A 372,419-nucleotide genomic window follows, 5' to 3' on the forward strand; every position below is an offset into this window, starting at 1 on the left:
TTCTCCACACATCAGTGTGTGTTTTATTGTGTGCAGCGTTGTGTGCATATTAGAAGGGCAAAATTCGACGTGTCAACGACAAATCGCGCTGTGCGGGGGGCGGGTTTTCCCCGGGGGGAACGGGCGTGCGGGTCCACGCGAGCCGCGGGCTACGCGAGGGAGACAAGCGGAACGGTCAGGGGAAGCTGGAGTCCGTCGGGCAGAGCGCGGGGGTGGCGCAGGGACGGACCGGGAAAGAAGGTGTTGTGACTGGATGCGGTCGTACCGGGCGGCCGACGGCATCGGAAAGTCGAGCGGCGAGCGCAGCGGCTTCGAACGCCGCTCCGCTCTGCCGCGACCAGGCGGACGTTACTGCTTCATCCCGGCAGTCGCCGGCGCGCCCGCCGACGTGCCCGGTGCGCCGGCCGGCCCGTAAGCGGCTTCGCCGCTCTTGTGTTCGGCGAGGCGCTTCGCGGCGAGACGTTCCTGCGCGGCGACGATGTCGTCCGGATAGTTGTCGCCGTCGCCGATCGACGGGTCGTAGCCGACCGATTCGAGGTCGAGCAATTCCTGGCGCACCTGTGCACGCGTGAGCGTCGACTGCGACGATTGCGCATACGACGCGTCCGGTGCGGCAAGCAGAACGGCCGCGGTAGCGGCGGCAGTAGTGATGGTGACGACGAAAGATTTCATGACTTCCTCAGACGGTTTCGTTCAGGTCGCGCGCGAGCGCGATGCACTGAACCGGTGTGACAAGTTCGGGAACGTGGTTCGAGCGGATATACGGCGAATCCGGGCGAACCGTGTTCCGGCATGAGGCGGCGTGGTGACGCATGACGATGCGGCGCTACGCATCGACATCCGCCGCGACGGCGACCCCCGGGCTGATCGCGCCGGCAGCGCGCGGCGCGGCGAGCGACGGCAACCTGAACCGTTCGGCGGCGAGATCGACGAACGCGCGTACCTTGCCCGGCAGGAATTCGCGGCCCGGGTACACGAGCGACACGGCCACGCCGTCGCTCACGATCCGGTAGTCGTCGAGCACACGCGTCAGCGTGCCGATACGCAAGTCGTTTGCAACCGCGTATTCCGGCAGCAGCGCGATGCCGCTGCCGGCGAGCGCGAGCTGGCGCTGCATCAGCGCGCTGTTCACCGTAACCGGCGCATCGAACTGGGTAGCATCGAGCGTGCCGTTAGTGCCTGCCCATCGGTAGGTTCTCGCACCGGTCGTGAGCCCGACGATCCGGTGGTGGTCGAGGTCGGCGGGCCGCCGCGGCGCCGTTGCTTCGAGCAGGTAGCCGGGCGATGCGACCGCGATGAGCGGCACATGTGCGAGCGTGCGCGAAACGACGGATACCGACGTGATCATCGTGTCGGCGACGATGCCGGCGTCGAACTCGCCGCCGAGCAGGTCGACTTCCGATTCGGTCAGCGTGATGTGCAGCGATACGTCCGGGTGGCGCGCCTGGTATTCGGCGAACAACCTCGCCAGCTCCGTCGACATCAGGCTGTGCAGCACGACGACGTTCAGGTCGCCGCAGATGCGGCTCGATTCCTGCGTGGCGCGCGATTCGATTTCGGACAGATCCATCAGCAGCGCGCGGCAGCCTTCCGCATAGCGGACGCCGACTTCGGTCAGCACGGTCTTGCGCGTCGAGCGTTGCAGCAGCTTCACGCCCAGATGCGATTCGAGATCGCCGACGTAGCGCGTCACCAGCGACGGAGAAAGATTCAGCTGGTGGGCGGCATGGGAAAAATGATGCGTGTCGGCAACCTTGAGAAAGACCCGCATCGCACTGAACAGATGATTCACGACGGTTCCTGTTGCAGGGGCGTTATCGAAAGCGGGATCAACTGCCGAAGTAGACGTTGCAGAAGCTCACGGGGCCGACGCAGTCGCTGTCCTGCGCCGCGGGCGGGCGATGCTGCGTCTGGCGAAGCGGAACCACGACCTTCGGTGCGGCGTCCGTACGCACGCGGTTGCCGCCGTTCGAGCGCGCGGCGAGTTGCGCGGTGCCGGCTACAGAGGCTGCTTGCAGCTGGATCTCGGGCGAGGCCGGCTGTTGTTGCGCGTACGCGCCAGCGGTGACGGTGAAACCAGACAGTGCGATGAGGGTGGATGCGGCAGGGATGATGACAAACTTTAACATTTAGGATTCCGATAAAATGAATAATGATTCTTTCAGTTCGATTCCGGATGTCGGCGTGGTCGAGTCGTTTGGTCGGTGACCGGGTGCGTGTCGGATTCTTCTTGTCGAATGTATCGGCATGGTGCGGAAGGCTCGCGCGACATGGTCGCCGGGCCTCTCGACGCCGGGATGCGGCGCGACCGATTCATCAGGAATCGATAACGAAAGAATGCAGGAAAACCCTGATCAAGTCCAAGGCGAATTTCCGATGCAGTCGATAAGGCAAATCGATGATTCGGAGGACGAATGGTTTATCTGCGAATTCGCCAATTAAATCGGGAATTCAAATTGAAAAGGAAAATTAAACAATGTGCGAGAACGCGCGAAAGCGCCGCATCCGCATTGCGGATACGGCGGCGTCGAGCCTATGCCGATTATTCGACCGTGGTGCGCAGCTCTGCCGGCGGCGCGATGTGTGTCAGGACGCGTCGCGCGCCGTCAGCGTGCGCAGCGACGACAGGCTGCCATGTTCGAGCATCTCGCGCACCATCTGCGCGAATGCCGTCGACGCGACGGTGCGATAGGCGCCCTTGCGACGCAACAGCGCGACCGTACGCACCGGAAATGGCGGATCGAGCGGCACGTATTGCAGATCGCGATGCTCGAACTCGATCGTGCCGGGCAGGATCGTCGCGATCTTGCCGCGGCTCACGATCTTCAGCACCGCGCTGATCGAGTTCGCCTGCAATGCGACGTCCGGCTGCATGTCGTACGACTGGAAATAGCTGTCGACATAGAAGCGCGACACGAAGCTCGTCGTCAGTAGCGCCATCGGCGTGCCGGCGAGCTGCGTCGGCGTGACGGGATCGCGCTGAGCCGTCAGCGGGTGCGTGCGGCCGACGACGAGCATCAGCTGCTCGGGAAACAGCGCCTCGGCTTCGATCTCGTCGGCGCGCACGTCGACGAAGCCGAACGCCAGATCGACCTGGTCGTCGCCGAGCGCGGTCTCGACCGCATCGAGCGACATCTCGGTGATCTCGATGACGATGCCCGGATAGCGTTCGTGAAACTGCTCGATCACGGGCGCGACGAGGTATTCGGTGAAGGTCGGCGTGAAGCCGATCCGCAGTTGCCCGCGCGACAGGTCGTGCACGTCGTGCAGCGCGCGCTGCGCGGTGAGCAGGTCGTTGTGTGCGCGGCGCGCGTATTCGAGGTACACGCTGCCGAAATCGGTGAGCTGGACCATGCGGCCGCTGCGGTCGAACAGCTGCGCGCCAAGCTCGTCCTCGAGCTGGCGCACCTTCTGCGACAGCGCCGACTGCGACACGCTGAGCGCTTCGGCGGCCCGCGTGAAATTGCGGTGCTCGTCGATCGCGAGCAGATAGCTGATGTTGCGAAGCAGGGGGCTGCGTTGGGTGAACTTCATTTTCCGCGGATTGAGTCGCTGGTCGCGTGGATCGGGTATCGCGCCATTATGCGCCGGTTGCGGCGCGGTGGCTGGACGCGTCGCGCGGCGCTGCGGGGAATCGCCGGGCACGATGATGCCGGCACCGCATGCGTTTGCCGCGTCGGCATTCAACAGCGAGGCTTCGGCGTGCCGGCCCGCGTCGCGCGTCGCCGGCCGTTCGATCGTCAGGTCGTCGGGAACGCTCATTGCCAGCCGCCTCCAAGCGCGAGGAACGTCGCGATCTGATCGTTGTTGACGTCCTGACGCGCGGCTGCGACGGCCGTTTCGGCCGCGAGCCACGTGCGTTGCGCATCGAGCGCCGCCAGTCCGCCCACGCGCCCGCCGCGCCGCAGTTCGTCGGTGCGCTCCATCACGTCGCGGGCGGCGTCGCGCGACGCCTCCAGGCGTTGCAACCGGTCGAGCGCGCCTGCGTAGGTGTCGAGCGACGTTTCGGTTTCGCGCAGCGCGGTGAGCACCGTGGAATCGAAATGCGCGAGGCTCGCGCGGCTGTCGGCCTGCGCGGCTTCGATGCGGTCGCGAATCGTGCTGCGATGCAGGTCCCACGTGATCATCGGACCGACCGCGAAGCGGTTCGTCAGCGGCGTGAGGAACGCGGCAGCCCCGCCGGTCGAGCCGATGCTCGCGCCGAGCTTGATGTCAGGATACAGCGCGGCCGTTTCGACGCCGATGCGGGCGGTCGACGCGGCGAGCCGGCGCTCGGCCGCGCGCACGTCGGGCCGGCGCTTGAGCAGCGCGCGCCCGTCGCCTGACGGAATCGGTTTCGATAATTCGAGCGGCGCACTGCACGCCAGCAGCGCGCGATCGTAGTTCTCCGGCGGCTGGCCCGTCAGCGTCGCGAGACGGAACGCCGCATTGAGCCGGCGGGCGTTCAACGGCGCGAGCAGCGCGCGGCTGTTCTCGATGCTGCCCTGGTCGCGCTGTTGCTCGAAGGTCGGCGCGCGGCCGTTCGCGATCAGCTGGCGCGTCAGCGCGAGGCGCTGCTGCTGAACCGCAATTGCCCGCTGCAACACGTCGATCTGGTTCCCGGCATTGCACAGGTCCGAATACGCGCGCGTGACTTCGGCCGCGACGTTCACGCGCACGAGATCGCGCGCTGCGGCGACGGCTTCATTGTCGGCGGACGCCGCCTCGATCCCGCGCCGGATTCCGCCGAACAGGTCGAGGTCGTAGCTCATCGCGAAGCCGATGTTGTAGATCTCGTGGCGCGGCGGCTCGACATGCGACAGCACCGACGCCGCAGATTGCTGTGTGTAGTTCGTCGACGCGTCGAAGCCCACGCTCGGCTCCCGTCCTGTGCGCGTCGCCGCGAGCAACGCATTGCTGCGTTCGAGGTTCGCCTGCGCGGCGCGCAGGTCGACGTTGCTGGCCAGTGCCTTTTCGACGAGACCGTCGAGCACAGGATCGTTGTACAGGCGCCACCAGTGATCGGGCAGCGGGTCGTTCGATGCGACCGATGCGCCCGCAACGAAACCGCCGTTGGCGGCCGGTGCGTTCGCGAGCGCGTCCGGCGGCACGCGGTAGTCGGGGCCCACCTCGGCACAGGCGGCGAGCGCGACGCAGAGCGCGGCGATGGAAGCCGTACGCAGGCTTACCATGGCAGGCTCCGACGCACGGTGACGTCGCCGGCCCGTGCATGAATCTCGACGGACGCAGTCTGGCCCGGAACGAGCCGCACACCAGGCGGCACCGAATCGATCACGACGCGCACCGGGATGCGCTGCGCGAGCCGTACCCACGTGAACGCCGGGTTCACGTTCGCGAGCTGCGCGTCGCCGCCCGCGCGCTCGCGGTCTTCCACGCCGCCGGCGATGCTCTGCACGTGGCCGCGAATCTCGCTCGCGACGCCCATCAGATAGATGCTGGCCGGGTCGCCGACGTGGATCGCCGGCAGCTTGGTTTCCTCGAAGTAGCCTTCGACCCGCAGCGACGCGTCGTTCACGAGCGCCATCGCGCCCTTGCCGGCGGTCAGGTACGCGCCGGGAAGCAGCCCGACGTTGGTCACCGTGCCGTCGATCGGCGCGCGCACGAGCGTGCGTTCGAGGTTCAGCGCGGCGAGGTTGCGGGTCGAGCGCGCCTGCGCGAGCGCGGCGCGCAGCTTCTCGACGCGCGTCGTGCCCTGCTGCGTCGATTCTTCGGCCACCACGTCCGGCATCGCGCGATTGCGGCGGTCTTCCCGAATCGCTTCGTCGAGTTCGGCCTGCTCGCTCGCGATGTTCGCGTCGGCTTGCTCGAGCGCGATCCGGTAGCGCGACGGGTCGATCACGAGCAGCACCTGGCCTTTCGTCACTTTCTGGTTGTCGTGCACGCGCACGTCGGTCACGAGGCCGCTCACGTCGGGCGCGATCGGCACCACGTCGGCGCGGACCTTGCCGTCGCGCGTGAGCGGTTCGATCTGGTAGCGCACCCAGAGGCCGTAGATCGCGCCGAGGATGCCGAGAATGATTGCGGCCGTCAGCACGGTACGCAACAGGGGGAGGATTCGCTTCATGTCAGGAAAGGAGGCGATGCGGGAAAAGGATGTCGGCGAGGCGGGCGATGCCCCACCACAACAGGAAGAACGTCGCGAGTTCGATCAGCGCGGGCTGCCACAGCAGCACGCGTAGCGGCAGCCGTTGCAGCACGCCGCGCAGCAGGAACGTGGCGACGAGCGCGACGACGGCCCATGCGAGTGCGGACGGCATGTAGATGCCGAAAACGTGGATTTCTTCGATCATCGCGTCGTTCCTTCGACGAGTTGCACATGCGGGAACAGGTTGCAGCGCATGCCCACCAGCGCGAGCAGCGTCGCATCGTCGCGGCCGGTGGTGTTGCGCGCGGCCGCGGCGATCGCGCGATTCAGCGCGCGCATCAGCGATGCGGTGGCCGGAATCGGGTGGTGCGCGTCGGCGCGTGCGCGATACAGGTTCGATACCGCCTCGAGCGCGGCTTCGATCGCGACGCGCGTTTGCGCATCGCCATTGTCGAGACCTTCGCGCACCTGGATGATGTTGCGGCCGATGCGCAGGTCGCTCAGCCCGTCGACAGCGTGCAGCGCGTCGTTCGGATTCGCGAACGCCATCCGGGCGGCGACTTGCCCGAGCCGGTCGACCGCGCGCGCGGTCCACGTCGGCGCATCGAGGGGCCGATGCGGATCGGCCATCTGCGCGAGATCGGCCCAGTTCTGGCGCACGATCCGGTAGGCGGTCCAGCGCGTGCTGGCCGAGCGGAAGAGTCTGGTCACGACGAGCGTCGTGACAATGCCGCCGACCTGGGCGAGCCCCGTATTGAGGAACAGCGCGAAGTCGGCCTGGAAACGATCGAGAAAACCCATGGCGACGATGAAGCAGGAGAACATCGGAAGCGCGCGAGCGGTGCGCGCGGGATCGGCCTGGATGTAGCCCATCCAGACGAAGGCCGGTGCAAGCGTCAGGATCAGCATCCCTGCGCCGTCGACGCGCGGCAGGATCACGAACAGGTACAGCGCGGCGAGCGGAAACGTGACGAGTGTCGACACGAGGTAGCGGCCGATCACCGGCGCCGGATCGTCCTGCGCCGCGAACGAGCAGGTGACGAGCGCGGCGAATGCGGCCGTCGCCGAGCCGTTCGGCCATGCAAGGAGAATCCACACCGCGCAGTAGATGATGATCGCGGTGGTCGTCGCGGCGCCGGCGAGCAGCGCGAGGCCGTGATCGCGCGCGAGCTTGAAGCGGCGTGTGCCGTCGACCGGCGGCAGGTGGCGCTCGAGTTCGGCGTCGGTTTCCGCGAAGGTGCGCACGAGCCCGCGCGCGGCGTGCAGCGTGTCGATGAAATCCGCCGTGCGGTCGAACAGGTTCGCCGCGAGCAGCGACGTCCAGGTCGGATCGAGCAGCCGCTCGGCCGCGAGCGTCCGGCAGCGCGCCGCGAGCCCCGCGTCGAGCGCTTCGCCGACTTCCTGCGACGCGTGCAGGTCGTCGATCACCGCGTCGACCAGCGCGGCGGTTTCCGCATCGACCGCGTTCAGCGAGCGCAGCTGGTCGAGCCGGTTCGCGGCGGCCGACGCGATCGACAGCAGCGCCGCGAGACGGTGCTGCAGCGCGGTGACCGTGTCGCGCGTCGCGAGCGCGAAGCGCTGGTCGAACGGCAGCGTCGTAGCGATCATCCCCAGCTCGGTCACGTCGGCCGCGAGCTTGCGGCGATGCTCGTGTTCCAGCCGCGTGTGGTGCGTGCCGAACGCCTCGGCCGTCCAGCGGCACGCATCGCCGAGGAACGACAGCGCGCGCTCGTGAATCACCGGGCGGTTGTTCGGTGGCTTCAGCAGCATGTGCGTGATCGTCACGCACAGGATCGCCACCGTCATTTCCTCGACGCGCGACACGGCCGTGATGAAGATGTTGGTCGGATCGTCGAGATAAGGAAAGCAGATCACGGCCGAGCTGAACGCGGCCATCTGGAACAGGAACGCGCGCGGCGTGCGGTCGAGCACCGCGAGATAGATGCAGAAGCCGATCCACAGCGCTAGGCACAGCACGAGCAGCACCGGCGAGTTCTGCAGATTGGGTGCGACGGCAACGGTCACCGCCGCGCCTGCCGCGATGCCCGCGAGCCGGTAGATCGTCTTCGGACGGAACGCGCCGGCCATCGGCTGCGCGGTCACGTAGACCGTCAGCAGCGCCCACCACGGACGCGGGAAGCTCACGGCGAACGAGATCAGCAGCACAAGCGCGGCTGCGATGAAAGTGCTGAGCGAGAAAAGGAGTTTTCTCGAATCGATGGAGAATCGGTCGCGCGGCCGTAGCGGCGCGACGGTGGCTTGCGACACGTCGTTTTCCTCGGGTGAGACAGGCGGAATGTGTTGCGGAAACTGCGTTACGGCGTCGGAGGCGGCGTGCCGCACGTCATGTCGTGCAGCGCCGGTTTGCGGCATGCGCCGCGGCGGGCGGAGTTCGGGTGTACGGCCACGGCAGACCGCACGTCACGGAGGTGTGTTGCAGGCATTTCAAGCACGACTTGCGCGCCTTTTCCTTTTTATTCAAGCGCGTGGCGGCGACATATCGATGACCGCGGGTGCCACGGATACTCGGTTGCGAAGGATCAGGGTTTCATTCGATTGCGATGTGCGAAATTGTGCGCTGCGGCGCGCGCGGCGTCCAAGTCGGATTTCCGACCGGGTCGATCGGTTTTACTTATCGCTGCGCGCGCGGGCCCGCCGGAATGCCGATCGGGCCGGTTCGTCGTCGTTGGAGGAGGACGCCCGAAGCGGTTGCGAGCGCAACCGTATGCCGAATGAACGAGTCAATGCCGCGGCCCCGTCGGCGTCAGAACAATTGCCCCTGCCCAGAAATCACGCGTTCGAAGTCGTCGCGCAGGAACGGCAGGATCGCATCGGCAACCGGCTGCAACTGACGGCTCACGTAGAACGCGTAGTCGATCGGCGAGCGCATCGTCTCGAGCGGCTCCGGCCCGGCCGTCGTCATCACGTAGCTGATCCAGCCGCCGCGCTGGTATTGCAGCGGCCGGCCCTGCGCGTGGTTGAACTCGTCGGCGATCCGTGCGGCGCGCACGTGCGGCGGCACGTTGCGTTGGTATTCGCTCAATGGCCGGCGCAGCCGCTTGCGATAGATCAGCTGCGCGTCGTACTCGCCCGCGAGCGTGCGCCGCACGTAGTCGCGGATGAATTCCTGGTACGGCTCGCGCTTGAACACGCGCCGGTAGAGTTCGCGCTGAAATGCCTGCGCGAGCGGCGTCCAGTCGGTGCGCACCGTTTCGAGCCCCTTGAAGACGAGGTCTTCGCCGCCATTCGCCGCACGCGCGAGGCCTGCGTAGCGCTTCTTGCTGCCTTCCTCCGCGCCGCGCACGGTCGGCATCAGGAAGCGGCGGTAATGGCGCTCGTACTGCAGCTCGAGCGCGCTTTCCAGCCCGAAGCGATCGCGCAGGTGCGTTTGCCACCAGCGGTTCACGTGCTCGACGAGCGCGCGGCCCTTGGCTGCCGCTGCGTCGTCGTCGTGTTCGCGACCGAGCCATACGAAGGTCGAATCGGTGTCGCCGTAAATCACTTCGTAACCCTGCGCCTCGATCAGCTCGCGCGTGCGGTGCATGATCTCGTGGCCGCGCATCGTGATCGACGACGCGAGGCGCGGATCGAAGAACCGGCAGCCGGTCGAGCCAAGCACGCCGTAGAACGAGTTCATGATGATCTTCAGCGCCTGCGACAGCGGCGCGTTGCGCTGGCGTTTCGCTTCGTCGCGGCCTTCCGACACGCGCCGCACGATGTCGGGCAGGCAATGCGCGGTGCGCGAGAAGCGCGCGCCGAGAAAGCCCGGCACGGACGTATCGTCGCCCGGATGCGCGAGCCCTTCGATCAGGCCGGCCGGGTCGATCAGGAACGTGCGGATGATTGACGGATACAGGCTCTTGTAGTCGAACACGAGCACCGAGTCGTACAGGCCGGGCCGCGAGTCCATCACGAAGCCGCCGGGGCTGTTCTGTCCGACGATATCGCCGAGATTCGGCGCGACGTAGCCGAGCCGATGCATGCGCGGCAGGTACAGGTGCGTGAACGCGGCCACCGAGCCGCCGGTACGATCGGCCGCGAGGCCCGTGACGGTCGCGCGTTCGAGCGCGAACGACAGCAGGTCGGCCTTGTCGAAAATGCGCGTGACGAGTTCGCAGTCCTTCAGGTTGTAGTGCGCGAGCGCGGGCTTGTCGTGATCGAAGCGGCGCTGGATCTCGTCCATTCGCTGATATGGATTGTCGATCGACTTGCCTTCGCCGAGCAGCGACTGCGACACGTATTCGAGGCTGAACGACGGGAACGTCCACGTCGCCGATTTCAGCATGTCGATGCCGTCGAGGATCAGGCGGCCAGCCGCGCCCGCGAAGAAGTGGTCGGGCTGCTGGCCGTGCGCGCGCCACTCGAGCACGCTGCCGCCGCGCCCGAGCTTCAGCGGCACGCCGTATTGCTCCGCATGCGCGTGCAGGATGCGCAGGTCGAACTGCACGAGGTTCCAGCCGATCACCGCGTCGGGATCGTGTTCGGCAAACCAGTCGTTGAGCCGCGTGAGGATCTCGGCCCGGCTGTCGCAGTAGTCGAGACGGAAATCGATCGCCGGCTTTGCGGCGCCGTTCGGCGGACCGAGCATGTAGACCTGCCGCTGCCCGCAGCCTTCGAGCGCGATCGAATACAGCTCGCCGTGGACGCTCGTCTCGATGTCGAGCGACACGCAGCGCAGCGTCGGGCGATAGCCGGTCGCGGGCTTCAGTTCGCCGTCGGTCAGCGTACCGTCGCGGCCGGCCGTGCCGCGAAACAGCACCGGTGCGGTGATGAAGCGCTCCATCGTGTAGCGGTCGGGCGGCTGGATGTCGGTTTCATAGACGTCGATACCGGCCCCCGCGAGCCGCTTCTGGAGTCCGGACAGATGGCGGTAGCGGCGGCAGTAGAGTCCGGCGACCGGGCGCTGGCGGAAGTCGCGCAGCGCGAGCGGGCGCAGCTCGGCATCGCGTTCGTCGGCGAGCGCGCGTTCGGCGAGCGCCTGCTGCTCGGCCGGCACGAACGCGACGGCTTCCTGCGGGCGCAGCCGCACGCGGCGCGGACCATGCTCGGTTGCCAGCCAGAACTCGATCTCGATGCCGGACGCGGTGTCCCGCCAGTGGCGGGTGAGGATGAAACCCTGCTCGAAGTCCGTCAAAACGCTTGCTCGTCGTGGATGTCCAGGCGGCGGATTTTAGCGCCTGCGAGCGGTTCCCGCCGAACGCGGCGCCAATGGCATCAGGTGGCAGGAAGCCGCCGTGCGACTCGCCAGGCGGTGCGGGCAGTATCGACCGCGTGAAGGTGCCAGCGGCGCGCGGCGACTGCGTGGCGCGTGTGCGTCACGTATGCGTCTACCGCGAGTTCGAGCGCGCCGTCGTCGAGCGGCGACAGCGTCGCCGTTGCGCCGGAGCCGTCCGCGAATTCGATCACGGCGGCGCGCGGTGCCGCGACGCGCGCCGGCACGTTTTCAGCCGTTGCGACACTGCCGGGGTCCGGATGCGAATGCGCGGCGCGCAGCAGGAGCGCGGCGGGCGCACATCGTCATAGCCGGCCGCCGCGCCGCGCGTCATCCTCGACGCGCGCGAGCAAACGGTCGAGCGCCTCGATCGGAATCGGCTTCGCGAAGTGATCGTCGAAACCGGCGTCTTCGGTGTCCTTGCGATCGGACGAACGTACATGGCCGGACAGCGCGACATAGCACGCATCGGGTGCGGCGCCGGTCGTCCGCAATTCCTGCAGCAGCTCGAACCCGCTGACGTCCGGCATGCTCAGATCGATCAGCATCAGGTGCGGCGCGAACGCGCGCGCAAGCGGCAGCGCTTCGCGCGCGTGATACGCGACGCGAGTCGAGTGCCCCTTGATCTGCAGCAGGACGCCGAGCGTATCGGCCGCTTCGTGATTGTCGTCGACGATCAGGATCCGCAACGGCTGCGCCGCGGAAGATGCCGGCCTGGCCGGCATCGCGGCGGCGTCGTGATGCTGCCGCGCGAGCGGCAGCCGCACGGTAAACGACGACCCCTTGCCGATGCCGGCACTGTCGGCGGTGACGCTGCCGCCGTGCAGCTCGACGAATTTCCGGCAGATCGCGAGGCCCACGCCGAGCCCGCCGGCCGCGTAGCGTCCCGCGCTGGTCTCCTGCTCGAACAGGTCGAAGATCGATTCCTGCGCGCCGGGCACGATGCCGATCCCGCGGTCGACGACGTCGATCGCCACCACGTTCTCCTCGGTGTGCACGTGGATCTCGATGCGCTCGTCGTTCGGCGAATACTTCGACGCGTTGTCGAGCAGGTTGTACAGCACCTGCACGAGACGCACGTCGTCGCCGTTCACGATCACGGGCCCCGGCGGCAGGCGCACGACAATCTGCTGGCCGCGCGCGTCGACTTTCGGCTGAACGCCCTGCACGCTGCGATACACGATATCGCGCACGTTCAGCGGCGCCTGCTTCAGTTCGACCTTGTCGGACTTGATGCGGCCGATGTCGAGCAGGTCGTCGACGAGCCGGACCAGCTGTTCGATCTGGCGATCGGCGATGTCCTTGCATTGCGTGAGCGCGGGGCCCAGTTCGGACGACGGCAGGCTGTGCAGAATCCCGATCGTGTGCCGCAGCGGCGCGAGCTGGTTGCGCAGTTCGTGCGCGAGCGTCGCGATGAAGACATCCAGCCGCCGCGTCGCGGCTTCGAGCTCCTCGACGCGCTTGCGCTCCGTCATGTCGCGCGTGATCTTGATGAAGCCGCGCAGCTCTTTCGACTCGTCGCGCACCGCGGTGATCGTCACGCTGGCCCAGAAACGCGACCCGTCCTTGCGCACGCGCCAGCTTTCGTCCTGGAAGTGGCCGTACGCGGCCGCCGCTTCGAGCGCGTGCGTCGGGCGGCCGGCGGCGATCGCATCGGCCGGATAGAAGCGCGAGAAATGGGTGCCGATGATTTCGTCCGCCCGGTAGCCCTTGATGCGCTCCGCGCCGGTATTCCACGTCGCGATATTGCCGTGCGTGTCGAGCATGAAGACGGCGTAGTCGGTGATCGATGCGACGACGGTCTGGAACCGGAATTCCGCGTAGCGGTCGAGCAACGGTTGCTCGTGCGCGGCCGGCTGGCGGTCCGAGAGGATGGGCTGCGGCTGGTCTGGCGTCATCGGGACACTCGTTCAACGTAGCAATTGCGCTGGGAATTCCATGACAGCGCAAGGGATTCTTGCCCGGTCGCGCGTCGGTCGGGATCGAGAAGAGGATAACGGCTCGGCGCCGGTGAATCAAAGGGGACGCACCCGCATCGCGGCGTGCCGGCAGGCCGTGCGGCGGCAGGATTCACCCCGATTGCGCGGCCCGAAACGCGCGACGGACGGGGGCGCATCGGTTCGGCGCGGCAACGCGACGCCTTCGCGCGCCCGCTACCGGCGTTCTGCTGCAGCGTGTGGGAATCGACGTGACGTTGCCGGGGCCGCGTCGCGCGCTCGAGGCCGTTCGTCCCAGGCACGACGCGCGGGGCGCCGCCGCTCAGGCCGGCATCGGCGCGAAATCCCGCTTCAGGTGTTCCGGACGTTGCGGCCGCTGATACAGGTAGCCCTGCGCATACTGGATGCCGACCGCATGCAGCGCGCGGTGCTGCTCCTCCGTTTCGACGCCTTCTGCAATGATCTTCAGGCCGTAGTGGTGCGCGAGCGCGGCGATTCCCTCGATCAGCCGGGCATTGCCCGTCGTCAGCTGCGAGATGAACTGGCGATCGATCTTCACGTAGTCGAACGGAAAGCGCGACAGCATGTCGAGATTGCTGTGATGCGTGCCGAAGTCGTCGATCGCGAATTTCGCGCCCGTCGCGCGCAACGCGGCGAACAGCGCGGTGGTGCGCGCGTTCTTTTCGAGCAGGATGCGCTCGGTCACTTCGAGCACCAGCGTGAAACCCGGCGGAAGCCGGCGAATCGCATCTTCGACGACCGACACGAAGCGCGGGCGTTCGAGGTCCTTCGGCGCGATGTTGATCGCGATGCGCAGCGGCATCGGCGGCGCGATGTCGGTCAGTTCCGCGATCGCCGTGCGGAGCACGAATTCGGTCACCTTCGGCAGGATCGCGCTCGACTCGACCTGCGGGACGAATACCGCCGGGCTGATGGCCCCCCATTTCGGATGCTGCCAGCGCAGCAGCGCCTCGACGCCGACGGTCCGGCGTGTCCGGACGTCGACGATCGGCTGGTATACGACGTGAAATTCGTTGCGGTTCAGCGCATTGCGGACGGCTTTCAGCAGCAACCGGCGCGGCGCCATCGCGAGCAGGTAGGCCGCGGCGACGAGTCCGTTCACCAGCAATGCGATCGTGATGCAGACGATCCGATAGTGTTGATTCACCTGCGATACGTAGGACTTCGACGAAGTGACGGAGACCGTGAACGGCCACGTCCGCGAGGCGATCGCGTTGCCCGCGGTGGGCGACGCGCCCGACGGCGGCACGAACCGGCCATGCCGATCGATGCCGCCTGCCCCCTCGACCGACAGCGTGGCCGTTTCCGCGCCGAAGCGCGTGCCGTGCGCGAGCATGTCGGCCACATAGTCGCCTTCGACCAGATAGAGGACGCCGGATTCGGGCGCGGTCGCACGAAATGCGGCCAGCACCGGAACGCGATGTTGAAACGGCGTCTGCTGCAGCAGCGCGATGGCCGTCATCCCCGGTTCCGGCGCGTGCAGGTACGCGTCGAGCGACACGTCGATCGGCCCCAGCGCCGACGAACATGTGACGCGGCCGTCGTTGACGAGCGCAACCGCACGCAGATAGCGCAGGTGCGTGCCGATTTCGGCGAGTGTCCTGAAGATCGCGGTGCAGGGCCGCCCGACCAGCGCGTTCAATTCGTCCGGATGCCGCGAGCGGATCCCGTCGAGGATGTGATTGACCGAGACGACGATGTCGTTCGCGACGACGCGTTCGTGCCGGGCCACCGATTCGCGCGCGAGGCGCCCGGCCACGACGAACGCCAGCACGAGCACCAGCACGCAGATCAGCAGCGCCACGAACAAGACCACGTGTGGCCACACCCCGCTGCGCTGGAACGCGGGCTTCGGGCCCGGCGTGGGTGTGGAGGTTCCTCGGGTCGCATTTGTTGTTGTATGCATGGGCATGCAGGTCGAACCGGTCGATGGATGGACGCGAAGCATGTGCCGTGCCTGGCCGGGACACGGTGATGCACGCCGATGTCGACGTGCTGGTCGATTCTGCGCTTGCGTATCGCATCAGGCGGCAGCGCAGCGGAATCGTGGGGTTCGACGCGGCTCTTCCTAACATACATTGATTATGCATGTCTATTGGCGTCGCGCATCGAAAAAAACCCCGACCGCATCGTTGTGCGGTCGGGATGGAAGACACCGTCTCTTGGCACGAGGATGGTGCGCGCCAAGTATATGACGGGACGCGCGATTACGAAATATTAATATTCAACAAATGGTGTAATTCCGCGATTGATGCTCAACAGGAAATATTTGCGTAGCGCGTCATCTCCCGCGGTTCGGATCGCCGGAGCGCCGTCACCGAAGTCCGGCTCGCGTGTCGCGGGCTTCTTTTTTCGAGGGCTGTTGTGTCGCGCTTCCGGGCGCGGGCGACTCGGACTCAGAAGTCGTTGCGCATCTTGTGCAGCAGGTCGCGCGGCGACTGGTGCGTGTCCACGGCGGTGAGCACGTCGGTCAGGAACCACGGCAGGTTCAGCTGCGTGTCGGCATCGCCGACGCACACGCGAACCGGCGGGGCTTTCGAGGTACCGCGGGCGTCGGCCGCCGTGCCGGACGACGTACGCGACGGCACACAGTTGCGCGCCTGCTGCGGAGCCTGCGTGGCGGCACTGTCCGCGCCCGTGCCCGCGGCGCCGGCCGGCACGCTTGCAGCGGCGAACAGGATCAGGATGGCGAGCGGGGCGGCGTGTTTCATGGGAGTCTCCGGCGATGCTGATTCGACATCGTCGCCGGATCGGAGTTCGGCAACGCTAGCGGTTGGCATTTCGCGCTCAACGGCCGGCGGACGACACCGTCGACGATACCGTTTCAACCGCGCGCGATATTCGCGTCCCATGATCGTTGCCGGCTGCGCCACTGCTGCGACCGCTGCGACGATTCCGCCGTTCCGCGGCGAAATGCGCACGTCATGTTTCAAACGTTAAGAATCGTTTGAATTGACCCTCGAACGCTTGCGATGCCGGATGCCGTCATTTATCGTGCCGCCACGACGGCGCCGACACGGCGCGTCAAGCCATATCGCAAGGAGCATTCGTCATTACCGCATTCAATCGTCGCACCCATATTCGTGCCTTTCTCGTGGCATCGGTCGCCTACTTCAACCTGTCGCATCCGGTATCGGCGGCATACACCGAATCGTGGATGAGCGACCATGATGTCAAGACATACGCGCAGCAGGCCGGGCGCGCGCCCGTCGCAGCGAGCAATGCGATCGCCGCGAAGCCGGGGCGGCACACCGCTCATGCGAAGCCGACCGCGCCGGCCGCCGCACATGCCGACGCGAAACTCGTGTCAAAAGCGCACGCGGCACCCGCAACGGGCAACGCGCAGAAGGTTCAACACGCGGCGGGGGCCGCTGCGAAGGTTCACGTTGCCGCGAAGCCGAGCGCAACGCAACTGGTGCGCGGGAGCACGACAGTTCAGCGTTGACGCGTCGACGAGGTCGGCGCACTCGTCGCGCGTTCGATGCGCTCGGCGATAACCGCAGCACGCGACGGTTGCCGGGTAGCGCGCTTCGCTGATGGACCGCCTGTTGTCGTGCGGCATGCAGTACCCCGTGGAGCGAATGCGCATGACCATGCGTATTCGCTCGATGCGTAATGTGCAGCGGCGCATGCGCGATCTCGAGGTCGGGCGCAGCCGCGGCAAGGCCGTGCTCGACGAGAAGGCGCAGCACACGCGATTGCCGTGATGCGCTTCCCCGGCCGCGCGCCAGGACGCCGGCGGAAAATCCGTGAAGCGCCGGCACGATCCTGATTACGCGGCGGGCTGACCGCGCGTTATGGATAGCCGTAACAACGCTTCAGCGCCGCGTAGTCGTAGAAGTGACTCGCCGGCGCGATCTTCGCGCCGTCGCACGCGGCCTGGAAATCCGTCTCGCGCTCGTTGTACAGCATCTTCACGATGAGCCGTGATCCGTTGCGATACACGTCCCATTGCATGTTCGCGGCCATCGGCGACACCTGGTCGCCGCGCCACGGATTGTTCGCGTACGCGTAGGTCTGCGCCTGCGGTGTCGGCACGAACACGTTCTTCAGGTTCAGGATCGACGCGAACGGAATCACGATTTCCGCATGCGTGAAGCGCAGCTTCGCGGCACGCGTGAGGTCGCCGCGCGCGATCGCGTCGACTTCGCTGAAGAAATCGTCCTGCAGCACTTTCGCCATCCGGTACGTGACCGGGTTCGCTTCCTGTATTCCCGGACCTTTTTCGTAGTAATCCTCTGCGTCCTGCAGATAGGCGAGCGTCTGCGCCTGCTCGGTGCCGATGTACTTCTCCATCGTGATGCCGCCCGTTTCGGCCGTCATCGCCGGTGCGACCTGCAGCAGGTTGTACAGCACGTTCACCGCGTCGACGGCCGACGCGATCTTCGTCTTGCCGTCGCCCTTCAGCGTATTGGTGAACTTGCCGTCCGGCGACGTGAACGCATAGGTTCCCGTATTCGCGAACGTGTAGCCGTCCGTGCCGAGCTTCGCGATGAACGCCTGCGACACCAGCGCGGACAATACCGTCTGCGCGACTTCCGCGACCTGCGGCGCCGCGTTGATCGCCTTCAGCTTGTCGGCTACCGTCGTGTCGTTCGAATACGCCTGATACGCCTGGCTCGCCTGATACGTCGCGTAGTACGGATCGGACGTATCGGTCACGAGATTGGTGGCCGGTTTCAGCGAATGGAAATACAGCAGGAAGCGGTTGGTGCCGGCGGGCTGCGCGACCGGTGCGCCGACGGGATAGCCGGACGGTGCGGCGGGCAGCGTGATCGCCGACGCGAGCGCCGGCTGTGCGGCGGCGAGCGCTGCCGAGAAATACGTCGAGCTGTCGACCGCGCGGTCCTGCCCGGAGTTCACGACGGCGATCTGCCGGCTGCCGGACGCGAACAGCGCCGGCAGCCGCTGCGCGAGCCGCGCGGCAAGCTGCTGGTGTTCGCGGATGCCGGTTTGCGTCAGGTTGCCGTAGCCGGGCGTCGAAATCCCCTGCACGCCATAGCCGAGCAGCGCATTGGCCTTCATCATCGTGTACGTGTCGGCCTTCAGCTGCGCGCCGAGCGCGGTCAGTGCGCCGTCGGCCTCGGCCTTGCCCAGCATCGAATGGATCGCGCCGTCGTACTTGAAGCCGGACAGTCCGCGCGAGCCGTGCCGCGCGACGAGCTGCGTGTAGACGGGCGTGAAGCCCGCAGGCGGCGCTTCGTAGGTCGCTGCGTCCTGCTGCGGGCGGTACGGTGTCTTCGTCTGGTAGTAGGTCGCGGGCGCCGGCTGCGGCGCAGGCGCCGGTTGCGGTGCGGGTTGCGTGCCGCTGTCGTCCGCCGACGTGGCCGGCGCGCTCGACGTTTCGCCGCCGCACGCGGCGAGCAGCAGGCAGACGAAGGCGACGGCCGAGGCGGTGCGGGGAAGGCGTGTCATCGTGGCTTGAAACGGACGGGGCGATCCCGGTGTGCATCGTCCCGTCTCCGGAAGAGGTCGATCGAGTCCGGAAGTGTTGCAAGCGACTTTGACAGCACAATGTCAGGCAGTGGTCAGACGATCGTCGGCATGATGCCGGATCGCGATCGGCCGGCGCGAGCCGGCCCGCATGAAGGTGCCGCGATCAGTGCACGCCTGCCGATGCGATCGAGCGCACGGTATCGGTGATGCGCACGCAACGCGACAGGCCGAACGTCTCGGCCTCGCGACGCTCCGGTTCGCTGCTCGCGACGGCCGCCGCACGCTCGGGCGGCACGCCCAGCGCCTGCAGCGCGACATCGAATGGATGCTGATTTGCCATGGAGTCCTGCTGATGTGCGTCCGTCACGACGACCGAGAAGCGGTCGAGGTTCGCGCGACCGAACTGGCCTTCGAACATGTCGCTGAGCCGGGCGGCCGGCAGCGTCGTGACGAGACCGAGTCGATATCCTTGTTCCGATGCGCTGTCGAGCCACTGGATGATCGCATCGCGCTGATTGCGCGATTCGTGCGAATCCGGTGTCGCTTCGATCTGCGCGAATGCGGCGTCGAGACGGGTGACGATGGCTTCGATGAGCACGATGATTCCTCTCCTGAGACGTGACGATCCGTTCGCGGACGGGAATGCCACACACCTTAGCGTCGATCCGGAAAACGCGACCAATTAATATTTATATGCGACTCATACGGTTCGACTAATGAATGAGGCGGCGAGCCAGCACCCGCGCGGGACACAGTCGATACGCCGTGTGCGCGCGATCCGCATCGTATCGACGCGCTTCGATGTGATGCACCAAATGCGCGCACGATACGAATGCACCGGATGTGTGCGAATGAAAAACGGCGTACCGGGCGATACGTGCCCGATACGCCGTCTCGCGGTGCTGCGCGTCAGCCGGTGATCAGTGCAGCTTGATCGACGGCTGGTTGCGGCTTTGCAGCCAGTGGCTCAGCGACTGGAACAGCGCGCGCTTCAGCCCGTACACGCTGAACAGATGCTTGCGGTACAGGAACTTGTACAGGCCGATCGCGGCCAGCCCGTCGACGATCAGCGAGCGCGAACGCGCGCCGAGGTCGGCCTGGTACACGGCGCCGGCCTGCCCGAGCGATACGACGGTACCCGCGTCGCGGAACGTGAAGCCCGCAACCGGCTTGCCGGCAAGGCGGCGCGCGAGCGCGTCGCTCAGATACACGGCCTGCTGGTGCGCGACCTGCGCGCGCGGCGGCAGGAACCCGCTCGCATCGGCCGACGGGCACGCCGCGCAGTCGCCGAACGCATACACGTGCGGGTCGTCGGGCGTCTGCAGCGTGTCGGTCACGATCACCTGGTTCGACCGGTTGAGCGCGATGTCGCCGAGCTCGCGCAGGATCGCGGGGCCCGCGACGCCGGCTGCCCAGATCGTGATGTCGCTCGCGAGCCGCTCGCCGGTTGCCGTCGTGACCGCATCGGCGCCGACTTCCGCGACGCGCGTGTCCGTCAGCACGTCGACGTTCAGCGTGCGCAATTGCGCGTGCATCTTCGCCGACAGCCGTGCGTCGAGCGCCGGCAGGATCCGCGGGCCACCTTCGATCAGCCGGATGTGCACGTCCCGCGCAGACACCAGCGCCTTGAAGCGATACGTCGTCAGCTGCTGGATCGCGTGACGCAGCGCTGCGGCCAGTTCGACGCCCGTCGCGCCCGCGCCGATCACGTTGATGCAGATCGGTGCGGCACGTCGCGCGGGCTGCTGCTCGGCCACGTGGTTCGCCTTCGTGCATGCGGCGAGGAACTTGCGGCGGAAGTCTTCCGCCTGGTCGAGGTTCTCCAGCGGCAACGCATGGCGCGCGGCGCCCGGCACGTTGAAGAAGTTCGTCACGCTGCCGACGGCCAGCACCAGATCGTCGTAGCCGAGCTCGCGCTGCGGCAGGATCTCCGTGCCGTCCGCGTCGTGCACTGCCGCGATCGTCGCCGTGCCCGCCGCGCGGTCGACCTGCTGCAGCGCGCCCTGCACGAAGCGGAAGCCGTGGCGCTTCGCCTGCGCCGCGTATTCGATCGTGTGGGATGCCGGATCGCGATGGCCCGATGCGGCTTCGTGCAGCAGCGGCTTCCAGAAGTGCGTCGGATAGCGGTCGACGAGCACGACGTCGGCTTGCCCGCGGCGTCCGACCGTGTCGCCGAGACGCGTGGCGAGCTGCAGGCCGCCGGCGCCGCCGCCGACGATCACGATGCGCGGCACGCGCGCTGCGCGCTCCGTTGCAAGGGTACGCGTGATGGTGTCCATGTTGTGGCTCCCGCTGATGACGATTCGGATGACATTGCTCAGGAACCGACGATATAGTTTTGAACCTACGCGAACAATTTAATGTTTATAAGCGACTCATATGTATTCACTTATAGGAAAGACCGCGACGTTCCGGCAGCTGAAGGCGCTGGACATGATCGCGCGGCTCGGCAGTGTGTCGCGCGCGGCCGAGGAGCTGAACCTGACGCAGCCGGCCGTGTCGCTGCAGGTCCGCCTGCTCGAGGAAGCCGTGGGCGCCGCGCTGCTGCAGCGGGTGGGCCGCGGCGTGCAGTTGACCGCCGCCGGTGAAATCGTCGCGCGCTATGCGCGCGAGATCCTGCATCTGTGGAGCGAGGCCGGCGACGAAGTGGCCGCGCTGACCGGCGATCTCGGCGGTACGCTGCGGATCGGCGCCATTACGACGGCCGAATACCTGATCCCGCCGCTGCTGGTGAAATTCACCGCGACGCGTCCGCACGTGAAGACGTATTTCAAGGTCGGCAATCGCGACGACATCATCCGCATGCTCGCGACGCATGAAATCGATCTCGCGGTGATGGGCAGCGCGCCGAAGGAGTTGCGCACGCATGCGGTCGAGTTCGCGAAGCATCCGATGGTGTTCGTCGCGGCGCCGGGTCATCCGCTGATGCAGCGCAAGCGCATCGCACTGAAGGATCTCGAATCCGCGCACCTGCTCGTGCGCGAGCGTGGCGCGGGCACGCGCTCGACCGTCGAGAGCCTGTTCAAGACGGCCGGGTACCGCTTCCATGTGGGCTCCGAACTGTCGAGCAACGAGGCGATCAAGCAGATGGCCGAGGCAGGGCTCGGCGTCGCGTTCCTGTCGCTGCACGCGTGTGCACTCGAACTGCGCACCGGGCTGCTGGGCCAACTGCCGTTTCCGGGCAATCCGATCGTGCGCGAGTGGTACGTGATCACGCTGGCCGACCGGCGGATCTCGCAGGTGACGGGGCTGTTCCGCGACTTCCTGATCAAGCAGGGCGCGCCGGTGATCGACGGCGCGACCGTGGCGCCGCACGAGCGGCGGCGCAAGTAGGCGGATGAATTCGGACGGTGGAGCGGCGCGTTTCAGCGCTCACGCGATGCCGAAGTCGTCGTTGCTGTCGGGGATCGACGCGAGCAGCCGTTCGAGCCGGTACCAGCCGATCGTGCGCAGGCACCGCGCGGCAAGCGCGGCGCGGATGCGGCCGAGACGGGCGCGCGAACGCGACGGCGGACGCGAGGCGGCATGGGTGTTCGTATGGGGCGTGCGGGTCGGCGGCGGCGCGCTGAACACCGCGCGACGCGGGCAGCAATCGGGCATGGCGGGCTCCGTAGGTGTCGGATGACGCGATCGTAGGCGGGCCGGCGCCCGCTGGCGCGCAGGCCCGGATTGCCTTGAGCAGAAACGGATGATCTTTTTCAGCCGGGTGCGCGAGCGGGCGCTCCGGCCCGGCAAATGCGCCGAAAAAGCGTCACAATGCGCGTTCGACACCCGATCTGGTGGAGGGAAACCATGAGCGATCCGATCCTCGCCGCGCCGACCGACAACGGCGTGCCGGTCAGCCTGCGTTCCAGCCGCGGGCTCGGCTGGCGCGGCTTCGGCGCGTCGCTGCTGCAGATTCGCGCGGGCACCTACCGGATTCCGGCTGCCGAGCACCACCGCATCGGCGTGCATATCGGCTCGCCGGTTCGCGCCGATTGCGTCTGCGACGGCGAACGCGTGTCGCGTATCCAGGCGCACGGCGACGTCGACGTGATTCCCGCCGGCCTGCCGGGCCAGTGGACCGACAGCGCCGACTGCCGCATCCTGCACATCGCGCTCAGCGACACCTTCGTGCGGCGCACGTTCGAGCAACTCGAGCTGAAGCCGGCGCACGCGCAGATCCGCCGGCGGCTGCAGGTGCGCGACCCGCGGCTGCAGCACATCGCGTGGGCGATGGCCGCCGAACTCGAAGCGGAAGAGGCATCCGATCCGCTCTATGCGGAGAGCCTGTGCACGGCGCTCGTCGCGCGGCTCGTCGACAGCCAGCCGGCGTTCCGCGAGCGCAGGCGGACGCTCGCACCGAAGGCGGCCGCGCGCGTGATCGACTATGTCGAAGCTAATCTCGAACGGCGGATGACGCTGGCCGAACTCGCGGCGCTCGTGTCGATCAGCGTGCCGCACTTCAAGGTGCTGTTTCGCGAGACGCTCGGGATGCCGGTGCATCAGTACGTGGTCCGGCGCCGCGTCGAGCGTGCGAAGACGTTGTTGCTCGAAGGGCGGCTCAGCATCAGCCAGATCGCGCTCGAAGCCGGCTTTGCGCATCAGAGCCACATGGCGAACTGGATGAACCGCGTGCTGGGCGCGACGCCGACCGAGATCGCGCGCTCGGGCGCGCGCGGCGGGCTCAGGCTCGCTTTTGACGGCAAGGTCGATTGATCGACGGCCGTGCACGGTTGCTTTTCCGGCGCGCGCTGGGCGTTCGGCGAAGCCACTGTCCGCAGCACCTGGAGCACACGTCGTTTCGAACACTCAGGCTTTGATGATGAGGTCAGGCTGGATCCGAGCGCCATCGTCCAGCGGCTTACTCGCGAAATGCGCGGGGGCCCGCCACCCGTGCCCGCAGGATAGGTAACCGCGTGATCCGTCATCCGTTCGTGTCCGGATCATCCGACCGTGCGCGCCGTGTCCGCCGTGAGCGCCGACAATCACGTCACCTTCATCTCCAGGAGCGGATCGTGTTCGTGATTTTCGGAGCATCAGGCAACGTCGGCTTGTCGACCGTGACGACGCTGCGTCACGCAGGTCACCCCGTGCGCGCGGTGTTGCGCGACGCGCGCCAGCGCGAGCGGTTCGCGCAACTTGGCTGCGACGTCGCGATCGCCAACCTGGCCGACGCGCGCGCGATCGCTGCGGCGATCGACGGCGCGCAGGCCGTGCAGATGCTGTGTCCGGTGCCGGTTGCCGACAGCGACCCGGCCGCGACGATGGAGCACACGATCGACGTCGTGACGGGCGCCCTCGCCGCAAACCCGCCGCCGGCGCTGCTCGCGCTGTCGGACTATGGCGCGGAGCGCGACGGCAACACGGGCATCACGCGGCTCTTTCATCGTCTGGAAGAAAGCCTGAAAACGGTTCCGACTCGGCTCACGCTGCTGCGCTCTGCCGAACACCTGCAGAACTGGACGCGCGTGCTGCCCGTGGCACTCGCGACAGGCGTGCTGCCAAGCTTCCATCATCCGGTCGACAAGGTATTTCCGGCGGTTTGGGCACCCGATGTGGGCGTGGCGGCGGCGCGGCTGCTGCTGGATCGGACTGAATTCGGTAGCGGGCCGCGTATCGTCAGCATCGAAGGGCCGCAGCGCACAAGCGTGCGGGACATCGCGGCTATGCTCGGCACTGCGGCAGATCGGGAGATCGTCGCACGCGCGCTGCCGCGCGACGCATGGACCGCGACGCTGTTGCGCGCCGGGCTCGGCGAACGGCATGCGCAACTGATCGTCGATCTGTACGACGCGCACAACGCAGGGCAGATCGACGTGGAGGCCGGTGTGTCGGAGCGGGTCTACGGGACGAAGACACCGGCGGAGGCGCTCGCTGCGCTGGTGCGCGCGCATGCGGCGCGGGCGTGACGCGGGCAGCGGGCATCTGGCGTCGATATCGACAGACCGGAATTGACCGGACGCGAAATCCGGACCGCACTACGGGAAGCGCGTCAAGCGCGCGCCACGGTCCGGCGTTTCAACCACATGCGCCCGGACGGCTCGAAGTACGTACCGAAGCGCACGAGCCCGGCTTTCTTCAGATGGCACGTCATTTCAAAACTCATCAGCACGCCCGGATCATCGTTTTCGAGGATGGCGACGTCGATGGAGCGGATACGCGGCTCATATTTCAGGAGCGCCGCCTCCATCTGCTGCTTGAGCATGTGCGCTGACGCCGGCAGCGCCTTGTAGATGTTCGTCAGATCCGGCAGACCATAGTCCGGCAAGTGCTTCAGCGCGCCGGCACGCGAGTTCAGGATGCGCTGCACGTTTTGCTGGACGCTCATGCATTCGAGTGTCCGGTCGTCGTAGGCATCGAGCGGCTCGCCGCCGATTTGACCGAGCAACATGTCGTGGAGAGAGGGGCGCGCCTGCATCGTATTGGCTTTCGGTTACGGGTTGGCGGGTTTTTTGTCCGCGGTGTCAGACGCGGCGTCGCTCCGATCGATGAAATCGATCGTCAGGCTCCCGTCGGCCGAGCTCGACAACGCGATTTTCGCGGGCACGACGCCGACAGCCATGCGCGCAAGCAGTTCGCGCGACACATTCGGCAGGATCCGCTGATTGAGGAACGCATCGACGTTGCGCGCACCGGACTCGCGCGCGAGGCAAAGCTCGGCTATCGCGTCGATCAGCGACTCGTCGCACACCAGTTCAACGCCGTGCTGCCGGCGCAGGCGATCGGCGACCTTCGACAGCTTGAGCCGCACGATCGACGCGAGTGCGGCGGCATCGAGCGGCCGATAGACGAGCGTCTGGAAGCGCGCGAGCAGCGCCGGCTGAAAGTGCGCGACAAGCTGCGGATGGATCGACTCGAGCAACGCCGTCTGGGAAATCTGCGGATCGTCGGCGGTCATTTCGTCAATCCGCGCGCTGCCGAGATTGGACGTCATCAGGATCACGCAATTGCGGAAGTCGATCTCGCGTCCTTCGCCGTCGCGCATCATGCCGCGGTCGAACACCTGATAGAACAGGTCGAGCACGTCGCGGTGGGCCTTTTCGACTTCATCGAGCAGTACCACGCCGTATGGCCGCTGCCGCACGGCTTCGGTCAGGACCCCACCGCGGCCGTAGCCGACATAACCGGGTGGCGAGCCTTTCAGTTGCGATACCGTATGCGCTTCCTGATATTCCGACATGTTGATCGTCGTGAGCGCGGCTTCGCCGCCGAACAGCAGATCGGCCAGGGCGAGCGCCGTTTCGGTCTTGCCGACACCCGATGGGCCCGCGAGCAGGAAGACGCCGAGGGGCGCGTGCTCATTCTTGAGGCCTGCCTTTGCGGTGCGCAGGCTCTCCGCGAGCGCGGCCAGCGCGTCGTCTTGTGCGACTACGCGCCGAGCCAGCTGCTGCTCGAGGTTCAGCAGGCTCAGCAGTTCGTCTTCGACGAGGTTGCCGACCGGCACGCCCGTCCATTCCGCAACGACACGGGCGATGGCCGCTGCATCGACATCGACCGAGATCAGCGGTGCCTTGCCTTGCCGGTCGGCCAGTTGGCGCTTGGCCTCGTCGAGCTCGCGACGGCTCGACGCCGAGCCGCCTTCGGCGATTTCCGCGCGATACTGGTGAACGAGGCAGACGAGCTCCAGTTCGCCGACATGGCGCGTCTGCAAGCCTGCCAGGATGTCCCGCGCCTCTGACAGCGCACTCTGCACCGCCTCGCGCCGACACGCAACGTCGTCGATACCGGCGCGCGCATCCGCTTCGAGTGTCGCTTGTTCGAGTTCGAGCGCGGAGACCGCCGCGCGTGCACGCTGCAGTTCCGCGGGCGGCGATGCGAGTCCCATTCGCACCCGCGCGGCGGCGGTATCGATCAGATCGACCGCCTTGTCCGGCAGTTGCCGCGCGGGGATATAGCGCCGCGAAAGTTTCACCGCCGCGATCAGCGCATCATCCCGAATGTGCACGTTGTGATATTCGGCATAGTGGCTCTTCAAGCCACGCAGCATCAGGCACGTCGCTTCGTCGTCCGGTTCGTCGACCTTGACGATCTGGAAGCGGCGCTCGAGCGCGGCGTCGCGCTCGAAGAACTCCTTGTACTCCGACCAGGTGGTTGCCGCGATCGTACGCAGTTCGCCACGCGCGAGCGCCGGCTTGAGCAGGTTCGCGGCGTCCGCGCTGCCGGCGGCGTTGCCCGCACCGATCAGCGTGTGCGCTTCGTCGATGAAGAGCAGGATCGGCTCGGGGGAAGACTGCACCTCGTCGATGACGTTCTTCAAGCGTTGCTCGAATTCCCCTTTCACGCCGGCGCCCGCTTGCAGCAGACCCAGATCGAGGGTCAGGATGCGCACGTCGCGAATCGCGTCGGGAACGCTTTCCTCGGCGACACGCAGCGCGAGACCTTCGACGAGCGCGGTCTTGCCGACGCCGGGTTCGCCAACGAGAATCGGATTGTTCTTGCGCCGGCGCGCGAGCACGTCGACCATCTGCTGGATTTCGCGGTCGCGGCCGAACACCGGATCGATGGCGCCGCGTCGAGCCTTGTCGGTGAGATCGATCGTGAAGCGGGAGAGGGCGCCGCTGTCGGTGGTCCGCTGGGGCGCGAGTGTCGGTGCCGCGACGGATGGGGCCGATTCTGACGTCTGGTTGGCTGCGGCAGCGATTGAATGGTCATCCGCTCCGGCTTCGATATTGCCCGGTCCCGGGCTTTCGCACGAACGATGCGCCAGGCGCGGCAGAACGCGCCGGATCTGCGTGCTGCTGACCGACAGAAGAGGCCAGGCGTTTTGCGCACGCAATACGTGGGGCCGGTCGACGATCGCTTGCAGCACGTCGCCGGACCGGATGGTCCCATCGTCCGTCTCGGACGCTGCGAGCATCCATGCGTCCTGCAGCATGGTCGCCAGTTGTGGAGACAGCGCCGGCTTGCCGCGAAGATTGCGTGGCAGGTGCTCGATCGACGCGAGCAGCGCATCCCAGACGGTATCGATGTCGATACCGTAGTGCCGCAGGATCGCGGGGATGTCCCCGTCACCGGCTTCGATCAGCTTCAGCAGCCAGTGTTCGACGGTGATTTCGTCCGCGAGACGCGTCTGGCATAAGCTCACGGCCGCTTCGAGCGCGTTCGCGCAGGGTGGATTGAGTCGACGGAGCAGGTGGGTCGTGTCGCGCGGAATCATGTCGATGTCTGAAGAGGGAAGAGGCGACGCGTAGCCGTTGGCAACGCTCGGTCGCGAGGACAGGACGGCCAGCCTGAACCGGCCAGGCTGGCAAAAGAACCGCTCGTAGAGCCGGCGGTTCGGCCATCGTTAGCGATCAGGACCGCTCGTTCCAGGTGTCCTTGTGGATGATGTTTCCATCCTTGTACGACCACGTGATCGTTTCGTAGCGAAGCTCCACGTTTTCGAGGTGGTTGTGCTTCTCGTAGTCCGGGTTCTTGATGTCGTGCATGACCGGATTCACTGCGACGATCTTCACGTTGTCGAGCTTCGTGTTGAAGTACTCTTTCTCCTTGCCCGCGTCATCGATCTTGTACCACTTGATCTCGACCGACTTGAGCGTCTGGCCGCTCGTCACGGCCTTGTACAGATACGGCGTCGACGCATCGGTTTCCTTCGTCAGCGTGATCGGCTTGTGAACGCGCGTGCCGGTCAGCTTGCCGGTGTTGCCGTCGGTCGGGATATGCACGCCGTGGTCGAAGGCGACGAGCTCGACGCTCCCCTCGCGGTCCTGAACCGTCACTGAACCCTTGATGTCTGCGCCGCCATCATCCTTGAGCCACATATAGGCCGGAATTGCCATTGCCTTACTCCTTTTTATTGCACTGTCTGTACTACTAAACTCGCCAGGAGCGTGCTCCTGAGCTTGAGAATCCCGCAGCGGATCGCTTCGGGGGCTAAACTGGATGGCTACTTGCCGGTGTCCGGCACCAGCGTAATTTCCACGCGGCGGTTTCGCGCGCGACCTTCGGGGGTATCGTTGGTCGCGAGTGGGCGGGTCATGCCATAGCCTTGAATCGCAAACCGGGTCGCAGACATGCCGGATGCGTCGACCAGCCAGTCGCGCACCGCTTCCGCGCGCGCGGTCGAGAGCTTCAGGTTGCTGTCCGGATTACCCACGTTGTCGGTGTAACCGGCGACGAGGATGCGTTTGTCCGGATGTGCATTGATCATGTCGAGCGCGCCGACCATCGCACGGTTGGACCCGGGCTTCAGCAGGGCCTTGCCACTGTCGAACAACGACATGCTGTCGAGCGAGACCACAGCCGGCGGCGGTGGCGGCTCGTAAGATGCGATCGCATCGTTCAGCACGGGCATCAGCTGCGCGCCCCGATACATGCCGAACGACAAGCGCAGCGGAATACCGGTGCGCGCGTAGCGGTCGAGTTCGTCGCGGTCGGCCGTAAGCGCGCGCAGCGCGTCGCGCTTCGCGGCGTCTTGCTTTGCCGGGATCGCCGAATAGCGGCCGAGATCGGCGGTAATGCGATTCAGCAGCGCTTCATTGTTTCTTGCCGCGCCCCAGAACGCGATGACTGCGGCGCAGGCGAGCATGGCGACTGCGTGGCCGACGGCGGCCTGTCGAGGAGACATCCAGTATCGCCGCGGCATCGCTTCGATCAGCGGCTGCGGTAGCGGCCACGGCGCTGGCGACGCGGTGGAGGATGCACGCGCAACGTGCGTCTGCGTTTCGACATCGCGTTCCCACGGACTTCGAGACGTACTTGCCGGACCGCAATCGATCCAGCCGGCGCCGAACAGCGCCCATGGCATCGCCGGCTGTTGTCGATCCGTCAATGCGTCGAATACCACTCGCTGCGTCCAGTTGATGACTGAGGCGAGCGAGGCGGCGCGTGTGGCCGCGCGGCGGTCGCCTGATGTGCGCTCGACGTCGCTTTCCGCTGCGCGGACCACGGCTTCAAAACGTTCGCTACCCGGTACGCCGGCGGCCGACGACACGCCGTACCACACCGGCGTCGAGAGGTCGGTGGGGCCGGTGGTAAGCCGCTGGTAGACCGCGACGTAGCCGGGCAATGTCGTACCGAGTACACGGGCTGCATCGGCGACGGCCTGTCGTAGGGTGCGCAAGTTCCGCGTCAGTGTGTCGGTGTCCGCATGCAATGCAGGCGCGACGGACAACACGATGCCGTCGGGCGCTCGGCCGTCACGCCACTGCCTGACCGCAACGGCCAAGCGCGGTAGATCCCGAAGGCGATCGACCCGCAGCCAGATGCCGCCGTCGCCGACGTGTACGTGCCGGACTTCTTCCGTGCGGTCGAGCAGCGCGGGCAGGCCGTCGCCGGTCACCAGCACGAGCGGCATGCGTGTGCGCAGCTTAAGCGGAATGTCAGCCGTTGCTGCACCCAGCGCGGTAAGCACATGTGTGCTCTGGCGGCGCGCGCCGACAAGCTTGCGCGTACACCACACCATCAGCGCGAACGCGACAATGCCGGCAATGGTGGTAAGTGCCCAGGCAGAACCGGAACCGAGCGGCAGTACCAGCCAGATCAACGCGAGCGCCAACACGGTTGCGAACGCGATCATGAGCCGTGCTGGATATCCGAGGCCTTCGTGCGCGCGATCAGGCGGCCGCTTCGATTCCGCGGAGAGGGCAGGCAGATCGGATCTCACGGGCGAACAGCCTTTGCTGCCACCAGATGCGCGAGTTGTCCGTCGAGCGTGGCCGACCAGACACCCCACACGATCGCGGCGGCGATACATGCGAGCCCGGCGATCGCCCACGGAGAGAGCCGGTAGAACCAGTCGGATACGCGGCGTCCGGCGCGATCCGCGATGAACGGACGATCGGGGGCAGTTCGCAGCGTTTCAAGCTTGGCATTCAACGACGCGATCAGCGCAGTCCGCTGAGCTTCACCATCACGGGCATACCGGCCGACAAATCCCATGCCGAGGATGGCCGAGTAGCACTCGAGCAAAGCGATCGGCGGCGCTGGATCGCGCATGCGCATGTCGAGGCGTTCGAATACGCGCTCACCGGCTTCGTGCAGGTTGAACTGTTCCACCTGCAGCGGCTCACGTTCCCATGCGGATCGCGATTCGCCCGGCAGGTGTCGCAGCGCTACCTCGTCGAGCAGCCCGCACTGGGCAATCAGTGCGTCGCTGCGCACGTCGTCCGGAAAGCCGCGGTGCTGCAGCGCGCGCGCGAATTCCTCGACGAGCTGCTTGCAACGGGCCCGCAATGCGACCGCATCCTGCGTCTGTCCGCCCGATGTGAGCGTCGTCACAAGCAGGGCGGTATCGCGCAGCAGATCGCGTATCCCGTCGCTGCGCGCGTTGCTCGCGCCCCGTGCATTCGGCAGCAGCGCGGTATCGCTTCGATTGGAGGTCAGGGCATTCACGAACGCAACACCGCGTAAAGTTCGAGCGAGGCGTCCGGTACCGACGCGGGCAAATAGATCTGGCACGCTCGCGCTGCGAGCATCCTCGCGTGCACGGCACTGGATGCATCGAGCGCGAAATAATGATTGTCGAGGCGTACCGGGATCGCGCCCGGTACGCGCTGGACGGCCTTCAGCGGGACGCCCAGCAGAGCCGAATTGACGATGTGTTCGACGTCGTCGGGTGCGCCGATCTTGCAAAGCCGCGGAAACTGTTCGACCAGTTCGAACGCGGACATCGGTGCGTTGACCGACAGATACCAGTCGGCGGCATCCGCGACGATCCGTTCGTCGAGGAACTGACCGGTCCACGTGGTCGCCCCGTTGCGGGTGAGGCCGATCGACACGACTCGGGACGGAATGATGGCGTCGAGGAGATTGCGGATCATCGATTCAAGCTTCGCGAACACCTCGTCGGCTCGTACATGGTCGTACACCGGAATGTCGGTGAGCTGTGCTTCGGTCGAGAACGTCATCAGCGCGCTCGTCAGCTGCGCTAGCGCCGTGTACATATGCTCCGGCGGGCGGCCCGGATGCATGGCGAACAGTCGCAACTGCGGCCATGCCGCGTGGATGCAATGGAGCAGCCAGAAGAGCTGCACATCGGCCACACCGTATTCCGCGACCTCGGCGATGCGTTCGCTGCGGCGCGTACCGAGCGCCAGGGTTCTGGCGTGCAGGATGTCCGCCAGCCGATTGATCCGCTCGATGTGCCGCGGATGGCTGCCGAGCGTGAGGCACGGCGGTACGAACTGCTGATCGATCTGGAACAGGCCGTCGGATCCGCGCGTCAGTCGCGCGATCGCGCAGACCGTGTCGTCGGCATGCGACTCGAAGTCGAACACGATCCGTACTGCATGTCGTTCGACGGCGATTTCGGCATCGCCGGTGCCGTTCAGATCGGCAACCTTGACGAATTCACGGTAAGCGCGCCGTGGCCGAGCGAGCGATGCCTCGTCGAAACGGCAGTTGCTGCCATTCGCGTCCGGCAACGCGAGCGCCGCAAACACGACGACGCTCTGCACATCCGCCGGCACGCCTTGCGTCAGATCGCGCGCAGACGGAAGCGTATCGGCGACGGTCGTGTCGATCGGGGTGCCGTCCGGAAAACACAGCCGCAGGCGGGCCAGTTTGAAGCGCCCCGTCGACAGTGCTTCTTCATCGACCTCGACGGCAAGTGTTCCCCACGGCTGCGCCATCGCCGCGGATGTGGACTGACGTAGCGCAAATGCAGTCCATCTGTCCTGTTGCTGAAAATGCTGCTGCGTCAGGATGAGGCCCTCGTGCCATAGCGGCTTCGCGATTCGCATGGTCTCTCGTGTGATGAGTCTGTTCGTTATTCGGTTCAAGGGCGTAACCTATACACGACATTTTTCTGAATGTGCAACGTGTTTCTGAAAAACCATGTAGTTCGGTTTGCTAATGACAAACCGGCAAATGTGAACAAAGTTAACGGTCCATCGGGTGATTATTTTCGGGATATTCGGATTTGTCCGTGATTTCTACCTCTCCGTAGGAGATCGCGTTTGAGTCGCGCGAAAACCACGCGCGCAGATGTTATGAGGGGGATTGCGCAATTGACGATGGATTCGAGCGTCTGCATCGGATTTGTACGTCATTTATCTTGAAAATATCGCGTGGAGTTTTGGTTTGTAAATTGTTTCCAGATGTTTGCGATTTTTTGCATTTGATCGATGTGGTTTATGCGCGACGCGCTTTGACTATCTCGCAGTTTGGCGTGTATAAGTCCAATGCGCTTTAGCCATGCGAGCTGAGACCACGCGATGAAATGCCGATCGAGACATGCTGCGCATTGCATCCACGCGTGACGTATCGACCCGATCATCGGGTTGAATGCGCCATGCTCCTGCTCAATGCTTCACCATCACTAAATAAGGACTGCAAATGGATAGCTTCCAGAGAGAAATCCCGAAGAGCCGTGTCTCGATTACGCTGGATTTGCATACCGGCGGAGCCCAGAAGAAGGTCGAGTTGCCGTTGAAGCTGCTCGTCGCGGGCGACTTCAGCGCGGGCCGTGAACAGGCGCCGCTGGCCGAGCGCAAGAAGGTCAATATCGACAAGAACAACTTCGATGCGGTGCTGGCCGATCATGCGCCGGATCTCAAGCTTGCAGCCGAGAACACCCTGGCCGGCGATGGCTCGGAGCTGCCGGTGAATCTCTCGTTCCGTTCGATGAAGGATTTCGAACCGGAGCAGGTTGCCCGGCAGATTCCCGAGCTGCAGGCGATGCTGGCGATGCGCAATCTGCTGCGCGATCTCAAGTCGAATCTGCTCGACAACGGCATGTTCCGCCGCGAGTTCGAGAAGATCCTGAAGGACAAGCGCCTCTCCGACAAGCTGCGTGGCGAGCTTGGGCAAATCGCCACGGCGACCCTGCAACAGGAAGGCCATGCGTGAACGTGGGCGGCCGAAGACGGCCGTCACCGCCTCACGCAACCACGCAGCCATACCAGACATGACTGAGAGAACCATGAACCAGAACGAATCGCGCCAGGGCGCCACGGAATCCATCGTGCTCGAGAACGACAGCGTCTACGCCGCGCTGTGCACCAAGATCAACCTGAAGCCAGTCGCCGAGGCGCGGCCGCTGGAAGCATTCCGCGACAGCGATGCGTTGTCGGAAGCATCGGCCGACGAACGTGTCGCACGCGGCATGGATGCACTGCTCAACCTGATCGCGAAGGAAAGCAAGCCGGTCGACCGGCTCGACAAGTCGCTGCTCGACTTTTACATCGGTCAGCTTGACCGGCAGATCAGCCGGCAGCTCGACGCGGTCATGCATGCACCGGATTTCCAGGCGCTCGAAGGTCGCTGGCGCGGCCTGAAGATGCTCGTGTCGCGCACGGACTTCCGCAAGAACGCACGCATCGAAGTGCTGGATGTATCGAAGGACGCGCTGCAGCGCGACTTCGAGGATTCGGCGGAGCTGATCCAGAGCGGCCTGTATCGCCTCACGTACATCGAGGAATACGACACGCCGGGCGGCCAGCCGATCAGCGCGATGATCAGCGATTTCGAATTCGCGAACTCGCCGATGGACGTCGCGCTGCTGCGCAATATCTCGAAGGTAGCGGCTGCGGCGCACATGCCGTTCATCGGTTCGGTGGGCGCAGCATTCTTCGACAAGAACTCGATGGAAGAAGTGGCATCGATCCAGGACATCGGCAATTACTTCGATCGTGCCGAGTACATCAAGTGGAAGAGTTTCCGCGACACCGACGATGCGCGTTACGTCGGCCTGACGATGCCGCGCGTGCTCGGTCGCCTGCCGTATGGCAAGGATACGACGCCGGTGCGTGCATTCAACTACGAAGAAGCGGTGAAGGGACCGGATCACGACAAGTATCTGTGGGTCAACGCGTCGTTCGCGTTCGCGGCCAACATGGTGCGCAGCTTCGTCAGCAACGGCTGGTGCGTGCAGATTCGCGGCCCGCAGGCGGGCGGCAAGGTGGAAGACCTGCCGGTTCACCTGTATGACCTCGGCACCGGCGTGCAGCCGAAGATTCCGACCGAAGTGCTGATCCCGGAAACGCGCGAGTTCGAGTTCGCGAATCTCGGTTTCATTCCGCTGTCGTTCTACAAGAACCACGACTTCGCGTGCTTCTTCTCGGCCAGCTCGGCGCAAAAGCCGGCACTGTACGAGACGAAGGAGGCGACGGCCAACAGCCGCATCAACGCGCGCTTGCCGTACATCTTCCTGCTGTCGCGCATCGCGCACTACCTGAAGCTGATTCAGCGCGAGAACATCGGCACGACCAAGGACCGGCGTCTGCTCGAACTCGAGCTGAACAACTGGATCAAGGGGCTCGTGACCGAGATGAAGGATCCGGGCGACGAGCTGCAGGCGTCGCACCCGCTGCGCGAGGCGAAGGTGACGGTCGAGGACATCGAGGATAACCCCGGCTTCTTCCGCATCAAGCTGTTCATCATCCCGCACTTCCAGGTCGAGGGCATGGATATCGGCTTGTCGCTGGTGTCGCAGATGCCGAAGGCGAAGGGCTGATCCGACGTTTCGCGCACGCGCCGCCGGGCCGTGGATGATTGCCCCGGCGGTGCCGTTGTGCCGTGCACCTGAGAGAAAAATCATGTCGATGATACTGCCGTCGCAGGCTTATGAATTGAAGCTTGCGCCTCATCCGGCGCCGACGTCCGTGCTCCGGTTTACGGGCCGGGATGCTGTGAGCGAGCTGTACTGCTACGACATCGAATTCACGAGCCCGATGGCCGGTATCCCGATGGATCAGGTGATCGGCCGTCCCGCGAAATTCATCATCGCGCCGGTCGATCCGAACCTGGACTATCTGCGCAGGATGTTCGGCGAGAACGCCGGGCAATTCAGCGCGATGTCGCCGGCATATACGATCCACGGCGTCATTACGCAGTTCGACGAGTTCGGTAGTTCGGCCGATCAGACCCACTATCGGGTGCGACTCGAGCCGAAGCTCGCCGACCTGAACCGCGGTGTGACGAGCCGGCTGTTCCAGAAGCAGTCTGTCGAGGAGATCGTGACCGACACGCTGCGTCATTACGGCTACCGGGCCGGAGTCGACTTCCTGTTTAAGCTGCGCGGCGAATACAAGCGGCACGAGTACATTACCCAGTATCACGAAACGACGTTTGCCTTTATCCAGCGCCTTTGCGCGGAAGAAGGGATCTGGTTCCGCTGGGAGCAGAAGAAGGATCACGCGGTGCTCGTGTTTGGCGACGATCTCGATGCCTACGCACGCAAGCAACGCACCGTGTCGTACCGGCGGGACTCCGGGCTCGAGAGTTCCGGCGCGGACGCGATCAAGACGCTCGAGAAACGCACCCGGCGTGTGCCTGAAGCCGTGCGTCTGCATGACTACAACCACCGGCAGGCAGGGGTGTCGCTGCTCGTCGAGGAAAACGCCGCGCGCGACGACACGACGACGAGCGGCGTCGATTACCGGTGGGGCGAGCACTACGAGACGCCGGAAGAGGGTAAGGGCGTGGCCCGCCGGCGTCACGAGGAGCATCTCGCCACGCAGATCACGTTCAAGGGCACCGGTAATCCGTTCTGGCTCGAAGCCGGTGAAGTCATGCGGATCGAGCCGAACCAGGCCGACGCGAAGCATGGGATCTTCATCACGTCGGTTCAGTCGCAGGGTGGTCGCGATCAGTCGTACTGGATGACGTTCGAGGGGATTCCGTCTGATCGCGTGTGGCGCACGTCGATCGATGCGATCAAGCGACCGGCGATCGACGGCATTCTGCCCGCGCGCATTACTTCTCCAGGCGATTACAAGTACGCGTACCTGACCGAACAGGGCTGGTATGTGATCAAGCTGCCATTCGATCTCGATGAGTGGAGCCCGGGTGGCACGAGCCGGCCGGTGCGGTTCGCGAAGCCGTATAGCGGTGACGACTATGGGCATCACTTTCCGCTGATCGACGGGGCGGAGGTGGCCGTTGTTTTCACGCAAGGTCATCCGGATCGGCCGGTGATTATCGGGGCGATGCATGACAGCCTGCATCCGGATCTCGTCACCAGTCGGAACCATACCCGAAATCTGATCCGCACCACCGCGCGGAACGAGATGCGGATGGAGGATAAGGAGGGTGTCGAGCATGTTCATCTTGCGACGCCGTTTCAGGCCAGTGAGCTGAACCTTGGCCATATTGTCGATGAAAGCGGAAAGGAGCGCGGCAGGGGCGCCGAGCTTCGTACCGACGAACACGTTGCGGTGCGGGGAGGAAAGGGCGTTTTCATCTCTGCCGACATGCAGTCGGTGCCGAATGGCCGGCAGCTCGACATGCGACCGGCCCGGGGCCTGCTAGAGCTTGCGCTGCAGCGGATGCAGTCGCTTGCCGAGGCGGCACAAGCTGCTGAAGCGGTCGCCGCGGACTATTCGCAGCAGAAGGTCCTGCTGGACGAGACCTTGACCGAGCTGAAGAAGGCCGGGGTGCTGATCAGCGCCCCGGCGGGTGTCGGGATCGTATCGGATGACCATCTGCAACTCGCAGCCAGCAAGAACCTGATCGCGACCGCAGGGGGGAATGCCGACATCGGCGTTGTCAAACGATTCACCGTGGCCGCCGGCGAAACCATCTCGATGTTCGCTGCAAAACTCGGCATCAAGTTATTTGCCGCGAAGGGTAAGGTCGCCATTCAGGCGCAAACCGATGAAATGGCGTTGGCAGCATTGAAGGACGTGACGATCACCAGTTCGGAGGGGCGGCTCGTCCTGTCCGCGGCGAAGGAAGTGTGGATTGGCGCGGGCGGATCGTATATCAAGATCGATGCGAATCGCATCGAAAACGGTACGCCGGGAGACATTATCGAGAAGTGCGCGTCGTGGAACAAGCCTGGCGCGGCCTCGGCGCAGATCAGTCCGGCGCTGCCGAACAGTTTGCCGGCAGAACGTTTGATGCTGAACTTGGGCGCCTCGCCTTCGGCCATGGCTGCCATTCCGCAAGACATCCCATACAAGCTGTATGCGCAAGGCGCCCTTGTCGCTCAAGGCGTTACGGATTCGACCGGGCGAATCGCCGTCGATCATCGCCCCGGCACGCAATCGTATCGGGTCGAATTCGCCAATGGCGTGGCCTATCAAATCCCGGTGAGCGAGGCGTTCCGCGGCGATGCGACCAACGGACAGTTGGCCAACCAGGGTTTCCATTTCTTCGAGCAAGGGCCTGACGGCGACGGAGCTGATCGCGCAGCCCATCGTCGGCATTACTACAGCCTGATGAATCCCGAAAGTGACGCTGAAAGCACGGAGACCCCGTCATGAACCAATCCGTAACCATCACCGTACCGATCGCACGATCGTGTGGCAATACGGCGACGCTGACGTTGCCTTATCACGTGCAAGGCGCGGAATACGAGCCGAAGCATGCGACGCACTACCCGCTCGTCAACGGCGAGGAGGCCTTCGGCGCCGTCTACGATGCGATTGCCGCGGCACGACATAGCGTCGACATTGTCTGTTGGGGATTCCAGCCGTCCATGTATTTCAAGCGCGGGGCGTCGGGCCAAGGCTCGCTTTCGATCGGAGAGTTGCTGCTCGAAAGGGCGCGGCACAAGGTAAAGATCCGGTTGCTTGTGTGGGGCGATAAAAGCCACTTCGCGCAATTTATTGAAAACATGATGCCCGGCGGTCGTTTTTCGCACAAACCGGATAATCGGAACTCGGCGCAGAGGGAATTCGATACGTGGTGGTATTGGCAGGTCAAGCTCGATAAGAAAAACAAAATTGGAACCGAAATGACGGGAGCCGACTTGTTTCCGTTTCCGACGAATTACCTGGTAAAGAGTGTGGAGGATGCCGCCAAGCGTGCCCAGTTACCGTCCCGTGATCCAGCATTTCGCAATATCGAATTCGCAACCCGTGATTTCAGCATGATCGAGCGCACCGAAATCGCATGGCGCACGCTGACGGATAGTCAGTACAACGAGCGCAGCACCAAGGCAAAAATTCAGAATGGCGCAATGATGGGTGGGTGGCCCTCACACCATCAAAAAATGGTGCTGATCGATTACGAATATCCGGAACTGGCGACCGGATTCGTGATGGGCCACAACACGCTCGATGAATACTGGGATACCAGCCGGCATAGTTACGTGCGCATGCACTCGAAAATGGGGCGCAACGGCTTCTTGCCGCGACAGGACATTTCAGCTCGCGTCACAGGACAAATCCTGGTCGATTTGAACAAGAACTTCTGTCAGGCATGGGATGCGACGACAGGGCAAAAACTGGAAAAGCAACGGGCTTCGGCGAAAGCTCCCTTACTCCGCTGCAGCAAGGACGATCTGCCGGTGATGGCGCAGATCCTGCGCACCCAGCCCCAAGTCGGCAAAGGTGGCGTTAAAGATATTGAACGACTGTACCTGCAGGTCGTCAACAATACGACCAATTTCATTTATATCGAAAATCAGTATTTCCGGTTTCCGCCGCTCGCCGAAAAGCTGACGAAACTAGTGAAATCGTATCAGGCTGGCGGGCGCAAGACGCCCCTTTATCTGTTCGTTGTGACCAATTCGAGCGATGACGGGATTGGCCCCGGTACAGTGAGTACCTATCACATGCTCAACGCGCTGGGGCGGGCCGATGTCATGCCGGGCGTGGCGCAACTGGAGCGGGCCGATGAGTTGGAGAAGCAATACAAAGACGCTTTGAAAATGAAGGAGCGAGCGGACAAAGCGTATGAGAGCGCAAAGCGTGTATCGGTCGGCCCGTTCACGAGCTCGGCGCAGTATGCAATGAACAACATCATCGCGGCCCAATTGGACGCTAGCGAGGCCAATCAGCGTGTGAATGATCTCAAAGTGAAACGGGACAAGGCGAGAACCGAGAGCCCGGAGAGACTCAACATTCCAGGTCTCAAGGTGCATATCTGCACGCTCGTGCCGCCGGATACGCCGAAAGGGAAGCCCTGGGACGAGGTGTATATCCACTCCAAGCTGATGATCATCGATGACGTGTTCGTCACGCACGGTTCGGCGAACGTGAACCTGCGCAGTATGGAGGTGGATAGTGAGCTGAATATTTGCCACGAGTCCATGCGGGTCACGCAGCCGCTGCGGGAGAAGCTGTGGCGGATTCATGCAGGGGATGGTGGGGTGGGCTCGAAAGATAAGAATGGAAGGCTGAACGCGGATGTGGCATTTGAGGGCTGGGACGAAATTATTTCGAGCAATAAAGATTCGAAAAACGAAGGAGGGGTGCCGTGTGCATCGTTGGTCGAGTTTTATCGAGACGACCCAAGCCGCTCCTATATGGATTAACGAATGCGCATCCTCATTTCAGTCTGTCTGGCCATTGCCAGTTTATCCGCCTGCTCGAAGGAGAGCGCTTTGCCTGGATCGTCTGACCTTGCCAATGTACGCGCCAATCTGGCGTTTACCTGCACCCATGAAGCGGATCGGCTGCCAGCTCTGGACTCGGACGCGGAAGCGTTGTTCCGCTACGGTCGCTATCTGCAAACGCGCGATGGCCCGAAAGACTTCGACGAGGTGGCACGCTACTTCCGGATCGCCGCCGCACATGGCCATTACAAGGCGAACCACAACGTGCAGCAACTGGTGTCGCAGGGGCTGGCCAGTTCCCCGAATGCGGCGCACGAGGCAGTCGAGTGGGCAAGCCAACTGGTTAATCAGAGGGTGCCGATGGGGTACTACGACATCGGCTACTACCTGAAGTCCGGGTATGGACTGAAGCAGAACCAGGAACTGGCGCTGAAGTACATCCGGAAGGCGGCCGACCTCGGCAATCCCGATGCCCAGTATTACGTCGCCGGATTACTGGCGCCTCATGACCGGGCGCCGGATATCGCGCGACAGATGCGCCGGTGTGCGGCCGATCAAGGGCATGGCCGCGCGGCTTATGAGCTCGCAATTAATCTCCGGGGCCGCGGTGATTTCCACGGTGCTGTCTTGGCCTTTCAGAAGGGGGTGGCGGCAGGGGTCAGTGGGACCGCCACGAATCTTGAGCGCGCATTCCTAGCGTCCGAATCAGTAGATAAGCGATTCGCGCTCGACGTGCCAAAAGATCCCGAGCGCTCGCGTCGCTATCAGCTAATCGCGCAATTTTTGAGAGCCAATACACTGGCCAACCCGAAAGTGCCGGACATCGATCAGATCGTCCCGCTACCGCCCGCAAAGCTGCCCCCATGGGACGGCACGTTCCAATGGGAAAAGCAACGTGCTCAGGTGCCGCCCAAGCCGTCAGAAGAACTGATCGACCGATTGGCAAAGGAAAAGCACCTGGATCCAGCAACTGGGTGGCCGCTATCAGCCGACGCTCAGACTTCGCAGACAGCGGCGCCGAGTGATGTTGTCGCTCGACTGCCGCTGGGCTCCACGGCGCGAACCGGGATGCGCTGCCCCGAAGGCGGGGTTTGGTGTGCGCAGCTTCGCCCAGGCCTTCAGGCCGAGACGACCCGGACTTTCGAGAAGGGCGAAGTGTTGCCGATGATTGACTTCTACGAGCCGCGTGCGTTGCCCTGGCTCGATCGCGTGATGGGCGAACGTCGCTTGACGACGGAGGTCGTGTGGAAACTGGTTGCTTACGAGGACAAGGCGTGATCGCGCTCATTCGGTACGTGCACGCCGCTAACAAGATGCTGGTCGGGTTACTGCTACTCGCAGGGCTAAGCGCGTGCTCGGAGGCGGATTCCTCGTTGATGCGGCCCGAGCTTGCAGATGTGCGGGCCAATCTGGCGTTCAGCTGTAGTCACGAAGCAGACCGGCTGCCGGCCATCGATCCGGATGCGGAGACGTTGTTCCGCTACGGCCGCTATCTGCAAACGCGCGATGGCCCGAAAGACTTCGACGAGGTTGCGCGCTACTTCCGGATCGCCGCGGCGCATGGCCATTACAAGGCGAACCACAACGTGCAGCAACTGGTGTCGCAGGGGATGGCCGGGTCCCCGAATGCGGCGCACGAGGCAGTCGAATGGGCAAGCCAACTGGTTAATCAGGGGGTGCCGACGGGCTACTACGACATCGGCTACTACCTGAATTCCGGGTATGGACTGAAACAGAACAGGGAGCTGGCACTGAAGTACATCCGGAAGGCAGCCGATCTGGGTAATCCCGACGCCCAGTATTACGTCGCCAGATTATTGGCGCCTCATGACCGAGCGCCGGATATTGCGCGACAGATGCGCCGGTGTGCGGCTGATCAAGGGCATGGGCGCGCGGCTTATGAGCTGGCAATTGATCTTAAACACAGTGACGATTTCGCTGGCGCCGTGCTTGCCTATCAGAAGGGCGTGGCGGCAGGAGTGAGTGGGACGGCCATGAATCTCGAGCGCGCATTCCTGCGAGATGCAGGATATTTTCTCGACTTGCCCAAAGACCCTGAGCGCTCGCGTCGCTATCAGCTGATCGGTGAATTTCTGGACAACAACACACTGGCCAACCCGAAAGTACCGGACGTTGACCAGATTGTCCCGCTGCCGCCAGCAAAGCTTCCACCCTGGGACGGCACGTTCGAATGGGAAAAGCAACGTGCTCAGGTGCCGCCTAAGCCATCGGAAGAATTGATCGACCGATTGGCAAAGGAAAAGCACCTGGATCCAGCAACCGGGTGGCAGCTTCCGGCCGACGCTCAGACTTCGCAGACAGCGGCCCCGGGTGAGGTGGCCGCTCGACTGCCGCTAGGCTCCACGGCGCGAACCGGGATGCGGTGTCCCGAAGGCGGGGTCTGGTGCGCGCAGCTTCGGCCGGGTCTTCAAGCCGCGGCGACCCGGATTTTCGAGAAGGGCGAGGTGTTGCCGATGATTGACTTCTACGAGCCGCGCGCGCTGGCCTGGCTCGACCGGGTATTGGGCGAGCGTCGTTTGACGACGGAGGTCGTGTGGAAACTGATTGCTTACGAGGACAAGGCGTGACGACGCTTATTCGGTACGGGCAGACCGCTAACAAGATGCTGCTCGGGTTACTGCTACTCGCTGCGCTAAGCGCGTGCTCGAAGGCGGATTCCTCGTTGACGCGGCCTGACCTTGCAGATGTGCGGGCCAATCTGGCGTTCACCTGTAGCTACGAAGGGGATCGGCTGCCGGCCATCGATCCGGATGTGGAGACGTTGTTCCGCTACGGCCGCTATCTGCAAACGCGCGATGGCCCGAAGAATTTCGACGAGGTTGCGCGCTACTTCCGAATCGCCGCGGCGCATGGTCATTACAAGGCGAACCACAACGTGCAGCAACTGGTGTCGCAGGGGTTGGCCAGTTCCCCAAACGCGGCGCACGAGGCAGTCGAATGGGCAAGCCAACTGGTTAATCAGGGGGTGCCGATGGGTTACTACGACATCGGCTACTACCTGAATTCCGGGTATGGACTGAAGCAGAACCAGGAACTGGCGCTGAAGTACATCCGGAAGGCGGCCGACCTCGGCAATCCCGACGCCCAGTATTACGTTTCACAGCTGCTTGCCCCCCACGATAAGGCGCCGGATATTGCCGCCAAAATGCTGGGATGTGCAACTGATCAGGGGCATGGACGCGCAGCTTTGGAATTGGGAATAGATCTTAAGAACAATAAGAATTTCCATGATGCTGCGGTCGCCTTTCAAGCAAGTGTCGCTGCAGGAATTAGCACGTCGGCCATGGTTCTTGAGAAATCATTTCTCGCCCCTGTCGTCACTGATAGGGGGTTCTATCTTGATTTGCCTAACGATCCCGAGCGCTCGCGTCGCTATCAGTTGATCGGTCAATTTCTGAGGGACAACACATTGGCTAACCCGAAAGTGCCGGACATTGACCAGATTGTCCCGCTACCGCCGGCAAAGCTTCCGCCGTGGGACGGCACGTTCGAATGGGGAAAGCAACGTGCTCAGGTGCCGCTCAAGCCGTCAGAAGAACTGATCGACCGATTGGCCAAGAAAAAGCATCTGGATCCAGCAACCGGGTGGCCGCTATCGGCAGACGCTCAGACTTCGCAGACAGCGGCGCCGGCTGATGTTGTCGCTCGACTACCGCTAGGCTCCACCGCGCGAACCGGGATGCGGTGCCCTGAAGGCGGAGTTTGGTGTGCGCAGCTTCAGCCCGGCCTTCAAGCCGAGGCGACCCGGACTTTTGAGAAGGGCGAGGTGTTGCCAATGATTGACTTCTACGAGCCGCGCGCGCTGGCCTGGCTCGATCGTGTGATGGGCGAACGTCGCTTGACGACGGAGGTCGTGTGGAAACTTGTGGCCTACGAGGACTCCATGGTAATGCAGCAGCGATTCGCATGTTTCTCATAACTCAGAAATACCAAATTCATGATCGATCTCATTCGTTTCGGCGATGCCACCGACCACGGCGGAACCGTCATCACCGCGTCAAAGTCGATGTGTTTCGACGGCAGGTACGTGGCGCGCAAAGGCGACGAGGTGACGTGCCCGAAGCACGACATTCGTCCCAATCTCATCATCGAAGGAGACGAGACCATGCTGGATGACGGCGTACCCGTCGCGCGACATGGCTATCGCGCGATGTGCGGATGCCGGCTGCTTTCGAGCCTAGTGTGAAAAAACGATCATGCCAGTAGAACTCCCGGAACTCGACCCACCCGGTGCGAAGCCGGAACCGCCGCACCCAATCGTATGGACGATTCTGTTGGTTGTGGTCATGGTTGTTGGCGGAGCGCTGGCCCTGTTGATCTGGCCGACTGGTGAACCTACCGATACCGCGTGGTTCTGGTTACGTTTGCTTGGACTGCCCGCGTTGACGTGGTGCACGATGTTTGGGCTGCGGCTGCACTACTACGACCAGGCATGCCAGCGACGTCAAGCCGAACGCGAAGTACGCGCCGACGATCGGGAGAAAAGGCTGCGGTTCGCACGCGAGCCGCTCGCAGTCCTGGACTATGCGTATGTGACCGCGCCGGGCCGTGCGGATGTCGCTCGCAAGATAGCGGGGAGCGAGCTTGCGTTAAGCGCCCGGACAACCCTCGCAGGTATCGATGCAATCCGCCACACGGCACTGGAAGTGACTGAAGACCCGGAAGCGCCCGGACGCTATCGGACATGTTTCAACGCGTTGCTGGACAAATTGTCGGATGCGGTGACGGCCGTACCGAACGAGGTACCGCTCATTGTCCGTTTTCAGCTGCCTGATGATGTCGATCGGAAGGATCTTCTCCAGACGTGGCAATCGTGTTGGGCTGCCAAGAACGCTCGGCCTGTGTCAGCTGAACTGCTGGGTGTTGAGCAGGGCGTAATGTTTCTCGATGAATGGCTGGATATCTGCGGCGGTCCTGCTCTCGAGCGCGCGACGTTATTGGTTTCCGTGCAACTGCACGACGAGCCGACACCGTCGAGCGCCGAAGCCGCGGTCGGCATGCTGCTTGCGTGGGCGCCGCTTGCTGAACGATATGGTCTGGAGACGCGCGCGTTGCTTCATCGACCGGTCGAAACCGACGCGTCAGGTCCGGACACCGCCCTGTCCAACGCATTGCTGTGGGGGGAAACGACTGCGAACGAGATTAGCGATCTGTGGCAGGCAGGATTGTCCACTACGGACAAGCGGGCGTTGCTTCAAGCCGCGTCGGATATGAAGTTTGGCATTTCGCAAACAGCCGGACTGTCGGGTGTGCACGACGTCGATCTGGCAATCGGCCATCCCGGCGTGTGCGGGGGATGGCTCGACATTGCATTCGGGATTGAACATGCGGTGCACACCGGCACGCCTCAACTCATGGCGTGGCATGAGCAGACGCTGCGGTTCGCGGTCGCCCGTGTTCCCCGCACAAACTAGATGGTGTATCACACATGATCGTTCGCAAGATTCTGGGTTACTGGATTCTCGTACCAGCAATCACCGCGTTCCTGGCGATTCTGGCGTACTTCAAGGGGGGCGATATTCATCCGTCGCCTTGGTTCCGTGTCTGCGTCGTCATCGCGAGCGGCTTTGTTCTTCTGGCGCTACATCCCCTTGTGATCGGTGCCTGGGGGGTGGTCGCCCGGCACACTTCCAGCCGATCGGCGAGCAGGTACGACCGCGATCCGATGGCACGGCTTGGTGCGCCGCAGAATAAGGATGTGGTAGATCTCAATGCATACCGTGGTGCGACTCTTTGCGAGGCGCTGCGCAACCGGCATGGCCGGCGCTGGCGTTATCGCGCGCGATGGGTTCTGATTGCCGGCGACGTCCCGCTCGTCAAGCGCCTGGCGCCGGGACTCGTCGACGCCGGGTATCTGATCGTTGGCGGTGCAGTCCTGCTCTACGCAAAGCAATTCCGCGATACCCTCGATACCGCCTGGCTCGACCAGATCCGCCGCCTTCGCCGCCGTCGTCCGGTCGATGCGATCGTCGTAGTCACACGTAACCGCAACTCCGTCGAAGCACCGTTCGACACCGACAATCTGTCGCAGCGGCTCGCGCGCCACGCGCGCGCGCTACGTTGGGCTGCGCCGGCCTATCTGCTCAATGTGACGGATTTCGGCAGCGAGGCGTCGAGTCCCGACGAGGCGATCGGGTTCACCTGGGCCAACGCGCACGTCAGCTCGGATGCGATCGACTCGTCGCTGCAAGACCTCACCGACAATCTGGCGAATGCCGGTGTCGTGCGCCTCACGAAGGATGCAGACGACCGCTACCCAGCTGAGTTGTCGCGGCACATTTCGAATCTCGGAAGTGCGCTATCTGGTCTGGTGCTACAAACCTCCCAATCACGTATCTGGCGGCACGCGGTCCACGGCCTTCTATTCGCACCACTATTCAAGGAACGTGAACTCGCACCACCGCAGGCACCGGCCAGCGCGAACGACGACGAGCCACCCGTCGACCCGCCACACCGCACGATATGGCAAACCGTCGCCGAGCACAGTCGCAAGGTCCACGGCCGCCGCGTAGGCTTCTCCCTGTCGACCGCGGCCGCGTGGCTAACAACCGGCCTGATCGGTTGCTGGATCGCCGGCACGATGCTGTCCGGCTTCGTCAACCGCGCAACGATCCAGAGCACCGCGGACACGATCGCTGATCTCTCTACGGTTCAGGACCACACAAAGGCGTTGCAAGCCCTGAACACGTTGGGCCAACAGATCGACACGCTCGAAGTCCATCAGCGCGAAGGCGCACCCTGGTCATCGCGATTCGGTCTGAATCGCGACAGCGCGCTACTCGACGCGCTATGGCCGAGCTATGCCCGTGCGGCGCACCGCATTCTCATCGCCCCGATTCGCCAGAAGCTCGAAGCGCGCCTGCAACAGCTCGCATCGCTGTCCGACGCTCAAATCGCCGACGGCGGCGACGCGCAGACCCAGGCCGTCTACGACACGCTCAAGGCCTACCTGATGCTTGCGAAGCCGGAGCGCGCCGTGGCTGCCTTTCTGACGCCCCAGCTTGCCGCGACAGCCGTGCCTGCACGTCCGTCCAACTCATCCTTGTCGTCGGGCGCCTGGGAAGACCTGCGTCTGCACGCTATCGCGTTCTTCGCCAACCATCTCGGCCGCGCTCCCGCATCCAATAGATCCGCGTTCGCAATCACGCCGGACGGCAACCTGATTGCATCCACCCGCCAAACGGTGATCGGTGTGCGGGGCATCCAGAATTCGACGGACGCGCTCTACCAGCAGATCATCGACGAAGCGACGCCGAAATATCCGCCGGTCTCTCTCGCGACGCTGCTCGGCGACACGACCAGCCGAGGCCTGTTCAATACGACCGCGACCATCCCCGGCGTTTTCACGCGTGCGGCATGGGAGGAGCGCATCTCGAGGGCGATCGACGACGCAAGCGCCAAGCGCGACGTATCTGGCGACTGGGTGTTGCGCTCCGAACGAAACACCGTTGGAGCAACCGACAACAAGGAGAGCAGCCACCCTCCGCCGACATTGAAAGCCGAATTGCGCCAGCGCTACTTTGACGATCACGTGCGTGCGTGGGCGCTGTTCCTCAACAGCTTGCGCTGGCAATCCGCGCCGACGCTGTCAGCCACGGCCGACCAGTTGACGCTGCTGGGCGACTCGCAACGTTCGCCGCTCGTCGCGCTGATGAACGCGATCGTCTACCAGGCGGGCGCGGGTGCGAGCGCCCAGTCGCTCTCCGAGAGCCTGATCAACAAGGCGCAACAACTGGTCGGCGCTGACGAAAAGGATCCGTCGAAGCAGGCTCAACCGCAGCTTACGCCGCTCGCATCAGCCTTCGGCCCGATCCTGCGCCTGACCGGCAGCGACCTCGTGTCCGGTACGCCGGCCAACGGCAAGGCCGCCACGCAACTGGCCGCGACCGGCGACCTCAGTCTCGCACGCTACCTCGAGCGGGTCACGGCGATGCGTCTGAAGGCATCGCAGATCGTCGCCGGTGCCGATCCTGATGCGATCGCGCGGCTGGCCGCTCAGTCGGTTCTGCAGGGCAAGACGTCCGATATCTCGGACAGCCGCGACTACGCGAGCCGTGTGGCTGCAAGCCTGGGCGAACAATGGGCGGGCTTCGGTGCGCTGTTTCGTGCGCCGTTCGATCAGGCTTGGCAAGTCGTCGTGCAGCCGGCCGCGTCGAGCCTGAACGAAATCTGGCGGACGGCGATTCTCGCCGACTGGAACAAGTCTTTCGGCGGCCGGTATCCGTTCTCGGACGCCGACAACGACGCATCGCTGCCCGAGATGGCGCGCTTCATGCGACCCGACAACGGCGTGATCGCGCAATTCGTTGCAACGCAGCTCGCCGGCGTGATCGAGCGGCAGGGCGATCGGTGGGTCGTTGCGCAAGGCGCGGACCAAGGTGCGCTCACGATCGATCCGGTCTTCCTGAACGGCCTGAACAAGCTCACGCGGATCTCGACCGTGCTGTTCCCGTCGGGAGACGCGCGCGTGCGGTATGAACTCCAGGCCGTACCGACGCCGGGCGTCACCGGCATGAAGTTCGTGCTGTCCGGGCGCGAACTGCGCTACTTCAACCAGAAGCAGGAATGGGTGCCGTTCGAGTGGCCGGGCCAGTCGCTCGAGAACCTGTCGCATATCGAATGGCAGACCGAGCAGGGCGGATTGCGCACCGCGCTCGATTCGCAGGGGCGCTTCGGCCTGATCCGGCTGCTGGAGCGCGCGAAGGTCGCGCAGCAGGACAACGCGCGTTACTTGCTGACCTGGATGCCGGACACGAGCCAGGGCATTCCGCTGAAGGTGCAATTGCGCAGCGAGGCGGGCAGCGGGCCGCTCGACGTACTCCAGTTGCGCAACTTTGCGCTGCCGGTACGGATTTTCGTGACCGGGGCGGCGGGTACCGGGCCGAAGATGTCGACAGCCAGTCCGCCGCCGTTGCCAGCTGCGGCAATCGGCGCGGCAAAGCATGCTGCCGTGCCGTTGCCGCCGGGACTCCCGGGCGCGATGTCATTAGGAGACGAACCGGTGCCTGCGACGCCGGAACCGGCGCCTCGTCGACTCGCCGCCACGGAGCCGACGCCAGCGAACGGGCAGCCGCCGACGTCCGGCATGAACTCGCCCAAGGCCGATCCCGGGATGACAGTGTCGTCGCTGGCGACGACTTCGACGTCAGCCGACTCTTCCTCCAAACCGTTCGGACACGCGCTCCAGTTGTTGGGCGACGCGTTTGCGTTTTGAGACCTGCCATGACGTTAGCCAATTTCGTAAAGACACTCGTCGGCGGTCCACGCATCGATTCGCTGCACGAAGCGCGCCGGAACACCTGGGCCGCATGGCTTGCCCCGATACCGGGGGAGCACGCGCATGGCCGCGATCCCGGCTACGAAGACGCGTTCTTCGAACTGAAGGACGAAGCAACCAAGCTGTCCGGGATCGACGACGGCCTGATTGCACGCGCCTGCGAACAGCTTCTCAAGGAAACCGGCAAGGATTTGCGGCTGGTCGGTTACTACGCGTTTGCGCGGCTGCGTCGGGATGGTCCCGCCGGGTTCGCCGACGGACTCGAGCTGGCCGCTTCCCTGATCGACCGGTTCGGCGAGACCCTGCTGCCCGCACGGGCGGAGGCAAGGCGCGCGGCGCTGGAAATGCTGTCAACGGCGCGAGTGATCGAAACGCTGGACAGTCGCGGAGACTTCGCACCCGAGGATCGCGAACGCGCAATCGCTGCGCTCGACGTGCTGGTCACTCGCACGGGTGCGTGGTCCGACGCCGCTCGTCCGAACCTGCATGCGCTTGTTTCCCGCTTCGGGAACAAGGACGAACTGGCTCGCAACGTGAGCCCCGACATCGCGATGCCGCAGACGCCCGCTTCGACAAGCACATCGAGCGGTTCGATCGCATCGGCGCGAGACCTGCTCGAACAGGCCCGCGTGATGTCCGCATGGCTGCGTGACCAGGAAAACGGCTATTTGCCGTCGGTGCGTATCGCGCGCAGCGTTCGATGGGACACGTTGCACGACGTGCCGCCGTCGGATGCCGCATCGCACACGCGTCTGACGCCGCCACGCGCCGAGTTGCGCCAGCAGATGAAGCGGCTCGTGCTGCAAAAGCAGTGGCACGAACTGCTCGAACGCGTCGAAGGTGCGTTCATGGAGGGCGTGAATCACCTGTGGTTCGACCTGCAGTACTTCCAGCACGTCGCGCTCGATCACGTCGGCGCGCCGTACCACACGTGGAGCGAATTGCTGCGCGCGGACTTTGCGTTGTTTCTCGAGCGCTTGCCGGAAATCGAACGCCTTTCGTTCAGCGACGGCACGCCCTTCTCCGACGACACGACGCTCGAATGGATCGCCCGGCACGCGGTCGTGCGCGACCTCGAAGCGGGCGAGACGGTGGCGCCGCTGCCGGTGTCCGCGGATAGCGACGGCGATGCCGGCGACTGGCCGGAAATCGACGCGCAGGCTCGCGAACTGGTCGCGAGCGATGGTATCGAGGCCGCGTTCGCATGGCTCGATGCGCTGCCCGGCATGAAGACCGAGCGTCACCGCTTTCTGCAGCGGCTGGTGATGGCGCGCCTGGCCGATCACGCCGGTCGATCCGATACGGCGCTCGCGCTGCTGACCGAACTCGACATATCGTCGCGCTCGCTGCCGGTGATGCGCTGGGATCCGGCGCTGGCGTTCGAGGTCAAGCAGCAGCTCGTGCGCGCACTGAAAGCGACGAGCAACCGCAAGGATGCCGACAAATCGACGCTCGCGCGCCGCATTGCCGAACTTCAGGCGGAACTTACCGTGCTCGATCCAGTTCGAGCGCTGACTCTTTCGTAACGACACTCCATGGCAAACGACGATCCCATCCTGCGCTACTACGAAGCGGAGATACGCTATTTGCGCGAGTCCGGCAAGGAATTCGCGAAGGCGCATCCTGATCGTGCGCGATTGCTCAACCTCGACCGTGTCGGCGATCGCGATCCGTACGTCGAACGACTGTTCGAGGGCTTTGCATTCCTGACCGGCCGCCTTCGCCAGAAGCTCGACGACGAGTTGCCCGAGCTGACGGAAGGGCTGGTCAGCCTGCTATGGCCACACTACTTGCGAATGATCCCGTCGTTGTCGGTCGTGGAGCTCCTCCCGCTGTCGGAAAAGCTTCAGAAGACCGAGATCGTGCCGGCAGGCGTATCGATACGCTCCGCGCCGATCGCCGTGCCGCCGCCCGCTGGCGCGGAAGGCTTGTCGCCGAAGCATGTGCAATGCATTTACAGAACCACACAAGCGGTCACGCTGCAACCGATCACGGTCACGCATGCCGGGCCAACCGTGCGTCACGACGGTCGATCGGTGATTCGGCTCGGCTTCGCACTCGGTGGGTCGGCACGCCGGAAGGAAACGGATATGTCCCGGTTGCGGCTGTACCTGAACGCGGATCTGCCGACCGCGTTCGCGATGCACGTTGCACTTACGCGCCAGGTCGACACGATCCAGTTGCGCATTCCGGAAATTCGCGACGGCGAGGCGATGCCACTTGCCGGCGTCACGATCGAACCGGCCGGCTTCTCGGCCGAGGAGCGACTGTGGCCGAAGGCCGATGCCGCGTTCTCCGGCTATCAGTTGTTGCTCGAGTACTTTACGTTCCGCGAGAAATTCCTGTTTGTGGACCTTTGCGGACTGGACGTCACGAAGCTTCCCGAACATACGACCCGGTTCGAACTGGAGCTCGTGTTGACGCAGACCTATCCGTCGGACCAGCGCTTCAGCGCGGAAAACGTGCGGCTATTCTGCTCGCCCGTGATCAACTTGTTCGAACTGGATGCCGAGCCGATCGAGATCGATCACCACGAAACCGAATATCGCGTGGTGCCGGCCGGCCATCAAGGCGAACATGTCGAAACGTATTCGGTCGACGCGATCGAGGCCTTCGACCACGAAACGGCCGAGCGGTATGAATACGTACCCTTTGCGACGTTCCGTCATCGTGGCGGCATGCTGCGCCACGAGGCGCCGGAACGGTATTTCCATTCGCGAGTGCGCTCGGGGGTGGCGGGATTGCACGAAACATGGGTGGTGCTCGGTGGCCATGCATGGGAAACCATGGACGCGTTGCCCGAAGAAAGCCTGTCGTTGCGCGTGACCGGCACGAACGGGCTGCTGCCGCGCAAGGGGCTGCGGGAAGCCAGTCTCGACGAACTCGCGACCAGCTCCCAGAACGTCGCCGGAGTGCGCAATCTCGTCTCGCCGACGCTGCCGCTGTATCCACCGACGGAAGATCGGTTCCAGTGGCGTGTGCTGTCCCATTTGGCGCCGAACTTCCTGTCGATGATGAACGCGGAAGTGTTGCGCGGCGCGCTCGCGCTTTACGACTGGACGAATGACGAGCTGAACCGTCGACGGCTCGCGGGTATTCTGTGGGTGTCGCAGACACTGATCGAGGAGGTAACGGGAGGTTCGGTCGAGCGAGGCGTGCTGATCGAGGTCACGCTCGACAGCCACGCGTTCGCCGGGGACGGTGACGTGATGCTGTTCGGCGAGCTTCTGCATCGGTTCTTCGCGCTCTACGCGGACATCAACCTGTTCACGAAGCTCGCGATTGTCAGCCTGCCGTCGCAGGCCCGCATCGAATGGCCACGCAGCAAGGCCGAGCGGGCGCCGCTATGAAGCTGTACGACTTCCCGAATCTCGACCCGCTGGTCGCGTCGCTCCTCGCGCGCGCGCCGCGGATGAACTTCATGCAGCTTTGCCGGTTGCTCGAGGTGCGTTTTCCCGATCAGCCCGGCTTCGGTACGCGAGACGCGCTCGAGCATGAACCGGTGCGCTTCCGGCCGCGGCCGCGAATGGGTTTTCCGGCAAGTGAAGTCGCATCGGTCGAATTTGATGACGGATCGGACACGCTCGGGGCTGGTTCGCCGCCGACCGTGCGCACGACCTTCATGGGGCTGTACGGCGTCGATGCGGCGATGCCGTCGCACATGATCGATGAAATCGTGCTGCGCGAGGAAGGGCACGAGGTAGTCGAGGCGTTTCTCGACCAGTTCAATCACCGCTATGTCGCGTTGCTGTATCGCGCGTGGCGGAAGTATCGGTATCCCGAGCATTTCCGGCCGGGCGGCGTCGACGCACATTCGCGCAACCTGCTCTGTCTGGCCGGTTTCGGCTGGGGCGATAAGCCGAAGCGCGCCGGTCTGCCCGATTCGCGAATGCTTGCGCTGCTGGGGCTTCTGATTCAGCGTACTCGCACGCCGGAGGGGCTGGCAGGCGTCGTTGCGCTGGCCATCCCGCGCGTCGATGTCAGGGTCGACGAGTTCTGGCCGGTCATGACGTCGACGGGGCGGCCGAGGCCGCTCACCGGTGCCGGGCCTGCTGGTGGGAAATCGGGAACCAGTGAACGTAACGGGTTGGGCGGCGGTTACGTATTGGGAAAGCGGATGGCGTATCGAAGCCGGGCGGTACGGGTGACGTTGCGCGCCGCGGATGCTCGGCAAGCGCAGGATCTGCTGCCGGGTGCATGGCTGCATCGCGATCTGATGGCCTTTGTGCAGCTATATGTCGGTGTGAAGGCGGACGTACACGTGCGTATGGAAGTGTCGTCGCGATACACGCCGGAGCCGGCGATCGGACATGGAAACGCTGGATCGGCGCCTCGGCTCGGCTGGACTACCGTGCTGCCCGCTGACGACGAGCGGATCGTCAGTATTGCGCTCGGTGCTTGCGAGGCCTTTCCCGCGCCGGCTCCGAATCCACACGTTACCGCGTTGCATGTTTGACCGGAATCGACGCACGGCATTCAGATTTCCCGGTTCAGCCGTTGCATCTGTTTTTCCGTTATCGGCTTGCGCCTCGCGTCCGGCCGACAACAGCGGACACCAATACACGCATGATCTACATCATGCATTGCCGAGGAAAACCAATGTCCATCCGTTTTGCGGTTTCAATTTTGTCCTCCGTCTTGCTGCTGTCTGCGTGCGGCGCATGGCAGTCCGTCTCGGACGCGTCGTCGAGCGCGTATCGCGCGGTGTTCTTCAAGCAGATCAAGGTGCTCAACGTCGATCTGTCGGCCCGGGAGGCGTTGAATCCCGATGACGCCGGACGCGCAACATCGGTCGCGGTGCGCGTGTATCAGTTGAAGGACCGCAAGATCTTCGACGGCGCGTCCTACGAGGATCTGCTGAAGCATGACCGGACGGTGCTTGCGCAGGATCTGCAGGACAACCTTGGCGCGGTGCTGAATCCGGGAGCGTCGGCGAGCCTTTCGCAGCCGATGCAGGCCGATACGAAATACGTCGCGGTGGTGGCGTTCTACCGCAACCCGGGCAACGGTGACGGGTGGAAATACGTGATCGAAAAGAAGAAGCTCGACGCGGACAAACCGCTGAAGCTCACGCTTAAAGACGCGGCGATCGCGTTACAGGCCGATAGGCCGAGAAGTCGGAACATCTCGGGATGAAACGCCATTTGTTAAACGCAATACTCAGGGGCTAGTTCGTTTTCGTACAGCGTCACTATCAGACGTAGTCAAATTCGGAAATGTCTTACGGAATTCGTTAGTGATCCGTGATTTACTGACGTGATCCGGATGGCATTGCGCCCTGCGCTTTTAGCGGGTGACCATGCCAGCGTGAAACCTCTCGATCCTATGGCGGCCATGCAAACTATCCAGGACGTGCTCAAGCACCCAAGCGCGATCGTCACCCAGCCTCTCCACCTCGAGATAGCAACGCTGCAGTCGCCGATTTCGGTGTTTTCGTTTGTCCTCACGGAAGAAATGAACACACCGTTTGTCGCGGATATCACCGTTACGTCGAAGAACAAGCACATTGACGGCGCGGCCGTGATCGGGCGCCCGGCCATCTTCACGATCGAGGAACATGCGTCAGTGCCGTCGATGCCCGGGCTGATCGACCCGGTCCAGCACGCGACGCGCACCGTGCACGGCATTGTGACCCAGTGGACGCGGATCAAGACGTCTCGCGACGAGGCAACCTACCAGTTGCATCTCAAACCGCGTCTCGCACTGCTCGAGCAGGTCCATGATTCAGCGGTCTTCTTGGACCGCTCGTTTCGCGAGCTGCTCACCGACACGATCGTCGATCGCGACCTGTTCCAGTCTTATGACGTCGAGTTCGACCTGGACGGGCTGGATTCGAAACTGGACCAGACCGTCATGTACGAGGAGACAGTCGCGAACTTCATCGACAGGCATTGCAGGCGCGCTGGCGTTTTCTACTACTTCAAGCACGCGAAGAAAGAAGACGGACCACAGCGCGACACGCTGGTGTTCAGTAACACGGCGCGCGGCTACATGCGGGCGCTCGAGGTGCCGCTGCTGCCGAATTCGGGTCTCGTAGGCTGGCACGAGGCCGTCCTTGAGCTGAACGTGACGCGCTCGCTCGTGCCGCGGACCGTGCGCGAATGGGACCACAACTACCGGCGGCCGGGCGATCCGTTGCAGGTCGAATCAGTTGTGGCCGAGAAGGGCGACCGCTCGGTGTACGGCAGCGTCAACCGTAGCATCGAGCACTTCCACTCGCCCGAGGAAGGGCAGGTGCTTGCGGATGCACGACGCGACGAGCTGATCACGCGTCAGACACGGATCTCAGGCAAGAGCAATGTGATGGGCATGTTGCCGGGTATGGTGGTGCGCGTGATCAACGACACCGTGCCCGAAGCGCCACACGGCATCGTGATCACCAAGCTCGTTACAACGGGCAGCCGCAAGCAGTCCGTGACCAATCAGTTCGAGGCGATCCCGTCGCATCTGACCTACCGGCCCGAGTATGTACCGGAAAAGCATTGGCGCTGGATAGGTGGTGCACTCATCGGCATCGTGGAATCCGGCGACGACCAGCCGTATGCATGGATGGATGAGTATGGCGGTTACCGGGTGAGGCTTCTGTTCACGCGGCACACTGGCAAGCGCGGCGCAAACAGTATGTCGTTGCGGTTGCTGCGTACGTCGGCCTCGTATCAGGGCGGTCTGCACGTCCCATTGCTTCCGAACACGGAGGTCCGCGTCATTGCGACCCACGGCAATTGCGATCGATTACTGATCGCCGGTGCCGCCCACGACTATGCGCGGCGGGATCTGGTACATGGCAAAGAGGGCTGGTACAGCCGTGCGGTGTTCCGCTCGCCGCTGCTTGGCAACAAGCTGCGCTTCGAGGACCTGAAAAGCCACGAGGGCATCCGGCTTGCCACGATCTTCGGTAAGACGGCGCTCAATATGGGCTATCTCGTCGACGGAGAGAAGAACAAGCGCGGCGAAGGCTACGAGCTCACCACGCAAGGTCGGGGCGTAACGCGCGCGGAAAAGGGGCTGTTCTGGTCGGCGGACCCGGTGAACCCGAACGCTCCGCAACTTGAGATGCAGGCGGCGATCAAACAGCTGCAGGCCGCTATTCAGCGCGTGACCGCGCTGGCCAATGCAACCGCGCAGGCAAATGCCACCCCGGCCGACAAGGCAACGCAATCGAACCTGATGGACGTGCTGGATCAGTTGAAGGGCGCGGGACTGCTGGCCAGCGCGCCGGCCGGCATGGCGTTTGTCACGCCGAAGTCGATCCAGCAGGCCGCCGGCGAGAACGTGATCGTAGCGGCTGGCCGGCACGCGGACGTAAGCGTGCTCAAGCGTTTTACCGTCGCTGCGGGCGAACTGATTTCGCTGTGCGCGCACAAACTTGGCCTGAAAATCTTTGCCACGCATGGCAAGGTCGAAATCCAGTCGCAGAGCGATGCGATGGATCTGGCTGCTGCAAAACAGCTGAAGCTGGCAAGCGCGGACGAGGACGTCCTGGTGGTTGCGCGTAAGAAGATCGTGCTGGCCAGCGGCGGCGCCGCCCTCAAAATCGAGGACGGCACATTCGAATTCATCGGTCCGGGTGCATTCAAGATCAAGGCCGGATCGTTTGTGTTCCAGGGACCCGGGAATGTCAATCCGCCATTGCCCGTTCTGCCCAAAAGCAATCTGAATTCACCAGACGACTACTCGCTTTCGCACTGAATCCCATGATTATCAGTCCGCCTCTTCTGCTGCCCGTTCCTACCTCGAATGATCGATCGAAGGACGATCTGTTGATGGACGAACTCGACAAGATCACCGATAGCGGCGGCATCTATCCGATTGCGTTCGATCGCCGATGGCATACAGGTGTGCATCTCGTTCCGCGGAACGACGTCTCGCTGCCGGTGCGAGCCATCGCCGACGGGGAGGTTGCGGCTTTTGGTGTGTACCAGAAGCCGCTAGCCGACGTGTTCGACGACAAGAACACCAACGCAGGATTTGTGCTGCTCAAGCACACCACCGAGACAGGCGAAAACCGCCAGTTGACGTTCTACTCGCTGTACATGCACCTGCTTGATCTGGAGGGGATGACGACCGACGGCATCCAGCCGCCCGCGGTCAACGCGCCTCACAGCATGCCCGATTGGCTTCGCCATCCGACCGGCGCGGCGGTATCGGGCGATGGTAAGAAGGTGCGGCGCAAGGATATCCTCGGATATACGGGGCAGTGTCAGGGCAAACGCCATCTACATTTCGAAATTTTCATGACGCCCGGTGATTTCGATGCCTATTTTGGTACCACGCAGCTTGGGCGCCAACAGGTTGAGACGCCACAGGGCAGCGACTGCTGGGGCCGCAGTTACTACGTGATTCCCGCGAACCAGACTTTTCGTGCGCAGCCTCGCAACGTTGACGCGCACCACAAGCTGCATGGGATCGAATTTCTTCCCAAGCAAGAAGGCCAGAATGAACATCCCTTGTATGTTGAGGTGTATTTCAACAAGGGGGACAAATTCACGAACGTGTGGAGCGTCGCGGCGGACGGTAGCAGGACGCTCCTCACTGCCGAACCAGTCCGCGAGCCGGAATTCGAATACGAAATGTACAAGCGGGCGAGTGCGTTGTACTCGGCTTGTGCTAGCGACGGCTATGAGATGTTGCGGTTCGGCCGGATTCTGGGCCGCCCCGAAACGTTGTCGCCCGTCCCGGCAGAGGAAACATCGGCAATCACGAATCCGCGCGAGACGTGGTACTGCATCCCCTTCGCGAGCGGAAAGCAGGGCTATATCGACATCAGCAAGCCGAGCATCAAGAAACTGTCGGACGCTGATTTTCCCTTCTTTATGGGGTGGCGAAAAATCCAGGCACGGACTGCGCCAGTCGATCAGGACGGGCTGTGGGATCTCGATAAGCTCAAAGCGCTGGTCCGCGCTTCGATCGGGAACGTCGCGTCAGCCGGGGGCGGCGCGCCAGCGGCACCGCAAACCGCACAGCAGAAAAACGAATCCATGCAGCATTACATCAGTGATCCGGACCACAAGGCGGTGCAAGCGCTACTACATGGTTTCGTCTGTGAAGCTCCCAGCGAATGGGACAGTGCCAATCTAAATCCTCGCTATCGAAACCTGCTGGACGAAGGGGAGCATTTCGAGGGAAACCAAGACGCTTACAACGAGTTTCTGGAGTTCGTCAAAAAACTTCAGTTCTGGGATAAGACTGGTTTGCCAGCAGGTGGAACGGTGTGGTTTTTTCATCCGATCGCGTTCATTAGACTTTTTAGAAGATGCCCTTGGCTCGCGCTGCGAGAGCAGGCATTGTTGCTCCCTCGCAAGTCTATGGGAGATGCTGGCGGAACTATTTTGTGGGCTGAGAGCAAAAGAAGATTTTCAGAAGGGAACAATAATGCTGCCGGGCGATTCCCGGCCGGCATGTGGTCGGCATTAAATAAAATGTCTGTAAAATATGGATTCTCGACCAGTCTCAGAAAAGGCCATTTTTTAGGTCAGGTTTTTAAGGAAACTGGCGCGTTTCGGTCTACCAGCGAGAATGGCGACGCCGAGTATTTTCGAAAGATGTATGAGAGTTATACCGCGGAAGATGCTGCTCATGATTTTGATCACAAGCACGCTTGGTTGAGCAGACTTGGCTTTTTAAAGGGCAGAGATAGAGCCACATATATCGCACAACGTCCTGGTGAAGTCCACAGAAAAGCAGAATCCAACGGGAATGTTGAGTCTGGCGATGGCCCCCGATTCAGAGGGCGCGGGTTAATCCACTTGACTTGGAGAAACGGATACCACGACTACGGAGTATTCCGAGGTCAAGATTTTACAACGGACCCGAATCCAGAAAAACTGCAAAACGATGCGCAGATTGCCGCCGACTCCGCCGGGTATTTTTGGGTTAAAACAGGAATCAACAGAAAGGCCGATCACGGCTCGAGCAACAGCGATGTCGCTGCTTGTTTCGGAAAGGTTGGGGGGGCTGGTGGCTTGCCTGCGCGCCAACAGTTTTTTCGTTATGCATATTTCATGCTGAACGATGATCCGAACATGCCCGCAGATAGTCAACTAAAAATTCAGACAGAGGATGCTATATGACTCGCCTATTTTTGCTCACGTTGGGGCTCATTGCCAGTCTCAACGCCTTCGGCGCATCAGTTGTTGCCTCCCCTTCGAGTGACAAATTGGCAACAGACGCCATCGACCCGAAGATCGCTGAGCAGTGTGGGATGTCCATAAGAACTCCCCGTCTGAAAAATATATATGGTCAACCGCTAGGATTCGGCTGCACGGGATCATACAGGAATGGCAAGCACGCGGGAATGGACATGGATTTTCAATACGATCCAAATGAAAACGCCGGCGGGGAGCGCGTCGAATTCGACATTCAAAGCACCGGCATCGAAAATAAAATAAATTCCGGTGGAGATAGTCTATTTAAAAAAAATGAAAATAACGCCACTCCTACCTTATCAAGCGGCGCCACTTTTGCCGGGTCAAATTGCGGCCCGGTGAAGAATGTAGTAGTTACGCCCATCAGCGGAGATAATTGGCACGGATGGATCGCAGAGGGGTTTTTCGGCAAGGCGCCACGGGGTTGCAAGTTGATGAAAGAATATACGACCGCCTACCGATGTGTAAGCATGATGATTGGCAATGAAAAAATGGTTGCGCAGCTTGGCGGGGTTTGTTTGCTTCGGAAAAAAGAATATGGCCTTGAAAATGGACTCAGCTACGATATTTTCATGGATATGATCAAATCCATTCACTTTGCCGATCAATGATAGGCCAGATTTTCATTTTTATTAAATTTGAGCGGCGAGTTCAAGGGTAACAAAGATTGCGAAGGCGAAGGTCATTTGCTTGATGCATTATCCCTTTGAATAACTAAATGAACCATCAAAAAATGAAATCTCCTATTCGTAAGGGTGATGAACTGGAGCACGGCGGCCGGGTAACGGGCGGTTCTTCGACTATGGAATTCATGGGCCGACTGCTGGCCCGCAAGGGCGATGCCGCGCTCTGTGACCTGCACGGCGAAACCGTGATCGATGAGGGTGACGAGTCGTTTTCTGACCAGGACGGCAGGCCCGCGGCGATGCATTTGCATCGTTGTGCGTGCGGCTGTCGGCTGATCTCGTCGTTGCAGAACGTACACATCGGTTGAGCATGTCCGTCGACCTCACGCCCGCAGGTCTTCCGAGAGAAATATTTCTCGTCAAGTGACATATGCGATCAATGGAGGCTATATAGATGATGAGCGGCGACTGCAATATACAAGGGCGGCGAAAGAAATTTTATCTTAAACATATGGCATTGTTTTTGGCATTTTATTTTGCTGGAGGATTGTTTGTTGCCAATGCCGCTCAGGTGGCCGAATCTTACGAGGTCGCCGATAAATCATTAAGAGTGGTTAATTCTGCAGCAACCCGCCTGTGTCCTCTTGACGCCAAGCCTATCTATGCGATTGCAAGCTATGACCGGTCGGCGATCATAGTTTCTGAGCGTGGATATGTGAAAAAAGAGGATCTTAATAATTGCCATCCAGAAAATCCGGTGCACGTGCATGTAATTCCGGCGCGAACTGGTTTCTTGTCGGATATCAATCTATCAAGAGAAATATATGTTGCTCTAGATTTTGTCGGCACTCGACCTTTTCGTTATTTGGCAACCGTTGCACACATTGGCTCTTCGAGGAATCTCGTTACGATCGATGGTGCATACATTTCTGGAAAGTCTCTATCGCAGTTGAGAGCACATGCTTTTGACGCAAATGGAGAACCCGGAGCGTCGCTAATATCTCCTGATGGCCGGTATGTTGCGCCGGATGGTGTTGTGTCATGCGCGGGCGATGCGTTCCCTGGGGTATGGGACATCGAGAACAACAAAAGAGTCGTTCTTAACGATAGTTCATGCTCCGCTTTGTTCGACTCGGGGGAGAAATGACACTTGGGAGAGACTAAATGAGATCACCGATTCGTAAGGATGATGAACTGGAGCACGGCGGCCGGGTAACGGGCGGTTCGTCGACCATGGAAGTCATGGGCCGACCGCTGGCCCGCAAGGGCGATGCCGCGTTCTGCGATCGGCACGGCGAAACCGTCATCGATGAGGGCGACGATTTGTTTCCCGATCAAGACGGCAGCCCCGTGGCGATGCATCTGCATCGTTGCGCGTGCGGCTGCCGGCTGATCTCGTCGGTGCAGAACGTACACATCGGTTGAGCATGCCCGTCGACCTCTCGCCCGCAGGTCTTCCGTCCGCGTATCCGGCGCACGGACCGCGCTTCCGGCCGTGGCTGCTTGGCTGGCTATTGTGCTGCGGGTTCGGCGCGGCGGTGGTGCTGTTGCTGTGGCCAGCGGGCACGCCAGCGCGCGGCACGCAGTTCTGGCTTTGCCTGTTCGGCATCCCGAACGCGGTGTTTTTCGCGGCGCTCGCCATCGCGCGGACGATCTATGAGGCGGACTACCTCCACGCGCTGTTCCGTAACAGGCATCGCGCAGCGTGGCTCCGGGACCGCATCCTTACGGCGCAGCGGCCGCTGCAGGTGCTCGGCGCTGGGTACTGTTTGCCATTGGGCGGCAAGCCGCTACGCGAGGTATTCGCCGGGAAGACGTCACTACTGGAGGCCCGCGTGCCTCGTAGCGGCACCGGTCGTGTCGTGCACAACCGTTTTGCCGATGACGACCCCATGCTCCGCGAAGACCCGGATGCGCCCGCGCTATTTGATACCGAACTGCCGGAGGGCCTTGACGCCGGGCATGTCGAGGCTTTCGCGCCGCTCGAGGCCCAGGAGCCCCGTGCAACCGTGTCGCCCGCCGTGCGCATGATCACACAGGCGCTGGCACCTCTCGCCGACAGCCTGCGCGCGCTCTCGCAATACGATGTGAAGTACGCGCCTGCGATTCGCGTACTGGCAGCCCCCGAAACGGCCAGTGTGCGTGTGGAGCAAGTCGGGCTCGCACTGCAATGGTTCGGCCTGCCGGATCTCGAGTGCTTTGCCGTGCCGGTCACCGACGGTCTGATGGTGGCAGATGCGTGGCTGGATGCCCGCGAACAGCGACCGTTGCTGACCATCGTAGCGGAATGGCATGACGTACCACCGCCGGGCAGTACCGAGGGCGCGGTCGCCGTGCTGCTCGGCCCGGGCGTGTTCCAGTTGCCAGAACCGATAAGCGTGCTAGGCCTGCTGCACCGTCCGGTCATCGACGAGCTTGACGCTCTGGATGCGGTGCTGGCGAACAGCGTGCTGTGGGGCAAAACCGATTCCGCCAGCGTCGCGACGGTGTGGACCAGCGGCCTGGACGGATCGAACGATACAAAACTGCTCGGGGCGTTGCGTAACGCCGGCCTCGCGGGCATCGCGAAACAGGACACCCAGCGCAGGCCCGACTCTCTCATCGGGCACGCTGGCGCAGCCGGTGGTTGGTTGTCGGTTGCCGCGGCGCTCGAGGCGACCGCCGGAACCCAGCTGATCCTCCATGCCCCGTCGTCAACGTCGATCGCGCAGGCCGCGATCTTGCACGTCTACGACCGAATGAATTACGAAGAACCTGATGATGAACGCTCGCAATAACATGCAGATTCTCGGAACGGCCGAGGCTGAGTCGACCGACACCAGCAGGCTGCTTGCCTGGGGCCCCATATTTCTGGCACTAATCCTGGCCGGGGGCGCGTTCGCGCTGGCATGGTTCAAGGGTGACCTGTTTGGCGTGCTCACGCGCGAGGCGAAGCTCGGCGTATCAGTCTGGATTTTCTTGGCGCTTGTGGCGGTGCTTCTGCTGCACGTAGGGCTGCTGTTCGGTGGAGCGTACCGCCTCGTTGGGCGGGTGTTTCGCATTGAAGCCGGCGATCGGGGGGCCGCAGTCAAGCAGACGAAAACGCTCAAACGCGACGCTCGCCTGCAGACTCTCTGTGACGAACTGCGCGCCACGCGCGGCTGGTGGTGGCGTTACCGAACACGTTGGCTGCTTTTGAACGGTACGGACGCCCTGATCGACGATGTCGCGCCCGGCCTGAAGCGCGCGGGTGTAATGCCCGTTGCCGACGCGATCCTCGTGCACGCGACACCGGACGGCATTGATGCCGGAGAATGGCGCCGCCAGATCCGGCAGCTACGCCGCCGACGTCCCGTCGACAGCGTCGTCCATGTCACTGATGCAAACGCACACGAGACCGAACTGCCGCGCGCATTGGCCACGCTCGCGACGGATCTCGGCTGGGCTGCGCCCGTCACGCTTCTGCACACGGTGCCGGCCAAGGGTGGCCTCCCCGAGACGTTCGAGACAATCGGCGCGTTCCCTGGTCCGTCGCTCCCGCGTACACAACCGGCTTCGGCATTGCGCGAGCAGCTCACCACGATTGGGCGGTTCACTGCGGATGCTGGCGTGCGGCTCTGCGCCACGCCCACACGGATCACCTATCTGGCCCAGATCTCCCAGTACATTGACCAACAGCGCGAAAGCATCATCTCGGGCTGGAATGCGCTATTCGCCTCGCACTGGCGTCGGTCCCGGCTGACCGGCGTAATGTTCGCGCCGGTCTTCGACACTTCCGTCGCTGTGCCGACGCCCGTTCCGGTGGTGCCGATCGCGCTGGCGGGGGCAGAAGCGTCGGCGGTCGCGTCGACGGAGACACAGCAACCGGTAGTGTTCCGGAATCAGCCGGCCGCCCTCCTGCCCGCGTGGCGAACAATCGCGCGCCGGCGCGATACCGGCCGGCGGGTCGGTTTCTACTGGCCCAACGCGTTGGCCTGCTTCGTAACCGTCGCTGCGGTCGCGTGGTGCGTGTGGATGACCGTTTCGTTCATCGGCAACCAGCGGCTCGTGCGCGAAGCGCGCGCGACGGCGAACGGCGCGGTCGAGGCCCGGCCGCAGACTGCAGTGGTCTGGCGCGCACAACTCGCGTTGCAGCAGTTGATCGAAAAGCTTGAGTATCGCCAGCAGCACGGCGCTCCGTGGCATCTGCGCGGCGGCCTCTCGCGCAACGACGAGGTACTTGCCGGTCTCTGGCTGCCATACCGGATCGCCGCGACCCGCAACCTGCAGACGCCAGTCATGCGGACAATTGGCGACCTGCTCAAGGCAGCCGGACAGACGCGCGCCGATAGCCTCGAGTCGCAGGACACGCGCAGCGGCACCTACAACACGCTCAAGACATACCTGATGCTGGGCGATCCGTCGCGTGCCGAACCTGCATTCCTCAAGCGCATGCTGGTGTCCCTGTGGTCGCGCCCGGTCGAAATGCCCTTGGGCGAGCGCGATGACACCGGCCAGCGGCTTGCGCGATTTTATGCCGATCACCTCAAGGCGCACCCTGAATGGCGCATCGCGACGAACGACGGTCTCGTGACGTCGACCCGTAATATGCTGGTCACGCAAATGGGGCTCGCGTCAGCCGACGACACGGTCTATCAGGGCATCATCGAAGAGGCGAAAGGCAAGTACGCCGACGCGTCGCTTCAAACGCTGCTCGCCGGCGCGGACGCTCGTGGTCTGTTCACGACCTCGCAGACCGTGCCCGGCATCTACACGCGTGCCGCGTGGGACGGGATGATCGCCACGGCGATCGACAAGGCTGCGAGCGCGCGGCGCGTGAGCGGCGACTGGGTACTGACCGGTGCCCAGCCTGCGCAGAACATCGGCAACGCGCTGTCGCAGGGGGCGATTAGAACCGCGGCCGTGATCGACGAAAAGCATGCGGCCGAGGATCTGAAACAGCGCCTGACAGCGCGGTACTTCGCCGAGTACACGGCGGTCTGGCAGCGCATGCTCAACAGCGTTCGCTGGCAGCCGGCGGCGAACCTGAACGGTTCGATCGAGCAACTGACGCGTCTCGCCGACGCGCAAACGTCGCCACTCATCGCACTGATGAAGGCGGTTCAATACCAGGCACAGGCCGGACGGCCGTCGCAGGCCCTGACTGACACGCTGGTGCGCAAGGCGCAGAGCCTGATCGGTAGCGACGATCAGGCGGTCGCACCGGTCGTCAACCCGCTGGACAAGCCATTCAGCCCGCTGCTCGCGCTGATGGGCGACGCAGGCACCGTACCGGCAGCAGGCGGCAGAGGCAACGTGGCCGCCAACATCGCGCTGAACGGCGTGAGCCTGTCGCGGTATCTGACCGCAGTCACGACGATGCGCCTGAAGCTGCAGCAGATCGCAGGCAGTCCTGACGCGCAGGCGATGGCGCGCTCGCTCGCGCAGGCGGTGTTCCAGGGCAAGCTGTCGGAACTGTCACAGGCACGCGACGACGCGGCGCTGACAGCCGCGAGCCTCGGCACGGCGTGGTCCGGTTTCGGCGATGCGGGGTTCGCTCAACCGCTCGAGGCCGCCTGGCAGACGATCCTGCAGCCGGCTGCGGCGAGCCTGAACGAGGCGTGGCGGACGAGCGTAGCGGCGCCGTTCAACGCGGCGATGAGCGGCAGGTATCCATTCTTCGACACGAACGCCGATGCGTCATTTGCCGAACTCGGGCGCTATGTGCGGCCCGACACTGGCCTGATTGCACGCTTCGTTGTCACGCAGCTCGCCGGCGTGCTGAAGCTCGAGGGCGATCACTGGACGCCGAACGAGTTGGCGCCGCAGGCGCTGCAGTTCGATCCGAAGTTCCTGATAGGCATCCGGCAATTGTCGACCGTTGGCGCGCAGCTCTATATGCAGGGCGATGCGAGCGAGCGCTTCGAGATGATGGCACTGCCCACGCCCAATGTGACACGCTCGGAACTGTCGGTTGACGGCAAGCAGATCGTCTACTTCAACCAGCAGGAAAACTGGACGCCGCTCGCGTGGCCCGGTACCGGCCTGAATGGGCATGCGGGGCTGACATGGCAGACACTCGATGCCGGCCTTCGGCAAGCGTTCGACTCGGCCGGCGACTGGGCATTCCTGCGCCTTCTGGGCAAGGCCGACATGAAGCAACTTGACAGCACCCGCTTCCAGCTGACGTGGAACATTGCGAACGGCGAACCGTTGTCCTACGTAATGCGCACACAAATCGGCGCAGGACCTCTTGAATTGCTGAGGCTGCGAGGTTTCCGGATGCCCGAGCGGATTTTTATCGTCGGCAAAGCGGGCGTCACGCCGGTATTACCGCCCCTGCCACCGGAGCTTCAGCCATGAACGAAAGCAGGAACAGACCGCCGGTGTCCCAAAGAAGTCTCGGTGCTACGCAAGGAATTAACAATCGCCCGGATGACGAGCAGACGGTCCCGCAGGACGATCTGCTCCTGTGGTATTTCGATTCTGAAATGCGCTACCTGCGCGAAGCGGGCGCCGAATTCGCAGAAGCACAACCGCAGGTCGCGCGCCAATTGGGAATGACCATGCCCGGCGCGCGGGACGAGCGCGTGGAAGCAGTCTACGAGGGCTTCGCGTTCCTCGCGAGCCGGCTGCGAATGAAACTCGATGACGCACTGCCGGAAATCACTGATCCGCTGATCGACCACCTGTGGCCGCATGCGGGCCGCACGATTCCGTCGCTGGCGATCCTCGAGTGCGAGCCGCGCGCGGGCGAGGCACGGATTCTGGATACCCTGCCGGCCGGCCTGCAGGTGCGCTCGACGCCGATCGGTGCCGACGGAACGGTATGCGTTTATCGCACCACCCAACCGGTACATCTGCTGCCGCTTGAAGTCTGTGACGCAGGCGTGCGGATGCGCGAGGATGGCCGCACGGTGATCTGGCTTGCGTTCAATCTGCTGCATCGCGAGCAGCGCCTGCTGGACGATCTGTCGCGCATCCGCCTGTATCTCCATGGAGACCGGCCGACCGCATCGGCACTGTATGCAGTCTTCACACGACAGGTCGAGTCGATCGGCGTACGCATGCCGCGCGTGCTCGACGGGCAATTGCAGCCGCAGCCGGAAGTGCGTTTCGAGGCGGCCGGCTTCGGGCCAGATACCCGGCTGTGGCCGGTCGATCGTGACGCGCGCGACGCCGAACTCGATCGCGAGCAGACAATGCTTGAGTATTTTACGTTCCCGGAAAAATTCCACTTCGTTGATCTCTGCGGATTCAACGCGGCGAGTGTGCCGTCCGGCGAAATGCGCATCGAATTCGAGACCGTGCTTAACGGCCGAATTGCCGGTGATTTGACGTTCGACGCGAACAACGTCCGCCTGTTCTGCACGCCGGTGATCAACCTGTTCGAACTGGACGCAGAGGCGATTCGGCCCAACGCGCATGACCGGGACTATCCCGTACGCCCGCCCGCGTCGGCTGGCGCTCATATCGAGCCTTATGACACGCTGTCGGTTGTGGCAGCCGATCCGCGCAACGCAATGCGGCATGAATACCAGTCGTTCAAGGAATTCCGGCACCGTGGCGGGATGATGCGCTACGAGTCGCCGGAGCGTTACTACCATTCATCGATTCGCCATGGCGTAACTGGACAGCGTGAAATGTGGATGACGTTTGGCGGGCAATTGTGGGATGAACCCGGCAGCCTGCCAGACGAGCACGTGACGGTCCGAGTGCTCGCAAATAATGGCCGTCTGCCGCATATGGCGTTGCGTGAATCAATGATTACCGAGCCGGTATCGACGTTCACCGGTGTCGAACGGGTGCGTAATCTCACGGCACCAACGATGCCGCTGTACCCGCCGCGTGGCGAAAGATACGACTGGAAGGTGGTCTCGCACTTCAATGCGGCTGGATCGACCGAGTTGAACATGATGGATGCGAACGTGCTGCGCGGTGCGCTGATGCTGTACAACTGGTCCCCGCATAACGACAACAAACGGCGTATCGAGGCGATCCACCATGTATGGCTGGACGAAGATACGGAAATCGCCGGTATGCGAGTCGAAAGGATCGTGAATGTGAACGTAGGCATTGAGCCATCGGGCTTCACCGGTCCGGGCGATGTCGCGTTATTCGGCGATGTGCTGAATTGCTTCGTCGGCCGCTACGCCTGCTTCCATTACGCAGTACGGCTCGTGTTATTTGAAGGTGTGGGTGGGCCGGTCCATCGTTATCCACGTGCCGTCAAGACGGGAGACTGTTTGTGACAACGCATACGATTCGCACGCTGCGCAGAATCCGGCTCGCAGGTACATGGGTGGCAGTTGCCGGGCTGCTTTCCGGCTGTGGCACGTGGCAGTCGGTCAAGGAAATGACCGTTGGCGCAACGCGTGCGGTATTCATCACCAAGGTGAAACAGATGAATCTTGTGATCGAAAGCCGAGCCGCATTGAACCAGAACGAGCAGGGCCAGTCGCTGCCAGTCGTACTACGCGTCTATCAATTGACGGATACGAAGGCCTTTGAAAAAGCGACCTCTGGTCAGTTACTTGCCGATGATCGTATGCTGTTGAAGGCCGATCTTGCCGGCAGCATGGAAGCCGTGCTCGGGTCCGGCTCGACGGTAAAGCTGTCGGCACCGATGGCTGACGGGGTGCAAGCCGTGGGGGTCGTGGGTTTTTTCCGCGATCAGCGCGGTGCCACGTGGCAACTGGTGATTCCGAAGTCGCAGTGGAAGAAGGCAGATCCCGTGAAGCTCATCGTGACGGGTAACCAGATTGAATTGGGGGTGGAGCATTGACGAGGCAACATATATGCACGACTGCTCTGAATACCTCGATCGCGCTCGGCCGACATCAACCATTTTCACTATGAGTTAGCGCTCGCGAAACGGCTCCACCGTCGACAATGGGCGCGTTCTGAAGCTCGTGCCCATTAGGTCGCACGGATTTCATGGCGGCCGACGTGCCGATGGAACTCGTCAGGGTGAATGGCCAGAGCGGTGTCGATCCATTGGCCGACAACAGTGCGACACGAGGAAGGTCGAGGAGTCGTCGTGTCGAATTGACTGTATCGAACTGAGCGAGGAGCGCGCTCAATCACCCCGCTGCTGCCGCACCCAACTCAACACCCCATACGCCGCCGACCCGACCACGATCCCCCAGAACGCCGATCCGAGCCCGAGCCACGTCATCCCCGATGCGGTCGCCAGAAACGTGATCACCGATGCTTCGCGATGGTCTTCGTCCTCGAAGATCCCGTGCACGTTCGCACCGATCGCGCCGATCAGCGCGAGCCCCGCGAGAATCGCGACGAACGCCTTCGGCAGCGCGAAGAACAGCGTGACGATCGTCCCCGCAAAGAGGCCGCCGATCAGATAGATCACGCCGTTCGCGATACCGGCAATGTAGCGCCGGTCCGGATCCTCGTGCGAATCCTTGCCGGTACACAGCGCCGCGGTGATCGCGGCGACGACGATCGTGATCCCGCCGAAACACGCGACCACGAGCGACATCACGCTCGTCGCGGTGATGATCGGCCGCGCGGGCGTGTGATAGCCCGACACGCGCAGGATCGTCATCCCCGGCAGGAACTGGCCGGTAAGACTGACGACGACGAGCGGCAGCGCGAGGCTGAGCGTCGTGCCGAGCGTCCATTCGGGCGCGATGAAGACCGGCCGGGCGATGCTCGGCGACACGTTGCCGAGATGCGCCATCCCGAGCAACGTCGCGAGCGCGGCGCCCGTCAGCAGCACGAGCACGATGCAGTAGCGCGGCAGCAGGCGCTTGAAGATCACGTATGCCGCGATCATCCCGAACCCGAGCACCGGCTGTGCGGTCGCGGCGGAGAACGCGTGCATCCCGAACGGCAACAGGATGCCGGCCATCATCCCGCACGCGATGCCGCGCGGAATGTGACGCACGAGCCGGTCGAAATAGCCGGTGATGCCGATCACGAGGATGATCACCGCGGCCGTGATGTACGCGCCGACGGCCTGGTTCAGCGTCAGTTGCGGAAAGAGGCCGACGAGCAGCGCGGTGCCGGGCGCGGACCATGCGGTGATGACGGGCACCTTCATTTTCCAGCTAGCGAACAGGCCGGAAATGCCCGCGCCGATCGAGATCGCCCAGACCCACGACGTCACCATCTCGTTGGAGACATGCGCGGCCTGCGACGCCTGGAAGAAGATCGCGAGCGGCCCCGCATAGGAAATCAGCACCGCGAGAAAGCCCGCGGTGATCGCGGAGACGGACCAGTCGTTGCCGATCGAGCGGATCGCGCCGGGCGAAGTGTTCGGTTGCATCGTCGTAGGGGAGTGCGGCGCGCGGCCAAAGAACTGAGCCGGGGCGAATGATTGTTGGAAGCCCCGGACGAGTCGTCATTCTGGGCAATGCCGATGGAATTGGCAATTCGCCGATGACGAGCTGGTATCGTCGGCTTTTCGTAAGAAATGCGCGCCGAGCTGACTCCCCGCCTCGCGGGCCCGCCGACGGATCAGGCAGCTTCGCGGGGAAGCCTGCCCGATCGACCGGTTCACGTGCTGATCTGAAGATACCCGTCGACCGCGGCGACCTTCGCACCGCTCCCCGTCGACAACGACGCCGTGCCACGATCGAACGGATGCACGGGCGCATCGGTCGGCGTCCACGCATGGCGCGCCAGCAGTTCGCGATAGCCGCCGCGAATCACGAAACCGCCGCATTTTTCCGCATACGCATCGCGCCGCATCCGGTACGCACGCGGCAGGTCGTACCACGGCAGCCTCGGCAGGTCGTGATGAACGAGATGATAGTTGTTGTTCAGGTACAGCAGCCGCATCGCGAAACCGGCTTCATTGATCGCGATGCGCGCCTTCGGGTGCCGCGCGGCGCGATGCTCGAACAGCGAGCGGATCATCGCGAGCGACAGCGCGGGCCATGTGACGGCCAGCAGGTAGTACCACCACGGCACGCCGATTGTCCGCTGCAGCCATGCGAGCAGTGCGATCACGCATACGGCGTGCGTCACCCACATCCGCAGGTAGCGGAAGTCGCCGCGCCGCAGCGTGCGGAATGCGTCGGCGAACATCGCGGCGATGCTCGTCGGCGGCCCGACTACCAGACGTCCGATGAAGGTTGTGCGCGCAACCGTCAGCATGCGGCACCAGCGCGGCAGCCGCGCCCACTGCTCGCGCGACACGTAGTTCGATTCGGGGTCGACGCCGGGAACGGTCAGGTCCTCGTCGCGGTGATGATCGAGGTGCGTGTCGCGATAGAGCGCGTACGGATACCAGATCGTCAACGGCGGATAGCCGAGCAACCGGTTCACGAACGCGGAGCGTGTCGGATGGCCGTGCAGCAACTCGTGCTGCAGCGACATGTGCCACGCGCCGAGCAGGATCAGTGGCGGCGTCGCCATCGCGAGCGACAGGTGCCCGGCGCGCACGAGCAGCAGCACGGCGAGCCAGCCGCCGTAGATCGCGACGACCAGCAGCCAGGTCGGCCACTCGGTGCGGGCGGTGAAGCGGGCGTTGAGCGTCGCGATCGCGCGCGCGTGGTCGACGTCGAAGTATTCGGCCATGATGCTGGGGCGGGATGAAACGGGCGATACGTGTAAGACGGACAGCGGACGATCGCGCCGGTTGGGGCGCGATGCGATTGGCCGACAGATGTCGCGGCTCGCGCGAAACGATCACGACACTGGAACGCTAACCGCGCCGCGCACTCACGCCAACCAAGCAATTTGCATTTGCTTATCGGTGCGCCGCCGATAAGCATGGGTAGCCTTGAATGGGAACCGGATTCACCCGAAATGCGCGCGAACCGTCTTCCTCGAATGCGCGACCGATGCGTAGAATGCGCGCATGAGCCAATGGATCGCCGCCCTGCCGATGTACAACGTGACGCCGCGCCACGCCGCACTGTGGCGTGCGCTGCTGCGCGACGCGCTCGATGCGTTTGCGCGTGCTGGCGGGCCGGCCGGCGTCGGGTTGCTCGACGAACCGTTCGGCGATCTGCACACGCTGTGGCGGCGCGACGATCTGCTGTTGTCGCAGACGTGCGGCTATCCGTACCGGATGCTCGGCTTGCGCGATGCCGTGCATTTGCTCGCGACGCCGGTCTTCGACGCGCCCGGCTGCGATGGCGCGCGCTACAGCAGCGTGCTGGCGGTGTCCGCGCGCGTACATGCAGGCGGCGCGACGACGCTGGCAGCCTGCCGCGGCCTGCGGGCCGCATTCAACGGCGCGGATTCTCACAGCGGGATGAACGCGTTCCGGCATGCGATTGCTCCGCATGCACATGGCGGACGTTTCTTCGGGTCGGTCGAGTCGTTCGGCTCGCATCTGAACGTGCTGCGGGCGCTGGTCGACGGCGATGCCGATTGCGCGGCGATCGACTGCGTGACGTTCGCGTATGTGCGCGACGCGTTGCCCGATCTGCTGCAGGACATCCGGATCATCGGCGTGACGTCATCCGCGCCGGGATTGCCGTTCGTCGCATCGCGGGCGCTGCCGGAGGCGAAGGTCGCCGCGTTGCAAGACGCGCTCGATCGCGCGGCTGCCGCCGATGCGGAGCGGGCGCGCGTGCTGAGGCTGAAGGGATTCGACCGGCTGTCGCCGGCCGACTACGACACGATTGCGCTGTTCGAGCGGGAAGCCGTCGCGCACGGCTATCCCGAACTCGCGTGACGCAGAGGGCGCGCGACGGTGCGGCGACCGCCCGCGCCGCGGCCGCTTACTCTTCGTCCATCAACCGGACCTTGACCCGCTTGCCCTTGATCTTCCCCGCATTGAGCTTGCGCAGCGCATCGCGCGCGACGCCGCGCTCGACCGCGACATAGGTCGAGAACTCGGTCACGTTGATCTTGCCGATCTGCTTGCCGTCGAACCCGGCGTCGCCGGTCAGCGCGCCGAGCACGTCGCCCGGGCGGATCTTGTCCTTGCGCCCGCCGAGGATCTGCAACGTTTCCATCGGCGGCAGCAGCACGCTGTCGTCCGCTGGCTTCAGCTCGGCGAGCGGATGCCATTCGACTTCGCGCTTCTGCGCCTGCTCGATCGCGCCGACGCGTCCCATCTCGTCCATGCTGGCGAGGCTCAACGCCCAGCCTTCCTGATCGGCGCGGCCGGTGCGGCCGATGCGGTGCACGTGCACTTCGGGGTCGGGCGTCACGTCGACGTTGATCACCGCCTCGAGCTGCGCGATGTCGAGCCCGCGCGCGGCGACGTCGGTCGCGACCAGCACCGAGCAGCTGCGGTTCGCGAACTGGATCAGCACCTGGTCGCGCTCGCGCTGGTCGAGCTCGCCGTGCAGCGCGAGCGCGTGAAAGCCCTGCGCGTGCAGCACGTCGAGCAGGTCGCGGCATTGCTGCTTGGTGTTGCAGAACGCGATCGTGCTGACGGGCCGGTAGTGGTTCAGCAACTGGCCGACCGCATGCAGCCGCTCGGTGTCCGTCACTTCGTAGAAGCGCTGGCGGATCTTGCTGTTGTCGTGACGTTCCTCGAGCTTCGCTTCCTTCGGATTGCGCAGGAATTGCTGGCTCAGCTTCGCGATGCCGTCCGGATAGGTCGCGGAGAACAGCAGCGTCTGGCGCGTCGTCGGGCACATCCGCGCGACCTTCGCGATGTCGTCGAAGAAGCCCATGTCGAGCATCCGGTCGGCTTCGTCGAGCACCAGCGTGTTCAGCGCGTCGAGCTTCAGGTTGCCGCGATCGAGGTGATCCATGATGCGGCCCGGCGTGCCGACGACGATGTGCGCGCCGTGTTCGAGGCTCTGCGCCTGCGGGCGCATCGGCGTGCCGCCGCACAGCGTCAGCACCTTCACGTTTTCCTCGGCGCGCGCGAGCCGGCGCACTTCCTGCGCGACCTGGTCGGCGAGTTCGCGCGTCGGGCACAGGATCATCGCCTGCACGTCGAAGCGGCGCGGGTCGAGCCGTGCCAGCAGCGCGAGCGAGAACGCGGCGGTCTTGCCGCTGCCCGTCTTCGCCTGCGCGATCAGATCATGGCCGGCGAGCGCGATCGGCAGGCTCGCGGCCTGGATCGGCGTCATGTCGACATAGCCGAGCTGCGCGAGGTTCGCGAGCGCGGCGGGCGTCAGCGGCAGCGCGCTGAACGGCGTGGCGGTCGATTGCGTCAAGACAGGTCTCCGAGGTAGGGGCGGCCTTCCATCTGCTCGTAGACGACATTGCCTTCGTCGTCTTCGAAGCGTTCGAGATAGTTGCGGGCGCCGCACAGCGGGCAGCGGAACAGCAGCCCCTGGCCTTCGTCCTTGATGACGACGTCGGACGTCTCCCACTGCGTGCCGCAGCTCTGGTTTCGGCAGGTAAACACGGTCATTCTCCAGCTGAATTCGGTTGGTGGCGCGCCCGGCGGGCGCGGCAGCGAGGTGCGGCGCTCGCGCGGCTCGGGCGCGGGCCGCACCGGCGGTCGCGTGGACCGCGTCGATGCGGATGGTGGATCGGGTGGCGACGGCGTCGCGCGTGCCCGCATTCTAGCGGATGCGGGGGGCGGTAGCGGGGCTGGCAGCGCAGAACCGCTGGCGGGCGGCCGTGACGGACGACCGGCCGAGCATGACCGGCAGCCGGCAACCCGTAGCGGGCGAGCGTGAGGGCTGTCGGTTGCGAAGCGACCAGCGGCGGAGCGACCAGCCGCGGTGCGACCGGCTACGAAGCGGTCGGCAGGCGGCCGGTGGTAGGCAGCGGGCAACGCGGTAGCGGCCAACCGGCGGCGGACACGCGACATCGGTGCGTCCTGCGATGTAGAGCCTATGACACCGCCGCGCGCCGAAGCACGTCGCGCCCCTCCGCACCCGCCATGAAAAACGGCCGCCCCGAAGGGCGGCCGTGCGACGCGATGAACCGGGGCCGGGCGCGCGTTACAGCGCCAGGTCCGCCGACGCCTTCGCCGCGGGCGCCGGCGCCGCGCCCGTCGCCTGCGACGGCGCCGCCATGTCGATCTTCGGCGGCGGCGACAGCTGCAGCACGTCGCTCGTATACGTCCATTCCTCGACAACCTTGGCCGGACTGTCGTTCAGCTTCGTGCCGTAGCTGGGCACGATCTGGCGGATCTTCTGCTGCCATTCGGGCGTCGCGACCTTGTCCTTGAATACCTTCTGCATCAGGTTCAGCATGATCGGCGCGGCCGTCGATGCGCCCGGCGACGCGCCGAGCAGGGCCGCGATGCTGCCGTCCTGCGCGCTGACGATCTCGGTGCCGAGCTTCAGCACGCCGCCCTTCTTCGGGTCGCGCTTGATGATCTGCACACGCTGGCCGGCCTGCCACAGGCGCCAGTCTTCCTTCTTCGCGTCCGGGAAATATTCCTTCAGCGCATTGAAGCGGTCGTCGTCGGACAGCATCAGCTGGCCGGCCAGATACTGGACGAGCGGGAATTCGTCGACGCCCACGCGCATCATCGGCGCGACGTTGTGCAGGTTCGTGCTCTTCGCGAGGTCGAAGTACGAGCCGTTCTTCAGGAACTTGGTCGAGAACGTCGCGAACGGTCCGAACAGGATGATCTTCTTGCCGTCGATGATCCGCGTGTCGAGGTGCGGCACCGACATCGGCGGCGAGCCGACCGACGCCTTGCCGTACGCCTTCGCGAGGTGCCGCTTCACGACCTCGGGATTGTCGGTCACGAGGAACGAGCCGCCGACGGGAAACGCGCCGTAGTCCTTCGCCTCGGGAATGCCCGACGCCTGCAGCAGATGCAGTGCGCCGCCGCCCGCGCCGATGAACACGAACTTCGCGTCGACGGCCTGCGGCGGTTCATCGGAATGCAGCTTGACCCACGACACGTGCCACGTGCCGTCCGCGTTGCGCGCGATCTCGCGCACTTCGCTCGACAGCGACAGCGTGAAGTTCGGCTGCGCCTTCAGGTAGCCGACGAACTGGCGCGTGATCTCGCCGAAGTTCACGTCGGTGCCGATCGGCGTCCACGTGGCGGCGACCTTTTGCGAACGATCGCGGCCTTCCATCATCAGCGGCACCCACTGCCTGATACGGTCGTGGTCTTCCGAATACTGCATCCCGCGGAACAGCGGGCTCGCCTGCAGCGCGTCGTAGCGCTTCTTCAGAAAGCGGACGTTGTCGTCGCCCCACACGAAGCTCATGTGCGGCGTCGAGTTGATGAACGAGTGCGGGTTCTTCAGCACGCCCTGCCGGACCTGCCACGCCCAGAACTGGCGCGAGATCTGGAACGACTCGTTGATCTCGATCGCCTTCGAGATGTCGACCTGGCCGTCCGCCTTCTCCGGCGTGTAGTTCAGTTCCGCGAGCGCCGAGTGGCCGGTGCCGGCGTTGTTCCAGCCGTTCGAGCTTTCCAGCGCGACGCCGTCGAGGCGTTCGACCATCGTCATCGACCAGTCGGGCTGCAACTCGTGCAGCCACACGCCGAGCGTCGAGCTCATGATGCCGCCGCCTACCAGCAGGACGTCGACCTTCTTCGTATCGGCGGCGTGCGCGGACGACGCGGCGATGCACAGCGCGAGCGCCGACAGTATTACCCGTAACGTTTTGATCACAGCAGATCCCTTTTTCAACTTGGATGCATCGGTTTGCCGTCTCGCCCGGGCGCGCCGGATCGCGGCCGGGTTTCGTATCCGGAGATCCGGACCGCGAATCCGGAATTCCGGATCGGCCGCGTTCGCTGTTGCATTTGCGCACGCGAAGGTATTGCAAAGGACACCTTCGGATCGGCTTCCTGCGATCGTGCGGACGCATGCATCGCGGTTGCGCGCGACGCATGCGGACCCGTGCGGCAGCGCTCGCCGCACGGCACTTCAGGCAGTGCCGGAAGTCGTTGCGCGCAACGCGTTTGGCGGGGGCGGGACGGCAAGGGGCGCGTAATATAACCGAACTCGGGTACGGTGTCGCACGCGCGAAATATCCCTGTTTTCGTGGGGTTTTGTGTGTGTCCGGCTTTCCGGAACGACGGGGCGCAAAACGGCAAAATCGGCGGGAAGCAAAGAGGCGGGACACACGCGAGCGGCATGCGCCGCACCGATGCGCAGCGACGCAACGGCGTAACGAACGAAGGAGCGATGGAATGCCGATGCGTCGCTTCGCCGATGCGGCGGTTCAACGGGCGACGCGAGCGCTCCGAGCGTCGCGAACGCCGCATCGATACTTCATCCGGACGTCGCGGCTTCGCGCCGCGGCTCCGTCACTTCGCCGAAGTGTTGCGGCAGAACTGCTCGTACGCCTGCGCCGAATTCGCGAAGCCCTTCAGCTTCGCGAGTTCCCACGGACGTTCGCATTGCTGCGTCTGCTCGCACCATGCGTAGCCGGCCGAGCCGATGCAGCCATGCGCATCGCGATCGCCGCCGACCATCGGCGGTGTCGCCTGGGCAGTCTGCGTGTCTCGGCCGGCGACATCGGGCGGAAGAGGCGAAGGCGGTTGCGTCGTGCACGCGCCCAGTGCAAGTGCGACGGCGATCGTCGCGGCAATCGACACCGAAGGGGTAAAGGATTTCATCGGGTAGCGCTCCATGGGTTGACGCTCGACAGCGGATGCCCGCGCGCGGGCGAACGGGCGATCACGCATCCGGCACCGGCACGCGCGACGAGAACTTGACCTCGCGCAGCGCGAGGCTCGACTGGATCGACGACACGCCGGCCTGCTTGCGCAGCACGCGTTCGACGAATTCCGCATACGCGTCGAGATCGGCGGCGACGACCTGGAGAATGTAGTCGGCCGCGCCGGTGATCTTGTGGCACGACGTCACTTCGTCGTGGCGCCGCATCACGTCCTCGAAGTGATCCGAATCCTGGTCCGAATGCATGTTGAACGTGACCTGCACGAATGCGAACACGTTCAGCCCGAGCGCGCGGCGGTCGAGGTTGGCCTGATAGCCGGTGATCACGCGTTCGTCCTCGAGCCGCTTGCGCCGCCGCCAGCACGGCGTGACGCTGAGCGACAGCCGCTCGCCGAGCGTCGCGTTCGACAGCGCGCCATCTTCCTGCAGCAGGCGCAGCATCGCGCGGTCGACGCCGTCCAGTTCGATCGAAGCACGATTTTTGCTCATTCCCGCGTCTCCGTAGACGGTTTTCTCAAAATTGTACGAAACGAAGAAGCGGAAAGCAAAGATATTGCCGGACGGCGTCAATAGACTGTTGCCACCCCCACAGCCTTCACTGCAACGGTCAACCATGCTCACGGTCTACAGCAGCGATCACCATCTGCATCGCGGCGTCGAACTGAAGGACGGCGCGATCACCGATTCGTTCGAGAACCCCCTTCGTGCCGAGACGGTGCTCGCGCAGGTCCGCGCGGCAGGCCTCGGCGACGTGATCGCGCCGCGCGCGTTCGACCGCGCGAGCTATGCCGGCGCGCACAGCGCGCGCTACGTCGACTTCCTCGCCGGCGCCTGGGACGAATGGGCCGCGACCGGCCGCACGTGTCAGGCGCTGCCGCTCGTGTGGCCGGTGCGCGCGATGCCGTCGGCCGCGACGCTGCCCCACTTCATCGACGGCAAACTCGGCTTCTTCGCGATGGACGCCGGCGCGCCGATCAACGCCGGCACGTGGGACGCGGTGAGCGCGAGCGCGAATTCGGCGCTCACGGGCGCCGACCTGCTGTCGAACGGCGGCGCGCGCGCGGCGTTCGCGCTGTGCCGCCCGCCCGGCCACCATGCGGGCCGCGAGTACATGGGCGGCTACTGCTACCTGAACAACGCGGCGATCGCCGCGCAGCACGGCATCGCGAGCGGGGCGGCGCGCGTCGCGGTGCTCGACGTCGACTTCCACCACGGCAACGGCACGCAGGACATCTTCTACGACCGTTCGGACGTGCTGTTCGCGTCGCTCCACGGCGAGCCGGCCGTGTCGTATCCGTACTTCTCGGGCCACGCGAACGAGCGCGGCGCGGGTGCGGGCGAAGGCTTCAACCTGAACCTGCCGCTGCCGAAGGGCACGCAATGGGACACCTATGCGGCGGCGCTCGGCCACGCGGCGGCCGCGATTGCGAAGCATGCGCCCGACCTGCTGGTCGTGTCGCTCGGTGTCGACACGTTCGAGCACGATCCGATCAGCCATTTCCGCCTGCGCTCGCCGGACTACCTGCGGATCGGCGAAGCGCTTGCGCGCCTGAACCTGCCGACGCTGTTCGTGATGGAAGGCGGCTACATGGTCGAGGAAATCGGCATCAACGCGGTGAACGTGCTGCTCGGCTTCGAAGGGCGCGCGTGAGCGTATCGCTTCGGCTGCATCGGCGACGGTCCTGATCACGAACCCACAGCGACAACCAAGGAGACGAACATGAATCGGCATCGGAAGAAGAAGGCGGCATGCGCGGTCACGGCCGCGCTGGCATGTGCATTGTCGGCGCTGCCCGCGCACGCGGACGAGATCGTGCGCATCGGCCACGTCGCACCGCTGACCGGCGCGATCGCGCACCTCGGCAAGGACAGCGAGAATGGCGCGCGGCTCGCGATCGACGAGATCAACGCGAAGCGGCTCGTGATCGGCGGCCGGCAGGTCACGCTGCAGCTCGACGCGCAGGACGACGCGGGCGACCCGCGCACCGCGACGCAGGTCGCGCAGCGGCTCGTCGACGACAAGGTGGTCGGCGTCGTCGGCCATCACAACTCGGGCACGTCGATTCCGGCGTCGCGCGTCTATCGCGACGGCGGCGTCGTGCAGATCTCGCAGGCCGCGACCAACCCGGCGTACACGCAGCAGGGCTTCAGGACGACCTATCGCGTCGTCGCGACCGACGCGCAGCAGGGGCCGGCGCTCGCGATGTACGCGGCGAAGCACATGGGGATCAGCACGGTCGCCGTGGTCGACGATTCGACCGCGTACGGGCAGGGTCTCGCGACCGAGTTCGAGAAGGCGGCGAAGGCGGCGGGAATGAAGGTGATCTCGCGCGATGCGACCAACGACAAGGCGATCGACTTCCGCGCGATCCTCACGAAGATCAAGGGCGCGAACCCGGACGCGATCATGTACGGCGGGATGGACGCGACCGGCGGCCCGCTCGCGAAGCAGGCGCGCCAGCTCGGCATGCGCGCGAAGATCCTCGCCGGCGACGGCGTGTGCTCGACCGACCTGCCGAAGCTCGCGGGCCCGGCGTCGGACAACGTCGTGTGTTCGGAAGCCGGCATCGCGCTCGAGAAGATGCCGGGCGGCGCGGCGTTCGCGAAGCGCTACGAGGCGCGCTACCACCAGCCGATGCAGGTGTATGCGCCGTTCTCGTACGACGCGGTGTACATCATCGTCGACGCGATGAAGCGCGCGAACTCGACGGATCCGGCGAAGGTGCTCGCCGCGATGCCGGCCACCGACTATCGCGGCGTGATCGGCGAAACGAGCTTCACGCCGCAGGGCGATCTGAAGCACGGCGCGATTTCGGTGTTCACGTACAAGAGCGGCAGGAAGGCGCTGCTCGATATCGTCAGGATGTAACGCAGCGGGCGGGCGTGCGGGCGCGCGGCGCCGCGTGGCTGCGCGCCGCCGCGCTACGACGCGCGGATGCGGCGCGCATCGTCCGGCCGCGTCTGCTGTTCGACGTCGTGCACGATGTGCAGCTCGCGCGTGCGGATCGGCAGCGCGCAATCCGCATCGTCGAGCGCCTTGCGCACCTGGCGCGCGAGGCGCCAGCGCACGGTCCAGAACTTGTCCGTGTGCGCCCACACGCGCACGTTCGCGATCGCGGTGCTGTCGTCGAAGCGCATCACCATCACGTCCGGCGCGGGATCCGCCAGCACGTCCGGGTCGGCTTCGGCCAGCGCACGCAGTGCGTCGAGCGCGCGGTCGATGTCGTCGTGCACCGACACTTCCACTTCGAGATCGAGACGGCGCGTCGGGTTGCGCGTGTAGTTGCGGATCGAGCTGCCCCACAGCGCGCTGTTCGGCACGTATTCGCAGATGCCGTCCGGTTTCGTCAGCCGCGTCATGAACAGGCCGACCTCGTCGACCGTTCCCGCGACGCTGGAGCCGCCGTCGATGTAGTCGCCTACCTTGAACGGCCGCAGCAGCAACAGCATGATGCCGGCCGCGATGTTCTGCATCGTGCCTTGCAGCGCGAGGCCGATCGCGAGGCCGGCCGCGCCGAGCACCGCGACGATGCTCGCGGTTTCGATGCCGAGCTGCGACAGCGCGCCGACGATCGCGACGATGCGGATGCCCCACACGGCGACGTCGCACAGGATCGGCCGCAGCGTGTCGTCGACGCGTTCCTTGTTCGACAGAAGGCGGTTCAGCCAGTTGCCGATGCGTTTCGACAGCCACCAGCCGGCGACGAGCAGTGCGAGACCGCCGCACAGCCTGAGCGAGAGCGTGGACAATGCATTCCACAGGAACGTCCAGCGTTCCGGATGAAGATGATCGAGAAACATGGCGGGATTCCGGTTTGAAGACACAGGCCGCGACGCGCGGCGCGCCCGCCGTGGACGAGCGGGTGTGCGCCGGTGCGCGGGCAACCCTCGACTCTACACGCCAGGCGCGCTGCGGGTCGACTGCACGCAGGCTGATTTCAGGTGCTTTGCCGGCGAAATTTCGCTTTCGTTCTTGTACTAAGAAGATGTATCTAGAAATCGGATTCGTCTTATTCAGTCATTTTGGTCACGCCGATACACTCGCTTCCAGGCTACCCGAGCGCGACGATCGTTGGTTCGCGACTCCGGTTTTTTCCAGCTCTCATTGATAGCGAGTGACGACGCGATGCGGTTCGACCTGTGTTTACGTCTCGCACGCGAACAAGGTCGATCCGCGCGATGCGGCGCCGTCCGCTTGCCGATTCGCCGTGCGTTCGCGCACGGTATCGTGGCGGCGGCGTGCGTTGCCGGCACGCAGGGCGCGGTGGCGTCCGCCGATGCCGGGCCGCTCACGCCCGCAGCGATGCAGGCGACCGACCTTGTCGACGTGCCGTTCTTCAATTCCGCCCGGACCATCTGGGGCGGCCTGCTGGCATCGCCGGCGGTGCCCGGCGTCGCGCTGGATGCGCAGACGGCGCGCGTGCATGCGGATGCCTATCCCGGCATGTTCGTCGTGCGTGCCGGCGCCTGTGCGCCGTACGTCGTCCTGTGCGATGCCGCGCGTATGGCGATCGAACGCGGCTATGCAGGGCGTTTCGCCTATGGCTTTGCGTCGCCGCTGCCGGCGATCGCCACGGCCCCGGCATCCGGGCTGCGCCGTGCGGATCTGGCCGCCGCCGAGCCATTCGTGCTGGCCGAGCCGCACAGCGGCACGCGAGCCGGCGAGATCAGCGGCAGCCTGCGCACCGCGCTCGCACGTGCCGAGCTGCCGGCCGATGTCGCCGCACAGGTTGCGCGGCTGCTGGCCGGCCGGCTCGACGTATCGCAGCGTGGCGCGGCCGGCGATACCTACCGCGTTGCTTTCGAGCCCGACGCCGATGCATTGCGCCCCGGCCGCCCGCGTGTGACGGCGCTGGATATCCGCTTTCGCGGCCAGCGTGTCGCGGCGGTGTGGTTTTCCCCGGACGGGAGATCGTCGGGTGCGTACTACGACCTCAACGGCGTACCGCTCGCCGGCGTCCGCTTCGCGATGCCGGTCAGTGCGACGCGCACCAGTTCGCGTTTCGGTACACGCGTGCATCCGGTGAGCGGCGCGCGTCACGTGCATTCCGGCGTCGATCTTGCTGCGCCCACGGGCCGTGCGGTCCATGCGTCGGAGCGCGGCGTCGTGTCGTTCATCGGCACGGAGCCGGGCGGGTACGGCAAGTACGTGGTCGTGCGCCATGACCGAGGCTATGCGTCGTACTACGCGCATCTGTCGGCGTTCGAGCCGTCGTTGCGCAGCGGCATGCGGATCGCGCGCGGCCAGCGGATCGGCGCGGTCGGCAGCACCGGAACGGCGACCGGCCCGCACCTGCACTTCGAAGTGCGGCGGCACAATCTCCCGGTCGATCCGGTCGCGCTGGTGCAGGCTGCAAATGCGGCCGTGCTCAAAGGGCAGCAGCGCGTGGCGTTCAACCGTGTCGCGCGTGACGCGGCCACGCGCCTCGCGGCGGCCGCATGGCCGCAGCCGGTCGCGATGTCGACGACGGTTTCGTCGCAGGCCGGTTGAGCGGCGCGCATGTGCTTGCTGCCGCGGCGCGACGTAACGAAGCGCGTCGGGCACCGGCATCGCTCATCTGCATGCGGCAAGCGCGATCGGCGAGCGTCGCCCGGTAGCGAGATGGTGACGCAGGCGTGCCGCGGCGCCGAGATACAGGTGCCCGGTGACGGTCGCAAGTTGCCGATCGTGAATCAGCAGGATGCGCGCAACCGTTTCGGGCTCGTGGTCGACGAGCCGGCAGCAGGCGCCATTGTCCACACGCGCGACGCACGCATGAAGCGCGTGTTCCGCGCGTCGAAACGGCGTGACGGTCGCGTCGTCCGAAGTCGTATCGCGCAGGAAGAACGCCAGGTAGACGGCGCGCACGAGGCAACCGACCTGATCGAGACTGCCGCTGCCCGCCGTCACGGTTTCCAGCGCGAGGTGATGTTGAAGCGACAACGCGCGCACCTTGTCGGGTGGCAGCGGCATCAACAGGTGCCGGGTCTCGCCGCGACGGCCCAACCACTGCATGAGCGCCTTGACTGCTGGCATGGTTCTGTCACCGATCCCGTTTTCATCGATATCGTTGCGGCCAGCGGCGTCGCCCGCACATTCCCGGTCAACGGGCCGGTGCGGACGAACGATCGCTGAACCGATCCTGTCGCCGCGCGGGCAACGCAAGCGCGCGGCTGCTCGAAAGCGCGCGGGCGATGTCCGCGCTCGCCATCGCGTGCAACAACGCAAATCGCCGGGCGAATCAGCGCCCGGCGATTTCGTTTGCGGCGACACGCGGCTCGTCAGCCCAGCGGCCAGTTCAGGATCGCGATTCCGTCGTTGTAGTCGCCGTCCGTGCCGTCCTCCGACCCGACCAGCCCGAAGTACGTCTTCTTGAAGATGTCGACCTGGCGCGAGCCGATCTTCGACTGCTTGTCGTTCGCCGTCACGACCACGCGCACCTTGCCCTTGCCCGAATCGACGATCTGCGTGTTCAGGTTCGCATCCTGCGTGCCGGCGCCCTGGAACGTCGCGGCCGGTTTCGGGTTGTCGTCGACGAACACTTCGATTGTCTGCTGTGCCGACGAATTGACGAGCGCCGTCACGCCGAACTTGATGTTCGGCGGCAGGTTGAAGATGCCGTCGCGTTCGCCGCCGCCGGTCGTCGTCGTATCCGGCTGCGCGGGTTGCGGTTGCGGCGTCGCTTTCGAGAAGTAATTGACCACCGCGCCGATGCCGAACTTCGCCGCGGCGCCGGGCAGCACGCCGGGCGCGCCGGCCCACGTGACCGTGCAGGCGATTACCTGTCCCGCCGCGTCGGCCTTCACCTTGTTCTGCCAGCTGCCGACGTCGAAGCTGTACGGAATCGTCGCGATGTCGACGAACACATCGTATTGCGGCAGCTTTTCCGCGAGCTGCGCGGTCATGAACTGGCGCATCCGGTCGAGCACTGCCTGATCGCCGTTCGCCTGCACGGCGGTTGCATCGTTGCCGGCAAGCTGCAGAAGCGCATACAGATCGTCATGGGTAAACGGTTGTGACATGTCGTCCTCGTCGTGATGGGATGGCCCGCAATCGCGGCTGGCGAGCAGAGCTCGCCGGTGTCGCGCACGGGCGCAGCGTGGAACTGCAGGTGACTGCTCGAATGAATCGATCCGCAATGCGTGGCTGGCCCCGTCGCCATTGCGAGTCGGCGGCGGCGCGTGCGATGCCGCGCCGCGGAGCGCCGGTTCAGCCCGGCGGTTTGCCGCGCGATCGCGCGTCAGGTCAGCCGATCGGCCATTGCAGGACGACGATGCCGTCGTTGAAGTCGCTGTCGTGATCGTCTTCCGACACGACGATCCCGAAATTGACCGTGAACGGCGAGCCGTCCGACTTCTTGCCGTTGATCGGTGCGAGCCGCGCGTCGGTGGCCGACGTCTTGCCGTTCACCGTCACCTCGAAGCGCAGCTTGCCGTTGCCGGAATTCAGCGTGGCTTCGCGCGGGCCGTCGCGCGTGGTCAGCTTGTGATAAGCGGCCGGTTCCGTGCTGTCGCCGATGAACAATTTGATGTGCTGCTGCTCGGCGGCATTCGCGAAGAAGATTGCGCGGAAATCGGTGTTCGGCGGAATCGAAAACTCGCCGGCACGATTCGAGGACGTTTGAGAGTCGGCCATGCTTTCCTCCTGGAGGTCGATGGATAAGGCGCTTCACCGTGCCGCGCAAACGTTTGCCGTTTGAAACACGGTTCGGCAAGCATGGCGAAAAATAAATAAAAAAATATTCGACCCGGGATGGAAATTGTTCGATAAATCGAGGATCGAAACGATTTGATCGAATATCTCGAATTCAATGAATTTTCCTTCGATATATTTGTGAAACTATATCGAGGCGCGTCGCAATTTTTTGAATAATGCGCGGGGGCGGGGAAGGGAATCCGGATTCGGGGCAGACGCTCGGTGTGCGCATCCGGCAGCGTGTCGTTTGAACACCGGTGCCTCTGTCGTGGCCGCGCCTACCGGCCACCACCGAACGCCTACGCCGAAACACGTTTGCAGCGGAGAGGGGTGCGGCGCCGGCGAAGCTCGTTGACCGGCTCACTCCGAACTTGAACAGGGCACTTCACCGGCACCGCACCCGACAAAGCATATCGGCCGGCTGCCGCGCTGACTATCGGACGAAGATGATTTTTGCGGGCGAGATTGCCGTGAGTCGGCCTGACACACCCGACAGCCGATTCGTTTCGAGATTGGCGGTGGCGTCGCCAGGCCGCCGCGCAGCGCGGCCCGCGCTTCTCGCCGGCCGTCACGGCCCGAAACGCTGCGCCACGGCGTCCTTGAGCCGCGCCGCAGTGATCTCGCCCATGTGCGACTCGACGAGTTCACCGTTCGCATTGAAGAACAGCGTCGTCGGCAGTCCGCGCGATCCATACGCATGCATCGCATGCAGCGACGGATCGAGCAGCACGTTGTCGAAGCGCAGCCCCTGCTGTTCGAGGAACGCGCGCACGGCTTGCGCGTCTTCGCCCTGGTTGAGCATCAGCACGGTGAGCTCCGGATGATCGCGCTGCGCCTGTTCGAGGATCGGCATCTCGCGCCGACACGGCGCGCACCACGTTGCCCACAGGTTCACGACGACCGGCTTGCCGGCAAAGCGTTGCGGCAACACCGGCGTCGCATCGAGCGCTTCGAGCCGCATCGCGGCGAACGGCGGCGCGCTGCGCTGCAGCGTCGCCAGCGTGCCCTGCGCGATGCCCCACGCCGCGAGGCCCGCGACGATGCCGGCCGCCACCGGTTTGCGCAGCGCCGGGAGCCGACGCAGCCGCCACACGGCGAACACGAGCGCGGCCGCGATGCCGATGCGCCAGTCGAAGCCGCCGTCGCCGAGCGCGACGATCGAGCGCGGCGCGGCCGCATAGTCGCGCCACCACTGCGCGACGTAACCGGCGCGCGCGGCGATCAACCCGAGCAGCAGCACGTCGAGGATCAGGCCGGACGCGGTCTTATGCTGACCGTTGGGCGGCCGGCGCTGGATGAAGCGGGCGACGAGCCACGCCAGCAGCGCGGCGGCGGCTACCGCGACGACGCGGATCGAGAAGGGACCGAGGCTCAGCATGGAAGCGGGAGGGCGAGGATGGGGGCGGTGAAAGCGGCACCGTCGACGGTGAGTGTCGCGTTTCGACCCGGCATCGTGTGAGGGGTTCCCGCAGCGACGGTAACGGCGCGTTTCATCTCCGACGATATGACGGACCGGCCGCCGCACGCGGCCGGCATTCAGTCGGGACACCGCCATTTCGATGCGGCCGGCCCGTGGATCGGAGCAGGGCTGACGGTCAGCGCGATGCGGTCGTCAAACGCATGTGTCGGCCAGGCCGGGTGCCGACGGTCTCCCATACGGCGATCTTTCCCGGCGTCCGATTCTCCGCGCGGGCCGGTTTTTTTGCGTCATGCGATCGGGGGCGGGGGTTGTTTGAATAGGCTGGGCAGCCGGAACCGAACCTAACACGCGGCGATTCGATTCAATTCGTCGAAAAGACGGGAAATCGACGCTCGGTTCGGTATTTGTTCGTCGCGGCGCCGACGCGCCAATGCATCAGGCAGCCGCGGCGCGGCGAGCGATGACGAGTGCGGAAGAGATTGGCCGTTGCTGTCGCGGCGCGGGCGAATGACGGGCGATTACCGTCCGTCGACGGATACCGCACCGCCCAGCCGGTACGCGGTGAAGAACTCGTACCACGGCGTACCGGGCGCGACCGGCACGCCGAGCGCCGACGTGCGCTGCTTCAACGCGATGAACACGTCGTCGATGCGCGCCGTCTGCGCGGCATCGCTGAACGGACGCGGCTTCGCCTTGCCGGCCGCGAACGCGCCGTATGCGATCGCGAGCAGGCGCGCGCGGTCGTCGATCGAGAAGATCGACCCGTTGATTGCTTCGACGAAGCGCGGCCGGTCCTCTTCGCGCGATGCGGCGAGGCACTGGAACACGATCGCCGATACCTCGTGCAGATCATTCGCGCGCAGCAACGCCGGCAGACGCGCGGCGATCCTGTCGGCCGGTTCCTGCTGCAGCGCGGCGCCGAAGTCGAGCACGGCGGTCATCGGATTGGCGTCCTGCTGCACGCGATCGAGCGCCGATGCAGGCGAAGCGGCCGCTGCCTGCGTGTCGTCGGCGGGCGCGGCGCGCAGCACGTCCGCCACCTGTTGCTGCCATTCGGGAAAGATCATCCGCACGTTGCCGAACTGCTCGCCGCCCTGCGCACCCGGGTTCCATCGGTAGACGATCGTGCCGCCGTGGATGAACGGCGAATACAGATGCTCGGGCGTCTGCGGCAGCGGCCGCCGGTTGATCGGCAGCCATGCGAGCGTCAGCCAGTCGTAGCGGCCGGTGGCCGGCACCGACGGGCTGGAACTCGCGACGACCTGCCACGTGCCGCGGTTCGCGTAGCGGCGACGCGCGTCGGGTACCGCGACGGTCCGCTGTTTCGCGGTATCGAAGTAGGTGGGGCCGGTCACGTTCGCGCCGCTGTCCGCGGCCGGCGTGATGGTCGCGATGACCCACGACGCACCGTCGGCCGAACGATAGTCGGACGGCCGAAGCGTGGCGACGTCGTGCACCATCCGCGTCTCGGCGGCGACGGGGCTCGGTGGAAGCGTGGCGGGACCGGCGACGATACTCGGCATGGACTTTCCTCGGAATCGGGTGCGCATCGGGGTGCGCGTCGGCACGCGCGAACCTGACGCGCGCTGGCAAGTGCGGCGCGCGGTGTTTCCCGTAACTGTAGAACGCCGATGCCGGAAACGGAAACCGGCCTGCGCGATGCCGGCCGGTACCAGCCGTCCGGAAACGCGCTCCCGCGCCGCTTCGGCTTACCATTTGCATCCTGGGCCAGCATGACGAACGCGGAGCGGAAGCCGACATGACCGACACGAAACCCATTACGGAACACTGGACGCACGTCGCCAGCCAATGGATCGACTGGGCCGGCAGGCGTGGCCACGATGCGTTCTGGAAGTATCGCGACGGGCTGGCCGCGTACATCGGGCGCGGCACCGGCCGCGCACTGGAGATTGGCTGCGGCGAGGGCCGCGTGAGCCGCGAGCTGAAGTCGCTCGGCTACGACGTGACCGCGAGCGACGCGGTACCCGCGATGCTCGACGCCGCGCGCCGTGCGGATTCCGCGCACCGGTACGTACTCGCCGATGCCGCGTCGCTGCCGTTCGATCCGGCCAGTTTCGATCTCGTGATGGCATACAACGTGCTGATGGACCTCGACGACATGGCAGCCGCATTGCGCGACGCGCGCCGCGTGCTGAAACCGGGCGCGCTGCTGTTCGTGTCGATCGTGCATCCGTTCCGCGATCGCGGCCGATTCGCGGGGCCGCAGCCCGATGCGCCGTTCGTGCTCGACGGCACGTACTTCGGCAGCGAACATTTCGAAGGCGTGGAAACGCGCGATGGGTTATCGATGCACTTCGCGGGCTGGTCGCTGCCGTTACACGCATACATGGACGCGCTGGAGGCGGCCGGCTTCGCGATCGTGTCGCTGCGCGAGCCGCTGCCCGATCGCGCAGACACGGACACGCTGAAGCAGTGGTCGCGCGTGCCGCTGTTCCTGTGGCTCAAGGCGCGGCCGCTGGACTGAATCCGTCGCGACCGGGCGACCGCGCGGCACGGCGCCCGGCGCACGCATCACGATCCGCGCGGCAATACCTTCCGGTAGATCACGAATCCGGTTTTCTCGGCGACGCTGTCGTAAAGCCGCATCGCCGTGCGATTCGTTTCGTGGGTCTGCCAGTACACGCGTTCGGCGCGCTGCGCGCGGGCTGCGTCGTACACCGCTTCGATCAGCGCGCGCCCCACGCCCTTGCCGCGTTCGCTTTCGAGCGTGAAGAGATCCTGCAGATAGCAGGTGGGCCCCGCGAGCGTCGTGCTGCGGTGATACAGGAAATGCACGAGCCCGACGAGCCGGCCGTCACGTTCCGCGACACGCGCATGCACCGGCTCGTAGCCGTCGAAGAAGCGCGACCACGTGAGCTGCGTGATCTCCCGCGGCAGCGCGGTATCGTCGAAGCGGCCGTAGAAGCGGTTGTAGCCGTCCCATAGCGGCAGCCAGTTGTCGAAATCGTCTTCCCGCACGGCGCGTACGGTCAGGCCGGCGTCGGTAGCGTTCATGGTCGCGAACCCCTCGAGGATGGATGGAAAGGGCGCATTGCCGGCACGGCCGGTAACGCGGACAGACCGCTACGATAGGAACTTCGTGGCACCATGTGTAGACCCATGAGACCTACATATTCTGGAGCCACGATGGATTACGCGATGCTGCTGTCGACCTTCGAGCGCGAAGCGGGGCCGCAGGCGGCCGCGCGGATGTCGCAGCAGCAGCGGCTGTACGCGTGCCTGCGCGGCGCGATCCTGAGCGGCCGGATCGCCGAAGGCGCGCGGCTTGCCGCGTCGCGCACGCTGGCCGACGAACTCGGGATCGCGCGCAACTCGGTGTTGTATGCGTACGAGCGGCTCGCGTCGGAGGGGTTCGTGACCGGCACGCGGCAGGGCACGGTGGTCGCCCGGATGGGCCTGCGCGCACCGCAAGCCGGCGCCGCGGCGCGCGCCGGCGATATGGCCGTGCTGGCGCGGCGCGTTGCGCAGGCCGAGCGCGCGACGAGCGGCATCGACGAATCGCTGCCGTTCATGCCGGGCGCACCGGCCGTCGACGAGTTCCCGCTCGCGCAGTGGCGGCGCTGCATCGAACGCGCGTGGCGCGCGGCCGGGCCCGCGCAGCTCGGCTATCAGCCGGCCGAAGGCGATGCGGTGCTGCGCGAAGCGATCGCCGGTTATCTGCGTGCATCGCGCGGCGTGCGTTGCGACGCCGCGCAGGTGATCGTCACCGACGGTACGCAGGGCGCGCTCGATCTGTGCGCGCGTGCACTGGCCGACGCGGGCGATGTCGCGTGGATCGAGAACCCCGGATACCACGGCGCACGCAACGCGTTTCTGGCGGCCGACCTGCGCGTCGAGCCGATCGGCGTCGACGTGCACGGGCTGGCACCGCATCCGGACGACTGGCGCGATCGGCCGCCGAAGCTCGTCTACATCACGCCGTCGCACCAGTATCCGCTCGGCGCGGTGATGAGCCTCGAGCGGCGGCTCGCGCTCGTCGCGCACGCGCGTGCGGCCGGCGCGTGGATCGTCGAAGACGACTACGACAGCGAATTCCGTCACCACGGCACGCCGCTTGCGGCCGTGCAGGGGCTCGCCGATGACGCACCGGTGATCTACGTCGGCACCTTCAGCAAGGTGATGTTTCCGGCGTTGCGGCTCGGCTTCATGGTCGTGCCGCCCGCGCTCGCGCAGCCGCTGCGCGACGCGGCGGGCGCGCTGCTGCTGCACGGGCGTGCGGTCGAGCAACGTGCGCTCGCGGAGTTCATCGAGGCTGGGCATTTCACGCGGCATCTGCGGCGCATGCGCCGCGTGTATGCGCAGCGGCGCGACGCGCTGCACGACGCGCTGGCGCGAAGGCTCGGCACGCAGTTGACGGTGTCGGGCGGCGCGGGCGGCATGCATCTGTCCGCGCGGCTCGACGTGCCGGTCGCGGATGCGGAACTGAGCCGCGTCGCGCAGGCGCACGGGCTGATCCTGCGGCCGCTGTCGTCGTTCTGCCTGCCGGGCACCGCGCACGGCTACAACGGCCTCGTGCTCGGCTACGGCGGCGTGCCGGCCGAGCGAATGGATGCGCTCGTGCGCCGGATCGGAGAGATGATCGACCGAGTGCTGGCCGCGCGGTGACGGCTGTCGCGGGGCGTCACGGTGTGGCACGGCACGGCGCCTCAGGTCATGTCGCGGCACCGCACCGCATGGCCCGCACCGCACGGCACCGCACGGCACGGCATGGCATGGCATGGCACGCCATGGCACGGCATAGAACGGCACGGCATAGAACGGTACGGCATAGAACGGTACGGCATAGAACTGCACGTCACGCCACGTCACGCCACGTCACGCAACGTCACGCAACGTCACGTCACGTCACGTCACGCCGCGTCAGGTCACGTCACGGCGCGCCAGGCCAAGTCGCGGCACGTCACGTCACGCCGCAGCGGCTCCCCGATCCGCCTACCCGCGCATCGGCGGGTTGAGCCGCGCGAATGCATCCTGCCGGCGATACGGGAAGTACGGATACGGCGCCTCGACCGCGCTCGCCGCGTCGAGCGTCGCGATCTGCGCATCGGTCAGCGACCAGCCGAGCGCGCCGAGGTTCTGGCGCAGCTGCTCCTCGTTGCGCGCGCCGACGATCACCGACGACACGGTCGGCCGCTGCAGCAGCCAGTTCAGCGCGATCTGCGGCACCGTCTTGCCGGTTTCGTCGGCGATCGCGTCGAGCGCGTCGACGACGTCGTACAGCCGCTCATCGTCGACCGGCGGCCCGAAGCTGGCCGTATCGTGCAGGCGGCTGCCTTCCGGCAGCGGCGAGTTGCGACGGATCTTGCCGGTCAGCCGCCCCCAGCCGAGCGGGCTCCACACGAGCGCGCCGAGGCCCTGGTCCGCGCCGAGCGGCATCAGGTCCCACTCGTAGTCGCGGCCGACGAGCGAGTAGTAGACCTGGTTCGCGACGTAGCGCGACCAGCCGTGCCGGTCGGCCGCCGCGAGCGATTTCATGATCTGCCAGCCGGAGAAGTTCGACACGCCGATGTAGCGCAGCTTGCCCGCGCGCACCAGGTCGTCCAGCGTCGACATCACTTCGTCGACCGGCGTGGCCGCGTCGAACGCGTGAAGCTGCAGCAGGTCGATGTAGTCGGTATCGAGGCGGCGCAGCGCATCGTCGACCGAGCGGATCAGCCGCGCGCGCGACGTGCCGGCGTCGTGCGGGCCGTCGCCGGTCGGCAGGCCCGTCTTCGTCGAGATCAGCACCCGGTCGCGCCGGCCGCGGATCGCGGCGCCGAGCACGCGCTCGGATGCGCCGTCCGAATACACGTCGGCCGTGTCGAACAGGTTCACGCCGGCTTCGAGGCAGATGTCGACCAGCCGCCGCGCTTCGTCGACGCCCGTGTTGCCCCACGCGCCGAACAGCGGGCCGGTGCCGCCGAACGTGCCTGCGCCGAAGCTCAGCGCGGGAACCTTGAGGCCGGAGCGGCCGAGCGTGCGGTATTCCATGTCGTATGTCCTCCGTTCGTCGGGGCCGGCGCATGCGTGCGTCGGCAGGTGAGCGTTCACTCTAGCGCTTGCGGTCGATCCGGATAATTGGGCAGACTTCGAAAATATCCTTCGGAGGAGGCGAAGAATGCTGCTCGATAACCTCGCGCTGTTCCTGCGCATCGTCGAGAAGGGCGGGCTGGCGGCGGCCGGCCGCGAAGTCGGCCTGTCGCCGGCGACGGTTTCCGAGCGGCTGGCGGCGCTCGAGAGCTACTACGGTGCGGCATTGCTCACGCGCACGACCCGCGCGATCAGCCTGACCGACGAGGGCCGCACGCTGGTTGCCGGTGCGCGGCGCCTGCTTGCCGAGGCCGACGAACTGGAAAGCCGCGTGCGGCTTGGCGCGCAGACGCTGTCGGGGCCCGTGCGGCTGAGCGCGCCGGCCGATCTCGGGCAGGCGCGCGTCGTGCCGGTCGTCGACGCGTTCCTGGCCGAGCATCCGGGCGTGACGGTCGACCTGCATCTCGGTGACGGTTATGTCGATCTGGTCGGCCAGGGGCTCGATTTCGCGATCCGGCGCGGCACGCTGGCGGACAGCGCGCTGCGCAGCCGATCGCTCGGCCGGTCGCGCCGCGTGGTGTGCGCGGCGCCCGCGTATCTCGCCGCGCACGGCACGCCGCGGCATCCGGACGAACTGGCCGCGCACGACTGCATCGTGATGCGCTTCGGCCAGGAGCTGTATGCCGAATGGCCGTTCCGGATCGGCGACGAACTGAAGCGCGTGATGGTGCGCGGCCGGCGCGTCGCGAACGACGGCGCGCTCGTGCGCGCGTGGTGCGTCGCAGGGCACGGGATCGCGCTGAAGTCGCTGCTCGACGTCGAGCACGATCTGGCGTCCGGCGCGCTCGTCGAGATCCTGCGCGAGTTCTCGCCGGGCGAAGTCGACCTGCAGATCGTCTATCCGGGCGGCGGCGTGCAGCCGAGGCGCGTGCGTGCGCTGATCGAGCGGTTGGCGCAGGCGTTGTCGGCGGCGTGAGTGCAGCCGGATCGCGCTGCACCGGCCGCGCGTCGGCGTTAGCGATCCGATCCGACGTAATGACGTCGAATGCGACGCGGTAGCGAACGACGCCGCGCCTCAGGCCCACACGCAAACGCACGAATCGCCCGCGGACCGGTTGTCCCTATTTCGTCATTTAGCTAATATTCAAAACGTCAAACGAGGCCGACCCCATGGACGACGTCACCCGCATCAGCGCACTCGCGAACGAAAGCCGGCTGGCCGTGATGCGCTGGCTCAAGCAGCCGCGCAAGCATTTCCCGCCGCAGCCGCATGGCGACGTCGACGAACTCGGCGTGTGCTGCACGTACATCACCGAGAAGCTCGGCATCGCGCTGGCGACGACCACGCGCCACATGCGCATCCTTGCGGATGCCGGGCTCGTGCAGGCGACGCGCGTCGGCAAGTTCACGTACTACAAGCGGATCGACGATGCGCTGCATCAGTTGGGCCGCGAGCTCCTGCAACTCTGACTTTCACAGAGGCAACCGACATGGATGAACTGGCCCTGCTGGCCGACGCCGACCGGCGCGCGCACGCGTATCTCGCTGCCACGAACGAACGGCGCGCGTATCCCGACGCAGCCGCGCTCGCCGCTCTGGCGGCCTTCGACGAGCCGCTGCCCGATACGGGCCGCCCGGCCGACGACGTGCTGCGCCTGCTCGATGAAAAAGGCACGCCCGCGACCGTCGCATCGAACGGGCCGAACTACTTCGGCTTCGTGATCGGCGCGACGCTGCCGGCGGCGGCCGCAGTCGAGCGATTGATGCTCGCGTGGGACCAGTGCGCGTCGTCGTTCGCGAATTCGCCGGTGGCCGCGACGATCGAGCGGCAGGCCGCGCGCTGGGTCGTCGACGTGCTCGGCCTGCCCGCAGGCAGCGCCGTCGGCTTCGGCACGAGCGCGACGGCCTGCACGCTCGTCGCGCTGGTCGCGGCGCGGCGTGCGCTGCTCGCGCGCAAGGGCTGGGACGTCGACGACGACGGGCTGACCGGCGCGCCGGAGGTCAAGGTCGTGCTGTCCGAGCTCGCGCACATCACGGTGAAGAAGGCGCTGCGCGTGCTGGGCTTCGGGATGAAGCGCCTGATCGTCGCGCCGGTCGATGCGCACGGCCGTATCGATCCCGCGCAATTGCCGCCGCTCGACGACATGACGATCCTGTGCGTGCAGGCCGGCGAAGTGAACACCGGCGAATTCGATCCGTTCGCGACGCTGATTCCGCCCGCGAAGGCCGCCGGCGCGTGGGTGCATGTGGATGGCGCGTTCGGGCTGTGGGCGCGCGCGTCGTCGAAGCGTGCGCTGACCGACGGCATCGACGGCGCGGACAGCTGGACGACCGACGGCCACAAATGGCTCAACACGCCGTACGACGGCGCGATGGTGATCTGCCGCGACGCGGCCGCGCTCGCGACCGCGATGAACAGCGATGCCGTGTACCTGAGCGGCGCGCACGATGCGCAGAAGAACCTGAACCTCGAGTTCTCGCGCCGCGCACGCGGCATTCCGGTGTGGGCCGCGTTGCGCGCGCTCGGCCGCGCCGGCGTCGCGACGATGGTCGAGCGGCATTGCGCGCAGGCGCAGCGCGTCGCGGACGGCCTGCGCGCGGCCGGCTACGACGTGCTGAACCGTGTGGTGCTGAACCAGGTGCTCGTGCGCGCCGGCACCGACGAAGAGACGATCGCGATCCTTCAGGCCGCGCAGGACTCGGGCGACGTGTGGTTCGGGCAGACCGTGTGGCACGGAAGGCCGGCGTTCCGGATCAGCGTGTCGTCGTGGCGCACGGAAGACGAACACATCGACCGCCTCGTCGCGTTGCTGACCAGGCTGCGCGGCGTGCACGTGGGCTGATCGGCATCAGCGGCGCGTGCGCCGCATGTGTCGCATGGGGCTTACGTGCCGTCGTCACCCTTCTCCGGCACACTCGCCGCCGCCGCCTTCAAACATTCGATCAGATGCAGCGCGGCCGGCGTCAGCAACGCATGGCGCCGCATCACGATCGCGACCGTCAATGCCGGCAGCGGCTCGGCGAGATCGAGCACGACGATCCCGCGCGCCTTGCGCTCGACGTCGGCGAGCGGCCGCGCGAACACGCCGAGCGCATCCGTCTGCGACACGAGCCCGAGCGTCGCGGCAAACGACGGACAGTGCAATACGCGCTTCGGCATCTCGAGACCGGCCGGCGCGAAGATCGAGCGCATCAGGTCGTCGCCGCCTTCGCCATAACGCGGCACGCACCATTGCGCGTCGCCGAGCTCGCGCAGCGAGCGCGCACGCGCGAGCCGATGCCGGTTTCTCGCAACGACCACGAACGCGGTGCGAAACAGCGCAATGCTCGCGAATTCGTCAGGGTCCGGCGACGCGTCCGACAGTTGGTGCGTCACGATGAAATCGAGCGAACCGTCGCGCAGCCGCGCGAGGTCGGTCGCGGTCAGCGCATCGTCGACGTTCACGGTCGCGCCGGGCAGCTTGCGCGTGAAGGCATCGAACGCACGCGGCAGGATCGTCAGCGCGACGGTCGGGCTGACCGCGATCGACACCGATCCGGTCGTGCCGAGCCGCAACTGTTCGATTTCGTCGCGCGTGCGCTGCAATTCCTCGACGATCAGCCGCGCGCGAATCGCGAACGCGCTGCCGTAGTCGGTCAGCGCGACGCCCTTGACGCTGCGCATCACGAGCGGCACGCCGAGCTCGCCTTCGAGTTCGCGCACGATGCTGCTGACGGCCGGCTGCGTGACGCCGAGCGCGCGGGCCGCCCCGCGAATGGTCCGGTGCTCGGCGACCGCGAGAAACGCATTGAGCTGCTTGAGCTTCATCGGTGAAAAGGAAAAGTTATCGCGTGAAACGAAATCTTGGATTTTTCTTATCGAAGCGAGTGTATATGCTCGGCGCTTTTGAGGAGCGGTCGCGATGATGCTCGTTAACCAGCAACGGCTGTGGGATTCGCTGATGGAGATGGCGACGATCGGTGCGACCGCGGGCGGCGGCAGCTGCCGGCTCGCGCTGAGCGCCGACGAAGTGCTCGGCCGGCAGCGCTTCATCCGCTGGTGCGAGGAAGCAGGCTGCGACGTGCGCATCGATCCGATCGGCAACGTGTTCGCGCGGCGGCCGGGCACGCAGCCGGACGCGCCGGCCGTGATGTGCGGCAGCCATCTCGACACGCAGCCGCTCGGCGGCCGCTTCGACGGCGTCTACGGCGTGCTCGCCGGCCTCGAGGCGATTCGTGCGCTCGACGAGCACGGTATCGTCACGCGGCATCCGATCGACGTCGTCGCGTGGACCAACGAAGAGGGCTCGCGCTTCACGCCGGGGATGATGGGCTCGGCCGTCTACGCGGGCACGCTCGATCTCGACGATGCGCTGGCCCGGCCGTGCATGCTGACGGGCGTGCTGCTCGGCGACGAACTCCGGCGCACCGGCTTCGCGGGGCGCGAGCGCGAGCGGCAGATGCCGAAAGCGTATTTCGAGGCGCATATCGAACAGGGGCCGGTGCTGGAGCGCGCGGGCTTGCCGATCGGCGTCGTGACCGGCGTGCAGGGCATCTACGAGCTCGACGTCACGGTGACCGGCTTCGAGTCGCATGCGGGCACGACGCCGATGAGCGTGCGCAAGGATGCGATGGGCGTGGCGGCCGCGATGATCGCCGCGATCGTCGATCACGGACATGCGTTCGATGCCGATGCGCGCGTGACCGTCGGCCATGTCGCGTGCCAGCCGAATTCGCCGAGCACGATCCCCGGCCTCGTGCGCTTCAGCATCGATGTGCGCCACCCGTCGCGACCGGCGCTGCAGCAGCTCGTCGCCGATATCGAAGCGATCTGCCGCGAGCGCATCCCGCTGCGCGGCACGCAGGTAGAGGTGCAGACCATCGCCGAATACGAGCCGGTGGTGTTCGATGCCGAATGCATCGCACGCGTGCGGCAGGCGACGGCCGCGGCCGGCTATCCGTACATGGAGATGTGCAGCGGCGCGGGGCACGACGCGGTGAATCTGTCGTACGTCGCGCCGAGCGCGATGGTGTTCGTCCCGTGCAAGGCCGGGCTGAGCCATAACGAGGCCGAGGACGCGGATCCGGTGCACCTCGCGCAAGGCGCGTCGGTGCTCGCGAACCTGCTCGCCGATTGCGCGCGGTAGCGCGGCGGCGCGGCGTGCCTCGACGCGTTTCTCGTTCGCGTGAAAATGTCGGACAATGGCGCGGCACGCGCGCCGCGCCGGCCCGGGCGGCGCGTTCAACCGCTGCATCCACGCTGACGAGATCCCCATGTCCACGACACCTCCCCGGGAACTGCTGAAAGCTGCCGACATCGCGAAGATGGAACCGACGCGTGCGGTGCATTCGCTGAATCCCAATGCCGTTCGCCTCAAAAGACCGCTCGGCGACCTGACCGGCCTCACGCAAATCGGCGCGCACCTGCTCACGCTGATGCCCGGTCACGAATCGTCCGAATATCACCGGCACCTGTACGAAGAAGAATGCGTGTACGTGCTGTCCGGCACCGGCGCAGTGACGATCGGCGAGCGTCGTCATGATGTCGGGCCCGGCGATTTCCTGGGCTTTGCCCGCGGCGGCGAAGCGCACGTGCTCGAGAATACCGGCGAGGCACCGCTCGAACTGCTGATCATGGGCCAGCGCCTCGAACACGACGTGTGCGAATACCCGCGCATCGGCAAGCGGCTTCATGTAGCCGGCCAAATCGAAGATTTCGTCGATCTGCCGAAACGGCCGTAATCGCGCGCACAATCGGGCAGGGCCCGACCAGCGACACGGTCAGATCGCGGGAGCGGGACGCTGTCGGACACGATGACTGCCGATGCGGCTGCCGCGACGTGGGGCACCGGCGCGTGCGCGATGCCGTCGTTCGCGTCAGTGACCACGCACCATAACGCGACGCGGGCAACGCGCGTCGGAGGCATGCATACACGGACGAAGTGACCGCGCGGTTCTGGCGAACGACGTCGCCTGTCTGCCCGGCATTTTTTGCGACGACCGTCGTCGCGCTTATGATGCGGAGAACGCCACCGACAGGGTTCCCCGCCATGGACGCACCGCATCCGCCGATGAATGCCCCGAGCTCCGACACGGAACCGGAAACCGAAACGGTCGCCGAGCCGCGTGCGTCGCGCGTGCAGCGGCCGGTCGCGCTCGTCACCGGATCGACGTCCGGCATCGGCGCGGCCATCGCGCGACGCCTGGCGGCGGACGGCTATGCGGTGATCCTGCATTCGCGCCGTTCCGCCGACACCGGCCGTGCGATGGCGCGCGAGCTCGGCGCGGCATACGTGCAGGCCGATCTCGCCGATGACGCGCAGCGCGTGCGGCTGATCCGCGATGCGCTCGCGGTGCACGGGCGGCTCGACGTGCTGATCAACAACGCGGGCGCGAGCCGCGTGATTCCGCACGACGATCTCGCCGCCGCGACGCCCGACGTGTGGCGCGAGATGCACGAGATCAACGTGATCGCGCCGTTCCGGCTCGTCGCCGAAGCGCAGCCGGCGCTGCTCGAGGCGGCGTCGAGCGGGCGCGCCGGGTGCGTGGTCAACGTCAGCTCGCATGCGGGCGTGCGGCCGAAGGGCGCGTCGATCCCGTACGCGGCCGCGAAGGCCGCGCTCAATCACACGACGCGTCTGCTCGCGCGCACGCTCGCGCCGGCGATCCGCGTCAATGCGGTCGCGCCGGGGCTCGTCGATACGCCGCTGACCGCCGACTGGACCGACGCGCAGCAGCTGTGGCGCGAACGCGCGCCGATGCGCCGCGCGGCGACGCCGGACGATGTCGCGCAGACGGTCGCGATGCTCGTCGCGTCCGATTACGTGACGGGGGAGGTCGTGATGCTGGACGGAGGGATGAATCTGACGTGATCGCGGATGATCGATGCGGTGGATGCCGTGGGGCGGGATGCGGCAATGCAGGGGTGCGACGGTGCGATGTCGCGCGCGCCGGCGTCACCTCGCCGCCGCCATGCGCTGCCGAGCCAAAGCTGCCTGACGACTCCCCGCCGATCACCCCCGCCGCTTCCGCGATCAACCAAGGCTCGCGCGCAGCCGCGCGAGCGCCTGATCGTGCGTGCGTTCGAACTTCAGCGGCGTGACCGCGATATGGCCTTCGCCGAGCGCGACCGTTTCCGAATCCGCATCGTCGTCGCGCGGTGCGCGTGCGAGCTTCAGCCAGTGGTATTCGATGTCGCGCGGATCGCGCCCCGACACGATGTCGACGCCTTGCAGCGTGCCGCTGCCCTGATTCGTCACCTTGAGCCCGCGCACGTCGTCGGCCGGGCGCGCCGGGAAGTTCACGTTGAGACACGCGTCGCTGTCCCAGCCGGCTTCGACGAGCCGGCGAATCACGTCCGGCGCATGCGTGAGCGCCGTATTCCACGGCACTGCGTTGCGGTCGCTGAACGCCTGGCTCAGCGCGATCGCGGGCACGCCGACCAGCATGCTCGTCATCGCGGCGCCGACCGTGCCGGAGAACACCGTCTCGGTGCCGAGATTCGCGCCGCGATTCACGCCGGACAGCACGAAGTCGGGTCGCGCGCCCTTCATCAGATGGCTGACCGCGATGGCGACGCAATCGCCGGGCGTGCCGCGTACCGCGAAGCGGCGCTCGCCCTTGCGATGCACGCGCAGCGGTTCGTGCAGGCTCAGCGAATGCGACGTGCCGCTCTGGTCTTCCGCCGGCGCGACGATCCAGACTTCGCGCGCCAGCTGCGTGGCGACCTGTTCGAGCACTTCAAGACCGGGGGCGTCGAATCCGTCGTCGTTGGTGAGCAGGACACGGTCGAACAGCGGGCGGGTTTCTTGCATCGGGACGATCCTCGCAGATAGGCAATGACAGGGGAAAGGCAGCGCGGGTACATCCGCAAGGCTAGCACTCCGTCGCGACGCCTGTCGTGCCGAGTCGTGCCGCACGCGGTGCGCGGATGCGAAAACGGGCGCCTCGCGCGCCCGTTGCCAGCCCGGAAAAACCGCCCGTGCGACGGGCAGGAACCGCATTGCCGCGCTATCCCGTGCTCCCGCGTCAGCCGAGCAGATGCCGCAGCAAGCCGGCCGACACGACGCCGACGATGACGGTCGGCAGGATCGACAGGCGCGTCGCCGCGATCAGCGTGACGGCGAGCGCGAGCAGGTCGGCCGGCCGCGTCGACACGAATGCCGGCGCGATCACCGAGATCAGCACGCAGCCGGGCACGTTCTCCATCACCGACGCCATCCGCGGGCTCAGCGTGCGGTTGCGCAGCAGCACGTAGCCGAGCACGCGCGACAGGTAGGTCGTCGACGCCATCAGCACGATGGTCGCGACCGTCGCGAAATCAGGCAGCATCGCGCGGCTCCCACAGCAGCGCGGCGGCCAGCCCCGCGCACGCGCCGACCGCGACGTACCATGCGCCCGGCACGGCCAGGTGCGTGGCCGCCGCGACGACGAGGCTCACGAACCACGGACGGCTCGCGCGCATGCCCTTCCACATCCCGCGCAGCAGCACCAGAAACACGGCCGTAAACGCCATGTCGAAGCCGTACTGCTCGACGTTGCCGATCGTCGGGCCGACGGCCGCGCCGAGCGTCGTCATCGAGATCCACGTGAGGTAAAGCCCGGCGCACACGCCCGCGTAATACGGGACGCTGATGTGCGTGGCCGAGCGCGAGCGCGCATCGGCGAGCGACATCGCCCAGCTTTCGTCGCACATGAAGAACAGCGCGGCGAACGCGCGGCGACGCGGGAGGCGCCGCAGGTAGGGCGCGAACGCCGCGCCCATCAGGATGTGGCGCGAATTCACGAGGAACGACATCGCGACGATCAGCGCGATGTGCGGCGGCGACGTCCACAGATGGATCGCCGCGAACTCGGAGCCGCCGCCGAAGTTCAGGCCCGTCATCATCGGCACCTCGAACAGGCTGAGCCCCTTTTGCGCGGCCTGTGCGCCGAGCACCAGCGCGAACGGCACGAAACCCAGCATGACGGGCAGCGCCGCGCGCAACCCGCGACCCATCTCGGCGACATGGACGGGCTTGTCGCGAAGCCCGGACGACGTTGAAACGCTACTGCTCATTACTCCTCCTTCGGGGAGGAGGATTGTCTGCTTTTTTGACTCGAATCGGGTTGCGTTGTGTCCATATATTGCAGAGAATTTGGCATTGAACGCGTGATTTGCAATTTTTTTGGAATTCGATGCCAATGAAGCTTGACGCTATCGACCGCCGGATCCTGAGCGCGCTGCAGCGCGACGGCCGGATGCAGAACGTGGAACTCGCGCACGAGGTCGGGCTGTCGCCGTCGCCGTGCCTGCGGCGCGTGCGGCTGCTCGAGGAAGCGGGCGTGATCGAGAAATACGTGGCCGTGCTGAACCCGGCGAAGGTCGGCAAGGGGCTGACGATCTTCACGCGCGTGTGGCTGAAGGGGCAGGACGCGGAATCGGTGAACCGCTTCGCCGAGGCCGTCCAGCAGATGCCGGAGGTGGTCGAGTGTCACCTGATGGCCGGCGACTGCGATTTCCTGCTGCGCGTGGTGGCCGCCGACATCGACGATTACCGGCGCTTCCAGATGGAGTACCTGACACGCATCCCGGGCGTGCTGAGCGTGAAGACCGACATTCCGATGCAGAAGGTCAAGCTCACGTCGGCGCTGCCGACGTAGCGCGGCGCGGATGCGTGTCGACGATCCGGCGCGCCGTCATCGGCTCGTGACGATCGGCCGATACACTGGCGGGACGAGCCGCTTCGCCGCGCATCGCCGCATCCCGGTGCGTTGGCGATGCGCAAGCAACTAACGGTCAACCGCGACGCAGCCGGCGAACTGCGCGCGCACGCGTATTGCGCGTGCTGCGATCTGCCGGGCGTTGCGTCTTACTTGTCGAGCGATTCATGCAGCCATTCAACAATCCGTGGAATTCGCTGGAAATCGTCAAGCTCGTGCTCGGCGTGCTGACGCCGTTGTCGGTCGCGTGTCTCGGCTGGCTCGTCGCGCGCCGGCTGAAGCGGCTCGAGCTCGTGCAGTGGACCAATCAGCGGCTGATCGAAAAGCGGCTCACGCTGTACGACACGGTCGCGCCGCAGCTCAATGCGCTGCTGTGCTTCTACACGTGGATCGGCTACTGGAAGGACATCTCGCCGGACGACGTGATCCGCGCGAAGCGCGAGCTCGACCGCACGTTCCACATCTACCGCTATCTGTTCGACGACGACGTGTACGACGCGTATCACGCGTTCATCCACGCGCTGTTCGAGGTGCATACGGGGCCGGGGCGCGACGCGCGGATCCGTTCGCTGATCCAGTCGCCGGACGGCGACCGGAGCGTGCACGGCACGTATGAATGGAAGGCGGCGTGGGCCGAGCGCTTCTCGACCGCGAACGTCACGGACAAGGCCGACGTGCTGCGGCACTACACGCGGCTGATGGAGCGGTTGCGGGTGGCGCTCGGCGCGAACCGGTGAAGGGGGCGCGGACGCGCCGCGCGGCCATCCGCCCGGTTTCCGATAGGCCCGGGCATGCCACCCGCTACGACACGACCGCCTCCGCGCTCATGCGCCGCAGTTCCGGCACGCACGAGCCGCACTGCGTGCCGCATTTGAGCTGCGCCTGCAGGCCGGCGAACCGCTCCGCCGGCGTCGCGCTCGCCGGACACGCGGACAGTGCCGCACGAATCTCGCTCTCGCTGACGCCCACGCAATTGCAGACCGCACGGCCGCGTGCGGGTGCGGCCTGCAACGGCACGCGCCCGGCGAACAACAGCATCCGCCCGATCGCGCCGACGCCGGTGCCGCTGTCGACGTAATCGCGCAGCACGGCCGCACTGTCCTCGGTCGCGCCGGCCGCACCCGACACGGAGAACGCGGTCAGCACGCCGTCGACCACGCGCACGCGGCGTGCCGTGCCGCGCCGCGCGTCGCCGTAGCTCATCACGTCGATCGCATGTTCGGGCAGGCCCAGCAGCGCTTCGACCTCGCGCTGCAGCGCGATGGGCACCGGCTCGTATGCGGCCGCGCGCCATGCGAGCCCGCCGCCGGCGTCGTTGCCGAACGGCACGCAACTCGCGTACGCGAAGCGCGCGAACAACGCACGCACGTCGCGCTGCCGCGCCAGCAGTTCGTCGGCGGGCAGGCGCGCGGCGATCAGCCAGCGCCACGGCAGATCGGCCTTCAGCAGCTTGATGGCCGCATGCTTGAGTTCCGGCTGACGCGAGTGCGGATCGAGCGCGGCGGACGTCACCGTGTTCACACCGGCACCGATCCGGTTGCCGGCCACGCCCGATACGAATTCGTCGCCCCAGTGCATCGGCGTGAACGCCTGTCCGGGCGCGATGGCATCATCGGCGCGCGCGGGCAGCAGCATGCTGCCGCGGCGCGACGTCAGGTGCACGAAATCGTGCGGGCCGATGCCGAGGCGCGCGCAGTCCGCGGCGTTCAGGTCGACGCTCGGCGCCGGCGCGTGCGAGAACAGCTTCGGCACGGTGCCCGTGCGGCTGCAGCCGTGCCATTGATCGCGCAGCCGGCCGGTCGTCAGCGCGAAGCGGAAGCGCGCATCGACCGGTTCCGCGACCGGCTGGTACGGCGTCGCGATGAAGCGGGCGCGGCCGTCGGCGGTCGGAAACCGGCCGTCCGCATAGAGGTGCGCAGCGCCATGTGCGGCGCCGGCGGGGAACGGCCATTGCTGCGGGCCGTCGGCTTCCAGCCGCGGCCACGACAGGCCGCCGATGTCGCAATCGCGTCCGGCCGTCGTCGCGCGATGCTCGTTCCAGATCGCTTCGCTGTCCGCATATGGAAACAGCGTCGGGCGGCCCGGCGCGAGCCGCGCTTCGATTCGTCGGCCGACGTCGACGGCGATGTGCCAGTCCGCGCGCGCGTCGCCGTACGGTTCGACGGCCGCCCGCACGCGCGAGATGCGCCGCTCCGAGTTCGTGACGGTGCCTTCTTTCTCGCCCCACGTCGCGGCCGGCAGCAACACGTCCGCGTAGGGCGCGGTACCGGTATGCGCATACGCGTCCTGCAGCACGACGAATTCGGCGCGGGCGAGCCCCGCGCGCACGGCCGCCTGGTTCGGCAGCGAATGCGCGGGATTCGTGCAGACAATCCATACGGCCTTGAGCTCGCCCGCGGCGAGCCGGTCGAACATCTCGACCGCGGTGAGGCCCGGTTGCGCCGGCACGTCGTCGACGCCCCACAATCGCGCGATCTCGGCGCGATCGGCGGCGTTCGCGAGATCGCGATGCGCGGACGCAAGCGTCGCCATGCCGCCCACTTCGCGGCCGCCCATCGCGTTCGGTTGTCCGGTCAGCGAGAACGGCCCCGCGCCGGGCTTGCCGATCTGCCCGGTGGCCAGATGCAGGTTGATCAGCGCGACGTTCTTGTGCGAGCCGTCCGCCGACTGGTTCAGCCCCTGGCAGTACAGCGACAGCGACGGGCCGTCGGCGAACCAGCGCGCGGCCTGCACGATGTCGTCCGCGCGCAGTCCGCACACCTGCGCGGCGACGGCCGGCGACCATTCGCGCACGCTGTCGCGTACCGCGTCGAAGCCGTTCGTGTGTGCGTCGATGAACGCGCGATCGAGCGCGCCGTCCCATACCAGCACGTGCAGCATCGCGTTGAACAGCGCGACGTCGGTGCCGGGCTGCAGCGCGAGGTGCAGCGTCGCGTCGCTCGCGGAATCGGTGCGGCGCGGATCGGCGACGATCACCTTCATCGCCGGATTGCGTTCGCGTGCGGCCTCGAGCCGCCGGTACAGGATCGGATGCGCGAACGCGGGGTTCGCGCCGGCGATCAGCACCGTGCCGGCATGATCGAGGTCGTCGTAGCTGCACGGCGGCGCGTCCGCGCCGAGCGACTTCTTGTAGCCGACCACGGCCGAGCTCATGCACAGCCGCGAGTTCGAATCGATGTTGTTGGTGCCGATCAGCCCCTTCGCGAGCTTGTTGAAGACGTAGTAGTCCTCCGTCAGCAGCTGGCCCGACACGTAGAAGCCGATCGCATCGCGGCCATGTTGCTCGACGATCCGCGCGAAGCGCGCGGCGACATGGTCGAGCGCGTCGTCCCACGACACGCGCGTGCGCGCCGCGTCGCGCGTGTGCCGCAGTTCGGGATGCGTCGCCCGCGTCTGCGCATAGCGTTCGGGCGCGGCGGTCAGGTGCAGCGTGCTGCCCTTCGAACACAGCCGGCCGAAGTTCGCCGGATGGTCGGGGTCGCCGCGCACGCCGACGATCTTGCGTCGTCCGTCGCCGTCGGTTGCCGTCTGGATGATCACGCCGCAGCCGACGCCGCAGTAGCAGCAGGTCGAGCGCGTTTCGTGCAGGTCTGCGTCGGCGCGAGCGTCGCGATCGAGTACGGCTGCCGTTTCCGTCATGCAGCGTGTCCCGGTTCGGCGCACGCGGGGGCGCCCGATGCCTCGTCGCCGATCGCGATCGACGCGAGCTCGCTGCGCTTGAGCAGCACGGCGCCGCCGTCGCATGCGACGCTGAACACCGGCGTGCAACCGTCGTCGGGCGGCAACGCGCAGCCGTTGCCGAACGCGATGTTGAAGCCGTGCAGCGGGCAGGTGACCTGTTCGCCGTGCACGATGCCCTGCGACAGCGGGCCGCCGCGATGCGGGCAACGGTCGAGCAGCGCGAATACGCGATCGCCGTCGGTGCGGAACAGCGCGACGGGCGCGCCTTCGGGCCGCTTGACGACGCGTGCGCCGAGCGCGGGAATGTCGTCGATCCGGCAGACCGCGATCCAGTCGGGTTCGAGAGTAGGCATCTTGGGATTTCCTGGCGGTGGCGGCGTCAGCGGCCGGTGGTCTCGACGGCGATCGGGGTGAACTGGCGCAGGTCGACCTGCGCGTCGTCGGTGTCGTGCCACGGATCGGGTTCGTCCTTCAGCGCGAACTGCAGGCGTTCCCACAGCGCCGCGCGATTGGCGGCATCGTCGAGCACGCGGGCCTTCACGTAATCGAGCCCGACGCGTTCGAGGTAGTGCACGGTCCGTTCCAGATACCAGCCTTCCTCGCGATAGAGCTGCAGGAACGCGCCCGCGTACTCGAGCACTTCCTCGTGCGTCTTCACCTTGCAGAAGAACTGCGCGACCTCGGTCTTGATTCCGCCGTTGCCGCCGACGTAGATTTCCCAGCCGGAATCGACGCCGATCACGCCGACGTCCTTGATCCCCGATTCCGCGCAGTTGCGCGGGCAGCCCGACACCGCGAGCTTGACCTTGTGCGGCGCGTACATGCGCCACAGCGCGCGTTCGAGCTGCTGGCCCATCAGCGTCGAGTCCTGCGTGCCGAAGCGGCACCATTCGGAGCCGACACAGGTCTTCACGGTGCGCAGCGCCTTCGCGTACGCGTGTCCGCTCGGCATCCCGAGGTCGTGCCACACGCCCGGCAGGTCCTCCTTCTTCACGCCGAGCAGGTCGATGCGCTGCCCGCCCGTGACCTTGACGGTCGGAATCGCATACTTGTCGACGACGTCGGCGATGCGGCGCAGCTCGTCGGCGGTCGTGACGCCGCCCCACATGCGCGGCACGACCGAATAGGTGCCGTCCTTCTGGATGTTCGCGTGCGCGCGTTCGTTGATGAAGCGCGATTGCGGATCGTCCTTCGCCTCGTGCGGCCACGTGCTGATGCAGTAGTAGTTGAGCGCCGGGCGGCAGGTCGAGCAGCCGTTCGGCGTGCGCCATTCGAGGAAGTGCATCGCGGCCGGCACCGACAGCAGCTTGTGCTCGCGAATCGCCGCGCGCACTTCCGCATGCGTGCGGTCGGTGCAGCCGCAGACGGGTTTCGCCTTCGGCGACGCGGAATAGTCGCCGCCGAGCGTCGACATCAGGATCTGCTCGACGAGGCCCGTGCACGAACCGCACGACGCGGATGCCTTCGTGTGCTTGCGCACGTCTTCGAGCGTGAAGAGGCCCTTCTCCTTGATCGCGCCGACGATCGTGCCCTTGCAGACGCCGTTGCAGCCGCACACCTCGGCGGTGTCGGGCATCGCGGCCGCATGCGTGACGCCGCTGTGCCCGGTGTCGCCGAGGCTCGTCTCGCCGAACATCAGCGTGTCGCGAATGTCCGCGATGTTGCGGCCTTCGCGCAGCAGCTTGAAGTACCACGCGCCGTCGGCGGTGTCGCCGTACAGGCACGCGCCGACGATCCGGTCTTCCTTCACCACGATCTTCTTGTAGACGCCGGCGAGCGGATCGGACAGCGTGATGTCCTCGGTGCCTTCGCCGCCGAGGAAGTCGCCCGCGGAATAGAGGTCGATCCCGGTGACCTTCAGCTTCGTCGACGTGACCGAGCCGGCATAGCGGCCGATGCCGAATTCGGCGAGATGATTTGCCGCGACCTTGGCCTGCTCGAACAGCGGCGCGACGAGCCCGTACGCGATGCCGCGGTGGCTCGCGCATTCGCCGACCGCGTAGATGCGCGGATCGTAGGTCTGCATCGTGTCGCTGACGACCACGCCGCGATTGCAGTAGAGCCCGCTGCTTTCCGCGAGTTCGGTGTTCGGCCGGATGCCGATCGCCATCACGACGAGATCGGTGTCGAGCGAGTCGCCGTCGGCGAAGCGCACCGCGCCGACGCGCGTGCCGTCCGTGCCGTCGGCGTCCAGCGCGGCGGTTTGTTTCGACATCAGGAATTTCAGCCCGCGCGCTTCCAGCGACTTGCGCAGCAATTCGCCCGCGGTCGCGTCGAGCTGCCGCTCGAGCAGCGTCGGCGCGAGGTGGACGACCGTCACGTCCATGCCGCGCAGCTTCAGGCCGTTCGCCGCTTCGAGGCCGAGCAGGCCGCCGCCGATCACGACCGCGCGGCGATACCGCGACGACGCGTCGATCATCGCCTGCGTGTCGGCGATGTCGCGATAGCCGAGCACGCCGTCGAGGCCGATCCCGGGAATCGGCAGCATGAACGGATTCGAGCCGGTCGCGAGCAGCAGGCGGTCGTAAGCGGCTTCGGTGCCGTCGTCTGCGACGACGACGCGGCGCACGCGGTCGATCTTCACGACCTTGCGGCCGGTCAGCAGCTTCACGCCGTGCTGTTCGTACCACGCGTAATCGTTCAGGACGATCTGTTCGAGCGTCTGCTCGCCGGCCAGCACCGGCGACAGCAGGATCCGGTTGTAGTTCGGATGCGGCTCCGCGCCGAACACCGTGACGTCGTACAGGTCGGGGGCCAGCTTGAACAGTTCCTCGAGCGTGCGTACGCCCGCCATCCCGTTGCCGACCATCACAAGCTTCATCTTCCGCATCCGACGTCTCCCTGGCGTTCAGCGTGCAGGTTGCCCCGCATGTCAAGTAGACAAAAAGCAAGCGGCATGCCAATGGCGGCATGCCGCGGCGGATGCGCTGCGTGCATGTTGGTGCGCACCGCGCGCAGGCGTCGGATGCCTACCTTGGTGCATCGCAACGCAAGTCGGTGCACGGCAGCCGATGCGATCGATTCGTCAGCTGTTTCCCGTCGGACGCGTTGCGCTGCTCGCTGAAGACGGACCGCGCGTGCGGCCCGCTCCTGCGTTCATTCGGCGAGATGCGTCATGCGCGGCGCCGGCATCGCGGCTGCGCCGGCCGCCCGCGTGTCGGCGGGCATCGCCCAGCGCAGCCACTGCGCACGCAGCAACACGAGTGCGCCGCAGGCGCAGGCCGCGAGCGCGCCGAACGTCACGAAGCCGAGCTGATAGCTGCCGGTGCTTTCCTTCGCGATGCCCATCACGACCGGCAGATAGAAGCCGCCGATGCCGCCCGCCGCGCCGACGATGCCGGACAGCAGGCCGGTCTTGCCCTGCCAGCGGTGCGGCACGAGCTGGAAGGTCGCGCCGTTGCCGAGCCCGAACGCGACGTACAGGCAGATCAGCAATGCGATGCCGCCGGCCAGCGGCGGCATCCACGCGGCGAACGCGAAGTCCGCGGCGGCGATCGCGGCGAGCAGCACGATCAGCGCACGCACGCCGCTGACGCGATCGGCGACGAAGCCGCCGAGCGGCCGCACGATCGCGCCGAGAAACGCGAGCAGCGACATGAACAGGCCGGCGTCGATTTTCGGCATCTGATACAGCGACGTCAGCAGCAGCGTCACGTACGACGACATCCCGACGAAGCCGCCGAACGTGATGCTGTAGATCAGCATGATGACCCACGTATCGCGCTCGGCGAGCACTGCGCGGTAGCGCGCGGGCAGGATCGCGATCGCGAGTGCCGCGCCCATCACCGGCAGCAGCAGCACGCCCGTCTTGCCGGCGCCGAACACGCCGCCGTGCACGGCAAGCACGAGCGCGACGAGGCCCGCGAGCGTGACCGCGAACGCACCGAGCGCGCGCGGCACGCTGCCGGATTTTTCGCTGCGGTCGTCGGCCCACGCGGCGATCGCGATGCCCGCGATCGCGAGCAGCGGCAGCGCGGCGGCGGTCGACAGCTTCCAGCCGACGGCGGCCGCGATATGCGGAAACATGAAGCCGTCGAGCACCGCGCCGATGTTGCCGGCCGCGGCGAGGCCGAGCACGAGTCCCTGTACTTTCGGCGGATAGCTGCTGCCTGCCATCGGCAGCGCGACGGCGAAGCTTGCGCCGCCCATCCCGAGGAACACGCCGAGCACGAGCAGCAGCGCATACGACGGCGTACCGGGCACGCACGGCAAGACGATCGCCGGCAGTGCGGACAGCACGACGCCCGTCAGCGCGATCGTGCGCCCGTTCGCGGACTGGTACAGGTTGCCGAGCGTCACGCGCAGGATCGCGGCGGCGAGCACCGGCACCGCGACGAGAAAGCCCTGCTGCGCCGCGGACATCGCGATGTCCTTGCCGATGAACGGCGCGAGCGGGCCGTACAGCACCCAGACCGTGAAGCCGGTGTCGAAATACAGGAAGCACGCGAGCAGCGAGCGCCAGTTGCCGCTCTGCAGGGAGGTGCGCAAACGCGTCATGATGAGACCTCTGCGGATTGCCGGTCGGATTCGGATACCGGCGGGGATCGGTCGGAACATCGGATGGCGCCGCATCGCGGCGTCAGGTCGACGTTGGCAATATGTATGCCAGCGATGGCGGATTTCGACGGATGCGGTGCTGGGCGTGCTTCGCAGGGAAACGGGGCGTGAGCGTCCGTGGCGATTGCCGCGCGGACCGCGGCACTGTCAGCGTGCGCGTGGCGCGGTGCCGGTGCGGCGATGCACTGCGATGATTCGCGAGAACGTTGGACGACGGGGCGAGGCCGTCGGGATGAAAGGGCGGAGTCGCCGTGACGAAGGGCGGAGTGTCGTGACGAAGGGCGATATCAGGTCGTACGGACTGCGTACTGAGCGGCGTGCGCCGATTCCCCGAAATGAAGGACCGCATGCGGACCGGACCGCTCACTGCCTTCAGCGGCGGCAGTATTGCGCGTCCGGCAGCCCGGGGCGGTCCTCCGGCGTGCCGCTCAGCCTTTCGCGATCACGTCGATGCGCAGCGCTTCGCCGCCGTCGACGATCGCGAGCAGCCGATCGACGTTCGGGTGCGCGCCCGGACGGTTGCGTGCGTCGGCGGTGTGCTCGGCGAATACGGCGAGACCGTGTTCGGCAGCCTTCGCATCGAGCGTGCCGAACGCCTGCTTCAGGTAGTTGTACACCGCGAGCGAGCCTTGCTTGCCCGGCTGGTTCTCGATGCTGGCGATCACGTCGCCGTTCGCGCCGACGAGATCGATGCGCGCGATGCCGTCGATGGCCGGCAGTTGCGCGAGGTTGTCCTTGAATACTTGAGTCGGTTGAATCACTGAAACACTCCGTCGGTTCGGTCTTGGGCCAATCGGCCCGTATCTTATCCGATCGCTACGCGACGGGTCGCGGCGCGCGCGGTACGCAAGCGCGAACCGCGCGCACGCTCGGCGCCCACGTGCCGAACAGCGTGCCCGCCAAGGCGAGGCCGCACGCTGCGTCGATCGCCGGCGTCATGCGGGCCGCTCCGCGTCATCGCCGTGCCGCGTCCAGCGACGTGCCGGCTTCGCGCGCGCGGTCGACGTCGGGGCTGCGATACGCGCGTTCGGGAATCTCGGCGAGCCGCGACGGATGCACTTGCCGCGGCGCGAGGCCGTAGAACTTCTGGAAGCTCATGATCAGCGGCGACCACTTGTCCGGATCGATGCGGTCGGGATGGCCGTCCATCAGCAGATCCGGATGCACGTGCACACGCTGAATGCGCACTTCGAACACGCGGATGCGGCCGCGCAGATCCGCGGCGTCTTCGCCGATGCCGTGACTGGCAGCCACCACTGCCTCGAGATGCACCGGACACTCGAGCGCCCGCGGCGGCGCGACGGTTTGCGACGCCGCTTCCGTGAGTCCGGCCGTGCCGAACTTGTCGGGCTCGTGAACATAGCCGCGTGCCTGCTTCGACTCGGGCACCGGGTCCGCGCCGGTCGTGCGAGCGATCCGGTCGACCGCGTGCGCCTGCTTCGACGACGGCAGGTTCAGCACGCATTCGCCGGTGCGCATCAGGTTGTGCGTGGTCTGTGAGCTGGCCGCAAGCCCGAGCATGCAGCGCCAGCCGAGCCAGAACGCGGAGGACATCGGCGCAAGATTGGCCGTGCCGTCCGGATTCAGCGTGCTGATCAGCACGACGGGCGTGCCGAAATAGAGAATGTTCGGTTCGGTGACACGATGCGGTGCGTTCATGGTCGTCCTTCGTTGACGGGATCGGTTCCCATGCTGATCGCGTCGCGGCTGCGCGGCGCTCCGAATCTTGTCGTGTCATTCGAATCGGGCGGCGCGCGGCCGCCCGCACGGCCGGGCCGCGGCCGGCGATCCGTGCGCTTTTCCGCTACAGTAGGAAATCACCGGCCGCCCGTGCCGCCCACGCTGGCACGCGGCGGCCACGCTCCGCAATTGCATACGAGGGTTCCGATGGACACTGAGCAACGCTACACCGCCAACGCGCCGACGCGCGCGGAAGTCGACGCACTGGCCGGTGCCACCGTCATCGAATTCGGCGCGAACTGGTGCGGGATCTGCGCGGGCGCGCAGCCCGCGATCGTCGCGTCGTTCTCCGCGCACCCCGCCGTGCGGCACCTGAAGATCGAGGATGGTCCGGGCCGGCCGCTCGGCCGTTCGTTCGGCGTGAAGCTGTGGCCGACGCTGGTGTTCCTGCGCGACGGGGTCGAAGTCGCACGCGTCGTGCGCCCGACCGATGCGAAGCAGATCGAGGCCGACGGCTTCGCTGCGCTCGCGTGAGGCCGTCATCATGCAACAGGCCATCACGCACATCGCCGTCGAAACGCGCGGGAGCGGCCTCGTCGAGTTCACGCCGCAGGTGCGCGCGTTCGTCGACCAGCAGGCGATCCGCACCGGGCTGCTGACCGTGTTCTGCCGCCACACGTCCGCGTCGCTGCTGATCCAGGAGAACGCCGATCCGTCCGTGCAGCGCGATCTCGAACGCTATTTCGCGACGCTCGCGCCCGAGGACGGCGCGCGCTACGAGCACGACACCGAAGGGCCCGACGACATGCCCGCGCATCTGCGCACGGCGCTCACTCAGGTACAGCTGTCGATTCCGGTCGAGCACGCACGCATGGTGCTCGGCACCTGGCAGGGCATCTACCTGTTCGAGCATCGTCGCGCGGCGCACCGGCGCGACGTCGTGCTGCATCTGATCGGCGAGTAGGGACAAGCGGGCGCGAGCCGCCGCACGTGCGACGCATCGCCGCCGCGTTCAGCCGAGCAGCTTCTCGACGAGCGCGCCGAGTTCACGCAGGTGAACGGGCTTCGGCAGGAATTCGTCGAACACGCGCGGGTTCTCGCGCAGCGCGGCCGATTCGTACGCGCTGACGCCGAGAATCGACGGAAACTTCCCGTCGTCGTTCGGTTGCGCGACCGCGCGGATGCGGCGCGCGACGTCGAAGCCGCTCAGATCCGGCAGTTCGAGGTCGAGCACGACGAGGTCGTAACGTGCGTCGTTGAAGCGCGCGACGCCTTCGTGGCCGGTGCCGCACAGATCCACGTCGAGACCGAGCGCCGACAGCATCGCGCCGAGCGTTTCGCGCGCGTTGTCGTTGTCATCGACCACGAGCGCGCGGCGGTGGCGATGCACGGTGGCGGCCGGCCATGCGGGTGCGTCGCCGGCCGTGTCGCCGGTATCCGGCGCCTCGGCCGGCAGCGTCACGACGAACTCGCTCCCTTCGCCGACCGTACTGCGCACGTCCACGTGACCGCGCAGCGTCGTCACGATTTCGCGCACGACGGCGAGCCCCATGCCGATGCCGTCCACGTGCAGGCCGACCGCATCGTTCGCGCGATAGAACGGCTCGAAGATCTTCGGCAGATGTTGCTTCGCGATGCCGGCGCCGGTATCGCGCACGACGAGTTTCAGCTCCCGGCCGGCCGGCGCGTCGACGAGCGTGATCGACACGTCGATCGATCCGTCGGCCGTGTACTTCACCGAATTCTCGATCAGGTTCGACAGCACCTGCCGCAGCAGCTTGCGGTCGGAGCGGATCGCGAGATCGTGCGGCTCGACCTGCTGCACGACATCGATCCGTTTCGCCGCGATCTTGTCGCGCAACGGTTCGAGCACTTCGGCGAGCAGCGATGCCATCGCGACCGTCTCGGCTTCGGCCAGGCGCTTGGTCGAGCGCAGCTTGATGTAGTCGGTCAGGTCCTTGACCAGCGCCTCGAGCGACGACGCGGAATTCTGCAGCCGCCGGATCGTCTTCAGGTTCGCGTCGGACTGCGGCCGCGCGAGCAGGATCTCGATCGACCCGCAGATCGCCTGCAGCGGCGTGCGCAACTCATGACTGACCATCCCGAGGAACGCGTTCTTCGCCTCGATCATCTCGAACGCGCGATCGGACGCCTTGCGTTCCGCGTCCAGCGCCGCGTTCTGCCGTTCGAGCAGGTCGTCGCGCGTGCGCATCGTGTAGAACAGCAGCAGGAACAGCGCGCACAGGATCACGCCGAGGATGATGCCCAGCGCGAGGATCGCGCGCTGCCGTTCCTTCAGCTGATGGAAGGTGAAATCGCGCTGCGCCATCTCGATCGCGCGGAAGTAGTTCGCGAGGCCGTTGACCTTCGGCCAGTACGCACTGACTTCGTCGATCACGCGCTGCGCGCCGTCCGGCGCGGTGCGCAGCAACGGCACCTCCTGCTTCAGCCGCGACATGAATTCCGCAAGCGCCGCGATTTCGGCACGTGCGCGCGGGATGCGCAGCCAGTATTCGGACACTTCGGACGGCCGCTGCAGGAACCCGAACGATACCGACAGGCTGTCGAGCTGCATCTGCACGTGATCGTAGTCGCCGTCCACGTGCGTCGCGTAGAGGATCAACTGGCGATCGAAGCGCGTGTAGACGTTGCGGTATTGCGACGCGGTCCAGAACACGCCCTCGCGCGGGCCTTCGAGCACGCCCTCGTTGACCGACGTCGCGAGCAGGTCCCACAGCAGGAACGCCCACGCGGCGAAGCCCAGGATCCACAGCGACCCCAGGACCACGATGATTTTTCTGTTCTTCCACCGCCCGCGCATGATGCCGCGCACTTATTTCACGGTCAGGCCGATGATCTGCCACGCGAACTTGGCTTCGCCGAGCGGCGTCTTCAGCTCGTCCGGATACTGGTCGCGCGGATACATGACCCACAGCGGGCCGTAGTTGTCGTTGCCGAGCACCTTGCCGTTCATCGTGCGCGCGAGGATCACGCCGTACTTGTCGGCATCCGACACGGGGATCGTGAACGTGTATTCGTCGATGCAGCGGAATTCGATCTGCGTGCCGTGCGCGTCGACGGTCTTCAGCACGTCGGACAGGCGCGGGCCGGTGAAGGTCGCCTTCGGCGTCCAGCTCGTCGACGTGACGATCGTGTGCTGCGGCAGCGCCATCAGCGCCTGCTCGGAAAAGACGAACATGGTCTTGCCCGGTTGGTTGCTGCGACCGATCTTGCCGTCGACGGTGAACGTGAACGACGCGGCCCAGCTCGCCGCGGCGAGGCCGAGCAGCCCGGCGGCGAGCAGGCTCTTGATCCAGATGGTCGAAATTCGCATGTCGGTCCCTTCGTTCGTGTGCGTGTGGTGACTGGTTTTTCGGGGTGGCTTCAATTCGCGGCGGCGGCCGCAGCGGGCGCCGGCTGCGCGAGCTTCAGTTCGCGGGCGACTTCGGCGAACAGGATCGGCAGGCGCACCGGCTTTTCCTCGCAGCGCGCGTTGTAGTGCGACACGATGTGCGCGATCTCGTCCTCGCTCGCTTCGCCGGTGGAGATCTTGCCCGTCAGCAGGAAGATCGGTGCGCCGCCGTTCTCGCTCGAGCGGATGCTGCGCACGAGCTCGGCCGCGGTCTGGTCGCCGAGCATCCAGTCGAGGATGTAGCCGTCGAAATCCTCGACCTCCAGCGCCTTGCGGAACGACGCGCCGTCGTAGTACGGAATCGCGTTCACGCCTTTTTCGAGGAAGTATTCGCACACGGTTTCGGCGACGTCCTGCGAATCGTCGACCACGGCGATCCGCGCGGCGTACACGTTCGGCTGGCTCGAACGCAGCTCGATGAGGTCGACCGGATAGGTGCGGCCCTCGCGCGCGTGCTGACGCTCGGTGACGATCCATTCGCCCTGCCACTGCAGCGCGACGAAGTCCGTCTCGATCTGGCTGCTGGCCTTCGCCGAGATCGCCGCGCGGCAGCGAAAGCGGCGCGACTCGATCACGAGTGTCGCGTCGATCATCTCGGCCGCGGCCGGCTGCGTCCCCTTGTCGTCGAGCAGGATCGCGGGCGGCACGCCGAAGTGCGTCGCGATGTCCTGCAGTTGCGACAGGTTCCACGGGATCAGCCCTTTCATCTTGCGCGTGACGACCGAGAAACTGAGCCCCAGCACGTTCGCGATCGTCGTGTTGTGGCTGCGCGGCGGAATACCGTTGCGCGTCAGCAGATCGCGCACCTTGGTGGCGGTGATGAGATCGGCGTTGGCCTGCTCGCTATTGGGCATCTCGAAGGTGTCTCCTGGGCTTTGGCGACGAAGAGCATATTCAAAAGTGACGCGATACGCAAACTTTGAAATCGAGATGGACCTTGACATGCGATATTTCTCGATTATTATTGCTCACCACGTCACTATTGTTCGGCGCGTCATGTTTTGGTTTCGAGGTCGGCCACGATCGACCCGTGAGCAACGACGCCGGCGAAGCGACCGAACGATTCGAAGAGAGAACCTGAGAGAGCCTTGGACTGCGTGTCGGCGTTGGCGAATTGTATTCGCCTCGCCGCGCGCAAACCGGGTACGCGCTGCCGGGGGCGGGATGGCGTGAAGCGAGGCGGTGCACAGGAAACGTGGGCAAGGAAATGATGTTTCGCCGTGTGCTCGCACCGGGCTGTCGTTGCTGCGTGGCCGCGTGCACGCAAGATTCGTCCGCAGCCAGCAACCCGGTGCGGATCTGCGATGAACGGCGTGTTCGGCGCGCACCGACGATCAGGTGTCCTATGGTGTGACGTCGATTGCGGCTACCGGTATTCGGGCTATCCGTACGACCGCGTCCGGAATCGGCCGTACGCGTACGACGGACCGGACCGACAGCAACGGGGCGTGACCGCGGGGAGACCACCATCGCGCGCCTCGGCCGAGCCGGCCTTCAGGTCGCCTGACGTCGCGGGCCGGCGGTGTGCCGCCGGCCGCGATGGCGTCGTTCCAGTTCAAGCGGACGAATTGCGCGGGTTTCCCGTGCACGGTGCCGGATCCTGTCGCGCAGGACCGAGCGGGCGCGTTCTGCGCGGCGGCATGAGACGGGTATCCGTCGCCGGATGCGCGGTATCGAGTGCCTCAGGCGCGCCGTGTCTCCCATGGATGCGCCTTTTGCCGCCGGCTTGCCGGCGGCGTTTTTGCACGGCCGCCCGGCCGCGCAGCGACGACTCCACTCGACCGATTGAAGGGTCGCTCGTGACGCAATTTCGCGATGATCGCTCGTCCGAGTTCAAAATCGCATAAAAAAATAATCGGACGTGTACTAAAAAGATAATGCACGACTGATTTTCGCAGTGTCGTTTGGCATGATCGGGAGATTGCTATCCCGAATGTATCCATCGTGACGTCCGGCCCGGCAGGGAATCTGCCGCATGTCCGCACCCGGCGCCGTCACACCGAGTCATGCCAAACAGCACGCTTGAATCCATTCGCCGCTACCAGAGCATTTCGATGTTCGGAGGCGGCATCGTCGTCACGATCCTGATCCTGATCGCCTGCGGGCTCGGGATCACGTCGATCGTCTACGGCTATCTGGATGGCGAGCGCAGCAATTTCCTGAACGGTGTCGAGGAGGCCGTCGACGAGGTGCAGGTGGCCGAGACGTCGTTCCGCAACGGCGTCACGAACACGCAGCTCATCTGGCGCGAGATCGGCCCGGCGCCGGCCGATATCGTGAACGCGTTCTTCGATCATGACCAGGAGCTTGCGATCAAGCCGTATCCGTCGCTGGTGGTCGGCGTGCCCGGGCAAACCGCGCAGCGCGACGAAGTCGCGCGCTATCTCGCACTGTCGTTCCTGCTGTCGCGCATCGGCGCGGCGAGCTCGATCAATCGCGGGCGCACGCTGGAGGGCTACCACTACAGCACGCGCACGGGCGTGTTCGGCTTCGTGCCGCACCTGGCGCGCGACAATCCTGCGCTCGCGTCGGCCGAGGCGCGCGCGCAGGTCCTCGCGGCGCTGCACGTCGATTTCGCCGGTCCGGCACCGGCCTCGAACGACGGCCGTCCGCGCGTCCGCTGGTTGCCGCCTTACATCAACCCGGTGACCGGGCAAGTACGCATCCGGATCGCCGCCGAAGCGCGCGCCGGCGGCCAGCCGTTCGCGGTGCTGGTCACCGAATACGCGCCGGAATACCTGCTTTCGTGGCTGCCCGGGCGCAGCCCGGCCGGCGTGTTCTTCATCACGTCTGCGGACAACCGGCTGATCGCGATCGATCCCGACGTCGAGCGCACGAACGCGCGCTCCGAGCGCCTGTTGCGCCTTGCTGTCGCGCAGGGCGAGCCGGCGTCGACCAAGCCGCTGTTTCGCGACGGCGCGATCGTGTTTCGCAGCAAGCTCGCGGCTACCGGCTGGACGATCGCCTATGCGCTGTCGTGGGCCGACGTGGCGGCCGGCATCGGCATGCAGGCCGGCGCGCTCGCGGCCGCGACGCTCGTCGCGATCGCCGTGATGTGGGTGCTGCTGGTGCGCTTTCACCGGCGCGTGCTCGTGCCGGTCTATGCGCGCTCGGCGCGCGTGTTCGACAGCGAGGCGCTGTGCCGCAGCGTGATCGCGATGGCGCCGGTCGGCATCGGCCTCGTGTCGCTGTCCGACCGGCGCGTGATGCTCGCGAGCGACGCGCTGACCCACATGCTGCTGCCGCACGGCGGCGATCCCCATGTCTTGTCCGCGCAGGTGCTTGACCGGTACGACGCATTCGTCGCGAACGGCGGCGACGGCCGGACGATGATGACCGAGCTCGTACTCGATGCGCATGGCGATGCGCCGCTGCACCTGGAGGTCATCGCGCACAGCGCGCGTTACCAGGGCGAGGACGTGCTGATCGCGGCGTTTGCCGATACGAGCGCGCAGCGCCGGCTCGTGCATCAGCTCGAGGAGGCGGTGCGCGCGGCCGATTCGGCGAATGCGGCCAAGTCGTCGTTTCTCGCCGCGACGAGCCACGAGATTCGCACGCCGCTGAACGTGATCCTCGGCAATCTCGAACTGCTCGAGCGCACGGCGCTCGATGCGTCGCAGCAGAGCCGCGTGCAGACGCTGCGCGCGTCGGCCGAGGGGCTGCTCGCGATCGTCAGCGACATCCTCGATTTCTCGAAGATCGAAGCCGGCGCGATGTCGGTCGAGTCGATCGAGTTCGACGTGATCGCCGTGATCGAACGCGAGCTCGCGGCCTTCGCGCCGATCGCGAAGGCGAAAGGGCTGCCGCTGTTCGCCGATATCGACGCGAGCAGCGCGCAGCGGATGCGCGGGGACCCGACGCGCCTCGCGCAGGTGGTCGGCAACCTGTTGGGCAACGCGATCAAGTTCACGAGCGAAGGGCGCATCGTCGTGCGCGTGTCGGCCGCGCAGGATGCGCGCGGCGTCGCGGAGCTCGCGATCGGCGTCGAGGATACGGGCATCGGGATCGATCACGCGCAGCAGGCGAGGCTGTTCAAGCCGTTCTCGCAGGTGGATGCGTCGATCACGCGGCGCTACGGGGGCACGGGGCTCGGGCTCGCGCTCTGCGATCGGCTGGTGGCGGCGATGGGCGGGGCGATCGCGGTCGACAGTGCGCCGGATATCGGCAGCCTGTTTACCGTGCGCCTGCCGCTGCGCATGGGGGTTGCGCCGAAAACCCCGGCCGGTGCGCTGCCGGGGGCGGGCCGGACGTTGATCGTCGTGTCGCCGGACGACACGTGGCGCGCGTTCGCGTTTCCGCATCTGCGCGCATGGGGTTTTGAAGTCGCGATGCACCCGAGTCCGATCGGGATTGCCGCCGGGTGCCTCGCGCGTGCACACGCGATCGTGCTCTTTGGCGATTCCGACCATTGGCGGCGCGAGGAACTCGACAGCCTCGGCGGCGGCACGCCGGTCGTGCTGGCGACACCGGACGGGCCGCTGCAGCCGAACGTCGCGGGCCGCACGATCCGCGTGTCGAGTTATTCGCTGAACGGGCTGCGCACGGCGATCGAGCAGGCGCGCGTCGCCACGGCCGGTTCGCTGCGCAGCCCGGGCCGCGCGGCCGATGCCACCCGGCCGGCGTTGCCGGTGCCCAGCGCGCGCGCGCCGCGCGTGCTGGTTGCCGACGACGCGTCGATCAACGGTTCGATCTTCCGCGAGCAACTGGACGTGCTCGGCTGCGTGGTCCGGTGCGTGTCGTCCGGCGGCGCGGCGCTGGACACGCTCGCCGACGGCGCATGGGACGTTCTGCTGCTCGGCGCCGACCTGCACGACATGTTGGCGCGCGAGTTGGCGGAGGCCGTCCATGCACGTGCGCTGCCGTGCGACATGATCGTCGTCGCATCGCATCTCGCGCCCGACGACGCACGGCGTTACGCGGCATCGAACGTCGACTGCGTGCTGACCAAGCCGGTGACGCTGGCCGACCTGAATCGCGGTCTGGCACGCATCGCGCGGCGGCGCGGGATCGCATTTCCCGCAGGCGCGGCCGACGAGCGGCCGGCCCCGGGCGTCATGGCGGCCGCAGCGGCACACTGGCCGGGACGATAAAAACGAAGCGACTCAGGGCGGCGTAGATCGCCTGCGTCAGAGCAGGAAAGGCAGACACGCTGCATCGCTCCGGTGCCGCGTGATTTCGACTGAAGAAGGAAGGGTAAGGCCGTGCGCTATATGGGAAAGGTGTTCGGGCTGCTGCTTGGATTTGCGACGCTGCCGGAGAAATCCCGACGGGATTTCCTCACGAAGCTGAACGAATTCATGATGATGTCGCCGTCGCAGAAGCGGCGGGCCATCACCGAGTGGCAGCACGCCGCGGATGACGGGTCGGGCGACCCGGACAAGTCCGTGGTCAAACGTTAGGCGGCGGCTCCGGCCGCCCCCGCGGGATGCGATCGATCGACGGCGTGGGGGCGCCGCCGATCGGACACGCGTGGGCGTCGGATAATGCAGGTTGAGGCGGCAACGCCGTGCCCGGCGCGGCGCCGGGCAAGGTTGCGGTTGCAGCGGACCGGCGCGGGCGCAGGCCATCATGCACTGCCGCGACGCAGAACCCGTCTAGTATCTTAAAATTACGCCGCGCACCGTTCGGTCCATCGAACGCCGCAACGCGACCGTGTTGCGGGATCGGTTTCGAATCACGGCGCGTTCGCACAACATGGCACGTCAGGCCGCGTGTATCGGGAGAAGAACAGAGATGGATGAATTTTTTGTGCGAGTGATGGTGGCGGACGATCATCCTTCGTCCGCGCTCGGGATGTCGCAGGCGCTCGCGGGCAGCAGCACGATCAAGCTGCTGGGTACCGTCTCCAATTCGACCGACCTGGTGGCGATGCTCGACGAGCAGCAGAGCGACGTGCTCGTCGTCGATTACGTAATGCCCGGCGGCAAATACGGCGACGGCCTGTCGTTGCTGTCGTTTCTCCAGCGTCGCTATCCGGCGCTGCGCCTCGTGACGATCACGATGATCGACAACCCGAGCGTGCTGCTCGCGATTCAGAAGCAGGGCGTAGGATGCATCCTGAGCAAGTCCGATGCGATTTCGCACCTGGTCGGGGCCGTTCATGCAGCTTTCGTCGGTGCAAACTATCTGTCTCCGTTCGTCAAGAAGCTGCTGGAGGAATGCCAGCCGTCTGCCGGTCTTCGTACGCTGACTGCCCGCGAGATCGAAGTCGTGCGGCTGTACGGCGCCGGCATGACGGTCGGCGAGATCGCCGTCCAGTTGCACCGCAGCAAGCAAACGATCAGCTCGCAGAAGTCGAGCGCGATGAAGAAGCTGGGCATCGTCCGCGATGCAGACCTGATCCGCTATGCGAGCGAGGGCCAGTTGCCCGACGCCGATGCCGACGCGTAGATCGGGAACCACCGCAGTGTTGAACGAACCGGGCAATGCCCGATGCGGGACCGGCCGGACGCGACCTCGACGAAATCTATGCCCGCGAAACTGAAAGCGCTGATCGCGCACTCCACGATGGCCGGCCGCAAACCGTACGAACCGGGCCGCGTTCGACGCCAGCAGCAATGGCTGCTGTACGGAAGCGGCGTCGCGATCACGCTGTTCATTCTCGTGTGCACGGCGCTCGTTGCGCGGCTCGACGTCCAGGAATCGATCGCGCAATACCGTTCCGACTTCCTGGTGCGCAAGGCCGATCTGCTGGCGGAACTGGAGGTGATCAAGGCGCTCCAGAACCGCTATGGCGAAACCCTGGAGCTGATGGCGGCGCAGCGCCAGTCGCAGCGGGCGGCTGCGCTCGAGCGGTTTGAAGTCGGTCACGGCCGGCTGGCCGTGCTCGGCCGGATCGCAGGGCGCGTGGCGGTCGCCGCGTTCGCCGTCGATCCATCGGCGAAATCGCGCGGCGCGTACCCGCCGTTTCTCGGCGGGTTTCTCGCAGACGTCGACGCCACGGGCGTCATGCCGCCGCAACAACCCGGCGACCCGGGAATGGGCGGGTACCTGATCGATCCGGACGGCAACTTCGTCATCGTCACCGGCTATCCGCTGGTCAAGCAGTCGCTTTCGTTGCCGCCGGGCTTCGACGTGAAGGCGCTGATCCGGCAGTTGCAGCCGCCTGCCGATTTCGATCCGGCGTCCGCGACGTCCCGTGATCGCACGGTTCTGCTCGACCGGCGCGACGATCCGCTCGCCGGCCGGTCGGTGCTGCGCTTCGTGCAGTCGGTCAGGGACGGCGACGGAAAACTGGTCGCCTGGTTCGTCATCGTCAGCCGGCCCGGGATCGACGCGATTCTGCAACCGTCATCCGCCGGCAGGGAATACGCACTTGTCGATTCGCACGCGAACCTGCTGAGCGGCCGGTCGTCCGATCCCGCGCTGCTCGCGCGTGCGGTCGAATTTGCGCGTGCGCCCGGCGCGCAGCGTGCGGCCGCGCACCGCGTCGGCACGAATATCGTCATCGGCGACCGGATGCCCGGATTCGACGAGATGCTCACCGCGACGTATACGTGGCGCAGCCTGTTCGACGACATGGCACTCCGTCTCGGTGTCGCGGCCGGTCTCGCGTTTCTCGCGATCGGCACGGTATGGTGCGCGATCCTTCTGTTCGACTGGCGTGCACTGCGGCCCGCCAATCGCCGCGCGATCCGGCTGATCGAAAGCGAGGCGCTCAACCGCGCGCTGATCCGCACGGCGCCGGCCGGGCTGATGCTGCTGTCCGTTGCCAATGGCGACACGATGGTGCGCAACGACGCCGCGCAACGCTATGACGGCGCCGCTACGGCGCCGTCGCTCGGCAAGCGGATCTGGCAGGCATACCGTGACAGTGCCGCGGGTGGACGGGCGCCACGCATCGTCACGCACGAGTTGCCGGTCGAAGTCGACGGCGCGGGCGCGACCTATCTCGCCGCGCATATCGTGCGGACCCGCTACCGCGGCGTCGACGTGCTGCTCTGTACGCTCACCGACATCACCGCGCGCAAGCAGGTCGAGCACAAGTTGCGCGAGGCGCGGGAAGCCGCGGACGATGCGAACAAGGCGAAGTCCACGTTCCTCGCGACGATGAGCCACGAGATCCGTACACCGCTGAACGCGATCGTCGGCAACCTCGAGCTGATGGAGCGGGCGCAGCTGCCGGCCAGCGAGAGGCGCCGGCTGCAGACGGTCATGTCGTCGTCCGACGCGTTGCTGCACATGATCAACGACGTGCTCGACCTGTCGAAGACCGAATCCAACCAGATGGTGTTCGAAGCGATTTCGTTCGACCTGCGCGCGATGCTGCGCGATGTCGCGGCGATCTTTCGTCCGCTTGCCGATGCGAAGCAACTCGCACTCGAATGCCGGATGGCGCCGGAACTGGCCGACGGCTACGTCGGCGATCCGACCCGGCTGCGCCAGATCCTGTCGAACCTCGTCAGCAACGCGATCAAGTTCACCGAGCACGGCGGCGTGACGATCGACGCGCGCCCTGCCGCGGCTTCCGACGGCGCGCACGGCGTCGAAATCTCGGTGCGCGACACCGGGATCGGCATTCCGCCCGAGAGCCTGCCGACGTTGTTCGACGTGTACGTGCAGACCGATCCGTCGATCTATCGGCGCTTCGGCGGCACCGGGCTCGGACTGCCGCTCTGCGCGCGTCTCGCGCGCTTGATGGGCGGCGCGTTGACGGTCGACAGCCGGCCGGGCAGGGGCTCGACGTTCGTCGTGTCGCTGCCGCTGGCCAATGCGCCGTCCGAATGGCGCTTCGCGTTCGACGACGCACCGGCCGATGCGCCCGTGCTGCGCATGCAGGCGGACGACGGTGCGCCGCTGCGCGTGCTCGTCGCGGAAGACCATCCGGCGAGCCGTGCGTTGCTGCGGGATCAGCTCGATGCGCTGCAATGCGACGCGACGCTGGTGTCGAACGGTATCGAAGCGATGCGCGCGTTTTTTGCGCAGCCGTTCGATGTCGTGCTGACCGATCTCGGCATGCCGGAACTCGACGGGTTCGCGCTCGCCAACTTCCTGCGCGAGCAGGGCGCGAAGGTGCCGGTGATTGCGATGACCGCGCATGCGACCGACGAGGACCGCCGGCGCTGCAAGGAGGTGGGCGCAGTCGAGGTGGTGCTCAAGCCGCTGTCGATGGATGCACTGGAGGCGGTGCTGCGGCGGCATGCCGGGCGCGTGTCGTCGCATGCCGGCGCCCCGTTGGAAGCGGAGCCGCCGTCCGGGCTGACCGACGAGATACGCGAGACGCTGCGGGCTGCGACGCTTCACTCTCTCGACGTGATCGACGCGGCATTGGAAAGCGGCGCACTCGAATCGGTCAAGGTCGAACTCCACTCGATGCGCGGGGGCTTCGCGCTCGCGGGCGACACGGTGGCGCGGGATGCATGTGCGGCCGCCGAACGGACCGTGTTGGAAGGTGGCGTCGAGCGGCTGAAATCGGACTGGCTCGCGTGTCGCGCAGCGATTGAAGCTGCGCTCGAGCGCCTCGCTGAAGGCGGGCCACGCCAGCCGCACGGCAGCGCCTGACGCCGGAGCGGATTCCGCGCGATCCGCTTGCGGGAAATGGCCACGCGCGTCGCGCGTGGCAATCGATCATGCGCATGTTTCCATGCGCTTTCAACATGCCGGGCGGACCGTTTGGCGTCTGCCGGCCCCATCTTGCTGCGTGTCGCGCACCGCGGCGCACCAATCGTGCTTTCGCACGATCGCTCCCGTTCCATACGAACTCGGTCGAGCGTCCGGTGCATTTCATCTTTCATGGGCGACTTTGCGCGTTGCAGCCCTTGTTTTTCATACCCCGTCGAACACGCGACATCTGTCGGTACTGCCGCCGGAAACGCCAAGCCAGCGCGTTGTTGGTACGGCAGCCGGTGCGGATGGCGGGTCAGACGCGGGATCGATTTGACAATCGACGTTCAGGTCTCTGGGCTTCAGCGGCCTTGTCCGCCAACTGCCACCTCATGCCCGCGATGGCCTCGCTGTGGAATGCGAAGCAACCGGAGCGCGGCTCACTGCGACCGGGAATGTGCGCCATCGGGTCGAGGGAGCGAAAGTGGACGGCCAGTCCATCGACGATTTCAACGTGTATCCCGGCGTTCCGCTGCCCGTGACGGGGCATGTCGTGGAGATTCCCGGGCATCCGGTGTGTCGCGTCACTTCGCGCTGACAGCGTTTCATCGACGATCCTCCGATAGGGCCCCCGCCCTTCGGCTGAACGGGGGCCATCGTCTACGCCTGGTTCAACCCGGCATCACCGCCCCGCCGGCCCATAAACTCGCTCCCCATCGATCATCCCGTAGCTCAACCCGACCATGGCGTGGTCTTGCGGCTGACCGGTGACCGACATCGCGTTGATGTTGCCCGTATTCGTATTCAGGCCGACGAAGCTGCCCCAGAACCACGGGCCGTAGGTCGGCGTCGCCAGATCGAGCCGCGAACTCGACTTCGATTCGCGGATCGTGCCGGCGTTCTCGCCGACGAGGCCGCCGAGGTTCGAGCGGTCGCCGGAGATCGTGCCGGAGGACGACGCGTTCTCGATCGTGGCGCCGTCGTCGTTCAGGCCCACGAGGCCGCCGACGTTCGAGTTGTCCGCAGCCGCGTTGCCCGACGCCGATGCATGACGAACGATCGCGTTGCCGCCACGGTTCGTGCCGATCAGCCCGCCGGCCCGGCTGTCGTTGCCGGCCTTCACGTCGACGGCGGCTTCCGCCGTATCGACCACGCCCGTATTCAGGCCGACGAGCCCGCCGACGTCGCTTCCGTCGAGCGCGCCGACCGTGCCGTCGGCACGCGCGCTCCGTACGGTCCCGTCGTTCGTACCCACGAGGCCGCCGACATGGCTGTTGCGGCCAGCGGTCACCGTGGCCGTCGCGCGCGCGTTGCGGATCGTTCCGCCGTTAGCGCCCGCGAGCCCGCCGACGTTGTTGCTCGCGAGATCGGTCACGTCGCCGGCCGACGAGACGGCGTCGAGCATGCCACGTGCGTTTTCGCCGACGAAGCCCCCGGTCGCGATCGCGCCGGTGGCCGTCACCGGGCCGGTCGCGGACGCGTCCGAGATCGTGCCGCCGTCTCGGTTTCTGCCGGCGAAGCCGCCGACATAACCGCCTTTCGTCGCCGATACGGTGGCGGTGGTCGACGCGTCTCGAATCGTGCCGCTGTTAATGCCCACCAGGCCGCCGGTGTTGGTGTTGTCGCGTCCCGCCACGCGCCCGCTGCTCGATGCAAGAACGATGTGGCCGGCGTTCGTCCCGACGAGCCCGCCGACGCTCTGGAGTTCGCGGCTGATCGTCGATCCGACGCCGGACAACACGACATCGGCGGCAGCTTCGCTATCGGCGATCGTGCCGGAGTTGGTGCCGGCCAGTCCCCCCACGATGATCGCCATGGCGCTGCCGGTCACGCGACCGGTGAAGCGCGCGTGTTCGATCGTGCCGAGGTTGCGCCCGACCAGGCCGCCCATCTGGCCGACGTTCCTGCCATGGTGCGACACGCTCATGTTTTTCGCGTTGACGTTGAAGATGCGACCGCGCAGGTTGTCGCCGACCAGTCCGCCGATGAATGCCGAACGACTCGCCGCGGTGCCGTCGACGACGAGCGAATCGAGCGTCAGGTTCGCGATCTCGCCGCTGTTGCGCGCGAACAGGCCGATGTTCGGCGCGGTGTTGGTGACCGACAGACGGCCGATCGTATTGCCGAGGCCGTCGAATACGCCGGAGAACGTGTTGTCGCCGCCGATGCTGCGGAAGTTCGCATTCGCGCCGTCGATCGCGTTGCCGAGCACGTAGCGGCCGTTCAGGTTCGCGTCGACGTTGCGCAGGTCGGCGACCGTGTGCAGCACGTTGTAGTCTTCGCCGTTCGCGCGGAACGAGGCATTGCTGCCGGACAGCGTGACGGCGGCCTTGCCGGCCGCGAACGCGCGGCCGTTCTTCGCGTTCAGTTCGAGATGCGCGTGGCGGCCGGTGAGCTTCACCGCGTCGTTCACGCGGATCTGGTCGGCTGCGTTGACGACGAGGCGCGCGTGCGTGCCGTTCGCGACGAGCGTGCGTTGCAGATCGACGCGGCCCGTGGTCGAGCTCAGCGTGAGCGCGTTGTCGCTCGCCCAGGCCACGTCGCCGCCGACGGTGAGGTCGCCTGCCGTGTTGGTCAACTGGATGTTGGTCGTATCGAGGTTGCGGGCGAGCGTGCTCGCGCCGATCGATCGATCGCCGTTGGCGCTATTCGTTGCCGATTCGGCCGTCTGCTCGAAGACGCCCGCGTTCTTCGCCGCGATCGTCCATGCGCCCGCGTGGCCGCTCGCGCCACGGGTATCGACGCGCGTGCTGGCTGCGACGTCGACGCGTTCGCCGCGCGTCAGCACCGTGCCGATGGCGTCGCCGGCGGCATCGAGCGTGCCGGCGACGTTGACGGCGCCGCCATCGAGCGTAATCTTGCCGCCGCGGCCGGAAAGCCCCTTCGCTTCGATCGTGCCGGCATTGTTGACCACCGCATCGAGCAGGTTGCCGGCCGCGCGCGCGGTCATCAGCACCTCGCCGCCATCGGCTTTCAGCAGGCCGCCGTTGCTAGCCTGCGCATCGACCGCACCGCCTTCGACCTGCAGGCTGAGCAGATCGCTGCCGTCGAAGTTGACCTTGAATGCATTGCCGGCGCCGAGCGCGACGCGGCCCATCTTCGCCTGGATCACGCCGTTGTTCGACACGCGCGCGCCGAGCAGCGCGACGCTGCCGCCGTCGGCGGCGGCGATCGTACCGTCGTTGACGATCGACGCGGCCGAATTGCCGGCGAAGCGATAGTTGCCGGCGACGAAGTCGGCATCGGACAGCGCCTGCGTGGATGCGACGAGGCCGCCGACGTTGATCTGCGCGCCGGCACCGAACAGCACGCCGTTCGGGTTGACGAGGAAGACCTTGCCGTTGGCGTCGATACTGCCGTGGATCTGGCTGCCGTTGTTGCCGATCACGCGGTTCAGCGCGATGGACTGGCTGCCGGGCTGGCGGAACGACACGCGCTCGCCGCCGGCGACGCTGAAGTGCTGCCAGTTGGTGACGAGCTTGTCGGAATGCTGGTTGACGGACATCGACTTGCCGTCGGCGTCGCGCAGGATGTCGGCCTTGCCGTGCGTGACGGCTTCGCCGGTGGGCAGCGCGAACGCGGGCAGTGCGGCGAAGCCGAGCAGCGAGATGGCGGCTGCGGCGAGGCGCTTGCCGCCGGCCGACTTGCCGCGGCGGCGCGCGGTTTCCCCGACCGCGCTCCAGCATCCCTGGGACTGGTTCCAGATCAGTGCGTAGGTCTTGTTCATCGTTTTGACATCCTGATTGATGATTCAGTGCGCCGGCCGGTCGACGTTACGACCGGCCGTCGGTATGGGGCCGGCGGCCTGCCGGCCACCGGCCGAGAGCGGCCCCGCCGCTCTCGATGCGAGTCAGGCGACCGTGCGGATGACGGCGCCTGCTATCGGACCGTGCTTACGGCCGCACGAGTCCGAAGTTGACGCCAACCAGCGAGCCGTAGACCTGCCCAGCGCCGGGGGTGACATCGACGCGGCCGGTGGCCGACGAGCCGAAGACCTGACCGAAGTTGCCGCCCACAAGACCGCCGAGCTTCGCGGACTGTCCGCCGGATACCGTGCCGCTCGCCGTCGACGCGGCGATCGTGCCGCCGTTGTTGCCGACGAGGCCGCCGACGAAGCTGTAGTTGCCGCCCTTGACCGAACCCGTCGCGTGCGACCGGTCGATCTTGCCCTTCAACGAGCCGACGAGGCCGCCGATGTCGCTGTTCGCGCCGCCTTGAACGTTGCCCGACGCGGTGGAGTTCGACACGGTGCCGCCATCGTTAAAGCCGATCAGGCCGCCGACCTTCGACAGGTCGCCGGCCTTGACTGCACCGCTGGCCTCGCTGTTGGAGACCAACCCGTGATTGCGCCCGACGAGACCGCCCGCCATGCTGGACAGTCCGGCCGACACGTTGCCGTGCGCTTTGGCGACGGCGAGCACGCCGCGGTTCAGGCCGACGAAGCCGCCTGCGACGCTGGAGAGGCCCGCGACGGTCTGACCCGACGCCGTCGACTTGGCGATGCTACCGGTGTTCGCGCCGGCGAAGCCGCCCGCGGTGCCGCCCATGCCGACGGTCACGTCTCCGGTTGCTTCGGACGCCTCGACCAGCCCGTTGTTGAGGCCGGCGAAGCCGCCGACCGTGCCGCCGTCGCTGCCCGACACGTTGCCGCCGGCCGTCGATGCTTCGATGAAGCCGTGGTTCATGCCCGCGAAGCCACCGACCGTCGACTTGCCGACTGCCTTGACGAGGCCGAGTGCATGCGACGTGCCGATGATGCCGTTGTCATCGTTGCGGCCGACGAAGCCGCCCGCGACACTGTCCCTGCCTGCGACGACGTTGCCCTTGGCGGTCGATCCGTCGATCGTGCCGTTGTTTTGCCCGGCGAAGCCGCCTGCGGCCCAGGTCACGTCGCCCGTGCTCACGTTCGCGCTGGCGGTCGAATCCTCGATGGTGCCGTTGTTGATGCCAACGAAGCCGCCGATCGTGCCGGCCGTGCCCGCGCGCGTTTCGCCATTGCTCGTGGACGATGCGATCGTGCCGATGTTCAGACCGACGAGGCCGCCCGCGATCGCACCGTTGCCGACCGTGACTTTCCCGTTGGCGTGCGAGGTGTCGATGGTGCCGAGGTTGGCGCCGACGAGCCCGCCGGCGATCGCGTCGCGGCCTGTCGTCACGGTCGCCGAGGCGGTCGACGACGAACCGGTGATGACGCCGCCGGCCGAGTTGATGCCGACGAGACCACCGACCATCGCTGCGTCACCCGACGCGACGACGCTGCCGGCGCTCGACGAGCGCTCGATCAATCCGGTGTTATGGCCGACCAGGCCGCCTGCCGGACCGTCGAACCCGGTGGTGACGCGCACGTCGGCATGGCTGTCGCGGATCGCGGCCAAGACCGGCGGCCGGTCCAGCACCTTCAGGTTTTCGCCCGCGAGGCCGCCGATCGACTGCGCGTTGCGATCGCCGTCGACGCGGCCAAACACCGACGCGCGCTCGATCACGCCGCCGTAGTTCGCGCCGACGAGACCGCCGGCGACCACGCGACCCGTCGTTGTGACGGTCACGTTGCGCGCCGTCACGTTCGAGATTTCGCCGGTGTTGAGGCCGACGAGCGTACCGACGGAAACCGGCGTGCCGTACGGCGTGCCCGATGCGGTGGTCGTGATGTCGTGCAGGCCCAGGTTCGCGATGCGACCCACGTTCTGGCCGAACAGACCGACTGCGGTTGAGCCGGGCTTGGACACGCGCAGCCGGCTCACCGAATTGCCGAGGCCGTCGAATACGCCGGAGAATGCGACGCCTCGGCCGATGCTGGCGAAGTTCGCGTTCGCGCCGTCGATCGCGTTGCCGACCACATAGCGGCCGTTCAGGTTCGTGTCGATGTTGCGCAGGTCGGCGACCGTGTGCAGCACCTTGTAGTCATCGCCGTTCGAACGGAACGAGGCGTTGTCGCCGGACAGCGTGACGGCGGCGTTGTCGGCGGCGAGCGTGTGACCGTTCTTCGCGTTCAGCTCGAGGTGCGCGTTGCGGCCGGTGAGCTTGACGGCGTCGCTCATGCGGATCTTGCCGGCCGCGTTGATCAGCAGGTTCGCGTTTGCGCCGGTTGCCGACAGCGTGCGTTGCAGATCGACGTTGCCCTTGCGCGAGGTCAGCGTCAGTGCATTGTCGCTCGCCCAGGTTACGTCGCCGCCGACGGCGAGATCGCCGCTGGTGTTGGTCAACGCGACGTTGGTGTTGCCGAGATGGCGCGACAGCGTGTCGGCGCCGATCGAGCGATCGCCGCCGGTGTGGCTGTTCACGCCGGCGTTGGCCGCCTCGATCGCCCACGTGCCGGCCGCGTTGCCTGCGTGCGTGTCGACTTGTGCATCGGCTGCGACGTCGACGCGTTCACCGCGCGTCAGCACCGAACCGGCGGCTTCACCGCTGGCGTCGAGTTTGCCGGCGACGTTGACGGCGCCGCCGTCGAGCGTGATCTTACCGCCGCGGCCGGAGAGCCCCTTCGCCTCGATCGTGCCGGTGTTGTTGACTACCGCATTGAGCAGGTTGCCGGCCACGCGCGCGGTCATCAGCACCTCGCCGCCGTCGGCCTTCAGCAGGCCGCCATTGGTTGCCTGCGCGTCGACTGCAGCGCTTTCGACCTGCAGGCTGAGCAGGTCGCTGCCGTCGAAGTTGACTTTGAACGCGTTACCGGCGCCGAGCGCGACGCGGCCCATCTTCGCCTGGATCACGCCGTTGTTCGACACGCGCGCGCCGAGCAGTGCGACGCTGCCGCCGTCGGCGGCGGTGATCGTGCCGTCGTTGACGATCGAGGCGGTCGAAAGGCCGGCGAAGCGATAGTTGCCGGCGAGGAAGTCGGCATCGGACAGTGCCTGCGTCGACGCGACGAGGCCGCCGACGTTGATCTGCGCGCCGGCGCCGAACAGCACGCCGTTCGGGTTGACGAGGAAGACCTTGCCGTTGGCGTCGATGTTGCCGTGGATCTGGCTGCCGTTGTTGCCGATCACGCGGTTCAGCGCGATGGACTGGCTGCCGGGCTGGTGGAACGACACGCGCTCGCCGCCGGCGACGCTGAAGTCCTGCCAGTTGGTGACGAGCTTGTCGGTATGCTGGTTGACGGACATCGACTTGCCGTCGGCGTCGCGGAGGATGTCGGCCTTGCCTTGCGTGATGGCTTCGCCGGTGGGCAGCGCGAAGGCGGGCAATGCGGCGAAGCCGAGCAGCGAGATGGCGGCTGCGGCGAGGCGCTTGCCGCCGGCCGACTTGCCGCGGCGGCGTGCGGTTTCCCCGACCGCGCTCCAGCATCCCTGGGTCTGGTTCCAGACCAATGCGTAGGTCTTGTTCATCGTTTGTTGTCGCTCTCTAAGAGTAAAGATGATGGCTTCGTATTGATAGGTATACCTAACGAAGCCGCGCTTCCGGATACGAATGTCTGTTCGTTTCCGGCGATGCGGACGATCCGGCGCGAGGCCGGATCATCCGTTGCGGGCCGCTCAGAAGTACGTGGCGGCCTGCAACCAGACGCTCGGCGAACGTGTCGCCGACGCGACCTTGAAGGCCGGGCCCAGCGGCAGCGCGGCGGTCAGGTTGATTTGATGACGTGTGCCGAACCAGCTCGCGCCGATGCCGAGCGACGACAACTGCACTGTGTTGCGCTCGCGGGTCCACGGTTGCTTGCTGAGCTGGACGCGCCCCGTGTCGGCGAACGCGGTGAATTGCCAGCCGGGCGCGGCGAGATAGCGCAATTCCGTGCTCGCTTGCCAGCCCTGGTCGCCGTTGCCCGCGCCGAGCGCATACGCACGCACGCCGTAGGGGCCGCCGAGGCCGAACTTTTCGGAGGAGTCGAGATTGCGCGACGACAATTGCGCGCTGAATTGCGTATAGAGCTGAAACCGCGCACCGAGCGCTTGCATCCGCAACGCACTGACGTTCAGCTTGATGAAGCGGCCGTGCGCGTGCGTGATCGCATTCATGCCGACTCCGTCGTTGCCGCTCAGATGGCCGACGCCGACGGTGGCCGAGAAGCCGTTCCTGCCGCCGCTGCCGGCACTGTCCTGGCTGTTGCCGCTCAGGCCGACCGTCCACAGGTCGATGCGCTTGTCGTTGTCGATGTCGAAATAGCCGTAGCGATCCTGCAGGTGTTTGTTCTCGTACGTGAGCTGCGCGTTGACGCTCGCCTGGCGGCTGCGCACGAGCGGTTGCGTGACGAATGCCGAACGGACGTCGGCGCTGCCGCGATAGTCGAGTTCCTTCAGGCTGCCGCCGATCCGGTAGTTCATGTCGGAATAGGCGACGCCGATGCGCGTCGACGCGGGGCCGACCGGCACCTGATAGGCGGTGCGGTAGTAGCGCTGATGCATGTTGCTGGTCAGCCCGCGCAGCGAGAAGCGATCGCCGAGACGCAGCGGCGCGTTGACGTCGATGCTGCCGGTCGCGCGGTAACGGCCGGTCAGCGGATCGCCGAAGTTGTCGAATTCGAGCGAGCCGGTGGCGAGCGGGCCGGGTTCCGCGTCGATCGCGAGGTCGGTCGTGCCGGGTTCGGTGCCGGGCCGCAGCGTGCCCTTCGCGCCGACGCCGGGCATTTCATCGAGCAGCATGAGGCTGCGCTCGAGGCTCCCGCCGTGCGCAATGTCGCCGGGACGCAGTGCGGCGAGCGGCTGGCGTAGCGCGGGCTCGACTACCCGCGTCCGGTTGTGCAGTTCGACTTGCCCGTAGCGGCCTTCGACGATCGCGATACGGACGATGCCATCTTCGATGTCCTGCTGCGGCAGGTACGCGCGCGCCAGGACGTAGCCGCGCTCGCGATAGTAGCGCGTGATCCGGTTCGCGGCCTGCTGCAGTTCGCCGAAGCCGAGTTCGCGACCGGTGAGGTCGGCCAGCAGCGCGTCGAGTCGTGCCGCGGGGACCGCCGTGTTGCCTTCGATGACGAATGCACGGACCGCGACGCGCGGACCCGCGCCTTCTTCGGCCGCCGGAGCGGACTCGACGGGCGAGATGTCGAGGTCCGGGCGCGTGGCGGCGGGCAGGGACGGGCGCACGGCTTCGATGTCGCGAATCGATTGCCCGGCGCTGGGCATCTGCGCATGGGCGAGACCGAAACCGGGAAGGAGCCATGCGGCGGCGATGTAGCCGGTTCGCCGGACGGCGTCGCGCAGCGCACGCGTTCCGGTCGGCATTGCATGGCGGCGCGCAGGGGTGACGTGCGACGTGGGCGGCTGGTTCGCAGACGCGCAGAAGGCGGCTGTCGACTTACCGACGACCACCGGCGCTCGCGTGCGACGGAAGATAGGAATATCTCACCCCTGGGAAGTAATGGTGGACGCGTCTCAAGATTCGGAGTTGGTCCGTTGAGAATGCCGGGGATATTACGAAAGGGACGCGGGCGTGGATATTGAACAAGTACGAGCGCGTGGGTGAAACCGCTCTGTCTTGCATGATTTTTTTAGAGATTCGCGCCGATGTGATGCGCGGCTCCGTCGGACGAACGCGAAACGCGATGGTGCGGGTCCGCCACGGCCTGATGCGGCCGGCCGCGTAACTGCTTGACCACGAGCGGTTCTTTAAATAGGTGTGCCGGTCGCGTCGAGAATAGGACAAGACAATTAAAAATCCCAACCTCTTTAGGACATGTCCGATTAAAAACGCGCTTTCACGATGGCAATATACGGGCTTGCATTGCTTTTGATCGGAGGCGCTCCGTAAATAAATGCCGCGCTTTACGCTTTATGCGTTGCCAAATTGCGCCATCCGAATCAGATATTTAATAGGTTGTGACGTTTACGCAGGTTTGTCGTCATAAGACATATTTTGCACTACAAAATAATAGGATAAGACCCGTCGTCGATCTGGCAATCGATTCGTGTCGACGCGACCCCGCGCGGCGTGAATGCACGCTGCCGTTCCGTTGCCATTCGACTTCGGCGGGTGATCGCTCTGATATGCATTCGTTCGACTCGGTTGGCTACGCGCCCGTGGTTCGCGGGAAGATTTCCTGGTTTCGGCTGGCGGATTGCGGCCTGCTCGTCGCCGCGGCATGCGCGGCGAAGCGCTGGTTCGACGATTCGTCCTACTCGGCGTCGGATGCCGTGTTGATCGCCATTTCGATCGCATGTGCGCTCGTCCTGTTTCCGCTGATCGGCCTGTACGGCGATTCGCAGCGGCGCCTGTCGTGGCGTCGCGTATGGCTGGCGTCGGCCGGCCTCGCCGTCGCCATGTGTGTCGGCATGGCGGCTGTCGCGGCGCTCGACTGGCAATCCGGTGCGGCATCCGCGTGGGTGCTCGGCTGGTTCGTGTTGTCGGCGCTCGCGCTTGCCGCGTCGCAGGCATTGCGGCGATGGCTCGGAATTCGCGTCGCGGCGCGTGCCGCGCGGCGCAAGCCGGTCGCACTCGTCGGGTATCGCGAGCGCTGCGTCGCGCTCGCGAGCCGCGATGCAGGCGAAACCGCGTCGCCGTTTCAGGTTGCCGCGATCCTCGACATGTCCGATGAACCCGCCGTCGATGCGTTCGAGCCGGTGGTGCATCGCGAGCTCGGCCGCTTCGTCGAGTACGTGCGGCGTGCGCGCGTCGGCGAAATCTGGATCGTGCTGCCGCTGGCGCAGGCCGATCGCGTCGGCGGGATCGTCCGCGCGTTCGACAAGGACCTCGTCGATATCCGGTTCTTGCCGGACTTGACCGGCATGACGGCGCTGCAGCCGCGCCGTGCGGGGCCCGGCCGTGCGCTCGACCTCGTCGCGGCACCGTTGTCGCCACGCGCACTGGCAGCGAAGGCCATGTTCGATCGCGCGTTCGCCGGCCTCGCGCTGATCGCGATCGCGCCGCTGCTGGCGGTCATCGCGATCGCGGTGAAGCTCTCGTCGCCCGGGCCGGTGCTGTTCCGCCAGCAACGACGAGGCGCGTACGGACGCATCTTCACGATCTACAAGTTCAGGACGATGCGCGAGCACGACGCGAGCGCTTCGGGCGAGGTGCGCCAGGCGACGCGCGGCGACCCGCGCATCACGCGTATCGGCGCGCTGCTGCGGCGGACCAGCCTCGACGAGCTGCCGCAGTTCTTCAACGTGCTGAAAGGCGACATGTCGGTGGTCGGGCCGCGTCCGCATGCGGTCGAACATGACCGCTTCTACCAGCATCTCGTCGACGGCTACATCCAGCGCTACCGGATCAAGCCGGGCATCACCGGCTGGGCGCAGGTCAACGGCCATCGCGGCGAGACGGATCGCGTCGAGAAGATGCAGAAGCGCGTCGAGCACGACCTCTATTACCTGAACAACTGGTCGTTCTCGCTGGATATGCGGATCGTCGCGGCGACCGTTCTATGCGGATTTACGCATCGCAACGCTTATTGAACTCGCGTCCACGCACGCGATTGGGACAACAGGAATGGAAACTGGAAAACGATCCCGCGCACCGGCGCACGGGTGGCGATCGGCAATGGCGGTGTTGCCCGTCATGCTGCTGTCTGCCTGCGCAGTCGAGCCGGGAATGCACATGAACTTCGCGCACGATGCGCAGCAGACGGGCGGTGCCGTGACGCTCACGGACGCAGGCGTGAGCGTATCGATGCACCGGATCGACGCTGCATCGCTCGGCCAGCCCGCGCGCGATGCGGCATCGGTTCCGATCGACCCGATCGACGGTGCGCTGATCGCGGCCCAGCGACGCGATGTCCGCGCACAGGCCGAGCGCACGCGTGCCGCACTCTTTGCGGCGCCGGTGCCTTACGCGATCGATGCCGGCGACGTGCTGCAGATCACCGTGTGGGATCACCCCGAGCTGGCCGCCGCACAGGGCAATCCGGGCACTCAGCAGACGCGCGCCGGCGATCCTCCGGCCGGCTTCGTCGTCGATCAGGCCGGCAACCTCGCGTTTCCGTATGTGGGCGAGCTGCACGTCGCCGGCATGAGCACGAGCGAGATTCAGGCCGCGCTGCGTGCGCGGCTCGCGAAGTGGTTCGTCGCGCCGCAACTGACGGTACGCGTCGCATCGTATCGCGCGAATCGCGTCTATATCGACGGCGAGGTTCGCACACCGGGCGCGCAACCGGTCAACGACACGCCGATGACCTTGCTCGAGGCCGTCACGCGCGCCGGCGGCTTCACGGCCGATGCCGACCAGAGCCGCATGACGCTCGTGCGCGGTGGCGATGCCTATCCGATCGATCTGCCGGCGCTGATCCGCGAGCGGGTGGATCCGTCGCGCATCGTGCTGCGCAACGGCGACCTGCTGCAGGTCGGCGCACGCGATCAGTTCGGCGTGTACGTGATGGGTGAAGTCAACAAGCCGACGACGGCGCTGCCGTTGCGAACCGGCCGGTTGACGCTGGCCGACGCGCTGTCGCAGGCGGGCAGCGTGAACCAGGGCACGGCCGATCCGCGGCAGACCTACGTGATTCGGGCCGGCGCGGACCGGCAGGCGCAGGTGTTTCATCTTGACGGCCGTTCGCCGGTGTCGATGGTGCTCGCCAACGAATTCGAGCTGCAGCCGCGCGACGTCGTCTACGTCGACAGCACGAAGCTCGCGCGCTTCGGCCGCGTACTCGCGCAGCTGCTGCCGGCGATCAACGCGGGCCTGACGGCCGCGATCGTCACGAAATGATGAAGCGGATCCTGATGGTGTGCACCGGCAACGTCTGCCGCAGTCCGGCCGCGCAAGTGCTGATGTCGCGCGAATTGCCCGGCTGCACGATCGAGTCGGCCGGCATCGCGGCGATCGGCGGGGCCGCGATCGATCCGGTGATGAGCGAGTTGCTGACGGCGCGCGGCTTCGACCTGTCCGCGCATCGGTCCCGCCGCATCGACGATCTGGCCTGCCGGCGGGCCGATCTGATTCTCGTGATGGAAACCGCGCATCGCCGCCTGATCGAGCGAATCTGCCCGGTCACGCGCGGCCGAGTGTATCGCCTCGCCGAGCGTTACCAGGCCGACGTTCCGGATCCGTACCGCCGGAGCCGCCATGTCTATGACTACGCGCTGACGCTGATCGAACATGGTGCGGTCGACTGGGCCGCCCGGATCGCCGGTCTCGAACCGAAACGGCCGCGACATCCGGATACCGGCGCGGATGGTCGGGAACATTTGCAATGAGCTCCACATGAACGCATCCAACCAAAGCCAATCGTTTTCTCGCGACGCCGACGAACTCGACGTACGCGGCATCCTCGACGTGCTGATCGGGCATGCCGGCCGCATCGTTGCAATCACAGTGGCATGTGGCGCGCTCGGCGCCGGCTATGCGCTCGTTGCGAAGCCGGTATACAAGGCAGATATCGCCGTGCAGGTGGAAAGCGGCGGGTCCGACCTTCGCAGCATGGCGGAAGGCGGGCTCGTCGGCGGCCTCGGCGCGTTGTTCGACGTGAAGTCGACCGACGACGGCGAAATGGAGATCCTGCGTTCGCGGCTCGTGACCGAACCCGTCGTCGATACGCAGCGTCTGCATATCGACGCGCGACCGCGTCGCGTGCCCGTGATCGGACCCGTCGTCGCACGTTTCAATCGCGGGCTGTCGACACCGGGCCTGTTCGGGATCGGCGGGTTCGTCTGGGGTAACGAACGCATCGATATTCCGGCGTTCGACGTGCCGCGCGACTTTCACGCGCGCACGTTCATCGTCTCGTCGCTGGGCAATGGGCGCTATCGCCTGTCCGGCGCCGGTCTCGATCGCGACGTGGACGGAGCGACCGGCGTCCCGCTGCGCGTGAAGACGGCGGCGGGCGCCGTGACGCTGCAGGTCGCGGCCATCGAAGCCGCGGCCGGCGCGCAGTTCGTCGTGCAGGCGGACTCGAAGCATGCGGTGCTCGCCGAGCTGCAGAAGAAACTGTCGATCGCGAATCGCGGCAAGGATCAGTCGGGCGTGATCGGCGTGTCGTACGAGAGCCACGACCCGGTGCGCGCGGCCGCCGTGCTGAACGCGATCGCCGACAACTACGTGCAGCAGAACGCGAACCGCAAGGCCGCTACCGCCGAGAAGTCGCTGGCGTTCCTGAGCCAGCAGGTGCCGACCGTGGAGCGCCGGCTGCGTGCGGCCGAGGATGCGCTCAACGCATACCAGGCCCGCCATGAGATCGTGGATCTGACCGAGCAGGCGAAGGCGATGCTGACGCAGTCGACCGCCGTGCAGACGTCGCTGTTCGAACTCGAGCAGAAGCGACTCGCGCTGGCATCGACGCTGACGGCGGCTCACCCGGAACGAACGGCGCTCGACCGGCAGATCGCCGCGGCCAAGGCGCGGATCGGCGCGGTCAACGAGTCGATCCGCAGCTTGCCCGACGCGCAGCGCAACGTCGTGCGCCTGCGCCGCGACGTGACGGTGCAGACCGAAATCTACGTCGGCTTGCTGAACAGTATCCAGCAGCTTCGTCTCGCAACCGCGAGCAAGATCGGCAACGTGCGCGTAATCGATCGCGCGATCGTGCCGGACGAGCCGGTGCGGCCGAAGCCGCCGCTGGTCACGCTGATCGCCGCGCTGGTGGGGTTCGTGCTCGGCACGTCCGCCGTCATCGGCCGCGCGGTGCTGTTCGGCGGCATTACCGATCCCGCCGAGATCGAGCGCGATACGCGCCTCGACGTGGTGGCGACGATTCCGCAAAGCGCAACGCAACGCCGCTTCGTACAGCGCGCCGCGGCGGACGGCCGCGCGTCGATCCTGTCGCTCGCGCGGCCGCACGAACCCGCGGTCGAGGCGCTGCGCAGCCTCTGTACGGCGCTCCGGTTCCAGTCGACGGGCCGGCCCGCGCACAACCGCGTGCTGATTACCGGTCCGTCGGCGGGCGTCGGGAAATCGTTCGTGTCGGCCAACGTTGCGGCATTGCTCGGGCAGTCGGGCAAGCGCGTGCTGCTGATCGACGGCGACCTGCGTCGCGGCGAACTGGCCAGGCGCTTCGGCGCGCAGGTCGGGGCCGGCCATGTCGGCCTGTCGGGCGTCCTTCGAAGCGGCGCGGCCGCACGCGACGCGATCGTTCGCGATGTCGTGCCAGGCGTCGACCTGCTGCCCGCCGGCCCGCGCGCCGACCAGCCTGTCGACCTGCTGTCGTCGGATCGTCTTGCGGCGCTGCTGGCGCACGTATCGGGCGATTACGACTTCGTGCTGGTCGACGCGCCGCCGCTGCTGCCCGTGACGGACGCCGTCGTGCTCGCCGCACATGCGGACACGATCCTGCTGGTCGCGCGGTCCGGCGCGACGACCACGGGCGAACTGCTCGAATCGGCGAAGCGGATCGAACGCGTCGGCGCGCGCACGACCGCCGTCGTGTTCAACGGCTTCCGGCCCGGGCTGCGCTCGGCTCAGTACGGCAACTACGGCGCCTATGCGTACGACGGCGCCTCTTCCACCCCTGCCGCGACCACCGTCGCGGATCGCGCATGACCCGCCGACGGAGAAACCGATGACCCATCGCCACGAAAACATTCTCGTTACCTTCGGCACCCGACCGGAAGCCATCAAGATGGCGCCGCTCGTTCATGCGCTGCGCGCGCGCGAAGGTGTGCGCTGCGGCGTCTGCGTGACGGCCCAGCATCGCCAGATGCTCGACCAGGTGCTCGACCTGTTCGGCATCGTGCCCGATTTCGATCTCGACCTGATGCGGGCCGGGCAGACCCTCGGCGGACTGACCGGACACCTCCTCAATGCGCTCGATCCCGTGCTCGCGTCGTTCCGGCCGGACCTCGTGCTCGTGCACGGCGATACGACCACGACGCTCGGCGCGACGCTCGCGGCGTACTACCGGCGCATTCCGGTCGGTCACGTGGAAGCCGGCCTGCGCACCGGCAATCTCTATTCGCCGTGGCCGGAGGAGGCGAACCGGAAGGTGACGGGCGCGCTTGCGCTGCATCACTTCGCGCCGACCGAAACGTCGCGGCACAACCTGCTGGCCGAAGGCGTCGAGGCCGAACGCGTGCACGTGACGGGCAACACCGTGATCGATGCGCTGCTGACCGTCACCGAGCGTCTGAAACACGACCGCGCAGTGGTGCGGCAGATGCGCGAGCGGTTCCCGTTCGTCGACGACGAGCGGCGCATGATCCTCGTCACCGGCCATCGCCGCGAGAACTTCGGCCGCGGTTTCGAGCGGATCTGCGAGGCGATCGCGACGATCGCGAAGCGCTATCCGGAATCCTGCATCGTCTATCCGATGCACCTGAACCCGAACGTGCGCGAACCCGTCACGCGGCTGCTCGGCGATATCGGCAACGTGGTGCTGATCGAACCGCAGGAGTATTTGCCGTTCGTCTATCTGATGAGCCGGGCATGGCTGATCCTGACCGACTCCGGCGGGATCCAGGAGGAGGCGCCATCGCTCGGCAAGCCGGTACTCGTCATGCGCGACACCACCGAGCGGCCGGAGGCCGTTGCGGCCGGCACGGTGCGGCTGGTCGGCACCGAGGTCGAGCGCCTGGTCGGCGCGGTGGTCGAGCTGTGGGAGGACGGCGGCGCCTACCGCGCGATGAGCCGTGCACACAACCCTTATGGCGACGGCCGTGCGAGCGAGCGAATCGCGGATCTGCTGGTGTCGCTGCCGATCCTCACGCAAGCGCCGGCTTGCCTGCCCGGCGCGCTCTGCTGAACTTCCCGACGTCTGGAGAACTCATTCATGTCATTCGAAACCGTTTCCGTCATCGGGCTGGGCTATATCGGCCTGCCCACCGCAGCGGCATTTGCCGCGCGCCGTAAAAGCGTGATCGGCGTCGACGTGTCGCAACACGCCGTCGACACGATCAATCGCGGTCGGATCCATATCGTCGAGCCCGAACTCGACATGCTCGTCCACGCGGCCGTCGCGCAAGGCTACCTGCGCGCGTCGCTGCAGCCCGAACCGGCCGATGCGTTCCTGATCGCGGTACCGACGCCGTTTACCGACGGCAACAAGCCGGATCTCAGTTTTATCGAGGCCGCGTGCCGGTCGATTGCGCCGGTGCTGAAGAAGGGCGACCTGGTGGTGCTCGAGTCGACGTCGCCGGTCGGCGCGACCGAAAAAATGGCCGCGTGGCTCGCGGCGCAACGCCCGGATCTCACGTTCCCGCAAAACGTGGGCGAGCGCTCGGATATCCGTATCGCGCATTGCCCCGAGCGCGTGCTGCCGGGCCATGTGGTGCGCGAACTCGTGGAAAACGATCGCGTGATCGGCGGGATGACGCGCAAATGCGGCGCACGCGCGCAGGAGCTGTATTCGCTGTTCGTGCGCGGCGAGTGCATTCTGACCGATGCGCGCACGGCGGAAATGTGTAAGCTGACCGAAAACTCGTTTCGCGACGTGAACATCGCGTTCGCGAACGAACTGTCGGTGATCTGCGACCAGCTCGACATCAACGTGTGGGAGCTGATCCGGCTGGCGAACCGCCATCCGCGCGTCAGCGTGCTTCAGCCGGGGCCGGGTGTCGGCGGGCATTGCATCGCGGTCGATCCGTGGTTCATCGTCGATTCGGCGCCGGAGCACGCGCGGCTGATCCGCACCGCGCGCAACGTGAACGACGAGAAGCCGCACTTCGTGTACGAGCGCGTGCGCCGGGCGGCGAGCCGGTTTCGCGAGCCGGTGATCGCATGTCTGGGCGTAGCGTTCAAGGCGGATATCGACGACCTGCGCGAAAGCCCGGCGATGGAGATCGTCGAGGCGCTGGCGCAGAACACCGGCGCGGCGCTGCTGGTCGTCGAACCGAATATCGCCGCGCTGCCTGCGTCACTTGAAGGAAAGGCGACGTTGTGCGAGCTGGAGGCGGCGCTGGCCGCCGCGGACGTGATCGTGATCCTGGTCGATCACACGCCGTTCCGGCGCATGGATCCGGTGCGGTTGCAGACCAAGGTCGTGATCGACACGCGCGGCGTGCTGGCGCACCGGTAACGGACGGGATACGCGGAAGTCATGATGCGAAACGCCGATGTCCGGAAGCTGGTGGGTCGTCTCGAGGCGCTGGTCTGCACGGGCGCACCGGGTCTTTATCGCGTGCTGACGTTCTGGGTCGTCCAGCGAATTTACTCGCTCGATGAGCTCGGGCATGCGGCGGCCAATCTGTCGATCGCGCAGATGATCGGCTTTTTTACGGCGATCGGCTGGGCGACGCTGATCCTCGTGCGCGTGCCGGCGACCGACGGGAAGCGGGCGGCCCGCCGCGCGTTCTATTCGCTGGTGGCGATGGCGGGATGGACCACCGTCGCGGCCACGCTCGCGTGCGTGCTGATCTCCGCGAGCGGTGTCGTCCCGTTCGATCTCGGCGGTGTGGTCGCGCTGATGTGGGGATGGACCGTGTACCAGCTCGCGCGACACTTCTTCGTGTCGTACCGCCGCTACCGGGTGACGATCGCGTTCGACTGCCTGCTGATCGCGGGTTCCTGCGCGATGCTCGGGATCGGCACGCATCGCGGTTATCCCGCGTCGCTGTGCCTGGCCGTCGTGTTGATCGCGGTGGCGATCGCGATGTTTGTCGCGATCGGTGCGCCGGATCGTCGTACGTTTGCGCCGCGCGTCGATGTGAAGGGGTTGCAGTTCGGGCTCACCAATTTCCTGTCCGGCGGCATCGCGCTCGCGATCGTGCCCGCGGCGAAGGCGATGTGCGGCGCGGCCTTCGCGGGGACGCTGTCGCTGTTCTCGTCGGTGATCGCCGTCGGCAACCTGCTGCCGCGCGCCATTTCGCTCGCGCAACTGCCCGATCTCGTGAAGCGCAGGAAGGACCAGGCGCCGCTCGACGCGACGTTGAGTGCGATGCGACGCGACATCGACCTGTCGAACCTGGTCGTGCTCGTCGCGAACCTGGTGCTGGTGGCGGGGCTGGCCTATCGCTACGGCTTCGGCGGTGGCAGTGCGTATGCGGTGCTCGCAGGCGGCGTGCTGTTGGCGATGCAGTGCGCGGCAGGCGTGCTGGGCGTCGTCGGCAGCAACGTGATGATGGCGTTCGAGAAGAGTGCGGTCACCGCGCGGATCAACGTCGGCACGTCGATGCTGTTTTTCGCGCTGTTCGGCGGCAGCGTCGCGATCGGCGGTGAAGCCGGGTTCTTCTGCATGCTCACGGCCGTGCTGGTCGTCACGCTGATCCGCAACGGGCTCGTCGTCATGCAGGCGAAGCGAGTGTGCGCAGCGTATGCCGCATCGATTCGGGTGGGCGAGGCGGCCGATACGGCAGCGGCGTGCGCCGCGTCCGGAGCGCGCCCATGAGCATGGCGATTCGAGCATCGGCGAGCGCGCCGCGCGGGCGCTCGCGGGTCGCGGACCTGGGCGCCGGTCTGCTGGCGCTCGCGTACGTCGTCTTCTGCGTGAGCGATACGCTGCTCACGCTGGACGACGCCCGTTCCCAGATCGTGAAGATCGGCGCGTTTGGGCTGGTGTTCGCCGCGATTCTGCTGCGTCCGCGGTTTCATCGACTGGCCGTGTTCGCGCTTCCCGTCGCCGTGTCGCTCTGCATCGGGATGCTGCTGTCCTTCAACGCCGACGCAGGCATCGAGGAACTGGTCCGCTTCCTCTTTCCGGTGGCGATCACGGTGGCGATCTTTCCGTACCGCGACAGGCTCGACGTGCTGGTCAGGACGTTCATCGGCGTGGTCGTGAGCAACGATCTGTTCCAGCTGTATTTCTACGTGTCGTATGCGGCCGGCTTGCCGCTTTTCATGCCGGTCCGGATCGACTCCGGATTGTTCCTGCGCGCGCAAGGGTGGATGGGATTCTTTTCGGAATTCAGCTTCATCAACTTCTGCGCGTTCCTGCTGTGCCGTTGGTACTGGTCCAGCCGCCGCGCGGCGATCGCATCGTGGGGGTTCCTGTCGTTCGGCTTGCTCGGCTTCTCGTTCAAGCTGTTCGCGGTGCTGGCCGTCTACCCGTTCGTGCGCAACGTGGCGGACGTGCGTGCGTGGCTGGCCGCCGCCGGCATCGCGGGTCTGATGCTCGCGCTTGCGGTGACGGGCGCGCTCGATTCGCTGCTGAAGGTCGGCATGGCGAAGATCCTGTTCTACGTCGTCGCGGGCAATTCGGCGCGCGCCGAATCCTATCGCGTCATGTTCGAGTCGATCGGCAACGGCAATCTGCTCGGCGAAGGGCTGGGCAGCTTCGGTGGCCCGGCATCGGTGAAGTTCGCGTCGCCGCTGTACCAGCTCTATCACTTCGACTGGTATGGGCTCGGTGGACTGTTGAAGACCACTGACACGTTCTATCCGCACCTGTTCGTCGAGATGGGCGTGTTCGGCGCGATCGCGTGGCTGGTGTTCGTGATCGCATACGGGCAGGGGCGGCGCAAGCCGACTGTCTGGTTTTACATCGTCGGTGCGTTTTGCTTCGACAACATTTTCTCGATGGCGTTTGTGTCGCCGTCTTACGTATTTTCCGCACTGCTCGCCATGTACGCATGCTCGTGGGGACGGCCGGGGCTCGGCCGCACGTATCGCGGCGGTGCGGCGCAGGGAGGCTCATGAAAATTCTCGTCGTCACCAACATGTATCGCGGCAGCAACCGCGCGAACCCGTGGCAAGGCGTGTTCGTGACCGAGCAGGTCGAGGCGCTGCGGCGTTCCGGCGCATGTACGGTCGACGTGCTCGTCATCGAGGGGCATCGCGACAGGCGCGAGTACCTGACATCGATCGGCCAGGTCTGGAAGGCAGCCAGGGCAGGCCGGTACGACGTCGTGCACTATCACTTCGGCTTGAGCGCGTGCTCCGCGCCGCTGATCCGGCTGTTCACGAAAGCCAGGGTCGTCATCACGTTCCACGGAACGGACATCCTCGGCCCGCGATGGATGCGTGCCGTGTCGAAGGCGATGGCCTGCTTCGCGCACGCGTGCATCGGCGTAAGTGCGGAAATCTCGTCGCATCTGCGCCGGCCGGGCCGCCGCTGCGCGACGATTCCGTGCGGGATCGACGAAGCGGTCTTCGTCGAGCATCGCGACGACGCGCGCTCGGATTCCGACGTGCCGATCGTCGTCTTTCCGTCGTCGCCGAAGCGGCCGGAGAAGAACTATCCGCTGTTCGCGCAGGTGTTGCGGCAACTGTCGGAACAGCACGGCATCGAGGTGCGGGAGCGGCATATCGACGGTCTCGATCGCTGCGAGGTGCGCGACCTGCTCGCACGTGCCGCGTGCCTGCTGATGACGTCGACCCGGGAAGGGTCGCCCCAGTCGGTCAAGGAAGCGATGGCGCTCAACCTGCCTGTCGTATCGGTCGACGTCGGCAACGTGCGTCAGCTGCTCGACGGCGTATCGCCGGGCATGGTGGTGTTCGACCACGATGCCGGCCGCCTCACGCACGAACTTGCCGATGTGTTGAACGCCGGCGCACGCTCGAACGGGCGCGAGAAGCTCGCGGCGCTCGGTGGCTTCTCCGCCGATGTGTCGACGAAATTGATGGCGCTGTACGCGTCGATTCGCTCGCCACGTCGATTTATCCGGAATGTTTCGGACAACCAATAATGAGATAGGAAAAGTAAAATGGATCGCTCGGAATTCTTTTCATGCCCGATTCATCTGATGTCGATGAACGAAACGGTGGACCGGATCGGCGCGAGAGTCGAGCGGCGCCAGTTCACTCAGCATGCTGCGGTCAACGTCGCGAAGATCGTCAACCTGCAGCGCGATGCGGAGCTCGCCGCGTCGATCCGGGAATGCGACATCGTCAACGTCGACGGCATGGGCGTCGTGTGGGGCGCACGGCTGCTCGGCATTCCGGTTCCGGAGCGCGTCGCCGGCGTGGATCTGTTCCAGCGCCTGCTGGCACTCGCCGAGGCGAAAGAGCTGCCGGTCTATCTGCTCGGTGCGACGCCGGAAGTCGTCGAACGGGTTGCCGCGGTGGCGGCGGCGCGCTATCCGCGGCTGCCGATCGCCGGCTATCACCACGGCTATTTCTGGGACGACGAACAGGCAGTCGTGGACGACGTTCGCCGCTCGGGCGCGCGCTTGCTGTTCGTCGCGATCACGTCGCCACGCAAGGAGAATTTCATCAATCGCTGGAAAGCGCAGTTGGGTGTCGATTTCGTGATGGGCGTGGGCGGCACCTTCGACGTGGTGGCCGGGAAGGTGAGGCGGGCGCCGCGGTGGATGCAGCGCAGCGGCCTCGAGTGGCTGTTCCGTGCGATCCAGGAACCGGGGCGGATGTGGAAGCGTTATCTGTCGACCAACAGCCGGTTCCTGATGATGCTGACGGTCGCGTATGTGTGCCGGTTGTTTCGGCGAAAGGAGGCGGCCGATGCGCAGTAGCGCCGTGCTGGCGGCATGCGCGCTCGTCGTATCCGCGTGCCGGGCCGGCCCGCGAGGCGGCTTGCCCGACGAAACGCACGTCTATCGATCGGACTGGGCGCGTGGCATCGATCCACGGCTTCGCCTGCAGGAACCGGCGCAGCAGAACATCGCGACCGCGGAAATACCAGGTATTCGCGGCACGCTGTTGAAGGTGACGATGAGCCGCTCGCAGAACTTCAGCGACGTGGCGAGCGGAACGCCGCGTTCGGAGGTCAGCTTCTTCCCGGTGTTTCGCTTCGTCAACGGCCGCGACTACGAAGTGCGCTGGTCGACGGTGATTCCGGCCGACTACCGGTTCGACGCGCGACAACCGGAACTCGTCGCGCAGTTGCACCAAGGCAGCAGCGACGGGTCGCCGCCGTTTGCGCTGCTGCTGAACAACGGGAAGTACGAAGTCGACGTGCGGGGCGCACCGGGCACGCCAAGCCGCTCGTTTGCGTTTGGCGACCCGGCGGCGGATAGGGGGCAAGCGGTTCGGTGGGTGCTGCGGTATCGCCCCGACGATCGCGGAAGCGAAGCATTGACCGACGTGTTTCGCAACGGCGAACGTGTCGTGCACGTCGCGGGCATACCCAACGCGTTTCCGGACGACCGCCACGCGTACTTCAAGCTCGGTCTTTACAAGTGGTGGTGGAAGACCCGCCCGTCCGACGTGACCGAGCGCACGATGTATTACGGCGACATCGAGATGAAGGTCTTGCAGTAGACGACACACGGGCGAGGCCGCGCGCGTCGCGCTGCCTCGCCGGCCGGCTGCCGCGCTCGATCAACCTTCCCGGAAAATCCCGCTGTACGCGCTCAACGCCGGCACCCCGCCGAGATGCGCGTACAACACCTTCGACCCCGGCTCGAATTCCCCGCGCCGCACCTTGTCGATCATCCCGTGCATCGATTTCCCTTCGTAGACGGGATCGGTCAGCACGCCTTCCAGCCGCGCACACAGACGAATCGCCTCCAGCGTGCCGTCGTTCGGCAACCCGTACTCGGGGCCGGCATAGCGCGTGTCGAGCACCACGTCCTTGTCCTCGATGTCGCGCCCGAGCCCGACCAGCTCGGCCGTGTGCCGCGCGATGCGCGTGATCTGCTCGTGCGTACGCTCGGGCGTCGCCGATGCATCGATGCCGATCACGCGATCCGCGCGTCCGTCGGCCGCGAAGCCGACGACCATCCCCGCCTGCGTGCTGCCCGTCACCGAGCAGACCACGACGTAGTCGAACTTGAAGCCGAGCTGCGCTTCCTGCGCGCGCACTTCCTCCGCGAAGCCGACGAAGCCGAGCCCGCCGAGCGGATGCTCGGAACAGCCGGCCGGAATCGGATACGGCTTGCCGCCCGCCTGGCGCACGCTTTCCATCGCTTCTTCCCAGCTGCGGCGAATGCCGATGTCGAAGCCGTCGGATACGAGCCGCACGTCGGCGCCCATCATCCGCGACAGCTGGATGTTGCCGACGCGGTCGTACACGGGATCCTCGTAGTTGACCCAGTGCTCCTGCACGAGCACGCACTTCATCCCGAGATGCGCGGCGACGGCGGCGACCTGACGCGTCTGGTTCGACTGCACGCCGCCGATCGACACGAGCGTGTCGGCGCCCTGCGCGAGCGCATCGGGCACGAGATATTCGAGCTTGCGCGTCTTGTTGCCGCCGAACGCGAGACCGCTGTTGCAGTCCTCGCGCTTCGCATACAGCTCGACCTTGCCGCCGAGGTGCGCACTCAGGCGCGTAAGCGGCTGGATCGGCGTCGGGCCGAACGTGAGCGGATAACGGGGGAAACGTTGCAGGTTCATCGACAGGCTCCGGATGACGGTGGACGGAAATTCGAATCGGTCGGGAGGGGCCGGCGAGCCGTGTCCCGATGCAGAAATGATAGGGAGGACCGCACGAAATGAGCTTGCGAAATAAATAACGAAGACCTACGTTATCGGTGAGATGAAGATGCTTTGATTAATTTCGATTCGTAAAATCCACAGGAGACGCAATGAAATTAGATCGCGGCAGGACGCAGCCGGCCGACGCCGCCCCGGCGCTCGATCGCATCGACCGCGCGATCCTGCGTCAATTGCAGCAGGACGCGTCGATCTCGAACGTGAGCCTTGCCGCGAAGGTGAAGCTCAGTGCGCCGGCGTGTCTGCGGCGCGTCGAGCGGCTGAAGGAAATGGGATTGATCCGCGGCGTCGTCGCGCTGCTCGACCCGAAGCCGCTCGGTGCGGGCATGCTCGTCGTGATCGGCTTCGTGCTCGATCGTTCGACGCCGGAGGCGTTTGCCGAATTCGAGAAGGCCGCGCAGAAAGTGTCGGGGTGCGTCGAATGTCACGTGGTGACCGGCGAATTCGATTACTTCATGCTGGTCCGCACGCGCGACAACGAGAGCTTCAATCGCCTGCACGCGGAACAGCTGCTGTACCTGCCCGGTGTGCGGCAGGTGCGCTCGTTCATGGTGCTCAAGGAGATTCTGTCGACGCATGCGCTGCCTGTGTAGCGCAGGGTGACGTGGTTGACCGCGCATGCTGCGCGAGCGGCATGCGGGCAACGGGAATCAAAGGGAAGGAGCGGGAGAGAAAGCGCGCATGAAGCGCGGAAGAAGCCGCGCACAAGCGGAGCGTGCCGCTCCGAAGGGCCGCGCTCCGCGCTGAAAGCGACTAGCCCGCGCTCACCGTTGCCACGGCGCCGCGCCAGGCTGCGGCACCGCCTTGCCGAGCCGTTCGCGCGCATCGTGCACGACCGCCGCATCGAGTTCGCCGTCATCCGCGAGCGCCTTCAGCGCGGCGAGCACGATGCTCGCGCGATCGACCTCGAAGAATGCGCGCAGCGCGTCGCGCGTGTCGCTGCGTCCGAACCCGTCGGTGCCGAGCGTCACGTAGCGGCGCGGCACGTACGCACGGATCAACTCCGGCACCGCGCGCACATAGTCGGTCGCGGCGATCACCGGGCCGCGGGTTCCGTCGAGCATCCGCGCGACATACGGCGCTGCCGGTTCGTCGCCGAGCCGCGAGCGCCGCTCCGCTTCCATCCCGTCGCGCTGCAGTTCGCTGAAGCTCGTGACGCTCCACACGGCCGCGTCGATACCCCAGTCGTCCTTCAGCATCCGCTGCGCGGCGAGCGCTTCGCCGAGGATCGCGCCCGCGCCGAACAGCTGCACGCGCGCGGCTGCGTTCGTCGCGGACGGCAGCCGATGCATGCCCTTCAGGATGCCTTCGCGCGTTGCGGCCGGATCGTCGTCGGGCATCGACGGCTGCGCGTAGTTCTCGTTCATCACGGTCACGTAATAGAACACGTCGCGTTGCTGCTCGACCATCTCGCGCATGCCCGCGTCGACGATCGTCGCGACTTCATACGCGAACGCCGGATCGTACGCGCGGCAGTTCGGGATCGCGGACGCCGCGAGATGGCTGCTGCCGTCCTGGTGCTGCAGGCCCTCGCCGCCGAGCGTCGTGCGGCCCGACGTTGCGCCGACGAGGAAGCCGCGCGAACGCTGGTCGGCGGCGGCCCAGATCAGGTCGCCGATTCGCTGGAAGCCGAACATCGAGTAGTAGATGTAGAACGGCAGCATCGGCAGGTCGTGCACGCTGTACGCGGTCGCCGCGGCGATCCACGACGATACCGCGCCGGCTTCCGAAATCCCTTCCTCGAGAATCTGGCCGCGCGTGTCCTCGCGGTAGTACAGCATCGAGCCGAGATCCTCGGGCTCGTAGCGCTGTCCGAGCGGCGAATAGATGCCGACCTGCCGGAACAGGTTCGCCATGCCGAACGTGCGCGCCTCGTCCGCGACGATCGGCACGACGCGCGGCCCGAGCTCGCGATCCTTCAGCAGCGCGGCGAGCATCCGCACGAGCGCCATCGTCGTCGACATCTCGCGGCCCGCCGCATCCAGCGCGAACGCACCCCAGGCCGGCGTCGGCGGGACGGTCAACCCCCGCGACGCCGCCATCCGCCTTCTGGGCAGATAGCCGCCCAGGGCAGCCCGGCGAGCATGCAGGTAGCGCATCTCGGGGCTGTCTTCGGCCGGTTTGTAGAACGTGAGCTGCTCGACGTCGTGATCCGACAGCGGCAGCCGGAAGCGGTCGCGGAACGCTTTCAGGTCGTCGACGTCGAGCTTCTTCTGCTGGTGCGTGGTCATCCGGCCCTGGCCGGCCGCGCCCATGCCGTAGCCCTTCATCGTCTTCGCGAGGATCACGGTCGGCTGGCCGCGATGGGCGAGCGCACGCGCATACGCGGCGTGCAGCTTGCGCGCATCGTGGCCGCCGCGGCGCAGGCGGTCGATTTCCGCGTCGGTCAGCTGCGCGGCGAGCGCCTCGAGCGCCGGATCGCGGCTGAAGAAGCGCGCGCGGTTGTACGCGCCGTCGTTCGCGGAGAAGGTCTGGAACTGGCCGTCGACGGTATCGGCGAACGCGCGTGCGAGTGCGCCCGCGTGATCGCGTGCGAACAGCGGATCCCAGTCGGAGCCCCACAGCACCTTGATCGTGTTCCAGCCTGCGCCGGCGAACAGCGCCTCGAGTTCGTCGATCACGCGGCCATTGCCGCGCACCGGGCCGTCGAGCCGCTGCAGGTTGCAGTTGATCACGAACACGAGATTGTCGAGCCCTTCGCGCGCGGCGAGCGACAGCGCGCCGAGCGATTCGGGTTCGTCCATCTCGCCGTCGCCGAAGAAGCCCCACACGGTGCGCCCGGCGGTGTTCGCGAGCCCGCGATGCTGCAGGTAGCGCATGAAGCGCGCCTGGTAGATCGCATTGATCGGGCCGATGCCCATCGAGCCGGTCGGGAACTGCCAGAAGTCCGGCATCAGCCACGGATGCGGATACGAACACAGCCCGGGCCCGGCGATCTCGCGGCGGTAGTGCTCCAGGTGGTCCTCGGTGAGGAAGCCTTCGAGGTACGCGCGCGCATAGACGCCCGGCGACGAATGCGGCTGGAAGTAGACGAGGTCGCCGCCCGCGCCGTGGGCATCGCCGTCGCCGTCGCCGGCGGCCGGCGCCGCGCGGAAGAAGTGGTTGAAGCCGACTTCGAACAGGTCGGACGCCGACGCATAGCTCGCGATGTGGCCGCCGAGCTCGCCGTACGCGCGATTCGCGCGCACGACCATCGCGAGCGCGTTCCAGCGCAGCGCGGCGGACAATCGTTCCTCGAGATCGGCGTCGCCCGGATACGGCGGCTGTTCGTGCGCGGCGATCGTGTTCACGTACGGCGTGACGGGGCCGCGCGGAGCGGCGACGCCGCGCGCGTGCGCATGCGCGGCGAGCCGGCCCAGCAGGTATTGCGCGCGCGCCTTGCCGACGTGCGCGACGACGGCGTCGAGCGCCTCCAGCCATTCGGCGGTTTCTTCCGGGTCGGTGTCCGCGTGTGCCGCGCCCGCGCGCCGCGTGGCATCGATACCGTTCGACAGGTCCGTCATCGCAGGTCTCCCGCGCACCCGTGCCGAGCGGCGCGCAATCAGTGGAATCAGTCGGGTCATGCTACCCGTCGATCCGCAAAATATGCGTCTGATTTCATTGGGATTTCGCGCACCGATAGTGTAAACATTCCGGTTGTGGCCCACTCTTCCGGAATATTTTGACTATGAGCACGAACCCCCGCCGGCTCGACCGCATCGACATCGGCATCCTGAACCAGCTGCAGCAGAACGCGCGGATCACCAACGCCGAGCTTGCGCGTGCGGTGAACCTGTCGGCCACGCCGTGCTTCAACCGCGTGCGTGCGCTGGAGAAACTCGGGCTGTTCCGCCAGCAGGTGACGCTGCTCGATCCCGAGCCGCTCGGGCTGCGGATCAACGTGTTCATCCAGGTCAGCCTCGAAAAGCAGGTCGAGGACGCGCTGCAGCGTTTCGAGGAAGCGATCTCGCAGCGGCCGGAGGTGATGGAGTGCTACCTGATGTCGGGCGATGCCGACTACCTGCTGCGCGTCGTGATGCCCGACATGCGCACGCTCGAGCGCTTCATCATCGAGCGGCTGACGACGATCCCCGGCGTGTCGAACATCCGGTCGAGCTTTGCGCTGAAGCAGGTGCGCTACAAGACCGCGCTGCCGCTGCCGGCGTCCGGGCTCACGCTCGTCGCCCCGGACGAGTCGGCGTCCGACTGGGGCTGACGGCAGAGTCGCCGGTGCGCGCGGCGCCGGATTGCTGACTTCGGCCGCCAGCCGACGCGACCGCAGCGCGCCGACGATTGCGTCGCTCCGCGCAAAGGGACGGACCGCGCCGCGTCTGCGGGAGCGCCGCGCAGGGCGCGGTCGCATCCGGCGCTCGGGCGGCCGCTTCGGCCAACCCGCCTCCGACGGGCCGATGTGGCCCTGTCGCCCGACGAGCGGTAGGGACAGAACTTGCGCCGCTGCGGGCCGCGTCCATCGTCCGACGCGAACCCCCGCGCTATCCGGTCAACACATCGACTGCTGACCCGTATCCGGCGCCCAGCGCAATCGGGGACAATCTTCACGTCGCCTTAAGTTTGCATTTCCTAGAATCGATTGATCGCCGCTTCGCCGCGGCCGACCGGTTTGTCCAAGGAGGATGCACGTGAGAGAACCCCGTGTCGTCGTAACGCTGCTCCCGGCAGTCGTTGGCACGCCGAAGCTGGACGCGCGATCGCGCAAGGCGGGCCGATGACCTGGCCGAACGCAGTGCGCGTGTCGGCATTGTTCGTACGCGAGTGGGTCGGCCGCCCGGCCGCGGTGGGGGCGTTGTGCCCGAGTTCGCGGCATCTTGCGCGCGCGATGGCCGACGCGGTGCCGGACGGCGACGGCCTCGTCGTCGAGCTTGGAGGCGGCACGGGCGCGATCACCGCCGCGTTGCTCGAACGCGGCGTCGCGCCGCGGCGCCTCGTCGTGATCGAACGCTCGCCCGCGTTCGTCCAGCATCTGCGGCGCCGCTTTCCCGGCATTTCGATCGTGGCGGGCGACGCGCGGCAGCTCGAGCGGCTGCTGCCGCCCGATGCGCGCGTCGATGCGATCGTGTCGTGCCTGCCGCTGCGCACGCTGCCGCGCGAGGCCGTGACGGCGATCGTCGATCAATGCCGGCGCGTGCTGTCGGCCGGCGGCGTCATGATTCAATTCACTTACGATCTGCGGCCGCCTGGCCGCCGGCCGCTGGGTCATGCGGCATTGGTTGCCGGCGCCAGCCGGATCGTATGGGCAAATATTCCGCCTGCGCGGATCGTCACGATGCGCGCGGTCGCGATCGAACAAGCGGCGTGATCGCCGTTCAGTGCCGCGCTTCCTTGATGGTTGCCGCCGATCCGCCCGCTACTTCGTCGCGAGCACGCACGCGAGCGGATGCGACGGCGTACCGTTGCGCTGCACGGCCACCGACACGAAACCGGCCTCGGTCATCAGGCGCGCAAGCTTTTCGGGCCGGTGCGCATCGTACGGCGCTCGATCGATGTCGCGGACCGTGATCGCGACGATTCCATCGCGCCGCACGACGCGGCGCAATTCGGCGAGGCCGCGCATGGGCGCATGCCAGAAGTAGATGCAGTTGATCGAAAACGCCTTGTCGAACGCGCCGTCCGCGAACGGGAGTGCGTCGACGGAGCCGAGCGCGAGGCGTACGCGTCCCTCGTCGATGCTCGCGCGATTCAGGCGCTTCGCGGCGGCCAGCATGGTCGGCGAGTGGTCGACGCCGGTGATCCGGCAGGACGGGGCCAGTTCGGTGGCGAGCTTGATTGCGTCGCCGGGGCCGAACCCGACTTCGAGCGCGCGATCGCTGTCGCCGAGCGACAGCAGCGAGAGCGTCCATACGTTGTCCAGCCGGTTGTGCCGACGCATGATCCGGCCAGCGATGCGCCCGGCCAGACCGCGCGGGAGTCCGGCTTGCCCGAGATGATGAGTCGTCATGGTCGTTTCCCTTTGTGACCGGACGGAAGCAAGCGATGTGCCGCTTTCGGCGGCGGATCGAGCCGGACCGCGAATCGGCGGGCGAATCGCTTCGCCGTTGTGCGGCGCGTCGAGTCGACACCGGGGCCGGGGCGGGACCAGCGTCCGCGATTCGGTGGCCCGCGATTTTGTCTTGCTGGTCGAGACGACGGTCGACGAATTGGGGCGGGATGTGGCTTCGGGCATTCGTGTATCGGGAGTCCGCCGACGCGGTGGCGCCGGCCGCGCGTCGAGCAATGCGCGGCATACCGCATGCCATTTTTGCATCGCAATGCCGTTTTTTTGCACGGTATTCCGGGCGCGCTTTCCAAGCGGGCGATGGGTTCGATGTCGACGGAACGCCTTCCGTCCGCGCCATGACCTTCATTGACTCCCGACGCCCCGATCGGCCGCGCCGCACGCCGATCGGGATCCGGCGCGCATGCTGCGCCGGACGAGGAACGCCGATTGCTCGTACGACATTCGCTGCCGTTTCGCCGGCCGCCGTGCTGTCCGCCGGCCGGCTGCGGCGGACGTTTGTGCGCCGCGTCGTACGCGGCGCTGGCCTTCGACAAGGAGGATCCATGTACCTCACGGAAGAAGTACACACCGCGCGCCCCGCTAGCCGTCGCGTGCGCGTGGTGACGCTGCCGTCGAGCAGACAGCTTGCCCGGCAGTTGCTGGTGACGGTTCGCGCGGCAGACGTGCTGCTGCGCCAGGCGATCCGGTTGCCGGATCGGCATCAATGGTCGGTCGACATCGAGCGTGTCGAAGCGGCCGGCGGCCCGCTGGCCGCATGGGATTCGCACGTGACGTTCCGCATCGCGAAGGGATTCGCGCCGACCGTCGACGCCGACACGCGTGCCGGCGATCCGGATCAGGTTGCCGTCGACATCCGGCTGTTTCTGCCCGAGCAGGCGTATATGGGCGAGCAGCGCGTCGGCATCTTCGGCCGGCGGCACGGCAACCGGTTCGGCGCGACGCTGTCGGTGACGGCCGGCTCCCGGTGGGGCGGCCGCCGCAACGAATGCATTCCGCCCGCCGGACGGCACGTGCATGGCGACACGCTGGAAGCGCTCGTCGACACGGTGGCGGGCATCGTCAACGCCGCGTTGCTCGCGGCCGGCCATTCGCAGCCCGGCGGTTCGTGACGACGCCCACGGCGCGTGCCGGGCCGCGGTTCAGGCGTCGCCGGTCTGGCCGGTTTGCCGCTGCAGGTCTTCCATCAGTTGTTCCGCGAGAAAGTCGCACGGCGGGCGCTTCGATTTCGTGCTGCGCGCGAGGATCAGCTCGAGCGGCGGCAAATCGGGCAGCCCGTGCGAGCGGCCGAGCATCGACAGCTGCGCGGGAATCGCGCAGCGCGCGAGCGGTGCGACGGCGAGGCCGGCCTCCACCATGCTGAGCAGCCCGAGCAGGCTCGGGCTTTCATAGGACGTGCGGAACGGCAGCTTCGCGCGTTCGAGGCTGCGAATCGCGTTCTCGCGCGCGACGCTGCCCGGCATGAACACCGCAATCGGCAGCGGCCGTTCTTCCCACACGCGCGGCCCGTTCGTCATCGCGGCCCACGCCATCGGTTCGTGGCGGATGAAGTCGCCGGACAGCCCCTTGATGCGCGTGCCGCACACGAGATCGACGGTGCCGTCCTTCAGGAGCGGCGCGAGCGCGCTGCTCGGCAGCCCGATCACCTGGATCTCGACCTTCGGATAGGTCGCGGAGAATTTCTTCAGCACCGACGGCAGCAGCGACGACGCATAGTCGTCCGGCACGCCGATCACCACCTTACCGGTCACTTCCGGCCGCACGACGGCCGCCCACGCTTCGTCGCGCAGCGCCAGCATTCGTCTGGCGAATCCCAGCAGCACCTCGCCTTCGCGCGTCAGCACGATGCTGCGCGGCTTGCGCACGAACAGCGGCCGGCCGAGCGCGTCTTCGAGGCTCTTGATCTGCATGCTCACGGCCGACTGCGAGCGGTTCACCGCCTCGGCGGCGCGGGTCATGTTGCCGGTTTCCGCGACGGCGACGACAGTGGCCAGCACGTCGTGATCGAGCATCTTCATCGGTATCAGGAAAACTGAACGTAACGATCAGCATTATGCGTTTTTATTGTCGCTGTGTGTCTGCCATAGTGGAATGAAACCGGCCCCGTATCGTTCGATGCGGGGCGGCCATCGTGCCGGCCTGCCCGGCATGCAGCGTTGAACGGGGAAGAGTGGTGTACCGATGATCGATCATCCATTGCGCGCCGCACTGGCCGCGGAATTGCATGCCCGGCCATTCCTGCGGATCGCCGAGGCCGTGTCGCTCACGCATTACGCGATCTACGCGGACGGCCAGCCCGACATCCACGAAACGCTGCTGCATGCGCTGTGCCGCGGCACCGGCATTGCCGCGCCGCACGACGGCGCGACTCACTACGCGATGCAGTCGCCGTGCGGCTGGCATCTGAAGTGGGAGCGCCACACCGAATTCTCGACCTTCACGTTCGTCGCGCCGCGCCGCGACACCGGCTATTTCGACGATCTGGCGATCGAGGGGATTCCGGCTGCGTGGTTCGCGCGGCTCGCGGGCATCCGTTTCGTCGCGGTGCGAATGGAGCTGCTGTCCGGCGATGCGGCGCGGCTCGTGTGCGGCGACCTGCGTCGCTGGATCGACGGGCCCGCGCTCGTCGGCAGCAACGTGCTCGGCGGCGGCAAGGTGTTCTGCGACTGGCATGTGCGCGACGACGGCTTCATGCGCTTTCTGGTCGTCGACGACGATTTCCGCGAGGAACAGGGGGGCCGGCTGCTGCAGCGCCTCCATGAAATCGAGACGTACCGCATGATGGCGTTGCTTGCGCTGCCGGTCGCGCGGCAGATGAGCCGCGAGCTCGACGAGATTCATGCGGCGTTGCATGCGCTGATGCAGCGGATGGACGCGAGCGGCGCCGACGGCGACGACGCGGCGCTGCTCGTGAAGCTCACGCATCTGGCGGTGCGCGTCGAAGCGCTGTCGGGCTCCGGCGGCCGTTTCAGCGCGTCGCGGGCGTACGAGAAGCTCGTGCTGGCGCGCATTCACGAACTGCGCGAGGAGCGCATCGAAGGAATGCCGACGATCGCGGAATTCATGGAACGGCGCTTCGCGCCGGCGATGGAGACGTGCCGCAGCGTGTGGGCGCGTCACGAGCAGATCGCCGCGCGGATCGCCCGTGCGGTCGACCTGCTGCGCACGCGCGTGAATCTCGCGCAGGAAAAGGACGTGACGCGGCTGCTGGTCGGCATGGAGCGCACCGCGCGCAATCAGCTTCATCTGCAGCACGCGGTCGAAGGTTTGTCGGTGGCGGCCATTTCGTACTACGTGCTGTCGCTCGCGACCGCGGCGTTCAAGGCGCTGCACGTGATGAACCTGCCGGTCGATCCCGAACTGGCGGAAGGCCTGCTGATCGCGCCGGTCGTGTTCGCGGTGATTCACATCACGCGGCGCACGCGCGCGCAGCTCGCGCAGTCGGAAGCGTCGCATGACGACGCATCCGCGCCGACGGTGCACACGGCGGCGTTGAAGCAGGCAAGTTAGAACATCAACGACATATCAAAAGGAGTGGAGATGACTTTTACGCAAACGCAACCCGAGTTTTTCAGTGGCGTCGATGCATTCGACGAGCCGGTGTGGGACGAATCCGGCGCGCCGGAAGAAGTGCACGTGACGTCGTATCAGGCGGTGCTGCAGGAGCCGATGACGTCGCTGGTCGGCGGGACGATCGATCGGCCGGATGTCGCGGCGGTGGCGATTCTCGGGTACAACTGACGCGGGATTGACGGTGGTGGGAAATCCGGTCGCGTGTGCGACCGGGTGCTTCGCATTGCTTGCCGGAACGCCGAAAAAGGCCGTTGCTCAGTCGCCGGACAGGTCGCCGATCGACGCGCCGTTCGGAATCTGCCCCGACGTAACCTGCCTGACGTATTCGTCCTGTGCATCCTTGATGTTTTTCGACACGTTGGCGAGAACTTTCTTTACGTAGTCCTTTGCCGCGTCGGTCTGGCGCGCCATCCAGCCTTTCTCCTCGATTTCGCGAAGCTGCATGAATACGCCATCTCCAAGTGCCACGTTGTTGAGTCGCGTAATCGTGTTGTGCACGAAGTTGTCGAAGAAAGCGATCACTTCTGGCGGGAGTTCCGGCGGATGCACCCAAGCCGTGGCGAGGGCGCGCACCGTTTTGTCCGAGATGTCGTCGACCGTGCGGCGCTCGCCAAAGGTGTACTGCGGCACCGTGGAATTCGCGGCCTGACTCTTGTAGTACCAGTCCCGGCCTTCGTAGCCCGGCAGGCTGCCCCCACTGGTGAAGATCGCTTTGTACACGTCGGAGTCGACGGTGTTGATGAACAGGTTGCTGCCGGTGCTCGAGTGAGCAGTGCGGTCGTGGACGTAGCGTGCCCAGGACACGAACAGCTTCTGGTGTTCGAGGAAGTGCGTTTCGAGCGGACCATTCGATTTCGGCAGCATGGCTGTGTACGCGCCGAAAAGGTCGTTGACGTTGAGTTCCTTGCCATTGACGTTGACGGTCTTCCGATAGTCGAACTCGCGTGCAGCCATCGGCGAGACGATCCGGAGCTTCGCGAGCGGTAGCATCGGTACGCCGGCAGACCAAGCGCGGTCCAGCATGTTGCGTGCGGAGACACGCGCGAGCTCCGCCGATTTGTGATCCTCGCCTTCGGCGAATCCGCCGCCGACATCCGACTGACTGCCGGGATAGACGATCTCCTGAAGATTCGCGTGTTCGGGCGATCTTCTCGGCGAATCCAGATTTTTGTAAAAACGCAGTTCGGTCGCGGCGACGTGATGGACGATCGACTTGAACTCCTTCTGTATATCAAATTGACCGAGCGATTGCTTGGAAAGCCCGACGAACAGGCTCAATCCCTTGATGCTGAGACTGGCGACCTTGCCCTGTCCGGGCACGACACCCAGCACCGGCGCGACGACTTTGGTGAAAATCGAATCCGCGTAGGATGTCGATACGCAGTCGAAGAGTCCCATGAAATCGAACTGAACTTCGATTCCGTCGTACGTGACTTTCCCGTCCTTTTGCTTACAGGTTTTTCCGATCAATTCGTTCGCGAACTTTCGGGCAATGACGCCACCACGGTCATATCCGAAAAGCGATACGCGGATGCGCTTGATTTCACGCGTGTCGGTTGCTCTTGCATGGTCGACGTTGCTCTTGAAATCGGCAATCGCCTTGTTGACGCGCGCATCGAAACCCGTACCCATATAGCCTGCCGCGAATTCGCTGTCCCGCACGGCTGGAACGGAGTCTGCTGCAATGGTCACGGCGGCCGGGAGCAAATCGGCGCCAAGCTTCTTCAGTGTTATGGACTCCTTGATCTTCCCTCTTGCGGTCTCACCCGCATGCTCGAATCCATCCAGGATGGACGACTTCCCCCGCGCCAGGATGCCTTTGTCCGCCGGTGTGTCGCGAAACCGCTGGCCGATGTCGGTGGCGATCGCCTTGCCCGGGTTCTTGATCAACTTGCTGTCGGCTTCCTTGAGCAACGCGGCGCTGGAGTCGGACATGATCTTCTTGGCGGTGCCGACCGTTTGAACCGACAGGTCTCGACCCAAACCCTCGTAATACATCTTGTAGATGCCGAACTCGTCGCTGCTATCCGCGTGTGCGTTGAAAAGGCGCGCGATGTTCGAGAGTCGATCGGTGTCGGCCATTCCCTGCGCGAAGCCATCAAAGAAGAAACTCTGATAGATCTCCTGATTGCAGCGGAAGCACGGACTAGGCGGCTCGGCCGGCAATTGTCTGCTGACACTCGCGGCGCGTGCCGCGCGCGATGCGGCGGCGCCGGCTTCTGACTGGCTCGGCACGGCGCCTTGCGCCGCAGTGGTTTCATTGGGCATGATTTCCTCGCTCGACTAGTCGGTCGCGCGCATGCGCGGCATCGTCGGATACTCCACCCATTGGGCTTCGATCTTGCGGTCGGACAGAAAATGGAATTCGATATAACCGTCGCGCTTATTCGGTAACTTCGGCACGGCGATCTCAGTCTCATAGATTTCCGGCGACAGGTTCTTCGCGTCTTCGTCAGGTGTCAGGTCGTATGTGACCTTGAGGTGCCAGGTCTTCTTGTTGCGCGGCACTTCCATGCAGCAGACCGTACCACCGCCACCGCCGAACTGGCGAGCGTGCACGCTGCCGGCGCCGAACCCGTCGACGGTGAAGTTGTAGACGCCACGGTCGGTGTAGTTGAAACCTACCACGCGGTACGGGCCGTAGCTGCCGGTCTGTGCGTGTACCCACCATGCACCGCTCAGCAGCAGGACGGCGATGATGACCGGGTTGCGAATGAGGCGGCGAAGGATTATCGGCATGTCGTTTTCCTGTCATTCAGTTCGTCGCGGACGACGTGTTGCTCGTCGTATTGGGGTTGCGTGGGACTTTCGGAGATCAACGGGCGGCAGGCAGCGCACCCGCCGCCGCAGTTGTCGTCGGCTGTCGTTCCGTCGCATAAGGCGCGAGCGGATGCCGGTCTAGCAGGTCCGCCCACACCTCCGCGTCGATATCGTCGAGCGTTGCCGACAACGGTCGCGGATCGTCCCTGCGCGCAGCAATTTTCGCCGCAATCGCCGGATACGCGTCGAACGCTGGATGCACGTTCATCCCGAGCAGCACGAAGTACGCGAGATCATTCTCGTTCACGAGCCCATGCTGCGCGCTAGCCCGCGCGACCAGATCCTTCACATAGCGAATGCCCCAACGGCTCGGGACCGCAGACATCGGCGGCAGAAATTCCTCGCGCAACTGGAAATAGAGCGTTTCTGCGAACCCTTCGCGTGCGAGCGCTTCGTATTGCGCGTGCGTGAACGCGATCGGCGTCGCAGCGGGAGCGGGCAGTGGCCCGAGTTCTTCGCCCGCCACCGCTTCCCACGGATCGAACCGATAACGCAGCTCGACGAAAGCCGCCAGCAATTCGCGGCGCTGCTCGGGCGTCAAAATCGGCAACAGATTCTGGAGAATCGACGGATCGTAATAGCGCAGCAATGCCTGACGTGTATTCGGCAATGTCGCTTCGGCGAGCGGATGCAGATAGGCCGCGAGTTCGGACACCGAGTGGCCCGTCGCCAGCCACACGACGAGATCCGATTCGCCGCAGGCATTCAGCAGGTCCAGCATCATCCGGTGTGAGGCATCGACATCCGGCGTCAGATCGAGCAGGTATGGACCGATTTCAGGCCGGGACGCTTCGAGCATCGTGTCCGGATACAGCGACTGCCATGCGATGCTCCGCGCGCGTGCCGCTTCGAGCATCGTGTCGTCCAGCGCGCCGTCGACGAGCGCAATCAGGCGCAGTGGTCGCGTCGACCGAGCCTGTCGCGTGCGATGCCAGTCGAGCAGATCATCGTGTCGTTGCTCGGCGGTCGTGCGCGGCCATTCAGCCGGCAGCGGCACCGCGCGTGTCAGCTCGAGGAACGGCTTCATGGAGGAAGTGTCATTCATGTGCGGGGCGTCAGTGCTGACTTCATTTTCGCGGCGCTACGGCGGCATTCCGAACACACACCTTCGGGCAGGCGTGGCAGCGGATAGTCGATGCTGGCTGGGCCCGAGAAGCTATGATTGCCGCCCTTGAAATCCACCTTGCCGGGTGCGTGGATTTCGATGTTGCCGTCACCGATGCGGATGTACGCGCCACCGGACGTCAGCAGGATCGGCTGCTTCGAGGCGACATCGACCTGCGCCGTGGCGGAGACGACCTTCACGGCGTTCTGCGCCGTGAGCTGGACGTCATCGTCGTGCGCGCGGATTTCGATCTTCCCCTTGCCGGCGAACAGTTTGATTCCGGCGCTTTGCGCGAACAGGCTCACCGATGACATCACACTCGCGATGAGCGATTTTCCGACTGCGACGTGCGTGCTCTGGCCGCTGACGACGTTGACTTGTCGGTCTGCAGTCACCTGCAGCGATTGCTGGCTCGCCATCCCGATGCCGGCCGGACTGCCGAACAGCATCGCGGGCTGCGCAAACACGTTCGCATTGCCGGTGCCGCCACCCGCCGTCCGTCCTCCGGACGCCGCGCCCGGCAGGCTTCGCTCGGTCGCATCGGTGAATGTTTTCAGCGCGTCGCGGCCGGGTTCCAGCGTGTCGGCCTGATGCGCTTCACTCGCGCGGGACAACGACTCGAGCAGGCTTTCGCCGCTGACGAGCTGTTGTTGCGACTCACGTACGTCGAGCGGCTGGCTCGACACTGTCTTGGGATGCGTCGTGACGTACAGGCCCAGGTTCGCGCGCACGGCGCCGTACGCATCGGTCCGCAGGTCGAAGCCGGTGCCGAGGTAGGCGCCGCGCGTGTTACCGTTCTGTTCGGTCAGATAACCGACGTGCAGCGCGCTGTTCGCTGTGCTGCTGTAAAGCTGCGCGCGGTTCTGCCCGGTCGCGTCATCCATCACGAGCTGGTTGTAGCCGCTACCTGCGTATTCCTTCGAGCGGAATCCGGACAGCAGTCCGTTGGAATGCCACTGCGGTTTGGTCGCACCGTTGTAGAGCCGGGCCGTGACAATTGGCCGATCGCAGTCGCCGGACATCCAGTCGACGACTACCTCCTCGCCGATACGCGGTATATGTACGCTGCCGTACCCGGTGCCCGTGTCGGACGATGCGACGCGAAGCCAGCATGACGCTCGCTCGTCGCCTTCGTTCAGACGATCCCAGTGGAACCGGACCTTGATGCGGTTCAGTTCGTCGGTATGTACTTCCTCGCGCTTGGGTCCCGCGACGGTCGCGGTTTGCAAGTGCATCTCGGGCTTAGGATGCTCGAACGGGCTGCGGAACGGCACCATCTGACGCTGCGCCTCAATTTCGACGAGATAGAACCCCGCGCTGCCGTCGGAGTGGGGGACGGCCATCGCGGGAGCTGCATCGCCGAGCTGTGCCTTCACTGCATCGAACTGTGCGGTCAGGCTGTGCGGAAACTGCGACGGCGTGGCCGGGGCGTTGTTCCGAATCCACCAGATGGCTTCGATGACGGCGAACCGGTTGCCGTCCCGTTCGGTGGCGGGATGTGAGGGATGCTCGGTCAGTTCGAATACACGGCCCGCGTCGATGCCGCGCATCGTGCCGATTCCGTGGAATCGTTTTGCACGCGATTCCCACTCCTCCATCCGGATGGTCGATTGACGGTTGCCGTCGCTCTGTGTGCCATAGGTATAGGCGCCTGTGTACGTGTAAACCTCGGCCTGGCCGGGCAGGTCGCCTTGGTTCGGCCTTGCCGGGACGTCGGTGCTTTTCGGATTGAGTGCGGTGCCGGGCGACTTGTAGTCGAAAGTGCGCGTGGCGTAACGGCTGCTCTGCAGCGTACGTGTCCCTGACCACTGGACGAGAGCGTGGGTTTTGTCGGCCGGGATGGCGTGCGCGAACGGCACGCGAGCCGGCGCGGCAGCAGGCAGCGAGTGGAGTGAATCGGTGATCACCAGGGTATGGTGCGAGCCGTCGGGGGCGTGTTCAAAATAGCCGAATAGACCTTCATCCTCGAGCAGACGATGGACGAAATGCCAGTCATCCTCGAACTGCATGCAGAACGAACGGCTTCGCAGCGGTGCAGAGAGAGCGAAACGGAACTTGCCGCCCGCTTGCGGATGCTGACGGAATACGTCGGTAATGATTTCGTCGGCAGTACGGTCCTGCCAGATGCGCTGGTCGCGGCGGTAGCGAAGAAACCCGAGCCACGACATGAAACGAATCTGGTACGTGGTGATTCCGCCGTCGGAGCCGAGCCGGCGCGCGGTGCGCACATAGCCGTGCCACGGCAGATAGGTACCGGCCTGCTGTTCGATCCACAGCGTGACGGGCTGCGCGATCAGCTTTTTCAGTTCGATGTTGTCGCGAGTCGAGACCGCGTCGACCGTCAATGCGAATTCGCGGCCAAGCCGCGACGCGCCATGGACGATCTGGGGCAGCAGCACATTGTCGCCCAGCGGAGTATCGAGCTTGAGCAGACGACCTTGCTGAAAAAGGCCGCCGGCGATCGCGCGAACGAGTTCTTGTGAATTCATCGTCGTGGCCCTCTTGGATCGAGAACGATGAGTTGGCGACTTTATCGCGGAATTTATCGTAGGAATGCTGTCGGTATGCGATTTTACCGGATAAGTCACACAATTACGGTATCGAGCCCATCGGATTGTATTGAGGGCAAAATCAAGTCGGCATGACTAGGCGGAAGGCTACCGGCGGACGTCGCGGCCGTGGCCTCCGGGGCCGCCCGCGGCCTGCGTGTGGGGCACGCATCACGCAACCGCCTGAAGCGCTATAGTCGTGCGACACCCGCTGCGGACGCTCATGCATCCGGCGGCCCATCCACGCACGCGATTCCATTCATGACCGCGCATCCCGCCGTTTCCCTTCAACTGACGGATACCGAACAGCCGGCTGCCCGCGACTTCATCAGCCGCAAGCTCGGCGAATACAACCATGCGATGACGGGGCGCGCCGATTCGGCAGCGCTCGACGTCTACGTGACCGATCCCGCGACCGGCGAGGTATTGGGTGGCCTCGCCGGCCGGACGTCGCTCGGCTTGTTCTTCATCGATCTCTTCTACCTGCCGGAATCGTTGCGCGGCGGTGGCTTCGGCAGCAGGCTGCTGCGCGAGGCCGAAGCGGAGGCGAAGCGGCGCGGCTGCGCGCGCGCCGTGCTGTACACGATTACGTTCCAGGCGCCGGACTTTTACCGCAAGCACGGATACGAGGCATTCGGCGAAGTGCCGTGCGAGCCGGAAGGGGCGGCGCGCGTATTCATGGTGAAGACGCTTTGAGCGACGTTGCCTGACGAGGCCTCGCCACCATCCACCGCCACCAGGAGGCACGCCGTGACGATCCCACTCGATCAATACGCGAAACAGTACGCACGATTCGAAGACGAACGCACGCGCCCGGTGCGCGACCTGCTGGCGGCGGTGCCGGAGACGCCGATCCGCACCGCGATCGACATCGGCTGCGGGCCGGGCAATTCGACCGAGGCGCTGATCGCGCGGGCGCCCGACGCGACGATTCGCGGAATCGATGCATCGCCGGACATGATCGCCGCCGCGCGCAAGCGGCTGCCCGCGCTGCGATTCGATCTCGCGGATGTTGCCACCTGGGAGGATCCGGGCGGCTACGATCTGATCCTGTCAAATGCGGTGCTGCAATGGGTGCCCGCGCACGACGCGCTGTTTCCATCGCTGATCGCGCGGCTCGCGCCGGGCGGCCACCTCGCGGTGCAGATGCCCGACAACCTCGACGAACCCGCGCACCGGCTGATGCGCGAAGTCGCGGCAGCCGGGCCGTGGTCGCGGAAGCTGAAAGACGCCGCGCGCACCGAGCGGTTCGATGCGCGGTACTACTACGCGCTGCTGTCGCCGACGTGTTCGCGGGTCGACGTATGGCGCACGACTTACTACCATCCGCTGAGCGGCGGCGCCGATGCGGTCGTCGAATGGTTCAAGGGCAGCGCATTGCGGCCGTTCCTCGCGGCGCTGGACGACGACAGCGAACGCGACGCATTCATCGCGCGCTATCGCGATGCGCTCGCGGGACCGAACGGCTATCCGGTGCTCGACGACGGCACCGTGCTGCTGCCGTTCCCGCGGCTGTTCATCGTCGCCACGCGCACGTCATGAAAAAGTAGGCCGATAGTCGGCGCGGCGGCACGGCGTGCGTTCGCGCGTCAGCACAGCGGTCGCATCGAGTCCGGATCGACGGTCCGGCTCTTCGCGCGCTGGCCATCGCGCAGATCCTTGTACCAGAACAGCGCGACTTCGCCGTCGTTCGCGCCGTCGGCGTACAAGAAGCGATCGTGGCCGCCGCCGACGAAGCCCGCGCGCGCATACGTGCAGCAGGCCGCGACGTTGTTCGCCTGTGTTTCCAGCCGCATGAAGCCGAATCCGCGGCTGCGCGCCCATGCATCGGCGGCCGCCAGCAGGAGCTGGCCGATCCCTTGCCGTCGGCACTTGCGGTCGACCGCGAGTTCCGCGATCTCGGCCATTCCGTTCCAGCATTCGCTGATCGCGACGAATCCGGCGAGGCGGCCGCCCGCTGTCGCGCGGAACAGCGCGGTGCTGCCGGTCGCTTCGCGCGCCCAGCCGGCCGGATCGAAGCCGTAGTCCTTGCGCCGCACGGGCTGCGCGCGCAAGTCGAGCAGATCCTGGTACGGCGCATTCAATTCCCAGGCGATCTCGAACGAGAAATCGCATCCGCTCAGTTCGTCGGCGGGCAGATCGACCGTCTGTTCGATGCTGATGTGCTCGGCTCGGTCCATGTGTCGGTGTCCTGTCTTCAGCGGGATTGCCTGGATTTCCGCGGAGGCGAGCGCCGCCGCGCTGCAGCGGGCACGATCGCGCCCGTTTCCGGTTCGAATTGCCGCGCTCGCACGATGCTTCCCCGTTGCGGCGGCGTTCAACGCCCGATTATGCGGGATATCGGCGCGAATCCTGAAGTGGATCGATCGCTGCAACTGATGTGACGTTTCTCACGCGCCCGTGCGTGGAGCGCCGGCATCGGTTCGCCGCAGTCGTTCATCGTCGCGCAGGAGTCGCCGCGCACGTGCTCGACGTTTGAACCGCAACCGCGGCATGCTGCCGGCGTTTCGCGGCACCGGCCATCGTGTATGCTTGCCCGCATCGTTCAACCGGCAAACAACATGAAGACTTCGGCACACCCCAGGCCAGAGGTGCGGTTCAGAATGCGCATCCAGCAGGCCGACACGATCGCGCTCGGGCCCGGCAAGGTTGCGCTGCTCGAGGCCGTGCGCGAGCACGGATCGATTTCGGCGGCGGCGCGCAGCCTGGGAATGTCCTACCGGCGCGCGTGGCTGCTGATGGACGAGCTGAACCGGTCGCTGAAGTCGCCGGCGACGGTCTCCGAGCACGGCGGCCAGAGCGGCGGCGGCAGCGTGCTCACGCCGGTCGGCGAGGAAATCATCCGGCTCTATCGCCAGATCGAGCAACGCGCTTACGCGGCGTGCGCGGACGAAATCACCGCGCTGACGAAGATGGTGCGCCGCTGAAGAGTGCGCGGTTGCGCTGTCCGGCGCATCCGGCAGCCTAGCCGTGCCGCAGGCAGAAGCGCGACGCTTCGCCCGCAGGTGCATCGCGCGGCATCGCCTCGCGCGCATGCGCATCGAGCCGCCCGATCAGTTCGACGAAACTTGCGACGCTCGCGGTCCGCAGCGGGTAGTACGCGATCTGATGGCGCTCGCACATGCGCTTGAGCAGGTTCACGGAATCGTGGTCGACGCAGTCGACCGGGAATACCACCATGTTCGCCCCCGGCAATGCGTTGGCGAGCAGCCCCTTGCGGTCCTCGATGCTGCCGTCGTGCAGCGTCAGTTCACCGCCCGCCGTTTCGACGATCCGCCGGATCGCGCGGTTCGACCCGGGCCGGCCGCCGACATAGACGATGCGCTTGTGCTGCAGCATCGACAGCGACGCCGGCGCCGGCGCGGCCGGATCGTCGGCCGATGCCTGCAGCGCCTGTTCGATCGCGCTTGCTTCCGCGCGCAGCGTCTTCACCATTACCATCAGATCGTCGAGCCGCGCACGCATCGCACGGGCGCTCGCCTGTTCGGCGGCGATCCGCTGTTCTGCCGCTTCGCGGCGGGCCGTGTGCAGCGCAACGCGTTCGTCGCGCGCGGCCAGTGCTTCGCGCAGCTCGCGTACCTCGTCGCGCAGCGCGCTTTCGGCGCCGGATGGTTGCGCGTTCCGGCGGACATTGCATGCATCCAGTTCCTTCAGCGCCGCATCGCGCGCGACGCTCATCTCGTGCAGCCGCAGCTGCTGCCGCTCGATCTTCGCGTGCAGCGCCGCGTTCTCCTGCTCGAGCGCGACGAGCCGGCGGATGTCCGCGCGATTGGCCGCGCCGACCAGATGCGACAGCATGTGCACATCGCCGAACGCGGTCTGGCGCACAGCCATCGTCGCGCGTGGATGCGTCATCAGTGCCCAGTATGCAGGCGGAATGTCGCCGCTTTTCAGCGCGTCGCGCCATAGCGCGAGCAGCGCGTCCGCATCCTTTGCGTCGTCGAACGCGCGTATCGCGCCCGCATAGCGTTCATCGAGCGCCTTGTGCAGCGCCTTGCCGCCGGCCGTCCCGTCGATCGCGAGTTCGACGGCCGCGTGGTGGATGTCGAGATCGGTCGCGCGCTGGCGGTCGAGATCGGTGAATTTCGGGACGAGCTTGCGCAGTTCGTGCGTTGTCAGGCAGGTGCCGATGATCGAGCAATGCAGGTTCGAATCGAGCTCGGACAGGCGCGCGCGGCGCTTCAGTTCGGCCTGCTGCGCGCGAGACGGCGCGCAGCAGTTGTCGGCCCGTGCCGTGCCGGCGGGCGACGGGCCGCCGGACGACGGCAGGCCCGCCATGCGAGCCAGGCGAAAGGGCGGAGCGTGCATGTTGACCTCGATCCGGACCCGACAGGCCGGAGACGGATGCGCGAACGATTCGCGAAATATACCACGAAATATAACGCTGGACGTGAAGGGAACATGCCCGACGCGCCGTTCAGCAGAGGACGGCCGATTCGCGGTGCGATGCAGGCGCGTGGCGTTCGATCACGTGTTCGACGCACAGTCCGACCAGCAGCACGTCGACGTGCTCGAGCGCGGCCACTGCGTCGCGCATCGCGGCAGCATCGTTGGTGAACGCGTCGGAGAACACGTCGTCGCGGGTGCGCTCGAGGCGACGTGCCAGTGCGATTGCGTGTTCGAGGTCGGCGAGGCGCGTGAAGCGTGCGGCACGCGCGTCGCGTTCGAGCGTCGCCAGCAGGTCGCGCAGGCTCAGTGCGGGCAATGCGTCGTTCGTCGCCGCGGAGAACACGCGGATGAAACGGATCACGCTGCCGCGCAGGCGCCGGAACGCATCGACGACGTCGGTGACCTGCTGCGCGCGATCGTCGTTCGGTAACGGCCTGAGCGCGTGGATCTTGCGCACGAGTGGCGGCGGCGTCGTCTGGACGCGTGCGGCGCGCAGCGGCGCGCGATCCGTCGGCGTGCGGGGCATGGCAGGTCTCCGGTATGAAAGATGTCGATATATTCTATGGGATATAACGAACGCGTGGCAGTCGCGTGTTGCGTCGACGAGTCGTTATCGCTGCCACACCGATCGAGCCGTCGCGGTCGAGTGATGTCGACTGTCGTCGAGCGTTGTTGTCCCCGAAAGCGAGCAAGCCAACGTGGAACTGGTGCGGCAGGCGTACGCGGCTTCAGGCAGGGCCGATATCGACGGCATCCTGCAGACGCTGTCCGACGGCATCGACTGATTCATCCCGGGACCGGCCGACGTCGTTCCGTTCGTCGGCCATCGACACGGGCTGCAGGAGGTCGCGGGGTTCTTCGCGGCGCTTGCGTCGACGCAGACCGCGGCACGGTTCGAACCGCTCGAATTCATCGCCAGCGGCAACCGTGTCGTCGTGCTCGGTTCGCAGCGCTGGCACGTGCATTCGACCGGGCGCACATATGAGGACGACTGGGGGCATCTGATCACGATCGACGGCGGAAAGATCGCGGCGTTCGTCGGGTATCACGATACGGAGGCCGAAGCGGCCGCTCATCGACGGTGACGAATGCCGCGCGTGCCGGGCGCCGCTGCCGCGCCATGCAACGTCACATGAAGCCGGGATTCCTCGGAAGATAACGCGTCCAGTCGCCGCTCTCCGGCGCGGACATCGCCACCATCGGAAGCGTGAATCGCATGCCGCGATTGGCCGCGACCGCCAGCGCGTCGCTCGTTCCGGGCACGAACGCGGAGACCTGCGGTGCGTTGCCGGCGAGGGCCAGCGCGAGCGCTGCCCGGAACGCATCCGGCATCGCGTGCGCGTGCATGACCGCCAGCGGACCGATGTGGCCCGTGGCTGCGACGTACGCGTAGCCGACCCGCTCGCCCGCGTCTTCGACGAACACGCGTTGCATCGTCGGATCGCCGGCCAGATACCGGTGATGCTTCTCTCGCGAGGCGCCCAGTGTCGCGCGATCGATCTGCCGCAGCACGTCGAGATCGTCGTCGGTCATCCGGATCGGCGTCGTTCGGAGCATCGGACCGGGCGCATGACGTGCCAATGCATCGCGCGCGGCGCTGCACAAGTGAATCGGCACGCGCGGCAGCAGGCCGTGACGCACGTACAGTCCTTGCGACACGACGTTGAACGCGAAGGTGATCAGGCTTCTTGTCGTGGCGCCGGCCGCGTCGGCATGCTGGAGGGTGCGATCCAGTAACGCTTCGCCGATGCCTCGTCCCTGGTGGCCCGGGGCGACGAACAATTCGGCGAGGAACCAGAGCCGGTCGCATACCCAGCTCTGCGCAAAGCCGACGATCTCGCCGCGATCCTCGGCGAGCCACGCGCCGCGCGGGTCGTCCCGCACACAGAACGCCTGGAAATCCGGCGGCCGCGACGTGGCGATCGGCCCGAACCCGTGACGGACCGTCAGGTCGTTGATGCTGCGAACGACCAGCGCTTCGGCGCGCGGCAAGTCGCCGGCGTTCGCGGGGCGGATAGCGTGCGGCATGGGCACCTCTCGCGGGAGCAACGCCTTGATGTATAGCAGACGCGGGGCGCATACCCAAGCGCGCAAAGGGTGGATCCGGTTTCCACTTGCGTCGTACGCGACAGCGGTCGCGTTACGAGCGCGGCGGACACGGCGCAGCAAGATTCCGCCGCGCTCGCCGGCATTCGGCAAAGCCGCCCTGAAAAGCCACGCCGACCTACGGGCACAGCGCCGCTCCCCGCGCCAACGGCCGCCTGGCTCAATCGATCGCGCGCATCGCGTGACGTAGTTCCTGATAGCTGCGCAGGCCCGTCACACCGAGTTCCCGGCCGATCCCGCTGAGCCCGAAGCCGCCCCAGCACACATGCGGATAGATGAGTTGCGGCGTGTTGATCCACACGAGCCCGGCACGCACGCGCGCCTGGAAGTGCTTCGCCGCGGCCGCGTCACGCGTGACGACCGTCGCGACGAGCCCATAGCGTGTGTCGTTCGCGAGCGCGATCGCCTCGTCGTCGGTGCGGAACGACCTCACGCACGCAACCGGGCCGAACACTTCATCGGTCCACAGCAGGTTGTCGGCGGCCGGTTCCGCGATCACGACGGGCGCCATGAAGAAGCCGTCGCCGCAAGCGTCGGCGACGCGGCCGCTGAACGCGACGCGTGCGCCCGCCGCGATGCCTTGCTCGAGCATCGTCTCGACGCGCGTGCGCTGCGCGGCCGAAATCATCGGCCCCATCGCGACCCGTTCGGTGGCGGGCGGCGCGACGACGAGCGCGCGCACGGCCGTTTCGAACGCGGCCATGAAGCTGCGGTAGAGGCTGTCGTGCACGAGGATGCGCGCAGTGGCCGAGCACATCTGTCCCGCATTCGTGAACGCGCCGGCCACGGCCAGCGACACCGCGACGTCGAGATCGGCATCGTCGCGCACGATCAGCGACGACTTGCCGCCGAGTTCGAGCGTCACGCGCTTCATGTCGTCGGCAGCGGTCTTCATCACCTTGCGGCCGGCGGCCGTGCTGCCGGTAAACGAGATCTTGTCGATCAGCGGATGGGCGGTCAGCGCCGCGCCGACGTCGGCGCCGCCGTTGACGACGTTGACGACGCCGTCCGGCACGCCGGCTTCCGCGATCAGCTCGAGCAGCGCATGCTCTGCCGGCGACGTCAGTTCGGACGGCTTCAGCACGGCCGTGCAGCCGGCCGCGAGCGCGGGCGCGAGCTTCCACGCGGTCGTGACCATCGGGAAGTTCCACGGCACGATCAGCGCGGCGACGCCGACCGCATCGTGGAAGCGCTCGGCCGCGAACGCATCGCTCGGCAGCGCGACCGGTTCGGCCGCGAACAGCGCGGCGTCTTCGCACAGCGTCGCGTAGTACGCGAACGTCGCAGCGACGTCGCCGACGTCGGCGTCGGCCTCGAACGGCGGCTTGCCGCTTACCTGCATCTGCAACGCGGCAAGGCGTGCGCGTTCGGCTTCGACGCGCTCGGCGACCTTCGCGAGCAGCCGGCCGCGCTCGGCGGCCGGCGTGTCGCGCCAGCCCGCGAATGCGCCGCGCGCGGCGCGGACCGCGGCATCGACGTGCGAGGGCGTCGCGAATTCCTGCCAGCCGATCGTCTCGCCGGTCGACGCGTCGAAGATCGGCGCGCGCGCTGTGTCGGAATGCGTGCGCAATGGCTGGCCGCCGATGCGCGCGGCGGGCAGCACGGGCGTCGCGGCGGAAGGAGAAAGCTCGGAAGGGGACATGACGGTGTTCCTGTCGGACGGGTGATCGATTAGCGGTACTTGACGCCCGGCATCACGCAGAGCATTTCGAACGCGAGGTTCGCACCGACGAGCGCGGTGGTGCCGGTCGGATCGTACGGCGGCGACACTTCGACGAGATCCGCGCCGACGATGTTCAGCCCCTTCATTCCGCGAATGATCTCGAGACCCTGCTGTACCGACAGCCCGCCGATTTCCGGCGTGCCGGTGCCGGGCGCGAACGACGGATCGAGACCGTCGATGTCGAAGCTCAGATAGACGGGCGTGTCGCCGACGCGTTCGCGCACCTGCGCCATCAGCGGCGCGAGCGACGTGTTCCAGCACGCTTCCGCCTGCACGACGGTGAAGCCCTGCTCGCGGCACCAGTCGAAATCGTCCGCGTGGTAGCCGGTGCCGCGCAGGCCGATCTGCGTGACCTTGTCGCATTGCAGCAGGCCGTCTTCGACCGCGCGGCGAAACGGCGTGCCGTGCGCGATCTTCTCGCCGAACATCGTGTCGTTGACGTCCGCGTGCGCGTCGACGTGGACCACCGCGACCTTGCCGTATTTCCTGTGCAGCGCACGCAGGATCGGCCACGCGATCGTGTGGTCGCCGCCGAGCGTGATCGGCCGGCAGCCGTTCGCGACGATCTCGTCGTACGCTTCCTCGATGCGGCGCACCGAATCCTTCAGGTCGTACGGATTGGTCGCGACGTCGCCGATGTCGGCGACCTGCAGCGAGTCGAACGGCGCGGCGCGCGTCGCCATGTTGTAAGGACGCAGCAGCACGGACTCGGTGCGGATCTGGCGCGGGCCGAAACGCGAACCCGAGCGGTTCGACGTGCCGAGGTCGAGCGGCACGCCGACGAAACACGCGTCGAGGCCGTCGGTCGTCGCGGCCTGCGGCAGACGCATCATCGTCGCAATGCCGCCGAAGCGCGGCATCTCGTTGCCGCCCATCGGCTGGTTCAGTTCGCGGTGCATGGGGCCGTCTCCTCGTTTGGGTGAAAAGCGATCGGCCGATGGTAGAGGAGAAGGCGAGCGGGAAGATTCCGAAGTCGCAACGTTTACATCGACGGATCTCGATGCGTGCGGCACCGCCGCATCGACTCGGCGCAACCGTCGGCGGGTGGACGTGTCACTCGGCGATCGCGGGCGGCGCGCCGGCATCGTCGTCGTGTGCGGCGGCGGGCGGAAACGCCGGTGCGGCCGAACCCCATGCGGCCAGCTCGCGCTTCGTGCGCACACCGAGCTTCGCGAATGCGCGCTTCACGTACGACTCGGCCGTCGCGACGCGCACGCCGAGGATGTCGGCGGTTTCCGGCACGGTCTTGCCGGAGATCAGGTGCTTGCAGGTTTCGTATTCGCGCTTCGACAGCTTGATGGCGTCGGCCGCGATCCGCGCATCGAACTGCGCGAGCGGATGCACTTCGGGCGCCGGATGCGCGATGCGCCGCGCGGCGGTGGTCGACGCGTGCAGTTCGAGCAGCGGGAACAGCACGTCGCTGATGCTGCGAAAGCGGTTCATCTCTGCGAGCGTGAACGGCGGGCGGTCGCGTCCGCGTTCGAGCGCGATCGAATGCTGCGCGTAGCGGGTGCCGCGCGCGAGCACGCATTCGTGGCCGATACGCACATCGTCGAAGATACGCTGCCGGAATTCGCCGGGCGGGATCGCCGCGATGTCGCGCACGACGAGCATCGTGCCCGTCTTGCCGCGCAGCCCCGCAAACAGCGGGTCGCTGTCGAGAAAGCGCTCGTAATAGAGCGTCATCACGTCGGAGATGTCGGCGGTCGCGGTGCCGATGCCGCTGCTGCCGATCCATTCGCAGCGGTAGCCGGTCGGCATCGAGCCGTCGACGCGCGAACGTTCGACGTGCGCGACGTCGAGCGGCACGGCTTCGTTCAGCAATTGCGTGAGGCGCGGCACGAAGTGCGGCGTGCCGACCGTCTCGATCAGCTCGCCCAGCGCCTTGAACGATACGTTGAAACGGTCGGTGTCGCGGTGGAAGGGGTTCACGTTGAGCAGCATGCGGTTCCCCGGTCGAAAATCGGGCGCGATTCTATCGGTTGCGGCGTGGAACGTCAGTAGGGGGAAATACCGGCAGGTGTGCTGCCGACCGGTTCGGCCCGGAAAACGCAGCTTGTCCCCCCTCAAGGGGGGCATACCGGCGCAGTGTAAATCAGTAACTTTGTCTCTGCTTTTTTCAATCGAGAGATGAAGATTCAGATGACCAAACTGATCAAGGACATCCTGCCGCTCGGCGCAGGCATTGGCGAATTCACGAAGCTCGACTTCGGGATGGACGAAAGCGACTGGCGCGCGGCCGAAGGCAAGAGCGGCAATTACCTCGTCGGCTGGTGGGAAGGCAAGGTCGGCTCGGTGGAGTTTCCGGCAACCGCCGCCGATGAAGCCGTGTGGCTCGTCGAAGGGCGCATCGCGCTGACCGACGTCGAAGGCAACCGCAAGGAATTCGCGCCGGGCCAGGGCTATCTGCTGCCGGCCGGTTTCGCGGGCCGCTGGGAGACGATCGAGGACGCGAAGAAGTTCTACGTGCTGCTCGAGAAGTCGTGATGTGCTGCGCCGCAGCGATTGCGCCGTCGCCGCATCGACGCGGCGCATGCGCGGCGGCTTCCGCATGCCCGATCGACCGCAAGCGACGCTGGGCGTGTTTGCGCTGACGGCACGCATCGCGGTGTGCGGTACACACCTTCAGGCGAACTGGCTGGGATCATGGACATGGAAGTCAACGAAGCAACACAGGCCGCGCCGGCTCGCACACAGGCCGGGCGCCGCGCACCGGTCGCCCTGAGCGCTGCCGACGCGCTCGCGAACACGAAGCTGTTCCCGTACTGGCTCGACAACCCGGCCGCGCCGGCGCCGGAGCCGGCACTCGTCGGCGACGCGACGGCCGACCTGCTGATCGTGGGCGGCGGCTTCACCGGGTTGTGGACGGCGGTGCAGGCGAAGGAACAGATGCCGCACCTGAACGTGGTGCTGATCGAGGCCGGCAAGGTCGCGCACGGCGCGTCGGGCCGCGCGGGCGGGATCATCTCGACATCGGTTATGCACGGGCTGCCGAACGCGGTGCGCGTGTTCCCGAACGACATCGCGCAGCTCGAGGAATTCGGCCACCGCAATCTCGACGGCTTCGAGGACACGCTGAAGCGCTACGACATCGACGCCGACATCGAATGGAACGGCGAGATGACGGTCGCGGTGGACCCCGAGCACGTCGCGCACCTGAAGGGCGACTACGACCTGCATCGCGAATACGGGCACGACGTCGTGCTGCTGAATCGCGACGAAACGCTCGAGCAACTGAATTCGCCGCTGTTCGCGGGCGCGCTGTGGTCGCGCAACCGCAGCGGCATCGTGCATCCGGCGAAGCTCGCGTGGGGGCTCAAGCGCGCGGCGCTGCAGCTCGGCGTGAAGCTGTACGAGCACACGCCGCTCACGACCGTGACCGACGAAGGCAGCACGGTCTGCGTGACGACGCCGAAGGGCAGCGTGCGCGCGCCGCGCGTCGTGTTCGGCAGCGGCACCGCGAAGGTCGGCATTGCCGACATCAACCGACGCGTGATGCAGGTGCGCGACCACGTGCTCGCGACCGAGCCGCTCACCGACGAGCAGCTCGCGCGGATCGGCTGGAAGAACCGCCAGGGCGTGTACGACACGCGCACGCAGCTGAACTATTTCCGGCTGACGAAGCACAACAACATCATCTTCGGCGGGCTGGTCAGCTATCACTTCGACGGCGATCCCGAACCGCATCAGGACGGCCGGCGCGAAACCTATTACCGGCTCGCGGAAGCGTTCTATCGCACGTTCCCGCAACTGAGCGACGTGCGTTTCTCGCACGCGTGGGGCGGCCCGATCGACTACTGCTCGCGCGGCTCGGTGTTCGCGAAGCGCTATCTCGGCGGCAAGGCCGTGTTCGTCGCCGGCTATACGGGCTTCGGCGTCGCGGCGAGCCGGTTCGGCGCGTTCATGGGGCTGAACATCCTGTTCGATCGCGACAGCCCGGAGCGCAAGCTCGACATCGCGAACTTGAGCCCGAGCTACATTCCGCCCGAGCCGATGCGCTGGGTCGCCGCGAAGATCACGTTCCACGCGTTCGACGGCGCGGATGCCGAAGGCGGCTGGAAGCGCGCGTGGATCAACGGGATCAAGGCGATGGGCTTCCCGATGTGAGCGGCCGTCGTTGACGAACGACGGGGTATGGCGTGCGCCGTTGCCGATGACGGCGCGCGTCCGGTCTGGTCCATCGGCGAACCCGGCCGGTGTCGTGCCGGCCCGACAACGCGCGAACGCGCAGCGGCTTGACGCATGTTCTCGAATACCACCGATCTCGATCTCCGGCTCATCCGGGTCTTTCTGGCCGTCGTCGATGCACGCGGCATCACTGCCGCCGAAGCGTCGCTCGGCGTGCGGCAATCGACGATCAGCACGCAGCTCTCCGCGCTCGAAGCGCGCGTCGGCTTCAAGCTGTGCGATCGCGGCCGCGGCGGCTTTCGGCTGACGTCGAAGGGCGAACGGTTCGCGGCCACCGCGCGCACGCTCGTCGCCGCGACGTCCGAGTTCGTCGCACGCGTGCGCGACATCGACCGCAAGCTGGTCGGCACGCTGTCGATCGGATTGATCGGTCAGGCGCCGCTCGTCGAGAACGCGCGTCTGGCCGATGCGATCGGCGCGTTCCGCAAGCGCGACCAGGCCGTCACGTTCTCGATGAAGGTCGCGTCGCCGCAGGAGCTCGAGGAAAGCCTCGTCAACAACCAGCTCGATCTCGCGATCGGCTATTTCTGGCATCGCGTGCCGGGCCTCGACTACACGCCGCTGTTTACCGAGGCGCAGACGATCTACTGCGGCCGCGGGCATCCGCTGTTTCATGCGTCGCGCCCGGTGTCGGCGGACGACCTGCAGGCACACGACTGGGTGTGGCGCACGTATCCGGTTCCGGAGGAGCAGTATCCGCTGCCGGAGCGGCGCGTGACCGCGAGCGCGGACAGCATCGAAGCCGCGACGATCCTGATCCTGTCCGGTGGCCATCTCGGCTATCTGCCTGCGCACTACGCGGAGCCGTTCGAGCAGCGCGGGCTCGTGAAGGCCATCGGGCGCGACACGTTCAGCTTCGACGTGCCGCTGCATCTCGCGATGAAGCGCAGTGCGAACGGCAAGCCGATCGTCGATGCGTTCTGCGCGGACCTGCTGCACGCGTTCAACGTGAAGGCGGTTGCGCTGGCCGCGTAGCGCGTGCCGGCCGTGTGACGTTCACGCGTCGATGCGTTCGACCTTGCCGACCAGCAGCCCGTACGACAGGCTGCCCGCGAGCGCCATCGCCGCGATGTACGTGATCGCGCGCGAGAAGTCGGCGCCGTCGACGAGCAGGCCGATCACGATCGGCGTCGCGATCGCGGACAGGTTGCCGATCAGGTTGAACACGCCGCCGGTGAGGCCGATGAGCCGCGCGGGCGCGAGGCCCGACACGAGCGACCACGTGATCGACGCGAAGCCGTTGCCGAAGAATGCGATCGTCATGAACGCGATCACCCAACCGGTGGACGTCACGTAGTTCGCGCCGATGATGCAGGTCGAGATCAGCAGCCCAGAGATGATCGGCAGCTTGCGCGCGAAGCCCTGCGATGCGCCGCGCCGCATCAGCCAGTCCGACAGCACGCCCGAGCACAGCACGCCGACGAACGCCGCGAGAAACGGCAGCGACGCGAGAAAACCCGACTTGATGAAATCCATCCCGCGATACTTGACGAGGTAGGTCGGAAACCACGTGAGGAAGAACCACAGCGTCGAATTCAGCGCGAACTGGCCGAGATAGATGCCCCACAGCTTGCGCCGGCCGAGCACGACGCCGAGATCGCGCCACGTCGACGGCTTGCGTTCGGTGCGCGCGGCGATGCGGTCTTCGAGATCGACGAGGCCGCCGCCGTCGCGGATCAGTGCGATCTCGGCTGAGTTGACGCCGCGGAACGCGCGCGGTTCGCGATACAGCGCGTACCAGATCGCGGCCCATGCGATGCCGGCGAGGCCGGTCGCGACGAATACCATGTGCCAGCCGAGATGCACCTGCAGCCATGCGAGCACCGGCGTGAGGAACGCGAGGCCGACGAACTGGCCCGACGTGTAGCCGCCGATCGCGCTCGCGCGTTCGCGGGTCGGGAACCACGTGGTGACGACGCGGTTGTTGATCGGATAGGCCGGCGCTTCGAGCGCGCCCACCGCGAGCCGCAGCACGGTCAACCCGACGAACGAGCCGGCGAAGCCCAGCAGCAGCGTCGCGGCCGACCATAATGCGAGCGCGCCCGCATACAGCACGCGCGGCGAGATCTTGTCGACGAGCCAGCCGCCGGGAATCTGCATCAGCGCATAGGTCCAGCCGAACGCGGAGAACACGAGGCCGGCGCGCACCGGGTCGATGTTCAGTTCCTTGAACAGTGCGGGCGCGGCGATCGACAGGTTGCTGCGGTCGAGATAGTTGATCACGACCGTGACGAACAGCAGTGCGAGGATGATCAGGCGTTTGCGGCTCGCGGGCGCGGCGGATGCGGCTGCTGCGGCGGTTGTGCGAGCGGTCGGATCGGGTGCGGTGTCGGCGCGCGGACGCGACGGCTCCGGCGGGTTGGCATGCGTGCGCGACGCGGAATGGGTCACGGTCGTCTCCTCGGTTCTGTGCCGGCCGGCGCCCGCGTGGCGGGGCGGCCGTCTCCAATGGCATTGGGCGAACGTTAGGGCCGTGCAGCGAAGCGCGTCAACATCTGGGCAGGCATCCCTATTAATGGGATGTCGTGCGCTCAGTATGTGGGAAAGGCGCGCGACACGCGGAATCGCGACGCGCGTGTCATGAGCGGCGTTGTCGCGGTTGTCCGCGTATCGGCAGGGGCAGCTTACGCAGCTGCACTGTCGTCGCGATACCCGCTCTTGCCGTCGAAGATTTCCGTCAGCGCGGCGCGCAGCACGACGGGATCGTGTTCGCCGGGCGCGAGATGGATCACGTAATGCGTATTGCCGTCGAGCCGTGCGGCGGTGCGCTCGTCGAGTTCGACGTCGAGCGTGTTGCCGGTGAGGCGCACCGACATGTCTTTCACGTGCGCGGTGAGCTGGTCGCGCACCATCACCTCGATCGTCGCTTCGTCCGGGAAGCGCAGCAGCGAGAAGCAATAGTCCTGCTGCGCATCGTGGCAGTAGATGTTCGCGCAACTTTCATCGTCGTCGATGTCGAACGTGGCCGCGCCGACGGTCGCATGTAGTTCCATGGTGTTTCTCTCGATGGGAGGTTATCGGGGCAGCGCGAGTGCCAACGGTGCCCGAACTCGCGCATGGCATCGACGACCGGCCATGGCCGGTCGGCTTTCGTGGCCGGATCGTACTCGATGCACGGATAGCGACGCTCAGCGCGTCAGCGTCACGAACAGATAGCCGGCATACCCGGCGCCGTTCGCGAGCAGCGCCCAGATCGCCAGCCCGCGCGCACGCGCGTTGACGCGCAGCCAGACCGCCGCCGCGAGCGTGATGATCACGCCGGTCAGCACTTCGGGGCGCGGCTCCCACGGCGTCAGCATGATGCCGATCGCCGGCAGCAGCGTGCCCTGGAACACCATCGCGCCGGTGATGTTGCCGAACGCGAGCGTGTCCTTCTTGCGGCGGATCCACAGCACGCTGTTGACCTTCTCCGGCAACTCCGTCGCGATCGGCACGATGATCAGCGACAGCAGCAGCGCCGAGATGCCGAGCAGGTGCGACACGCCTTCGACGCCATGAATGAAGCCCTTCGCGCCGCCGACGAGCAGCGCGACGCCGAGCCCGAGTTGCAGCGCAATCGTCGCGAGGTTGGTCGGCAGCCCGACGCGCGACAGGAACATCGCGTGCGGCGCTTCGGTGCCGTGTCCGGCGTCGACCAGCTGCGTCGATGCGCGGAACGTCAGCACGACGTACAGCACGTAGATGCCGACCAGCATCGCGGCGAGCAGCGCGCGCACGGCCCACACGTGATGCGGGACGAACATCGCGATCGTGGCGAGCGCGAACGCGGCGATGAAACAGTTCAGGTCGCGCACGAAGCCGGTGCGCTCGGGCGTGATCGCGCCGGTCAGCCCGCGCGTGCGGATCACGGCGAGCGTCATCAGGAAAGTGGTCAGCGTCGCGAGCATCAGCGGCGCGCCGAGAATCGCGCCGACGCCGATCTCCTCGTTGACCGCCGCGTTCGACGTGCCGCCCGCGAGCGCGAGCAGCGGCACCATCGTTTCGGGCAGCGCGGTGCCGACGGCCGCGAACAGCGAACCGGTCACGCCTTCGGAGATCTTCAGCCGTTCGCCGAGATGTTCGAGCGCGTTGGTAAAGAGTTCGGCGGCGACCAGGATGACGAGCAGCATGAACGCCAGTTCGACGAGCATCAACGTCATGCGGCACCTCCGCAGGCACGTGCGCGGGCGGTCGTCGGATTCGCGAAACGGGAAGGGAATGCAAGGAGGTACATGGGGACTCCGTGGTCGGACGTTGACGAACCATGACGCATCTGCCGACGTCCGACCAGGAACGACGCGATGCGTCGATGGTCTCGCCAGACCGATTCGGCCGAACGCGCCACGGCCGCAGGCCGAGTGTGTTGACGCGTTCGCTTTCCGGGGAAGGAAAGCAGGCTACTCCCCAAAGACGAACGGCAGTCTAGCCGAGGCGGCTGCTTTCGGCAAGCATGCACCCGCCGCGACCTCGTCGGGCGCCGCAGCGGATGCACCGGTGCTTCGGGATGCGATGCGGCGGCGCGCCGCGCGGCCGGCGAAACGCGCGCGAGGCCGACCCGGCGCACCGGGAGAACGCGAACGGCGGCTCAGCAAACGAATCGAGCAAATTACATACCGCCGTCTTTTGCTTACCAAAAACTGTCACCGAGCGCCGCTAAGCTTTCGCCACCCTCACAACCGGGATTCCCCGTCATGCGCTCGACAATCCGCCTGTTTGCCCCGCTATTGCTGCTTCCCACGCTCGCCGCACCGGTCTTCGCCGCCACGGCGGCCCCCGTCAGCCCGAACTGCGGCGGCAGCACGACACCGATCGCCGACATCCAGGGGCCGGGCGCGCCGTCGCCGCTCGCCGGCCAGAACGTGTCGATCGAAGCGGTCGTCACCGCGGATTTCGGCGGCACCGACGGCTTCGGCGGCTTCTTCGTGCAGCAGGCCGACGCGCAGCGCCGCAACCAGCCGGGCGTGTCGGAAGGGCTGTTCGTCTACGCGCCGAAAGCGCGTGCGAAGGCGGGCGATCTCGTGCACGTGACGGGCAAGATCGAGGAGAAATACGGGCAGACGCAACTGACGCTGGCGGGCGCGATCGCGGTGTGCGCGAACGGCCAGACGGTCACGCCGGCGACGCTCACGCTGCCGGTCGACAACCCGGCTGCGTTCGCCGCGTATGAAGGGATGCGCGTGCGCCTGCCGCAGACGCTGACCGTCACCGAAAACTACGAACTCGGCCGCTACGGCAGCGTGATGCTGAGCAACGGCCGCCTGCGTACGCCGACGAGCGTGGTGCCGCCGTCACAGGCGCAGACGCAGATCGATGCGAACGCACGCAACCGGCTGATCCTCGACGACGGTTCGAACAAGCAGAACCCGGCGAGCGTCCCGTATCCGGCGCCGGAACTGTCGGCCGCGAACACGCTGCGCTCGGGCTACACGGTGCGCGACGTCGAAGGCGTGCTCGAAGTGCGTTACGGCGCGTGGCGCGTGCAGCCGCTGCCGGGCGCGGCCGCGCCGGTATTCGACACGCGTTCGAACCCGCGCACCAACGCACCGGCGCGCGATCCGAAATCGAACCTGCGCGTCGCCTCGTTCAACGTGCTGAACTACTTCAACGGCAACGGTCTCGGCGGCGGCTTCGACGACCCGAACAATCGCGGCGCGAAGACCTACCAGGAATTCCAGCGTCAGGAAGCGAAGATCGTCAGCGCGCTGAAGGCGCTGAACGCCGACGTGATCGGCCTGATGGAAATCCAGAACAACGGCTACGGCGAGCTGAGCGCGGTGCGTCAGCTCGCGGCGAAGCTCGGCAGCCACTGGCGCGTGGTCGATCCGGGCACGTCGCGTCTCGGCGGCGATGCGATCGCGGTCGCGATGATCTACGACAGCCGTGCGGTCGAGCCGGTCGGCCGCGCGTCGACGCTCGCAATCGACGACAAGAACCGCCAGCCGCTCGCGCAGTCGTTCCGCCGCGTCGGCGGCAAGCAGGCGCTGACGATCGCGGTCAACCACCTGAAGTCGAAGAACTGCCCGGACGCGGCGAACGACGACCTCGACCAGGGCGACGGGCAGGGCTGCTGGAACCCGACGCGCACGCGTGCGGCCGCGAAGCTGGCCGACTGGCTCGCGGGCACGCCGACGGGCGTCGCGGGGCAGGGCACGCTGCTGATCGGCGACTTCAACAGCTACACGCATGAAGACCCGATCCGACTGCTCGAATCGCGCGGCTACCGCAACCTCGTGGCACGCTGGATCGGCGCGAACGCGTACAGCTACGTGTACAACGGCGAAGCCGGCTACCTCGATCACGCGCTCGCGTCGCTGCCGCTCGCATCGCACGTGAAGGCCGTGCACGAGTGGCACATCAACGCGGACGAACCGCTCGCGCTGCAGTACACGCTCGCGTACAAGTCGGCCGAGCAGCAGAAGACGTACTACGCGCCGGATGCGTACCGTTCGTCGGATCACGATCCGGTGCTGATCGATATCGCGCTGCCGGGCGGCGGGCGCTGAGCGCGGCCGACTCGAGCATGTGAAGTACGGCGTGCGGCGCTTGCCGCATGCCGGCGGGTGAGCAGCGGTGCCGCCGCTTGCTCACGCGGCTCCTTTCCTCTGCATGCATCGCGCGCCCGATTCGCGATCGCCGCAACCCGGTCTGGATTGCGCGGCACGAATCGTCGCGTGTTCATTGCGAATACCGGCGTAGCAGCCATCAATGCGCATTTCGCGCGGCTCGCGTATTCGTTCCGATGTCGTGTAAATAATTCCGTCGATTATCCCGAAAACCAGTCGAGTCGGTATTTTATGGACGACGGCGAGTTTATTCGGCGATTCGCGCTAATCGCTAATCGATCGGGAGAGCGATTAATTAAAATGAAAGAAAAATCCTGTCGATTTGAAGGCATTTGCCCGTGCGGCACTCGTTCCCGTAAATAAGCGAGCAATAAGCGCCACAGCGGCAGCATCCGATACGAAACGCCTCGTGCCGGACCGAAAACGCGAACAATCGTATTTTCTTTCAAAATCCAGACACTGCTTTCCAGTCGCATCATCGGCGCTTTTTTAATATCGGAATGATCTTTGACAACGCGGCGCAGCACCGCCTATTTTTGTCATGTCGTAAATTTTGGTAATACAAAAGTCGTCAGAACTGCAAGGGGGCGGCGTTCTCGCATCATTCTCCGCCAGCAGTTTGCTGTGTCTGTATCAAGTTCAGTCTCTCGAAGAAGTCCAATCCCCGATCGCCGTCTGCCGACCGTGCAACGCGAGTGGCGGGTGCGCCTGCGCGTTTTTCGCCGGCGGTGGCGGCCTCTGTGAAACGGTATCCGACCCAACACGAAGGACAGAGATGAAACCAGACAGGAGCAGGACCGGCAGCCGCCGCGAACGTCGCGGCCGGCTGGCCGGGCTAGGCGCATTGACCGCGATGGCAATCGCGCTCGCGAGCTGCGGCGGCGACGATTCGTCGTCGGTCGCCGCGTCGAGTCTTGCGCAGGCCACCGCGAGCCAGCAGGCCAGCGCGCAACAGGCGGCCGCCAACCCCACGCCCGCGGCGAACCAGCCTTACGTCGACCCCGTCGCGTATTCGATGAACGCGACCGACGGTCTCGCGCCCGCGCAGGTGTCCGAGAAGGCAGCGGTGATGCATTACCAGTGGAAGTCCGGCGGCACGACGGTCAACTACACGACGACCACCGGCCATCTGACCGCACAGGACGCGAACGGCAATGCGGAGGCGTCGATGTCGTACGTCGCGTACACCGCGCCGAGCACCAACGGCAAGCCGCGGCCTGTCACGTTCGTCTATAACGGCGGCCCCGGTTCGTCGTCGATCTGGCTGCGGCTCGGCTCGTTCGCGCCGACGCGCGTCGCGACGCCCGATCCGCTGTTCGGCAACAACTGGCCGAACTATCCGCTCGTCGACAACGCGGAAAGCCTGATCGACACGACCGACCTCGTGTTCATCGATCCGCCCGGAACCGGCCTGTCGGAAGCCGTGCTGCCGAACACGAACCAGAAATACTGGGGTTCGGATGCGGACGTGAACATCATGCGCGACTTCATCCAGCGCTACCTGAACGTGAACGGCCGCGGCACGTCGCCGATCTACCTGTACGGCGAATCGTACGGCACGCCACGGACCGACATGCTCGCGCTCGCACTCGAATCGGCCGGCGTGCATCTGACCGGGATCGTGCTGCAGTCGTCGATCCTCAACTACTTCGCGGATGCGGTGGAGGCGGTGGCGATCACGCAATCGACCGAAGGGCTGCTGCTCGACACCGATACCGTGGCCGGCTATCTGCCCGGTTATGCGGCGGTGGCCGAGTATTTCAACCAGGTGTCGCCGGCGCCGGTCAATCAGTATCTGTATGCACTGCAGACCGAATTGTTCACGACGCTGATCTACAACCAGCTGCAGAAGTATTCGCAATCGTGGGTGCTGAGCCAGCTCGGCATTCCGGATGCGCTCGGCACGCCGGTGTTCCCGAGCGACGCGACGCTGAAGCTGTGGTCGGTGCCGTCGAGCCTGACGCTGCAGGCGCTGCGCGGCTACTTCAACGCGAACCCGTTCGGCACGAGCCTGTTGCCCGGCACGACGATCGGCCGTTACGACGGACGCGTGTCGTTGCCGAACTCGGACCCGCGGCTGCAAACGGACGGCGACCCGTCGGACATCCTGATCTCGCAGCCGTTCACGAACGCGCTCGCGACGCAGATGCCCGACTACCTCGGCTACACCGCGCCGAATGCGACCTACCTGCCGCTGAACGACAACATCATCCAGGTGTGGGACTTCTCGCATGACGGCCAGCCGATGCCCGACACGATCCCCGATCTGCTCGGCGCGCTGCAGCTGAATCCGAAGCTCCACGTGCTCGCGGAGAACGGCCTGCACGATCTGGCGACGCCGTTCTTCAACACGGAGAAGCAGCTCGCGCGTCTGCAGACGGTGAAGGGGCTGAATCCGAAGCTGCAGGTGAACTTCTTCCAGGGCGGGCACATGACGTATCTGGACGACGTCGCGCGTCCGCAGATGAAGCGCGACCTGACGCTCTTCTATCAGGGCCGGCGGATTCCGACCGCGCTGACGCTGCGCACGCTGCCGCCGCCGTGGCCGGACGAGAACCCGGCCGGCACGCCGACCGGCAGCACGCCAGGCGCGACGGCCGCGACGACGCTGGCAGCGGCACCGTGAGCGGCGGACGCGTCGTGAAAGGGAACCCTCTATTCATCCATCGAATGCGAGCGATCATGTCTCCAATCAACTTGATGCGGCATCTGTCTCCGTTGATCGTCGTCGGTGCCGCGATGAGCAGCGCCTACGCACTGCCGCCGCAGGCGGTCGCGCCGGTGAAGCTGCCGCACGGTGCGCATGGCGTCGACGGCCCATTCTTTCCTTCGACCCGCGCGGCGCCGGTGCTGCCGTCGACCGGCGCGACGCTGCAGCAGCAGGCGCAGAAACGCGTCGATGCGCGGCTCGGCGGCAACACTGTGCTTGGCAACGGCGCGGCGGTGACGAAGGCGCAGGCGCAGAGCAGCGGGCTCGGGTTCGTCGCGAAGCACTTCGACGAGATCGATGCGAAGCACACCGGTCGCGTGACGATGAGCGACGTGCGGCAGTTCATCCAGCAGCGGCAGGTGCAGGCGCAGCAGGAACAGCAGGATCAGCAGGAGTGACGGCGTAGCGTGGTCGTGTGCAGGCAGGCGCGGCCGGTGCCGGGCGGGTACCGGCCGCCCGGCACCGGCCGCGACCTGCTTCGACATGCCGCGGCGCAGGTCCGGCCGCGGCTTTCTTCATCGAAGTTCAGCGACGCACGCGCGTGCTGCGCATGCAGGAGAACGATATTCACGCGTCGCGGTGCGCGTAGCGCCGCGCCGTCGCCGACGGCAACTCGCCGAACATCGCGCGATAGTCCTGCGCGAAACTGCTCAGGTGCCAGAAGCCCCATTTCGTCGCGGCAGCGGTCACCGACCCGCCGAGCCGCAGTTCGCGGCGGACGTGATTCAGCCGGACGGCGCGCAGGTACGCGATCGGATTCAGGTTCAGCGTGTCGTTGAACGCGTATTGCGCGGTGCGCCGGCTGATGCCGAGCTGCACGCACAGTTCGGCGATCGACAGCGGGCACGTCGAGGCGTCCTGCAGCCGCTCCTGCACCGCGTTGACGAGCGACCAGTACTTCGTCGTGGCCGGGCGCGCGCCGGCAGCGTCCGCGTCCTGCGGCGGTACGGTCATCGCTTCGGAGATCGCATACAGCACGGTTCGTTCGAGCAGTTCGATCCGGTCCTGCGTCGTGACGTCCTCGACCGGCGTGCTTTTCGCGGCCGCGGCCATCGTGTAGCGCAGCAGGTCGCGCAGGCGGTCCGCGACCTCGGTCGTCATCGGAATCAGCGGCGCGAAGGTGCGTGCGCGCAGCGACGCGGCCAGCGTGCGCATCGTTTCCGTCGACAGCTTGTCGGGCTCGATCTCGACATTGACCAGCAGATGCCGTTCCGGCGAGTAGAACTCGAATACGGGCAGGCTCGAAAACACGTGCAGGCTGTCGCGGCTGCTCTTCTCCCCGCACATGCGCGCATGGCCTTCGAGTTCCAGCGGCACGGCCACCGCGATGCGGTCCGACGGCACCGCGCCCTGCTGCAGGATCACCTTGTCGAGATCCTCGACCAGCAGCCGGATGCCGCCGAGCGACACGATCGACGACGAACCATGAAACAGGCCGCCCGAAATCTGCGTGTAGTTGAGGTCCCAGCCGTCGAAGATCCGCGCCTGTTCCTCGACGTCGGTGAATGCGCAGAACGCCACCGCTCGCGCGAACGGCGGAGCGCCAGAAAAATCGCTCGGATCGGCAGACGGCGTCATCGGGGTCGGGAAGGGGCTGGCCGGGTCGATTCATTGTAGCCGCTCGGCAAGCCGGTCAAAAAGCCTGGCGCCCCACCGCCGGTGGAAAACCCTCGCTTGCCGAAATCCGATAGTGGAAAACCATCCGGCGACATACCTTTGCACCAACGGAGCGCAACGTATCGCGCCGGCGCCGGGCATCCCGCCGCGTTGCCGGCCGAACCGAACATCGCTGCCGGCGCAGGACGGCCGGCGCACTTCTGGAGAGACGTCGATGGAGCTTCCACGTGGCGGATTCTGGCGGAACTGGGTCGGCAATCAGTCGTGCGTCGCCGCGCACATGGCGTCGCCCGTCAGCGAGGCGGAGATCGCCGAACTCGTGCACGCGGCGACGCGCGCGGGCAAGAACGTCCGCTGCGCGGGCTCGGGCCATTCGTTCACGCCCATCGTCGCGACGAGCGGCCTGCTGCTGTCGTTGCACGACTATCAGGGCATCGTCGCGGTCGACGAGCGACAAAAGCGCGTGACGGTGAAGGCCGGCACGCGGATCAATGCGGTGACGCGTCATCTGAAGGAGATCGGCTTCTCGCTGGTCAACCAGGGCGACATCGATTCGCAGGCGATCGCCGGCGCGCTCGCCACCGGCACGCACGGCACGGGGACGACGTTGAGCAACCTGTCGTCGCAGGTGGTCGGGATGCGCATCGTTCGCCCCGACGGCTCGATCATGGAAGTGAGCGACAAGCGCGACCTCGACCTGCTGCATGCGACGCAGGTGAACATCGGCATGTTCGGCGTGGTGTCGGAACTGACGCTGCAGGTGACCGACGCGTTCTGGCTGCACGACCGCGTGTGGCGCGAGGACTTCGAAGCGCTGATGGACCAGTACGACGACCTTGCGGCGAACCACCGGCATTTCGGGTTCTTCTGGTGTCCGACGTCCGAAAGCCGCCACCTGTACTGCCTGCCCGATACCGCGAAGGTGTCGAACTCGAAGAAGGACTACGACGTGTGCGAGATCAAGGTGATGGACGTCACCGACGAACGCACGTTCCGCGAAGGCGAGCACGAGAAGATCGCGTACAGCGCCGAAGTCTATGCGATCGACTACGTCGCGAACTTCCACGAGCTCGAATACGCGGTGCCGGCCGAACACGGCAAGGAGGCGCTGCGCCGCGTGCGCGAGTTGATCCTCACGAAGCACCGCGACTGCATCTTCCCGGTCGAATATCGGTTCACGAAGGGCGACCCCGCGTGGATCAGCCCGTTCAACCATCAGGACAGCGTGACGATCTCGTGCTCGGGCGGTCCGAACGGCGTCGACTACTGGCCGTTCCTGAAGGATGTCGACGACATCTTGCGCGATTACGGCTCGCGGCCGCACTGGGGCAAGCTGCACTTCACGAACCGCGACGACGTGGACCGCTGGTTCCCGAAGGCCGAAGCGTTCCGCGCACTCCGCCGCAGCGTGGATCCCGAAGGCTATTTTCTCAACGATCATCTTCGGACGCTGTTCAGCTGAGCAGTCAGCGGTCCGAACGAACCACACTGGAGAACAACGCATGAACGTGAAGATCGACGGCCGGCTGGCCGGCAAGGTCGCCATCGTGAGCGGCGGCGCGGGCGGATGCGGCGGCGCTGCATCGGAGCTGTTCGCCGCGCAGGGCGCGAAGGTGGCGATCATCGACCGCGACGGCGATGCGGCCGAAACGCTCGCGTCGCGGCTGCGCGACGCCGGCTTGCAGGCGATCGGCCTCGGTGCCGACGTGTCGAAGCAGGCGGACGTGCAGAACGCGGTCGACGCGGCCCGCAGGCACTACGGCAACGCGGACATCCTGTTCAATCATGCGGGCACGCTGATCGTGAAGCCGTTCCTCGACATCGACGAGTCGGAATGGGACTGGCTGATGGGCGTGAACGTGAAGAGCATGTTCCTGATGACCAAGGCCGTGCTGCCGCAGATGCTGGAGAAGGGGCGCGGCAGCATCGTCTGCACGTCGTCGATCTCGGCCGTCTGCGCGACGCCGGGCGAAGTGCTGTACGACGCGACCAAGGGCGCGTGCCACATGTTCGCGCGGGCGATCGCCGTCGAGTATCGCGACCGCGGCATCCGCTGCAACGCGCTCGCGCCCGGGTTCATCCGCACGCCGCACGGGATGCGCGAGCTGAAGGATCTGCAGGCGATGGGCGTGGACGCGACCGAAGCGGCCATTGCAGTGCAGCAAGGCCGGCTGTGCGAGCCGTCGGAAGTGGCCGCGGCTGCGCTGTTCCTTGCGTCTGACGAATCGAGCTTCGTCAACGGCACCCATCTGTTCGTCGACAACTGCTTCTCGGCGGTTTAGGCCCCGATATTCGCAAGAAGCCGCCGGCCGGGCGTGCCCTCTCCAGGAACGGCCGGTTCCATCGAAGGTTCCGCAGCGATGCGGACCTTCGATTTTTTTTGCCTGGGCGCCGCGCGATGCGTCCTAGCGGAATGTCGTAATCCTTCTATCTGAACGAATTTGCGTCTGCTGGAATGGCAATGGCGAATAACCGTTCAGCCGGCATCGCGGGGCGGCATGGTTGTCGACGTCATCGGGCGCCGGTGCGGCGCCCGGCTTCGCGGGTCCGGGCAAGTCCGGCCTACCAGGGTCAATCCATCACTCTCTTTTGATCAATCATCATGTTCAATCGCTCTACCAGCACCGTCGCCAACGTCGATCCGGAACTCTGGACTGCCATTCAGGACGAGAACCGCCGGCAGGAAGATCACATCGAGCTGATCGCGTCGGAAAACTACACGAGTCCGGCCGTGATGGCTGCACAGGGCTCGCAGCTCACGAACAAGTACGCGGAAGGGTATCCGGGCAAGCGCTACTACGGCGGCTGCGAATACGTCGACGTGGTCGAGCAACTGGCGATCGACCGCGTGAAGCAGCTGTTCGGCGCGGAAGCGGCGAACGTGCAGCCGAACTCCGGTTCGCAGGCGAACCAGGGCGTGTTCTTCGCGATGCTCAAGCCGGGCGACACGATCATGGGGCTGAGCCTCGCGCACGGCGGCCACCTGACGCACGGCTCGCCGGTGAACATGTCGGGCAAGTGGTTCAACGTCGTCAGCTACGGCCTGAACGAGAACGAAGACATCGACTACGACGCGGCCGAGAAGCTCGCGAACGAACACAAGCCGAAGCTGATCGTCGCGGGCGCGTCGGCGTTCGCGCTGAAGATCGATTTCGAGCGTCTCGCGAAGATCGCGAAGTCGGTCGGCGCATACCTGATGGTCGACATGGCGCACTACGCGGGGCTAATCGCGGCAGGCGTGTATCCGAACCCGGTGCCGCATGCCGACTTCGTGACGACGACGACGCACAAGAGCCTGCGCGGCCCGCGCGGCGGCGTGATCCTGATGAAAGCCGAGTACGAGAAGCCGATCAACTCGGCGATCTTCCCGGGCATCCAGGGCGGCCCGCTGATGCACGTGATCGCGGCGAAGGCCGTGGCGTTCAAGGAAGCGCTGTCGCCGGAGTTCAAGGAATATCAGCAGAAGGTGGTCGAGAACGCACGCGTGCTGGCTGAAACGCTGGTCAAGCGCGGGCTGCGCATCGTGTCGGGCCGCACGGAAAGCCACGTGATGCTGGTGGACCTGCGCGCGAAGCACATCACGGGCAAGGCAGCTGAGGCGGCGCTCGGTGCGGCGCACATCACGGTGAACAAGAACGCGATCCCGAACGATCCGGAAAAGCCGTTCGTGACGAGCGGCATCCGCCTGGGTTCGCCGGCGATGACGACGCGCGGTTTCGGCCCGGCGGAAGCGGAGCAGGTCGGCAACCTGATCGCCGACGTGCTCGAAGCGCCGGAAGATGCGGCGACGATCGAGCGCGTGCGCGGTCTGGTCGCGGAGCTGACCAAGCGTTTCCCGGTCTATGGCTAAGAAGTCGGCCAAGAAGCGGCAACCGGATTTGGTCGGGTTCAACCGCCTGCGCGGTTGAACCTTATGAACTCCGAAGCGATATAAAAAAATCCGGCTCGCATCATCACGCGAGCCGGATTTTTTGCGCTGTGTTCAAGCGAAGGTCGCGTCACACCGTCGGATCGACGTTCGCCTCCAGTTCGCGAATGCGTTCGTCGTTGCGCGTGTCCTTCAGCACCGGCGGCCCCGCGAACGACTTGCGCACGCCGAAGCCGTACCAGATGACCATCAGCACGACCACGAACGCGACGAGCACGTAAAGCACCTTTTCGTTCGGCGGCTGGATGCCGACATACGCGAGCACGCATGCGCCCACCAGTGCGAGAAACGCGCACGGCTTCGACCAGATGCCGAGCTGGAACGGGCCCTTTTCGGTCCACGTGCGCCCTTCGGCCAGCATCCCGGAGCCGATCGGCATTGCATACGAGATGAACAGGAACACGGCGCTGCCGGCGCTCAGCACCGAGAACGCGTCGCCGTACAGCGTGACGACGATCGCGAGCACCGCGCACGTCCAGATCGCCGGGCCGGGCGTCCGATGGTTGTGGTTCACGCTGCGCAGCAGCTTCGATGCCGGCAGCCCGCCGTCGCGCGCAAACGCGTACATCATCCGCGACGTCGACATGATCGCGGCGAGCCCGCACACGTAGTTGATGAAGAACATCGCGAGTTCGAGGCTGATGCGCAGCGTCTTCGGAATCGGCGCGAGGATCGCCTCGAAGAAGCCGGTGCCCTGCTTCATCGCGGCGGTCAGGTCCGGCATCACCAGCACGAACGCGCACACCATCACGTAGCCGAACACCGCGGACCAGAACACGGAGCCGATGATCCCGCGCGGCACGTTCTTCGCTGCATCGTGCGTCTCTTCCGACGTGTGCGCGGACGCATCGAAGCCCGTGATCGTGTAGGTCACCAGCAGCAGGCCGGACAGGAACGCGAGCGGCGTGGTCTGTTTCGGCCATGCGCCGCCGTCGACGCCGGTGAAGTTCGTGAAGGTGACGAGCCGATGCAGATCGAACGCGACCGGCGAGTACACCAGCAGCGACACGACCAGCGCGATCGTCACGACGAAGATCAGGTAGCCGGACAGGTCCGTGATCTTGCTCGCGATCCTGATTCCGCGTGCGTTCAGGATTGCCTGCGAGATCGTGATGAACGCGATGAACGCGGTCTGGTGCCACCAGGTCAGGCTGTCGGGGCTGACGCCGAACATCGGCGCGATCAGCGTCTTGAAGAATGGATCGTAGGTGCCGAAGTTGATCGCCGCGATCACGAAGATCAGGCCGATCAGGTTCAGCCACGCCGTCATCCACCCCCACTTCTTGCCGCCGAGGATCGCGCCCCAGTGATAGAGGCCGCCGGCGGTCGGGAACGCCGACGCGATCTGCGACATCGACACCGCGACGATCAGCGCGAACAGCGAGCCGAGCGGCCAGCCGAGGCCGATCGATGCGCCGCCGGCCGCGGAAAACGCGAGCTGGAACGCGGTGATGCCGCCCGACAGGATGCAGATCACCGAAAACGACACCGCGAAGTTCGAGAAGCCGCTCATGCGTCTCGACAGCTCCTGCGCGTATCCCATCTTGTGGAGAAGGCTCACGTCACTGTCGGTGCCTGAATCAGGCTGGAGTTTCGCATCCATGTTTGTTTGCTCCATCACGAATGTCCTGCGCGGCAGGACCGTCATCGCTGCCCCGGGCCCATCCGGCGGCCCGCTCCTGGAATTCGTCGGCGGCACGCGGCGTCATGCGGAGATGACGGCCGCTTGCCGGTCCGATACGGGAACGGTATGAAGCCAAATCTCGCGGCGATATCGGATTTCGGCAATGTGACGAAACTTCTGGTGCGTGCACCGTTCGGGGGCACGGTGTGGCGGCTTGTGGTTTGTAAGAAACCAGGAGGAATCGCGGATGCGCCATGCATGTCGACATGCGGGCGCGGGAAGAAGGGCGCGCTCCTGACGCGGCATCGATCGTATCGTGAGGCGGAATGCCGGACGGATCGACGCCGGGAGCGCGCGGGGGGTGTTCCGTTACGTTGGCGTTGGACTCAAAGCGTCACCGCGCGCCGCGCGGTCAGCCGATTCCACAGCATCCCCGATCGGCTCCCGCTTCGGCAATACGCGAGCACCGGCTTCGGCAGTTCATCGACCAGCGCGCCGAACGCATCGACTTCCGCGTCGCCGATCCGGTCGCGCTCGACCGGCAGATAACGCGCGTCGAGGCCGAGCTCGCGTGCCGCGGCGGCGATCTCGTCGAACGACGGCTGATCGGCGCTTTCGCCGTCCGGCCGATTGCAGATCACCGCGCGAAAGCCCGCGTTGCGAATCGCCTTCAGCTCCGCCGGTGTGATCTGCCGCGATGCCGTGAACCCGGTCGCGGCCGAAGCACGGCATTGCTCGAGCGCGCGTTCGAAACACGCGATCGCGAAGTCGACGTCCTGCTCCGTCGTGAAGCGGCCGAAGCTGATGCGCACCGTGCGGCCGGCCGTTTCCGCATCGAGCCCGATCGCGGTCAGCACGTGCGACGGTGCGCCACTCGTCGAATTGCATGCGGAGGTCGACGACACGGCGAGCGAATCGCCGAGCATGAACGGGAAGAAGCCCGGCGCATTGACCGTGAGGCTCAACGTGTGCGGAATGCGGCGTGCGGCTGCGGCGTTGTGCGTGATGTCGCCGAGCGCGAGCAGCGCGTCCTTCAGGCGCGCGCTGAGTGCCGCGATGCGTGCGCTCTCGCGCTCGAGCTTGTCGGCGGCCAGTTCGCACGCGGTGCCCATCCCGACGATCTGATGCGTCGCGAGCGTGCCCGAGCGCAGGCCGCGCTCATGGCCGCCGCCGTGAATCTGCGGCGCGATGCGATCGGCAATGTCGCGGCGCACGAACAGCGCGCCGATACCCTTCGGACCGTAGACCTTGTGCGCGGACATCGACAGCAGGTCGATGCCGAGCGCGCGCACGTCGATCGGCGTCTTGCCGAGCGCCTGCGCGGCGTCGACGTGCAGCAGCGCGCCGGCCGCGTGCACGATGCGCGAAATTGCGGCGATGTCGGTCAGCGTGCCGAGCTCGTTGTTGACGAGCATCAGCGATACGAGGCCCGTATCGGGGCCGATCGCCGCGGCCACCGCATCGACGGTGATTTCGCCGTCGGCGGTGGGCGACAGGCAGGTCGCCGTCATTCCGCGCTTGGCGAGGTTTGCCACCGTGTCGAGGATCGCCTTGTGTTCGATGCGGCTCGTGATCAGGTGGCGCTTGTCGGTCGCGGTTTCCGCATAGCCTTTCAGCGCGAGGTTGTTCGATTCGGTGGCGCCCGACGTCCAGACGATTTCATCGGCATCCGCGCCGATCAGCGCGGCAACCTGCGCGCGCGCGTGCTCGACCTTTTCCTTCGCGAGGCGGCCGGCGGCGTGCGAACTCGACGCGGGATTGCCGAAGATGCCGTCGGCGCCGAGGCAGGCGGTCATCGCTTCGATCACGCGGGGATCCGCAGGCGTCGTGGCTGCGTAGTCGAGGTAGTGCAGCGGGGTGGTATCGCTCATGTCCTTCTCTGGTTCTTTCTCTTCGTGACGGGAGAAATGATACGAGGGGAAGCGGGGAAAATGGATCCAAAATGCGCTGAGCGTCGGGTGCCGAGTGGAAGAATATTCCCTTCGTGTTGCCTTATGGAAAATTAAATCCTGTCGTGGCCGGATGGACCCCTGTGGCGATCGGCCGATGTCTATGAGGGATTCCCCCGGTGACCCAGGCATCGGCGCCATTCCGGTGCTGTCGAAGCCCGTCGCGCGCTGTCCGCTGACGGCCCGCGCAGCGCGCGTCCGATTATTTGCATTTCGCGAATGGCGCGTTCGCCGGTTGTTCGATACCCGATCCGCATTCGCACCCCTATCGTTCGGGCGTCGGCTGATTGAATTCGACGCCTGCAACCGGAAGGCGGCCGCCATTTCCCCGCGACTCGCGTCGCATCGCACATCCAAGACAACGGACCTGGCTCATGCACGGACGCTCCGGCGCGCGCAGGCTGACCAGCTCCACGGAGACAGACATGAAAGCAAACGAGTGGGATACCGCGTACGAGTGGAAGGCGGTCACGCTGCTGGCGCTCGGTTTCGGGCTGGTCGGCCTCGACCGCTGGCTCATCGCGCCGCTGTTCCCGTCGATCATGAAGGACCTCAACCTGACCGCGCAGGACGTCGGCAACTGCATCGGCGTGCTCGGGCTGTCGTGGGGCATCTTCGCGGCGCTGATGGGCGGCATTTCCGACAAGATCGGCCGCCGCAAGGTGCTGATTCCGGCGATCGTCGCGTTCTCGCTGCTGTCGGGCTTCTCGGGGCTCGCGGGCGGGCTGCTCGGCCTGATCGCGATTCGCGGGCTGATGGGTGTCGCCGAAGGCTCGTTCTGCCCGACCAGCTTCGCGGCGACCGCCGACGCGTCGCATCCGCGGCGGCGCGGCCTGAACCTCGGGCTGCAGCAAAGCGGCTTCGCGCTGTTCGGGCTTGCGCTGTCACCGATCATCGCGACGCAACTGCTCGAGTTCGTGTCGTGGCGCTGGGTGTTCGCGCTCGTCGCGATTCCCGGGCTGATCCTCGGCGCGATCATGTTCTTCGTGATCCGAGAACCGAAGCGCGCGAAGGAGGTCGTGTCGGAACACGCGCCGGCGTCGCTCGGCCACGTGCTCAAGAGCCGCAACATCCTCGTCGCGATGGCCGCATTGTGTTGCGCGATGACGGGCGTGTTCGTGCTCGGCGCGCTGCTGCCGCTGTACCTGACCGACTACCTGTCGCTCGGCACGCAGAAGATGGGGCTCGTCGTGTCGGCAATCGGCTTCGGCGGCTTTCTCGGGCAGTTCGGGTTGCCGGGGCTGTCCGACCTGGTCGGCCGCCGCCTCGCGAGCATCGTCGGCTTTGCCGGCACGGCCGTGATGCTCTACATCTTCCGCGGCCTCGGCCCGCAACCCGTCACGCTGTTCATCGTGCTGTTCGTCGCGTCGTTCTTCACGCTCGGGCTGGTGTCGCTGCTGTCGGGCCCGGTTGCGACCGAAGCCGCGCCGGTCGGCCTCGTGTCGACGTCGATCGGCGTGGTGGTCGGCTGCGGCGAAATCTTCGGCGGCGGCATCGCGCCGGCGATGGGCGGCTACGTCGCCGCGCACTTCGGCATCCAGAACATTCTGTGGCTGCCGATGGGCGCGGTGCTGCTCGGCATCGTGGTCAGCATGCTGCTGCGCGAAACCGCGCCGGCCGTGCTGCAGCGGCGCGTGGGCGTGCACCCCGAGCTGACGGCCGGCAAGCAGCCGTGACGTGCCGCAGGCGCTCGGCACGATTGACACCCGTCAGGTGACAGACTGACGCCTTTCGCATGACCCAACCGGCCGGCGGCTGCGGTTAGACTGCCTGTTTCGCTTTCGGGAAGGGCGCGGTATGGACCGGTTTCTGAGCATCGAAGCATTCGTCAGGGTCGCGGAGGCGAGCAGTTTCGCGGAAGCGGCCCGGCAGCTTGGGGTCACCAGTTCGGTCGTGACGAACCGCATCCAGCAGCTGGAGAAGTTCGTCAACGCGCCGCTGTTCCATCGCAGCACGCGCCACGTTCGGTTGTCCGAAGTCGGCGAGACCTTCTACCGCGAATGCGCCGAGGTGGTCGGGCGCGTGAACGAGCTGACCGACCAGATGCGCGAACTGCGCGCGACACCGACCGGACGGCTGCGCATCCAGATGCTGCCCGGTTTCGCGCTCGATCACTTCGGCGTGCCGCTCGCCGAATTCAATCGCCGCTATCCGGGCATCCAGCTCGACATCATCGTCAATGACCGTGTCGTGGACCCTGTCGAAGAAGGGTTCGACATCGCGTTCCAGATCTTCCCGCCGATTTCCGAGTCGCTGATCGAGCGGCGCCTGTTCGTGGTGCGGCGGCTCTTCTGCGCGTCGCCCGCGTACCTCGACGCGCATGGTGCGCCACAACATCCGCGCGAATTGCTGCAGCACACCACGGCGCTGTATTCGGGTTATCCATCACGCAATCGCTGGACGCTCACACGCGGCGACGAAGTCGTCGAGATGGAGCTGCCCGGCATGATCCGCTCGAACTCCGTGCACCTGCTGCGCGAGTACGCGCTGACGGGCGGCGGCGTCGTCTGCCTGCCGACGCTGGTCGCGAGCGACGCGCTCGTCGCGGGCCGGCTGGTCCCCATTCTCACCGACTTCCAGATCGCGCCGCTGAGCTTCGCGGCCGTCTATCCCGCAACGCAGCGACAGGCGCTGAAGGTCAAGGCGCTGGTCGAATTCCTCGTCGAATACATCGGCGACGAATCGCCGTGGGACCGTCCGCTGCTGGAGCGCGGCTGGGTCCGCTGAGCGCGGCGATTATTCGCGAAACGCAAATGCCGTAGTCGCGGTCCGTTGCCTTGTTGACGCGCGCCGCCGCCCCTAAAGTTGAATCCAACAAGCGGTTCAACTCAGGAGACAGCAATGACCGACACGGCATTCCACACCGTCTTTGGTTCGCTCGACGGCTACACCCGCGGCGAGATCGAAATCACCAGCGGCAGCGCGAAGCACTACGCGTTCTCCAACATCTTCGACGTCGCATCGAAGTCGGCGCCGTACGAGAAAGTCGTCGCCGGCAAGAACCTCGAATACGTGATCGAAGTGCTGCGCACCGACGGCCAGTCGCCGTGGTTCGCGTGTGCGCACGACGAGTTCGCGATCCAGATGGATGGCGAAGTCCGCGTCGAATTCATCAAGCTCGACAACCCGCCGACCACCGGCCGCGGCACCGTGCGCGCCGGCATGCAGCCGGCGGGCCGCGAGATGGGCTACGTCGTGCTGCGCAAGGGGCACCAGGCGCTGCTGCCGGCCGGCTGCGCATACCGGTTCGCCGCGAGCAAGCCGGGCGTCGCGCTCGTGCAGACCGTGCTCGGCGAGCTGTCCGTCGAGAAGTGGGCCGACATCTGCGTGCACTGACCCACCCGACCGCCCCATTCAAATATCCCTGGAGACACGTTATGGCCACCCTCGAGACCCTCGATCTTTCCGCAGGCTTCGCCGCCGATCTGGTACAGGCCACGGAAGCCGATGCCGTCACCGGTTACCGCCGCTTCCGGCTCGGCGAATTCGCGTTCCAGCGCGACGAGTACTTCGTGAAGATCAGCTGGCCCGCGAAAGGGCAGACCCGCACGCATGCGATCCCCGCGGACGCGTTCCTGCGCGCGATGATGCGCGACGTCGCGTGGGGTTTCTTCTACGGCTGGGTGAACTTCGATCACGTGTTCGGCACGCGCAATCACTACGGCAAGGTCGACGTGTATGCGGGTACGTTCAACGGCATCCTGAAGGAAGCCGGCGTCGACTACACCGAGACGTTCGACACGCCGACGATCATGGCGACCTTCAAGGCGATGCTGCACGACTGGACCAACGAAGGCTTCGATCCGTTCGCGGCGCCGGAAGAGACGGGCAGCGCGTTCGGCCGCAAGCACGGCGAGAACGGCGCGGCGATCGAGCGCACGCGCATCGCGACGCGCCGCATGCCGGGCCTCGAAGGCGACTCGCCGCTGCGCGGCGAGCTGCCGGTCAACCGCGCGTTTGTCGACGTCGGCCAGGACGAGCCGGAAGTGCACGCGAAGCCCGGCTTCGAAGGCGAACTGCACGCGTTCAACCTGTTCAAGTACCTGTCGCGCTCGGACGTGACGTGGAATCCGTCGGTCACGTCCGTGTGCGGGCGCAGCCTGTTCTGCCCGACGACCGAGGAATTCATCCTGCCGGTGTTCCATGGCAACGACCGCGTCGAATGGTTCCTGCAACTGTCCGACGAAATCGTGTGGGACATCGGCGACAAGAACACCGGTGCGCCGCGCGCGCGGATCACGATGCGCGCCGGCGACATCTGCGCGATGCCGGCCGACATCCGGCACCAGGGCTACTCGACGAAGCGTTCGATGCTGCTGGTCTGGGAAAACGCGACGCCGGATCTGCCGCAGCGATACGAGAGCGGCGAGCTTGCGCCGTATCCGATCGCGTTCTAAGCCGCGCTTCAGCAAAAAACCGAGGACGATTCATGCAAACCCAACTCTTCATCGACGGTCGCTTCGTCGACGCCGTCGACCGAGGCACGATCGACGTGCTCAATCCGCACGACGGCTCGCCGATCACGAAGATCGCGGCTGCCACCGCGGCGGACGTGGACCTGGCAGTCGAAGCCGCGACCCGTGCGTTTCCGAAATGGTCGGCGCTGCCGGCAGCCGAACGCGGCCGGCTGCTGCTGCGTCTTGCCGATGCGATCGAAGCCAATGCCGAGGAACTCGCGCAGCTCGAATCGCTCGACACCGGTCATCCGATCCGCGATTCGCGCGCGCTCGACGTGCCGCGCACGGCCGGCTGCTTTCGCTACTTCGGCGGGATGGCCGACAAGCTGCAAGGCTCGGTGATTCCCGTCGAAACCGGCTTCCTGAACTACGTGCAGCGTGCACCGATCGGCGTCGTCGGCCAGATCGTGCCGTGGAATTTCCCGCTGATGTTCACCAGCTGGAAGATGGGCCCGGCACTGGCCGCGGGCAACACGGTCGTGCTCAAGCCGTCGGAGATCACGCCGCTGTCGACGCTGCGGATCGTCGAACTGATGGCCGAGGTCGGTTTCCCTGCAGGCGTCGTCAATATCGTTCCCGGCTATGGACATACGGCCGGCCAGCGGCTCGCCGAACATCCCGGCGTCGGCAAGATCGCGTTCACCGGTTCGACCGCGACGGGCCGCCGGATCGTCGAAGCGTCGCAGGGCAACCTGAAGCGCGTGCAGCTGGAACTCGGCGGCAAGGGCGCGAACATCGTGTTCGACGACGCGAATCTCGATGCCGCCATCAACGGCGCGGCCTGGGCGATCTTCCACAACCAGGGGCAGGCGTGCATCGCGGGTTCGCGTCTCGTGCTGCATGAACGTGTCGCGGACGAATTCCTCGAGCGCTTCGTGTCGCTGGCTTCGTCGATCCGCATCGGCAACCCGCTGGACCCGGACACCGAGATGGGCCCGCTGACGTCGAAGCAGCACCTCGACCGCGTACTGTCCTTCGTCGACGTCGCGCGCGAGCAGGGCGGCCGCGTGCTCGCGGGCGGCAGCGCGCCGCAGGAGGCCGCGCTCGCGAACGGCTACTACGTGCGTCCGACCGTCATCGAAGCGAAGAGCGCCGCCGATCGCGTCGCACAGGAGGAAGTGTTCGGGCCGTTCGTCACCGTGCTGCGCTTCGGCAGCGACGACGAAGCGCTGTCGATCGCCAACGCGACCGAATACGGGCTCGGCAGCGGCTTGTGGACCAACGATCTGTCGCGCGCGCACCGGATGGCGTCGAAGATCGACGCGGGCATGTGCTGGATCAACTGCTACAAGCGCGTGAACCCGGGCAGCCCGTTCGGCGGCATCGGCAAGTCGGGCTACGGCCGCGAGATGGGTTTCGAGGCGATGCACGACTACACGGAAGCGCGCTCGGTGTGGGTCAACGTCGACGGCAACGTGCCGCCGCACTTCAAGCGTTGAGGATGCGATGGAGCGCTTCGTCTACCAGGGAACGCCTTCGCGCGTCGTGTTCGAATGGGGCGCGCTCGAACGGCTGCCGGACGAACTGACCGCGCTCGGCGCGCAGCGGGCGCTGATCCTGTCGACGCCCGAGCAGCAGCCGCTCGCGGAACGCGTCCGTGGCGTGCTCGGCGAGCGTGCGGCCGGCGTGTGCGCGCAGGCCGTGATGCACGTGCCGGTCGAAGTCGCGCGTGCGGCGCGCGAGATGGCCGCCGAGCTGGGCGCGGACTGCTGCATCGCGATCGGCGGCGGCTCGACGATCGGGCTCGGCAAGGCGATCGCGCTCGAATCGTCGCTGCCGATCCTCGCCGTGCCGACCACGTACGCGGGCTCGGAGATGACGCCGATCTACGGGCTCACGGAAGGGCGGTTGAAGCGCACCGGGCGCGACGCGCGCGTGCTGCCGCGTACGGTGCTCTACGATCCGTCGCTGACGCTGTCGCTGTCGCCGGGTATCTCGGCCGCGTCCGGCGTCAATGCGATGGCGCACGCGGTCGAAGCGCTGTACGCGGAAGATGCGAACCCGGTGATCAGCCTGATGGCGGAGGAATCGATTCGAGCGCTCGGCGAAGCGCTGCCCGCGATCGTGCGCGCGCCCGACGATCGCGAGATGCGCAGCCGCGCACTGTACGGCGCATGGCTGGCCGGCACGTGCCTGGGCGCCGTCGGCATGGCGTTGCATCACAAGCTCTGTCATACGCTCGGCGGCACCTTCAACCTGCCGCACGCGCAGACGCACGCCGCGATGTTGCCGCATACCGCGCACTACAACCATGCGGCGGCGCCCGACGCGCTGCGACGTGTCGCGCGGGCGCTGGGCGGTAACGACGCGGCCGAAGCCGGCCCGCTGTTGTTCGAGCTGAACCGGCAGCTTGGCTTGTCCGCCGCGCTCGCCGACATCGGGATGCCCGAAGCGGGCCTCGACGAGGCCGCCGACCTCGCATGCCGGAATCCGTATGCGAACCCGCGCGCGGTCGAACGCGCGCCGATCCGCGAATTGCTTCAGCATGCGTGGGAAGGGCGCGCGCCGCAGTGAGCGGCTGCCCGGATCAAAGGAGACGAACGTGACGAATGATCATCATGACGGCGATACGCGGCTGACCGAGCAGGTCGTCGCGAGCTTCGACGGTACGCCGAACCCGCGCTTGCGCGTGCTGATGCAGAGCCTCGTGCGGCACCTGCATGCGTTCGTCCGCGAAACGGAACTGACCGAGGCCGAGTGGATGGCCGCGATCCGCTTCCTGACCGAAACCGGACAGATGTGCGACGACGTCGTGCGGCAGGAGTTCATCCTGCTGTCGGACACGCTGGGCGTGTCGATGCTGGTCGATGCGATCAACCATCGTTTTGCGACCGGCGCGACGGAAACGACCGTGTTCGGTCCGTTCTACATCGAAGGCATGCCCGAGCGCGCGTATGGCGAGAACATGGCGTTCACGCCCGGCACGCCGGTGCTCGTGCATGGCCGCGTGCTGACCGTCGACGGTGCGCCGGTGCCGGACGCCGTGCTCGATGTGTGGCAGACCGCCGACAACGGCATGTATTCCGGACAGGACAAGGAACAGCCGCACGGCAACCTGCGCGGCCGCTACCGGACCGATGCCGAAGGCCGCTATGCGATCACGACGATTCTGCCGGTCAGCTACCCGATTCCGACCGACGGCCCGGTCGGCACGATGCTCGACGCGACCGGGCGGCATCCGTGGCGGCCCGCGCATCTGCACTTCATGATCGACGCGCCGGGCTATCGCAAGCTTGTCACGCATCTGTTCGACGAGGAAGACGAATACCTGCGATCCGATGCCGTGTTCGGCGTGAAGCCGTCGCTGATGGTCGCGTATCGTCCGCGTGACGCAGGCGATGAACTCGCGCGCCGGTTCGGGCTGAGCGGTGCGTACCGCGAAGCGACGTACGACTTCGTGCTCGACCGGAGTTGACCGACATGGCCCGATTCTTTGCGGTGTTCGCGACGGACCAGCCGGGGATGCGCGACGTGCGCGACCGCGTGCGTTCCACGCATCGCAGCTATCTGCGCTCGGCGGCTCAGCATGGCGTGTACGTGCGGCTCGGCGGCCCGACACTCGATCCGCAGGGCGATGCGATGAACGGCACGCTGCTCGTGATCGAGGCCGACGACATCGATGCCGTGATGCGGTTCGTCGGCAACGATCCGTATGTGAAGGAAGGGCTGTTCTCGCGGGTGGAAGTGCGTCCGTGGGACTGGAGCCTCGGCAACCCCGAGCGGAGAGTGTGAGCATGGGCGCGACGCAACTGTGCCGCTTCGCCGAGGTGCCTGACGGTGGCGCACGGGTCGTCGACGAAGCATGCATCGGCCGACCGTTGATCGTCGTGCGACGCGGGGAGCAGGTGTGGGCGTATGTGAACCGCTGCCCGCACTTCTCGGTTCCGCTCGATTTCGTGCCGGGCAACGTGTCCTGCTATCGGTCGCAGGTGCTGATGTGTGCGCATCACAGTGCGTTGTTCCGGTTCGACGATGGGGTGTGTATCGACGGACCGTGTTCGGGTGCCGGACTCGAAGCGGTCGCGGTCGAAGTGGATTCGGCCGCGTGGGTGATTTGTCGAAACGCTTGAATCGGTCGCTCGGGTAGTCGCGTCGGGTTCGATGAAATCGGCAATCGGCGTGATCTTCTCCGTGTCGTTGAATCAGTATCGCTAACTAAATTCAGATGTGCCGGCCTGAATCGGACCTGATCCGGGCGGGGGAAGGTGTTGTTTCGAGACGCATCGGGCGAGTCCCCATGAAGCAGCGGACGCTCGCTCAAATTTCCAAAAAAGACGGAGACACAATGAAACTCAGGTTTGGTGTACTCGCGATGCTCGCCATCGCGCCGGGCGCGTACGCGCAAAGCAGCGTGACGCTGTTCGGTCTGATCGACAGCGGCATTTCGTATGTCAGCAACGAGGGCGGCGGGAAGAACGTCAAGTTCGACGACGGCATCTTTACACCGAACCTGTTCGGCCTGCGCGGCACGGAAGATCTCGGCGGCGGATATCGCGCGACGTTCGCGCTCGTGAATCAGTTCTCGATGGCGAACGGCAGCATCATCGGCACGGGCATCTTCGCGCGCAACGCTTACGTCGGCATCGAGAGCGACCGGCTCGGCAGCGTCCGGCTCGGGAATCAGTACGACTTCATGGTGGATGCGCTGTTCGCGAAAGGGAACGCGATCTCGATGGACATCACGGGGCTGTACGGGTTCAGGAACGGGCCGTTCCAGCGGCTGGCGCTGCCGAACAATCCGACCGGCGCGTTCGACTGGGATCGCACCGCGGGCAGCAAACCGGTCGCGAATTCCGTCAAATACAGTTCGCCGACGATCGGCGGGTTTTCCGGCGGCGTGATGTATGCGTTCGGCGGCGTGGCCGGTTCCGTCGGTGCGAACAACACCGTGAGTGCGGGATTGAACTACGACGTCGGCGGATTCGGCATCGGCGCGGCCTATACGAACGAGAAGTACGGTTCCGCGCCCGGGACGCCGTCGACGAGTGTGCGCAACTGGGGCGTCGGCATGCACTACGACTTCGGCGCGGTGACAGCGAAGGCGCTGCTGACCACTGTCCACAACTCGTTCAACGACGCCGGCGTGTGGATGGCCGAAGCGGGCGGCGTCTGGCGCATCCGGCCGGACGTCTTTCTCGGCGCGAAGTACATGTACATGAAGGGCAACGAAGCCGTGAACGACAACCATGCGCATCAGGTCAGCGTCGCGCTGCAATACCTGTTGTCGAAGCGGACGATGGTGTACGTGTCCGCCGATTATCAACGCGCGAACAGCGGCGCGAACGCGCAGATCAACGGTGTACTCGATGCGAACGGCGCGTCGAGTTCAGCGAGTCAGGCCGTCGCGCGGATCGGCGTGCATACGATGTTTTGACGCGCAAAGGCTCTGCGCGTTGCTTCCGTTCGCGGAAACGGTCTGCGTCGTCGTTCGGCGCGGACCGTGTTTCCCCAACAGGGGCGGCGCGCCGCGTTGCCGGTGCGCGCGCGGCGGCAGGCGGCATTTGCGTCCGGACCTGCCACCATTCCAACTATTGCCTTGCCGCTGCTGCCTCTTTGGCCTTGTCCAGCTCTGCCGCCAGCGCTGCGTCCGCCGCCTGCGCCCGCTGGACGGCCGGACGCGCCAGGATGCGGTCGATGTAGGCGCGCACGACGGGCGTCTCTGGCATCAGTTTGAACATCGTGATCCAGTTCAGCGCCGCGCCCCACAGGATGTCCGCCGCCGTGAAGCGCTCGCCTAGCAGATAGGGCCCCTTGGCCAGTTGCGCATTGATCGTGTTGACGACGGTATCGAAGTCGCCGTACGGCGACGTCGAGTAAGCGGCAGGCGGGCGATTCATCGAGCGGTCGACGACGGCCGGCTCGAGGCAGGAGCCATAGAACGTCATCCAGCGCAGATACGGTCCGCGCAGCGCATCGCCCGGCGCCGGCGACAGGCCGGCTTCCGGATACAGTTCCGCCGCGTACAGGTAGACGGCCGCCTGCTCGGTGACGATCACGTCGCCGTGACGCAGCGCGGGAACCTTGCCCATCGGATTGATCGCGAGGTAATCGGCTTCGTGGTGTTTACCGGTCGTGAGATCGAATGTGTGAAGTTCATAGTCGGCGCCCAACTCCTCGAGCAGCATGCGCACGCCGGCCGATCGGCTGCGCGGGGAGTGGAAGAGAGTAAGGTGACGGTCTTGCGGCATCGCGGGCTCCGGCGTGTGCGGTCGTGGACGGGAATTCAAATGTAGGACGGTTGGGCGCCGCCGTCTTGGAAAAACCCGCTGTGGCGGTGCATCATCACGCAGTCACCTCAACGGTTCGTCAGCATGGCCGACTTGCGTAACGTGACCGGCACGCCCAAGGGCGTCGTCGGCCCGAAAGCCTTCAATCAGCGCTTCCGCCTGAATCGCTACCACCCGCGCGCCGAACTGGCCGGCGTGCTCGATCACCACTGGGTCGTCGAATGGGATCTGCGCGACCAGCCGCCGTTTGTGCAGCGCACGCTGCCGTATCCGTGCGTGAACCTCGTGTTCGATCGGCGGCAGACGGGGATCTTCGGGGTGGTGTCCGGCGCGTTCGAGACGACGCTGGCAGGTGCGGGGCGCGTGCTCGGATTGCGGTTCCGGCCGGGCGCGTTTCGGGCGTTTTTCGGCAAGCCCGTACATTTGATGACCGACAAGGTGCTGCCGGTGTCGACGCTGCTCGACTGCGACGATGCCGAAGCCGAAGACGCGGTGCTCGGCGCCGCGGATGACGCCGGAATGGTGGCCGCCGCGGAAGCGCTGCTGATGCGCGTGCTGCCGCCGCCCGATCCGCAGGTCGAGCGCATTCATGCGATCTTGCAGATGCTGCAGCAGGATCTCGGGCTCACGCACGTGCGTGATCTCGCCGAGCGTGCAGGGTCGAGCGAGCGCACGCTGCAGCAGCTGTTTTCGAACTATGTGGGTGTGACGCCGAAGTGGGTGATCTGTCGATATCGATTGCATGAGGCCGCCGACAAGCTCGCGGGCGGCGAGACGGTCGATCTCGCCGAACTCGCTCAGTCGTTGGGATACTTCGATCAGGCGCATTTCACGCGCGATTTTCGGAAGCTGGTGGGGAAGGCGCCTGCGGAGTATCGGCGGGAAGATCGACAGGGATAAGGGGCACGAATTCCGGGCGGGCGGGGGCGCCGTCTGCGAAATTTTGCACACTGGATGCGTTGTCGATCATTCCACCCTATAGTGCTCGTCGTTGACCGATCTGCAAGAGAATCAGGAGCTCACCGTGTTGCACCGGAAATCCAGGCTGCGCCGTTCCAAGTTGGTGTGCGCCGTCGCGCTGGCGGTGATGCTGGCGCCGTTCGCTGCGCATGCTCAGGAGGCTGTCGACGGCACGGCGCGCGTTGCGCCAGTCGTCGATCACGATACGTCATCTGCCCGCCCGATTGTCGGCGACGACCCGGTTGCCATTCGCGATGCGCTGAAGAAGCTGCACATCAGCGCCAGCACGCCTTCGTTGACTGCTCGGGTCCGTGGTCTGGTTTCCGGCGGTGTCGTCCGGCATGAGCCGAATCCCGAGCTGGCAGCCGTCGATCTGGATCGCGACGTGACGTTCGTGGTGCCGGTGCAGTACGGCGTGAGGTACCAATCGAAGCGGCAACTGTTGACGGTCGATGTCGATCTGTTTGACGCAGAGCGCAACGACCGCACGGGCATTCTGCTCAGAAAGGTCATCACGGGGCGGCGAGGGCGAGGGCTCGTGGTTGCGCCCGAAGCGAAGGCGAAGGGGTATATCCAGCAGATCGACATCATCGAGCTCGAGTCGGGGCACGGCAAGAAGACTACCGTTCGGAGCGGGATGCGGGTTTCGCCCGCTGTGTATGCGCAAACGCATGGCGATTTCGCGCTCGTTTTCTCCGGACGGCTGGTGCGGCCTTATCTGACGGAAGAAACCGAGCATGCCGAGCCGAGTATTGATGAGCCGACGGATATTACGACCACGGTCTCTACGTTGCACATGGATGTCGATGCGATCTCGCTGGTGAGCCCGTCGAGCGGGGTCGTGGTGGCGAGGAAGTTGCGGTTGTCGAAGTAGGGTTTTTCAAGTTGCTGGCGGACAGGTCGGTGACTTCGCAAGAACCTGTCCGCATTTTTGTGGGTGAGGCGGTTGAACAACGCGTTATCCGCGCGCCTTCATAAATCGCTCTCCGAACAGGATAGCAAACTGGTTCATCGCTGATTTCCAGTCGAACGCAGTCCGCACGGTTTTGGCCAGTACGTTGCGCAGCGCCAGCCAGAGCAGCTTGATGGCCGCCTCGTCATTGGGGAAGTGACCACGGGTCTTGATGATCTTGCGCAACTGCATATTCAAACTTTCTATCGCGTTCGTGGTGTACACGACCCGTCGAATCTCCGGCGGAAACACGTAGAACGGCACGACGTGCTCCCACGCGCGTTGCCACGACTGCACGATCGTCGGGTACTTCGCGCCCCAAGGGCCGTCGGCGAAGTCTTGCAGCGCCTGCCGCGCCGCCTCTTCGCTGGCAGCCGCGTAGATCGGGCGCAGCGCTGCGGCGAGCACCTTACGGTCCTTGTAGCTGGCGTATTCGAGGCTGTTGCGGATCAGATGCACGATGCAGGTCTGAACGGTGGTCCGCGGATAGGCCGCGCTGATGGCCTCGGTGAGCCCCTTCAGGCCATCGACCACGGCGATCAGGATGTCCTGGCAGCCGCGCGTCTTCAGTTCGTTGAACACCTTGAGCCAGAACTTGGCGCCCTCGGTTTGCTCGATCCAGAGGCCCAGCACGTCGCGCTGGCCGTCGGCCTGGATGCCCAAGGCCAGATAGACGGCCTTGTTGCTGACCACGCCGTCGTCGCGGATCTTGACCCGCAGCGCATCGAAGAACACCACCGGATACATCGTCTCAAGCGGGCGGCTTTGCCAGCTCAGCGCCTCGGCCATCACCTCGTCGGTGACCGAGCTGATGAAGTCGGCAGACACCTCGGTGCCGTAGCTCTCGGCCAGAAACGCTTGAATCTCCCGCACGCTCATGCCGCGGGCGTACATCGCGATGATACGTTCGTCGAAGCCGGTGAAGCGGCGCTCATGCTTGGGAATCAGGATCGGTTCGAAGCTGCCGTCGCGATCGCGGGGGACTTCGACCCGAACCGGACCACGATCGGTGATGACCGTCTTGCCGCTGGCGCCGTTGCGCTCGTTGGCTTGCCCGGCCGGCTTGGGCTGGCCCGACGGGTAGCCCAGATGCAGATTCATCTCGGCGCCCATTGCGCGTTCGATGATCGCTTTGTTGAACGCCAGCATCAGGTCCTGCACTTCGGTCGGCGTCATCGGCCCCTTGACCAGTTGGTCCAGCAGTTCCTTGGGCAGTTCAGGCAGCGGCCCGCGGGCCGCTGCCTGACGCGCTACAGTTTGCCTTTTCTTCTTCATCGGCATATCCATGACTTTTACACCTCATGATATGCCTCGCCCACGAAATCACGGATAGGTCCCTTCGCAACGACGGTGCCTGAACTGCCCAAGGAACTGCTCGACCCGGTGGTCAAGGGGCCGATGACGACGGCTCCCCGGATACGTCCCGCCAGCAGAAAAGAGCCCCACCAATCCTCACTCCACCGTCACCGACTTAGCCAGATTCCTGGGCTTATCAATATCCGTCCCCCGAGCCAACGCAGCGTGATAAGCGAGCAACTGCATCGGCAGCGTATGCAGAATCGGCGACAGCGGCCCGTAGTACTCATTGAGCCGAATCACCTCGATGCCATCACTCGGCACCAACCCACAGTCCACATCCGCGAAAACAAAAAGCCTGCCGTTCCGCGCACTGACTTCATGCATGTTCGACTTGAGCTTCTCCAGAAGCACATCATTCGGCGCCACCGCGATAACGGGCATTTCATTACTGACCAACGCCAGCGGCCCATGCTTCAACTCCCCGGCCGGATAAGCCTCCGCATGAATATAAGAAATCTCCTTCATCTTCAGCGCGCCTTCGAGTGCGGTCGGATAATGCATCCCGCGCCCGAGAAACAGCATGTTGTCGCGTCGCGCGAGCATCTCCGACCAGCCCATGATCTGCGGCTCAAGCGCAAGCACCTTCGACATCGCATCGGGCAGATGCCGCAGCGCACGCAAGTGCTCCTTCTCCTCGTCATCGCTCAACCGCCCGCGCACCTGTGCCAGTGACAGCGTCAGCAGGAACAACGCAACGAGCTGCGTCGTAAAAGCCTTCGTCGAAGCCACGCCGATCTCGATTCCCGCCCGCGTGACGAACTGCAGCGCGCATTCGCGCATCAGCGCACTGGTCGCGACATTGCAGATCGCGAGCGTATGCATCATCCCGCGCTGCTTCGCGACATGCACCGCACCGAGCACATCAGCCGTCTCGCCGCTCTGCGACACCGCGACAACCAGCGTACGCGGATTCGCCACGCTGTCGCGATACCGAAACTCGCTCGCGATCTCGACGCCTACCGGCAACTTCGCGATGCTCTCGATCCAGTACTTCGCGGTCAGCGCCGCGTGATAGCTGCCGCCGCATGCGAGCAGCAACACCGAATCGACGTCGTTGAACACGCGCCACGCGCCGTCGCCGAACAGCTCCGGCATGATCGACCCGACGTCGAGCAGCGTATCGGCCACCGCCTGCGGCTGCTCGAAAATCTCCTTCTGCATGTAGTAGCGATACGACCCGAGGTCGGCCGCGCCGCTATGCGCGGCCACCCGCTGCACCGCGCGCTCGACACGCTGGCCGGTCGCATCGACGATCCAGTAGCGATGCAGTTGAACGTCCGCGACGTCGCCGTTCTCGAGGTAGGCGATGCGATCGGTGATGCCCGACAACGCGATCGCATCCGACGCGAGGAAGTTTTCGCCATCGCCGACACCGACGACGAGCGGCATCCCGTCGCGCGCACCGACGATCCGGTGCGGCTCGTCGCGGCACATCACCGCGATCGCGTAGCTGCCGCGCAGTCGCGCGACCGCGCGGCGCACCGCATCGAACAGGTCGCCGTCGTACAGATGATCGATCAGGTGCGCGATCGCCTCGCTGTCGGTCTGGCTCGCGAACACGTAGCCGTGCGCCTGCAGTTCCGCGCGCAGCTGATCGCAGTTCTCGATGATCCCGTTGTGCGACAGCGCGATGCGCGCGTTCTCGTCGCTCGGCGAGAAGTGCGGATGCGCATTGAGCGTGACGGGCGCGCCGTGTGTCGCCCAGCGCGTATGCGCGATGCCGGTGTAGCCCGACAACCCATGCTCGGCGATCTCGCGCTGCAGATTAGCGACGCGGTCGACGCTGCGCGCGCGTGCCAGCGCACGGTCGCGATAGACGACGACACCGCACGAGTCGTAGCCGCGGTATTCGAGCCGCTTCAGCCCGTCGACGAGGTTCGGCAGGATGTCCCGTTGGGCAACCGCCCCGACAATTCCACACATATCGCGCTCCGTAAATGTCCTGTCTGAATCCGTGACAGCGATGGTAGAGGTGCGCCAATGGAATTAAATTTCAAAATTATGCAATAAATGAAACACTGGGGCGATCGGTTATCATGTTGAAATAAAATTTCACACATTGACCGGAAGGAGCTGCCGATGGCCGGCATCACACTCGACGATCTCGACCTGCGCATTCTCGCGATCCTGCAGCACGACGCATCGGTGTCGAACCTGCAACTGGCGGAGCGCGCGCTGTCGTCGCCGCCGACCTGCATGCGCCGCGTGCGCCGGCTGACGGAAGCGGGAGTAATCCGCCGCCAGGTCGCGGTGCTCGATCCGGTCGCGATCGGCACGGCCGTCACGGCGTTGATCGAAATCAGCCTCGACCGGCAGACGGCCGAGGACTACGACGCGTTCGAAGCGTACGTATGTGCTGAGCCGTCGGTCACGCAGTGCTATCGCGTGTCGCCGGGGCCGGATTTCGTGGTGGTGGCCGATCTGGCCGACGTCGCCGAATACGACGAATTCGCGCGGCGGCTGTTCACCGGCGCGTCGAACGTGCGCAACGTGCGGACGTTCTTCTCGACGCATCGCGCGAAGTTCGAGGCAAACGCGCGAGTCGCGCATGCGATGCGCAAGCGCGCGTGACCGCATCGCGGCGCTCGCCTCATCACGCGACCGCCAGGGGCCCCGACCATGTCCGCGGCCACGAGTGCCTGCTGGTCGCAGACCGGCACGCGCCGCCGTTCAATCAGAACGCGAGCGACTGCTGCATCGCATGGCGCTCGCCGCGCTGAAACCCGGCACCTTCGAGCGACAGCAACGCGCGCTTCCGTTCGATCCCGCCCGCATACCCGGTCAAGCTGCCCGACGCGCCGATCACGCGATGGCACGGCACCATGATCGACACCGGATTGCGGCCGACCGCACCGCCCACCGCACGCGCAGCGCTCATCGGCAACCCGACACGTTCGGTGATGTCGCCATACGACACGAGTTCGCCGAACGGAATCGCGAGCAGTTGCTTCCACACGCTGCGTTGAAACGCGGTGCCGCGCAGGTGAATCGGCACGGTGAACGTCTCGCGCGTGCCGGTGAAATACTCGGCGACTTCTTCGGCGACCTTGCGCGCGAGCGGCGACGCGTTGCGCGCGTCGGCGTTCGCATCGGGCGCGATCGCAAGCGACGGATAGTATTTCTGGCCGACGAAGAACAGGCCAGTCAGCGCATCGTCCTCGATGCGGATGGCGATGTCGCCCAGTGGGCTCGCGATCAGATGAGCGGGAGTCATCGCAACACTTCTCCTTGAAGCCGCCACACATGCAGTGCGGCATACGCGCGCCACGGCGCCCACCGTGCCGCGTGCGGCTCGGATGATGCGATGCGCGGGCGCTCGGCATTGGCGGCACGTCGGGCAAACCACGCTTCGTCGGCGGGGAACGCATTCGGCCACGCCATCGCGCGCATCGCGACGTACTGCACCGCGCGTTCGTCGAAGCCCGGCAGCGCGCGCAGCGCGGCGAGGGTCGCATCGAGCGGCGCCATCGGTTCGAGCACGAGCGTGCCGTCGGCAACCGCGCGTGCCAGCGACACGATGGCATGCGCCGCAGCGCGCGTCACGCCGATTGCTTCCAGCGCCGCCGGCGGCGTATCCGCCAGCGTGTCGGCGGCAGGCAACGCGTGCGTGAGGCCGGGCGGCGCGCCGTCAGCCGATATCGGCATTCCGAAGCGTTCCGCCACTCGCGCGAGCGCGGCACCGCCGTCCGTCGCCGCCAGGTGTTCACCCGCGATTGCCCGGACCGCGATCTCGAGCCCGTCGAACGCGCCGGGCACGCGCAGGCCCGGCGTGCCGTCGGCGAGTTCGCCGAGATGCGCATCGATCACGTCGGGGCGGCTGTCGAGATCGAAGAGGCGCCGCACGCGCGCGAGCACGGCCGGCACGACGGGCGTCAGCGCGGGCGACACGGTGACGGCGAGTGCGAACCGCTGCGGCACGTGCGTAACGGACAGCCAGCCGGTCACCTGCCCGTTGCGCTCGCCATTCGGCAGCGCGACGGCGCGCGCGTAGCCATGCGCATCGATCCGCTCGACGCCGACGATCTGCCGCTGCGCGAGAAAGCGCATCAGCTCGCCCCATGCGAACGGCGGCCGGTACGGCAGCGGAAACGTCATGTCGCCGCCGGCGGCTGCGCCGGCACCCTTGCGCACGCGCAGCGGATTGAGGCCGTAGCGTTGCCGGAACAAGTCGTTGAAGCGCCGCACGCTGCCGAACCCGGCGGTCGACGCGACGACGGCCACCGGCAGCGCGGTATCGGTCAGCAGCCGTTTCGCCATCAACAGCCGCTGCGTCTGCGCGAATTCGACCGTCGACACGCCGAACTGCGCGGCGAAGATCCTTCGCAAGTGACGCTCGGTCACCCCGACTCGCCGCGCGAGCGCATCGATGCCGTGCTCGTTCAGGAAGCCATTCTCGATCAGCGCCGCCGCGGCGTCGGCGAGATTGCCGGACAGGTCGAGCAAGCCGTGGCCCGGGGCAAGCTCGGGCCGGCACCGCATGCACGGCCGGAAGCCGGCTTTCTCAGCGGCGGCGGCGGTCGGGTAATAGCTGCAGTTCTGCGCCTTCGGCGGCTTCACCGGACAAACGGGGCGGCAATACACGCCCGTCGTCGACACGCCGACGAAGAACCAGCCGTCGAAGCGGCGGTTCCGCGAAAGCAGGGCGTCGTAGCAGATGTCGGGATCGAGGCGCATGCAACGACTGTAAACCATCGGCGGCTGCGATTCTGGCCGGAATCGGACATGTGCATCGGCATGCCGGTGCGCGTCATCGCGCTATTCATGGCCCTGTTTTCCGCCGGGAAAATCAGCGGAAAAACGGTTACTGCCATTCTGCGAAACAGTCGTCTCTTTTTGCGCGCCTCAAATTGAGATGACTCATCGAAATCCCGGACTGACAGGGCACCGCCGGGCGGCCTATGCTTTGAAAAACGTTTTCCAGAACTTGACGGGCAAGCGGCCGCACCACGCAACGGGCCGGCCGCGGCCCGCCCCGGCGCCCGTCGCCGGTCACGAACAGGCATCGACATGCGGCGCGACGGGCGCGACCGCGCATCGGAGACATTCATGCAATCTGCCGTCGTCGGCGCCGTGCGGGCCGCCGCCAGCCGCTACCGCTGGACCGTCTGCGCGCTGCTGTTTTTCGCGACCGTCATCAACTACATGGATCGCCAGATCCTCGGCCTGCTCGCGCCGATGCTCCAGCACGACATCGGCTGGAGCCAGGTGCAGTACGGCCGCATCGTGATGGCGTTCTCGGCGTTCTATGCGATCGGGCTGCTCGGCTTCGGGCGCATCGTCGACTGGCTCGGCACGCGCATCTCGTATGCGGTCGCGATGCTGGTGTGGAGCATCGCCGCGATGCTGCACGCGGCGGTCGGCTCGGTGATGGGTTTCGCGGCCGTGCGCGCGCTGCTCGGGATCGGCGAGGGCGGCAACTTCCCGGCCGCGATCAAGACGACGGCGGAATGGTTTCCGCGCCGCGAACGCGCGCTCGCGACGGGCATCTTCAACTCGGGTGCGAACATCGGCGCGGTGTTCGCACCGGCGATCATTCCGGCGATCGCGGTCGCCTACGGATGGCGCGCGGCGTTCGTGATCATCGGCGCGATCGGCATCATCTGGCTCGCGGTATGGCTGGTGATGTATCGCACGGCCGACACGCGCGCGCTCGCCGCGGAATACGACGAGCCGCGCGACGAAGCCGAAGCGCTCGACGCGGCGAACGCGGACGCCGGCGCGCCGCGCTGGGGCGAGCTGATCCGCAAGCGCGAGACGTGGGCGTTCCTGATCGGCAAGTTCCTGACCGATCCGGTGTGGTGGTTCTACCTGTTCTGGCTGCCGAAGTGGCTGAACGAGTCGCGCGGGATGGACATGCAGCATATCGGCCTGCCGCTCGTGTGCATCTATGCGCTGACGACGGTCGGCAGCATCGGCGGCGGCTGGCTGTCGTCGATGCTGCTGCGCGCCGGCTGGAGCGTGAACGGCGCACGCAAGACGGCGATGCTGATCTGCGCATGCTGTGTGCTGCCGATCGCGTTCGTGTCGCAGGTGCAGAGCCTGTGGATCGCGGTGCTGATCGTCGGCCTCGCCGCCGCCGCGCACCAGGGCTGGTCGGCGAACCTGTTCACGACGGCGTCCGACCTGTTCCCGCGCCGCGCGGTCGCATCGGTGGTCGGCATCGGCGGGATGGCCGGGTCGATCGGCGGCGTGCTGTTCTCTGAAGTGATCGGCCAGGTGCTGCAACGCACCGGCCATTACTGGGTGCTGTTCGCGATCGGCGCGCTGGCCTACCTGCTCGCGCTGGCGGTCATGCACCTGCTCACGCCGAAGATGAAGCCGGCGAAGCTCGACGCGTGATCGTGATCGCCTCGCGGCAAACGAACGCGCCGCCCGCAGGCGGCGCGTTTTTATTTGAAGCCGAAGCGTAGGGCGGCGCAGCCGACTCGTTGAAGGATCCGGACGCGCGCTTCGACCCGCTCAACCAGCGGCGGCGAGCGATGCGCGCAGGGCGGCGGTGCCGATCAGTCGGAAGGTGCGGGCGCGTGCTTTCACCGGCTCAACCGGCAGCGGCCGTCGAGGCGCGCATGATCAGCCGCGGCTCGAACGTCGAGTAGCTCGCATCGGTGCGTCCGGCGAGCGCGTCGATCAGCTTCTGCATCGCGAGCTCCCCCATGTTCTCGCTCTGGATGTCGATGGTGGTCAGCGGCGGCGCCGCGTATTCGCCGTACGGCACGTTGTCGATGCCGGCGACGGACACGTCCTGCGGCAGCCGGAACCCGAGCGACGCGGCTTCCTTCATGAAGCCGAGCGCGATCAGGTCGTTGTAGCAGATCACGGCCTGCGGACGCTGCGGCCCGAGCATCACGCGCGAGCAGGCGCGCTCACCGGCTTCGGCGGTCGGCGCGTGCGCATCGTGCACGTCGAGCGTGAGCCCCGCTTCGGCGAGGCAGTCGCGCGCACCCTGGATCCGCTCGTCGTTCACGCGCGCAGTCCCGAAGCCGAGGTACGCGATGCGCGTGTGGCCGAGATTGAGCAGGTGCCGCGCGAGCATGTAGGTGGCGAGCCGGTTGTCGATGCCAACGCTCGGAATCGGCAGGCCGGGGCTGCGCCGCAACAGCACGAGCGGCTTGTGCAGGTCGAGCATCCAGCCGGCCTCGTCGTCGGGCATCCGCGTGCTGACGATCAGCCCGTCGACGCGCTGCGCGAGCGCCTCGATCAGCGAGCGTTCGCGCGCCTGGCTCTCTTCGGTATCGACGAGCAGCAGCGTGTAGTCGTGCTGGAGCGCGACGCGGTTCGCGCCTTTGACGACGTTCGTGAAATACGGGTTGCTGATGTCGAGGATCACGACGCCGATGGTGCGCGTGCGTCCGGTGATCATCGAGCGTGCGAGCGGGTTCGAACGGTAGCCGAGCCGCTCGATCGCTTCCTTCAGCCGCGCTTCGACGGTCGGCGAAAAGCGCTGCGTGCCGTTCACATACTTGGATACCGTCGCGACCGACACGCCGGCTTCCGCCGCCACGTCGCGGATCGTCGGGGAAACTTTTTTCATCGGAAGGGTAACGTTTTCGTTCGATTGCGCCCGATTGTGGCAGAAAAAGCGAGCGTCCGGCCAGCACGCGATATCGGGAAAATGCGGATGGCAGCGAGCAGGCTCGGCCATTGACGTCCGGCTTTTGTCCCGCGTATAGTTGGAAAACGTTTTCCGGTTTTCGGTATATCTTGCACAGATTCAAGGAGACAGATTCGATGAACGCCACCTCCACCGGCGCACGCAAGCCGTTCGGCCGCCTGCTGCTGACCGGCGCGGCCGGCAACCTCGGCCGCCAGCTGCGCGGCGCGCTGGCGAACTGGGCCGACATCGTGCGCGTGAGCGACATCGCCGCGCTGGACGATGCGGCCGCGCACGAAGAAACCCGGGTCGTCGACCTGTCCGACCGGCCGGCGGTAATGGACCTCGTCGACGGCGTCGACGCGATCGTCCACCTCGGCGGGATTTCGGTCGATGCGCCGTTCGACGATCTCGTCGATGCGAACATCACCGGCACGTACAACCTGTACGAAGCCGCGCGCAGGCACGGCGTGAAGCGGGTCGTGTTCGCGAGCTCGAACCACGCGATCGGTTTCCATCCGGTCACGGAAGTGCTCGATGCGGATTCGCCGCTGCGTCCGGACAGCCTCTATGGCGTGACGAAATGCTTCGGCGAGTCGCTGTCGCGCTACTACTTCGACCGCTTCGGGATCGAGACGGTGTGCCTGCGGATCGGCTCGTCGTTCGAAGTACCGAAGAACCCGCGCATGCTCGTGACGTATCTCAGCTATCGCGACTTCATCGAACTCGTGCGCTGCTCGCTGCTGACGAACCGCGTCGGGCACGCGATCGTGTACGGCGCGTCGGACAACCCGGTGAAGTGGTGGGACAACACGAAGGCCGGGTTCCTCGGCTTCCGGCCGCAGGACAGCTCCGAGCAGTTCGCCGGGCTGTTCCCGGTCACGGCGCCGACTGCCGACTACGACGATCCGGCGCAGCGCTACCAGGGCGGCGGTTTCGTCGTCGGCGAGCCGATGGAGCGCAACGCGAAGTAAGGGCGGCGGCACGCACGGGCGCCGGCGATCAGCGCAGGATGTCCGTCGCCTTGTGCCGTTCGTCCACGCCGTCGATCAGGATCAGCGGGCCGCTCGCATGCCGCGCGCGCAGCGGCTGGATCCGCCGGTACGCATCCGATTCGTACCATGCGCGCGCGGCAGCGAGATCGGGGAACGCGATCGCGATCAGGTCGCCGCGCCACACGCCTTCGCGCACGTCGGGCCGCGCGCCGTGAATGACGAAGTGGCCGTCGAACGGCGCGAGCGTGCCGTCGATGCGTTCGAGGTATTCGACGATGTCGTCGCACATTTCGACGTCGTGCAGATGGGCGATGGCGTAGGCGGTCATGGCGGGCTCCGGGGTATCGATGCAATGCGTGGTTCGGTGCAGCCATGATCGGCGCGCGGCCGTCGCGCGTCGATTACCTGCGACGTAAGCAAATCCATGTGGCCGCACGCAATGCCGGCCGTGCATCGACGGACGACGAAGCGCGCCGCTGCGGGCCTCGCCCGTGCAATACGCTCACGCGCGCTTGCGAACCGGCCGCGGACGCGGCACCGGCGCAGGGGCCGGCGCTGGCGCAGGCACCACGTCGCCCGCTTCCTTGCACAGCTTGTCCAGCATGCGTTGCGCGGCGCCCGCGCAATCCTCGCCGGCGGGCTTGTTCGCAATCTCGTCGATCAACACTTCCAGATGTCGCCGGTTCTGCGCGAGCCGCTGCTCGAGCAGCGCGATTTCGTCGACCTTGTGCCGCAGCGCGACCAGCAGTTCGTCGCGCGGCCATGCGCCGAAGTCCGGCGGCAGCACCGCGCGGATTTCGTCGAGGGTGAAGCCCGCGCATTGCGCACGGTCGATGATCGCGAGCCGCGTCAGCGCTTCCGGGCCGTATTCGCGATAGCCGTTCGCCTGACGCCGCGCCGGTTCGAGCAGGCCGCTCGCTTCGTAGAACCGGATGCGCGATGCCGCGATGCCGCTGGCGCGCGCGAGTTCGCCGATTTTCATTTCGTGCTCCACGGGGGCTTGACCTTAAAGTCGACTTTAAAGTTATGGTTGGTCATCGTCAATCGAGGATGCCCACCACCATGAACCTGTTTGCGTCCCTCACCCTCCCCAACGGCGCGGTGATCCCGAACCGGCTCGCCAAGGCCGCGATGGAAGAAAACATGGCCGATGCGGATCACGCGCCGTCCGCCGCGTTGCTGCGCCTGTACCAGGCATGGGCCGACGGCGGGGTCGGCCTGATCCTGACCGGCAACGTGATGGTGGACGGCCGCGCGATGACGGGCCCGAACGGTGTCGTGCTCGACAGCGACGCGCATCTCGACCGCTTCCGGCGCTGGGCGCAGGTCGCCCGCTCCGGCGGCGCGCACGTGTGGATGCAGATCAACCATCCGGGGCGCCAGATGCAGGCGGCGCTCGGCCAGACGACGCTCGCGCCGTCGGCCGTGCCGCTCGCGCTCGGCGCGCTGTCGAAGCAGTTTGCGGTGCCGAAGGAGATGACCGAAGCCGACATCGCCGACGTGCGGCAGTGCTTCGTGCGTGCCGCGCAGCTCGCCGAGCAAAGCGGCTTCACCGGCGTGCAGATCCATGCGGCGCACGGCTATCTGCTGAGCCAGTTCCTGTCGCCGTTGACGAACCGCCGGCAGGACGCGTGGGGCGGCACCATCGAACATCGTGCACGGCTGCTGCTCGACATCGTCCGCGACGTGCGTGCGACGGTATCGCCGGCGTTCGTCGTATCGGTGAAGCTGAATTCGGCGGATTTCCAGCGCGGCGGCTTCAGCGCGGATGACGCGAAGCGCGTCGTGGAGCTGCTGAATCCGCTGGGCGTCGATCTCGTCGAGCTGTCGGGCGGCAGCTACGAAGTACCGGCGATGCAGGGCGAAGCGCGCGACGGGCGCACGCTGGCCCGCGAAGCGTACTTCCTCGAATTCGCACGGGACATCACGGCCGTCGCCGCGATGCCGCTGATGGTGACGGGCGGGATCCGGCGCCGCGCGGTGGCCGAGCAGGTCGTCGCGAGCGGTGTCGCGATGGTCGGCATCGCGACCGCGCTGTCGATCGATCCGAACCTGCCGCGCGACTGGCAGGCCGGCAAGGACAGTGCGCCGGCGCTGCAGCCGATCCAGTGGAAGAACAAGACATTGGGCTCGCTCGCGAACATGGCCGTCGTGAAGTTCCAGCTCGCGCGGTTGAGCGCCGGACGGCGCACGCATCCGAGCGTGTCGCCGCTGCGCGCGCTCGTGTCGCAGCAGATGGCCGCGCAGTGCCAGACGCGGCGGTACAGGAAGTGGATGGCGGGGCGGGCGGCGAGCTAGCGGTGAACGCGGTGTGTTGCGCGGCCGGATGCCGGCTCACACCGGATACGCATCGTCGACCTTCAGGTTCGCCAGCCGGAACAGCGTGCGCAGCGTCTGCGGATGAATGTCGCGCCGCGCGGCGAGCGACGTCAGCATGAAGTCGAGGACTTTCGCGTAGCGCAGCAGCACGAGGCAGCGTGCGAGATCCGCGTTGCCGCCGCGCATGCCTTCCGCGTAGTGAACCATCTGGGTCGACAGCGAGCGCGCCATCTCGAGTTCCATCTGCTGTTTTTCGGTCCATTCGGGCTGCGGCTGTTCGAGCAGTTTCGCGAGAAAAAGCTGGAACGACGTATCGGACGAGTTGGGCAGCGCATCCATGACGAGCCTCGTTGCTTTGCGTGGATCGTTCGGGCGTCTCCGGTGGACGGATCGCGATCCGGGTTCATGTCCGCGCCGATCGGCGGCGCAGCGGTCACTGCAATGCGAATGCAGATTCCGTACCAGCGCCGCGAACCGATTGTTGAGCATTGTTGACGCGGGGCGCGGCAGCGGGCAGCGCGTCCCGCCGATACTGGCTCGCACGGAAACTCGAAGCCGGCATCCATACGCTGCGCGCAGTCGCGCTCGGCCGCGCTGCGGACCGCGAACCGATGAAATGCTTCAGCGATGTAACGTAACGCCGGGTCGAAACCGCGTGCGTGTTTCCGTTGCGGAACAGGCTGACCGTCGCCGCGCGCGAGCGCCGGCAGCGTCGGATCCACGTCCGCCGGGCATCGGCTCTGCCGTGCGCGGTGAACGCAATGGGCATTGGCTGCACGACGGAATGCCGCGACCCGTGCGCCGGATGTTTCATAACCGAGACGTTTTCGTGGGCGGCGATCCCGATGCGTACGCAACGGACGTACCCGCGCCACCCAACTGGCCCAGCGAATACGCGGACAATTGTCCATGGGCAGCCGCGCGACGATTGCGAACAATCGCAGCATCATCCCCGCGAGGTTCGACATGAGCGTTCACGCCTTCTTCTCGGCCAACCTGCTGCTGGCCTACACGGCCTACTTGATCGGCACGGCCAGCCCCGGCCCCAGCAACCTCGCGATCATGTCGGTCGCCGCGAACCACGGCCGCAAGGCCGCACTCGTGTTCGCGCTCGGCGTGATCTCGGGTTCGATGTGCTGGGCGACGATGGCCGCGCTGGGCGTATCGGCAGCGCTGCTCGCATGGTCGAAGCTGCTGGTCGCGATCAAGCTGTTCGGCGGCGTGTATCTGCTGTGGCTCGCGTTCAAGTCGGGCCGCACCGCGTGGTCGCCGGGCGCGGCCGCCGCGCCGAACGCCGCGCCCGAGCAACGGCTGTCGCGCTTCTATGCACGCGGCGCGATGCTGCATCTGACGAATCCGAAAGCGATCCTGGTGTGGGTGTCGATCGTCGCGCTGTCGTCGAACGGCGCGGGCGCGTCGCACGGTGCGGTCGTGCCGGGCTGCATCGCGATCGGTTGCGCGGTGTTCGGCGGTTACGCGCTGGTGTTCTCGACGGACGGCGCACGCCGGCTGTACGTGCGCGGCCGGCGCGCGATGGAAGCGTGTCTCGCGGTGGTGTTCGGGCTCGCCGGGATCCGGCTGCTCGCATCGAACGTCTGAACGAACGATCCGCCGCGCGAGCCGGCGGCGGATCGTTCATCGCATCGTCGCGGCTTCAGCGCGTCAGAAAATGAAGCCCGTGTTGATGAACTTCGAGTAGTGGTCCGACACGATCGAATCGAGCAGCTGCTTGCTGCCTTCGGTCTGCTTCGCGGCGACCATCGAGCGGATCGAGAACGCGCGCAGCGCATCGGTCACCGACAGCGTGCCTTCCGCCGAATCCTTGCGCCCCGCGAACGGGAACACGTCGGGCCCGCGCTGGCACTGGCAGTTGATGTTCACGCGGCACACCTGGTTCACGAGCGGATCGACGAGCGCGCCGATCTGCGCCGGATCCGAACCGAAGATGCTGACCTGCTGGCCGTGCTCGGACGTCGTCACGTAGTCGAGCGCGGTTTCGACGTCGTCGAACGCCGCGACCGGAATGATCGGCCCGAACTGCTCCTCGCGATACAGCTTCATCCCTTCGGTCACCGGATACACGACGGCCGGATAGAACAGCGTCTTGCTGAACTCGCCGCCCTGATGGTTGACGACCTGCGCACCGCGGGCCTTCGCGTCGTCGATCGCGTCGGTCATGTACGCGGTGCGATGCATGCCCGGCAGCGGCGTGATGCTGACGCCGTTCTCCCACGGCATGCCGATCTTCAGCTGCTCGAGCGCGGCGGTGAAGCGCTTCAGGAATGCGTCGACGATCGAGCGGTGCACGAGCAGCATCTTCAGCGCGGTGCAGCGCTGGCCGTTGAACGACAGCGCGCCGAGCAGGCACTCCTTCACCGTGAGGTCGAGATCGGCGTCGGGCAGCACGATCGCCGCGTTCTTCGCGTCGAGGCCGAGGATCGCGCGCAGCCGGTGCGACTTCGGGTGCTGCTTCTTCAGGTGATCGGCGACCTTGCTCGAGCCGATCAGCGCGAGCACGTTGATCTTGCCCGACGCGAGCATGTGCGGCACGACCACCGCGCCCGGCGCGTAGATCGTGTTGATCACGCCTTTCGGGAACGCGTCGCGGAACGCTTCGAGCAGCGGCTCGAACAGCAGCGTGCCGTACTGCGGCGGTTTGAACACCACGGTGTTGCCCATCAGCAGCGCGGGGATCAGCGTCGCGAACGTTTCGTTCAGCGGATAGTTGTACGGCCCCATGCACAGCACGACGCCGAGCGGCGTGCGGCGGATCTGGCCGATCGTGCCTTCGGCGATCACGAAGCGCGAGTTCGCGTTGTCGAGTTCCTTCAGCGCGTCGATCGTCTGCGTCATGTACGTGACGGTGCGGTCGAACTCCTTCTGCGAATCGGCGAGGCTCTTGCCGATCTCCCACATGATCAGGTTCACGACCAGCTCGCGCTGCGCGACCATCCGCTTGATGAAATCCTGCATGCACGCGATGCGCTGCTCGACCTTCATCGTCGGCCACTCGCCGCGGCCCGAGTCGTACGCGCGCACCGCGGCATCGAGCGCCGCGTCGCTTTCCGTCTCGCCCATCACCGGGTAGCTGCCGATCTCCATCTGGGCGACGCTGCCGTCCGGCTGGCGCACGCACACCGGCGACAGCACGGTCTTGGTCGTGCCGTCCCACGGCCGCAGCTCGCCGTCGACCAGCGACACGCGCTGATGGATCGGCGCCGCGAGCCGGAACTCGGCGGGGATGTCTTGATAGGCGGGAAACAGCTGCTGCAGGGAGGCGGAATCGGGCATGACGGTCTCGTTTGACGGGTGTCCGGGAAGGACGGGCGATGCGGAATCCTGAGCTGAGTGTTCGTCGATCCTGAATCGGCATGATGACGCGCGGACGACGATGCGTCACGCGGCGGCGCGGGCCGAAAGGATGGTTGGAACCAGTTCCATTTAAAAGGAACGCCGCGCCGATTGCAAGAATTGCCGAACGCCGCCGCGTCGTGCGTAAGCGATTTGTAGGACTGTTTCCGAATGCCGGGTATAAGCCGTCCGGTGCACGCGCAAACGTTTCACTTTGGCCGGATTGCGCGGATAATGGTCGAGCGCGGCGAAGTAAAAAATGCCCCGGAACCTGAGAGAACGTACGCAGTGAACAACAGAGAGAAGGTCCGCCGCGCTGCCGATGCGAGGTCGGCTGCCCGGAGCGCCGGGTCGGGGTTGCCCGGCCCGGCGCGCACCGGACTCACCGCGCGATGCCGCGCTCACTCGACGTCTTCGTCATCCTCTTCGTCCACCGCTTCGTCCCGCCCCGGCGCCGCATACGCGCTCGCCTGCTCCAGCAACCACGTCCGAAACGACTCCAGCGGCTTGCTGTGGCTGAACTCCGTCGGATACACGAGGTAGTACGCCGAATCGCCGACCGTCGCGGCGTCGCACGGCACGACGAGGCCGAGCTGCTGCAACTGTTGCTCGACGAAGAACTTCGGCACGAGCGCGATGCCGAGCCCGGCCGCGGCCGCGCTGATCAGCATCGTGTGCAACTCGTAGCGCACGCCCTGCATCGTGCGGATGTCGTCGACGCCATGCGCCTCGAACCATTGCGCCCATGCGCCCGGGCGCGTGGTCGAGTGCAGCAGCGGATACGCGAGCAGATCCTCGACGCGTGCGACCGGCCCGTTCAGCAGCGCCGGCGAGCAGATCGGCACGACTTCCTCGCCGAACAGATAGTCGGACGACGTGCCGGGCCAGGTCGGCTTGCCGTAGTGGATCGCGGCCTCGAAGTGCGTGTCCTCGAACGAGAACAGGTCGGTGCGGCTGCCCATGTTCACGCGCACGTCGGGCGTGCGGTCGTAGAAGCTCTTGATGCGCGGGATCAGCCAGTGCGACGCGAAGGTCGGCAGCACCGCGAGCTCCAGATAGCCGCCGCCGCTGCCGTGCGCGATGATCGACAGCGTGTCGCGGTCGAGCGCTTCGAGCGCGCGCCGCACCTGCGTGCCGTACAGCTTGCCGGCGCGCGTCAGCACGACGCGCTGCTTCACGCGGGCGAACAGCCGCACGCCGAGGCTCGCTTCCAGCGTCGCGATCTGCCGCGATACCGCGCTTTCGGTCAGGAACAGTTCCTTCGCCGCGTGCGTGAAGCTTTCGTGGCGCGCCGCGGCTTCGAAAGCCACGAGCGCACCCATGTTGGGGATCTTGAATTTGCGCATGATGCTCGTATCGTCTGACGAACGGATCCGCCCGAAGCGGCGCCGGCGGGTGGGGTGCGGGGAACGCGACTAGTTCCAAAAACTCATCACGTGTCAATTTAATCTCGCTTTACGCCCCGCTGCAACCCTTTGAATAATGCATCCCACGCAAGGCCACGCGCCCGCACGGCGGCCGGCCACCCGAGTTGCCGGCACGTTTGCCGGCAGTCCCCGAATACGAGAATCCTGATGCGCAATCCGAATATCGAGAGCTTGCTGACGAAGCTGCTGGGGCAGGCGAAGACCGACGCCCTGTTCGCGACCCTGAACATGCCGGCCATCCTCGACGAATGGGAAACCGACGTCGTCACGCGCGCCGAAATCGCGCAGGCGATGAACATGGCGCTGTTCGAAGGGCTGCTCGAGCGTTCGGCGAACGGCCGCGCATACACGGCCGAGGCGATCGAAAACGGCGGGTCGGTGTACTTCGACCACGGCGCGCTGCGCACGGTGCGCTGGCCGCATACGGGCGCGCTGCCGCCGGGCGAAGCCGCGTTCACGCGGATCCTGCGTCCGCTCGGCTTTCGCCTGAACGGCCGCTATCCGCTCGACAAGCTCGGCATGACCGGCCGCGCCTACGCGCACGAGGACGCGCCGGACGAGATCGCGCAGTTCTTCGTCAGCGAACTGCATCCGGAGCGCTTCTCGAAGGAATTCCAGCAGGCGGTGACGAACGTCGTCAGCTCGTCGCGCGATCCGCTGTCGCCGGCGGCCGTCGCGCTGTTGTGGGAGATCGAGCGCGAAGGCTGGCTGCCGCTCGACGCCGCGCATGCGCTGCTGCCGGAGATCGTCGGTGCGTTCGCGCGGCAGCACGACGTGCCGAACGAACTCGATTACGAGACGCTGCTGCTCGAATCGGCCGAGATGGCGTGGATCGCGACCGAAGGCAACGCGTTCAATCATGCGACCGATCGCGTGGCCGACGTGTTCAAGCTGTCCGACGACGAGAAGGCGAAGGGCCGGCCGATGAAGCCGGAAGTCGAGCGCTCGCGTTCGGGCCGCGTGTTCCAGACCGCGTACCGCGCGGACATCGTCGAGCGCGAGTTCCGCACGCGCGACGGCGGCACGGTGAAGCGCAACGTGCCGGGCTCGTTCTACGAGTTCATCACGCGCCGTCGCACGTTCGACCAGGCGGCGCGCCGCTGGGTGACGGACCTGCGTTTCGATGCGGGCAACGCGCAGGGCATCTTCAAGATGACGGCGAACGCGGCGAAGTAACGCGCGGCGCACGCATGAAGAGAAACGGGCCGGTGGCTGGAAGCAGCCATCGGCCCGTTTGCGCTGAATGGGCGGCGCGATCGTCAGAATACGTGCATGATCAGATAGATCAGTACCAGCACGCCGATCGGTACGCCGAGCAGCCATGCGATCAGATATTTTCCCATCTCGTTGTCCTCCGCGTGGTCCGCGACGCGGGATGCGTCGCGGCGGGGCAAGACGAACGGTTCGTTACAGCTCGCGATCGAAGTCCTTCAGTTGCCGCTCGGCTTCGTCGCGTGCGATCCCGTAACGCTCCTGGATCCTGCCGACCAGATAATCGCGGTTGCCTTCGGCGACGGCCAGGTCGTCGTCGGTGAGCTTGCCCCACTTGGCCTTCAGCTTGCCGGTCAACTGCTTCCATTGACCCTTGATCTTGTCTTCGTTCATGGTGTGCTCCTGGAGTTAGGGGAGAAAAGCGCGGCGCTCGGCCGCGTGACAGCTCAGGCCTTCGCCTTCAGGCCGGACGAATCGACGTGCTTCACGCCCTTGATCGCGCGCGTCACGGCGACGGCCTTCTTGACTGCGGTCTTCGACGGCAGCACACCCGTCAGCGTGACGACGCCGTCCACCGTCTTCACGCTGATGTCGGTGCTCTTCACGCCCTTGGTGGTCGCGAGTTCGCTCTTCACCTTGGTCGTGATCCACGTATCGGTCACCGGCTGGTCCGAATCCGACTTCATCGTGGTGTCGCTCGACGACGATGCCTGGGTCTGCGCCTGTACGTTCGTGAGCGGTGCGGCGGCGAGCAGGAACGCCGCGCTCGCGGCGAGCAGGGTCGAAAGGTGCGAGGTCTTGTTCATTGCTGTTCTCCTTCGATTGGCATGGTGGATGGATGAATCGACGAACGCGAAGCGCGGCGCGCGCTACCGGGCGATCGGCGTGTCGTAGCCGGGCTCGCGCGGCGGCATGTCCGGGCGCGGCACGTCGGGCGGCAGCGGCACCGGTGGATCGGTGCCGGGCGAAGGTTCGGGCGGATGGTCCGGGGCCGGCTCGGGCCGCGTCGGATCGGGTGGCTGATGCAGCTTCATCAGGTGATCCTCCTCTGCGGTATGGATGGACAGCGCATGAGCGCCGATGCAGTACCAGCGTACCGGCGCGAATGCACGTGGACATCGCGCAAATTCACCGGATGGGCTAGTGCGTTTGCACGGGGACGGAACGGCGCAGCGGGAACGGCAAATGCGACCGCACATGCGCAAAGCGCGCGGCAGACGGGCGGGGCACGCTGCGCGCGGCTCGGCGAGGTAGCGCACGCAGGCGGCGCTGCACGCGAATGTACTATTGCGCATGGTGCATCCGCGCCTGCCCGCCGTCGCGGCGGCACGCGATCATCGCGGCACGCGCCGGGCCGGCGCGCATCCGCGCGGATGCGGCCGGACCGGCAACCATGCACACGACGTGGACCACCCATCAATGGACGAACGAGTAAACGAACAGGTGCTGAAGTCGCATACCGACCGGCGCCAGCTGCATCAGATCATCGCGGGGCTCACCGAGGGCGTGATCCTGATCGAACCAGACCAGCGCATCGTATGGGCGAACGAAGCGGCGCTCGCGATGCACGGCGTCAGCGAGCTCGACGCGCTCGGCGCGAACGTCACCGAGTATCGCGAGCGCTTCCGCCTGCGCTATCGCAACAACCATCCGGTGCGCGACGGTCACTATCCGATGGATCGCGTGATCGCAGGCGAGGAGTTCAGCGACGTGACGGTCGAAGTCGAATCGGCGGCCGACGAGAACGTGAGCTGGGTCCACCGGATCCGCAGTCTCGTGCTGACCAACGCGGCCGGCGAGCCCGACTGCCTCGCGCTCGTGCTGCACGACGCGACCGAATGGGCGTGCGCGGAGGACCGCTTCGAACGCACCTTCAACGCGAACCCGGCGCCGGCCGTGATCTGCCGGCTCGACGATTTGCGGTACGTGAAGGTCAACCAGGGCTTCCTCGACATGACCGGCCACACGCGCGACGACGTGCTCGGCCGTTCCGTGTACGAGATCGATGTGCTCGAACAGGCCGAGCGGCGCGAACTCGCGATCGAGCGCCTCGGCGACGGCGCGACGATCCCGCAGATGGAGGCAGTACTCAAGCGCGCGGACGGCCACCCGAACGCGGTCGTCGTCGCCGGACAGCCGATCGACATGAACGGCGAGGCATGCATGCTGTTCACGTTCACCGATCTCGAACCGCGCAAGCAGGCGGAGTTCGCGCTGCGGCAGAGCGAGGAGCGCTTCGCCAAGGCGTTCCGGATGGCGCCGGTCGCGACCGCGATCGTCACGGCCGACGGGTTCGCGCTGCTCGACGTGAACGATGCATTCGTCGGAATGACCGGCCATCCGCGCGACGAGCTGCTCGGCAAGTCCGCGGACGAGATCGGCTTGTGGGCCGAGCGCGGTGCGCGGCAGCAGCTCGACAGCCAGCTCGCGCGCGACGGCAACGTGCGCAACGCGGACGTGCAGATCCGCACGCGCGACGGCGACGTGCGCGATTGCGTGGTGTCCGCCGATCCGGTCGCGATTCACGGACAGGATTGCCTGCTGATCGCGCTGCTCGACATCAGCGATCGCAAGCGTACCGAGATGGAGCTCGTGTATGCGATCGAGACCGCGATGCAGGACGCGTCATGGTTCAGCCGCACGCTGATCGAAAAACTCGCGAACGTGCGCCGCGCGAATGCGCCGGATGCGGGTGCGCAGCTGTCGGACCTCACCGCGCGCGAGCGCGACGTGTTCGACCTGCTGTGTCACGGCCTCGCCGACAAGGAGATCGCCGGCCGGCTCGGGCTCGCGCCGAATACCGTCCGCAATCACGTCGCGACGATCTACGCGAAGCTCGACGTGCATAGCCGCGGCGAGGCGATCGTGTGGGCACGCGAGCGCGGAATCGTCGGCGCGGCCGAGCCGAACGGCGCGCGCGGCGAGAAGACGGCCGAGAAAAACACCAACGACTGACGCCGCGATTTCACGCCCTTCGGTGCGAATGCACCATCCCGGCTGGTGCATCCGCATCTGCCGCGGGCGGCGCGCGGCTGCGATCCTGTCCGCTCGGCGGTGCGGCGCACGCTGCCGCGCCGTCGGCTCTCTCCCCAACTCATCGCAGGAGACGACCATGGACAGGAATCGCATCGAAGGCAAGCTCAAACAAGTGAAAGGTTCGGTCAAGGAAGCGCTCGGCAAGGTGACGGGCGACCGCGCGACGGAAGCGGAAGGCGTGGCCGAACAGCAGGCCGGCAAGCTGCAGGAGAAGGCAGGCGAGGCGGCCGATGCGGTGCGCCATCATACGGGCACCGATACGCACATCGGCCCGGACCGTCATTGACGAATCGCGTGATGCGCGCCGCGTCGCGCCGTGCGGGGCCGTTGCGCCGCCCGATACAGCGATGATTCTGCATCGGCATTACCCCGCGCGGCCTTGCTGCAATGGCCTCTGCGCGCATTCCGCGTGGAATTTTCCCTTCCGGCCCGCCCGTCGCGCGGGCCGCGCACGGTCGGCATCGCCGACACTTGATGACAATTCCTCACAACGTAGTTCCGATATTTCGTTTGCTGCACGCGTATTGGCTACCCACAATCGGTTCACCTCTTTCGCGCTGACAGGTTCCCCGGAGACGGAACCGCGGTGATCGACCGGCAGGCGGTGCGCCATCGCGCGACACGCCGGCTGCGGAAACAATCCACCGGCACGCGGGAGGTCGCCGGCGCGCGATGGTCGCGCGTCGCATATCGACCCACAGAACAAGGATTGGCCGATGACGTTCCGCATTCGCTCGCTTTCCGGCATGGCGCTGACCGCCGCTATCTTCGCGTTCCACACGGGCGCGGTCCACGCGCAGGAAACGGTCGTGAAGGTGGGCGTGGCCGTGCCGCTCACCGGCGGCGGTGCCGCGTACGGCAAGGACATCGAGAACGGCGTGCGGATGGCCGTCGACGAGGCGAACGCCGCACACACGACGATCGGCGGCAAGCCGGTGAAATTCGTCGTCGCGTCGCAGGACGACCAGAGCGATCCGCGCATCGGCGTGCAGGCCGCGCAGCAGCTGACCGACGCGCAGGTCGCCGTCGTGATCGGCCACTTCAATTCCGGCACGACGCTGCCCGCATCGAAGATCTACGCGAAGGCCGGCATCCCGATGATCACGCCGTCGGCGACCAACCCGGACATCACGCGCGCGGGGCTCGGCACCGTCTATCGCGTGATCGCCACCGACGCGCAGAACGCCGGCAATGCGGGCGCGTATGCGGCGAGCGTGACCAAGGCGAAGCGCATCGCGATCATCGACGACCGCACCGCGTTCGGCCAGGGCGAGGCCGACGAGTTCGAGAAGGCCGCGAAGGCGAACGGCGGCACGATCGTCGCGCGCGAATTCACGAACGACAAGGCCGTCGACTTCAGCGCGCAGCTCACGAAGATCAAGAGCACGAATGCCGACCTGGTGTTCTTCGGCGGTCTCGATGCGCAGTCGGCGATGCTCGTCAAGCGCATGCGCCAGCTCGGCATTCGCGCGCAGTTCCTTGCCGGCGGCGGCGTGATGAACGCGAACTTCATCAAGCTCGCCGGCAGCGCCGCCGAAGGCGCGGCCGTGTGGGAATACGGACAGCCGCTCGCGCGTCTCGCGAAAGGCAAGCAGTTCGAGACCAAATTCAAGCAGAAGTACGGCGTCGACATGCTTGCGTATGCGCCGTTCGCGTACGACGCGACGTGGATCGCGATCAACGCGATGCAGAAGGCGAACTCGACGAAGTCGGCCGATTTCAACGGCGCGCTGAAGGGCACGCGCTACGACGGCATCACCGGCACGATCGCGTTCACGAACACGGGCGACCTGAAGAACCCGAGCTCGACGCTGTATGAAGTGAAGAACGCCGCGTGGCAGCCCGTCACGACGCAAACGGCGGACTGAATACCTGAAATAGCCGACGCGCGCGGACTTTCGCGGCGATGCCGGACGTGCTGAAATAGCCGAAGCGATCGAATGCGATCGCCGCGCATGTCGGGTGCTTCGCCGGGCGATCATGGTCGGCCGCACGGCGCCGCGTGCGACGCGGCACGAACAACCTTCGGGCGCGGCCGGCTGGCCGCGTCTTTTACGTGCAACTGGAGTCAGTCGTGAGTTCTCAAGTCGTCATCGTCGGCGGTGGTGTGATCGGCAGCTCGATCGCCTATTTCCTGCGTGCCACCGATCCGACGGTTTCCGTGACCGTCATCGAACGCGATCCCACCTACGCGAAGTCGTCGTCGGCGCTGTCGGCCGCGTCGATTCGCCAGCAGTTCTCGACGCCGCTGTCGATCGAGATGTCGCTGTTCGGTATCGACTTCCTGCGCAATATCGGCGAGCGGCTCGAGGTCGACGGCACGCGGCCGTCGATCGATCTGCATGAAGGCGGTTACCTGTTCCTCGCGACGCCGGCCGGCGATGCGACGCTGCGCGAGAATCATGCGCTGCAGACGAAGCTCGGTGCCGATATCCGGCTGATGGATCGCGATGCGCTGCGCGCGAAGTTTCCGTGGCTGAACGTCGACGATCTCGTGTCGGGCGCGTATGGCGTGAGCGGCGAAGGATGGTTCGACGGGTACGGGCTCGTGCAGGCGCTGCGCAAGAAGGCGCAGGCGCTCGGTGCGCGCTATGTGCCGGCCGACGTGACCGGTGTCGTGCGCGACGGCCGCAAGGTCACGCATGTCGAGACGAGCGACGGCGAGCGCTATGCGTGCGACACGCTCGTCAATGCGGCCGGCGCGTGGACGCGCACGCTGTCGTCGATGATGGGTATCGACATTCCTGTGTATGCGCGGCGCCGCAGCATCTTCAACGTGTCGTCGCCGGCGAAGCTCGCCGATTGTCCGCTGCTGATCGATCCGACCGGCGTGTATTTCCGGCCGGAAGGGCGCACGTATATCTGCGGGACGTCGCCGAGCCCGGATCGCGATCCCGACGACCTGCCGCTCGACGAGGTCGATCACGACCTGTTCGACGACGTGATCTGGCCGACGCTCGCGAATCGCGTGCCGGAGTTCGAGGCGCTCCGCGTGGAGAACTGCTGGTCCGGGTACTACGAGTACAACGTGTTCGATCACAACGCGATCATCGGATATCACCCGGCGCTCGACAACGTCGTGTTCGCGAACGGGTACAGCGGGCACGGGCTGCAGCAGGGGCCCGCGACGGGGCGTGGCGTAAGTGAACTGATTCTGGGCGGGCGGTATGAATCGCTCGACCTGTCGTCGCTCGGCTGGGCGCGGGTGCTGGAAAACCGGCCGATCGTCGAAAAGAACGTCGTGTAGCGCGGCGTGACCGCCCGGTGTGGGGTGGGCGGGATTCTCCTTGTGTTCTCAATCTGATTGGCCCGGCTTTGCCGGGCTTTTTTTTGTTTGGCGCGGGTACGCCCGTCGGCAAACGGCCGTTCCGATGAGCACGATTCAGATCTCGTTATCTGACAAAGCGCCCCTGACCTGCACTCGGGATGTTCGGACCCTCGTGGATTGGCGCTGCGGCGACATGCTACGATCAACGCGATCCGACTTTCATCCCGCCGCACGATGACGACAATGTATGAATTGCTCGGTGTGTGCGAGAACGCCACCGACGAGGAAATCAAGCGAGGCTACCGAAAGGCGGCGATGAAAGCGCATCCCGACCGCAACGTCGGGTGCGAAGCGGAAGCGCATGCGCGATTTCAGGAGATCAAGGAGGCATACGCGATTCTCTCGAGCCCGGAACTGCGCCGCGTCTACGACACCGCTTACGCAGAGGAAATGCTCCGTCACGCACGGCTTCGCGAAGAAGAGGAGCGCTTGAACGCAGCGCGCGAAGCGGAATATGCGCAGTTCGTGGCATGGGCGATGCGCTTCGCCGAGCAAGGACACAACCGCGACGTCGTGTTCGGTGTTCTGCTCGGCCGTGATTGCGATGTTCAACTCGCCGAGCGCATTGCCGGCAGCGTGGTCGAACTGCATGCGTCGCGCCAGCCGGGCGCATCGCGGGACGGGGAGCGTGATGAGCAGACGCCGCAACGCGACGAGAGCGCGACACGAGCGGCATCGGAGCGGGCGCCAAAGAGCGACGCGCGAAGCAGTGACGAACACGCGCATACGGACTTTTTCAGCGCGCTGTGGCACGGCGTGTTCGGGCTGCGCCGGTGAGTCATGGTGGGTGAGCGGTTCTACGGAGGCGGAATTCGATCGAGGTCGGTGCCGTCTTCAGGGGAGGTTCTTTGATCGACTGCTTCGTGAAGTGACGGCTGATCGGGCAGGATTCGGCCAGAAGCGGTCAATCGATCACAATGCGAGATCGCCGACAATCGGCTGAGGATACGTTGTGACCTTCGACGAAAATGTAGTGACTGGGAATCCTTCTTCAGCGGCCAAGCGCTGGAACCTTGAAAATAGGCGCGCTCGCGTCCGTCAAAAATTTAGAGATGGTATCTTCGGGGATTTGACACCTGTCGCCAAGTAATGATACCAATTAGAACGCAGAAAATAGGACGTAACGATCCCTGCCCGTGCGGTTCGAAGAAGAAGTACAAGCGCTGCCACGGAGGCATTGATGCCGCGCCTACCCTCAAACCGGGGCAACTTGATGCGCAATTGCGAAAGTCGGCGCCGAGAGCGGAGTGCTTGGCGCCCAACACGTTGCGGCATAACTGTAAAGGGCGGATCATAGCGTCACATACGGTTTCTCGATCTGGAAGCCTTGGGGAGATTGCGAAAGATGGGCACGTCTACTCATACGCCATTAGCATTCAACGGATTGACGAGATGCGGGGACAACTTTTACCGAAGCTGACTGGCTGGAAAGACGCGTCGACCTTTCCAGGATTTTGTGCGCATCATGACAAGAAAATTTTTTCGCCTTTGGAAGATGAACCATTTACCGGGAGCCAACAGCAATGTTTTCTGTTGAGCTATCGGTCGAATGCATGGGAGTATTACGCGAAGCAGCGTTCTAACCATAATAGCGATTTTCGAGTAGCGCTCGCCGCGTCGAAAAGTCCTGAGGCACAAGCCTTGATGGCAGCATTCAATTTCGCGAACGAACTGGGGCTTCGCGACGCACAGGCGCGTAAGGAAGCTTTCGACGATGTGTTGTCCAAGGAACGCTGGGCTGATTGCCATGGTCTCGTCATTGAATTCGATCGAATATTCCCTATCCAATGTTCTGCTGCTTGGGCACCCACTACGGACGTTCACGGAAATATCCTGCAGGCACTAGGGCATTCGCCTCGCACTCCCGAGGGAGCTACAGTCGCGTCGTTTGCGGCGGACGGCAAAAGCTATTTCCTGCTTTCGTGGCTCGACGACAGCGCGACTGTCGCGTCGAAGCTGGCGGATTCTATCGAGACACTGCCAAAATGCGATATGGCTGGGGTCATTGCCGCACTGCTCTTACTGACCTCCGAGAACTGCCACCTTTCTCCAGATTGGTATGATGCGCTTCCTGAGTCCGGGAAAGATTGGGCCAACGAACTCGTCCATCCTATGATGTTCCCCAAGCCGACACCTGCCGCAGCGGGAGCCACCAGTCCATTAGGAGGCGTCGGCATAACGTCTGTCCGAAGATTCTAGGAACATGAGTTATGCGCCTCGCCTTGTCTCACAGAAGACAAATGTCTGCTTTACCCCGACTTGACTGACCGGTCCGGGTCGGAAAGCGCCGTCCACGGAAATGCAGAAAGAACCCGTTTGAGCAGGCACGTGGAGGCTGCTATCGACCCACACCCGCTCACGCCAGCAGACACGCAATCAAATCATGCGTCGTGCGCACCTCATACTTGCGCAACAAACTCGCGCGATGAATATCGACGGTCCGCGGGCTGATGCTCAGTTCCTTGCCGATTTCCTTGCTCGTCAGGCCATGAACCAGAAGCGCTGCGACGTCGCGCTCGCGATCCGTCAGCGTACTCGTGACATCGGGATGTTTCGCGTTCTCCGACAGGTCGGTGAACGTCCAGATCGCCAGCTCGAACGGGCGCTTCGGGTTGTACCCGAAGCCGCAGACGGTGACCCAGAAGTGACTGCCGTCAACGCGCCGCATGATGCGGTCGTCGCTGAACCCCGCATGTTTCGCGAGCAGCGGTGCGAGACGCCGGCCGGTCGTCGCGAAGTCCTTCTGCTGCGGATAGAGCTTCGCGAACGACTGGCCGATGATGTCGTCGCGCGTCGCCCTGAACAGCTGCAACGCCTTCTCGTTGCAGTCGATCATGACCCGCTCCTTCGCCACGATCGCCGCGACAGGCAGGTGCCTGAAGAGATCTTCGTAGTCGAGGGCGGGCATCGTGTCGGTCATGTTCGGCATCGTGTCGACGGGCCCGGACCGTGTCCGGACCCACGCTATCGGGCGGGCTGTCTCCTGTCCGATTGTAGCGGCAGCGCGGGCCAGCAGATCAACCGACGTGAAAGACGCAGCAGTCGTGTCCTTCGCCCGCGCAGCGGACTTCCGCCGAATGCGCGCGCGGGCCCTTGACCGCCGTGTCGGGCGCGGTGTCGTTGACCCAGTCCATCGCGCCGGCGAACCAGCCTGCGAACATGTAGCACAGCTTGCCGTGCTTGTCGGGCTGCGCCAGCACGAACGACGAATGATGCAGATGGATGCGCGCATGCGACTTCGACGGATCGGCTTCTGCGATGCCGAACACGCCCCAGCCGCGCTGCGACAGCCGCTTCAGATAATGCTCGAATACCGCCATGCCGCCGATGCCGTGCTGCTTCGCCTCCTTGTCGCACCAGTGATAGGCCGACTTGTAGCCGGCCTCGTAAAGAATGGCCGCGTACGCTTCGCGGCCGAGCGCTTCTTCGACAGCCAGATGGTTATTCGTGAAGAAGTGCCGCGGCACGTACAGCATCGGCAGTGCGTCGGTGGTCCAGACGCCGGTGTCCGGATCGACGTCGATCGGCAGTTGTGGCTGCATGGCGGTTTTTTGAGCGTAAGCGTCGGTGTAGATATCGCGCGCTTCAAACGTTCCAGACTTCGCCGAACACGCGCAGCCAGTTCTCGCCCATCACCTTCCTGATCCGCGATTCGCTCCAGCCGGCCCGCTGCATCGCGGCCGTGAGGTTCGGGAATTCGCCGATCGTTCGGATCCCTTCAGGATTGATCACCTTGCCGAAATCCGTCAGACGACGATAGCGGCCCTTGTCGTGCGTGATCCAGTCGAAGAACTCGGTGCTGTAGCCCTGCGTGAAGTCGGTGCCGATGCCGACCTTGTCTTCGCCGATCACGTCGATCACGTACTCGATCGCTTCGAGATAATCGTCGATGGTCGCGTCGGCGCCGCGCCGCAGGAACGGCATGAACATCGTGACGCCGACGAAACCGTTCGCTTCGGCGATCTCGCGCAGCTGCTCGTCGGTCTTGTTGCGCGGATGCTCCTTCAGCCCCGACGGGCAGCAGTGCGAGTACGTGACGGGCTTCTTCGAGCACGCGATCGCGTCGGACGACGTCTTCGCGCCGACGTGCGACAGATCCACCATGATGCCGACGCGGTTCATCTCCTGAATCACTTCGCGGCCGTATCCGGACAGCCCGCCGTCCGGTTCGTACGAACCGGTGCCGACGAGGTTCTGCGTGTTGTAGCAGAGCTGCACGACGTTCACGCCGAGCTCCTTGAACACTTCGATATAGCCGAGGTTGTCCTCGAACGCATACGAGTTCTGGAAGCCGAAGATGATGCCGGTCTTGTTCTCCTTCTTCGCGCGCAGGATGTCGTCGGTCGTGCGCACCAGCGTCAGGATCTCGCTGTATTCGCGGATCTGCTGCTTCATTTCCGCGATGTTGTCGATCGTCTTCTGGAAGTCTTCCCACACGGAGACCGTGCAGTTGACGGCCGTAACGCCGCCCTTGCGCATGTCTTCGAACACCGAGCGCTCGAACTTCGAAATGTTCAGGCCGTCGATGATGATGCTGGAATCGTGAAGGCTCGTCATGGTGTCTCGCTATGCGTTGATTTTGTGTGCGCGCCCCGTTGCCGAAGCGCGGTGCATGGTCAAACTGCGCCTTCGACGCCGCGCTTCGCGGACTGCCCGCTTCTCGCGGTCATCGGACCGGCATCTTCGAGCGCCGTCTTCGACGTTTCGGGCAGTGCCAGCCCGCCGATCATCGCGAAGATCGACACCGCGATCAGGTAGTACGCGGGCGACAGGTTGGTGCCGGTCGCGGAAATCAGCCACGTCGCGACGAGCGGCGCGGTGCCGCCGAAGATCGTGTACGCGAGGTTGTACGTGATCGCCGATGCCGTATAACGCGTTTTCGTCGCGAACACTTCCGACATCAGCGGTGCCGTCACCACGCCCGAGAACACCGCGCCGATCGCCAGCAGTGCGACGCCGAGCAGCGATTGCGACAGCACGCCCGAGCCGCCCAGCGAGAACGCCGGATACACCGACACGATGATGAAGAGGCCGGTCGTCGCGATCGTCGCGCGGCGGCCGACGAGATCGGAGAAGAAGCCGGCGACCGGGCACAACGCTGCCGCGAAGAAAAGGGCGAGGACCGTGACGAGCAGCGACGTGCCGCGCGACAGGTGGCCGGCGACTTGCAGGTACGTCGCGAAATAGGTCGTGAACGTGTAGAACGACAGCGCCGTCACCGACACGAATGCACCGAGCTTCAGGATGTTCCACGACTGCGAATGCAGCGTTTCCATCAGCGGCGCATGCGCAATGTCGTGCTTGCCTTCGAGCGCCTGGAACGCGGGCGTTTCATTGAGGTTCACACGGAGGTAGACGCCGATGAGGCCGACCGGTGCGGCGATCAGGAACGGCACGCGCCAGCCCCAGTCGACCATCGCCTGCGCCGACAGCGACGATTCGAGCAGATAGGCGACCACGGCTGCGCACGCGAACGACGAAAACGTCGAGACCGGCACGAAGCTGCCGAAGAATGCGCGGCGGCGGCGCGGTGCGTGTTCCATCACGTACGCGCATGCGCCGGCGTATTCGCCGCCGGCCGAAAAGCCCTGCACGCAGCGGATGATCGTGAGCAGCAGCGGCGCCCAGTAGCCGATGGTCGCGTAGGTCGGCAGCAGGCCGATCAGCGTGGTCGAGCCGGCCATCATCAGGATCGTCAGCGCGAGCGTGCGCTTGCGGCCGATCCGGTCGCCGATGACGCCGAAGACCAGCCCGCCCAGCGGACGGAATGCAAAGGCCACCGCGAAGACGGCGAAGGTCTTCAGGAGACCGATCGTCGGATCGCCGCTCGGGAAGAATTCGCGCGTCAGGATGGTGGCGAGAAAGCCGTATGCGGCGAAATCGAACCATTCGACGAAATTGCCGATGGACGCTGCGGCGATCACGCGCCGCAGTGTTCTGGTGTCGACGTCCTGGGTGGTCATGGTCGTGTCCTCTCTTCGTGTGGGCGCATGGATTCGCGTCGAAAACCATGGTAGGGAGGACAATTACCTAGGTCTATACGTGTCAATTACCTAGGTAATCGCGGGCAGGGAGGCCGCTGGGGCGCGATAGACGGGGACGCATCCGGCGTGTTGCCGCGTCCGGATCCGCGGCGGCCGCCGGGGCGCGGCCATGCGATCATATGCGACCACCGACATGAGAAATGCAATGACGACGACCTTCGACGAGGCGACCACGGCGGCGATCGCCGCGTTTGCCCAACTGGATTTCTACACGGCCGTGCAAGCGATGCGCGCCGAAGCCGATTACGACCGCGAACTGGATCAGTGGATCTCGCGCTACATCGACGAGCACGGCGGCGGCGTGGACGATGCCGAATACGACGCGCTGCACGCGCAGGCCCAGGCGACCCCGGAATACGCGGAGTTCGTCGATGCGGTGCGCGGGGAAATCCTGGCGTACTTCGGCGTGACCGACGATCAGCTGGACTGGATGGTCGTGCTGCGCAACGACGACAGCGATGAGCTTTGGGCGGAAGTCAACCGGCAGCGCAGCGCGCTGGGAACCGGCGAAGTGCGCGGGGATCTCTGATCGATCCCTCGCTTGCCATCGGGGCTCGAGTCGTGCCGGGCGCACGGCCCGACAGCCGCGAAACCCGCCCGTTTCGCATCGGCTGCACGACATGCCGAGCCCGCCAATTGATGACGAAACCGCAAGACCTAGTGCATAGATATCGTTTGCCGCAGCGTTAATGACTGTCGACAATCGTGGCTCGAATTCCCGCCGCCGGCGCCAGAAGCGCGTTGGCGGGCGGCACGTGGCGGCTATCCCGGCCGCCGCTGCCATCCAGCTCACGACGACATGTACGCGTTCACGCCCTCCTTCCAGAATCCCGCCGGTTCGCCAATCCGCGAGCTGTTCAAATACCTGTCCGAACCGGGGATGATCTCGTTCGCCGGCGGCTACCCGGCCAGCGACCTGTTCGACGTCGACGGCCTGAACGCCGCCGCCGAACGCGCATACGCGCAGCCGGTCCGCTGCCTGCAATACGGCCCGACCGACGGCCTCGCCGAACTGAAGCAGCAACTGATCGCATTGATGACGCGCCGCGGCGTCGCGTGCACGCCGGCCGAACTGCTCGTCACGACCGGATCGCAGCAGGGCCTCGATCTGCTGCTGCGCGTGATGGTCGCGCCGGGCGACGTCGTGCTGACCGAACAACCGGCGTACCCGGCTACGCTGTCGGCGATGCGTCTGCAACAGGCGCGCATCGTGACGATCCCCGTCGACGGCGACGGCCTCGACGTTGATCGCCTCGCGTCGCTGCTCGCGTCCGGCGAGATCGGCCTGCCGAAGCTGCTCTACACGGTCCCGACCTTCGCGAACCCGACCGGCGCGACGCTCACGCGCGAACGCCGGCTGAAGCTGCTGCGTCTCGCGGTGCAATACCGTTTCCTGATCGTCGAGGACGACCCGTACGGCGATCTGCGTTTCGCCGGCGAACCTGTGCCGTCGATGCTTGCGCTCGCGAGCGAAGTCGACGCCGCGCGCGACTGGATCGTGCACTTCGCGAGCCTGTCGAAAATCGTCGCGCCGGGCCTGCGCGTGGGCTGGACGATCGCACCGGCCGAGATCGCGCGCCGCTGCGTGATCGCGAAACAGACGGTCGACCTGTGCAGTACGCCGTGGACGCAGGCGGCTGCCGCCGAGTATCTCGCCGACGGCGCGCTCGAACGCCATCTGCCGCGCATCGCGGCGGCCTACAAGCGCAAATGCGACGCGATGTGCGACGCACTGCGCGACGGCTTCGGCGATGCGATCACGTTCCATCGTCCCGAAGGCGGGATGTTCGTGTGGGCGCGAATCGGCGCGGTGTCGTCGGACGTACTGCTGCAACAGGCGATCGCGAACAAGGTCGTCTTCGTGCCGGGCAACGCGTTTTTCGCGGACAACGTCGACGCCGCATCGCTGCGCCTGTCGTTCGCCGCGCCGGACGTCGATGCGATCCGGGAAGGCGTCGCGCGACTCGTGCGCGCGTATGGTGCGGCGCTCGCCGCGTGAGGAGACACGTCCATGAACATCGTCATCAACGACACCGCATGGCCCGATGAAGCGCCACGCATGGCCGGCATCGGCCCCGTCGGGCACAAGTCGTCGCAGATCAGCGCGGGGCCGCAATACGTCGCGGACGTGCTGGGCCGCTTCGGCGCGGAGCCGGGCGACGCAAGCGATGCGGCGCCGGTCGTCCTGGGCTACAACTGAATCGCACGGCGGCCGGCCCGCATCGCAAGCCGGCAGAGCACGGCCGCCGAAACGGTTAAGCTGGCGCGATCGAATCCCGCAAGATCGCCGCGCCATCATGTCCGATCCCGCTACCGAATCGCTCACGCACACATACGACCGTCTGTGGTCCTGCCTCGAATCCGGCGTCGGTGAACAGCGCTCGCCGTTCACGATGCTGCAGGCCGCGACGCTCGGCCTCGACGGCGCGCCGAAGGTGCGCACGATCGTGTTGCGGCAAGTGAGTCGTGCGGATCGGCTGCTGGCATTCCATACCGATGCGCGTTCGGAGAAGGTGGCGGAGTTGCGCCGCGATCCGCGCATCGCGATCGTCGCGAACGATCTCGATTCGCTCGTGCAGATCCGCGCGGAGGGCGTGGCATCGATCTGCGAAGACGAAGCGCAACGTCGTGCGATCTGGCAATCGAGTCGTCCGCATACGCTGTTGCTGTATCGCGCACCGTTGCGTCCGGGCACGCCGATCGAGTCGCCTGAGGAAGCGCGCATCGCGACCGGGCAACGCATCGACACAGCTTCCGCCGCAGACGACGGCTATCAGAACTTCTGCGTGCTCCACGTCCGGGTGACGCACATCGACTGGCTCGAACTCGCGCGCAGCGGCCATCGCCGCGCGATCTTCGACGTGAACGACGACGGCTACGAAGGTCGCTGGGTCGCGCCTTGACGACGACTTCTGCGCCCCTGCTACAAACGCGTACAAACCAGACACATCGGGGATACATCAGACCTTTCAAATGGGCGACGCCGCATGACCAGCGCGCGCCCGGCTGAAAGTCGGCGCGATACGGCGCGCGGCATGGTCACTTTCCATTTCACGAAAGGAGATGCCGAACGATGTCTTCCACACCGTTTTCCCCGATGCGTCGTCACCTGCTGGCCAGTTCCGTGGCCGCCGGTGTATCCGCGATGCTGCCCACCGCGCTGCATGCGGCGAGCGGCGGCGACGCCCTCCGCCCGTTCACCGCTCATATCCCCGATGAAGCCGTGGCCGACCTGCGCCGCCGCATTGCCGCGACGCGCTGGCCCGGCCGCGAGACCGTCGCCGACGAATCGCAGGGCGTGCGGCTCGCGCGCATGCAGGCGCTCTTGCGCTATTGGGGCACCGACTACGACTGGCGCAAGGGCGAGGCGCGCCTGAACGGTTTCCCGATGTTCATCACGGAAATCGACGGACTCGACATTCACTTCATCCACGTGCGCTCGCGGCACCCGAACGCGATGCCGATGATCATGACGCACGGCTGGCCCGGTTCGATCTTCGAACTGGTGAAGGCGATCGGCCCGCTGACGGATCCGACCGCGCACGGTGCGAGTGCCGACGATGCGTTCCATGTGGTCGTGCCGTCGCTGCCGGGCTTCGGTTTCTCGGGTCGTCCGACGAAGAGAGGCTGGGGCTCCGACCACATCGCACGCGCATGGGGCGAGCTGATGGCGCGCCTCGGCTACACGCGCTTCGTGTCGCAGGGCGGCGACTGCGGCTCGGTGATCTCGCACCGGATGGCGATGCAGCGCGTGCAGGGGCTGGCCGGGATTCACGTGAACATGCCGGCGACGGTGCCGCCGGATATCGCGACGCTGCTGCAGACCGACGCGCCGGCACCGGCATCGCTGTCGCCGAAGGAGAAGGCCGCGTACGAGAAGCTCGCGACGTTCTATCGCGACAACTGCGGCTACTCGGCGATGATGGTGACGCGTCCGCAGACGGTCGGCTACGCGCTCGCCGATTCGCCGTCGGGACAGGCAGCATGGATGTACGACAAGATCTCGCAGTGGACCTACAGCGGCGGCGTGCCCGAACGCTCGATTCCGCGTGACGAGATCCTCGACGACATTTCGTTGTACTGGCTGACCAACACGGCGACGTCGTCCGCGCAGATCTACTGGGAGGATCACTCGAACAACTTCAACGCGGTGGATATCTCGCTGCCGGCGGCGATCACGGTGTTCCCGGGCGAGATCTATCAGGCGCCGCGCAGCTGGGCCGAGCGCAGCTATCACAACCTGATCTACTTCAACGAAGTCGACAAGGGCGGGCATTTCGCGGCGTGGGAGGAGCCGGAATTGTTTGCGCGCGAAGTGCGTGCGGGGTTCCGGCCGCTGCGGCGTGCGTGAGCCTGAACGGTCCGAATAACGGCTCGACTGACCGGCGCGAGTCGCTGCACTGCGACCTGCGCCGGCCCGAACCGGCCGTTTCCCGCGCGATTTTGAATCGCTGTGTGTCGGACTCGAACACAGATACGTTGAGATACAAAGCATCCGGACGGTTCGGATATAAAACCGGTGACGCGTTTCACGCAGCAGCGCGGCGTCAGCCGCCGCCGGCGTGAACGGCGATACCGGAATCCCTTCCTCAGCGATCGACAATGGAGAACGAGCCATGCCTGATACCGTGAACACCCGCCGCCGCCTGATCCTGGGCACGACACTCGCGAGCCTGAGCCTTGCCGACCTCGGCTTCAGCGCGCTTGCCAATGCGCAGCCGGCGCCTGCCGCATCGGCGTCGAAAGGCGCAGCCGGCGCTCCGTCGCTCGGCGAGATTCATCAGATCGACGCGGGCGTGCTCAACGTCGGGTATGCGGACCTCGGCCCGAAGAACGGCCCCGCGGTGTTCCTGCTGCATGGCTGGCCGTACGACATCTACAGTTACGCGGAAGTCGCGCCGCTGCTGACGGCGGCCGGTTATCGCGTGATCGTGCCGTACCTGCGCGGCTACGGATCGACGACGTTCCGCTCGGCCGACACCGTGCGCAACGGCCAGCAGGCGGTCACGGCCGTCGACATCGTCGCGCTGATGGACGCGCTGAAGATCGACAGCGCGGTATTCGGCGGTTACGACTGGGGTGCGCGCACGGCCGACATCATCGCGGCGCTGTGGCCGCAGCGCGTGAAGGCGCTGGTGTCGGTGAGCGGCTACCTGATCGGCAGCCAGGCGGCGAACGAGAAGCCGCTGCCGCCGCAGGCGGAATTCCAGTGGTGGTATCAGTTCTACTTCACGACCGAGCGCGGCGTGCTCGGCTACACGGAGAATCGCGATGCGTTCAACAAGCTGATCTGGCAGCTCGCGTCGCCGAAGTGGCAGTTCTCCGATGAAACCTTCGCGCGCAGCGCCGCGTCGTTCCGGAATCCCGACCACGTGGCCGTCGTGATCCACAACTATCGCTGGCGCCTCGGGCTCGCGAAGGGCGAAGCGCAATACGACGACATCGAGCGGCGTCTTGCAGCCGGCCCGGCGATCACCGTGCCGACGATCACGATGGAAGGCGACGCGAACGGTGCACCGCATCCGCAGCCGGCCGCGTATGCAAAGAAGTTCACGGGCAAGTACCAGCACCGGACGATCACCGGCGGCATCGGCCACAACCTGCCGCAGGAGGCGCCGCAGGCGTTCGCCGATGCGATCCTGCAGGTGGAGCATCTGTGATGCAGGCAGGTACGAAAAACGTCGCGCGCCGCGGCGTGCGACGGGCGGTCGTCGCCGGCGTGCTGCTGGCCGGCGCGTTCGCGGCGCGCGGCCCGGCCGCGTTGGCCGAGCAGCCGAAGCCGGCCGCGTCGCCGATCTACGGCGTGACGATCCCGCCCGGCTACCGGAAGTGGGAAATGGTCGCGCCGGCCGAGGAGGCGGCGCCGCTCGACGAGCTGCGCGTGGTGCTCGGCAATCCCGTCGCGATCCGTGCACTCGAGCAGTCGACGCTGCCGTTTCCGGACGGCACGATCCTCGTGAAGCTCGCGTACAAGCGCAAGCAGTCGGACGAGTTCGCGCCGGCGACGGTGCCCGGCCACGCGACGACCGTGCAGGTAATGGTGAAGGATTCGCGGCGCTACGCGTCGACGGGCGGCTGGGGCTTCGGGCGCTTCGTCAACGGCGTGCCGGCCGATATCGGGCAGCACCAGACGTGCTTCGCGTGTCACCAGGCGCGCGTGAAGAATCACGACTATGTGTTCACGCGGCTCGCGCCTTGACGTGATCTGACGAGGTGGTGTGACGAGAAGGCGTGCCGGGAGCGGCACGCCTTTTTTCGTGGTGGGGCGGGTGCGGCGTCCGGCGGGTTTGTATCGCACTGTATCCGGCGCCGCTTCGGAAACATCGGCTTGCACAGCACCCCGGTTCCGGAAACATGCCGGATACGTGAGCGGGTTCTACTGTCGACATGCAGCAAACGTTCGGTGCGAGACCTTCGCACCGGATGCCGAGTAGTCGATACCCACTTGCTTCCGCCAAGGAGAACTGTCATGAAAGCCGTTCGAATCCTCGCAGTTGCCGTGCTCGCCTCGATCCCCGCGTTGTCGTTCGCCGATACGGGCCACGCCCTCACGCGTGCCGACGTGCGCGCCGATCTGGTCCGCCTCGAGAAGGCCGGCTATAACCCGGCCGGCAGCGACGCGCATTACCCCGACGACATCGCCGCCGCGCAGAATGCGGTCGCAGCGGCCGAGCAGGTCGCACGTTCCGACCAGAACGGCCCGTCGAAGTCGCAGGGCGACAGCCTCGCCGCCGTGGCGCCGGCCGCACATTTCGCCGCAGCCGATCCGCACGCGGCGCGCAGCGCACGCAATGCAGGCAATGCACGCGATGCACGGTCGAATGCCGACGATCTGTACGCGCATTCGTGATCCGCAGCCGCGCCCGCCTCGGCCACGCGCGGCGCCATCAGCAACACTTCAGATGAACGACATGACGGAAAGGAGCATGACGATGGTCGGCTTGACGAAACGGGTTCTGGTGTCCGCGGCGGTGCTCGGCGGGCTGTTCGGTGCGGCGACGGTGCAGGCGGCGCCGAAGGACGACCTGACGGGCACGAACGTCGTGCTCGTGCACGGCGCGTTCGCGGACGGATCGAGCTGGAATCGCGTGATTCCGCTGCTCGAAGCGCGCGGCCTGCACGTGATCGCGGTGCAGAACCCGCTGAGCTCGCTCGCCGACGATACGGCCGCGACGAAGCGTGCGATCGACGCGCAGAAGGGGCCCGTCGTGCTGGTCGGCCACTCGTGGGCCGGCGTCGTGATCAGCGACGCGGGCAACGACGACAAGGTAAAGTCGCTCGTCTACGTCGCCGCGTTCGCGCCGGACGACGGCCAGTCGATCGCCGACGTCACGCAGGGATTGCCGGCGCCCGCATGGGCCGGCGAACTGCGCAAGGACGCGGGCGGCTTCGCGACGCTGTCGGACAAGGCGATCGCGCAGGACTTCGCGCCGGACCTGCCGCCCGCGCAGCAGCGCATTGTCGCGGCGACGCAAGGGCCGTGGTACGGTGGCTGCATTTCGGAGAAGGTGACGCGGGCCGCGTGGCACGCGAAGCCGTCGTCGTTCGTCGTCGCGACCCAGGACCGGATGATCGATCCGACGCTGCAGGACGCGATGGCGAAGCGGATCGGTGCGGCGGTCACGCATGTGAACGGCAGCCACGTCGCGATGCTGAGCCAGCCGAAGGCCGTGGCCGACGCGATCATCGCGGCCGCAGAACGTGCGAAGCAGGATGCCCGGTGAGTGAATGCGGCGCCGCGCCGCGGACGATGCGCGGCGCCGCGAGTGATTGTGATGTCCTTTCACGAGGAGAAGTCATGACGCAGCAGCTCTGGCAACTGTCGGCGACCGAAATCGCGAAGCGGGTGCGGCAACGTGAGGTGTCCGCGCGGGAAGTGGCCGATGCGACGCTGGCCCGCCTCGAAGCGGTGAACCCGGCGATCAACGCGGTGGTCGAACATCGCCCCGACGACGTGCGGCGGCAGGCCGACGAAATCGATCGCGCGATCGCGCGCGGCGACGATCCCGGCCCGCTCGCCGGCGTGCCCGTCACCGTGAAGATCAACGTCGACGTCGCGGCATTCGCGACGACCAACGGCACGAGGCTGCAGGAGCACCTGATCGCGAACGCCGACAGCCCGTCGGTCTCGAACCTCAGAAAGGCCGGTGCGGTGCTGCTCGGCCGCAGCAATTCACCGACGTTCGCGCTGCGCTGGTTCACGTCGAATCTCGTGCACGGCCATACGTACAATCCGCACAACCGGTCGCTGACGCCGGGCGGATCGAGCGGCGGCGCGGCGGCCGCGGTCGCCGCCGGGATCGGCGCGATCGCGGTCGGCACGGACATCGGCGGCTCGGTGCGTTACCCGGCCTATGCGTGCGGTGTACATGGCATCCGCCCGTCGCTCGGCCGCGTGCCGGCGTTCAATGCGTCGTCGCCCGAGCGCGCGATCGGCGCGCAATTGATGTCGACGACGGGACCGATCGCGCGCACCATCGACGATCTCGCGCTGGCGCTGCGCGCATTCGCCGCGCCGGACCCGCGCGACCCGTGGTACGTGCCGGTGCCGATCGACGGCCGCGCGGTGCCGAAGCGTGCGGCGCTGTGCGTGCGTCCGGGCGGCCTGCAGGTCGTGCCCGAAGTCGAGGCTGCGTTGCGCGACGCCGCGCGCCGGCTCGTCGACGCGGGCTGGACCGTCGACGAAATCGACGATACGCCGCCGCTGCGCGAAGCCGCGCTGCTGCAGGAGCAACTCTGGCTCGGCGACGGATTCGATGCGTTGGCGAACGCGGTCGCCAGCGACGGCGATCCGGGCGCGGCCGCGGTTGTCGCTGCCGTGCGCGGCAAGGTGCGCGATCTGCCGGCCGACGTGATCGGCCGCGCGCTCGTGCGGCGCACGACGCTGACGCGGCAGTGGCGGCTGTTCCTCGACGAATATGCGGTGCTGCTGCTGCCCGTGTCGTCGGAACTGCCGTTCCCCGACGATCTCGACCGGCAAGGGCGGGAAGGATTCGAGCGCGTGTGGGAGGCGCAGCTCACGCTGCGCGCGCTGCCGGCGATGGGGTTGCCGGGGCTCGCCGTGACGACGGGGATCGTCGGCAATGTGCCGGTCGGCGTGCAGGTGGTCGCCGCGCATCATCGAGAGGATCTGTGTCTGCTCGCCGGGCGCGATATCGAGGCGCGCGGCGCGCCGATCGAGGTCGTCGATCCGGTCGTCTGATGCGGTGCCGGGCGTGCGGATGCGGCTCGTCGGCACCGAGCGCGACAAGGCGAGCGTGCTGTCGTTCGTGCTGAAGGGCTACGAGACCGAGGAAGTCGGGCGCGCGCCGAACGAGGAGCGCATCGCGGTGCGCTCCGGGCATCACTGCGCGCAGCCGATCCTGCCGCGCTTCGGGCTCGAGGCGACGGTGCGGCCGTCGCTCGCGTTCTGCAACACGTGCGATGAGGTCGATGCGCTGGTGCGTGCCGTCACGAGACTGGCGCGGCGATGACGGATGCCGCTGGAGGCGAGGCCGCTTGTCCATTCCGGAAACGGGATGTTGCAAGCGGCCTTTTTTGTCGAGACCGGAACGGGTTTCGAGCCGCTCAGCGCCCCGCCAGCATCTTTCCGCCAAGCCCCACCAGCAGCACGCCGGCTGTCGTATCGATCACGGCCTTGCGTCGAACCAGCAGCCGGCGCACGGATGGATGCGACGCGAGCAGCGCCATCGTGCAGTACCACGCGCCCGAAATGGCGATCGACAGCACGACGACGGTGAAATTGAACCATGCCGGCGCATGGGCCGGGACCATCAACGCGAAGATACTGCCGTAGAACGCGACGGCCTTCGGGTTCGTCATGCTCGCGATATAGCCTTTCTGCGCCGCGTGCCAGCCGGCGGACACGGCGGGTGCGGACACGGGGAGCTGCTTGCGCGCATTCAGCACCATCTTCAGGCCGAGCCAGATCAGATATGCGGCACCCGCCAGCCGCAGCGCCGTGTGCACCCACGCGACGTGAGTCACGAGCACGCTCAGGCCGGCGATCGCGATCGCGGCCCAGGTGCCCGATGCCGCCGCGAGGCCGAGCCCGGTCATCACGCCGGCGCGGCGCTGCGCGACCGCGGTCGACGTGACGATCACGAAGTTCGGGCCCGGGCTGGCGACGCTCAGCAGCAGGACGCCGGCGAGCGGCAGCAACGCGTTGATGGGGGTCGACATGGCTTGGCGGTTCGGCGAGGCGGAAGGGGCCTTCATCTTACCTCGGACGCCCGGCCGGGCCTGCTCGAGCCCGATTCAAGCAAAAACGCGTGACGACCTGCGTCGCCACGCGTTTCGCATTGCTGCGGACGCACCGCGGATGCCGGCGAACCGGCACGCCGCGACGCGTCGCCGGATGGTCAGAAATCGAACCCCGGCCCGCCCGCACCGGGGCCGCCCGGCACCGCGGCCGGCGCCGCATCCTTCGGTGCTTCGAACACGGTCGCATCGGTCGTCAGCAGCAGGCCCGCGACCGACGCCGCATTCTGCAGCGCGGTGCGCGTGACCTTGGTCGGATCGAGCACGCCCGATTCGACGAGGTCGCCGTATTCACCGGTCTGCGCGTTGTAGCCGAAGTTGCCGGTGCCTTCCGCGACCTTCGCGACGACCACGCTCGCTTCCTCGCCCGCATTCGTGACGATCTGGCGCAGCGGTTCCTCGAGCGCGCGCAGCACGATCTTGATGCCCGCGTTCTGGTCGGCATTGACGCCGTGGAGTTCGCGGATCGCCTGGCGCACGCGGATCAGCGCGACGCCGCCGCCCGGCACGATGCCTTCCTCGACGGCCGCGCGCGTCGCGTGCAGCGCATCGTCGACGCGATCCTTCTTCTCCTTCACTTCGATTTCGGTCGCACCGCCGACCTTGATCACCGCGACGCCGCCCGCGAGCTTGGCCACGCGTTCCTGCAGCTTTTCGCGATCGTAGTCGGACGTCGCTTCTTCGATCTGCACGCGAATCTGCTTCACGCGCGCCTCGATGTTCTTCGCGTCGCCGGCGCCGTCGATCACGGTCGTGTTTTCCTTGCCGACCTCGATGCGCTTCGCCTGGCCGAGTTCGGCGAGCGTCGCCTTCTCGAGCGTGAGGCCCGTTTCTTCCGCGACGACTTGCCCGCCGGTCAGGATCGCGATGTCCTCGAGCAGCGCCTTGCGGCGGTCGCCGAAGCCCGGTGCCTTGACCGCGACGGTCTTCAGGATCCCGCGAATGTTGTTCACGACGAGCGTCGCGAGCGCTTCGCCTTCGACGTCCTCCGCGATGATCAGCAGCGGCCGGCCCGACTTCGCGACCTGTTCGAGCACCGGCAGCAGGTCGCGGATGTTCGAGATCTTCTTGTCGTGCAGCAGGATGTACGGATTCTCGATCTCGGCGATCTGCTTGTCGGGATTGTTGATGAAGTACGGCGACAGGTAGCCGCGATCGAACTGCAGCCCTTCGACGACGTCGAGTTCGTCGGCAAGCGACTTGCCGTCCTCGACGGTGATCACGCCTTCCTTGCCGACGCGGTCGATCGCCTCGGCGATCCGCTGGCCGATCGACTCCTCGCCGTTCGCGGAGATTGTCGCGACCTGCGCGATTTCCTTGCTGGTGGTGGTCGGCTTGCTGATCTTCTTCAGCTCGTCGACGGCCGCCGCGACGGCCTTGTCGATGCCGCGCTTCAGGTCGAGCGGATTGAGCCCGGCCGCGACGTATTTCTGGCCTTCGCGCACGATCGCCTGCGCGAGCACGGTGGCGGTCGTCGTGCCGTCGCCGGCGGCATCGCTGGTGCGCGACGCGACTTCCTTCACGAGTTGCGCACCGATGTTCTGCAGCTTGTCCGCGAGTTCGATTTCCTTCGCGACCGACACGCCGTCCTTCGTGACGACGGGCGCGCCGAAGCTGCGTTCCAGCACGACGTTGCGGCCCTTCGGCCCGAGCGTGACCTTCACCGCGTTCGCGAGAATGTTGACGCCTTCGGTCAGCTTCGCACGCGCGACGTCGCTGAACGTGATTTCCTTCGCTGCCATGATTGCACTCCGTTATCGATTGACGACCGCGACGATGTCTTCCTCGCGCAGTACGAGGAATTCGTGGCCGTCCACCTTGACGGCCTGGCCTGCGTACTTGCCGAACAGCACGCGTTCGCCGACCTGCAGGTCGGGCACGATGCGCTGGCCGTCCGCGTCCTTGCGGCCCGGGCCGACGGCGATCACTTCGCCCTGGTCGGGTTTCTCTGCCGCGCTGTCGGGGATCACGATGCCCGAGGCGGTGGTGGTTTCCTGGTCGAGTCGCTTCACGACGACCCGGTCGTGCAAGGGGCGTAGGCTCATCTGTCGGTCCTGTTCTGTTGCGTCGAAATTGGCTGGCACTCTTCATCGGAGAGTGCTGACGAGTATAAAAACGCGCGGCGGCGCGATCCAATAACGGATTCGGAAAAGCATTTGCGCGGACGCGCTATGGAGGTCCGGCACGGGCGAGCGACGCCGTGAAGCGCGAGCGTATGATTCGTCATCGCCTGTTCGTTCGCCGGGAGGCCCTGAGCGTGGCAACAACATCGGATGCCGGACGACAACCCGCGTGGCTGCGCATCGCGCCCGCGCTGTTCCTGCTGCTGTGGGCGAGCGGTTTCGTCTTCCTGAAGCTGGGCCTGCGCGACGCCGATCCGCTGACGTTCCTCGCGCTGCGCTATGCATGCGTCGTCGCGCTGCTCGCCGGGCCGTTCCTGTGGCTGCGCCCCGCGTTGCCGCGCACGCGCGGCGAATGGCGCAATCTCGTGGTCGTCGGTTTGCTGCTGCAGGCCGGCTATTTCGCGTTCACGTATCTGAGCCTGAAGCTCGGCATGTCGGCCGGCGCCGTCGCGCTGGTCACGTCGCAGCAGCCGATTCTGGTCGGGCTGCTCGCGCCGATGATTGCAGGCGAGCGCGTCGGCGCGCTGCGCTGGATCGGGCTCGCGCTCGGCGCGGCCGGCGCGGTGATGGTCATCCTCGCGCGTTCGTCGGTTGACGTGTCGTCGTCGTGGGCGCTCGCGTTCGCGCTGCTCGCGCTCGCGTGCATCACCGGCGGCACGCTGTGGGAGAAGCGCTTCGGCACCGACGTCCATCCCGTGACCGCGAACCTCGTGCAGTACACGGTCGGACTCGCGGTGACCGCGCCGCTCGCATTCGCGCTCGAACCGATGCACGTGCACTGGACCGCAGGCCTCGCCGGCTCGCTCGCCTACCTCGTGATCTGCAACTCGCTGATCGCGATCTCGCTGTTGCTCGCGATGGTGCGCTACGGCGAGGCGTCGCGCGTGTCCGCGCTGTTTTTCCTGATACCGCCCGCGACCGCGCTGATCGCGCTCGTCGTGCTCGGCGAGACGATCGGTGCGCTCGCATGGCCCGGGATGGCGCTTGCGGCGGCAGGGCTGTATCTGGTGATGCGGTACTGAGCGACGTGCATTGCGGTGCTTGCCGTTCCTGTTCGCGCGCCTCGCGATGGACGTGAACGGCCGCCGACCAGCCGCGTGTGCCGCATATTCCGCTGCCCCGTTAGCATGTGACGAATCCGACTTTGGCCGGCGCGCGGGCGACGCTAAGATCGCCGATCCCGTAGATCGTGCGCGCCACAACGATGAAAAAATCCGCTTCGCCCTTGCTTGCCTTCCGTTTCCGTGTGGTCTGCGCCGCGATCGCCGGCGCGCTGTCGCTTGCGTCGTGCGGCGGCGTCGACGGCAGTCCGCCGCCGCAGGCCAATGCGACGCCCGCGGCCAAGCGTCCGAACATCCTGTACATCATGGCCGACGATCTCGGCTATTCAGACATCCATGCATTCGGCGGCGAGATCAACACGCCGAACCTCGACGCGCTCGTCGCGTCGGGCCGCATCCTGTCGAACCATCACACCGGCACCGTCTGCGCGATCACGCGCGCGATGCTGATTTCCGGCACCGATCACCATCTCGTCGGCGAAGGCACGATGGGCGTGCCGACCGACGAGCGGCGCGGCCTGCCCGGCTACGAAGGCTATCTGAACGATCGCGCGCTGTCGTTTGCGCAACTGCTGAAGGACGCCGGCTATCACACGTATATCGCGGGCAAGTGGCACATCGGCTCGGGGATCGTCGGCAGCGCGACGGGCAGCGGCCAGACGCCGGACCAGTGGGGCTTCGAGCGCAGCTACGTGCTGCTCGGCGGCGCGGCGACGAATCACTTCGCGCACGAACCGGCCGGCTCGTCGAACTACACCGAAGACGGCCGCTACGTGCAGCCGGGCCAGCCCGGGCAGCCGGGCGGCACGGGCGGCAGTCCGGCCGTGTTCTATTCGACGGACTTCTATACGCAGAAGCTGATCTCGTACATCGATGCGAACAAGCAGGACGGCAAGCCGTTCTTCGCGTACGCGGCCTACACGTCGCCCCATTGGCCGTTGCAGGTGCCGGATCCGTGGCTGCACAAATACGCGGGCGTATACGACGCCGGCTACGACGCGATCCGCAATGCACGCATCGCGCGGCAGAAAGCGCTGGGCCTGATTCCGGCGGACTTCAAGCCGTTCGACGGTTTGCCCGAAACGACGTCGGCGTCGCCGGCGACGGCGAACAACGGCACCGCGAGCGCGAAGTACATCAGCGCCGTGCATTCGGCCGCCGACGGCTACAGCGACTACGGCAGCGGCAAGGTCGACAAGCTGTGGGCGAGCCTGAGCCCGGCCGAGCGCAAGGCGCAGGCGCGCTACATGGAGATCTACGCGGGGATGGTCGAGAACCTCGATTACAACGTAGGACGCCTGATCCAGCACCTGAAGGACATCGGCGAATACGACAACACGTTCATCATGTTCCAGTCGGACAACGGCGCGGAAGGCTGGCCGATCGACTCGGGCGCGGACCCGACCGCGACCGACACCGCGAACGCGCAGGAGCCGACCTATTCGGCGCTCGGCACCGACAACGGCAAGCAGAACGCGCAGCGGCTGCAGTACGGGCTGCGCTGGGCCGAAGTGAGCGCGACGCCGTTCCGGCTCACGAAGGGCTATGCGGCCGAAGGCGGCGTGTCGACGCCGACGATCGTGCGCCTGCCGGGGCAGACGCAGCAGTTGCCGACGCTGCGCGCGTTCACGCACGTGACCGACAACACGGCGACCTTTCTCGCGGTCGCGGGCGTCACGCCGCCGTCGCAGCCGGCACCGCCGCTCGTGAACACGCTGACGGGCGTCGACCAGAACAAGGGCAAGGTCGTCTACAACAACCGCTACGTGTATCCGGTGACGGGCCAGTCGCTGCTGCCGGTGCTGGCCGGTTCGGCATCCGGTGAAGTGCACACGACGCCGTTCGGCGACGAAGCGTACGGCCGCGCATACCTGCGCAGCGCCGACGGTCGCTGGAAGGCATTGTGGACCGAGCCGCCGCTCGGGCCGCTCGACGGCCACTGGCAACTGTACGACCTCGCGTCGGACCGCGGCGAGACGACCGACGTGTCCGCGCAGAACCCGTCGGTGATCGGCACGCTGATCGACCAGTGGAAGACCTACATGAGCAACGTCGGCGGCGTCGAGCCGCTGCGTCCGCGCGGCTACTACTGAGGGCGCTACGATGCGGTTCCGCTTCCTGACGCTCGGCGCGGCGCTCGCGGCCACGCTGTTCGCGGCCGCATTCGCCGCCGGCTATGCGAACCCGTCGGGCTCGGCCGGCGGCGCGTTCGACGACGCGAATCGCGGGCGCACGCTCGCGCCGCTCGGCTCGGAGCGGCAGTGCGAGCGCTATTCGGGGCTGCCTGCGAAGTGGCGCGACGATCCGAAGGCCGGGATGGTGCATCTGCGCGGCGGCGCGTTCGTGTTCGGCAGCACGCGCGGCTATGCGGACGAGCGTCCGGCCGGCGACGGCAGGACGCGCGTCGGCGGCTTCTGGATCGACCAGACCGACGTGACGATCGCGCAGTTCGCCGCGTTCGTGAAGGCGACCGGCTACGTGACGGAGGCCGAACGGCAGGGCGGCGCGGCGGTGTTCCATGTGCCGACGCGCGACGAGCTGAATGCACGCGACCTCGCATGGTGGACCTGGGTGAAGGGCGCATCGTGGCGGCAGCCGCGCGGCCCCGGCAGCAACGTCGACGGGCTCGGCAACCTGCCCGTCACGCTCGTCACGCAGCGCGACGCGCTCGCGTATGCGAAGTGGCTCGGCCGCGATCTGCCGACCGAAGCCGAATGGGAATACGCGGGCAAGGCCGGCCGCGACGACGCATCGCTCGACGCGGCGCCGCGCGACGCGCAGGGCAAGCCGGCCGCGAACTACTGGCAGGGCGCATTCCCGGTGCTCGATACGGCGGAGGACGGCCATGCGGGCCTCGCGCCGGTCGGTTGCTACGCGGCGAACGGCTTCCGGCTGTACGACATGATCGGCAACGCGTGGGAGTGGACGAAGGACGCGTACACCGGCCCGCACCAATCGCACACGAACGGCGACACGGCGGCCGTCGCGCCGTCGACGCGCCGGCACGATACGCCGATGGTGATCAAGGGCGGCTCGTTCCTGTGCTCGCGCGACTACTGCGTGCGCTACCGGGCATCGTCGCGCGAGCAGCAGGAAGCCGATCTCGGCGCGTCGCACGTCGGGTTTCGCACGATTCTGAGGGATGCTTCATGAAGCCGGTGATGCACTTCGTCGCCGCATCGCTGATCGTTGTATCCGGTGTCGCCCATTCGGCCCGGGCCGCCGCCGCGGAATCGGCCGCACCGACGATACGCGTCGGCGTGACGCGCGGCGTGCATGCGGAGATCCTCGACGAGGTGAAGCGCGTCGCCGCCGCACGTGGCCTCGGTGTCGACGTTGTCCGGTTCGACGATGCGTCGCGCATCGACACCGCGCTCGCCGACGGCAGGATCGACGCGGCGAGCTTCGAGGACGCGCAGCGCCTTGCCGCGACGCGTGCGGCGAAAGGCTACGCATTGACCGCCGTCGCCCCGACCGTCACGCTGCCGATGGCGCTGTATTCGCGCAAGCTGAGGAGCCTGAACGAATTGCAGCCCGGTGCGACGGTCGCGATTCCGGCCGATCCGCGCGGGATGGCGCGTGCGCTCGTGCTGCTGCAGAACGACACGCTGGTGACGCTGCGCGAACAGGCCGGCCTGCATGCGACGCTGCGCGATGTAACGGGCAACCGGCTCCCGCTGAAATTCGTCGCGCTGCGCCGCGATCGCCTTCATGCGGCGCTCGACTCGGCTGCCTTCGTCGCGCTCGACAGCGACGATGCCGCACGCGTGGGCCTGCAACCGGCGCGGGACAGCATCAATCTCGAAGACGCGCGCTCGCCGTATGCGAACGTGCTGACCGTGCGCGACGCGGACCGCACGAAGCCGTGGGTCGCGCAGCTGGTGGCTGCGTATCACTCCGGCGACGTCGCGCATTTCATCCTCACGCGCTACCAGGATTCGGTCCGGCGGCCGTGGTAGACGACTATCGCCTCGCATGCAATGCGTGCGGACGCTGCTGCAACAGCGCGCCGACGCTGTCGTTGCGCGAGCTGTTCCGGCATCGGCATGTGTTCGTCGGTGCGCTGACGATCCGTCGCATGCCGAAGCGGCGCAGCGGCGAACCAACGCGCACGGGCCGGCGCGACGACGTGCTCGACGCAGACGATGTCGCCGCATCGGATGCGCTCGCCAACAGGTTGTTCCATCGCGCAACCGGCACCGGCGACGAATGGATCGCGCTGACGCTGCAAGGTTACGACTATCCGTCGCTCGCGCGGTGTCCGGCACTGGCTGACGACGGCCGCTGCAGCGTGCATGCCGACAAGCCTTCGATCTGCAGTGCGGTGCCGCTCGATCCGATGCTGCCGGATAGCTTGCAGTCGCGCGTGCTCGCCGGGCGGCGCGACGAGACGGCGTGGCTCGGTGCGAACTGTATCGTCCGTGCAGACGACGAAGACACGGCTGCGGTCGATACAGCGCGCGCGATTCCGCTGGTGAAGGCCGGAGAGGTGGCCGATCGCGCCGCGCTCGACACGTTTCGCGCTTCGCTCATATTCGAGCGCGCGGTGTGGCGCGACGCAGTATTCGCATCGCTGATCGACGGCGGGCCGCACGTACGGCAAGCGTTGTCGCGGCTTGCGCCCGGTGCTTATCTGACGATGTCGATCGTGCCGGTGCTGCTGGCCGCCGCGTCGGTATCCGGGCATTGTCGCGCGCTGTGCATCGACTTCATCGACGCCCAGCGCACGTTGATCGATACGCGCGTCGAAGCGGCACTCGCGCGCCGGCGTGTCGACGATCGGCCCGCGACGCGCGAACTGCGCGGCTTTGCAGACGCACTCGAACGCGCGCGGCACGCGCTCGCCGCGATGCCGGCGACCGCAGCGAACCCGCGCGCCGACGCACCGCGCATCGACGCATGGCTCGACGATCGACACGACGTCGACGTGCTCGCCGTCTGACGACGATGGCACGCGACGCGTGCCGTACACTTGGCGCTCTTTCAATCGTCTCCGATGGAGCGCGCATGTACGCCTCGACCTTCATTTTCCGCGCCGGACAGTACGACGACGCATTCCACCGGCTCGACCGGCAGATCGCCGACGTGGCGCGCGCGACACCCGGCTATCTCGGCGAGGAGACGTGGGAGAACGCCGGCGCGGGGCTGATCCAGAATGTCTACTACTGGGAATCGGAGGCAGCGCTTCGGCAGTTGATGCAGCATCCCGCGCATCTGGAGGCGAAGGCGAAGCAGGCGCGCTGGCTCGACGGCTATCGCGTGGTGATCTCGCAGGTGCTGCGCGAGTATGGCGACGGCAAGCTCGCGCAGCCGCATGCGGGGCAGCCGGCGTGAGCGGATTGCCGAACCGGCGTTTCACCGGTCCTGCACCGCGCAAGCCGCGCGCCATCCGCACACCGCATCAAAGCGCCTCGACCAGCAACCGGTTGCTCTTCCCGCAATACTCGTGACATGCCGCGCGCGCGGCGATCGACGCGCCGTGCACGAACTTCGGCGCGTCGGCCCGCCGTGACATCGACACGACGATCGACGGCGGCGACGGCTGCAGCGGCAGCTCGACGACCTCGCCGCTCTCGATCAGCGCATCCACGAACAGCACCGGAATCGCGGCGACGCCGAACCCGTCGCGCACCAGCTGCACGATCACCGAGATCGACGGCGAACCGGTGATCCGCGTCTCCGACAGCGGCACGCCATGCGCGTGCGCGAGCGTGCGCACGATGTCCTCGAGCGCGCGATGCGGCGCGGTGCCGCGCCCGTAGGTCAGGATCGGCTGGCGCAGCACCTGCCGCGCGAGGCCCGTGCGCGTGTTCGGCAGCAGCCCCGCACGCGCGATCCAGCGCACCGGATAGTTCGCCAGCGCGTCGCACACGACCGACGCTTCGTCGCTACCCTCCACGCGAATGATCAGATCGAGCTCGCCGGCCATCAGCCGGCGCTGCAGCACGACGCTCACGTCGACGGTCAGGTCGATCTCCAGCTGCGGATAGTCGGCGGCGAGACGGCGCAGGTAATGCGGCAGCCAGCTGTGCACGACCGTCTCGATCACGCCGAGCCGCAGCTTGCCGCGCAGCGCGCTTTCGCCGGCCGCAGCCGCCTGCAGTTCGTGCGTCGCCTCGACGACGGCCTTCGCATAGCCGAGCAGGTACTCGCCGTTCGGCGTGAGCCGGAACGCGCGGCTGTCGCGGTCGACGAGCACGGTCTGCAATTCGTCCTCGAGCGCCTTCAGCCGCTGCGAGATCGCGGCCGGCGTCGCGTGCAGCGCGGTGGCCGTCGTGCGGAAGTTGCGCAGCTTCGCGAGCGTGACGAAGGTTTCGAGAAAACGCGTATTCATGGCGATGTGGCGGACGGTGGACGCGCAGCTTGCCGGTGAAGAAAAGTGAACGGGACCGGGGAAAACCCGGAGATCCGTTAAGCAATTCTATACAGCGGGCGCAAAAAAACTCGTTGGCGACAAAATTTTTTCTTTTCTATTCTTCGCCGTATCCGCTGATGCAACGACACCGTCAGCCCGACGACACCCATCCGCTACCCGACATCATGACGCCTACCGAATTCCGCCAGTCCGTACGCAGCGGCGCGTTCCGCAATCCGACCGCCGGCCAGTGCGGCCCGTTCGCGCAAGCGAATCTCGCGATCCTGCCGAATGCGTATGCGCACGATTTCCTGCGCTTCTGTCAGGCGAATCCGAAGGCGTGCCCGCTGCTGGGCGTCGGCGAACCGGGTGCGTTCCGCGTCGACGTGCTCGGCGAGGATCTCGACATCCGCACCGACGTGCCGAGCTACAACGTATACAGGGATGGCGTGCTGGCGGAGCGCGTCGATTCGCTCGAAGCGCTGTGGCGCGACGATTTCGTCGTGTTCGCGATCGGCTGCTCGTTCTCGTTCGAGGACATGCTGGCGCGCGAAGGCATCGCGCTGCGCCACATCGAGGAGGGGCGCAACGTGCCGATGTACCGCACGTCGATCCCGAACCGGCGTGCGGGCATCTTCGGCGGCCAGCTCGTCGTGTCGATGCGGCCGCTGCGCGGTGCCGACGCGATCCGCGCGGTGCAGATCACGAGCCGGTTCCCCGGCGTGCACGGTGCGCCGGTGCATATCGGCCATCCGGAGGCGCTGGGCATCGCCGATCTCGGCGTGCCCGATTTCGGCGACGCGGTGACGGTGCGCGACGGCGAGCTGCCGGTGTTCTGGGCGTGCGGCGTGACGCCGCAAACCGCGCTGATGGAAGCGAAGCTGCCGCTCGCGATCGCGCATACGCCCGGCTACATGCTGATGACCGACATCACGAACGCGTCGCTGGCCGTGTTCTGATCCGGCCGATGCCGGCGGCCCGTGCGGCCGCCGGTCCGGCCCGGTCGCGGCGGTATGCGCGGCCGCTGACGATCCGCCCGGCCGGAGGGCGGCGCGCACCCGCGGCCCGCCGCTGGCGGGCGCGCCGCACGCAGCACAGGCACCGATACGCAGCAGATAGACGAAGCACACGTACCCCGCGCAGAACGCGCCGGTTTCGACCGCACATTTCGACAGGAGCTTCACCATGGAAAGCAAGACCCTCGCGGCGCCCGCCGCCGACCCCGCGGGCCCCGCACGCAACGGCCTGTTCGGATGGTATGCGGACGCGCAGCCGCGCGAGCGCCGCGCGTTCTGGAGCTGCAAGGTCGGCTACATGCTCGACGGGATGGACACGCAGATGCTGTCGTTCGTGATCCCGACGCTCGTCGCGACCTGGGGCATCTCGCTCGCGGACGCCGGCTTCATCGGCACGATGACGCTGCTCGCGTCGGCGCTCGGCGGCTGGATCGCGGGCATCCTGTCCGACCGGATCGGCCGCGTGCGCACGCTGCAGCTGACGGTGCTGTGGTTCGCGGTGTTCACCGCGCTGTGCGGGCTCGCGCAGAACTACCAGCAGCTGCTCGCGGCGCGCGCGCTGATGGGCTTCGGTTTCGGCGGCGAATGGACGGCCGGCGCGGTGCTGATCGGCGAAGTGATCCGCGCGCGCGATCGCGGCAAGGCAGTCGGGCTCGTGCAGTCGGGCTGGGCGATCGGCTGGGGGCTGTCGGCGCTGCTGTATGCGCTGCTGTTCTCCGTGCTGCCGGCCGAGCAGGCGTGGCGCGCGCTGTTCCTCGTCGGCCTCGCGCCGGCGCTGCTGGTGGTCGTGATCCGCCGCTACGTGAAGGAGCCGGACGTCTACGAGAAGGAAAAGGCCACGCAGGCGAAGGGCGCCGACGCGCCTCGCCTCACGGAAATCTTCGCGCCGAAGCTGCTGTCGACGACGCTGCGCGCGGCGCTGCTGACGACCGGCGCGCAGGGCGGCTATTACGCGATCACGACGTGGCTGCCGACGTTCCTGAAGACCGAGCGGCACCTGACCGTGATGGGCACCGGCGGCTATCTCGCGACGATCATCGTCGGTTCGTGGATCGGCTACCTGACGAGCGCCTACCTGACCGACCGCCTCGGCCGCAAGCCGAACTTCATCCTGTTCGCGCTCGGCTCGATGGTGATCGCGTTCGCCTACACGTCGCCGGCGCTGCACCTCACCGACGCATCGATGCTGTGGCTCGGCTTCCCGCTCGGCTTCTTCGCATCGGGCATCTTCTCCGGTATGGGCGCGTTCCTGACCGAGCTGTTCCCGACGCGCGTGCGCGGTTCCGGACAAGGCTTCTGCTACAACGTGGGCCGTGCGGTCGGCGCGTTGTTCCCGTTCCTGATCGGCGCGCTGTCGAAGCACTACGGGCTCGGCGCGAGCATCGGCATCTTCGCGGTCGCCGCGTACGGCGTGATGATCGTCGCCGCGCTGACGCTGCCCGAAACGCGTGGCCGCGAGCTCGACGCCGCATAAGCGGGCGCCCCCCACCCGCCGCCGTACCGCTCCCTGTTCATCGAAGCCCTCACGCGGCGCGCGACGCGCGCCGTGCGGCGGCGCTCGTCCTACGAATCAACGACGCATCGAGTTCATCGCCATGACTGACCGACACACCTTCCCCGTTTCCTCCGACGCCGCGCGCTGGCAATTCTGGATCGACCGCGGCGGCACGTTCACCGACATCGTCGCGCGCCGGCCCGACGGCACGCTCGTCACGCACAAGCTGCTGTCGGAGAACCCCGAGCAATACCGCGACGCGGCCGTCGCCGGCATTCGTCATCTGCTCGGCCTCGCCGACGGCGAGCCGATCACGCCCGAGCGCGTCGCCATGGTGAAGATGGGCACGACGGTCGCGACCAACGCGCTGCTCGAACGCAAGGGCGAACGCACCGCGCTCGCGACGACCCGCGGCTTTCGCGACGTGCTGCGCATCGCGTACCAGAACCGGCCGCGCCTGTTCGATCTCGACATCGTGCTGCCCGATGCGCTGTACGAAACCGTCGTCGAAATCGACGAGCGGATCGGCGCGCACGGCGACGTCGTCGTGCCGCTCGACCTGCACGGTGCCGAAGCCGCGCTGCGCCGCGTGTTGGACTCGGGCGTGCAGGCGCTGGCGATCGTGCTGATCCACGGCTATCGCTACACCGCGCACGAGCGCGCGCTGGCCGAGCTCGCGCGCCGGATCGGCTTCACGCAGGTGTCGGTGTCGCACGAGGTGTCGCCGCTGATGAAGATGGTGTCGCGCGGCGACACGACCGTCGTCGACGCGTACTTGTCGCCGATCCTGCGCCGCTACGTCGAGCAGGTCGCGCACGAGATGCCCGGCGTGAACCTGCAGTTCATGCAGAGCAGCGGCGGCCTCACGCGCGCCGACGCATTCCAGGGCAAGGACGCGATCCTGTCCGGCCCGGCCGGCGGGATCGTCGGGATGGTGCGCGCCGCGCGCGCGGCCGGTTTCGAGCGCGTGATCGGCTTCGACATGGGCGGCACGTCGACCGATGTATCGCACTACAACGGCGAATTCGAGCGCGTGTTCGAGACGCAGGTGGCCGGCGTGCGGATGCGCGCGCCGATGATGAGCATCCATACGGTCGCCGCGGGCGGCGGCTCGGTGCTCGGCTTCGACGGCGCGCGGCTGCGCGTCGGGCCCGAATCGGCCGGCGCGAACCCGGGGCCGGCCGCGTACCGGCGCGGCGGCCCGCTGACCGTGACCGACTGCAACGTGATGCTCGGCAAGATCCAGCCCGAGCATTTTCCGCGCGTGTTCGGCCCGCACGCGGACGAGCCGCTCGACCGCGACGGCGTGGTCGCGAAGTTCGAAGCGCTCGCCGACGAGATCCACGCGGCGACCGGACGGCGCGACACGCCCGAGGCGCTCGCCGAAGGGTTCCTCGACATCGCGATCGGCAGCATGGCGAACGCGATCAAGAAGATCTCGGTGCAGCGCGGCCACGACGTGTCGCGCTACGTGCTGACGACGTTCGGCGGCGCCGGCGGCCAGCACGCGTGCGGCGTGGCCGACGCGCTCGGCATGACGCAGGTGTTCGCGCATCCGCTCGCGGGCGTGCTGTCGGCCTACGGGATGGGCCTTGCCGACCAGACCGCGATGCGCGAGCGCGCAGTGGAAGCCGTGCTGTCCGACGCGTCGCTGCCCGCGCTGAACGCGGCGCTCGACCGGCTGGCCGACGACGCGGTCGGCGCGCTGCTCGAACAGGGCGTGCCGCCGGAGCGCATCGCGACCGAGCGGCGCGTGCACCTGCGCTACCAGGGCACCGATTCCGCGCTCGACGTGCCGGCCGGCAGCGTCGCGGCGATGCAGCAGGCGTTCGAAACCGCCTACCGGCAGCGCTATGCGTTCCTGATGCCCGGCACGCCGCTGGTCGCCGAACTCGCGTCCGTCGAGGCGATCGGCCGGTCCGACGCGCCGGTCGAGGTCGCGCCGCTCGCGCCGCGCGACGCGGATGCGGCGCCGCACGCGCACAGCGCGGTGCGTTTCTACTCGGGCGGCCAGTGGCACGACGCGGCGCTGTACGTGCGCGACACGCTGCTCGCCGGCGACACGATCGACGGCCCGGCGATCGTCGCGGAGAAGAACGGCACGACCGTCGTCGAGCCCGGCTGGCGCGCGCAGATGACCGCGCAGGGCAACCTCGTGCTGACGCGCACGACGCCGCTGCCGACGCGCCGCTCGCTCGGCACCGATGCCGATCCGGTGCGCCTCGAGATCTTCAACAACCTGTTCATGTCGATCGCCGAGCAGATGGGGCTGCGGCTGCAGAACACCGCGTACTCGGTGAACATCAAGGAGCGGCTCGACTTCTCGTGCGCGATCTTCGACGGCGACGGCAACCTGATCGCGAACGCGCCGCACATGCCCGTGCATCTGGGCTCGATGGGCGAGAGCATCCGCACGGTGATCGAGCGCAACCGCGGCCGCATGCGCGACGGCGACGTGTTCATGCTGAACGACCCGTATCACGGCGGCACGCATCTGCCGGACGTCACGGTCATCACGCCGGTGTTCGCGGACGGCTCCGACGTACCGCTGTTCTACGTCGGCTCGCGCGGCCACCACGCGGACATCGGCGGCACGACGCCGGGCTCGATGCCGCCCGACTCGACGCACATCGACGAAGAAGGCGTGCTGATCGACAACTGGCAGCTGGTGTCGGCGGGCGTGCTGCGCGATGCCGACACGCGCGCGCTGCTCGCGTCGGGCCGCTATCCGGCGCGCAACGTCGAGCAGAACATGGCCGACCTGCGCGCGCAGATCGCCGCGAACCAGAAGGGCGTCGACGAGCTGCGGCGGATGGTCGCGCAGTTCGGCCGCGACGTCGTGCTCGCGTTCATGGGGCACGTGCAGGACAACGCGGAAGAAGCGGTGCGGCGCGTGATCGGCGCGCTGCAGGACGGCGCGTACCGCTATCCGCTCGACAATGGCGCCGAGATCCGCGTCGCGATCCGCGTCGATCGCGCGGCACGGCGTGCGGAGATCGACTTCACCGGCACGTCCGCGCAGCTCGACAACAACTTCAATGCGCCGAAGGCGGTCTGCATGGCCGCGGTGCTGTACGTGTTCCGCACGCTGGTCGGCGACGACATTCCGCTGAACGCCGGCTGCCTGAAGCCGCTCGACGTGATCGTGCCGGCGCGCTCGATGCTCAATCCCGAGTATCCGGCGGCGGTCGTGTCGGGCAACGTCGAGACGTCGTCGGCGATCACCAACGCGCTGTACGGCGCGCTCGGCTGCGTCGCGTCGAGCCAGGGAACGATGAATAACTTCACATTCGGAAACGATCGATACCAGTACTACGAGACCATCGCCGGCGGCAGCGGCGCGGGCGACGGCTTCGCGGGCGTCGGCGCGGTGCAGACGCACATGACGAACTCGCGGCTGACCGACCCGGAGGTGCTCGAATGGCGCTACCCGGTGCGGCTCGACTCGCACCGGCTGCGCGCCGGTTCCGGCGGCGGCGGGCGCTGGCGCGGCGGCGACGGCGCAGTGCGGCGGGTCCGCTTCCTCGAGCCGATGACCGCATCGATCCTGTCGAACAACCGGATCCATGCGCCGTTCGGCGCGGCGGGCGGCGAGGCCGGCGCGCTCGGCCGCAACACGATCGAGCGGGCGGACGGCACGGTCGAGACGCTCGAGCATATCGGCCGCGCGCAGATGGCGCCGGGCGACGTGTTCGTCGTCGAAACGCCGGGCGGCGGCGGTTACGGCGCGGCCGGCTGAGCGGCGTTCGTGACGCGACGCGCGCGGAAGCGGCGCGGCGGCGCTGCGCCGGGCCGGCCCGCTTCCTCGCGGACCGGCCGGCCGATCGCACCGGTTCCATGCATGCGGCCGCAACGGTCGCGCGGCCGGACGACAGCGATGTCTGCCGCATCGTTCGCGACGCAATTGCACCGGCAAACGGAATAAAGGCGCACATTCCCGAATCAACGGAAACGAAAATTCACGATTTGACGCGTGCCGCGGCACGATTCGACCCCTGCGGCGGGCCATCGCGGCCGGTCGATGCAACGACCGCCGACCATTCTCGCAAACGCCCGTCGGGCAAAGCTTTCCGGCGATTCTGGCAGGCCGGTTCGACGCCGGGCATTCGGCGGCGCGGCGACCGCCCATCACGAAAAACGCCCTGTGCCAATCGAGAACCGGTTCCTTGACACCCTGTTCCAAATGTGAGTGCAAATCTCCATCGTCATTTGATAAGATGGGACTCATCATTCGTTTGGAAACCTGCGCGGGTCGAGCGCATACGCCGGGTCGCATGAGTTGGAAACAAGTACGGAACGAGGACCGTCGTCACAGCCATCATGGCTGCCGTTCCGGGTGCGCCGGCCGCGCCCCCGGACGGTAGCGGCCGGCTCGCCTCCGTCTACACTGTGCGTTTTTTCTGGATCGGGGCGAGTCCATGGATGACGAAAACGATAGCGCGGTGCTCGAGGCGCATCTCGGTACGCGCAGCCCATGCTGGCGCCTCGGCAGCGACAGCAATGCACTCGAGCTGGCCGCCGTGCGCGGCCTGACCAATATCGCGGTCGCACTCACCGGCGAGCAGGCCGCGCGCATTCGCGCGCTCGGCGGTGTCACGTCGCACCTCGTGCTCGAACTCGCGCTGTTCGGCGATCCGGTCAGCCTCCATCTGGTCGGCAGGAAGGTCGATACCGCCAACTGGGCCGGCACGGCGTCCGCCTATTCCGATACCGCTTCCGTCGCGAGCGACCTCGCGCACGGGCTCGCGTTCGCCGAGCAGGTCGTGTCCGAAGTGAATTCGCTCGTCGTGATCCTCGACCGCAACGGGATGGTGCAGCGCTTCAACCGGTTGTGCGAGGAAGTGACCGGCAAGCGCGAGGTCGACGTGATCGGGCGCAGTGCGTTCGAGCTGTTCATGAGCCCCGAGCAGGGCGCGCAGTCGCGCAGCAACATCACCGGCTTTTTCGCGAGCAACCGCTCGTTCGCGGTCGAGCGCTACATCAACACGGTGAACGGGCCGCGCCTGTTCCAGTTCCGCAACAAGTTCGTGCAGAGCGGCAGCGGCGCCGACGAGCAGTTCCTGATCTGCTCGGGGATCGACATCACCGAGGAGCGCATCGCGCAGCAGCGGCTGAGCGAACTCGCGAACACCGACGTGCTGACCGGCCTGCCGAACCGCCATGCGATCAGCGAGCGCATCCGCGTCGCGCTGGCCGCGGACCGCACCGACATGCGCGGCCAGGTCGGCATCCTGTTCCTCGACCTCGACAACTTCAAGCGCGTCAACGACCACTACGGCCACATCACCGGCGACCGCCTGCTGCAGGACGTGTCCGCGGTCATCGGCGGCTGCCTGCCGTCCGGCGCGACGCTCGCGCGGCTCGGCGGCGACGAATTCCTCGTGCTGTTCGAGCACGGCACGCGGCCGCTGCTCGAGGCGACCGCGCAGATCATCCTCGAACGGCTGCGCACGCCGATCCACCTCGGGCTGGTCGAGGTCTACACGAGCTGCTCGATCGGCATCGCGATGTATCCGCAGCACGGCGACTCGCTCGAAACGCTGATCCGCAGCGCCGATACCGCGATGTACGTCGCGAAGGAAGCGGGCAAGCATACGTACCGCGTGTTCTCGCTGGAGATGAACCAGAAGGTCGCGAAGTACATGTGGCTCGACACGAACCTGCGCAAGGCGCTCGAGGAAGAGCAGTTCGTGCTGCATTACCAGCCGGTCGTCGACATCGCGACCGGCGACGTGCACGGCGTCGAGGCGCTGATCCGCTGGCAGTCGCCCGATCGCGGGCTGGTCGCGCCGATCGAATTCATCCGCTTCGCGGAGGAGTCGGGGCTGATCGCGCCGCTCGGCCGCTGGGTGATGCGCACCGCGGCCGCGCAGGCCGCCGCGTGGAAGGCGAAGGGGCTCGACGTGCGGATCGCGGTCAACGTGTCGGCGCGGCAGCTGCAGGACATGAACATCGTCGACCAGTTCGCGTCGATCCTCGACGGCGCGGGGCTCAAGCCGAGCCTCGTCGACATCGAGCTCACCGAAAGCAGCTTCATCGAGGACGAAGAAGCGGCGCACGAGCTGATGAAGCAGTTCCGCCAGCTCGGCGCGGAGATCCACCTCGACGATTTCGGCACCGGCTATTCGTCGCTGTCGCAGCTGTCGCGGCTGCCGCTCGATTCGATCAAGCTCGATCGCAGCTTCATCACGGGCATCGACCGCAACCCGCGCTCGCAGGCGCTGGTGCGCTCGGTCGTGTCGCTCGCGAAGGCGCTGAGTTTCTCGGTGGTCGCCGAAGGCGTCGAGACGCGCGCGGAAGCCGACTTCCTGAAGCAGATCGACGTCGGCCACGCGCAGGGTTTCTACTTCGCGCGGCCGATGCCGGCCCAGGCGTTCGAGGCCTGGCTCGCGGAAACGCGAAAGCTCAGGCTGATCGCCTGAGCGTCCCCGCATGACGGAGCGCACCGCCGGCTGAACGGCGGCGCGCTCCGCTCACGTCACACCGTGCGCAGTTTCGACACGCGCCGGTTCTGCAGCATCACCAGACGTTCCATGTACGCGAGATCCTTCGGCTCGATCGTGAACGCCGCGTGCACCCATTCCTCGGTGATGTCCATCAGCTCGGAGCGCGTGAGCTGGAACACGCGTTCGCGCGCGCGCAGCATCGCGCGGATGCCGTTCAGCTTCGGCTTCATCACGTCGATGAACGTGCGCGTCGCAAGGTACGCGTCGCCCGCGTCGAAGGTCTGGTCGATCAGTCCGCGATCCTCGTACCATTCGGCCGCATGCGCTTCGCCGGACGAGATCAGCGATTCCGCGAGCCCGCGGTCCGCCTTGCGCGCGACCAGCGAATAGCCGCCCATGCCCGGGAACAGGTTGAACGCGATCTCGGGAAAGCCGAGCTTCACGCCTTTCTGCGCGAGCATGTAGTGGTGTGCGAGCGCGGCCTCGAAGCCGCCGCCCAGCGCGCTGCCCTCGACCATCGCGATCGAGATCGCGCCGGTGCCGAAGCCCGTGTAGATCTCGTACACGCCGTCGATGCACGAGCGCGCGTACGCCATCAGCTGGTCGCGCCGGCCGCTGCGGATCGCGTCGACGAAGAAGCTCAGGTCGCCGCCGACGTTGAACAGCTCGGGCACGAGCGAGCCCGTTACCCAGAAGTCGAACCGCAGGCCCGAGTCGCGCGCGACGCGCGCGAGATGGATGATGTCGGTGACGAGTTGCTGGTTGAAGCACGGCCGCGGCTCCGATCGCAGCATCATCCACATGACGTTGCGGCCTTCTTCGTAGAACGCGGTCAGTTGCGCGAGTTCGCCTGCTTCATAAAACGGGCGGCACGCCGGATGGGATTGGAGTTGCATGGTATGTCCTCGTGAGATGTGGTTTTCCAGAACCGCCGCGGCCGGTGCCATGGAAACCTGCCCCCCGGATGGCGCCGGCCGCGAGGCATCGCCATTGTTGCGCGCACACAGAAGTCGAAATGCGGGGAATAACGCACGAAGGGGATGCGGCCGGTGTCGCGTGCGATGCGAATCGTGCGCAGCGTGCGAATGCCGGGATCGATGTGAGCGCCGGGCGGGAGAAGCGGAGCGGAGATGCCGGTATCGGCGGGTGGAGCGCGGACGACGGGAGGCGCGATGACGAGCCGCGTCTGCTGTTCGTCGTTTCGGCGCAGTTTGAGAACGCGCAAACGTTAGCGTGCTGCCGGCTTCGCAAATCGCTCGAACAGATTTGGTAATATGCGCGCGCTTCATTGCTTTCGATCGCATAACAAACCCGTTCCGAGGGGCTCCATGAAGAACACTGCATCGTCCGCATTCCGCACGTCGTCAGTCGCCGTGCTGCTGTCGCTTTCCACGCTGGCATCGGCTGCCGGCGACGTACCGGGTTCGAAGGATCATCCGCTGCTCACGCGTTTCGCAGGCGCGACGATCAACGCCTATTCGCAGACCGAGTTCGACGAAGCATTCCTGCCGAACCAGCCGATCGATGACGTCAAGGCGGCCAAGGGCCTGGCGCTGGAAGGGAAGGTCACGCGGGTCGCCTATACGATCGGCGGCAACAAGTCGACGCTGGAAGTCGAGCGAAACTATCTCGATGCATTGCAGAAGGGCGGGTTCCAGATTCTGTTTCGTTGTACGCAGGACCAGTGCGGTAAGGGAAACGGTCTCGAGTTCCAGCGCTTCGTGATCAGCTCGAACAGGATGATGAAGTCGGGCGGTGGCGACGCGTACTTCGGCGACAAGCATCGGACGATCCTCGCGAAGCTGCCGCGAGCGTCGGGTGACGCATACGTGTTCCTGCACGTGATGGACGATTCGGCATCGAACAAGCGCACGCTCGTGTACGAGGAAGTCGTCGAGGTGAAGCCGATGCAGACGGGGCAGGTCAAGGTGCTCGATTCGAGCGCGCTGCAGAAGGGCCTCGCGGCGACCGGCAAGGTCGCGCTGTACGGCATCTACTTCGACACCGACAAGGCGCAGGTGAAGCCCGAATCGAAGCCGCAGCTCGATGAAATGGCGAAGCTGCTGACGGCCAACCCGGCACTGAAGGTCTACATCGTCGGCCATACCGACAATCAAGGGCAGTTCGCGCACAACACCGACCTGTCGCAAAAGCGCGCGGAGGCCGTCGCGCAGGCGTTGGCGACGACCTACAGGATCGCGCCGGCACGGCTCGCCGCGAAAGGTGTCGCGTCGCTGTCGCCGGTCGCGTCCAACGGCGACGACGCGGGCCGCGCGCAGAACCGCCGCGTCGAACTCGTCCAGCAATGACGCCTGCCTGACCCGACGCATGCGCGGCCGCGCATGCGTCCTTCACCCGATCATCGAACCATGAAAATCCTGATTGCCGCCGGGCTTGCCGGCTGTGCCTTCTCGGCATTCGCGCAGAGCGTCTCGCCGGGCGTCTGGCACGACGAAACCACCTATACGCTGAATGGCAAGCCGCTACCGCAAAGTGCCGAGCCGATGCCGGACCAGTGCCTGACCGCCGCGGACGCGAAGAACCTGCGCAAGACGATGGAATCGCGCCTGCAGCGCGACAACGTCAAATGCACGATCACGGACTGGAACTACGCCGGCACGACGCTGACGGTCGCGCTGGCCTGCGCGAACGAGCAGGGTCGCGGCAACGCGACCGTGACGGGCGACGTGACGCCGACACGCTACGACCTGAAAGGTCAGCTGCGTGGGCAGCATGCTCAGGCGGGTGCCTACACGCTTGCATGGACATGGCGCGGCAAGCGCGTCGGCGATTGCCGCTGACGCAACGGCGCACGACCCGCACGACGATGGGCGCCGTCCTCCGCGCCCGTTGTCGCTTCCGCGACACGACGATTGCCGGGCCGGGGCCGGATGCTTGAATATGTCACGACGTGACATAAAATGAAGACAGGCCTTCGCGTCATCCGGCCGCTGCGCTGCACACGAACCCGGCCGCGCGATGCGCACATCGTGCCGGGCGAACGTCCGGTTCAGAAGAACGGGGCGGCGATCGGGCGCGGCAGGATGGCCGCGGGCCTCGCACGACGGGCGGCGGGTGTCGCCCGCTCTCGCGACGACGACCAAGGGGGAATGACGATGATGGTTACGTTTCGGTCATCCGCCGCGCCGGACATCGTGATGTTGCGCGATCTGGCGCAGTACCTGCTGGGGCTCGTCGGCAAGGGACTCGACGTGCGCGGCGTGATTTCCGCTGACGAATTGCCGGGCGCGATCGCGCGGCTCGAGCAGGCGATCAGGGATGACGCGGCGCGGGAAAGCGCACACGAGCGTTCGACGCAGGCGCTGCGTGCCGAACTGGCGCCGCATGCGGGCGGGCTCGCGCAACGCGCATGGCCGCTGCTGGACATGATGCGTGCGGCGCACGAGCAGGGCCGGCACGTGATGTGGGGCGTGTAGGCGCGCGACGCGCGCCGGCTGCCCGAACCGAACCTCCGCTGGAAGGCCGACGGCCAGGCGCCACGTTGCGCCGTGTCGTCGGCCGATTTTTTGCGTGTGAGGCTTTCCGCTTACGAATGACGGTGCGTGTGCGAGCGGGAAGAGCGCCGCGACGCGCGATGCAGCAGCCGGTCGCGCGTGCGGTCGCGGCTGCGCCGTTCCGCGAAGAACAGCACCGCGAACACGAGGACCGCGAGCAGCACGATGGTGGGGACGATGCCGTTTTCCATGTCGCCTCCGCGAGGTGGGCGCCGATATACGCGGGCCTCAGCCCGCGGGCCAGGCAATGCCGGCGAGCTTCGTGTCGATGAAGCGCTTGGCCAGCGCGATCGAGATCCGCAGCGCATCCGCGTCGTGACGGAAGACGTGATGCTTCGGGTCGAGCACACGTACCTCGTGCCGTCCGTCGGCATCGCGCCAGCAGACGACCGCGACCGGCTGATACAGTGCGCCGAGCTCGAGCCCTTCGCCCGCCGCGGCGTCGACCAGCGCGCTCGCGCGGATCTCACATTGACGATAGGTCATGCAGAGCCGCGATTCCATCGCTGTTCCATTTGCCGGCGCGCGCCGTTCCGACCCCGCCGCGCTCACGTGAGCATCGGCATCGCTTCGATCAGCGCAATGCCGAGCAGCGCGCCGATCGCCGCGCCCACCAGCTTCGGATGCCAGCGTTCGAGATGCAGCGCCGTCAGCAGCGCACCGATCAGGATCACGCCCAGCAGCGCGAACGCGATCACGAGGTAACCGATTTCGAAATCGTTGTTGATCAGCATGATGTCTCCTTCCCCATGTCGGCGTGCCGATTCGCCGCATCGTCGTTCGTTTCGGCGCCGTCGCACGCACGTTATCCGCCTGTCTGAATTATATATCACGATATGATATAGAAAGCGATTCCATGGCTGAGAGATCGTGAATGCGCGACAAACGGGGCCTGCATTGCACGACGCATTCCTGCCCGTCTCGGAGCGTGGCAGCCGGCCCTGCCGTACCGCGCCTTGACGGTCGCTTGCACGTCACCCACACTGGGTTGAGCGACGCGGGGCGACGTGCGGAAAGGTGCGCCCGTCGCGTTCCGACATGAACACGAAACGCGCGGAGAGCTTCGACGTGGTGCGTTTTCCGTTTCGATCGACCGGTGCCCTGCAGCGCAGCGCCGTTGCGCTTGCCGTCGCCGTCGCCGCGCTCGTGCGCCCGGTATTCGCCGCCGCCGGCGACGACGTGCCGCCCGTCACGATCGTCAGCGACGTGCATGTGTTCGTGCTGCAGCACGACGGCTCGCTCGACGAGCACGACGATTCGACGCTGCGCGCGAACGACGCGAACGGGATCGACGCGATCGCGCAGCGCTACGTGTGGTTCGACAGGAACCTCGAGAAGGTCGACCTGGTCGCGGCCGAGACGATCGATCGCGACGGTGTCGCGCATCCGGTCGGCGCGGACGGCATCCGCGACGTCCAGGAGCCGCGTTCGGCCGGCGCGCCGACCTTCCAGGACGGGCTGCTGCGCACCGTCGTGTTTCCGGGCGTCGAAGCCGGGTCGAGCACGCGCATCGCGTTCCGGAAGTCGCGCACGAAGCCGGTCAACGCCGGTTACTTCGGCTACACCGTCGAACCGTCGCGCGAGCCGGTGGAGAGCCAGCGGCTGATCTTCGACGTGCCGGCCGACCTGCCGCTGCATGCGGACGCGCGCGGCTACGTCGCGTTGCCGCCCGTCACGGAGAACGGCCGCACGCGCTACGAATTCGACTACCGGCACGGTCCGTACGACCGGATCGAGAGCGGCTCGGTCGGCTATCCGACCTACGGCGACCGGCTCGTGGTGTCCACGCTGCCCGACTATGCGGCGTTCGCCGCGCGCTATCGCGACGCGGCCGTCGATCCGGGCGCGAACGATCCGGCCGTCGTGCACCTGGCGCGCGCCCTTACCGCCGGCGCCACGGACCCGCACGACCAGGCGCGCATCCTGTACGACTGGGTGCAGGCGAACGTGCGGTACGTCGCGATCTTTCTCGGCGAGACGGCCGCCGCGCCGCATCGCGTGACGGACATCCTGCGCAACCGCTACGGCGACTGCAAGGACCACGTCGCGCTGTTCGGCGCGTTGCTCGCGGCGGTCGGCATCCGCAGCGAACCGGTGCTGATCAATCTCGGCTCGGTGTACACGCTGCCGTCGGTGCCCGGTTACGGCGGCGGCGCGATCAATCATGCGATCACGTGGCTGCCCGATCTGGGCGTCTACGCGGACACCACGACGGCCGGCATCGCATTCGGCTACCTGCCGCCGATCGTGATGGACCGGCCGGCGCTGCTGGTCGACACCGGCGTGCTGTCGCGCACGCCGGCCACGCAGCCGAAGCGCCGCACCGCACGCGTGGAGATCGATGCCGCGCAAGCCGGCGCCGCGCGGTTTCACGCGTTCGTCGAGGACGCCGGCTGGACGGCGGAGCTCGAGCGCAACGTGTTCCGCCGGGCGCCGCCCGACCGCATCCGCCAGCTCGCGAACGAACGGTTGCGGCAAAGCGGGCTGCGCGGCCGCGCGCAGATCGCGACGAGCGACCGCGGCGCGACGGGCGGCCCGTTCGACGCGACGTTCACCGGCACGCTCGATCACTTCGTGTGGCCGGACGGCACGACCGCGGTGCCCGCGCTGTCGAGCGTCACCGGCGGGATCGCGACGCAGGTCGAGAGCTGGCTCGCCGAACCGGTGCGCACGCAGCCGTGGATGTGTCTCGGCGGCACGTTCGACGAAACCGGGCAGATCGCGCTGCCGGCCGACGTCGCGGTGACCGACCTGCCGGCCGATACGGCCGTGCGCGACCGCTTCGTCGATTTCACGTCGCATTACGTGTTCGATCCGGCCGCGCACGTGGTGCAGGTGACGCGGCGGATGACGGCCGAATTCGACCGGCAGGTCTGCACGGCGGACGAGTTCACTGCGCTGCGCGCATCGCTCGAACGCATCGAACGCGACACGCAGGCGCAGATCGTCGTGCGGGCGAAGCAACGTTGACGGCCGGGCGCGGGCAGTGTGCGCGCGGCATGATCGGACGCGCGGGGTCGAAGCCGGCCCACGCGCAGGAGAGGAACATGACGGAACGGGAACACGAAATCGCCGAGCTGGCGAAGGAATTGCTGGGCCGGATCGTGCAGGGCACGGTAACCAGCGGCGCGCCGGTGGATGCGCAACGGTGCGCGGCGCTGGCCATGGAGTGCGCGACGGCGCTGGTCGACGAGCTGGACGCGCGCAGCGGCTGAGCGCGATCGCTGGCGGCGGCGGACGATCGCGCTCAGCGGCGTGACGCGTACGCTTTGCGGTGCGGTGCGGTGCGGTGCGGTGCGGTGCGGTGCGGTGCGCCGCGCTTTGCGTTGCGTTGCGCGCGCTGCGCCGGACGTTACGCGTCGGCGTGCGCGTCGCCTTCCGCACGCACCGCGCCCGGCGGCCGTCCGACCACGCGCTTGAACGCGCGGCTGAACGCGGCGAGCGACCCGTAGCCGAGCCGGTACGCGACGGCCTCGATCGTCTCGTGGTCGCGGGCGATCCACTGCGCGGCGAGCCGCATCCTCAACTCGGTCAGGTAGCGCACCGGCGTCATCCCGGTCGCCGCGAGAAAGCGCTCCGCGAACACCGAACGCGACACGCCCGCTTCGGCGGCCAGTTCGGCGACGCTCCAGTTGCGCCCCGGATCGCGATGCAGCGCGACGATCGCGCGGCCGAGCTTCGGTTCGCGCAGCGCCTGCACCCAGCCCGTCGCGTCGCCGCAGCCGCACTCGACCCAGCCGCGCACGATGAACGCGGCGACCACGTCCGCGAGCCGCGCGAGGATGCCCGCGAAACCCGCGCGCTCGGAGCACGATTCGCGCTCCATCGCGTCGAGCATCGGCCGGATTTCCGGGTAGCGCGCGAGCAACGTGCCGACGTGCATGAACTCCGGCATCGTGCCGACGAGCGGCTGCATGCCGCCGAGATCGAGCTCCATGCACGCGCTGAAGATCAGCGCATCGCCGGCGGCGGGCTCCGCCGCCGCGCACGACGCCGCGCCGACCGATGCGACCGTATCGCAGATCTTCGCGACCTCGAAGCCGCCGATCTCGCGGCACGCCGCGTCCGGATCGGACAACAGCGCATGCGTGCGGCCGTGCGGCAGCAGGATCGCGTCGCCGGCCTCGAGCCGGACCGTCGTGCCGTCCGCGTCGCGCAGCAGCACGGGCCCGCGCCCGACGAAATGGAACTGCGCGCGGCCCGGCGCATGGCCGAAGCTCAGCCCGAACGGCCGCGGCACGTGGATCCGGCGGTACTGCACACCGCTCAGGCGCATCCCCAGCAGCAGCTCGCTGACGAGGTCGTGCACGTCGGGCACGGGAGGAAGCAATGGTTCGGACATGTCGAGATTCGGACGATCGATCAACAATGACGGATTGTATGTCATAGACCGTCCTGCTGCCGCTCCTTACGATACGTCGTCATCAGTACTTTCCCTATACGACACGGAACGACGCATGAATCCCGGAATCTCTTCTGCCGCCACCACGGCGGCGCCGCGCGAACCCGCCTGGGGCGCCGTCTTCGCGATGACGCTCGGCGTGTTCGGTCTCGTCACCGCCGAATTCCTGCCCGCGAGCCTGCTCACGCCGATGGCCGACAGCCTCGGCGTGACCGAAGGCGTCGCCGGCCAGGCCGTCACGGCCACCGCGACGGTCGCGCTCGTCACGAGCCTGCTGATCTCGGCGCTGACGCGTACGATCGACCGCCGCCGCGTGCTGCTCGCGTTCTCGGTGCTGCTCGTCGCATCGAATCTCGCCGTTGCGTTCGCGCCGAACCTGGCCATGCTGCTGATCGGCCGCGTCGTGCTCGGCATCGCGCTCGGTGGCTTCTGGACGATGGCGACCGCCACCGCGATGCGGCTCGTGCCGACCGCGATGGTGCCGCGCGCGCTGTCGATCATCTTCAGCGGCGTGGCGGTCGCGACGATCGCATCCGCGCCGATGGGCAGCTACTTCGGGCACCTGATCGGCTGGCGCAACGTGTTCCTGATCGCGGCCGGGCTCGGCGGCATCGCGTTCCTGTCGCAGGTCGTCACGCTGCCGTCGATGCCGCCGAGCGGCACCACGCGGCTGCGCACGCTCGTCGACGTGCTGCGCCGGCCGACCGTCGGCCTCGGGATGTTCGCGACGATCCTCGTGTTCACCGGGCATTTCGCGTTCTTCACGTATCTGCGGCCGTTCCTCGAACAGGTCGCCGGCGTCGGCGTGAACGGGCTGTCGGCGATCCTGCTCGGCTACGGGATCGCGAACTTCGTCGGCACGTCGCTCGCGGGCCGCGTGCTCGAACACCGGCTGCGGCCGATGCTGATCGGGATGCCGGCGCTGATGGTCGTGCTCGGCGTCGCGCTCGTCGCGCTCGGCCGCGCGCCGATGCTCGACGCGGTGCTCGTCGCGTTGTGGGGCATGGCGTTCGGCGGCGTGCCGGTCGCCTGGTCGACATGGGTCACGCGCACCGTGCCCGACGAAGCGGAGAGCGCGGGCGGACTGATCGTCGCGGCGATCCAGCTCGCGATCGCGACGGGCGCGGCGGCGGGCGGCGTCGTGTTCGACGCGAACGGCGCGGGCGGCGTGTTCCTCGGCGCAGCCGCGGTGCTGGCCGTCGCCGTTGCGACGATCGTGACCGGCGTGCCGAAGCGGGTCGGGGTCGCGGCGCTCGCCGAGTGATGCGGCGAAGCCGATCGACATCGGCGAGAGACCGGCCGGTCGATCGCTGCGTCGGGTAGCCTGCGCCGGTGCGGATCGGCGACGGCCGTCGCGCGGGCACGTTGCAGGATGCGGCGTGCCCGCGTGTTGTTTCATGCGGGCTTCACCGGGCGATCAGCCGCCTTGCTTCACCAGCGCCGCCAGCGCCTTCATCGCCTGCAGGTAAGGGTACGGCCCGTGGCTGATGCGGGCCACGCCGTATTCGGCGAGTTCGGCGAGCGTCGGCGTTTCGGCGACGCGCATGATGTTCACCGGCAGCGGCGACGCGGCCGTCAGCGCGCGAATCAGCGCCGGCGCGCGCAGGCCCGGCACGAACAGGCCGTCCGCGCCGGCTGCCGCGTAAGCGCGGGCGCGGGTCAGCACGTCGTCGAGCAGCCGTTCGTCGTGCGTGTCGGCCGCGGCCTTGAAGAACACGTCGGTGCGCGCGTTGATGAAGTAGCCGATTCCCGCGCGATCGGCCGCCTGCCGGGCCGCCGCGAGCCGCGCGGCCGCGTCGTCGACGGTGCGCAGTTCGCCCGTCGCCGGAAAGCTGTCCTCGAGGTTGCAGCCGATCGCGCCGGCGTCGATGCTGCGCGCGATCGTGTCGGCGACATCGTCCAGCCGCTCGCCGTACCCGCTTTCCAGATCGACGGTGACGGGCAGGTCGGTCGCCTGCGCGATCCGCGCGAGCACTTCCATCACCAGCGCCTTCGGCATCTGCTCGCCGTCGACGAAACCGTTCGCGGCCGCGACCGACCAGCTGCCCGTCGCCAGCGCGACACCGCCCGCGTCGGCCACCGTGCGGGCGCTGCCGGCGTCCCACACGTTGAACAGCGCGAGCGGCTGGCCCGCACGGTGCAGCGAACGGAAATACGCGGCTTTTTCGTTGTTATTGCGGCTCATGCTCGTCCCTCCAGTGGAAATTCGAATCGGTCGTGTTGCTGAACGCTACGTCGATCGTGTCGAGCGCCGCGAGGAAATCGCGCGCGTCGAACAGTTCGCCGACGCTGCGCACGCCGCCTGACGTCCGCATCCTGCCGGTCAGCATGCGCACCGTTGCCTCGACGATGATCGGGGCGCTGACCGCGTAGATGTCGCGTCCCGACGCGGTCGCGCGATGCGTGACGCCGTTCTGCACGACGACGGCGTCCATCGCGAACCGTTGCGCGGAACGGCCGAGCGCGTCGACCGGTTGCGGCGGCGGCGTCCCGGCATCGCGCACGTCGCGCAGCGCGCGCGTCGCGAGCCACGACTCGATCGTATCGATACGCAGATGACGCGCGAGTGTCATCACTTCGGTAAACGGCAGCAGCGTCACGTCGGCATTGCCGAGCGGCGGCGGGAACGGCCACGAGCGGGTGAGGGGCTCCGACGGCACCGCGGCCGGCTTGCCGTCCCTCTGGATCAGCCGGATCGCGTGATTGCGCGCGCCGGTCACGCGCGTGCCGCGCGTCGGATGCCAGCTGTCGAGGCCGGTCGCGACGTCGACGCGCTCGATCGGCCGGTTTGCATCCACGATCGCCGTCACGAGCAGGTCGGCCAGGCCGCCGTAGAACGCGGCGGCCGGCACGAGCGTCACGCCGGCGGCGCGCGCGCGGGCGTCGCGCTGGTCGACCAGCGCCTGCACCGCCGGCTGCTCGGCCGTCAGGTCCAGATACGGAATGCCGGCCCGCAACGCGGCATCGGCGACCGGCAGCGCGGTATCGAGGTACGGGCCCGCGCAGTTGATCACCGCGTGCGCGCCGCGCAAAGCGGCGTCGAGCGCGTCCGGATCGTCGACGGGGGCGACGCGCCACGGCGCCGCGTCGTTGCCGCTTTGCGCGAGCCGCGCGGCATCGCGCCCGATGCGGATCGCGTCGACGCCGCGCCGCTCCAGTTCTGCCAGGACAAACCGCCCCGTGTGCCCGGTGGCGCCATACACGGCAACCGTCATTCGATCGTTCATGATCCACTCCGATACAGACCGGTTTGTTTTATAGTACAGACCTGTAGCGTCGTCAATCTCCGGATGCTATCATCGGATGTACTTTTCGCGGGACGGCGGCCGTCGCGGCCGGGCTGGGATGAAAAAGGGAAACGACACGAACGGGGGCGCGTCCGACACGCGCGAGCGCATTCTGCAAACGGCGAGCGAGCTGTTCTATCGGGAAGGCACGCGGGCGGTCGGCGTCGACCTGATCGTCGCGCAGGCGGGCGTCGCGAAGACGAGCCTGTACCGGCACTTCGCGACGAAAGACGACCTGATCGAGGCGTTTCTGTTGCGCGAGGATGCGGATTTCTGGGCGCACTGGGACGCGGTGGCCGCGCAGTACCGGCGCACGCCGCGCGAGGAGCTCGATGCGCAGCTGCAGTGGATCGGCGAGCGCATCGAGCGCCCCGGTTATCGCGGCTGTCCGCAGATCAACATCGCCGCCGAGTACGCGGACGGCAATCATCCGGCCCGCAAGGTCGCCGTCGCGCACAAGCAGGAATTGCGGCGCCGGCTGACCGAGCTGGCGACCGCGCTGCGGATCGACGAACCCGAAACGTACGCGCTGCGGCTCGCGACCGTCATCGACGGCGCACTGAGCAGCGGGCAGGCGCTGCATGCGCACGGCCCCGCACGCTTCCTGCAGGAATTCGCGCAACTGCTGATGCCGAAGAAGGCGCGCAAGTAGCGCGCGATGCCGCGCCGCTTCAGCCGCGCGTGGCCGGATTCTCCGACAGCGCGCGCAACTGGCCGCGCAACACGTCGACTTCGCCGGCCGCGAACGGCCGCTCGATCTCCGCGTGCGTCCGCTTCCACAGCGGAAACGCTTCGGCGAGCAGCTGGTGGCCCGCCGGCGTGAGTTCGAGCAGGCGGCTGCGCTTGTCGTCCGGATCCGGCTCGATCGTGACGAGCCCGCGCCGCTCCAGCGGCTTCAGCGCGGCGGTCAGCGTGGTGCGGTCCATCGCGAGCAGCGACGCGACCGATTTCATCGCGGCCGGCTGCGGCCGGTTCAGCGACATCAATAGCGAAAACTGGCCGTTGGTGAGATCCAGCGGACGCAGCACGTCGTCGAAGATGCGCGCGAGATTGCGCGCCGCGCGCTGCATGTGCAGGCACAGGCAGCAATCGCGCACCATCAGCGTCGTTTCGAAAGGAAGCTTTTCTTCGCGTGCCATGTTGCAATTGTGTTGATATCAACCTATCTTGTCAAGGGCGAGGCGCGGCAACCCGCCGTGCCCGCGATCGGACGGAGGAAGCATGAGTGCTCAACAGCAGTTGTATCTCGCGGTATTCCTCGGCAGCAAGGAAAGTCCCGGCATGAAGGCGTGGATGGCGCTGCCGGAGGACGAGCGGCGCGCGCGGGAGCGCGACGGGATCGCCGCGTGGCATGCGTGGGTCGACCGGCATCGCGACGCGATCGTCGAGCTCGGCGGCCCGCTCGGCAAGACCAAGACGATCGGCAAGAGCGGCGTCACGGATACCGCCAATGCGATGAGCGGCTTTACCGTCGTGCGCGCCGCATCGCATGACGCGGCGGCCGCGCTGTTCGAAGGCCATCCGCATTTCACGCTGTTCCCGGGCGACGCGATCGACGTGATGCCGGTGCTCGCCGTGCCCGGCATGTGAACGGCGCTGCGCGCGCGGACGAAGCGGCCTGAAGCGGCCTGAAGCGGCCGACGCAGTCGAGGCGGCTGATCGCCCGTCGCCTGCGCGCGGCGATTTTCCCCGACATTTCGATGGAGACATTGCGATGAAGCTTTACGGATTCGCCGGAACGCGCTCGCAACGCGCGCTCTGGGGGCTCAGGGAACTGGATGCGGATTTCGAGTTCGTGTCCGTCAACCTGCTGGCGGGCGAGCACAAGCGGCCCGAATTCCTGCAACTCAACCCGGCCGGCAAGGTGCCCGTGCTGGTGGATGGCGATCTCGTGATTCCGGAGTCGGCCGCGATCGTGCTGTACCTCGCCGACAAATATCCGGAAAAGGCGCTGCTGCCCACCGACCTGGCGCTGCGTGCCCACGCGTATCGCTGGGTAATGTTCGCGGTGACGGAGCTCGAACAGCCGCTGTGGCGCATCACGCGGCATACGTTCATCTATCCGCCGGAGAAGCGGCTGCCGGCCGATATCGAGCTCGCGCGCGAGGATTTCAAGGCAATGGCCGCGATTCTCGACCGGCATCTCGAAGGGCGTGAATTCATCGTCGGCGACACGCTGACGGTGGCCGATTGCGTGACCGCGTATCTGATCGACTGGGCAAGCGAGTGTCAGCTGATCGATGGGTTTCCGCAGTTGCAGGCGTATCTCGAGCGGCTGTACGCGCGGCCGAAGGCGCCGCAACGGATCGCGGACGCGCGCAAGGCGGCGTGAGTCGCAATCGATCGTGCCGACGGGCGTGATCGAGATATCGACCGAGCGGTTTCGCGACGGCTCGCCGGACTGTATTCACGACACGTCGACAGGGCCGCCCAATGCGCGACACAGCACCGACAAGTCGCGAACGGTCAGATGCGGGGACGGGGCACGATGCGCAGCGTGCTCTGTTTCCGACCCTTCGCGGCGCACGACCCACGCGGCCTGAAGCCCCGCATTCAACGCACCGACGACATCGAGATGAAAATCGTCGCCGACGTGCAGCAGCTCCGCCGCACGCACGCCGAGCGTCGCGGCAGCCGCATGAAAGATTTCCGGCTCGGGTTTCGCGAATCCAAACGCCCGCGCGCTGAGCGTGTCGCGGAAGAATTCGCCGCCGCCGGTCAAGCGAAGATCCGCATTGCCGTTCGTCACCGCGATCAGCGGAAACCGCGCGCTCAACCATGCGAGCGCCGGCAGCGCATCGTCGAAGAACTCGACCTGATTGCGCGCGGCATAGAACGCGTCGTATGCGCGATCGGTCAGCGCGACGTCTGCGTGCGCGCGTTCCAGCGCGAGCCGGATCGAGCCGATGCGCAGCGCGCGATAGTCGCTGACGAGATCGGGCCGCGAACGTTCGTATTCGTCGCGCAGTTCGCTCAACGCCAGCGGCGTCGGCAGCACGCTCGCGACAGTCGGTGCGTGTGCGATCAGCCACGCATGCAGCGATGCCTCGGCACGTGCGACGGACGGACCGAACGGCCACAGTGTGTCGTCGAGGTCGAACGAGATCGCGGAAATTTTGGCAAGACGCATGGCGACGGAAGATACCACGCCGTTGCCGTTCACCACGCCCACGGGATCGAACGGCCGGTGCCGTTGTCGACAGCGTGCCGATACAGGCAACGCGCAACCGTCAGGTCCTGCAGCGCAAGCCCCGTCATGTCGAACACCGTGATGTCGTTCGCCGAGCGATCGACGGACACGGTGCCGGCGAGTACGTCGCCGATTTCCGTACGCGGCAGATCGGGCGCCCACTGGCATTCGCCGATGCTGCGCGCCTGCTCGTGATCGTCGACGAAAATTCGCGCGCGCTCCAGGACGCCTGCGGGCAGTTCGCGCTTGCCCGCGGTATCCGCGCCCACGCAGGTCAGATGCGTGCCGGGCCGGACCGCATCCGCGTCGAACAGCGGGCCGCCGCCCGGCGTCGCGGTGATCACGACGTCGCTGTCGGCCACCGCATCGTTCCGGCTTTGCGCGACGCGAATGTCGCAGCGTCCGCGGAATGCCGCTTCGAACGCCGGATCCGGCTCGCCGGTGACGTTCACGTACTGCACCGTGCACCGTTGCGGCAGCAGCCGGATCGCATAGTCGAGCTGCACGTGCGCCTGCACGCCGGTGCCGAACACGCAGATGCGCGAACTATCGGGCCGCGCGAGCGCTTGCAGCCCGAGGCCGCCCGCCGCGCCGGTGCGCGCGGTGGTGATCGCATTGCCGTCCATGATGCAGAGCGGGCGGCCGCTCGCCGGATCGAACAGCGCGATCGTCGCCTGATGCGGCTCGCCGCCGCGGCTGCGATTGCCGGGCCAGAATCCGGCGGCCTTGAAGCCGAGCAGATCCTGGCTCGCGACGTCGCCCGACTTGATGCCGAACACGCCGCCGGTATGCAGCTTCTCGCGCACGACCGGGAACACGCGTCCGCCGCGCCGGCTGTGCAGCACGAACGCTTCGCGGACCGCCGCCATCACCTGCTCGGCCTGGAGCGCCGGTTCGACCGCATCGCGGTCGAGAAGGAGGAGCTGGGCGTCTGTCGGCATGGTGGGGAGCCTGTCGTGAGTGATGCGATGTGCGGATTTTATAGTTTGTCTAGTTTTGGATAAACGGTCAACATCAATCGAGCGAGGATAAGGCGGGGTTTCGTCTTATCAACCGACGGATCACGCGCCAGCACCGTTGCGCGCGGTCGTCCCCGTTGCGCGCGGTCGTCGATTACCAGCCGTAGAAGCGCGGCCACGTCCGTACGGTGCCGTCGCCGCTCAGCGCGTGGTATTGCGGATGCTGCGCGCCGGTTGCGCAGGCGTGGTTCGGCAGGATCCGCAGCCGGGTACCGATCGGAAACCGCTTCGCGATATCCGTATCGGCCGCACCGGCGCGCGACACGATTCCGTGCTCCTGATTGGCCGCGCTCATCAGGTATTCGCCGAGCACGTCGCCGTCCTCGGTGCACACCTGCCCGTAGCCGAAATCGCGCGCCTGCCGCTGCGTGCCGCGATCGCGGCTCAGCGCCATCCAGCCGGCATCGACGATCGCCCAGCCTTTCTGTTCCTGATGTCCGATGACGGTGGTTAGCACCGACAGCGCGACGTCGGACAGCGCGCACACGCCGACGTTGTGCATCACGAGGTCGAACAGCACGTATACGCCGGCACGGACTTCGGTCACGCCGGCGAGATGCTCGGCGGACAGCGCGGTCGGCGTCGAGCCGATGCTTACGACCGGGCACGGCAAGCCGGCGGCCCTGAGGCGCTCGGCGGCGCGTACGGTGCGGCTGCGCTCCTGTTCGGCGATCGCGACGAGCGCGTCGCGGGTGTCGTATTCGTAGCTGGAGCCGGCGTGGGCCAGCACGCCGCCGAGCGTCATGCCGCCGTCGGCGAGCGCGCGGCCGACGGCGATCAGCCGATCGTCGTCGGGTGGAATGCCCGACCGGTGGCCGTCGACGTCGACTTCGATCCAGACCTCGAAGCGTTCGCCGTGCTCGCGCCCGAATTCGGCGATCGCCTGGGCGGCCGGTACGCTGTCGGCGACGATCTTCAGGTCGCAGCCCTGCCGGCGCAGCGCGAGCGCCTGGCCGAGCTTCGCGGGAATCATTCCGACCGCGTAGACGATGTCGCGCACGCCGCCCGCGAAGAACTGTTCGGCTTCCTTCAGCGTCGACACCGTGATGCCGCGCGCGCCGGCCGCGATCTGCGCGTCGACGACGTGCTGGCACTTCGTCGTCTTCACGTGCGGCCGGAATCGCACGCCGAGCGCGTCCAGACGCGCCTGCATGCGCGCGATGTTGTGATGCATGCGATCGATGTCGATCAGCGCGGCGGGGGTATTGACGGGTGGGACGCCCATGATGCGTTGCCTCGAGAGTGGCCGATGCGAGCATCGTAGGACGGTTGATGCGTCGCGGGTTTAACGCGAGCCAAATTCGCCATTAAGCGCAATTGAATGGCCGCGTGCGTGTCACGCCTTCCCGCGCCACGGCGGCGGATCGAGAAATTGCTTCGCGGCGTCGAGGAAAACCCGTTGCCGCGCCGAGCGGCCGGTGCGCGACGGCAGCAGCGCGGTGACGGGCGCCGGCGGCAGATGCCAGTCGGGCAGCAGCCTGACGAGCTTGCCGTTCGCGAGCAGCGGCGCGACGTCCCATTCGGACCGTTCCACGATACCGAGCCCGGCCAGCGCCCAGTCGGTGATGACGGTGCCGTCGTTCGACGACAGCGCGCCCGTTACGCGGATCACCGCGGAACGTCTGGATTCGCGTTTGCCATCGGCCTTTTGCGAGAAGCGCCAGCGCGGAATGTCCTCGTCGTTCTCGCGCAGGCACAGGCAATCGTAGCGGGCGAGGTCGGAAGGATGGTTCAGTGCGTCGAGGCGACGCGCGTAACCGGGGCTCGCGCACAGGAAGCGCTCGTTCGGCGCAAGCGGGTAGCCGATCCACGACGACGATTTCAGGCTGCCGACGTGAATCACCACGTCGGCTCCGGACGCGCTGGTCAGCGGGCTTTCCGACAGATGCAGCGAGATGTCGAGCTTCCGATGCGCGCGCTGCACGTCGCGCACGATCCGCGCGACGTACTTGCGTCCGAAGCCGAACGGCGCGACGACCCGCAGCGTGCCCCGCACGTCGCCGTGATCGCCTGCGATGTTGCCGGGCAGCGCGTCCACGCGCTCGAGAATCTCGACGGCCTCCTGATAGAGCCGCTGCCCTTCGTCGGTCAGCTCGATGCCTTTCGGCTGCCGCACGGCGAGCCTCACGTCGAGCCGGGACTCCATCCGCTGCAGGCGGACCGTGACCGCCGGCGGCGTGAGATCGAGCAGGCGCGCGGCGGATGCCAGCGAGCGCGACGCGCCGATCGCGCGCACGAGTCGAAGATCGTCGAGGTCGAGCATTTCGTGTCCGTTAATGCTGGCGTGGGCGGGCATTAATTAGACATCACATCGGGCGGCGCATCCATCGGCGCTGCCATCCGGCCGACGAGCATGCGTGAGGATCGACGTCGGCGGACGCGCATCGCGCTCGAAGAAAATGGCCGGGTCGTCGCGCGGCCGCCAGTCCGCATCCGATGTCGAGGCGAAGCGAGGATGAGCCGCGTCACTTCGCACGCGAAGTCGTCCACTCCACGCATCGAGCCCGAAAATCGACGACCGATGCGTACCGACCGCGGCCGCGACCCGCGACCCGCGACGCCGACGCGAACGTCGCATTCGTCATCCGGCTCGACGCAGCGCCGGCCGCGAACACGCCGGGCACGCCGATAGCCGGCAGTCCGACGTCATCCGGCCGGCACGCGGCGCGGCGCAAAACTCGCGGGCGATCTCGTTCCGTCCCCCAACTTCTGCCCGGTTCGCCCGCCACAGGGCAAAATACGGGTTTTCCGCACCCGGGAGGGTGCGACCGAATCATGCGCCGGGCCCGGCAGTGCGCGACCGCACGCCGCCGCCGGGCGCCCAGGCAAGCCGCTCGCCGTGTCGCGAGCCCACAGGAGTCCAGACCCCATGCCCGAATCCAACCTGTCCTTCTTCGGCCGGCTGTCGCTGGCCGTCGGCACGTTCTTCTCCGTGCTCGGCAACCGCGAGTTCGCGGCCGACGTGCTGCGCCTGCGCAGCGGCGTCCCGGCAGCGGCGCCGGTTGCGCCGGCCCCGGTAGCGCCGGCTCCCGCCGCGGCACCGGCTCCGGCACCGGCCGCTGCGCCCGTGAAGGCGCCGGCGCCGGAACTGCGCGAAGCGAGCCCGCAAGCCGCGCTGCAACTGCTCGGCCTGCTGCAGCGCGACGCGCGCTTCATCGATTTCGTCGAGGAAGACATCGCCGGCTACGCGGATGCCGACATCGGCGCCGCCGCGCGCCTCGTGCACGACGGCTGCCGCGCGGCGCTGCGCGAGCACTTCACGATCGTGCCGGTGCGCGATGAAGCGGAAGGCAGCCGCGTGACGCTGCCGGCCGGCTTCGACGCGACGGCCGTGCGCGTGACCGGCAACGTGGTCGGCTCCGCACCGTTCACCGGCACGGTCAGCCATCGCGGCTGGCGCGTGGCCGACGTGCGCCTGCCGAAGCTGACGGGCAGCCACGATGCATCGGTGATCGCACCGGCGGAGGTGGAACTGTGAGCGATCCGCGCTATTCGATCGGTATCGACCTCGGGACGACCCACTGCGCGCTGTCGTACGTCGACAGCGCCGCGAGCGACGGCGAAAAAATCACGCAGCAGGTGCTGCCGATCGCGCAGCTGACCGCGCCCGGCGCGCTGGAGTCGCGCGACCTGCTGCCGTCGTTCCTCTATCTTCCGCATGAAAGCGAGCTGACGCAGGGCGACCTGACGCTGCCGTGGACGGCCTCGCGCGCGTTCGCCGTCGGCGAGATGGCGCGCACCCGCGGCGCCGGCACGCCGATTCGCCTCGTGTCGAGCGCGAAGAGCTGGCTGTGCCACCCGGGCGTCGACCGCCGCGCGGCGATCCTGCCGAGCGATGCGCCGCCCGAAGTGGCGCGCGTATCGCCGCTCGAAAGCTCGATCCGTTATCTGACGCACCTGCGCGAAGCGTGGGACCACGCGCATCCGGATGCGCCGTTCGCCGACCAGGACGTGACGGTCACGATCCCCGCGTCGTTCGACCCGGCCGCGCGCGAGCTGACCGCGGAAGCCGCGCGTGCGGCCGGCTACACGCGGATGACGCTGCTCGAAGAGCCGCAGGCGGCGCTTTACAGCTGGATCCAGAAGAGCGAAGGCGGCTGGCGCAAGCAGGTGCAGGTCGGCGACCTGATCCTGTGCGTGGACGTCGGCGGCGGCACGACCGACCTGTCGCTGATCGCGGTGGTCGAGCGCGACGGCAATCTCGAACTGCATCGCGTGGCGGTCGGCGAGCACATCCTGCTCGGCGGCGACAACATGGACCTCGCGCTCGCGCACGTGGTCGCACGCAAGCTCGCGCAGCAGGGCACGCAGGCCGATCCGTGGCAACTGCGCGCGCTGACCTACGCGTGCCGCTCGGCGAAGGAAACGCTGCTGTCCGACCCGACGACCGACGCGGTGCCGCTCGTCGTGCCGAGCCGCGGCTCGAAGCTGATCGGCGGCTCGATCCGCACCGAACTGACGCGCGCCGAACTCACGCAGACGATCCTCGAAGGCTTCTTCCCGCAAGTCGATGCGGCCGCGCGTCCGGTGAGCCGCGCGCGCGTCGGCCTGACGCAGCTCGGCCTGCCGTATGCGCAGGACGCGGGCATCACGCGCCATCTCGCGGCATTCCTCGGCCGCCAGGTCGCGGCGCTCGACGCACTCGAAGGCGTGCAGCGCACGCTGCCGCAAGGCGCGACGTTCCTGCATCCGACCGCGGTGCTGTTCAACGGCGGCGTGTTCAAGTCGACGCTGCTCACGCAGCGCGTGCTCGATACGCTCAACAGCTGGCTTGCCGCCGAAGGCGCGCCGGCCGCGCGACTGCTCGAAGGCGCGGATCTCGATCTGGCAGTCGCACGCGGCGCGGCCTATTACGGCTACGTGAAGCGCGGCCGCGGCGTGCGGATTCGCGGCGGCACGGCGCGCGCGTACTACGTCGCGATCGAATCGGCGATGCCCGCGGTGCCGGGGCTCGAGCCGCCGGTGCAGGCGCTGTGCGTCGCGCCGTTCGGGATGGAGGAGGGCACGGATGCGGCGCTGCCGCCGCAGGAGTTCGGCCTCGTCGTCGGCGAACCGGTACAGTTCCGCTTCTTCGGATCGTCGGTGCGGCGTCAGGACCAGGTCGGCACGCTGCTCGACTACTGGTCGCCGGAAGAGCTGCAGGAACTCGAGGAAATCCAGGCGACGCTGCCCGCCGAAGGGCGCACCGTCGGCGAGGTCGTGCCGGTGAAGCTGCATGCGCGCGTGACCGAAGCCGGCACGCTCGAACTCGAAGCGATTCCGAGCGGCACGGACGAGCGCTGGAAGGTCGAGTTCGACGTGCGCGGCGCCGCCTGAGCGCGATGAAACGCTATACGGTCGGCATCGACCTCGGTACGAGCAACACGGTCGTCGCATATGTCGAGGCCGGGTCCGACACGATCCGCGTGTTCGACGTCGACCAGCTGGTCGGGCCTGGCGCAGTGGCCGCGCAGCCGCTGCTGCCGTCGGTGCGCTATCACCCGGCGGCGGGGGAGCTGCCGCCGGATGCGTTGCGGTTGCCGTGGGCGTCCGAGCCTAAGGCCGGTGCGAATGCCGGTGCGAAGGCTGATGTGAACGCGGCCGGTGCGCCGCCTGCCGTGATCGGCCGCTATGCGCGCACGCTCGGCGCGCAGGTGCCGGGGCGGCTCGTGACCAGCGCGAAGAGCTGGCTGTCGCATGCGTCGGTCGACCGGCTCGCGGCGATCCTGCCGTGGGGTGCGGCGGACGGCGTCGACAAGGTGTCGCCGGTCGACGCGAGCGCGAGCTACCTCGCGCACGTGCGTGCCGCGTGGGATGCGCGCTTTCCCGATGCGCCGCTCGCGAAGCAGCACGTGATCCTGACGGTGCCCGCTTCGTTCGACGACGGCGCGCGCGCGTTGACGGTCGAGGCCGCCAGACGCGCGAAACTGCCGGCGCTGCGGTTGCTCGAAGAGCCGCAGGCTGCGTTCTACGACTGGCTGTACGGCCAGCGCGCGACGTTGCGCGACACGTTCGCCGCACCGCGCCGCGTGCTGATCTGCGACGTCGGCGGTGGCACGACCGACCTCACGTTGGTCGACGTCGCGCCCGGCGACGACGGCGAACCGGCGTTCACGCGCGTCGGCGTCGGCGATCACCTGATGCTCGGCGGCGACAACATGGACCTCGCGCTCGCGCGTCTGGTCGAGACGCGGCTGACCGAGCCCGGCACGCGGCTGTCGGCCGCGAGCCTGTCGCAGCTCGTCGAACGCTGCCGCGCGGCGAAGGAGCGGCTGCTCGGCGACGACGCGCCCGCGTCCGTCACCGTGACGCTGCTCGGCGCGGGCAGCAAGCTCGTCGGCGGCGCGCGCTCGGCGGAGCTGGCGCGCGACGAAGTCGAACGGATCGTCGTCGACGGATTCTTTCCGCAGGTCGAGGCCGGCGAGCTGCCGCGCCGCGCGCGGGCCGCGATCGTCGAATTCGGCTTGCCGTATGCGAGCGATGCGGCCGTCACGCGCCACGTCGCCGCGTTCCTGAAGCGTCATGCGGAAGGCCCGCTGCCCGACACGCTGCTGCTGAACGGCGGCGTGTTCCGCGCGGGCGCGCTCGCCGGCCGTCTCGCGCAGACGCTCGGCGCGTGGCGCGGCGCGCCGCTCGACGTGCTGCACAACGCGCATCCGGACGTGGCCGTCGCGCGCGGCGCGGTGGCCTACGGGCTCGCACGCGCCGGGCATGCGCCGCGCATCGGCGGCGGCTCCGCGCGCAGCTATTTTCTCGTGCTCGACGACGGCGATGCCGGCTCGGCGCCGCGCGGCGTCTGCCTGTTGCCGCGCGGTTCGGAAGAGGGGCGCGAGATCCGGCTGGAGGAGCGCACGTTCGCGCTGCAGCTCGGGCACCCGGTGCGCTTTCACCTCGTGTCGACGGTCGCCGACACCGCGTACCGGCCCGGCGATCTCGTCGAACTCGACGGCGGCGACTTCGTGCGGCTGCCGCCGATCGCGACGGTCGTCGACCGGCAGGCGGCCGGCGCTGCACACGAAACGCCGGTGAAACTGACCGCGTCGTTGACCGAGGTCGGCACGCTCGAGATGCACTGCATCGCGACCGGCGACCCATCGCGGCGCTGGCGGCTCGAGTTCCAGCTGCGCGGCGATGCGCCCGCGCACGGCGACGACACCGCGCTCGCGCGCCATCCGCGCGTCGACCAGGCGATCGAGCTGATCGACCGCTCGTTCGGCAGCAAGTCGGCGAACGTCACGCCGAAGGACACGAAAAGGTTGCGCGCACAACTGGAACAGGTGCTCGGCCCGCGTGAGGAGTGGGACGTTGCGCTCGCGCGTGAACTGTTCGACGCGTTGCTCGCACGCGCGCGTCGCCGGCGGCGTTCGGCCGATCACGAACGTGCGTGGCTGAACCTCGCCGGCTATTGCCTGCGCCCGGGCTTCGGTCACCCGCTCGATCCATGGCGGATCGAGCAGCTGTGGCCGCTGTTCGACGACGGGATCCAGTACGTGAACGACGCGCAGGTGTGGTCCGAGTGGTGGACGTTGTGGCGGCGCGTGGCCGGCGGCCTCGACGACGATGCGCAGGCGCAGGTGCGCGACGCCATCGCGTTCCTCGAACCGTCCGACGACAAGCGCCGCAAGCTGCCGTTCGACCCGGCCAAGGTCGGCCCGGCCGACATGACGCGCTTGTCCGCATCGCTCGAACGCTTGCCGGTGGCGCGCAAGGTGGAGCTGGCCGAGCGCCTGATCGGCCACTTGCAGAAGCCGGCCGAGCGCACGCTGTGTGCGTGGGCGCTCGGGCGGATCGGCGCGCGGCGGCCGTTCTACGGCAGCGCGCACAGCGTCGTGCCGCCCGACGTCGCGAACCGCTGGCTCGACGCGCTGTTCGCGCTCGACTGGAAGCAGGTCGAACCCGCTGCATTCGCGGTCGCGCAAATCGCACGCATGACCGGCGATCGCGAGCGCGATCTGCCGGACGACACGCGCGAAGCCGTGATCAAGCGCCTGTCGGCCGCGAATGCGTCGGCCGCATGGATCGACATGGTGCGCGAAGCGATTGCGTTCGACGAAGCCGACACCGCACGCGTGTTCGGCGAAACGCTGCCGGCCGGGTTGAAGCTGCTGGCGGGTTGAGTGAAACGCGGGGTGCTTTGATCTCGTTCGCAGATCGAAGCATCATTTCCCGGTCAGGCCGTGGAATCGTCTCTCACGCGTGCGGCACCGGTTCGCGTTGTCGCTCCACCGATTCCGTTTCCTTTACGCCATGGGTAGCCGCGCGCCGCGCGAGATGAATGCCCGCGAGCATGCAGCGCACCGAGCCGCCGGCCAGCTCGATCGTCGGCACGTCGAGCGGCAGCAGTTGCGCGGAGCGTTCGATCGTCGCGCGTTGCTCGCTCGTCAGGCAGTCGAACGCCCGCCGCGACAGCGCGAGCACGCGCCCATCCTTGCCGGACAGTTCCAGCGTATTGCCCGCGAAGTTCGCGATCTGCGCGTGATCGAGCGCGATCACGGTGCGGCCCGTTTCGGTCAGGCGTTGCGCGATCTCGTCGCGGCGGCGCCGGTTCGCGACCAGGTCGAGCCCGACCATCGCGAACTCGGTGGCGACGCTCATCATCACGTTCGTGTGATAGATCGGCTTCCCGTTCGCGTCCGCGGTATCGAAGCAGATCGGTTCGAAGTTGAAGTTCGTGCAGAAGCGTTCGAGCGCGACCGGATCGGCGCGGCGCGAACGCGCGGTGTACGCGATTCGCGCGACGTGGTCGAGTACCATCGCGCCGGTGCCTTCGAGAAACACGTCGTCGTATTCGAGCCCCGAGTAGTCGATCACGTCCTGCACGCGGTATTCGGCCTTCAGCATCTCGATCACATCGGCCCGCCGCTCGCGGCGGCGGTTCGGGCTATACATCGGAAACAGCGCGATGTGCCCGCCCGGATGCGTCGAGAACCAGTTGTTCGGGAACACCGAGTCGGGCGTGTCGCGCTCGCCGTGGTCGTCGAACACATGCACGCGCACGCCGGCGTCCGTGAGCGTCTGCGCGGCGGCCGTGACTTCGTCGCGCGCGGCGGCCGACACCGACTGCGTGTCGTTCACGCCGCCGGCAGCCATGCGTTGGAACGCGTTGTCGGCCGCGGTCTGCGGGTTCGGCAGGAAGTGGTGCGGCCGGATCATCACGACGGCGGCCGGCGCCTGGATCGATACGAGGTTCATGAAAGGTCGAGGCGAGAGGCGGGGGAGGCGGGCGGCGCGCACGCCGCCGGGCATGACGATCAGCGCGCGAACGCGGCGACGGCTTCGGTCACGAACGCCGCATGACCGTGCGCGATCGCGGCCGGATCGTCGATCAGCGCGAACAGGTTCTTCGGATCGACGGCCGGCGGAATCAGCGCGATCTCGACGCCCGCGTTGTGCTGCTGCGCGAGCGCGTACAGGTAGCGCAGCGCCGAGTAGTCCTCGAGCGCGAAGCCGACCGAGTCGAACACCGTCACTTCGTCCGCGCGTTCGCGGCCGGTCGTCTCGCCCTGCAGCACGCGCCACAGTTCGGTCACCGGGAAGTCGGCCGGCATCTGCTGGATCTCGCCCTCGATGCGCGACTGCGGCTCGAATTCGACGAACACGCGACCCGCTTCCAGCACACCGGCCTCGAGCTCGGTCTTGCCCGGGCAATCGCCGCCGACCGCGTTCACGTGCATGCCGGGCTCGATCATGTCGGCCGTGACGATGGTCGCGTATGCCTTGTCGGCGGTGACGGTCGTCACGATGTCGGCACCGCGCACGGCGTCGGCGGTCGATGCGGCACGCACGACGCGCAAGTCAGGGTAGGCGGCGAGGTTCTGCACGAGCTTGTCGGTCGCGTGCGGATCGACGTCGAACACGTGGATCTCGTCGATGCCGAGCAGCGTGTGGAATGCGATCGCCTGGAATTCGCTCTGCGCGCCGTTGCCGATCAGCGCCATCGTGCGCGAGTCGCGGCGTGCGAGCGCCTGCGCGGCCAGCACCGACGTCGCGGCCGTGCGCAGCGCGGTGGTCAGCGTCAGTTCGGCGAGCAGCAGCGGGTAGCCGGTATCGACTTCGGCGAGCGCGCCGAACGCCATCACCGTATGCATGCCGCGCGCGGCATTGACGGGATGGCCGTTCACGTACTTGAACGCGAACAGCGACGCGTTCGCGACGGGCATCAACTCGATTACGCCGTCGCGCGAATGACACGCGACGCGCGGCGACTTGTCGAAATCGGCCCAGTGCAGGTAATCGGCGCGCAGCGTGTCGACGAGCTCTCGCAGGAACGGCGTGACGCCCGTTTTGGCGATCAGTCGGGCGGTGGCGGGAACGTCGAGGAAGCGAGTCATCGGTCTGTCTCCATTGTGTTGCCGGGACGGGTGTCCTGGCGCTCCGGTCGGCCGGGGCGGGCGCTGCGGCCCGGGCCCCGGCTCCATGAAAAGCGCTGGCGCGGCGTGTGCGGCCGGCCGATGAGTCATTATTTCCGCGAGTCGAGCCAACAAAAAGACGGCAAAAGTGGCAGATTTATCGATAGACTTGGCAAATTGCCGGCCCTATCCGGCAGTTTGCTCAATTTGCGCTAGTCGGAATGCAGGGTGTCCGGCACGCTGGCGGCCGGCTCACGCTCAACAGGAAGGTCCGTTCATGATTACGCTCGACGACGTCGACCGGCAGCTCATCGCGCTGCTGCGCGACAACGCGCGGCTGCCGGTCGTTGCACTTGCGAAGGAATTGCGGGTCGCGCGCGCGACGGTGCAGAACCGGCTGACGCGGCTGGAGAAGAACGGCGTGATCGTCGGTTATACGGTACGGCTCAAGCCGGCGGCCGAGCGGCACCGGATCCGCGCGCTGATGTCGATCGCGGTGCAGGGCAATCGCGGCGCGGAAGTGGTGAAGGTGTTGCGCGGGCATCCGAACGTCGCGGCGATCCACAGCACGAACGGGCGTTGGGATCTGGTCGCCGAACTGCACGCCGATTCGCTCGAGCACTTCGATCGCGTGCTCGGCGCGATCCGGTTGATCGACGGGATCGCGAATACGGAGACGAGCATTTTGTTGTCGACGCACAAGGCGTAGCGAAAGACGCGATGCGCGTCGAAGCACCGAAGCACCGAAGCACCGAAGCACCGAAGCACCGAACGACGCTCGTTCGAATGGCTTTCGGTTGAATGCGGTGACGGCCGAGCGCCTGTCGCACCACCATTTTCGACCGACGTGTGGCGCGATCTTCGGTAACGCTAAGCTTTGCTTGCGCGCGGCGATGTTGCCCGCGGAAACGTCAGCACCACCGCAAACCCACCCGCCTCGGGAAACGCGAACCCGACGCGTCCGCCGTGCGCTTTCATCACTTCCTGCACGATCGCGAGCCCGAGCCCGGACCCGGTGCGGCGCTCGCTTCCGTCCGGCGCGATCCGCACGAACGGCTGCAAAGCCGCGTTCCAGTGTTCGCGCGCGATGCCGCGACCGTTGTCGGTGACGGTCAGCGTCACCGCTCCCTCTGCGCTGCCCGCGGTCGCGACCGACACGACGATATCGTCCGCATGCCCGTGCAGCAGCGCGTTGTGCAGCACGTTCGACAACGCTTCCTGCAAGCTGATCGCATCGCCGTCGATCCACGCGTGCGGCGCATCGCTCGCGAACGCGACGGCGACGTCGCGCTCGTCCGCGAGCGGAATCGTGCGGCCGAGCACGTCCTTCGCGAGCGCGACGAGTTCGACCGGTTGCAACGGCACGACCTCGGTGCGATGGATCACCATCGCGTGGTTGAGAAGCTGCCCGGTGAGACGCCCGACGTCCGAGCTCGTCGCGCGCAGCGCATCGAGCCGCGCCGCATGACGCGCGGGATCGTCTTCCCCGTCGAGCAATTCGATCTGCGCGTCGAGCCGCGCGAGCGGCGTGCGCATCTGGTGCGCGGCGTCAGCGATGAAGCGCTGCATCGCGTTGATCCGCTCGGCGAGGCGGTGCATCAGCCCGTTGATCGACCCGATGATCGCATCGATCTCGCTCGGCGTATCGACGGCCACCGGCCGCAAGTCGGCCGGGTCGCGCGCGGCGATGATCGTGCCGATCTGCGCGAGCGGGCGCAGCCCGCGCCGGATCGCCAGCCCGCTCGCGCCGATCGCGAGCACGCTCATCAAGAGGATCAGCGTCCACACCTTGATGCTCATGTCGTTCGTCAGCTGCTGCCGCGCATTGGTTGTCTGCGCAACGGTCACGAGCGCCCAGCCCGGTGTGCTTTCCTCGGGCATGTAGCGCGCGATGGTCGCGGTGCGGATCCGGTGCCCCTGGTAGACGGCATTCGCGAAGGCGGGGCCCTGCTTCGCGGCCGCGAGCGTCGCCGGGCTCGCGAGATCGTTGTAGCCGGCCACGACGACCCCGCGCGAATCGACGACCTTGTAATAGACGAGGTCGTAGCGCGACAGCGTCGACAGCGCGGCGACCGGCGGATTCAGCGCGAGCACGCCGCCCTGCACGTACAGGTTCTCGGCGACCTGGATCGACGCGCCGGCGAGCAGCTGGTCGTACGCGCGTTCGGCGGCGACGCCCGCGTAGTAGCGCGCGATCGCGGCCAGCGCGAGCGCGCCGGTCGCGACGACGAGCGCGATGAACAGCAGCGTGCGCCCGAACAGCGTCTTCGGGAACCAGTCAATGCGCGGCAATCTGATACCCCATCCCGCGCGCGGTGCGGATCTCGACCGAGCTGCCCTGCAGCTTCTTGCGCACGCGCGTCACGTATTGCTCGACCGCGTTCGCGGTCGGCTCGTTGCCGAAGCTGAACAGCTGGTTCAGCAGTTCTTCCTTCGAGAAGATCCGTTGCGGGCGGCTCGCGAGAATCTCGAGCAGCGCGAACTCCTGGCGCGATAGCGACAGCGGCTGCCCGTCGAGTTCCGCGAGGCGGCTGCTGCGATCGATCACGAGACCGCCGAGCGTCAGCACGTCGTTCGCATGGCCGCTGTTGCGGCGCAGCAGCGCCTGCACGCGCGCATCGAGCTCGCGATAATCGAACGGCTTCACGAGATAGTCGTCGGCGCCGAGGCCGAGACCGCTCACGCGATCGTCGATCGCCGAGCGCGCGGTGACGAGCAGCACCGGCGTCGTGCTGCCCGATGCGCGCAGGTTGCGCAGCACCGCGAAGCCGTCGAGGCCGGGCAGGTTCGCATCGAGCACGACGAGATCGAAGCGTTCGACGCGCAGCAGGCTGTTCGCGGTCGAGCCGTCGGTTTCGAGATCGACGGCATGGCCGAGCCGCGCGAGGCGGCTGCGGATCGCCGCGCCGATTTCGGCATCGTCCTCCACGACGAGAATGCGCATGGTGCCGTTTGCAGGGTGAGGGTTAGGGGTTTTCCCGGGGCCGGGATGTCAGCATTTTCTCAGACTCGCTCGATAACCTGTGTTCAGCCGGAACGAGCGACGACGGCATTAATACCAGAGGAGACGACAACATGCAGCATGTCACGCGCACGACGAACGCGCGGCCGAATCCGCGCCGAAGCGTGATGCCGGCTGCCGCGTCGCCGTTTGCCGCACGCCGCGCGGAGCCGCGCCAATGCTGACGTCGGCCCGCCGCCGCGCGTTGCTCGCGGCCGGCCTCGGCATGCTGAGCACGCTCGGCGCGCCGTCGCTGGTGCGCGCGAAGCCGCGCACGGTGCGGATCTCGAAAGGCTATGGCGTGCTGTACCTGCCGCTGCTCGTGATGGAAAAGCAGCGGCTGTTCGAGCGGCACGCGGCGCGGCACGGGCTGCGCGACGTCGCGGTCGAATGGGTGCTGCTCGACGGCGGCAACTCCGTCAACGACGCGATGATGGCCGGCACGCTCGACTTCGCCGGCGCCGGCGCGCCGGGCTTCATCGAGCTGTGGGCGCGGGCGCGCGGGATTCCGAACGTCGAGGTGATCGGCATCAGCGGATTGTCGACGACGTCGCTGTCGCTCAATGCGAACCGCCCGGGCCTCGCGTCGCTGCGCGACTTCACGCCGGCCGACCGGATCGCGGTGCCGGGCATCCGCACGTCGCTGTCCGCGGTCGTGCTGCAGATGGTCGCGAGCCGGCAGCTCGGCGCGAAGCATTTCGCGCAACTCGATTCGATCACCGTGAACCTGCCGCATCCGCAGGCGATGCAGGCGCTGATCCGGCGCGAGAACGGCGTCACCGCGCACTTCACGTCGCCGCCGTTCTCGACGCTCGAGTTGCGGCAGCCCGGCATCCATCGCGTCGTGAATTCGGTCGACGTGCTCGGCCCGATGACGCTCGACGTCGTGTTCGCGCCGAAGCGGCTCGTCGATGCGGAGCCCGCGCTGGCCGCGGCGTTTCTCGGCGCGCTCGACGAAGCGAACCGGCTGATCGCGCAGGATCCGCGCGCGGCGGCCGCGCTGTATGCGGCGTCGTCGGGCGTCGGCGTGTCGCACGACGACGTGATGCAGATGCTCGCCGCGCCGGACACGCGGTTCTCGGTGCAGCCGAACCAGCTGATGGACTACGTCGAGTTCCTGTATCTCGCCGGCACGATCAAGGCGAAGCCGCGCGCGTGGCACGAGATGTTCGCGCCGATGCTCGACGATTACCGGACCGGCTGACGCCGGCCATCCGTTACCCGACCACGATTTCCTCGAACACCACCGCGCCCGCGCGTTCGTCGCGCGCGGCGCCGATTCAACCGACAAGCAACCGCTTCACGGAGGAGCCCGCAGTGAATGCCACCACCGAAACCCTGGACCCCGCGTCCGCCGAAGAACAGCGCATCATGTCGAAGATGGCGCGGCGCCTGCTGCCCATCCTCGTCGTGATGTTCCTGATTGCGTTCATCGACCGGCAGAACGTCGGCTTCGCGAAACTGCAGATGGTGCACAGCCTCGGGATGACGGAGGCCGCATTCGGTCTCGCGTCGTCGCTGTTCTTCATCGGCTACCTGCTGTTCGAGGTGCCGAGCACGCTCGCGCTGCATCGCTACGGCGCCCGCGTGTGGCTCGCGCGGATCATGCTGACGTGGGGGCTCATCACGGTGCTGATGGGCTTCACGACGTCGATGCCCGCGTTCTGTTCGCTGCGCTTTCTGCTCGGGATCGCCGAAGCCGGCTTCTATCCGGGCGTGATCTATTACCTGACGCTGTGGTTTCCGCAGAGCTACCGCGCGAAGGTGCTCGGCATCTTCACGCTCGGCAGCGCGCTCGCGAACATGCTCGGCTCGCTGGTCGGCGGCGTATTGCTGAGCCTGAACGGCGTGTGGGGGCTCGCGGGCTGGCAGTGGGTGTTCGTGGCGACGGGGCTGCCGGCCGTGATCGTCGCGATCGTCGTGTTCCGCGTGCTGCCGGCGTCGTTCCGCGACGCGCCGTTCCTCGACGACCGCGAGAAGCAGATCGTCGCGGCCGCGCTGGAGCGCGAGAAGCCGGCGCAGGCCGAGCATGCGCAGCCGTGGAAGGCGCTGCTCGATCCGCGCGTGATGCTGTTCGCGGCGACCTACATGCTGATGTCGACGTCGCTGTACGGCGTCACGTACTGGCTGCCGACGATCGTGAAATCGTTCGGCGTGTCGAGCACGACGAACGGATTCCTGAGCATGCTGCCGTGGGCGCTCGCGGTGGTGCTGCTGGTGTGGCTGCCGTCGAAGCTGCGCCGCGCGAAGAGCATCCTGCGCACGATTTCGATCGTCGCGGCGCTCGGCGCGCTGGGCTTCCTGCTGAGCCTCGTGCTGCCGTCGACGCCGCTGCGCTTCATCGCGCTCGTGCTGGGCGGCGCATGCATTCCGCTGCTGTATCCGTGCTTCTGGTCGATGCCGCCGCGTTACTTCACCGGCGCGCGCGCGGCGGCGAGCGTCGCGGCGATCAATTCGATCGGCAACCTCGGCGGTTTCTTCAGCCAGAACCTGATGCCGTTCGCGGGCAAGGTGACGGGCACCGCGTTCGGGCCGATGATCGTGCCGATCGTGTGTCTCGCGTTGCTCGGGATCGGCGCGCTGGTCGCGTGGACGCGGTCGGAGCGAGGGATGGTGGCGGCGCGGGCGTGAGTATCCTTGACGGCCTCGCTATAGCGAACGGCCGACTGCCGTCGATTTGGGCGATGTACTACCATGCATTACATATGTAATGCATGGAGAATGCAATGAAAACGGCCACGATGCCCGCGCTGCGAGTCGACCCGCAGTTGCGCGAGGAAGCGGAATCGGTCCTGGCGGAAAACGAGACGCTGTCCGCGTTCATGGAGTCGGCGTTGCGCGATGGTATTGCTCGGCGACGCCTGCAGCGTGAATTCGTTGCACGAGGTTTGGCGTCGCGTGACGACGCACGGCGCACTGGCGAATACGTCGACGCAGCGGATGTTCAGAGCGAGCTCGAGAGCATGCTGAAAGCTGCTCGTTCGAAGCGGGCGGGCGATTGAGCTATCAGGTCCGATACACGCGAGCGGCGCGTGAGGACTTGGTGCGACTGTATCGATATCTGCTCGAACGCGATGCGGAAGCGGCAGCGGGGCCGTTGGAAGTGATCGAACGAGGTGTGACCATGTTGCGATTGTTTCCATTTACCTGCCGCAAGATCGATGCAAGCAATCCGTTCCTGCGCGAACTGATCGTTTCCTTCGGCACGTCAGGCTATGTGTCGTTGTTCGAAATCGAAAGCGCTGAACAAGTCACGATCCTCGCCGTTCGGCATCAGCGGGAAGACGACTACCGCTGAGCCGTCGCAGCGGCATGCCGCCGCTGCTTCCCCCTATCCCTTTATCCGCGACGTCCCCGTTCCTTCATGCGCAATCGCCACATGCGCGGACGCCACCGGAATATCCACCTCCACCGTCGTGCCTTCGCCGAGCGTCGTATCGATCCGCAGCGTGCCGCCGACGAGATACGCGCGCTCGCGCAGTCCCACGAGCCCGAACGACCCCGACTTGCGCGGGGCTCCCGGATCGAAGCCCGCGCCATCGTCGCGAATCGTCAGCGCGATCGTCTCGTCGCGGTAAAGGAGTTCGACGCTCGCGCATGACGCCGCCGCGTGCCGCGCGACGTTCGCGAGCGCTTCCTGCGCGATCCGGAACACAGCCGTCGCATACGGTTCGTCGAGCTGCAGCTCGCCCGGCGCCACGTGCAGCGTGCACGCGATCGCGTGACGGTGCTGGAAATCCTCCACGAGCCATTGCATCGCGGCCGCGAAGCCGAGGTCGTCGAGCATCAGCGGCCGCAGGTCGGATGCGATGCGCCGCGTGGCCGTCACCGCACCGCGCGCGAGCGCGTGCATCGCCGCGATCTTGCGCGCGAGCGGCGCGTCGTCCTGCGGCACGTGATCGAGCAGCCATTCGAGATCGTTCTTCAGCGTCGCGAGCGTCTGCGCGAGTTCGTCGTGCAGTTCGCGCGCGATCCGGCGCTGTTCGGCCTCGCGCGCGGTCGCGCTGATCGCCGCGATCTCGCGCAACTCCTCGCGCGACGCCTGCAGCGCCCGTTCGGCGCGCACGCGCTCCTCGACTTCGCGCCGCAGGTCGCGGTTCGACGCGCTCAACTGCGCGGTGCGCGCCGCAACGCGCTGTTCGAGGCGTTCGTTCGCGTCGTTGAGCTGCGCGCTCTTCTGCACGACGAGCAGATGCTGAAAGCGCGCACCGGCGAGCGCGCGCACCGTCTGCGCATGCAGCCGGCCGTTCTCGAACAGCAGCGCGAACAGCACGACGCCCGACGCGACGAGGCCGTAGGTGCGGCCGGCATAAAAGCCGAGGTCGAAGCGGCCATGGTTCAGCATCGCCGCCAGCGCGATGTCGAACAGCCAGCCGACGAGCACGATCATCACCCACAGGTCGAGCACCGAGTGGCGGTGCCGCTGCCGCCACATCAGCACGAGCGCGCCGAGGTTCAGCGTCCATACGGCGACGATCGCGTCGGTCATCGTCGACGTCATCCGGTTGCCCTGCATGATGCGCGGCAGCAGGTCGTGGCCGGCCGTCGCGAGCAGCGCGAGTGCGGCAGTCGCACCGGTCGTCAGCACGATGCAGAGCACGACCGGAATCGCGGCGCGGCGCTGTTCGAGCGATGGCGGGCGCGCACGCGGCGCCGCACGCAGCAGCACGTACGCGCCGACCGCCAGCGGAAAGCCGCCGTGCCAGAACAGATACAGCCACGCGGTGGTCTGTTCGCCCGCGCCGAGCAGGCCCGTCGGCGTGAACAGCCCCGGAAAGGTCAGCATGTGCGTGCCGGCCATGAAGCCCGTGAACAGGTAGCCGCCCGCGAGCGCGAGCAGCGATTTCTCGCGCAGGATCGCGTACTGGCCGAGCAGCAGGCCGGCCGTCACCATGTCGTTGACGACGATCGCCGACTGGTACACGGGAATGAAGCCCCACACGCGAGCAAGCTGCATGCCGGCGAACGGCGCGATGGCGATGAAGATCAGCGCCGACACGATTACCGTCGCGATCGCGAGCCGCCGCTCGCGCCGGCCGGGGGGCAGCGACGACATGAACAGGCGCGACGGGTCCCGTGCGCCGTTATCGTCGTCGCCGGCGGCGGCTGCGGAGCGGAAGCGGAACGCGGCCATCATGCGTCGTCGACGCCGAGGTCGAGATCGAGATCGTGACGCACCGCGTAGCGCACCAGCGCGGCTTCGTGCGGCAGCTCCATCTTCTCGAGAATGCGCGTCTTGTAGGTGCTGACGGTCTTCGCGCTCAGCGTGAGGTCCGATGCGATCCGCGTGACCGTCTGGCCGGCGACGATGCGGCGCATCACGTCGAGTTCGCGCGCCGACAGGCGTTCGTGCGGCAGCATGTCGGCCGGTGCACGCAGCGTGCGCGCGAGGCTTTCGGCCGTCGACCGGCTTACATAGATGCCGCCCGACGCGACCTTGGTGACGGCCTCGACCAGCTCGGCCGTCGCGCTGTCCTTGGTCAGGTAGCCGGTCGCGCCGGCCTTGAACGCGCGCGCCGCGTACTGCGTCTCCGCGTGCATGGTCAGCACCAGCATGCGCAGCGACGGCGCCTGCGCCCTGATCAGCCGGATCAGCTCGATGCCGGTCGGTCCGGGCATCGACAGATCGAGCAGCAGCACGTCGGCGGCGCGACGCTCGGCCAGCGCGAGCGTGGCAGCGCCGTCGCTCGCTTCGCCGACGACTTCGAAACCGCCGGCCGTTTCCAGGATGTGACGCAGTCCGTCCCGCATGACTGCGTGATCGTCAGCCAGCATTACCCTGATCATCTAGCGGTCCTCTTCGGGATGGCGCCGCGGGCTGCGCTGCCGGTTGCCGCCGCGGCCGTTCTTCCGATCCTCTGATCAATATATTCCGCCGAAGCGGGAAATGGTGCAGCAGAAGGACATTTTCGAGACATCCGGGCGGTGAATGTATCTTGAAAGGAAATAATCTGCGCGAAATCATACATGCTGCGGGGCCGGACGGGGCGGGCTATTGCCGCCGCCTTTCGATGGTCTGCCGGCCGCGATGCCTCGCGGTTCGCGCCCATTCGGAGATAAACTGGTGCCCGATTGCACCGTTCCGACCGCAGGAGCCGTCACGATGATCGATCTCGCCGAGATACTGCCGTCCGCGCTGCCCGATGCCGTCGCGTGGGCCGACGCGCAAGCGGCGCACGGGCTCGCAAGCGGCGTGCCGCTGACGCCCGCGCAGGCCGACGACGCGCGTACCGTCGGCGTCGCGCAGCCGGAGCGGATCCGCGTCGTGATCGCCGACCGGCTGCCGTTTCCCGACACGCCCGCGCTGGGCGCGATCGCGCGCGACACCGGGCTGCTGTCGCCCGGCACGATCGGCCTCACGCTCGGCCACGCGGTGTTCGTGCTGCGCGGCCACGACACGCGACGCCTGCTTACCCATGAATTCCGCCATGTGCATCAGTACGAGGCAGCCGGCTCGATCGGCGCGTTTCTCGCGCGCTATCTGCGCGAGATCGCGACCGTCGGCTATCACGACGCGCCGCTCGAAGCCGACGCGCGGCAGCACGAGTTCGACTGACGCCGCCGGCCGCCGCGAGCGCGCGCACGTTCCGATGAACGCTCCCGACGCCACCATCGGCCCGGTGCACGCGCACGGCGCCGTCACGCGGCGCGGCCTGCGATGAGCGAGACGATCCACGCGTGGCTCGGCGCGATCGGCGCCCATCCGGTGCTCGTGCTGGCGATCGTGTTCGCCGCCGCCTGTGCCGAGGCGATCGCGCTGATCGGCACGGTCGTGCCGGCCGGCGCCGTGATGTTCGCGGCCGGCACGCTGATCGGTGCGGGCGCGCTCGACGCGTGGACCACGATCGGCGTCGCGGCCGCCGGCGCGATCGCCGGCGACGGGATCAGCTACGAACTCGGGCGGCGCTACCGCGGCGCGGTCCGCAACATCTGGGTACGGCTGGGCTACGCGGAGGCCTATGCGCGCGGCGAGCAGTTCGTGCTGCGCCACGGGATGAAGAGCATCGTGCTCGCGCGCTTCCTGGCGCCGGTGCGCGCGGTCGTGCCGGTGGTGGTCGGCTGCGCGACGCTGCCGCGCCGGTCGTTCTATCCGGTCAACGTCGTGTCGGCGCTGATCTGGGCACCCGTGCACGTCGCACCGGGCATCCTGTTCGGCGCGTCGGCGGCGCTTGCCGCGGCGATCAGCGTGCGGGTCGCCGCGATCCTGCTCGTCGTGGCCGCGCTGGTCGCGCTCGTGTGGATCGGCGTGCGTGTCGCGCTGCGGCGCGGCTGGCCGTTGCTGTGCCGTGCGGGCAGCGCGGCCGTCCATGCGTGCGTGCGCCGCTGGCCGCGCTTCGGCGCGCGGCTGCACGACACGATCGTGAAGGTGCGCCGCCTGCCGGGCGCGGTGCCCGTGTTCGCGCTGCTGTTCGTCGGCTGCGTGTGGCTGTTCGCCGGCATCGTGCAGGACGTCGTCGCGAACGATCCGCTGGTGCACGCCGACATCGCGCTGTATGCGTTCCTGCAGAACCTGCGCACGCCGCCCGTCGATGCGGCGATGCGCGCGCTCGCGGTGCTGCACGGTCGCGATACGGGACTGATCGTCGCGGCCGCGTTTCTCGTCTGGCTGATGATCCATCGCAGCTGGGTGACGTCCGCGTGGTGGCTCGGCACGATTGGCATCGCGGTCGTGCTCGTGCCGGCGTTCGGCACCGGACTGCCCGGCACGACGCCCGCGAGCCTGCCGCCCGGCGCGCCGCACGTGTCGCTGCCCGACGCCGACGCGGCGTTCGCGATGCTCGCGAGCAGCGGCATCGGCTGGGTGCTGACGCGCGACCGGCCGGCGCTGTGGCGCATTCCGGTCGTGACGGCGGTGGTGCTGTGGATCGTGCTCGGCGGCTTCGCGCGGCTGTACGTCGGCGATACGTGGCTGTCGGGCCTGCTCGGCGGATGGAGCCTCGGGCTCGCATGGTTCGCGGTCCTGGCGGGCGCGTATGCGTACTGGCAGGTGCGCGAGCACGTGCAGCCGCGCGGGGCGCTCGTCGCGGTGCTCGTCGTGCTCGCGACGGCCGGCGTATGGACGGTGCCCGCGCAATGGCAGCTCGATCGCGCGGCGCGTCCGCATGTGGGCGACGTCGTCGCGATGACGGTCGACCAGTGGCTGCGCGGCGGATGGCAGCGCGTGCCGGCGCGGCGCACGGAGATCGGCGGCGATCGCGAGGAATATCTGCCGCTGCAATGGTGCGCGACGTCGGACACGCTCGACCGTCATCTTGCGCTGGCCGGCTGGCAGCGCGCGACGCCGTGGTCGCCTGCGACCGCGCTGCGCTGGTTGTTGCCGCAGACGCCGGCCGATGCATTGCCGGTGCTGCCGCGCTATACGCACGGCGAGAGCACGCGCCGCGTGTTCGTGCGCGTCGATCCGGCGCATCCGGACAGTCGGCTCGTGCTGCGGCTGTGGCGCTATCCGTACGTGCTGCAGGACGCGCTCGGGATGCGGCCGCTGTGGTACGGCGCGCTGTATCGCGAGACGCTGCATCGGCCCGCGCGCTTGATGACGATCGTGCGCACGGCGGCGGTCGACGATGCGGCGACGATCGCGCAGGCGCTGAATGTCGCGCCGAAGATCGAGCGGCCGCCGGCGGGGATGAGCGCGGCGCCGCCGGCGATGTTGCTGGTGTGGATGGTGCAGCCTTGATGCCGGTGCGCTGGATTGTGCGCGGGGGCTGTCACGCGGGGACGACGGACAGGCGCAGGCCGACCGTCTTGAGCACCGCGAGCAGGGTTTTGAGTGTGGGATTGCCGTTGGGCGACAGCGTGCGATACAGCGATTCGCGGCTGATGCCGGCCTCGGCCGCGACCGCGCCAAGTCCGCCATGCGCTTCCGCCACCGTGCGCAGCGCGAGCAGTCCGGCCGCCCGATTGTCGGGATCGTCGAGGGACTCCATCGCGACGCGCAGATAAGCCACCGCGAGCTCGCGGTCGGCACCGAGTTCGGCGACTTCCGCATCGTGGTGAGATACCGCGCCTTTGAGCTTCTTCACATCTGCCTCCGTTTCCAGTTCAACCAGTGTTCCTTTGCTCGCCTGATGTCGTCGGGCTGGCTGCGCTTGTCGCCGCCGGACAACAGCAGAACCAGCGCACTGCCGTATCGCGCGAAATACACGCGATAACCGGCACCGATGTGGATACGCAGTTCGATTACGCCGTCGCCGACCGGCTCGCAATCGCCAAAATTGCCGATCTGTACGTGGCGCAGGCGTTCCCGGATTCGCGCCTGGGTGACTTTGTCGCGCACGGCGTTCAGCCATTCCGTGAAAGGCTCGCGACCGTCGTCGCGCTGGTAGCGAAGCAGTTCGAACCTGGAGAGCATTGTAGCTTATAAGTCACATGGTGAACAGGGATACCGGCCTGGCCGGGGAGGAGTCGAATGGGGTCGATGAAGCGAAACGCGCGCCGGGCGGCGCACGGGTCGAGACGAGGCGCAACGAGAAAGCGCTGCACGCGGATGCACGCAGCGCCTTTATGGCTCTGGCTTTCGGGCATTGAGGCCGGCTTGCCGAACGACGATCATTTTTTCATTCGGAACGCGCGGCGGCGATTCGGCCTGATGGCCGGTCTCAGTGGTATGTACCGAGTGCTCGCCGGCCGCGCATGCTAAGACGAGCGGCAGCGCCTCGGCGGCAGTCGCTGGATAGAGAGGCGCTCCGCGCTCGGGTTTCTGGCACCATCGCGTGATACACGCGGCTCGCGGCTGGGCTGCTGCGATGCCGATTCATTCCGTCACCCGAAAGGACCCGCATGATCACGCTTCGCCCGATGACCGAAGACGACTTTCCCCGCTTCTGGCCCACGTACCACGCGATCGTCGCCGCGCAGGAGACCTATGCATTCGATCCCGCGCCGACGCGCGAAGCCGCACGCGCGATCTGGCTCGACGCGCCGCTCTGCACATGGGTGGCGGAAGAGGACGGCGTGCTGCTCGGCTCGTATTACCTGAAGGCGAACGCGGCCGGCCCCGGCAATCACGTGTGCAACTGCGGCTACATGGTCGACGAAGCCGCGCGCGGCAAGGGCGTCGCGCGGCTGATGTGCGAACACTCGCAGCAGGTCGCGCGCGAACGCGGCTTCCTCGCGATGCAGTTCAATTCGGTGGTCGCAACGAACGAGGTCGCGGTTGCGCTGTGGCAGAAGCTCGGCTTCGACATCGTCGGCCGCCTGCCGCGCGCGTATCGCCACGCGCGGCTCGGCTTCGTCGATTGCCTCGTGATGTACAAGTGGCTCGGCGACGCAGCGGCCGCCGACGCCTGATTTCGCCGTCAGACGGCGAACGCGCCGTCGAACACGATGCGCTCGTCGAATGCGAGCGTGCCGCGCGCGAAGATCAGATCGAGGTGGTGGCTGCCGTTCGCGCCGCCGCCGAGGCCCAGGTGCAGGCCCGGATGGCGTTCCTCGAAGCCGGCATTGCGGCCGTACAGCCCGCGGATCCCGAGGTTCGTGCCGATGCCGAATTCCTCGATGCGCCGGTGGTTTTCATGCCGGTCGAGATAGGTCGCGAAGTCGCGCCGGAAGCCTGCGTCGTCGCTGTCGAAATCGACGATCAGGCTGTCTTCGACGTGCAGCGTCGCGAGCCGCTCCGCCACGCGGTACTTGATCGCGAACGGTACGGTGCCGAGGAACGTGCCGCTGAACACGATCGAGCCGCGCAGATCGGTCACATGCGTTGCGATCTCGCCGGGTACGACGTCGAGGTTGCCCATCCCGTCGACACTCGTCCATTTCTGGTCCGGCGCGAGCGAGCCGGTCAGCGTGTTGCCGGCTTCGTCGATGAAGTGGACCTGCGATGCCCGCGCAGCCGCTTCGATCAAGCGGCCGTTGCGCGCGGCGATGTCGTCGAGCGATTCGGCGAACGCCTCGTCCAGATGCGGGCCGTAATCCTTGAACAGCACCGACTTGCTCCAGTGCTCGACGAGCGCCGGACGGATCGCGGCAAGGAACGGCGGGCCGCTCGGCGATGGCGTCGGCAGGCATGACGAGTCGTACAGCAGCACGACGAGGTCCGCCTGCGTGAGCGCGGCGGCAATGTCGGCGGCAGGCGTGCTTTCGAGGCAGAGGATCGTCGCGTCGAGCGAGTCGGGCAGCGCGGAAAACGCGCGCAGTGCGGTGTCGCGGTTGCGGGTGTCGTAGCCGACCAGCAGCTTGCCCGTCTCGCCGCGCGCGAGCTTGTCGCGCAGCGCCGGATGGAAACCCAGCGCGCGGTGCAGGTTCAGCATGCATGTCTCCGGAAGCGGCGGAAGGGCCGCAGCCCTTCCGCGGGAACGGGCTGGTGCTCAGACCGGCCAGAGCGCGGTGCCGAACGGCACCACGGCATCCTCGACCATCATGTCGACGGCCTCGGGGTGCGTGTCTTCCTGCATCCAGTCAAGCAATTCGATCTGCCGGGTTTCCTGCATGTCAATTCTCCTGTGGTGAACAGCGATTCAACATGAAAGCGCGGTAAAGGAATTACCGCCGCTCATTCGGTATTTTTTGAATACCGGACGAGTGGCGTCGATATTAGTCTGACGATTTCGTGAATGCAATGCATCGCAAGGTTTTTAGCGGGGACGTGCTAAACATCGGGCGTATTCGGCTGATCGAGGGATCAGCGCCAATAAAGCGAATCGACACGGGCGTATTTTTTTGCAGAATATCGGGGCCATGTCGAATTAATCGAAGCTTGATGTTTTTAAATCAAATCCAATTACGTCGATCGTTTCGATTTGCGATATTCGCGTGTGATGGATTCGCGGTTGCGCCGTACCGCATCGCGCGACGCCGGCAATGCGATCGCTCCCCGTGCGGTTGGCGGGCATGGTCCGGCACCGTTGCCGGCGTCAGCCGAGCAGCGCCTTGCCGAGCGGCTTCACCGGCTCGGAGCGAAGCACGAGCGAAGTGGTGACCGCACCGAAGCGGGCGATCGCGTCGACGATGGTTTCGAGCTGGCCGGGCGTTGGCACGAGCACCTTCAGCAGGAAGCAATCCTCGCCGGTCATCCGGTGCACCTCGATCACGTGCGGCATGTCGGCGAATGCATGCAACGCGGGCTTGATGCGCTCGTGCGTCGTTTTCAGCCGGATAATGGCCATCATTCCCAACCCGAGCGCGGCCGGATCGATTCGCGCGGTGTAGCCGGCGATGATGCCGCGTTCCTCGAGGCGCTTGACGCGCTCGGACGTCGCCGGCTGCGACAGCCCGACGCGCCGGCCGACTTCCGACAACGGCGTGCGCGCATTTTCCTGCAGCGCCTCGATGATCGAAATATCCAGGCGATCCAGTTCTCCGTCGGGCATCTCGGCCTTCCTGTTCCGTTAATTCATCGGGATTCTGTCCGAATATCCGATGACTTGCCATTCCGCGCGATTGTCCGGCCGGTCAGACTGGACGCTCTCATGTTGATGGAGGCGGGAATGGAGCGAAGCATCGTCATCGTGCCGGGGATCGGCAATTCGGACGCGGATCACTGGCAGTCGCACTGGGAAGCGGCGTGGCCGCGCGCCGCACGGATCGCACCGGCATCGTGGGACGCGCCGGACCTGCTCGACTGGATCGCGGCGCTCGATGCGGCTGTCGCGGCAGCCCCGACGCCGCCGGTCGTGGTGTGCCATTCGCTCGGCTGCCTGCTGTTCGCGCATTGGCGTGCCGCTGCGGTGCGCCCGGTGCACGGGGCGTTTCTCGTCGCGGTGCCCGATCCCGAAGGGCCGAATTTTCCGGTCGCTGCACAGGCGTTCGCGCGTTTGCCGGACGGCACGTTGGGCGATAGGCCGGTGCTGGCGATTGCGAGCACGGACGATCCGTACGATCCGTCGGGTCGTGCGATCGCGTGGGCGGCGGCGCACGGTGCGACGCCCGTCGTGCTCGGCGCGCGCGGGCATTTGAATGCGGCGTCCGGGTTGGCGGCGTGGGACGAAGGGCGCGCGCTTTTTACGGCGTTTACCGCCGGGTTGGGCGCGTAGCGAGCGGTGCGTACTGGCGTGTATCGGCACGCATCGGGAGCTCGGGAGCTCGGAAGCTCGGAAGCTCGGAGCGTTGGAGCGTCGGCACGCGTCGGTGCGCGCCGGCCGGCACAGGCCGGCACGCATCGGCTTCCTGGCGCGGCGTGCCCGGCGTTCGCGGGGCATCATCGCGTAGCGCCCAACGACCTCGCTGCCGCTCAAGTATCATCGCCCGATCGGCGCACCGGTTCCTGCAATCGCGATCGGCGCCTGCCACAACACGGCTTCCGTATCGACGACGCCACGCCACCCCGCGTCGCCGTTGCGGCCCCGAGGCCCCACGGGCCCCGAACCACGATGGAGACACCGCGATGCGCGCAGCGCCGCAACCGGAACACGCCGGCCGGACACGGCCGGCCGCCGGCGCCACCGAACCCGACCGCGCGGCCGCGTGGCGGCTCGCGATCTGCCTGTCGCTCGGCAGCGCGATCGCGCTCGGCCTCGCGCGCTTCTCGTATGCGCTGCTGTTGCCGCCGATGAAGGCCGATCTCGGCTGGACCTTCGCACAGGCCGGCGCGCTGAACACGGCCAACGCGGCCGGCTACCTGATCGGCGCGCTCGTTTTCCCGTTGCTGTCGCGCCGCTGGCGCAGCGGCACGCTGCTCTCGGCCGGCTGCGCGCTGACCGCGCTGCTGATGGCCGCATGCGGGCTCACGTCCGCGATGAACGCGCTGCTGGTCGAGCGGCTCGCAACGGGTGTCGGCAGCGCGCTGATCTTCATCAGCGGCGGCGTGCTGGCCGCGCGGCTCGCATCCGCGTCGCCGCGCGATGCGGGCCTGCTGCTCGGGCTTTACTACGGCGGCACGGGGTGGGGCATCGTCGCGTCGTCGCTGCTCGTGCCGGCGACGCTCGTGCATCGCCCCCACGGCTGGCAGCCCGCGTGGTTCGCACTCGCGTTCGCGTGCGTGCTGTTCTCGGCGATGGCCGTGTCGGCGGCGCGCCGGATCGAGCGTGCACATGCGGCACCCGTCGCACCGCGCGACGGCGCTGCGCCGGCCGCGACCGCGAGCCCCGCACGCTTCGCACTCGCGCTCGCGGGCTACGGCCTCTTCGGCGTCGGCTACATCGGCTACATGACGTTCATCGTCGCGCTGCTGCGCGGCGCCGGGATGAGCGGCACGGTCGTGTCCGCGTTCTACGTGATGCTCGGCGTCGCGACCGTCGTGTCGGCGCGGTTGTGGTCGGCGCTGCTCGACCGGATGCGCGGCGGCCAGGCGCTCGCGGTGCTCAACGCGCTGCTCGGCGTCGCGACGCTGATGCCGGCGCTGTTCGTGCACCCGGCGGCCGCATTCGCGTCGGGCGTGCTGTTCGGCGCGACGTTCCTGTCGGCGGTCGCGGCGACGACCGCGTTCGTGCGCCACAACCTGCCGCCGCAAGGCTGGGCGAAGGGGATCAGCGCGTTCACGACGATCTTCGCGTTCGGCCAGATCGCCGGGCCGGTCGCGATCGGCTGGGTGTCGGACAGCGCGGGGCTCGCACGCGGGCTCGTGTATTCGGCGCTGACGCTGTTCGCGGGCGCGGCGCTCGCGGCCGGACAGCGTGCGCTGCGCGCTTCGGCGTAACGCTTTCGGGGGCGCGGGGGCGCGTCAGGCGGCCCCGGCAATGCAACGCGATCGTTACCGTGCGCAGGCCGTGCGCGACACGCGATGGAACGCGCGGCTGAAATAGATGAGGCTGTCGCCGTCGTCGCGCACGCGGATCGACGTCGCCTCGATGAACATCACCGAATGCGAGCCGACGTCCTTCATCTCGGCGATCGTGCCCTGCAGGCTCGCGAGCGCATCGCGCAGCACGGGCACGTCCTGCTCGCCGCGATCCCATACCGGCAACTCGAAGCGGCGTTCCATCGGCAACTCGGTCATTCCCGCGAAATGCCGCGCGAGCAGTTCGTGCTCGGCCGGCAGCACGTTGATGCACACGTGCCGGTTGCGCTCGAAGATCGCGTGCATCGCGCTCGACCGGTTCAGGCACACGAGCAGCGTCGGCGGCGCGTCGGTGACGGAACACACGGCGCTCGCGGTAATCCCGCAGCGGCCGTGCGGCCCCGCGGTGGTGATCACGTTGACGGCCGCGCCGAGGTGGGCCATCGCCTGCCGGAAGGCCTTTTGCGCGTCGGTGGGTGCGGCGCGCGCCGGTTGCGGGGTGTCGGTCGTTGCGGACATGGGCGCTCCTGGATGGATGAAGGCGGCGATCGCGCGCGCTCGAGGCGGCAGCGGATCGTCGACGATGACCCAAGCGTACGTCGCGAAAAAGCCGGCGACCATTCGCACGATTGACGACGAAGCTGGCGTTCCCGCCAACGCGTCTAAAGGTTCTACCTAGATGCGCGGCGCGGTGCACGAAAAAAATGCGATTGCGGCATTCGCGCGGTACGTAAAGGGGTATTCAGCGCATTTTCGGCTCGTTATGATGTGCCGCACATCCCCGACGAACGACGCCGGCTTCCGATGCGGCGCGTGCGATACCGATACCGATATCTTGCGAGACACCCCGATGACGTCACCGGCTCCGATCGTATACATCGTCGACGACGACAGCGGCATGCGCACGTCGCTCGCATGGTTGCTCGAATCGGTCGGCATCGCGTCCGAAGGATTCGCGAATGCGGCCGATTTTCTCGCGCGCTTCGACGCGAACCTGCCCGCGTGCCTGGTGCTCGACGTGCGGATGCCGGAGAAAAGCGGGTTCGACGTGCAGGCGGAACTGAACGCGCGCGGCGCGACGCTGCCGGTGATCTTCGTCAGCGGACACGGCGACATCCCGATGTCGGTGCGTGCGCTGCAGAACGGCGCGATCGATTTCGTCGAGAAGCCGTACAACTCGCAGCAGATGCTCGAGCGCGTGCAACGCGCGTTGCGGCTCGCGCAGCAGCGGCACGCGGTCGGCCAGCGTCATCGCGAGCTGCGCCAGCGGCTCGATGCACTGACCGCGCGCGAGAAGGAAGTGCTGCGCGGCGTCGTCGACGGCAAGGGCAGCAAGCAGATCGCATCGGACCTGTCGATCAGCGTGAAGACCGTCGACGTGCATCGCGCGAGCATCAAGGAGAAACTCGGCGCGACGTCGATCGCCGCGCTCGTGCGCGACGTGATGGTCGTGTGGGGCGATGAGGGCGAAGCGCCGCGCTAGCGGTTCGGTTTGGTTTGGTTTGCATGTGGACGTGTCTGCGTGCAACGTACGACGCGACACGGCACGACACGACACGGCACGACACGGCACGGCACGGCACGACACGGCACGGCACGACACGGCACGACACGGCACGACACGGCACGACACGGCACGACACGGCACGACACGGCACGACACGGCACGACACGGCACGACACGGCACGACACGGCACGACACGGCACGACACGACACACGCACCGCACCGCATCGCGTCTGCCAACGCAAACGCACGAGCACGAGTACCGCACGGCGCCCGCCGACACCGCACGCTCGCCGCTCGCCGCGATTCACCGCATGTACAACCCGCCGTTGATATCCCAGCACGCGCCGTTCGCGAAATGCGCGTCGCCCGACGCGAGCAGCACGGCCGCATCGGCGACGAAGCTCGCCGACCCGAGCTTGCCGCCCGGCAGGCTCGCGAGCACCTGCCGCAGCTTCTCCGGCGCGACGCTTTCATAGACGATCGGCAAATCGAGCGGACCCGGCGAGATCGCGTTGACGGTCACGCCCTGCGCGGCGAGATCGCGCGCGAACACCTTCGTCAGCGTCAGCGTGCCGCCTTTCGCGGCCGCATAGTGCGCGCCCGTCGCCGAGCCGCCGTTCTGCCCCGCCAGCGACGCGATGTTGACGATGCGGCCCGCGCCGCGCGTCGCGAAGTACTGGCCGAACACCTGGCAGCCGAACAGCACGCTGCGCAGGTTCACGTCGATCACCTGGTCGAACTGCTCGGCCGTGATCTCCATCGCGGGTACGACCTTCGATGCGCCGGCATTGTTGACCAGCACGTCGACCGCGCCCCAGCGCGCGACGAGCGCATCGCGCGCGGCTTCGAAATCGCGCTTCGACGTGACGTCGAGCGGCAGCGCGAGCGCGCGTTCGCTGCTCGGGTCGAGGTCGTGCGCATGCGTGTGAATGGCATCGACGGCGATATCGGCCAGCGCGACGCGATAGCCGGCCGCATGAAAGCGTTCGGCGATGACGGCGCCGAGCCCGCGCGCGGCGCCAGTGACGAGGACGACTCGGTCTGACATGGTGCGTGATTTCCCGGTTCGCGAGCGCGCTACCGAAGCGGCGCCCGCATCGTGATTCATGCGGCGAGTGCCGCCTCGAAGTGCGCGGCGACCGCGCACACCTGTTCGTCCGCGCCGTTGCGTCCGACGATCTGCAGCGCGGCCTTCAGCGGTGTACCCGCGAGCGGCAGCGGCAGGCTGAGCGCAGGATGTCCGCTCAGGTTGAACGGCCGGATCAGCGACGACATCGCGATGACCGACACACCGTCGCGTGCCTGCGCGAGCGTGATCGGCAACGCGGGCAGCGTCGGCAGCACCAGCACGTCCGCGTGTTCGAGCGCGGCGTCGACCTGCGCGGTGAAGCGCGCACGCACGGCTTCGGCTTGCGCGAGCGCGGCCGGCGTCGTCGTCGCGGCCATCCGCAGCCGTGCATCGAGATCCGCGCCGAGCTTGCCGGTTTCGACGAGATGACCGAATGCGCGCGACGTTTCCGCATTGATGACCGCGAGCCCCGCGGCGAATGCATCGGGCATTGCATCGAGCACGACGTCGTGCGCGCGCAGGCCCGACGCCCCGATCGCCGCGTCGAGCGCGGCGGCGATCGCCGGATCGGCATCGACGACCGCATGCGCGATCGTGCAGCCGGCAGCAGGCGCAGCCGCACGCGCGCGATCGAAGCCCGGCGCGATGGCGATCATCACGGCCGCGAGCGTGCGCACGTCGCGCGCGAACGGCCCGACGCAATCGAGCGTGGTCGCGGCCGGCGCGACGCCGCGCCGCGATACGCGGCCGAAGGTCGGCTTCAGGCCGACCACGCCGCAGCACGCGGCCGGTCCGCGAATCGAACCGCCGGTGTCGGTGCCGAGCGCGGCATCGACCGCGCCGAGCCCGACGAGCGATGCGGAGCCGCTCGACGAGCCGCCCGGAATGCGCGCCGGGTCCTGCGGATTGACCGGCGTGCCGGTGTAGTCGTTGATGCCGGTCATGCCGAACGCGAGCTCGTGCATGTTCGCCTTGCCGGCGATCTGCCAGCCGGCGTCGAGCAGCAGCCGGACCACGTCCGCATGCTGCGCGGCGGGCGCTGCATCGGCGAGCGCGCGGCTGGCCGCGCGGGTCGGATGGCCGGCGATGTCGATCGTGTCCTTGATCGCGATCGTGGGGCCGGGGCCGCCCAGCGTGAAGGTATCGATGAAGCCTGTCATGGATGCGATGGCGTACGAACGCGTGAAAGGGTTCAGGGCCGCGGCGCGGCGGCGAACGGCCAGGGGCCGTCGAGCACGCGCTCGGTGCGGAAATGGCGGATCAGCCAGGTCGAGCCGTCGCGGGCCGGCGCGAAATCGATCGTCAGCCGCGCGGCGATCAGCTCGGCCGTGCCGTCCGCGTAGCGCGACGCCTGCAGCATGATCCAGCGGCCGCGCGCAGTCGCACGGTCGAGGTCGACGTCGATCGACTCCGACGTCAGGAAATGCAGGTTCGCCGAGAAATGCGGATCGGGCGGCAGATAGCGGCGCAGCATCGCGACGATCGCGTCGGTGCCTTCGAGGCGGCCGAACTTGCGCACGTACTGCGGGCCGATGCCTTCCCATATCGCGTCGGACGTGAACAGCGCGGCGAGTGCCGCGCCGTCGCCGGCATCCTCGGGCACGTCGCACAGCGCCATGTAGCGCGTGATCGTCGCGCGCACCGCACGTTCGGCGTCGAGCGCCGCGACGCGCTGCGCGAGCGCTTCGAGCGCGCGCGTCGAATCGGGTCCGGTCGTCATCTGCGTCACGCCGCGGGTTTCGCGGCCGGCGGCACGGTCAGCGCACGGCCGACGCGCGCCTCGATCTTGCCGTAGCGCCACAGGTTGTATTCGCCGACCGGTGTCGTGCGATACAGGTTGCACACGGCGACCGTCGTGTCGAAGTCGGCGACGTCGGCCATGATGTAGAACGTCCACGGCGCGCCGTCGGCCTGGCCGACGACGAGGCGGTCGTCATCCATCACGCCGAGCACGCGCACGCCGGGCATCGCTTCGACCGCGGCGAGCATCGCGCCGTATGCTTGCCACACTTCGCCGATCTTCTCGCGCGGCAGGTCGAAGAAGTTTTGCGACACGCCGCAGCAGAACAGCACGCGCAGCGGCAGCGGATTCGAATCGGACATGGAAGGTTCTCCTGAAGAATGCGTTGAGCGGCGTCGAAGCGCATCGACGCGGATTACAGATAGCCGGGGAACGGCGTGACGCCGGTGAACACCGCACCCGCGCCGTCGAAATTCCCTTCGCCGAGAAACGCGTGCTGCGTGACGACCAGCGCGTCGCGCAGCAGCCGCTGCAGCGGATGCGTACGATAGATCGCGGCCGTGCCGCCGAGCCGGTACGCGCGCTCGACGACGCTCGCGCCTTCGCGGGCGATGTGCGTCGCGGCGAGCCTGAGCAGGCTGACCTGCTCGGCCGTCACCGGGTTCCCGGCGAGAATCGATTGCCAGACGGAATCGGTCGCGTCGTAGAAGAACGCGCGCGCCGAGCGCAGTTGCGCTTCGGCTTTCGCGAGCTCGATGCGGAAATACGCGCGGTCGGCGAGACGCGGCGCGCCGGTCGTCGTCTGGCGGCCGCCCGACATCCGGTTCGCGACGTCGAGCGCCGCGCGCGCCAGGCCGAGGTTGACCACGGCAAGCACCTGCGCCGCATACGCGACGGTCGGATAGCGGTACAGCGGCTCGTCGACGGTCGGTTCGCCGCCGCGCACGAACGTCCACGCTTCGGGCACGAAGCGGTCGTCGACGCGCAGGTCGTGGCTGCCCGTGCCCTGCATGCCGACCACGTTCCAGTTCTCGACGATCTCGACTTCCGCCGCGCGGAACACGGCCGTGCGCGGCTTGTTCGGTGCGGCATCCTGCGCGCCGGGCACCGCGATGCCGACGCCGAGCCAGTCCGCGCCCTTGCAGCCGCTCGCGAACTTCCACGTACCGTTCACGCGCCAGCCGCCCGGCGCCGCCTGCGCCGGCTGCACCGGGAACAGGCCGCCGGCGAACACCTGATCGGGGCCGCTCGCGTACAGCTCGGCCTGGGTTTCGAGCGGCAGCGCGGCCAGATAGACGTTCGCCGAGCCGAAGCTCGCGACCCACGCGGCCGATCCGTCGGCGATCGCGATCCGCTCGATCGTGTCGAGGAACGCGGTCGGCGCGAGCGCGTCGCCGCCAAAGCGGCGCGGCGTGCCCGCGCGATAGATGCCGGCTTCCTTGAACAGCGCGATCACGTCGCGCGGCACGTGCGACAGGCGGTCGAATTCGTCGCGACGCGCGGCGACGGTTTCGATCGCCGCATCGAGCGGCGACACCCGCGCGGCGGCTTCGCGGACCGCATGCGGCGAAGTGGACGCGGCGTCGATGGCGAGGGCGGCGTGGGGCATGGCTGTCTCCTGGGATGGGGTTCGATGGCTGGGCAAGTAGATGCAACCAGTCTAGAAACGCCGAAAACACGCAGCAATTGGGGCGTAAGGCCGCGCGACTGGTGTCGCTCCGTGCCGGCCTAAAGAAATCTTCAGGTGCGGGCCGCGCATCGCGGTGCTATGTTGGACGTCCGGCTGCGCGACGCCGCGCGCCTTCATCCGAATCCGATCATGAGTTTTCCCGACGAAGACGATTTCCACCGGCTGCTCGACGCGCTGACGACCTGCGTGCTGCTGCACGATGCGCAGACCAAGGCGATCGTGTGGGCGAACCGTGCCGCGTGCATCGCGCTCGGCTTTTCCGTCGAGGAACTGCTGCCGCTGAAAGCGCCGGACATGACGCGCCCCGAGCCGAAATACCGGCGCGAGATCGCGGTGAGTGCGTGGGATCGCGCGCTCGTCGACGGGCCGCAGGTGTACGAATGGTGCTATCGGTCGCGCACGGGCGTCGACATGCTGTCCGAGGCCACCGCGACCTACGTGCCGCTGCGCGGGCGCGACGTCGTGATGGTGCAGTTCCGCGACATCAGCGCGGAAGAGGCGGTCCGCCAGCAGCTGCGCCGCTACGAGGCGCGGCTGCGCGAGTTCATGCAGGACCTCGACGAAGGCATCGCGGTCGTGACGCCGGACGGCGGCGTGCAGTTCATCAGCGAGTCGGGCCGCCGCGTGCTCGGGCTCGCGCCGGACGAACCGCTCGGCGCGGTGCTCGACTACTGCGCGGACGCCGATCGCGACCGGCTCGTCGCGCAGTTGCGCGACGCGCCTTCGGCGTATCCTTCCGCACCGCAGCGCTACCGGATCGTGCGGCGCGACGGCTCGCCATGCTGGCTGCGCATCCTGTGCCGGCAAGTCGAGATCGAAGGCGATCTCGACGGCTTGCTCGTGCAGTTTCGCGACGTGAGCGACGAAGTCGCGATCGAGGACGCCCGCCGCGCGGAAGCGCGGATGCTCGAATACGCGGGCCGCTACAACGCGATGGGCGAGATGGCGACCGTGATCGCGCACGAACTCAGCCAGCCGCTCGCGGCCGTGCGCAACTTCATCGAGGGCGCGGTGCAGCGGCTGAACGCGCGCGGCGCCGTTGACGACGCGATCTGGGGGCTGCGCAGCGCCGATCGCCAGGCCGAGCATGCGGCGCTGATCATCAAGAGCGTGCGCGAGTTCATCGTGAAGCGCGAGCCGGTCGTCGCGCTCGCCGACCTGCGCGAGATTCTCGCGGACGTCGCGTACTTCATCGAGCTGCGAGCGAAGGAAGCCGGCGTGACGGTCGCGATCGTGCAGGCCGCTGCGCCGCTGCCGATTCGTTGCGAGCGCGTGTTGATCGGGCAGGTGATCCTGAACCTCGCGTTCAACGCGATCGAGGCGTTCGCCAGCTGCGAGCGCGCGCCGCGCACGCTGACGCTCGGCACCGCGAACGTCGACGGCCGCGCGGAGCTGCGTGCGATCGACAACGGGCCCGGTATCGCCGAAGGCGCGCACGACCGGCTGTTCGACGGGTTTTCGTCGTCGAAGGCCGGCGGCAACGGGATCGGGCTGTCGCTGTGCAAGAGCATCGTCACGCGTCACGGCGGCAGGATCGTGGCGAGCCCGGCCGACGGCGGCGGGCTCGATTGCCGCGTGACGCTGCCGCTCGCCGACGCAGCGCGGGTGTAGCCGCTGCGGTGCGTCGCTTACGCCGCGGGTTTCACGTGTGTCATTCCGGATGTCGCGTGCGTCGCGGCTGTCGCTTGCATTACGCGAGCCGCGCGCATCACGGCAGGGCAGCGACGCGCGGCGCATGATCAGCGCCCCAGCGCCCGCGCGGTTCGACCGCCGATCCCGAAGTCGGTGTTCGGGATGTCCTTGATGATCACGCGCGTCGCGTGCAACGGCGCGTCGAGCACGTTCGCGGCCGCGTCGGACAGCGCCGCGATCAGCGCGCGTTTCTGTTCGTCGGTGCGGCCGGCAATCAGGATCGCGACGATCACCGGCAGCGACGGCGGCGCGCCGTCGGCGGCCGTGCGTCCGCCGAGGCCGATATGCGTCGCGGGCAATTCGGTGAGCAGCACGCGCACCGATTCGAGCGGTGCGGCGATCGCATCGACGGTCGCACCGCTGAGCCGCGCGATCAGCTCGGCCTTGCGAACGTCGTCATGGCCGGCCGGCAGGAAAACTTCGAGTGTAGGCATGGTCGTCCGAAAAGGTGAAGGTCACTGGCTCACCGTTGCGCTGGCGATGGCGGACCGGTGGTCGCTCGAAGGTGAAGGTGCCTGGCTCACCGTTGTGCTGGCGGCGGCAAACCGGCGGTGTCCGCTCACAGGTGAAGGTGACCGGCTCACCGTCGCGCTGCCGACGGCGAACCGGTGCACGCTCACCGATGAAGGTGGCCGAATCACCGTTGCGTTGGCGACGGCGAACCTGCGCCCATTCAAAGGTGAAGGTGCCCGGCTCACCATTGCGCCAGCGACGGCGAACCGGTTGGCGCTTACAGCAGGAAGCCGATCGCGCTGAGCGCTTCGGTCGAATCGATCAGGCGTACGACCTTCTCCGCGATCCGCATCTCGCCGTCCGCATCGACGTGCAGCTTGTGCGTGACGTCGGCCGCGAACAGCGTCGCGACGCCGCGTTTATACGCGACGACGACCTGCGCGGACTTGAGCTCGACGGTGCCGGCGCTGCTGCTTTCCAGCGTGAAGCGCGACACGGTGCGCACCGTGCGCGCGGCGTCGGCGGCCGACGCCGAGTAGCCCGACACCATCCGCTGCACGCGCTTCTCGCGCATGTCGTGGTCGTCGAACACGTAGTTCAGCGTCGCCGCGAAGTCGGTCGTGTCGGGATCGATCGGCACCACGTAGTGGCCGGCCGGATCCCACAGATCGAGCCACGCGCGGTAGTCGCGGCGGTCGAGCATCTCGGCTTCGCGCCACACGAACTCGACCGCGCGGGCGAAGGTCTGCTCGGAAAGAAGAGCGTTGCGGTCGTCCATCACTGTTGCTCCATCATTTTTCGCCATTGCTGGTATGCCTCGCGCATCCCGGTTTCGTCGGTCGCATGCGCGGTCTTTTCGCCGTTCGCGGCGGTCGTCTCGCGGTTCAACCCGCGGTTCACGAGGATCGGCACGTCCGGCCCCGCATGCGCGCCGCGCTGCACGCGCTCCCAGGCTTCCGCGTCGTCGGGGCTGCCGAAGCCGAACGGGCCCTGGAAATGCTCGTGAATCCGAAGCCGCTCGCGGTTCGCTTCGTCGGGGCCGCCGTCCATCGCGAGCGCGACGTGACGGATCTCGGTCTCGTTCGCGGAGATCGGCCGCAGCACGCGGAAGAACGCCATCGACAGCGCGAGGTTCGGGAACAGGTTCAGGTTGAAGCCGACGCCCAGCAGCGAGCGCACGATGCGGCGCACTTCTTCCGGCGTATGGCGTTCGGCGAGTTTCGCGGCGAGCGGCGCGAAGCGTTCGGGCAGCGGCGCGCCGTCGTCGTCGTCGAGATCGATCAGTTCGGGCATCAGCACCGCGAGGCTGTGGCCGTTGCCGAGCGCGCGGCAGAACGCGTGCTCGCTCGTCATGAAGCTCGTGATCGCGGCGGCCGTCTCGTCGTCGATCGACTTCATCCACGACTTGTGCACGACCGGGAAGTGATAGAGGTCCGTCGTGTTCTCGAGCTGGATCTTCCAGTTGCCCTTGAACTTGAACTTGTGCTCGCCGTTCGCCTTGATCGGGTAGCCGGCGCCCTGCTTCATGAACAGGTCGATCCACGGCTTCGCGCCGCCGAGAAAATCGTCGAGCGGTTCGATGTCGTCGTTGAAGCTCGCGAAGATCAGCCCCTGGTACACGCCGACGCGCAGCTTCACGAGCGGCAGGTCGCCCTTGTCGCATACGCCTTCGTAGCCGTCGCCGTACGGCAGCGCGCGCAGCGTGCCGTCGAGCGCGTACGACCAGCTGTGATACGGGCACGTGAAGCCTTTCGCGTTGCCCTTGTGCGACTCGCACACGGTCGCACCGCGGTGGCGGCAGCGGTTCTGCAGCACGTTGACCTCGCCGGTCTTGTCGCGCACGACGATCACGGGCTGGCGGCCGATCGTCGTCGTGACGAAGTCGCCCGGGTTCGGCAGCTCGCTTTCGTGCGCGACCCAGATCCAGGTGCGGTAGAAGATGCGGTCGAGCTCGGCTTCGAACAGCGCGGGGTCGTGATACATCGCAGGCGCGATGCGATCGGGCTGCGCGAGACCGTGCAACGCGCGGGTGTCGATCGTCTGGTAGGAAATGTCGCTCATCGTCGTCGTGGGGAAAGAGTCGCGAAAATCGGGCCGCGCCGTGCGCAGCGTCCGATGACGAGTCTCGTCTTCTGCTGTATATCCGTCAAATTGATCTAAAATTGCCAATCAAATAAATGTGGCAAATGAAGGAGGTCACGATGACATCGGTCGATCATCTCGATCTGAACCTGTTGCGGGTGTTTCAGGCGATCGTCGAGGAGCGCAGCCTGACCAAGGCCGGCGAGCGGCTCGCGCTGTCGCAGCCGGCCGTCAGCTATTCGCTCGGCCGGCTGCGCACGCTGTTCGACGATCCGCTGTTCGTGCGCACGCGCGCGGGGATGCAGCCGACGCCGGTCGCGCTCGAACTCGCGGGGATCGTCGGCAAGGCGCTCGACATGGTGCGCGTCGCGCTGCGCTATGCGGAGCGTTTCGACCCGGCGACGAGCACGCGCACGTTCCGGCTGTCGCTGTCGGACGCGGGCGAGATGGCGTACCTGCCGGCGATCTGCCAGGCACTGCGCGAGCGCGCGCCGCGCGTGACGCTCAGCGTGCAGCCGCTGCCGGTGGACGAGATCGAGGAGGCGCTGCGCGCGAGCCGGCTCGACTTCGCGATCGGCAACCTGCCGGAGCTGATGCCGCGCACGCGTCACCAGGTGCTGTTCGAGGAAACCTACGTCTGCATGACGGGCCGCCGGCGCGGATTGCCGGCCGGCGCGGCGCTGAGCCTCGAGCAGTTCGTGCGTGCCGCGCACGTCAACGTGAAGTCGGTCGAGCACAGTCACCACGCGCTCGATGATGCGCTGCGCGCGCAGGGCGTCGGCCGCAACGTCGCGCTCGAAGTGCCGCACTTCGTCGCGCTGCCGAGCGTGCTGTCGGTCACCGATCTCTTTGCGACGCTGCCGAAGCGGCTCGCGCAGATCCTGAACCGCGACAACGCGTTCCGGCTCTATGAGCTGCCGGTGACGCTGCCGCCCGCGCCGGTCACGATGCACTGGCACGAGCACTTTCACGAGGACGAGGGGATCGCGTGGATGCGCGCGCTGCTCGCGGAGATCGTCGAGCATTTCGACGAATGACGGTCGGGCGGTGCGCGGGTGACGCCACTGCCGCGGCTTGGGCTCAGCCGCCAGCGTAGCGGCGCATCCGGACATCGGTGCACCGTTGCGCGTCTGAGCGCTGACGCGCTGACGCACCGGCGCATCAACGCATCAACGGCGACAACGCGACAAAAGCGTCACCGCCCTCGACGCATCACAGATCGAGCACGAGCACCGCAGAGCGCGCACGCGACACGCAGCAGCAGATCACCGCGTTGCTCGCGCGCTCGGCCTTGCTCAGACAGTGATCGCGATGATCGGGTTCGCCGTCGAGCACCGGCACCATGCACGTGCCGCATACGCCTTCGCCGCATGACGTATCGACTTCGATGCCGACGCGTGCGAGTGCGTCGACGATCGACGTGTCGGGCGCGACGCGCACCGATTGACCGCTGCGCTGCAGGCGCACTTCGAAGCCTTCAGCCGCAGCCGGAGCGGCATCCGTCGCCATGTCGGCCGCGGCCGGTTCCGCCGCGAAGCGTTCGAGATGGATCGCATCTTCCGGGATCCGCGTGGCCGCGGCTGCGACGACCGCGTCCATGAACGGGCCGGGTCCGCACGTATAGACATGCGCGTTCGCGTCGATCGATTCGACGCAGCGCGCGAGTTCGGCCGCCAGCGCAGCGGGCACGATCCCGTAATGGAACGTCACGTGCGACGCGAACGGTTCGGCGGACAGTTCGTCGACGAACGCCGCATGCTCGCGGCTGCGCGCGAAGTAGTGCAACCGGTAACGCGCGCCGCGCTGCTCGAGCGCGTACGCCATCGACAACAGCGGCGTGATGCCGATCCCGGCCGCGACGAGCACGTGCTCGCTCGCGTCGTCCGTCAGACGAAACAGGTTGCGCGGCGCGCCGATCGACAACTCCGCGCCGACGCACACGTCGTCGTGCATCGAGCGCGAGCCGCCGCGCGACTGCGCTTCCTTCTTCACCGCGAACAGATAGCTGCCGCGCTCGTCGGGGCGGCCGCACAGCGAGTATTGCCGCGTGACGCCGGACGGCGCGGTGACGTCGATATGGGCGCCCGGCTCATACGCGTCGAACGGCTGGCCGTCGACGCGCGAGACCCGGAAACAGCGGATGTCCTGCGCCGCGTCGATCAGCGCGTCGATCCGGACCTGGTGGCGGTTCGCTTGCATGGGGTGTTCCGTGGGGTAAGGAAAACCGGCGCGGCGGATACCGCGCCGTCATGCAACCGAGAATAGGGATGGGCGACACATAAATCAAATCGATTAAAAAGCGATGACTGCATCAACGGGATGGATGATAGCCCCAGTCAGTATGCGGCGACCGCGCGGCCGCCGCGACGTCGACGACGTCGCCGATCGCGCGGCGAGCGCGCCGAACACGGATCGACCAACAGCACAACTTCAGCGGGCGGCAACGGCGCTGCCGCCGTCGACGGCCGTATCGGCCGAAGCCGCGGCCGCCGCATGCCCGCGTTCGCGATCGAGGCTGCGCCGGTACTGCCGGCAGCCGAGCGCGAGCAGCACGGCCGCAAGCGTGGCCGCCGCGACGTTGACGATTGACATCGAATGACTGACCGCCGCCGGCGCGCCGAACACGCGATCGGTGAACAGCGCGACGACGGTCGTGCCGATCCCGAGCGCGATCAGGTTCGACACGAGCAGGAACAGCGCGGAGATCTGCGCGCGCATCTGGTTCGGCGCGAGCGTTTGCATCGCGGCGGTCGACGTCGGCATCGGGAACGACGCGAAGAACATCGCGACGACGAGCATCGCAAGCGACGCGGGCAGGCTGTCGAGCTGTGTGAACAGCGTCGCGGGAATCGCCATGCATGCGGCGCCGATCGCGCCGGCGCGCATCGGCGCGTCGGTGCGGCCGCGGCGCAGCAGCCAGTCGTTGAGCCAGCCGCCGCAGAACACGCCGGCCGTATTCGCGACGAGCAGCACGATGCCGAGCGTATAGCCGGCTTCGACGGCGGTCATCCCGAAGCGGCGGATATAGAACGCGGGCGTCCAGCTCAGCAGGCAGTACAACGTCATCGCATAGAACGAGAAGCCGAGGTAGTGGCACGCGAAGGTCGCGCGATGCATGCCGACGAAGCGCAGCGAATCGCGCATCGACACCCGCCGCACGGCGCCCGAGCGATCCTGCGCGAGCCCCTTGCGCTGCGGATCGCGCACGGTCGCGGCGAACAGCAGCGCGACGAGGATTCCCGGCAGCCCGACGATCAGGAACGTGACCTGCCATGCATGCACCTGGCCGACGACCGGCAGCGTGAACGCGCTCGCGTGCTTGAGCAGCGCGATCACGTAGCCGCCGATCAGGAACGCGACGCCGCCGCCGATGAACGAGCCGAGCGAATACACGGCGATCGCGCGGCCGAGCTTCTCCTTCGGAAAGTAGTCCGCGAGCATCGAATACGCGCCGGGCGACAGTGCGGCCTCGCCGACGCCGACGCCCATCCGCGCGATGAACATCTGCACGAACTGCTGGCTGAGCCCGCACGCGGCGGTCGCGACGCTCCACAGCGCGATGCCGAGCGAGATGATGCGCGGGCGCGCGTAGCGGTCCGCGAGATACGCGACGGGCAGCCCCATCACCGCATAGAACAGCGAAAACGCGAAGCCGTTGAGCAGGCTGAACTGCGTGTCGGTCAGGTGCAGGTCGCGCTTGATCGGTTCGATCATCAGGACCAGCACCTGCCGATCGACGAACGAAAAGACATACGCGAGCATGCAGATGACGACGACATACCATTCGTACGTATAGCGCTTGCCGTCGGCAGCGCGGGCCGTGGGTGCGGACATGCGGATTCTCCTGGAGCGGGCGGTGGGAAAGCGCGGCGCGGGCCTTGCCGGCCAGGCGCCGTCGCGGCGCGAATGCGTGCGGGTGACACGATCGGAGAGGCAGCGTAGTCGGCCAAATTCAGCCGCCATAGCCGGAGTGACAGCGGCGCCACACGGACATTTACCGACCCGGATAAAGAAAACACCGAGGCCGGGCGCGCGGGCCGCCGCGCAGCGTATGTGCGGCGCGGCGCGCGCGCATCATGCGGCACGTCTATAAGCGTTATAGAGCGGATTGCGTCGACCTCCGAAATTGTCGTTCCTAGACTCGGCCCGTTTTCGATCGGCAGCGTTCGCATCGACAGGCGAACGCGCTTCACATCGAGCGGCGCGATGCCGACGGGCGCCGCACTCTCTACGGGACGACCAAGATGAATCATCCGAACGGGCGGGCCGACCGGCTTGCCGTACCGCTTGCCACGCTCGTTGCCGCGTTTGTCGCGTGCGCATCGCTGCCCGCCGCCGCGCAATCGAGCGTGACGCTCTACGGCCGCGTCGATACCGCGATCGAATACGCGAACGCCGGGCCGAACCATGTGGCGCGCATGGGCAGCGGCAACCTGTGGGCGTCGCAATGGGGGCTGAAGGGCGTCGAGGAGCTCGGCGGCGGCTACGCGACGATCTTCAAGCTCGAGGACGGTTTCAATGCGGCGAGCGGCGCGCTGTCGAACGGCAGCGCGCTGTTCGGCCGCGAGGCGTGGGTCGGCATCACCGGGCCGTTCGGCGGCGTGCAGTTCGGCGAGCTCTACACGATCCTGCACACGACGCTCGTCACGTACAGCCTGCCGGGCCTCGGCGCAGGCCTTGCGTGGGGCAATGCGACGAACAACTTCGTCGGCCCCGCGTTCCTGCGCGTGCGCAACTCGATGCGCTACACGTCGCCGCGCTACGCGGGCTTCATGCTGCGCGCGATGGCCGCGCGCGGCACCAACGGCGCGGCCGGCCAGCCGGCGACGCTCGGCGATACGTACGGCGCGGGCGTCAACTACGTGCGCGGCGGCCTGTCGGTCGACATCGACTACATGCAGCAGAAGTTCAGCCCGGTAGCCGCATCGACGCTCGGCGTCACGAGCGCGGCCGCGAACGGCAACTACACGCTCGGGGCGATCTCGTACGACTTCAACGTCGTGAAGATCGCCGCGCTGTACATGCGGCATCGCGGCGGCCCCGACGTCGCGGCCGCGATCGACAGCCAGAGCGCGTATCCGCACAGCGACACGATGGAGCTGAGCGCGACGGTGCCGATCGGACGCGCCTCGCTGCTGCTGAGCATCGGCCATTACCGGAAGGTTGCCGACAGCGACGGTAACGCCGATTCGTACGGCATCCGCTTCGACTATCCGCTGTCGAAGCGCACCGTGCTGTACACGGGCGCCGCGATGGTGCGCAACGGCGCGCATGCGCGTTTCGTCGTGAACGGCGCGGCGGGCGGCGGCGTCGCGGTCGCGACACCCGGCGCGACCGCCAGCTCGATCGTCGCGGGCATCCTCACGTCGTTCTGACCGGCGGCGCCGACGCCGGCCCGCATGCGTGCCGGTGCTGGCGCCCGCGCCGGCCTGCGACGCTATGCGCACGCGGGCGGCTGCGGTGCGAGCCATGCGTCGAACGGCGCCTGCCGGCCGATATCGAACAGTTCGAGCAGCAGCGCACGCAGCCAGCGATGGCCCGGATCCGCATCGAAGCGCCGGTGCCAGTACGCGTTGACGGCCCATTCGCCGGCCCCGGCAATCTCGTAGAGCGTGCACGGCTGCCGCGCCGAGAACGTGATCGCGATCGTTTCCGGCAGGATCAGCGCGTAGTCGCCGTGCTCGAGCAGTGCCGGCACCACCATGAAGTCGGGCAGCGCGGCGCGCACGCGCGGCATCAGCCCGTGCCGCTCCAGCAACTGCATCGACTGCGGATGCGACGTCACGGCGACGAAGCGCAGTGCGTCGGGCGCGTCGCCGTCGAGCACGAAATCGTCGGCGAGTGCGACGCGCTGCGCGGTGCGGCGCGGCATCAGCAGCACGCAGCGCTCGTGCAGCAGCGCGGTGCGCTGGAAGTGGCTCGACGCATCCGCGAAATGACCGAGCGCGAAGTCGATGCGCCCCGATTCGAGCGCGACGTTCAGCTGGCATTCGTCGACGTGCAGCGTCTCGATCACCGCGCCCGGTGCACGCCGGTCGAACGCTGCCAGCAGCGTCGGCAGGAACGCACTCGCCGCGAAATCGCTCATGTGCAGGCGGAACACGCGCTGCGTGCTGTCCGGCGCGAACCGCGAGCCTTCGTCGAGCACGTGTTGCAGGATCGCGAGCGCCTTGTCGACCGATACCGCGAGGCGCTGCGCGCGCGGCGTCGGCTCGACGCCGGTGCCGGTGCGCACGAACAGCGCGTCGCGAAACATCAGCCGCAGCCGCCCGAGCGCGTAGCTGACGGACGGCTGCGTGACACCGAGCCGCAACGCCGCGCGGCCGACGTGCCGCTCTTCGTACACCGCGCGAAACGTCTTCAGCAGGTTCAGGTCGAGGTCCTGCACGCGCAGGCCGTCGGATGCGTCCGCGTCGTGCGGCGCGGGTTCCGGACGGCCCGGCGGCCGGCTGGCGACGCGGTGCGTCATCGTGTTTGCCTCGCGGTGACGGAAGGCGCGTGGCCGTAACGCCGCGCATACGCCTTCGCGAAATGGCCGAAGCCGTGAATGCCGTGCGCGATCAGCACGTCGGTCACGCTGCACGCGTCGCCGCGTTGCAGCGCCGCGTGTACGGCGGCCAGCCGGCGCTCGCGCACGTAGGCGGCCGGCGTCGTGTCCAGGAATGCGCGGAATGCATGCTGCAGCGTGCGCGGTGCGACGCCCGCGACGGCCGCCAGCGTCGCGAGCGCCAGCGGGTCGCCCAGATGTGCGTCGACGTGATCGCATGCGCGCCGCACGTGGGCAGGTAGCGGCGGCGTGCCGCGCGCGAGCGCGTCGCTGTACGAGTGTGGCAGATGCGTGAGCAGCAGCGACATCAGCCACGCGGTGAGATCGGCGCCGAACGTCGTCGCCGCCGCCCCGATGCCCGGCTGCGCGCCGAGCCGGCACAGGTAGTCGAACGTCGGCAGCACGAGCGCCGCGCCGATGCCGTTGCCGCTATCGCTTCCCTTTCCGCCGGCCGCGAGATCGAACTGCAGCGGGCGCGTGAGCGTCATGTGCAGCATGTCCTGCAGCTTGCGTTCGAGCGCGCCGCGTTCGAGCCGCAGCACCAGGTTGCGGCAATCGGGACTCGTGCTCAGCCGGCTCGCGAGCGCCGGCGACGATACCGTCAGCTCGCCCGGCCCGGCGCGCGCGACCATGCGGCCGGCCTGCAACTCGCATGCACCGGACAGCGTCAGCCGGAACAGGAAATGATCGGCATCGTCGCCGAAGTCGATGCGCGTTTCGCGGCCGTAGCAGAGTTCGAGCAGCGCGCCGTGATGCAGCGGCACCTCGTACAGCTCCGCATGAAACGGATCGCGGCCGGGCGCGGCCATCCGGTGCGGCCCGAGCCGGTGCGCGACCGCGCGTTCGACTTCGTCGGGTGCATGCAGCGTGCCGAGCCGGTTCGGCGCATGCCGGGAGAGGGCGATATCCATGCGGGAGCCTCGTGTCGGGGGCGTTGGCGCGGCGCGCCGCTGGTTGCGCCGATGTTGCCGCGATTGCGTTGCGCGAACCGGCGTGCCGTTGCGCGTTTTGAAGCGACGCGATGCATGCGCCCGCGTACGCTCGGAACCATTCACTCACCGGGAGACAACGATGAAGGTATGTGTACTGGGCGGCGGTCACGGCTGCCATGCGGCGGCGATCGACCTGTTCGAGAAGGGCCACGACGTGACCTGGTGGCGACGCGACCGCGAACCGCATGCGCGGCTGCGCGAGCTCGGCGCATTGCACGTGACCGACTATCGCGGCAAGCGCGCGGTGCCGCTCGGCGATGCACCCGGCGCGATCCGCTTGACCGACGATCTCGCGGCCGCGCTGCGCGGCGCGCGGCTCGTCGTGGTGCCGCTGCCGGCCGTGTCGCACGACGCGCTCGCCGCGCAGGTTGCGCCGCTGCTCGAGGACGGCCAGGTCGTGTTCCTGCCGCCCGGCACGTTCGGCAGTTTCGTGTTCGCACGTGCAGCGGCCGATGCCGGCAACCGTGCGCGCGTCGCGTATGCGGAGACCGGCACGCTGCCGTACCTGGTGCGCAAGCACGGCGACAACGAGGTCGTGATCAGCGCTTATGCGACGCGCCTGCCGACCGGCGTGTTTCCGGCCAATGCAGCCGGCTGGGCGTTCGACGTGTTGCGCGCCGGCTATCCGTCGGTCGAGCCGATCGAGGACGCGCTGTCCGGCGCGCTGATGAACGCGGGCCCGGTGATCCATCCGCCGCTGATCTTGATGAACGCCGGACCGCTCGAGCACTTCGACGCGTGGGACATCCACAACGAAGGCACGCAACCGTCGATCCGCCGCGTGACGAACGCGCTCGACGCCGAACGCATCGCGGTGCGCGAAGCGCTCGGCTATCGCGCGCCGCATTTCCCGCTCGCGGACCACTACGCGAGCGACGGCGACGAATGGATGTACGGGCGCGGCGCGCACGGCAAGCTGACCGATAGCGGCGACTGGCGCGAGAAGATCGATTTGCGTACGCATCGCTACATGCTCGAGGACACCCGGCTCGGGCTGTCGTTCATCGTGTCGTGCGGGCGCTGGGCGAACGTGCCGACGCCGGTCGCGCAGGGGCTGCTGAGCGTCGCGTCGGCGGTGACCGGCCGCGACCTGTATGCGGAAGGGCGCACGCTGGACGGGCTGGGCGTTGCCGCGCTGTCGCGCGACGCGATGCGCGCGCTGCTCGATGCGGGGTACGTCGCATGACGGCCGCGACCGATCTGACGCGCGTGCACGTGCTCGGTGCGGGACGCATGGGGCAGGGGATCGCGCTCGTGTTCGCGTTCGCGGGCCTCGACGTGACGCTGATCGACTTCAAGGCACGCGACGCGCACGGATGGCGCGTGTTCGAGGACCGCACACGCGGCGAGATCGCGCGGCCGTTGCACGCACAGATCGCGCTCGGCCGCATCGACGCCGCACAGGCCGACGCCGTCGTCGCGCGGATCGAACTGGTCGCGCGCGACGGTGCGGCGGACGCGGTGCGCGACGCCGGCATCGTGTTCGAAGCGCTGCCCGAAGTGCTCGACGCGAAGGTCGAAGCGCTGCGCTGGCTCGGCGAGCATGTCGATGCGCGCGCAACGATCGCATCGACGACGTCGACGTTCGTCGTCACCGAGTTGCAGCGCCATGTCGCGCATCCCGGGCGGATGCTGAATGCGCACTGGCTGAACCCGGCGCTGCTGATGCCGCTCGTCGAGATCAGCCGCAGCGACGCGACCGACGGGCGCGTCGTCGCCGCGCTGGCCGCCCTGCTCGAGCGTGTCGGCAAGAAGCCGGTGATCTGCGGGCCGGCGCCCGGCTACATCGTGCCGCGCATCCAGGCGCTCGCGATGAACGAGGCCGCGCGGATGGTCGAGGAGGGCGTCGCGAGCGCGGAGGACATCGATACCGCGATTCGCACCGGCTTCGGCCCGCGTTTCGCGGTACTCGGGCTGCTCGAGTTCATCGACTGGGGCGGGTGCGACATCCTGTACTACGCATCGACGTACCTGGCCGGCGAGATCGGGCCGCGCTTCGCGCCGGCGGACAGCGTCGTGCGCAACATGGCAGCCGGGCGCGACGGCGTGCGCACCGGTGCCGGGTTCCACGACTATGCGCGGGTCGACGTGCCGGCGTACATGCGACGGCGGCTCGGCGAGTTCGCGCGGCTGCTCGATCACCTCGGGCTCGCGCCCGAATTCGACGGGGCGCGGTGCGATCGCGGTGCGTGAGCGCCGCACGGCGCGCAGCCGTGCGGTGAGCGCGATCATCGCGTGTCGCCGTGCGTGCCGGAGACGGATGGGGTGCGCGTTTCGCGCATCACGCACAGCGTTGCAACGGTGACGAGGCCGAGCGCAATGAGGAACAGCGACACCGGCCACGACGCGTGATAGCGCGCGAGCAAAGCGGTCGCGATCAGCGGCGACATCCCGCCCGCGAAGATCGACGCGACTTCGTGACCGAGCGCGACGCCCGAATAGCGCACTTCGGTGCTGAACAGTTCGCCGACGAGCGCGGGCAGCGTGCCGATCATCGCGCCGTGGCTGACCGCCGTGCCGACCGTCAGCGCGAGCCACACGAGCGGCGTCGCGCGCGTGTCGAGCAGCCAGAAGAACGGGAACGCGCAGGCGACGAGGCTCAGCGCACCGATCAGGTACACGGGCTTGCGGCCGATCCGGTCGGACAGCCGGCCCCACGCGAGCATCGCGGCCATTTCGACGATCATCGCGATCATCACGCCGGTCAGCATCACGCCGTTCGGGATGCCGACGTATTTGCCGTAGACGAGCGAGAACGCGAGGAAGATGTACGCGCCGCCGTTCTCGGCGACGCGCAGCCCCATCGCGAGCAGGATTTCCTTCGGATGACGGCGGATGCATTCGACGATCGGCAGATGCGTGTGCGCGCCGCGCTTGCCGGCCTGCTCGTAGTCGCGGCTTTCGGGCAGGTGGCGGCGGATATAGATGCCGATCGCGAAGATCGCGATGCTCGCGAGGAACGGCAGCCGCCAGCCCCAGGTGCGGAATGCGTCGTCCGGCAGCGCCTGCGCGGCGAGAAACGCGGCCGACGACAGCACGAAGCCGCCGCCGACGCCGAGCTGGCTCCACGCCGCGTAGTAGCCGCGCTGTTCGGGCGGCGCGTTCTCGCTGATCATCAGCACGCCGCCGCCCCATTCGCCGCCGGACGCGATGCCTTGCAGCAGCCGCAGCACGACCAGCGCGGCCGGCGCCCACAGCCCGACCTGCGCGTAGGTCGGCAGCAGGCCGATCGCGAACGTCGACGCGCCCATGATCAGCAGCGTCCAGACGAGCGACGCCTTGCGCCCGTAGCGGTCGCCGACGTGGCCGAACACGATCCCGCCGAGCGGCCGCGCGACGAAGCCGAGCGCGAACGCGGCGAATGCCGCGAGGCTGCCCGCAAGCGGCGAAGCGCCGGGCGGAAAGAACACGTGGCCGAACACGAGCGCGGCCGCCGTGCCGTAGACGAAAAAGTCATACCATTCCATCGCGTTGCCGGCGACGGAGGCGATGACGATCCGGCGAAGCTGCCGGTCGGCGAGCGGCCGGGCGGCGCTCTGGGACTGCACGGTGTCGGTCGGGTACATGGCGGACTCTGAAGGGGGCGGGGCGCGTGCCGTCTTCGCGATGCATGCGGCACTGCGGGCTAGTGTTGTCGGCACCGCCGCCCCGGTCAAATCCGCAGAAAAAGGGCAGTGTCATCACTCCCGCAAATGATGGTCGCCGCGCGCGCGGCCGTCGCCGCACGCGCCCCGCACCCGCTTACCGCTCGATCTGCCGGTTCCAGCGCGTATCCCACTGCGCGCGGCGCGCGTTGATCGCGGCCCAGTCGACCACCGTCACCTTGCGCACCAGATCGTCGACGTTGCCGAGGCTCTGCTGCATCGCCGCCGGCATCTTCGCGAGACGGTTGGTCGGGATCTGCTTGCCGGCCTCGGCCGCCTTCGTCTGCGCGGGCGCGGACAGCAGGAACTGCGCGAGCTTCTGCGCGAGTTGCGGATCCGGATTGTTCGCGACCACGCACAGGTCGACGAGCAGCAGCACCGGGCCTTCCTTCGGGTTCGCATACGCGACCGGAATGCCCTTGTCCTGCAGGTCGCCGACCCCGGTCGGCGTCAGCGGGAACAGGCCGGCTTCGCCCGTCTGCACCATCTCGGAGATCTTCGCCGAGTTCGGAATGTATTCGACGACGTTCGGCCCGACCGTGCTCGCCCACTTGCTGAAGCCGGGTTCGACGTTCTGTTCGCTGCCGCCGAGCAGCCGGTTGATCGCGAGGAAGCCGTGCAGCCCGAACGTGCTGCTCGACGCGGACTGGAACACGACCTTGCCCTTGTATTTCGGATCGGCGAAATCCATCCACGACGTCGGCGGCGCCCAGCCCTTGTCCGCGAACAGCTTCTTGTTGTACGCGATGCCGGTCATCCCGAGCTGCACGCCCGCACCGACGTCGTCCTTCATCCGCGCGAACGGGTACAGCTCCTTCAGCACCAGCGAATCGTCGAGCTTCTGGCACACGCCGAGGCTGACCGCGCGCGCCATCACGCCGTCGTCGAGGAACGCGACATGGATCTGCGGCTTGTTGCGGTTCGCGAGCAGCTTCGCGAGCACGTCCGACGACGTGCCGGGCACGACGACGACCTTCACGTTGTTCGCCTTCTCGAAGTCGGGCAGCACCTGGCTCGTATAGGCCTTTTCCATCGGGCCGCCGTTCATGCCGACGTAGATCGTCTTCGTTTGCGCGAACGCGGGCGCACTGGCGCCTGCGACGCAGAGGGCGGCAGCCGCCGCGATCGTTCCGAGCAGTTTCATTTTTGAGTCTCCTCTTGACGGAAAGGGGCGGTCGGCGTCGCTTCGCGGACGAAGCGGCCGATCGAGAATGCATCGAGCGGCGTGGCGGTTTCGCCGGCCGTGACGAGATCGGCGAGCACGTCGCCGACGCCCGGCGCGAGCAGGAAGCCGCCGCCGGAAAAGCCGAATGCGTGCAGCAGGTTCGGCGTGGTGCGGCTCGCGCCGATGACCGGGTTGTGGTCCGGCGTGCAGCCTTCGACGCCGCTCCACGTGCGGATCAGCAATGCGTCGCGCAGCGCGGGCAACAGCGCGCACGCATCGCGCATCACCGCGCGCGTCGTGTCGACCGACGGCTGGCCGAACTCGCCGTCGCCGCGGCCGCGGCCGCCGCCGATCACGCAGTTGCCGCGCGCGACCTGCCGCGCATACACGCCGCCGCCGTACACGCCGAGGTTGTGCGTGATGAACGGCGGCAGCGGTTCGGTCACCCACATGTTCGGATAGATCGGCTCCATCGGCACGGCTTCGCCGAAGCGTTCGGCGATCGTGTTCGCCCACGCGCCGGCCGAGTTGAGCAGCCACGTCGCCGTGCACGCACGGCCGCCCGCATCGACCTGAAAACGCGTGCCGTCGTGCCGGACGTCGTCGACCGGCGTGTGCTCGAACACGTCCGCGCCGGCCGCGCGGGCCGCATGCGCGAACGCGGGCGACACGATGCGCGGGTTCGCATGTCCGTCGGTCGCGCACAGCGAGCCGCCGAGCGCCGCACGGCCGAGCCACGGATAGCGGCGGCGGAACGCGTCGCCGCGCATCACCTGCAGCGGCAGGCCGTGCTCGCCGGCGAGCGTCGCGTAGGCGTCGAGCGCATCGAGATCGGCGTCGCTGCGTGCGAGCCGCAAATGGCCCGACACGACGAATTCGCCGTCGATGCCGATCAGCTCGGGCAGGCGATCCCAGATGCGCCGCGCGCGCAGCGCGAGCGGCAGCTGTTCGACGGGACGGCCCTGGCAGCGCACGCCGCCGTAGTTCACGCCGCTTGCCTGCGCGCCGCAATCGCGGCGCTCGAACAGTGCGACGCGCAGCCCGCGGTGCGTCAGTGCGAGCGCGGCCGACGCGCCGACGAGCCCGCCGCCGACGATCGCGACATCGTAGTGGTGACGAAGCTCACTCATCGCGCGCCTCGTCGGGAATCGCTGCGACGTCGTCGCCGGCGAGCGCGGCCGAGATCGGGAACGGCTTCACCGGCGGTTGCGCGCGCAACCGACCGACATCCGCGAGCGGGCGGCCGGTTTCGGCGGCCAATACGAGCGCGGTCGCATCGCCGCACATGCGGCCCTGGCAGCGCCCCATGCCGGCGCGCGTGAGCGCCTTCAGCCGGTTCAGCTCGGTTGCGCCGCCGCCGCGGATGCAGCGCCGCAGCGTGCCCGCGTCGATTTCCTCGCAGCGGCACACGATCGTGTCGTCCGGGCAGCATGCGGCGAGCGTGGCCGGCGGCGCGAACGCCGCTTCGAGGCCCACGCGGAATGCGCGGAGCCGGGCGAGCGTGCGCTCCAGTGCGGCTGCATCGGGCTTGCCGGCCCGCGCCGGCGATGGCGACGGCATCGCGATGCCTGCATCGTCGAGCAGCGCGAGCGCCGCGCGGCGCCCGGACGCCTCGGCCGCATCCGCACCCGCGATGCCGGCGCCGTCGCCCGCGACGTAGATGCCGCGTACCGACGTGCGCCCGGCCGTATCGCGTTCCGGCAGCCATGCGCCGTTGAGCGGATCGAAGCGGAACCGGCACCCGGCGAGATCGGCGAGCTGCGTTTCCGAACGCAGCCCGAAGCCGAGGCCGAGCGCGTCGCAGTCGATCGTCCGCGGCGGCGCGTCGCTGCCGGCCGCGCGCCACGCAAGCCCGCTGACGTGCCGTTCGCCGAGCACACGCTCGAGCGTCACGCCGGTTTCGATCGCGACGCCGTGCGCGCGCAGCCAGCCGATGTAATAGAGCCCCTTCGCGAAGGTCGACGGCATCCGCAGCAGCGCCGGGGCGGCGGCAGCCTGCCGGCGCAGCGGACTCGTATCGAGCACGGCCGCGACGTGCGCGCCGGCCTTCGCGTACTGATACGCGACGAGATACAGCAGCGGCCCCGTGCCCGCGAACACGATGCGGCTGCCGATCGCGCAGCCCTGCGACTTCAGCGCGACCTGCGCGCCGCCGAGCGTATAGACGCCTGCGAGCGTCCACCCCGGCACCGGCAGCATGCGATCGGTCGCGCCGCTCGCGACGATCAGGTGGGAGAACGGCACGGTCGTCTCGCGGCCGTCCTGCAGCGTGTCGACGCGGCCTGCGCCGCACGCCCACGCGAGCGTGTTCGGCCGGTAGTCGACGTGCGGCAGCAGCGCGGCCATCGTCCGGTGCACGGCGTCGGCCTTCGCGGCCTCGAAGCCGTACAGCGCGCGCTTGCCGCGCGCGAACGTGCCGCCGGCCGGCGGCTGGCGATAGATCTGGCCGCCCCAGCGCGCGTTCTCGTCGATCACGACGGGATGCAGCCCCGCGTCGACGAGCGCCTCGGCCGCGCGCACGCCGGCCGGCCCCGCGCCGACGATCACCGGTCGCAGTACATCGCTCATGATGCGTCTCCGTCCGTGGCGTGTTGCGCGCCGGTGAGAATGCGCATGCCGTCGGCGATCGGCGTCGAGCATGCGCGCACGCGCGCGCCGGCTTCGGTGCGCACCCAGCAGTCCTGGCACGCGCCGATCAGGCAGAAGCCTGCGCGCGGCTTGCCGCTGAATTCGCTCACGCGCACGCGGCGCTGCGCGACGAGAATCGCGGTGAGCACGGTGTCGCCGGCGAGCGCGTGTGCAGGACGGCCGTCGAGCGTGAACGCGACGGCGTCGCGCTCGCGCTCGGCGACGCGCACGAACTGCGCGCCGTCGTCCACGGTGCCGGTTGAACGGGAAACGGAAGTCATCGTCAATGTTGGCCGATCAGGATGCGGTTCAGGCCGTACACGCGATCGAGCAGCAGCATCGCGCCGGCGGTGATGAAGATGACGAGCGCCGATACGGATGCCATCATCGGATCGATCGATTCGGTCGCGTACATGTACATGCGCACCGGCAGCGTGACGGTCTGCGGCGACGTGACGAAGATCGACATCGTCAGTTCGTCGAAGCTGTTGATGAACGCGAGCAGCCAGCCGCCGGTGATGCCCGGCACGATCATCGGCAGCGTGATGCGGCGGAACGTCATCCACGCATCGGCGCCGAGCGAGCACGCGGCCTGCTCGACGCTGCGGTCGAGGCCCGCGACGGACGCGAGCACGAGCCGCATCACGAACGGCGTGATGACGATCATGTGCGCGACCACGAGCCATGCGAACGAGCCGGTCGCGCCGATCAGCGCGAAGAAGCGCAAGAGCGCGATGCCGAGCACGAGGCCGGGGATCACGAGCGGCGACAGCAGCAGCCCGTTCAGGAACGCGCGGCCGGGAAACGTCGCGCGGCCGATCGCGAGCCCCGCCGGCAATGCGATCGCGAGCGACAGCGTCGCCGATGCGAACGCGAGCTTCACGCTGTTCGCGAACGCGGTGACGAAGTCCGGATAGTCGAGGATCGCGCGGAACCAGCGCAGCGACAGGCCGTGCGTGGGCAGCGTCAGCGTTTCGTCGGGCGTGAACGCGACCAGCACGACGATCGCGAGCGGCGCGAGCACGAACAGGATCACGAGCGTGTGGAATGCCAGCGCGACAGGGCCGTTCTTTCTCATCGGGAAGCGCCTCCGAGGCTGCGCGCGTAGCGGCGTTCGAGCACGCGGTAGTAGGTGAGCATCACGACGAGGTTCGCGACGAGCAGCAGCACCGCGATCGTCGCGCCGAGCGGCCAGTTCAGCGACCCGAGGAATTCGTCGTAGACGGCGGTGGCCGCGACCTTCAGGCGGCGTCCGCCGAGCAGGCCGGGAATCGCGAATGCGCTCGCCGACAACCCGAACACCATCAGGCTGCCGGACAGCACGCCCGGCATCAGTTGCGGCACGACGATGCGGCGCAGCGTCGTGAACGGCGACGCGCCGAGCGACAGCGCCGCATATTCGGTCTGCGGATCGAGCCGCTGCAGCGCCGTCCATACGGGAATCACCATGAACGGCAGCATCACGTGCACGAGCGCGATCACGATCGCGAACGTCGTGTATTCGAGCTTGTACGGGCCGAGGCCGACGAGCGCGAGCGCCTGGTTCACGAGCCCGCTGGTGTTCAGCAGCATGCTCCAGCCGAACGCACGCACGACGACCGACACGAGCAGCGGCGCGAGGATCACGAGCAGGAACAGCGAGCGCCACGGGTCGCGCATCTTCGACAGCACGTACGCTTCCGGCGTGCCGATCGCGACGCAGATCGCGGTGGTCAGCGCGGCGATGCCGAACGTGCGCGCGAAGATCGTATGGAAATACGACGAGCCGAGCACTTCCGCATAGTTGCCGAACTGGAACGCGGCGATCGGGCCGGTGGCCGGATCGTAGCGGTAGAACGTGAGCGCGAACGTCATCGCGAGCGGCACGAGCACCAGCGCGGCGAACAGCGCGAACGCGGGCGCGCACATCAGCCACAGCGGCGCATGCGCACGCCAGGTCGCGCGCGGCGCGCGGCCGCCGGCCGCACGGGGAGGTGCGACGTCGGCCGGCGCCGCGGCCGCGGCGGCGCTCGGCAGCGGGCGGGTAGGCTGTGCCATTCAGACCTCCCGGCGCATCACGCGCACCGCGTCGCTGTGCCAGTCGACGCCGACCGGCGCGCCTTCCGCGAGCGGCTCCGCGCCTTCGTTCTGGCAGCACACGAGCACTTCGCCGAGCGCGCTGTCGACGCGGTACAGCCACTGGCTGCCGAGGAAGAAGCGGCTCGTGACGGTCGCGGCGAAACGGCCCGCACCGGGCGCGCACAGCCGCAGCTTCTCGGGGCGGATGCAGACCGACACCGCATCGCCGACGCGGATGTCGCGCTCGCGCGCCGGCAGGTGGGCGGTACGCCCCGTTTCCGCGAGATCGTGGCCGAGGTCGATCCGGATCGCATCGCCGTCGTGCGCGACGATCGTGCCGGGCAGCAGGTTCGCCTTGCCGATGAACTGCGACACGAAGTGGTTTTCCGGGCGTTCGTACGCGCGGTACGGCGTATCGGTCTGCGTGATGCGGCCGGCTTCCATCACGACCACGCGATCGCTGATCGACAGCGCTTCCGATTGATCGTGCGTGACCATGATCGTCGTCGTGCCGATCTTGCGCTGGATCGCGCGCAATTCGAACTGCATTTCCTCGCGCAGCTTCGCATCGAGGTTCGACATCGGCTCGTCGAGCAGCAGCACCGGCGGCTCGATCACGACCGCGCGCGCGATCGCGACGCGTTGCCGCTGGCCGCCGGACAGTTCGCGCGGAAAGCGGTGCGCGAGCGCGTCGAGGCGCACGAGCGCCAGCGCGGCGCGGATGCGCTCGGCGCGCTCGGCCTTGTCGACGCCGCGCATGTCGAGGCCGAAGCCGACGTTCTCGGCGACGCTCATGTGCGGAAACAGCGCATAGCTCTGGAACACGATGCCGAGCCCGCGACGGTTCGGCTTCATGTGCGTGATGTCGTGCCCGTCGAGCGCGATGCGGCCGCGCGTGACGTCGACGAAGCCGGCGATCATCTGCAGCGTCGTGGTCTTGCCGCAGCCCGACGGCCCGAGCAGCGACACGAATTCGCCTTGTTCGACCGACAGGTTGACGTCCGCGACGGCGGTGAGCTCGCCGAACGATTTCGTCAGATCCGTAAGCGTGAGAAACGACATGGGAAGCTCCGGGTGCGCACACCGGATGGCCGGTGTGTCATTGACGCGGACTCTAGCCAGCCATATTTCGGAGCGTCAATTTCGAATTCTGCTCAACGAGAGGAATTTCCAAAAAATTCCATTGAACGGAATGGATCGACGAAACGATCGCGAACCGTTCCGTTGAATGAAGGGCCGCAGGACGATGAAAGGCGCCCGTCAATCCCGTGCACACCCGGATGCCCGGCGTTTTTCGGCGGGACGACAATGGCGGCTCGCCTATTCCATTGAACGAAATCATCGAGGAGAGCCGGCATGCAGGAACCCCATTCGCGCGGAACGTCGGCTGCCGCGCGCATGCCAGACCGGGACGCGGACGCGGCTACCGATGCGACAGACGCCGCCGACACGCGCGGCGCTCCGGGCACCGGCATGCTGCAGCGCGCGTTCGCGATCCTGCGCGCACTGGCCGGCATGCAGCAGGACGGCGTGCGCGTCACGCATCTCGCGAAGGCCGTCGGCCTCACGCAGGGCACCGCGCACCGGATCCTGCAATCGCTGATCGCCGAAGGGATGGTCGAGCAAGACGAGCAGTCGAAGCTGTACCGGCTGAGCGTCGACTTCTTCGCGCTCGCCGCGCTGGCCGGCAACCCGAGCAGCATGCGCACGTTGTGCCGGCCCGCGTTGCTGCGGCTGTGCGCGAGCCTCGGCGAGACGATCTTCCTGCTGGTGAAGAGCGGCTTCGATGCGGTGTGTCTCGACCTGTGCGAAGGCCCGTTCCCGATCCGCTCGTTTACCGGCGACATCGGCGGGCGCATCGCACTCGGCGTCGGGCAGGGCAGTCTCGCGATCCTCGCGTTCCTGCCCGAAGCCGAGCGCGAGGAAGTGATCCGCTTCAACGTGCCGCGCATTCGCGGCTACGGCGTGCTCGACGAGGTGTACCTGCGCACCGAGATCGAACGCGTGCGGCAGCTCGGCTACGCGGGCCGCAACAGCGGCGTGCTCGACGGGATGGCCGGCGTCGCGGTGCCGATCCTCGATCGCACCGGCTATCCGGTCGGCGCGCTGAGCGTCGGCACGCTGGCGTCGCGGCTCGACGACGACCGGATGCCGATGGTCGTCGAACTGCTGCGGCGCCAGGCCGACGCGATCGGCCCGCGCACGAATCCGTTCGATGCGGCGCTGCGGCGACCGATGCACGGCCTGTCCGGGAAAACCGTATAGACGCATCGCGCGTCGCCGTTTCGTCAGCTTGCTTACGCAAGCATTCACGTCTGACCAAACCGCGCCGCGTCCGGCGGGCCTCCACGCTTTCCATTGGCTTGCGGGCGCGCGCTTTCTCCGCCTTTTTCCGCTTCGTTCGCCTCCATTCGATTTTCAACTGCCGGCCAGTTGAACATTTCATTTCTTGATGCGATTGCGGCTGGATACCATCCAGCCACTGTCTATACAAGCCGACCGGCGCGTATGGCCAGCATCGACAAAAACACAACACAACATCGACAAGACGGTTTGGAGCGGAGACGACGGAGATGGTGCGAATGATGAGCAGGAACACGGGTGTCGCGTGCTTGAGCGCGACCGTTGCGATGGCGTTCGCCGGCGCCGCGCACGCGCAGTCGACGGTGACGCTGTACGGGATCGTCGACGCCGGCGTGACCTACGCGAACAACGCGAAGGGCCACGCGTTGTGGCAGTTCACGGGCGGCAACGAGTCGGGTCCGCGCTGGGGCTTGATCGGCAGCGAGGATCTCGGCGGCGGCCTGAAGGCGAACTTCCGCCTCGAGAACGGCTTCAACGTCGCGAACGGCGCGCTCGGGCAGGGCGGCCGGATGTTCGGCCGCTCCGCGTGGGTCGGCCTGAGCGGCGCGAACTGGGGCGCGGTGACGCTCGGCCGCCAGTACAACTCGACGCAGGACATCCTCGGCTCGCTGCAGATGAGCAGCTTCCTCGCGCAGTACTCGACGCACCCGTTCGACAACGACGACATCAACAACACGTTCCGCACCAACAACGCGGTCAAGTACGTGTCGCCGACGATCGCCGGGCTGCAGGCGAACCTGTTGTACGGGTTCTCGAACTCGACGGGCTTCGCGAACGACAACAGCTGGAGCGCGGGCGTCACGTACGCGCACGGCCCGCTCAATGCCGGCGCGGCCTATGCGCGCGTGAACCATCCGGCCGCGAGCGCGACGGGCGCCGTCGCATCCGACAACTACTACCCGGGCTCGGCGTCGGTGTTCGGCGCGGGCCTGTCGAGCGCGGTGCGCCAGCAGATCTGGGGCGCGGGCGCGAGCTACGCGATCGGGCAGGCGACGCTCGGGCTGCTGTACACGGGTTCGAACTTCGGCCAGGCGACGGGCGGCGCGCTGCGTTTCGGCAACTACGAAGGCAGCGTGCGCTACCTGATCACGCCCGCGCTGATGGCCGCGGCCGGCTACACGTATACGAAGGTCGCGCGCGGCGACGCCGGCGGCCACTATCAGCAGGTGTCGGCCGGCTTGCAGTACCTGCTGTCGAAGCGCACCGACGTGTATGTGAACGGCTTCTACCAGAAGGCGTCGTCCGGTGTCGGCCACGCGTGCATCGACGGGACCGACGGCCCGTCGTCGACGACGTCGCAGGTGGCGGCGGTAGTCGGCATCCGCCAGAAGTTCTGATGTCCTGACGCGTTCGCGCGTCTTCCGGAGGAGACAACGATGAAATTCAAACTGTTGCTGGCGGCGCTGCCGTTCGTCGGGATGTACACCGGCGGCTCGATTGCCGAGGTGCGGCCGCTGCTGTTCGGCCTGCCGTTCCTGCTCGTGTGGAACCTGATCTGGATGGCGGCCACCGCCGCGATCCTCGCGATCCTGTTCCATCTCGACGAACGCGATGAACGCGACCAGCGCGGCGAGCACAGCGCGCACGAAGTGGCCCGCGCCGGCCGCACGGGAGACGCGCGATGAACGCCTCGATCGTCATCATCGCGGCGTTCGCCGTGTTCGCGCTCGCGATCGGCGTGATGGCGCGGCGCGGCCGCAAGCTCACGCTCGAGCAGTGGGCGGTCGGCGGGCGCGGCTTCGGTTCGCTGCTCACGTTCCTGCTGATGGCCGGCGAGGCGTTCTCGACGTTCTCGTTCCTCGGCGCGAGCGGCTGGACCTACAGCAAGGGTGTGCCCGCGTTCTACATCCTGTCGTACGGCTGTCTCGCATTCGTGATCGGCTACTGGATGCTGCCCGCGGTGTGGCGCTACGCGAAGGCGCGCGGGCTCGTGTCGTTCGCCGACTACTTCGCGTCGAAGTACGACAGCCGCGCGATCGGCGTGCTGGTGTCCGTCGTCGCCGTGTTCGCGATGGCGTCGCTGCTGATGATCCAGCTGCGCGGCCTCGGCGTGATCGTGTCGGAGATGTCGTACGGGCTGATTCCGCAGGCCGCTGCGATCTGGATCGCCGCGACGCTGATGGCCGTCTACATGGTCGTGTCGGGCATCCACGGCTCGGCGAGCATCGCGATCTTCAAGGACGTGCTGATCCTCGCGATCGCGATCTTCCTCGGCCTGTACCTGCCGATGCACTACTACGGCGGCCTGGGCGAGATGTTCGCGAAGATCGATGCCGCGCATCCCGAACTGCTGCGCATGCCCGAGCACGGCTTCAACCTGAGCTGGTACAACTCGACGATCCTGCTCACGTCGCTCGGCTACTACCTGTATCCGCACGGCTTCACCGCGATCTACGTCGCGAAGGACGAACGCGCGCTGCGCCGCAACGTGATCCTGATGCCGCTGTATCAGGTGCTGATCGCGTTCCTGTTCCTCGTCGGCTTCGCGGCCGTGATGACGGTGCACGGGCTCGAAGGCGCGCAGACCGACCTCGCGCTGCTGCGCCTCGTGAAGCAGACGTTCCCCGCATGGTTCGTCGGCATCGTCGGCGGCACGGGCCTGTTGACCGCGCTGGTGCCGGGCTCGCTGATCATGCTGAACGCGTCGACGACGATCGCGCGCAACATCTACCGCGAAGGCTTCGCACCCGATGCGACCGATCGCCAGGTGACGCGCGTCGCGCGGATCGCACTGCCGATCTTCACGCTGGTGGTCGTGTATTTCGTGCTGCGCGGCGGCGCGACCTTCGTCACGCTCGCGATCTTCTCGTCGAGCCTGCTCACGCAGCTCGTGCCGATGCTCGCATCGAGCTTCCTGAAGCGGCCGTTCGGCACGCGGGAAGGCGCGTTCGCGGGGATCGTCGCCGGAGCGATCGTGATCGCGATGACGAACTACTACGGCGTGACGCTCGCATCGCTGTTCCCGCGCGCATCGACCACGCTGACGTCGATCAACCCGGGGCTCGTCGCGCTCGCAGTGAACGCGGCGGTGTTCGTCGCGATCAGCGCGGTGCAGCGCAAGCTGAAGGCGCGGGTGGCTGCACCGGTCCGCTCCGCGTGACTATCCGTGCGGCGCCCTGCCGCCGAGCCGCCGGGCAGCCGTCCGGCGGCTTTTTCGTTCGGCGGCACGCGCATCATTTCGAACCGAAACAGGACTCCATACGATGACTACCGAAGACAAGGCCGGCGACCGGCGCGAAGCAATCGACACGCTGATCGCGAACGGCTGCGTGATCACGATGGACCCGCAGCGGCGCGTGATCGAGAACGGCGCGGTCGCGGTGCACGGCGATCGCATCGTCGCGGTCGGCGATACGGCCGAGCTGCAGGCGCGCTATCGCGCCGCGCGCACGATCGACGCGCGCCGCAAGGCCGTGCTGCCGGGCCTGATCGATTCGCACGCGCATGCGGGCCATGCGATGCTGCGCACGATCGGCGGCGCGGACGGCGATGCATGGTCGGCCGCGGCCGAAACGATCTACACGCGCGCATCGGACGAAGCGTTCTGGGAAACCGAATCGCATCTCGCGGCGCTCGAGCGGCTGAAGGCCGGCGTGACGACGGGCGTGTCGCTGCTCGGCGGCGGCAATTCGATCATGCGCGTCGACGATCCGGTCTACGCACGACGCCATTGCGATGCAGTCGTGCGCACCGGCACGCGCTCGATCGTCGCCGTCGGCCCGTCGCGCCCGCCGTCACCGCGTGCTTACACGCGTCACACGCCGGGCGGCAGCGATACGCGCGACATCGATTTCGACACGATGTACGACGTGTGCGAGCACATCGTCGACGAATGCCACGGCGACGCCGACGGTCGAATCCGGATCGCGATCACGCTGCCGGTGTATGGGCCCGAACACGATCCGGAACTCGCGCAGTACGAGCGCGAGTTCCGCGACCAGGCCGCACGCTACGGCGCGCTCGCGCGCGAGCGCGGCCTGACCTTCACGCAGGACGGCCACCGCGCCGGCACGCTCGCGTTCGCGCATCGCGAGCTCGGGCTGCTCGGCCCGACGTCGTTCATGTCGCACAGCATCGACCTGACCGACGACGACGTCGCCGCGTGCGTGGCAACCGGCACCGCGATCGTCCACAACCCGAGCGCGATCATGTCGATCGTCGGCCGCTGCCCGGTGCCCGAACTGATCGATGCGGGCGTGACGGTCGCGATCGCGTCGGACGGCGCGGCGCCCGATCGCGGCTACGACATGTTCCGCCACATGTGGCAGTGCATGCACTACCATCGCCGCCATTTCCGCGACCCGGACGTGCTGCCGCACGGCAAGGTGCTGGAGATGGTGACGATCGATGCGGCGAAGGCGCTGTCGCTCGATCGCGAGATCGGCTCGCTCGAAGCCGGCAAGCTGGCCGACGTCATCCTCGTCGACCTGTTCCGCCCGCACATGATGCCGATGAACATGCCCGTGTACCGCGTCACGTGTTTCGCGAATGCGGCCGACGTGTGCATGACGATGGTCGGCGGCCGCGTGCTGATGGAGGACCGGCGCGTGCTGTCGGTCGACGAGCGCGAGATTCTCGAACGCGTGATGACGGTCGCGGAGACGACGATCGCGCGCAGCGGCCTGCGTCACCTGCTCGACGAGCCGAAGACGCTGTGGGGGCGTAGCCGCTATTGAACGCCGCAGCGTTCGCGGCGATTCGCGCGGCGCAGCGTCGGCGCGGCCGGCCCGGTTCGGGCCGGTTTTTTTTGAGATTGGCGTGGACGGACATGCTAGGATTTCCGTCAAACAACTCCGGAGACTGCTATGCCGTTCATCTGTGAAAACGTTGAATGCCGTGCCGTGCTGGCTCGCGGGCAAGTCAGATCCAGTCGCGAAGACGCCGGGTGGTGCTTCTACTGCCCGGACTGCAAGGCCAGGAACGAGTTGAAGGATATCGGCGTGCCCGGCGGTCCTGTCGAGTTGATTCAGCCGGAGCGGGCCGGCCCGCCGCACCGCGTCATCGCGACGGCCCGAGCGTTGGCGGATGGCCGCTTCGCGGCCCAGCTGCGCGTTCAGCGCGCGCTCGCCGTGAAAGGAACCTACGCGGCCGAAGAGCGCTGGGAGGAGCTCGGCGTATTCCCCGATGCACAGGAAGCCGTCGCGCATGCGAAGTCGTTCGCGACGGACCTGCTCGGACGGGCCGCGTAGTCGCGCGCGGCATACCTGCCGATCGATATCCTGCCGTCACGGCGCTCCGCTGCGGTGCGGCTGCCGCGACGTGCGGCCAGGCCCTGGCCGAGCCGCCTCGGCCGGGCGGCATCACGCCGCCGCGCTTTCCCGCAGCCGGAATTGCGCGACGGCGTCGCTCAGCCTCGCGCCCTGATCCTCGAGCGACAGCGCCGCGGCGGCGGCTTCTTCGACGAGCGCGGCGTTGCGCTGCATCGTCTGCTCCATCTGGATCACGGCCGCATTCACCTGTTCGATGCCGGACGTCTGCTCGTCGAACGCGATGCTCGTTTCGCCCATGATCGCGTTCACGCGCTCGACCGCGGCGACGAGCTCGGTCATCGCGGAGCCGGCGAGTGCGACGAGACTGCTGCCGTCTTCGACGCGCTTCGTCGAATCGCCGATCAGTTCGCGGATCTCCTTCGCCGCCGACGCACACCGCTGCGCGAGCCCGCGCACCTCGGTCGCGACCACCGCGAAGCCGCGCCCCTGTTCGCCGGCACGCGCCGCTTCGACCGCGGCGTTCAACGCGAGGATGTTGGTCTGGAATGCGATGCTTTCGATCACGCCGACGATGCCGGAGATGCGCGCCGAGCTGTTCGAGATCGACGACATCGTTTCGACGACGCGCTGCATCGCGTCCCCGCCACGCGTTGCGATCCCGGCGGCGCCCTCGGCGTAAGTGCGGGCATCGCGGGCGTTGTCCGCGTTCTGGCGCACGGTGGCGGTCAGTTGCTCCACGCTCGCCGCGGCCTGCTGCAGCGACACGGCCTGTTGCTCGGTGCGCGCGGACAGGTCGACGTTGCCGCTCGCGATCGTGCGGACGTCGCCGACGATCGTCTCCGTGCTGGTGCGCACTTGCGTCACGGTTTCGACGAGGCCGTCCTGCATCCGCTTCAACGCGTTCAGCAGATACGCCATTTCGTTTTCGCCGGGAATCGCGACGGTGCCGGTCAGGTCGCCTTTCGAGATCCTGTCGAAATGCGCGACGGCGAGATGGATCGGCGCGATGATCGCCTTCGCGAGCACGCGCTGCGCAACGAAGCCGATCGCCAGTGCGAACGCGGCGACCGCCGCCATCGCCCACACGATCCGGTGGAAGCGCTCGCCGGCCGCCTCGTAACGCGCCTTCTGGCGCGCGACCTGGAACGATTCGAGCGCGTCGATCGCATCCTGGTACGCGGTGAAGAGCGCCGGCGGCGTATTGCGGTGCGTGTCGAGGAAGTCGAACGAATTGTCGTGGTCCAGTTGCGACATCGCCTTCAGGAACACCTGGTCGAGCAGCGTGCGGCGACGGGTCTGCAGCGTATCGAACAGCGTCTGCTCGTCGGCGTCGCGCGCATGCAGCCGCGCGTACGCGTCCAGTTCGTCGTTGCTCTGCTTGAGGAGCGTGTGCAGCTGCGCGATCTCCGTCTTCGCGGGCTGGCCGGCGCTGATGATCTGCGCGACGTCGCTCACGCGTTCGCGCAGCACGAGCATCCGCTCCGAGCTGGTTTTCAGGTGCAGCAGCGACGCGGTATCGTCGCGGTACATCGCCTCGAGCGAGTGGTTGCCGGCGTAGAGCGCGGCAATGCACGCGCCGACGACCAGCACGAGCAGCGCCGTATAGCCGGCGATGGTCGCGACGAGTCCGCCGCGGATGGTGAGTTTTCGCATGACGTTCCCTTGCCGGCGGCCCGAAGGGCGGCCGACGGCGGATATGAATTCCGGATCACGAACGACGACGGGCGCCGCGCGACAACGCGGGCGCCTGGACTGCGAACGGGTTAACGGCGGGGGCGCGCGAAAGATTTTGTCTGCACGCGACGTCGATATGCGCGTGCGCGACACGCGCGTGTTGTCCGCGATCTGCCCTCCGCTTTCGCGCGATGCCGGACGGAACGCGCGTCGTGCGTGAAAACGCCGGATCGAAGAGAAGGGGGGAATCCGGCGTGACGGATCGCGCGACGGTGCGCGGACAGCCGAATCGCGATCCGATCGCGGCTGCCGCGCACGCCGCGAATCAACTGCCTGTCTGGAACCCGAGCGCCGCCGCCTTCGCGCGCAACTCCGAGAAACGTTCGGCCGTCGGATTGGCCGCCATTTTCGACGGATCCACGCCGGACACCGAGCTCGACGGCGAAGGCGCGGTCGCCCCCGCGCACGCGCCGGCGAACGGCCCTTGCGCGACCGTGAATGCCGGCGCGTCCGTGCGCGGCGCGCCGGCGAGATCGAGCGCGTACGCGAGATTGAAGGTCGCCGGCGCGCTGCTGCGCACGCCGAGCGGCTTCAACCCGAAACGCCATTGCAGCAGCGCGTGAATCGAACTCGGGTCGAACGGATAGCGCGTCACCGTGCCCGCGCGAACACGCGGGCCGAGCAGCGCGAGCGGCACGCGACAGCCGAGCTTGCCGTCGTTGCCGAGTGCCAGCTCGTTGTTGCTGATCGGCCGCGTCGGCGGCACCACGTGCTCGAGAAAGCCGCCCCATTCGTCGTACACGACGATCATCAGCGTGCGGCTCCAGTTGGGGCTCGTGCGCAGCGCGTCGTACACCTGGTTCAGAAACGCCTGTCCGTTGCGGATGTCCGCATGCGGATGGTCGTCGGCGGACGTGCCTTCCTGCTCGCCGGCGAACGCAGGGTCGACCATGCAGAACGCCGGCAGCGTTCCCGCCGCCGCATCCGATAGGAAAGAGGCGAACGGGTGCGAGATGCCGAGATAGCGCGTACCGTACAGCGCTGTGAACGGTATGTCGTGATAGTAGTAGTTGCAACCGACGTGGGCGTCGCTCAGGTTGTCCCAGATCGTGCGCAGCGACGAGTTGTCGACGGTGTCGGTGAGGCGGTCCGTGGCGCCGCTGTGCAGGTAGATGCGATTCGGAAACGTATTGGCCAGGATGCCGCTGAAGTAGAAGTCGCCGACGGTGTAGCTGCTCGCCACCGCGCTGAAGAACGGCAGGTCCGCCTGCGTGTAATAGCCGATGGGCAGCAGGTCGCCCTGCGTGAGGCTCGTGCCCGGCGTAAGCAGCCAGCCGTTCATCTCGCCCGACGCCAGTTGCGTGCGGCCGCCCTGGTACGTGTGGTTCGGGTCGTGGTACGCGCACGCCTGATAGCCGTATGCGGGATTCGCCGACAGCGAGAACGGCGCGTAGGACGCGCCGAATGCATCCTTGAACTGCTGGTTGGCGGGCATGCCCTCGGCGCCCGGGACCCAGCTCATGTAGTGATCGAACGAACGATTCTCCATCGTGACCAGCACGATATGGTCGATGCCGGAACTGCCGGGGTCGGGCAACGTCGGCCGCGGCAGGTTGTAGCGGTTGCCGCCGTTCGGCGACGGCGTGTCGCCGATCGACGGTGCGGCCGCATTGCCGTCGGGGCTCGAGATGTCGCCATCGCCGCCTCCGCCGCAACTTGGCAGCGCAACGCTGCCGGCCACCGCGGCAACACCGGCGAGAAAACGGCGCCGATCGTAGCGCCGATACGCATTCGTCTCGTCCATGACTGCGTCTCCTTCATTATTGGATGCGGCGCTGGCCAGCCCATCACGCATCGCAGCCGCGGAGCGACGCGTACTCGCGGTCGCAAGGAATGCGAGCGGCCCGAACGCGCAAACCCCGTGCCCGCCGGCATCCATCGGTGCGCGTTCGTCACTGCGCCGCAGTGCGGGGAGCGCGTTCGCAGGGCCGTTGCACCGGCAGTACGGCGTTCGCGTGACGACCGCGGCGCTTGCGTTCGGTGCAGCGCATCATTCATTGACATGTCGATGACGATGCAACGTCATACGTTTGTTCGACGCCATTGCGCGCCGCGTCGAGCAAAAAGGAAGCGATGCATGAGTGGCCGATGCAAAGGGGCGTCGCACGCGCGCGCGACGCCCCCTTGCACACGCGGCCGGCTGCCGCCGGCCATGCGCGTCAGTTGTAGATGTCGAATGAGAAGTATTTCTTCGCGATGCGCCGATACGTGCCGTCCTGGATCAGGCTCGCGAGCGCCTGGTTGATCTGCTTGCGCAGCGCGTCGTCATCCTTGCGCACGCCGATCGCGGAGCCGACGCCGAGCGTCTTCGGATCGTGCAGCGGCGGCCCCGCGAATTCGAAGTTCGCGCCCTTCGCGGTCTTCAGGAAGCCGAGATCGGCCTGCACCGACGATTGCAGCGACGCGTCGAGACGGCCGGCGATCAGGTCCTGGTAGACGAGGTCCTGCGTCTGGTACGTGCGCACGGTCACGCCCTTCGGTTCCCAGTACGTGCGTGCATACGTCTCCTGCGTCGACCCCTGCTCGACGCCGACGCTCTTGCCGGCCAGCGATTCGGCCGTCGGCTGCAGGTTCGTGCCGCGCCGCGCGACGAGGCGCGGCGGCACGTTGTTGATCTTGTCGGTGAACGCGATCTGCGCGAGGCGTTTCTCGGTCACGCTCATCGACGACAGCACGCCGTCGAACTTGCGTGCCTTCAGTGCGGGGATCATCCCGTCGAACGCGTTCTCGACCCACACGCAGCGCACCTTCATCCGTTCGCAGATCGCATTGCCGAGGTCGATGTCGAAGCCGACGAGCTGGCCGTCCGGCGCGAGCGATTCGAACGGCGCATAGCTGGGATCGACGCCGAGGCGCAGGACTGCCGGGTCTTTCGCGGCGGCGGCGCCGGCCGTCAGCGCGAGCGCGACGGCGATGACGAGCTTTTTCATGAATGTCTCCATACCGATTGATGTTGTCTGACGTGAAGCGACAGGCGGCCGGTGGGCGTGACGGCCCGCGCCCGGCCATGCGCGGGCGGCCGGACGCGCGCCGCAAGATGACGGCGGCCGTCCGGATCGGGGAATCCGGTGATTCGGCGTCAGTGCGCGGCGCCGGCGACGCGCGCCATGCTGCGCCGGTAGCCGCCGGGCGAGAACGCGGCGTTCAGCGCAGCCATCGCCGCGATCACGCCGACATGCAGCCACCACGCGATCGCGAAGCCGCCGCCCGCGTCGCGCAGCCAGCCGATCAGCCAGGGGCTCGACGCGACGGTCAGGAAGCCGACGCCTTGCACGAATGCGGCGAGCGCGCCAGCGAGCCGCGCATCGGGCAGATGGTCGAGCGTGACGATCAGGCTCATCGAGAAGAAACCGCCGAGCCCCAGGCCGACGCCTGCGACCCACAGCCACGGCGCGAGCGCGGGCAGCGCCGCGAAGCCGGCGAAGCCGGCCGCCTGCAATGCGAGCGTGAGCCACAGCACCGGGCGGCGATCGGACGATCGTTTCGCGAGCAACGGCATCGCGAGTGCGCCGCCTGCCTGGAACAGCGCCATCCACGCGAGCAGGTTGCCGCTCGCCTGCGCGCTCATGCCGACGCTGCGGTAGAACGCGGGCAGCCACGCAACGAGGCTCGCGTAGCCGCTGTTGCTGAGCCCGAAGAACAGCGCGAGCTGCCATGCGCGCGGAATGCGCACGAACGCGGTGACGCGTGCCGATACCGTCGCGGCATGCACCGCCTCGCGCGGTGCCTTTGCGCGCCACAGCGCGAGCGTGACGAGCGCGGGCACGGCCCACACGGCGAGCGACAGATGCCAGCCGCCGTGCGCGGCGAGCCACGGGCTCGCGACCGCGCCGAATGCGCCGCCGCCGACCAGCGCGGCCGAATAGAGGCCCATCGCGAGCGGCAGCCGGTCGACGAACCAGCGCTTCGCGAGGCCCGGCGCGAGCGACTGGATGACCGCGACGCCCGCGCCCGCGACGATCGCCGTGACGACGAGGCCCGTGCTGCTGCCGGTCCACAGGCGTGCGGTGCAGCCCGCCGCGATCAGTGCGAGCGCGGCGAGCAGCGCGCGCTGTTCGCCGACACGTCGCGCGAGCCTGACACCGATGCCGGCGACGACGCCCATCAGCACGAACGGCAGCGTGGTCAGCAGCGCGGCCGCGCGAAAACCGAGGCCGGTATCGGCGCGCACGACGTCGAGCACGGGACCGAACGCGGTCAGGAACGGACGCAGGTTCAGACCGGCCAGCACCAGCAGCGCGAGCGCGCCATGGGACACGGAAACCGCGTGCGTGCGGGGAACGGCTTGCGCGGTGCCGGGGTCGGTCATCGGAATGCTCCAGGGGGAAGGCCATTGGCCCTGTGATGCGATGCCGAAAGGGTAAAGGCGCGCCAGTCCGGATGAAAATTAAATATTCGACTGGGAATCAGTGCGGAACGTGATGGCGTCGCGCGACGACACGGGGCTGGGCCGGCATGGCCGGCGCGGCGCCGGCGCAGGTCGGCGTCGCGGATCGGGGCGGCGGCGCCGGCGAGCGGCTAGGCCGCCGGCGCGTGCGGCTTGCGCACGGCTTCCCGCGCGGCGACGAGCGTCCGGATCCGTGCACGGTCGGCCGGCGTCGCGGGCGTGAACACCACGAGAACCAGGTCGGGCCGGCCGATCACCGCGAACGCCGAGTATTCGAGCGCGATCCGGCCGGCCTGCGCATGACGGATCTCCTTGGTCCCTTCGTGCTGCGAACGGATGTCGTGGTCGCGCCACATCGCGTCGAATTCGGCACTGGTCGCGCGCATCTCGTCGACGAATGCCTGCACGGCCTGCGTCGCGCCGGAGCGGGCGACGTCGGCGCGAAACGCACCGACCGCGAACCGCGCGACGCGTTCCCAGTTCGGCTGCGCGTAACGCACCGCGGCGTCGACGAAGATCAGCCGCAGGATATTGCGCGCGGCCGGCGGCAGCGTCGCGTAGTCGGTCAGCGTCGCGGCGGCCGCATCGTTCCATGCGACGACGTCCCACGTGACCGTGCGCACGATCGCGGGGCTGGCGTCGAGCGAATCGAGCACGTGCTGCAGGCCCGGCGTCACGCCGCTGCTCGCCTGATACCGCACTTCGGGCGGATGGCCGAGGCCGATCAGGAACAGATGCTCGCGTTCGGCGTCGTTCAGCAGCAGCGCGCGGGCGAGCCGGTCGAGCACGTCGGCCGACGGGGCGCCGCCGCGCCCCTGTTCGAGCCACGTGTACCACGCGGCGCTCACGTTCGCGCGCTGCGCGACCTCCTCGCGCCGCAGGCCCGGCGTGCGGCGGCGCGCCACGGGCAGCCCCAGCGCGGCCGGGTCGAGTTTCTCGCGGCGGTCCCGAAGGTACGCGCCGAGCAGGTTGTCGGATGCGTCTGCCATAGCCTGTTGGTTCGTTTACCGGTAAACCGTCACGTCTTCACTGCATGCGACGGACGACAGATAGTAAGCCTCCATTTCATCGGGAGGTATCGAACATGCGTGTATTCGTTACTGGGGCGTCGGGTTTCGTCGGTTCCGCCGTGGTGGCCGAGCTCGTGGCCGCCGGGCATTCGGTGCTCGGCCTCGCGCGTTCCGACGCGGCCGCCGCGGCAGTCGCGGCCGCGGGCGCCGACGTCCATCGCGGGTCGCTGGAGGATCTGCACAGCCTCGCGCGCGGCGCCGAGGCCGCCGACGCGGTGATCCATACGGGATTCAACCACGACTTCTCGCGCTTCGCGGAAAACTGCGAACTCGACCGCCGCGCAATCGACGCGATCGGCGCGGTGCTCGCGGGGTCCGCACGGCCGCTGCTCGTCACGTCCGGGCTCGCGCTCGTCGCGCCCGGCCGCGCGGCGACCGAGGACGATCCGCACGTGCCGGTGTCGCCGGGCTATCCGCGTGCGTCCGAAGCGGCCGCCGCCGCGCTCGAAGCGCGCGGCGTGAACGCGTCCGTCGTGCGGCTGCCGCCGTCGGTGCACGGCGACGGCGATCATGCGTTCGTGCCGCGGCTGATTGCGTTCGCGCGCGAGAAGGGCGTATCGGCCCATGTCGGCGACGGCGGCAATCGCTGGCCGGCCGTGCATCGGCTCGACGCGGCACGCGTGTACCGGCTCGCGGTCGAACGTGGCGTCGCGGGCGAGCGCTATCACGCCGTCGACGATACCGGCGTGCCGTTTCGCGAGATCGCGGCCGTGATCGGCCGCCGGCTGAACGTGCCGGTGGTGGCGAAATCCGCCGGGCAGGCCGATGAACACTTCGGCTGGTTCGCGCGGTTCGCGGCAATGGATGCGCCAGCAACCAGCGAGCGCACGCGCGCATTGCTCGGCTGGGCGCCGACGCAGCCGGGACTGCTGGCCGACATCGACCGGCCGCGCTACTTCGAAGTCTGACGCACGCGTGCGACGGGCGTGCCGCGGTTGCCGGCCGGCACGTTCGTCGCCGCCCCGCTCAGACCGTGACGACGATCTTCCCGACCTGCGCGCCGGCTTCCATGTAACGATGCGCGTCGGCGATATCGTCGAACGCGAACGTGCGGTCGATCGTCGGCTTCAGCGCGCCGGCGGCGAGCCCGTCGGCGATGAAGCGCTTCGCGCGTTCGAGTCGTTCCGCATCGCCGGTGATCTCGAACAGCTCGTAGCCGCGCAGCGTCAGGTGGCGCGCGAGCAGGTCCATCACCGGCACCGGGATGTCGCGCGTGTCGAGCGCGCCGTACTGGAAGAACGTGCCGTTCGTGCGCAGCGCGCGCAGCAGGTTCGCCGCATCGGGGCCGCCGACCGGGTCGAACGCGATGCGCGCGCCGGTGCCGCCCGTCAGCTCCGCGACCTGCTGCGGCAAATCGGCCGGACTGCCGGCGATCACGTGCGCGGCGCCCGCATCGAGCAGCGCCTGGCGCTTCGCATCGCTGCGCGTCAGCGCGATCGGCACCGCGCCGACGCGGTTCGCGACCTGGATCGCGGCGAGCCCGACGCTGCTCGACGCGGCGCCGATCAGCACCGCGTCGCCGCGCGCGAGCCCGCCGAGTTCGAGCAGCGCGCCCCATGCGGTGACGAACATCATCCACGTCGCCGCGGCTTCCTCGAACGACAGGTTCTGCGGATGCCGGACGAGCGCATGCGCGGGCACGTTGACCACGTCGCCATACATGCCGTAGTCGGCGAACGAGAACGCGGGCACGACGCTCACCGCGTCGCCTGCGGAGAACGCCGTGACGTCCGGCCCGACCGCAGCGACGACACCCGCTGCTTCGTAGCCGAGCGACGCCGGAAAGCGCGGCTGGAACGTGTATTCGCCGCTGCGGTACATGACTTCCGCGCGATTGATGCCGATCGCCTTCACGTGCAACTGCACTTCGCCGGGGCCGGGCGCGGGCACGTCGACGGTGTCGATCTGCAGCACGTCGGGGCCGCCGGTACGATGGAAACGAACGATTCGGGACATGGAGCACTCCTTCGATGAACGGGTCGATGAAGGAGCACTGTAGGCGGCGGCCCGTGCCGGATAAACGCGCGCCGCGATCACTGATTGTTATTCGCCGAATAACAATCGCAGCACCGGCGCGCGCTTGCATGCGCTACGCCGGATAACGACGCGCGAACACTTCCGTGAGCCAGTCGATGAACACGCGCACCTTGTCCGGCAGATGCGCGCGGTTCGGATACATCGCCGACACGGGTTTCGGTTCGGCGCGAATGCCGGGCAGCAGCTCGATCAGATGACCCGAATCGATATGCGGCTGCAGCGCGGGGCGCAGCGCGTGCACGATGCCGAGCCCGGCCAGCCCGCACGACAGCAGTGCTTCGGAGTTGTTCGTGAGGAGGCTGCTCGGCAGCTTCACGTCGACGCGTTCGCCGTCCGGGCAGAACGTCCATTCGAGTATCTTGCGGTTCGCGCCCGTGAAGAAATTGACCGCGCGATGCGTGCGCAGGTCGTCGAGCGTGCGCGGCAACCCGTGGCGGACGATATACGCAGGCGATGCGCACGTGACCATCGGCACCGCGCCGACCGTGCGCGCGACCATGCTCGAATCCTTCAGCGTGCCGACCCGCACGACGCAGTCGATCCCTTCGCCGATCAGGTCGGCCGGCTGGTCGCTCGCGCCGAGCACGAGTTCGATCTGCGGATAGCGCTGCTGGAATTCCGGCAGCGCGGGAATGATGACCGTCTTCGCGAGCGCGATGGCGATATCGAGCCGCAACCGGCCCTTCGGTACGGTGCGTTGCTTCGGGAACGACGCGAACGCGTCGTCGATGCTGCCGAGCAACTGCACGCAGCGCGCATAGAACACCTCGCCTTCGGCCGTCATGCTGACACGGCGCGTGCTGCGGTTCAGCAGCCGGATGCCGAGTTCCTGTTCGAGCTGCTGCACGGCTTTCGTGACGGCCGGCCGATGCAGCTGCAGCGCGTCGGCGGCCTGCGTGAAGTTGCCGCGTTCGACGATCTGTACGTAGATCTGCATCGTTTGCAGACGGTCCATGGCATTTGCGGGTGTCGTGACGAACGGCGATCTTCGCACACGGTTCGAAGCCGGTGCGCGACGGGCGGCGGCGCATGCCTGTGCCGAGCGGGCAGGGCGGGTGCCCGCCCGTCGTCGGTCATTGAACCGGATGCAGATCCTGCAGCAGCGTCGGCAGCAGTTCCGACACGGTCGGATGGATGTGCATCGCGCGGCTGATCGTCGTGTACGGCGCGCCGGCGGTCATCACGTCGAGCAGCCCGTGCACGACCTCGTCGCCCGTCACGCCGAGGATCGACGCGCCGAGAATCGCGTGGCTGTCCGCGTCGACGATCACCTTCATGAACCCCTGGCTCTCGCCTTTCTCGACCGCGCGGCCGACGCGCGTCATCGGGCGCGTGCCGACCAGCAGCCGGCGGCCCGTCTTCTTGGCTTCGGCGAGCGTCATGCCGACGCGGCCGAGCGGCGGATCGATGTACATCGCATAGGCGGGGATACGGTCGGACACCTTGCGCGGATCGTCGTCGAGCAGGTTGGCCGCGACGATCTCGTAGTCGTTGTACGCGGTGTGCGTGAATGCGCCGCGGCCGTTGCAGTCGCCGAGCGCCCAGATGCCCGGCACGTTGGTGCGCAGCTGGTCGTCGACCGTGATGTAACCATGCGAGTCGGTCGCGACGCCGGCCAGCTCGAGGCCGAGATCGTCGGTGTTCGGCACGCGGCCGACCGCGAGCAGCAGGTGCGAGCCCGCGACTTCGCGGCCGCCGCCGGTGCCGTCGAGGCCGACCGCGATGCCGTCGCCGTCGCGCCGCGCGTTCAGGCAGTTCGCGTCGAGCTGCACGTCGATGCCTTCGTTCGCGAGAATCTCGCGCACGGCATCCGACACGTCCTCGTCCTCGCGGTGGATCAGCCGCGCGCCTTTCTCGATGATCGTGACCTTCGACCCGAAGCGGCGGTACATCTGGCCGAATTCGAGCCCCACGTAGCTGCCGCCGATGATCACGAGATGTTCGGGCAGGAAGTCGACGTCCATCATCGTCGAGTTGGTCAGGTACGACACCGAGTCGAGGCCCGGCATCTTCGGGATCTGCGCGCGTCCGCCGACATTGATGAAGATGCGCTCGCCCTCGAGCAGTTCGTCGCCGACGCGCACCGCATTCGGGCGCTCGAATCGGGCATGACCCTGAAACACCGTCGTGTGATCGAGGCCGCGCACCCACTGCTCGACACCGTGGTTCGAGCGGCCGGAGACGCGGTCCTTGCGTGCCTTCACCGCTTTCATGTCGACGCTGACGGGGCCGACCGATACGCCGTATTCTTCGGCGCGCCGCGCGATCTGCGCCGCATAGGCGCTCGCGATCAGCGTCTTGGTCGGGATGCAGCCGGTGTTCACGCAGGTGCCGCCGAAGCGGCCGCGCTCGATGATCGCGACTTTCATGCCGGCGCCCGCGAGCCGCGCGGCAAGCGGCGGGCCGGCTTGTCCGGTGCCGATGACGATCGCGTCGAAGTGTTGCGTCATGACGTCCTCCTGCGCTGGTTCAACGTGGGAACGGGCACGCGCAAGCTGCATGCCGCAGCGGCGCGCGCCGGAACGGCGACGAGCGACTATGGTAGACCCGTTGGCCGGTGCACGCGAGCGAAGGCGGCGCGGCTACGGACGCAGCGCAGGATCTATTCCGTGCGCTTCCATGCGCTGAACGAAACCGGCTTGCGCGGATCCGCACGCACCGTGCTGACGGAATCCGGCTTGCCGGCGAGCGGGAACGATTCGGTATGGATGTCGCTGGAGAACAGCCACGCGCGCGTGCGCGGCTCGTAGCGGAACGTCACGTAGTCGCTCCAGTGCTGGCCGCACGCGACGTCGTTCTGCACCGTGAAGTAACGCCCCTTCACGGCGATTCCGCCATCGGCCGCGTTTTCCGGATCGAACGGGTCGCATTGCAGCGCGTCGTTCGCGCGCATCACGACGGCATCGTTGCGCGCGGCGAGCCGGTAGCTGCGGTCGTCCTGTTCCTCGTAGATGAGCAGCGGGCGCGGCGACGGCTGTTCGCGCGTGTCGGTCGCGCGATGCACGACGACGAGCACGGTGTGCCGCCCGTTGTCGAGCGCCGGCCCCTGCCGCGCGACGAACGGCTGGTAGCCGGCCGGCAATTGCGCGGCGATCGACGGCGGCAACGATGGCAATGCCGGGGAGGCGGCCTGCACATGGCAGCACCAGGCGGCGAGCAGCGGCAGCACTCGCGCTGGGCTAGCCGCCGCGGCCCGTGCGCGCATCGCGGCCATCACAGATCCCGCCCGAGAAACGCGGTGCCGGGCACCGGATTGAACGCGACGGGCGGCGCCGGCGTGAAGCCGAGCGAACCATACAGTTGCCTTGCGGCGACGAATTCGGGCAGCACGTCGAGACACATCCGCGCATAGCCGGCCGCCTTCGCGTCGCGCAACAGCCGCTCGACGAGCTGGCGGCCCACGTCCAGCCCGCGCGCTTCGGGACGCACGTACACGCGCTTCATCTCGCACGTGGTGGCATCGATTTCGCGGAACGCCGCGCAGCCGACCGCGCGCTCGCCGCGCGATGCGAGCAGCAATTGCCCGCGCGGCGCCGCGTATTTGCCCGGCAGCGCGGCAAGTTCGGGCTCGTAGTCCTGGAACGCGAGGCTGACGCTCGGGCTCGCGATGTACTCGCGGAAGATCGCTTCGACGGCGGCGGCATCGTCCGGATAGCGGGCGGCGCGGATTTCGATCATGGCTGTTGGCGATCGCAGAAAAGGGCGGGAACGGCAGCCAGCATAGCAGCGCGCGGACGCTTTCGGCGGCCCGCGAAGCGTGCCAGAATCAACGGCTCATCGTCGGAACGCGACGCCACGCGGCACGATCGCGTCGCGATCCGGCACACGCAGGCGCCGGCGCTTCGGCGTCGCTGATCCAAGGAGACTTCGATGACTGCATCGGCTGCCGTACTGGCTATCCTGGCCGCGCTGTGGCTCGGCGCGATGATTCCGGGCCCGAGTTTCGTGCTGGTCGCCCGCAATTCGATCGGATTGTCGCGCCGCGACGGGCTCGCCACCGCACTCGGGATGGGCGTCGGCGGAATCGCGTTCGGCGGCGTCGCGCTGGCCGGGCTCTACACGCTGCTGCAGGCGGTCGAATGGCTGTACGTCGGGCTCAAGCTGGCGGGCGGCGCGTACCTGATCTACATGGCATCGAAGATCTGGCGCGGTGCCGACCGGCCGATCGCGATGGACGATGCGCGGGCCGTCGCCGGCGGCAGCGCGCGCAAGTCGTTCTGGACGGGCCTCACGACCCAGCTGAGCAACCCGAAGACGGCGATCTGGTACGGCAGCATCTTCGCCGCGCTGTTGCCGCAGCATCCGCCGCTGTGGTGCTATCTCGTGCTGCCGCCGCTCGTGTTCGGCGTCGAGTTCGGCTGGTACACGATCGTCGCGCTGTGCTTCTCGACGCGCCGGCCGCGCGAACTCTACCTGCGCGCGAAGAAGTGGGTCGACCGCGTCGCGGCCGGCGCGATCACGCTGCTCGGGCTGCGGCTGATCCTGAACGCGCCGAAAGCGGGGATCTGACGAAAGGCGGTGCCGCTCGAACGCGGCACCGTCGCATTCCTGACGCGCATGCCGCAACGGCCGGCCATTCCGGCCGGCAGTGGCCCATTCAACGGGTCCAGCCGGTCCGTGCGATCCAGCCGTTCCGCGAAATCGCAGAACGGCTCGATCCGGCCGACCGGCAATCCGCCGCGAGTCGACGGCCCCGAGTCGCCTGCTCAGTCATCCGCCGCGAGTCGCCGGCCGCGAGTCGCCTGCCCAGTCATCCGCCGCGAGTCGCCGGCGCGAGTCGCCTGCCCAGTCATCCGCCGCGAGTCGCCGGCCGCGAGTCGCCTGCTCAGTCATCCGCCGCGAGTCGCCGGCTCCGAGTCACCCGCCCCGAGTCATCCGCCGCGAGTCGCCCGCCGCGAGTCGCCGGCCCCCAGTCGCCGGCCCGGTCACGCGCCCCGCGTCGCCCGGCCCCGCGTCGCCGCGACCGCCGCGTCCTGACCTCACTCTCTCCGCCGTCCCGCGCAGCCTCCCGTCAGCCCGCCGGGAACCGCTCGAGCAGCGCCGCGAACCGCGCGTCGTCCGGAAATGCGGTCACTTCATACCGCACCGGATGGTGCGCGGTGGCCGTCATCAGGTCGCCGCATGCGCGCCGCAGCTCCGCCATCGGCACGTGGGCCGACTGCCGCGTCGCTTCCCGGTAGAGCACGACGATGTCCGCGTCGGGCAGCAGCGTCGGCACGCCGTCGCTCCACACGCCGACGCTGAACAGCTCGCCGTTCTGCCGCCGGTACACGGTGTAGCTCGCAACGAAGATGTCGATGCCGTTGCGCTTGTTCAGATCGTCCAGCAGCGTCCGCTGATCCTGGTAGTCGCCGGCGAGTTCGTCCACGCGCAGCGCGTGCAGCTTCGCTTCGAGCCCCGCCGGCACGAAATTGCGCCACGCGGCACCGTCCCAGCGCAGCATCAGCGCCGGCAGCGGGCGCGGCTGCGCGCGCGCCTGTTCGGCAAGTTCGACCATCGTCGCGAGCCCGGCCGTGTTGCGGTCGCCGGTCAGCAGCAGCACCGCGCGGTTCGGCGCCATCACGACCGGCGCACCGGAAATGGGCTGGCGGTGCAGCAGGTCGGTCAGCAGCAGCCGCGCCGCGTCGTAATAGTCGCCGAACTGCGACACGAACACGCCGTCGCGCAACGCGGCCCACGGCGCGGACGACACGCCGCGCAGGTTGTCGATCGCGATGTCGCATGCGTCGTCGAAGCTGACGCCCCATTCGGCGAGCCGTGCGTCCGTCAGCCGCGCGACGCTGAATTCGCCGTCGTATGCGATGCCGATCTCCAGGTTCTCGCACAGCGGCCGGAACGCGACTTCCGACGCGGCCGGCTGGCCGGCGAGCTGCAGCGCGACCACGCCGCGCTCGGTCGCGCTGCGGATCACCGGCCGCAGCCGCGCGCGGACGTCGGCGAAGTCCGACGGAATCTCGTGCTGCATCATCGCGTTCGCCTGGCGCTTGAGCGTCGCTTCGCGCTCGGCCGGTGTCGCGCCCGCATAGTCGCGGAACAGGTTGTGCAGGTTGATGATGTTCGACGGCGCGTCGGCCTGCACGAGACGGCCCTTGTCGTCGTCGTGAAGCCACTCTCGCGTGTCGCCGGTCGCACGCAATGCGGCGATCAGGCGTTCGGCGAAGTCCTGCCGGGTCGGCGGTTTGCTGAAGCGCTCGCGCAGGCGCGCGACGAAGTCTGAGAGCATCGTGTGCGTTCGGGCAGGCCCGTCTCTTGTTGGTCTTTCGTTGTCATGGGCGGCGGCACCCGTCTGGCGGGACGCTGCCTGCTACCCGCGGATATCGGCCGGATATCCGCGACGCGTCCGGCGACCCGCACGCCGGCTGCCGGGCGGCGCGGGCCCGCATCGGGGCGCGATCGCGCAGCGGGTGTCGCGATGGTACCGCAGGTCCGTGGCGGAATCGCGGTTAATCGAGCGCGGCCGGCGGCTGCGCAGCGGCGCCCGGCGCGGCGGTTCCGGACGGCCGCCGGCGCGTCGTCGGGCGTTCGGGGCGGCGCCGGCCGCCGCGCCGGTCTCGGCGACGCGGGCCGCAAGCCTTGTGCGGCGGGCGTTCGCGCCGGATGCGCGGCGTGCGGTGCCGGATCGCTTCCGAGATTCTGGCGGCCGACCGCCCGGCGACGTGTAAACTGCTGCCTTTTTTGACGGTTTGCAGCATGGTGCAAGCATCCCCGCGCCCGGCGCTGAGCGGCCCGACGCTCGTCCGGCTGCTCGCGCGCCTGACCGATGCCGACGTCGCCGAATCCCGGCAGACGCTGTCGGACCGCCTGAGCCAGTGGCTCGGCTGGACCGACGCGATCACGCTGTCGTCCGCGCTGACGGCGAGCCCGCCCGGCGTCGCGGCCGGCGTGCGCGGCTACGACGCCGAGCGCGACTGCGCGCGCGTGCGCCACGACCTCGCACAGGCGATCACGGCCGCGCACCGGCCGCGCACGCGGCGGCGTCCCGGTGAGTTGCCGCCGCCGGCCGCCGAGACGGCCGATTTCGCGGATTTTCGCCAGAGCTGTCTGTCCCTGCAGCAGGAGATGGAGACCGCGATCGGCCAGTTGCGCGGCCGTCTGCGGGTCGCGCTCGCCGCGCGTTCGTCCGGGATGGCGCGGCTCGCGACGCTCGACGCGATCATGGAGCGCGTGCTTGGCGCGCGCGAACGCAGCCTGCTGTCCGCGGTGCCCGCGCTGCTCGGCACGCGCTTCGAGCGGTTGCGCGACGCGGAGCGGCAGGCGCTCGCCGATGCGCAAGCGGCGGCCGGCGCCGATGGCGACGGCGATGGTGGCGCACCGCCTGCCGCGGCGATCGTGCCCGGCACGTGGCTCGACACGTTCCGCGACGAGATGCAAAGCATCCTGCTCGCCGAACTCGAAGTCCGGTTTCAAACGGTAGACGGGCTGCTCGCGGCCCTTCGTACCTGCTAATCAATACGCTATGTCCAGAATTCGTCTCGATCTCGTTGTGTTCATCGCCGGTCTGCTCGCAGTGGGCTGGATCGGCGTCGGTTATATCGCGTCGAACCCGCTCGCGACGGCCGTCACGCTGCTGATCGCCGCGTGCTACGTCGCCGGCGCGTGGGAGCTGCTGCGCTACCGGCAGGCGACCGCCACGCTGTCGCGCGCGGTGGCCGGCCTGACCGAATCGCCGGCGAAGCTCGACACGTGGCTCGATACGCTGCACCCGGGCCTGCGCGGCGCCGTGCGTGCGCGCATCGAGGGCGCGCGCGTCGCGCTGCCGGGCCCGTCGCTGACGCCGTACCTCGTCGGCCTGCTCGTGCTGCTCGGGATGCTCGGCACGCTGCTCGGGATGGTCGTGACGCTGAAGGGCACCGGCGCCGCGCTCGAAAGCGCGACCGACCTCGACGCGATCCGCGCATCGCTGATTGCACCGGTGAAGGGGCTCGGCTTCGCGTTCGGCACGTCGATCGCGGGCGTCGCGACGTCCGCGATGCTCGGCCTGCTGTCCGCACTGGTGCGGCGCGAACGGATCGACGCGGGCCAGCAGCTCGACGCGAAGATCGCGACGACGCTGCGCGTGCATTCGTCCGCCCATCAGCGCGACGAATCGTTCCGGCTGCTGCAGCGCCAGGCCGACGTGATGCCGGCGCTGGTCGACCGGCTGCAGACGATGATGACGACGCTCGAGGCGCGCAGCGTCGCGCTGCACGATCGCCAGATCGAAAGCCAGCAGGCGTTCTTCGACCGTACCGAGCGTGCGTATGCGGCGCTCGCGTCGAACGTCGGCGACGCGCTGAAGGAAAGCGCCGCCGAAAGCGCGCGCGTGGCCGGTGCCGCGCTGCAGCCCGTTGTCGCGGCGACGATGACCGGGCTCGCGCAGGAAATGGCTGCGCTGCGCGACACCGTGACGGGCGCCGTGCAGCGTCAGCTCGACGGGCTGACCGACGGCTTCGAGAAGACCGCCGGGAACGTGACGGCCGTCTGGAACCGTGCGCTCGACGCGCAGCGCCACGCAAGTGACGCCGCCGCGCAGCAGCTGCAGACGACGCTCGGCCAGTTCACCGACACCTTCGCGCAGCGTTCGGCGGACCTGCTCGACGGCGTCGCGACGCGCCTCGAAGCGACCGAAAGCCGCCTGTCGGACGCGTGGCGCGACGCGCTCGCGCGCCAGGAGCAAGTCGGCGAGACACTGGCCGGCCAGCATGCGAAGGCGCTGGGCGAGGCCGCCGCGACGTTCGAGCGGCATTCCGGTGCGGCGCTTGTCGCGATGCGCGACTCGCACGACGCGCTGCAGACGCAACTGGCCGCGCGCGACGACGAACGCCTGGCGGCGTGGCACGCGTCGCTGGCGACGATGGCTGCGCGGCTCGGCGAAGAATGGCAGCGCGCGGGTGCGCACAACGCGGACCGTCAGCAGGCGATCTGCGATGCACTCGCACAGACGACGCGCGAGCTGACCGCGCAAGCGTCCACGTTCGAACAGCGCTCGACGGACCTGCTGTCGACGATCCGCGATTCGCACACGGGGCTGCAAGCGCAACTGGCCGCGCGCGACGAAGAACGTCTGTCCGCATGGAACGACTCGCTCGCCGCGATGGCCGCGAAGCTCGGCGACGAATGGCAGCGTGCAGGTATCCACAGCGCCGGCCGTCAGCAGGAGATCTGCGATGCACTCGCACAGACGACGCGCGAACTGACCGCGCAAGCGTCCACGTTCGAGCAGCGCTCGAACGAACTGCTGTCGACGATCCGCGATTCGCACACGGGGCTGCAAGCGCAACTGGCCGCGCGCGACGAAGAACGTCTGTCCGCATGGAGCGCTTCGCTTGCCGCGATGGCCGCGAAGCTCGGCGACGAATGGCAGCGTGCAGGTATCCACAGCGCCGGCCGTCAGCAGGAGATCTGCGATGCACTCGCACAGACGACGCGCGAACTGACCGCGCAAGCGTCCACGTTCGAACAGCGCTCGACCGACCTGCTGTCGACGATCCGCGATTCGCACACGGGGCTGCAAACGCAACTGGCCGCGCGCGACGAAGCACGTCTGTCCGCATGGAACGACTCGCTTGCCGCGATGGCCGCCGCGTTGCGCGACGAATGGGCGCACACGAGCGCACAGGCCGCGATGCGCCAGCAGGACATCTGCGACACGCTGGCCCGCACTGCGAACGAGATCACCGCGCAGGCGCAGGTGCACGCCAGCGACACGATCAACGAAATCTCGCGCCTCGTGCAGGCCGCGTCGGAAGCGCCGAAGGCCGCGGCCGACGTCGTCGCCGAACTGCGTCAGCGCCTGTCCGACAGCATGGTGCGCGACACCGCGATGCTCGAGGAGCGCAGCCGCCTGCTCGCGACGCTCGAAACGCTGCTCGGCGCGGTCAACCACGCGTCGACCGAACAGCGCACCGCGATCGACGCGCTCGTCAGCACGTCGGCGGACCTGCTCGATCGCGTCGGCGCGCGCTTCAACGACACCGTCGATGCCGAAACGCGCAAGCTCGATTCGGTCGCCGCGCAGGTCACCGCGGGCGCCGTCGAGGTCGCGAGCCTCGGCGACGCGTTCGGTGCGGCCGTGCAGGTGTTCGGCGAGTCGAACGACAAGCTGCTGAATCACCTGCAGCGCATCGAAGCCGCGCTCGAGAAGTCGCTCGCGCGCAGCGACGAGCAGCTCGAGTATTACGTCGCGCAGGCGCGCGAGGTGATCGACCTCAGCATGATGTCGCAGAAGCAGATCGTCGAAGACCTGCAGCATCTCGCCGGTCGGCGCGTATCGGTCGGAGCGTAACGCATGCACGACGAAATCGACGACGGCGCGCCGGCCGCGCCGGTATGGCCCGCGTTCGCCGACCTGATGTCGGTGCTGCTCGGCGCGTTCGTGCTGATTCTCGTCGGCGTGATCGGCATGCAGTTGCAGCTCACGTCGAAACTCGAGGAAGCCGTACGCGCGCGCCAGCAGGAAGCGCAACAGCGCGAGTCGCTCGAGAAGGCGCTCGCCGGGCCGCTCGCGGCCGGCCGCGTGACGCTCGTGAACGGCCGCATCGGCATCAGCGGCAACGTGCTGTTCGCGCTGAACTCCGACCAGCTGCAGCCTGAAGGCCGCGATCTGCTGAAGACGCTGGCCGGGCCGCTCGCCGCGTACCTGAAGACGCGCGACGAGATCCTGATGATCAGCGGCTTCGCCGACGACCAGCAGGTGCGCGCCGGCAACCGCCTGTTCGCGGACAACTGGGAACTGTCGGCCAAGCGTGCGCTGACGGTCACACGCGCGCTGATCGATGCCGGCGTGCCGGCGCCGTCGGTGTTCGCGGCGGCATTCGGCTCCGAGCAGCCGGTCAGCTCGAATGCCGACGATGAAGGCCGCGCCAGGAACCGCCGCGTGGAGATCGCGCCGGTGCCGCGCAAGACCGCATCGAACGGAGGAAAGGCGAAGTGACCGGCGACGCGACGCACGTGCGCGCGACGCTCGACGCGTGGCGCGGGCAGGGCGCGGACCGGCTCGATCCGGTGCGCTTTCATCGGCTCGACGCGCTCGAGAAACGTGCGGCCGCGCTCGACGGCGACGCGCGCGCGTTGCTCGATGCGCGGCTCGCGACGCTGCTCGACGCTTATGCGGACATCGTTGCGCGAGCCGCTGAAGCGGCACCGGCAAGCGCGAACGCGGCGCCTGCGCGCAGCCGCCTGGGCGAACTCGTCGAGCAGCTCGCACGCGACGCGCAGGCCGACCGGCGCGGGATCGATCCCGGACTGATCGACTACTTCCGCACGATGTGGTCGAAGGTGCGTACCGAACAGCAGTACCGTCAGTCGCTCGACCAGGTGCCGCGCAACGCGGGGCCGCTCAATTCGAACAGCCTCGTGCACCGGTCGCTCGCGACGATGCGCGAGCTGTCGCCTGAGTACCTGCAACAGTTCCTGTCGTATGTCGATGCGTTGGCGTGGCTCGAGGACCTCGCCGGCGGCCCCGCGCAGCCGGAGAAGGAAGCGCCGCGCGCGAAGGCCGCGAAAGCGGCGAAGCCGGCGAAGAAGACCGCGCGCACCAAGGCGCGATAACGCAAGCGTTCGAGCCGCGGCGGCGCTCGTCGTCTAGCGGCCGGTCGCCTGCTCGTCGAGCGCCGCGCGTAATGCATGCAACGCGTCGCTCAACGCCGACGCGAACGGCCGATGCGCGGCGATGCCCGCCGCATCGAGCTGGCTGCCGAGGATCGGCAGCGCGATCGACGCGCGCTCGACGATGCGCGCGGACATCACCGACAGCGTCTCCCGCAGCGCGGCGTCCGCATGCGTCGCGCGCGGCGACGCGTTCAACACCGCGACCGGCTTGTACACGACGGCTTCGCATCCGACTACCCAGTCCAGCGCGTTCTTCATCACGCCCGTCACGCCGTGCGCGTATTCCGGGCTCGCGATCAGCACGCCGTCGGCGGCGTTCAGCCGCTCGATCAGGTCGCGCACCGCAGCCGGCGACGGATATTCGGTATCGGGATTGAACAGCGGAAATTCGCCGAGACGATCGAAGCGCGTGATGCGCATCCCGCGCGGCGCGACGAGCGCGGCCGCATCCAGCAGCGCCGCGTTGTACGACTGCGCGCGAAGGCTGCCGCACAGCGCGACGATGTCGATGCGGCGCGCGGAATCGGTTCGGGGGTCGGTGGGCATCGAGGAGCGTGTGTCGGCAGTGGGCTGGCGCGGCGGCGTCGTGCGAATCCGGCCGATTATCGCATCGGTGCGCGAGTGGCGTGGCGCGCGTGGGCCGCGGTGCGCACGCGTGGCCGGGCGCGTCCATTCTGCAGCCGTGGCTCGTCCCGACATTCTCCTGCATCGACGCCCGTCATCCCGGTCGCGCGTGCCAGCTCGCGCAGTGCCCATCCGTTGCCGAGCAGCAGCCGGCGCGTATGCAGCGCACCGTGCACGTCGTCCGCCACGGTTTCGCCGAGGTAGCGCAGCGCGCGGCCTTCGACGTCGACGAAGCCGTGCCGGTAATCGTTCGCGAGCGCGGTCCACAACCGCGCGGCGCCGACCGATTGCCGCGCGCCGCTGATCAGGCACAGTCCCGCGTCGAGTCCCCATCGATACAGCGCCGTCGCGACGCCTCTGCGTTGCGCGGACCCGCGCAGCCGCGTATGCGGCGCGCGCAGGAAGCGGTCCGCGCGGCGCGGCAGTTCGGGCAGCCGGTTGAAAATCGTGTAGCCGGCGAGCTGCCGCGCCGCCGGATCCTCGATGTAAAGGAAGAATTCGCCGTCCGCTTCGCGGTGGCGGACGAGCAGGCCCGAGTCGCCGAGCGCGACGGCCGGCAGGCCGTGCAGTCGATGACCGGGCTGGTGCAGACGCGCGTAGAGCATGTCGAGTTCATCGTCGATGTCGTGCTGGGAATGCTGTACGTCGATACGCATGGCAACAGGCGCCCGTCCCGGGCGCATCGAGAAAGGGGTTCATCGCAACAGGGGAAGGAAACGGAAGCGGCCCCCGGGCTCGGCGAGCGAGCCGGGGCCGCGAATCAGCTGGGGATGTGCTGGAAACCGGCGGCGATCGCGGCGAGGCCCGCGATGCAGAGTGCGAACAGGATCACGACTTTGTGGATCACGCCTCTCTCCTCAAGAACGCGCGGCGACGCAGGGCGCTGCCGCGGAGACGGTGACGGCGGGCACGGCCCGCGCGGCCGTCGTGCGGAACGACGGTCGAAGGTCCGGGCGACGCGCGCACGGCGGACGGTCAGCACCATACGCGACGGCCAGTGGCCGGGCAACCGCACTGCGGGAGAAAAGCGACGAAACGCGCGGAAACGGGGTGCTTCGCGACAATTCGTCGCAACAGGGTTGCCCGTCGCTGCGTTACCGCGCCTGTCGCGCGCCGAACGCCTGCTTGATCCGCGCGAACACGCCGTGCTGCGCGATCCATTGCGCATACGCGCGATAGTCCGGGTCGCGCATCAAATGGCGTTCTTCGGTCTTCGCGCGCGTGTAGTAAATCAGGTTGACCGCGACGAGCCCGGCGCAGTGCATCAACGCGACCTGCCAGCCAAGCGGCTCGACGAACGGCACCGACACCATCCAGTACGACAGGTTCTTCGTGATGTACGCCGGATGCTTCGTGAAGCGATACGGGCCCGACGTGATGATCCCGCGGTTCGTCAGGTTCGAGAAACGCAACCCGAACGAGATCGTCGACAGCGCGTACGTCATCAGCAGCAGGATGATCGCCGCGCCCCAGATCACGCGCAGCGTCGGCGCGGACAGCAGCCAGTTGTCCCAGAACAGCGAGCCTTCGTAGCGGATGTAGTTGTTCGAGATCAGCGACCAGAACGGCTGGTAGCACATCAGCGCGGCGACCCAGCCGAGCGTCGTCGGCTCGACGGTGCGCACGTGGCTGTCGAGGATGCGGAACGTGCACAGATAGCCGACGGTGCCGAACATCAGGTCCATCGTGAACGACAGGTCGTACAGGAACACGAACGTCGCAAGCGTCATCGGCGCGTGCAGCGCGTTGGCGAGCGACGCGCTCAGGTGATCGGCGTCCTTCGACAGGTAGACGGTCATCAGCGGCAGGAAGAACGCCTTCACGCCCCAGCCGGCGAGCATCTCGCGCACGGGCTGCCAGCTCGCGGGCTTCTCGCGGCGGAACAGGTAGCGGCCCCACAGCAGGTACGCGTCGTCGGTCTCGCGCTGGTGGCGATCCATCCACGCGAAGTAGAACGGCGCGGCGACGATCACGTACGGCGCGAGCGAGCGCAGCAGCGACCAGAACGGCAGGTAGAACGCGCCGTGATATTCGGGAAGCAGCCAGTAGATCGTGCCGATGCCGGCGTAGATCGACGTCAGCGCGCCCAGCCGCGTCGCGACGCGCGCGAGGCCGAGCGGACGCACGGCTTGGCGCGACAGGCCCGCGCTCGGGCGCAGGTAAACCCGCGAGATGAAGATTTCGTGCAGCGCGATCGTGCCGATGATTGCGAGACTGGCGACGACCGCGCGCGTGGCAGCGTCGAGGCCCGGCTGGTCGCGCGTGATCCACAGCGCGAACAGGCCGGCCGCGATGCCGAGCAGGCCGGCGCGGAACGGCGTGGCGGAGCGGGGCGGGCGGTCCTGGACCGCGGCGATGCCGTCGATGGTGGAGTTCATGATCGGATCCTCGTCGGGGTGAGGGCCGGCGCCCCCGCTTCGCGGGTGACGCCGGCCGTCGGCCGGGCTGTGATTTGAAATGTGCCCGGCCATTGGCCTGTGGTTCTGATGCGTGAAGCGTTACTTCTTGGTGGTAGTGCCGCCGAGCAGGCCGCCGAGCAGGTTCGTCACCGGCGCGAGCAGATTGGTCGTGCTGCCGGTGGTGCCGCCCGAACTGCCGGTCAGGCCCGCCGCGACGGTACCGCTGCCGGACGGCGTCGTCGCCGTGCCGGTCGCACTGCCGGGGCTGGCCGTGCCGACCGCGCCGAGCGAACCCGCAGCGGAGGTCAGCGAACCCGTCAGCGTGCCGACCGGGCCGCTCGTCAGCGCGCCGCCGAGGTTGCCGGTCAGGCTGCCGCCCGGCGTCGTGACCGTGCCGGTGAGGCTCGCGCCGAGCGGCGTCAGCGCGTTGACGAGGCCGGTGACCGGTGCGAGCAGGCCTCCGACACCGGAGCCGCTGGTGCCGCTGGTGCCGCTCGTGCCGCTGGTGCCGCCCGTACCGCTCGAACCGAGGCCGCCGAGCGCACCGGTCACGGTGCCGAGCAGGCCGGTGATCGGGGCGAGCGGCCCGCCGCTGGTGCCACTGGTACCGCTCGTGCCGCTCGTGCCGCCGGAACCGCTCGAGCTGCTGCCGCCGAGCCCGCCCGTCAGCGTCCCGAGCAGGCCGGTGATCGGGGCGAGCGGGTTGGTGCCGCTGCTGGAGCTGCCGCTGGACAGCAGGCCGCCGGTCGACGTCACGGTATTGCCGAGCTGCGACACGCTGTTGCCGGCGCTCGTGCCGACCGGGTTGCCGGTCGCGCTGCCGACCTGCGAGCCGGCGAGGCCGAGGCCGCTGCCGAGCGTGCTCAGCAGGCCGCTGAGCGGGGCGCCGAGCATGGTCGCGTTGCCGAGCGTCTGCGTGGCGCCCGGCGTCGTGACGCCGCCGGTCAGCGTGTTCGTGATCGGGTTGATCACGCTGCCGAGCTGCGTTTCGAGCTGCTGCACCGGCGCGCTGTTCAGTGCCGTGTTCAGTGCCGATGCGGTGGAGTTGACCGCGGTGCCGACCGTGTTGACGAGATCGCCGACCAGCGTCGTCGCCGGCGCGAGCGGCGCCAGCGGACCGGTGCCGAGGCTCGTCACGGCATTGCCGAGGTTGTTGACGGCGCCGCCGGCGCCGGTCAGCAGGCCGGTGGTCGACGTGAGCGTCGGGCCGAGCGGGTTCGGCGACACGCCGATCGAGCCGAGGCCGGCCGCGACGCCGTTGCCGAGCGACTGCACGCCGTTGCCGAGGCTCGTGACCGCGTTGCCGATGCTGGTGGCCGTCGCCGTGTTGGTGCCGGGAACCTGCACGCCGCCGATCTGCGAACCGCCGTTCGCGACCGTCGTGCCGAGGTTGGTGACGAGCGAGCCGGTTTGCTGGAGGACGTTGCCGAGGGGGGTGACGTTGGTGCCGGAGGTGCCCGAGGAGGTACCCGACGTGCCGGAGGACGTACCCGAGGAAGTACCCGAGGAAGTACCCGAGGACGTACCCGAGGACGTACCCGAGGAAGTACCCGACGTGCCGGAGGACGTACCCGAGGAGGTACCCGACGTGCCGGAGGACGTACCCGAGGTGCCGGAGGAGGTACCCGACGTGCCAGACGAGGTACCGGAGGTGCCCGACGAGGTACCCGACGTGCCAGAGGAGGTACCGGAGGTGCCCGACGAGGTACCCGAGGTGCCGGACGAAGTACCCGAGGTGCCGGAGGAAGTACCCGACGTGCCGGAGGAAGTGCCCGAGGTGCCGGAGGAAGTACCCGACGTGCCGGAGGAAGTACCCGACGTGCCAGAGGACGTACCGGAGGTGCCGGAGGAAGTACCCGACGTGCCAGAGGAGGTACCGGAGGTGCCCGATGTACCGGAAGTGCCCGAGGTACCGGAAGTGCCCGAGGTACCGGAAGTGCCCGAGGTACCGGAAGTACCCGAGGTACCCGAACTACCGCCACCCGACGTCCCCGACGAGCCGCCGCCGGAAGTCCCCGAAGTCCCCGAAGTCCCCGACGTGCTCGGCTTGATCGACGGCGTCACCGGACCGTCGACCGAGCCGCAGCCGTACAGTGTGACGAGCGACAGGACGGCGAGCGATACCGTCGTTTTCTTGAAGTAATGGTGCATGGTGCCCTCGACATTGGAAGTTATGTCCGGGCCATTACTGCAAATTTCGCGCCATGGCATTTTCCGCGCGGTGCACCTGCGGTTTGTTGCGGGAATCGGGAAGATCGTCGCGATTTAAACGGAGGAATAGGGCTTTCGCGCGACGGACGCGACAGGCGGGCCGGCGGCGGTTGCCGCGATGTTCCCGCAAGGCGCCGTAACGCGCGGCCGGATGTTACGTAGCGTTCGCCCGGCAGACCGGCCCCAGTCCGCCTAGACCC

323 protein-coding genes, 3 pseudogenes and 1 riboswitch are annotated in these 372,419 nt (G+C 66.9%); of the genes and pseudogenes, 167 read left to right on the forward strand and 159 right to left on the reverse strand.

Features of this window, described 5'->3' with window-relative positions; all coding sequences use genetic code 11:
* Nucleotides 1-348 precede the first annotated feature (348 nt).
* From Q3A80_RS05890 to Q3A80_RS05950, 13 genes are all read right to left on the reverse strand, one after another.
* The gene (locus tag Q3A80_RS05890) at nucleotides 349-672 is read right to left on the reverse strand and encodes a DUF4148 domain-containing protein (RefSeq protein WP_446328139.1); all 324 of its coding nucleotides are present in this window, start codon (nucleotides 670-672) and stop codon (nucleotides 349-351) included.
* Nucleotides 673-826: 154 nt separating this feature from the next.
* A complete protein-coding gene (locus tag Q3A80_RS05895) occupies nucleotides 827-1,792 on the reverse strand; it encodes a LysR family transcriptional regulator (protein WP_446328140.1) in 966 nt (321 codons plus the stop codon).
* Nucleotides 1,793-1,829: 37 nt separating this feature from the next.
* Nucleotides 1,830-2,129 (reverse strand): hypothetical protein, encoded by a 300-nt coding sequence (locus Q3A80_RS05900; protein WP_446328141.1) that lies wholly within the window; start codon nucleotides 2,127-2,129, stop codon nucleotides 1,830-1,832.
* 457 nt (nucleotides 2,130-2,586) lie between these two features.
* Nucleotides 2,587-3,534 carry a transcriptional regulator CynR gene (cynR, locus tag Q3A80_RS05905; RefSeq protein ID WP_446328431.1) on the reverse strand — a complete coding sequence of 316 codons (948 nt, stop codon included), beginning with the start codon at nucleotides 3,532-3,534 and terminating at the stop codon, nucleotides 2,587-2,589.
* Between the two features lie 224 nt (nucleotides 3,535-3,758).
* Nucleotides 3,759-5,171 (reverse strand): efflux transporter outer membrane subunit, encoded by a 1,413-nt coding sequence (locus Q3A80_RS05910; RefSeq protein WP_446328142.1) that lies wholly within the window; start codon nucleotides 5,169-5,171, stop codon nucleotides 3,759-3,761.
* Entirely contained in the window at nucleotides 5,165-6,064 is a 900-nt protein-coding gene (locus Q3A80_RS05915) for an efflux RND transporter periplasmic adaptor subunit (RefSeq protein ID WP_446328143.1), read from the reverse strand. Before Q3A80_RS05915 ends, Q3A80_RS05910 begins: the two co-directional genes overlap by 7 nt.
* A gap of 1 nt (nucleotide 6,065) precedes the next feature.
* Nucleotides 6,066-6,290 carry a DUF1656 domain-containing protein gene (locus Q3A80_RS05920; RefSeq protein WP_446328144.1) on the reverse strand — a complete coding sequence of 75 codons (225 nt, stop codon included), beginning with the start codon at nucleotides 6,288-6,290 and terminating at the stop codon, nucleotides 6,066-6,068.
* The gene (locus Q3A80_RS05925) at nucleotides 6,287-8,353 is read right to left on the reverse strand and encodes an FUSC family protein (protein ID WP_446328145.1); all 2,067 of its coding nucleotides are present in this window, start codon (nucleotides 8,351-8,353) and stop codon (nucleotides 6,287-6,289) included. Before Q3A80_RS05925 ends, Q3A80_RS05920 begins: the two co-directional genes overlap by 4 nt.
* Before the next feature lie 496 nt (nucleotides 8,354-8,849).
* Entirely contained in the window at nucleotides 8,850-11,219 is a 2,370-nt protein-coding gene (locus Q3A80_RS05930; RefSeq protein ID WP_446328146.1) for a DNA polymerase II, read from the reverse strand.
* A gap of 80 nt (nucleotides 11,220-11,299) precedes the next feature.
* Nucleotides 11,300-11,491, reverse strand: coding sequence for a hypothetical protein (locus Q3A80_RS05935; protein WP_446328147.1), 192 nt, complete (start codon nucleotides 11,489-11,491; stop codon nucleotides 11,300-11,302).
* A gap of 111 nt (nucleotides 11,492-11,602) precedes the next feature.
* Entirely contained in the window at nucleotides 11,603-13,195 is a 1,593-nt protein-coding gene (locus tag Q3A80_RS05940) for a PAS domain-containing hybrid sensor histidine kinase/response regulator (protein ID WP_446328148.1), read from the reverse strand.
* Between the two features lie 361 nt (nucleotides 13,196-13,556).
* Complete coding sequence (locus Q3A80_RS05945; protein WP_446328149.1) at nucleotides 13,557-15,203, reverse strand: EAL domain-containing protein; 1,647 nt, start codon at nucleotides 15,201-15,203, stop codon at nucleotides 13,557-13,559.
* Between the two features lie 448 nt (nucleotides 15,204-15,651).
* Nucleotides 15,652-15,966, reverse strand: coding sequence for a hypothetical protein (locus Q3A80_RS05950; RefSeq protein WP_446328150.1), 315 nt, complete (start codon nucleotides 15,964-15,966; stop codon nucleotides 15,652-15,654).
* A gap of 825 nt (nucleotides 15,967-16,791) precedes the next feature.
* On the opposite strand from Q3A80_RS05950, the gene Q3A80_RS05955 reads away from it, so the two are divergent.
* Entirely contained in the window at nucleotides 16,792-16,962 is a 171-nt protein-coding gene (locus Q3A80_RS05955; RefSeq protein WP_446328151.1) for a hypothetical protein, read from the forward strand.
* 88 nt (nucleotides 16,963-17,050) lie between these two features.
* Here the strand turns inward: Q3A80_RS05955 and Q3A80_RS05960 are convergent, their stop codons facing one another.
* From Q3A80_RS05960 to Q3A80_RS05970, 3 genes are all read right to left on the reverse strand, one after another.
* On the reverse strand, nucleotides 17,051-18,670 hold the full coding sequence (locus Q3A80_RS05960; protein ID WP_446328152.1) for a histidine-type phosphatase: 1,620 nt from the start codon (nucleotides 18,668-18,670) through the stop codon (nucleotides 17,051-17,053).
* Between the two features lie 184 nt (nucleotides 18,671-18,854).
* Nucleotides 18,855-19,289 (reverse strand): phosphatase, encoded by a 435-nt coding sequence (locus Q3A80_RS05965; protein WP_446328153.1) that lies wholly within the window; start codon nucleotides 19,287-19,289, stop codon nucleotides 18,855-18,857.
* A 322-nt stretch (nucleotides 19,290-19,611) separates the two neighbouring features.
* Nucleotides 19,612-20,970, reverse strand: coding sequence for an NAD(P)/FAD-dependent oxidoreductase (locus tag Q3A80_RS05970; protein ID WP_446328154.1), 1,359 nt, complete (start codon nucleotides 20,968-20,970; stop codon nucleotides 19,612-19,614).
* 100 nt (nucleotides 20,971-21,070) lie between these two features.
* Between Q3A80_RS05970 and Q3A80_RS05975 the strand changes: the two genes are divergently transcribed.
* Nucleotides 21,071-22,024, forward strand: a complete 954-nt coding sequence (locus Q3A80_RS05975; RefSeq protein WP_446328155.1) for a LysR family transcriptional regulator — start codon at nucleotides 21,071-21,073, stop codon at nucleotides 22,022-22,024.
* Nucleotides 22,025-22,063: 39 nt separating this feature from the next.
* Here Q3A80_RS05975 and Q3A80_RS05980 read toward each other — a convergent pair whose 3' ends face one another.
* Complete coding sequence (locus Q3A80_RS05980) at nucleotides 22,064-22,291, reverse strand: hypothetical protein (protein ID WP_446328156.1); 228 nt, start codon at nucleotides 22,289-22,291, stop codon at nucleotides 22,064-22,066.
* Between the two features lie 192 nt (nucleotides 22,292-22,483).
* Here Q3A80_RS05980 and Q3A80_RS05985 point away from each other — a divergent pair, with 192 nt between their 5' ends.
* Complete coding sequence (locus tag Q3A80_RS05985) at nucleotides 22,484-23,389, forward strand: helix-turn-helix domain-containing protein (protein ID WP_446328157.1); 906 nt, start codon at nucleotides 22,484-22,486, stop codon at nucleotides 23,387-23,389.
* A gap of 299 nt (nucleotides 23,390-23,688) precedes the next feature.
* Nucleotides 23,689-24,582: an NmrA family NAD(P)-binding protein gene (locus Q3A80_RS05990; protein WP_446328158.1), complete on the forward strand. Its 894-nt coding sequence runs from the start codon at nucleotides 23,689-23,691 to the stop codon at nucleotides 24,580-24,582.
* An 83-nt stretch (nucleotides 24,583-24,665) separates the two neighbouring features.
* Here the strand turns inward: Q3A80_RS05990 and tssE are convergent, their stop codons facing one another.
* From tssE to tssK, 6 genes are all read right to left on the reverse strand, one after another.
* The gene (tssE, locus tag Q3A80_RS05995; protein WP_446328159.1) at nucleotides 24,666-25,091 is read right to left on the reverse strand and encodes a type VI secretion system baseplate subunit TssE; all 426 of its coding nucleotides are present in this window, start codon (nucleotides 25,089-25,091) and stop codon (nucleotides 24,666-24,668) included.
* A 15-nt stretch (nucleotides 25,092-25,106) separates the two neighbouring features.
* Nucleotides 25,107-27,830 (reverse strand): type VI secretion system ATPase TssH, encoded by a 2,724-nt coding sequence (gene tssH, locus Q3A80_RS06000; protein ID WP_446328160.1) that lies wholly within the window; start codon nucleotides 27,828-27,830, stop codon nucleotides 25,107-25,109.
* Between the two features lie 136 nt (nucleotides 27,831-27,966).
* Nucleotides 27,967-28,452 (reverse strand): Hcp family type VI secretion system effector, encoded by a 486-nt coding sequence (locus Q3A80_RS06005; RefSeq protein WP_006494514.1) that lies wholly within the window; start codon nucleotides 28,450-28,452, stop codon nucleotides 27,967-27,969.
* Nucleotides 28,453-28,559: 107 nt separating this feature from the next.
* Nucleotides 28,560-30,191, reverse strand: a complete 1,632-nt coding sequence (locus tag Q3A80_RS06010) for an OmpA family protein (RefSeq protein ID WP_446328161.1) — start codon at nucleotides 30,189-30,191, stop codon at nucleotides 28,560-28,562.
* 83 nt (nucleotides 30,192-30,274) lie between these two features.
* A complete protein-coding gene (locus Q3A80_RS06015) occupies nucleotides 30,275-31,006 on the reverse strand; it encodes a DotU family type IV/VI secretion system protein (protein ID WP_446328162.1) in 732 nt (243 codons plus the stop codon).
* Entirely contained in the window at nucleotides 31,003-32,355 is a 1,353-nt protein-coding gene (gene tssK, locus Q3A80_RS06020; protein WP_446328163.1) for a type VI secretion system baseplate subunit TssK, read from the reverse strand. The genes Q3A80_RS06015 and tssK overlap by 4 nt, the downstream gene beginning before the upstream one ends.
* A gap of 595 nt (nucleotides 32,356-32,950) precedes the next feature.
* Here tssK and tssB point away from each other — a divergent pair.
* From tssB to tssJ (Q3A80_RS06140), 24 genes are all read left to right on the forward strand, one after another.
* Nucleotides 32,951-33,463, forward strand: coding sequence for a type VI secretion system contractile sheath small subunit (gene tssB / locus Q3A80_RS06025; RefSeq protein WP_446328164.1), 513 nt, complete (start codon nucleotides 32,951-32,953; stop codon nucleotides 33,461-33,463).
* A 73-nt stretch (nucleotides 33,464-33,536) separates the two neighbouring features.
* Entirely contained in the window at nucleotides 33,537-35,069 is a 1,533-nt protein-coding gene (gene tssC, locus Q3A80_RS06030) for a type VI secretion system contractile sheath large subunit (RefSeq protein ID WP_446328165.1), read from the forward strand.
* An 82-nt stretch (nucleotides 35,070-35,151) separates the two neighbouring features.
* A complete protein-coding gene (locus Q3A80_RS06035; RefSeq protein ID WP_446328166.1) occupies nucleotides 35,152-37,821 on the forward strand; it encodes a type VI secretion system Vgr family protein in 2,670 nt (889 codons plus the stop codon).
* Nucleotides 37,818-39,818, forward strand: a complete 2,001-nt coding sequence (locus Q3A80_RS06040; RefSeq protein ID WP_446328167.1) for a phospholipase D-like domain-containing protein — start codon at nucleotides 37,818-37,820, stop codon at nucleotides 39,816-39,818. The genes Q3A80_RS06035 and Q3A80_RS06040 overlap by 4 nt, the downstream gene beginning before the upstream one ends.
* 3 nt (nucleotides 39,819-39,821) lie before the next feature.
* The gene (locus tag Q3A80_RS06045; RefSeq protein WP_446328168.1) at nucleotides 39,822-41,117 is read left to right on the forward strand and encodes a DUF6396 domain-containing protein; all 1,296 of its coding nucleotides are present in this window, start codon (nucleotides 39,822-39,824) and stop codon (nucleotides 41,115-41,117) included.
* Between the two features lie 35 nt (nucleotides 41,118-41,152).
* Nucleotides 41,153-42,427 carry a DUF6396 domain-containing protein gene (locus Q3A80_RS06050; RefSeq protein ID WP_446328432.1) on the forward strand — a complete coding sequence of 425 codons (1,275 nt, stop codon included), beginning with the start codon at nucleotides 41,153-41,155 and terminating at the stop codon, nucleotides 42,425-42,427.
* A gap of 35 nt (nucleotides 42,428-42,462) precedes the next feature.
* Nucleotides 42,463-43,779, forward strand: coding sequence for a DUF6396 domain-containing protein (locus Q3A80_RS06055; protein ID WP_446328433.1), 1,317 nt, complete (start codon nucleotides 42,463-42,465; stop codon nucleotides 43,777-43,779).
* A gap of 18 nt (nucleotides 43,780-43,797) precedes the next feature.
* Nucleotides 43,798-44,046, forward strand: coding sequence for a PAAR domain-containing protein (locus tag Q3A80_RS06060; RefSeq protein ID WP_175855206.1), 249 nt, complete (start codon nucleotides 43,798-43,800; stop codon nucleotides 44,044-44,046).
* A gap of 10 nt (nucleotides 44,047-44,056) precedes the next feature.
* A complete protein-coding gene (locus Q3A80_RS06065) occupies nucleotides 44,057-45,274 on the forward strand; it encodes a hypothetical protein (protein WP_446328169.1) in 1,218 nt (405 codons plus the stop codon).
* A gap of 14 nt (nucleotides 45,275-45,288) precedes the next feature.
* Entirely contained in the window at nucleotides 45,289-49,074 is a 3,786-nt protein-coding gene (locus Q3A80_RS06070; protein WP_446328170.1) for an ImcF-related family protein, read from the forward strand.
* Between the two features lie 8 nt (nucleotides 49,075-49,082).
* On the forward strand, nucleotides 49,083-50,663 hold the full coding sequence (gene tssA, locus Q3A80_RS06075) for a type VI secretion system protein TssA (protein ID WP_446328171.1): 1,581 nt from the start codon (nucleotides 49,083-49,085) through the stop codon (nucleotides 50,661-50,663).
* 9 nt (nucleotides 50,664-50,672) lie between these two features.
* Nucleotides 50,673-52,487: a type VI secretion system baseplate subunit TssF gene (gene tssF / locus Q3A80_RS06080; protein WP_446328172.1), complete on the forward strand. Its 1,815-nt coding sequence runs from the start codon at nucleotides 50,673-50,675 to the stop codon at nucleotides 52,485-52,487.
* Complete coding sequence (gene tssG / locus Q3A80_RS06085; RefSeq protein WP_446328173.1) at nucleotides 52,484-53,593, forward strand: type VI secretion system baseplate subunit TssG; 1,110 nt, start codon at nucleotides 52,484-52,486, stop codon at nucleotides 53,591-53,593. The genes tssF (Q3A80_RS06080) and tssG overlap by 4 nt, the downstream gene beginning before the upstream one ends.
* A gap of 143 nt (nucleotides 53,594-53,736) precedes the next feature.
* A complete protein-coding gene (gene tssJ / locus Q3A80_RS06090; protein ID WP_446328434.1) occupies nucleotides 53,737-54,273 on the forward strand; it encodes a type VI secretion system lipoprotein TssJ in 537 nt (178 codons plus the stop codon).
* 198 nt (nucleotides 54,274-54,471) lie between these two features.
* Nucleotides 54,472-56,826, forward strand: coding sequence for a type VI secretion system Vgr family protein (locus Q3A80_RS06095; protein WP_446328435.1), 2,355 nt, complete (start codon nucleotides 54,472-54,474; stop codon nucleotides 56,824-56,826).
* Between the two features lie 74 nt (nucleotides 56,827-56,900).
* Nucleotides 56,901-59,207 carry a peptidase M23 gene (locus Q3A80_RS06100; RefSeq protein WP_446328174.1) on the forward strand — a complete coding sequence of 769 codons (2,307 nt, stop codon included), beginning with the start codon at nucleotides 56,901-56,903 and terminating at the stop codon, nucleotides 59,205-59,207.
* On the forward strand, nucleotides 59,204-59,893 hold the full coding sequence (locus tag Q3A80_RS06105) for a hypothetical protein (protein ID WP_446328175.1): 690 nt from the start codon (nucleotides 59,204-59,206) through the stop codon (nucleotides 59,891-59,893). The genes Q3A80_RS06100 and Q3A80_RS06105 overlap by 4 nt, the downstream gene beginning before the upstream one ends.
* Before the next feature lie 122 nt (nucleotides 59,894-60,015).
* Nucleotides 60,016-60,276, forward strand: a complete 261-nt coding sequence (locus Q3A80_RS06110; RefSeq protein WP_446328436.1) for a PAAR domain-containing protein — start codon at nucleotides 60,016-60,018, stop codon at nucleotides 60,274-60,276.
* 86 nt (nucleotides 60,277-60,362) lie between these two features.
* On the forward strand, nucleotides 60,363-61,055 hold the full coding sequence (locus Q3A80_RS06115) for a hypothetical protein (RefSeq protein ID WP_446328176.1): 693 nt from the start codon (nucleotides 60,363-60,365) through the stop codon (nucleotides 61,053-61,055).
* 17 nt (nucleotides 61,056-61,072) lie between these two features.
* Complete coding sequence (locus Q3A80_RS06120) at nucleotides 61,073-61,333, forward strand: PAAR domain-containing protein (RefSeq protein WP_446328177.1); 261 nt, start codon at nucleotides 61,073-61,075, stop codon at nucleotides 61,331-61,333.
* A 2-nt stretch (nucleotides 61,334-61,335) separates the two neighbouring features.
* Nucleotides 61,336-62,685: a hypothetical protein gene (locus Q3A80_RS06125; protein ID WP_446328178.1), complete on the forward strand. Its 1,350-nt coding sequence runs from the start codon at nucleotides 61,336-61,338 to the stop codon at nucleotides 62,683-62,685.
* Nucleotides 62,666-66,229 carry an ImcF-related family protein gene (locus Q3A80_RS06130; RefSeq protein WP_446328179.1) on the forward strand — a complete coding sequence of 1,188 codons (3,564 nt, stop codon included), beginning with the start codon at nucleotides 62,666-62,668 and terminating at the stop codon, nucleotides 66,227-66,229. Before Q3A80_RS06125 ends, Q3A80_RS06130 begins: the two co-directional genes overlap by 20 nt.
* Entirely contained in the window at nucleotides 66,226-68,118 is a 1,893-nt protein-coding gene (tssF, locus tag Q3A80_RS06135) for a type VI secretion system baseplate subunit TssF (RefSeq protein ID WP_446328180.1), read from the forward strand. Before Q3A80_RS06130 ends, tssF (Q3A80_RS06135) begins: the two co-directional genes overlap by 4 nt.
* Nucleotides 68,115-68,651, forward strand: coding sequence for a type VI secretion system lipoprotein TssJ (gene tssJ, locus Q3A80_RS06140; protein ID WP_446328181.1), 537 nt, complete (start codon nucleotides 68,115-68,117; stop codon nucleotides 68,649-68,651). The genes tssF (Q3A80_RS06135) and tssJ (Q3A80_RS06140) overlap by 4 nt, the downstream gene beginning before the upstream one ends.
* 294 nt (nucleotides 68,652-68,945) lie before the next feature.
* Here tssJ (Q3A80_RS06140) and Q3A80_RS06145 read toward each other — a convergent pair whose 3' ends face one another.
* Together Q3A80_RS06145 and Q3A80_RS06150 are read right to left on the reverse strand one after the other, a co-directional pair.
* Nucleotides 68,946-70,154: a benzoate/H(+) symporter BenE family transporter gene (locus Q3A80_RS06145; protein WP_446328182.1), complete on the reverse strand. Its 1,209-nt coding sequence runs from the start codon at nucleotides 70,152-70,154 to the stop codon at nucleotides 68,946-68,948.
* A 230-nt stretch (nucleotides 70,155-70,384) separates the two neighbouring features.
* Nucleotides 70,385-71,410: a fatty acid desaturase gene (locus Q3A80_RS06150; RefSeq protein WP_446328183.1), complete on the reverse strand. Its 1,026-nt coding sequence runs from the start codon at nucleotides 71,408-71,410 to the stop codon at nucleotides 70,385-70,387.
* Between the two features lie 283 nt (nucleotides 71,411-71,693).
* Between Q3A80_RS06150 and Q3A80_RS06155 the strand changes: the two genes are divergently transcribed.
* On the forward strand, nucleotides 71,694-72,518 hold the full coding sequence (locus Q3A80_RS06155; protein WP_446328184.1) for a phosphate/phosphite/phosphonate ABC transporter substrate-binding protein: 825 nt from the start codon (nucleotides 71,694-71,696) through the stop codon (nucleotides 72,516-72,518).
* Nucleotides 72,519-72,564: 46 nt separating this feature from the next.
* Here Q3A80_RS06155 and dbpA read toward each other — a convergent pair whose 3' ends face one another.
* The 5 genes from dbpA to Q3A80_RS06180 all read right to left on the reverse strand — a co-directional run bounded on the left by dbpA (nucleotide 72,565) and on the right by Q3A80_RS06180 (nucleotide 77,847).
* Nucleotides 72,565-73,962, reverse strand: a complete 1,398-nt coding sequence (dbpA, locus tag Q3A80_RS06160) for an ATP-dependent RNA helicase DbpA (RefSeq protein ID WP_446328185.1) — start codon at nucleotides 73,960-73,962, stop codon at nucleotides 72,565-72,567.
* Complete coding sequence (locus tag Q3A80_RS06165) at nucleotides 73,959-74,156, reverse strand: hypothetical protein (RefSeq protein WP_040140903.1); 198 nt, start codon at nucleotides 74,154-74,156, stop codon at nucleotides 73,959-73,961. The genes dbpA and Q3A80_RS06165 overlap by 4 nt, the downstream gene beginning before the upstream one ends.
* Nucleotides 74,157-74,700: 544 nt before the next feature.
* The gene (gene mqo / locus Q3A80_RS06170) at nucleotides 74,701-76,344 is read right to left on the reverse strand and encodes a malate dehydrogenase (quinone) (protein WP_446328186.1); all 1,644 of its coding nucleotides are present in this window, start codon (nucleotides 76,342-76,344) and stop codon (nucleotides 74,701-74,703) included.
* Between the two features lie 641 nt (nucleotides 76,345-76,985).
* Entirely contained in the window at nucleotides 76,986-77,297 is a 312-nt protein-coding gene (locus Q3A80_RS06175; RefSeq protein WP_446328187.1) for a hypothetical protein, read from the reverse strand.
* Nucleotides 77,298-77,358: 61 nt separating this feature from the next.
* A complete protein-coding gene (locus Q3A80_RS06180; protein ID WP_446328188.1) occupies nucleotides 77,359-77,847 on the reverse strand; it encodes an Lrp/AsnC family transcriptional regulator in 489 nt (162 codons plus the stop codon).
* 124 nt (nucleotides 77,848-77,971) lie between these two features.
* Between Q3A80_RS06180 and Q3A80_RS06185 the strand changes: the two genes are divergently transcribed.
* Nucleotides 77,972-79,009 carry a histone deacetylase family protein gene (locus tag Q3A80_RS06185; RefSeq protein ID WP_446328189.1) on the forward strand — a complete coding sequence of 346 codons (1,038 nt, stop codon included), beginning with the start codon at nucleotides 77,972-77,974 and terminating at the stop codon, nucleotides 79,007-79,009.
* A gap of 69 nt (nucleotides 79,010-79,078) precedes the next feature.
* Nucleotides 79,079-80,227 (forward strand): branched-chain amino acid ABC transporter substrate-binding protein, encoded by a 1,149-nt coding sequence (locus Q3A80_RS06190; RefSeq protein WP_446328190.1) that lies wholly within the window; start codon nucleotides 79,079-79,081, stop codon nucleotides 80,225-80,227.
* A gap of 53 nt (nucleotides 80,228-80,280) precedes the next feature.
* Here the strand turns inward: Q3A80_RS06190 and Q3A80_RS06195 are convergent, their stop codons facing one another.
* Entirely contained in the window at nucleotides 80,281-81,159 is an 879-nt protein-coding gene (locus Q3A80_RS06195) for a mechanosensitive ion channel family protein (RefSeq protein ID WP_446328191.1), read from the reverse strand.
* Nucleotides 81,160-81,484: 325 nt separating this feature from the next.
* On the opposite strand from Q3A80_RS06195, the gene Q3A80_RS06200 reads away from it, so the two are divergent.
* Nucleotides 81,485-82,849 carry a M23 family metallopeptidase gene (locus Q3A80_RS06200; RefSeq protein ID WP_446328192.1) on the forward strand — a complete coding sequence of 455 codons (1,365 nt, stop codon included), beginning with the start codon at nucleotides 81,485-81,487 and terminating at the stop codon, nucleotides 82,847-82,849.
* Between the two features lie 63 nt (nucleotides 82,850-82,912).
* Here Q3A80_RS06200 and Q3A80_RS06205 read toward each other — a convergent pair whose 3' ends face one another.
* The 5 genes from Q3A80_RS06205 to Q3A80_RS06225 all read right to left on the reverse strand — a co-directional run bounded on the left by Q3A80_RS06205 (nucleotide 82,913) and on the right by Q3A80_RS06225 (nucleotide 87,976).
* Entirely contained in the window at nucleotides 82,913-83,611 is a 699-nt protein-coding gene (locus Q3A80_RS06205) for a hypothetical protein (protein WP_446328193.1), read from the reverse strand.
* 8 nt (nucleotides 83,612-83,619) lie between these two features.
* The gene (locus Q3A80_RS06210; RefSeq protein WP_446328194.1) at nucleotides 83,620-84,360 is read right to left on the reverse strand and encodes a fucose-binding lectin II; all 741 of its coding nucleotides are present in this window, start codon (nucleotides 84,358-84,360) and stop codon (nucleotides 83,620-83,622) included.
* A 223-nt stretch (nucleotides 84,361-84,583) separates the two neighbouring features.
* Nucleotides 84,584-84,973, reverse strand: a complete 390-nt coding sequence (locus Q3A80_RS06215) for a fucose-binding lectin II (RefSeq protein ID WP_446328195.1) — start codon at nucleotides 84,971-84,973, stop codon at nucleotides 84,584-84,586.
* 628 nt (nucleotides 84,974-85,601) lie between these two features.
* Entirely contained in the window at nucleotides 85,602-86,411 is an 810-nt protein-coding gene (locus Q3A80_RS06220; RefSeq protein WP_446328196.1) for a prolipoprotein diacylglyceryl transferase family protein, read from the reverse strand.
* A gap of 560 nt (nucleotides 86,412-86,971) precedes the next feature.
* Nucleotides 86,972-87,976 carry a hypothetical protein gene (locus Q3A80_RS06225; protein WP_446328197.1) on the reverse strand — a complete coding sequence of 335 codons (1,005 nt, stop codon included), beginning with the start codon at nucleotides 87,974-87,976 and terminating at the stop codon, nucleotides 86,972-86,974.
* 236 nt (nucleotides 87,977-88,212) lie between these two features.
* Here Q3A80_RS06225 and Q3A80_RS06230 point away from each other — a divergent pair, with 236 nt between their 5' ends.
* The gene (locus tag Q3A80_RS06230) at nucleotides 88,213-88,938 is read left to right on the forward strand and encodes a class I SAM-dependent methyltransferase (protein WP_446328198.1); all 726 of its coding nucleotides are present in this window, start codon (nucleotides 88,213-88,215) and stop codon (nucleotides 88,936-88,938) included.
* A gap of 47 nt (nucleotides 88,939-88,985) precedes the next feature.
* On the opposite strand, the gene Q3A80_RS06235 is transcribed toward Q3A80_RS06230, so the two are convergent.
* Nucleotides 88,986-89,468, reverse strand: a complete 483-nt coding sequence (locus Q3A80_RS06235; protein WP_446328199.1) for an N-acetyltransferase family protein — start codon at nucleotides 89,466-89,468, stop codon at nucleotides 88,986-88,988.
* Nucleotides 89,469-89,600: 132 nt separating this feature from the next.
* Here Q3A80_RS06235 and pdxR point away from each other — a divergent pair, with 132 nt between their 5' ends.
* Nucleotides 89,601-91,079, forward strand: coding sequence for a MocR-like pyridoxine biosynthesis transcription factor PdxR (gene pdxR / locus Q3A80_RS06240; protein WP_446328200.1), 1,479 nt, complete (start codon nucleotides 89,601-89,603; stop codon nucleotides 91,077-91,079).
* 327 nt (nucleotides 91,080-91,406) lie between these two features.
* Here the strand turns inward: pdxR and Q3A80_RS06245 are convergent, their stop codons facing one another.
* A complete protein-coding gene (locus Q3A80_RS06245) occupies nucleotides 91,407-92,444 on the reverse strand; it encodes an aldo/keto reductase (protein WP_446328201.1) in 1,038 nt (345 codons plus the stop codon).
* Between the two features lie 127 nt (nucleotides 92,445-92,571).
* Between Q3A80_RS06245 and Q3A80_RS06250 the strand changes: the two genes are divergently transcribed.
* The 3 genes from Q3A80_RS06250 to Q3A80_RS06260 all read left to right on the forward strand — a co-directional run bounded on the left by Q3A80_RS06250 (nucleotide 92,572) and on the right by Q3A80_RS06260 (nucleotide 95,326).
* Nucleotides 92,572-93,459 (forward strand): LysR family transcriptional regulator, encoded by an 888-nt coding sequence (locus Q3A80_RS06250; protein ID WP_446328202.1) that lies wholly within the window; start codon nucleotides 92,572-92,574, stop codon nucleotides 93,457-93,459.
* 194 nt (nucleotides 93,460-93,653) lie between these two features.
* The gene (locus Q3A80_RS06255) at nucleotides 93,654-93,953 is read left to right on the forward strand and encodes an ArsR/SmtB family transcription factor (protein ID WP_446328203.1); all 300 of its coding nucleotides are present in this window, start codon (nucleotides 93,654-93,656) and stop codon (nucleotides 93,951-93,953) included.
* Nucleotides 93,954-93,973: 20 nt separating this feature from the next.
* Complete coding sequence (locus tag Q3A80_RS06260) at nucleotides 93,974-95,326, forward strand: pyridoxal phosphate-dependent decarboxylase family protein (RefSeq protein WP_446328204.1); 1,353 nt, start codon at nucleotides 93,974-93,976, stop codon at nucleotides 95,324-95,326.
* Between the two features lie 41 nt (nucleotides 95,327-95,367).
* On the opposite strand, the gene Q3A80_RS06265 is transcribed toward Q3A80_RS06260, so the two are convergent.
* Nucleotides 95,368-96,291 carry a LysR family transcriptional regulator gene (locus tag Q3A80_RS06265; protein ID WP_446328205.1) on the reverse strand — a complete coding sequence of 308 codons (924 nt, stop codon included), beginning with the start codon at nucleotides 96,289-96,291 and terminating at the stop codon, nucleotides 95,368-95,370.
* 94 nt (nucleotides 96,292-96,385) lie between these two features.
* Between Q3A80_RS06265 and Q3A80_RS06270 the strand changes: the two genes are divergently transcribed.
* The 3 genes from Q3A80_RS06270 to Q3A80_RS06280 all read left to right on the forward strand — a co-directional run bounded on the left by Q3A80_RS06270 (nucleotide 96,386) and on the right by Q3A80_RS06280 (nucleotide 99,334).
* Nucleotides 96,386-97,609: an allantoate amidohydrolase gene (locus Q3A80_RS06270; RefSeq protein ID WP_446328206.1), complete on the forward strand. Its 1,224-nt coding sequence runs from the start codon at nucleotides 96,386-96,388 to the stop codon at nucleotides 97,607-97,609.
* 127 nt (nucleotides 97,610-97,736) lie between these two features.
* Nucleotides 97,737-98,204, forward strand: coding sequence for a cupin domain-containing protein (locus Q3A80_RS06275; RefSeq protein ID WP_446328207.1), 468 nt, complete (start codon nucleotides 97,737-97,739; stop codon nucleotides 98,202-98,204).
* Between the two features lie 308 nt (nucleotides 98,205-98,512).
* Nucleotides 98,513-99,334 carry an SDR family NAD(P)-dependent oxidoreductase gene (locus Q3A80_RS06280; protein WP_446328208.1) on the forward strand — a complete coding sequence of 274 codons (822 nt, stop codon included), beginning with the start codon at nucleotides 98,513-98,515 and terminating at the stop codon, nucleotides 99,332-99,334.
* 162 nt (nucleotides 99,335-99,496) lie between these two features.
* Here Q3A80_RS06280 and surE read toward each other — a convergent pair whose 3' ends face one another.
* From surE to Q3A80_RS06295, 3 genes are all read right to left on the reverse strand, one after another.
* Nucleotides 99,497-100,276 carry a 5'/3'-nucleotidase SurE gene (surE, locus tag Q3A80_RS06285; RefSeq protein ID WP_446328209.1) on the reverse strand — a complete coding sequence of 260 codons (780 nt, stop codon included), beginning with the start codon at nucleotides 100,274-100,276 and terminating at the stop codon, nucleotides 99,497-99,499.
* Nucleotides 100,277-100,490: 214 nt separating this feature from the next.
* Entirely contained in the window at nucleotides 100,491-100,793 is a 303-nt protein-coding gene (locus Q3A80_RS06290) for an AzlD family protein (protein ID WP_162999222.1), read from the reverse strand.
* Nucleotides 100,783-101,520 carry an AzlC family ABC transporter permease gene (locus Q3A80_RS06295; RefSeq protein ID WP_446328210.1) on the reverse strand — a complete coding sequence of 246 codons (738 nt, stop codon included), beginning with the start codon at nucleotides 101,518-101,520 and terminating at the stop codon, nucleotides 100,783-100,785. The genes Q3A80_RS06290 and Q3A80_RS06295 overlap by 11 nt, the downstream gene beginning before the upstream one ends.
* 125 nt (nucleotides 101,521-101,645) lie before the next feature.
* On the opposite strand from Q3A80_RS06295, the gene Q3A80_RS06300 reads away from it, so the two are divergent.
* The gene (locus tag Q3A80_RS06300) at nucleotides 101,646-102,104 is read left to right on the forward strand and encodes an Lrp/AsnC family transcriptional regulator (protein ID WP_006486309.1); all 459 of its coding nucleotides are present in this window, start codon (nucleotides 101,646-101,648) and stop codon (nucleotides 102,102-102,104) included.
* A 227-nt stretch (nucleotides 102,105-102,331) separates the two neighbouring features.
* Nucleotides 102,332-102,901 (forward strand): hypothetical protein, encoded by a 570-nt coding sequence (locus Q3A80_RS06305; protein WP_446328211.1) that lies wholly within the window; start codon nucleotides 102,332-102,334, stop codon nucleotides 102,899-102,901.
* 64 nt (nucleotides 102,902-102,965) lie between these two features.
* Here Q3A80_RS06305 and Q3A80_RS06310 read toward each other — a convergent pair whose 3' ends face one another.
* From Q3A80_RS06310 to Q3A80_RS06335, 6 genes are all read right to left on the reverse strand, one after another.
* Nucleotides 102,966-105,803 (reverse strand): nitrate reductase, encoded by a 2,838-nt coding sequence (locus tag Q3A80_RS06310; RefSeq protein ID WP_446328212.1) that lies wholly within the window; start codon nucleotides 105,801-105,803, stop codon nucleotides 102,966-102,968.
* The gene (gene nirD / locus Q3A80_RS06315; RefSeq protein WP_446328213.1) at nucleotides 105,800-106,198 is read right to left on the reverse strand and encodes a nitrite reductase small subunit NirD; all 399 of its coding nucleotides are present in this window, start codon (nucleotides 106,196-106,198) and stop codon (nucleotides 105,800-105,802) included. The genes Q3A80_RS06310 and nirD overlap by 4 nt, the downstream gene beginning before the upstream one ends.
* Nucleotides 106,199-106,224: 26 nt before the next feature.
* Nucleotides 106,225-108,675, reverse strand: coding sequence for a nitrite reductase large subunit NirB (nirB, locus tag Q3A80_RS06320; RefSeq protein ID WP_446328214.1), 2,451 nt, complete (start codon nucleotides 108,673-108,675; stop codon nucleotides 106,225-106,227).
* A 266-nt stretch (nucleotides 108,676-108,941) separates the two neighbouring features.
* Nucleotides 108,942-110,342 carry an MFS transporter gene (locus Q3A80_RS06325; protein WP_446328215.1) on the reverse strand — a complete coding sequence of 467 codons (1,401 nt, stop codon included), beginning with the start codon at nucleotides 110,340-110,342 and terminating at the stop codon, nucleotides 108,942-108,944.
* A 488-nt stretch (nucleotides 110,343-110,830) separates the two neighbouring features.
* Entirely contained in the window at nucleotides 110,831-111,163 is a 333-nt protein-coding gene (locus Q3A80_RS06330; RefSeq protein WP_446328216.1) for a DUF2322 family protein, read from the reverse strand.
* 193 nt (nucleotides 111,164-111,356) lie between these two features.
* The gene (locus tag Q3A80_RS06335; protein ID WP_446328217.1) at nucleotides 111,357-112,061 is read right to left on the reverse strand and encodes a flavin reductase family protein; all 705 of its coding nucleotides are present in this window, start codon (nucleotides 112,059-112,061) and stop codon (nucleotides 111,357-111,359) included.
* Between the two features lie 228 nt (nucleotides 112,062-112,289).
* On the opposite strand from Q3A80_RS06335, the gene Q3A80_RS06340 reads away from it, so the two are divergent.
* Entirely contained in the window at nucleotides 112,290-112,616 is a 327-nt protein-coding gene (locus Q3A80_RS06340) for a thioredoxin family protein (RefSeq protein WP_089501115.1), read from the forward strand.
* Nucleotides 112,617-112,626: 10 nt separating this feature from the next.
* A complete protein-coding gene (locus Q3A80_RS06345; RefSeq protein WP_446328218.1) occupies nucleotides 112,627-113,046 on the forward strand; it encodes a secondary thiamine-phosphate synthase enzyme YjbQ in 420 nt (139 codons plus the stop codon).
* A gap of 48 nt (nucleotides 113,047-113,094) precedes the next feature.
* Here the strand turns inward: Q3A80_RS06345 and atsR are convergent, their stop codons facing one another.
* The 3 genes from atsR to Q3A80_RS06360 are packed head-to-tail and all read right to left on the reverse strand — an operon-like array spanning nucleotide 113,095 to nucleotide 116,348.
* The gene (gene atsR / locus Q3A80_RS06350) at nucleotides 113,095-114,906 is read right to left on the reverse strand and encodes a hybrid sensor histidine kinase/response regulator AtsR (protein ID WP_446328437.1); all 1,812 of its coding nucleotides are present in this window, start codon (nucleotides 114,904-114,906) and stop codon (nucleotides 113,095-113,097) included.
* A 9-nt stretch (nucleotides 114,907-114,915) separates the two neighbouring features.
* Nucleotides 114,916-115,416: a molybdopterin-dependent oxidoreductase gene (locus tag Q3A80_RS06355; RefSeq protein WP_446328219.1), complete on the reverse strand. Its 501-nt coding sequence runs from the start codon at nucleotides 115,414-115,416 to the stop codon at nucleotides 114,916-114,918.
* Between the two features lie 50 nt (nucleotides 115,417-115,466).
* The gene (locus Q3A80_RS06360) at nucleotides 115,467-116,348 is read right to left on the reverse strand and encodes a response regulator (RefSeq protein WP_446328220.1); all 882 of its coding nucleotides are present in this window, start codon (nucleotides 116,346-116,348) and stop codon (nucleotides 115,467-115,469) included.
* Between the two features lie 1,152 nt (nucleotides 116,349-117,500).
* Here Q3A80_RS06360 and Q3A80_RS06365 point away from each other — a divergent pair.
* From Q3A80_RS06365 to Q3A80_RS06380, 4 genes are all read left to right on the forward strand, one after another.
* The gene (locus Q3A80_RS06365) at nucleotides 117,501-120,584 is read left to right on the forward strand and encodes an ATP-binding protein (RefSeq protein ID WP_446328221.1); all 3,084 of its coding nucleotides are present in this window, start codon (nucleotides 117,501-117,503) and stop codon (nucleotides 120,582-120,584) included.
* A gap of 120 nt (nucleotides 120,585-120,704) precedes the next feature.
* Nucleotides 120,705-120,893, forward strand: a complete 189-nt coding sequence (locus Q3A80_RS06370; protein ID WP_446328222.1) for a hypothetical protein — start codon at nucleotides 120,705-120,707, stop codon at nucleotides 120,891-120,893.
* Between the two features lie 334 nt (nucleotides 120,894-121,227).
* On the forward strand, nucleotides 121,228-121,884 hold the full coding sequence (locus Q3A80_RS06375; protein WP_446328223.1) for a response regulator: 657 nt from the start codon (nucleotides 121,228-121,230) through the stop codon (nucleotides 121,882-121,884).
* Nucleotides 121,885-121,962: 78 nt separating this feature from the next.
* A complete protein-coding gene (locus tag Q3A80_RS06380; protein WP_446328224.1) occupies nucleotides 121,963-124,995 on the forward strand; it encodes an ATP-binding protein in 3,033 nt (1,010 codons plus the stop codon).
* A gap of 724 nt (nucleotides 124,996-125,719) precedes the next feature.
* Here Q3A80_RS06380 and Q3A80_RS06385 read toward each other — a convergent pair.
* The 3 genes from Q3A80_RS06385 to Q3A80_RS06395 all read right to left on the reverse strand — a co-directional run bounded on the left by Q3A80_RS06385 (nucleotide 125,720) and on the right by Q3A80_RS06395 (nucleotide 134,192).
* Nucleotides 125,720-128,764 carry a two-partner secretion domain-containing protein gene (locus Q3A80_RS06385; RefSeq protein ID WP_446328225.1) on the reverse strand — a complete coding sequence of 1,015 codons (3,045 nt, stop codon included), beginning with the start codon at nucleotides 128,762-128,764 and terminating at the stop codon, nucleotides 125,720-125,722.
* 166 nt (nucleotides 128,765-128,930) lie between these two features.
* Complete coding sequence (locus tag Q3A80_RS06390) at nucleotides 128,931-132,362, reverse strand: GLUG motif-containing protein (RefSeq protein ID WP_446328226.1); 3,432 nt, start codon at nucleotides 132,360-132,362, stop codon at nucleotides 128,931-128,933.
* A gap of 147 nt (nucleotides 132,363-132,509) precedes the next feature.
* Entirely contained in the window at nucleotides 132,510-134,192 is a 1,683-nt protein-coding gene (locus tag Q3A80_RS06395) for a ShlB/FhaC/HecB family hemolysin secretion/activation protein (protein ID WP_446328227.1), read from the reverse strand.
* A gap of 762 nt (nucleotides 134,193-134,954) precedes the next feature.
* Between Q3A80_RS06395 and Q3A80_RS06400 the strand changes: the two genes are divergently transcribed.
* The 11 genes from Q3A80_RS06400 (at nucleotide 134,955) to Q3A80_RS06450 (ending at nucleotide 147,921) form a co-directional block, all read left to right on the forward strand.
* Complete coding sequence (locus tag Q3A80_RS06400; RefSeq protein ID WP_446328228.1) at nucleotides 134,955-136,361, forward strand: undecaprenyl-phosphate glucose phosphotransferase; 1,407 nt, start codon at nucleotides 134,955-134,957, stop codon at nucleotides 136,359-136,361.
* A gap of 136 nt (nucleotides 136,362-136,497) precedes the next feature.
* Nucleotides 136,498-137,610, forward strand: a complete 1,113-nt coding sequence (locus tag Q3A80_RS06405; protein WP_446328229.1) for a polysaccharide biosynthesis/export family protein — start codon at nucleotides 136,498-136,500, stop codon at nucleotides 137,608-137,610.
* A gap of 14 nt (nucleotides 137,611-137,624) precedes the next feature.
* Nucleotides 137,625-138,098 (forward strand): arsenate reductase/protein-tyrosine-phosphatase family protein, encoded by a 474-nt coding sequence (locus Q3A80_RS06410; protein ID WP_446328438.1) that lies wholly within the window; start codon nucleotides 137,625-137,627, stop codon nucleotides 138,096-138,098.
* Nucleotides 138,099-138,105: 7 nt separating this feature from the next.
* Entirely contained in the window at nucleotides 138,106-140,376 is a 2,271-nt protein-coding gene (locus Q3A80_RS06415) for a polysaccharide biosynthesis tyrosine autokinase (RefSeq protein WP_446328230.1), read from the forward strand.
* A 19-nt stretch (nucleotides 140,377-140,395) separates the two neighbouring features.
* A complete protein-coding gene (gene wecB / locus Q3A80_RS06420) occupies nucleotides 140,396-141,574 on the forward strand; it encodes a non-hydrolyzing UDP-N-acetylglucosamine 2-epimerase (protein WP_446328231.1) in 1,179 nt (392 codons plus the stop codon).
* Between the two features lie 27 nt (nucleotides 141,575-141,601).
* Nucleotides 141,602-142,846 carry a UDP-N-acetyl-D-mannosamine dehydrogenase gene (gene wecC, locus Q3A80_RS06425; RefSeq protein ID WP_446328232.1) on the forward strand — a complete coding sequence of 415 codons (1,245 nt, stop codon included), beginning with the start codon at nucleotides 141,602-141,604 and terminating at the stop codon, nucleotides 142,844-142,846.
* Between the two features lie 24 nt (nucleotides 142,847-142,870).
* Entirely contained in the window at nucleotides 142,871-144,154 is a 1,284-nt protein-coding gene (locus Q3A80_RS06430; protein WP_446328233.1) for a hypothetical protein, read from the forward strand.
* Nucleotides 144,151-145,401, forward strand: coding sequence for a hypothetical protein (locus tag Q3A80_RS06435; RefSeq protein WP_446328234.1), 1,251 nt, complete (start codon nucleotides 144,151-144,153; stop codon nucleotides 145,399-145,401). Before Q3A80_RS06430 ends, Q3A80_RS06435 begins: the two co-directional genes overlap by 4 nt.
* Nucleotides 145,398-146,390, forward strand: coding sequence for a glycosyltransferase (locus Q3A80_RS06440; protein WP_446328235.1), 993 nt, complete (start codon nucleotides 145,398-145,400; stop codon nucleotides 146,388-146,390). The genes Q3A80_RS06435 and Q3A80_RS06440 overlap by 4 nt, the downstream gene beginning before the upstream one ends.
* Before the next feature lie 57 nt (nucleotides 146,391-146,447).
* Nucleotides 146,448-147,173 (forward strand): WecB/TagA/CpsF family glycosyltransferase, encoded by a 726-nt coding sequence (locus tag Q3A80_RS06445; protein ID WP_446328236.1) that lies wholly within the window; start codon nucleotides 146,448-146,450, stop codon nucleotides 147,171-147,173.
* A complete protein-coding gene (locus tag Q3A80_RS06450; RefSeq protein WP_446328237.1) occupies nucleotides 147,163-147,921 on the forward strand; it encodes a heparin lyase I family protein in 759 nt (252 codons plus the stop codon). The genes Q3A80_RS06445 and Q3A80_RS06450 overlap by 11 nt, the downstream gene beginning before the upstream one ends.
* Nucleotides 147,922-147,981: 60 nt before the next feature.
* Here Q3A80_RS06450 and Q3A80_RS06455 read toward each other — a convergent pair whose 3' ends face one another.
* Entirely contained in the window at nucleotides 147,982-148,998 is a 1,017-nt protein-coding gene (locus tag Q3A80_RS06455; RefSeq protein ID WP_446328238.1) for a 1-aminocyclopropane-1-carboxylate deaminase, read from the reverse strand.
* Nucleotides 148,999-149,189: 191 nt separating this feature from the next.
* Between Q3A80_RS06455 and Q3A80_RS06460 the strand changes: the two genes are divergently transcribed.
* Nucleotides 149,190-149,690 carry an Lrp/AsnC family transcriptional regulator gene (locus Q3A80_RS06460; RefSeq protein ID WP_446328239.1) on the forward strand — a complete coding sequence of 167 codons (501 nt, stop codon included), beginning with the start codon at nucleotides 149,190-149,192 and terminating at the stop codon, nucleotides 149,688-149,690.
* 171 nt (nucleotides 149,691-149,861) lie between these two features.
* On the opposite strand, the gene mdeB is transcribed toward Q3A80_RS06460, so the two are convergent.
* Entirely contained in the window at nucleotides 149,862-152,600 is a 2,739-nt protein-coding gene (gene mdeB, locus Q3A80_RS06465; protein ID WP_446328240.1) for an alpha-ketoglutarate dehydrogenase, read from the reverse strand.
* A gap of 164 nt (nucleotides 152,601-152,764) precedes the next feature.
* On the opposite strand from mdeB, the gene Q3A80_RS06470 reads away from it, so the two are divergent.
* Both Q3A80_RS06470 and Q3A80_RS06475 read left to right on the forward strand, forming a co-directional pair.
* Nucleotides 152,765-153,292 (forward strand): Lrp/AsnC family transcriptional regulator, encoded by a 528-nt coding sequence (locus Q3A80_RS06470; RefSeq protein WP_446328241.1) that lies wholly within the window; start codon nucleotides 152,765-152,767, stop codon nucleotides 153,290-153,292.
* A gap of 510 nt (nucleotides 153,293-153,802) precedes the next feature.
* Complete coding sequence (locus tag Q3A80_RS06475; protein WP_446328242.1) at nucleotides 153,803-154,393, forward strand: class I SAM-dependent methyltransferase; 591 nt, start codon at nucleotides 153,803-153,805, stop codon at nucleotides 154,391-154,393.
* A 48-nt stretch (nucleotides 154,394-154,441) separates the two neighbouring features.
* Here the strand turns inward: Q3A80_RS06475 and Q3A80_RS06480 are convergent, their stop codons facing one another.
* Complete coding sequence (locus tag Q3A80_RS06480) at nucleotides 154,442-155,032, reverse strand: class I SAM-dependent methyltransferase (protein ID WP_446328243.1); 591 nt, start codon at nucleotides 155,030-155,032, stop codon at nucleotides 154,442-154,444.
* Between the two features lie 602 nt (nucleotides 155,033-155,634).
* On the opposite strand from Q3A80_RS06480, the gene Q3A80_RS06485 reads away from it, so the two are divergent.
* Nucleotides 155,635-156,201: a hypothetical protein gene (locus tag Q3A80_RS06485; RefSeq protein ID WP_446328439.1), complete on the forward strand. Its 567-nt coding sequence runs from the start codon at nucleotides 155,635-155,637 to the stop codon at nucleotides 156,199-156,201.
* Between the two features lie 30 nt (nucleotides 156,202-156,231).
* On the opposite strand, the gene Q3A80_RS06490 is transcribed toward Q3A80_RS06485, so the two are convergent.
* Nucleotides 156,232-157,107 carry a LysR family transcriptional regulator gene (locus tag Q3A80_RS06490; protein ID WP_446328244.1) on the reverse strand — a complete coding sequence of 292 codons (876 nt, stop codon included), beginning with the start codon at nucleotides 157,105-157,107 and terminating at the stop codon, nucleotides 156,232-156,234.
* A 163-nt stretch (nucleotides 157,108-157,270) separates the two neighbouring features.
* Between Q3A80_RS06490 and Q3A80_RS06495 the strand changes: the two genes are divergently transcribed.
* Both Q3A80_RS06495 and Q3A80_RS06500 read left to right on the forward strand, forming a co-directional pair.
* Nucleotides 157,271-158,599, forward strand: a complete 1,329-nt coding sequence (locus Q3A80_RS06495; protein ID WP_446328245.1) for a DUF3422 family protein — start codon at nucleotides 157,271-157,273, stop codon at nucleotides 158,597-158,599.
* Nucleotides 158,600-158,629: 30 nt separating this feature from the next.
* Nucleotides 158,630-158,830 (forward strand): hypothetical protein, encoded by a 201-nt coding sequence (locus Q3A80_RS06500; RefSeq protein WP_446328246.1) that lies wholly within the window; start codon nucleotides 158,630-158,632, stop codon nucleotides 158,828-158,830.
* Between the two features lie 87 nt (nucleotides 158,831-158,917).
* Here Q3A80_RS06500 and Q3A80_RS06505 read toward each other — a convergent pair whose 3' ends face one another.
* The 4 genes from Q3A80_RS06505 to Q3A80_RS06520 all read right to left on the reverse strand — a co-directional run bounded on the left by Q3A80_RS06505 (nucleotide 158,918) and on the right by Q3A80_RS06520 (nucleotide 165,076).
* Nucleotides 158,918-160,930: a phospholipase effector Tle1 domain-containing protein gene (locus Q3A80_RS06505; RefSeq protein WP_446328247.1), complete on the reverse strand. Its 2,013-nt coding sequence runs from the start codon at nucleotides 160,928-160,930 to the stop codon at nucleotides 158,918-158,920.
* 15 nt (nucleotides 160,931-160,945) lie between these two features.
* Nucleotides 160,946-161,401 carry a DUF3304 domain-containing protein gene (locus Q3A80_RS06510; protein WP_446328248.1) on the reverse strand — a complete coding sequence of 152 codons (456 nt, stop codon included), beginning with the start codon at nucleotides 161,399-161,401 and terminating at the stop codon, nucleotides 160,946-160,948.
* Between the two features lie 76 nt (nucleotides 161,402-161,477).
* Nucleotides 161,478-162,527 carry a DUF4123 domain-containing protein gene (locus tag Q3A80_RS06515; protein ID WP_446328249.1) on the reverse strand — a complete coding sequence of 350 codons (1,050 nt, stop codon included), beginning with the start codon at nucleotides 162,525-162,527 and terminating at the stop codon, nucleotides 161,478-161,480.
* Nucleotides 162,524-165,076, reverse strand: a complete 2,553-nt coding sequence (locus tag Q3A80_RS06520) for a type VI secretion system Vgr family protein (RefSeq protein ID WP_446328250.1) — start codon at nucleotides 165,074-165,076, stop codon at nucleotides 162,524-162,526. The genes Q3A80_RS06515 and Q3A80_RS06520 overlap by 4 nt, the downstream gene beginning before the upstream one ends.
* Before the next feature lie 321 nt (nucleotides 165,077-165,397).
* Between Q3A80_RS06520 and Q3A80_RS06525 the strand changes: the two genes are divergently transcribed.
* The gene (locus tag Q3A80_RS06525) at nucleotides 165,398-165,832 is read left to right on the forward strand and encodes a GNAT family N-acetyltransferase (protein WP_446328251.1); all 435 of its coding nucleotides are present in this window, start codon (nucleotides 165,398-165,400) and stop codon (nucleotides 165,830-165,832) included.
* A 54-nt stretch (nucleotides 165,833-165,886) separates the two neighbouring features.
* Nucleotides 165,887-166,678, forward strand: a complete 792-nt coding sequence (tam, locus tag Q3A80_RS06530) for a trans-aconitate 2-methyltransferase (RefSeq protein WP_446328252.1) — start codon at nucleotides 165,887-165,889, stop codon at nucleotides 166,676-166,678.
* A gap of 47 nt (nucleotides 166,679-166,725) precedes the next feature.
* Here tam and Q3A80_RS06535 read toward each other — a convergent pair whose 3' ends face one another.
* Complete coding sequence (locus tag Q3A80_RS06535) at nucleotides 166,726-167,316, reverse strand: GNAT family N-acetyltransferase (RefSeq protein WP_446328253.1); 591 nt, start codon at nucleotides 167,314-167,316, stop codon at nucleotides 166,726-166,728.
* Nucleotides 167,317-167,739: 423 nt separating this feature from the next.
* Here Q3A80_RS06535 and Q3A80_RS06540 point away from each other — a divergent pair, with 423 nt between their 5' ends.
* Complete coding sequence (locus Q3A80_RS06540; RefSeq protein ID WP_446328254.1) at nucleotides 167,740-168,063, forward strand: winged helix-turn-helix domain-containing protein; 324 nt, start codon at nucleotides 167,740-167,742, stop codon at nucleotides 168,061-168,063.
* 37 nt (nucleotides 168,064-168,100) lie between these two features.
* Here Q3A80_RS06540 and Q3A80_RS06545 read toward each other — a convergent pair whose 3' ends face one another.
* Together Q3A80_RS06545 and Q3A80_RS06550 are read right to left on the reverse strand one after the other, a co-directional pair.
* Nucleotides 168,101-169,444 (reverse strand): DUF2325 domain-containing protein, encoded by a 1,344-nt coding sequence (locus tag Q3A80_RS06545; protein ID WP_446328255.1) that lies wholly within the window; start codon nucleotides 169,442-169,444, stop codon nucleotides 168,101-168,103.
* A gap of 109 nt (nucleotides 169,445-169,553) precedes the next feature.
* Nucleotides 169,554-170,051 (reverse strand): hypothetical protein, encoded by a 498-nt coding sequence (locus Q3A80_RS06550; RefSeq protein ID WP_446328256.1) that lies wholly within the window; start codon nucleotides 170,049-170,051, stop codon nucleotides 169,554-169,556.
* A 310-nt stretch (nucleotides 170,052-170,361) separates the two neighbouring features.
* On the opposite strand from Q3A80_RS06550, the gene Q3A80_RS06555 reads away from it, so the two are divergent.
* Nucleotides 170,362-170,610, forward strand: a complete 249-nt coding sequence (locus Q3A80_RS06555) for a nuclear transport factor 2 family protein (protein WP_446328440.1) — start codon at nucleotides 170,362-170,364, stop codon at nucleotides 170,608-170,610.
* Nucleotides 170,611-170,653: 43 nt separating this feature from the next.
* Here the strand turns inward: Q3A80_RS06555 and Q3A80_RS06560 are convergent, their stop codons facing one another.
* The 4 genes from Q3A80_RS06560 to Q3A80_RS06575 form a co-directional block, all read right to left on the reverse strand.
* A complete protein-coding gene (locus Q3A80_RS06560; protein WP_446328257.1) occupies nucleotides 170,654-171,619 on the reverse strand; it encodes an N-acetyltransferase family protein in 966 nt (321 codons plus the stop codon).
* 172 nt (nucleotides 171,620-171,791) lie between these two features.
* Nucleotides 171,792-173,273, reverse strand: a complete 1,482-nt coding sequence (locus Q3A80_RS06565) for an aldehyde dehydrogenase family protein (protein ID WP_446328258.1) — start codon at nucleotides 173,271-173,273, stop codon at nucleotides 171,792-171,794.
* Between the two features lie 29 nt (nucleotides 173,274-173,302).
* Complete coding sequence (gene speB, locus Q3A80_RS06570; protein WP_446328259.1) at nucleotides 173,303-174,253, reverse strand: agmatinase; 951 nt, start codon at nucleotides 174,251-174,253, stop codon at nucleotides 173,303-173,305.
* A gap of 154 nt (nucleotides 174,254-174,407) precedes the next feature.
* Entirely contained in the window at nucleotides 174,408-175,298 is an 891-nt protein-coding gene (locus Q3A80_RS06575) for a helix-turn-helix transcriptional regulator (RefSeq protein ID WP_446328260.1), read from the reverse strand.
* Nucleotides 175,299-175,496: 198 nt separating this feature from the next.
* Between Q3A80_RS06575 and Q3A80_RS06580 the strand changes: the two genes are divergently transcribed.
* The 3 genes from Q3A80_RS06580 to Q3A80_RS06590 all read left to right on the forward strand — a co-directional run bounded on the left by Q3A80_RS06580 (nucleotide 175,497) and on the right by Q3A80_RS06590 (nucleotide 178,517).
* Nucleotides 175,497-175,841 carry a cupin domain-containing protein gene (locus Q3A80_RS06580; protein WP_446328261.1) on the forward strand — a complete coding sequence of 115 codons (345 nt, stop codon included), beginning with the start codon at nucleotides 175,497-175,499 and terminating at the stop codon, nucleotides 175,839-175,841.
* 159 nt (nucleotides 175,842-176,000) lie between these two features.
* The gene (locus tag Q3A80_RS06585; RefSeq protein ID WP_446328262.1) at nucleotides 176,001-177,461 is read left to right on the forward strand and encodes an NAD(P)/FAD-dependent oxidoreductase; all 1,461 of its coding nucleotides are present in this window, start codon (nucleotides 176,001-176,003) and stop codon (nucleotides 177,459-177,461) included.
* A gap of 135 nt (nucleotides 177,462-177,596) precedes the next feature.
* Nucleotides 177,597-178,517 (forward strand): LysR family transcriptional regulator, encoded by a 921-nt coding sequence (locus Q3A80_RS06590; RefSeq protein ID WP_446328263.1) that lies wholly within the window; start codon nucleotides 177,597-177,599, stop codon nucleotides 178,515-178,517.
* 21 nt (nucleotides 178,518-178,538) lie between these two features.
* Here Q3A80_RS06590 and Q3A80_RS06595 read toward each other — a convergent pair whose 3' ends face one another.
* The 3 genes from Q3A80_RS06595 to Q3A80_RS06605 form a co-directional block, all read right to left on the reverse strand.
* A complete protein-coding gene (locus tag Q3A80_RS06595; protein ID WP_446328264.1) occupies nucleotides 178,539-179,933 on the reverse strand; it encodes an MFS transporter in 1,395 nt (464 codons plus the stop codon).
* A 233-nt stretch (nucleotides 179,934-180,166) separates the two neighbouring features.
* Nucleotides 180,167-180,535 carry a hypothetical protein gene (locus Q3A80_RS06600; protein WP_446328265.1) on the reverse strand — a complete coding sequence of 123 codons (369 nt, stop codon included), beginning with the start codon at nucleotides 180,533-180,535 and terminating at the stop codon, nucleotides 180,167-180,169.
* Between the two features lie 135 nt (nucleotides 180,536-180,670).
* A complete protein-coding gene (locus Q3A80_RS06605) occupies nucleotides 180,671-181,681 on the reverse strand; it encodes a sodium:calcium antiporter (protein WP_446328266.1) in 1,011 nt (336 codons plus the stop codon).
* 121 nt (nucleotides 181,682-181,802) lie between these two features.
* Nucleotides 181,803-181,939: riboswitch (yybP-ykoY riboswitch) on the reverse strand.
* A 273-nt stretch (nucleotides 181,940-182,212) separates the two neighbouring features.
* On the opposite strand from Q3A80_RS06605, the gene Q3A80_RS06610 reads away from it, so the two are divergent.
* The 3 genes from Q3A80_RS06610 to Q3A80_RS06620 all read left to right on the forward strand — a co-directional run bounded on the left by Q3A80_RS06610 (nucleotide 182,213) and on the right by Q3A80_RS06620 (nucleotide 187,192).
* Complete coding sequence (locus Q3A80_RS06610) at nucleotides 182,213-184,024, forward strand: ExeM/NucH family extracellular endonuclease (protein WP_446328267.1); 1,812 nt, start codon at nucleotides 182,213-182,215, stop codon at nucleotides 184,022-184,024.
* A gap of 835 nt (nucleotides 184,025-184,859) precedes the next feature.
* A complete protein-coding gene (locus Q3A80_RS06615) occupies nucleotides 184,860-186,710 on the forward strand; it encodes a S10 family serine carboxypeptidase-like protein (RefSeq protein WP_446328268.1) in 1,851 nt (616 codons plus the stop codon).
* Nucleotides 186,711-186,766: 56 nt separating this feature from the next.
* A complete protein-coding gene (locus Q3A80_RS06620; protein WP_446328269.1) occupies nucleotides 186,767-187,192 on the forward strand; it encodes a 2-oxoglutarate dehydrogenase in 426 nt (141 codons plus the stop codon).
* 169 nt (nucleotides 187,193-187,361) lie between these two features.
* Here the strand turns inward: Q3A80_RS06620 and Q3A80_RS06625 are convergent, their stop codons facing one another.
* Nucleotides 187,362-188,315, reverse strand: a complete 954-nt coding sequence (locus Q3A80_RS06625; RefSeq protein WP_446328270.1) for a helix-turn-helix domain-containing protein — start codon at nucleotides 188,313-188,315, stop codon at nucleotides 187,362-187,364.
* Between the two features lie 310 nt (nucleotides 188,316-188,625).
* Here Q3A80_RS06625 and Q3A80_RS06630 point away from each other — a divergent pair, with 310 nt between their 5' ends.
* The 3 genes from Q3A80_RS06630 (at nucleotide 188,626) to glyA (ending at nucleotide 192,261) form a co-directional block, all read left to right on the forward strand.
* On the forward strand, nucleotides 188,626-189,873 hold the full coding sequence (locus tag Q3A80_RS06630) for a D-arabinono-1,4-lactone oxidase (RefSeq protein ID WP_446328271.1): 1,248 nt from the start codon (nucleotides 188,626-188,628) through the stop codon (nucleotides 189,871-189,873).
* A gap of 40 nt (nucleotides 189,874-189,913) precedes the next feature.
* Entirely contained in the window at nucleotides 189,914-190,693 is a 780-nt protein-coding gene (locus Q3A80_RS06635; protein WP_446328272.1) for an SDR family NAD(P)-dependent oxidoreductase, read from the forward strand.
* Nucleotides 190,694-191,013: 320 nt separating this feature from the next.
* Complete coding sequence (glyA, locus tag Q3A80_RS06640) at nucleotides 191,014-192,261, forward strand: serine hydroxymethyltransferase (RefSeq protein WP_446328273.1); 1,248 nt, start codon at nucleotides 191,014-191,016, stop codon at nucleotides 192,259-192,261.
* Nucleotides 192,262-192,409: 148 nt separating this feature from the next.
* Here glyA and Q3A80_RS06645 read toward each other — a convergent pair whose 3' ends face one another.
* Both Q3A80_RS06645 and Q3A80_RS06650 read right to left on the reverse strand, forming a co-directional pair.
* Nucleotides 192,410-193,942, reverse strand: coding sequence for an amino acid permease (locus Q3A80_RS06645; protein ID WP_446328274.1), 1,533 nt, complete (start codon nucleotides 193,940-193,942; stop codon nucleotides 192,410-192,412).
* 407 nt (nucleotides 193,943-194,349) lie between these two features.
* Nucleotides 194,350-195,834, reverse strand: coding sequence for an aminotransferase class V-fold PLP-dependent enzyme (locus Q3A80_RS06650; RefSeq protein WP_446328275.1), 1,485 nt, complete (start codon nucleotides 195,832-195,834; stop codon nucleotides 194,350-194,352).
* A 503-nt stretch (nucleotides 195,835-196,337) separates the two neighbouring features.
* On the opposite strand from Q3A80_RS06650, the gene Q3A80_RS06655 reads away from it, so the two are divergent.
* The 10 genes from Q3A80_RS06655 to Q3A80_RS06700 all read left to right on the forward strand — a co-directional run bounded on the left by Q3A80_RS06655 (nucleotide 196,338) and on the right by Q3A80_RS06700 (nucleotide 205,743).
* Nucleotides 196,338-197,588: an MFS transporter gene (locus Q3A80_RS06655; RefSeq protein ID WP_446328276.1), complete on the forward strand. Its 1,251-nt coding sequence runs from the start codon at nucleotides 196,338-196,340 to the stop codon at nucleotides 197,586-197,588.
* Between the two features lie 121 nt (nucleotides 197,589-197,709).
* Nucleotides 197,710-198,639 (forward strand): LysR family transcriptional regulator, encoded by a 930-nt coding sequence (locus Q3A80_RS06660; RefSeq protein ID WP_044848336.1) that lies wholly within the window; start codon nucleotides 197,710-197,712, stop codon nucleotides 198,637-198,639.
* A gap of 114 nt (nucleotides 198,640-198,753) precedes the next feature.
* On the forward strand, nucleotides 198,754-199,248 hold the full coding sequence (locus Q3A80_RS06665; protein ID WP_446328277.1) for a hydroxyquinol 1,2-dioxygenase: 495 nt from the start codon (nucleotides 198,754-198,756) through the stop codon (nucleotides 199,246-199,248).
* A gap of 41 nt (nucleotides 199,249-199,289) precedes the next feature.
* On the forward strand, nucleotides 199,290-200,309 hold the full coding sequence (locus Q3A80_RS06670) for a hydroxyquinol 1,2-dioxygenase (RefSeq protein ID WP_446328278.1): 1,020 nt from the start codon (nucleotides 199,290-199,292) through the stop codon (nucleotides 200,307-200,309).
* A gap of 32 nt (nucleotides 200,310-200,341) precedes the next feature.
* Nucleotides 200,342-201,808: an aldehyde dehydrogenase family protein gene (locus Q3A80_RS06675; RefSeq protein ID WP_446328279.1), complete on the forward strand. Its 1,467-nt coding sequence runs from the start codon at nucleotides 200,342-200,344 to the stop codon at nucleotides 201,806-201,808.
* 7 nt (nucleotides 201,809-201,815) lie between these two features.
* Entirely contained in the window at nucleotides 201,816-202,883 is a 1,068-nt protein-coding gene (locus tag Q3A80_RS06680) for a maleylacetate reductase (protein ID WP_446328280.1), read from the forward strand.
* A 28-nt stretch (nucleotides 202,884-202,911) separates the two neighbouring features.
* Nucleotides 202,912-203,784, forward strand: coding sequence for an intradiol ring-cleavage dioxygenase (locus tag Q3A80_RS06685; protein WP_446328281.1), 873 nt, complete (start codon nucleotides 202,912-202,914; stop codon nucleotides 203,782-203,784).
* Between the two features lie 5 nt (nucleotides 203,785-203,789).
* A complete protein-coding gene (locus Q3A80_RS06690; protein WP_006405414.1) occupies nucleotides 203,790-204,101 on the forward strand; it encodes a YciI family protein in 312 nt (103 codons plus the stop codon).
* A 2-nt stretch (nucleotides 204,102-204,103) separates the two neighbouring features.
* The gene (locus tag Q3A80_RS06695) at nucleotides 204,104-204,439 is read left to right on the forward strand and encodes a Rieske (2Fe-2S) protein (RefSeq protein ID WP_446328282.1); all 336 of its coding nucleotides are present in this window, start codon (nucleotides 204,104-204,106) and stop codon (nucleotides 204,437-204,439) included.
* Between the two features lie 215 nt (nucleotides 204,440-204,654).
* Nucleotides 204,655-205,743, forward strand: coding sequence for a porin (locus Q3A80_RS06700; RefSeq protein ID WP_446328283.1), 1,089 nt, complete (start codon nucleotides 204,655-204,657; stop codon nucleotides 205,741-205,743).
* A gap of 154 nt (nucleotides 205,744-205,897) precedes the next feature.
* Here the strand turns inward: Q3A80_RS06700 and Q3A80_RS06705 are convergent, their stop codons facing one another.
* Complete coding sequence (locus Q3A80_RS06705) at nucleotides 205,898-206,557, reverse strand: glutathione S-transferase family protein (RefSeq protein WP_446328284.1); 660 nt, start codon at nucleotides 206,555-206,557, stop codon at nucleotides 205,898-205,900.
* A gap of 123 nt (nucleotides 206,558-206,680) precedes the next feature.
* Between Q3A80_RS06705 and Q3A80_RS06710 the strand changes: the two genes are divergently transcribed.
* Together Q3A80_RS06710 and Q3A80_RS06715 are read left to right on the forward strand one after the other, a co-directional pair.
* Nucleotides 206,681-207,496 (forward strand): AraC family transcriptional regulator, encoded by an 816-nt coding sequence (locus Q3A80_RS06710; RefSeq protein ID WP_446328285.1) that lies wholly within the window; start codon nucleotides 206,681-206,683, stop codon nucleotides 207,494-207,496.
* Between the two features lie 124 nt (nucleotides 207,497-207,620).
* Nucleotides 207,621-208,430 carry a hypothetical protein gene (locus tag Q3A80_RS06715; RefSeq protein ID WP_446328441.1) on the forward strand — a complete coding sequence of 270 codons (810 nt, stop codon included), beginning with the start codon at nucleotides 207,621-207,623 and terminating at the stop codon, nucleotides 208,428-208,430.
* 84 nt (nucleotides 208,431-208,514) lie between these two features.
* Here Q3A80_RS06715 and Q3A80_RS06720 read toward each other — a convergent pair whose 3' ends face one another.
* Both Q3A80_RS06720 and glmS read right to left on the reverse strand, forming a co-directional pair.
* Nucleotides 208,515-209,789, reverse strand: coding sequence for an IS256-like element ISBcen18 family transposase (locus Q3A80_RS06720; protein ID WP_370539293.1), 1,275 nt, complete (start codon nucleotides 209,787-209,789; stop codon nucleotides 208,515-208,517).
* 171 nt (nucleotides 209,790-209,960) lie between these two features.
* Nucleotides 209,961-211,790 carry a glutamine--fructose-6-phosphate transaminase (isomerizing) gene (gene glmS / locus Q3A80_RS06725; protein ID WP_446328286.1) on the reverse strand — a complete coding sequence of 610 codons (1,830 nt, stop codon included), beginning with the start codon at nucleotides 211,788-211,790 and terminating at the stop codon, nucleotides 209,961-209,963.
* 156 nt (nucleotides 211,791-211,946) lie between these two features.
* Between glmS and Q3A80_RS06730 the strand changes: the two genes are divergently transcribed.
* Nucleotides 211,947-212,438, forward strand: a complete 492-nt coding sequence (locus Q3A80_RS06730; RefSeq protein ID WP_446328287.1) for an Lrp/AsnC family transcriptional regulator — start codon at nucleotides 211,947-211,949, stop codon at nucleotides 212,436-212,438.
* A 103-nt stretch (nucleotides 212,439-212,541) separates the two neighbouring features.
* Here the strand turns inward: Q3A80_RS06730 and Q3A80_RS06735 are convergent, their stop codons facing one another.
* A complete protein-coding gene (locus Q3A80_RS06735) occupies nucleotides 212,542-213,081 on the reverse strand; it encodes a methylated-DNA--[protein]-cysteine S-methyltransferase (protein ID WP_446328288.1) in 540 nt (179 codons plus the stop codon).
* Nucleotides 213,078-214,559: a bifunctional transcriptional activator/DNA repair enzyme AdaA gene (locus Q3A80_RS06740; protein WP_446328289.1), complete on the reverse strand. Its 1,482-nt coding sequence runs from the start codon at nucleotides 214,557-214,559 to the stop codon at nucleotides 213,078-213,080. The genes Q3A80_RS06735 and Q3A80_RS06740 overlap by 4 nt, the downstream gene beginning before the upstream one ends.
* A gap of 30 nt (nucleotides 214,560-214,589) precedes the next feature.
* Between Q3A80_RS06740 and Q3A80_RS06745 the strand changes: the two genes are divergently transcribed.
* Together Q3A80_RS06745 and Q3A80_RS06750 are read left to right on the forward strand one after the other, a co-directional pair.
* Nucleotides 214,590-214,718 carry a hypothetical protein gene (locus Q3A80_RS06745; protein ID WP_446328290.1) on the forward strand — a complete coding sequence of 43 codons (129 nt, stop codon included), beginning with the start codon at nucleotides 214,590-214,592 and terminating at the stop codon, nucleotides 214,716-214,718.
* 195 nt (nucleotides 214,719-214,913) lie between these two features.
* Nucleotides 214,914-216,206, forward strand: coding sequence for an MFS transporter (locus tag Q3A80_RS06750; RefSeq protein ID WP_446328291.1), 1,293 nt, complete (start codon nucleotides 214,914-214,916; stop codon nucleotides 216,204-216,206).
* A 199-nt stretch (nucleotides 216,207-216,405) separates the two neighbouring features.
* On the opposite strand, the gene Q3A80_RS06755 is transcribed toward Q3A80_RS06750, so the two are convergent.
* On the reverse strand, nucleotides 216,406-217,509 hold the full coding sequence (locus tag Q3A80_RS06755) for a LacI family DNA-binding transcriptional regulator (RefSeq protein WP_446328292.1): 1,104 nt from the start codon (nucleotides 217,507-217,509) through the stop codon (nucleotides 216,406-216,408).
* Nucleotides 217,510-217,595: 86 nt separating this feature from the next.
* Here Q3A80_RS06755 and Q3A80_RS06760 point away from each other — a divergent pair, with 86 nt between their 5' ends.
* Nucleotides 217,596-218,432, forward strand: coding sequence for an NAD-dependent epimerase/dehydratase family protein (locus tag Q3A80_RS06760; RefSeq protein WP_446328293.1), 837 nt, complete (start codon nucleotides 217,596-217,598; stop codon nucleotides 218,430-218,432).
* Nucleotides 218,433-218,460: 28 nt separating this feature from the next.
* On the opposite strand, the gene Q3A80_RS06765 is transcribed toward Q3A80_RS06760, so the two are convergent.
* Both Q3A80_RS06765 and Q3A80_RS06770 read right to left on the reverse strand, forming a co-directional pair.
* Nucleotides 218,461-218,781: a DUF1330 domain-containing protein gene (locus Q3A80_RS06765; RefSeq protein WP_446328294.1), complete on the reverse strand. Its 321-nt coding sequence runs from the start codon at nucleotides 218,779-218,781 to the stop codon at nucleotides 218,461-218,463.
* A 174-nt stretch (nucleotides 218,782-218,955) separates the two neighbouring features.
* Nucleotides 218,956-219,435 (reverse strand): MerR family transcriptional regulator, encoded by a 480-nt coding sequence (locus Q3A80_RS06770; protein WP_446328295.1) that lies wholly within the window; start codon nucleotides 219,433-219,435, stop codon nucleotides 218,956-218,958.
* 80 nt (nucleotides 219,436-219,515) lie between these two features.
* Between Q3A80_RS06770 and Q3A80_RS06775 the strand changes: the two genes are divergently transcribed.
* Nucleotides 219,516-220,751 carry an NADH:flavin oxidoreductase/NADH oxidase family protein gene (locus tag Q3A80_RS06775; RefSeq protein ID WP_446328296.1) on the forward strand — a complete coding sequence of 412 codons (1,236 nt, stop codon included), beginning with the start codon at nucleotides 219,516-219,518 and terminating at the stop codon, nucleotides 220,749-220,751.
* Between the two features lie 36 nt (nucleotides 220,752-220,787).
* On the opposite strand, the gene Q3A80_RS06780 is transcribed toward Q3A80_RS06775, so the two are convergent.
* Nucleotides 220,788-221,111, reverse strand: a complete 324-nt coding sequence (locus Q3A80_RS06780) for a DNA-binding protein (RefSeq protein WP_446328297.1) — start codon at nucleotides 221,109-221,111, stop codon at nucleotides 220,788-220,790.
* A gap of 627 nt (nucleotides 221,112-221,738) precedes the next feature.
* On the opposite strand from Q3A80_RS06780, the gene Q3A80_RS06785 reads away from it, so the two are divergent.
* A complete protein-coding gene (locus Q3A80_RS06785; RefSeq protein WP_446328298.1) occupies nucleotides 221,739-222,371 on the forward strand; it encodes a LysE family translocator in 633 nt (210 codons plus the stop codon).
* A 63-nt stretch (nucleotides 222,372-222,434) separates the two neighbouring features.
* Here Q3A80_RS06785 and Q3A80_RS06790 read toward each other — a convergent pair whose 3' ends face one another.
* Both Q3A80_RS06790 and Q3A80_RS06795 read right to left on the reverse strand, forming a co-directional pair.
* Nucleotides 222,435-224,063 (reverse strand): NADP-dependent glyceraldehyde-3-phosphate dehydrogenase, encoded by a 1,629-nt coding sequence (locus Q3A80_RS06790; protein ID WP_446328299.1) that lies wholly within the window; start codon nucleotides 224,061-224,063, stop codon nucleotides 222,435-222,437.
* Between the two features lie 461 nt (nucleotides 224,064-224,524).
* Nucleotides 224,525-225,469, reverse strand: a complete 945-nt coding sequence (locus tag Q3A80_RS06795; protein ID WP_446328300.1) for a LysR family transcriptional regulator — start codon at nucleotides 225,467-225,469, stop codon at nucleotides 224,525-224,527.
* 228 nt (nucleotides 225,470-225,697) lie between these two features.
* Between Q3A80_RS06795 and Q3A80_RS06800 the strand changes: the two genes are divergently transcribed.
* Nucleotides 225,698-226,726: a 2-oxoadipate dioxygenase/decarboxylase family protein gene (locus Q3A80_RS06800; protein ID WP_446328301.1), complete on the forward strand. Its 1,029-nt coding sequence runs from the start codon at nucleotides 225,698-225,700 to the stop codon at nucleotides 226,724-226,726.
* An 83-nt stretch (nucleotides 226,727-226,809) separates the two neighbouring features.
* Here the strand turns inward: Q3A80_RS06800 and Q3A80_RS06805 are convergent, their stop codons facing one another.
* From Q3A80_RS06805 to Q3A80_RS06820, 4 genes are all read right to left on the reverse strand, one after another.
* Entirely contained in the window at nucleotides 226,810-226,944 is a 135-nt protein-coding gene (locus tag Q3A80_RS06805) for a hypothetical protein (RefSeq protein WP_446328302.1), read from the reverse strand.
* Nucleotides 226,945-226,957: 13 nt separating this feature from the next.
* Entirely contained in the window at nucleotides 226,958-227,155 is a 198-nt protein-coding gene (locus Q3A80_RS06810; RefSeq protein ID WP_151063835.1) for a CsbD family protein, read from the reverse strand.
* Nucleotides 227,156-227,208: 53 nt separating this feature from the next.
* On the reverse strand, nucleotides 227,209-227,568 hold the full coding sequence (locus tag Q3A80_RS06815; protein WP_446328303.1) for a BON domain-containing protein: 360 nt from the start codon (nucleotides 227,566-227,568) through the stop codon (nucleotides 227,209-227,211).
* 63 nt (nucleotides 227,569-227,631) lie between these two features.
* Nucleotides 227,632-227,796, reverse strand: coding sequence for a hypothetical protein (locus Q3A80_RS06820; RefSeq protein WP_446328304.1), 165 nt, complete (start codon nucleotides 227,794-227,796; stop codon nucleotides 227,632-227,634).
* 385 nt (nucleotides 227,797-228,181) lie between these two features.
* Between Q3A80_RS06820 and Q3A80_RS06825 the strand changes: the two genes are divergently transcribed.
* The 7 genes and pseudogenes from Q3A80_RS06825 to Q3A80_RS06855 all read left to right on the forward strand — a co-directional run bounded on the left by Q3A80_RS06825 (nucleotide 228,182) and on the right by Q3A80_RS06855 (nucleotide 235,325).
* Entirely contained in the window at nucleotides 228,182-229,717 is a 1,536-nt protein-coding gene (locus Q3A80_RS06825; RefSeq protein WP_446328305.1) for a PAS domain S-box protein, read from the forward strand.
* A gap of 157 nt (nucleotides 229,718-229,874) precedes the next feature.
* Nucleotides 229,875-230,084 (forward strand): CsbD family protein, encoded by a 210-nt coding sequence (locus Q3A80_RS06830; protein ID WP_446328306.1) that lies wholly within the window; start codon nucleotides 229,875-229,877, stop codon nucleotides 230,082-230,084.
* Between the two features lie 430 nt (nucleotides 230,085-230,514).
* Nucleotides 230,515-231,666, forward strand: coding sequence for a branched-chain amino acid ABC transporter substrate-binding protein (locus tag Q3A80_RS06835; protein ID WP_446328307.1), 1,152 nt, complete (start codon nucleotides 230,515-230,517; stop codon nucleotides 231,664-231,666).
* Nucleotides 231,667-231,872: 206 nt separating this feature from the next.
* On the forward strand, nucleotides 231,873-233,045 hold the full coding sequence (locus tag Q3A80_RS06840; RefSeq protein WP_446328308.1) for an NAD(P)/FAD-dependent oxidoreductase: 1,173 nt from the start codon (nucleotides 231,873-231,875) through the stop codon (nucleotides 233,043-233,045).
* 255 nt (nucleotides 233,046-233,300) lie between these two features.
* Nucleotides 233,301-233,903, forward strand: coding sequence for a J domain-containing protein (locus Q3A80_RS06845; RefSeq protein WP_446328309.1), 603 nt, complete (start codon nucleotides 233,301-233,303; stop codon nucleotides 233,901-233,903).
* Between the two features lie 312 nt (nucleotides 233,904-234,215).
* Nucleotides 234,216-234,299, forward strand: a pseudogene (locus Q3A80_RS06850) (SEC-C metal-binding domain-containing protein); the annotation flags it as partial.
* A gap of 219 nt (nucleotides 234,300-234,518) precedes the next feature.
* Nucleotides 234,519-235,325 carry a hypothetical protein gene (locus Q3A80_RS06855; RefSeq protein ID WP_446328448.1) on the forward strand — a complete coding sequence of 269 codons (807 nt, stop codon included), beginning with the start codon at nucleotides 234,519-234,521 and terminating at the stop codon, nucleotides 235,323-235,325.
* Between the two features lie 157 nt (nucleotides 235,326-235,482).
* Here the strand turns inward: Q3A80_RS06855 and Q3A80_RS06860 are convergent, their stop codons facing one another.
* The 4 genes from Q3A80_RS06860 to Q3A80_RS06875 form a co-directional block, all read right to left on the reverse strand.
* A complete protein-coding gene (locus Q3A80_RS06860) occupies nucleotides 235,483-236,055 on the reverse strand; it encodes a LuxR C-terminal-related transcriptional regulator (protein WP_446328310.1) in 573 nt (190 codons plus the stop codon).
* A gap of 88 nt (nucleotides 236,056-236,143) precedes the next feature.
* The gene (locus Q3A80_RS06865; protein WP_446328311.1) at nucleotides 236,144-236,668 is read right to left on the reverse strand and encodes a DUF5943 domain-containing protein; all 525 of its coding nucleotides are present in this window, start codon (nucleotides 236,666-236,668) and stop codon (nucleotides 236,144-236,146) included.
* Between the two features lie 43 nt (nucleotides 236,669-236,711).
* Nucleotides 236,712-237,683, reverse strand: a complete 972-nt coding sequence (locus tag Q3A80_RS06870) for a dipeptidase (RefSeq protein ID WP_446328312.1) — start codon at nucleotides 237,681-237,683, stop codon at nucleotides 236,712-236,714.
* Nucleotides 237,684-237,742: 59 nt separating this feature from the next.
* Complete coding sequence (locus tag Q3A80_RS06875; RefSeq protein WP_446328313.1) at nucleotides 237,743-239,089, reverse strand: MFS transporter; 1,347 nt, start codon at nucleotides 239,087-239,089, stop codon at nucleotides 237,743-237,745.
* A 226-nt stretch (nucleotides 239,090-239,315) separates the two neighbouring features.
* Here Q3A80_RS06875 and Q3A80_RS06880 point away from each other — a divergent pair, with 226 nt between their 5' ends.
* The 11 genes and pseudogenes from Q3A80_RS06880 to Q3A80_RS06930 all read left to right on the forward strand — a co-directional run.
* Nucleotides 239,316-239,699: an ATP-dependent protease gene (locus Q3A80_RS06880; RefSeq protein WP_446328314.1), complete on the forward strand. Its 384-nt coding sequence runs from the start codon at nucleotides 239,316-239,318 to the stop codon at nucleotides 239,697-239,699.
* Nucleotides 239,700-239,969: 270 nt separating this feature from the next.
* Complete coding sequence (locus Q3A80_RS06885) at nucleotides 239,970-241,169, forward strand: aminotransferase-like domain-containing protein (protein WP_446328315.1); 1,200 nt, start codon at nucleotides 239,970-239,972, stop codon at nucleotides 241,167-241,169.
* A 12-nt stretch (nucleotides 241,170-241,181) separates the two neighbouring features.
* On the forward strand, nucleotides 241,182-241,370 hold the full coding sequence (locus Q3A80_RS06890; RefSeq protein WP_446328316.1) for a hypothetical protein: 189 nt from the start codon (nucleotides 241,182-241,184) through the stop codon (nucleotides 241,368-241,370).
* 97 nt (nucleotides 241,371-241,467) lie between these two features.
* A complete protein-coding gene (locus Q3A80_RS06895; protein ID WP_446328317.1) occupies nucleotides 241,468-242,073 on the forward strand; it encodes a pyridoxamine 5'-phosphate oxidase family protein in 606 nt (201 codons plus the stop codon).
* 170 nt (nucleotides 242,074-242,243) lie between these two features.
* Nucleotides 242,244-243,521 (forward strand): epoxide hydrolase family protein, encoded by a 1,278-nt coding sequence (locus Q3A80_RS06900; RefSeq protein ID WP_446328318.1) that lies wholly within the window; start codon nucleotides 242,244-242,246, stop codon nucleotides 243,519-243,521.
* Nucleotides 243,522-243,786: 265 nt separating this feature from the next.
* Nucleotides 243,787-244,830, forward strand: coding sequence for an alpha/beta fold hydrolase (locus tag Q3A80_RS06905; RefSeq protein WP_446328319.1), 1,044 nt, complete (start codon nucleotides 243,787-243,789; stop codon nucleotides 244,828-244,830).
* Complete coding sequence (locus Q3A80_RS06910) at nucleotides 244,830-245,369, forward strand: cytochrome P460 family protein (RefSeq protein ID WP_446328320.1); 540 nt, start codon at nucleotides 244,830-244,832, stop codon at nucleotides 245,367-245,369. The genes Q3A80_RS06905 and Q3A80_RS06910 overlap by 1 nt, the downstream gene beginning before the upstream one ends.
* 270 nt (nucleotides 245,370-245,639) lie before the next feature.
* The gene (locus Q3A80_RS06915) at nucleotides 245,640-246,020 is read left to right on the forward strand and encodes a DUF4148 domain-containing protein (RefSeq protein WP_446328321.1); all 381 of its coding nucleotides are present in this window, start codon (nucleotides 245,640-245,642) and stop codon (nucleotides 246,018-246,020) included.
* An 82-nt stretch (nucleotides 246,021-246,102) separates the two neighbouring features.
* A complete protein-coding gene (locus Q3A80_RS06920) occupies nucleotides 246,103-246,894 on the forward strand; it encodes an alpha/beta fold hydrolase (protein ID WP_446328442.1) in 792 nt (263 codons plus the stop codon).
* 74 nt (nucleotides 246,895-246,968) lie between these two features.
* Entirely contained in the window at nucleotides 246,969-248,372 is a 1,404-nt protein-coding gene (locus Q3A80_RS06925) for an amidase family protein (RefSeq protein WP_446328322.1), read from the forward strand.
* A 4-nt stretch (nucleotides 248,373-248,376) separates the two neighbouring features.
* Nucleotides 248,377-248,643, forward strand: a pseudogene (locus Q3A80_RS06930) (aminotransferase class V-fold PLP-dependent enzyme); the annotation flags it as partial.
* A 94-nt stretch (nucleotides 248,644-248,737) separates the two neighbouring features.
* Here the strand turns inward: Q3A80_RS06930 and Q3A80_RS06935 are convergent.
* The 3 genes from Q3A80_RS06935 to Q3A80_RS06945 form a co-directional block, all read right to left on the reverse strand.
* Nucleotides 248,738-249,352: a LysE family translocator gene (locus Q3A80_RS06935; RefSeq protein ID WP_446328323.1), complete on the reverse strand. Its 615-nt coding sequence runs from the start codon at nucleotides 249,350-249,352 to the stop codon at nucleotides 248,738-248,740.
* A 179-nt stretch (nucleotides 249,353-249,531) separates the two neighbouring features.
* The gene (gene groL / locus Q3A80_RS06940; protein ID WP_446328324.1) at nucleotides 249,532-251,172 is read right to left on the reverse strand and encodes a chaperonin GroEL; all 1,641 of its coding nucleotides are present in this window, start codon (nucleotides 251,170-251,172) and stop codon (nucleotides 249,532-249,534) included.
* Nucleotides 251,173-251,184: 12 nt separating this feature from the next.
* The gene (locus Q3A80_RS06945; protein ID WP_446328325.1) at nucleotides 251,185-251,475 is read right to left on the reverse strand and encodes a co-chaperone GroES; all 291 of its coding nucleotides are present in this window, start codon (nucleotides 251,473-251,475) and stop codon (nucleotides 251,185-251,187) included.
* Nucleotides 251,476-251,681: 206 nt separating this feature from the next.
* Between Q3A80_RS06945 and Q3A80_RS06950 the strand changes: the two genes are divergently transcribed.
* The 6 genes from Q3A80_RS06950 (at nucleotide 251,682) to Q3A80_RS06975 (ending at nucleotide 257,948) form a co-directional block, all read left to right on the forward strand.
* Nucleotides 251,682-252,575 (forward strand): DMT family transporter, encoded by an 894-nt coding sequence (locus Q3A80_RS06950; protein ID WP_446328443.1) that lies wholly within the window; start codon nucleotides 251,682-251,684, stop codon nucleotides 252,573-252,575.
* 182 nt (nucleotides 252,576-252,757) lie between these two features.
* The gene (locus Q3A80_RS06955; RefSeq protein WP_446328326.1) at nucleotides 252,758-254,707 is read left to right on the forward strand and encodes an arylsulfatase; all 1,950 of its coding nucleotides are present in this window, start codon (nucleotides 252,758-252,760) and stop codon (nucleotides 254,705-254,707) included.
* 10 nt (nucleotides 254,708-254,717) lie between these two features.
* Entirely contained in the window at nucleotides 254,718-255,767 is a 1,050-nt protein-coding gene (locus Q3A80_RS06960) for a formylglycine-generating enzyme family protein (protein ID WP_446328327.1), read from the forward strand.
* Complete coding sequence (locus Q3A80_RS06965; protein ID WP_446328328.1) at nucleotides 255,764-256,573, forward strand: MetQ/NlpA family lipoprotein; 810 nt, start codon at nucleotides 255,764-255,766, stop codon at nucleotides 256,571-256,573. Before Q3A80_RS06960 ends, Q3A80_RS06965 begins: the two co-directional genes overlap by 4 nt.
* Nucleotides 256,567-257,556: a flagellin N-methylase gene (locus tag Q3A80_RS06970; protein ID WP_446328329.1), complete on the forward strand. Its 990-nt coding sequence runs from the start codon at nucleotides 256,567-256,569 to the stop codon at nucleotides 257,554-257,556. The genes Q3A80_RS06965 and Q3A80_RS06970 overlap by 7 nt, the downstream gene beginning before the upstream one ends.
* A gap of 65 nt (nucleotides 257,557-257,621) precedes the next feature.
* Complete coding sequence (locus Q3A80_RS06975) at nucleotides 257,622-257,948, forward strand: antibiotic biosynthesis monooxygenase family protein (RefSeq protein WP_446328330.1); 327 nt, start codon at nucleotides 257,622-257,624, stop codon at nucleotides 257,946-257,948.
* 67 nt (nucleotides 257,949-258,015) lie between these two features.
* Here Q3A80_RS06975 and Q3A80_RS06980 read toward each other — a convergent pair whose 3' ends face one another.
* The gene (locus Q3A80_RS06980) at nucleotides 258,016-258,948 is read right to left on the reverse strand and encodes a LysR family transcriptional regulator (protein ID WP_446328331.1); all 933 of its coding nucleotides are present in this window, start codon (nucleotides 258,946-258,948) and stop codon (nucleotides 258,016-258,018) included.
* A 206-nt stretch (nucleotides 258,949-259,154) separates the two neighbouring features.
* On the opposite strand from Q3A80_RS06980, the gene Q3A80_RS06985 reads away from it, so the two are divergent.
* The 4 genes from Q3A80_RS06985 to pdeR all read left to right on the forward strand — a co-directional run bounded on the left by Q3A80_RS06985 (nucleotide 259,155) and on the right by pdeR (nucleotide 267,902).
* Nucleotides 259,155-259,928 (forward strand): putative hydro-lyase, encoded by a 774-nt coding sequence (locus Q3A80_RS06985; protein ID WP_446328444.1) that lies wholly within the window; start codon nucleotides 259,155-259,157, stop codon nucleotides 259,926-259,928.
* Between the two features lie 226 nt (nucleotides 259,929-260,154).
* Nucleotides 260,155-261,459, forward strand: a complete 1,305-nt coding sequence (locus Q3A80_RS06990; RefSeq protein WP_446328332.1) for an MFS transporter — start codon at nucleotides 260,155-260,157, stop codon at nucleotides 261,457-261,459.
* 121 nt (nucleotides 261,460-261,580) lie between these two features.
* The gene (locus Q3A80_RS06995; RefSeq protein ID WP_446328333.1) at nucleotides 261,581-265,219 is read left to right on the forward strand and encodes a hydantoinase B/oxoprolinase family protein; all 3,639 of its coding nucleotides are present in this window, start codon (nucleotides 261,581-261,583) and stop codon (nucleotides 265,217-265,219) included.
* 679 nt (nucleotides 265,220-265,898) lie between these two features.
* Complete coding sequence (gene pdeR / locus Q3A80_RS07000; protein ID WP_446328334.1) at nucleotides 265,899-267,902, forward strand: cyclic di-GMP phosphodiesterase; 2,004 nt, start codon at nucleotides 265,899-265,901, stop codon at nucleotides 267,900-267,902.
* A 56-nt stretch (nucleotides 267,903-267,958) separates the two neighbouring features.
* Here the strand turns inward: pdeR and Q3A80_RS07005 are convergent, their stop codons facing one another.
* The gene (locus tag Q3A80_RS07005; RefSeq protein ID WP_446328335.1) at nucleotides 267,959-268,822 is read right to left on the reverse strand and encodes a crotonase/enoyl-CoA hydratase family protein; all 864 of its coding nucleotides are present in this window, start codon (nucleotides 268,820-268,822) and stop codon (nucleotides 267,959-267,961) included.
* Between the two features lie 432 nt (nucleotides 268,823-269,254).
* On the opposite strand from Q3A80_RS07005, the gene Q3A80_RS07010 reads away from it, so the two are divergent.
* The 3 genes from Q3A80_RS07010 (at nucleotide 269,255) to Q3A80_RS07020 (ending at nucleotide 271,363) form a co-directional block, all read left to right on the forward strand.
* A complete protein-coding gene (locus Q3A80_RS07010) occupies nucleotides 269,255-270,235 on the forward strand; it encodes a DUF4892 domain-containing protein (RefSeq protein WP_446328336.1) in 981 nt (326 codons plus the stop codon).
* Nucleotides 270,236-270,295: 60 nt separating this feature from the next.
* Nucleotides 270,296-270,727, forward strand: coding sequence for a DUF3617 domain-containing protein (locus Q3A80_RS07015; RefSeq protein ID WP_446328337.1), 432 nt, complete (start codon nucleotides 270,296-270,298; stop codon nucleotides 270,725-270,727).
* A 315-nt stretch (nucleotides 270,728-271,042) separates the two neighbouring features.
* Nucleotides 271,043-271,363, forward strand: coding sequence for a DUF1840 domain-containing protein (locus tag Q3A80_RS07020; protein WP_446328338.1), 321 nt, complete (start codon nucleotides 271,043-271,045; stop codon nucleotides 271,361-271,363).
* Between the two features lie 110 nt (nucleotides 271,364-271,473).
* Here the strand turns inward: Q3A80_RS07020 and Q3A80_RS07025 are convergent, their stop codons facing one another.
* The 3 genes from Q3A80_RS07025 to Q3A80_RS07035 are packed head-to-tail and all read right to left on the reverse strand — an operon-like array spanning nucleotide 271,474 to nucleotide 272,175.
* Nucleotides 271,474-271,632 carry a hypothetical protein gene (locus Q3A80_RS07025; protein WP_446328339.1) on the reverse strand — a complete coding sequence of 53 codons (159 nt, stop codon included), beginning with the start codon at nucleotides 271,630-271,632 and terminating at the stop codon, nucleotides 271,474-271,476.
* Nucleotides 271,633-271,669: 37 nt separating this feature from the next.
* Nucleotides 271,670-271,945 carry a hypothetical protein gene (locus tag Q3A80_RS07030; RefSeq protein ID WP_446328340.1) on the reverse strand — a complete coding sequence of 92 codons (276 nt, stop codon included), beginning with the start codon at nucleotides 271,943-271,945 and terminating at the stop codon, nucleotides 271,670-271,672.
* Nucleotides 271,946-271,989: 44 nt separating this feature from the next.
* Nucleotides 271,990-272,175, reverse strand: a complete 186-nt coding sequence (locus Q3A80_RS07035; protein ID WP_006749647.1) for a hypothetical protein — start codon at nucleotides 272,173-272,175, stop codon at nucleotides 271,990-271,992.
* Nucleotides 272,176-272,509: 334 nt separating this feature from the next.
* Here Q3A80_RS07035 and Q3A80_RS07040 point away from each other — a divergent pair, with 334 nt between their 5' ends.
* A complete protein-coding gene (locus Q3A80_RS07040) occupies nucleotides 272,510-274,411 on the forward strand; it encodes a DUF3857 domain-containing transglutaminase family protein (protein ID WP_446328445.1) in 1,902 nt (633 codons plus the stop codon).
* Between the two features lie 77 nt (nucleotides 274,412-274,488).
* Nucleotides 274,489-274,656 (forward strand): hypothetical protein, encoded by a 168-nt coding sequence (locus Q3A80_RS07045; RefSeq protein WP_446328341.1) that lies wholly within the window; start codon nucleotides 274,489-274,491, stop codon nucleotides 274,654-274,656.
* A 137-nt stretch (nucleotides 274,657-274,793) separates the two neighbouring features.
* On the opposite strand, the gene Q3A80_RS07050 is transcribed toward Q3A80_RS07045, so the two are convergent.
* A complete protein-coding gene (locus Q3A80_RS07050) occupies nucleotides 274,794-275,828 on the reverse strand; it encodes an AraC family transcriptional regulator (protein ID WP_446328342.1) in 1,035 nt (344 codons plus the stop codon).
* A gap of 70 nt (nucleotides 275,829-275,898) precedes the next feature.
* On the opposite strand from Q3A80_RS07050, the gene Q3A80_RS07055 reads away from it, so the two are divergent.
* Entirely contained in the window at nucleotides 275,899-277,107 is a 1,209-nt protein-coding gene (locus Q3A80_RS07055; protein WP_446328343.1) for an MFS transporter, read from the forward strand.
* A 153-nt stretch (nucleotides 277,108-277,260) separates the two neighbouring features.
* Here the strand turns inward: Q3A80_RS07055 and Q3A80_RS07060 are convergent, their stop codons facing one another.
* Both Q3A80_RS07060 and Q3A80_RS07065 read right to left on the reverse strand, forming a co-directional pair.
* Nucleotides 277,261-278,028 (reverse strand): isocitrate lyase/PEP mutase family protein, encoded by a 768-nt coding sequence (locus tag Q3A80_RS07060; RefSeq protein ID WP_446328344.1) that lies wholly within the window; start codon nucleotides 278,026-278,028, stop codon nucleotides 277,261-277,263.
* Nucleotides 278,015-279,070, reverse strand: coding sequence for a saccharopine dehydrogenase family protein (locus Q3A80_RS07065; protein ID WP_446328345.1), 1,056 nt, complete (start codon nucleotides 279,068-279,070; stop codon nucleotides 278,015-278,017). Before Q3A80_RS07065 ends, Q3A80_RS07060 begins: the two co-directional genes overlap by 14 nt.
* Nucleotides 279,071-279,188: 118 nt before the next feature.
* Between Q3A80_RS07065 and Q3A80_RS07070 the strand changes: the two genes are divergently transcribed.
* Nucleotides 279,189-279,782: a TetR/AcrR family transcriptional regulator gene (locus tag Q3A80_RS07070; RefSeq protein WP_446328346.1), complete on the forward strand. Its 594-nt coding sequence runs from the start codon at nucleotides 279,189-279,191 to the stop codon at nucleotides 279,780-279,782.
* A 19-nt stretch (nucleotides 279,783-279,801) separates the two neighbouring features.
* Here the strand turns inward: Q3A80_RS07070 and Q3A80_RS07075 are convergent, their stop codons facing one another.
* A complete protein-coding gene (locus Q3A80_RS07075; RefSeq protein WP_446328347.1) occupies nucleotides 279,802-280,269 on the reverse strand; it encodes a MarR family winged helix-turn-helix transcriptional regulator in 468 nt (155 codons plus the stop codon).
* 82 nt (nucleotides 280,270-280,351) lie between these two features.
* Between Q3A80_RS07075 and Q3A80_RS07080 the strand changes: the two genes are divergently transcribed.
* Both Q3A80_RS07080 and Q3A80_RS07085 read left to right on the forward strand, forming a co-directional pair.
* On the forward strand, nucleotides 280,352-280,720 hold the full coding sequence (locus Q3A80_RS07080; protein ID WP_446328348.1) for a hypothetical protein: 369 nt from the start codon (nucleotides 280,352-280,354) through the stop codon (nucleotides 280,718-280,720).
* A gap of 124 nt (nucleotides 280,721-280,844) precedes the next feature.
* Nucleotides 280,845-281,462, forward strand: a complete 618-nt coding sequence (locus Q3A80_RS07085) for a glutathione S-transferase family protein (protein ID WP_446328349.1) — start codon at nucleotides 280,845-280,847, stop codon at nucleotides 281,460-281,462.
* A gap of 75 nt (nucleotides 281,463-281,537) precedes the next feature.
* Here the strand turns inward: Q3A80_RS07085 and Q3A80_RS07090 are convergent, their stop codons facing one another.
* The 5 genes and pseudogenes from Q3A80_RS07090 to Q3A80_RS07110 all read right to left on the reverse strand — a co-directional run.
* A complete protein-coding gene (locus Q3A80_RS07090; RefSeq protein ID WP_446328350.1) occupies nucleotides 281,538-282,260 on the reverse strand; it encodes an HAD family hydrolase in 723 nt (240 codons plus the stop codon).
* A 29-nt stretch (nucleotides 282,261-282,289) separates the two neighbouring features.
* Nucleotides 282,290-283,261, reverse strand: coding sequence for an ornithine cyclodeaminase family protein (locus Q3A80_RS07095; RefSeq protein WP_446328351.1), 972 nt, complete (start codon nucleotides 283,259-283,261; stop codon nucleotides 282,290-282,292).
* Nucleotides 283,262-283,433: 172 nt separating this feature from the next.
* A complete protein-coding gene (locus Q3A80_RS07100) occupies nucleotides 283,434-284,564 on the reverse strand; it encodes a DSD1 family PLP-dependent enzyme (protein WP_446328352.1) in 1,131 nt (376 codons plus the stop codon).
* Between the two features lie 111 nt (nucleotides 284,565-284,675).
* Nucleotides 284,676-285,602: a LysR family transcriptional regulator gene (locus tag Q3A80_RS07105; protein ID WP_446328353.1), complete on the reverse strand. Its 927-nt coding sequence runs from the start codon at nucleotides 285,600-285,602 to the stop codon at nucleotides 284,676-284,678.
* Nucleotides 285,603-285,833: 231 nt separating this feature from the next.
* Nucleotides 285,834-285,963: pseudogene (locus Q3A80_RS07110) on the reverse strand (NAD(P)/FAD-dependent oxidoreductase); the annotation flags it as partial.
* Between the two features lie 245 nt (nucleotides 285,964-286,208).
* On the opposite strand from Q3A80_RS07110, the gene Q3A80_RS07115 reads away from it, so the two are divergent.
* From Q3A80_RS07115 to Q3A80_RS07125, 3 genes are read left to right on the forward strand one after another with little or no spacing between them, the layout of a single operon-like run.
* Nucleotides 286,209-286,817 carry a DUF2760 domain-containing protein gene (locus Q3A80_RS07115; RefSeq protein ID WP_446328354.1) on the forward strand — a complete coding sequence of 203 codons (609 nt, stop codon included), beginning with the start codon at nucleotides 286,209-286,211 and terminating at the stop codon, nucleotides 286,815-286,817.
* Entirely contained in the window at nucleotides 286,814-288,655 is a 1,842-nt protein-coding gene (locus tag Q3A80_RS07120; protein ID WP_446328355.1) for an Hsp70 family protein, read from the forward strand. The genes Q3A80_RS07115 and Q3A80_RS07120 overlap by 4 nt, the downstream gene beginning before the upstream one ends.
* Before the next feature lie 5 nt (nucleotides 288,656-288,660).
* Nucleotides 288,661-291,435, forward strand: coding sequence for an Hsp70 family protein (locus Q3A80_RS07125; RefSeq protein ID WP_446328356.1), 2,775 nt, complete (start codon nucleotides 288,661-288,663; stop codon nucleotides 291,433-291,435).
* Nucleotides 291,436-291,508: 73 nt separating this feature from the next.
* On the opposite strand, the gene ctlX is transcribed toward Q3A80_RS07125, so the two are convergent.
* Both ctlX and Q3A80_RS07135 read right to left on the reverse strand, forming a co-directional pair.
* Complete coding sequence (gene ctlX / locus Q3A80_RS07130) at nucleotides 291,509-292,510, reverse strand: citrulline utilization hydrolase CtlX (protein WP_446328357.1); 1,002 nt, start codon at nucleotides 292,508-292,510, stop codon at nucleotides 291,509-291,511.
* Between the two features lie 59 nt (nucleotides 292,511-292,569).
* Complete coding sequence (locus Q3A80_RS07135) at nucleotides 292,570-293,649, reverse strand: ornithine cyclodeaminase (RefSeq protein WP_446328358.1); 1,080 nt, start codon at nucleotides 293,647-293,649, stop codon at nucleotides 292,570-292,572.
* Nucleotides 293,650-293,944: 295 nt separating this feature from the next.
* On the opposite strand from Q3A80_RS07135, the gene Q3A80_RS07140 reads away from it, so the two are divergent.
* Nucleotides 293,945-294,376, forward strand: a complete 432-nt coding sequence (locus Q3A80_RS07140; RefSeq protein WP_446328359.1) for an Lrp/AsnC family transcriptional regulator — start codon at nucleotides 293,945-293,947, stop codon at nucleotides 294,374-294,376.
* Nucleotides 294,377-294,537: 161 nt separating this feature from the next.
* Here the strand turns inward: Q3A80_RS07140 and Q3A80_RS07145 are convergent, their stop codons facing one another.
* Both Q3A80_RS07145 and Q3A80_RS07150 read right to left on the reverse strand, forming a co-directional pair.
* Nucleotides 294,538-295,959, reverse strand: coding sequence for a sensor histidine kinase (locus Q3A80_RS07145; protein ID WP_446328360.1), 1,422 nt, complete (start codon nucleotides 295,957-295,959; stop codon nucleotides 294,538-294,540).
* Entirely contained in the window at nucleotides 295,946-296,611 is a 666-nt protein-coding gene (locus tag Q3A80_RS07150) for a response regulator transcription factor (protein WP_446328361.1), read from the reverse strand. Before Q3A80_RS07150 ends, Q3A80_RS07145 begins: the two co-directional genes overlap by 14 nt.
* 235 nt (nucleotides 296,612-296,846) lie before the next feature.
* Here Q3A80_RS07150 and Q3A80_RS07155 point away from each other — a divergent pair, with 235 nt between their 5' ends.
* The 4 genes from Q3A80_RS07155 to Q3A80_RS07170 all read left to right on the forward strand — a co-directional run bounded on the left by Q3A80_RS07155 (nucleotide 296,847) and on the right by Q3A80_RS07170 (nucleotide 299,966).
* Nucleotides 296,847-297,872 (forward strand): ABC transporter substrate-binding protein, encoded by a 1,026-nt coding sequence (locus Q3A80_RS07155; RefSeq protein WP_446328362.1) that lies wholly within the window; start codon nucleotides 296,847-296,849, stop codon nucleotides 297,870-297,872.
* A 113-nt stretch (nucleotides 297,873-297,985) separates the two neighbouring features.
* Nucleotides 297,986-299,299: an MFS transporter gene (locus tag Q3A80_RS07160; protein ID WP_446328363.1), complete on the forward strand. Its 1,314-nt coding sequence runs from the start codon at nucleotides 297,986-297,988 to the stop codon at nucleotides 299,297-299,299.
* Between the two features lie 95 nt (nucleotides 299,300-299,394).
* Nucleotides 299,395-299,670 carry a YlcI/YnfO family protein gene (locus Q3A80_RS07165; protein ID WP_446328364.1) on the forward strand — a complete coding sequence of 92 codons (276 nt, stop codon included), beginning with the start codon at nucleotides 299,395-299,397 and terminating at the stop codon, nucleotides 299,668-299,670.
* Nucleotides 299,667-299,966, forward strand: coding sequence for a type II toxin-antitoxin system RelE/ParE family toxin (locus Q3A80_RS07170; RefSeq protein WP_446328365.1), 300 nt, complete (start codon nucleotides 299,667-299,669; stop codon nucleotides 299,964-299,966). Before Q3A80_RS07165 ends, Q3A80_RS07170 begins: the two co-directional genes overlap by 4 nt.
* A 33-nt stretch (nucleotides 299,967-299,999) precedes the next feature.
* On the opposite strand, the gene Q3A80_RS07175 is transcribed toward Q3A80_RS07170, so the two are convergent.
* A complete protein-coding gene (locus Q3A80_RS07175) occupies nucleotides 300,000-301,805 on the reverse strand; it encodes an MASE4 domain-containing protein (protein ID WP_446328366.1) in 1,806 nt (601 codons plus the stop codon).
* Nucleotides 301,802-302,455 carry a response regulator gene (locus tag Q3A80_RS07180; protein WP_446328367.1) on the reverse strand — a complete coding sequence of 218 codons (654 nt, stop codon included), beginning with the start codon at nucleotides 302,453-302,455 and terminating at the stop codon, nucleotides 301,802-301,804. Before Q3A80_RS07180 ends, Q3A80_RS07175 begins: the two co-directional genes overlap by 4 nt.
* Nucleotides 302,456-302,771: 316 nt before the next feature.
* Between Q3A80_RS07180 and Q3A80_RS07185 the strand changes: the two genes are divergently transcribed.
* Both Q3A80_RS07185 and Q3A80_RS07190 read left to right on the forward strand, forming a co-directional pair.
* Entirely contained in the window at nucleotides 302,772-303,224 is a 453-nt protein-coding gene (locus Q3A80_RS07185; RefSeq protein ID WP_446328368.1) for a hypothetical protein, read from the forward strand.
* A 102-nt stretch (nucleotides 303,225-303,326) separates the two neighbouring features.
* Entirely contained in the window at nucleotides 303,327-305,345 is a 2,019-nt protein-coding gene (locus tag Q3A80_RS07190) for an LssY C-terminal domain-containing protein (RefSeq protein WP_446328369.1), read from the forward strand.
* A gap of 31 nt (nucleotides 305,346-305,376) precedes the next feature.
* Here Q3A80_RS07190 and Q3A80_RS07195 read toward each other — a convergent pair whose 3' ends face one another.
* The gene (locus tag Q3A80_RS07195) at nucleotides 305,377-305,691 is read right to left on the reverse strand and encodes an addiction module antidote protein (RefSeq protein ID WP_446328370.1); all 315 of its coding nucleotides are present in this window, start codon (nucleotides 305,689-305,691) and stop codon (nucleotides 305,377-305,379) included.
* Nucleotides 305,688-306,020: a type II toxin-antitoxin system RelE/ParE family toxin gene (locus Q3A80_RS07200; protein WP_446328371.1), complete on the reverse strand. Its 333-nt coding sequence runs from the start codon at nucleotides 306,018-306,020 to the stop codon at nucleotides 305,688-305,690. The genes Q3A80_RS07195 and Q3A80_RS07200 overlap by 4 nt, the downstream gene beginning before the upstream one ends.
* A 428-nt stretch (nucleotides 306,021-306,448) precedes the next feature.
* Here Q3A80_RS07200 and Q3A80_RS07205 point away from each other — a divergent pair, with 428 nt between their 5' ends.
* Nucleotides 306,449-306,958, forward strand: a complete 510-nt coding sequence (locus Q3A80_RS07205; protein ID WP_446328372.1) for an N-acetyltransferase family protein — start codon at nucleotides 306,449-306,451, stop codon at nucleotides 306,956-306,958.
* Nucleotides 306,959-306,966: 8 nt separating this feature from the next.
* On the opposite strand, the gene Q3A80_RS07210 is transcribed toward Q3A80_RS07205, so the two are convergent.
* The 3 genes from Q3A80_RS07210 to Q3A80_RS07220 form a co-directional block, all read right to left on the reverse strand.
* Complete coding sequence (locus Q3A80_RS07210; protein ID WP_446328373.1) at nucleotides 306,967-307,920, reverse strand: leucyl aminopeptidase; 954 nt, start codon at nucleotides 307,918-307,920, stop codon at nucleotides 306,967-306,969.
* Between the two features lie 57 nt (nucleotides 307,921-307,977).
* Nucleotides 307,978-308,100, reverse strand: coding sequence for a hypothetical protein (locus Q3A80_RS07215; protein ID WP_006752127.1), 123 nt, complete (start codon nucleotides 308,098-308,100; stop codon nucleotides 307,978-307,980).
* Nucleotides 308,101-308,523: 423 nt separating this feature from the next.
* Nucleotides 308,524-308,979: an Lrp/AsnC family transcriptional regulator gene (locus tag Q3A80_RS07220; protein WP_446328374.1), complete on the reverse strand. Its 456-nt coding sequence runs from the start codon at nucleotides 308,977-308,979 to the stop codon at nucleotides 308,524-308,526.
* Between the two features lie 117 nt (nucleotides 308,980-309,096).
* Here Q3A80_RS07220 and Q3A80_RS07225 point away from each other — a divergent pair, with 117 nt between their 5' ends.
* Complete coding sequence (locus Q3A80_RS07225; RefSeq protein ID WP_446328375.1) at nucleotides 309,097-309,642, forward strand: RBBP9/YdeN family alpha/beta hydrolase; 546 nt, start codon at nucleotides 309,097-309,099, stop codon at nucleotides 309,640-309,642.
* A gap of 350 nt (nucleotides 309,643-309,992) precedes the next feature.
* On the forward strand, nucleotides 309,993-311,243 hold the full coding sequence (locus Q3A80_RS07230; protein ID WP_446328376.1) for a YbfB/YjiJ family MFS transporter: 1,251 nt from the start codon (nucleotides 309,993-309,995) through the stop codon (nucleotides 311,241-311,243).
* Between the two features lie 54 nt (nucleotides 311,244-311,297).
* Here the strand turns inward: Q3A80_RS07230 and hpaC are convergent, their stop codons facing one another.
* Complete coding sequence (gene hpaC, locus Q3A80_RS07235; RefSeq protein ID WP_446328377.1) at nucleotides 311,298-311,843, reverse strand: 4-hydroxyphenylacetate 3-monooxygenase, reductase component; 546 nt, start codon at nucleotides 311,841-311,843, stop codon at nucleotides 311,298-311,300.
* A 331-nt stretch (nucleotides 311,844-312,174) separates the two neighbouring features.
* On the opposite strand from hpaC, the gene Q3A80_RS07240 reads away from it, so the two are divergent.
* On the forward strand, nucleotides 312,175-312,807 hold the full coding sequence (locus tag Q3A80_RS07240) for a response regulator transcription factor (RefSeq protein WP_446328378.1): 633 nt from the start codon (nucleotides 312,175-312,177) through the stop codon (nucleotides 312,805-312,807).
* A gap of 330 nt (nucleotides 312,808-313,137) precedes the next feature.
* Here the strand turns inward: Q3A80_RS07240 and Q3A80_RS07245 are convergent, their stop codons facing one another.
* The 5 genes from Q3A80_RS07245 to Q3A80_RS07265 are packed head-to-tail and all read right to left on the reverse strand — an operon-like array spanning nucleotide 313,138 to nucleotide 317,252.
* Nucleotides 313,138-313,881 carry an SDR family NAD(P)-dependent oxidoreductase gene (locus tag Q3A80_RS07245; RefSeq protein ID WP_446328379.1) on the reverse strand — a complete coding sequence of 248 codons (744 nt, stop codon included), beginning with the start codon at nucleotides 313,879-313,881 and terminating at the stop codon, nucleotides 313,138-313,140.
* A 56-nt stretch (nucleotides 313,882-313,937) separates the two neighbouring features.
* Nucleotides 313,938-315,062 carry an amidase gene (locus Q3A80_RS07250; protein ID WP_446328380.1) on the reverse strand — a complete coding sequence of 375 codons (1,125 nt, stop codon included), beginning with the start codon at nucleotides 315,060-315,062 and terminating at the stop codon, nucleotides 313,938-313,940.
* Between the two features lie 32 nt (nucleotides 315,063-315,094).
* On the reverse strand, nucleotides 315,095-315,622 hold the full coding sequence (locus Q3A80_RS07255) for a nuclear transport factor 2 family protein (RefSeq protein ID WP_446328381.1): 528 nt from the start codon (nucleotides 315,620-315,622) through the stop codon (nucleotides 315,095-315,097).
* A gap of 5 nt (nucleotides 315,623-315,627) precedes the next feature.
* Entirely contained in the window at nucleotides 315,628-316,005 is a 378-nt protein-coding gene (locus Q3A80_RS07260) for a hypothetical protein (RefSeq protein WP_011356094.1), read from the reverse strand.
* A 53-nt stretch (nucleotides 316,006-316,058) separates the two neighbouring features.
* Nucleotides 316,059-317,252 carry an acyl-CoA dehydrogenase family protein gene (locus Q3A80_RS07265; RefSeq protein WP_446328382.1) on the reverse strand — a complete coding sequence of 398 codons (1,194 nt, stop codon included), beginning with the start codon at nucleotides 317,250-317,252 and terminating at the stop codon, nucleotides 316,059-316,061.
* A 159-nt stretch (nucleotides 317,253-317,411) separates the two neighbouring features.
* On the opposite strand from Q3A80_RS07265, the gene Q3A80_RS07270 reads away from it, so the two are divergent.
* Nucleotides 317,412-318,944 carry an ATP-binding protein gene (locus Q3A80_RS07270; RefSeq protein WP_446328383.1) on the forward strand — a complete coding sequence of 511 codons (1,533 nt, stop codon included), beginning with the start codon at nucleotides 317,412-317,414 and terminating at the stop codon, nucleotides 318,942-318,944.
* A gap of 128 nt (nucleotides 318,945-319,072) precedes the next feature.
* On the opposite strand, the gene Q3A80_RS07275 is transcribed toward Q3A80_RS07270, so the two are convergent.
* On the reverse strand, nucleotides 319,073-319,459 hold the full coding sequence (locus Q3A80_RS07275) for a 2-hydroxymuconate tautomerase family protein (RefSeq protein ID WP_446328384.1): 387 nt from the start codon (nucleotides 319,457-319,459) through the stop codon (nucleotides 319,073-319,075).
* Between Q3A80_RS07275 and Q3A80_RS07280 the strand changes: the two genes are divergently transcribed.
* Nucleotides 319,458-319,781, forward strand: a complete 324-nt coding sequence (locus Q3A80_RS07280) for a hypothetical protein (protein ID WP_446328385.1) — start codon at nucleotides 319,458-319,460, stop codon at nucleotides 319,779-319,781. The genes Q3A80_RS07275 and Q3A80_RS07280 overlap by 2 nt on opposite strands.
* Here Q3A80_RS07280 and Q3A80_RS07285 read toward each other — a convergent pair.
* Nucleotides 319,756-320,259: an aromatic-ring-hydroxylating dioxygenase subunit beta gene (locus tag Q3A80_RS07285; protein WP_446328386.1), complete on the reverse strand. Its 504-nt coding sequence runs from the start codon at nucleotides 320,257-320,259 to the stop codon at nucleotides 319,756-319,758. The two genes, Q3A80_RS07280 and Q3A80_RS07285, sit on opposite strands and share 26 nt — an antisense overlap.
* On the reverse strand, nucleotides 320,256-321,539 hold the full coding sequence (locus Q3A80_RS07290) for an aromatic ring-hydroxylating oxygenase subunit alpha (protein WP_446328387.1): 1,284 nt from the start codon (nucleotides 321,537-321,539) through the stop codon (nucleotides 320,256-320,258). The genes Q3A80_RS07285 and Q3A80_RS07290 overlap by 4 nt, the downstream gene beginning before the upstream one ends.
* 140 nt (nucleotides 321,540-321,679) lie before the next feature.
* On the opposite strand from Q3A80_RS07290, the gene Q3A80_RS07295 reads away from it, so the two are divergent.
* Nucleotides 321,680-322,597: a LysR family transcriptional regulator gene (locus Q3A80_RS07295; protein ID WP_446328388.1), complete on the forward strand. Its 918-nt coding sequence runs from the start codon at nucleotides 321,680-321,682 to the stop codon at nucleotides 322,595-322,597.
* A gap of 175 nt (nucleotides 322,598-322,772) precedes the next feature.
* Here Q3A80_RS07295 and Q3A80_RS07300 read toward each other — a convergent pair whose 3' ends face one another.
* Nucleotides 322,773-323,759: a PDR/VanB family oxidoreductase gene (locus Q3A80_RS07300; RefSeq protein WP_446328389.1), complete on the reverse strand. Its 987-nt coding sequence runs from the start codon at nucleotides 323,757-323,759 to the stop codon at nucleotides 322,773-322,775.
* A gap of 231 nt (nucleotides 323,760-323,990) precedes the next feature.
* On the reverse strand, nucleotides 323,991-325,394 hold the full coding sequence (locus Q3A80_RS07305) for a spinster family MFS transporter (RefSeq protein WP_446328390.1): 1,404 nt from the start codon (nucleotides 325,392-325,394) through the stop codon (nucleotides 323,991-323,993).
* 410 nt (nucleotides 325,395-325,804) lie between these two features.
* Here Q3A80_RS07305 and Q3A80_RS07310 point away from each other — a divergent pair, with 410 nt between their 5' ends.
* On the forward strand, nucleotides 325,805-326,935 hold the full coding sequence (locus Q3A80_RS07310; RefSeq protein ID WP_446328391.1) for a porin: 1,131 nt from the start codon (nucleotides 325,805-325,807) through the stop codon (nucleotides 326,933-326,935).
* 62 nt (nucleotides 326,936-326,997) lie between these two features.
* Here the strand turns inward: Q3A80_RS07310 and Q3A80_RS07315 are convergent, their stop codons facing one another.
* Together Q3A80_RS07315 and Q3A80_RS07320 are read right to left on the reverse strand one after the other, a co-directional pair.
* Complete coding sequence (locus tag Q3A80_RS07315) at nucleotides 326,998-328,029, reverse strand: LysR family transcriptional regulator (RefSeq protein WP_446328392.1); 1,032 nt, start codon at nucleotides 328,027-328,029, stop codon at nucleotides 326,998-327,000.
* On the reverse strand, nucleotides 328,026-329,018 hold the full coding sequence (locus Q3A80_RS07320; RefSeq protein ID WP_446328393.1) for an AraC family transcriptional regulator: 993 nt from the start codon (nucleotides 329,016-329,018) through the stop codon (nucleotides 328,026-328,028). The genes Q3A80_RS07315 and Q3A80_RS07320 overlap by 4 nt, the downstream gene beginning before the upstream one ends.
* Nucleotides 329,019-329,178: 160 nt before the next feature.
* Here Q3A80_RS07320 and Q3A80_RS07325 point away from each other — a divergent pair, with 160 nt between their 5' ends.
* Nucleotides 329,179-330,285, forward strand: a complete 1,107-nt coding sequence (locus Q3A80_RS07325; RefSeq protein WP_446328394.1) for an NAD/NADP octopine/nopaline dehydrogenase family protein — start codon at nucleotides 329,179-329,181, stop codon at nucleotides 330,283-330,285.
* Nucleotides 330,282-331,292, forward strand: a complete 1,011-nt coding sequence (locus tag Q3A80_RS07330) for a 3-hydroxybutyryl-CoA dehydrogenase (RefSeq protein ID WP_446328395.1) — start codon at nucleotides 330,282-330,284, stop codon at nucleotides 331,290-331,292. Before Q3A80_RS07325 ends, Q3A80_RS07330 begins: the two co-directional genes overlap by 4 nt.
* A gap of 35 nt (nucleotides 331,293-331,327) precedes the next feature.
* Here Q3A80_RS07330 and Q3A80_RS07335 read toward each other — a convergent pair whose 3' ends face one another.
* The 8 genes from Q3A80_RS07335 to Q3A80_RS07370 all read right to left on the reverse strand — a co-directional run bounded on the left by Q3A80_RS07335 (nucleotide 331,328) and on the right by Q3A80_RS07370 (nucleotide 339,656).
* Nucleotides 331,328-332,665 (reverse strand): MFS transporter, encoded by a 1,338-nt coding sequence (locus Q3A80_RS07335; RefSeq protein WP_446328396.1) that lies wholly within the window; start codon nucleotides 332,663-332,665, stop codon nucleotides 331,328-331,330.
* A 175-nt stretch (nucleotides 332,666-332,840) separates the two neighbouring features.
* On the reverse strand, nucleotides 332,841-333,887 hold the full coding sequence (locus Q3A80_RS07340; RefSeq protein WP_446328397.1) for an ABC transporter substrate-binding protein: 1,047 nt from the start codon (nucleotides 333,885-333,887) through the stop codon (nucleotides 332,841-332,843).
* The gene (locus Q3A80_RS07345) at nucleotides 333,884-335,038 is read right to left on the reverse strand and encodes an NAD(P)/FAD-dependent oxidoreductase (protein ID WP_446328398.1); all 1,155 of its coding nucleotides are present in this window, start codon (nucleotides 335,036-335,038) and stop codon (nucleotides 333,884-333,886) included. Before Q3A80_RS07345 ends, Q3A80_RS07340 begins: the two co-directional genes overlap by 4 nt.
* Nucleotides 335,031-336,476: an FAD-dependent oxidoreductase gene (locus tag Q3A80_RS07350; RefSeq protein WP_446328399.1), complete on the reverse strand. Its 1,446-nt coding sequence runs from the start codon at nucleotides 336,474-336,476 to the stop codon at nucleotides 335,031-335,033. Before Q3A80_RS07350 ends, Q3A80_RS07345 begins: the two co-directional genes overlap by 8 nt.
* Complete coding sequence (locus Q3A80_RS07355; protein WP_446328400.1) at nucleotides 336,473-336,817, reverse strand: (2Fe-2S)-binding protein; 345 nt, start codon at nucleotides 336,815-336,817, stop codon at nucleotides 336,473-336,475. Before Q3A80_RS07355 ends, Q3A80_RS07350 begins: the two co-directional genes overlap by 4 nt.
* Before the next feature lie 2 nt (nucleotides 336,818-336,819).
* Entirely contained in the window at nucleotides 336,820-337,614 is a 795-nt protein-coding gene (locus tag Q3A80_RS07360; protein WP_446328401.1) for an ABC transporter permease, read from the reverse strand.
* Entirely contained in the window at nucleotides 337,611-338,573 is a 963-nt protein-coding gene (locus Q3A80_RS07365; RefSeq protein ID WP_446328402.1) for an ABC transporter permease, read from the reverse strand. Before Q3A80_RS07365 ends, Q3A80_RS07360 begins: the two co-directional genes overlap by 4 nt.
* Nucleotides 338,574-339,656, reverse strand: a complete 1,083-nt coding sequence (locus tag Q3A80_RS07370) for an ABC transporter ATP-binding protein (RefSeq protein ID WP_446328403.1) — start codon at nucleotides 339,654-339,656, stop codon at nucleotides 338,574-338,576.
* A gap of 294 nt (nucleotides 339,657-339,950) precedes the next feature.
* Here Q3A80_RS07370 and Q3A80_RS07375 point away from each other — a divergent pair, with 294 nt between their 5' ends.
* From Q3A80_RS07375 to Q3A80_RS07400, 6 genes are all read left to right on the forward strand, one after another.
* Nucleotides 339,951-340,859, forward strand: coding sequence for an IclR family transcriptional regulator (locus Q3A80_RS07375; protein WP_446328404.1), 909 nt, complete (start codon nucleotides 339,951-339,953; stop codon nucleotides 340,857-340,859).
* 365 nt (nucleotides 340,860-341,224) lie between these two features.
* Nucleotides 341,225-342,295 carry a porin gene (locus Q3A80_RS07380; protein ID WP_446328446.1) on the forward strand — a complete coding sequence of 357 codons (1,071 nt, stop codon included), beginning with the start codon at nucleotides 341,225-341,227 and terminating at the stop codon, nucleotides 342,293-342,295.
* Between the two features lie 39 nt (nucleotides 342,296-342,334).
* Nucleotides 342,335-342,583, forward strand: a complete 249-nt coding sequence (locus Q3A80_RS07385) for a DUF3311 domain-containing protein (protein ID WP_446328405.1) — start codon at nucleotides 342,335-342,337, stop codon at nucleotides 342,581-342,583.
* Nucleotides 342,580-344,058 (forward strand): sodium:solute symporter family protein, encoded by a 1,479-nt coding sequence (locus Q3A80_RS07390; RefSeq protein WP_446328406.1) that lies wholly within the window; start codon nucleotides 342,580-342,582, stop codon nucleotides 344,056-344,058. The genes Q3A80_RS07385 and Q3A80_RS07390 overlap by 4 nt, the downstream gene beginning before the upstream one ends.
* A 103-nt stretch (nucleotides 344,059-344,161) precedes the next feature.
* Complete coding sequence (locus Q3A80_RS07395) at nucleotides 344,162-345,634, forward strand: amidohydrolase family protein (protein ID WP_446328407.1); 1,473 nt, start codon at nucleotides 344,162-344,164, stop codon at nucleotides 345,632-345,634.
* A 129-nt stretch (nucleotides 345,635-345,763) separates the two neighbouring features.
* Nucleotides 345,764-346,147 (forward strand): hypothetical protein, encoded by a 384-nt coding sequence (locus Q3A80_RS07400; RefSeq protein WP_446328408.1) that lies wholly within the window; start codon nucleotides 345,764-345,766, stop codon nucleotides 346,145-346,147.
* 111 nt (nucleotides 346,148-346,258) lie between these two features.
* Here the strand turns inward: Q3A80_RS07400 and Q3A80_RS07405 are convergent, their stop codons facing one another.
* From Q3A80_RS07405 to Q3A80_RS07425, 5 genes are all read right to left on the reverse strand, one after another.
* Nucleotides 346,259-347,821: a methyl-accepting chemotaxis protein gene (locus tag Q3A80_RS07405; protein ID WP_446328409.1), complete on the reverse strand. Its 1,563-nt coding sequence runs from the start codon at nucleotides 347,819-347,821 to the stop codon at nucleotides 346,259-346,261.
* 346 nt (nucleotides 347,822-348,167) lie between these two features.
* The gene (locus tag Q3A80_RS07410; protein ID WP_446328410.1) at nucleotides 348,168-349,646 is read right to left on the reverse strand and encodes an alkaline phosphatase family protein; all 1,479 of its coding nucleotides are present in this window, start codon (nucleotides 349,644-349,646) and stop codon (nucleotides 348,168-348,170) included.
* Nucleotides 349,647-350,061: 415 nt separating this feature from the next.
* A complete protein-coding gene (locus Q3A80_RS07415; RefSeq protein ID WP_446328411.1) occupies nucleotides 350,062-350,832 on the reverse strand; it encodes an ABC transporter substrate-binding protein in 771 nt (256 codons plus the stop codon).
* Nucleotides 350,833-350,981: 149 nt separating this feature from the next.
* Nucleotides 350,982-352,211 (reverse strand): cyanate transporter, encoded by a 1,230-nt coding sequence (locus tag Q3A80_RS07420; protein WP_446328412.1) that lies wholly within the window; start codon nucleotides 352,209-352,211, stop codon nucleotides 350,982-350,984.
* A 209-nt stretch (nucleotides 352,212-352,420) separates the two neighbouring features.
* Complete coding sequence (locus tag Q3A80_RS07425) at nucleotides 352,421-353,278, reverse strand: helix-turn-helix transcriptional regulator (protein ID WP_446328413.1); 858 nt, start codon at nucleotides 353,276-353,278, stop codon at nucleotides 352,421-352,423.
* A 95-nt stretch (nucleotides 353,279-353,373) separates the two neighbouring features.
* Here Q3A80_RS07425 and Q3A80_RS07430 point away from each other — a divergent pair, with 95 nt between their 5' ends.
* Nucleotides 353,374-354,267 (forward strand): SDR family oxidoreductase, encoded by an 894-nt coding sequence (locus Q3A80_RS07430; RefSeq protein ID WP_446328414.1) that lies wholly within the window; start codon nucleotides 353,374-353,376, stop codon nucleotides 354,265-354,267.
* Between the two features lie 58 nt (nucleotides 354,268-354,325).
* Here Q3A80_RS07430 and Q3A80_RS07435 read toward each other — a convergent pair whose 3' ends face one another.
* The 5 genes from Q3A80_RS07435 to Q3A80_RS07455 all read right to left on the reverse strand — a co-directional run bounded on the left by Q3A80_RS07435 (nucleotide 354,326) and on the right by Q3A80_RS07455 (nucleotide 359,074).
* Nucleotides 354,326-355,315, reverse strand: coding sequence for a zinc-dependent alcohol dehydrogenase family protein (locus Q3A80_RS07435; RefSeq protein WP_446328415.1), 990 nt, complete (start codon nucleotides 355,313-355,315; stop codon nucleotides 354,326-354,328).
* A gap of 133 nt (nucleotides 355,316-355,448) precedes the next feature.
* Nucleotides 355,449-356,351 (reverse strand): LysR family transcriptional regulator, encoded by a 903-nt coding sequence (locus Q3A80_RS07440; RefSeq protein WP_446328416.1) that lies wholly within the window; start codon nucleotides 356,349-356,351, stop codon nucleotides 355,449-355,451.
* Nucleotides 356,352-356,469: 118 nt separating this feature from the next.
* Nucleotides 356,470-357,846: an FAD-containing oxidoreductase gene (locus Q3A80_RS07445; protein WP_446328417.1), complete on the reverse strand. Its 1,377-nt coding sequence runs from the start codon at nucleotides 357,844-357,846 to the stop codon at nucleotides 356,470-356,472.
* 152 nt (nucleotides 357,847-357,998) lie between these two features.
* Nucleotides 357,999-358,601 carry a hypothetical protein gene (locus tag Q3A80_RS07450; protein WP_446328447.1) on the reverse strand — a complete coding sequence of 201 codons (603 nt, stop codon included), beginning with the start codon at nucleotides 358,599-358,601 and terminating at the stop codon, nucleotides 357,999-358,001.
* 8 nt (nucleotides 358,602-358,609) lie between these two features.
* Nucleotides 358,610-359,074 carry a GNAT family N-acetyltransferase gene (locus Q3A80_RS07455; RefSeq protein ID WP_446328418.1) on the reverse strand — a complete coding sequence of 155 codons (465 nt, stop codon included), beginning with the start codon at nucleotides 359,072-359,074 and terminating at the stop codon, nucleotides 358,610-358,612.
* A gap of 192 nt (nucleotides 359,075-359,266) precedes the next feature.
* Between Q3A80_RS07455 and Q3A80_RS07460 the strand changes: the two genes are divergently transcribed.
* Complete coding sequence (locus Q3A80_RS07460) at nucleotides 359,267-359,905, forward strand: LysE family translocator (RefSeq protein WP_446328419.1); 639 nt, start codon at nucleotides 359,267-359,269, stop codon at nucleotides 359,903-359,905.
* Between the two features lie 502 nt (nucleotides 359,906-360,407).
* On the opposite strand, the gene Q3A80_RS07465 is transcribed toward Q3A80_RS07460, so the two are convergent.
* Both Q3A80_RS07465 and Q3A80_RS07470 read right to left on the reverse strand, forming a co-directional pair.
* Nucleotides 360,408-361,619 carry a hypothetical protein gene (locus Q3A80_RS07465; protein ID WP_446328420.1) on the reverse strand — a complete coding sequence of 404 codons (1,212 nt, stop codon included), beginning with the start codon at nucleotides 361,617-361,619 and terminating at the stop codon, nucleotides 360,408-360,410.
* 220 nt (nucleotides 361,620-361,839) lie between these two features.
* Nucleotides 361,840-362,088, reverse strand: a complete 249-nt coding sequence (locus Q3A80_RS07470; RefSeq protein WP_446328421.1) for a hypothetical protein — start codon at nucleotides 362,086-362,088, stop codon at nucleotides 361,840-361,842.
* On the opposite strand from Q3A80_RS07470, the gene Q3A80_RS07475 reads away from it, so the two are divergent.
* From Q3A80_RS07475 to Q3A80_RS07490, 4 genes are read left to right on the forward strand one after another with little or no spacing between them, the layout of a single operon-like run.
* Complete coding sequence (locus Q3A80_RS07475) at nucleotides 362,087-362,842, forward strand: DUF3348 domain-containing protein (RefSeq protein WP_446328422.1); 756 nt, start codon at nucleotides 362,087-362,089, stop codon at nucleotides 362,840-362,842. The genes Q3A80_RS07470 and Q3A80_RS07475 overlap by 2 nt on opposite strands.
* Before the next feature lie 10 nt (nucleotides 362,843-362,852).
* Complete coding sequence (locus Q3A80_RS07480) at nucleotides 362,853-365,660, forward strand: DUF802 domain-containing protein (protein ID WP_446328423.1); 2,808 nt, start codon at nucleotides 362,853-362,855, stop codon at nucleotides 365,658-365,660.
* Between the two features lie 3 nt (nucleotides 365,661-365,663).
* Nucleotides 365,664-366,308, forward strand: a complete 645-nt coding sequence (locus tag Q3A80_RS07485; protein WP_446328424.1) for an OmpA family protein — start codon at nucleotides 365,664-365,666, stop codon at nucleotides 366,306-366,308.
* Nucleotides 366,305-366,925, forward strand: coding sequence for a DUF2894 domain-containing protein (locus Q3A80_RS07490; protein ID WP_446328425.1), 621 nt, complete (start codon nucleotides 366,305-366,307; stop codon nucleotides 366,923-366,925). Before Q3A80_RS07485 ends, Q3A80_RS07490 begins: the two co-directional genes overlap by 4 nt.
* A 33-nt stretch (nucleotides 366,926-366,958) precedes the next feature.
* Here Q3A80_RS07490 and Q3A80_RS07495 read toward each other — a convergent pair whose 3' ends face one another.
* The 4 genes from Q3A80_RS07495 to Q3A80_RS07510 form a co-directional block, all read right to left on the reverse strand.
* Nucleotides 366,959-367,531 (reverse strand): NADPH-dependent FMN reductase, encoded by a 573-nt coding sequence (locus Q3A80_RS07495; protein ID WP_446328426.1) that lies wholly within the window; start codon nucleotides 367,529-367,531, stop codon nucleotides 366,959-366,961.
* 56 nt (nucleotides 367,532-367,587) lie between these two features.
* Nucleotides 367,588-368,265, reverse strand: coding sequence for a histone acetyltransferase (locus tag Q3A80_RS07500; protein WP_446328427.1), 678 nt, complete (start codon nucleotides 368,263-368,265; stop codon nucleotides 367,588-367,590).
* A gap of 438 nt (nucleotides 368,266-368,703) precedes the next feature.
* Complete coding sequence (locus tag Q3A80_RS07505; protein ID WP_446328428.1) at nucleotides 368,704-369,987, reverse strand: isoprenylcysteine carboxylmethyltransferase family protein; 1,284 nt, start codon at nucleotides 369,985-369,987, stop codon at nucleotides 368,704-368,706.
* 120 nt (nucleotides 369,988-370,107) lie between these two features.
* Nucleotides 370,108-371,355 (reverse strand): collagen-like triple helix repeat-containing protein, encoded by a 1,248-nt coding sequence (locus Q3A80_RS07510; protein WP_446328429.1) that lies wholly within the window; start codon nucleotides 371,353-371,355, stop codon nucleotides 370,108-370,110.
* On the opposite strand from Q3A80_RS07510, the gene Q3A80_RS07515 reads away from it, so the two are divergent.
* The gene (locus Q3A80_RS07515; protein WP_446328430.1) at nucleotides 371,300-372,151 is read left to right on the forward strand and encodes a highly repetitive protein; all 852 of its coding nucleotides are present in this window, start codon (nucleotides 371,300-371,302) and stop codon (nucleotides 372,149-372,151) included. The two genes, Q3A80_RS07510 and Q3A80_RS07515, sit on opposite strands and share 56 nt — an antisense overlap.
* The last annotated feature ends 268 nt before the right edge of the window (nucleotides 372,152-372,419 follow it).

It is taken from the genome of Burkholderia sp. SR8 (assembly GCF_052851275.1).

Bases quoted from the DNA above. Each gene is read 5' to 3' on its own strand.
- Q3A80_RS06675 (WP_446328279.1), top strand. From the start codon at position 200,342: ATGCAAACCCAACTCTTCATCGACGGTCGCTTCGTCGACGCCGTCGAC.
- Q3A80_RS06125 (WP_446328178.1), top strand. From the start codon at position 61,336: ATGCCCGTCGACCTCTCGCCCGCAGGTCTTCCGTCCGCGTATCCGGCG.
- Q3A80_RS07340 (WP_446328397.1), bottom strand. From the start codon at position 333,887: ATGAAACTGCTCGGAACGATCGCGGCGGCTGCCGCCCTCTGCGTCGCA.
- Q3A80_RS07400 (WP_446328408.1), top strand. From the start codon at position 345,764: ATGCCGTTCATCTGTGAAAACGTTGAATGCCGTGCCGTGCTGGCTCGC.
- Q3A80_RS06705 (WP_446328284.1), bottom strand. From the start codon at position 206,557: ATGCCGCAAGACCGTCACCTTACTCTCTTCCACTCCCCGCGCAGCCGA.
- Q3A80_RS07315 (WP_446328392.1), bottom strand. From the start codon at position 328,029: ATGACGCACCGCGTCGCCAGCCGGCCGCCGGGCCGTCCGGAACCCGCG.
- Q3A80_RS06345 (WP_446328218.1), top strand. From the start codon at position 112,627: ATGCAACAGGCCATCACGCACATCGCCGTCGAAACGCGCGGGAGCGGC.
- Q3A80_RS06755 (WP_446328292.1), bottom strand. From the start codon at position 217,509: ATGGCCGAGCCTGCTCGCTGCCATCCGCATTTTCCCGATATCGCGTGC.
- Q3A80_RS06655 (WP_446328276.1), top strand. From the start codon at position 196,338: ATGAAAGCAAACGAGTGGGATACCGCGTACGAGTGGAAGGCGGTCACG.
- Q3A80_RS07305 (WP_446328390.1), bottom strand. From the start codon at position 325,394: ATGTCCGCACCCACGGCCCGCGCTGCCGACGGCAAGCGCTATACGTAC.
- tssF (WP_446328180.1), top strand. From the start codon at position 66,226: ATGAACGAAAGCAGGAACAGACCGCCGGTGTCCCAAAGAAGTCTCGGT.
- ctlX (WP_446328357.1), bottom strand. From the start codon at position 292,510: ATGAACCTCGTATCGATCCAGGCGCCGGCCGCCGTCGTGATGATCCGG.
- Q3A80_RS06370 (WP_446328222.1), top strand. From the start codon at position 120,705: ATGGGAAAGGTGTTCGGGCTGCTGCTTGGATTTGCGACGCTGCCGGAG.
- Q3A80_RS07075 (WP_446328347.1), bottom strand. From the start codon at position 280,269: ATGGCACGCGAAGAAAAGCTTCCTTTCGAAACGACGCTGATGGTGCGC.
- Q3A80_RS07030 (WP_446328340.1), bottom strand. From the start codon at position 271,945: ATGGAATCGCGGCTCTGCATGACCTATCGTCAATGTGAGATCCGCGCG.
- Q3A80_RS07405 (WP_446328409.1), bottom strand. From the start codon at position 347,821: ATGCGAAAACTCACCATCCGCGGCGGACTCGTCGCGACCATCGCCGGC.
- Q3A80_RS07310 (WP_446328391.1), top strand. From the start codon at position 325,805: ATGAATCATCCGAACGGGCGGGCCGACCGGCTTGCCGTACCGCTTGCC.
- Q3A80_RS06750 (WP_446328291.1), top strand. From the start codon at position 214,914: ATGCAATCTGCCGTCGTCGGCGCCGTGCGGGCCGCCGCCAGCCGCTAC.
- Q3A80_RS06870 (WP_446328312.1), bottom strand. From the start codon at position 237,683: ATGACGAGCCTTCACGATTCCAGCATCATCATCGACGGCCTGAACATT.
- Q3A80_RS06885 (WP_446328315.1), top strand. From the start codon at position 239,970: ATGTACGCGTTCACGCCCTCCTTCCAGAATCCCGCCGGTTCGCCAATC.
- Q3A80_RS05915 (WP_446328143.1), bottom strand. From the start codon at position 6,064: ATGAAGCGAATCCTCCCCCTGTTGCGTACCGTGCTGACGGCCGCAATC.
- glyA (WP_446328273.1), top strand. From the start codon at position 191,014: ATGTTCAATCGCTCTACCAGCACCGTCGCCAACGTCGATCCGGAACTC.
- Q3A80_RS06875 (WP_446328313.1), bottom strand. From the start codon at position 239,089: ATGACCACCCAGGACGTCGACACCAGAACACTGCGGCGCGTGATCGCC.
- Q3A80_RS06045 (WP_446328168.1), top strand. From the start codon at position 39,822: ATGCGCATCCTCATTTCAGTCTGTCTGGCCATTGCCAGTTTATCCGCC.
- tssC (WP_446328165.1), top strand. From the start codon at position 33,537: ATGAACCAGAACGAATCGCGCCAGGGCGCCACGGAATCCATCGTGCTC.
- wecB (WP_446328231.1), top strand. From the start codon at position 140,396: ATGACCCATCGCCACGAAAACATTCTCGTTACCTTCGGCACCCGACCG.
- Q3A80_RS06335 (WP_446328217.1), bottom strand. From the start codon at position 112,061: ATGAACGCACCGCATCGTGTCACCGAACCGAACATTCTCTATTTCGGC.
- Q3A80_RS06220 (WP_446328196.1), bottom strand. From the start codon at position 86,411: ATGCTGAGCCTCGGTCCCTTCTCGATCCGCGTCGTCGCGGTAGCCGCC.
- Q3A80_RS06235 (WP_446328199.1), bottom strand. From the start codon at position 89,468: ATGAACGCTACCGACGCCGGCCTGACCGTACGCGCCGTGCGGGAAGAC.
- Q3A80_RS07300 (WP_446328389.1), bottom strand. From the start codon at position 323,759: ATGCAAGCGAACCGCCACCAGGTCCGGATCGACGCGCTGATCGACGCG.
- Q3A80_RS06445 (WP_446328236.1), top strand. From the start codon at position 146,448: ATGTCGATGAACGAAACGGTGGACCGGATCGGCGCGAGAGTCGAGCGG.
- Q3A80_RS06305 (WP_446328211.1), top strand. From the start codon at position 102,332: ATGCAGCCATTCAACAATCCGTGGAATTCGCTGGAAATCGTCAAGCTC.
- Q3A80_RS06060 (WP_175855206.1), top strand. From the start codon at position 43,798: ATGATCGATCTCATTCGTTTCGGCGATGCCACCGACCACGGCGGAACC.
- Q3A80_RS07485 (WP_446328424.1), top strand. From the start codon at position 365,664: ATGCACGACGAAATCGACGACGGCGCGCCGGCCGCGCCGGTATGGCCC.
- Q3A80_RS07500 (WP_446328427.1), bottom strand. From the start codon at position 368,265: ATGCGTATCGACGTACAGCATTCCCAGCACGACATCGACGATGAACTC.
- Q3A80_RS06375 (WP_446328223.1), top strand. From the start codon at position 121,228: ATGGATGAATTTTTTGTGCGAGTGATGGTGGCGGACGATCATCCTTCG.
- Q3A80_RS07475 (WP_446328422.1), top strand. From the start codon at position 362,087: ATGGTGCAAGCATCCCCGCGCCCGGCGCTGAGCGGCCCGACGCTCGTC.
- Q3A80_RS06215 (WP_446328195.1), bottom strand. From the start codon at position 84,973: ATGGCCGACTCTCAAACGTCCTCGAATCGTGCCGGCGAGTTTTCGATT.
- Q3A80_RS06865 (WP_446328311.1), bottom strand. From the start codon at position 236,668: ATGCAGCCACAACTGCCGATCGACGTCGATCCGGACACCGGCGTCTGG.
- Q3A80_RS06055 (WP_446328433.1), top strand. From the start codon at position 42,463: ATGCTGCTCGGGTTACTGCTACTCGCTGCGCTAAGCGCGTGCTCGAAG.
- Q3A80_RS06325 (WP_446328215.1), bottom strand. From the start codon at position 110,342: ATGACGCGTTTGCGCACCTCCCTGCAGAGCGGCAACTGGCGCTCGCTG.
- wecC (WP_446328232.1), top strand. From the start codon at position 141,602: ATGTCATTCGAAACCGTTTCCGTCATCGGGCTGGGCTATATCGGCCTG.
- Q3A80_RS07085 (WP_446328349.1), top strand. From the start codon at position 280,845: ATGAAGCTTTACGGATTCGCCGGAACGCGCTCGCAACGCGCGCTCTGG.
- Q3A80_RS07385 (WP_446328405.1), top strand. From the start codon at position 342,335: ATGAAATTCAAACTGTTGCTGGCGGCGCTGCCGTTCGTCGGGATGTAC.
- Q3A80_RS06395 (WP_446328227.1), bottom strand. From the start codon at position 134,192: ATGCCGACCGGAACGCGTGCGCTGCGCGACGCCGTCCGGCGAACCGGC.
- Q3A80_RS07020 (WP_446328338.1), top strand. From the start codon at position 271,043: ATGATGGTTACGTTTCGGTCATCCGCCGCGCCGGACATCGTGATGTTG.
- Q3A80_RS06200 (WP_446328192.1), top strand. From the start codon at position 81,485: ATGCGGTTCGACCTGTGTTTACGTCTCGCACGCGAACAAGGTCGATCC.
- Q3A80_RS06410 (WP_446328438.1), top strand. From the start codon at position 137,625: ATGGTGTGCACCGGCAACGTCTGCCGCAGTCCGGCCGCGCAAGTGCTG.
- Q3A80_RS07205 (WP_446328372.1), top strand. From the start codon at position 306,449: ATGATCACGCTTCGCCCGATGACCGAAGACGACTTTCCCCGCTTCTGG.
- Q3A80_RS05950 (WP_446328150.1), bottom strand. From the start codon at position 15,966: ATGAAACACGCCGCCCCGCTCGCCATCCTGATCCTGTTCGCCGCTGCA.
- Q3A80_RS06990 (WP_446328332.1), top strand. From the start codon at position 260,155: ATGGAAAGCAAGACCCTCGCGGCGCCCGCCGCCGACCCCGCGGGCCCC.
- Q3A80_RS06915 (WP_446328321.1), top strand. From the start codon at position 245,640: ATGAAAGCCGTTCGAATCCTCGCAGTTGCCGTGCTCGCCTCGATCCCC.
- Q3A80_RS07125 (WP_446328356.1), top strand. From the start codon at position 288,661: ATGAAACGCTATACGGTCGGCATCGACCTCGGTACGAGCAACACGGTC.
- Q3A80_RS06785 (WP_446328298.1), top strand. From the start codon at position 221,739: ATGAGCGTTCACGCCTTCTTCTCGGCCAACCTGCTGCTGGCCTACACG.
- Q3A80_RS06360 (WP_446328220.1), bottom strand. From the start codon at position 116,348: ATGCCCAATAGCGAGCAGGCCAACGCCGATCTCATCACCGCCACCAAG.
- Q3A80_RS06095 (WP_446328435.1), top strand. From the start codon at position 54,472: ATGCAAACTATCCAGGACGTGCTCAAGCACCCAAGCGCGATCGTCACC.
- Q3A80_RS06665 (WP_446328277.1), top strand. From the start codon at position 198,754: ATGACCGACACGGCATTCCACACCGTCTTTGGTTCGCTCGACGGCTAC.
- Q3A80_RS06260 (WP_446328204.1), top strand. From the start codon at position 93,974: ATGGATGAACTGGCCCTGCTGGCCGACGCCGACCGGCGCGCGCACGCG.
- Q3A80_RS06550 (WP_446328256.1), bottom strand. From the start codon at position 170,051: ATGCCCCGCACGCCGACGGATCGCGCGCCGCTGCGCGCCGCACGCGTC.
- Q3A80_RS06660 (WP_044848336.1), top strand. From the start codon at position 197,710: ATGGACCGGTTTCTGAGCATCGAAGCATTCGTCAGGGTCGCGGAGGCG.
- Q3A80_RS06525 (WP_446328251.1), top strand. From the start codon at position 165,398: ATGACCGCGCATCCCGCCGTTTCCCTTCAACTGACGGATACCGAACAG.
- Q3A80_RS07425 (WP_446328413.1), bottom strand. From the start codon at position 353,278: ATGGCAGACGCATCCGACAACCTGCTCGGCGCGTACCTTCGGGACCGC.
- Q3A80_RS06365 (WP_446328221.1), top strand. From the start codon at position 117,501: ATGCCAAACAGCACGCTTGAATCCATTCGCCGCTACCAGAGCATTTCG.
- Q3A80_RS07435 (WP_446328415.1), bottom strand. From the start codon at position 355,315: ATGTCCCGAATCGTTCGTTTCCATCGTACCGGCGGCCCCGACGTGCTG.
- Q3A80_RS06745 (WP_446328290.1), top strand. From the start codon at position 214,590: ATGTGCATCGGCATGCCGGTGCGCGTCATCGCGCTATTCATGGCCCTG.
- Q3A80_RS06275 (WP_446328207.1), top strand. From the start codon at position 97,737: ATGTCCACGACACCTCCCCGGGAACTGCTGAAAGCTGCCGACATCGCG.
- Q3A80_RS06390 (WP_446328226.1), bottom strand. From the start codon at position 132,362: ATGAACAAGACCTACGCATTGGTCTGGAACCAGACCCAGGGATGCTGG.
- Q3A80_RS06415 (WP_446328230.1), top strand. From the start codon at position 138,106: ATGAACGCATCCAACCAAAGCCAATCGTTTTCTCGCGACGCCGACGAA.
- Q3A80_RS06210 (WP_446328194.1), bottom strand. From the start codon at position 84,360: ATGTCACAACCGTTTACCCATGACGATCTGTATGCGCTTCTGCAGCTT.
- Q3A80_RS07240 (WP_446328378.1), top strand. From the start codon at position 312,175: ATGACGTCACCGGCTCCGATCGTATACATCGTCGACGACGACAGCGGC.
- Q3A80_RS06825 (WP_446328305.1), top strand. From the start codon at position 228,182: ATGGACGAACGAGTAAACGAACAGGTGCTGAAGTCGCATACCGACCGG.
- Q3A80_RS06105 (WP_446328175.1), top strand. From the start codon at position 59,204: ATGACTCGCCTATTTTTGCTCACGTTGGGGCTCATTGCCAGTCTCAAC.
- Q3A80_RS07450 (WP_446328447.1), bottom strand. From the start codon at position 358,601: ATGCGCGCACGGGCCGCGGCGGCTAGCCCAGCGCGAGTGCTGCCGCTG.
- Q3A80_RS07220 (WP_446328374.1), bottom strand. From the start codon at position 308,979: ATGCCCGACGGAGAACTGGATCGCCTGGATATTTCGATCATCGAGGCG.
- Q3A80_RS06780 (WP_446328297.1), bottom strand. From the start codon at position 221,111: ATGGATGCGCTGCCCAACTCGTCCGATACGTCGTTCCAGCTTTTTCTC.
- Q3A80_RS06845 (WP_446328309.1), top strand. From the start codon at position 233,301: ATGACGACAATGTATGAATTGCTCGGTGTGTGCGAGAACGCCACCGAC.
- Q3A80_RS06290 (WP_162999222.1), bottom strand. From the start codon at position 100,793: ATGCTGCCTGATTTCGCGACGGTCGCGACCATCGTGCTGATGGCGTCG.
- Q3A80_RS07260 (WP_011356094.1), bottom strand. From the start codon at position 316,005: ATGTCCGATTCGAATCCGCTGCCGCTGCGCGTGCTGTTCTGCTGCGGC.
- Q3A80_RS06740 (WP_446328289.1), bottom strand. From the start codon at position 214,559: ATGGTTTACAGTCGTTGCATGCGCCTCGATCCCGACATCTGCTACGAC.
- Q3A80_RS06605 (WP_446328266.1), bottom strand. From the start codon at position 181,681: ATGACGTTGATGCTCGTCGAACTGGCGTTCATGCTGCTCGTCATCCTG.
- Q3A80_RS06730 (WP_446328287.1), top strand. From the start codon at position 211,947: ATGGCCGGCATCACACTCGACGATCTCGACCTGCGCATTCTCGCGATC.
- Q3A80_RS05975 (WP_446328155.1), top strand. From the start codon at position 21,071: ATGTATTCACTTATAGGAAAGACCGCGACGTTCCGGCAGCTGAAGGCG.
- Q3A80_RS06225 (WP_446328197.1), bottom strand. From the start codon at position 87,976: ATGCCGAGTATCGTCGCCGGTCCCGCCACGCTTCCACCGAGCCCCGTC.
- Q3A80_RS07035 (WP_006749647.1), bottom strand. From the start codon at position 272,175: ATGCTGATCAACAACGATTTCGAAATCGGTTACCTCGTGATCGCGTTC.
- Q3A80_RS07290 (WP_446328387.1), bottom strand. From the start codon at position 321,539: ATGAGCGACATTTCCTACCAGACGATCGACACCCGCGCGTTGCACGGT.
- Q3A80_RS06890 (WP_446328316.1), top strand. From the start codon at position 241,182: ATGAACATCGTCATCAACGACACCGCATGGCCCGATGAAGCGCCACGC.
- Q3A80_RS06735 (WP_446328288.1), bottom strand. From the start codon at position 213,081: ATGACTCCCGCTCATCTGATCGCGAGCCCACTGGGCGACATCGCCATC.
- tssJ (WP_446328434.1), top strand. From the start codon at position 53,737: ATGTCCATCCGTTTTGCGGTTTCAATTTTGTCCTCCGTCTTGCTGCTG.
- Q3A80_RS06975 (WP_446328330.1), top strand. From the start codon at position 257,622: ATGTACGCCTCGACCTTCATTTTCCGCGCCGGACAGTACGACGACGCA.
- Q3A80_RS07505 (WP_446328428.1), bottom strand. From the start codon at position 369,987: ATGAACTCCACCATCGACGGCATCGCCGCGGTCCAGGACCGCCCGCCC.
- Q3A80_RS06470 (WP_446328241.1), top strand. From the start codon at position 152,765: ATGAGCACGAACCCCCGCCGGCTCGACCGCATCGACATCGGCATCCTG.
- Q3A80_RS07455 (WP_446328418.1), bottom strand. From the start codon at position 359,074: ATGATCGAAATCCGCGCCGCCCGCTATCCGGACGATGCCGCCGCCGTC.
- Q3A80_RS07345 (WP_446328398.1), bottom strand. From the start codon at position 335,038: ATGAGTGAGCTTCGTCACCACTACGATGTCGCGATCGTCGGCGGCGGG.
- Q3A80_RS06795 (WP_446328300.1), bottom strand. From the start codon at position 225,469: ATGCGCAAATTCAAGATCCCCAACATGGGTGCGCTCGTGGCTTTCGAA.
- Q3A80_RS06270 (WP_446328206.1), top strand. From the start codon at position 96,386: ATGATGCTCGTTAACCAGCAACGGCTGTGGGATTCGCTGATGGAGATG.
- Q3A80_RS05980 (WP_446328156.1), bottom strand. From the start codon at position 22,291: ATGCCCGATTGCTGCCCGCGTCGCGCGGTGTTCAGCGCGCCGCCGCCG.
- Q3A80_RS06790 (WP_446328299.1), bottom strand. From the start codon at position 224,063: ATGCCCGATTCCGCCTCCCTGCAGCAGCTGTTTCCCGCCTATCAAGAC.
- Q3A80_RS06695 (WP_446328282.1), top strand. From the start codon at position 204,104: ATGGGCGCGACGCAACTGTGCCGCTTCGCCGAGGTGCCTGACGGTGGC.
- Q3A80_RS06450 (WP_446328237.1), top strand. From the start codon at position 147,163: ATGCGCAGTAGCGCCGTGCTGGCGGCATGCGCGCTCGTCGTATCCGCG.
- Q3A80_RS06480 (WP_446328243.1), bottom strand. From the start codon at position 155,032: ATGACGACTCATCATCTCGGGCAAGCCGGACTCCCGCGCGGTCTGGCC.
- Q3A80_RS06615 (WP_446328268.1), top strand. From the start codon at position 184,860: ATGAAACCAGACAGGAGCAGGACCGGCAGCCGCCGCGAACGTCGCGGC.
- Q3A80_RS06645 (WP_446328274.1), bottom strand. From the start codon at position 193,942: ATGGATGCGAAACTCCAGCCTGATTCAGGCACCGACAGTGACGTGAGC.
- Q3A80_RS07390 (WP_446328406.1), top strand. From the start codon at position 342,580: ATGAACGCCTCGATCGTCATCATCGCGGCGTTCGCCGTGTTCGCGCTC.
- Q3A80_RS06050 (WP_446328432.1), top strand. From the start codon at position 41,153: ATGCTGGTCGGGTTACTGCTACTCGCAGGGCTAAGCGCGTGCTCGGAG.
- Q3A80_RS07150 (WP_446328361.1), bottom strand. From the start codon at position 296,611: ATGCGCATTCTCGTCGTGGAGGACGATGCCGAAATCGGCGCGGCGATC.
- Q3A80_RS07015 (WP_446328337.1), top strand. From the start codon at position 270,296: ATGAAAATCCTGATTGCCGCCGGGCTTGCCGGCTGTGCCTTCTCGGCA.
- Q3A80_RS07090 (WP_446328350.1), bottom strand. From the start codon at position 282,260: ATGCGTCTTGCCAAAATTTCCGCGATCTCGTTCGACCTCGACGACACA.
- Q3A80_RS07100 (WP_446328352.1), bottom strand. From the start codon at position 284,564: ATGGGCGTCCCACCCGTCAATACCCCCGCCGCGCTGATCGACATCGAT.
- Q3A80_RS07250 (WP_446328380.1), bottom strand. From the start codon at position 315,062: ATGACAGGCTTCATCGATACCTTCACGCTGGGCGGCCCCGGCCCCACG.
- Q3A80_RS06815 (WP_446328303.1), bottom strand. From the start codon at position 227,568: ATGAACAAGACCTCGCACCTTTCGACCCTGCTCGCCGCGAGCGCGGCG.
- Q3A80_RS06700 (WP_446328283.1), top strand. From the start codon at position 204,655: ATGAAACTCAGGTTTGGTGTACTCGCGATGCTCGCCATCGCGCCGGGC.
- Q3A80_RS06280 (WP_446328208.1), top strand. From the start codon at position 98,513: ATGGACGCACCGCATCCGCCGATGAATGCCCCGAGCTCCGACACGGAA.
- Q3A80_RS07175 (WP_446328366.1), bottom strand. From the start codon at position 301,805: ATGATGGCCGCGTTCCGCTTCCGCTCCGCAGCCGCCGCCGGCGACGAC.
- Q3A80_RS07410 (WP_446328410.1), bottom strand. From the start codon at position 349,646: ATGGACGAGACGAATGCGTATCGGCGCTACGATCGGCGCCGTTTTCTC.
- Q3A80_RS06300 (WP_006486309.1), top strand. From the start codon at position 101,646: ATGAAGCTTGACGCTATCGACCGCCGGATCCTGAGCGCGCTGCAGCGC.
- Q3A80_RS07265 (WP_446328382.1), bottom strand. From the start codon at position 317,252: ATGCCCCACGCCGCCCTCGCCATCGACGCCGCGTCCACTTCGCCGCAT.
- Q3A80_RS06495 (WP_446328245.1), top strand. From the start codon at position 157,271: ATGATCGATCATCCATTGCGCGCCGCACTGGCCGCGGAATTGCATGCC.
- hpaC (WP_446328377.1), bottom strand. From the start codon at position 311,843: ATGTCCGCAACGACCGACACCCCGCAACCGGCGCGCGCCGCACCCACC.
- Q3A80_RS07470 (WP_446328421.1), bottom strand. From the start codon at position 362,088: ATGCTGCAAACCGTCAAAAAAGGCAGCAGTTTACACGTCGCCGGGCGG.
- Q3A80_RS06880 (WP_446328314.1), top strand. From the start codon at position 239,316: ATGACGACGACCTTCGACGAGGCGACCACGGCGGCGATCGCCGCGTTT.
- speB (WP_446328259.1), bottom strand. From the start codon at position 174,253: ATGCACCGCGAACTGAACCAGCCGATGGGCGGCAACGAGATGCCGCGC.
- Q3A80_RS07370 (WP_446328403.1), bottom strand. From the start codon at position 339,656: ATGTCGTTTCTCACGCTTACGGATCTGACGAAATCGTTCGGCGAGCTC.
- Q3A80_RS06690 (WP_006405414.1), top strand. From the start codon at position 203,790: ATGGCCCGATTCTTTGCGGTGTTCGCGACGGACCAGCCGGGGATGCGC.
- Q3A80_RS06005 (WP_006494514.1), bottom strand. From the start codon at position 28,452: ATGGCAATTCCGGCCTATATGTGGCTCAAGGATGATGGCGGCGCAGAC.
- Q3A80_RS07155 (WP_446328362.1), top strand. From the start codon at position 296,847: ATGCTGACGTCGGCCCGCCGCCGCGCGTTGCTCGCGGCCGGCCTCGGC.
- Q3A80_RS06575 (WP_446328260.1), bottom strand. From the start codon at position 175,298: ATGCTGCTCAACGTGAACCCCTTCCACCGCGACACCGACCGTTTCAAC.
- Q3A80_RS07440 (WP_446328416.1), bottom strand. From the start codon at position 356,351: ATGGACCGTCTGCAAACGATGCAGATCTACGTACAGATCGTCGAACGC.
- Q3A80_RS07115 (WP_446328354.1), top strand. From the start codon at position 286,209: ATGCCCGAATCCAACCTGTCCTTCTTCGGCCGGCTGTCGCTGGCCGTC.
- Q3A80_RS06985 (WP_446328444.1), top strand. From the start codon at position 259,155: ATGACGCCTACCGAATTCCGCCAGTCCGTACGCAGCGGCGCGTTCCGC.
- Q3A80_RS06945 (WP_446328325.1), bottom strand. From the start codon at position 251,475: ATGAGCCTACGCCCCTTGCACGACCGGGTCGTCGTGAAGCGACTCGAC.
- Q3A80_RS06820 (WP_446328304.1), bottom strand. From the start codon at position 227,796: ATGAAGCTGCATCAGCCACCCGATCCGACGCGGCCCGAGCCGGCCCCG.
- Q3A80_RS06340 (WP_089501115.1), top strand. From the start codon at position 112,290: ATGGACACTGAGCAACGCTACACCGCCAACGCGCCGACGCGCGCGGAA.
- Q3A80_RS06230 (WP_446328198.1), top strand. From the start codon at position 88,213: ATGACCGACACGAAACCCATTACGGAACACTGGACGCACGTCGCCAGC.
- Q3A80_RS06680 (WP_446328280.1), top strand. From the start codon at position 201,816: ATGGAGCGCTTCGTCTACCAGGGAACGCCTTCGCGCGTCGTGTTCGAA.
- Q3A80_RS06800 (WP_446328301.1), top strand. From the start codon at position 225,698: ATGCGCAATCCGAATATCGAGAGCTTGCTGACGAAGCTGCTGGGGCAG.
- Q3A80_RS07135 (WP_446328358.1), bottom strand. From the start codon at position 293,649: ATGACTCGCTTCCTCGACGTTCCCGCCACCGCCCGACTGATCGCCAAA.
- Q3A80_RS06535 (WP_446328253.1), bottom strand. From the start codon at position 167,316: ATGGACCGAGCCGAGCACATCAGCATCGAACAGACGGTCGATCTGCCC.
- Q3A80_RS07330 (WP_446328395.1), top strand. From the start codon at position 330,282: ATGACGGCCGCGACCGATCTGACGCGCGTGCACGTGCTCGGTGCGGGA.
- Q3A80_RS07375 (WP_446328404.1), top strand. From the start codon at position 339,951: ATGCAGGAACCCCATTCGCGCGGAACGTCGGCTGCCGCGCGCATGCCA.
- Q3A80_RS07095 (WP_446328351.1), bottom strand. From the start codon at position 283,261: ATGCCGACAGACGCCCAGCTCCTCCTTCTCGACCGCGATGCGGTCGAA.
- Q3A80_RS06540 (WP_446328254.1), top strand. From the start codon at position 167,740: ATGCGCATCCAGCAGGCCGACACGATCGCGCTCGGGCCCGGCAAGGTT.
- Q3A80_RS06245 (WP_446328201.1), bottom strand. From the start codon at position 92,444: ATGGAATACCGCACGCTCGGCCGCTCCGGCCTCAAGGTTCCCGCGCTG.
- Q3A80_RS06905 (WP_446328319.1), top strand. From the start codon at position 243,787: ATGCCTGATACCGTGAACACCCGCCGCCGCCTGATCCTGGGCACGACA.
- Q3A80_RS06435 (WP_446328234.1), top strand. From the start codon at position 144,151: ATGAGCATGGCGATTCGAGCATCGGCGAGCGCGCCGCGCGGGCGCTCG.
- Q3A80_RS06150 (WP_446328183.1), bottom strand. From the start codon at position 71,410: ATGGCCGAATACTTCGACGTCGACCACGCGCGCGCGATCGCGACGCTC.
- Q3A80_RS06475 (WP_446328242.1), top strand. From the start codon at position 153,803: ATGACCTGGCCGAACGCAGTGCGCGTGTCGGCATTGTTCGTACGCGAG.
- Q3A80_RS06065 (WP_446328169.1), top strand. From the start codon at position 44,057: ATGCCAGTAGAACTCCCGGAACTCGACCCACCCGGTGCGAAGCCGGAA.
- Q3A80_RS06380 (WP_446328224.1), top strand. From the start codon at position 121,963: ATGCCCGCGAAACTGAAAGCGCTGATCGCGCACTCCACGATGGCCGGC.
- Q3A80_RS07350 (WP_446328399.1), bottom strand. From the start codon at position 336,476: ATGAGCGATGTACTGCGACCGGTGATCGTCGGCGCGGGGCCGGCCGGC.
- Q3A80_RS05955 (WP_446328151.1), top strand. From the start codon at position 16,792: ATGGACCGCCTGTTGTCGTGCGGCATGCAGTACCCCGTGGAGCGAATG.
- Q3A80_RS06610 (WP_446328267.1), top strand. From the start codon at position 182,213: ATGCGCTCGACAATCCGCCTGTTTGCCCCGCTATTGCTGCTTCCCACG.
- Q3A80_RS06515 (WP_446328249.1), bottom strand. From the start codon at position 162,527: ATGAATGACACTTCCTCCATGAAGCCGTTCCTCGAGCTGACACGCGCG.
- Q3A80_RS06775 (WP_446328296.1), top strand. From the start codon at position 219,516: ATGAACCTGTTTGCGTCCCTCACCCTCCCCAACGGCGCGGTGATCCCG.
- Q3A80_RS05960 (WP_446328152.1), bottom strand. From the start codon at position 18,670: ATGACACGCCTTCCCCGCACCGCCTCGGCCGTCGCCTTCGTCTGCCTG.
- Q3A80_RS07165 (WP_446328364.1), top strand. From the start codon at position 299,395: ATGAAAACGGCCACGATGCCCGCGCTGCGAGTCGACCCGCAGTTGCGC.
- Q3A80_RS07420 (WP_446328412.1), bottom strand. From the start codon at position 352,211: ATGACCGACCCCGGCACCGCGCAAGCCGTTCCCCGCACGCACGCGGTT.
- tssB (WP_446328164.1), top strand. From the start codon at position 32,951: ATGGATAGCTTCCAGAGAGAAATCCCGAAGAGCCGTGTCTCGATTACG.
- Q3A80_RS06650 (WP_446328275.1), bottom strand. From the start codon at position 195,834: ATGAGCGATACCACCCCGCTGCACTACCTCGACTACGCAGCCACGACG.
- Q3A80_RS07365 (WP_446328402.1), bottom strand. From the start codon at position 338,573: ATGGCACAGCCTACCCGCCCGCTGCCGAGCGCCGCCGCGGCCGCGGCG.
- Q3A80_RS05945 (WP_446328149.1), bottom strand. From the start codon at position 15,203: ATGCTTCGCGTCCATCCATCGACCGGTTCGACCTGCATGCCCATGCAT.
- Q3A80_RS05890 (WP_446328139.1), bottom strand. From the start codon at position 672: ATGAAATCTTTCGTCGTCACCATCACTACTGCCGCCGCTACCGCGGCC.
- Q3A80_RS07225 (WP_446328375.1), top strand. From the start codon at position 309,097: ATGGAGCGAAGCATCGTCATCGTGCCGGGGATCGGCAATTCGGACGCG.
- Q3A80_RS07140 (WP_446328359.1), top strand. From the start codon at position 293,945: ATGATTACGCTCGACGACGTCGACCGGCAGCTCATCGCGCTGCTGCGC.
- Q3A80_RS06175 (WP_446328187.1), bottom strand. From the start codon at position 77,297: ATGAAATCCTTTACCCCTTCGGTGTCGATTGCCGCGACGATCGCCGTC.
- groL (WP_446328324.1), bottom strand. From the start codon at position 251,172: ATGGCAGCGAAGGAAATCACGTTCAGCGACGTCGCGCGTGCGAAGCTG.
- Q3A80_RS06585 (WP_446328262.1), top strand. From the start codon at position 176,001: ATGGACATGGAAGTCAACGAAGCAACACAGGCCGCGCCGGCTCGCACA.
- Q3A80_RS06520 (WP_446328250.1), bottom strand. From the start codon at position 165,076: ATGAATTCACAAGAACTCGTTCGCGCGATCGCCGGCGGCCTTTTTCAG.
- Q3A80_RS06035 (WP_446328166.1), top strand. From the start codon at position 35,152: ATGTCGATGATACTGCCGTCGCAGGCTTATGAATTGAAGCTTGCGCCT.
- Q3A80_RS06600 (WP_446328265.1), bottom strand. From the start codon at position 180,535: ATGGAACTACATGCGACCGTCGGCGCGGCCACGTTCGACATCGACGAC.
- Q3A80_RS07270 (WP_446328383.1), top strand. From the start codon at position 317,412: ATGTTGGACGTCCGGCTGCGCGACGCCGCGCGCCTTCATCCGAATCCG.
- Q3A80_RS06710 (WP_446328285.1), top strand. From the start codon at position 206,681: ATGGCCGACTTGCGTAACGTGACCGGCACGCCCAAGGGCGTCGTCGGC.
- Q3A80_RS06920 (WP_446328442.1), top strand. From the start codon at position 246,103: ATGGTCGGCTTGACGAAACGGGTTCTGGTGTCCGCGGCGGTGCTCGGC.
- Q3A80_RS06100 (WP_446328174.1), top strand. From the start codon at position 56,901: ATGGACGAACTCGACAAGATCACCGATAGCGGCGGCATCTATCCGATT.
- Q3A80_RS07010 (WP_446328336.1), top strand. From the start codon at position 269,255: ATGAAGAACACTGCATCGTCCGCATTCCGCACGTCGTCAGTCGCCGTG.
- Q3A80_RS06855 (WP_446328448.1), top strand. From the start codon at position 234,519: ATGCGGGGACAACTTTTACCGAAGCTGACTGGCTGGAAAGACGCGTCG.
- Q3A80_RS07480 (WP_446328423.1), top strand. From the start codon at position 362,853: ATGTCCAGAATTCGTCTCGATCTCGTTGTGTTCATCGCCGGTCTGCTC.
- Q3A80_RS07070 (WP_446328346.1), top strand. From the start codon at position 279,189: ATGAAAAAGGGAAACGACACGAACGGGGGCGCGTCCGACACGCGCGAG.
- Q3A80_RS07275 (WP_446328384.1), bottom strand. From the start codon at position 319,459: ATGCCTACACTCGAAGTTTTCCTGCCGGCCGGCCATGACGACGTTCGC.
- Q3A80_RS07055 (WP_446328343.1), top strand. From the start codon at position 275,899: ATGAATCCCGGAATCTCTTCTGCCGCCACCACGGCGGCGCCGCGCGAA.
- Q3A80_RS06960 (WP_446328327.1), top strand. From the start codon at position 254,718: ATGCGGTTCCGCTTCCTGACGCTCGGCGCGGCGCTCGCGGCCACGCTG.
- Q3A80_RS06250 (WP_446328202.1), top strand. From the start codon at position 92,572: ATGCTGCTCGATAACCTCGCGCTGTTCCTGCGCATCGTCGAGAAGGGC.
- Q3A80_RS05920 (WP_446328144.1), bottom strand. From the start codon at position 6,290: ATGATCGAAGAAATCCACGTTTTCGGCATCTACATGCCGTCCGCACTC.
- Q3A80_RS06295 (WP_446328210.1), bottom strand. From the start codon at position 101,520: ATGAGCAGTAGCGTTTCAACGTCGTCCGGGCTTCGCGACAAGCCCGTC.
- Q3A80_RS07185 (WP_446328368.1), top strand. From the start codon at position 302,772: ATGATCGATCTCGCCGAGATACTGCCGTCCGCGCTGCCCGATGCCGTC.
- Q3A80_RS06810 (WP_151063835.1), bottom strand. From the start codon at position 227,155: ATGAACGAAGACAAGATCAAGGGTCAATGGAAGCAGTTGACCGGCAAG.
- Q3A80_RS06580 (WP_446328261.1), top strand. From the start codon at position 175,497: ATGACCAAACTGATCAAGGACATCCTGCCGCTCGGCGCAGGCATTGGC.
- Q3A80_RS06385 (WP_446328225.1), bottom strand. From the start codon at position 128,764: ATGAACAAGACCTACGCACTGATCTGGAACCAGTCCCAGGGATGCTGG.
- Q3A80_RS05970 (WP_446328154.1), bottom strand. From the start codon at position 20,970: ATGGACACCATCACGCGTACCCTTGCAACGGAGCGCGCAGCGCGCGTG.
- Q3A80_RS05940 (WP_446328148.1), bottom strand. From the start codon at position 13,195: ATGACGCCAGACCAGCCGCAGCCCATCCTCTCGGACCGCCAGCCGGCC.
- Q3A80_RS07105 (WP_446328353.1), bottom strand. From the start codon at position 285,602: ATGCTCGACCTCGACGATCTTCGACTCGTGCGCGCGATCGGCGCGTCG.
- Q3A80_RS07445 (WP_446328417.1), bottom strand. From the start codon at position 357,846: ATGACGCAACACTTCGACGCGATCGTCATCGGCACCGGACAAGCCGGC.
- Q3A80_RS06185 (WP_446328189.1), top strand. From the start codon at position 77,972: ATGCTCACGGTCTACAGCAGCGATCACCATCTGCATCGCGGCGTCGAA.
- Q3A80_RS06455 (WP_446328238.1), bottom strand. From the start codon at position 148,998: ATGAACCTGCAACGTTTCCCCCGTTATCCGCTCACGTTCGGCCCGACG.
- Q3A80_RS07415 (WP_446328411.1), bottom strand. From the start codon at position 350,832: ATGAAAAAGCTCGTCATCGCCGTCGCGCTCGCGCTGACGGCCGGCGCC.
- Q3A80_RS06630 (WP_446328271.1), top strand. From the start codon at position 188,626: ATGGAGCTTCCACGTGGCGGATTCTGGCGGAACTGGGTCGGCAATCAG.
- Q3A80_RS05910 (WP_446328142.1), bottom strand. From the start codon at position 5,171: ATGGTAAGCCTGCGTACGGCTTCCATCGCCGCGCTCTGCGTCGCGCTC.
- tssH (WP_446328160.1), bottom strand. From the start codon at position 27,830: ATGATTCCGCGCGACACGACCCACCTGCTCCGTCGACTCAATCCACCC.
- Q3A80_RS07355 (WP_446328400.1), bottom strand. From the start codon at position 336,817: ATGACTTCCGTTTCCCGTTCAACCGGCACCGTGGACGACGGCGCGCAG.
- Q3A80_RS07380 (WP_446328446.1), top strand. From the start codon at position 341,225: ATGGCGTTCGCCGGCGCCGCGCACGCGCAGTCGACGGTGACGCTGTAC.
- tssK (WP_446328163.1), bottom strand. From the start codon at position 32,355: ATGCGAATCGCGAAGCCGCTATGGCACGAGGGCCTCATCCTGACGCAG.
- Q3A80_RS07215 (WP_006752127.1), bottom strand. From the start codon at position 308,100: ATGCAGGAAACCCGGCAGATCGAATTGCTTGACTGGATGCAGGAAGAC.
- Q3A80_RS07080 (WP_446328348.1), top strand. From the start codon at position 280,352: ATGAGTGCTCAACAGCAGTTGTATCTCGCGGTATTCCTCGGCAGCAAG.
- Q3A80_RS07460 (WP_446328419.1), top strand. From the start codon at position 359,267: ATGACTGCATCGGCTGCCGTACTGGCTATCCTGGCCGCGCTGTGGCTC.
- Q3A80_RS07495 (WP_446328426.1), bottom strand. From the start codon at position 367,531: ATGCCCACCGACCCCCGAACCGATTCCGCGCGCCGCATCGACATCGTC.
- surE (WP_446328209.1), bottom strand. From the start codon at position 100,276: ATGCAAGAAACCCGCCCGCTGTTCGACCGTGTCCTGCTCACCAACGAC.
- Q3A80_RS07025 (WP_446328339.1), bottom strand. From the start codon at position 271,632: ATGGAAAACGGCATCGTCCCCACCATCGTGCTGCTCGCGGTCCTCGTG.
- cynR (WP_446328431.1), bottom strand. From the start codon at position 3,534: ATGAAGTTCACCCAACGCAGCCCCCTGCTTCGCAACATCAGCTATCTG.
- pdeR (WP_446328334.1), top strand. From the start codon at position 265,899: ATGGATGACGAAAACGATAGCGCGGTGCTCGAGGCGCATCTCGGTACG.
- Q3A80_RS06265 (WP_446328205.1), bottom strand. From the start codon at position 96,291: ATGAAGCTCAAGCAGCTCAATGCGTTTCTCGCGGTCGCCGAGCACCGG.
- Q3A80_RS06900 (WP_446328318.1), top strand. From the start codon at position 242,244: ATGTCTTCCACACCGTTTTCCCCGATGCGTCGTCACCTGCTGGCCAGT.
- Q3A80_RS07395 (WP_446328407.1), top strand. From the start codon at position 344,162: ATGACTACCGAAGACAAGGCCGGCGACCGGCGCGAAGCAATCGACACG.
- Q3A80_RS07325 (WP_446328394.1), top strand. From the start codon at position 329,179: ATGAAGGTATGTGTACTGGGCGGCGGTCACGGCTGCCATGCGGCGGCG.
- Q3A80_RS07295 (WP_446328388.1), top strand. From the start codon at position 321,680: ATGACATCGGTCGATCATCTCGATCTGAACCTGTTGCGGGTGTTTCAG.
- Q3A80_RS06440 (WP_446328235.1), top strand. From the start codon at position 145,398: ATGAAAATTCTCGTCGTCACCAACATGTATCGCGGCAGCAACCGCGCG.
- Q3A80_RS05985 (WP_446328157.1), top strand. From the start codon at position 22,484: ATGAGCGATCCGATCCTCGCCGCGCCGACCGACAACGGCGTGCCGGTC.
- Q3A80_RS06400 (WP_446328228.1), top strand. From the start codon at position 134,955: ATGCATTCGTTCGACTCGGTTGGCTACGCGCCCGTGGTTCGCGGGAAG.
- Q3A80_RS06830 (WP_446328306.1), top strand. From the start codon at position 229,875: ATGGACAGGAATCGCATCGAAGGCAAGCTCAAACAAGTGAAAGGTTCG.
- Q3A80_RS07430 (WP_446328414.1), top strand. From the start codon at position 353,374: ATGCGTGTATTCGTTACTGGGGCGTCGGGTTTCGTCGGTTCCGCCGTG.
- Q3A80_RS06110 (WP_446328436.1), top strand. From the start codon at position 60,016: ATGAAATCTCCTATTCGTAAGGGTGATGAACTGGAGCACGGCGGCCGG.
- Q3A80_RS06980 (WP_446328331.1), bottom strand. From the start codon at position 258,948: ATGAATACGCGTTTTCTCGAAACCTTCGTCACGCTCGCGAAGCTGCGC.
- Q3A80_RS06925 (WP_446328322.1), top strand. From the start codon at position 246,969: ATGACGCAGCAGCTCTGGCAACTGTCGGCGACCGAAATCGCGAAGCGG.
- Q3A80_RS06070 (WP_446328170.1), top strand. From the start codon at position 45,289: ATGATCGTTCGCAAGATTCTGGGTTACTGGATTCTCGTACCAGCAATC.
- pdxR (WP_446328200.1), top strand. From the start codon at position 89,601: ATGGATTACGCGATGCTGCTGTCGACCTTCGAGCGCGAAGCGGGGCCG.
- Q3A80_RS06835 (WP_446328307.1), top strand. From the start codon at position 230,515: ATGACGTTCCGCATTCGCTCGCTTTCCGGCATGGCGCTGACCGCCGCT.
- Q3A80_RS07320 (WP_446328393.1), bottom strand. From the start codon at position 329,018: ATGGATATCGCCCTCTCCCGGCATGCGCCGAACCGGCTCGGCACGCTG.
- mdeB (WP_446328240.1), bottom strand. From the start codon at position 152,600: ATGACGGACCTGTCGAACGGTATCGATGCCACGCGGCGCGCGGGCGCG.
- Q3A80_RS06505 (WP_446328247.1), bottom strand. From the start codon at position 160,930: ATGCCCAATGAAACCACTGCGGCGCAAGGCGCCGTGCCGAGCCAGTCA.
- Q3A80_RS07200 (WP_446328371.1), bottom strand. From the start codon at position 306,020: ATGCTCTCCAGGTTCGAACTGCTTCGCTACCAGCGCGACGACGGTCGC.
- Q3A80_RS06620 (WP_446328269.1), top strand. From the start codon at position 186,767: ATGTCTCCAATCAACTTGATGCGGCATCTGTCTCCGTTGATCGTCGTC.
- Q3A80_RS06770 (WP_446328295.1), bottom strand. From the start codon at position 219,435: ATGAAAATCGGCGAACTCGCGCGCGCCAGCGGCATCGCGGCATCGCGC.
- Q3A80_RS06130 (WP_446328179.1), top strand. From the start codon at position 62,666: ATGATGAACGCTCGCAATAACATGCAGATTCTCGGAACGGCCGAGGCT.
- Q3A80_RS06010 (WP_446328161.1), bottom strand. From the start codon at position 30,191: ATGATCGCGTTCGCAACCGTGTTGGCGCTCGCGTTGATCTGGCTGGTA.
- Q3A80_RS07255 (WP_446328381.1), bottom strand. From the start codon at position 315,622: ATGACGACCGGACCCGATTCGACGCGCGCGCTCGAAGCGCTCGCGCAG.
- Q3A80_RS06670 (WP_446328278.1), top strand. From the start codon at position 199,290: ATGGCCACCCTCGAGACCCTCGATCTTTCCGCAGGCTTCGCCGCCGAT.
- Q3A80_RS07005 (WP_446328335.1), bottom strand. From the start codon at position 268,822: ATGCAACTCCAATCCCATCCGGCGTGCCGCCCGTTTTATGAAGCAGGC.
- Q3A80_RS07060 (WP_446328344.1), bottom strand. From the start codon at position 278,028: ATGAGCCGCAATAACAACGAAAAAGCCGCGTATTTCCGTTCGCTGCAC.
- Q3A80_RS07230 (WP_446328376.1), top strand. From the start codon at position 309,993: ATGCGCGCAGCGCCGCAACCGGAACACGCCGGCCGGACACGGCCGGCC.
- Q3A80_RS05900 (WP_446328141.1), bottom strand. From the start codon at position 2,129: ATGTTAAAGTTTGTCATCATCCCTGCCGCATCCACCCTCATCGCACTG.
- Q3A80_RS07045 (WP_446328341.1), top strand. From the start codon at position 274,489: ATGACGGAACGGGAACACGAAATCGCCGAGCTGGCGAAGGAATTGCTG.
- Q3A80_RS06145 (WP_446328182.1), bottom strand. From the start codon at position 70,154: ATGCAACCGAACACTTCGCCCGGCGCGATCCGCTCGATCGGCAACGAC.
- Q3A80_RS06255 (WP_446328203.1), top strand. From the start codon at position 93,654: ATGGACGACGTCACCCGCATCAGCGCACTCGCGAACGAAAGCCGGCTG.
- Q3A80_RS06760 (WP_446328293.1), top strand. From the start codon at position 217,596: ATGAACGCCACCTCCACCGGCGCACGCAAGCCGTTCGGCCGCCTGCTG.
- Q3A80_RS06040 (WP_446328167.1), top strand. From the start codon at position 37,818: ATGAACCAATCCGTAACCATCACCGTACCGATCGCACGATCGTGTGGC.
- Q3A80_RS07210 (WP_446328373.1), bottom strand. From the start codon at position 307,920: ATGCTGAACCTGCACCGCGCGCTGGGTTTCCATCCGGCGCTGCGCGAC.
- Q3A80_RS06310 (WP_446328212.1), bottom strand. From the start codon at position 105,803: ATGACGGAAACGGCAGCCGTACTCGATCGCGACGCTCGCGCCGACGCA.
- Q3A80_RS06460 (WP_446328239.1), top strand. From the start codon at position 149,190: ATGAAATTAGATCGCGGCAGGACGCAGCCGGCCGACGCCGCCCCGGCG.
- Q3A80_RS07180 (WP_446328367.1), bottom strand. From the start codon at position 302,455: ATGATCAGGGTAATGCTGGCTGACGATCACGCAGTCATGCGGGACGGA.
- Q3A80_RS06565 (WP_446328258.1), bottom strand. From the start codon at position 173,273: ATGTCCCCTTCCGAGCTTTCTCCTTCCGCCGCGACGCCCGTGCTGCCC.
- Q3A80_RS06910 (WP_446328320.1), top strand. From the start codon at position 244,830: ATGCAGGCAGGTACGAAAAACGTCGCGCGCCGCGGCGTGCGACGGGCG.
- Q3A80_RS06965 (WP_446328328.1), top strand. From the start codon at position 255,764: ATGAAGCCGGTGATGCACTTCGTCGCCGCATCGCTGATCGTTGTATCC.
- glmS (WP_446328286.1), bottom strand. From the start codon at position 211,790: ATGTGTGGAATTGTCGGGGCGGTTGCCCAACGGGACATCCTGCCGAAC.
- Q3A80_RS06405 (WP_446328229.1), top strand. From the start codon at position 136,498: ATGCACATGAACTTCGCGCACGATGCGCAGCAGACGGGCGGTGCCGTG.
- Q3A80_RS07050 (WP_446328342.1), bottom strand. From the start codon at position 275,828: ATGACATACAATCCGTCATTGTTGATCGATCGTCCGAATCTCGACATG.
- Q3A80_RS06190 (WP_446328190.1), top strand. From the start codon at position 79,079: ATGAATCGGCATCGGAAGAAGAAGGCGGCATGCGCGGTCACGGCCGCG.
- tssG (WP_446328173.1), top strand. From the start codon at position 52,484: ATGAAGCTGTACGACTTCCCGAATCTCGACCCGCTGGTCGCGTCGCTC.
- Q3A80_RS07360 (WP_446328401.1), bottom strand. From the start codon at position 337,614: ATGAGAAAGAACGGCCCTGTCGCGCTGGCATTCCACACGCTCGTGATC.
- Q3A80_RS06195 (WP_446328191.1), bottom strand. From the start codon at position 81,159: ATGTTTCTCGATCATCTTCATCCGGAACGCTGGACGTTCCTGTGGAAT.
- Q3A80_RS07190 (WP_446328369.1), top strand. From the start codon at position 303,327: ATGAGCGAGACGATCCACGCGTGGCTCGGCGCGATCGGCGCCCATCCG.
- Q3A80_RS07465 (WP_446328420.1), bottom strand. From the start codon at position 361,619: ATGCTCTCAGACTTCGTCGCGCGCCTGCGCGAGCGCTTCAGCAAACCG.
- Q3A80_RS07280 (WP_446328385.1), top strand. From the start codon at position 319,458: ATGGTCGTCCGAAAAGGTGAAGGTCACTGGCTCACCGTTGCGCTGGCG.
- Q3A80_RS06180 (WP_446328188.1), bottom strand. From the start codon at position 77,847: ATGAGCAAAAATCGTGCTTCGATCGAACTGGACGGCGTCGACCGCGCG.
- Q3A80_RS06955 (WP_446328326.1), top strand. From the start codon at position 252,758: ATGAAAAAATCCGCTTCGCCCTTGCTTGCCTTCCGTTTCCGTGTGGTC.
- Q3A80_RS06995 (WP_446328333.1), top strand. From the start codon at position 261,581: ATGACTGACCGACACACCTTCCCCGTTTCCTCCGACGCCGCGCGCTGG.
- Q3A80_RS07335 (WP_446328396.1), bottom strand. From the start codon at position 332,665: ATGTACCCGACCGACACCGTGCAGTCCCAGAGCGCCGCCCGGCCGCTC.
- Q3A80_RS06935 (WP_446328323.1), bottom strand. From the start codon at position 249,352: ATGTCGACCCCCATCAACGCGTTGCTGCCGCTCGCCGGCGTCCTGCTG.
- Q3A80_RS06510 (WP_446328248.1), bottom strand. From the start codon at position 161,401: ATGCCGATAATCCTTCGCCGCCTCATTCGCAACCCGGTCATCATCGCC.
- Q3A80_RS06490 (WP_446328244.1), bottom strand. From the start codon at position 157,107: ATGAAGATGCTCGATCACGACGTGCTGGCCACTGTCGTCGCCGTCGCG.
- Q3A80_RS06355 (WP_446328219.1), bottom strand. From the start codon at position 115,416: ATGCGAATTTCGACCATCTGGATCAAGAGCCTGCTCGCCGCCGGGCTG.
- Q3A80_RS06590 (WP_446328263.1), top strand. From the start codon at position 177,597: ATGTTCTCGAATACCACCGATCTCGATCTCCGGCTCATCCGGGTCTTT.
- nirD (WP_446328213.1), bottom strand. From the start codon at position 106,198: ATGCCTACTCTCGAACCCGACTGGATCGCGGTCTGCCGGATCGACGAC.
- Q3A80_RS06120 (WP_446328177.1), top strand. From the start codon at position 61,073: ATGAGATCACCGATTCGTAAGGATGATGAACTGGAGCACGGCGGCCGG.
- tssF (WP_446328172.1), top strand. From the start codon at position 50,673: ATGGCAAACGACGATCCCATCCTGCGCTACTACGAAGCGGAGATACGC.
- Q3A80_RS06545 (WP_446328255.1), bottom strand. From the start codon at position 169,444: ATGCACGCTCCGCCCTTTCGCCTGGCTCGCATGGCGGGCCTGCCGTCG.
- Q3A80_RS07065 (WP_446328345.1), bottom strand. From the start codon at position 279,070: ATGAACGATCGAATGACGGTTGCCGTGTATGGCGCCACCGGGCACACG.
- Q3A80_RS06765 (WP_446328294.1), bottom strand. From the start codon at position 218,781: ATGACCGCCTACGCCATCGCCCATCTGCACGACGTCGAAATGTGCGAC.
- Q3A80_RS06635 (WP_446328272.1), top strand. From the start codon at position 189,914: ATGAACGTGAAGATCGACGGCCGGCTGGCCGGCAAGGTCGCCATCGTG.
- tssE (WP_446328159.1), bottom strand. From the start codon at position 25,091: ATGCAGGCGCGCCCCTCTCTCCACGACATGTTGCTCGGTCAAATCGGC.
- Q3A80_RS07245 (WP_446328379.1), bottom strand. From the start codon at position 313,881: ATGTCAGACCGAGTCGTCCTCGTCACTGGCGCCGCGCGCGGGCTCGGC.
- Q3A80_RS06860 (WP_446328310.1), bottom strand. From the start codon at position 236,055: ATGCCGAACATGACCGACACGATGCCCGCCCTCGACTACGAAGATCTC.
- Q3A80_RS06115 (WP_446328176.1), top strand. From the start codon at position 60,363: ATGATGAGCGGCGACTGCAATATACAAGGGCGGCGAAAGAAATTTTAT.
- Q3A80_RS06485 (WP_446328439.1), top strand. From the start codon at position 155,635: ATGTACCTCACGGAAGAAGTACACACCGCGCGCCCCGCTAGCCGTCGC.
- Q3A80_RS06500 (WP_446328246.1), top strand. From the start codon at position 158,630: ATGACTTTTACGCAAACGCAACCCGAGTTTTTCAGTGGCGTCGATGCA.
- Q3A80_RS06895 (WP_446328317.1), top strand. From the start codon at position 241,468: ATGTCCGATCCCGCTACCGAATCGCTCACGCACACATACGACCGTCTG.
- Q3A80_RS06720 (WP_370539293.1), bottom strand. From the start codon at position 209,789: ATGCCGATGAAGAAGAAAAGGCAAACTGTAGCGCGTCAGGCAGCGGCC.
- Q3A80_RS06155 (WP_446328184.1), top strand. From the start codon at position 71,694: ATGAGCCAATGGATCGCCGCCCTGCCGATGTACAACGTGACGCCGCGC.
- nirB (WP_446328214.1), bottom strand. From the start codon at position 108,675: ATGCGGAAGATGAAGCTTGTGATGGTCGGCAACGGGATGGCGGGCGTA.
- tssA (WP_446328171.1), top strand. From the start codon at position 49,083: ATGACGTTAGCCAATTTCGTAAAGACACTCGTCGGCGGTCCACGCATC.
- Q3A80_RS06430 (WP_446328233.1), top strand. From the start codon at position 142,871: ATGCGAAACGCCGATGTCCGGAAGCTGGTGGGTCGTCTCGAGGCGCTG.